The sequence below is a fragment of the Phycicoccus avicenniae genome, assembly GCF_018139485.1.
Lineage (GTDB): Bacteria > Actinomycetota > Actinomycetes > Actinomycetales > Dermatophilaceae > Phycicoccus > Phycicoccus avicenniae.
The window spans coordinates 1-373155 of record NZ_JAGSNF010000001.1 but is presented as its reverse complement, the minus strand read 5'-3'; the positions used below and the strand labels follow the sequence as shown (position 1 = coordinate 373155).

Here is a 373155-nt window from a genome sequence, read left to right as displayed (position 1 = left end):
CACCGCCCGGGCGCGCGGGACGGTGAATGCGTCGGTCCCCGCCGCGGGGGGGGGGGGGGCCCGGGGGGGGGGGGGGGGGCCCCCCCCCCCCCCACGGTCGTGCTCAGGCCTGCAGCTGCCGGACCACCTCCTCGGCGTTCCGGCGCAGCGCGTCGGCGGCCTCGGGGTCGCTCACCAGCGTCGCATCGCGGAGGAGCCCGATGAGGCCCCGCAGCTGGGCGATCGCGGCGGCGTCCCGGCCCGCACCGGCGTGCTTGTCGGCCTGGTCCAGCTTCTTGACGAGCTGACGCTCGCCCTTGGTGGTCACCGCGCCGTCGTCGGCGAACCGCTCGACGAGGGCGCGGAGCTCGGTGAGCGAGGTCGTGACGGTGAACGTCACGGTCTCGCTCGTCGTGTGGCCGGCCTCGTCCGTCGCGGTGACGACGAGGACGTGCTCCCCGAGGTCGAGCCGCCACAGGGCGAGCGGACCCTCGGCGGGCTCGCCGTCGAGCGTGGCGGTCACCTCGGCGACCCCGGACGTGGCGTCGGACGCGGTCCACTCCACGTCCTGCGACGCCCCGACCTCGGCCCCGTCCTCGACGCCCGTGACGTCGACGACCGGCGGGGTCCGGTCGATCCGGATCGTCACCGACCCGACCTCGGAGACGTTCCCGCCGCTGTCGGTCGCCCGGTAGAGGAGCGTCGTGACGCCCTCCGCCGAGACCGTCGTCGTCGGGTTGCGAGAGGACACGGTCGTCCACGTCTGCCCGCCGTCGGTGGAGAACTGCTGCGAGGCGACCGTCCCGTCGTCGGTGGCGGTGAAGCGCACCGTGACGTTGCCGGTGTACCAGCCGTTGTCGCCCGTCGGCTGCGCCGGCGTGAGCTCGACCGAGGCCGTCGGCGGCGTCGTGTCCGCGACACCGGTCCCGCCGAAGGTCAGCCGGTCGAGGACGACCCCGCCCGTCGAGGTGAGGTACAGGACCCCGGTGCCCTCGGGGGCGTTCGCCAGCGAGGCGGTCGTGTCGGACCACCCGGTGCTGTCGACGTCGACCGTGGCGAACGGCTCGGCGTCGGCGGCGTCCCAGCGCAGCTGGAGGGTGCCGGACCCGGAGGCCCGCACGGTGACGTCGTCGATGCCGGTGAAGTTCACCGGGTCCCAGGCGAGGTGGTCGCCCGGGTCGAGACCCTCGACCCGGCGCAGACCGCTCGCGTCGACGTCGTCGACGAGCTCGACGCCCTGCTGGACGTCGGCCCACTCGGCCTCCTGGGGCTTCGGGTTGAGGATGAGCGAGACCTCGGAGGTCGCCGGGGCGACCCCGTTCGCGCCCGCGTCGGTGTACCGGATGACGACGACGCCGAAGATGTTCTCCGTCTCGCCGTGCTCGGTCGCGTCGGCCGGCGTGGGGATGCCGAACGAGCAGCCCGTGCCCTGGCTCAGCGGGTGCGCGTGCGAGTCGTGCCCGAGCCCGAAGGTCCAGCGGACCCGCGAGCAGACCGTCGCGGTGCCGTCCTCGGGGTCGTCGGTCGTCACCGTCATCGGCACGGCCTGGCCCCAGTCGAAGAACGCACCGTCCGGGACGCTGACGTCGATGGCCGGGGCGACGTTGCCGACGCTCACCGTCGTGCTCGTGATGCCGACCCGGCCCTCGGGGTCGGTGACCCGCAGGCGGGCCGTGAAGGACCCGAGCTCGTCGTAGGTGTGCTCGACCTCGACGCCGGTGGCGTCGAAGCTGCCGTCACCGGTGAAGTCCCACTCGTAGGTGAGGGCGCCGCCCTCGGGGTCGGAGGACCCGGACCCGTCGAAGGCGACGGTGAGCGGGGCGCTGCTGCCGGAGGAGGGGTCGGCGGCGATGACGGCCGTCGGCGCCTTGTTGCCCGGCGAGTAGTCGATCCGGTACAGCCCGGCCTCGGGGTTCTGGCGGAAGAAGCCGTTGCCGTAGTCGAGGACGTAGAGCGAGCCGTCGGCACCGAACTCGATGTCGATCGGGCTGTCGGTGATCGGCTGCCCGTTCGTCTCGAGCGCGCTGTTCGGCAGGAAGTGGGTGATGTGGTCCACCGGCCCGTTCGGCCACTGGACGTCGAACACCGCGAGGTAGTCCTGCGAGAACTCGGCGAAGAACGCCTTCTCGTGCCAGTACTCGGGGAACTTCGTCGTCGAGGGGTTGTCCGGGTCGTAGGTGTAGACCGGGCCGCCCATCGGGCCCTGGCCGCCGGGACCGAAGTCCGTCAGCTCGGGCCACGGCTGGTCGTCGGCGTCGTCGCCGTACCAGAGCGTCGCCGGGGTGGCCGGCGGCACGACGGCCAGACCGGTGTTCCAGCGGCTGTTGTTCTCGGCGCCCGCGGCACAGTCGAAGAACTCGCCCGGGGTGGCCGTCGCGAAGTCCCACTCGTTGTAGTCGAAGGAGTCACCCGTGCAGTACGGCCAGCCGCCGTTCATCGGGGTGTCGATGCCGGTCGTCTGCCACTCGACGAGCCCCATCGGACCGCGCTCGGGGTTCGCGGCGCCGGCGTCCGGGCCGTAGTCGCCCCAGGACACCGAGCCGGTGCCGGGGTCGACGTCCATCCGGAACGGGTTGCGCAGCCCCATGACGAAGATCTCCGGGCGGGTGTTCTCCGTCCCCACGGGGAAGAGGTTGCCGTCCGGGATCGTGTAGCTGCCGTCCTCCTCGACGTGGATCCGCAGGATCGCGCCGCGCAGGTCGTTCGTGCTCCCCGCGCCGCGCCGCGAGTCCAGCCCCGGGTTCATCCCGGGAGCGTCGTTGTTCGGCGCGAACCCGTTGGCACCCGGGGTGCTCGCGGGGGTGTTGTCGCCGGTCGAGAGGTAGAGGTTGCCGTCGGCGTCGAAGTCGACGTCACCGGCGACGTGGCAGCACTGGCCGCGCTGGTTCTCGACGGTGAGGATCACCTGCTCGGTGCTCATGTCGAGGCTGTCGGACTCCTCGTCCCACCGGACGCGGGTCAGCTGGTTGTAGCCGAGCCACTGGTCCCAGTACGACGCGTCGGCCCCGGCGGGCAGGGTGTTCGGGGCGGAGCCGGAGGGGGTGCGCTCGACGTACGGCGCCTCCATCTCCAGCGGCGCGTAGTAGAGGTAGACCCAGCCGTTCTCCTCGAAGTCCGGGTCGAGGGTGACGGTCTGCAGGCCGTCCTCGGAGTTGCTGTAGACCGGGACGGTCGTGACGACCCGCGTCGTGCCGACGTCGGGGTCGGTGAGCCGGACGTCGCCGTTGCGGGCGGTGTGCAGGACCCGCCCGTCCGGCATGACCGCCATGTCGATCGGCTCGCCGGTGTCCTTCGTCAGGGTGATCTTCTCGTAGTTCGACCAGTCGAGCGCTTCCTCGGAGCCGGCCTCGGCTCCGTGGTCGACGCCGTCGTGCGCGGCCGCAGGGGAGGCCACGACGCCCGCGGCGCCGGTCAGGGCGAGCGAGAGCGACGCGATGATGGGGACCATCCGCACTCTCCTCGCTCGGCTAATACACTTCATGTCCACGTCCTTCGTGAGTAGGGCGAGCCGGTCCCGGTGGAGCCACCGCCGCTGCAACGGCCATGGGGGCCCCACCGGGGCCGGCGCCACCGCGGGGTGCGGTGGGTCGTGCGTCGTCAGCCGCGCAGGGCCGACATGTTGGTGTAGCTGAGCCGCGCGAAGTCGAGCGACTGGGCGGGGGCGGTCGAGCCACCGGGGGCGGTGTCCTGCTCCCACATCGGGTTGTGGTGCGCCTTGCCGACCCGGCGGAAGAACGTCGAGTAGTCGATGTCCCCCTCGCCGAACGGCGTCATGACGTACCCGTTGGCCTGCGAGTCGTCGCGGCGGCCGTCCTTGGCGTGGAAGAGCGGGTACCGCTTCGTCTTCGACGCGACGAGGGCGGCCGGGTCGAACACCGACTCGACCGTCGAGCCGTCCGGCGCCGTGTAGGACGTGTGCTTGTACTGCGCGACGTGCGCCCAGTAGATGTCCATCTCGAGGTAGACGTACGACGGGTCGGTGTGCTCGAGGAAGTACTCGAGCCGCCGGATGCCGGTGCTGCGCGTCGGGTTGCCGGCCTGGTCCGCGGGCCCGCTGTCGAGGAGGAAGGTGTAGGCGATGTCGTGGTTGTGCGTGTACAGCTTGAGCCCGTGGCCCGCGGCCCGCTCGCCGAGGACGTTCCAGCGCTCGGCGGCGGCGGCCCAGTCGGCGACGTACGCGCTGCGGGTCGGGTCGCTGCCGGTGCCGATGTGACCGAGGCCGAGGATGTTCGCGATCTCGCAGTCGCGGTCGAAGCGGTCGAGCGAGGCCTCGCTGAGGTCGCCGGGGATCGAGCCGTGGTTGCCCTCGGCCTGGAGGCCGCCCGCGTCGAGCCACGACCGCAGGAGGGTCGCGCCCTCCGGGGTGTTGAGGTCGTTGCCGCCCGGGGAGTTCGCGTGCTGGCGGAAGCCGGCGAACTCGATCTGCCGGTACCCGATCTCCGACAGCTCGGCGAGGACCGCCTGGAAGCCCGACGCGTACGGCGAGCTCAGCGGGTCGCGGGAGACGGCGTCGCGGACGGTGTAGAGGATGATGCCGCGCTTGCTCGCGGGCACGAGGGTGCCGTTGGCGTTCCCCGCGGGGCCGGCGACGGCCGGACGGGCGGTGAGGGCGGCCGCGGCCGCCATGCCGGTCGTCGCCGCGAAGAGCTGGCGCCGGTTGAGGCCCAGCTTGCGGACCAGACCGGAGTCGCGGACGTCGTTGTCGCTGTTCATGGTGCTCCTTCGTCACTGCAATGACATGAGGTGAAGCGGTGGTGCAGCGGTGGACCGGTCGGGCTCCTTCCGGGGATCGTGGTGGTCGGTCACGTGTGAGTGGGCGTGCTGCGGGTGGTGCTGCCCCGATGGCGGGGGGCTCTAGTGGCGGCCGGGGGCGCCGGCGACCGGCGTCCAGCAGCTGTCGTTCGCGGCGCTGGCCTCGACGGCGGCGAGGACCTCCTGGACGGCGAGGCCGTCGGCGAAGGTGGGCTCGGGGTCGGTGCCCGCGGCGATGGCGGCGATGAGGTCGGCGGCCTGGTGGGTGAAGCCGTGCTCGTAGCCGAGGCCGTGCCCGGCCGGCCACCAGTGGTCGACGTAGGGGTGGCTGCCCTCGGTGACGACGACCCGGGTGAAGCCCGACTCCCGGGCGTCGGTCGAGGCATCGTGGACGTGGAGGACGTTCATGTCCTCGAAGTCGAAGGCGAGGCTGCCGTCGGAGCCGTTGACCTCGAGGCGGATGGCGTTCTTGCGCCCGGTGGCGTAGCGCGTGGCCTCGAAGGAGGCGAGCGCCCCGGCGTCGGTGCGGCCGATGAACACGGCGGCGTCGTCGACGGTGACGGGACCGCGGCCGGTACCGGGGGTCGTCGTGAGGCCGTGGTGGGAGTCCCCGGGCAGCGGGCGCTCGTGGACGAAGGTCTCGGTGAGGGCGCTCACGCCGGTGAGGCGCTGGCCGGTGACGAAGTGCGCGAGGTCGATGACGTGGGCCCCGATGTCCCCGAGCGCCCCGGACCCGGCGCGGTCCTTCTGCAGCCGCCAGCTGAGCGGCGACTCCGGGTCGACGAGCCAGTCCTGGAGGTACTGCGCCCGGATGTGCCGGATCCGACCGATCCGGCCCTCCTGCACGAGCTGCCGGGCCAGGGCGAGGGCCGGGACCCGGCGGTAGGTGAAGCCGACCATGGCCCGTACGCCGTGCTCGCTCGCCCGTTCGGCGGCCTCGGCCATCCGGCGGGCCTCCTCGAGGGTGTTCGCGAGCGGCTTCTCGCAGAGGACGTGCTTGCCGGCCTCGAGCGCGGCGACCGCGATGTCGGCGTGGGTGTCCCCCGGGGTGCAGATGTCGACGAGGTCGACGTCCGGCCGCTCGACGAGGGCCCGCCAGTCGGTCTCGACGTGCTGCCAGTCGAAGCGGCGGGCCATCTCGCCCGCGGCCTCGGCGTTGCGGCCCCCGATGGCGACGAGGTCCGGGACGAGCGGCGGGTCGAAGAAGCTGCGCGCGTTGCGCCACCCCTGCGAGTGGGCCATGCCCATGAACGCGTAGCCGACCATGCCGATCCCGATCCGGCCCGGGGACCGGTCGCCTGCCGCGGCGGGGGCGGCTGCGGTCGTCGTGTCTGTCGTCATCGTGGAGCCTTTCCGGCGGGTCGCCAGAGGTGGACGGCGGGGTCCGCCGGCGGTCGGTGCGACCACCGGCGGACCCCGAGGGGGATCAGGACTCGAAGCCCAGCGGGAGGTACTCCTCCACGTTGTCCGCGGTCACGACCGGCGCGTCGAGGACGATGCGACGGGGGACGGCGGGCTGGACGAGGTCCGACATGCCCTTCTGCTGCGCGAGGAGACGGGCGACGCGGATGCCGTCGGCGGCCTGGGTCGGCGGGTAGAGGACCGTGGCCTCCATCTCGCCGTCCTGGATCCACCGCATCGCGTTCGCCGAGCCGGCGCCACCGATGAAGAACATCTCGTCACGGTTGGCGTTGTCGAGCGCGGCCTTGACGCCGACACCCTGGTCGTCGTCGTGGTTCCACAGGATGTCGATCTGCGGCGCGGCCTGGAGCAGGTTCGAGGCCTCGGCCTCGCCGGACTCCACGGTGAACTCGGCGGCGACGCGGTTGTCGACCTCCTGGTTGCAGCCCTCGAGGGCGTCGGCGAAGCCCTGGCTGCGGTCCTGCGTCAGCGGGAGGGAGTCGATGCCGGCGATCTCGGCGATGACCGGGTCGGTGAGGTCGTTCTCCTCGACGAGCTGGCACGCGTAGGTGCCGGCCGAGACGCCCATGCCGTAGTTGTCGCCGAGCACCGTGGTGCGGGCGGCGAACGGCGTCGAGAACTCGCGGTCGACGTTGACGACCGGGATGCCGGCCTCCATCGCGCGGGTCGCGACCTCGGTGAGCGCGGCGCCGTCGGTCGGGAGCAGCACGATGGCGTCGACGCCCTCGTTGATGAAGGTCTCGATCTGGCTGATCTGCAGGCTCGGGTCGTTCGTGCCCTCCGCCGCGCGCAGCTCGATGTCCTCGTAGCTCTCGGCCTCCTCGAGGGCGGAGCTGTTGATCGCGGCGAGCCAGCCGTGGTCGGCGGCCGGACCGGAGAACCCGATCGTCACCGTCTCGCCCGGCTCGTCGTTGTTGCTCACGGCGCCGCTCTGGCCGCCGCCCTCGTCCTCGGACGCCTCGGGCGAGTTGCTCGTGCACCCCGCGACGAGGAGCCCGGCCGCACCGACGGCGGCCACGAGCCTCAGCGCGCGAGAGGGGATGGTGGTACGTGACATGACGTCTCCTTGCTGGGTGGTGTCGTGCTGCGAGGGTCGGGGATGGGACGGTCCGGACGGGGTCGTCCGGCCGGTCATGGGGATCGTCGCCGGGTGCTGGTCCGCTGCTGGAGCAGCACGGCGGCGATGATGATCACGCCCTTGGCGACGGCCTGGGTCGAGGTGTCGAGGTTGTTGAGCGTGAAGACGTTGGTGAGCGTCGTGAAGATGAGGACGCCGAACACGGTGCCGACGATCGTGCCGCGGCCGCCCTTGAGGAGGGTGCCGCCGATGACGACGGCCGCGATGGCGTCGAGCTCGTAGAGCAGGCCGTGCGTCGAGGTGCCCACCGTCGTGCGGGCCATGAGCATGACCGCGGCGAGACCGCAGAGCAGGCCGAGCAGGACGTAGACGTACATCGTCTGGCGCTGCACCTTGATGCCCGCGAGCCGCGCCGCCTCGGCGTTGCCGCCGACCGCGAGGGTGCGGCGGCCGAAGGTCGTGCGGTTGAGGACGACCCAGCCGGCGATCGCGACGAGGACGAAGATGATGACGAGGACCGGCACCCCGAGGACGCTGCCCCCGAAGAAGTCGATGAAGTCCCGGTCCTGGACGATCTGGGTCCGGCGCTGGGCGATGATCTCGGCGAGGCCCCGGGCAGCGGCGAGCATCGCCAGGGTGACGATGAACGGTGCCATCCGTCCGTAGGCGATGAGGACGCCGTTGACGAGACCACAGGCGGTCCCGACGATGAGCGCGGTCGTCACCAGGACGATCCAGTGGGTGTCCTCGGCGATCGCCTGGGTCGCCAACGTCGTGGCCCACACGCTCGCGAGGGCGACGATGGCGCCGACCGAGAGGTCGATGCCGCCGCTCGCGATGACGAAGGTCATCCCGATGCTCACGACGCCGATGACGGCGGCCAGGCGCAGGATCGTCAGGACGTTGTTGACGTCGGCGAAGCGGTCACCGGCGGTGAACGTCCCCACGACGCAGAGCAGGACGAGGGCGATGACGAGGCCGAGGTTGCGCCCCGCCGGGCCGTGGACCAGCCCGGCGATCGCGCCGCCGGGCCCGCCCCCCTTCGGCTCGGCGGGGCTCGTCGCCTCGCCCGTGTCGTGACCCGCCTGGGCCTTGTTGGTCGCGTCGACGCTCACGCCGCGTCTCCTCTCATGATGATGTCGAGCACTCGGTGCTCGTCGAACTCGTCCGCCGTGCCCTGGCCGAGGACGGCGCCCTCGCCGATGACGAGCACCCGGTCGGAGAGACCGAGGACCTCCTCGATCTCGCTCGAGACGACGACGACGGCCACCCCGTCGTCGGCGAGCTGCCGGACGAGGGCGTAGATCTCGGACCGGGCGCCGATGTCGACGCCGCGGGTCGGCTCGTCCAGGAGCAGCACCCGGCACTGCCGGAGCAGCCACCGGGCGAGGACGACCTTCTGCTGGTTCCCGCCGGACAGGGTGTTGATGGCCCGGTCGACGCCGGTCGGCCGGACGTCCAGGGCCTCGGTCTGCTCGAGGGCGGCGCGCCGCTCGGCACCCTGGTCCAGCACCCCGCTGCGGGCGAAGCGGCCGAGGCTGGCCATCGTGATGTTGCGCGTCACGGTGTCCTCGAGGACCAGCCCCTGGCTCTTGCGCTCCTCGGGGCAGAGGCCGACGCCCGCGTCGACGGCGGCGTTCACCGAGCCGCGCCGCAGGGTCTTGCCGTCGACGCTCACGGTGCCGCCGTCGCTGCGGCGCGCGCCGTAGATCGTCTCGAGGATCTCGGAGCGGCCGGCGCCGACGAGGCCCGCGAGGCCGACGACCTCACCGGCACGGACCTCGAAGGAGACCCCCCGGAACTCGTCGTCCCGGCGCAGGTCCTCGACCCGCAGCACGACGTCGCCGAGGGCCTCGCCGGTCCGGTCCGGGAAGACGTACTCGATCTCCCGGCCGGTCATGAGGCGGATGATCTCGGAGGTCGGGGTGTCCTCGACGGCGAGGCCGGTCGCGACCGTCCTGCCGTCCTTGAGGACGGTGACCCGGTCGCCGATCTCGCGGATCTCCTCGAGCCGGTGCGAGATGTAGACGATGGCGACGCCCTGGTCGGTGAGGTCGCGCACGACCCGGAAGAGCTGCTCGACCTCGCCGCTGTCGAGGACGGCCGAGGGCTCGTCCATGATGATGAGCCGGGCGTCGCGGGAGAGCGCGCGGGCCATGCTCACGATCTGCTGGCCGGCGGCGGACAGGCTGCCGACCTCGCGGTGCGGCGAGATCTCCTGGTGGCCGAGCCGGGCGAGCAGCTTCTCGGTCTCGGCGGCGGCGGCGGCCCGCTGGGAGAAGCCGTACCGCGCCTTCTCGTTCCCGAGGAAGATGTTCTCGGCGACGGTGAGGCCCTCGACGAGGTCGAGCTCCTGGTACATCGCCGCGATGCCGAGGTCGATGGCCGCCTGGGGGTCGCCGAGGGTGACCTCGCGTCCTTCCCAGGTGATCGTCCCCTCGTTCTGCTGGTGGACTCCGGCGAGGACCTTGATGAGGGTCGACTTTCCGGCGCCGTTCTGGCCGAGGAGGCAGTGCACCTCCCCGGGGCGCACGTCGAGATCGACGCCCCCGAGGGCGACGACCCCGGGGAAGCGCTTGACGATCGCGGTCATCCCGAGGAGCGGTTCGGCGTCTTTGCCTGGCATGCCGCCAGACAGTAGATGGCTTTTGTCGGCCCGTCAAGCAAAAGGTTCCGGCGACACGACTTGTTCCTGCCGAGGCCCCGTGTCAAGCGCACTGTGCTTGACTGACCCCGTGATCAGTACGACCGGTGTGGGGGGCCCGGGCGCCGCACAGTCCGGCGCCGGAGAGCTCCTGCAGATGATGCTCGACGGCGTCCCGCGCACGCGTGCGGAGCTCGTCCAGCTCACCGGGCTCGCCCGCTCCACGGTCGGCGCCCGCGTCGACGCACTGCTGTCCGCGGGCCTCCTCGCACCCTTCGGCGAGGCCGCCTCCACCGGGGGCCGCCCGCCCGCCCGCCTCGCGTTCAACCCCGGGGCCGGGGTCGTCGTGGGCGCCGACGTCGGCGCCACGCACGCCCTCGTCGCCCTCACCGACCTCAGCGGCGGGGTCCTTTCCGAACGCAAGCTGGCCATCGACGTCGCCGACGGTCCCGGCCCCGTCCTCGACGCCGTGGCGGCGGCGGCGCGCGCGCTCATGGACGCCGAGGGCCGTGACCGCAGCGAGCTCGCAGGCGTCGGCATCGGTCTGCCGGGTCCCGTCGAGCACTCGACCGGGCGCCCGATCCTGCCGCCGATCATGCCCGGCTGGGACACCTACGACGTGCCCGGCCACCTCCAGGGCCAGCTCGGCGGGCCGGTGCTCGTCGACAACGACGTCAACCTCATGGCGCTCGGCGAGCACGCGACGATCTACCCGGCCGTGGAGCACCTGCTCTACATCAAGGTCGCGACCGGCATCGGCGCCGGCATCGTGAGCGGCGGGCGGCTGCACCGCGGCGCCCAGGGCGCGGCGGGCGACCTCGGTCACGTCGCCGCCCCGAACGGCGGTGACGCCCCGTGCTCGTGCGGTAACCGGGGCTGCCTCGAGGCCGTCGCCAGCGGCCCGGCCGTCCTGCGGACCCTCGCCGCGTCCGGCATCGCCGCCCCCGACCTGCTCGCCCTCGTCGACCTCGCCAAGCAGGGCGACCTCGAGGTTGCCGCCACCGTCCGCGAGGCCGGGCGCGAGATCGGACGCGTGCTCGCGACGTGCGTCTCGCTGCTCAACCCGTCGGTCATCGTCGTGGGCGGGGTGATGTCGACCGCCGCCGAGCACCTGCTCGCCGGGATCCGCGAGATCGTCTACGGCCGGTCCCTCCCCCTCGCCACGGGCGGCCTGCAGATCGTCGCCTCCCGCACCGGCGGCCACGCCGGCGTCATCGGCGCCGCGACGATGGTGACCCAGTACGTGCTGTCCGCCGACCAGGTCGAGGGCCGCCTCGCCGTCGGCAGCGCCACCGCCGTCTGAGCCTCAGGCCCGGTAGCCGGTCCCGCGGACGACCCGGGCGGGGACCCCGGCGACGACGGTGTCCGCCGCCACGTCGCGGGTGACGACCGCCCCGGCCCCGACGACGGCGCCGTCCCCGATCGTGACGCCCGGCACCACGGTGACGCCCGCCCCGAGCCAGACCCTGCGCCCGATGACGACGGGAGCGGGCACCATGTCGGCGCGGCGGTCCGGGTCCATCGCGTGGTCGAGCGTGGTCAGGGTCGTGCCGTGCCCGACGAGGGACCCGTCCCCGATCCTGATGCCCCCGGTGTCCTGGAAACGACAGCCCATGTTGACGAAGACGTCACGGCCGAGGACGAGGTTCTTGCCGAACTCGCTGTGGAACGGCGGGAAGAGGGTCACGGACTCGTGCACCTCCCGGCCGGTGAGCCGCGACAGGAGGTCACGGACCTCCGCGGGCGAGCGGTAGCCCGTGTTGAGCTCCGCGAGCACGCGCATCGCGTCCTGGGCGGCGTCGTGCATGAGGCGGTGGGCGTCCGAGCCACCCACGATCGTCTCGCCGCGGGCCACGCGGGCGAGGAACTCGTCGAGGTCCACGACGCACGACCCTACGACGGACGCCCCGCCGTCGGGAACGGCGGGGCGTCGGTCGTTGTGCCGGTCAGGCCGGGGCGTCGGGGTCGATGCTGCGGGTCGCGGCGCGCGCGTAGGAGCGCGGGACCCAGTCCCGCGGGTACACCTTGGGCATCACCTTGGCGACGGCCAGCGCGAGGTACATCACCGTGTTGATGGCGACGAAGACGGCGAGGACGGCGAACCAGCCGGAGGCCAGGACGGACTCGGGCAGCAGCAGACCGGTGGGGACGGCGGCGGTGGTCACTTCTTCTCTCCTTCGCTGACGAGGACGCGCCCGTCCGCGCCCTGCGTGACGTGGGCCCACTGGGCGCGGCGCCCGGTGAGGATGTCGACGACACCGCGGACGTAGACGACGTTGAGCACCGTGGCGTACACGAGCTCGGGGAGCAGCAGCAGCGCGAGGAACCGTGCCCGCCAGCCGCCGCGCCACACGCTGACGACGCGCTCGACGACGAAGACGAGCCCGACGCCGACCCAGAACGGGAACACGACCGGAGCGTCGAGCGCCGCGACCATGACGAGGATGAGCGCGAAGTAGGACGACAGGGCGATGACGCCGTAGCCGATGCCGAGCTGCTGGGCCCAGTACCGCAGGGTCTGCGGGGTCACCCCGTACGCCCCGAGGTTCTCCAGCGCCCCGCGCTGCCACCGCAGGCGCTGGGCCCACAGGGCACCCCACGTCGGCATGACCTCGGTGACGACGGCGCACTCCCGGGGGGAGATCATGAGCGCACCGAGCGACTTCAGCGCGAGCGTGAGCTCGTTGTCCTCGGTGAGGGCGGCGGTGTCGTAGACGTCGCCGATCCGGCCGGGGATCGCCCGGCCGCGCTGGCGCGAGACCTCGCGCAGGGCCGGGGCGCGGAAGACCGACGCCGTCCCGGTGAGCACGTAGAGGCGGCCGCGACGGCGTGCGATGTCCCGGCTGTAGCGGGTGTACTCGTTGCGCTGGAGCTGGCCGAGCAGGCCCTGCCCCTCCTCGCCGTAGAAGAGGCCGCCGACCGCCATGAGGGCGCGGTCCTCGGCCATCCGGCGGCGCACCGCCCCCAGGTACCCCTGGTCGAGGACCGTGTCGGCGTCCATGACCATGACGCAGTCGTTCTCCCCGAGGTCCGGGAGCAGCCGGGCCAGGGCCTGGTTGAGCGCGCCGGCCTTCTTGTGGGTGTTGTCGACGCTCTCGAGCACCTCGGCGCCGTGGCGGCGCGCGATCTCGACCGTCGCGTCGGAGCAGTTGTCGGCGACGACGACGACCCGGTCCGGACGGTCGTCCTGCTCGGCGAGCGAGGCGAGGGTGGCCCCGATCCGGTCCTCCTCGTCGTGCGCGGGGATGAGGACCGTCACGGTCACGGGCCCGTGGTGCACTCCGGCGGTGCGGGCCATGACGAGCTTGGGGGCCAGGGGCGTGATGCCGGGGTCCTCGGAGCGGCGGTAGCGGGTCGCGATGGCGCGCTCGACGCCCGCGACCCCGGCCGCGAGCAGCAGCGCGATCGCGACGGCGACGAGGAGCAGCCGGGTCGAGGGGGCCTGGGTGTCGTAGAGGATGTTCCACAGCCCGAACACGACCCCCTCCTCCGGGGGCCGGCGGGTCTGCGGGTCGCTGAGGGCCAGACCCGACCAGAGCATCGCTCCGGCCGCGGCCGCCATGACGAGGACGACCACGCCGACGGCGCGCTCGAGCCTGCGGGACTTCATACTCGTGCTCCTTCGACCGGGGTGGGGGTGCCCGCCCCCGGCGTCGCCGAGCCGGCGGTGGCCGGCCCGTGGGTGGTCCAGCGGCCGCTGCCGCCGGGGAGGTGCCGCTCGACGAACACGTCGAACGGGACGGGCTCACCGATGAGGTAGCCCTGGGCGCAGTCGATGCCGAGCTCGCGGACGACCTCGAGGACCGCCGGCTCGGCGACGAACTCCGCGACGGTCTCCTTGCCGAGGTTGCCGGCGACGCCGACGATCGAGCGGAGGATGGCGCGGTCGATGACCGAGGCGTGCGAGCCGGCGACGAACTCGCCGTCGATCTTCACGATGTCGAACGGCAGGTGCTTGAGGTAGTAGAAGGAGCCGAAGCCGGCCCCGAAGTCGTCGATCGCGACCCGGGTCCCCATCGCCGCGAGCCGATGGCTGAAGGCCTGGGCGGCGACGAGGTCGGCGACGGCCGCGGTCTCGGTCACCTCGACGACGACGCGGTGCGCCGGGACCCGGTGCCGCTCGAGGGCCTCGACGAAGTCCCGCTCCACGTCGGCGTCGCCGATCGAGTGGGCCGAGAGGTTGATCTCGAGGACGAGACCGGGGTCGAGCGCGTGCAGCCGGGAGAGCATCTCCACGCCGTTGCGCAGCACCCACCGGTCGAGCTCGGGGGCCAGGCCGCTGCGCTCGGCGAGGTGGACGAAGCGCCCCGGGGACACCGGCACGTCCTCGTCGACGAGCCGCAGCAGGGCCTCGGCACCGACGACCCGGTCCGCCGCGACGTCGAGGATCGGCTGCAGGTACAGCTCGAAGTCCCCGCGCTCCAGGGCGCCCTCGATCCGGCCGATCCACTCCAGGCGGGCCCCGGTGCGGCTGCGCTCGGTGCCGGACGCGTCGAGCGCGGCGTACCGGTTGCGACCGGCGTCCTTGGCGTCGTAGAGGAGCATGTCGGCGAGCGCGAGCGGGTCGACCTCCTGCTGCGCGGCCGCCGCGAAGGTCCCGACCCCGACGCTGGCGGTCACCCGGCGCCGGGTGCCCTCGAGGTCGGCGGTGTGGGCCTCGATGCGCTGCACGAGCGCGTCGGCGACGGCCTCGGCCCCTGCCTGGTCGGCGTCCGGCAGGAGGACGGCGAACTCGTCGCCCCCGAGGCGGGCCACGAGGTCGGTGGAGCGCAGCGTGGCCTGGAGCAGCCGGGCGATGGCGACGATGAGCTCGTCGCCCGCCGCGTGCCCCATCGTGTCGTTGACCTCCTTGAAGTGGTCCAGGTCGACGAGGAGCAGCGCCCCCGTCGGTCCGACCGTCTCGCAGCGGCGCAGGTGCGCGTCGAGGACCTCGTCGAAGTGCCGGCGGTTCGACAGGCCGGTGAGCGAGTCGCGCTCGGCGAGCGTCGTCAGCTGCTCCTCGTACCGCCGCTGCTCGGAGAAGTCGACGACGTTGACGAGGATGACCTCGTCCTGCTCGTCGGAGGCGGTGAGGACCCGGCTCGTGAGCGAGACGTACGAGACCTCGCCGTCGGGGGTCTCGATCGTCCAGTCGCCGACGAGCAGCTCACCGGGCTGGGCGACGGCGCGCTCGAGGTAGACGCCCATCTTGGCCCGGTCCCGCGGGGACAGGTCCGCGAAGGAGGACCCGACGACCGCGTCCACGGGGCGCCCGGCGAGCGCGGCGAGGGAGTCGTTGACCTGCAGGACGGTGCCCTGCATGTCGAGGACGGCGACCCCGTGGGGGGCGTCGGAGATGAGCCGCTCGGTCCGGGTGCGCTCGGCCTCGAGGGCGTGGAGGCGGACGAACTCCTCGGTGACGTCGCGGAAGACGAGCAGGACGCGCTGCGGGGTGTCGGCCCCGCCGTCGTGCATGGGGACCGCGTCGACGGCCACGGTGCGGGGCTCGCCGGTGTCGATGTCGTCGACGACGACGACCGCCCCGCGGACGGTCTCGCCCCGGAAGGCGCGGGCCGACGGCCGCTCCTCGACCGGGATCGGCCGCCCCTCCAGGGTGCGCTTGGCGAGCGTCGTCGGGTGGTGCAGACCCTCGCCGTCCGGGGCCTCGCGGACCCACGACAGCGCCGCGTCGTTGTGCAGGAGGATCCGGCCGTCGGCGTCGACGACGAACAGCGCGTCCGGCATCGTCTCCGTGATCACCTTGAGGTCCTCCGCCTGGTGCTGGGCGAGGTGGGCGGTGTCGGCGAGCTCGTCGACGAGCTGCTCGCGCTCACGCTGGACGATGGCGACGACGAGCGCCAGACCCACGGCCAGCAGCATGAACGCCTGGAGCGTCATCGCGAAGAGCGCGTCGTCCGCGATCGTCGAGAACGGCCCTCCGGAGAAGCCGAGGACGAGGCCGAGGGTGCCGAGGGCGACGAGCAGGCCCTGGGCCGTCGCGAGCGGGATGGGCAGCCGGATCGCGGCCCAGAAGACGAGCGCGAACGGCAGGAAGCTGAGCGGGAGGGTGCGGCCGGGGCCGAAGACGACGTAGAGCACCGTGACCGTCGTGACGGCGATCGGCAGCGCCTCCCAGACGGCGCTGCGGGTCGCGAGGTGACGGGTGTCGCGCAGCACCATCCCGGAGCCCGCGATGACGACGACCGCCGTCCCGTTGCGCACGACCCACCCGAGGACGGTCTCGACGCTGAGCGGGGTCCCGACGACCCCGAGGCCGGCCATCCCGAAGACCGCGCTGCCGGCGACCGCGACGACGACCGCGAGGAGGAAGCGGTAGACGTCGGGCAGCGTGGCGAGCGAGGTCCGCTCGCCGCCGAGCTCGCCCGCCCGGTGCCGCTCCCAGGACAGCAGCCCCCGGACCGCGACGGCGAGCAGGCCGTTGGACAGCCCGAGGAGGATCCCGGCCGTGAGCGGGAAGCCGGTCAGGGAGTTGCCGCCGGTCGCGATGACGGTGACGAGGACGCCCGCGGCGACGACCTCGCGGCGGCTCACGGCGTACAGGCCCCAGAGGGCGGCGACGCCGCCGGAGGGCCAGAAGAGGGCCAGCCCGGTCTCGGGCAGCACGGTGGCACGTCCGACGACGATGGAGATCGCGAACGCGACGGCGAACAGCACGCTGCGGACGGCCATGAGGACGGCGAACCTCTGATCGGTGGTGGGACCCTGCCGGACCCCTGAAGTATCGACCGACCGGTGTGACGCCTGCGACTCGAGCGGTCAGTCCTGTCCGGACGGACGACCCCCCGGACACCGATCGGCCCCGGCCCCCGGGAGCGGGGGACGGGGCCGATGCGGACGCGGGTGGCGGGGAGGGACTCAGAAGCGGCCGTACCCGCTGACGCCGGAGAAGACGGGGCGCTCCGAGGTGGACTTCCCCTCGCGCGGCGAGTCGATCATCATGCCGTTCCCGGTGTAGATGCCGACGTGCCAGGCCGGGGCGCCGAAGAAGACGAGGTCGCCGGGCTGGGGATCGCTGACCGGGGTGGCCGCCTGTCGCTGCTGCTCCGCGGTCCGCGGCAGCGAGATGCCCGCCTGCGCGAAGACGTAGGAGGTGAAGCCGGAGCAGTCGAACCCGGACGGGGTCGTGCCGCCGTAGGAGTACGGGATGCCGAGCAGGCCGCGGGCGATGTTGACGACGCCGCTCGCGGACTGGGCCACGTCGGCGACCGGCTCCGGCTCGGGGGCCGGGGCGGCGGCGGGCGCGGGGCTCGAGGTCGAGGCCGGGGCGGGAGCGACCGGCTCGGGCTCGGGCTCCGGCTCGGGCTCCGGCTCCGGCTCCGGCTTGGCGACGCCCTTGACGCCGACGACACCGACGGTCTCCGCGGCGACGGGGGCGGCGGCCTCCGGGGCGACGACGGCCGGCGCGGCCGTGACGGCCCGCGGGGTGGCGGCGGCGAAGGCCGACGCGGTGTCGGCGGAGGCGACGTAGGACGCCTGCTCGCTCATCTGCGCGGCCGACGCGGGGAGGGCGAAGGTGGCGACGAGGCCACCGGAGGCGACGAGGACGGAGCCGGCACGGGCTCCGGGACCGGCGGCGGCGCGGGCGATCGAGGAGAGCTCGGCGACCGGGCTGTAGCGGACGGCGTGGCGGTGCCGCCCGACGTGAGAACGCTGGGACACGATGAACCTCTCGGCGCCTACGGGGTGAGCTGTCGGGTTCGGGCTGAGGTCGTGCCCGGCCGGAGACGGTGTCCCGTCGTCCGGCTTCACCCCGAGGAGCCTCGAAAGGCCCCGATGGTGGGTCCCCCGCCCCTGCCCGGCGGTCGTGTGCTGGTCCCGATCGGAAGAGGCAGGACTCGGCGTTCCTCCGGCGGGGTCCGACCACCCTGAAGGCCGGACGCGAGCAAACCTACCCCGCGGTCACGTCCGATCACAAAAAGATCACGACGCCCTCCTGAGGATCGTCGCGGCCTTCTCTCAGGATGGTCCCGCAACCGTGCGGACACGCACCACGGGCCCCGTCCGGATGGACGAGGCCCGTGGTAGTGACGGCTCAGAAGTTCGTCGTGACGTGGACGTGGTCGTAGTGGTTCGCGGTGGGTGAGCCCCGGTCCTCCATGGAGCTCCATCCCTCGCCGGGGGCCCAGTAGCGCTGGGCCCAGATGAGGTACTTGACGTTGAACTCGCCGACGTGCTGCTGGACGTAGGCGGCGATCGCGTCACCCTGGCCGGAGCTGCCGATCATGAAGTCGACGGCCTGGCCGGTGCCGTGCTCGTCGTTCGTGGCGCGCACGCCACCGATGCTCGGCGGACCGTAGGCCGCGTCGACGGCGGAGCACAGGCTCGCGGCGTTGGGGATGAGACCGATGCCGGTGCACCGCCCGGTCAGCGCGCCGGACCAGGAGCCGCCGGCGGCCTCGGGAGCGGCCGGGGCCGCGGCCTCCGGGGCCGGCTCGGGCTCCGGCTCCGGCTCGGGCTCCGGCTTCTCGACACCCTTGACGCCGGCGACGCCGACCTCCTCGGGCGCCCGGGGCGCGGCCGCCGGTGCGGACACGGCGGGGGCCGGCTCGTCCCGGGTCTGCGAGCGGGAGGCCCGCTCGTCGCCCGAGCGGTCGGCGAGGGCGACGGCCGAGAGCGCGGCGGCGGCCTGGGACGGCTCGTCGCCGGCCTCCGCGTCGGCGGGCATGGTCAGGGCGACGACGGCGCCGCCGAGGACTCCGAGTCCGGCGACCGTCTTGACGGCCCAGGACGCTCCGAGCCGGGGCAACCCGTCGGGCAGCCGGCGCACGCGTCCGGGCGCACGGCGGCGGCCGGGAGGGCGATGGGATGTCACAGGTGTGTCTCTTCCGGGGCGGGAACTTCCGCGCCGACCATAGACCACGGGTCAACGGAGAGTCACGTTTCGGTAACGCGGGACCTGTGGAGCGTTCTCAGGCTGCCACGACGCGGCGCCCCGGCGGCCGACCACCGCGGCGCACCTCCGGCGAGGGTCACGCGCAGGTCAGGTCCGGGTCAGGGGACCGTCAGGCGTAGGTCATGGACAGGTCGACGGGCGGGTCAGGCGACGGCGACGAAGACGTGCGAGGCGATCTCCGCGGGCAACGAGACCCCGGTCGACTCCTCGGCACCGGCGGCGCTCACGACGACGCGCGTGCCGTCCCGGCGCACCCGGGCGGGGCGTCCCGGCATGAGACCGGCCGAGGTGAGCAGGCCGAGCGCCTCGTGGTCGACCTGCACCGGCTCGCCGATCCGGCGGACGACGACGTCGACCCCGTCGTCGGTCGCGATCTCGTCGAGCGGGCTGAGGCCGGACCGGAAGTCCACCGGCTCGCCGACCTCCCCGAGCTCGTCGAGCCCGGGGATGGGGTTGCCGTAGGGCGACTCGAGGTGGTCCGGGAGGATCCGCAGGATCTTGCGCTCGACGCGGTCGGACATCACGTGCTCCCAGCGGCACGCCTCCTCGTGGACGTGCTCCCACTCGAGACCGATGACGTCGACGAGCAGCCGCTCGGCGATCCGGTGCTTGCGCATCACCCGGGTGGCGAGCAGGCGCCCCTCGTCGCTCAGCTCGAGGTGGCGGTCCCCCGCGACGCTGAGGAGGCCGTCACGCTCCATCCGCGCGACGGTCTGGGACACCGTCGGACCGGAGTGCCCGAGCCGCTCGGCGATCCGGGCCCGCAGCGGGGTGATCCCCTCCTCCTCGAGCTCGAAGATCGTGCGGAGGTACATCTCCGTGGTGTCGATGAGGTCGGTCACCCGCACAGCCTACTGTCCGGGGGCGACGTCGACGGGCTCGCGTCGACGGGGGTCGTACCGCGGGAGCCACCGCAGCAGCCACGCCCCTCCGAGCAGGGTCAGCCCGCCGACCGCGACGCTCGCCACCCCGATCGACGCGAGCGCCGAGAGGGCCGCGACGACGAGCGCCGCCCCGTTGTGACCGACGAGCGCGAGCAGCCGCCAGACCCCGAGGAACTGGGCGCGTCCCACCTGCGGCGCGGCGTCCGCCCCGAGCGTCATGACGATCCCGGACCCGAGGCCGTTGCCGACCGCCATGACGACGGCGAGCGCGCCGACCCCGGTGAGCGTCGTCGTCGTGGGCAGCGCGAGGAGGCCGAGGCCGAGCAGCAGGGTCACCGGCACGGCGACCCACACCCGCCCACGCCGGTCCATGACCGTCCCGGCCGGCCAGAACAGGAGCACCTCGACGAGGCCCGCGACGCCGAACACGAGCGAGGTCTGCGCGGCGGTGAGCCCCACGCTCTCCGCCCACAGGGGAACGACGGCGACCCGGGCCGAGCGCGCCAGCCCGATCGCGAGGACCCCGAGCCCGACCGTCGCGAGGACGCTCCGGTGCCGGCGGACCACGTCGCGGACCGCCACCCGTGGGACGTCGGGGGTGCTCGCGCCGGACCCCGGGTGCAGGTCCGGGTAGCGCCACGCGACGGCGACGGCCCCGAGGCCCCCCGCGACGGCGACGACGTAGGCGGCCTGCGGCCCCCAGCCGGCGACGAGCGGCGCCCCGACGAACGGTCCGACGAACAGCCCGATCCGGCCCACCCCACCGAGCGTGGACATGGCCCGCGCCCGCATCTCCACCGGCGCAGCCGCCGTGAGGTAGGACTGCCGGGCGAGGAGGAAGACGGCGCCGCTCGGTCCCATGAGGAGCAGCGCGAGGGCGAGGACCCACAGCGACGGCGCGAGGAGCGCGAGCGTGGCGGCGAGGGCGTCGAGGAGCCCGGCGAGCACGAGGGCCCGGCGCTCGCCGAGCCGGTCGACCAGGACCCCGGCGGGCACGGCGCTCACGAGCTCCGCGAGCGCCGCCAGGCCGACGTAGAGCGCCGCGAGCGACACCGACGCACCGAGGTCCCTGGCGCTCAGCGCGACCACGGGGAGGGTCGCGCCGGCGCCGAGCGACCACAGGACGGTGGGACCGAACGCGGGGACGGCGATCCGGCGCAGCGAGAACTCCGTCATCGTCTCCCCTCTCCGCTCGCGGGCCTCGGGCCGGCCGGGGTGACGCGTCCCACAGGGGACGGACCGGCCGGGCTCGGTAGGTTGGTCGTCGTGGAGCTCACCGTCCCCCGCCGGTACTGCGGCCCGCCGAGCTCCGGCAACGGCGGGTGGACCAGTGGCGCGCTCGCGTCGCACGTCCGTGCCGCCCACGACGCCCCGGCCGTCAGCGTACGACTGTCCTCTCCCCCACCGCTCGACCGTCCGATGGCCGTCGTCGGCGACCACCCCGGCGCGCTCACGGGCACCCCGACGCTGCGGCTCTACGACGGCGAGGTCCTCGTCGCCACGGGCACCCCCGTCGCAGAGCTCGACGAGCCGGTGCCCGTGCCCGCGACCCCGGACGAGGCCGAGCGGGCCCAGGCCCGCTACGAGGGCGACGAGGACCACCCGTTCCCGTCCTGCTTCGCGTGTGGCACCGACCGCGACCCCGGCGACGGGCTGCGCCTGCGCCCCGGACCGCTCATGGACGGCACCGGGCGCTACGCGACGCCCTGGACGGTGCCGCACGACGTCGGACGGGCCGTGACGTGGGCGGCGCTGGACTGCCCGAGCGGCTGGGCGGCGGGGGTCGCCGGCCGGGCCATGGTCCTCGGGACGATGACCGCCCGCGTGTGGCGGGTCCCCTCCCCCGGCGAACGGCTCGTCGTCACCTCCTGGAAGCGCGGCGAGCAGGGTCGACGCACCCGCGCCGCGAGCACCGTCCACGCGACGTCCGGGGAGATGCTCGGCCGGGCCGAGACGGTGTGGATCGCCGTCGACCCCTCCTCCGTCCGCCCCGCGTCGTCATGAGCGACCCCGCGACCGGACGGCCCACCGCCGTCGTCACCGGGGCGAGCAGCGGCATCGGCGCGGCGACCGCCCGGATGCTCGCCGGCCACGGCTTCCGGGTCGTCTGCGCCGCCCGCCGGGCCGAGCGGGTCGAGGCCCTCGCCGCGGAGATCGACGGGGTCGCCGTCCGCTGCGACGTCTCCGACGCCGACGACGTCGCCGCCCTCGCCTCGGCGGCGGGCGGACGTGTCGCGGTCCTGGTCAACAACGCCGGCGGCGCGCTCGGGCTCGAGCCGGTCGCCGACGCGGACGTCGCGCACTGGCGGGCGATGTACGAGTCGAACGTCGTCGGCACCCTGCAGGTGACGAAGGCGCTGCTGCCCGCGCTCGAGGCCACGGGCGACGGGGTCGTCGTCACCGTCGGGTCCACGGCCGGGCTCGCCACCTACGAGGGCGGGGCGGGGTACACGGCGGCCAAGCACGCGGCCCACGTCCTCAGCGAGACCCTGCGCCTCGAGCTCGTCGGCCGACCGGTCCGGGTCACCCTCGTGGCACCGGGCATGGTGCACACGGAGGAGTTCTCGCTCACCCGGTTCGACGGCGACCGGGAGCGGGCGGACGCGGTGTACGCCGGGGTCCCGGGGCCGCTCCGTGCCGAGGACGTGGCCGAGGCGATCGTGTGGATGGCGACCCGCCCGGCCCACGTCAACGTGGACCTGCTCGTCATCAAGCCCCGCGCCCAGGCGGCGCAGCACCGGGTGCACCGGGTCACGGACTGAGCCGCGCCCGCGGGCGTCGGAGCCGGTCGCGTCAGGGCTGGCGGCGCGAGACCTCCCAGGCCGCCGCGTCGCCCAGGTCGCCGTCGCCGACCCGGGTGTAGACGATGCGGTCGTGCAGCCGGTTGCGCCGGCCGCCCCAGAGCTCGACCTCGTCGCAGACGACGCGGTACCCACCCCAGAACTCCGGGAGGGGGACGGCGCCGGCGTCCTCGGGGAACTCCGCCGCCCGCGCCTCGTAGGCCCGTTCGAGGTCCTCGCGGGACCCGGTCGGCGCCGACTGCTGCGAGGCCCACGCGGAGACCCGCGACCCCCACGGGCGGGAGTCCCAGTACTCGCGGACCTCGGCCTCGTCGAGGGCGACGGCCCGGCCGCGGAAGCGGACCGACCGGTACATCGCCGGCCAGGTGAGGGCGGCCGCGACGTGGGCGTTCGCGGCGATCTCGCGGCCCTTGGCCGACGTCGTCGCCGTGACGAACCCGGGGCCGCGCTCGTCGAGGAAGCGCAGGAGCACGGTGCGGACGTTCGGGCGGCCCTCGGCGTCGACGGTCGCCACCGACAGGGCGTACGGCTCGGGCACGTCGGGCTGGGCGTCGGCGCGGGTCACGGCCTCGTCGACCCAGGCCCGGACCTGGGCGTACGGGGTGGCGAGCAGCTCGTCCTCGCTGATGCCCTCACCGGTGTAGTCGACGCGTCGCGGGTCCATGCGCCCACCCTACGGTCGGGCTCCGACGACGCCTCCGGCCCGCACGGTGACGGGGCGGACCGGTCGAGGGTGCGGGGCGGTGTCGGGCCACGGGTCTAGCCTCGGGGCATGGAGGCCTCCGCGCGGATCGCGCTGCTCATCGACGCCGACAACGCACGGGCGCGCCGGATCGAGGTCATCCTCGGCGAGCTGTCGGCCTTCGGCGAGACGAGCATCCGCCGGGCGTACGGCAACTTCACCAAGCCGGGGCTCAAGGGGTGGGTCGACATCCTCCACGAGCACGGCATCCGCCCGGTCCAGCAGTTCGACCTGACCCGCGGCAAGAACGCGAGCGACATGGCCCTCGCCGTCGACGCCGTCGAGATCCTCCACAGCCAGCGGCCGGACGCGTTCGCCATCGTGTCCTCCGACGCCGACTTCACCCCGCTCGTCATGCACCTCAAGGAGCACGGGGTCGCCGTCTACGGGTTCGGCGACGCCAAGACGCCGGCGCCGTTCCAGAGCGCGTGCACCCGCTTCCTCGTCCTCGACCAGCTCGAGCTGCCGGACGACGGCGAGGACGACCCGGGTGACGGGGGCGGCGAGGTCGGCGACGCCTCCCCGGGCGACGGTGACGCCGCTCGTCCCACCGCGAAGAAGGCGAAGAAGACCGCGAAGAAGACGGCCGACACGACGGCGACGAAGAAGGCCGCCCCGCCCGAGCGGGCCACCCGGGCCCAGCTGCGCGGCGACGGGCGGCTCGTCGCCCTCCTGCGCCGCGCGGTCGCGAGTGCGTCCGACGACTCCGGGTGGGCCCGGATCGGCACGGTCGGCCAGCGCATCAACAACCAGTCGTCCTTCGACTCGCGCAACTACGGCTACGCCAAGCTGAGCAAGCTCATCGAGACCTCCGAGCTCTTCGAGGTCCGGGGTGCGGGGACGGCCGACATGGCCGTCCGCGACCCCCGCGCCCGCTAGGCCGGCCGCGTGCCCACCAGGTGGACCCCGTGTCCGCCATCCGGGCGTCGCCTGTGATGATGACCGAGGTCGCGGCCGTCGACGGAGCCGGCCCGGCCCCTCAGGACCGGCACCACGCCGGACCCCGCCCGCGGGCCCGTCGCTCGGACGGGCCGCCCGACCACGGAGACCCGACGTGAGCGACGCCCCCATCACCATCCCCGCCGACCTCCTCCCCGTCGACGGACGGTTCGGCTCCGGACCGTCCAAGGTCCGTCCCGAGCAGGTCGAGGCGCTGACGACCATCGCCCGCACCGTGCTCGGGACCTCCCACCGGCAGGCACCGGTGAAGAACCTCGTCGGCGCGGTCCGTGAGGGGCTGTCCACCTTCTTCTCCCTCCCCGACGGCTACGAGGTCGTCCTCGGCAATGGCGGGACGACCGCCTTCTGGGACATCGCGGCCTTCGGGCTCGTCCGGGACCGGGCTCAGCACCTGTCCTTCGGCGAGTTCTCGAGCAAGTTCGCGACCGTGACGAAGAACGCGCCGTTCCTCGGCGAGCCGAGCATCGTCGCGTCCGAGCCGGGCACCCGCCCGCAGGCCGTCGCCGAGGCCGGGATCGACGCGTACGCCTGGGCCCACAACGAGACCTCGACCGGGGTCATGGTGCCCGTCCAGCGGGTCGCGGGCGCCGACGAGGACGCGCTCGTGCTCGTCGACGCGACGTCCGGAGCCGGGGGACTGCCGGTCGACGTCGCCGAGTCCGACGTCTACTACTTCGCGCCGCAGAAGTCCTTCGCCTCCGACGGGGGTCTGTGGATCGCGCTCATGTCCCCGGCGGCCCTGGCCCGGGTCGACGAGATCGCCGCGTCGGGCCGCTGGGTCCCGGACTTCTCGAGCCTGCCGACGGCCATCGACAACTCGCGCAAGAACCAGACGTACAACACCCCGGCCGTCGCGACCCTCGCGATGCTCGCGAACCAGGTCGAGTGGCTCAACGGGAACGGCGGCCTGGACTGGGCGACGTCGCGGACCGCGGACTCCTCGGGCCGGCTCTACGACTGGGCCGAGCGCACCGCGTACGCCTCCCCCTTCGTCGCCGACCCGGCGGCCCGTAGCCAGGTCGTGGCGACGATCGACGTCGACGACGCCGTCGAGGCCTCCGCGATCGCGAAGACGCTGCGCGCCAACGGGGTCGTCGACGTCGAGCCCTACCGCAAGCTCGGCCGCAACCAGCTGCGGGTCGCGTGCTTCCCGGCCGTCGAGCCGGACGACGTGAGCGCCCTCATCGGCTGCATCGAGTACGTCGTCGACCGGCTGGGCTGACGCCCCCGCGACCCCGGCGACCCCGCGCCCGGGCCGCCGCCCTCCCGGGCCCCGTTCATCGCGTGCTACGGCGCGGGGGGGGGGGGCCCCGCCCGGGCCCCCCCCCCCCCCGGGCCCCTGGCGGGGGGGGGGGGGGGGGGGGGGGGGTGGGCCCCCCCCCCCCCCCCCGCGCCGTAGGAGGCACTCCGGAGGGTGCAGCGCGCGGGGTGGCCCCGTCCACGGCGAGGCGTCCGGACGCGTCAGCCCTGGACGACGGAGTAGACGACGACGAGCGCGACGAGCAGGGCGAGCACCCCGAGCGTCATCCGCCGGCGGAAGCGCGGGGTCATCGGGCCGGCTCCGGCACCGGCAGGTGGGCGTCCTCGCGATCGCGCACGACCGGCTCGGTCGTCACCGACACCCGCGGCCGGCGCTGCGACTCGTAGCTGACGCGCACGTTCTCGGCGTGCGCGAGCCAGACCGAGACGGCGACCAGGACGAGGCCGACGGCGACCGCTCCGACCCCGATCGTCCAGCGGGGGCCGAACTGCTCGGAGATCCAGCCGATCATCGGCGCCCCGACGGGGGTCCCGCCCATGAAGATCGCCATGTACAGCGCCATGACCCGGCCGCGCATCTCGGGGGCGACGCGGGTCTGCACCATCGCGTTCGCCGTCGTGAGCGCCGTGAGGGCGGTGAGCCCCACCGGCACGAGGGCCAGGGCGAACGTCCAGTACGTCGGCGCGAGGGCAGCGAGCGCCGCGGACAGGGTGAAGCCCACGAGCGAGAGCAGCAGCACCCGCAGGCGGGCTTCTTTCCGGCGCGCCGACATCAGCGCCGCGGTGAGCGACCCGACGGCCATGATCGAGCCGAGCAGCCCGAACTCCCCCGCCCCCTGGCCGAAGACCTTCGTCGCCATGAGCGCCATCGTGATCTGGAAGTTCATCCCGAACGTGCCGAGCACGAAGACGAGGACCATGACGAGCTGGATGTCCTTGCGGTGCAGCACGTACTCGAAGCCCTCGCGGATGCCGCCTCGTCCGCGGGCGCGCTCCGGTGAGCGGAGGTCGGCGACGGTGAGCATCGAGAGCGCAACGAGGACGAAGACGAAGGTCAGCGTGTTGAGCAGCAGCGCCTCACCCGTGCCCCACCACGCGATGACGAGGCCGGCGACGCCGGGGCCGACGAGCCGCCCGGTGTTGAACGAGGCGGAGTTGAGCGCGACGGCGTTGGACAGTCGGTCCGCCGGCACCATCTCGGAGACGAAGGCCTGCCGCGCCGGGTTGTCGATCGCCGTCGTCACGCCCTGGACGAGCGCCGTGACGTAGACGTGCCACAGCTGGGCGGTGCCGGTGACGGCGAGGACGCCGAGCGCGAGGCTCGTGAGGGCGAGCATCGACTGGGTGACGAGGAGGATGCGGCGCCGGTCGAAGCGGTCAGCGACGAGGCCGGCCCAGGGGGCGAGCAGGAGGAAGGGCAGGAACTGCAGGCCGGTGACGATGCCGAGGGCCGTCGCCGAGCCCGCCGTGAGGACGGTGAGGACGAGCCAGTCCTGGCCGACGCGGCCGATCCACGTGCCGACGTTCGACACGAGACCACCGGCGAACCACAGGCGGTAGTTGCGGACCTCGAGCGAGGAGAAGGTCGGGCTCATTCGGCGGCCACCCGCTCCAGCAGCTCGGTCGCCCGGACGAGCAGCGCGCGCTCGTCGTCGGAGAGGTGCTCCAGCCGGGTGGCGAGCCACTGGTCCCGGCGTCGCCGGGTCTCCTTGATCGCGGCCTTGCCCTCGGCCGTGAGGCTGAGGATGACCTGGCGCCCGTCGGAGGGGTCGTCGGCCCGCGAGACGTAGCCGGCCTCCACGAGCCCCGCGACCGTCCGCGTCATGCTCGGGGCCGAGACCTGCTCGACCGCCGCCAGCTCCTTCGGGGTCCGCGGCGCCTCCTCGAGCTTCGCGAGGACCGCGAACTGGTGCGGGGCGACGTCCGTCGTGCTCTCGAAGCGCACCCGCCGGGAGATCCGCATGCACGCCGTGCGCAGGTCGCCCGTGAGGCGGTCCTTCTGGGCACGGGTCAGCGGCGCGGTCGCGGGCGGGACGGGCACGGGTGTCTCCGGAGGTCGTGGTCATCGGTACTTAGCACAACTCATTACCTGGGCTAAGTATTCCACGACCGCTCCCCCGACCCGCAGGCGGCCTGCGGCCGGGCGCCACGGCGGGCCCGGCGCGACGGCCGGGGTCGGCCCGGGGGCCCTCGGCCGTCGCCGGCGAACCGTCAGCGGGTGAGGGAGCTGATCGGCTCGATGAAGAAGTAGACGAGGAAGAGCGCCGCCGTGAGCCACATCATCGGGTGCACCTGGGCCAGCCGTCCACGGACGACCTTGATGAGCACGTAGGCGACGAACCCGGCCCCGATCCCGACGGTGATGGAGTACGTGAAGGGCATGAGGATGATCGTGAGGAACGCCGGGATCGCGACCTCGACGTCGTCCCACTCGATCCGCGTCACCTGCTGCATCATGAGGAAGCCGACGAGGACGAGCGCCGGGACCGCGGCCTCGTTCGGGATGACCTCGACGAGCGGGGCGAAGACGACCGCGACGAGGAACAGCAGCCCGGTGACGACGGACGCCAGGCCCGTGCGCGCCCCCTCGCCGACGCCGGACGCGGACTCGATGTACGAGGTGTTCGACGAGACGCCGGCGGCGCCTCCCGCCGCCGCGGCGAGCGAGTCGACGACGAGGATGCGTCGGGTGTTCGGCGGGTTGCCCTCCTCGTCGAGGAGCCCGGCCTCGGCGCCGATGGCCGTCATCGTGCCCATCGTGTCGAAGAAGTCGGCGAGCATGAGGGTGAAGACGAGGAGGAACGCCGCGACGATCCCGACCCGCTCGAAGGAGCCCAGCAGGCTGAACTCCCCGAGGGTGCCGAACGTCGGGCCGGCGATCTCGGACGGCCACGCCGGCACGTTGAGGTTCCAGCCCGTCGGGTTGACGACGTCCTGCCCGTTCGCGTCGACACCCGTCACCGTCGGGCCGACCCGGAACACCGCCTCGACGAGGAAGGCGACGGCCGTCATGACGAGGATCGAGATGACGATCGCACCCTTGACCCGCCGCACCCACAGCGCCACGACGAGCGCGAGGCCGAGGGCGAACACGAGCGACGGCCAGCCCGCGAGCTGGCCCCCGACACCCAGCTCGACGGGGACCGGGCCGGCGCCGGTGCGCCGGACGAACCCGGCGTCGACGAGACCGATGAGCGCGATGAACAGGCCGATGCCGACGGAGATCGCGACCTTCAGCTGGGGCGGGACGGCGCGGAAGACCGCCTCCCGGAAGCCGGTGAGGACGAGCACGAGGATGACCAGGCCCTCGAGGACGACGAGGCCCATCGCGTCGGCCCACGTCATCTGGCTCGCGACGGCGTAGGCGACGAAGGCGTTGAGGCCCAGCCCGGTGGCGAGGGCGAGGGGGTAGTTCGCGACGACCCCCATGAGGATCGACAGGACGCCCGCCACCAGGGCCGTCCCCGCGGCGATGGCCGGCAGGTTGGGGGCCTCGCCCCCGCCGAGGTACTGCCCGTCGGCGTCCTGGACGAACCCGAGGATCAGCGGGTTGAGGACGACGATGTACGCCATCGTGAAGAACGTCGCGACGCCACCGCGCAGCTCGCGGGCGATCGTGGAACCGCGCTGCTCGATCCGGAACATCCGCTCGAGGGTGCCGGTGCGCGTGCCGGTGGGCCCGCCGGGAGTGGTCGTCGTCTCGGACATGGGCGGCACGCTAGCGGCGCCGCGTGTCGGCCGCGTGTCGGGGGCGTCACGGTGGGACGGCCCGCGCTGGCTAGGCTGTGGAGGTGCCCGACGACCCCACTCCGGACCGGAGCGACGAGGACCGGACGATGCCCGGCCGGCCGCCGCTGGGGGACGCCGCGCCGACCGCCCCGCTCACCGTGTCGACGCTCAAGATCGTCGCGCTCGGCACCGGGCTGTGGGCGCTGGCCCTCGTCGTGACCCTCCTCGTCCCCGACCTGCGGACGGGCGAACGGTCCTGGTGGCCGTGGGCGTGCGTCACCGGCATCGCGCTCGGGGCGTTCGCGTGGTGGTACGTCCGCCGCGGCCGGGGCAACGCCGTCGGCGCCTGACTCCAGCGGTTCGATCCGCGCGCCCTGACCCGTGCGACCGATGAGCGCCGGGGACGACCACCGGCCCTAGGCTGGCGACGCTCACCGCCGAGCGACCCCGACCAGTGAGGAACCCCATGTGCCGAGTGCTCGCCTTCGTCGGACCGGAGACCCCTCTGAAGAACCTGCTCCTCACCCCGACGAACAGCCTCGTCAACCAGTCCCTCGACCCGGAGCGCCACCCGGAGCTCCAGCTCGCCGGATGGGGGTTCGGGGCCTGGAGCGAGCACCTCCTCACCGGGGAGCAGCCGTTCGTCTACCGCCGCCCGACGGCCGCCTTCTACGACGACAACCTCGAGGGCGTCGTCCCCGGCCTGCGGGCGAGCACGATGCTCGCCCACGTCCGCGCCGCGGCCTACGACGCCGGCGTCGTGCTGGCCGACGAGAACTGCCACCCGTTCTCGTTCACCGGGACCCCGTGGATCGTCGCCCAGAACGGCTACCTCCCGAGCTGGCAGCTGCTCCAGCGCGAGCTCCTGCAGCACTGCGACGACACCTACCTCTCGCAGATGCGCGGCTCGACGGACACCGAGTTCCTCTACGTCCTCCTCCTCTCCCTCCTCGAGGGCGACGGGGACGACGACGTCCAGCGCGCCGTGGAGGAGCTCGTCCGGGTCGTCGCCGCGGCGATGGAGTCGCTCGACCTGCCCGGGCTCACGAAGCTCAAGATGGCGCTCGTCACCCGCGACCGCGTCATCGGGATGAACACCGGCCTCGGGCTGCGGGGTGAGACGAACCCGTCCGGCGACTGGGAGGCACTGCGCGAGTCCGAGCCCGGGTCCGACGACTTCTCGCTCTCGATGCTCCTCGAGCCGATGTACCTCCTCATGGGCCGCAACTTCGAGAAGGACGAGACGACGTACCGCTTCGAGACGTCCGACGAGGCCGAGGCGACCGGCGCGATCTTCGCCTCCGAGGCCCTCACCGACGACACCGACGGGTGGTCGACGCTCGAGTTCGGCCAGATCGTCTTCCTCGAGAACGACGGCGAGCGGGTCACGAAGTCCGTGCGGACCCTCACCGTGTAGGCGTCGACCGCGGGATCGCGGCGTCGTCGCAGGTCGGGTGGGTTGTCGGTGGTCGTCCGTAGTGTTCTGTCATGGGCCAGGGGGATGTGGGACTCGCGGAGCGTCGCTTCGCGGTGGAGGCTGCGCGGGTGGCGTTGGAGGGGTTGTCGTCGGTACTGCATCAGGCGTCGGGGGCGGAGCTGGCATTGCTGATGACGGAGGTCGACGGGCTGGCCGCTCTGGCGGGTGCTGCGCGGGTGTCGGTGACGGCGGAGGCGGTCTCCCGCGGGGAGGTCTCCGACAGTGGCGTGAACGTGCACGGCTGGGTGCGTGAGCACGCGCCGTCGCTGCGGCAGGGCGGTGCAGGGCACGTCGCGACGATGGCCTCGGCCATGACCGCCGGTGGCGCGCCGTGGTCGACCGGCGCCGGTCCCGACCCGGAGTCGCCGGTGGGCATCCTGGCGGCTGACGTGGTCACCGGCCGCGCGGGGCCAGCGTTGGCGACGGCGGTGCTGCGCGAGGTCGACCGTCTCGCGCCGCGGCTGCGACCGGAGGCGCTGCCGACGGTGACGAAGGCGCTCATGGATCTCGGGGTGCAGTGGGGTCCGTCGGTGATGCGCCGGTTGCGGCCGCGGCTGCTGGCCGAGCACGGCCTGCCCGGTGAGCTCGACGGGCTCCAGGAGCGGCTGGCCTCCGGCGCCCTGCTGTCGGCACCGGTGGTGGAGTCCGGTGACCTGACGGAGTACCGGCTGCTGATGACCCCGGAGCAGTCGGCGGTGCTGGAGGCGGCGATCGGGCCGCTGTCCGCGCCCGCACCCGACGACGCGACGGGCCAGCGGGACCTGCGCCCGGCCGGACAGCGCCGGGTCGAGGCCCTGACGACGGTCTGCCGCCGATCCAGCGCCCGGGGCGCCGCCGGAGCGGGTGGGGACGGGGCGGCCGCGTCGCCCGCGGCGCTGCACGTGACGATGTCCCTGACCGACCTGCAGGAGCGCACCGGGTGCGCCGAGGTCCTCGGCTCGGTCGCGACCGGCACCCTCCTCGCGCCCGCCACGGTCCGCCGCGTCGCGTGCGACGCCGACCTCGTCCCGCACGTCCTCGGCACCGCCGGGGAGATCCTCGACCTCGGCCGCACGGTCCGGCTGTTCACCCGCGCGCAACGACGCGCCCTGTGGCTGCGGGACCGGTGCTGCACCTACCCCGGATGCGGCGCGCCCGCGGGGTGGACCCAGGCCCACCACGTCGTGCACTGGGCCGACGGTGGCGCCTCCGACCTGGACAACGCGGCCCTGCTCTGCCAGCGCCACCACACCCTCGTCCACACCCGCGGCCTCGTCGCCGACGTCCTTCCCGCCCCCGACGAGCACGGCCGGACCGTCGTGTGGGACCTCACCCCCGGCAGCTACGACCGACATCTCACGCGCCTACGGGCGCGAGCAGACGACACCGACCGACGACAACGCGCACGCCGGCTCCTCCTCGACGCCTTCGGCGACCCCCGCGACGACACCCGCCCCCACGAGCTCCCGCCCGACGACCCACACCGGTGGTCCGCCGCCTGAGCCGGGTGTCGTGGCGGCCCAGCCGGCAAGTCGCCGCAAGCCGGCGGGGGCGACGACGGCCCGGCCGGCGAGTGGCGGCGAGCCGGCTCAGTCGGTGGTGTCGAGTCGGCTGTCGTCGAGGATCGGCGGGGCGACGACCTCGGGGGCCGGCGCCTCGACGTCGACCTCGGAGTGCGCGCCGCACCCGTGGTCCAGGCTCACGACGGAGCCGTCGGACGGGGACCACGCGTTCGCGCACACCCCGAACACGGTCCGCAGGGCCCCCGGCATCGGGAGGAAGAACCCGCACGAGGAGCACGCGGCCCCGGCCTTGCGAGCGACCGGCGCGGCGGGTCCGTGCTCGCCGTCGTACCACCGCTGCGCGGCGGCGTCGCGGCCCTCGGCGGACAGCACGCGCGGACGACCTAGGCCGAGCTCCCACGAGGCGACCGCGTCGACGTCCTCGTCACCGGTGGCCTCCCAGCCGGCCTCGAGGAGCGGGTCGGCGTCGAGGTAGGGGGTGACGTCGCCCGGGCCGAGGTCGCCCGGAGCGAGCCGGGACGCGTACGGCACCCACTCGGGCGACAGGAGCGCATCGGTACCGGGGACGAGGTCGACCTCGCAGACCGTGACGGTCTTCGAGCGCGGGACACGGGCGACGGACACCGCCCAGCGCCAGCCGCGGTAGGCGCGGGAGTCGGAGGCGAAGTAGTGCGTGGCGAGACGGTCCTCGACCATCTCCATCCCGAGGTGCTCGCCGACCGCCCCGGCCTCCGCGACGTCGAGCGCGGCCGCGCGGGCCACCTCGACGGCGTCCCGCAGCGTGGCGTCCGGGCGGACGGCGGTGGCGGCCGCCATCAGAGCTCCAGATCGCCGGCCACGGCGCGCAGCACCTGGGCGACCTTGTTGCCGTGGGACCGGTCCGGGTAGTGACCGCGGCGCAGCCCCTCGGAGACGTCGTCGAGGAGGCGGATGACGTCCTCGACGATGACGACCATCTCGTCGGCGGGCTTGCGGTCGCGGACCTTGCGGCCCGCGGAGACCGACGGAGCGGGGTCGAGGAGGCGGACGGCCATCGCCTGGGCGCCGCGGCGGCCCTCGGCGATGCTGAACTCGATCCGCTGTCCGCCGCGGAGGCCCTCGACGCCCGAGGGCAGCGCGGAGGCCGGGACGAACACGTCCCCCTCGCCGGAGTCCCCGGCGACGAATCCGAAGCCCTTCTCGGCGTTGAAGAACTTCACCTTGCCAGTCGGCACGGTCCACCTCATCCATCGTTCGTGCGGCGGCACCCCGGGCGGATGCCGACGACCCAGGCTAACGGCTGCCGGCGACACCGCGCTGCCCGGTTCCCGGGCCCCGGACGCACCCGGCTCGGCCGATATCGCGTCGCCCGTCGTCGGTGGCCCGTGGCACCTTTGCCCCGTGACCGAGACGACCGCGCCGCCCCCCGGCCCCGGGGCGCCCGAGCCCGCCGCCACCCCACCGGGGACGGACGGCGGCGAGAGCCCGTCACTCACCCTGCGCGGCTTCTGGTTCGCGCTGCCCACCCCGGGCCGCTGGCTGCTGTCGACGACGGCGATCTCCACGCTCGGGCGCGGGATGACACTGCCGTTCACGATCATCTACATGTCCGAGGTCCGCGGCGTCGACCTCGACGTCGCGGGCCCCCTCATGGGCCTCATCGCGCTCGTCGCCGTCGTCGTCACCGCCCCGGTCGGCGTCCTCACCGACCGACTCGGCGCCCGGCCCGTCGTCGTCTCGGGCCTCGTCGCCCAGGTGCTCGGCGCGGTCGTCATGGCGTTCGCGACGACCGTCCCGGCGTTCGTCGTCGCCGTGTCGCTGCTCGGGATCAGCTTCGGGGTCGGCTGGCCGGCCTTCAACGCGATGATCGCGAGCATCGTCACCGGCCGCCTGCGGACGCAGTTCTTCGGCGTGAACTTCGCCCTCGTCAACCTCGGCATCGGGGTCGGCGGGGTCGTCGCGGGCTTCCTCACCGACGTCGACCGTCCGGTCACCTTCACGGCGATCTTCCTCGTCGACGCCGTCTGCGTCCTCGTGCCGATCGGCCTCCTCCTCGGCCCGCTGCGCGCGGTGGCGGGCCGTCCCGAGCCCGCGCAGCCCGGCGCCGGACCCACGACCGGCTACCTCGCGATCCTCCGGCGGCCGGCGGTCCTGTGGATCACCGCGCTCACCTTCCTCAGCAGCTTCGTCGGCTACGGGCAGATGGAGGCCGGCTTCCCCGCGTTCGCGCGGCAGGTGAGCGAGGTCTCGACCCGCACGATCGGGTTCGCCTTCGCCGCGAACACCGCCGTCATCGTCGCGATGCAGTTCCTCGTCCTGCGCCGGATCGACGGCCACCGCCGCACCCGGGTCTTCCTCGGCCTCGTCGCGCTCTGGGTCCTCGCGTGGTCGGTGCTCGGCGCCACCGACCTCGTCGCGGGGACGCTCGCCGCCGCGGCGGGCGTCATCGTCTTCCACGTGTTCTTCGGGCTCGGCGAGACGATGCTGCAGCCGACCGTGCCCGCGATCGTCAACGACCTCGCGTCCGACCGGGACCGCGGCCGCTACAACGCGGTGTCCGCGATGGCCTTCCAGGTCGGGGCGGTCACCGCACCCGTCGTCGCAGGGCTGCTGCTCGACCGAGCCCTCGGAGGGGTCTTCGTCGGCGTGCTCCTCGGCTGCCTCGGGGTCGTCGCCGTGCTCGCGCTCGCTCTGGAGCGGACCGTCACCCCCGAGGTCAACGGCGTGCATCCGTCCCCGTCGGCGTCCTGACCGCCCACCGACGGGCCGCGCCGGCCCGACCGCGCACCGACGGGCGGCGCCGACCGGGTCGGGAGCGCCGGTCGGGCTCAGCCGCCGGAGAGCGCCCGCACCACCCGGGACGGCGAGGGTCGGCCGAGGTGCTCGGCCATCCACGCCGACGTCGCGACGAGGGCGTCGAGGTCGACCCCGGTCTCCACCCCGGCGCCGTCGAGGAGCCAGACGAGGTCCTCCGTCGCGAGGTTGCCGGTCGCCGACTTCGCGTAGGGACACCCGCCGAGGCCCCCGGTCGAGGCGTCGACGACGGTGACCCCGTCCCGCAGCGCCGCAACCGTGTTCGCGAGCGCCTGCCCGTACGTGTCGTGGAAGTGCACCCCGAGGCGGTCCGGTCCGACCCCCGCCGCGGCGAGCGCCTCGAGCAGACGGTGGACGTGCCCGGTCGTCGCCACCCCGATGGTGTCCCCCAGGGAGAGCTGGTCGATGCCGAGGTCGAGGAGACGGCGGCACACGCCGACGACCTGCTCGACCGGGACCGGGCCCTCCCACGGGTCGCCGAAGCACATCGACACGTACCCGCGGACCCACAGCCCCTCGGCACGGGCCCGCTCGACGACGGGCGCGAACATCCCGAGAGACTCCTCGACGTTCCGGTTGAGGTTCCGGCGGGCGAAGGTCTCGGTCGCGCTGCCGAAGACGGCGACCGCCCCCACCCCCGCGGCCAGCGCCCGGTCCAGGCCGCGGACGTTCGGCACGAGCACCGGACGCCGGGCCCCGACCCCGTCCGGCCCGAGCAGCCCGAGGACCTCCTCGGCGTCGGCGAGCTGCGGCACCCACCGGGGGTCGACGAAGGACGTCGTCTCGACCGTACCGAGCCCGGCGGCCGCGAGACGCCGGACGAACTCGGCCTTGACCTCGGCCGGGACGACCGTCGACTCGTTCTGCAGCCCGTCCCGCGGCCCCACCTCGTAGACGGTCACCCGCGACGGCAGCGTCGGGTCGGGTTCCACCTGCGGCAGCGCACGGCTCATCCCCCGATCCTGACACGACGGACCGCCCGCGCCGACGGACAGCCGGGCGATACGCTTCCCGCGGCGACCCGGAGCGGGGCGCCGAGGTCGGACCGGAGGGGACGAGGGTGAGCAGCGACGACGAGCGCCGCGACGCGGCGGACGAGCGGCAGGACGACGCGGCGTCCTGCAGCGACCCCACCGCCCCACCGCCGGGCAGCTGGTCGGGAGGCACGTCCTCGTGGACCCAGCCGGGGTCCGGCGCGACCGACGCGTACGGCCGGCCGGTCCCTCCGCCGCCGGGCGCGACCCAGCCGATCGACCCCGCCCCCGGCGGGACGGCGCAGATCCCGCAGGACGACGGCCGGACCGCGCCGTACGGCCAGTCGCCGACCTACGGCCAGGCCCCGCCCTCCGGCCAGGCCGCGCCGTACGGCCAGTCGCCGACCTACGGACAGGCCCCGCCCTACGGCCAGTCGCCCACCTACGGCCAGGCCGCGCCGTACGGCCAGTCCCCGACCTACGGCCAGGCCCCGCCCCCCGGCGGGCCGGCCGGCTACGGCGCCCCGCCGTACGCCGCGCCCCAGCAGACGAGCACGAGCGCGATCGTGCTCATCGTGCTATCCGCGCTCGCTCTCGTCTCGTGCTGCAACATCTTCGCCATCGGCTCGCTGGTGATGGGAGTCGTCGCGACCGGCCGACAATCCACCGACCCGGAGCGAGCGCGAAGCTTGACCAAGGGAGGCTGGTGGGTCTTCGGAGTCTCGATGAGTCTCGTCGTCCTCGCGATCATCATCTTCTTCGTGCTCGGCCTGTCGGGGGCTTTCGATGAGCCCGGCCCGTACGGCGAGAGCTTCTGAGGCATCCGCCGTTCGGCCTGCCGTCTTGGGCCGCTTCACGCCTCTGACCACGTTCGACCCAGCCACTTCCCAGCGATCTCCCAGCCTCGGGCGGAGAATGACAGGTGTGACGAGCACCCAGACCCCCGAGGCCCGGCTCCTCGTCGTCGAGGACGAGCCGAACATCCGCGAGCTCCTCGCGACGTCGCTGCGCTACGCCGGCTTCGACGTCGCCACCGCCGCCAGCGGCGCCGAGGCGATCAAGGTCGCCGGCGACCACGACCCGGACCTGTGCGTCCTCGACGTCATGCTCCCCGACATGGACGGGTTCACCGTGACCCGCCGGCTGCGGGACCAGGGCCGTCAGCTGCCGATCGTCTTCGTCACCGCGCGCGACTCCGTCGACGACAAGATCAAGGGCCTGACCGTCGGCGGCGACGACTACGTGACGAAGCCGTTCAGCCTCGAGGAGGTCGTCGCCCGCATCCGGGCCGTGCTCCGGCGCACCCGTGAGGGCGACGACGACGACCGCGAGGTGCTCACCTTCGACGACGTCGAGCTCGACGAGGACTCGCACGAGGTGCGCCGCGCCGGGATCGTCATCGAGACCAGCCCCACGGAGTTCAAGCTCCTGCGCTACCTCATGCTCAACCCGAACCGCGTCCTGTCGAAGGCGCAGATCCTCGACCACGTCTGGGACTACGACTTCCGCGGCGAGTCCGGCATCGTCGAGTCCTACATCTCCTACCTGCGTCGCAAGCTCGACGTCGGCGGCCGCCCGCCGCTCATCCACACCAAGCGCGGCGTCGGCTACGTCCTGCGGCTGCCCCCGCAGTGATGGCGGGGCCGACCCCGCGCACCTCCCGGGCCCGGTCCTGGCTCGACGCCGTCGTCCGGTGGCTCGAGGCCGTCCCGCTGCGCACCCGCCTGCTCGTCATCGTCGCCGCCCTCGTCGGCGCGGCCCTGCTCTCCACGAGCCTCATCACCGCCTACCTCCTCAAGAGCGACCTCGACGCCCGGGTGGACGACGAGCTGCGCAGCGTGCTCTCCCCCGTCGCGAGCCAGGCGATCTCCGAGCTGCGCAGCGACGAGGCGAACCCGCTCCCGTCGAGCTACGCGTTCGCCCTCGTCGGGCCGCAGGGCCAGATCACCCGCCTTCCGACGGGCCAGCGGGTCTCGCCGCAGTGGCCGGCGTTGAGCCGGGACGACGAGAAGGTCCGCACCCAGACCCCGTTCACCGTCGGCTCCCAGGACGGCGGGATGCGCTGGCGCTTCGTCGCCGCCCCCGTGGCCGGGAGCGAGACGGTCGTCGCGGTCGGCGTCCCCCTCGAGCCGGTGTCGCACACGGTGACACGGCTGCTGCTGTCGACGGCCCTCCTCGGCACCGTCGCGCTCCTGCTCTCGCTCGCCCTCGGCCACTTCGCCGTCCGTCGGGCGCTGCGTCCCCTGCGGCGGATCGAGGACACCGCAGCCGCCATCGCCGGCGGCGACCTCACCCAGCGCGTGCCCGACCGGACGGCCGCCGACGAGGTGACCTCGCTCTCGGACAGCCTCAACCGGATGCTCGCCCGGGTGGAGTCCTCGTTCGCGGTCCGCGAGGCCAGCGAGGAGCGGATGCGGCAGTTCGTCGCCGACGCCTCGCACGAGCTGCGCACCCCGCTCGCGACGGTGCGCGGCTACGCCGAGCTGTACCGCCAGGGCGCGGTCCGCGAGCCGGAGGACGTCGGCTCCTCGATGGCACGGATCGAGGCCGAGGCGGGGCGGATGAGCGTCCTCGTCGAGGACCTGCTCACCCTCGCCCGCCTCGACGAGGAGCCGGAGGAAGAGGAGCGCGACGTCGACCTCACCGTCCTCGCCGCCGACGCCGTGGCCGACGCGCGCGCCCGGGCCCCCGAGCGCCGGATCGCCCTCGTCGGCCTCGACGGGGACCTCGAGCCCACGGTGACCCGGGGCTCGGAGGCCCGGCTGCGGCAGGTCGTGACGAACCTCGTCGCCAACGCGCTGCGGCACACACCGGAGGGGACACCGGTGGAGGTGGCCCTCGGCGACGGTCCCGACGGTCCGCGCCTGGAGGTCCGCGACCACGGCGACGGCGTCCCCCCGGACATCGCGACGAAGGTGTTCGAACGGTTCTTCCGGGCCGACCCCTCGCGCGGTCGCGGCAGCGGCGGCAGCGGCCTCGGACTCGCGATCGTCGCGGCCATCGTCGGCGCGCACGGCGGCCGGGTGGGGGTCGCGGAGACGCCGGGAGGCGGGGCGACGTTCGTCGTCCACTTCCCACAGCGGACTCCCAGCCGCTGACCAGGGCGGTCCCACCTCGCCGGGGTCGAATGGTGGTCAGTCGAGAGAAGGAGCTGACGCCGCGATGAACGACCAGCAGCAGCCACGGACCGACGGGACCGGCGAGGGCCGCCCGGACTGGACCGCCCCCACCTGGTACACCCCGCACGGCGGGACGACGACCGCCACCCAGCCGGTGGCGTCCGACGCGACGTCCGCCCACCACCCCCAGACCGGCCCCACCGGTCCCGCGGCCTCCCCTCCCCCTCCCTCGGGGCCGCCCGCACCGGTGGGGCCCTCCGGATCGCCGGGTCCCTCCTCCCGGCCCGGGACGCGCCGGATCGCGGAGCTGTCCGCGGTCGCGGTGCTCGCCGCCCTCCTGTCCACGGGCGGCACCCTCGCCGCGGTCCGGCTGGCCGACGACACCCCCGCCTCCACGGGGTCGTCCGCGAGCGAGCCGGACCGCGGCACGGACACCGCTCCGGTGTCCCAGGCCGACGCCTCGAACCCCGACTGGGCGGCCACCGCCGACGCGGTGTCGCCGAGTGTCGTCGCCATCACCGCACGGACCCCGAACGGTCAGGGCGCCGGGTCCGGGGTCATCGTCGACGACGCCGCGCACGTCGTGACGAACAACCACGTCGTCGCCGGGGCCGAGCAGCTGCAGGTGACCCTCGACGACGGTCGGACCTTCGCCGCCGAGATCCAGGGCACCGACCCCTCCACGGACCTCGCGGTCATCACGATCCAGGACGCCCCCGACGACCTCACGCCGGTGTCGATGGGCGACTCCGACGCCCTCACCGTCGGCGACCCGGTCATGGCCGTCGGCAACCCGCTCGGTCTCGCCGGCACCGTGACGACGGGCATCGTGAGCGCCCTCAACCGCCCGGTGACGACCGCGTCCCAGGAGGAGGGGCAGCAGAGCCCGTTCGGGCAGCAGCAGTCCGCGTCCGAGCCGGTCGTCACCAACGCCATCCAGACCTCGGCGGCGATCAACCCCGGGAACAGCGGCGGCGCCCTCGTCGACGCCTCCGGACGCCTCGTGGGGATCAACTCCTCGATCGCCTCGCTCGGGGCCTCCGGCGGGGGCCAGGCCGGGTCCATCGGCATCGGCTTCGCGATCCCGGTCACCGAGGTGCAGAACATCACCGAGCAGCTCATCGAGTCCGGGACCGCCCAGCACGCCTTCCTCGGCGTGCGCCTCCAGGACGGCTCGGCGTCCGACGGCTCCGCGACCCGCGCCGGCGCCGAGATCGTCTCGGTCGAGCCGAACACGCCCGCGGCTGAGGCGGGGCTTCAGGAGGGCGACGTCGTCGTCGCCGTCGACGGGGACCCGGTCGACGGTGCCGACTCCCTCGTCGGCCACGTCCGCGAGCAGGCCATCGGCAGCTCGGTGACCCTCACCGTCCTGCGGGACGGCGCGAGCACGGAGCTGCCCGCCACCCTGAGCGAGCAGGCCGCCACGACCGGCTGACGCCCGCCGCCCACCGACGGGGCGCCCGGGCACGGATGAGTAGCCGTGCTCAGGCGCCCCGGCCGCGCTCCCGGGAGCCTGGTCGCCATGACGACACGGGACGACGTCCAGCGGCTCGAGACCGAGTTCGCCGACGCGATGCAGCGGATGTACGTGGTGGGCAACGGCCTGGCCCGGCTGCGGGCCGACCTCGAGCAGCGCCCGGTCGCGGCCGCCCCGGCCCGCCCCGTGGCGCACCCCGCCGGTGGGCACCCCACCCCCGCGCATCCCGTGCCGCACCCCGCCGGTCCTCCCCGCCCTGCCGCCGCGGCGGCATCGTCGGGTCCCGGAGGTCACGCCGGACACCCGGTCGCCCCCGCCGCGCCGCGGCTCGCGCCCCGCGAGCCCTGGTACCGCCGGGAGGGTGCCGTGACCCGTGTCCTCGCCGTGAGCGGGGCCGTCGTCACGCTCGCCGGGGTCGCCATGCTCCTCGTCATCGCCGTGCGACAGGGCTGGTTCGGCCCCGCCGCGCGGGTCACGGCCGGGGCGCTGCTCGCCGCACTGCTCGGGACCCTCGGGACGCGCGGAGGGGCGCGTGACCGGGCCCGGGGCGAGGCGGCCGGCAGCGCCCCGGTGGCGCTCGTCGCGACCGGGGTGGCCGCGGCCCTCCTCGACGTCGTCGCGGTGACCGTGGCCTACGCCTGGGTCCCCCCGGTCGTCGGCCTGCTCCTCTGCGCGGCCGTCGCGGCGGCGGGGCTGCGGGTGGCGCGGACCTGGTCCAGCGACCTGCTCGCCGTCCTCGTCGTCGTCGGGACCGGGGTCTTCGCGCCCGTCGTCGCCGGTGAGCCCGGCTGGGTGCTGTCCGCCCTCCTCGCCGTCCTCGCCGCCGCCGCGTGGTGGGCCCGGTCCGACAGGCCGGGAGGACCGCTCGCGGTCGTGCGGACCGTGCCGGTCGCCCTGTCCCTGCTCGTCGCGGCCGTCGCCGGCCCCACCGCCGTAGGGCCACTGCTCGCCGTCGCCGTCCTCACCACGGCGGGGACGCTCGCCGTCGCCGTCGGCTCCCCCGGCCGACGTGCCGACGTCGCCTCGTCCGTCGCGGTGGGGATCGCCGTCGTGCCCCTCGTCGTCGCGGCCGCCCAGTCGTCCGGTGCGGACACCCTCGCCCAGGCGACCGTCGCGGCCGCGCTCCTCCTCCTGGCCGTCGCCGCGACCCGGTCCCCGCTCGGCCCGCTCCCCGGCCACCTCGTCGGGACGCTCGCGGCCGGCGGGGCGCTCGCCGCGGTCGTCGCCGTCGTCGACGGCGCGCCCGCCCGGCTCGTCGGGACCGGTCTCCTCCTGCTCGCCCTCGGCCACGCCGCGTCCGCGGGGGCCGGGCGCTCGCGCCTCGGGCTGTGGGTCGGCGGAGGGCTGTCGGTGCTCGCGGTCCTCGCGTGGCTGCCGCGCCCGGTGGCCGCCGTGTCCGTGGGTCTCACCCGGGAGCAGGACCTCCCCGTCGGCTTCGTCGACAGCTGCCTCGTCGTCGCCCTCGCCGCCGTCCTCGTGTGGGCCGTCGGCCGGGTGCCGGGCCTGCCCGGGGTCGTCGGCACGGTCGTGCGGACGCTGGGGCTCGGCGCCGCCCTCGGCGCGACGACGACGGCATCGGTGGCCGTCGGGACGCTGGCCGGTCTGCGGCTCGGGTCCGCCGATGCCGGCTTCACCGCCGGTCACGCCGTCGCCACCGTCGGCTGGATGGTGGCGGCCGCCGCCCTGCTCCTGCACTCCCTCGAGCGCGGTCCGGCCGCGGAGCTCGCCCTCCGCCTCGGTCTCGCGGTGACCGCCCTGGCCGTCGCCAAGCTGTTCCTCTTCGACCTCGCCGCCCTCGACGGCGTCGTGCGATCGCTCGCCTTCCTCGGGACGGGTCTGGTCCTCCTCGCGACCGGCAGCCGCTACTCCCGGGCCTGGGAGCGCTCGCACCCGCGCGCTTCGGACCCCGCCGCCTCCTGACCGCGGCTCGGACGCTCGCCGGCACCGCACGGGGCTCCCGGGTCTGACAGAGTGCTCCGATGCAGCCGATGACCCAGCGGTGGCTCGCGGACACGCGGGCCGCCGTCGCGGGCCTGGACCGGGCCGCCGCCGCGACGGCCGGCGAGGCGCTGCTGGACCGGTGGTCCGAGCCGCACCGGCACTACCACGGGACGACGCACCTCGGCGAGGTGCTCGCCGCCGTCGACGGCCTGCACCGCAGCCTCCGGGTGGCCGCGGACGAGCGTCCGGTGGCGGTGCTCGCGGCGTGGTTCCACGACGCGGTGTACCGGGTGGACGAGCCGGAGTGGAACGAGAAGGACAGCGCCGCCCTCGCCGTCGAGGTGCTCACCGACCTCGGGGCCGCACCGCTGCTCGTGGACCGGGTCGGCCAGGCGGTCCTCGACACCCGGGAGCACGACGTCGGTCCGGACGCCGAGCTCTCCCGGGTCGTCCTCCACGACGCCGACCTGTGGGTGCTCTCCGCCCCCACCGGCCGCTTCGACGAGTACTGCGCCCAGGTCCGCGCCGAGTACCGGCACGTGCCGACCGCCGACTACGCGAGCGCCCGTGCGGCCGTCCTGCGCCCCTTCCTCGCGCGCGAGCACGTGTACGCGTCCGCTCCGGCCCGGTCCGGGTGGGAGCCCCTGGCCCGCGAGAACCTCGCCCGGGAGATCAGCCGCCTCGGGGCCTGAGCACCGCCTCGAGGACCGGCCAGTAGAAGTCGTCGCCGCACAGCGTCACGAGCTCGTCCCACGTCACCCACCGCACGTCGTCGACGTCGTCGAGCAGGCGTGCGGTCGCAGGACGCCGCTCGGGGAGGTCGAGCCGGTACAGCTGCAGGAGGTCGCGCCCGGGGGGCCAGGTGCCGCCGTCGCCGAGGTCGGCGAACCGCTCGTAGCCCACGGGCACCAGGGCCGTGGGGTCGGCGACGAGCCCGGTCTCCTCGTGCAGCTCCCTGACGGCGGCCTCGCGCACGGTCTCCCCGGGGTCCCGCTCCCCGCCCGGCGGCCCCCACTGCCGGCGGCGCACGGAGTGCACGACGAGGTGGTCGCCGCCGGCGTCGACGACGAGCACGACGGCGCAGAACACCCGGCGCTCGTCGACCTCACGGCCGCCGCGCAGGAGGTCGACGAGGGCGCTCGTCCCGTCCGGCAGGTCGGCGCGGACCCGGGCGACGCCCCGGTCCCCCTTGCGCTTGCGCATCCGCAGCCCGCTCGACCGCAGTGCCCGCACGACCTCGCGCCCCTCGACCGGACGCGCCCCGGCCGCGACGACGGCGGCGTACCGCTCCTCGGGGACGTCGTAGTGGTCCCCCTCGTAGCCCCAGGCGGGCAGGCCGGCCCGGCGGGCGAAGGCGTGCAGCTCCTCGATGCTCGTGTCGCTCACGAGGTGCGACCAGCGACGCCCGTGGGCCTCGAACCGGGGCGGGTCGATGAGGAGGGCCACGCGTTCGATCGTAGGGCCGCGCCCTGTGGAAAACCCGACGGCCGCCCGGGCGACCCGGCCTAGGGTCGAGGCAACGGGTCGGCCACCGGGGCCGGCCCCGACGAGGGGGGATCCATGGCTGCCCAGTTCCAGGTCGACACCGACCGCATCAGCGCCGCGTCGGCCGACGTCGCGCGCATCTCCGCCGAGATCGAGGGCCAGGTGGGCGTCATGCTCGCCCGGCTCACCGGGCTGCAGGACGCGTGGACCGGCTCGGCGTCGACCCAGTTCCAGGGGGTCGTCACGCAGTGGCGCGGCACCCAGCAGCAGGTCCGGGAGTCACTCGACGCCATCGGCCAGGTACTGGGCGCCGCGGGTGCCCAGTACGCCGAGACCGAGGCCCAGGCGGTGCGGATGTTCACCTGACGGGCGCCCGCGCCCGGCTCACTCCGAGGCGATCGCCCGCAGGACGTCGAGCCGGGCCGCGCGCCGGCCCGGCCAGAGCGCCGCGAGGACGCCGACGAGGGCGGCGACGGCGACGAACAGCACCAGCTGCGCCCACGGGACGGCGAGCACGTCGATGCCGTCGTCCGCGAGCGAGCGCTGCAGGGCGAGGGCGAAGACGAGACCGAGGCCGATGCCCAGCACGGCGCCGAGCACCGCGATGGCGACCGACTCCAGCCGCAGCATCGTCCGCAGCTGACGGCGGCTCAGCCCGACGGCCCGGAGCAGCCCGATCTCGCGGACTCGTTCGACGACCGAGAGCGCGAGCGTGTTGACGATGCCGAGGACGGCGATGACGACGGCGAGGCCGAGCAGCGCGTAGACGATGAAGAGCAGCCGGTCGATCGGCTCCCGCTGCTCGGCGGCGTACTCGGCCTGGTCCGCCACCGTGACGGTCGGCAGGTCGGCGACGGCGGCGTCGAGGGCTGCGCGCAGGGTGTCGCGGTCGGCCCCCGGGCGCGCCGTGACGTACGTCGTGACGTCCGTCGGGGGGACCCCCAGGGCGTCGAAGGCCTCGAGGGACATCGTGACGTCGGCCTGGAGCACGGCGTCCTCCGTGTACGTCGCGACGACCCGGGCGCTCAGCTGCTGTCCCGCGAAGTCGATGCTCGTGGCGTCCCCCACCGCCAGGCCCGACTGCTGTGCGAGCTCGGCGGAGATCGCGACCCGGTCGGCCCCCAGCCGTTCGAGGGACCCGTCGACGACGACGGGCTGGGACACCCGCGCGAGCTGCCCGGGGTCCACGCCGAACGCACGCTCCCGGTCACCGTCGAGCGTGAGCCGCGCCTGCCGTACCCGCACGACCGCGTCCACCCCGTCGGCGGCGGCGACGGCGTCGGTGACGGAGGGCGAGAAGCCCTGGCCGACGACGCTCGAGACGACGTAGTCCGCGACGACGTCCTCCGCGAGCGCCGCGTCGATGCTCGCCTTCGTCGACGCCCCGAGCACCGCCATGAGGGTGACGAGGGAGACCCCGATCATGAGCGCCGACGCGGTGGCGCCGGTCCGCCGGGGGTTGCGTCGGGCGTTCTGCTCCGCCATCCGGCCGACCGCCCCGAAGGCCCGGCGGTAGAGCACCCCGAGCAGCCCGAGGACCGGCCGGCCGATCACCGGGCTCATCAGCGCGGTGCCGACGAGCACCCCGAAGATGCCACCGCCGAGGACGTAGGTCGGTTCGGCGCTCCACCCCGCGAGGCCCCCGGTCATGCCGACGACCCCGGCGACGAGGAGCAGCCCCCCGACGACGAGGCGCCACCGGGTCCCGCCCTCGGCGAGGGCGGCGTCGTCGCGCATCGCGGCCACCGGGGGCACCCGCCCGGCCCGCCGGGCCGGGAGGTAGGCGGCGAGGAGGGTGACGACGACCCCGACGACGACGGCGACCACGACGGTGCGCGGCCGCAGCACGAGCGGGTCGGAGCCGAGGTCGAGCCCCACGAGCGAGAAGACCCAGCGGATGAGCAGCGCGAGCAGCAGCCCGAGACCCACGCCGACGGCCGAGCCCACGAGGCCGACGACCCCCGCCTCGAGGAGCACCGAGCGCCCGACCTGCCGCCGGGTGGCTCCGATCGCCCGGAGCAGCGCGAGCTCCCGGCTGCGCTGCGCGACGAGGATCGAGAAGGTGTTGACGATGAGGAACGCGCCGACGGTCAGGGCGACGCCCGCGAAGACGAGGAGGAAGGTCGTCACGAAGGACAGCGCCTCGTCGATGAGCGAGGACGCCGCCTCGGCCGCCGCGTCCCCGGTCGTCGCCGACAGCCCGTCCGGCAGCACGGCCTCCACCTCGGCGAGCAGCTCCTCCTGCGAGACGCCGTCGGCCCTCGTCACCCACACCTGGGACCACGCGTCGGCCCCGCCGAGGTAGAGGTCCTGGGCCTGCTCCGGGTCGAGCATGACGATGCTCGCGCCGACGAGCGAGGACCCCCCGAACTCGGCCGTGCCGACGAGGGTCACCTCGACCCGGGGCTCCGTGCCGGACGTCACGAGCGGCATCGTGTCGCCGACGGCGTAGCCGGAGCGTCCCGCGGTACCGGTGTCGAGGACCGCCTCACCGGCGCCGCCGGGCCACCGCCCCTCGACGAGGGTCGCGACGTCCACCCCGTTCGCGGCGGGCCCACCGGTGTAGGACAGCGCGATGCCCGGCGGTCCGGCCGTCCCGACGAGGCCCCCCTCCGCGTCGACGACGTAGGTGCCGAAGGTCGTGATCCGACCGTCGGCGCGGGCCGCCCCAGGAACCTGCGCGAGGGACCGCACCACGTCGTCGGGGATCGTCGCGGACCCGGCCGCTCCCCCGGCGAGCCCGTTCGCGCCGCCGTCGCCGGGCGTCACGACGACGTCGCCGACGGAGCCGCTCGTCAGGCCGGTGAACGCCCGCTCCAGGGTGTCGGTGAAGACGTACGACCCGGCGACGAAGGCGACGCCGAGGACGACGGCGACCGCGCTGAGCAGCAGCCGGAGCTTGTGCGCGAGGATCCCGCGCCACGTCGTCCGCAGCACCGGGTCAGGCCTCGCGCTCGGCGAGCCGGGCCATCCGCTCGAGGACGGACTCGGGCGTCGGGTCGCGCAGCTCGTCGACGACGCGGCCGTCGGCGAGGAAGACGACGCGGTCGGTCCAGCTCGCGGCCGCCGGGTCGTGGGTCACCATGACGACGGTCTGCCCGTGGGTGTCGACCGCCCGCCGGAGGAAGCCGAGCACCTCGGCCCCCGAGGAGGAGTCGAGGTTGCCCGTCGGCTCGTCGGCGAAGACGATGTCCGGGCGGCCGACGAGGGCCCGGGCGCACGCGACGCGCTGCTGCTGGCCCCCGGACAGCTCACCGGGGCGGTGACCGAGCCGGTCGCGCAGGCCGACGGTGTCGACGACCTCGTCGAACCACGCGGGGTCCGGCCGGCGCCCGGCGATGGACAGCGGCAGGAGGATGTTCTCCTCGGCCGTGAGGGTCGGCACGAGGTTGAACGCCTGGAAGACGAACCCGACCCGGTCCCGCCGCAGCTCGGTGAGGCGACGCTCGGACAGCGTCGTGAGGTCGACGTCCCCCACGTGCACCCGCCCGGACGTCACGGCGTCGAGCCCGGCGGCGCAGTGCATGAGGGTCGACTTGCCCGACCCCGAGCGGCCCATGACGGCGGTGAACTCGCCGGCGTGCAGGTCGAGCGAGACCTCGTCGAGGGCGACGACCCGGGTCTCCCCCGACCCGTAGACCTTCGTGAGCGCCTCGACCCGCGCGGCGGGCAGGACGTCGGGGACGGCGTCGGCGGTCATGGCGTCACGCTATGCGACCGGGGCCGCGGCGCCCGCGGCGGTCCGCAGGTCCGGCTCGACCCCGTCCCGGCCCTCGGTCGCCGTGACGGCCGAGCCCTCGACGCGCACGGCGGCGACCTCGCGCAGCTCCGGGTGGTCCGGGTCGTCCCGGACGACGCCGGTGACCCACGTGAGCTCCAGCCGCTCGGGCAGCACCCGGCAGAGGGCGACGTTGTTGTCGAACCACGGCCCCTTCGTCACCGTCCACGGGTAGGCCGGGTCGGGGACACGGTCGGACCGGGAGGCCAGGAAGCGCATCGGGCGCACGAGCGAGCGGGTGAGCATCGACATGACGATCCGGACGGCGCGGGGCATCGGGTTGCGGATCGGCGAGCAGACGGCCTGCACGATCCGCGCGTGCGAGCCGTGCTGGGCCGGGCCGGTGACCTCCGCGAAGTAGGAGTTGTGGACGTCGCCGGAGAGGAAGGTCACCGTCTCCGGCGCCGGTCCGCGCTCGCCACGGGCGAGGCTCATGACCATCGCGAGCACCTCGTCGAAGCCCGCGTTGAAGGCGGCCCAGTGCTCGAGGTCGATGACCCGACGCACCGCCTCCGCCGCGTGCGCCGCGCGCCGGCCGAAGGCCCCGCGGGCGACGACCTCGTCCATCGCCTCGAGGTCGTGCAGCCCGGGCGGCAGGAGGAAGGGCAGGGAGGTGCCGACGAACACGTGCCGGTGGCCACCGCGCAGGGTGTCGTCGAGCCAGCGGGTCTCCACCCGGTCGAGCATCGAGCGGCGGTCGGGACGCAGGTCGCGGGCCGCCCGGGAGTCGAGGACGACGAGCAGCGACTCCCCGAGCTCGCGGGTGTGGCTCCAGCGGTAGGTCTCCGGCTCGGCGTCCGCGCGCGCGGCGAGCGCGTCGAGAGGGCCGGTGACGTCCACCTCGTGCTCGGCTCCCGACTCGGCGTGCTCGAGGACGAGCCGGAAGACCTCCTCCTCGGCGAGCTCCGCCGGGGAGAGGTTGCCGATGTGCTGGTGCACCCAGTAGGCCGCGAGCCCGGAGACGATCCGCTCCTGCCACCACGACGTGGCGCGCATGTCCCGCCGCCAGGACCACGAGGTGTTCCAGTCGTCCCGGATGTCGTGGTCGTCGAAGATCATCGCGGACGGGACCGTCGAGAGCGCCCAGCGGATGACCGGGTCGGACCACGTGAGCCGGTACAGCTCGTCGTACTCCGGGTAGTCCTTGATCTCCTCGCCCGGCGGCTCCTCGAGGCTGCGCCGGGAGCGCATGTACTCCTCGAGCTCCGGGTGCGGGGTCGTGTCGGCGTACACCTGGTCGCCGAGGAGGAGCAGCAGGTCGGGCCGCCCGGCGCGGGCGTCGTCCCGCCAGGCGACGGCGAGGCTGCGCAGGGCGTCGACCCCGTGGACGTCGTTGCCGGCCTCGTCGTGGCTGCCCATCGTCCGGCAGGACCCGAAGGCGAAGTACGGCAGCCGGTCCGGGTCGCTTGTGCGCAGCCGGCTCTGCGGTGCGCCGGGGGCGGGCCAGACGGTGCGCCCGTCGACGGCGACCTCGTACGGCTCGTCCGAGCCGGGCTCCAGGCCCTCGCACACGACGAGGGCGTAGTGCGAGCCGTGGACCCCGAAGGTCGGCACGCTCCACGCCTGCCCGGCCCGGGTCACGGTGACGGTCGCGGCGTCCCGCGTGCGGACCCACACGGTCGCCGAGGTCTCGTCGACGTACCGGAGGAGGGGGCCGAGGAGGAGCGGGTCGTCGTCGCTCGAGGGGGCGGCATGGCTCATCCGCCCATCCTGCCCGCTCCCGCTGGGTCCGTGCTGTGAAGGGCCGGCGCCTGTACGACCGCCTCCTCTCGCCGGGTCCGAGCTCCGACGAGCAGGGTCGGCGCCCGCGAGCCGGGTCCGCGGTCACGGTTCGGGTCGAGGCCCGCGAGCCGGGTCGGCGCCCGCGAGCCGGGTCGGTGTTCGCGAGCCCGCTGCAGCGGGCTCGGGAGCCCTCGGGCGGCTCGCGAGGCACGGATGCGACCGACGGCCACCCACCCAGCCCGGACGTGCCGACGGGCGGCCCTCCCGGAGGAGGACCGCCCGTCGGTCGTGCAGGCGTGGTGCGTCAGGGGCTCAGAAGCCCATGCCGCCCATGTCGTCGCCACCCGGCATGGCCGGAGCGGCCTTCTCGGGCTTGTCGGCGATGACCGCCTCGGTGGTGAGGAACAGCGCGGCGATCGACGCGGCGTTCTGCAGCGCCGATCGGGTGACCTTGGCCGGGTCGATGACGCCGGCCTGGACGAGGTCGACGTACTCACCGGTCGCGGCGTTGAGGCCGTGACCCGGGGTGAGGTTGCTGACCTTCTCCGCGACGACCCCGCCCTCGAGACCGGCGTTGATCGCGATCTGCTTGAGCGGCGCCTCGATGGCGACCTTGACGATGTTCGCGCCGGTCGCCTCGTCGCCCTCGAGCGTGAGGGTGGAGAACGCCTTGGCCCCGGCCTGGATGAGGGCGACGCCACCACCGGCGACGATGCCCTCCTCGACGGCGGCCTTCGCGTTGCGGACGGCGTCCTCGATGCGGTGCTTGCGCTCCTTGAGCTCGACCTCGGTCGCCGCGCCCGCCTTGATGACGGCGACGCCGCCGGCGAGCTTGGCGAGGCGCTCCTGGAGCTTCTCGCGGTCGTAGTCCGAGTCCGACTTCTCGATCTCGGCGCGGATCTGGTTGACCCGACCCTGGATCTGGTCGTTGTCCCCGGCGCCCTCGACGATCGTCGTCTCGTCCTTGGTGACGACGACCTTGCGGGCGCGCCCCAGGAGCGAGAGCTCGGCGGTGTCGAGCTTGAGGCCGACCTCCTCGGAGATGACCTGGCCACCGGTGAGGATGGCGATGTCACCGAGCATGGCCTTGCGGCGGTCACCGAAGCCGGGCGCCTTGACGGCGGCCGACTTGAAGGTGCCCCGGATCTTGTTGACGACGAGCGTGGACAGGGCCTCGCCCTCGACGTCCTCGGAGATGATGAGGAGCGGCTTGCCGGACTGCATGACCTTCTCGAGGAGGGGCAGCAGGTCCTTGATGGAGCCGACCTTGGAGTTCGCGATGAGGATGTAGGGGTCCTCGAGCACGGTCTCCATGCGCTCGGTGTCGGTGACGAAGTAGTGGCTGATGTAGCCCTTGTCGAAGCGCATGCCCTCGGTGAGCTCGAGCTCGAGGCCGAAGGTGTTGCTCTCCTCGACGGTGATGACGCCTTCCTTGCCGACCTTGTCCATCGCCTCGGCGATCATCTCGCCGATGGCCGGGTCGGCCGCGGAGATCGAGGCCGTCGCAGCGATCTGCTCCTTGGTCTCGATGTCCTTGGCGCCGGCGAGCAGCTCGTCGGAGACGGCCGCGGTGGCCTTCTCGATGCCGCGCTTGAGCGCCATCGGGTTCGCACCCGCGGCGACGTTGCGCAGGCCCTCGCGGACCAGCGCCTGGGCGAGGACGGTCGCCGTCGTCGTGCCGTCACCGGCGACGTCGTCGGTCTTCTTGGCGACCTCCTTGACGAGCTCGGCGCCGATCTTCTCGTACGGGTCGTCGAGCTCGATCTCCTTGGCGATCGAGACACCGTCGTTGGTGATCGTGGGGGCGCCCCACTTCTTCTCCAGGACGACGTTGCGGCCCTTGGGGCCGAGGGTGACCTTGACGGCGTCGGCGAGGGTGTTCATCCCCCGCTCGAGACCGCGGCGCGCCTCCTCATCGAAAGCGATGATCTTGGCCATTCGGGTGGTTCCTCCCACGCGAATCGAAGGTGGGACCGGACGGTGCCCGCGACGGACGGGCCGGGGAGCCACGGCTCACGTCGCCGTGACGTCCCGACCCTCACCGGGCCGGTCAGTTCTGTCACTCTCGACGTGAGAGTGCCAAGGCTCATTATTGGCACTCTCCCCCCGAGAGTGCAAACGGCGTCGTGACGGGCTCAGAGCACCGGGTCGACGTCCTCGAAGGTGAGCCGCATCGAGGCGTCGGCCTCCGAGGACACCGGGTCGTCGAGGTCGCCGACGAAGACCGCGACCGCCTCCCGGAACGGGTTGCCCTCGAGCTCGTGGAGCACCTCGCGCCACGCGACGAGGTTCGGGTGCGACCGGTCGGCGGCCGCCTCGGCGGGGGCGAGGGAGTCGACGGCCGCCTCGAGGTCGGCGTGCGAGACGGTGAGCGTCTCCGACCCGCCCTCGTGGCCCAGGACGGTCGCGAGGACGACGGCCGACAGCCCGTGCGTGCCGCCCGGGGTGTTGACGTGCGGGAACACCCACTCCGGCGACGACGTCGCGGGCGAGATGCCGACCGCCCACGCGACCGGGGACCGCCAGCCCTCGATCCGTCCGGCGAGGTGGGCCTCGATCGCGGCGAGGCCCTCGGGGGTGCTCCAGTCCAGTTCCGTCATCCGGCCACGATGCCAGACCCGCCTCGCCGCGTCGCCGGACGTGGCCGGGCGTGGCCGCCGGCCTCGCACCCGCGCCCTCCCGGGTGAACATCCGGTGAACGCGGGACACCGATGTGGTGATGCGCAGGTGTCGACCCCATGATGGTCGCTCGTGGACGCAGCGACCCTCATCCTCGTGCTCGTCATCGTGACCGCACTGGCCTTCGACTTCACGAACGGCTTCCACGACACCGGCAACGCCATGGCGACCTCGATCGCCACCGGGGCGCTGCGCCCCAAGGTGGCCGTCGCGCTGTCCGCGGTCCTCAACCTCGTCGGGGCCTTCCTGTCCGTCGAGGTCGCGCTCACGGTGACCAACGCCGTCGTCAACCTGCAGAACAGCGACGGCGCCCCGCGGGCCGAGCTGCTCGCCGGCGGCGGGGAGAACCTCCTGCTCATCGTGCTCGCGGGCCTCGTCGGCGGCATCGTGTGGAACCTCTTCACGTGGCTCTACGGCCTGCCGTCGAGCTCGTCGCACGCCCTCCTCGGCGGGCTCGTCGGCTCGACGCTCGCCGGCCTCGGCGTCAGCGGGGTCAACTGGACCGGCGACGGGACGAAGCTCGACGGCGTCGTCGGCAAGATCCTCCTGCCGGCCCTCATCTCGCCGGCCATCGCCATCGCGGTCGCCGCCGTCGGGACGTGGCTGGTCTTCCGGATCACGTCGGGGGTCGCCGACCGCTACCGCCAACGGGGGTTCCGGTGGGGCCAGATCGGCAGCGCCTCGCTCGTCTCCCTCGCCCACGGCACGAACGACGCCCAGAAGACGATGGGCGTGATGACCCTCGCGCTCATCGCGGCCGGGCAGTGGACCGACCTCGAGGCGATCCCGCTGTGGGTCAAGGTGTCGGCCGCCGCCGCCATCGCCCTCGGCACCTACCTCGGCGGCTGGCGGATCATCCGCACTCTCGGCAAGGGGCTCATCGAGATCTCCCCCGCCCAGGGCATGGCAGCCGAGTCGAGCTCCGCGGCGGTCATCCTCTCCTCGAGCCACCTCGGCTTCGCCCTGTCGACGACGCACGTCGCCACCGGCTCGATCCTCGGCTCCGGCGTCGGACGCCCGGGAGCCCAGGTGCGGTGGAGCGTCGCCGGGCGGATGGTGGCCGCGTGGGCGATCACGCTCCCCTCGGCCGGGCTCGTCGGCGCGCTCATGTACGTCGTCGGCAACGCCCTCGGCGGGGCGCTCGGCGGCATCGTCGTCTTCCTCGTCCTCGCGGGCCTCGCCGGGTGGATGTACCACCGCTCGCGGCAGGCGCCGATCAACGCCCACAACGTCAACGAGGAGTGGGACGGCGGCGCCCGTCCGCAACGCTCCCGCAAGAACGTCCACTGACCCCACCGCACGTCCACCGGAAGGACGACCCGTGCACAACATCGAGTTCGCGCTCGAGGGAGCGCTCCAGGTCCTGCTCGTCGGGCTGGTCCTCGGCGCCGGGATGCCGGCCGTCTTCGCGCTCGGCATCCGCGCCATGGCCTACGGGGCCGGGGGCGACGCCGAGGTCCAGCAGGCGCCGCCGCACCCGGTCGGCCGCCTCCTCGCCGGCCTCTGCTTCGCCGTCGTCGTCGCCGGGGTCGCCCTCGGCATCACGGTCGTCGTCGCCGGCGGCTTCGGCAAGGAGGTCGTCTTCGACCCGGTGCTCCCGACGCTCGTCGACGAGGGCTGAGCGATGGCGCAGCTCTCGACCGACGTCCTCGCCTGGGTCCGGGCGGGGTTCCCCGACGGCGTCGCCGACACCGAGGCGGCGGCGCTCGCCTCGATCCTCCAGGAGCGCATGGGCACCGAGGCGACCCACGACCTCCTCCGCCGGTTCGCGGACGAGGGGATCCTCTCGGGGACCGCGCTGCGGGCCCTCGTCCCCGAGGAGTCCGACGTGCGGACCGTCTCGGCCCGGCTCGCCCTCGGCGGGTGGCCGCTCGGCGGCGCGGCGGAGGACGAGGACGACACCCCCCGGGAGGGCAGCCCGCTGGCCCGGATCGTGCACTGGCTGCGCGAGGGCTACCCCGGAGGCGTCCCCGAGCACGACTACCTGCCGCTGCTGGCCCTCCTCGAGCGCCGGCTCACCCGGTCCGAGGTGAAGAAGGTGGCCAAGGCGCTGCGCAAGGCCGACGTCAGCCCGGCGGGGCCGGAGGACATCGCCGCGATGATCACCTCGTACACCCACGTCGAGCCGAGCCGTGACGACCTGCAGCGGGTGCGCGACCAGCTCGCGAAGAAGGGCTGGCCGACGGAGTTCCCCGACCCCGAGATCTGACCGGGCGGTTCCGGGGCGGACGGCACCGATGCCGCACGCGCCGACCCGCACCCACAGCGACGCCCGTCCGGCTTCCCTCACGGACGGGCGTCACTGGCTCTGGGGGGCCGGTGTCAGGGCTCCATGCCGAGGCGGCGGGCCGAGCGGGCCCGCTGGCGGCTGGCGCGCAGCCGCCGGAGGCGCTTGACGAGCATCGGGTCGTGGGCGAGCGCGACGGGGTTGTCGATGAGGGCGTTGAGCACCTGGTAGTAGCGCGTGGAGCTCATGTCGAAGAGCTCCTTGATCGCCGTCTCCTTGGAGCCGGCGTACTTCCACCACTGGCGCTCGAACGCCAGGATCTCCCGGTCGCGCTCGGAGAGACCCGGTGCGACGGTGGTGACCTGTTCGGACGCGGCGCTCACGGTTGTCCTCGACCCTTCGGTTGTGTGCTGCGGCTCGCGCTCACTGTACCGGCCGAATGACACGGCTGTCATTCCCCTGGACGGCTCCACCGCGTGTCGGCTGGACATCCGCCGACGCGGCCGACTCACGAGTCACACCCGCCCCATCAGCCCCGACGAGCGGGGTCGGGGCCGGTCCCGAGCAGGGCGGCCGCGAGCGCGGTGACGTCGTCGACGACGGCGTCCGGGGCCTCCTCGACGAGCGCCGCCCGGTCGCCGGCGCCCCACGTGACCGCCACCGCGGCGCAGCCGGCCGCGCGCGCGGCGCGCAGGTCGACGACGGCGTCGCCGACGTAGACGCACTCGGAGGTGTCGACGCCGAGGGCCGCCGCACCGTGGAGCAGCGGGTCGGGGGCGGGCTTGTGGCGCGCGGTGTCCTCGAGCCCGGCGACGACCTCGACGGCGTCCTCGATGCCGGCCGCCGCGAGGGCGAGCGCCGCGGTCTCGCGGCGCTTGGAGGTGACGACCGCCGTGCGGACCCCCGCCGCGGCGAGGTCGGCGAGCAGACGGGGCACCCCGTCGACCCGCCGGATGAGCCGCTCGGTGTTCGCGAGGTTCCACCGGCGGTACTCCGCGTCGAGGGCGTGGCCGTGCTCCGGGGACTCCTCGAGGAGGGCCTCGAGGAGGGGCCGGCCGATCCACGCCCGCGCCCTGGCCTCGTCGACCTCCTCGCCGAGCACCGTGAAGAAGGCGTGCCGGTACGAGGCGACGATGAGCGGGATGGTGTCGACGAGCGTGCCGTCGAGGTCGAAGAGCACGACGGGCCGGAACGGGGTGGGGGTCGTCACGGCGCCCATCCTGCCGGGCCCGGACCGGACCGGCGGCCGGGGGTCAGCAGCAGGCGGCGGCGTCGGTCGAGCCGCCACCGGCGGGGCGCGACAGCGGGCGGTTCCCCGCGTCCCGCGCGTCGGCGGGGTCGTCGTCCTTGACGGTGTACACCTCCCACGGGGCGCCGTCGACGTCGTGCACCCAGACCTTGTCCTGCAGGGCGAAGCAGCACGTCGAGTCGTCCTCGTCGAAGGAGGCGAGGCCCGCCGCCGTGAACCGCCGCCGCGCCGCGTCGACGTCCGCCGTGGACCCGACCTCGACCCCGAGGTGGTTCAGCGCGCCGGCGGTGCCCGGGGCCCGCTCGGCGTCCTCGACGAGCACGAGCTTGAGCGGCGGCTCGGTGACCTCGAAGTTCGCGTAGCCGGGTCGGCGCTTGTGCGGGGCGACGCCGAACATCGCGGAGTAGAAGTCGACCGCGGCGGCGACGTCGGACACGTTGAGCGCGAGCTGGACGCGCTGGGGGGACGGGCTCATCGGGAGGACCTCCTGGTGGGGACGGCGACCGACGGTATCGATGACGGTCGATACCGAGCATCTCCCGTGGCATCGACGGTTGTCAATACTCCGATGGCCGTCCGGTGGTCCGCGGGGTCCTAGGCTGACGACGATGACCACTCCCGCCCCGACCCCCCCGAAGCCGCTCCACGAGCTCGTCCACCCGTCGTGGGCCGCGGCGCTCGCGCCCGTCGAGCCCACGGTCGCCCGGCTCGGGGAGTTCCTGCGCGAGGAGGTCGCCGCCGGGCACGGCTACCTGCCCGGTGGCGCGCACGTCCTGCGCGCGTTCCAGCGCCCGCTCGAGGCCGTCCGGGTGCTCGTCGTCGGCCAGGACCCCTACCCCACCCCCGGCCATGCCGTCGGGCTCTCGTTCTCGGTCGCGCCGGACGTCAGACCGGTCCCCCGCAGCCTCGTCAACGTCTTCACCGAGCTCGAGTGCGACCTCGGCCACCCCCGGCCGACCAGCGGCGACCTCACCCCGTGGGCCGACCAGGGGGTCCTGCTCCTGAACCGGGTCCTCACCGTGCGTCCCGGCGCCCCCGCGAGCCACCGCGGCAAGGGCTGGGAGGAGGTGACCGGCCGGGCCATCGAGGCGCTCGTCGAGCGGGGCGGACCGCTCGTCGCGATCCTCTGGGGCCGCGACGCCCGCTCGCTCGCCCCGCACCTCACCGGTGTGCCGTGCGTCGAGTCGGCCCACCCCAGCCCGCTGTCCGCCCGGAACGGCTTCTTCGGCTCGCGTCCCTTCTCCCGCGCGAACGACCTGCTCCGGCAGGCCGGCGCCGACCCCGTCGACTGGAGGCTCCCGTGACGACACCCCCCACCGACCGCGTCTGGTGCCGCTACGTCGCGATCGGCGACTCCTTCACCGAGGGGCTGTCCGACCCGGACCCGGACCACGACGACGCCTTCGTCGGGTGGGCCGACCGGCTCGCCGGCCACCTCGACGCGCTCGCGGACCGCGAGCACCTGCCCTTCGGCTACGCCAACCTCGCCGTCCGCGGCCGCACCCTGGCCGACGTCGTCGGCCCGCAGCTCGACGCGGCGCTCGCGATGTCGCCGGACCTGGTGTCGATGGTCGGCGGCGGCAACGACCTGCTCCGCCCGAGCGTCGACCTCGACGGGCTCGCCGCCCGTCTCGAGGAGGCCGTCGTGCGGATCCGCGCGACCGGCGCCGACGTCCTCCTCGCGACCCCGACCGACACCCGGGCGGCCGGGCTCTTCAAGGCGCTGCGCGGTCGGCACGCGGTGCACAGCGCCAACCTCTTCACGATCGCCCAGCGGCACGGGTGCGCGGTCCTCAACCTCTGGGGCATGACCGCCCTGCAGGACTGGCGGATGTGGTCCGAGGACCGGATCCACCTCACGACGGAGGGGCACCGCCGGGTGGCGCTCGCGGCGCTCACCGCGCTCGGACACGAGACGGACGACGGCGACTGGTCCGCGCCCCTGCCGCCCCAGGCCCGGCCCGGACGGTCCGAGGCACTGCGCGGCCACGCCGCGTGGGCGCGGACCCATGCGGGACCGTGGGTCGAGCGCCGGGTGCGGGGGACCTCCTCGGGGGACGGCCGCGAGCCGAAGCGACCCACCCTCGAGTACGTCCGCGACCCCGACGAGCGCCGGACGGACCAGACCCTCCCCGACGGCTGAGCGGACGGCCGGGCGCGGCACGCCGTCGTGGAGCGTCACCACGCCACCACGCACCGTCCGACCGGACGGGCCACGGTGCCGCAGATGCGTCGGTATGCTCCCAGCCATGACGCAGATGCGGATCAGTGACGCGGCCGAGCTGCTCGGGGTGTCCGACGACACCGTGCGCCGGATGGTCGACGCCGACCGGCTCCCGGCGACGCGCGACGACGCCGGACGGCTCGTCGTCGAGGGCGCCGCCCTCGCCGCCCTCGCCCAGGAGATCGCCCGACCGGCGGCGGTCGGCACGGTCGCCGACGAGTCCGCCCGCAACCGGATGCGGGGCGTCGTCACCCGGGTCGTCACCGACACCGTCATGGCGCAGGTGGAGATGCAGTGCGGACCGTTCCGCATCGTCTCGCTGCTCTCCCGCGAGGCCGTCGAGTCCCTCGGCCTCGAGGTCGGCAGCGTCGCCGTCGCGTCGATCAAGTCGACGAACGTCGTCGTCGGGGTCCCGCAGTGACCGCCCGCGGACCCCGCGCGACGCCGGCCGCAGCCGCCGCCATCGTCGCGGCCCTCGGCCTCGCCGCCTGCTCCCCCGCGACGACGGAGGACACGAGCGCCGACGCGGAGGTCCCGACCGGCGAGGGGGTCGTCACCGTCCTCGCCGCCGCGTCCCTCACCGAGCCGCTCACGGCGCTCGCCGAGCGCTACGAGGCCGACAACCCGGGCGTCACGGTGCGGATCAGCTTCGGGTCGAGCACGACGCTGGCCCAGCAGATCGCCGAGGGCGCCCCCGTCGACGTGTACGCGAGCGCCGGCGAGTCGGCGCTCGACCTGCTGCCCGAGGACGTCGCCGCCGACGCGGGCCGTGCGACCGTCGCCCGCAACACCGTCGAGATCGCGACGCCGCCGGACGACCCCGGCGGGGTGTCCTCGCTCGCGGACCTCGCCGACCCCGACCTCGACGTCGTCCTGTGCGCCGACACCGTCCCCTGCGGGAAGGCCGCCGACGAGGTGCTCACCGCCGCGGGTGTCACCCCGAACGTCGTCTCCCGCGAGGTCGACGTCAAGGCGACCCTCACGAAGGTCACCCTCGGCGAGGCCGACGCGGCGATGGTCTACCACTCCGACGTCGTGAGCGCCGGCGACGACGTCCGCGGCGTCGAGATCCCCGACGCCGACAACGTCACCCTCGTCTACCCGATGCTGTGGTTCTCGCAGGACCCCGACGTCGTCGGGTTCGCCGACCTCGTCCGCGGCACCGACGGCACGAGCGCCCTCGTGGAGGCGGGGTTCCTCGCGCCGTGACGACCGCCACCCCCGGCGCCTCGCCGGAGCACGGGGCCCCGGTCCGCCGGCCGCGCCCCGGCCTCTCCCGCCCCGGCCTCTCCCGCGCCGTCCTGCTCGTCCCGGCCGGGCTCGGTGTCGCCCTCGTCGTGCTGCCGCTGGTCGGGCTCCTCCTGCGGACCGACTGGCCGCGCATCCTCGAGAACCTCTCGGCCCCGCTCGTCTGGCCCGCGATCCGGCTCTCGCTGCTCACCACGCTCGCGACCGTCGCGGTCTGCTGCGTCCTCGGGACCCCCCTCGCCTGGCTGCTCGCCCGGGCCGACGGCCGCGCCGCGTCGTGGCTGCGGGCCGTGCTCACCGTCCCGGTCGTCCTGCCCCCCGTCGTCGGCGGCGTCGCGCTGCTCATGGCCTACGGCCGCCGAGGGGTCGTCGGCGCCCCGGTCCTGGAGCTCCTCGGCCTGCGCCTGCCGTTCACCCCGACCGCGGTCGTCCTCGCGCAGGTCTTCGTCTCCCTGCCGTTCTTCGTCCTCGCCGTCGAGGGGGCGATGCGCGGCGTCGACGCCCGGTACGACGCCGTGGCCGCGACCCTCGGCGCCTCACCGCTGCGGGTCTTCACCCGCGTCGCGCTGCCGCTCGCCGGACCGGGGATCGCCTCCGGCGCCGCTCTCGCCTGGGCCCGGGCGCTCGGGGAGTTCGGGGCCACGATCACCTTCGCCGGCAACTTCGAGGGGCGGACCCAGACCGCGCCGCTCGCGGTCTACGTCGCCCTGCAGAACGACCCGCAGGCGGCGATCGCCCTGAGCATCGCGATGCTGGCCGTCTCGCTGCTCGTCCTCGGCCTGCTCCGCGGACGGTGGCTGCGATGAGCCTCGACGCGCTGGTGCGGGTCCGCCGGGGGGTGATGACCGTCGAGGTGCCGCTCGCCGTCGACGACGGCCGGGTCGTCGCGGTCCTCGGACCCAACGGCGCCGGGAAGACGACCGCCCTCCACGCCCTCGCGGGGCTCGTGCCGCTCGACGGCGGGCACGTCCGCGTCGACGGCGCGACGTGGGCGGGCGACGGCGTGCACCGGGCGCCGGAGGACCGGGCCGTCGGGCTCCTCGCCGCCGACCACCTGCTCTTCCCCCATCTCGGCGCGCTCGCCAACGTCGCCTTCGGGCCCCGCAGCCGCGGGGTCGACCGCCGCTCCGCCGAGCGGCGGGCGCGCGAGGAGCTCGACGCGCTCGGGGTGGGCGACCTCGCGGGCCGACGACCCTCTGCGCTCTCGCACGGCCAGGCCCAGCGGGTCGCCCTGGCGCGGGCCCTGGCCACCGACCCCCGGCTGCTCCTGCTCGACGAGCCGCTCTCGGCCCTCGACCCCGCGACCCGGCCGCACGTGCGAGCCGGCCTGGCCGCCCGGCTGCGGGCCTACGCCGGGATGACGGTCGTCGTCACCCACGACCCCCTCGACGCCCTGACCCTCGCCGACCACCTCGTCTTCGTCGAGGACGGCCGGGTCGTCCAGGAGGGCTCGCCGGCCGAGGTCGTGCAGCGTCCCCGCGACCCGTACGTCGCGCAGGTCGTCGGCCTCAACCTGCTCGCGGGCGTGGGCTCCGGGACCGGCGCGGGCGACGCGGTGACGACCGCGCTCGGTCCCGTCGTCACGAGGGACGGCGGGGCCGACCGTGACGCCTGGGTGGCGTTCGCCCCGTCGGCCGTCGCCCTCTACGACGAGCGTCCGCACGGCTCGACCCGCAACGTGTGGTCGGCGACGGTCGGCTCGGTCGAGCTCGTCGGGCAGAGTGCCCGGGTGCGCCTGCTCGTGGGCGCCGCGCAGACCCCGCTCGTCGCCGAGGTGACGGCCGGCTCGGTCGCCGGCCTGCGGCTCCAGGCCGGGACCCGGCTGTGGGCGGGGGTCAAGGCGAGCGAGGTGACGTCCTACCCGCGGTGACCCGGTCGACGATTGGTTGGACGTCCTACCACCTCGCTACCGTGGGCCCATGCCAGCGACGAGGCTCATGCCGACCGAGGAGGGCCAGGACCTCATCGACCTGACCCGCGAGATCTGCGCCAAGGAGCTCGCGCCCCGGGTCGACGACGCCGAGCGGGCGGCCGCCGACGGCGAGTCCTTCCCGACGGAGGTCTTCCGCACCCTCGGGTCCGCGGGGCTGCTCAGCCTGCCCCACCCCGAGGAGCACGGCGGGTACGCCCAGCCCTACGAGGTCTACCTCCAGGTCGTCGAGGAGATCGCGAGCGCGTGGATGTCGGTCGCCGTCGGCGTCTCGGTCCACTCGCTCACCGCCTTCCCCGTGACGACGTACGGCACCGACGAGCAGCGGGCCGCGATGCTGCCGGCGATGCTGTCCGGCGACACCCTCGGCGCCTACTGCCTCTCCGAGCCGCTCGCCGGCTCCGACATCGCCTCGATGACGACGCGGGCGGTCCGCGACGGCGACCACTACGTCCTGCGCGGACGGAAGGCCTGGATCAGCCACGCCGGGCACGCCGACTGGTACACGACCTTCGCCCGGACCTCCGACGACGGCGGGAAGGGGCTCTCCTGCCTCGTCGTCCCCGCCGACGCCGAGGGCCTGTCGTTCGGCACCCCGGAGCGGAAGATGGGGCTGCACTGCGACACCGTCCGGGAGGTCGTGTACGACGACGTCCGCGTCCCCGTCGAGCGCCGCATCGGGGACGAGGGCCAGGGGATGGCGATCGCGCTGTCCGCCCTCGACGCCGGCCGGCTCGGCATCGCCGCCGCCGCGACGGGCCTGGCCCAGGGCGCGCTCGACCTCGCCGTCGGCTACGCCGGCGAGCGCGAGCAGTTCGGCCGCCCAGTCGCGCAGTTCCAGGGGCTGCAGTTCCTCCTCGCCGACATGGAGGCGGCGGTGACGAGCGCCCGTGCCACCTACCTGCACGCCGCCCGGCTCAAGGACGCCGGGCGCACCTTCGGCAAGGAGGCGGCGGTCGCCAAGCTCGTCGCCACCGACACGGCGATGCGGGTGACGACGGACGCCGTCCAGGTGCTCGGCGGCGCCGGGTACACCCAGGACTTCGCCGCCGAGCGGTACATGCGCGAGGCGAAGGTCACCCAGATCTTCGAGGGCACGAACCAGATCCAGCGCCTCGTCATCGGTCGGCACCTCACCCGCTGACGGAACCGCGGACGGCCCGCCGTCGTCCCACCGGGACGAGCACCCCAGCGGAAGGACCCCTGATGCATGCCCCCGCCCTCATCGCCACCGCCCTGCTCGCGGCGAGCCTCACCGCCTGCGGCAGCGCCACCTCCGAGGAGGGGACGGCCCAGGACGGCGCGTCGGGCACCCAGCCGAGCGGGACACCCCCGACCCCGGACACCGTCCCCGGCACCCCGAGCGAGCTGCCGAAGCCGTCCTCCAGCCCCACCGTCCCCCCGCCGGTCGACGCGGACCCGCCGCCCGGGCTGCGCGAGCGCCCGGCCGTCGAGCGGGCCGTCGCCGACGCCGCGAAACGCTCGAACGTCGCGGAACCCCGGGTCGTCGTCGCGGCCTTCACCCCGGTGACGTGGAACGACGGCTCGCTCGGCTGCCCGCAGCCCGACGAGTCCTACATCGCGATGCAGGTCGAGGGCGAGCTGCTGCTGCTCAGCGTCGACGACGAGCTGCTGTCCTACCACGCGGGCGACGACGGGTCCTTCACGTACTGCGCCGAGCCCACCGACGGCTACACGGTCCGCCCGGGCTGACCCGCCCCGGCCCCCTCACCCTCGGGCCGACCGGCGCCCGCACGTGGCGGGACCGGGCCGTCTCGTACCCGGCCCGGTCCCACGGACAGGCTAGGGAGACCCGGCGACGGTGCCGTGCACGACACGCGGCGCCACGGTCACCGCCGTCAGCGGTCGGGGTCGCGCGAGATCCCCGGGAGCAGGGTGTCGCCGCTGCGCAGCGCCGCCAGGGCGTCCGGGCTCACCTGCTCGACGTACCGCAGCCCCTTGCGGCGGTAGCGCACGAGCTGGACGGCCCCGAGGGCCCAGAAGAGGTACTGGACCGACATCGCCACCCGCATGTCGGTGAGGGTGTACTCCGACGGACCGCCCGGCGCCCGGACGTCGAGGACGACGCCGATGAGGGCGATGCACAGGAGGGAGGCGACGAACCCCCCGCTGTTGACGACCCCGCTCGCCCGGCCGAGGTGGCTCGAGCGGTGGAACGTGCGCGCGAGGTCGAACCCCACGAGCGAGCTGGGCCCCCCGACGGCGGTGACGACGGCGAGGGCGACGAGCAGCCCCGTCGGGGCGGGGCCGGGCCACAGCAGGACGACCGCCCACGACGCCGCGATGGCCAGGACGATGCCGAGGACGAGCTGCGAGCGGCGGAAGGGCGAGCGGGCCGTCACCGCCGCGATGACGGGCCCCGCGACCATCGCCGTCACGGTCATGACGACGAGGACGACCGACGCCGTACGGGTCGACATTCCCTCGCTCACGAGGAACGGGAAGCCCCACAGCAGCGTGAAGACGGTCGTGCTGAACTGCGAGGTGAAGTGCACCCAGAGCCCGAGCCGGGTCCCCGGGTTCCCCCAGACCTCGGCGAGGGTGCGGGCGAGCGCTCGCACCTTGATCCGCTCGACGGCCTCGCCGCGGTACGGCGAGTCCCGCACGACGAGTAGCAGCGCTACGGACAGCACGACGCCGGCGCCCGCGGCGACGGCGTACGCCCTGGTCCAGCCCCACACCGAGAGCGCGGCGGCGAGCGGGGTCGCGGCGACCACGGCGCCGAGCTGGCCGGTGACCCCGGTGACCTGCGTGACGAACGGGGCCTGCTTGACCCGGAACCACAGCGCCACGAGCCGCAGCAGCGAGGTGAAGACCATCGCGTCGCCCGCGCCGATGAGGACACGCGCGACGATACCCACCTCGAAGGACCCGGCGACCGCGAACACCGCCTGCCCCCCGGACATCAGGAGCAGCCCGACGAGCATGAGGCGCTTGGAGCCGAAGCGGTCCAGGAGCACCCCGACCGGCACCTGCATGCCGGCGTAGACGAGCAGCTGGACGACGGTGAACGTCGACAGCTGGGCGGCGGAGATGTCGAAGCGCTCGGCGGCGAGCAGGCCGGCGACGCCGAGCGAGGTGCGGTGGAAGACCGCGAGGACGTAGACCGAGAGGCCGACGACCCAGATCGCCCAGGCGCGCCGACGCCCGATCGAGTGCACCTGGCGCAGGACGGGCTGGGTCACCCGCCGATTCTAGGAACCCGCCCCGACGCTCGCGACGGTGTCCGCCGCGCGGTTGCGAGGATGGGGGCATGAGCAGCGAGCGCGACCACGGACCGCCGCAGCCGCGGTCCCCCGAGGACCTGCGCGCCGAACGCCGCCGGCAGGCCACCGAGGCGGCGGAGTACCACCACGCCGCCGCCCGGCGGGCCAAGGAGGCCGAGGCGCGCACGACGGCCCCGGTCGTCGCCGCCTTCGCCGAGGACCTCCGCGCCGCCGGGGTGCCGTCGACGCCGCTGAAGGCACGTCCCTACAGCGGGCGGGGGACGCTGCGCACGGACGTCGAGGGCTGGTACGTGCGGCGGGACCGCTCGATCGGGGTGGGCACCGACGGCCTCTGGTACGTCCTCGTCGTCCCGCCGAGCCTGCGCGGGCGCCTCCTCGGGATCCACCTCGAGCCCTCGTCGGCGCCGCTCACCGTCGGCGCGGGCGGCCGGGACGGTGACTCGGTCGACCTCGGGACGCTCCTGGACCTCCGGCGCGCGGCCGGCGCCGACTTCCCCGCCTGAGACGGCCCGGACGCCCGGCTCAGGCGAGCGAGTCCTCCCAGGCCCGGTGCAGGTCGGCGTACCGGCCTCCGGACCGGGCGGCGAGGACGGCCGGCGGTCCGTCCTCGACGACCCGCCCGTGCTCCATGACCAGCACCCGGTCGGCGATCTCGACGGTCGAGAGCCGGTGGGCGATGATGACGGCCGTCCGCCCCGCGAGGACGGTGCGCAGCGCCCGCTGGACCAGCCGCTCGGACGGCACGTCGAGCGAGGACGTCGCCTCGTCGAGGATGAGGACGGCGGGGTCCGCGAGGAACGCGCGGGCGAACGCGACGAGCTGCCGCTGGCCGGCGGACAGCCGGCCGCCCTGGTTCGCGACGACGGTGTCGTACCCGTCGGGCATCGCGCTGATGAACTCGTGGGCGCCGAGCGCCCGCGCGGCGGCGACGACGTCGTCCATGGAGGCGTCGGGACGGCCGAAGCGGATGTTGTCGGCGACCGTGCCGGAGAAGAGGTAGTTCTCCTGGGTCACCATGACGACGTCCGCGCGCAGGGTGTCGCCGGCGAGGCGCCGGACGTCGTGCCCGTCGAGGAGCACCCGCCCGGCGGTGGGGTCGTAGAAGCGGGTCGCGAGCTTGGCGAGCGTCGTCTTCCCGGCACCGGTCGTGCCGACGACGGCGACCGTCTGCCCCGCGGGGATCGTGAGGTCGAGGTCGGGCAGCACCGGACGGCCCTCGACGTAGTGGAAGCCGACGTGCTCGAAGCGCAGCTCGCCCCGGATGCCGTCGACCTCCTCGGGGTCCTCGGGCTCGGGGACCCCGGGCCGCTGCTCGAGCACCCCGGCGAGCTTGTCGAGGGCGGCGCACGCCGACTGGAACGTGTTGTAGAACTGGCTGATCTCCATCATCGGCTCGAAGAACTGCCGCAGGTACAGCAGGAATGCCGCGAGGACGCCGACCGTCACCTCGCCCTGCGTCGCGCGGTAGCCGCCGTAGAGCAGGACGACGGCGATCGTCACGTTGCCGATGAGCCGGATGCCCGGCATGAAGAGCGCGACGAGCCGGAACGCGACGAGGCTGGCCCCGCGGTACTGGTCGCCCACGTCGTCGAAGATCTCCTGGTTGCGCGGCTCGCGGCGGAAGGCCTGGACGGCGCGCACCCCGCCCATCGTCTCGACGAAGTGGACGATGACGAGCGCGACCTTCTCCCGGGTCACCCGGTAGCTGCGGGCCGAGGCCGTGCGGAACCAGTTCGTCACGAGCGCGAGGAACGGGCCGCAGAGCAGCGCGACGAGCCCGAGCTCGACGTCGAGGAACAGGAGGATGCCCGCGGTCCCGACGAGGGTGAGCGCCGCCGTGACGAGGCCGTCGAAACCGGTCTCGAGCATCTCGTAGATCGCGTCGACGTCGGAGGTCTGCCGGGAGATGACCCGCCCGGAGGTGTACGTGTCGTGGAAGGCCGGGCTGAGCGCCTGGAAGTGCCGGAAGACCCGGCGGCGCACCTGGTAGAGCACCTGCTGGCCGATCCGGCCCTGCATGAGGAGGAAGCGGTGCCTGGCCAGCGCCTGGCTCAGCGTGGCGACGAGGACGAGCCCGACGACGAGCAGGAGCGGACCGAGGTCGTCGTCCTCGCGGATCGGCGGGATGCCGACGTCGATGCCCTCCTTGACGAGGTAGGGGATCGAGAGCCGGGCGACGTTCTCGACGAGGACGACCGCGACGAGCACCCCGAGCGCCTTGTGCCACGGCCGCAGCAGCTCGCGCAGCAGGCGGCGGGCGGCGTCGCCGCTGCCGGAGGTGAGGTTCTCCGCCGCGTCCTCGGACACGTCGGCGAGCGACCCGCGCCACCGCCACCGGTCGGCGCGCTCCTCGGCCGCGTCCTGCTCGACCTCCTCGGGCGCGGGGCGGTCCTGGACGCTCACGCGGGGACCTCCGCGTCGTCGTCGGCGTCCGCGGCGAGCAGGTCGCGGTAGGCCGGGACGGTCGCGAGGAGGTGCCGGTGGTCGCCGACGTGGGTCACCGTGCCGTCCTGGAGGAGGGCCACCCGGTCGGCGAGCAGGACGGTCGAGGCGCGATGGGCGACGACGAGCGCCGTCGTGTCGGCGAGGACCCGCCGCAGGGCGTCCTCGACGAGCCGCTCCGTGTGGACGTCGAGCGCCGACAGGGTGTCGTCGAGGACGAGGACGCTCGGACGGGCGAGGACGGCCCGGGCGAGGGCGAGCCGCTGCCGCTGGCCGCCGGACAGGGCCATCCCCTGCTCGCCGATCCGGGTGTCGAGCCCGAACGGCAGGTCGTGGACGAAGTGCGCCTGGGCCACGTCGAGCGCCTCCTCGATCTCCACGTCGCTCGCGTCGGCCCGGCCGAGGGTGAGGTTCTCGCGGGCGCTCATCGAGAACAGCGTGGGCTCCTCGAAGGCGGTCGCGACGAGCGAGCGCAGGTGCTCCAGCGGCAGGTCGCGCACGTCGACGCCGTCGATCGTCACGCGTCCGCCGGAGACGTCCCAGAGCCGCGGCAGCAGCGCGGTCAGAGCCGTCTTGCCGGACCCGGTCGCCCCGACGAGCGCGACGGTCTCCCCCGGCTCGAGGGTGAGGTCGAGGCCGCGCAGCACCGGCTCGTCCGGCGCGTCCGGGAAGGCGAACGAGACCCCCTCGAAACGCACCGCGCCCCGCGGGTGGGCGATGACCCGGTCGCCGCCGACGACGGTCGGCTCGGTGTCGAAGATCTCGAGGATCCGCGCGGAGGAGGTCATCGCCTCCTGGGCCATCGCGAGGATGACGCCGAGCGAGCTGACCGGCCACACGAGGCTGAGCATCAGGGTGATGAAGGCGACGAGGTCGCCCGCGGACAGCTCGCCCCGTCCGACGCCGACCGCCCCGAGCCCGAGGACGAGCACGACGGCCAGGTTCGGGATGGCCGCGAGGAAGGTCCAGAACCGGGCCGAGAGCGACACCTTGCGCAGGCTGGTGCCGAGCAGGGTCGTCGCGGCCGCCTCGTACTGCCGGGACACGTGCTCGGCGCGCCCGAAGGACTTCACCGTGCGGATGCCGACCGCGCCCTCCTCGGACAGGGTCGCGAGGTCGCCCTGCTCGTCCTGCACCTGCCGGGACACGACGACGTACTGCTTCTCGAAACGCATCGAGAGCCACACGACGGGGACGGCGGTCGCCCCGACGACGAGCCCGAGCGGCCAGTACATGTGGAGCAGCACCCCGGTCGTCACGAGCACCTGGACGACGTTGGTGAGGAGGAAGAGCATCCCGAACCCGCTGAACCGGCGGATCGAGGACAGGTCGGTCGTGGCGCGGCTCAGCAGCTGGCCGGACTGCCACCGCGAGTGGAAGGCCATCGGCAGGCGCTGGAGGTGGGCGTAGAGGTCGTGCCGGATCGTCGTCTCGAGCCCGAGCACCGCCGAGGACTGCACCCAGCGGCGCCACCACGTGAGCACGGCCTCGAGGACGCCGAGGGCGAGGGCGAGGCCGGCGAGCGGCACGAGGGCCCCGACGTCACCGCCGGTGACCGGGCCGTCGATGATCTCGCGGATGACGAGCGGGATGCCGATCGCGAGACCGACCCCGGCGAGCGCGGTCGAGAGCATGACGACGAGCGCCCCGACGTAGGGGCGCAGGTACCCGCGCAGGCGCCACAGCGACCGCACGTCGGCGGGTGGGGTGGCGTCGGGGTCCGGCCCCAGGGGGGTGCGTCCCTGGTCAGCGGAGGATGACATCGTTCTCGACTCTACGACCGACCACCGACGGGGCGGGGGTCGCGTCCCCGCCGCATCGGGGTCAGGATAGACGGAGCACCACCGATCCCAGGAGGTAACGATGCCCGGTCGCAAGGACCCCGGCCCGTCCGTGAAGGACGACGAGCTCTACGAGTCGCTGCGCGAGGACGGCGCGAGCAAGGAGAAGGCGGCCCGGATCGCCAACTCGGCGGCCCGGACCTCTCGGCGCTCGGTCGGGAAGCGGGGCGGCAAGGCCCCGTCGTACGAGGAGTGGTCGGTGGCCGACCTCCGGCAGCGGGCCCGCGAGCTCGACGTCGAGGGACGCTCCTCGATGCGCAAGGCCGAGCTCGTCGAGGCGCTGCGGTCCCGGTGACCCCCCGCCGTCCGTCCTTCCCCCGCCGACGCGAAGGCGCCCGGGAGACGCGTGCAGGGGGTTCGAGTCTCCCGGGCGCCGGCTCGGGGGCCCGACCCGCGACGGGCGCGGACGGACGCGAGTAATGTACACCGCACTGACCCCGACCGACGCACCGTCCCGGCCCTCGGCTGTGCGGTGTCTCAGGAGGACGGCATGAGGCTGCTGCTCGTGGAGGACGAGCGCGCCCTCGCCTCGGCGGTGTGCGAGGCGCTGCGCGAGGCCGGCTGGGTGGTCGACCACGCCGAGGACGGACGGGACGGGCTGCGCCGCGGCGTCGCCGGACATTACGACGTCATCGTGCTCGACATCATGGTCCCGGGGATGAACGGCTACGACGTCCTCAAGCACCTGCGGGAGCACGAGGTCTGGGCGCCGGTCCTCATGCTCACGGCCAAGGACGGCGAGTTCGACCAGACCGACGCCTTCGAGCTCGGCGCCGACGACTACGTGACGAAGCCGTTCAGCACCCCCGTCCTGCTCGCCCGGCTCCAGGCCCTCGCCCGGCGCGGCACCCCCGAGAAGCCGGTCGCGATGTCGGCCGCCGGGCTCACCCTCGACCCGACGACCCGCCGGGTCACCCGCGAGGGGCGCGAGGTGCAGCTCACCGCCCGCGAGTTCGCGCTGCTCCACCACCTGATGCGCCGCTCCGGCCAGGTCCAGAGCAAGGCCGAGATCCTCGAGAACGTCTGGGACTCGGACTACCCCGGTGCCGACAACGTCGTCGAGGTCTACATCGGCTACCTGCGGCGCAAGATCGACACCCCCTTCGACGCCCGCATCATCGAGACCGTGCGCGGGATGGGCTACCGGCTCAACCCGGTTCCGGGGTCGCAGGAATCCTGACGACGAAGCGGCACCAGCCGTCCGGGCTCTCCGTGGCCCGCACCGTGCCGTCGTGGGCCGCCGCGATCTCGGACACGATCGCCAGGCCCAGCCCGGTGCCGCCGGTCCCTCGGGTGCGCGAGTCGTCGAGCCGCACGAACCGGCCGAAGACCCGCTCCCGGTCCTCCTCGGCGATCGGCGGGCCGTCGTTGTCGACGGTGAGCCGGGCGTGCTCCCCGTCCCGGGTCAGCGACACCCGGACCGAGGTGTCCCGGTGCCGCTCGGCGTTCTCGAGCAGGTTGCGCACGACCCGGCCGAGGCGGGCCTGGTCGCCGTCGACCCGGACGGGCTCGACGGTGACGGCCGCCTGGAGCCCCCGCGAGCGCAGCGCGGCCGTCTCGGACAGCACGACGTCGTCGAGGTCGACCTCCGCCCGGTGCAGCACCATCGCGTGCTCGTCGGCGGACGCGAGGGTCAGGAGGTCACCGACGAGGACGGTGAGCCGGTCGACCTCGGCGGTGGCCCGGGCGGCGACGGCCTGCCGCTCGGCGGCGGGACGGTCCTCGGCGAGCCGGTCGAGGAGCACCCGGATCGTCGCGAGCGGGGAGCGCAGCTCGTGGCCGGCGTCGGCGACGAAGGCCCGGCGCGAGGCGTCGGCGCGCTTCATCCGGTCGAGCAGGTGGTTCATCGTCTCCGCGAGCCGGGTCAGCTCGTCCCGGCCGGCGGGCACCGACAGCGCGGGCCCGGCCGCTCCGCCGGTGGCGGCGACCGCCTCGACCTGGTCGCGCATCCGCTCGACGGGCCGCAGCGCCTGGCCGACGGCGAAGGTCGTCACGGCCCCGAGCACGGCGACGAGCCCGATGGCGCCGATCGTCGCGAACTCCGCCGACCGGCCGAGGGCCGTCGACTCGACCCGGGTGGGCACGGCGACGAGGACGAGGAGGTCGGTGACCCCGTCCGAGGCGACGGCGTCGGCGGCGGCGACGACCCACGTCCCGTTCTCCTCGCCGGGGACCTCGTCGAGGCTGCCGACGCGCAGCTGGCCGTCGCGCAGCCGGGGCAGGGCGACGGGCACGTCGGGCGCCCCCTGGCTCGCCCCGAGGACCTCCTCGGTCGCGGGGTCGACCACCTGGACGATGCGGTTGCCCCCGATGACCCGGTGGCTGCGCATCGCCTCCTCGACGTCCTGGTCCGCGAGCTCGCTGCGCAGCTCGGCCGCCTCTGCCCGCGCCACGTCCTCGGCGCTGGCCCGCAGCACCTGGCCGAGGGAGTAGTAGACGATCCCGGCGAGCGCGGCGCTCACGAGGACGACGACGGGCAGGGTGAGCACGAGGATCCGGCTCCGCAGTCCCAGCCGTCCACGCATGGGGCGAGTCTAGGTCGCGGGGGCGTCAGTCGAAGGCGGCCCGGACGGCGGCCATGTCCTCGCCCCCGTGCCCCCGCTCCGACGCCGCGTCGAACGTGGCCCGGACGGCGTCGAGCAGCACGGTCGGCACGCCCGCGGGGCCGGCGGCCTCGACCATGAGCCCGAGGTCCTTGCGGACCCCGTCGAGCGCGAAGGACGGCGTCGCCCAGTCCTCCTCGAGCATCGCCCCGCCCTTGAGCCGTGCGTACGGCGAGTCGACGGGACCACCCTCGATCGCCTCGAGGAAGAGCCGCGGGTCGACGCCGAGCGACTCCGCGAGGGCGAGCGACTGCCCGGTCCCGGCCGTGAGGAGGGCGACCCACGCGTTGCACGCGAGCTTGAGCGCGCTCGCCGCCCCGACGGCGTCGCCCGCGACGACGGTCCGGGAGCCGACGGCCCCGAGGACGGGCGCGACCCGCTCGCGCAGCGCCGCGGGACCCGAGAGGAGCACGACGAGGGCGCCGTCCTCGGCGGGCCCCCGCGTCCCGAGGACGGGCGCGTCGAGCACCCGGTCACCGCCGACCTCGGCCACCCGGCGCGCCCCGTCGACGCCGACGGTCCCGCACTGCAGCCAGACCCCCTCCGGGGCGAGGGTCTCGACGACCTCGCGGCCGACGTCCACCGCCGCGTCCGCGTCGAACAGCATCGTGAGGACGACGTCCGAACCCGCGACGGCCTCCCCGACGGAGGCCGCGACGACGGCACCGTCGTCCGCCAGCGGGGCCGCCCGGTCCGCCGACCGGTTCCAGGCCCGGACCTCGTGCCCCTCGCGCAGCAGCGACCGCGCCATCCCCGACCCCATGATCCCCGTGCCCAGCACCGCGACCTGCATCGACGTCTCCTTCCACGACGTGGCGTCCGCGCCCGCGGACCTCCTCACCATGCCACCGGTCCTCGGACGGGAGGACCGTCGGTGCGCGTCGCTACGCTGCGGCGATGGCGAGCACGCACCCGGCCGACGGGCACGACCTCATCCGGGTGCGCGGCGCCCGCGAGAACACCCTGCGCGGGGTCGACGTCGACCTGCCGAAGCGCCGGCTCACCGTCTTCACCGGGGTGTCCGGGTCGGGCAAGAGCTCGCTCGTCTTCGCGACCGTCGCCGCCGAGTCGCAGCGGATGATCAACGAGACCTACAGCGCGTTCGTCCAGGGGTTCATGCCGGCCCTCGCCCGCCCCGAGGTCGACCACCTCGACGGGCTCACGACGGCGATCATCGTCGACCAGGAGCGGATGGGCGCCAACTCGCGCTCCACCGTCGGCACGGCGACCGACGCCAACGCGCTGCTCCGCACCCTGTTCAGCCGCCGCGGCGAGCCGGCCATCGGGCCGCCCAACGCGTTCTCATTCAACGTCCCGACGTCGACGACGAGCGGCACCCGGACGACCTCCACCGGGGAGACCGTCGTCGTCGAGGGCGAGACCTACCTCGGCGGGATGTGCCCCCGGTGCGAGGGCATGGGGCGGGTCAGCGACATCGACCTCGCGCAGCTCGTCGACGAGTCGCGGACCCTCGCCGAGGGCGCGATCACCGTCCCGGGGTACACCCCGGACGGGTGGCTCGTGCGGGTGTACACCGAGTCCGGGCTCGTGCCCGCCGACGTCCTGGTCCGCGACCTCACCGCCGAGCAGCGGGAGGTCTTCCTGTTCGGCGAGCAGCGCAAGGTCAAGGTCGCCGGCATCTCGATGACGTACGAGGGGCTCGTCCCGAAGGTCCGTAAGTCCATGCTGTCCAAGGACGTCGACGCGATGCAGCCGCACGTGCGGGCCTTCGTCGAGCGGGCCGTGACCTTCCAGCCGTGCCCGGAGTGCGAGGGGACCCGGCTCACCGCCGCGGCCCGGTCCTCGCTCGTCGGCGGGCGCTCCATCGCCGACCTGTGCGCGATGCAGATCAGCGACCTCGCCGCGTGGGTCCACGACCTCGACGAGCCCACGGTCGCCCCGCTCGTGCGGGCCCTGGGCGCGCTCCTGGACTCCTTCGTCGCGATCGGCCTCGGCTACCTCTCCCTCGACCGGCCCTCCGGGACCCTGTCCGGCGGAGAGGCGCAGCGCACGAAGATGATCCGCCACCTCGGCTCCTCGCTCACCGACGTCACGTACGTCTTCGACGAGCCGACGGTCGGGCTCCACCCGCACGACATCGAGCGGATGAACGCCCTGCTCCTCGCCCTGCGTGACAAGGGCAACACCGTCCTCGTCGTCGAGCACAAGCCGGAGACCATCGCGATCGCCGACCACGTCGTCGACCTCGGTCCGGGCGCCGGGACCGACGGCGGGACGGTGTGCTTCGAGGGGACCGTCGAGGACCTGCGGCGCAGCGACACCGTGACGGGGCGCCACCTGGACGACCGGGCCCGGCTCAAGGACGCGGTCCGCGAGCCGACGGGGGTCCTCGAGGTCCGTGGGGCCTCGACGCACAACCTGCGGGGGGTCGACGTCGACGTCCCGCTCGGGGTGCTGTGCGTCGTCACCGGGGTCGCGGGGTCGGGGAAGAGCTCGCTCGTCCACGGGTCGGTCGCCGGGCGCGAGGGCGTCGTCGTCGTCGACCAGAGTGCGATCAAGGGGTCGCGGCGCAGCAGTCCCGCGACGTACACCGGGCTGCTCGAGCCGGTCCGCAAGGCGTTCGCGAAGGCGAACGGGGTGAAGCCGGCGCTGTTCTCGGCGAACTCCGAGGGCGCGTGCCCGACGTGCAAGGGGTCCGGGGTCGTCGTCACCGACCTCGGGATGATGGCGACGGTCGAGTCGCCGTGCGAGGACTGCGGCGCCCGCGGGTTCCAGCCGTCGGTGCTCGAGCACACCTTCGGCGGGCACTCCATCGCCGACGTCCTCGCGATGTCCGTCGAGCGGGCGCGGGCGCTGTTCGGTGCCGGGGAGACCCGGGTCCCGGCCGCGGTCGCGGTGCTCGACCGGCTCGTCGACGTCGGGCTCGGGTACGTGACGCTCGGTCAGCCGCTGACGACGCTGTCCGGCGGCGAGCGCCAGCGGCTCAAGCTCGCGGTGCGGATGGGCGAGCGGGCGCGGGTCTACGTCCTCGACGAGCCGACGACCGGGCTGCACCTCGCCGACGTCGACCAGCTGCTCGGGCTGCTCGACCGGCTCGTGGACGGCGGCACGTCCGTCGTCGTCATCGAGCACCACCAGGCCGTCATGGCGCACGCCGACCACGTCATCGACCTCGGCCCGGGGGCGGGGCACGACGGCGGGCGGGTCGTCTTCGAGGGGACGCCGGCACAGCTCGTCGCGGACGCCTCGACGCTCACCGGCCGCCATCTCGCGGCCTACGTCGGCCCCTGACCTCGCCCGCTCCGGCGGCGACTCAGGTGGGGCCGAAGCGCTCGGTCCGGATCGCCGACGGCCGGTGCCCGAGGTCCAGCAGGTGCTCCGTCGCGCTCTCGACGAACCCGGTCGGCCCGCAGACGTAGACGACCGGCGGGACGTCGGTCGCGTCCGGGCCCGGCAGGTCGGCGGCCCGCAGCCGGCCGGGGGCGCGGGTGTCGTCGGGCAGCCCGCCCCGGCTGTACAGCCGGTCGACGACGAGTCCCGGCGTCGTCCGGGACAGCGCGAAGAGCTCGTTCGTGTAGACGACGTGGTCGGGCGTGCGCACCGAGTAGACGAGGTGGAAGGGCGCCGGGTCGCCCGTGCGGGCCTTCTCGCGGACCATCGACATGAGGGGCACGATGCCCGAGCCGCCCGCGACGAGCAGGACCGGGCCCGGCGTCCCGGCGGTCCAGCGGAACCAGCCGCCGACCGGCCCGCGCACCTCGCACTCGTCGCCGGCGCGCATCTGCGCGACGAGGTGGGGCGATACCTCGCCCTCGGTGACGGCCTGGACGGTGAGGACGAGCCGCCCCTCCTCCGGTGCGGAGGCGAGCGAGTACGTGCGCTGGGCGGTGTACCCGTCCTCGGCGGTGAGCCGGACGTCGACGTGCTGGCCGGGGTCGTGGCCGGGCCAGCCGGGGACGTCGAAGGTCAGCGTGCGGGCCGTCCGGGTCTCGAGCCACCCGTCGTCCATCCGCGCCCGCAGCCAGGGCAGGGGCCCCGCCATCAGCGCTGCTCCGTCACCTGGTCAGTCGCCGACGTAGCGCTGCTCGCGCCACGGGTCGCCGTAGGAGTGGTAGCCGAGCCGCTCCCAGAAGCCGGGGCTGTCCTCTCGGAGCAGCTCCAGGCCCGTGAGCCACTTCGCCGACTTCCACAGGTACAGGTGCGGGACGAGGAGGCGGACCGGGCCGCCGTGCCACGGCTCGAGCGGCCGGCCGTCGTACTCGAAGGCCACCCAGGCCCGGCCGTCGACGAGGTCGGCGAGCGGGAGGTTCGTCGTGTACCCGTCCGCGGAGTGCGCGAGGACGTGGTGGGCGCCGGCCCCCGCGTCCCCCAGGACGGCGCCGACGGGCACGCCGCGCCAGCGGGTGTCGAGCTTGCTCCACGTCGTGACGCAGTGCAGGTCGGTCTCGACGTCCTCGGCCGGCAGGGCGCGCAGTCCTCGCCAGTCGAGCGTGGACCTCGACCCGTCGACGTCGGTGACGGTGAGCGTCCAGTCGTCGGTGGACACCCGCGGCGTCGGTCCGATGGCGAGGACGGGGAAGTCGGTCTCGAGGTACTGACCGGGCGGGATGCGCGGGTCGGGCTCCCGGCGACGGCCGTGGAAGCCCCGGGTCACGACGGCCATCCGGACCACCTCTCCCTCTCGACGGGGCCAGGGTGCCACAGGGACCGCAGCGCGCGGTGACGGCGTCCGCGGCCCGGATCGCTCGTGGAGCCGGCGGCCCGCGGCTCGTTACAGTGACCGGATGAGCGCTTTCGGACGGAAGACCGCCTCGTGCCCCGAGTGCGGGGCGGGCGTGCGCGCGGACGACCGCTTCTGCTCCGAGTGCGGGCTGGACCTGTTCGCCGGGACGGCGGAGCCGGGCGAGGGCGGCTACCCGCAGCAGAGCACGTCGCTCTACGACGAGATCATGCCCGGGGCGGGTGCGGCCGCGGTGGGGACGGCCGCGGCGGACGACCGCGACCACGGCGACGACGACCACGGGCACGACGAGCGCACGTACGACGAGGACCTCGCCCCGACCGACGAGCAACCCGTCCACCGCCCCGAGGACCACGCAGTCGAGCAGCCGACGGCGGCCCACCCCGGTTCCGCCGGCCCGGACCCGCGCGACGCCGAGCCGCAGGGATCCGGTCCCGCACACTACGACCCGTACGACGCCGGCGACGGGTACGACGAGCCGAGGTACGACGGCCCGGCGCCCGTCCGTGCGGCGTACGGCGCCCCCGCCCCTCGGGCCGAAGCCGACGACGCCCACGACCCCTACGGCCCCGACGCCTACGACGACCGGGGCGTCCCGGTCGACGGGGACCGCAGGAGCCGCGGCGGCGGGGTGCTCTTCCCGGCGCTCGTCGTCCTCCTCGTCGTCCTGCTCGCCGCCGCCGGCTGGCTGCTGCTCGGCCCGGACGGCGACGACTCGCAGACCGCGGCCCCGAGTCCGTCGTCCACCGGCAGCGTCTCCCCGAGCCCCGAGGACTCCGCGTCCTCGGAGGGCGAGCCGTCGGAGTCCCCGTCGCAGTCGCCGTCCGCCGAGGAGTCCGCCGACGAGCCCGAGGCGGTCGAGATCCCCGCGTCCGCCGAGCAGTGCGAGGAGGTCGGCGGCGCGACGGCCTACCGCGGCAACGACGTGACGAGCTGCCCCTTCGCGGTCTCCGTGACGCGGGCCCTGCTCGAGGACTCGCCGGACCTCCCGGCGACCGTCACCGCGACCTCGCCGGTCACCGACGAGGAGTACGCCATGGAGTGCGAGGACACCGCGCCCGTCGTGTGCCGCGGGGGCGACGACGCGGTCGTGTACGTCGAGCGCCCCGACGAGGGGTAGATCACCCGGCAGCGGACCCGTCGTCGAACGACCCCCCGCGGCCGATCCGCACCGGCCCCCGCACGTCGCGCCCGACAGGCTCGCCCTTCTGCAGCACCCGGACGACTCCTCCGTCCGCGAGGTCGAACGCCAGGTCGCGTGCGGGCCTCGACCAGGGCTTCCAGTCCTCGCCGCCGACGACCCGGGCGACCTCGCTCGGGCACACCGTCCCGTCCGGCCGGTGCCGCAGCAGGGTGCGCAGTGCCGCGGTCATCCGGGTGGCCCGGCCCTCGTCGGACGGCTCCTCCCACCACGGCTCGCCCCGCTCCCCGAGGGCGACCTTGGCGTCCTGGACCCGGTGCCGCGCGGCGTCGCCGTCGGAGCGGACGGCACGACGGGCGGCCATGAGCTCGGCGACGAGCTCGGCCCGGAGCCGGTCGGGGATACCGGGGTCGCTCGCCCGCCAGCGCCGTCCGTCGACGACGACGTACCTGCCGTCGGCGGTCCGTTCCGGCTCGTCCGCGCCCATCTCCTCACCGTACGGGCACCGGCCCGGTGGGTCCCTCCGTGTTGCTCAGCCGACGACGACGCGTCGCACGCTGCTGTACCCGGCGACCTGCCGGGGCGTCGCGACCCGCTCGACCCGGACCTCCCACGTCCCTCGCGAGGCGAACCGGGCGCGGACGGAGGCCGACCCGCTGGAGGTCACGGCACCGGAGGCGAGGGTCCGCCAGGTCCTCGCCCCCACCTTGCGGGCCTGGAACCGCACGCGGGCGCCCGACTCGTAGGGCGTGGCCACGACGGTCGCCCGGACGGCCGCGCCGACCCGCGACGACGACGGGAGGCCGGTCCAGCGGACCGACGCCACCGACGTCGTCGGCCGGGACGGCGACCGGACCGAGGTGCCGGGCACGGTGCCCACGACGACGGCCCGCAGGCGACCCGTCGCGCGTTGCGAGTACCGCAGCCGCGCCACCCCGCCGGACCCGGTCTCGCCGCGGGCGACCGTCACCCACCGGTCCGAGCCGGCGGCGCGCCGCTCCACCGCGACCGCCAGACCGGACCGGGCCGCGGACGTCGTGCCGAGGGTCCGCTCGTCGCTCACGGTCACGGTGGCCGTGTGCACCGAGCCCCACCGGGAACGGTTCGGCGCCTGGAGCGTCACGGTCCGTCGTGCGTGCACGGTGACGGGTCGTTCGGTGACCGGCCCCGCCGCGTCGTGCAGCAGGATCGAGGCGCCCAGTGACGCAGTGCCGGCGGCGGTCGGCACGATCGGCCTCGTCGCGTCGAGCACGGTGACGGAGGTCTCCGGGCAGAGGTCGGGCCCCTCGGACGTCAGGTTCGCCTCGCGGAGGACCAGCCGGCAGTCGCGGACGTCCACCCCCGCGGGGATCCGGGCGCTGAGCCGGGCCGTCGTCCGCCGACCCACGACGAGAGGCGGTGCCTCCACGCGGACCTGGAAGTCGACCACGTCGACGCTCGTCGTGGCGCGCCCGACGACGACCCCCCGTGCGTCGAGCACCTCGACCGAGACCGGCGTCCTCCCGGCCGGGAGACCCGTCGTCGGCAGGGTGACCGTGCGGGAGGAGGGCTGGGTACGGTCCCGCGGGGTGTACCAGGAGAGCAGCCCGCCGGGGTGCTCCGTCGTCCGTCCTCCGACGGTGACCCGGAGGACGCCGAGGTCATCGGTCGAGGCTCGCGGCGCCTGGACCGTCGCCGTCAGGCCGGTCGGCATCCCCAGCGCGACGACCCCACTGCCGCCCGCCCGGGCGGAGACGACGGGACGGTGCGCGACGACGAGGACGCCCGTCCCGGGGTAGGACCAGTGCCCTGCTCCGTCGTGGGCCTGGACGCGCAGCCGGTAGCGGCCCTCGGGAACGGTCGTGGTGTCGAGGACGACGGAGCCCTCCGCGTACCCCGTGTCGGGATCGCTCCCCCACGAGCCGGTCGCGCTCGCCGGTGGTGGGTCGTCGGGCCCCGGCACCAGGGGCTCCAGCGTGACGGCGAGCCGCTCCCCCGCGCCTCGGCCCGGCATCCCGGCGACATGGACGACACCACCGGTGTCGAAGACCTCCGCCGCGTAGCCCGCCGTGTTCTTCGTCGGGAAGGCCTCGAGACGCTTGACCCAGGACGGCGCCACGGGCGGGTCGTAGCGCACGTACGTGCCGTAGGTGTCGAGGGACCGACCCGAGGAGGTGGCCGAGAGGTCGAGACGGGCGCCGCCGGGGTACCACGGGAACCGTCGGTCCGCCGGGTCCACGCGCCACGTGACGCGGCACGTCGCGGTGCAGGTCCCACCCCGGACGACGACCGGAGCCGGAGAGGGTGGGGTGCTGTGCTGCCACGACGGCAGGCGCAGGACCAGCGAGACGTCGGCGGCGCCGGCGCCGGTCAGCTCGGCCACGACGTCGAAGGGCCCGTCGACGACCCCGGGTGTGGCGCTGTCGGCGTTCACGACGAGCAGCGCGACGAGCGGGTCGCCGGGTTCGGAGGCCGCGCCCGGGACCACGGCCGGTCCGGCGACGAGCGCGACGGCGGTGGACAGGACGACCGACAGGCGCGCGACGGCCGACATGGCCTCCCCCTTCTCGATGCGGACGGGCGGAGCGTAACCGTCCCGGACGCTCCTGCGACGGGGAACCGCACCGATCGGACCGAGAGGCCGACGGAGGTCACCGCGGCCGCCACCCCGCCAGGTCGTGCGGCACACGGGGAGACGAGCTGGCGGGGGGACTCGAACCCCCAACCCCCTGTTTACAAGACAGGTGCGCTACCGGTTGCGCCACGCCAGCACGCGACCGGCACCCGGCCGCGGGGCCACACTCTACGCGGGAGGGCACCCCCCGCTGCCCGGGTGCTCGACGGTCCGTGAGCGATACCTCACGCGCCGTCGGGCACCCGCGGACCACCATCGGCGCGGCTCAGAGGCGGCCGTCGCGGAACTCGCGGAAGACGTCCTTCGACTCCTGGTCGAGGACGACGATCGACTGCCCATCCGAGCTCGTCCCGAAGCCGCCCTTCGCGACGTGGTGGCCGACCTTCGTGGGGTTCACCCGGAAGAACGCCGCGACGAAGGTCAGCGCCTCCTCCGCCGACAGGTCGCTCTCGGCGTGCGCGTCGACGAGGGTCATCTCCTCGGCGATGATCTCCGGCCCGGACAGCCGGGCCGCGACGGCCGCCGCGAGCAGGGTGAGCCCCTGGTGCCGCGAGCGCCCGAAGTCACCGTCCGGCAGCGACTTGCGCTCCCGCGCGTAGGCGAGCGCCTTCTCGCCGTCGAGGGTCTGCTCGCCCTTCGGCACGGTGACCGTGTCCTGGAGCACGACCTTCTTCGCGATCGTCATCGGCAGCCCGCCGGACTCGTCGACGATCTCCTCGAACCCGCCGAAACCGGTCGCGACGTACCCCTCGATCGGCAGGCCGGTGACGTCCTCGACGGCCTCGACCTGCCCCTCGCCCCCGTCGAACGCGAACGCGGCGTTGAGCTTCGCGCTGCCGCCGCCGGGCATCGGCGCCCAGATGTCGCGGGCCATCCCCAGGACGCCGCCCCCGCCCTCGCCGTCGATCCCGATGACCTGGATGGCGTCCGCGCGGGTGCCCTTCAGCGTCGTGCCGGGGCGGGCGTCGGAGCCGATGACGAGGACGAACCGCGCCTCGTCGCCGAGGTCGGCGCCCCGGTCCAGCGAGGGCCACCAGCCGCCGACGACCTCCCAGTCCGGGCCGACGGCGAGCGTCACGTCGTCGTCGTGGGTGACGACGGCGACCCGCTGCTTCTTCCAGGTCCCGAGGTGCGCCTGCGCCTCGATCCCCGTCTCGCCCTCGTACACCTCGGCGACGGCGGCGGTGAGCCGCGCGTTCGCGCCGTCGACGACGACGTCGGGCGTGGGGGTCGGCGTCGCGGTCGGCGAGGACGAGGTGGGCGCGGCGGTCGTCGCCGGCTCGGGGTCGCCGGAGCAGGCGGCCACGGACAGGACGAGGGCGGTGGTGAGCACGACGGCAGGGGTGCGCATGGCCCCAGAGGGTAGGCGGCGCCGGGAGTACCGCGGGAATCGCGGGCCCAGCGTGTCCTCAGCGTCGGTCGTCGGGGCGGTGCGGCCGGGAGGTCGTCGGTCCCTCGGCGACGGCGGCGACGTGCTCGTCGTCCCGGCGCCCGTCCTCCGGGCCCTCCGGATCCGGCTCCCCCGGGTCCCGCTCCTCGGCCTGCGCTCTCACCTCGGGCACCGCGAGCTCGATGACGTGGACCGGCACCTCGTCGACCGGGTCGACCACGATCGCCCCGGTCGGGATGCCGAACGCCGCCCCCGCCGACGTCGCGTCGGCCGCCGCCGGTCGGGCGTCCGGTGTCCGGGCGACGCCGCGCATCTTCGTGTCCCACGGCGAGGCGAGGAACTCACCGAGCACCGTGCCGGTCGCGATGGCGAGCAGGACGGCCCCGGCGCTCAGCAGCGTCGTGATACCTGACTGGAGCGACAGCAGCCCCTGCGCGGAGCCCGTCGCGACCATCTCGTAGAGACCGCGGAAGATCGTGAGACCGGGGAGCAGGCCGAACTGCGCCGGCACGACGACGACGAGCGACGGCGCCCCCATCCGCTGCCCGACGAAGCGCCCCGCGAGGCCGACGACGACGGCCGCGATACCGGTGCCGGTGATGACGCCGAACCCGAGCTCGCGGACGAGGAGGGAGACCACGACGACCCCGAGGAGGGTGAGGCCACCGGTGGGGACGATGAGCCGCCACCGGCTCTGGACCGTGACGGCCGCCGCGAGCCCGACGATGAGCGGGGCGAGCAGCGCGGGGACGATCGGCGCCTCGGAGACACGGAGGTCCAGCACCGCGGGCGAGACGAACGACGCGTCGAGCATCCGGGTGAGGTTGAGGAGGACCCCGAGCCCTGCGGCGATGCCGATGATGAGGCCTGTGAGCGAGAGGAAGACGGCGAGCAGACGACCGGCCCCCGTGAGCGGGTAGCCGAAGATCACGTCCTCGATCGCCGAGGCCATCGTGCGTCCGGGCAGCATCGCGACGATGCCGCCGGCGACGACGAAGGCGAAGTCCGGCCCGCCGAACGGGAAGAGGTCCGCGGCCCCGAGGGCGTAGAACCCGCCGGCGAGGAGGGTGGCCGTCCCGGCGTTGATCGCGTTGCCGTAGAACTCCGGCAGGTCGACGCGCTGGTGCAGCCGGTTGACGCCCTGCACGGCGAGGACGACGACGGCCGTGACGAGCGCGGCGACGATCCCGGCACCGATGAGGACGGCGACGGCCGAGGCGAGGACGGCGTTGGCGACGACGAGCGCGTTCGCCGAGAAGTTACGGCGGTGCCGCTCGATCTGGCGCAGCCGGTCCGACGCCTCCTCGACGGTGATGTCGCCCGCGACGAGGGACTGCACGAGCTGGTGGACCGCGACGAGCCGGGCGTAGTCGAAGCGGGTCCGCCGCACGACCTTGAGCAGGGTGTGTGCGCGCCCGTCGCTGCTGCGGGCCTGGGCGAGCACGGACTGCATCGTGATGTCGAGGTCGACCTTGTCGACGCCCGCCGCGGCCGCGACGGCCGCGATGCTCCCCTCGACGTGGGGGGCGCCGGCTCCGCTCCGCAGCATGATCTCGCCGACCCGCACGGCGAGCTCGAGCCCGCGGCGGACCTGGCGCTCCTCCGCAGCGGCGTCGGGGATGCGGGCGTGCCGGTACGGGGTGCGGCGGAGCAGGTCCGCCATCGGCATCGGGTCGGTCGGCATGTCCCCGCGGATGATCCGCGAGCGCCGCTGCTTGGGGGCGTTCACAGCTGGGGGACCACCTGGTCGACCCACGCCGGCGCCTGCTGGAGTGGCGCCCAGACGGGCGCGCCACGGCTCGCGGTCACGGCCAGAAGCGTAGCCGCGAGCAGGAGCAGCGCCACGACGACCACCTGTCGGACGGTCGGGTTGCGCGTGGCGCCCCGGACGAGGCTGCGGCTGCCCCGGCGCAGCGACGCCCCGCCGGGCCCCCACCAGGCGGTGAGCGCGGTGAAGACGGCCCCGGCGAGGAGCGGGACGACGCCGTCGGCACGCGTGCCGCCGCCGGACGCCTCGCCGACGACGAGCGCCCCGGCGAACATCGCGCACACCCCGACGAGCACCGGCAGGGCCGCGGTCGCGACCGTCCCGACGGCCCCGACGACGAGGTGCCACGGCGAGGAGGCGACCGCCATCGGGATGTCGCTGCCACGCGGGCCGTGGGAGTGCCGCCGCATGACGAGCGAGGTGACCGACCGGTCCGACGTGCGGGCGAGGGTCATCCACAGCAGGAGCCCGGCGAGCCCGACGAGCGGGGCGGCGGCGGTGACCCCGGCGAGCAGGGCCAGGAGGGCGAGCAGGGTCCCGCTGCGGTGCGCCTGGCCGATGCGCGGGTCGGTGGCGACCCGGACGACGTCGTCGTGGGGTCCGCGTCCGTCGGAGGGCGGCGGTGGCGGCAGCTGCTCACGGGGCGAGGACGGCTGCTCGCGCGGCGGGGGCGGCGGGTGCTCGTCGGCCCACGTCGACGAGGGCGCGGCCGCAGGCATGACGGCGGTCCGGCCACCCGCGTCGACGGCGGCCGTGTCCCGGGAGCGGCGCACCTCGATGGCCTCGGTGACGGGCTGTCCGTGGGCGTAGGTCTCCAGGGCCCGGACGATCTCGTGGTGGTGCGGCCGCTCGTCGGGCCACGGCGAGAGCGCCGCGTAGAGCAGGGGCTCGATGCGCGGGTCGACGGCGACGAGGTCGGGCTCGCCGGAGGCGACCCGCGCGAGGACGGCGTTCATCTGGCCGCGCCCGAACGGCGGGCTGCCGGAGGCGGCGAAGGCCGTCGTCGCCGCCCACCCCCACCAGTCGGTCGCCGGGGTGACGTCCTCACCGGAGACGACCTCCGGGGCGAGGTAGCCCGGCGTCCCCATGACGAGCCCCGCCGAGGTGAGCCGGACGTCGTCGACGGCGTGGGCGATGCCGAAGTCGATGAGCACGGGATCGCCGCCCACGAGGAGGACGTTTCCGGGCTTGACGTCGCGGTGGACGACGCCCGCCGAGTGGATGGCGTCGAGGGCCTCGGCGAGCCCGGCGGACACCCGGTGCAGTGCGCCGGGGTCGAGCGGACCGCGCTCCTCGACGAGGGCGTCCAGGGCCGGGCCGTCGACGTAGCGGGTCACGACGTACGGGGTCTCGCCGTCGACGTCGGCGTCGACGACCGGGGCCACCCGCGGGCTGCGGATCCGGCTCAGGGTGTCGACCTCGCGGGCCAGCCGGGCGCGGGCGTCGGGGTCGTGGGCGACGTGCGAGCGCAGCATCTTCACGGCGACGGCGCGGCCGTGGTCGTCGAGCCCGAGGTGGACCACGCCCATCCCGCCCTCGCCGAGCCGTTGGACCAGCCGGTAGCGCCCGAGCCGGCGCGTATCCTGCGCGCCGGGCGGGGTCTCGGGCCGGTGCCCGTCGACGGCGTCCGCGGTCATGACATCCACGGTAGGGGCAACGGGCGGACCCCGGGCGGTGCTCCCGGGGTGTCGCGCCCGTCCTCAGGAAGTCATCGGGAAAGGCGGGACGTCACTGGGAGATGTAGTCGCGCAGCTGGTCGCGCTCGGCCTGGAGGGTGTCGATCCGGAACTTCACGATGTCCCCGATCGACACGATCGCCTGGAGGGCGCCGTCGACGACGACGGGGACGTGCCGGATGCGGCGCTCGGTCATCTGCGTCGCGAGGTCCTCGAGGGACTCGTCCGGGTGGCTCGTGTGGACCGACGTCGTCATGATGTCGGCGACCGGGGCGTCGAGCAGGCCCGCCCCGGCGGTGTGCAGGTGCCGCACGACGTCCCGCTCGCTGACGATGCCGGCGACCGCCGTGCCGTCCTCGCTCGCGACGACGGCGCCGATCCGGTGCTCGGCGAGCAGTGCCAGCAGCTCGGAGACGGTGGCGTCGGGACGCACCGTGACGACGTCCCCACCCTTGCGCTTGACCACGTCCGCGATCTTCATGGCCCAACGGTAGGGGTCCGCGGCGGGACACGCCAGAGATGCGCCGGCCGCCGCCAGGCGCGGGACGCCGCCGGCGCGGGACGACCCTGCCTCCGGGGCCCTGCGGCTGGCATACTGGCGGGCACCACGGGCACCGACGCCCGCGGGAGCACCACCTTTACTCGGATCGTCCGGCACGTTCCTGCCGGTGAAGGAAAGGCAACGACGCCCATGGCAACTGTGAAGTTCGACGAGTCGACCCGCATCTACCCCGGGTCCGACACCCCCGCCGTCGACAAGCTCAACATCGACATCGAGGACGGCGAGTTCCTCGTCCTCGTCGGCCCCTCCGGCTGCGGCAAGTCCACCTCGCTGCGGATGCTCGCCGGCCTCGAGGAGGTCAACCAGGGCAAGATCTGGATCGGCGACCGCGACGTCACCGACCTCTCGCCCAAGGACCGCGACGTCGCGATGGTCTTCCAGAACTACGCGCTGTACCCGCACATGTCCGTCGCCGACAACATGGGCTTCGCGCTCAAGATCGCCGGTGTCGACAAGGGCGAGATCCGCAAGCGCGTCGAGGAGGCCGCGAACATCCTCGACCTCACCCAGTACCTCGAGCGCAAGCCGAAGGCCCTCTCCGGTGGCCAGCGGCAGCGTGTCGCGATGGGCCGGGCGATCGTGCGCTCCCCGCAGGTCTTCCTCATGGACGAGCCGCTGTCGAACCTCGACGCCAAGCTCCGCGTGCAGACCCGCACCCAGATCGCCTCGCTCCAGCGCCGCCTCGGGGTCACGACCGTCTACGTCACGCACGACCAGGTCGAGGCCATGACGATGGGCGACCGGATCGCCCTCCTCAAGGACGGCATCCTCCAGCAGTGCGCCACCCCGCGCGAGATGTACGACAAGCCGGCCAACCTCTTCGTCGCGGGCTTCATCGGCTCGCCGGCGATGAACCTCGTCACCGTCCCGGTCACCGCCGACGGCGCGAAGTTCGGCAACCACACCGTGTCCGTGCCCCGCGAGGGCGCGAACGACGGCGGCTCGCACGTCGTCGTCGGGGTCCGCCCCGAGGACGTCGAGCTCACGACGAACAACGACGGCCTCGAGCTGACCGTCGACGTCATCGAGGAGCTCGGCGCCGACGCGTACGTCTACGGCACGCCCACGGACCAGAACTTCACCCTCGAGGGCGGCGACGACAACCTCGCCAAGCCCTTCATCGCCCGCGTCGACGGCCGCAAGGTCCCCGCGAAGGGCGAGAAGATCTACGTCTACCCCAAGGGCCAGCACATGCACGTGTTCAACAAGGAGTCCGGCGCGCGTCTCTGACGCGTCGGCCGACTCGCCCGCAGCGACGACGCCCCGGACGAGCCACTCGTCCGGGGCGTCGCCCTGTCACCACCCCGCCCCCGTGCGGGCGCCGAAGAGCTCCGCACCGCCCACCCCACCGTCGACCCCGACCCCCACTCCCACCCCGACCCCGACCCCGACCCCAGGACGACCGATGGCCCTCGAGCTCACCGCCGCCCGGCCCGACCCGGCACTCCTCGACCTGCCCTGGCGCACCCCGCTCGAGGACTGGCCCGAGGACATCCTCGCCGCGCTCCCCCGCGGCATCTCCCGGCACGTCGTCCGGTTCGTCCGCCTCTCCGGACGGGTGCTCGCCATCAAGGAGATCAAGGACGACATCGCCCGCCGCGAGTACGAGATGCTGCGCGACCTGCGGCGCCTGCACCTGCCGACCGTCGAGCCGTTCGCCGTCGTCAGCGGACGCGTCGGGGTCGACGGCGAGCCGCTCGACGCCTGCCTCGTCACCCGGCACCTCCAGTTCTCCCTCCCCTACCGGGCCCTGTACAGCCAGTCGCTGCGCAAGGGCACGGCCACCCGGCTCATCGACGCCCTCGCCGTCCTCCTCGTCCGGCTGCACCTCACCGGGTTCTGGTGGGGCGACGTGTCGCTGTCGAACACCCTCTTCCGACGCGACGCCGGCTCCTTCGCCGCCTACCTCGTCGACGCCGAGACCGGCGAGCTGCGCAACCGGCTCAGCGACGGCCAGCGTGAGCACGACCTCGACATTGCCCGGGTCAACATCGCCGGCGAGCTGATGGACCTCGAGGCCGGCGGGCTGCTCCAGGAGGAGCGCGACCCCATCGAGGTGAGCGAGCGGATCATGACCCGCTACCGCGAGCTGTGGGCCGAGCTCACCGCCGAGGAGCACATCGTCGAGACCGAGCGCTGGCGCGTCGACGACCGCATCCGACGGCTGAACAAGATGGGCTTCGACGTCGACGAGCTCGAGATCACGACCGACTTCGACGGGACGACGATCCGGATCCAGCCGAAGGTCGTCGACTCCGGGCACCACTCCCGGCGGCTGCTGCGGCTCACCGGTCTCGACGTGCGCGAGAACCAGGCGCGGCGGCTGCTCAACGACCTCGAGGTCTTCTCCGCCGCGACGGGCCGCCAGGGCGAGGACGAGGAGATCGTCGCCCACGACTGGCTCGCCCGGGTCTACGAGCCGGTGACCCGCGGGGTGCCGGCGTCGCTGCTCGCCAAGCTCGAGCCGGCCGAGGTCTTCCACGAGGTGCTCGAGCACCGGTGGTACATGGCCGAGCGCGCCCGGCACGACGTCCCGATCACCGACGCCCTCGCCGACTACGTCGCGAAGGTGCTGCCGGGCAAGCCGGACGAGCGCGCCGTCCTCGGGGTCGACACCGAGGAGCTGCCGGTCATCGCCGACCGGAACGCCTAGGCTGCGAGCGCACCGACGAGCGCCCAGGGGGACCCCGTGACCGACCAGCCGTACCCGCCGCCGCAGCACCCGTCGGGTGGTCCGGCCGCCCCGGGACCGGCGCCCGCAGGCCCGCCCACGAACCCCTACGGCGGGCACGCCGTCGTCCCCGCCCCCGGGTACCCGTCGGCGGCCCCCGGCACGATCGGCTACGTCGAGACGCACTTCGGCCGGGTGGCGACCTTCGAGAAGCGCTTCCTCGCCTACCTCGTCGACACCCTCCTCGTCCTCGTGCCGCTCCTCGGCGTGTTCGCCGGGTTCGCGATGATGATGGCGGGGTCGGTCGCGGGCGCCGTGTCCGCGTCGGACCCGGGCTCGGGCGCAGGGGTCGTCGCGGTGCTGGCCTCCGGCGCCTTCGGCGTCATCCTGCTGTCGTACGCGGCGATGTTCGCGATCCTGCTGTGGAACCGGGTCTTCCGGATGGGCTCGACGGGCCAGAGCGTCGGCAAGTCGTGGCAGGGCATCGTGCTCATCGACGCCGTGACGGGGGTACCCATCGGGCCCGGCCGCTGCTTCCTGCGCGAGCTCGTGAGCGGGCTCGTCAACCAGGTCGTCTACCTGTCGAGCCTGTGGATGCTGTGGGACCCCGACCGGCAGACGGTGCACGACAAGGTGGTGACGTCGGCGGTCATCGAGGTCCGCCGCTGAGCAGCCGACCGGGTGCTCACGCCGGGGCGAGCAGCGTCCAGCCCGGCACGTTCCGGGCGATCGTGAACGCGACGAAGGCGACCGCGAGGGCGGCCGGCATCCACGTCGGGGGGTCCCAGCGCAGGCTGCGCCCGCGCCAGCGCGCGAGCACCCACGCGACGAAGAGCACGACGAGACCGACGTACATCGGGACGGCCAGCGGGTTCATCGCCGTGGCTCCGACGAGGTCCCCCTGGGTCAGCTCGTGGGTGGCCCGCAGCATCCCGCACCCGGGGCAGTAGATCCCGGCGAGCGCGAACGTCGGGCACAGCGGGTAGTGACCGGGGTCGTTCGGGTCGACCGCCGCGACGTAGGCCGTCCCGGCGGCGACGACGCCCGCGACCCCCGCGGGCAGCAGGAGGCGGCGCCACCGGGACGAGGTGTCCTCGGTGCGCGCCGCCTCCCGCGCCTGCGTCACGGACGTCACGGGGAGGTCGTGGACCCCGAGATCGCGGTGAGGCCGCCGAGGAAGAGCACCCAGATGAGGCTCAGGACGAGCAGCACGATGCCGATGATGCCGAGGATGCGGCCGATCTGGACGATCTGGCGGTTGCTGTACGCGCTGGGGTTGGCGTCGATCTCCTTGAGGGCGTTGTTGCCCATGATGAAGGCGACGATGCCGAGCGGGGAGCAGCAGACGATCGAGAGGATGCCGAGCACGAGCACCGTGATCCCCTTGGGGTGGTCGGTGGCCCCGCCACCCATCCCGCCGCCGGCGGGCGGGGGCGCTGCGTAGCCGCCGTCGCCGCCACCGGGCGGCGGCGGGGGCGTCGAACCGTAGTCGGACATGGTCTCCCTCTTTCACGTCGGTGGAGGGCTCACGCCCCCTGCCGGGTCCTCCCGGCGGCGCCGATCCTCCCACAGCGATCCCTCAGGAGTCCCGGGACCACGCCACATTCCGCCGGTCGGTCACCGGGGAGGTCTCCCCGGTGCGCGGCGACCCGCCGTCAGCGACGGCGGCGGGCGATCTCGTAGAGGGTGACGCCGGTCGCGATGCCCGCGTTGAGGGACTCGACGGCCGAGCTCATCGGGACCGAGACGATCTGGTCGCACGTCTCGCGGACGAGCCGGGACAGGCCCTTGCCCTCCGAGCCGACGACGACGACGAGGGGCTCCGAGGCGAGGTCGAGGTCGGGCAGGTCGACGTCGCCGTCCATGTCGAGGCCGATGACGAAGAAGCCCTCCTTACGGAAGTCCTCGAGGGCCCGGGTGAGGTTGGCCGCCTGGGCGACCGGGATGCGGGCGGCGGCCCCGGCGCTCGTCTTCCACGCGCTCGCCGTCATCCCGGCCGAGCGACGGGCGGGCACGACGACGCCGTGGCCCCCGAACGCCGCCGTGGAGCGGACGATCGCTCCGAGGTTGCGGGGGTCGGTGATCCCGTCGAGCGCGACGACGAGCGGGACGCCCGGCAGCTCCTGGTGCGACAGGTCGCGCGGGTGGGCGTACTCGTAGGGCGGCACCTGCACGGCGAGGCCCTGGTGGACCGCGTCGTCGGTGAGCCGGTCGAGCTCGCCGCGGGGGGTCTCGAGGACGGGGATGCCGCGCTGCGTGGCGATCGTCAGCGCCTCGCGGACCCGGTCGTCGGCGTCGATGCGTCCGGCGACGTACATCGTCGTGACCGGCACCTCGGCGCGCAGCGCCTCGACGACGGCGTTGCGGCCGGCGACGACCTCGCTGGAGGTGGCGCCCCGCTTCTTCGCCGAACGCGACGGGGTGCGCTTGGCGGCGGACTTCGCCGACCGGTGCGCCTTGTGGTTCGGGCGGTCGGCGGCCTTGGGCGTCGGGCCCTTGCCCTCGAGCTGCTTGCGGCGCTGCCCGCCCGAGCCGACCTGCGGGCCCTTCTTGCCGCCCTTGCGGACCGCTCCACGGCGTGCGCTGTTCCCGGCCACGTCAGTCGCCCTTCGGTCGGGCGAGGGTCCAGCGGGCCCCCGCGGCGGTGTCCTCGAGGGCGATGCCGGCGGCCGCCAGCTCGTCCCGGATGGCGTCGGCGGTATCGTAGTCGCGGGCGGCGCGGGCCGCGGACCGGGCGGTGATCCGCTCCTTGACGAGGGCGTCCAGGGCCGTCGCGGCGTCGGCCCCGCCGGTCTCGTCCTCCATCCACACCGGGTCGAGCGGGTTGACGCCGAGCACGTCCGTCATCGCGACGACCTGGTGGGCGACGGTGCGGGCGTCCTCGACGTCCCCGTCGTCGAGCGCGGTGTTTCCCGCGCGCACGGCCTGGTGGATCGCGGCGAGCGCGTCCGAGACGCCGAGGTCGTCGTCCATCGCCTCGCGGAAGTCCGCGGGCAGGTCGGCGGACCCGTCCGGCAGGAGCGACTCGACGCCGGGCAGCGCGCGCCGCAGGAACCCCTCGACCCGCTCGACGGCGGTACCGGCCTCCTCGATCGAGCCCTCGTGGTACTCGATCGTCGACCGGTAGTGCGCGGCCGTGAGGTAGTAGCGGACGGCGAGCGGGCGGTGGGCCTTGACGACCTCGCTGACCCGCAGCGAGTTGCCGAGCGACTTGCTCATCTTCTCGCCGCCGGTCGTCACCCACGCGTTGTGCAGCCAGTACCCGGCGAAGCCGAGCCCCGCCGCCCGGGACTGGGCGACCTCGTTCTCGTGGTGCGGGAAGCGCAGGTCGACCCCGCCGCCGTGGATGTCGAAGGCGTCGCCGAGGTACTTGCGGGCCATCGCCGAGCACTCGAGGTGCCAGCCGGGGCGGCCGCGTCCGTACGGCGTCGGCCAGGACGCGGTGAGCGGCTCCTCGGCCTTGCGGCCCTTCCACAGGGCGAAGTCGCGCGGGTCGCGCTTGCCCCGCGGGTCGGCGTCCTCGGCCTCGGCCATGTCCTCGACGCGCTGGTGCGTCAGCTCGCCGTACGCGGGCCAGGAGCGGACGTCGAAGTAGACGTCGCCCGACCCGTCGTCGGCCGGGTAGGCGTGCCCGGCGTCGACGAGGGTCTGCATGAGCTCGACCATCTCCGGGACGTGCCCGGTGGCGCGCGGTTCGTAGGTCGGCGGCAACACCCCGAGGGACTCCAGGGCATCGGCCGTCTCGGTCTCGTTGCGGTAGCTCAGCGCGAACCACGGCTCGCCGGCGTCGGCCGACCGCGTGAGGATCTTGTCGTCGATGTCGGTGACGTTGCGGATGAGCGTGACGTCGTAGCCGTGCCCCCGTTCGAGCCAGCGGCGCAGCACGTCGAAGGCGACGGCGAAGCGGACGTGCCCGATGTGCGGCGGCGCCTGGGTCGTGAGCCCGCAGATGTAGATCCCCGCCTTGCCGGGCACGACGGGGACGAAGTCACGCAGCTCGCGGGACAGGGAGTCGAACAGCCTGAGGGTCACCCGCGACAGGCTACCGGCGGGGCGTCGCCGCGCTCGAACCGTGCACCCCGCACCCCCGATGGCCGGCTGCCGGGGTTCCTCGCGGTCGACGGGGAAATGTCCCCGGCGAGCGCGAGCAAGCCCGGCCGTCCGCGGGCCGGCGGGCCCCTGTGGAGAACTCGACGGGCCGCGGCGGATGGTCCGGGAGGATCGCCGCCATGACCGAGGACCTTCTCGACGCGGCCGCCGGACGGCACGGCGTGCTCTGCGCCCGTGACGCGGCGGCCGCCGACGTCCATCCGTCGACGCTGGCCTCCCTCGTGCGCACCGGTCGGATCGTCCGGGTCCGCCGCGGGGCCTACGTGCTCTCCGGCCCCTGGCACGCCGCGATGCCGGACGCCCGGCTGGCCCTGCGCACCCGGGCGGTACTGCACGCCCGTGGTGTCCCGGGGGCGGCGACACACCAGAGCGCCCTGGCGGTGCACGCACTGCCCGTCCACGCCGTCCCCACGACCGTCGTGGACGCGACCGGCCCGGTCTCGCGGAACCGGACCGAGGCCGGCCTGCGCCTACACCCGCTCGCGTCGGCCCCGACCGTCGTCGACGTCGACGGCTGCCCGACGGTCGACGTGGCGACCGCCGTCGCCCAGGTGCTGCTGCGGTCCGGCCGCACGCCGGGGATCGTCGCGGCGGACGCCGCACTCCGTCGCGGGACGTCCGTCGACGCACTGCACGCGGCCGTCGCGGCTCTCGCGTCGACCACCCACGCCGCGGGGCGCGCCGGCCGGATGCTGGCCACGGCCGACCCGGCGAGCGAGTCCGTCGGCGAGACGCTCACCCGTCTGCTGCTGCGGGACCAGGGGTGGGCCGTCGAGAGCCAGGTGCGGGTGGCCGACCAGGGCGGTCACGTCGTAGCACGGGTCGACCTCCTCGTGGAGGGACGGGTCGTCGTCGAGTTCGACGGCCTCGTGAAGTACGAGGGTGCGCAGGGACGGGCTGCCCTGGCGGCCGAGAAGCGGCGTGAGGACGCCCTGAGGGCACTGGGCTACGAGGTGGTCCGCGTCGTGTGGTCCGACCTCGACCGACCGGGGCACGTCGCGCGGAGCGTCCGTGCCGCGCTCGCGAGAGCGGCCGGCCGCCCCGCTGCCCCGCGCTCGGCGCGAGGGGACCTCGACGGCCGGGCTTGCTCGCGCCGGACGGGGTAACGTCCCCGGCGAGCGCGAGCAACCCCGGCCCGAGGCTCAGCTGCCGCGCTCGATCCACTCCTGAAGGTGCGGCGTCTCGTCGCCGACGACCGTCGGGTCGCCGTGCCCGGTGAGGACCACCGTCTCGGGCGGCAGCTCGAAGAGCCGGGTGCGGATGGACTCGATGATCGTCGGGAAGTCGCTGTGGCTGCGCCCGGTGGCCCCGGGTCCGCCGTCGAACAGCGTGTCGCCGCTGAACACCACGCCGAGCGCCGGCGCGTGCAGGCAGCAGGCCCCCGGGGCGTGGCCCGGGGTGTGCAGCGTGATGAGGCCGACGTCGCCGACGGTGAAGGTCTGCCCGTCGGACAGCTCGGCCCCGGGCGGCTGGTCCTGGCTCATGTCCCACAGCACCCGGTCGTCGGGGTGGAGGTAGGACGTCGCACCGGTCGCCGCACACAGCTCGGCGACCGCGTTGACGTGGTCGTTGTGCCCGTGCGTGCACACGACGGCGACGACCTCGCGCCCCGCGACCGCCTCGAGGATCGCGGACGCGTCGTGCGCGGCGTCGACGACGAGCACCTGCCGGTCGTCGCCGACGAGCCACACGTTGTTGTCGACCTCCCAGGACCCGCCGTCGAGCTCGAAGGTCCCCGAGGTGACGACCCGCTCGACCCGGACGCCTCCGGGGGTGGTCGGGACGTCCTTGCCGATGTCGGTCGTGCTCACTTCGACCCCTCCATGACGACGACGGAGCGCAGGACGTCCCCGCCGTGCATCTTCTCGAACGCGGCCTCGACGTCGGCGATGCCGATGCGCTCGGTGACGAACGCGTCGAGGTCGAAGCGGCCCTGCCGGTAGAGGTCGACGAGCATCGGGAAGTCGCGCGAGGGCAGGCAGTCGCCGTACCAGCTGGACTTCAGCGCCCCGCCGCGGCCGAAGATGTCGATCATCGGCAGGGTGACCTGCTTGTCCGGCGTCGGCACGCCGACGAGCACGACGGTGCCGGCGAGGTCGCGGGCGTAGAACGCCTGCTCGTAGGTCTCGGGTCGCCCGACGGCCTCGACGACGACGTCCGCGCCGAACCCGCCGGTGAGGGCGCGGATCGCCTCGATCGGGTCCTCGGTCGAGGCGTCGACGGTGTGCGTCGCGCCGAACTGCTTCGCCGTCTCGAGCTTCCTGGCGTCGACGTCGACGGCGATGATCGTCGTCGCGCCGGCGATCCGGGAGCCCGCGATCGCGGCGTCGCCCACCCCGCCGCAGCCGATGACGGCGACCGAGTCGCCCCGGGTGACGCCGCCGGTGTTGACGGCCGCGCCGAAGCCGGCCATGACGCCGCAGCCGAGGAGGCCGACGGCCGCCGCGTCGGCGTCCTCGACCTTCGTGCACTGGCCCGCGGCGACGAGCGTCTTCTCGACGAAGGCCCCGATGCCGAGCGCCGGGGAGAGCTCCGTGCCGTCGGTGAGCGTCATCTTCTGGGTCGCGTTGTGGGTCGCGAAGCAGTACTGCGGCTCGCCCTTGGCGCAGGCCCGGCACTCGCCGCACACCGCACGCCAGTTGAGGATGACGAAGTCGCCGGGCGCGACCTCCGTGACGCCCTCGCCGACCGCCTCGACCCGTCCGGCCGCCTCGTGGCCGAGGAGGAACGGGAACTCGTCGTTGATGCCGCCCTCGCGGTAGTGCAGGTCGGTGTGGCACACCCCGCACGCCTCGACCGCGACGACCGCCTCGCCCGGCCCGGGGTCGGGGACGACGACGTCGACGAGCTCGACGGGGGCGCCCTTGGAACGGGCGACGACTCCCTTGACGGTCTGGGACATGGGGCTCCTCCTGCCGAGGCGACGGTGCTGACCCCCGCAACGCTAGTCGCCGCTCGCGCCCGACGGTCCGGCGCCGCCCCGACGGCTCCGGCACGCCCCGGCCCCGCGCGGCGTACCTCGTCCGAGCGCCCTTTCCGCCGAGGAAAACGGACGTACCCTGGGGACATGCCCCACGCGGTGTTCGACGACGTCATCCACGAGCCGCACCGGCTGCAGATCTGCGCCTACCTCGTCCCCGCCGGTCGCGAGTTCGCCGTCGTCCGCGACGAGGTCGGCCTGTCCGACTCCGCGCTGTCCAAGCACCTCAAGGTGCTCACCGCCCGCGGGTACACCCGCCTCGACCGGGCACCCCGGGACGGTCACCAGGTGACGACCGTCGTCCTCACCGCCGCCGGCCGTGAGGCCCTGTGCGGGCACGTCGCGGAGTTGCAGCGGATGGCCCGGATCGTCGGCCCGGACCGCCGCAGCACCACCGCCCGGTCCCGCTGACTCCCGCCCTGTCGCGAGGTGACCGGAGGCGCCGACGTCCGGCACGTCACGTCGGCTCGTCGTGCCGGACCCGCCGATCGGCCCCTCGGTACGCTCGACCGATGCGGCTGCGCGAGGGTGTCCGGGGCCTCGTCGTCGACGACGCGGGGTGGATCCTGCTCGTCCGGTTCGACTGGGCAGGGCTCCGCCCGACAGGCGGGTTCTGGGCCAACCCCGGCGGCGGTGTGGAACGGGGTGAGACACGGGTGGATGCACTCCGGCGGGAGCTGCGCGAGGAGGTTGGGCTCACCGTCGACGCGCTGGGCCCGGAGGTGTGGACCAAGACCGCCCTGTTCCCGATGGGCGGCTGGGACGGGCAGGTCGATCATGTCCACCTCGTGCAGGTGCCCCACTTCGACCCGTGCCCCGACCTGACCGCCGACCAGCTGCGGGACGAGAACGTGCACGAGGTCCGCTGGTGGAGCCCCGAGGAGATCGCGACCTCGGACGCGGTCTTCGCGCCCCGCGACCTCCCCCGGCTCGTCCGCGAGCTCGACACCCATGGCGTGCCACCCGAGCCGGTGCGGATCACGGGCTTCTGACCACCGAGGTGACGCGACGCGCCGAGGTCCTCGCCCGAGGCCCGGCGTGTCGTGCCGCCGCGAGAGCGAGGTGGCGGGGCGACGTCAGGCGACGGGGACGACGAGGGCGGTCGCGACGGCGGCGGCGCCCTCACCCCGGCCGGTGAGCCCGAGCCCGTCGGTCGTCGTGCCGCTCACCGACACCGGCGCCCCGACGGCCTCCGAGAGCACCGCCTCCGCCTCGGCGCGCCGGGTGCCGACCGTGGGCCGGTTGCCGACGACCTGGACCGCGACGTTGCCGATGTCGAAGCCGGCCTCCCGGACCAGCCGGGCGGCCTCGGCGAGCAGCGTCGCCCCGGACGCCCCGGCGAGCTCGGGTCGTCCGGTCCCGAAGTGCGCCCCGAGGTCCCCGATCCCGGCGGCCGAGAAGAGGGCGTCGCAGCAGGCGTGGGCCGCGACGTCGGCGTCCGAGTGCCCGTCGAGGCCGCGCTCCCCCGGCCAGTGCAGCCCGGCGACCCACAGCTCCCGGACGGACCCCTCGGGGGCGAGGGCGTGCACGTCGACCCCGACCCCCACCCTCGGCAGCACCGTCACGTCGGCATCCAACCACGGGCCGGACCCCGGGCGCCCACGACCGGGTGCCCGCCGGCCCCGGTCACGGGTGGTCCCGTCCCGCGACGAGCCGGGTGGCCCGCTCCAGGTCCTCCGGCGTCGTCACCTTGAAGGCGAGCGCGTCCCCCTCGACGACGAGCACGCGGTGACCTGTCCGCTCCACGAGCGCGGCGTCGTCGGTGGCGACCTGCCCGCTCGCGTGCGCGGCCCGCAGCAGGGCGAGCGGGAAGCCCTGGGGCGTCTGTACGGCCCGCAGCCCGGCGCGGTCGGGCGTCCCGGTGACGAAACCGCCCGCGTCCACGGTCTTCACGGTGTCGACGACGGCGAGCCCCGGGACGACCCCGTCGGCGCCGGCCCGCACGGCCGCGACGACGCGCTCGAAGACCGCCAGCGGGGTGAGGCAGCGGGCGGCGTCGTGGACGAGGACGACGTCGCAGCCGTCGTCGACGGCGGCGAGGCCCGCGGCCACCGACCCGCTGCGGTCCGCGGCCCCCTCGACGACCCGCAGCGCCGGTGGCGGTTCGACCCCGCGCCAGCCCGCCCCGGCCGGGTCCCCCATGCCCGCGGGGGCGACGACGACGAGCGAGCGCAGACCGGGCAGCGCGGCGGCGGTGGCGAGCGCGTGACCGAGCATCGGGCGCCCCCCGACGTCGACGAACGCCTTGGGGACGTCGGCGCCGAGCCGCTGCCCGGACCCGGCCGCGACGACGACGACGCCCACGCCGCGGGGTGCGGCGTGGGCGTCGTCGGTCACGTCAGTGGGTGCCGTCCCCGGCGGGGACGCGGGGCATCAGGACGCGAGGACCTCGTCGAGGCGGCTCTCGGCCTTCTCCTCGTCGGTCTTCTCGGCGAGCGCGAGCTCGGAGACGAGGATCTGGCGGGCCTTGGCCAGCATCCGCTTCTCACCCGCGGACAGGCCACGGTCCTTGTCGCGGCGCCACAGGTCACGGACGACCTCGGCGACCTTGATGACGTCGCCCGAGGCGAGCTTCTCGAGGTTGGCCTTGAAGCGGCGCGACCAGTTGGTCGGCTCCTCGGCGTACGGGGTGCGCAGCACCTCGAAGACCTTGTCGAGGCCGGCCTTGTCGACGACGTCGCGGACGCCGACGAGGTCGCAGTTCTCGGCGGGAACCTCGATGACGAGGTCGCCCTGCGCGACCTTGAGCTTGAGGTAGAGCTTCTCCTCTCCGCGGATCGTGCGGGTGTTGATCTCCTCGATCCGTGCAGCACCGTGGTGCGGGTACACGACCGTTTCGCCGACCTTGAAAACCATGTGGTGTTGTCCCCTTTCGCGACGAGAAGTCTACCACGCAGGAGCGGTCGCACCCAATGCGGAAGAGCATCGTTTTCGCAGGTCAGAGGCTTGTGTGAGCGCAGTCTGAGAGGAAACTGGGTCTTGACAGACCCCCTCCCGGCGTGCATCGCGCGGGCGCCCGGGCGCCCCCCGCGGACAGGTCGTGGACGACTCCCGGACGGCTCCCGGACGGCTCGTGGGCCCCGGTCGCGGCCCTCGCTGCGGCACCGGTGGGACCGCCGCTATCCTGGCCGCGTGACGAACCGCGCCACCACCTCCCTCCGCCTGGGCACCGTCGCCGGGGCCGCCCTCCTCGCGAGCGGATGCGCGGTGTTCTCCCCCGTGCAGACCGACCTCCCGTACATCCCGGCCGACGGCAGCGACCTCACGATGCCCGGCCTGGACCTGCGCAACCTCGTCGTCGTCGGCGAGGGCGAGGGCGAGCCGGGGGTGCTCGTCGGACAGGTCGTCAACCAGGGCCCCGAGGCCGTCGAGATCCAGTTCGGCCTCGAGGGCGCCACGCCGGTCACCGCGTCGGTGCCGGCCTTCACCGGCGACGCCCTCAACGACGGCGGCGCGACGATCCGGCTCGACTCGGTGCCCTCGGCCCCCGGGACCATCGTCACCCTCGCGGTCGTGACGGCGGAGGGCGGCCAGAACGTCGTCTCCGTCCCCGTCCTGCCGCCGGACCTCTACTACGCCGAGTACGAGCCCGAGCCGCTGCCCACCCCTGAACCGTCGGCGACCCCCGAGGCGTCGGCGACCCCCGGGGCGGACGCGCCGCCCGAGCCGAGCGCCTCCCCCTCGACCGAGGGCTGACCCCGAGGGCTGACCCCGGGGGACGAGGCCCTCAGGCCTCGAACTTGTAGCCGAGCCCCCGCACGGTGAGGATGTGCGCCGGCGCGCCCGGGTCGTCCTCGACCTTGGCCCGCAGCCGCTTGATGTGGACGTCGAGCGTCTTGGTGTCGCCGACGTAGTCGCTGCCCCACACCCGGTCGATGAGCTGCCCCCGTGTGAGCACCCGCCCGGCGTTGCGCAGCAGCATCTCGAGCAGCTCGAACTCCTTGAGCGGGAAGGACGTCGCCGAGCCCCGCACGCTGACGACGTGCCGCTCGACGTCCATCCGCACCGGGCCGGCCTCGACCGTCGTCGGCAGCAGCTCCTCGGGCTCGGTGCCGCGGCGCAGCACCGCCTTGATCCGGGCGAGCAGCTCGCGGGAGGAGTACGGCTTCGTCACGTAGTCGTCCGCGCCGAGCTCGAGGCCGACGACCTTGTCGATCTCGCTGTCCTTCGCGGTGAGCATGATGACCGGCACGTTGGATCGCTGCCGCAGCGCGCGGCACACGTCGACGCCGGACAGCCCCGGGAGCATGAGGTCGAGCAGGACGAGGTCGGCCCCGTCGGCGTCGAACTCGGTCAGTGCGTCGTTGCCGTTGTCGGCGACGGTGACGTCGTAGCCCTCCTTGTCGAGGAGGTAGGACAGGGGGTCCGAGAAGGACTCCTCGTCCTCGACGATCAGGATGCGGGTCATGCGATGCTCTCTCCTCGATGGGTGGTGACCATCCCGGCGTGCGGGTCGGCCCCTGGCCCGTCGACGGCGTCCGGCGCCGCGACGGGAAGCGTGATGGTGAAGGTGGACCCCCGGCCCTCCTCGCTCCACACGGTGACCTCGCCACCGTGGTTCGCGCAGATGTGCTTGACGATCGCGAGGCCGAGCCCGGTGCCCCCGGTGGCCCGCGAGCGCGCGGCGTCGACGCGGTAGAACCGCTCGAAGATCCGCTCCTGCTCCGCGAGCGGGATCCCCTGGCCCTGGTCGGTCACCGCGATCTCGACCCGGTCCCCGACCCGGCGCACCCCGACGCCGACGCGGGTCCCGGCGTCGCTGTAGTTCACCGCGTTGGCGAGCAGGTTGGCGACGGCCGTCACGAGCAGCTCGGCGTCGCCGAAGACCCGCACGTCCGGGGCGGGCACGATGTGGACCTCGATGCCCCGGGCCCCGGCGGCGACCTCGACCCGGTCGCCGGCCTCGGTGAGGACGGAGCCGACGTCGACGAGCTCGGGCTCGTGCAGGGTGTCGGCCACCTGGAGGCGGGAGAGGTCGACGATCTCCTGGACCAGCCGCCCGAGCCGCGTGGACTCGACCTGGATGCGGGCCGCGAAGCGGGCGACGGCCTCGGGGTCGTCCTTGGCGTCCAGGACGGCCTCGGCGAGCAGCGCGATCCCGCCGACCGGCGTCTTCAGCTCGTGGCTCACGTTGGCGACGAAGTCCCGCCGGACCTCCTCGACCCGCCGGGCCTGGGTGTGGTCCTCGGCGAGGACGAGGACGTGGGCGACGCCGAGGGCGGCCACCCGCACCCGCATGACGGCGCTGGCGTCCGGGACGGGACCGCGGGCGAGGTCGAGCTCGGCCTCGCGGATCACCCCGTCGCGGCGCGCCTGGCGCGCGAGGTGGCGGACCTCGTCGTGGACCAGCTCGCCGTGCCGCACGAGGCCGTAGGTGACGGCCGAGGCCGAGCTCGTGACGACGGCGTCGGAGGCGTCGACGACGATCGCGATCGAGCGCAGCACCGACAGGACGTCGCCGACGCCCCGGGGCAGCTCGGCCTCCTCGGGCTCGGGCGCCTCGTTCATGCTGCGCTCGGACCACCGGCTCGCGAGCATCGCCGCGACACCGATGACGAGGCCCGCGGCACCACCCAGCGCCGCGGCGATCGTCACATCCACGACAGCCAGCGTACGGTGGGCCGGGAGCGGGGGCCGACCATCTGCGGCTCCGCGTCCGGCCTGGTCGCCCGATGTTCACCTCGACGGCGTGCCGGGTTCACCGCGGGCTGGCACGATCGGCGACGCGAGCGCGCCGCCCCCTGCCCGGCGACGCCCGACCCACCACGACCGGAGGACCCCCACCTGTGATGCGCAAGGCCTACCACGACGAGCTCGACCGGATCGCCGAGAGCCTCGTGGACATGACCCACCTCGCGGCCTCGGCGATGACCCGGGCCACGACCGCCCTTCTCGACGCCGATGTCGCCCTCGCCGACTCCGTCATCACCGCCGACGCCGACATCGACGCCAAGCGCGAGCAGATCGACCTGCTGTCCTTCGACCTCCTCGCCCTCCAGCAGCCCGTCGCGACCGACCTGCGCGTCGTCGTGACGAGCATGCGGATGAGCAGCGACATCGAGCGGATGGGCGACCTCGCCCGCCACATCGCCAAGGTCGCCCGCCTGCGCTACCCCGACTCGGCCGTCCCCCCGGAGCTGCGCTCGACGTTCCGCGAGATGGGCCAGGTCGCCGAGCTCATCGTCGAGAAGTGCGGCTCGGTCATCGCCGACCGCAGCATCCAGGGCGCCCGCGAGATCGAGCGCGACGACGACGCGATGGACGACCTGCACCGCCACCTCTTCGAGAAGGTGACCGGCGGCGACTGGAAGCACGGCACGGAGGCGGCCGTCGACATCACGCTGCTCGGCCGGTACTACGAGCGGTTCGCCGACCACGCCGTCTCGGTCGCCGAGCGGGTCGTGTGGATCGTCACCGGCGAGTGGGGCCACGAGGCGAACGGCAGCCACGAGGACGCCGAGGACGGTTCCGGGGGCGACACCGCCCGCTGACCGGCCCGGCGGCTCCCGCCCCGCGCGACCTCAGAGGTACGCCGCGAGCCGTCCGAGCCCCTCGGCGCCGAGGATCTCCTCGGGCAGCAGCGGCACCTCTGTGACCGGCAGACCCGGCAGCGACTCCGCGAGCTGCGCCACGTAGCCCTCCTCGAGCCGCCGGCGGGCGGCGAGGAGGTCCCCGGCGTCGGCGGGCGAGCGCTTGTTGACGACGAGCGCCCCCACCTGCATGCCGGCGCGGGTCAGCTGCCCGTGCAGCTCGACCGACTCCAGGACGGGCAGCCGCTCGGCGGCCAGGACGATGACGAAGGCGCTGCGAGCGGGGTCCTGCAGCAGCCCCCGCAGGTCCGCGAAGCGCGCCCGTCGGCGGTCGAGGATCGCCCGGATCTCGGCGTCCCGTCGCCCCCGCCGGTCGCTCGGCCCGTCCCCCGGCCGCGGCGGGCTGCCGAGGACGTCGGCCGCCGCCCGCTCCCCCGCGTCCGGGGTCCGCCCGCCGGAGCCCCGGCGCTGCAGCCCCCGCAGGGCCGCGCCGAACCGGGCGGACCGGTCCTGTCGGCGCAGCAGCCCCTCGGTCCAGGCCTGCATGAGCTCCGGCAGCGCGACGAGCCGCGAGGTGTGCCCCGACGGCGCGGTGTCGACGACGACGAGCTGGTCGGGCTGACGGCGCTCGAGCACCTCGGCGATCCGCTCGAGGACGGCCGCCTCGTGGGTGCCCGGGGCGTCCCGGGCGAGCTCGAGGTGCCGTGCGACCTCGCCGTGCACCTGCTCGGGCATGAGCCGCTGCATCGTCTCGCGGACCGCCCGCAGATGCTCGTCGGTCGTGCGCGCCGGGTCGATCTCGAGCCCGGTGAGCAGCGGCGCGAGCTCGACGACGGAGTCCCCGACCGGCCGCCCCCAGAGGTGGCCGAGGTTGTGCGCGGGGTCGGTCGAGACGACGAGCACCCGTCGCCCCGTCCTGGCGAGGGCCAGCCCGAGCGCGGAGGCGACCGCGGTCTTCCCGACGCCGCCCTTGCCGCCGACGAAGACGACCTCCCGCCCGTCGGCGACCCCGTTCAGCACCGCCGGGCCCCGGTCAGCACGGTCGCGCCCGGGGTCAGCAGCACGAGAAGTGGTCCAACGGGCTGCGGTCCAGGCCCATCCGGCGGTGCCAGTCGTGCACCTGGTCGTAGACGACCGGCAGGAGCTCGACGGTGTAGTAGCTCGCCGGGTTGGGCACGCCGAGCGCCTCGGCCATGACGACGACCATGAAGAGGTCGTCCTCGTCCTGCCGGGCCCGGGCGAAGGTGCGCGCGTACGGCCCGGCGAGGACGTCGCCGAGCACGTCCGCGACGGCCCGCAGCCGGCCCGCGGTCCCCGTGCGCGTCGCGTCCCCGGTCATCGGAGGTCAGGCGTCGTCGCGCCGCGGGGGCCGGGGCCCGCCCGACGCGGCGACCTCGCGCTCGGCCGGCTCGTCCTCGTCGCCTCCACCCCGGCGGGCGGCGCGCATCGCCGAGACAGCCTCGACCATGACCCACAGCGAGGCGACGAGGATGACGAGGTCGAGGACGAGGAGCAGCCAGTTGCGCTCGGACCAGAACGTCCCGAGCTGGATGAAGAGGGCGTAGAGCGTCATGACGCCGACGAAGGCGAGCGGCACGAGCGCCGGCAGGGCGGTGCGTCCACGCCGCAGCAGCATGATCGCGACGATGGACAGGGTGAGCCCGGCGAGCAGCTGGTTCGTCGTGCCGAAGAGCGGCCAGATGAGCATCCCGCCCGAGCCGTCCGCCCCGGCCCCGAAGGTCAGCGCGAGCGCGACGCCCACCGCGACGAGCGTGGCGAGCCCCTTGTCGAGCCGGACCCCCGCGAGATCGCCGATCTCCTGGACGACGAACCGCTGGAGCCGCACGCCGGTGTCCATCGTCGTCGCCGCGAAGAGGATCGCCGTCGTCGCGAGGATGGTGGCCGACAGCGACTGCGGCAGGCCCAGCCCGCTCTCGACGATCGCACCGCCGCCGGAGACGAACGCGCCGACGCTGCCCTCGCCGAAGGCTGAGTAGACCTCCTCCCAGTCGGCGAGCGTCCGGAAGCCGGCGGTCGCCGCGATGATCGCGCCGAGCGCCAGGAGCCCCTCGCCGACCGCGCCGAAGTAGCCGACGAAGCGGGCGTCGGTCTCCTTCTCCAGCTGCTTGGAGCTCGTGCCCGAGCTCACCATGCCGTGGAAGCCGGAGATGGCACCGCACGCGATGGTGACGAAGAGGAGCGGGACGATCGAGGGGGTGCCCTCCGGGACGTTGCCGTTGACCGCGGGTGCGACGACCTCGGGGCGGGCGACGAGCACGGCGCCGTAGAGGATGCCGAGGGCGATGAAGAGCTGCAGCCCGTTGATGTAGTCCCGCGGCTGCAGGAGCACCCAGACGGGCAGCAGCGATGCCACGCCCGCGTACACGAAGAGCAGGACGATCCACACCGAGGTGTCCGGCAGCCCGGCGACCGTCTCGGGGAGGGCGAGCGGGACCTGGTCGCCGACCCAGATGAGGGAGTACAGCGCCACGACGCCGACGACCGAGACGAGCGGCAGCCGCCACCGGAACCGGTAGATCGCCTGACCGACCGCCAGCGCGACGACCAGGGCCCCCCACGTGGGGATCACGGCGGTGGGGGTGGAGACGAGCAGCCCCGCGATGACGACCGAGAAGGCCGCGTTGACCATGAGCAGCAGGAGGAAGATGACGACGAGGAAGAGGTTGCGCCCGCGGCCCCCGATGTAGCGGCCGGAGAGCGCCCCCATCGACTGGCCCTTGTTGCGCACCGACGCCCACAGCGCGCCGAGGTCGTGCATCCCCGCGAAGAAGACGGTGCCGATCGTCACCCAGAGGAAGGCCGGCAGCCAGCCCCAGATCACCGCGATGGCGGGACCGACGATCGGCGCGGCACCCGCGACCGAGGTGAAGTGGTGGCCCCAGAGGACGTACTTGTTCGTCGGGACGAAGTCGACCCCGTCCTCGAGCTCGTGCGCCGGGGTGGGCCGGGAGTCGTCGAGGGCGAAGATCCGGGTGGCGAGGAAGCGCGAGTACAGCGCGTACCCCGCGAGGATCATCAGCCCCCCGACGAGGGCGAGGCCGAGCGAGTTCATGGCGGTCTCCGTCGATCGCATGCCAGGGCATCGTCAACGTACCCGAGCCCACAGGCACCGGCCACCGCAGCGGACGCGGCCCAGGGGTGAGGATGGGGGCATGGCCCCCCGCCCGCTCGACGACGACGCCGCGGCGTTCGTCGACGCCTGCTGGCCGGACCTCGAGGCGGTGGCCCTCGTCGCCCTGCGGGACCCGGTCGCCGCGCGGCGGGTGACGACCGAGGCGTGCGCCGACGTCGTCCGGGACTGGACGAGCACCGGTGGCGCCCCCACCGCGGCCGCCCGGCGGGCGCTGCTCACGCGGCTGTCCCGACCGGCGCGCAGGGCGGAACGGTCGGGGACGCCGGACGGCGCGCCGACCTCCCTCCCCGCGGCCGCGCCGGGGGCCCCCGCGCCGCGCGATCCGTCGCCCGGGGGCCCGGCACCGGTCCCGCCCGGGGCGTCCTCTCCCCCGGCGGCGGAGGACATCGACGTCCGCGAGGCGCTGCGTGACGCCCTCGTAACCGAGCCACCCCTGGTCCGGGCCGGCCTCGTCGCGCTCGTCCGGTGGGACCTCGTCCCGGACGAGGTGTCCGACCTCGCGGCGTCCGGGTCCCTCAGCTCCGACGAACTGCGCGCCGGGGTGTCGCGGCTGCGGGCGGCCCGGCGGCGGGCGCTCGTCACCGACCCGGGCCCCACGGCGGGCGACCACGCGGACCCCCACGACACGCACCCTCACGACAGGCACCTCGACGACACCGGCCCCCACGACCCGTTCTCCGACCCCGCCCTGCGGGACGACGTCGAGCGGGTCCTCGACGACCTCACGGCCGACCGTCCGCCACCGGTCGACCCCGCGGCGCTCGTCGCCGCCCGACGCACCGGCGCGCGCCGACGCACGCTCGTCGTCGGCGGCGCCGCCGCGATCGGCCTCGCGGGCGTCGGCTGGGGCGTCGGACGAGGTGCCGTCGGGGACGACGCCACGGGCACCCCGTTCACCCAGGAGGCGCGGCCCGCGGACGGCGCCCCCGCCTGGGACTCCGCGACGACGTGGCCGGTCCGGGGCACGCTCGCGGGGGACGCCGCCGTCCAGGGGCTCGCGCGCACCGCCGGCCCGACGGCCCGGGTCGTCTACGCCGACGACGTCGAGGGGGCCCGGGTCGTCGTCGCGGCCCTGCCCGGTCCACGGCCGGGCATCACGTCCGTGCGGGTGTGGGCGGGGACCGTCGGCGCGCCCGCCGCGCAGCTGACGCCCATCCCGTACCGGAACGACCGGACCGAGACCGAGGACGTCCTGACGATCGGGGTCCCGCACCCCGTCGGCGCGGTCCTCCTCGTGCTGATCCGGCCGACGGAGCGGGCGGCCTACTTCTCGCCCGAGGTGCGGGTGAGCCGGGCCGGGTCCGTCGAGCGGGGGTTCCGCTCGGTGCTGCTCGAGGACGGGGTCGGCCACCTGCGCCGCGACGACCCGTGGGGGGTCGCGGCCCGCGTGCGGGTCGGCGAGCACGACGGACCCGTCCTCTTCCCCGAGGCCTGGGGTGACCTGCCGTCCGTCGTCGCGGCGTCGGGCCCGCGCACGCTCAGGGCGCTTGTCGCCTCCGCCACCGGGGTGCCCGAGAGCCGGCTCGAGGCGGACGTCCTCGTCGACTCCGTGACCGACGGCAGCGTCCTCGACCCGTTCGCCCTCTCGCCGCTCGGGGGCGACGGTCGGACCCGCGTCACGTCGGTGACGACCCCGTCCGGAGGCGTCGTGCGGACCGTTCACGTCGAGGACGACGGCCGGGCCGCCGGGCGGTCCCTCGACAGCGTGCCGCTCGCCCTGCCGGCGTGGGAGGCCCGCGCCCCGGTGGTCGTCCCGCTCGGCGACGTGCCCCCGCGCACCGGGCGCTTCCTCGTCGTCGTCCCCGGCGGCGGCGAGAGCTGCCAGCTCCTCGGGACGAACCCGGCGGCCTACCCCGTCTCGAAGGTCACCCCGATGCGCGAGGACACCGCCGTCGTCGAGGTCGTCAACGCCCGCGACGCCTCCGGCTTCCGGCTCGTCGTCACGGCCGCGGACGGGACCCGCACCTACGACGCCGTCCCACCGATCGGCCGTCCGCTCGTCGCCACCGGCCGCGAGGGTAGCGCGTTCGGTCGTCCACCGGCGGGCACCGGTGCCGGGTCCGGGACGCCCACGACCCGGGGGCCGGCCGGATGACGGGGGGACAGGACCGTTCCGGCGAGGAGGGGCCGACGGGAGGGAGCGGCCAGGACGGGACGGACGCCCGGAGCGACGGGCCGGGCGAGCTCACCCGCGTCCGTGGCGCCGAGCTGCTCGCCGCCGCGACCGTCGCCCTCCTCGACGTCGACCGGGCCCGAGAGCTCACCGCCGACGCCCTCCACGCCGTCACCCGCGACTGGTCCGCCCACGAGGCGACCCCGACCGCCGCCGCCCGGCGCGAGCTCCTGCGCCGCCTCACCCACGAGCGACGCGCCCCGGCGTCGACCACCGGCCCCGACACCGTCGACGCGCGGCTCCGCTCCGCCGCCGAAGACCCCGCCTCCGCCGTGCCGCACGCCCTGCTCGACGCCCTCGCCGACCAGCCCCCCGCCGTCCGAGCCGTCCTCGCCGCACCCCACCTCTGGCACCTCGACGACGACGAGCTCGCCCGGCTCCTCCCACCCGGACACCCCACCGACGACGACCTCGACACCGCCCGCACCCACCTCCTCACCGCCCACCGCACCGCCCGCGCCGACGACGGGCTCGCACCCGCCGACGACCTGCTCCCCCACGACCTCGACCATCTCCTCCAGCGTCTGGCAACCGAGGCCGACCCGGCCCACCTCCCCGACCTCGTCCACGCCCGCACCCGACGCCGCCGCCGCCGGGCCCTCACCGCCACCGTCACGGTCACGGCCGCCCTCGCCGCCGCGGCCCTCGGCGCAGCCGGCGTGCTCGGGCCGGACGCTCCTGCCGCGGACGAGGCTGCGACCCCGGTCGGGACGCTGCCCGCGTCGGCGCCGGAGTGGGAGTCGCTCGGGGGCTGGCCGATCCGCGGGGACGCGGCGAGCGACCCCGCGATCCGGGGCCTCGTCGCGGTCGGGGCCGCCGAGTCCAGGCCGGTGTTCGCCGGGGACGTCGGTGACCTGCGGGTCGTCGTCGCCGTCCGTGCCCCCGTGGGCTTCGCCGACGGGTCGGTCGTCTCGGCGTGGGTGGGCCCCGCCGGGGCCCCGGCCGACCGCCTCACCGCCGTCTCCTACGAGTCGGGCTTCGCCGTCGCGGGAGAGGAGGTCCTCGCCGTCGGGCTGCCCGTGACCCGGGACGACGGGAGGCTGCTCGTCCTGGCCCGACCGGACCTCCCCGAGGTGCAGGTGACGGGCACGGTGACCCCCACCCCGGAGGGCGACGTCGTGCGGGACGCGCAGGCGGTCCCCCTCGAGGGCGGCGTGGGCTTGGCGTCGGTGGGCGACGGGCTCCCCGTGACGTCCCGGGTGCTCGTCGACGACGCCCTCGTCACCCGTCCGGTGCTGCCGCGCTCCTGGGTCCCGGACCTCGGTGGCCCCGGACCCGACCCCCAGGAGTCCGCCCCGACCGCCGACTACGGCTGGACGCTGCCGTACGTCGAGGCGGCCACCGGCATCCCGCAGGACGACCTCGACGTCCGGGCGCTCGTCGACACCCGGCGGCGCGAGACCGCGTTCGACCCGGCCGGGACGAGGGCGCCGTACCGGGTACGGCTGGCCGCGGTCACGACACCGGACGGGGGCGTGCTGCGCCTGCTCGAGGTGCGTGGCGTCGACCCCGACGTCGTCCGCCTCCTCACCTCACCCGAGGTCGTCCCGGCCGACCGGGCGGCGGAGCCGTTCGTCCTGTGGTTCGACCCGCCCGGCCGCGACGACCGCTACCTCGTCCTCACCCCGGACACCCCGGACGGCCGGGTCCGCATCACGTGGACCGCGCCCGAGGACGCCGACCTGCCCCCGGTCGAGGGCGTCGTCCGGGACGGCGTCGCGGTGCTGCCGATGGCGTCGGAGGGTCGCTCCGTCGACCCGGAGTCGGTGCTGCTCGAGGTGCGTGGCCCGGACGGCGAGCTCGTCCACGACGGCCCCCCGCTGCGGGGGACCTCGCTCGACGAGGGATGACCGGCGGCGTCGGGGTCGGTGGTGGCGGCCCTCAGCGCCCCTGGTTGGCGACCGCCGCGGCGGCCTCGGCGGCGGCGTCGGGGTCGAGGTACTCGCCCGGCCCGGTCGGCATGAGGTCGTCCCCGAGCCGGTAGACGAGCGGCATGCCCGTCGGGATGTTCAGGCCGGCGATCTCGTCGTCGCCGATCCCGTCGAGGTGCTTGACGAGCGCCCGCAGGCTGTTGCCGTGCGCGGTGACGAGGACGGTGTGGCCGGCGCGCAGGTCGTCGGCGAGCTCGCCCTCCCAGTACGGCATGAGGCGCGGGATGACGTCGGCGAGGCACTCCGTGGCGGGGACGTCGATGCCGGCGTACCGCGGGTCGCCCGCCTGGTCGAACTCGCTGCCGGGCTCGATCGGCGGCGGCGGGGTGTCGAAGCTGCGGCGCCACAGCATGAACTGCTCCTCGCCGTACTTCTCCCGAGTGGCGGCCTTGTCCAGGCCCTGGAGGGCGCCGTAGTGGCGCTCGTTGAGCCGCCAGCTGCGACGGACGGGGATCCAGTGCCGGTCGCAGGCGTCGAGGGCGAGGTTCGCCGTCGTGATGGCGCGGCGCAGGACCGAGGTGTGCAGGACGTCGGGCAGCAGCCCGGCCTCCTGGAGGAGGCGTCCGCCGCGGCGGGCCTCCTCCCGGCCCTTCTCGGTGAGGTCGACGTCGACCCAGCCGGTGAAGAGGTTCTTCTGGTTCCAGTCGGACTCGCCGTGGCGGAGCAGGACGAGGGTGTGTTCCGTCATGTCGCCACCCTAGCGACGCCGTGCACCGGACCGGCCGCCCCTTCCACCCAGCGGCCCACCGTGCGAGGTCGCTGGGTCGGCGCGAGGTCGCACCGAGCGGGCGTCAGTCGGCGCGCGGCGGGTCGCCCTCGCGCTCGAGGATGTGCCGGAACGCCTCGAGGTTGCGCAAACTCTCGCCCCGGTCGACCCGCCAGGCCCACTCGGTGCGCATCGAGGAGAGGAACCCGAGGACGAGGAGCTCGTTGAACGGCTCGTCGCAGGCGGTGAGGACGACGCCGAGCAGCCGGTCGACGACGTCGGCGTCGACGCCCGCCGCGGGCACCCGACCCGTGAGGTAGACGTCCCCGGAGGCGTCGATGGCGTAGGCGAGCCCCGGCAGCCGCAGGTTGCGCTGCAGGAGGAACCGGTAGACGTCGGCGTGGTTCTCGTCGGGGTTGCGCACGACGAACGCGGACACCGACAGCGCGTCCTCGCCGCAGACGAGCGAGACGACCGTTCGCAGCTTCTTCTCGCCGGGCAGGGTGGCGACGACCTCCTCGACCCGGGAGCCGGGCTCGTGGTCGACCCCCGCCTCGTCGAGGGCGTCCCGGACGACGTCGAGGAGGGCGTTCGGGGTCCCGGCGAGCGGTGCGGGCGCGGCGGGCGTCCCCGGGTCGTCGTCCTGCCAGGCGTCGGAGGTCACGGGATCACCGCCCAGGGGATGCCGGAGAGCCGCTCGGCGTCGTGGATGGAGACGTCCTTCGGCCGGTCGGTCGCGGCCCGGTAGACCTCGAGCAGCCGGTCCGCCGTGCGGTCCCAGCCGAAGCCGCGCGCGTGCTCGACCGCGCGCGCCGACAGGCTCGCCCGCAGGTCGGCGTCCGTGACGACCCGGCCGAGCGCGTCGGCCCAGGGTCCGGTCCCGTGCCCGTCGACGAGCAGCCCCGCGTCCCCGACGGCGGTCGGCAGCCCCCCGACGTCGGCGGCGACGACGGGGGTCCCGCACGCCTGGGCCTCGACGGCGACGAGGCCGAAGGACTCGCTGTGCGAGGGGACGGCGACGACGTCGGCGGCGCGGTACCAGTCGGCGAGCGTCGCCCGGTCGACCGGCGGGACGACCCGCAGGGCGTCGCCGATGCCGAGGGACTCCGCGAGGGCGTCGAGCCCCATCGGGGTGCGCACGCCGGCCCCGCTCGCGCCCCCAAGGACGCCGACGACGAGCCGGTCCCGCAGCGACGGGTCGCGGCGGACGAGCTCGGCGGCCGCCCGGATGAGGACGTCGGGTGCCTTGAGCGGTTGGATCCGGCCGACGAAGAGCAGCAGCACGGCGTCCTCGCCCAGCGCGAGACGCCGGCGCGCGGCGCGACCGTCGCCCGGGGTGAAGACCTCGAGGTCGACGCCCGGCTCCGCGACGGCGACACGCTCGGGGTCGGCGCCGTAGAGGTCGACGAGCTCGCGGGCCTCCCGCTCGGTGTTCGCGACGAGCCGGTCCGCGGCCTCGACGACCTGGGCCTCGCCGATCTCCCGACCGCGCGGCTCCGGCTCGTCGCCCGCCGCGAGGTGGAGGTTCTTCACCCGCGCCATCGTGTGCATCGTGTGCACGAGCGGGACGTTCCAGCGGTCCGCGGCGAGCCAGCCGACCTGGCCCGAGAGCCAGTAGTGCGAGTGGACGAGGTCGTAGTACCCGCGCGGGGCGTGCGCCGCGACGCGCATCATCCCGGCGGCGAAGGCGCACAGCTGGCCCGGCAGCTCCTCCTTCGACAGGCCCTCGTACGGCCCGGCGGCGACGTGCCGCACGACGATCCCCGGCTCGACGTCGACGACGTCCGGCTGGGAGGCGCTCGTCGTGCGGGTGAAGAGGTCGACGGCGGTCCCCGCCCGCGCGAGGCGGCGGGCGACCTCGAGGACGTAGACGTTCATCCCGCCCGCGTCGCCGGTGCCCGGACGGTCGAGCGGCGAGGTGTGCACCGACACCATCGCCACGCGGCCGGGCGCGGCGGAGCGGTCGGGCAGGGGCATGCTCACGAGTCTGACACGGGCTGCCGGGGCGTGTCGGTGACGGTGACGACCGCGCGCGGGGACCACACGTGGAGCGCGATCCGCCCGTCCTGGCGCAGGTCGACCGCCCGCGGGACGCTGACGGGCCCGATCGAGACGTCGGTGCCGAGGATCCACGTGAACGCGGGCTGCTGGACGACGGTCGGGTCGACCCAGTAGGCCCGGCTCTTGAGGTTGCGCTCGGGCAGCGCCGGCGCGATGCCGGTCGTCGCCGGGCGCCAGTCCAGGCTCAGCGCGACCGCGTCCGCGCCGCGCACCCGCACGTCCATCCGGATCCGGCCGGCGAGCGGCTCGAAGCTGATCCGCAGCGGCAGCGCCTCCCCCGGCCCCGACACGACCCCGCTGTAGGTCACGGCGTCCCCGTCCCGGGTCACCGCGTCGATGCTCACGTCGACCAGGGCCGAGGTGATCCGCTCGCTCGGGTGCCCCTCGTGCTCGACCAACCCGCCCTTCATCGCGACGACCGGAGCGCCGCGCGTCACGGTGTCGGCGAGGACGGTCGTCCCGCGGGAGAGCCGGAAGCCCCGCTCGTAGAGGCCGACGGTGAGTCCCGCCCCGAGCGACTGCACCCCTCGGGCGTTCTGCGCGACCGACAGCAGACCGGGCTGGACGTCGGTGATGCCCACGTCCCGCGCCAGGACCCGCGGGACCCACGACGTGAGACCGAGGACGAGGGCGGCGACGAGGGAGAGCACGAAGGAGACCATCGAGAGGCTGGTCCTCCCCTCGCGTCCCTGCCTCCGAAGCCGCTCCAGCACCCGGTCAGCGTAAGTCCGCAGGCTGGGAGCCCGTCGGCCCCGTCTAGCCTGGGGCCGTGAGCGGCCGCGGACCCGAGGGGGTCGTCACCCGGGGGACGACCAACCCGAACCGGCTGCGCCGCTGCGACCGCTGGCTCGCCGGACCGCAGGCGTGGCGGCTGCGCCGGGCGGGCCCCTCCCCCGTCGTCGTCGACCTCGGCTACGGCGCGACGCCGGTCACCGCCGTCGAGCTCGCCGAGCGCCTACGGCGGGTCCGGACCGACGTGCAGGTGGTCGGGGTCGAGATCGACCGGGCCCGGGTGGCGGCGGCCCGGCCCCTGGAACGGCCGGGCCTGCGCTTCGCCCACGGCGGGTTCGAGGTGCCGCTGCCCGGCGACGCCCGACCCGTCCTCGTCCGGGCGTTCAACGTCCTGCGGCAGTACGACGAGTCGGCCGTCGCGGCGGCGTGGGCGACGACGACGGCCCGGCTCGCGCCGGACGGGCTGCTCGTCGACGGCACGTGCGACGAGCTCGGCCGACTCGCCGCGTGGGTGGCCGTCACGCGGGACGGTCCGCACAGCCTGAGCCTCGGGTGGCGGCTGCGGGGCCTGGAGCGACCGGGCGTGGTCGCGGAGCGGCTGCCGAAGGTGCTCATCCACCGCAACGTCCCCGGCGAGCGGGTCCACGCGCTGCTCGGGGCCCTCGACGCGGCGTGGGAGCGCCGGGCCGCGCTCGCGTCCTACGGGGTGCGGCAGCGGTTCGTCGCGGCGGCGGCCGCGCTGCGGGACGACGGGTGGCCGGTGCGGGACGGTCCGGCGCGGTGGCGGCTGGGCGAGCTCACCGTCGACTGGTCGGCCGTGGCGCCGAGGAGGTGACCCGCCGTGGACCCGGAGCGCGGTGGGCGTGACGCACCGTGGGCGTGACGCGAGGTGGGCCCGCGGCGCCACGGGACGGGCGAGCGAGCGTCACCAGGCGCCGTAGGGCCCCTGGGTGCTTCCGCCGCCGCGCCCCATCACCTGGTCGAGCGCGGGCTTGACGTCGGCGAGGTACACCCCGGCGGCGATGACCGCGATGATCCCGATGATGCCCAGGCTGTTCGGGCTGCCGAGGACGACGAAGCCGAAGACGGCCGCGACGCCGGTGACGAGCAGCCAGAAGTTCTTCGTCCGCTTGCCGGCCGCCGTGAACGCGTCCGGGCGCCGACGCACGCAGTCGACGAGCGCGTAGAGCTCGACGGCGAACGCGGCGACGGACAGCACGACGGTGACCCAGTACTGCGCACCGGAGAGGAGGCCCATGAGGCAAGCCTAAGCGGTCCGCCGCCCGGCGACGCTCGGCGGCACCGGGTCTCAGACATCGAGGACGATCGTCACGGGGCCGTCGTTCACCAGCTCGACGTCCATGTGAGCCCCGAACACCCCGGTCGTCACGGTGAGCCCGCGGGCCCGCAGGTCGGCGACGACGGCGTCCAGCACCGGCTCGGCGACGGTCCCGGGCGCCGCGGCGTTCCACGACGGCCGGCGGCCCTTGCGGGTGTCCGCGTACAGGGTGAACTGGCTGACGACGAGCACGGGGGCGCCGACGTCGGACGCCGACCGCTCCCCGTCGAGGATCCGCAGGTCGGCGATCTTGCGGGCGGTCGTCGCGACCTGCTCCGGTCCGTCGTCGTGCGTCACGCCGACGAGGGCGACGAGACCCGGGCCGTCGAAGCCGCCGACGACCTCGCCGTCGACGGTGACCGACGCCCGGGAGGCACGCTGCAGCACGGTCCTCACGCGGGGCCGTCCTCGATCCCGACGGCGACGACCGACCCGACGGGCTCGCCGTGGCCGAGCACCGGCGCGTCCTCGAGCCGTCCGTAGGCCTCGGACGCGACCCCGAGCCGGCGCAGCACGGCGGCGAGGACGACCGGTCGGGCCCGGGCGGCCCCGTCGACGACCTTGAGGGCCACGCCGCGGCCGTCCGGCAGCCCGACGGCGTACACCGACTCGGCGCCGTCCTTGGCGACGACGCCGGGGGTCCCGCGCATCAGTGCGGTGACGTCCCGCCGGGTGCCGCCGACGAGCTCGGGGTGGGCCCGCATCGCGGCGGCGACCCGGCCCTGCGGGGTGTCGGCGTCCGCGGTCGCGATCCGCGCGAAGGCCCGGGCGACGCCCGCGAGGGAGAGAGCCATGACGGGGGCGCCGCACCCGTCGACGGCCGTGGCGGCGACGGGCTCCCCGGCGAGGTCGGCGAGGGTGTCGGCCATCTCCTGCTGGAGCGGGTGGCCGGGGTCGAGGTACGTCGCCAGGTCCCAGCCGACGGCCCGACAGGTCGCGAGCATCGCCGCGTGCTTGCCCGAGCAGTTCTGCGCGAGGGGCCGGGCGACGTGCCCGGCGGCGACCCACGCGTCGCGCTCCTGCTCGTCGTACGGCAGGTCCGGGGTGTTGCGCAGGTCGGACTCGGCGAGGCCGACCGCGGCGAGCATCGCGCGGACGCCGTCGAGGTGGAACGGCTCGGCGCTGTGGCTGGCGCAGGCGAGCGCCAGGTGCTCCGGGGGTAGGTCGAGCCCGGCGCGCAGCATGGCGACGGCCTGCATCGGCTTGTTCGACGAGCGGGGGAACACGGGGTCGTGCGGGTCCCCCCAGGCCTCGAGGACCGTGCCGTCGGGGGCGGTGACGGCGACGCTCGCACGGTGGGCGGACTCGACGACCCCGCCGCGGACGACGTGGGCGAGGACGGGGGCGTCGGCCAGGGCGGAAGGGGTGGAGAGCGGCACGGCCCAGACCCTAGCCGCGCCGCCCCGGACGCACCGCACCCCGGTCGCGTGCCGGGTGGGGCCGGGCGACCGGGGTGCGGCGGGCGTCTCGTGGGTGACCCGGGACGCCGGGGACGGACGGGGTCAGGAACCGACCTTCTCGCTCGCCTTCTCGGCGGTCTTCGGGGCGGTCTTGGCCGTCTTCCTCGCGGACGTGCCGGCGCGCTTGGTCGCCGACGTCGTCTTCTTCGTCGCCTTCTTCGTCGTCGTCGTCGTGCGCTTGGCGGCGCTGCGGGTGCGCTTGGCCGACGCGGCGACCTCGGTCTGGGCGGTCGCGGCCTCCTGGGCGGCGGACTCGGTGAGGACGTTCGCCACCTTGACGGCCTCCTTGCGGCCGGTCGTCAGCGTGGCCTTGGCCGAGCGCTCGATCTCGGAGGCGGCGTTCCGGGCCGTCGTCACGGCGCCCTTGGCCTGGGCGACGGTGGTCTCGGCCTGGGCGACGAGATCCTTCGTCGACTGCTGGGTCCGCACGCGGGTCATGACGTCCTTGCCGCGGGTCGCGAGGCCGTCGTAGTGCTCGGCGACCTTGCCGGAGGCGACCATGCCCTGGTTGATGGCGAGGGCCGGCATCTCCTTGAGCTGCTCGGCGAACGCGGTGGCGCGGGCCTGGACGGCGGCCGGCGCGAGGTCGGTCCGGGCGGCCTCGGCGCGCTTGGTGAGGTCGTCTCGGGTCTCGCGGACCTTGGCGACGGCGAGGTCGGTGACGCCGGCGAGGGCGTAGAGGGGGGTGGTGTCGATGGTCTTGCGGAGGTCGTCGATGACGGCCATGGCGGTCTCCTTCGGGGGTGACGGGAGGGGTGTGGTTCGTGGGCCGGGCGGCGGCGCTGCCGTCAGGCCACCTCGACGTAGGACTCGTAGATGTCGAGGAGGGTCTTCTTCTGGCGTGCCGTGAGGACGGGGTCCTCGGCGATGGCCCGGCGGACGTCGGGGACGCCGGAGTCGCTGCTGACCGCACCGGCGTCGAGGAAGCCGGCCCGGACGTAGAGCGACTCCGCCGAGACCTCGAGGCCCTTCGCGAGCTGCTGGAGGATCTCTGCGCTCGGGCGCTTGAGCCCGCGCTCGATCTGCGACAGGTAGGGGTTGGACACCCCGGCGAGCTCGGACAGCTGACGGAGCGAGAGCTTGGCGGCCGTGCGCTGCTCGCGCACGTAGTCGCCGAGGCTCTCGCCCAGGTCGTTCAGCGGGTTCCGGCTCATGCCCCCAGTATGCTTGCTCCAGTTAGCATGATGCAAACTGGAGCAAGCGTGACGGTGACCACACGGTGTCCTCCGGGTGCCGGCGGGGCGCCCGGCACCGGTCACACGTTGCTGGGCTCCCGCCGCCGCAGCGAGATGTCCGCACACTCGACGCACGCGTCGTCACCGACGACACCGAGACGGATGAGGTGCCCGTAGGCCCAGCAGCCGGCGCAGAAGCCGAGCCCGGCCTCGAGCGCGGCGAAGACGAGGAGCACCGCGAGCAGCACGGTCGCGACGACCGGCGCACCGAGCGCCCAGGCCACCGACGCCCCCGCCGTGACGGCGAGGCCGACCCCCTGGGCGAACCGCTTCGGCGAGCCCGACACCATCCGCGGCTCCCCGAGCCGCGGCGCGACGACCTGCGCCGCGAGGCGGCCGAGCGGGCTGAACCGGGGGCCGGCAGCCACTCGCAGGGCGAAGCCGACGGCGAGGACGAGGCTCATCCACAGCCACCCCGTGGCGAGCGTGAGCGCGGTGAGCACCACGACACCCGCGGCCACGGTGCGGGCCGCCTTCTCGTTGACGGCCGAGGGGAAGTGCAGCAGTGAGGTCACGCGCTCCATAACCACCGATGATGCGTCCCTGTTCCCCGCGTGATGGACCCTGTCCACCCGGTGGACCGTCCCCAGCGGCGCGAGGAGCGGTGCGGGCCGCGGCCGTACTCGAGGCCGGGGGCGCCGCGGACCGTCGACGCCCGCGCCCGAGTCGCGGGCACGGCCCGGACACCGGTCGGGTGGGGGCGGGCAGCCGGCGTCATCACGCGCAGCCGGAGCCACCGAGCGACCCACCTGGAAAGGGTGGCGCCGCGAGACCCTCCACGCGTGGACGAGACCCTCCACGCGCGGAGGGTTTCGCACCACCCCTACACCCCGGCGGCGCGAGTCCGCCGGCCTGCGCCCCGGGAAACACCGGCCCCTCGCCGCCGGGTCGGTGTCAGCGGCGCCGACGGTCCCGGACGCCGAGCATCATCCGCGCCTCGGCCGTCGACAGCGGCGGACGCTGCAGGAGCGTCGCGACCTCGGCCGCGCGGGCGACGAGCTCGTCGTTGTGCCGCACCGGGACGCCCCGGGAGAGGACGACGTTGTCCTCCATCCCGACCCGCAGGTGACCACCCGCCGACAGGGCGGCCGCCATGACCGGCAGGTGCCCGCGCCCGATGCCGGTCGCCGACCACGACGTCACCTCCGGGGGGAGCATCACGACCCCGGCGAGCAGTGCCTGGGGACTCGCGGGCATCCCGCCGGGTACGCCGGCGACGAAGTCGACGTGGACCCGACCGCCGAACGGCAGGCCGTGGGTGTCGAGCAGCCGGCGCAGGGCGTGGACGTGCCCGAGGTCGAAGAGCTCGAACTCCGGGACGACCTCGCGCTCCCGGGCGAGGAGGTAGAGCTCGGACATGAACGGCCACGGGTTGAGGAAGACGTCGTCGCCGAAGTTCGTCGTCCCGCACGTGAGCGAGCACGAGTCCGGCTCGGCGCCGAGGACGGTGAGCCGCTGCTCGAGGGGGTCGTGGACCGAGCCGCCCGTCGACAGCTGGACGACGAGGTCGGTCGCCTCGCGGACGGCGTCCACCGTCTCGCGCAGGCGGCGGCCGTCGAGAGTGGGGGCGTGCTCGGCGTCGCGGACGTGGAGGTGGATCATCGAGGCGCCGGCGGCCTCGCAGCGCCGCGCGGTGTCGACGACCTCCTCGAGCGTCGTCGGCAGCTGCGGGACGTCCGCCTTCGCGTGCTCGGCCCCCGTGGGCGCGACCGTGATGAGGGTGCCGGAGGAGCCGGCCGGCGTCGTCGTCATGCCGCCATCATGGCAGCCGGCACCCGCGGAGCGCCGGAGGATCTCCGGCGCTCAGCCCTCGACGACGACGGTCTGCGCGGCCGCGACCCCGCCGACGAGAAGATCGGCGTCCGTGGGGACGTTGCGCTTGACGACCGCGAGCGCGACCGGACCGTCCTCGAAGTGCCGGGCGACCGACGTCAGGCGGCCGACCTCGCGCTCCCCCGCGAGGACGGGGGCGCCGGCGTCCGGCAGGACGTGCCCGGACCCGTCGAGGTGGAGGAAGACGATCCGCCGCGGCGGGCGCCCGAGGTTGTGGACCCGGGCGACGGTCTCCTGGCCCCGGTAGCACCCCTTGTGCAGGTGGACGGCGCTGCGCAGCCAGTCGACCTCGTGCGGGATCGTCCGGTGGTCGGTCTCGAGGCCCAGCCGCGGGCGCCAGGCGAGTACCCGGAGGGCCTCGGCGGCCCACGACCCGGCGACCGGGCGGTCGCCGACCGCCGACTCGAGGTCGCCCCGCGGCACGATGAGCTCGCGCCAGGCGCGGCCCGCAGCGGGGTGCCCCTCGAGCGGCCCGTAGACGGCGGTGTCGCCGACCGGACCGGGCCAGGGGTCGACCCACGCGAGCGGCTCACCGTCGGCGGACTCGCCACCGAGCGGCTCGCCGAGGACGGCCCACCCGTCGGTGACGTCGGCGACCTCGACCCGCAGCATGAACCGCATCGAGTCCAGCCACGCCGCGAGGGCCGGGGCCCCGCCGGGCTCGGTCGTGAGCCACGCGACCTCACCGTCGTCGACGAGGTGGACGGCGTGCTCGACGTGGCCCTTCGGGGTGAGGACGAGGGTCTCGACCGACTGCCGCGGTCGCAGGCCGGTGAGGTCCTGGGTCGTCATCGAGTGCAGCCAGGACAACCGGTCCGGCCCGGAGACGGTGACGACCCCCCGGTGGCTGAGGTCGACGACGGCCAGGCCCTCGGCGAGCAGGCGCTGCTCGCGCATCGGGTCGCCGTAGTGCGCGGCGACGCCGGCGTCGGGGCCCTCCTCCTCGACGGCGCCGTGTCGGCGCAGCAGCGGGCTGGGGGTGGTGAGGGATGTGGTCACGGGTCCTCCCGGCAGGTTCGGCACAGTCCGTGGACGGCGGCGTGCCCGGCGTCGGCGGCGAAGCCGAGGCGGTCGTCGATGCGGGCGACGAGCTCGTCGGCCGCGCTGAGGGGGACCTCGCCGACCCAGCCACACCCCCGGCACACGACGTGGACGTGGGTGGCGTGGTCGGCGAGGTGGTAGCTCGGCGCCCGGTGGTCGACGTGCGTGTGCCCCACGAGACCGAGCTCGGAGAGCGCGTCGAGCGAGCGGTACACCGTCGAGACCGGCAGCGCGCCGCCCCCGTCGGAGCCGACGGCGTCGGCGATCTCGTCCGGCGTCCCGTGCCCGAGACGGCCGACCGCGGCGAGCACCCGCTCACGCTGCGACGTGAGCCGCTTGCCGCGGGCGCGCAGCCGGGCGCCGAGGTCGCTCATCACCCCACAGTATGCGCTCAGGCGTCCTGCCTCACGAACGGGGAGGCGGTCCTTACACTGTGCGCGTGACACAACACCACGACCTCCTCGACGGCGTGGGCTCGGGGGACGACGACTCCGACCACGACGGCCCCCGACCGGGCCGACGCCGCCGTCGCCGCGTCCTCGTCGTGATCCTCTCGGTGGTCGCCCTGGTCCTCGCGGCCGTCGTCGGCTACATCGGCTTCCTCGGGTTCACCGTCTCGAACAACGTCTCCCAGGAGGAGCTCCTGCCGGAGCCGGCGCCGATCGTCAAGGAGGACGGCACCGAGGTGGAGGTCCCGGAGACCGGCACCGGGACGAACTTCCTCGTCCTCGGCAGCGACACCCGCGGGTCGGACCGCGGCCGATCCGACGTCATCGTCCTCGTGCACATCCCCGAGGACCCCGAGTCGGTCCAGATGATCCACTTCCCGCGCGACCTCTACGTGAGCATCCCGGGCCACGGCAAGAACAAGATCAACGCCGCCTACGCCTTCGGCGGGGCGCCCCTGCTCGTCGAGACGATGCAGAACCTGCTCGGGGTGCGGATCGACCACGTCGCCCGCACCGACTTCGAGGGCTTCAAGCGGATGACCGACGCCGTCGGCGGTGTCCGGGTGTACGCCGAGGAGGGCAACAGCGCCGGCGGCAACGGCGGCGCCGCGATCGTCGAGGGCTGGAACGAGCTCGACGGCGAGCAGGCGCTCGCCTTCGTCCGCGAGCGCTACGAGCTGAGCGAGGGCGACATCTCCCGCGGCCGCCGCCAGCTCGCCGTCATCAAGGCCCTGCTCCTCGAGGCGACGAGCCGCGACACCATCACGAACCCCGTGAAGGTCGCCCGCTTCACCGACGCCGCGACCGAGAACCTCGTCGTCGACCAGAACCTCACGGCCGGCGACATGCGCGACTACGCCCTCGAGCTACGGGGCATCCGCAGCGGCGACGTCGTCTTCGCCACCGCGCCGTACTCGGGCTTCGCGATGGACCCGGTCGCCGGGTCGATCGACGTCGTCGACGAGGCGGGCATGGAGTCGCTCGGCGAGGCCCTGCGCACCGACACGATGGACGAGTACCTCGACGTGTTCGTCACCCCCTGACCCGGCGACGAGGCCCCGGTCACCGCGGGTGGCCGGGGCCTCGTGGCGTCCGGGGGCGTGGCCCGGACGGTGTCGTCAGGAGGTGCGCGTGAGCTCGGCGGAGATGTGCGACTGCATCTCCTGCCCCATCGCCGCCATGTCCATGACCCACATGAGCTTGGACTCGACGTAGCCGTAGAGGCGCTGCGCGGCGGCGTACTCCTTGGCCTCGGGGCTGCGCATCACCCCGTCGGTGCGCAGCTCGACCTTCGCCGGCTCGGCCTTCCCGGCGTACATCTCGACGAAGCCCGTCGGGTGGGCGAGCAGGAGCTCGACGTTCGTGCCGTCCTCGGCCGGGGTGACCGGACGCCAGAACCCGAGCTCGGTCGCGAGCGGCCGCACCTGGTTGCCGTCCTCGTCGAGGGCCCACGTCCGCGACTCCCAGCGCAGGAAACGGCGGCCGTCGTGGCTCACGACGACCTCCTGGCCGAAGCGCTGGGACTCGATCGTCGGGTAGCCGACGAGGCCGACGCCGGCCCAGGAGCCGACGAGCCAGGCGAGCGGGGCGAGATCCTCGTGGAGGGTGGTGTCGAGCTGGAAGACCATAGGGTCGAGTGTATGGACTCCTCCGCCACGCCCACCCTCGTCGTCAAGGTCACGTGCGGCACCGAGGCCCTCGAGCGCCTCAACCAGGGGCTCACCGTCGCGGCGACCGCGCTCGCCTCGGGCGTCGAGGTGAGCCTGTGGCTCACCGGTGACGCGGCGTGGATGGCGGTGCCGGGGCGGGCAGAGGCGGTCGAGCTGCCGCACGCGAGCCCGTTCGCCGACCTGCGGGACGCGCTGCTCGAGGGGGGCCGGGTCACGGTGTGCGGACAGTGCGCGGCGCGGCGTGAGCTGTCCGCCGACGACCTCGTGCCGGGGGCGCAGGTCCGTGGGGCGGCGGCGTTCGTCGAGGAGGTCATGGCGCCCGGCGCCCGCTCGCTCGTCTACTGACCGGCGACCGTCATCCCCGTTCAGCCGACGAGGACGAGGCCGACGCCGTAGGCCACGACGCCCGGCAGGAGCACGCCGGCGGCCGCCGCGGCGACCTGGCACCGGATCGCGGTGAGTGGCGGCAGCACCGACAGCACCCGGCGCAGCGCGTGCGACACGGCGGCGACGAGGAGCCCGGTGAGCGCCGCGACGGCGGGCGGCGGCCCACCGACGACCGACGCCGCGACGAGCGCCCCGGACCCGCCGAGGACCATCGCGACCGGCAGCAGCCAGGGCCGCAGCCGGGTCACGCCGACGGCGAGGTCGGCGAGCGACCCGACGGCGACGCCGACGAACCCCACGAGGGCGACCTCGGCGGCCGCCCCGGTCTCGAGGAGGGGCAGCCACGTCGTGCCGAGCGCGACGAGCGCCAGCCCGAAGGACGAGACCCCGATGGACTCGGTGAGCCGGGGACGGCCGTCGCGCCGGGCGATCTGGTGCCCGAACATGAAGCCGAGCCCCACCGCGAGCGCGACGGGGACGAAGCGCAGCGTCGGCCGGCCGTCGGGCAGGACGGCCGCCACGGGCGCCAGCACGCCGCCCACCGCCACGGCGAGCGTGCTGCCGAACCGGGACGAGCTGCCGAGCAGCCGGGGCCAGCCCCATGCGAGGAGCAGCCCCATCCAGGCGAGGCCGGCGGCGACGAGGACGGCGTCGGTGCGGACCGCGGCGACGAGGAGGAAGGAGAGCACGACGGTGACGGCGACGACGACCGGCCGCGGCACGGTCGCCATCGCGGGCATGAGCGGGCTGCGCAGCAGCGCCTCGCGGCGCGCCCGGCGGGCGGCCCGGGTCTCCGGGACGGCCTCCGTCGTCACCTCGTCCACGTCCGGCATCCTCCCATCACCCCCCGGCGAAGGGCGGGAGCACCTCGACGACGGAGCCCGCCGGGAGGTCCTGCTCGGGGGTCGCGGCACGCCCGTCGAGCAGCAGGGTGGCGACCTCGAGCACGGGGCCGAGGGCGGGCCGGGCCGCACCGAGCGCCGCGGCGAGGTCCCCGACGGTGGCGAGGCCGGGCACGGTCTCGCTCTCGACCCCGGCCGCCGCCCGGGCGCCGGCCCAGTAGCGCACGGTGACCTCACCGCTCGCGGCGGCGCCGCCGGCCGGCTCGCCGGTGGCGGCACCGGTCGGGCCACCGGTGGGGGCGGCGGTGCCGGAGGTCGTCCCGGAATCGCCCGTGGTCGCGGAGTGGTCCTGCATGACGCCCTATTCTGATGGGCGATGGCCCACCTGCTGCTGCTGACGAACACCTTGGCGCCCAGTGCCGAGGTCCTGCCGGCGCTCGGGCTCCTCTCGCACCATGTTCGCATCCTCCCGGCGGAGGCGTCGGCGCTGGTCGACGGCCCGGACGCCGACGCCGTCCTCGTCGACGCCCGCCGCGAGCTCGCGATGGCCAAGTCGCTGTGCCGGGTCCTCACGACGACCGGGGTCGACGCGCCGCTCCTCGTCGTCGTGACGGAGGGCGGGCTCGCCGGCCTCACGGCGGAGTGGGGGGTCGACGACGTCGTCCTCGACACCGCCGGTCCCGCCGAGGTCGAGGCCCGGCTGCGGCTCGCGGTCGGTCGGCGCGAGGAGGGGGCGCTCGACGAGAACGGGCCCATCACCGCCGGGGCGCTCGTCATCGACGAGGCGACGTACTCGGTACGGCTGCGCGGACGGCTGCTCGACCTCACGTACAAGGAGTTCGAGCTGCTGAAGTACCTCGCGCAGCACCCCGGGCGGGTGTTCACCCGCTCCCAGCTGCTCCAGGAGGTCTGGGGCTACGACTACTTCGGCGGTACCCGCACCGTCGACGTCCACGTGCGGCGGCTGCGGGCGAAGCTCGGCACCGAGCACGAGCTGCTCATCGGGACGGTCCGCAACGTCGGCTACCGCTTCGTCCCGGAGGCCGCCGGCGAGCTCGAGGAGGTCGAGGGCTGATGGCACGCACGGAACGGCTCACCGGGGTCGACGAGGGGCTCGGCCCCCGGGTCCGCGAGCTCTGGGACCGGGCCGAGGCCGCGGACGGCGTCGGCGCCGTGTCCGAGGCCTTCGCCCTCGGGCTCGGGCCCGCCCGCGAGGGGGTCGTCCACCTCCTGCGGACCGACGACGAGGCGGGTCTGCTCGGCTACGCGCAGGTGTCGTCGGCCGGGACCGCCGACGCCGTCGCCGAGCTCGTCGTCGACCCGGCCCACCGGCGCGCCGGGCACGGACGGGCGCTGCTCGACGCCGCGCTCGCCAACGGCACCCGCAGCGTCTGGGCGCACGGCGACCTCGACCCGGCCCGCGCGCTCGCCGGGGCCGCCGGGCTCGAGCGCACCCGCAGCCTGCACCAGATGTCCCGCCGGCTCGGCGACGCCGACGAGCGCGACCCGGACCTGCCGGACGGGTACACCGTCCGCGGCTTCCACCCCGGCCGCGACGACGAGACGTGGGTGGCGCTCAACGCCGCCGCGTTCGTCGGCCACCCGGAGCAGGGACGGCTGCGGCTCGCCGACCTCCACGAGCGGATGGAGCAGCCGTGGTTCGACCCGGACGGGCTGCTGCTGCTCGAGCGGGACGGCCGCGTCGTCGCCTTCCACTGGACGAAGGTCGAGCCGGACGACCTCGCGAGCCACGCCCCCGGGATGACCGGGACCCGGCAGGGCTCCGGGGAGGTCTACGCGGTCGGCGTCGACCCGGAGGAGCAGGGGCAGGGGCTCGGCGGACCCCTCACCGGGCTCGGCCTGGCCCACCTCGCCCGGCAGCGGCTCGCCGAGGTCCGCCTCTACGTCGACGGGGACAACGTCGCCGCCCGCCGCACCTACGAGCGGATCGGCTTCACCGACCTCGCGGTGGACGCCCAGTACTCGGTCCCGGGCTGACCCTGCGCTCCCGCGCGGTGCGCACGAGCGCGAGCAGCGCCGTGCCGACGACGACGAGCGCGACGACGATCAGCCAGTTGCGCACGTAGTCCCTCGGGAGGAGTGTCGGGTTGTCCGGGCGGGCGCCGAACCGGCCGAGGACCGGGATGGCCGTCACCGTGACGGTCCCGACGACGACCGCCGCCGCCGCGGTCCACGGCCGGGCGGCCGCGGGCAGGACCCGGAGCGCGAGCACCGTGAGGACGACGACGACCGGGGCGAGGAGACCGTCGTGGACGACGACGCCTCCCGCGACCCACCAGAGGGCGGCGGTCACGTTGTCGGTGCCGGTCTGCAGCAGACGCACCGCGCCGTAGAGGCCGGCGAGGACGCCGAGCGCACCGAGGGCGAGCCGCGCGGCCATCAGGCCTGCACCTCGATCGAGCGGACCCACTTGGTCTGGAGGACCCCCGGGCGGTTCGGGGCGATGACCCGGCACGGGAAGCCGTGGTCGATGTCGAGGTCCTCGCCGTTCAGCCGGAGCGCGAGGAGGGTGTCCGGATGGTCGGCGAAGCTGCCCTGGAGGGTCGTGCGGGTGTAGACCCCGCCCTGCTGGAGGCTCTGGACCGCGACGTCGGTGCCCGCCGGCACCCCGGCGAGGTCGAGCAGGTCGCGCACGCGCACGCCCGACCACTCCCCGCTGGCGCTCCAGCCCTCGACGCACGCGATGGGCAGGGTGGCGCTCGTCTGCGGCATGGCCTCGAGCTCGGCCCGGCTCAGCTCGACGGTGCGGTCCGCGCCCACGACGGCGAACCGGAAGCCCGGGTCGCGGGCGGTCTCGGTGACCCCCGCGGACTCGGCGCTCTTGTTGACCGGGACACCCTGCGGGCCCTCGCCGTCGCGCACGGCGAGCCCGGACACCCGCCGCAGCGGCGTCACGGTGTTGCCGGCCGAGGCGAGGACGGCGACGACCGCCGCGACCCACGTCGTCGTGAGCAGGCCGCGCCGGGTCAGCCCTGCGCTGCGCGGCGCGGTGCCGGGGCGGTCCAGCGCCCCGGACTCGACGTCGGCGCCGAGCGCGGCGCGGATGACCGGCAGCTTGACGGCGACGTGGACGAGGAGGGCGCCGATCGCGACCCACGCCATCGCGTAGTGCGTGACGATGAACCCGAAGCCCCACGGGTACCACTGCGCCGCGTTCGCGAGGCCGGTGACGAGCTGGAAGATCGCCGCCGCGACGAGCACGGCGATCGAGGCGCGCTCGAGCAGCTGGAGGAGCCCGGTGCGAGTCGTCGGGCGGGCCATCGCCTGGAACAGCCGGGGGAAGACGGTCCACAGCTTGACGAGGAGCAGGGGGATGCACGCGATGCCGGACAGGGTGTGCAGGCCCTGGGTGACGCGGTACCCCCACGCGGGCGCCGTCGGGTAGGGGATCCACCAGGTCTGGGCCTGGGCCCAATGGCTGACCACCCCGGTGACGAACGCCAGCGCGAAGCAGACGCCGAGGGCGACCCCGACCCGGCTCGCGACGGCGGGGCTGCGCAGCCGGGAGGTGAAGTCGGACTCGCGGGGCGGTGCGGTGCGCACGGTGCTCCTGACGTCGGGGTCGGTCGATGGTCCCAGTGTGGACCTCGGCGCGCCGTCGCACCGACCGCTCGCCGAGGTCGGAGGACGCCGGGCGGACCTCGTGGGTGAACAGCCGGTGACGGACGGGACGGACGGGCCCGGTGGGCACCCGACCTGACAGGATGGGCGCATGACCGCGGAGTCCGGAGTCGACGTCGAGGAGCAGGCCGGGAGCGCCCGGGAGGTCGCGGCGGACGCCTCCGCCGACGGCACGATCGTCAGCGAGGTGTCCATCGCGAGCGCGTCGGCGAGCGAGACCCGCCACCAGCAGCCGCGCGGCACGAACGGCCGGTTCGTGCGCTCCCCCGGACCGCCGGAGGACCCCGACGCCGACCTGCCGGCCGACCGCTTCCTCGACCGCGAGATCTCCTGGCTCCAGTTCAACGAGCGGGTCCTCCAGCTCGCCGCCGACCCGCACGTGCCGCTGCTCGAGCGGGCCCGGTTCCTCGCGATCTTCGCCCAGAACCTCGACGAGTTCTTCATGGTCCGGGTCGCGGGCCTCAAGCGCCGCATCGCGACCGGCATCGCCGTCCGGTCCGCCTCGGGGCTCGAGCCGCGTGAGGTCCTCGAGCAGATCTCCGGCGTCGCCCACGAGCTCATGGCCCTCCACGCCCGGGTGTACGCCGAGCACGTCCGCCCCGCCCTCGAGGAGGAGGGGGTGACGATCGTCCGCTGGGACGAGCTGTCGGACGAGGAGCGCGACCGCCTCGGGACGGTCTTCAGCGACCGGCTCTTCCCCGTCCTCACCCCGCTCGCCGTCGACCCCGCGCACCCGTTCCCGTACATCTCCGGCCTGTCGCTCAACCTCGCCGTCATCCTCGTCAACCCCAAGACCGGCAAGGAGCACTTCGCCCGGGTCAAGGTGCCGCCGATGCTGCCACGCCTGCTGCGGGTCGAGCCGGGACCGGACGAGTCGCCGCTCGCGGACATGTTCGACACCCGGTTCGTGCCGCTCGAGGACGTCATCTCGGCCCACCTCGACCAGCTCTTCCCCGGGATGGACGTCCGGGAGCACTTCACCTTCCGGGTCACCCGCAACGAGGACCTCGAGGTGGAGGAGGACGACGCCGAGAACCTGCTCACGGCGCTGGAGCGTGAGCTGACCCGGCGCCGGTTCGGCCCGCCGGTGCGGCTCGAGGTCGAGGAGGCGATGGACGACCACGTCATGGACCTCATCGTCCGCGAGCTCGGCGTCGCGTCCTCCGAGGTCTACCGGCTGCCCGCGCCGCTCGACCTGCGCGGCCTCAACGCCATCGCCGACCTGGAACGCTCCGAGCTGCACTACGAGCCGTTCGTCGCCCGCACCAACCCCGACCTCGCCCCGACGGAGTCGGCGAAGGCCCGCGACATCTTCGCCTCCATCCGCAAGCAGGACGTGCTGCTCCAGCACCCCTACGACTCGTTCTCGACCTCGGTCCAGGCGCTGCTCGAGCAGGCCGCCGCCGACCCGAACGTCCTCGCCATCAAGCAGACGCTGTACCGCACGAGCGGCGACAGCCCGATCATCGACGCCCTCATCGACGCCGCCGAGGCCGGCAAGCAGGTGCTCGCCGTCGTCGAGATCAAGGCCCGCTTCGACGAGGAGAACAACATCTCCTGGGCCCGCAAGCTGGAGCACGCGGGGGTCCACGTCGTCTACGGCATCGTCGGCCTGAAGACCCACGCGAAGCTGTGCCTCGTCATCCGCCAGGAGGCAGAGGGGATGCGCCGGTACTGCCACGTCGGCACCGGCAACTACAACCCGAAGACCGCCCGGCTCTACGAGGACCTCGGGCTGCTGACCGACGACCAGCAGGTCGGCGAGGACCTCGGCCGGCTGTTCAACCAGCTGTCCGGGATCGCGCCGCGCAGCAAGTTCAAGCGGCTGCTCGTCGCCCCGCGCTCGGTCCGCTCGGGGCTGCTCGCGCAGATCCACCGCGAGATCGAGCACGAGAAGGCCGAGCCGGGTTCCGGGCTCATCGCGTGGAAGGTGAACTCGATCGTCGACGAGCAGGTCATCGACGCGCTGTACCGGGCCTCGATGGCCGGGGTCCGCGTCCGGCTGTGGGTGCGCGGGATCTGCGCGCTGCGGCCCGGTGTCGAGGGGCTGTCCGAGACCGTCGAGGTGCACTCGGTGCTCGGCCGCTTCCTCGAGCACTCGCGGGTCTTCTGGTTCGGCGGCGGGGGCGAGCCGGTCGCGTACATCGGCAGCGCCGACATGATGCACCGCAACCTCGACCGCCGGGTCGAGGCGCTGGTCCAGATCACCGAGGAGCGCCACCTCGACGACCTCCGCTCGCTCCTGGAGCGCGGGGCGTCGCAGGAGTACGCGCACTGGTGGCTCGGCGGCGACGGTCGCTGGACGCGCAGCCACCTCGACGACGAGGGCGAGCCGCTGCCGGACCTGCAGACGGCCCTCGTCGCGATGCACGCCAAGCGGCGCCGCAAGGCCCGTCGCCGCTGAGCCGCCGGATGCCGACCCCCATCCCCGCCGCGGGCACGCTGCCCTGGCGGCTCGCCGGACGCGACCTGCAGGTCGCCCTCGTCCACCGACCCCGCTACGACGACTGGTCCTGGGCCAAGGGCAAGCTCGACCCGGGTGAGGACTGGGCCGTGGCGGCGGCCCGCGAGACGGTCGAGGAGACCGGCCTGCGGGTCGCGCTCGGCGTGCCGCTGCCGGAGGCCCGCTACACCCTGCTCGGCAAGGACGGCCGGGCCGGCGACAAGGTCGTCCGGTACTGGGCAGCACGGGTCACCGGCGGGGACGGCCGGCTCGTCAACGAGATCGACGACGTCGCGTGGCTCGACGCCCGGGCGGCCCACGACCGGCTCGACTACGCCCGCGACCGGGACCAGCTGCTCGCCCTCGTCCGGCGGCACCAGGCCGGGACGCTCGACACCTGGCCGCTCGTCGTCGTCCGGCACGCGCACGCCGTCCCGCGGGGGTCGTGGTCGGCGCCCGACCCCGACCGGCCGCTCGACGACGACGGCCGGCGGCGCGCGGCCGCGCTCGAGCCCCTCCTCGCGGCCTACGGTCCGCGGCGGGTCGTCACCTCCCCCGCGGCCCGGTGCGTCGACACCGTCGCGGGGTTCGCGCAGGCCCACGGGGTGCCGATGCGGCGTCGGCGCGGGCTGTCGGAGGAGGGCTACGCGCTCGAGCCGGAGCGGGCGGTCCACCACCTCTCCCGGCTGCTCGAGCGGGGGCGGCCGGTCGTGCTGTGCTCGCACGGCCCGGTGCTGCCGGCCCTGCTCGACGTGCTGCGCCCGCTGGCCGAGGACGCTGCCGCACCCGACCGCGCGGCCCTGGACGCCGCGGCCGGTGAGCGGCTCGTCAAGGGCGAGGCGCTCGTCTGCCACGTGAGCGGGACCGGCGGCCGGGCCCGCGTCGTCGCCGTCGAGCGCCACCTCCCCTGACCCCGGGCGCCGTCCGGCCCCGGGGGTGACGGGCTGTCAGCCGAAGCGGCCGGAGATGTAGTCCTCGGTCGCGGGCTTGCTCGGGTTGCTGAAGATCTTCTGGGTGTCGTCCATCTCGACGAGCTCGCCCGGCATGCCGGTCGCCTCGAGGTTGAAGAACCCGGTGCGGTCCGAGACGCGCGCCGCCTGCTGCATGTTGTGGGTGACGATGACGACCGTGTAGTCGCTCTTCAGCTCGTTGATGAGGTCCTCGATGGCGAGCGTCGAGATCGGGTCCAGGGCCGAGCACGGCTCGTCCATGAGGATGACCTCGGGCTGGACGGCGATGGCCCGGGCGATGCACAGGCGCTGCTGCTGGCCGCCGGACAGCCCCGAGCCCGGCCGGTCGAGCCGGTCCTTGACCTCGGTCCACAGGTTGGCCCCGCGCAGCGACTGCTCCGCCAGCTCGTCGGCGGCCGACTTCGACAGCCGCTTGCTGTTGAGCGTCACGCCGGCGAGGACGTTCTCCCGGATCGACATCGTCGGGAAGGGGTTCGGCCGCTGGAAGACCATCCCGACCTGGCGGCGGACGTCCACGGGATCGGTGTCCTTGGCGTAGAGGTTCTTGTCGTCCATGAGGACCTCACCGGTGGTGTAGGCCCCGGGGATGACCTCGTGCATCCGGTTCAGGGTCCGCAGCACGGTGGACTTGCCGCAGCCGGACGGGCCGATGAAGGCCGTGACCGAGCGCGGCTCGATGGTCATCGAGACGTTCTTCACCGCGTGGAACGCGCCGTAGTAGATGTCGAGGTTCTTGACGTCGATGCGCTTGGACATGGTGGTGGTGGGGTCTCCTGGTCAGCGACCGGTCTTGGGGGCGAAGGCCTTGGCGATGACGCGGGCCGAGAGGTTGAGGACGACGACGATGAGCACGAGCATGAGCGCCGCCGCCCAGGCCCGGTCGAGGCTGGGCTCGCGGAACCCGGGGCTCAGCGGCTTGGTGAACATGTAGTACGCGTACACGGCGAGGGTGTTCATCGGGCCCTGCGACGGGTCGACGTTGAGCCCGCGGGCGTAGCCGACGGCGACGAGCAGCGGCGCCGTCTCGCCGATGACGCGGGCGATGGCGAGCGTCACGCCGGACGCGAGTCCGGACGCGGCCGTCGGGAGGACGACCTTGGCGATGGTCCGCCACTTCGGGACGCCGAGGGCGAGCGAGGCCTCGCGCAGCTCGTTGGGGACGATCCGCAGCATCTCCTCGCTGTTGCGCACGACGGTCGAGATCATCAGGACCGACAGCGCGACGGCGCCGGCGAAGCCGTTCTTGGTGCCGATGCCGAACAGGACGGCCCACAGCGCGAAGGCGAAGAGACCGGCGACGATCGACGGGATGCCCGTCATGACGTCGACGAGGAACCGGATCACCTGCGAGACCCGGCCCTTGGGCTGGTACTCGACGAGGAAGATCGCCGTGAAGACGCCGATCGGCACCGAGATGAGCGCGGCGATGCCGGTGATGACGAGCGTCCCGATGACGGCGTGGTACGCGCCGCCGATGAGCGGGGCGCCGTCCCGCTGGGTCGCCTGGTCCTGCAGTCCGGTGACGCCGTTCATCGTCTGGTTGAGGAACGCCGGGTCGACCAGCGTCGGGCCACCCTGGGACACGACGGTCCACAACAGCGACAGCAGCGGGACGACGGCGAGGACGAACGCCGCACCGACGAGGCCGCGGAAGACGTGGTCGCGCGCGACCCGGGGCCCGGCGGTGTTGCGGTAGGCGACGAAGACGACCCCGAGGTACACGACGAACGCGGCGACGAGCGCGAGCGCGGGGTTGAGACCGAGCACGACGAGCAGGACGAGCAGGACGGCGGCGCCGCCGAGCGCGAGGAGCGAGAGCCGGTTGCTGCTGGCGCGCACGACCTCGAGCTCGACGCCCTCGATCTCCGAGAGCTTGCGCTGCTTGCGCTCCTGCGGGGGCGTGGGGGCGGTGTCGAGGCTCATCAGTTGGCTCCGGAGAACTCGGCGCGGCGGTTGACGACCCAGCGGGCCAGGAGGTTGACCCCGAGGGTGATCCCGAAGAGGACGAGGCCGGCGGCGATGAGCTCGGACAGGCGCAGCCCGGCCGCCTCGGGGAAGTTCAGGGCGATCTCGGCCGGCACGGTGATGTTGCCGGAGTCGATGAGGTTCCAGGTGAACACCCCGGGCGAGAGGATGATGGCGACGGCCATCGTCTCGCCGAGCGCACGACCGAGGCCGAGCATCGTGCCGCCGATGACGCCGGGCTTGCCGAACGGCAGGACCGCCGTGCGGATCATCTCCCACTGGGTGGCGCCGAGGGCGAGGGCGGCCTCCTCGTGCAGCCGCGGCGTCTGGAGGAAGACCTCGCGCGAGACGGCGGTGATGATCGGCAGGATCATCACGGCGAGGACGAGCGAGGCCGTGAGGATCGTGCGGCCGGTCCGCGACGCGGTCTCGAAGAACGGCAGGAAGCCGAGGTTGTCGCTGAGCCAGGTGAAGAAGGGCACCAGGCGGGGGGCGAACACCTGGAAGCCCCACATGCCGAAGACGACGCTGGGGACGGCGGCGAGCAGGTCGATGACGAACCCGATGGCCGTGCCGAGCCGCTTCGGGGCGTAGTGCGAGACGAAGAGGGCGATCCCGACGGCGACCGGGGTCGCGACGACCATCGCGATGAGCGAGGCGACGAGGGTGCCGAAGATGAGCGGCCAGACGTAGGAGACGAACCCCTCGCCCCCGGTCACCTCCGCCGGGTCGGCCCCGAAGACCGGCAGGGCCTCGGAGACGAGGAAGATCGCGACGCCGGCGAGGATCAGCAGGATGCTGAAGGCCGACGCGGTGGACAGTCCGCGGAAGAGGACGTCCCCCGGCCGCTTGGTGGGTTTGCCGTGCTGCTGGGGCGGCGTCTCGGGTGCCGTCGTGGCGCTCATACGCATCCTCGCTGCGAAGGGGTGGGACAGGTCGTGGGGGGTGGTACGCGTGGGACGGGTCCCGGGCACCGCTCCGCGGCGACCACCCGAGTGTGCCGGGTGGCCGCCGCGGTGCGGGAGGTCGGGGCCGGTCTCAGGTCAGCTCCCGGCCGTGACGAGCTCGAGGGACTCCTGGGCGCGGGTGCGCAGGTCGTCCGAGATCGGGGCGGAGCCGGCGGCCTCGGAGGCGGCGGTCTGGCCCTCCTCGGAGACGACGTAGCCGACGAAGCCCTTGACGAGGTCCGCGGTCTCCTGGTCCTCGTAGCTGTGGCACACGATGTGGTAGCTCACGAGGACGATCGGGTAGGCGCCGGACTCGGTCGTGTCGCGGGCGAGGTCGAGCGCGAGGTCGCCCTCGACGTCGGTCTCGGCCGGGTCGGAGGCGTCGACGACGCGGGCGGCGGCCTCCGGCGAGAAGGCGACGTACTCGTCACCGACACCGATGTTCGCGGCGCTCAGCGAGCCGACCGCGGAGGCGTCCGCGTAGCCGATGGCGCCGTTCGTGCTGCCGACGACCTCGATGACGCCCGTGGTCTGCGCGGCGGCCTCGCCACCGGCGACCGGCCACGCCTTGTCGGCCTCGTAGGACCAGGCGTCGGGGGCCGCGGCCGAGAGGTACTCCATGAAGTTCTCGGTCGTGCCGGACTCGTCGGAGCGGTTGACCGCGGTGATCCGCAGGTCGGGCAGCTCGGCGTCGGGGTTGTCCTCGGCGATCATCGGGTCGTTCCAGTTCGTGATCTGCTGGTCGAAGATCATCGCGAGGGTGGCCGGCTTGAGGTTGAGCTCGTCGACGCCCTCGAGGTTGAAGGGGACGGCGACCGGCGAGATGTAGACGGGGATGTTCATCGCGCCGTCCGGGCCGCAGACCTCGGTCACCGCAGCGCGCTCCTCCTCGTCGAGCGCGGCGTCGGAGCCGGCGAAGGCGACGGCCCCCGCGAGCAGGTTCTCGCGGCCGGCACCGGAGCCGACGGAGTCGTACTGCACGGTGACGTCGGGCTCGACGGCCTGGTAGCCGGCGATCCAGGCCGTCATCGCGGACTCCTGCGAGCTGGCGCCCGCGCCCTGGAGGGTGCCGGACAGCGTGCCGCCGCCCTCGGAGCCGCCCGCGGCGGGCTCGGTGTTCGTGGGGTTGTCGTTCCCGCACGCGGCGAGAGCAAGGGAGGTGGCGGCGATGGCGGCCGTCATCCCGATGCGGTGGAGCTTCACGTGTGGTCCCTCTCTGGACGTCTTCTGGGTGCGGCCGGAGCGGCCGGGGAAGGCCGGCCTCTTCGCCGACGTCCGCCAAGGTAGGGAGGGCAGGTGAACCGGAGCGGTCGGCGAGGGTGAACGGACGGTGACCGACCGCTGAACACCCCCGGGGAGCCTGAGGACGCCCTCAGAGGACGGGCACGACGACGAGCGTGACGGCCGCAGCCGCGAGGCCGGCGCCGGGGACGGTGAGGACCCAGGCGAGGAGGATGCGCCGGGCCGTCCCCCACCGGACCTCGCGCGGGGACCGGGCGGTCCCGACGCCGAGGATGGCCGCGGTGATGGTGTGCGTCGTGGAGATCGGCGCGCCGGTGGCGGTCGCGACGTAGAGGATCGTCGCGGCCGTCGTCTCGGCGGCGAAGCCCTGCGGCGGGTCGAGGTGGCTGATGCCCCGGCCGAGGGTGCGGATGATCCGCCAGCCGCCCGCGTAGGTCCCCAGGGCGAGGACGACGGCGGACAGGGCGAGCGCCCACAGCGGGACGGCCGTCTCGGTCGCGTCGCGGTGGCCGGTCGCGACGAGGGCGAGCGCGACGACGCCGGCGCTCTTCGTCGCGTCCTGCATCCCGTGGCCGAACGCCATCGCCGACGCCGACACCGTCTGCGCGTACCGGAACCGCCGCGCCGTCGGCCCCGGGGCCGCACGCCGGAAGAGCCAGAAGACGAGCGTCATGAGGAGCAGGCCGCCGACGAGCCCGACGACCGGCGAGAGCACCGTGGGGACGGCGACCTTGTCCCGCAGCCCCTCCCACTGGACGGTCGCGCCGCCCGCGAGGGCGGCGCCGGCGAGGCCGCTGACGAGGGCGTGCGTCGACGACGTCGGCATCCCGCGCCACCACGTGAGGAGGTTCCACGTCGTCGCCCCGAGCAGCGCGGCGACGCAGATCGTCACGCCGACGCCGCCGACGGGGATCGCGACGATGTCGTTGCCGATCGTCTCGGCGACCCGCATCCCGGCGAAGGCGCCGAGGAGGTTCATCAGGGCCGCGAGGCCGAGGGCGATGCGGGGGGTGAGCGCCTTCGTCGCGATCGAGGTGGCGACGGCGTTCGCGGCGTCGTGGAAGCCGTTGGTGTACGTGAAGCCGAGGGCGACGACGACGACGAGGACGACCGGCCACCACTCCACGACGGGCTCAGGACTCCCGGACGGAGATGGCCTCGACCTTGAGCGCCACCTGCTCGAACCCGTTGGCCGTCGCCTCGAGGGCGGTGATGACGTCCTTGTGCTTCATCACGGTGAGCGGGTCGGCCTTGGGGTCCTCGACGAGGGCGCCGAGCATCTTGCGGTACTGCTTGTTCGCGCGGTTCTCCAGCCGGGTGATCTCGACCTGGTAGCCGTTCAGGGTCTTCATCGAGCGCATGCGGGGCATCGCGTCGGCGGTGACGTGCGCCATCCGGGCGATGATCTCGACCTGCTTGGAGACCCGCGGCAGCAGCGGGTGGACCCGGTAGATGACGATGAGGTCGACCGCCGCCTCCATGAGGTCGACGCACTGGTCGAGGGCGACGGCGAGGCCGTGCATGTCGGTGCGGTCGAACGGGGTGACGAACGAGCCGTGGACCTTGCGGACGATGTCGTGCATCGCGTCGTCGGCGGCCGCCTCGATCTCGTGCATCCGGCGCAGGATCTCGGGACGCTCCGCGGGCTCGGCCCCGAGCAGCGTCGTGAGGACCTCGGCACCCTGGACGAGCTGCGCGGCGGAGGCGGCGTACAGGTCGAAGAAGGTGGGGTCCTGCGGGGTGAGGCGAAAGCCCACGGCGTCGGTCTCCGGGAGGGTGCGGTCGGTGCGGGGTGTGCGGTCCCAGCGTAGGGCCCGGAGCGGGCGGGGAGCGCGTCGGACCGGGCGGCGGGCGGTGGGCGCGCAGCAGCCGTCGACGGGGTGGGTGCGAAGGACGCGCTCAGTCGGCGGAGCCGGTCCCGGCGGGTCCCCGTGCGGGCGACGGGCCGGCGGGGACGACGCCGAGCAGCTCGTCGATCGCGTCCTGGGTGAGGGGACCGTCGGAGTGGGCCGCCGCGAGCACGAGGGCACCCACGAGGTCGATCTCCGCCTGGAGGTCGACGTCGGTGAGCTCGTGGTCGTCGGGCATGCACCAACGGTAGGGCGCGGGGGGCGGCGACGGGGTGCTGCGTGCGCCGCTTCGGGCCGTCCGTCCGGGCCTGCCCGCCGTCCGTCGGGACCACGGTGGCCGAACGGCTCGTCAGGGCGGCCGGACGGCTCGGCGTGGCGCCGTGCGGCGGAGGGGAGGAGGTGGTGGCGGGTGCCGGGCCGGGAGCGCCTCACGGCGCGTGGCCGCTCGTGGCGGCTGATGTTGGGACCCGGGGCTGCCGCGGCCCGGCACCCACCGTCGACCATAACGCGGGCACCCCCCTCGGATCATCCCGAGGGGGCGGACCTTCCGGCCCGGGTCGTCAGTCGAGCTCGCCGGCCCGCCAGAGCCGGGCGCACGCACGCAGGTCCTCGCCGGTCGAGAGCAGCTGGGCGCCGGACCGGGTGAGGTCGCTCGCGCCCTCCGGATCGAGGGCGTCCGAGTCGTGCGCGAGCTCGGCCCGCCCGGCGGCGACGACGGCGCAGAAGGCCGAGGCCCGCTCGAGGGCGACGGCGAGGTCACCGTCGAACACCCCGGCGAGGATGCGGTCGACGACCAGCTGCAGCTCCTCGGGCTCGGGCGGCTCGGCGATCCCGGCGATGGCGTGCGCGACGTCGGTGAAGCGGATGCCGGCGGCGTACTCGCGGCTCGCCTCCTCGGCGCTGCGCCGGGTCCACTCGCGCAGCACGTAGAGCCGCCACAGGGCGCCGGGCAGGCTGCGCGCGGGGCGCGAGGACCACAGCCCGGCGACGGTGGGCAGGCCGAGGTCGTCGACGAGCCCGACGAGACGGGTCGTCACCTCGGGGTCGTGGGCGGCCCGGCCGGTCCCGACGAGGATGGCGGCCGTCTGGTGGGCGACCTCGGTCGTCTCGGCGGGGCCCGGCAGGGTGCCGCCGTGCGCCTCGAGCTCGTCCGGCGTGAAGTGGATCGGTCGGCGGGGGCGGCCGGGGTCACTGCTCACCCGGCCAGTGTGTCACCCGCGCCCGCACCCCCTCCCACCTGCGGGCGCGCCGCCCCGGCGGATAGGTTGGACCGGTCCCGGCGTGCCGCGCGCCACCTCGACCGTGCAGGAGGACCGATGAGCGACGACGGCTCGGGAGCCGCCGCCACCAGCGCCTCCCCCCGCCCGGCCCCGCCGGAGTCCGCGAAGGTGTCGCGCCCGACCTCCCTGTCCCGGCGTGGGGTGGTCCACACCCTCAGGTCGGCCTTCGACGAGTTCCAGCGCGACCAGTGCACCGACCTCGCCGCGGCCCTCACGTACTTCTCCGTCCTCTCGGTCGCCCCCGCGCTGCTGGCGCTCTTCTCGCTGCTCGGCGTCGTCGGGCGTGGCGACCTCGTCGTCCGCGAGATCATCACGATCCTCGGCCGGCTGGGACAGGCCGACGTCGCCCAGCAGCTGCGCGGTCCCCTCGAGGGCATGGTGAGCAGCGGGGCGGCCTCGTTCACCCTCGTCCTCGGTGTCCTCACCGCCCTGTTCTCGGCGTCGGGGTACGTCGGGGCGTTCGGGCGGGCGCTCAACCGGGTCTACGGCGTCCAGGAGGGTCGCCCGATCTGGAAGCTGCGGCCGGTCAACGTCGCCGTGACCTTCGGCCTCGTCCTCGCCGCGGCGCTCGTCCTGCTCGGCCTCGTCCTCAGCGGCGGGGTGGCCGAGACGATCGGAAGCCGCATCGGCCTGGGGACCCAGACGGTGCTCGTGTGGAACGTCGTCAAGTGGCCGGTCATCCTCCTCATCGTCATGGGGATGGTCGCGACCCTGTACTACGTGACCCCCAACGTGCGGCAGCCCGGCTTCCGGTGGATCTCGCCCGGCGCCGTCGTCGCCATCGTCGTGTGGATCCTGGCGTCGGTCGGCTTCGGGTTCTACGTCGGCAACTTCGGCAGCTACAACGCGACGTACGGCACCCTCGGCGGGATCATCGTGCTCCTGCTGTGGCTGTGGCTGACGAACATCGCCCTGCTCCTCGGCGCCGAGATCGACGCCGAGCTCGAGCGGGTCCGCGAGCTCGCCTCCGGCATCCGGGCCGAGCGACGGGTGCAGCTCGAGCCACGGGACACGACGCAGTCCGACAAGGCCGCCGAGAAGCTGCAGGAACGCATCGTCGAGGGGCGGGCCATCCGCCGGGCCGCGGTCGCGGAGAACGGGGTCCCGGCCCGTCGCCGACGGGCCGGCCGGCACCGCGCCCGCCCGGGCGAGGCGGGCGCCGTGGCGCCGCCCGACCTCGAGCCGCTGCCGTCGGAGGTCGCCGCCGAGCGGGCGAGTGCCACCCCCTGGCGCTGAGCCTCCGGGCGTCGACCCGGCCGGGACCGGCGGCCGGTGGGTCCCGTCGGCGGAAGTCTCTACGAACTCTGAACATCGCAGGTCAGTCGGGGTGACATCTGTCGAAGGTTCGTCTAGTCTCGTCGCCGTGACGTCAGGACAGCGCCGGTGAACCGGCTCATGGAGGGCTTCCGCCTCGGGGGCCGCTACTCGCTGACGACGCGCATCGCCTCCGGCGGCATGGGGGACGTCTGGGAGGCGACCGACGACGTCCTCGCCCGCACCGTGGCCGTCAAGGTCATGCGGGCGACGACCGACGAGGAGCCGGTGTTCGCCCAGCGCTTCCGCGACGAGGCCCTATACACCGCCAACCTCAGCCACCCCAACGTCGCGACGGTCTACGACTACGGCGAGGAGGACTCGCTGGCGTACCTCGTCATGGAGCTCGTGCCCGGCGAGCCGCTCTCGGCCCTCGTGCAGCGTCGCGGCGCCCTGCCGGCGCACGAGGTCCGCTCGATCATGGGGCAGGCGGCCCTCGCCCTCGGCGCCGCGCACGAGGCCGGGGTCGTCCACCGCGACGTCAAGCCCGGCAACATCATGGTGACCCCCGGCGGCGAGGTGAAGCTCACCGACTTCGGGATCGCCCGCGCCGTCGACGGCTCCGGGCAGACCCGCACCGGCGAGGTCCTCGGCACCCCACACTACCTCTCCCCCGAGCAGGCCCTCGGCGAGCCCGCGACCGGCGCCTCCGACCTGTACGCGCTCGGTGTCGTCGCGCACGAGATGCTCACCGGCCGCCGGCCGTTCGAGAAGAACACCCCGGTCGCCACCGCCCTGTCGCAGGTCAACGACCCGCCCCCGCCGCTGCCGGACGACGTCCCGTCGGAGCTGCGGGCCCTCATCGAGCAGTGTCTCGCCAAGGCGCCCGCCGCACGTCCCGAGAGCGCTCGCGAGCTCGGGGAGCGGCTGGGCCTGCCGGAGGCCGGGTGCCTCGACGACCGCGCCGCCGAGGACGTCCTGGGCTACGCGGCCGAGGACGCCGGCGACGTGGAGCGGGACGTCGACGCCGACGTCGCCCGTGAGTCGCTCGCCGCGCGCTCGTCCGACCCCCAGGTCCGGGCGGACGGCGCCCTGGCCGACCCGACGCCGACGCCCACCCACTCCGGACCGCGGCACGCACGGCCCCGGCGTCGGCGCGTCCACTGGGCGTGGGTCCCCGCGTCGGGGGTCGCCCTCGTCCTCGCCCTCACCTCGTTCGGGCTCGTCAGGTAGGCCCGCCAAGGCCCTCCTCGCCCCACCCGGACCGTCCTCGACGGTGCCGGGATCTGTCGTGCGACACCCCGGGAACCATCGCGTGAACTCGTGCGTTCAACCTGCGACGAACCTTTGACACATCGCCCTGACCTGGGCATACTCGGTGCTCCGAGTTAGACGAAGGTTCGACAAGACTCTCAGCGAAAGGGGCCCAGATCATGGCCACCGACTACGACGCCCCCCGAGTCCGCGACGGCGAGGAGGAGAAGAACGACACCATCGTCGAGCTCGACGCGGCCCGCAGCCGCACGACGACGAGCCTCCTCGAGGACGACACCGAGCCCACCGACGGCCTGACCCTGCCGGGTGCGGACTTGTCCGACGTCCAGTTCGAGGTCCGGGTCATCCCCAAGCAGAAGGACGAGTTCACGTGCATGTCGTGCTTCCTCGTCTCGCACGTCAGCCAGGAGACGAAGCCCGGCACGAGCCTGTGCCGCGACTGCGCCTGAGGACCTGACGCCACACGCGTTCCCTGTCGAGCAGAAGGGCGCCCCACCGACTCCGGTGGGGCGCCCTTTCTCGTGCATGCGCGTGGTCGTGGTCGGCGTCAGCGGCGGACGAGCCCGTCGCCGACGGCGGCGTCGACGTCGGCGGAGAGCCGCTCGGGGAGGTCCTCGAGGCTGTCGAGCGAGCGCTGCCGGGACTGCGGGGCGACGGGGAGCTCGCAGTCCGCGGCGAGCCCGTCGACGAGGAAGGTGTTGAGCGGGGCAACGGCCGGGGGCGCCTCGACGTACTGACGGCCGCCCGCGGCGATCGCGACCTGGCGCTCCCCGTCGGCCGAGGTGAAGACGACGGAGAACGTGCCGAAGGACGCGCCGTCGTGACCGTAGATCGGCTGCTGCTGCCCGTCCGGACCGGGGCACGGGTCGACACCCTGGTAGATGCCGAGGCCGTAGACGAGTGTCGTGGTGCTGCGGGGCTCGGTCATCGTGGCGAGCGCGGCGTCGGACACGAGCCGGCCGGCGAAGAGGGCGCGGTAGAAGTCGGCGATGTCCTCGGCGCTCGCGACGACGGCGCCGGCGGCGGAGAAGATCGAGGACGTCGTGCGGGCCAGGTCGAGGCGGTCGCCCTCGATGATCGCGACGTCCGGGACGTGGGCCCTGCCGCGGAAGGTCGCGCCGCGGGTCGGGTAGTAGGCATCGTCCATGCCGGCCGGGCGGAAGACCCTCTGCTCCAGCAGGACGTGCATCGGGCGGTTGGTCGTCTCCTCGAGCATCATCCCGGCGACGACGTAGTTCGTGTTCGAGTACGAGAAGTCGGCGCCCGGCTCGAAGAGCCACGGCTGGGACAGGGCGGCGGCGACGAGCTCCTCGTCCGTGCGCTTGGTGCGGAGGACGTCGATGAACGCCTCGTTCGTCGTCGCCTCGAGCAGGAACGGGGTGAGGTACTCGGGCAGGCCGCTGCGGTGGCTCAGCAGCTGCTCGAGCGTGACGTCGCCGCGACCGGGCAGGAGGCCGGGCAGGACGTCGTCCACGGTCGTGTCGAGGGTCCAGCGGCCGGCGTCGACCTCCTGCATGACGAGGGTGGCGACCATCGCCTTCGTGACGCTCGCGACGCGGGCGACGTCGCCGGGGCGGACGTCCGTGCCGCCGGCGACGTCACGGTGGCCGGCCGCGCCGGACCACTCGGCCGCGCCGCTGGTGACGTGCCCGACGACGCCGACCGCGCCGGCGTCGACCACGGCATCGAGGTCCGCCTGCAGCGGTGCGGCGTCGATGGTCGTCGTGGGTGCCGCGCTGGGCGTGGCGGGCGCCGCGGCGGCCGTCGTGGCCGCGAGTGGCGCGGTGACGGCGAGCGCGACGGCGAGCCCCGCGGCGCGGACGACGTTCGGTCGGTGTCGGGTGGTCATGGCCCCTCCTGCGTGGGTGTCGGTGTCGGCGCCACGTTCCCCTGCGGCGCCGCTCGCCTCCCTGTCTACGGGGGCCGCCGGGGGGTCACATCCGTCCTCGGGCTGGTCGCCCCTCCACCCGCGGGATGAGGTGGCGCGGTGCGACATACTGGCGGCCGGTCGGTCGGGGCGGACGCACGTCGGCGCCGCCGTCCGGGCCTCTAGCTCAATCGGTAGAGCTGCGGACTTTTAATCCGTAGGTTGTGGGTTCGAGCCCCACGGGGCCCACTCTGCAACTGTATGGCTCCGCCTGATGGGCGACATTCGGGCTTCGGCTGATCCGTGACAGTGGTCCGGCTGAGGCTTGACAGGTGTTTCGGCTGATCCTTGACGCTCCTTCCATGAAGGAGCTGAGTGTGGTCGAGCAGCGGTACAAGGCGGTCCTGGCGGTCATCGGAGATGGCCGCACGGTGACCGAGGTCGCCGCGTCCTGGCAGGTGTCCCGGCAAACGGTGCATGCCTGGCTGGCGCGGTACGAAGAGAGCGGGCTCGAGGGTCTGGCCGACCGGTCCCACCGGCCGGCCTCCTGCCCGCACCAGATGGGTGCGACTGTCGAGATCGCGGTCCTCGAGGCGCGCCGGAAGCATCCGGGGTGGGGTCCGCGGCGGATCGTGCACGAGCTGTCCAAGGCCGGGCTGGTCACCAGCGAGTCCGGGGTGTACCGGGCGCTGCGCCGGGCCGGGCTGGTCGAACCCGGCCGGCGGCGTCGCGAGCAGCGGGAGTGGAAACGGTGGGAGCGAGGCCGACCGAACGAGCTGTGGCAGCTGGATGTGGTCGGCGGGATCGGCCTGGCCGACGGCACCAGCATCAAGTGCCTGACCGGGATCGACGACCACTCCCGGTACGTGGTCAGCGCGGCGCTGATGACCCGAGAACGCACCCAGGCCGTCTGTGACGCGTTCGAGGCGGCGCTGCGCCGGCACGGCGTGCCCGAACAGGTCCTGACCGACAACGGGAAGGTGTTCACCGGACGGTTCAACCATCCCCCGACCGAGGTCCTCTTCGACCGGATCTGCCGGGTCAACGGCATCGAGCACCTCCTGACCAAACCCCGCTCGGAGCCTGACCCGGTTTCCCGGACAGTTTCGGTGTGGTGATCATGCCGCGGTGATGGCGGCGGTGTGAAGGGCTTCGTACTCGTGCGGGGACAGGTATCCGAGGGTGGAGTGCCGGCGGCGGGGGTTGTACCAGCCTTCGATCCACTCGAAGATCGCGGCGGCGAGCTCGACTCGCGAGGGCCAGGTGCGGCGGTCGAGCAGCTCGCGCTGCATCGTGGACCAGAACGACTCGATGAGCGCGTTGTCCACCGAGGAGGCGACCCGGCCCATCGAGCCGAGGAGGCCGGCGTCTCGCAGGCGGTGGCCGAAGACCCAGGAGGTGTACTGGCAGCCGCGGTCGGCGTGCAGGATCGTCCCGGGTGTCGGGCGGCGTTGCCAGCGGGCCATCTCCAGGGCGTCGACGACGAGCTCGGTGCGGATGTGGTCGGCGATCGACCAGCCCACGATCCGGCGGCTGTAGGCGTCGATGACGGCGCAGCAGTACACCCACCCGTCGCTCGCGCGGTGTTGCGTGATGTCGGTGAACCACACTCGGTCCGGGGCGTCGGCGGTGAAGACCCGTTGCACCAGGTCCTCGTGCGTGGCCGGCGCGGGACGGTGTCCTCGCTTGCGGCGATGGCACACCCCGGACAGCCCGGCCCGGCGCATCAGCCGGGCAACCCGTTTGCGGCCGCACGCGACGCCAAGCCCGAGGCGCAGCTCGGCGTGGACCCGCGGGGCGCCGTAGGTGCCGCGCGAGTCGACATGGACGCGCTCGATCGTGACGGCGAGCTCGGCGTCGGCCACCGCCCGCTTCGAGGGCGGGCGGTCCACGGCGTCGTAGTAGCTGGAGCGGGCGATGCCCAGCACCTCGCAGGTCACCGCGACGGGATACCCGTCGGCGGCCAGCTCACGGACCAGCGGGGCGGTCATTTTGGGGGCAGCACGTTCTCCTGCGCGAAGTACGCCGAGGCCCGCTTGAGGATCTCGATCTCCATCGCCTGACGGCGGTTCTCCCGCCGCAACCGAACCAGCTCCTCCTGCTCACTCGAGGTCACACCCACTCGGCGACCGGCGTCGACGTCGTCCTTGGCCATCCACCGGCGCAGACACGACTCGCTGATCCCCAGGTCCTTGGCGATCGTCGCGACCGACGCACCCGGCACCCGGGTCAGCTCGACCGCCCGACGACGGAACTCCAACGGCTTCGGTGCAGGCATCCAGACTCCTCTCCAAGACGATCATCGCCTCAGCTCAGGTGTCCGGAAAAGCGGGTCAGGCTCCGGCGTCGCTGATGCCGCCCGGCTCATGGACCGACGACCCGAGCACCTCTCACCGGACACCTGGCTGCGCGGCGATGACGGCCGCCCTCACGCCCGACCCCAAGAACACCAACAGGGTCACGCACAACGGGTTTCCGGCAGCCGCTACAGCGCAACGACCACTGGATTGATGCCACCGATCACTGCGATAGTGGCGGTCGGAGTTCGCCCCCGATGAGACGCACCATGCAGGCCACCGCGACGATGAGTGGTTGTTCGAGGTCGGGGACATCGCTCACGAGCTACTGGAACTGCTCTGCCGCATCGGCTACCGCGTAGGACATTGGATTCCCCTTCGCGTGGCCGCCGGACTGGCGAGTTGTCGGTCCATGGGGATCATGACCGGGCTCACCGCGAGGCGATGAGCCAGCAGCAGTGTGGCGACGTCACCTCGTCACCCATCATCTGCGGAGTCACCCGCGACGCGTGTCACGCCCGACCGTTCGTCTGACGCCGGACTGCCGTGGGCGCCACGAGGTCGAGGGCAGACGGTCGAAAGTCCGATGCACGCTCGAGCCGTCACACGATTACGTCGGATGCGCGGCGAGGTACCGCTCGACAAGCGTGGTCGAATACCCGCTCGGGATGCGATCGGAGTCGAAGATGATGCGGTACATCATGGGGGCGACGAGGCGGTCGAGGGCGTCCTCCAGGTCTCGTAGCCCGGCGTCGGGTGCTCGGCCGAAGATCTCCTTCAGGGCGCTTCGCGCGTAGTTGACGCATGCGCCGGTGTTCGCGCCGGTGCTGTCGCCGGCGACGACGTCGATGATGTAGCCGCGGCCCGGCGTGGATCCCATCTCCTCGATGAACTGCGCGGCCCACGCGAGCAGATCGCCGCGAAGGGACCCCGTTTCGGCTGGGGACTCGGGGGTCCTGAAACGATCCGCGGCGACGTCCGACAGCAGCGCCGCGAGGTCCCCCCAGCGCCGGTAGATGGTCGAGGGAGTGACGCCTGCCCTGGCTGCGATGAGGGGGACGGTGATGGCGTCGCGAGATGACGACGCCTGCAGCGATCTCACCGCGTCGTGGACGGCCTCTTGGATTCGTGCGCTTCGACCGCCCGGGCGGGCCTTGCTGACGGTGCTCATGCGTCCACCTTAACGCGAAGAAGTTGCTTTTGGAGGTGGGGCGACCTACGGTGGCCTTAAAGCAAAGATTCTGCATTAGAGAGGCGAGCATGCCCAGCACAGGACCGACCCCAACGAGCGCCGTCGCGTCCGATCCCCTTTCCGCGCCGCGCCGAGTCGTCGCACCGTTCGTGCTCGTCGCGGCCATCACGATGACGTTCCTCGCCGCATCGAGTGCGCCGACGCCGCTCTACGCGACCTACCAGGAATCCCTGTCGCTCGCGCCGGTGAGCGTCACCGTCATCTTCGCCGCGTACGCCCTTGCGCTGCTCGGAGCGCTGCTCGTTGCCGGGCGCCTGTCGGACTTCATCGGACGCAAGCCGGTGATCCTCGCCGCCATCGCGGTGGAGATGATCGCCATGGTCATGTTCGCCGTCGCAGACTCGGCCCCAGAACTCACGGCCGCACGCATCGTGCAGGGACTGGCCACCGGAGCGGCAACCTCCGCGACGGCAGCAGCGCTGGCCGACCTGATCCCTCACCGCTCCGCCCTCGTCGCCAGCGTGTCCCCGGTGGTCGGCATGGCCGCGGGCGCACTCGGGTCCGGGGTGCTGGTGGTCGAGGCGCCCGCGCCAGAGCAGACGGTCTACATCGTGCTCACCATCGCGTTCGGGCTGCTTGCCATGGCGGCATCCATGATGAGGGAGACCGCGCCCCGGCGGCCCGGGGCCCTGGGCTCACTTCGTCCACGCATGGCCGCCCCGACCATGGCTCGGCGGCCGCTGCTGACAGCAGCTCCGGTACTCGTGGCGGTCTGGTCGCTTGGCGGCTTCTACCTCTCGCTGGGCCCGAGGCTCGCCAACGAGATCACTGGCACCTCGTCCCCACTCATGGGGGCCGATCTGGTGTCCACGCTGACGCTCTCCGGTGCTGCCGCCATTCTCGTGCTGCGGGCCCACTCGCCGGCTCGGGTCTTTGCGATCGGCGCCGCGTCGCTGGTGGCAGGCTTGTCCGTGAGTCTCGTCGGCGTCGGTATCGACATGGCGACCTTGCTCTTCGGTGGCGCTCTCATCGCTGGGATCGGATTCGGTGCAGGCTTCCAGGGATCGATGCGCATCGTGATGCCCAGTGCCAGTCCCGAGGAGCGCGCAGGTCTCCTGTCGACCTTCTACGTGATCAGCTACCTGTCCATGGGGGTTCCGGCGGTCCTGGCAGGACTGCTCGCCGGCGCGGGGGGGATCAAGCTCGCCGCGATGACCGTGGGTGGTGTGCTGATCGCTCTCTCGGCGGGCGCTCTCGTCGGCGTGGCCCGCGGCGGCCGCGACGCGGATGAGCGAGCTGCGCACCTCGCGTCGGCCGACGACGTCCGTCGGCACTCTGCTCGCACGGCCTTTCCCCTTCCCGAGGAGCGCCACGAGCAGATCGCGGACACCGTGAACCACATCGACTCCGTCACCACCGTCTTGCGAACGATCCCCCTCCACGAGACGCCGCCCGCATCTTCCTTCCGCCCGAATGGCACGAACCGATGAGCATCTCGTCGACCATCACCGAGTCAGGAGCGGCGATCGCCTCCGGGCAACTGAGCCCGATCGACCTCGTCGAACAGTCGCTCGAGGCCACGGACGCCCTCGGCAGCCTCGGCGCGTTCGCCCAGGTCGACGTCGACGGTGCACGCGAACAGGCAGCGAGACTGACACACGAGCTGGCCGCCGGCCACCATCGCGGCCCGCTGCACGGGATCCCGTTCGGGATCAAGAGCCTGATCGACGTCAAGGGCGTGGAGTCCACCTCGAGTTCAGCCGTGAGGGCTGGACGTGTCCCGACGGAGGACGCCGCGGTGGTGACGGCCCTGCGCCGATCCGGAGCGGTGATCATCGGGTCGACCCACAGCCACGAGTTCGCCTACGGACTCACCACCCCAACCACCCGCAACCCTCATGACGTCGATCGGATCCCTGGCGGATCGAGTGGAGGTTCCGCTGCCGCGCTGGCCTCCTCGCAGGTACTCGGCGCGCTGGGCACTGACACCGGCGGCTCGATCCGTGTACCTGCGGCGCTCACCGGCGTTGTCGGCCTCAAGCCGACGTACGGACTCCTGCCCAGCGCGGGGGTCGCATCCCTGTCCTGGTCGTTGGACCACGTCGGACCGATGGCACGAACGGTGCACGACACGGCACTCGTCCTCGCAGCCTTCGGCGATCGCCACCTGCGTGATTCCGCCAGCGCCACGCGTCATGTCGTGGATGTCGCCAGCGACATCCAGCACGGTGGGGAGGGCCTTCGGGTAGGGGTCCCCACGAACTTCTTCTTCGACCGCGTGCAACCGGGCGTCGAGAACGTCGCACGCGCATCGATCGAGGCACTCGGAGAAGCTGGGGCGAGACTGGTACCGGTCACGGTCCCGATGTCCCACCTGTACCACCCCACGCAGTGGGGACTCATGGTCCCGGAGGCCAGTGCCTATCACCAGGAGCAGCTGCATACGTCGGCCGATCTCTACGGCTCGGACGTGCGGGGACTGCTGGAAGCCGGTGAGATGTTCCTGGCCACCGACTACGTCCGTGCGCAGCGGGCCCGAACCTTGATCGCCCGCGCCTGGGACGAGATGTTCTCCACGGTCGACGTCCTCGTGGCCCCGTCGACTCCTGTGACCGCGACCCTGGTCGGGCAGGAGGTGCTGACGTGGGCGGACGGGACCTCGGAGTCGGTCTCCGACGCATATGTCCGGCTCTCCGCCCCAGCGAACCTGACCGGGCGCCCTGCCGTCTCGGTTCCGGCGGGAACCGACGCGGAGGGGCTGCCGGTCGGAGTTCAAGTCATCGGCCGGCCATTCGCGGAGCGGTCGCTCCTGCGGGCGGCAGCGACGATCGAGAAGGCCGCCCTACCCGGCTAGGAGTTCCCATGCTGTGCGGACGTGCCCCACTGCTGCGCGCAGCGACCCCGCGGGCAACTGCGCCAAGGTCACATGGGACCTCACCACCGTCCTCGACGACCACCCGCTCGTCGGTGCCGACGGCGCCGGGAGTGCTCGGCGGTGCCTGGTGTCGCGGGTGGTCGAGAGCAGAGACGTACTTGTCGGGGCCGGGTCGAGGCGAGAGGCAGCAGCGCGTCTGGCCTCAGGGGATTCTGACCACCAGCTTGCGTGAGGAGACGCCGGCTCGAAGCCTTTCAAGGGCGTCGGGAACTGCCTCCAGACCCTGTCCGGCTACCTCGCTGAACGGGGCGGGGCGGTAGCTGCCTGCGGCCAGGGCGGCCGGAAGGACCCGTGTGAAGATCTCGGCCCCGAGCCGCTCATGGGCGACTGACCCTCCCCACACAGTCGAGAGACGGACGCCTCGGAAGCGGGCAAGACGGCTGACCAGTGTCGTGAGCGGCGACGGCTGCACCGAGGCGACCCCCACTCGTTGCGCTGACTCCGTCGACCGACGCGCGCCCACGTTCGCGGCGATCCGCACGGTCGGGACCGTCGAGGCGCTCCCGATGGCCACGATCCCAGCGAGGTGACGCCGGGCCAGCACGTCGCTCGTCCGCCGCACGACGTCGGGGTCGCGACGGTCGAGAGCGACGTCGGCGCCGAGATCGAGGACGAGCGGGTGGTGGCGCGGGGACGCCGTGGTGACTACGCGATAGCCGGCGTGACGCGCAAGCTGGATCGCGTTACACCCCACGCTGGTCGACCCGCCCCAGACCAGCACGGTGGCGTCCTCACGGCGTCGCGACGTATCGGGCAGATCCAGCGCGAGCTGGTCACGTCCGAACAGCCCGGACGCGGCAGTGGCCACACCCAGGGGAAGGACAGCCGCCTGCTCGTAGGGCAGCTGGTCCGGGATCGGGCTGACCAGAGCCGCCCGCAGGACCACGTACTTCTGGAAGGCGCCGTGAGCCGGGCTGTTGCAGTCACGTTCCTGCCCGAGAGCCAACCCGATGACACGTTCGCCGACGCTGAGACGACCGGTGCCGGGTCCGACCTCGACCACGTCCCCGGCGACGTCGACGCCCAGCACGGCCGGATAGTTCAGCCAGGGGTAGACGACCCGGCGATTCCAGCCGGTCATGGTGTCGACCGGATTGAGTGCGACCGCTCGCACGCGCACCACGATCTCGCCGCGTCCAGGGCGCGTGTAAGCGGCCTGGCCGGTAGACAACCGGGCGCTGCGGTAAGTCGCCCAGAGGGCTTCGTTCGAGGGGTCCGACATGTCCATGGGCTCGAGTCGACAGGTGGCCGTCACGGCCACCTCAAGCACCCGGCACCGCTCGGCAGCGCTCGTCGATGTAAGCCGCAGCCAGTAGTCGCTCTGCTCGTCGCACGAGCTCGGAGTTCATGGCGTTCAGCGCCGTTCCGGCGACAGCGGGTGTCCCACGAGCGACGGCAGATGCTTGACCTGGACGCGGCGGCCACCCATGTACTGACCTCACCCCCGGCGCGACGCATCCGGCGGCGCACCGCCAATCACGACTGACGGTAGAAGGATCGCGCATGACCGATCTCCCGCACGTACCTCGCACCACGACCGGACCGCTCTTCGCCGACTCGGGTCTGAAGCTCGCCCTGTTCGGCCTCAACGTGACCTCGCCCGGCGCTGTGACGACCTCCGCCGATCGGCACGAGATCGACTGGGACCGGGATCTCGACCTCGCGCTGCAGGCAGAACAGGCCGGATTCGAGGCCGTCATACCGTTCGCACGGTGGCGAGGCTTCGAGGGCCGGACCAACCCGTGGGGACAGAGCTTCGATGCCTTCACCTGGGCCGCTGCCGTAGCGGCCAGGACCTCCCGCATCTCGATCTTCGCCACTGCGCACTGCCTGACCCTGTCTCCGGTGATCGTGGCCAAGCAGATCGCTACCCTCGATGCCATCTCGCACGGTCGGGTCGGGTTGAACGTCGTGGCCGGGTGGTTCGCGAAGGAGCTGGCGATGTTCGGCGCGGCGACTCTCGATCACGACGCCCGCTACGCCTACACCCAGGAGTGGCTCGGTGTCGTGCTTCGGCTCTGGGCGGGGGAGGAGTTCGACCATCGGGGCGAGTGGTTGGACGTCGTCGGGGGTTACAGCCGTCCGGGCCCGCTCCAGCAGCCACACCCCCCGATCATGAATGCCGCGTTCTCCGCTCGGGGTCACGAATTCGCCACCCGACATGCGGACCTGTCCTTCGTCTCCGCGTTCGACCTCGAGTCGGTCAGGACGAAGGTCGGCGAAATCCGGCGGATGGCCGCCGAGGCCGGCCGCACGCAGTCGGTGTGGATCGCCGCATCGCTCGTCTGTGCCGACACCGACGATGAGGCCCGGGCCCTGGTGCGGCGGTGGGCCGAGGTGGACGCTGACGAGCAGGCTGTGGCCAACGCCATCGAGTGGACCATGGGCGGCACTGGCATGCCGGCCGAGCAGCACCGCCAGCTCGCCGGGGCCGTTGCGTCCACGATGGCCGGCTACCCGCTGATCGGAGCTCCGGACACCATCGCCGACCAGCTAGCTCGACTGCGAGACGCCGGCATTGACGGCGTCGCTCTCACGATGATGGACTACAGCACCGGCGTGACGCGGTTCATCGACGAGGTCCTCCCTCGCTTGGAGGAGGACGGGACCCGGCGGACGTAACGTCGCCCGGTGCGTCGGTACTCGGGCGGTCGTCGACGGCCGTTCGTCCGCGCTCACCCAGGCTCGGTGTCATGAGGACGCGGCGAACGGCGAGCTGCGCTCCGGCGTCGACCTAGAGGGCGGGGGTCGGCTGGCTCCGGCTCTCCGCCGCGGTGATGAGGTCATCGAGCCGCGCGCCGGCCTGGGCAAGCTCCGCCATACGACGGTCGAGCTCTGCCCGCTCGCCCTGCAGCATCGTCCGCTGCTGTGCCGTCGTGTGACCGGTGTCGATACATGGCAGCAGCTCGGCGATCCGGCGGCTGCTCAGACCCGCCGCGTACAGAGTCTGGAAAAAGCGCACGCGGTCGACGGCTGTCTCGGCGTACATCCGCTGCCCACCGCTCGAGCGCTCGCTGCTCAGCAGCCCCTGCTCCTCGTAGTAGCGCAACGCCCGGACACTCACCCCGGACTCGCGCGCGAGCTCTCCGATCCGCACGACAAACCGTCCTTTCGCGGCGCTCGACGAGCCACCGCATCCTCGACTTGACCCTGACGTCAACGTCAGGTTTTAGCGTAGCAGGGATGACAACACTCTTCGACACCGTCAACACATCAATCGCCACGCTCCCCAACCGGATTGTCATGGCGCCCATGACCCGGGCCCGGTCAGACGGCGACGGCCTCGCCTCCGCGTCGATGGCGACGTACTACGCCCAACGCGCCGGCGCGGGCCTCATCGTGTCCGAGGGCATCTGGCCGAGCCGACTCGGCCAGTCGAACCCGATGACACCCGGCCTGACCACCGAGGCCCAGGTCCGGTCCTGGCGCCAGGTGACCTCTGCGGTCCACGCGGCGGGTGGCCGCATCGTCGCGCAGATCCAGCACGCAGGGCGGCTCAGCCACCCGGACACGACCGGTCAGCAGCCCGTGGGGCCGTCGGCCGTGGCGGCACGCGACGTCATGATGTTCACCCCGGCAGGCCCGCAGCCGGCACCGGCCCCTCGGGCGCTCACGACGGACGAGGCCGCGGATGAGGCGGCGTCCTTCGGGCCTGCGGCACGAGCGGCGATCGAGGCCGGCTTCGACGGGGTCGAGGTGCACGGTGCGAACGGGTACCTCGTCAGCCAGTTCCTCGCGAGCAACGCCAACCTCCGCACGGACCGCTACGGCGGGTCCGTCGAGGCACGCACCCGCTTCGCCGTCGAGGCCGTCGCGGCCGCGGTCGAGGCGGTGGGCGCCGAGCGCGTCGGCATCCGACTCTCGCCCGGTGCAGGCATCCAGGACGCGGTCGACACCGACGTCACCGAGCTCTACACGACCCTCCTCACCCGGCTGTCCGCCCTGGGCCTGGCCTACGTGCACCTCGAGGAGGGGACGGACGAGGACACCCTCCTGCGGCTGCGTGACGTGTGGCCGGGGACCCTCGTCATGAACCCCTCGGTGCCGACGGCGACGACCCCAGCAGGGCTCGACGATGCCGAGCGGTGGCTCGGTCACGGGGCCGACCTCATCTCCTTCGGCCGCGCCTTCATCGCCAACCCGGAACTCGTGGAACGGCTGCGCACGGGCAGCCCTCTGGCGGTCGCCGACGACGCGCTCTACTACATGGGCGGGGACGACGGGTACATCACCTACCCGACGTCGGGCGGGCCGGCCGGACTCACCGCCTGACCCAGGTCCCCCGCAGGACACCCCGGACGGTCCTGCCGTCCGGAGTGCTTGGCCACGGCGCCGCCGCGGTCAGCCCACCACGTCGTGGAGCATGCGGTCCGAGGCGTGCAGCGCGTCCAGGTCGAAGGTCGACGAGCTGGCCATCAGCCCGTCGGCGCCCGACCGCTCGACGAGCCGCTCCAGACGGCACCGGACCGTGGCGGCCGTCCCCGCGATGGTGCGGCCCACGCCCTCCTCGACGCGACGACGGACCTGCTCCCCCCAGTCGGCGGTCTCGATGTCATCGGGGGACTCCAGGGGCGGGAAGCTCCCGGTACGTCGCGCCTGCGCGGACGCCCACGCCTCCGGCAGGGCCAGCCGGCGGGCCGTGGCCTCGTCGTCCGCGACGAGGACGTCCACCGAGACGACCACCGTGGCCCGGTCCGCACCCGCGGGCTGGAACGATCGCCGGTACTCGGCCAGCATGTCGGGCAGCTCGTCCGCGTCCAGGACGGGTCCCCCGACGACGACCGGGAGCCCGAGCTCCGCGGCCAGCCGGACTCCCCGGCCGGTCGCGAGGACGAAGACCGGGACACCCCCGGCCACCGACGGCCGCGCAGTGACCTCGGCCTCCCCGTCGAGGTAGGAGCGCAGCTCCTGGAGGTCCTCCCGGAACGTGTCCGGCTCGTCCGACTCCCTGCGCAGGGCCCGTCGGACCGGTGGTGTGAAGCCCAGCGACCGCCCGATGCCGAGGTCGACCCGCCCCGGGTGCAGGGCCTGGAGCATGAGGAACTGCTCTGCGACGACGAGCGGCTGGTGCAGTGGCAACATCACGCCTCCGGACCCGATCCTGATCCGGGAGGTCGCCGAGCCGATGGTCGCGACGAGCAGCGGAGGCGATCCCGACGCGACGCCCGGGACGGCATGGTGCTCTGCCACCCAGAACCGGTGGAACCCCGCCGCCTCGGCCCGGACCGCCCGGTCGACGGTGTGCCGCAGCGCGAGGGCGTCTGGCTCTCCCGCACGTGTGCGGGAACGGTCGAGCAGTGACAGTCTCACGACCCGTCCAACGCCACCGACCCAGACGGGCTTCCGACTCCACCGGCAGCGCACACCGGGCCGACCGTGCTGCCCGCTTGGTCGTGACAACAACGCGCCGGCCCGCCGGCCCTGGCCGCGTCAGGGCAGGAACCAGCGGGCCGGACAGAGGGCGGTCAGGCCCGAGAGCCGCCCGGTGCCAGCATGAGCCGACCCGCCTCCTTCGACCCCGGGTCGGTCGCCTGGAACGGCGGCACGTCCTGGCCGCACGTGGCCCCGTCGGTCGCCTCGAGATCGAGGAGATACCGGGCGATGGCTGCGTCTGCGCAGGTGGACACCCCGAGCGTGGTGTGCCCGTACCCCTCGACGGTGAGCACCCGGCCGTCCGGGAACCGGTCGGCGTAGGGCTGGGTCTGGGCGTACGGGGTCGCGGGGTCGTACCGCGTGCCGATGACGAGCACGGGCGAGTCGATCTCCTGCTGCCAGGGCCCCTTGTAGGCGTCGTCGTCACGGAACTGGACGAACTCGCACTGGATGCCGACCCAGGCGCGGTAGCGTCCGAAGTGAGGGGTCACCTCGTCGGCCTTGTCCGCCTGCCGTGGGTAGTCCCAGGCATTCAGCGGATGCTTCCCGTCGACACACAGGCTCGCCGTCTGCGGACCGATGCCCGTGGCGTAGTCCTCGATGACCCCGAGCCGACGCAGCAGGTCACCGAGTGACGTACCGGCGCGCTTTCGGTCGCTGCCGTCCCGCTGCGCCGCCGCCGGGTCGTCCATGGCGTCCAGCTGGGCGAACGACTCTGCGAGATCGGTCCACCCGGACGTGGCGTAGAGAGAGCTGAAGGTGGCGGCCACGAGGTCGTCATAGCCGAACTCGACCGTGGTGCCGTCGGGTCCCGGGAACTCGGCCGGTTCCTCCTGCAGCTGACGGAAGACGTCTTCGGCGACCTGCGCCGGGTCGCCGAGCGCCGCGAGGGGGCACGCGTCGGGTCCGGCCTCGTCGCACAGCGCGAGGAACTGCTCGAACGCCTCCTCGGCGGCGGGGCCCGTCCCGAGGCGGACCCCGAGGGACCCCTGACCGCCGGACCAGCGCGGCGGGTCCCACGTGCCGTCGATCGCCAGGGCCCGCACCCGCTCGGGGAAGAGCTTGCCGTAGGTGGCGCCGATGATGGAGCCGTAGGAGTACCCGAGGTAGTTCAGGCGCTCGTCACCGACCGCCTGACGCAGGAGGTCCATGTCGCGGGCGACGTTCGCCGACGACGCGTGCTCGAACCTGTCCCCGGAGAGGAGCTTGCAGCCGACCATGGCCGTCCCGTAGTCCACGAGGTACCCCGGCACCTCCCGGCGCGTGGTCGGGAACGCCGGGGTGTCGGCGAAGTTCGCCTTCTCGGCGGCCTCGTTCGGGAAGCAGGTCACCGGGTTGGAGAGCCCCACGCCGCGGGGGTCGAACCCGATGACGTCGAACTTGGCGTGGACCTTCGGGTCGAGGAACGTCTCACCGAGCGTGTGCATCAGGCCGACCCCGGCGATGCCCGGGCCGCCGAAGTTCAGGAACAGGCTGCCGACGCGCCCGTCGGGGTCGGTCGCTTGCAGCCGGGTCAGCGCGATCGTCGTGGTGTCGCCGCGCGGCTCGTCGTAGTCCGTCGGGACCTGGACGCTGGCGCAGTCGAAGGCCTCCAGCCCCTCACCGACGCAGGTGCTCCACGCGATGTCGGGGACGGGGGCCTGCACCTGCGGCGCGCCTGTCGGCGCAGCGGTGGGGGCGGGTGCGGCCTGCGCGCCGACGGCGCCGACGCCCAGGAGGGCGGTGACGACTGCGACGGCACCGACACGGACTGAGGGTGGGCTGGCAAGGATGCGCATGCGAGTAGCCCACACCTGGCCGCTGCGGCCACCTCAAGCCTGTTCTCACTGTGCCGCACGTCACATGCGCAAAGCTTCACCGGGGTGGCGGAGCGGTGTCCTGGTCCACCACGCCGCGGGCCCGGCGCCGGAGCACGCGACCGGCGGGGACCGCCGCGAGCGCGGGCACCACGACGAGGACGACACCGAGCACCCCCACCGACCGGAGGTCGTCGACGTACGTCGCGAGAGCCAGGCCGCTCGTCCGAAGCTGGGGCAGCACCGACGCCACGACGCCGACGACCACGCCGACGAGGAGCCAGCGCACGACGACCCCGGTCGGCCGTGGCGCCGTCCGGGCATCGCGCGTCGCCCAGCCGAAGGAGGCGAGGCCGAGCGCCAGGAACGCCCCCAGTCCCGCCCCGATGTCCGCGTCTCCGTCGGAGCCGGCCAGTGACGACCAGCCGAACCCCACGAACGCCACGAGCGCGACGAGGGCCGCGGTCCTGAGCAGCACCGTCACCTCACCGACCCCTCCCCCGCGAGCCACGTCGCGATGTCGGAGTACCCGTGCGTGGCGGACAGGGCGGACGGCGTCATGCCGGAGTGCCCCTCGGCGCCTGGGTCCGCTCCCGCCGCGACGAGGGCTCGAACCGCATCACGGTGGCCGCGCCAGACCGCGTCGTGCAGCGCCGTGTAGCCGTTGTACGCACCACGCGCCTCGATCTCGACGTCCGCGGTCCCGTTCGTCAGCTCGTGGATGACCGCAGGGTGGCCCCAGTACGCCGCCTCGTGCAGGGCAGTGCCACCCATGAGGCCGTTCCTGGCACGACCGTCGGCTCCCGCGCGGACGAGCAGCCGGACCATCGCGACATGCCCCTCGCGTGCTGCGAGCCCCAAGGGGGTGTAGTCGTCGTCCGGGGTTCCCGTCGTGGGCATGCGCTCGTCGACGACCGCCCCCGCGGCGAGCTGCCGCTCCGCCTCTTGCACGTCGCCGGTCTTCGCGGCCGCGGCGAGACGGTGCCCGACGACACGTGCGGCGTCGTCGAGGATGCGCGCCTCGACGAGCGTGGCGATGTCCGTCGACCGGTCCGCCTGGGCGATCTCCAGCGCCGTCTGTCCGAACCCGTTGCGGGGCGAGGTCCGCGCACCGTGCCCCAGCAGGACCGCGACGGCGTCGTCGTGTCCGTACGAGACCGCGTCCATGAGCGGGGTGTGCCCCAGCACCGGTGACTGCTGGTCCAGGAACGCGCCCGCCGCGACGAGGAGGTCGATGGCCTCCGTGCTGCCCGACTGGGCGGCCTTGTGGAGTGCCGTCGCTCCCATGGCCGGGTCCACGGCGTGGACGTCCGCGCCCGCCGTCACTAGGGCCTGGACGATGTCCACTCGCCCGCGGCCGGCCGCGACCAGGAGGGCGGTGAGACCACGGGAGTCACGTTCGTCCACGTCGTCGTGCTCGCCGATCCGCGCGACGACGACGGTGGAGCACTCCTCGGTGACGGCCCGGACGAGGTTCACGCTGCGGCCTCCTGGTCGATCGGGTCCAACGCGGTGAGGAAGGCGACGAGCTCCCGGTTCACGACCTCGGCCGCTTCGTGCTGCACCCAGTGCCCGGCGGTGTCCACCGCCACTTGTCCCCGCAGGCCGGGCTGTGTTTCACGCAGGGTCGCCAGCGAGGCGCCCCCCGGGTGGAAGAACTGGCACAGTCCGTCGGCCTTGCCCCAGATGTAGAGCGAGGGCTGGCGGATGACGGCGCCCTTGAGCGCTGGGGTCAGGTCGAAGCTCGCCTGGACTGCGCGGTAGTAGTTGAGGCCCGTGTCGAACCCGGTTCGCTCGAACTCGCGAATGGTGTGCGCGACGTAGTCGGCGTCGGCCCACGGCGGGACCGCTACCGGGCTCTCCCGGAGCAGGTGCTTGCGGGGGTCGACCGGGTCCCATCGCTCGTCTGGAGGAGGGCTCGCGGACAGCCAGTGGAGCACGCTGGGGACCGAGCGCGACGCAGGCTCGAAGTCTGCTCCGCCGCCGGGTCGGGCCATCGCGTGGGCGTAGTACCGGTCTCCGAGGCCGCGGGCCTCGAGGTCGTCGCGCAGGCTGAGTTCGCCGCGCGGTGCGAACGGGATGCTGAGACTCACCACCGCACGGACCCGGTCGGGACGGAGGAGGGCGGTGCGTTGCACGTAGTCGGCTCCCCAGTCGTGACCGACGAGGACGGCAGTTCGGGCGCCGACGACGTCGAGGAGGCCGACGAGGTCACCGGCCACCATGAGCGAGGTGTACTGGCTGACGTCACGGGGGGCGTGGCTGCGGCCGAAGCCGCGCATGTCGAGGGCTATCGCCCGGAACCCCGCGTCCGCGACGGCCTGCATCTGACGGCGCCAGGTCTCGGCCGTGTCGGGGAAGCCGTGGCAGAAGAGGACGACCGGTCCCTCACCCTGCTCGACGACGTGGATCTCGTGGCCGTCGACGACGACTTGTCGGCTGGAGTGCTTCATCCGTCCAGCCGACACCTGGACCCTAGGGCCAGGTCAAGGACGGGAGCGCCCCCGACGACCGGGGGCGCCGATCGTGCCGATCGGCGCCCCCTCCTTGTCGTCACAACGTGCAGTCGAGTCCGTCGGGTAGCGGCGTGAGGTCGAGGAGGTAGTCGTTGACGGCGTCGTCGACGCACGTGTTGCCCGCGACGTACACGGCCCCGTGCTGGACCCCCTCGACGGTCAGATGGTCCGCCCCGAGGGCCTCGGCGAGCGCCGTGCTGCCCTCGTACGGCGCGGAGGGGTCACCGGTGACCGAGACGACGAGCGTCCGAGGGAGATCGCCGACATCGTCGAGGTACGGGTAGTCGAGGCTCGGCTCGGCCGGCCAGCCCTCGCACGAGTCCCGTGCGGTGAGGTCGCGGCCGTCGTCCATGAACGGCGCGGCCTCGAGCATCCGCGCCCGCATCGCCGTCTCCTCCTGCGCGCTCTGGCGTTCCTTGTCGTTGCAGTGGGTGGCGAAGGCCGCCTCGAGGAAGGGGCTGTAGCTCCCGTCGCTCTGGCGCTGGTGGGCGACGTCACGCACCGCCAGGAGCGAGTCGCCGCGCCCCTTCTCGACCTCCGTCAGGCCGTCGATCAGGAACTCCCAGTTCTCGGGTGAGTAGAGGCCGAAGAGCATGGCCTCGACGGCATCGCGGTAGGACAGGGTGCGATCACCGGCCGTCGCGGCGGGCGAGGCGATGAGGGGTCGCACGAGATCCTGGAACCGGCTCGATGCCTGGGCCGGGTCGGTGCCGAGCGGGCACGTCTCGGCCTCGGCGCACGCTTCCGCCATGGCGTCGAAGGCCGACTGGAAGCCGGCGAACTGCTGCACGAGCCGCTCCTCGATACCGAGCGACGGGTCGATGCCGCCGTCGAGCACCATGCTCCGCACGCGCTCGGGGAAGGTATCCGCGTACACGGCACCCAGACGCGTGCCGTAGCTGGCGCCGAGGAAGTTCAGCTGGTCGTCCCCGAGCACCGCCCGCAGGACGTCCATGTCCTGGACGGTGTCCCGAGTGCCCAGATGGCTGATGACATCGGCCCCACCGGAGCCCTCGGCGCACTGCTCCGCCACGCGGGCCGGCTCCCCCTCCTCCCATGTCTCTCCACCGAAGAACCAGGTCGCGACGAGCGCGGCGTCGTCGCGCTCCTCGTCGCTCAGGCAGTCCACGGTCGGCTGGGACGCCCCGGTCCCTCGCATGTCGAAGCCGACGATGTCGAAGTTCTTCCCGATGCGCGCGTAGCCCGGGAGCTTCGTGATCGTGGCAGCGAACGAGGTCCCCGGAGAGGCCGGGCCTCCGGGGTTGACCACAAGGGAGCCCGTCCGCTCACCGGTGGCCTCGGCCCGGGCAACCGCCACCTCGATGGACCGCCCCGCCGGGTCGTCGTAGTCGAGGGGGACGGTGAGGTCCGCGCACTCCACCGGCGTCTCGCCGAAGAGCTTCGCGTCGGCCTCGGTCGTCGCGTAGTCGGTACAGGGGCCGAACGCGAGCTCCTGCTCGTAGAACTCCTCGAGCTCCGAGGTGTCGGCGGCGTCCGTGGATCCGGACTCCACGGATCCGGCGGCTCCTCGCGCGCCTGGCGGTGAGGAGCACCCGGTGGCGAGCGCGACGGTGAGGACGATGACGGCCGAGGTGACGGCGGACGAGCGGGACACGATGGCAGGCTCCTAGTGAGGATGGACGGACCCCCATCGCACAGGTGGCCGCTGCGGCCACGTCAAACCCGTCCTCGCCCACAACGACCCCACGGCCGCCCGGCCGCTGCCTGCCGGCCCGCGATCGTCGTCAGCCGGAGCGACGGTCGTGCTCGTCACGGGCGGCCTGGATGTCACCCCGGTGCTCGACGGCCCACGCGTTCAGTGCCTCCAGCGGCGCCAGCAACGACCGTCCGAGGTCGGTGAGCCGGTAGTCGACCCGCGGGGGGACGCTCGCGTGGACCGTCCTGCTCACGAGCCCGTCGCGCTCGAGGGCGCGGACCGTCAGGGTGAGCATGCGCTGGCTGATGCCGTCGATCGCGCGGTGCAGCTCGCTGAAGCGGTGCGTCCGCTCGCCGAGCAGGACGATGACGAGCACGCTCCACTTGTCTCCCACCCGGTCGAGCACCTCGCGCGTCGGGCAGTCCTCGTCCTGGACATCGGCGAGACGTACCGGGGTGTGCCTTGCTGACATGAAAGTGCCTCCTTGTGCAGGTCATCAGAGTGACAGAAAGTGGTTCTACGCACAACAAGTAACCAACCACACGGAAAGTGACCACCATGACCGAGCTCCTTCGCCTCGACGTCTCCGCGCGAGGCACCGACTCCGTCTCGCGCACGGTGACCGACACCTTCGAGAGGACGTGGCGCGAGCGGACCCCGCACGCAGAGGTGACCACCCGCGACCTTGCCGAGTCGGCCGTCCCCCACCTGCCCGCCGAGGTCGTGCCTCGCTCGACCGGTCAGGTCGTGGAGACGGACGCGGCCCGCTTCCAGGACTCGCTCGTCGACGAGCTCGTCCGCGCCGACGCCGTCGTCATCTCGACACCCATGTACAACCTGGGGATCCCCTCGGTACTCAAGGCGTGGATCGACCACGTCATCCTCCTCGGCCGCACGCTCCGGTTCCACGGCGAGCCGCCGCCCACTGCCGGCACCCCGATGACGGTCATCACCACCTTCGGAGGCGGGTACGGACCCGGGGCCCCCCGAGAGGGCTGGGACCACCTGAGGCCGTACCTGCGGACGGTCTTCGAGGGCATGCTGCGCATGGACGTCGAGTTCGTCACCGTGGAGTACACGCTGGCGGCGACGACCCCCGGCATGGAGGATCTCGTCGAGATGGGCGCGCGCGCGCTCCGGCTCGGGCACGAGACCGCCTCTCGTCGGGCGGCGGGCGTCGCGGCGTCGCTCGCCACCGGGGGGCTCGCCGACCTCGCCGCTTCCTGACGGCGCGTGACCGAACGACACTGGCGTCAGCGGCCGGACATGGCCTTCGCCCACTCCGCGTCGGAGTGGGCGAGGCCGAGGCCCACGACGACGTTGGCGAGCAGGCCGGCTCCGAGGACCTCACGCATCTCCTCCGGAGTCAACCCGAGCGCCGTCAGCGTGTCGACCTGCTTCGCGTAGCACCGTCGTAGCGCCTCGGCGATGTCGGGCTCGTCGACGGCGCAGTTGGCGTGCATGAGGAACCGCACGGTCCTCGGGTCCTCCACGACCGCGCCGTAGGAGGCGAGAAGGCGTGCGACGTCGAGAGGGTTCCCGTCGGCGCGCTGTCCGGCCTGCTCCCAGGCGCGTGCGAGGACGTTGGAGACGTGGTCGACCGCGGCGACGAAGAGAGCGGTCTTGTCACGGAACAGTCGGTAGACGTACGGCTGTGAGATTCCGGCCCCCGCGGCCACCTGCCCGGTGCTCGTCCCGTAGAAGCCGCGGGCGGCGAACTGTCGGACGGCGCTGGCGACGACGGCGTTCCGCCGTGCGTCGCTCTTGCTGGAGTCACCGGGGACGGGCATGGAACCAGCCAACCACGAGACGACGGAGGCGGGGGTGCCTCCGGAAGGCACCCCCGCCATGAGCGGTCGGACAGGTCAGTGCGAGAACGCCCCGACCAGGCCCGACTCGCCCCCGTCGGCGGTCAGGGACTCCATGGCGACGAGCGGGTTCCAGAAGTCCACGTAGCTGGTGATCTTTCCCTCGCGGGTGCGAACCACCGAGATGTACGTCTGGTCGTAGGGCTTGCCCGTGGCCTTCGCCGTCCCCTTGCTCCGGAACTCCGCGACGACGAGCGTCGGGTCCACGGTCTCGTGGAAGACGAGACCCTCGAAGACGACCTCGAAGGACTCCGGGAAGTTCTTCATGTACTCGTAGAGCCCGTCGTGGCCCTCCACTCGGCTGGGGAACCCCTGCGGGCCGTAGGGGAACTCGAGGACCCCGTCCTGCTCGAAGAGCGCGACCCACTCGCGGATGCGGCCGGAGGACAGGAAGGTGAGGTGGTCCCGGAAGGTCTGCTGGGCCTCGGAACGGATGGCGTCGGTGTCGGTCATGGCGATCCTCCTGTGTTATTGATTGATCACTAACAAAGTACGCCGCTCAACGCATGTCCGCAACTCCCGTGCCGGCGGCGCGCAGCGCAGGTCAGGTCCGAGCGACACCGTCGACGATCTCGACGACTCGGTCGGCGAAGGACAGCACCGTCGGGTCGTGCGTCGTCACCACCGTCGTCATGGTCCGTTCCTTCGCGAGCCGCGCGATGAGCGTCATCACCACGCGGCCGGTGTCGGAGTCCAGCTGTCCGGTCGGCTCGTCCGCGAGCAGCAGTTGCGGGTCCGCCACGAGGGCTCGGGCGAGGGCGACCCGCTGCTGCTGGCCACCCGACAACTCGTCCGGTCGGTGGCCGGTGTGCTGCTCGAGCCCGACGTCGGCGAGGGCCCGGGCCACGCGCCGCTCCCGCTCCTGCGCGGCGTACCCCCGCAGGCGCAGAGGGACCCCGACGTTCTCGCGAGCGGTGAGCACCGGGACCAGACCGAAGGACTGGAACACGTAGGAGACCGGGCCCCGTCGGAGAGCGAGGAGCTCTGCGTCTGACATGGCCGTCACGTCCCGCTCGCCGAGGAGTACCGACCCCTCGTCACAGCGGTCCAAACCACCGATGACATTGAGAAGGCTCGTCTTCCCGGAGCCGGACCGGCCGCGGACGGCGACGAGCTCGCCGGGGCCTGCCTCGAAGGACACCCCGCGGAGTGCACGGACGACTGTCTCCCCGGTTCCGAACGTGCGGTGCACGTCGTGGACGACGAGTCGATCGCCGTTCATGCGCCGCTCCCCTCGCCGGCGTCGGAGGGCCACACCCCGATGTGGTCCGGTTCGAGGTCGAGGCGCACCCGGTCCTGCAGCCCCAGGTTCGCCGTGAAGGACCGTGGCAGCTGCAGCCGGCCGGCCGTGTCGAGGACGGCGTACTCCACGGCATGCTCCACTCCGCCGTCCCCGGTCCGTCGCAGCACCTCGGTCGACGTGCGGCCGTCTCGGATGCCGACGGTCCGCGCCACATGGTCACTGACGAGTGCGTCGTGGGTCACGACGAGCACGGTCGTGCCGAGGTCCCTGTTGGCGGCACGGATCGCCTCGAAGACGTCGTCACTGCTACGCGTGTCGAGCTCCCCCGTGGGCTCGTCGGCAAGGAGCACCCGGGGCCGGTTGGCGAGGGCGACGCCGAGAGCGACGCGCTGCTGCTGCCCACCGGACAGCTCACCCGGCCGGCGGGCACCGCACTCCGCGATGTCCAGGACCTCGAGGGTGTCCTGCGCACGCCCCTCGCGTTCGCGCCGGCCGACCCCGGCGAGCACCATCGGCAGCTCGACGTTCTCGCGGGCTGTGAGGTACGGGAGGAGGTTCGACGCCGCTTGTTGGAAGAGGAACCCGACCGTCGAGCGGCGGTAGGCCAGTCGCTCACGGCGCCCCATCCCCGAGAGGTCGTGACCGGCGACCCTGGCCGTCCCGGCGCTCGGCACGTCCAGGCCCGACAGGATGCCCAGCAGCGTGGACTTGCCGGAACCGGACGCGCCGACGAGCGCGACGAGCTCGCCCCGGGCTATCGCCAGGTCGAGGCCCTGGAGAGCGACCACCTCGAGCCCTTCGGTCCGGTAGATGCGCACGAGGTTCTCGCACGTCACGTCGGGGGGCTTGCCGTGGAGGACGTCGTCCCGGTCATGACCGGCCGTGGATGTCATGCGATCTCTCCTCTGCGCAGGTGGTCCGCCAAGCGCCCTCGGCGGGCGAGCACGGCGTCGATGGACAGGGCCAGGAGCCCGAGGGCGAGGACGGAGGAGCCGGCCCCGACAGCGACGAGCGGGTGCACGTCCAGCGCCGGGTACGGCGCTCCCCCGGTGATGGGTCCGAGGTCGACGGCGGGCCCGACCACGACGGGTGCCAAGGCCCCGGTCGTCGCTCCCACGAGCGCGGAGACCGCGACGACCGGCAACACCTCGGTCCACGCGAGCCCCCGCTCCGCGCCCTGACGAAGGCCCATGGTGCGCAGCCGTACCACGGTCGTGGTCCGGTCGCGGCGCGTCGCTGTGAGCAGGAGGAGGACCGCCAGAACGGTCAGCGCCGAAGCCAGCGCAGCACCGATGAGGTAGGTGTCGGTGACGAGCCGCGGCAGCGCCTGCCCGCCCACCCGCTCCGAGAACGCCTCGACGGAGTCGACCGCGGTGATCCGATCGCTCGGCGAGAGCGAGCCGGCGTCCCCGACGGCCGTCAGGGCCTTCGTCGCACCCAGGTCCCCGGCGAGGAACGCCACGTTCGTCCGCGCCGCGGGGACGTGCTCGCGCAGCGTGGCGAGCGGAACGAGCACAGCCGGGCGTTCGACGCCCTCCGCTGTACGGACCAGCGTGGGGTCCGAGCCCACGACGTCGACGTCGACCCGCACACCCCGGACGGACAGCTCGAGATCCCCCCCGACCGGGACGCCGGGGCCGACGACGACCCCGAGGTCGTCGCCGTCGGCGGCCGGGGCTGGAACCGTCGACAGCGTTCCAGGAGTGTCCGCGAGGACATCCCGGTAAGCCTCCGGGTCCACGCCGATGACCACGACCCGAGCGGCGGCCCCGTCCCGGACGAGTGTCTCCTCCGCGACATAGGCAGGGACGACGGAACGGACACCCTCGCGGGCAGCGAGCGCCTCCACGTCGGCCGCCTCGACCCGGACGGCATCCACCCGGACCGGAGCGCCGACGTCACGCAGTCCGGCGAGCGCACGTTGCTGCGACCCGGAGAGCGCGAGAGAGGCGAGCAGCGTGAGCAGGGTCGCGCCGACGACCACGGCGACGACGGGGAGGACGGATGTCGCACCGGTCCTGGCGGCGCGGGTCAGGCCGAGGAAGGTGACGACGCCTCGACGCCGGGCCGCGACACGAGCAGCCGCTCCCACGGACCACGGGATGAGACGCAGGGCGAGGGCGGCCCCCGCGACGGCCAACAGCACCGGCGCGGTCGCGGCGAACCAGTCGGTGCGCCCGTCCGCGATCACCTCGCCCCGGGACCTGACCGTCGACAGGGCCAGGGCGGCCGAGACGGCGATGCCGAGCTCCACGACGAGGCGACGGACCCGACGTCTCAGAGCGGCCCGCCGGTCACCGTCGCCTCGGTCCGCGGTCTCCACGGCGCGGATCTCGTGTCGGACGACGACGCCGGCGGCGAGCGAGGGCACGAGGAGGAGCAGGAGGATCTGGGCTCCGGTCGACCACGCCCAGCGGCCGGGTAGCGCCACCGCGGTCGCGAGGGAGACGGCGACGACGACCGGGACGGCGACCACGACCGGCGCGGCCGCCGTCCGGACGAACACCTGACGGAACGATGCTCCCCGGGCCCGCAGCACCTTGACCTCACGGTGCCGTCGCCGGAGGGTCACGACCATCGTGAGCGCGAGGAGGACGGCGACGAAAGCAGTGAGTCCTGCCGTGGCGAAGGAGGTGAGCACCGCGGTGGCGCGCACCGACGCCTCGTAGCGGTTCAGGAGCTCCGTGGGACCAGTCACCCCGACCGTTCCCGGGAGCGCCTGTCGGAACCGGGCGTCGGTGTCGAGCCTGACGAGCAGGGCACGCAGAGGCTGGACGTCGGCCCGGGTCAGCACGGCGAGGTCGAGTGGGTAGCGCCACGTGGCACGAAACACCGGGGAGCCGGGGCCCTCGATGTCGCCCGGAGCGGTCCGCCACAGGGCATCGGAGAGCGCCCCGAACGACTCCGGGGCAGCGACGACGGCCCCCAGCGGTGTACCACCGCCGAGTGGGGTCACCTTGACGCCGAGGGCGGTCATCCTGGGCTCCTCCTGCCAGAAGCCGTCGCCCAGGTCATGAGGGACGTAGATGCCCGAGAGCACGAGCGCCGCAGGAGTGAGGTTCTCCGGCCCGTCGAAGCGCAGCTCGTCCCCGACGGCGAGCCCCCATTCGTCGGCCGTCCGGCGAGGCACTGCGACCGGGACGACGCGGACGGTATGGGCGCCCTCCGGTGTCGAGAGGGTGCGGCGATCTCCGGGTGCGCCAGGCGCGCCACCGTCCACCCAGTCGACGCGTTCGTCGAGACCGCTCTGCACCCTGACGACGGACAAGGACCCGTCGGGGACGAGCGGGGAACCGTCGCGAGTCAGATCCCCCTCGCCGGTCTGCGCCGCGACCGTGGGTCCCGCGAGCAGCCGGAGCACGTCGGGACCCATGACCTCGCGGGCGGTCGCGTCGACCGTCGCGAATGGCGAGGTCGGCCCCGCCGTCGGCCTCGTGGAGGGGACGGGGCGGCCGGCCACCTCGACGACGCCCGAGCGCAGTCGGATCTCCCGCTGGGGAGCGGCCGCAGATGCCGCAACGTCCCCGAGGGCCTCGTCGGCCAACCGCTCCTGGACCCGGGGGCTCGCGACGAGGGAGGCAGCGGCCGTGGCCACGAGCACGACGACGAGCGCGGTCGCGCCGCCACCGGGGGCCAACGCTCGTCGGACGGGGCCGAGGCCCCCGGGACGCCGCCCACGGAGCCGCCGTCCCGAACGGCGGGGGAGGGTCATGACTGCCCTCCCCCATGCGACCGGTTCGTGGGATCCCCCACCGATCGACCCAGAACGGCGACTCCGGCCGCGACGAGGATCGCGGCGACGGTGGCCGTGTACCCGGCGAGCAGGGCCGTGGGCACCACCGGGCGAACGACCGGAACCTGCGCGTGCCCGTCACTGCCCACGAGGAACGCGACGACGACGATCGCCGCCACGACGCCGACGACGAGGCCGGTGAGGACCGTGAGGGCGACGACGACACCCCGTTCGACGACCATCACCGCCCGGATCCGCCGAGGCGGCATGCCCAAGGCGAAGAGCACCGCGTTCTCGTGTCGCCTCACCCGGCCCAGACCGGCGGTGCTCGCGGCGAACCCGAGTGTGGCGATGAGCACCGAGGCGGCCGCCACGAGGAGCATGGCCACCCTCATGCCGCGGTTCACCGGGTCAGCGCGACGCTCGGCGGCGAGGGCGCTCCGCTCGAGGATCGTCGTCCCGAAGGGTGCCGCGGCCTCCAGGTCCGCAGCCGCCTCGGCGGGGTCGCCGGGATGCGCCCACCACTCGTCCGGCTCCACGACGACCCGGCTGCGTTGGACACCGTCCCCCCCGGTCCGCGTCGGCACCGCCGCGAGCTGGGGGAGGTCGACGAGAACACCACGCGTGGGGACCGCGGCCGTGGGCAGGACGTCGAGGACGCCGACGACCTCGAGAGGGACGTCGCGGGAGCCGACGGACAGTGAGGGAGCCGCGCTTCCCGCAGAGCCGATCGCCTCGGCCACCTCGCGTGTCACGACGGCTGCGACAGGTCCGGGCGGGGCCGGGTCGGCCGTCCACCACAGGGCGGAGAGCGTGGATTCGTCGGAGAACGCGTCGACACCCGCCAACGGCTCGCCATCCGCCGTGACCCGCCGTACGTCGAACGCCGTCCTCTCCCCCGGCTGCGCCGCCCGACGAACGTCCTCCGGCAGCGCCGCTGCCACCCCCACGAGAGCGACCGGCGACTCCAGGTCCGCCACGTCGCCGGCGAGCCTGGACACGCCGCGCGTCACCGACCCGGCCGGCACGGTCCGCACGACCCCTCGGCCGTCCCGCACGTGCGCCACGGCCGGATAGTCCTCCACCGCGTCCGGGGGCAGCGCCGCCCGGACGGTGACCTGGAACTGCCGGGTCCCGGGGGGCAGGACGAGCCCCCCTCCGAGGTCCCGCGAGGCGGTCAGTCGCCCGACGACGGCAGGCCAGGAGCCGTCCGAGACCGTGTCCGGGCGCACGTCCATCACCTCCCCCGCCCGGGCCGAGTCGACGGCGAGTACCGTCACATCGTCGAGATCCCCGAGCCCGACCTCACGGCGGGTGGCGGGCATTACGACGTCGGCGTCCAACGTCTCGGTGACGGTGCCCCCGGTCCCGGAAGCGTTCACCCCCCCGGCCTGCCCGACCCGGAGGGCGGCCCCGGCCTCGAAGGCTGACTGGTCCTCGAAGGCCTGCTCGGCGGTCGCGACCTGCGAGAGCGCGACACTGCCCATCGAGGCGGCGAGGAGGACCAGGACGATCGTGCCCGTCTGGCCCGCGGTCCGGCGGGCGAACTGCCAGCCGCCCCACGCGAGGGAGAGCCCGGCCCGCCGGTCTCCCGAGCGCGCAACGAGCCGCGCCAGCACCGGGAGCAGGCGGAGCGCGAGGACGACGAGCCCGGCCACCACGAGCGCCGGAGCCGCCGCCGTCAACGGGTCGACGGTCGTGCTGCCGGCCGCGTCGTACCGACGCAGCTGGATGACGCCGACGACTCCGAGTCCGACGAGAACGAGGTCGAGACCGGCGGCCGCGGCCGCCAGCAGTCCCGACCGCGTCCCCCGGCCAGAAGACTCGACCACTGCCCCCTCGCGACCGGCCCAGGTCGACGTCGCGGTCGTGACGGCGACAACGACCGCCGCGAGTGGCAGCACCGCGGCCCAGAGCGCAGGGTCACGCACGTCGTCCACCAGCGATCCCCACCCCTGACCGGTGAGTGCGCGGATGCCGACCGCCCCGGCGAGCGCGCTCGCCGGGGCGGCGGCGCCGGCGATGACGATCGCCTCGCCCAGGGCCAGGGCTCCCAGACGGCTGCTCGAGGCGCCTCGGAGCCGAAGGAGTCGGACGTCCCCTGTACGGAGCGAGGCGAGCAGACCGGACGCTCCGACGAGCGCGACGAGCCCGAGGAGGACCACGAGGACGGTCGGAGTGAGCAGGGTGACGCGGGTCCGGTCGGCGACGCCCCGTGCCGAGTCCAGGAGGGCGGGGAGGTCCGAGACCACGCGCGGACTCCGCAGGGGGAGGCCTGACGGCTCCTCCGTCTCGGGATCGCCGGCCTCTAGGGGGAGGCCGACCGTCCGGCGGAGCTCGCGGACGGTCCGGTCGACGGCCCGTTCCAGGCCCGGCAGGCGGTCCCGGGTCGTCCCACCGACGTCCGCGGCAAGCCGCCACGTGACCGTGGATGCGCCCACGAGAGGGCCGTCGAACGCCCCGGGCGCCGTGACGAACGGCCCGTACGTCGTGAAGTCGGACTCGGTGACCCCTTGGAGCGCGAGCGGTAGGTCCACCCACAGGGCGTCGTCGGGCGACCGTGGCCGGAAGATCCCCGTGAGGACGAGCGTGACCTCGGGGGCCGCGTCGTCGACGATGTCGGAGACGACGAGGGCGTCCCCCACCTCGAGACCCAGCCGTTCCGCAGCCGTGGAGGGAAGGGAGACCTCGACCCGTCCCGAGCCCTCGGCCGCCGCGTCGGACGGCCGCCGTGGCCACCGGCCGTCGAGGAGGTCCGTCGCCGCCCGGACGCCGTCCACGTCCGCGAGCAGCGCCCGGTCGGTGGACGAACGCCCGGGCATCCCGCGGGTCGGCGCAGAGGCGACGCGGGTCACCGTTCCGCCGGGGAGGGAGGCCATCTCCTCGCGGACGGCGTCGTCCACGGGCGACAGCGCCCCGGGGTCGAGGGCGGCGGAGACCGCCACGGACCGTTCCCGAGTCGGCACGTCGAGGACCGACTGGACACCGGCGTCCGCGACGGCCTCCGTGAGGAGCTGGAGCCCCGTCACGACCGCCATGGACGCGGCGACGGAGACCGCGACCGACGCCAGGGCGACGGGGTGCGCGCCGAGCCGACGTTGCAGGAGACGACGGGTCCTCACGGGCGCGTCGGACCTCCGCCCGGTCGAGTCTGCTCCTCGAGAGCGTCCACGAGGTCACCGAGGATGCCCGGACCGGGTTCGTGCGTCGTCTCGGTGAGGCGCAGTCGACCGCCCGTGGTGACGACGCCGAGCATCCGTTCCTTCCGCAGCTGTGAGATCTGGACCGGGCCCCAGACCGCGGACAGTTCCTCGTGGTCCCGTGCGAGACCGAGGTTGCTCACCTGGACGTCGGCCGCGTTCGTCGTCGTGATCATGGCCTCCGCCTCGTCGACCGTGCTCGGCGGACCGGCCACGAGGGCGCGGACCATGGCGTCGAGGGTCTCTGGCGCCCGCCCCTCGGACAGTGCGTCCGACGTCCGGCGCGCCAGGTCCCAGAAGCCGGAACCGTCGCTCGCCTCGCTCCCGGTGCGCGTCGCGGAGAATCTCACGGACACCGCGGAGGGCAGGGCAGCGGACCGTCGGAGGTCGATCGGACTGAGGACCCGCACGAAGTCGAGACCCCGTCGGGAGAGAGCCACGGAGGCCGCGGCACACAGGGCGGCGTGGACGGTCGTCCCCTCGGACCGGCACCGCCCCAGGAGTCGAGCGGTCGCGTCCTCGTCGAGCGCCACAGCGCCGACGTGTGGGGCCGCACCCTCGAACGGGATCACCGCCGTGGGGGCAGCCATCCGGGGGTCGATGTCGTCGGTCGAGGTGTCGTCGGCCTCACCGCCGTGTCCCCGGCGGAGCATGAGGTCTTCCATCGGCTCGGGGAGGACATCGTTCTCGACCGTTCCGCCCGCCAGGACCTCGACGAGGTCGTGCAGCGCATGCAGTCCTCCGATGCCGTCGGCGATCTGGTGGGCGAACGTCAGCACGACGACGCTCCCCTGGGCGCGGCGGGGGATGAGCGATGCACGGAGTAGCGGTCCGTGCCGGGTGTCGATCGGGTCCTGCTGCTCGCGGACGGCGACGGACCGCCAGGACGTGTCCTCGGGCAGCACCGTGACCGGGACCGGCCACTCGTCCGGGACGAAAGCGGACGTGACGCCCGAACCCTCGATCCGAACTGCCAGCAACGGGTGGACCTCCTGAAGTCGGAGCAGCGCCGACTCCAGCCGTCCGCGGGTGACCGTCCTGCGCAGCTCACCGACGAGCGTGAACTGGACGGGGTTGCGCTCCATGTAGAGGTCGATCGCGCGCTCGAAGGGGCCGAGTGCCCGGCCGCCGCGAGACACCGGGCGGCTCACGCGACACCCGCCGTGGCACCGCCGTCGACGACGAGCTCGGCACCGGTGACGAAGCGTGCCTCGTCGCTGGCGAGGAAGAGCACGGCGTCGGCGACATCCTCCGGCTCCGCGATCCCTCCCAGCGGGCTGAGCGCCCCCGCAGCGTCGAGGAACTCCTCCACGCTGACGCCCGTGTCCCGGGCGTCGGAGACGACCATGCCCGTACGGACGCTCGTGGGGTAGACCGAGTTGACGCGCACGCCGTCCGCCGCGAACTCCATGGCAGCGACCCGCGACATCGCTCGGACGGCACCCTTGGCCGCCGAGTAGGTCGTCATACCGGGGACACCGATGAGGGCCGCAGCGGAGGCCACGTTGACGATCGCGCCTCCACCGGTCCGCGCCATTGCGGTCGTCACGTGCTTGAGTCCGAGGAAGGTTCCTCCGGCGTTGACGGCCATGAGGTCGCGCCACTCGGCGAGCGGGCTGTCGGCCAGGGGTCGTCGGTAGGCGAGACCCGCGTTGTTCACGAGGACGTCCACCCGACCATGTGACTGCAGGACGGTGTCGAGAGCGGTACCCCACGACGTCTCGCCGGACACGTCGAGATGGGTCGCGAAGACGGTGTCAGTCACGGCTCGGGCCATGCGTACGGTCTCCTCACCTCGGTCGTCGTCGATGTCGCACACCACGACCGTCGCTCCTTCTGCGGCGAACCGCAGGCTCACGGCACGGCCGATCCCGGCCCCGCCTCCGGTGACCATGGCCACTTTCCCGAAGAGGCGTCCTGTACTCATCTCGTGGGTCCTTTCGTCGAGAGGAACGCGACGGGTGGTCGCGAGGCGTCGCAGTCCGGAGAACCGGACCTCGACTCGTGGGCGGGGGGCCTGGAGCGCCGACGTCGGTCTGCTGCCTCGGGGCTCTAACCGAGGCCGTAGAGCACGGAGACGAGCGGGGCGGGCAGGTTGACGACGACGTGTACGACGACTCCTGGCCAGATGGACTCGGTCCGGCGGAAGAGCTCCGCGGTGACGAGGCCGAGGACGAAAGCCGCAGGCAGGACGGAGTTGACGCCGTGACAGAGCGCGAAGACCAACGCGCTGCCGCCGACAGCCATCACGGGCCCCCAGCGCAGGAGAGCGTTGGCCACGACGCCGCGGAACAGCAGCTCCTCGCCCACGGGAGTGACGACGCCGAGGAACAGGGTGGCGAGGACGAGGTACAGCAGGCCGCCTCCGGCTCCCTGCGCGTACTCGGCCTGCGGGTTGCTCTGCTCGCCGCTGACGAGGATCCAGGCGGCGGACGCGAGGCTCTTCACGATGAGAGTCGCCACCCCCAGCCCCACGGCGACGAGCAGCCACCGCCGGGAGACCCGCCGAATCCCGAAGGACGCACCCGAGCGGATGCGCAGCGAGGACGCCGCTGCGAACCCGAGAGCGGCGAAGACCCCGGACAGCGCGGTCAGGACCAGTCCGGTCAGCTCGGGCGAGAGGTCGAGCCGACGCAGCTGGGGAACGAGCCCGAAGACGGCGGCGGCCCACACGAGCAGCCCGACGGCTACCTCCGGCACACCGGGCCGCTCACCTCTGCCGCTTTGATGGGTGTGCGAATCCTCGGATGACGGGGACGGGCGACCGAGACGGTCTGCGGCACGAGTCGACACGAGAGGGCTTTCTGGGAGAGGACGACGAGGTCGGGCACGGCGGCATCCGCCCTGCATGACCCACGTCACACGTGGCCCCTGCGTCCACCTCAAGGCGACGGCATGTGACCTGGGTCACGATTCTCGACGACCGTCCGGATGTTGCTGGAAGACGGAACAGCCGTGGCCGTTGGTACGTTCGGTGGACGGTTAGGCATGTTCCGATGGTCGTTAGAGGTATCCCTTTGCCCAGAGCCGGTCTTACTCCAGAGATCCTCGCCCGCGAGGCAGCTGCCCTCGCCGACGAAGAGGGAATCGACGCGGTGACCGTGACGGCACTCGCCCGGCGCGTCGGTGTCTCAACTCCGAGCCTCTACGCACACGTGCGGGGCACGTCCGACCTGCGAGTGCGGGTGGCCCTTCTCGCGTTCACCGAGATCGCCGATGAGGTCGCCGAGGCGCTCGCCGGACGGTCAGGGCGGGACGCGGTCGCGGCACTCGTGCTCACGATGCGCGCGTACGCGCGCCGACACCCCGGCCGCTACGCCGCCGCACGCACCCCCCTCGACGCCGAGACGGCGATCGCCAGTGCCGGTCCGCGGCAAGCGGATCAGCTGCGAGCGGTGCTCCGGGGGTACGACATCACCGACCCCGTCGAGACGGTGCATGCCATCCGCGTGCTCAGCGCGCTCGTCCACGGGATGGTCGACCTCGAGCTCTCGGGATCCTTCGACCACAGCGACCCACCGGCCGAGGAGTCGCTCGGTCGGGTGGTCAACGTCCTCGACGCGGTCCTGCGCGACTGGCCACCCACCGACGGCGTCGCCTCCCACGGTGAACGCCCCCGCCTTCACAACCAGGAAAGAGGCCGACATGGCCTGGAGCCCACGCGAGCTCGGTGAGCTCGCCGAGACCAGCCGCAGGACCGTCCGTCACTACCACGACATCGGCCTGCTCCCTGCCCCCAGCCGCGGCACGAACGGGTACGGCCAGTACGGGGTGTCGCATCTCATCCGACTCCTGCGGATCCGACGGCTCGTCGGCCTCGGCCTGAGCCTGCCCGAGGTCGCGGCCATCGGGGACGCCGACGAGCATCCCGCCTCGGCGCTCCGCGCCTTGGATGACCGGCTCGCGTCCGCCGTGCGCGAGCTGGAGCAGACACGGCTCGAGCTGGCGGCCATGCTGGAGCGGGCGAGTCCCACCGACCTGCCAGCGCAGGCGGCGGCCGTCGCCTCGGGGCTTCCGCCGGCCGAACGCGCCTTCCTCGTCGTCCTGAGCCGCGCCATGGAGCCGGACGGCCTCGATGCGTACCTCGAGCTCCTGGTGCTGTACCGGACCCATCCCGCCGTCGCGGCCTTCGACGCTCTTCCGGACGAGCCCGACGAGCATGTCAACCGGGCCATAGGATCGGGGATCGCCGACCACCTCTGCACCATCGCACTGCAGCGTTCGGACCTGTTCGACCGTATTGACGCGGGTGCCGCTCTCCGACAGCGGACGGTCCAGCTGGCCATCGCCGACCTGTACTCCTCCAACCAGCGGGACGTCCTCGTCCGAGCGGCCCGAGCGATGGGCCGCCCGACGCGATCCTTCGAGGACTGACGGGCCGGGCGGAGCAGGAGCACCGCTTGAGGTGGCCGCGGGGGCCAGGTGTCGGATGAACGCGTCTTTGCCTCGTGGCGGCCCGCCGTCCGGCGGCGGTCGATAGCCACCCCACCGGTGTTCCCGAATACCCCCCCGCCGACCGGAGGACCCAGTGACCACGACGAACCACGACCGCGGAATGCCCGGCCCTCGTCTCCTGACGACCGAGTTCGACGGCTCGGCCACCGCCTCCGAGGTCGTCGCGGGCCACGACCTCTCCGGCCTGCGTGCGGTCGTCACCGGCGGAGCTGGCGGGATCGGCCTCGCGACGACTTGGGCCCTGGCATCCGCCGGAGCCGACGTCACGATGGCGGTGCGCGCCCTGGACGCGGGTCGGACGGCCGCCGCGGCCGTCGACGCCGACGTTCCCGGACCGGTCCGGGCAGTGCACCTCGACCTGGCCGACCTCGGGTCGGTGGCCCGGTTCGTCGCGGCCTGGGAAGGGCCCCTGCATCTGCTCGTCAACAACGCCGGCGTCGTGACGTCGGGGCTCGAGCGCACCCGCGAGGGGTGGGAGCTGCAGTTCGTCGTCAACTACCTCGGACACTTCGCCCTGACGACAGGCCTGCACGACGCACTCCGTCGGGGGTCGGCCGAGCGGGACGGCTCCCGCATCGTGAACCTCAGCTCGACCGCGCTCATGCGGGCCGACGTCGACTGGACGACCCGCACTTCCGGTCCCGGCCGTACGACCCGCAGATCGCCTATGCCCGGTCCAAGACCGCCGCCTCCCTGATGTCGGTGGAGGCGAGCCGACGGTGGGCCTACGACGGTGTCGTGGCGAACACGGCCAACCCCGGCGGCGTCGCCACCGGGCTGCAGCGCCACTTCAGTGCGGAGCAGAAGGCGTCGCTCGACGCGGCAGAGGCCGCCGGTGTCTTCCGCTACAAGACTCCCGAGCAGGGGGCGGCCACGACGCTCGTCGCCGCGGTGCACCCGGCGTTCGCCCACACCGGCGGGCACTATCTCGACGACTGCCGCGAGGCCTACCCGGTCCCGGACGACGCCCTGCTGAGCGACCACCCGCACGGCGTCAAGGCGTGGGCCCTCGATCCCGTGTCTGCACGACGACTGTGGGACGTGTCGACGGACCTCGTGGCCGGAGTCTCTCGCTAGGCCACACCGAACAAGGCCCGCGCCTCGAGCGCTCTGCCGCTCGTGACCGACGGCGACGACCTTTTCTCGCGCCGCGCACACCGCCCGGCCGCGCTCGGGCGCCCGCCTGTCCGCGGTTCAGTCTCCTGGTAGACGGCTGCGGCACGCCGCGGCGGGGATCAGTCCGTCCTCGCCGGTTCCCGGAGTCCGGCGAGGAACACCTCGACGATGGGCCGGACGTGATCGTCATCGCCCTGCCCGCGCGCGAGCCAGACCAGCGCGTCGAGCACCTGACCGATGTCGAGTCGGTGCCCGACCTCACCGCTGCGTTGCGCGGCGTCCAGCAAAGGACCGCCCGCGGCGCAGAACCGTGACCTGTCCTCACGGAATAAGATCGTGTCCACCCCGATGTCCGCGATGAGCTCGAGAGACACGTGGTTGCGCTCCCGCGCGAACGCGAAGAACGTCCGCAGCCATGCCTCCAGTGAGGCTCCGGGCGACCGGCCGTCGAGGGGCCGCGCCTGCGCGCACACCCGGTCCACCTCCTCGGTGAAGACGGCCTCGAGCAGCTCGCTCCGGCTCGAGAAGTGCCGGTAGACGGTGCCGACGCCCACCCCTGTCGCGCGGGCGATGTCGGCCATGGACACGTATGAGTCCGGGCGAGCGGCGAAAACGGTCTTGGCCCCAGCGAGCACCGCAGCCCGGTTGCGTTGCCCGTCGATCCGCGGACGCCGCTGACTAGAGGTGCCTGACATCCTCCGACGACGCTCCTTCGCTCCGGCGACGTCCGTGGCGACGCCCTCGACGAGCGTACGGGTACGCCGGGACGACGGCTCGGAGGCGCTACTTCTCCTCGACCGTGGCCGTCGGTTCGGACGCGAGACCAGCGACCGCGTCGTTCCAGGACCGGTCGCCGGGATAGAGCACGGAGCGGAGGTATGCGACCGCCACCGACCGCAGGAGCGCGACCCGCTGCGGGTCCTCGTCCGTCGTCTCGTCCGCGTCGTACCCGGACACACCCCCGAGCATGTGCTCGGCGCCGTGCAGCATGAGGAGGGACTTCGGCCCCGGGCTCTGGGTGTAGGAGTCCCAACGGTAGCTGAGCCGGTCCGAGAACATCGGGTTGAGGTCCTCGTCCCCCGCGACGACGAGCGCGTCCGTCGTCATCGTCGAGAAGTCGCAGACCCGCAGCCAGGGGTAGTTCTCGGCAGCCCAGTCGGCCAGGTCGCCGTTGCCCGGCGCCGCGAGGACGACACCGGCTCGGACGCGGTCGATGCGGGCGTCGAGCGTCTCCCCGGTGGCGGGGTCCTGTGCGCCCATCCCCAGGAGCATGCACGTCGTGTGTCCGCCCAAGGAGTGGCCGGCGGCGGCGATGCGATCGTGGTCGACCCGACCGGCGAGACCCGGCACGGTCGACTCGATGTCGCCGAGGTGGTCGACGAGGTAACGCATGTCCGCGGCCCGCGAGCGCGCGTAGAGCGGGGCGTCGGGGTCGTCGGCCTCGCGCAGGCCGAGGGTGCCGGAGTCCAGGTGGGTCGGCTGGAGGACGACGAACCCCTCAGAGGCGAAGTAGTTCGAGAGCGGACCGTATCCGTGGAGTGATGACAGGAAGACCGAGGCGCCGTGTCCGTGTGAGAGCAGGAGGACAGGAAGGTCGGTGCCGTTCGCCGGCGCGGACACCTTGAGGGCCAGCGGCACGGCTCGGCCCGGGACGTCGAGGACGACCGGGTGGTAGGTGACGACGGGACTGGCTCCACCCGAAGTAATGGTCTCGATCTCGTCGATCGTCCTGCTCATGGCGTTCTCCGAAGGGCTCGGGCGCGAGCAGTGTCCGCCCGCGCGAAGTGGTGTCCGCAGCGGACTTGCGCTTGGCGTCATGATCCGCTGGACTCACAAATATACGGAATGCCACTCCGTTTAGTCGAGCACTGTTCATGATCGCGGTCGGCGAGCCCCGCTTCGACCCTGCGCGCTAGCCCCGGCCGGCGACGAGGACCGAGACGAGCAGGGCGACGACCACGGTGTTGAAGGTGAACACGATGACGCTGTGCAGCGTCACCTCCCGCCTCATCGCGGTCGAGGTGACGGTGACGTCGGACGTCGCGAACGTCGTCGCGACCTGGACGGCGACGTAGACGAAGTCCTCGAACGGGGCCTCGCCGTCGTCTCCGGGGAACCTCAGGCCTCCGACGTTCGCCTGTTCCCGGGCGTAGTGCACGGCGTACACGGCGACGAGCAGGACCCAGGTGGCCGCGACGACGGCCACTGCGAGCGCTGCGACAATGGCATCCGTGCGCAGCTCTGGGAGCACGGCCGTGAACAAGACCGCCACGAGGGCGAGCAGGCACAGGACGACGGCCGCAGACGGCCCGCCGGTGGCCCAGAAGGACTCCGTGCGCCGTCGAGCGCGTCGCTCCTCGGCGCTCTCACGCAGCAAGCGGGCGAGCGCGGACCCGTCATGCCCGTGCATGGCTCGCCAGGTCAGCCCCGCGTAGAACCAGCAGAAGAGCACCCACATGACGAAGTAGACGATCGCCACGGTGCGCCCCGTGAGATCGACGGCGACACCTCCCGAGACCATCGCCGGCCCGATAACCACGATGGTGGCGAGGATGGCCGATCCGGTGCTCGTCCAGTAACGAGCCCGGTCGGACTGCAATCGCGACCGGGAGGTGTACGAGGGGGTCGCATCGGCGTCGGGGGTGGCATCGACGGACCGCTCGTCCTCGGCGGACCCTCCCCGCACCGGCGTCATGATGCCCTCGTCCGCGCGGCGACCATCGCGTGGGAGAGGCGGCGTACGGCAGCTTCGGCGTCAGCAGACACGACGAATCCACGAGCGGACGACCAGTGAATCCTGGTCACCGAGAGGGGCATGAGGCGTCCTCGCGAGGTAGGGACATTGACGAGAGTGCACACGTGGCCGCTACGGCCAGGTCAAGAACACCTCAGCAAAGGCATTTGCCTATGTGTATTAGGCGTGCGCATAGTGGACGCATGGAACCTCTCACCGAGACGCAGGTGCGCTCCAGCTTCGTCAACGCAACGAAGGGCCAGATCTCCCGGATGACCGTTCCGCAGGATCTTGCGACCAGGTCGTGGGACGACGTCGACATGCTGGCCTGGCTGGATCCGAAGAACCCTGCGCACGCACACCTCGTGATACCTACCCCGGATCACGGTCCCGTCGGGGTCCGGCTCAAGCGCGCCACCGGCGGCGAGGGACTGCGACGCAAGCGCATGTGTTCGCTGTGCACGACGACCCACGGGGCCGATGGGGTCGGTCTCATGGTCGCCCCGCGCGCGGGACGGGCAGGACGGGACGGAAACACCGTCGGAGTCGAGATGTGCACGTCCCTCGACTGCTCCCTCTACGCGCGAGGGCTCCTCGCGCCCCCGAGCGCCACCGTCATTCACGAGACCCTGTCCGTCGAGAGCCGCGTCGCGCGCCTCCGTCACAACCTGCTCACCTTCGTCGACCGGGTCATGCGGTAGTCCCGCCACCGAACATCGATGGGCAGCGGTGGACACGGGGTTCCGGGTCGTGCGGGCACGAAACGCCGACATCGTGGGTCTGGTACCGGGACCGTCCCGGAGGCACCGTTGCGGCCGGGAACCCGGCCGAGATGAGGAGTTGACCGTGATCTACCACCACAACCGGTTCACCATGAAGGCCGACGCCGACCCGAAGGACGTCGAGCGGGCACTCGACAGCCTGCGGACCCAGGGGCAGGAAATCCCCTCGGTCCAGCACTACGTCGTCGGCCGTGACCTCGGAGGCGAGTTCGAGTACGGCGCGGTCTTCGCCATCACGGACATCGACGGCTTCTGGGAGTACCTCGTGCATCCCGCCCACCTCGCGACGGACCGCGTGGGCCTGCCGATCGTCGAGTCCTTCGTCTCGTACGACACGACGGACGACGAGGACCCTGAGATCGGGGAGAAGATCGAGGCTCTTCACGCCCGTCGGTACGCCGAGATCCAGGACGTCCGCGACCTCGTGGCGAACCTGCCCTCGTACTCGGGCGCTGCGAACCCGCAGCAGGCCTGAGGCCGGGCTCGAGCGGCGGGCGCGCCGAGCCGCAGGTTCCGCACGCCCGCCGCCGCCGTCCTGGGCGGACATTCCACTCGTCGGACCGGAGGTCGGTGGGGAGCGATGGTCCAGACTGAGCACGTGGACGGGGAGAGCGGCGGAGCCGACGTCGGGAACCGGGTGAGACGGGCCCGGGAGCGAGCATTCGTGGGTCGCCCCACGGAGACCGGCCTCCTCGGCGCCGCCGTCGCCGGTGACTCCGACGGGGTCCAGGTCTTCTGGGTCCACGGGCCGGGGGGCGTCGGTAAGTCCTCCCTCTTGCACTGGGTGGAAGCGCGTGCACGCGCTACCGGCCGCTCGGTCCACACCGTCGACGGTCGCGACCTCCGACGACCTTCCGAGCTCGCCGACCTGTTCGCCGACGCTCGGACGCACGACGATCCTGTCGTCCTCGTCGACACGGTCGAGCAATGCAGCTGGCTAGGGCCGGTCCTGCGCGAACGGGTCCTGCCCGGCACCAGCGACCGCACGCTCGTCGTCGTCGCCGGTCGTGAGGCTCCCGACATGGAATGGCGGATCGACCCCGGCTGGCACGCCGCGATGAGCGAGCTTCCCCTCGGACCTCTGCCCCGGTCCGAGGCGCAACAGCTGCTCGGGGCAGCCGGGCTACCGGCCGCGTTGCACGACTCGGTCATCAGGTTCGCCGGAGGGAACCCTCTGACGCTTTCCCTCGCCGTCGCTGTTGCGGACACGCGCTCGCACCCCGGAGAAGGATGGGTCCCTTCCGCCGAGATCCTGCGGACGCTCCTCGCTCGCCTGGTCGGAGACGTCCCGACGTCCGCCCACCGCCGTGCGCTCGAGGTGGCGGCGCTCGCCGCCACGACCACCGAACGCACACTACGGACCACCCTCCCAGAGCACGACGCGGAGGGGCTCTTCGCCTGGTTGCGCGAGCAGCCCTACATCGACTCCTCGCCCACCGGCGTGTTCCCGCACGACGTCGTCCGGGAAGCACTCGTCGCCGACCTGAAGTGGCGGGACCGCGCGGCCCTCGATGCCATGCGCACGAGCCTCAGCGACCACCTGCTGGCCACCGTCCGCACGGGCAGTGAACGGGAGGCCGTCGAGACGATGGGTGACCTCCTGTTCCTCTACCGCGACCTGCTCTCGGAGGCGTTCACCTGGAGCGGTCGAGGCGCCGTCACCGACGAGGCACTCGATCCCCTGGACGGCAACACGGTCCTGACGCTCTCCCGGCGCCTCCTCGGCGACGAGTCCACTGCGCTCGTCGAGTACTGGCTCGAACGGCAGCCCACGGCGTTCACCCTGTACAGGTCCAGCGAGAGCCGTGAGGTCGTCGCGTTCTCGGCACGTCTGACCTTCCGCGCGCCACCACCCGAGGAGGACCTCGCGCGGGACCCCGTGCTGCGAGCGGCCTGGGCCTTCTGCACCGACGTCGGTCTCCGCGACGGCGACGAGTTCGCCGTCGCCCGGTTCGTCGTGCACGACCCCGACGTCCCGGACGGGACGCACGCCAGAGTGCTGACGTACTGGTTCGCCCTGGCGCGCGTGGCCCGGGACTCCGCGATCAGAGCCGGCTTCCTCGTATATCCCGATCCCCCCGCGTGGGAGCGACGCCTGGGCGGCGCGATGCTCGACACCGGTCAGCGGGTCGAGCTCGACGGACACCTCCACGCCCTGTTCGGCCGGGACTGGCGTGGATACCGTTTCGAGGACTGGCTCCTCGAGGTCATCGGGAGCCAGGCACCGCAGGACGTTCGGCCACCCATCGCGCGCCCCGACCTGGATGGCGCCGTCCGGGAGGCACTCGGTCTGTGGCGTCGCCCCCTCGCGCTGGCCGGAACCACGCTGGCGCGGGTCGCCGCTCCCCCGGGGGCATCAGCCGGCGGCGACCCCGACCCTCGCGCAGTGGACGCCGCCGTCCGGTCACTGGTCCGGTCCGCGCTGGACTCGATGCGCGGCGACGAGCGCTCACTGCAGGGGCACGACGCGGTGGTGGCAACGTACCTGTCCGGCACGCCGACCCAGAAGGGGGCGGCGCGGCGGCTGGGCATCCCCTTCAGCACCTACCGCCGTCACCTCGCCCGCGGCATGGACGAGCTCACGGACGGCGTCTGGCGGCTGCTGAGGTCCGGGACACCGAGGGCGGCAGCGGGCAGCGACGAGCACGACTGACCATCGTGGACCACTGCCGCCGGGCACGGAGGCGCGGCACGGTCGAGGTGTCAGGGCTGCGGATCAGCAGCCATCCACCTCGCGACGGGAACCTCATGCCTCACTCGACCCCGGCGACGAACCGCACGGGCACGACGGCGGCAACCGCCCACGAGCGCACGACCGCCACGGCCGGGCGCCCGGGCCGTCTCGTGATCGGGACGCTGCTCGCGGCCTCCACCCTGACCATCATGGCGGCCGCCGTCATCTCCCCCAGCCTGCCCGCCCTCGGTCCTGCCCTGGGATCCGGCTCCGACGACGGGGTGCTCGTGCGGCTGGCGCTCACGATCACCTCCCTCGGCATCGCCCTCACGGCGGTCGTCGTCGGGTCGGCGTCCGACCGCCTCGGCCCGGTGCCCGTGCTTCTAGGGTCGCTCGCCCTCTACGCTGTCGCCGGTGTCGCGGGTGCCTTCGCACCGTCCCTCGCAGTGCTCTTGGTGACCCGGGTGCTCCTCGGGATCGGCGTCGGGGGAGTGATGACGAGCATCAGCACCCTCATCACGCGCGAGTTCGACGGCGAGGAGCGCCGCAGGTACATCGGTCTGCAGCAGACGTTCGCGAGCCTCGGCGGGGTGGTCTTCCTCCCGCTCGCGGGATGGCTCTCGACCATCGCGTGGAACGCGCCCTTCTGGATCTACGCCGCTGCAGCCGCAGTCCTGCCCTTCGCGGCCGTCGCCTTCCGGTCCAGGCAGCGCCCCGCACCGTCCGCCACCCCACCAAGGCCAGGCAGCGGTGCGCCGATGCCGCAGCGGGCGGTGCACCAGGTCCTCGGCATCCTCGTCGTGGCCGGCGTCGGCACTCTGGTGTTCTTCATGGCCCCGACGCAGCTCCCGTTCCTGCTCGCGGACCGCGGGGCATCGGCGACGCTCATCGGCATCGTCGTCGCGGCCAGCACGGCCAGCTCGGCCGTCGCGGCCGCGCTGTTCCCGCAGGTGCGTCGGCACCTCGACCAGGTCGGCGTGACCGCCGTCAGCCTCGTCCTGCTCGGCCTCGGCTGGGTCGTCGTCGGTATGACCTCCTTCACCGCCGTCCTCTTCATCGGCGTCCTCGTAGGCGGACTCGGTGTCGGGCTCGTCGTTCCGACCCTCAACCTCTGGATCGTCGACCTCGTTCCCGCAGAACGGCGCGGTCGCGCCCTCGGCGGTCTCGTGTCGGCCATCTTCCTCGGTCAGTTCCTCTCGCCCCTCGTCCTCGCCCCCCTCGTCAGCCGCATCGGCGTGGCGGACGCGTTCGCCGTCTCCGGCGCGTTGACGGTCGTCGTCGTCCTGCTGGGACTCGGCGCCCACCGGCTGCGTCGGCCGATATCCATGACCCCCCGCCCGTGACGTGCCTGAACCCGACAGCCGAAGGAGTACGACCATGACGAAGGGGCCCACGTCCGAGCAGCCCGAGCGCGACACCGTCGCACACGCCGATGTCATCGTCGTGGGCAGCGGCTTCGGCGGCGCCGTGGCCGCCGCACGCCTCGCTCAGGCCGGACAGAACGTCGTCGTCCTCGAGCGCGGCCGGCGGTGGCCGGCCGGCAGCTTCCCGAGGAGGCCTGACCTCGACGCCGGATGGCTGTGGGAGAAGGGAGGCGGCCTCTACGACATCCGGTGGCTCGACCGTATGGCCGTCGTCCAGGCCGCCGGCCTCGGCGGAGGTTCCCTGGCCTACGCCAACGTCTTCGCCCGGCCGGCACAGGCCGTGATGGACACGTCCACCGCTCCTCACATGGCGCGCTCGTTGCTCGACCCGTACTACGACCTGGCGGCCCACATGCTCCAGGTGTCGACGATGCCGCCGGACCCGGCCTCTGGTCGGGATCCCGAGCGCACCCGCCTGTTCGAGGACGTCACCCGCGACCTCGACGTCGCCGAAGCGACCGTTCGCCCGCTGCTGGCCGTCACGTTCGGAGACCCCGACACCGAGCGACCCAACGCCCACGGAGTTCAGCAGCGGGGCTGCCGCTTCGTCGGCGAATGCGTCATCGGGTGCAACCACGGGGCGAAGAATAGCCTCGACATGAACTACCTGGCCGTCGCCGAGCGGGAAGGGGCGACCATCGTGACCGGCGCGGAGGCCCGGCGACTCGAGAGGCTCGACGACGGGTGGGCCGTCATCACGTCCGCGACGGACGACACGTCGCAGGAGCGCAGGTACACGGCCACCCGGCTCGTGCTCGCCGCCGGGGCGGTCGCGACGACCGAGCTCCTCCTGCGAGCGCGCGACGTCGACGGGACGCTTCCCGGACTCTCCCCGACGCTGGGCCACGGGTTCTCGGGGAACGGGGACTTCCTCGCGACGACGAACCAGCGTCACGGCACAGGTGATCTCACTCGCGGACCGACGATCACGACGACGACCGTGCTCGACGTCTGGGAAGGGCGAGCGCCGGTGTGGTTCCAGGTGCAGGACGGCGCCATACCCCCGCCGCTGCAGGATCTTCTGAAGGGCGCCCTGCCGTTGCGGCGCACCAGGGCGGCCTGGTCGCGGTTCCGTCGGACCGACACCCGCCGGTCGTTCGCGGTGCTCGGCATGGGACGTGACACCAGTGACGGACGGCTCCGGCTCGACGACGAGGGACGCGTCGTCCTGGAGTGGTCCAACCGGCGCCAGGCGCGCCTGTACCGGGCGCAGCGCCGTGTGGGACCGGCCATCGCGCGCCGGCTGGGCTCGCCGGTGCGCACTGCGGCGACGTGGACCCTGCTGCGGCGCCCCGTGACCGTCCACCCGCTCGGCGGCGTCCCGGTCGGGCCCGACCGCACTCGCGGGGTCGTCGACGCGCTCGGTGAGGTCCACGACCACCCGGGCCTCTACGTGTTCGACGGCGCCGCCATCCCGGCCGCCACGTCGGTCAACCCCTCGGCCACGATCCTCGCGGTCGCCGAGCACCATTGCGAGGCGCTCGTCCGGAGCCTGACCGGCGACCCCGGTTGGCGCGCGCCCGAGTGGGGCGCCGTGCGTCCGGCTCCGGTGCCGGAGGACGTCGCGGCGAGGCGCATGGCCGAGCGTCGTGAGTCGACCGCCGGGGACGGGGTCCGATTCGCGGAGCGGATGGTGGCGCACGACGCCGCCGGCGGCAGCGCGGCCGAGCTGACCCTGCGGGCACGGATCGACGGGCTGCGAGGCTTCGCCGACGACCCCGTCCACCCCGTGACCGTCAGGGGCCGACTCAGGGTCGCCGGCCTGCTGGACGCCGAGACCCGAGGAACACTGGAGCTGTTCCCGCGGGCAGCCCCTGCGATGCGCTACCGACTCGAGCTGGAGGACGACTCCGGCACGCGCTGGCACCTCGAGGGGGTCAAGGAGACAACCCGTTCGGGGCTCGCCGGACTCGTCCGTGACCTCTGCACCCTCGACGCGACGATCCGACCCGCCAACGGCTCCGGGCCCGGCCGGAGAGTGACCTTCCGCATCCCACCCGGCGAGGTCGTCAGGATGCTCGCGTCCCTGCGAGGGGAGGGCTTCACCGCCTCGCGCCGGCTGAGCGCGACGACCCGGTTCGCCGCGTTCTTCACCATCGGGGCCCTGCGGCGCAAGCGGTGACCCCCGGACCCGCTGTCTTCGAGTCAGATCTCACCCTCCTCCCCCCACATCCATCCCACAGACCACGACACCGAGGAAGTTCCCGTGGACATCGACACGACCGCACCCGTCATCACCCGCGACGAGATCTTCGTCCCCGCCTCCATCCAGGGGGTGTGGGACGTCCAGACCCACATCGCCGACTGGCCACGTTGGCAGACCGACGTGACCGTTCACGAGAGCCCGACCCACCTCGTGCCGGGCGCGCAGTTCCGATGGCACGTGTCCGGCCTGGACATCGTCTCGACGATCCACGAGGTGGAGCCGCCGCGGCGCATCGTCTGGGGTGGGCCCGCGGCGGGCATCACCGCCGTCCACGTGTGGGAACTGACGCCCGTCGAGGGAGGGGTCGTCGTCAGGACCCGCGAGTCGTGGGCGGGACCCGCGGTGGACGCGGACCCGCCGACCATGCAGGCAGCCCTCGACGCCTCCCTCGCCGAGTGGCTGGACAACCTCCGAGCCGCTGCGACGCGCTCGGGACACTGAGAGGCACGCCCACGCGGTCCGGCGGACGCCTCGCGGGCTTCCGCCGACCACACCGTCAGGCGTCGTAAAGCCGGCGGGCGCTGTTGCCGAAGGTCACCGCCACCCGTTCGTGCGGTGCCACGGTCGAGCTGCTCGGAGAGACCCTCGACAAGGCTTCGAGGCCGCGCACACCTTGATGTCGGAGGCCGGTGCCGTCCGCGTCCGCCATCCCCGTCCACCGCACCCTTGACTTCCCCGCCCCAATGACTGCGCTGGTGGTCCCAGCGGCCCGGGACACGCGCAGGGGACGGGAGGTCATGCGGAGCCCGAGAGCCATCACCAGGAGGAATTGCGTCATGGTCTGGAGCCCCCGACAGATCGCAGAACTCGCCGACACCAGCAGACGCGCCGTCCGGCACTACACCGACGTCGGCCTGCTCGCCGAGCCGGAGCACGACACCAACGGCTACGGCCGGTACGGCGTGCATCACCTGGTCCGGCTGTTGCGCATCCGGCGGCTCACACAGCTCGGGCTGACGCTGCCGCAGATCGCCGCCCTGGACGAGACCGACGAGCACCCGGCCGGGGCCCTGCGCCGACTGGACGCTGAGCTGGCTGCCCGGATCGAGGAGCTGCAGGCGACGCGGACGGAGCTGGCGGTGATGCTGCAACGTGCCGCCCCCACGGACCTGCCCCTCGACATCGCCGCCCACGTCCGCGACCTTCCGGACGTCGAGCGAGCCTTCGTCGTCGTCCTGAGCCGCGTCCTCGACCCCGCGGCTCTCGAGGCCTACGTGCACCTCCTGGTGCCCTACCGTGACGACCCGTCGGTCATCGCCTTCGACCACCTGGGCGATGGTGTCGAGCAGCAGACCCGGGCGGACGTCGCCGTCGACCTCGCAGCCCATCTCCGCACGCTGTCCGCTGCGCAGTGGCCGCGCTTCGAGCTCCTGGAGGCCGGAGCCAAGCCAGGCCGGCGCACCATCGACGCCGCCATCAGGAACCTGTACGGCCCAGCGCAGCTCGACGTCATGGCCCAGGTGCAGCGGCTCAGCCCCTACGCGGGCGCGGCCCGGTCCATGAACTGACCCAGCCCGGTTCCTGCGGGTGAGACTCTCAGGAAGCGCCTGGCAGGACGGCCCTCGCCCAGGCGGCGAACGAGGTGACCTCGATGCCCAGGCTCCTGCCGTCCTCCGGACGTCCAGGCTGACCGGCCACATTGAGCCACTCGTGAGCCAGGAAAGGCACAGGTCGCACCGCGGCCATCGCCTCGTCAGCGGTCATCTCGGGTGCGCGCAGACACGTCCCGAGCTCCCAGGACAGGATGCCGCGATATCGCTCATCGACAGGTGGTCCCCTGCCAGCTCCAGCTCCACACCGTGGAGCCGCTCCACGTGCTGCGCGAGGTTCCGCTTGGTGAGGTCGGCTCGCTCGTTGACTGACCAGCACCGGCGGGCGCCAACGTTATGAGTGGCCTTCGTCGTATGCGCGGCGTGGCTCGATCAGCCGCGCGCGGCCGAGCCCGTCGCCGCCGGGTGCGGCTCAGGGCGACCCGGCCCGCACAGGGGAGGGGAACCGACCATGCTCCACCGGCGGCGTCGTGCACGAGTGCTTCCGCGTCGACTCGCGGCTTGCCGCCGACAAGCCACGATCACCAGCTCGACCTGCCGACCCCATCACCGCCCACACCTGAGCGCGCCAAGACGCTGACCATCGCACTGGTGCAGTTCTGGTGCAGTTGCAGGATGTCGCTCGGCGTCTCACGCACGTAAGCTAGACGCGAAAGCGCAGGTCAAGCGACTGGTTGAGCCTGTCTGGCACGGGGTGCCGTGACCTTTTGATCCGTAGGTTGTGGGTTCGAGCCCCACGGGGCCCACCATCACTGCAGGTCAGCGAGGGTGCAGCCGATCGCGTGCCCCCCCCCCCCGGAATTGGGCCGGTGTGGCGATATGTGTGGCTACATGCCCCCAATGCGGAGGTGCTGGGGTCGTGAGCACGCGGCTCGTGATTGCCGCGTTGACCTCCTTGTAGTCAAGGGCCTCGCCGCGCTCGGCCTCCACCTGCGGGCGGCGCTGGCGCGCCGTCCTCGACGCGCTCCAATGGGAGCGTGAAGCGATCGCGCACCATGCTTGCACGATCACGCAGACGGACGTGACTCGCCCGATGTACCGAACGACTCCACTGCGTTGATGACGTCCATGGCGGCGTAGACGCGGCCGTAGGACTTGCCCGTGGTTTCTCGGAGTACGCCGCTCTCCATGAGGCGGTCGATCGCGGATTTCGCTGTCGGAGCGCTTACTTCGTACTTCTCCTGCACGAAGGAGGCCGTGATGACAGGCCAATCAACCAGATCTTCGACGAGCTTGGCGATAGTCCCGGTCCAGTAGCGGTCGTTCAGTGTCTGCCGCTGAGTCGTGAGCCAGGTGTTGAGGGCATCGACAACTCGCACGGAAGCCATGGACTGCTCGCAGATCGCACGGCAGAAGAAGGCAACCCAAGGGTCCCAGTTGCCGGTCTGGCTCACGGCCAGAAGGTGGCCCTGGTACTCGTCCCGCCGAGCTCGCAGCCAAGGCGAGATCGTCAAAGCGGGCTCGTTGAGTATGCCCGAGCGCATTAGTTGGAGGACGATGACGAGGCGTCCGATTCGGCCGTTTCCATCCCCAAAGGGGTGGAGAGACTCGAACTGGTAGTGCGCCATCGCGGCCTTGACCGGGGCGGGCAACGGCACGTCAGCCGCGAGCCACTCCTGCCACTGGTCAAGCCCCGCACGTAGGCGATCGTCTGGGGGCGGGGGAATGTAGCGCGCCTCATACACTGTGCAGCCCTCAGGACCGATCACCACTTGATGCTCTCGAACCTTGCCCGGGTCCCGTTGAGCTTGGCGCGAATCCTTCGCCAAGATTCCCTGCAGGTGTTCGAGCAGCCCGATCGTGATGGGCTGATGGCGGACCCATTCGAAGCCAAGTTGGGCGATCTGCTCGTAGGCGCGGATCTCGGCGACCTCGGCCGACTTCGGGCGAACGTCTGTCAGCCGAGACTCGAGCACATCGGCAAGAGCTCCGTAGGTTCCTTCCAGGGCAGAGGTGTCGACCGCCTCCTTCGCCAATGCCGGCGCGATCAGCAAGCGTGGATTTGGGATGCTCGCGCATGCTTGGTGGAGCCGCCCGAGGGCTTCGGTCGCTGCCGCGACCCCCGTCCATGTTGCGCTCGACAACTCGAGAGTGGTGGGGAGTGGCTTGGGGAGGAAGGCGACGTGAGAGAACGGACGCTGCCGCTCGTCATGCCCACTGATGGGGACGAGCTGGCCGACGGGACTGTTCTCAAGGGCTGCCGTATCCATAGTTGTTAAGTCTACTGGCACCAGACCTAACATCTAGGCCCCCCAGGGCAGCAGTCTCCTAAAGAACACGCTTGGAATTTTCTGCCTGTCGCCAGGTGACGTTACAAGTCAGGGCCACCGCACGGGACCCCCTAACAACTTCCCGAGGCCACTCTCCCTCCTGAGCGACGGCGAAGCCGGTCACGACGACCCCCGCCTTGCCTCTCCCACGTAGCCGGTACGCCGTGCAAGAACTGTGCGACATCTCTTGGCTAGCAGCGGCACACTTCGGTGAACAAGGGTGAGTCGTGGTGCTGATAGAAGAAGCCAAGACGTGAAGAAGTTGCAGGTCACTGGGGCTCTGCGTTCGGCCTCGGTAGCAGTCAGGGTCGGTCGAACCGCCGAGCTTCCGATTTCGGTCGGAGACTCGAACGGAGCGTCGCCTACCCGCCTCGTGGATCTTTTGATCTGGTTGGTCGAGGACGCGAACGGCCGATACTAAGTGCATGGGATCGGTGGAGTGGACGCGGCTTGAGGGCGGTCAGGTCGAGGCGGTTGTGGCAATGTTCGTCAACCGCGAACGGCCAGAGTCGGTGAGGATCACCCCTTCCAAGGGTGACGGCGGTGTCGACATCCTCGACCGCGGCGCCGGTCCGGACGGAACGGACGTGGTCTACCAGGTGAAGCGCTACACGGAGAAGCTGACCGCGAAGCAGGAGCGCGATATCAAGGGCTCGTTGAACAGGCTGATGTCCGACGACCGGTGGAAGAGCCTGTCCGTGCGCGAGTGGCGGCTGGTCACCCCGTGGGACCCCACGCCGGAAGCAGAAGACTGGCTCCAGGGATTGGGATACCCCGACATCCGCAAGATCTGGCACGGCCTGACGTGGGCCGACCAGCAGGCAGCGAAGTACGACGACGTCATCGACTACTACCTTCACGGCGGACGCGCTCTAATCGAGACCACCCACGCTCAGGTCATGACTCTGGTGGGCGCCGAGAAGTTGCCCGAGGGTCTGTCGGTTCAGGAGGTCCAGCGTCGCTTGCACGACGCTCTCCAGGTGTTGGACCACGACCCGCACTACCGCTACGAACACCGCTTCGGCGAGGGCGACCCGCCGCCGTACCCGCGGCAAGGCGAACGCCCAGGGATGGTGATGCACACCCAGCTCATCGAGCCCGACGGAGGTCGCTGGAGCACCGTCGATATCATCGCTAGGTGTGCTGCGTCGGTTCAGGAGCGGCCCATCACCATTCAGGGAGCCTTCACGGCCGAGCCGGGCAGTGAGTTCGCTGGCCAGCTGGACGCGTGGTTCACCTACGGCGCACCGTTCACGAGCCCTGAGGGCGCGTTCACCGGGGAGCTAGCCGCACCGGGTGGGATCGGTGGTGCTCTGGAGGGCGGCACCCTCTGGGTTGGCCCGACCGAGGACCACGACTTGGGCCAGAACCCGGATCTCCACGTCGAGGTCCTCGACCCGGCGGGAGTGTCACTCGCTGGGGTCGACGTCCGCAGGGTCGAGCGCACAGAGGGTCTTCGCGGTGGAATCCGCGTCGTCCTTGAGGAGATTCACGGCGTGTTCACCACCGAGGACAGGGTCGACTTGCCGGATCGTCGCCTCAACCGGACCTTACGGTTTGGCGACTGGTCCGGTAAGCCGGTCGCGACCGTCTATGCGTCCCTGCACTTTCTCAGCCTGTTGCACCGCCCCAACAAGATCCGGGTCAGCGTCAGAAACACCCCACCCTCACGGGGGGTGGTCGACTCGGACGGCGTCTTTGACCCGGACCACGACATCTTCGAGTGGCTTGAGGCCATCCTCCAGATGCTGGAGCCGCTGACGCGACTCCAGGAGCACACGAGCACGCCGATCCGGACCCCCGACCTTGAGGGGGTGACGCAAAAGGACATGGCGGGATGGCAGCGCGTCGCTGCGGTCTTGGACGGCGACGAGATCACGGGGACGCACCCCGAAGGACACGCCCTCATGGTCGTCCTCGGTAGCGATGTCACGTTCGACGAAAGCCAGCCGGCGCGCATCCTCCTGCCCCTGACTGCCAAGGTGGGCGGACAGTCGATCGACCTCGGTCAGTGCGAAGCCGTTCTCGACTCCCCCAAGGTCCTTGACCGGCGATTGGAAGGGGGCCAGGTGACGCACGCGCTCACGACCCCTGACCGGACGATCCGGTGGCGTCGCCACGATCCGACCGACGTCGAAGAAGCAGGTAGTGACGTCTAATCGAGCTGCTCTCCGGCCACGAGGTCGACCTGCTCGCCGTTGACGAGTCGAAGCCGCGGTGAATGCGGTCCTGGCGACCACCAAGATCGATAGCTCAACGCCACGGCCCGGTACTGAACCGCCCCGGGCTCAGTGCACGGTCAGTTGTCCCGGTAGCGGCGCCTGTCGGGGGTTGATCTGACGGTAGTAGTCACCCTCGAACTCTGCTGGTGGGACGTAGCCGAGGGCGGAGTGCAGGCGGGCGGTGTTGTACCAGTGCACCCACGAGAGGGTGGCCAGCTCGAGCCCGTCGACGGTCTTGAACGGTCCGTCGAGGCGGACGCACTCGGTCTTGTACAGCCCGATGACCGACTCGGCGAGGGCGTTGTCGTATAGGTCGCCCACGGTTCCGATGGAGGCCAGCGCGCCGGCGTCGGCGAGGCGCTCGGTGTAGTGCAGCCCTTCCTGGCGCATCAGCCGCCCCACCGTGCAGCGAGCGACCTCCACCCCGTCCCTCTTCAGCAGGCGCCACACCTTCCGGTACCCGGCCACTCCGCGCCCCTTGGACCGGTCGGTGTGCACCGCCCGGATCGTCTCGACCAGCTCCGCATCCCGGACCGCCCGCGCCGACAGCGGGCGGGTCTTGGCGGTGTAGTAGGTCCGCGGGGCGACCTGGACGCCGTGCTCGCTCAGCACGCGACAGATCGGCTCGGCCCCGAACCGGGCCCGGTGCGCGTCGATGAACGCGTTCACCACGGAAGTCGCGGGTCGAGCTCCCGCGCGAAGAACGAGGAGGCCGCCAACAGGAACTCGTTGGCCCGCTTAAGCTCACGGTTCTTGGCCTCGAGCGCCTTGATCCGCTGGGCGTCATCCGTGGTGGTCCCTGGCCGCTTCCCGGCGTCGATGTCGGCCTGCTTGACCCGCCCGCGCAACGTGTCCGGGTTGACCCCGACCCGCGTGCCGATCCGGTGCACCGCAGCCGTCACCGACAGCTCCGGATCTTCCTGACGCGCCTCCTGCACCAGACGCATCGCCCGCTCCCGCAGCTCCTGCGGGTACTTCCTCGGTGCTGGCATGACCTGATCCTCTCGGGAAATCAGACCCTGCACGAGACCCGGGGCGGTTCACGGTATCGCCCCCATCACCCGCGCGGCCGACTCTTTCTCGCGCTCGCATGGCCCATGACCGCAGGCGGACGGGATCTGCTCTACTAATAAGACGGATTTCGTTGTAAAGTCCGGACAGTTCGTCCTTGCTCAGATGGAGGCAGCTATGCGCGAGGAGACCCTCGAAGCCGACATTGCGGTGGTGGGTGGTGGCCTTGCCGGCGTCAGCGCCGCGATCGGCGCAGCCCGCCAAGGCGCCCGCGTCGTCCTCGTCCAGAACCGGCCGGTCCTCGGTGGCAACTCGTCCAGCGAGGTACGCGTCTGGGTCTGCGGCGCGACGGCACACGGCGTTCACCCCTTCGCTCGCGAGACGGGGATCATGGGTGAGCTGTTCGTCGAGAACCAGTACCGGAATCCGGAAGGCAACCCCTACTACTGGGACCTGCTCCTGCTGGAGAAAGTCCGCGCCGAAGACAACATCACTCTTCTGCTCAATACCGAGATCACCGACGTAGACGCGCACGGCGGCCCCGATCGCCGGGTGATCCGGTCCATCGCGGGGTGGGTGTCGGGCTCGGAGCGCAGGGTGAGCATCACCGCGTCTTCCTTCGTCGAGTGCAGCGGTGACGGCCTTGTGGGATACCTGGCCGGGGCGTCCTTCGCTTCGGGTCGTGAGTCACGCTCGATGTATCGAGAGCCGTCAGCGCCGGAGGTTCCGGACTCGAACACCTTGGGTAGCACCATCCTGTTCCACACGAAGGACGTGGGCAGGCCTTCGAAGTTCGTCCCTCCCCCGTTCGCCGTGGATATCCGCAGCACGGCCATCCCCCGTCGTCGCGAGATCAGTCACGAGATGAACGGCTGCGACTTCTGGTGGATCGAGTGGGGTGGAGAACTCGACGTCCTGCACGACAACGAGACCATCCGTGACGAGCTGCACGCGGTGGTCTACGGCCTGTGGGACTACATCAAGAACTCTGGAGAGTTCCCTGCCGAGAACCTGTCGCTCGAGTGGGTTGGTTCGGTTCCGGGAAAGCGGGAGTACAGGCGATTCTTCGGCGATCACGTACTGGTTCAGTCGGACATCATGGACCAGACCGAGTTCGCCGACCGCGTCGCTTTCGGCGGCTGGTCCATCGACCTCCACCCACCGGGCGGCGTCTACGCCTCGGAACCGGGGTCCCGCCACCTGCACCCCGACGGCAACTACCACATCCCGCTGCGCTCGCTCTTCTCCGTCAATGTCGAGAACCTGTGGCTGGCGGGGCGAACGATCAGCGCGAGCCACGTCGCGTTCGGAAGCACTCGGGTCATGGCCACGTGCGCCACCCTGGGAGAGGCCGCCGGCATCGCTGCGGCCACGGCGCTCCGCTTGGACGTGACCCCCCGGAACCTCTCCGAACACCACGTCAAGGAGCTACACCACGCCATGGTGCGTGCCGACGCCTCACTGCTCGGCGTCGAGAACACCGACGCCCGAGATCTCGCCCTGTCAGCGTCGGCGAGCGCTTCCTCGAGCCTTGTCGAGATCGCCCACGACGTCTCCACCCGACTCATCCCTCTGGACGATGACTACGGCCTGGTGGTGCCGGTCGATCCGGCCCTCGACGGACTGGATCTGCTCCTCGACGCCGATGAGGACACGTCACTGGTGGTCGAGGTGCACACGACGAGCAAGCCGCAGAACTACCTCCCGTCCGAGCAGGTCGGGTCAGCGACGGTGCGCGTCGGTCGAGGGCGATCCTGGACGCACGTTCCCGTGGTGTGGCATCCCGCGAGTCCGTGCAATGCCTTCGTCGTGATCCGCGCGAACAGGCACCTCCGGCTTCACGCGGGAGCCAGCTCGCCGCCCGGCTCGGTCACGCTGTCGTTCCGACCGGTGCCTCCGGCAGAACCCGATCCCACGCTCTGGAGGCACTGGAAGCAGGTGCTTCTGCGGGAAGGGCTCTGCTTCAAACTGGGCACGACGGAAGCGTTCTCGCCCCGGCAGGTCCTCGGTGGTTTCGCACGCCCCTACGGTGGGCCGAACATGTGGGCCTCCGATGACATGGCCCGGGATCCCGAACCGACCGTGACGCTGGCCTGGGACGAGCACGTCAGGTTCCGCGAGATCGACCTGATCTTCGACGACGACCTGAACGAGGACCTCATCAACCTGCATCATCATCGAACCCCTGACGAGATCATGCCCACCCTGGTTCGACGGGCGACCCTCGACGTTCTCGGGACTGCCGGCTGGCAACAGGTGGCCGCTGTCGAGGACAACCGCGTCCGCCGGTGCTCGATCACCCTGGACTCCCCTGTTCTGACCGACCGCTTGAGGGTCAGGGTCCACGAGACGAACGGTTGTCGGCAGGCCCGGATCGTCGCCGTCCGGGTGTTCGACACTCCCTCCGGGGTCCCGGGCGCGCATGGTTCGTGAAAGCGGCCCGATCTTCGACAGTCATGGCGCGTCGTCCATCCTCGCGCCCGGCGGTGAGGACAGCGTCTGGCGGGGCGCTGTCGGGTGGTCGGACGACAGCAGGACGCCTTGGCGGCTGGACAGAGGAGTGAGGCACGGCGTTCGACCTGGCTTGTCACACGCTGCCCAAGAGGGAGCGGGCGTGCGCGCGGAGTTCTGCACGGACGCCAGGTCTCTCCGCCTGCTCGTGGATCGGGTCGGCGACGCTTCGGGCTACGTCGACGTGGTCGTCGACGGACATCTCGCGCGTCGGGTGAGGCTCGGGCGAGGACCCGGGGTTGTCGAGTGCAGGTTGCCCGGTGTCCTTGCCGACGTCCAGCTCTGGCTACCCCAAGTGGGGATCACCCGGGTCGGCCGCCTCGTCCTCACCGGCGCAAAGGTCCTCACCTCCTCGCCCGCTCGGGGTCGGCGGTGGGTCGCCTACGGCAGCTCGATCACCCAGTGCTGCGAGGCGGACGGCCCATCGGAGACCTGGCCATCGCTGCTCGCCGCGCAGGCCGGTTGGGACCTCGTGTCTCTGGGCTTCAGCGGAGAGTGCTTCCTCGACGAGGTGGTTGCGCTGACCATTCGCCGGCTCGAGCCGCACATCGTCACCATCTGCGCGGGAATCAACGTCTACAACGCCGGCACGTGGTCGGCGGCCACGTTGGCCGCACGTCTGCGCCGGTTCCTGGACGTCGCGCGCGGGAGCTCGCACACGTCGAGGATCCACGTCGTCTCGCCCGTCATCTCCCCCAGCCGCGAGTCGGTACGGAACCAGTCGGGCCTCACCCTGGTCGAGGTACGCGACACCATCTGCGACGTCGTCACCGCGATGCCCGACGCCCGCGTCACCTACGTTGACGGACGGGATGTTCTCGGCCATGACGATGCTCATCTCCTCCTGGACGGCTTGCACCCAACGGCCGAGGGTTACGCACTCATGGCTCGTCGTCTTATCGCGGTTCTGGACCGCGCGTCGTGCTGAGGGCAGGGAAAACGTCCCTCTATTAAGAAGGTATCTTGCGTTATAGCCCAAGTGTCTGGATGATGGTCGGACAGGACAGATCGGAGGTGTCATGAGTCATCGAAGTGTCGGGGAGACCTCGCTCGCCATTCGGGACGTCAGCGCCGCTCGATGCGCAGTCGCCTTGCGAGATCACGGTCACGCGACCGTCGCCGACGTCGCTCGCCGGCTCGGGCTGTCACGCCCGACGGTCGAGGCCGGGCTGTCCGCGATGGTCGCGCGCGCCATGGTGGTCGAGACAGACGGTCACACCGCGGGGGGGCGCGGGGTCGGACGACCCGCAAGACTCTTCGCCTTCAACAACGCCGCCGGCTACTTCATCGGCGTCGACATCGGCATCCACCGCATCCGCGTGGCCGTGGCCGACCTGGCCGGCGGCGTGGTTTCCTGGGTGGACGAGCAAGCGCCGACCGGGATGAGCGGTCCGGCTCGTCTGTCGATGGTCAAGGACCTCGTTCATCAGGCTCTGCACTCGGCCGACGTCTCAGTGTCCGATGTCGTCGCCCTCGCGGCAGCCGTGTCGGGAATGGTGAATGCCGAGGGACGGCTCATCGCCTCGGTCCTTCTTTCCGAATGGGAAGGGGTCGATGTCGCAGGGCACCTGCGCGCGGAGTTCAACTGTGCCGTCATCGTCGAGAACGACATGCGCCTGGCCGCGTTGGCCGAGCATCGCTTCGGGGCCGCCCGACTCATGGACGACGTCGTCTTCTTCTTTGCCGGACACCGCATCGCGATGGGCCTGCTCATCGACGGTGAGCTCAGACGCGGTCACAACAGCGCCGCCGGCGAGATCGGAGAGATGGCGTTCGGCACGATGCTGAACGCGTCGGGCGACCTGACCTGGCGAGCGGCTGCCACGGGTGAGGAGGTCTTCCGTCAGGCTGCAGCTGGAGATGCCGGGTCCCAGGCCGAGGTCGCGGAGTTCGTCGAGGGGCTGGCTGCCGGGATGGCCCTGGTGACGATGGCGATCGATCCGGACATCGTGGTCATCGGCGGGGGGTTGTCCGGCGCAGGCGACGTCTTGCTCGAACCCCTACGGGACTCGATCAACGCTCAGATCCGCGTCCCTGTTCGTCCTGCCATCAGGGGGTCCGAGCTCGGCACCGAGGCGGTCGTCCTCGGCGCTCTTGCACTGGCCGGCAATGAGGCCACGGACGTGCGACTGGGCGTTCGCGGTCTGCCGGCCGTCAGCATCGACGTCGCCGGCGCACGCTCGTCGGCCCAGCAGGGAGGACGTTCATGACGTCCGGGCCGCGCCCCCGGCTCGCCGATCCCAGCGCGCCGGCGGGACTGCGCGTCGCCGTGCTGGGTGTCGGCGAACGCTCGTCCATCGCGCTGCACGCCGTCGAAGGGGGCACGGCGACCATCGTGGCGGCAGTCGACCCCGACCTCGCTGCGCGGCGGCGCTCCGTTGAGACCTTCGGGTCCGGGGTGGCCACGTTCGCCAGCCACCGTGCCCTCCTCGAGAGTGGGATGCCTGTCCACGCGGCTTTCGTCACCACGCCCGACCACACTCACGCAGAGATCGCCAGGGACCTCCTCGAGGCCGGCGTCGCCGTGTACCTGGAGAAACCGATCGCCACCACGGTCGAAGACGCGGATGCTGTGCTCGAGACGGCAGCCGCCACCGGCACCTCGTTGTTCGTGGGTCACAACATGCGCTACATGCCGGTCGTGGAGCTGATGCACAGCATCATCCGTCGGGGTGACATCGGTGACGTCAAGGCCGTGTGGTGTCGCCACTTCGTCGGCAACGGTGGTGACTACTACTTCAAGGACTGGCACGCCGAGCGCTCTCTGTCGACGGGCCTCCTGCTCCAGAAGGGTGCGCACGACATCGACGTCATCCATCTGCTCGCAGGTGGTACGACCTCACGCGTCACCGCCATCGGAGACCTGGCCGTGTACGGAGACGTGAAGGACCGGCGGATCAATGCCGACCGGCGGCTTGCGGACTGGTTCTCCCTGAGTACCTGGCCCCCTCAGTCACAGCGTGAGCTCAACCCGGTGATCGATGTCGAGGATCTCTCGATGATGCTCATGACGCTGGACAACGGCGTGCTCGCGTCCTACCAGCAGTGCCACTTCACCCCCGACTACTGGCGGAACTACACCGTCATCGGCACCAAGGGCCGCCTGGAGAACTTCGGTGACACGGTCGGGGGCGTCGTGAAGGTCTGGACCGCGAGAACGACCTACCTCGCCGACGGAAACGCGCAGTACCCGATCCCGGGCGCGTCGGAGGGCCACGCGGAGGCCGACGCTCGCGCAGTCGCCGACTTCATGTCGTCCTTGAGCTGCGGAACGTCCACGCAGGCGTCGCCAGTCTCGGCCAGGAACGCAGTCGCCGCAGCCGTAGCCGCGACCCTTTCCTTGCGCCACGGCGCCACACCCCAGCCGGTTGCGACGGTTTCTCCGGAGCTCTCCGCGTACTTCCGGGACGCCACCGATCGAGACCCTTCCCAAATGGTCCAACACCCATTCAGCTCACGAGAACTCACTGATCAACCCCGCACAAAGGAGTGCTTCGAATGAAGACCAGCCGTATCCCCCTGGTGCTCGTCCTGTCGGCGCTCGGCCTGTCAGCCTGCGGCGGCGGCGGTAACGAGCAGTCCGCCTCCGAGGAGCCCCTGGCCGATGAGACCACGCAGGCCTCGATCGACTACGCGATCTGGAACGCCGAGCAGCAACCACCTCTGCAGAAAGTCATCGACGCCTTCAACGGCACTTACCCCAACATCGACGTGCAGATTCAGGTGACCCCGTACGAGCAGTACTTCACCAAGCTCCAGACGCAGGGTTCCTCGCAGACCTTGCCTGACGTCTTCACGATGAACTCGCTGAACTTCGAGACGTACGCCGAGAACGGGCTCCTGGCCCCGCTCACTCCCCTCGTGGAAGACGGACAGCTCGACCCCTCGAACTACCCGCAAGCGCTGATCGACTCCTACACATTCGATGACACGTTGCTCGGTGTTCCGCAGAACTCGCAGACCATCGCGATGTGGTACAACGAGCAGCTCTTCGCCGAAGCCGGAGTGGACACCCCCACCAGCGACTGGACGTGGGACGACCTTCGGACGGCTGCCCGCACCATCAGCGACGAGCTGGGGGACGAGGGAGTCTTCGGCATCGCCACCGATCTGACCGGACAGCAGGCCTACTACAACACGATCCTGCAGGCCGGCGGGTACATCCTCTCCGATGACAAGGAGACGTCCGGCTTCGACGACCCCGCCAGCATCGAGGGCCTGCAGTTCTGGACCGACCTGATCGCCGAGGGGGCTTCCCCGTCGGTGCGCCAGCTGGCCGATACGCCTGCTCCGCAGATGTTCAACAGCGGAAGGGCAGCCATGATGTTCAATGGGGCCTGGTCCGTGGCGGAGGTCCAGGACTCGCCCGTCGCCGACGTCGCCGACATCGCAGCGCTGCCGCAGGGCGAGGAGCGCGGCGTCGTCGTGGCCGGCACCGCTGCGGTCGTGAGTCGAGCCAGCGAAGAGCTGCCGGCCGCTCGCGCCTTTCAAGCGTTCCTGGGTTCCCAGGAAGGCCAGGAGATCCTGGCCGGTGAAGGACTCGGAAACCCTGCCTTCCTCGAGTCGCAGCAGGTGTTCGTCGACTCTGCCCCGCAGTACAACATCGAGGCCTTCACGGATGCGAGCGAGTACGCCTCCCCCTACCCCACATCTGGTGACACCACGGCATGGAACCTGCTCGAGACCGAGCTGCTTCCCTCGGCCTTCTCGGGTGATCGCCCTGTCGCCGACGTCGCGGGTGAGCTCGCTTCGAGAATGAACGACCTCCTCGCGGCCGAGGCCGACTGAGTCGTGAGAGGGGTAGGTGTGAACTGGAACAGGAAGTCGAAAGGCGCCCTCTCAGAAGGGTGGTGGCCCCTTCTGTTCATTCTTCCGATGTTCAGTGGGATCGCCGTGTTCTATCTCTACCCCGTGGCGTCGACCGCCTACTACAGCTTCACGAGCTGGGAGGTGTTCGGAGGGGCTAGCTTCACTGGACTCACCAACTACCGAAGACTCCTCGAAGACACCGACGTCGTTCGCGCTCTGGTCAACACGGTGGTGTACACCGGCATCGTCCTCCTCGGCATACCTCTCGGCGTCGTGCTGGCCGCGCTCATCTCTCGACCGGGCCTGCGCTTCTCTGGCGGCTATCGGGTCATCTTCCTGATGTCCTACATCGCCATGCCCGTGGCGATCGCCCTCGTCTGGAGGCAGATGTTCAAGGGCGACTACGGAGTGGTCAACTGGTTCTTGTCACTGATCGGCGTGGACGGGCCGTTCTGGCTCGGCACCGAATGGTACGCGCTCTTTGCCGTGTCAATCGTCGGACTGTGGATCGCGTTGGGATTCAACATCATCATTCTGGCCGCTGGTCTTCGCGGGATCCCGAAAGAGCTGTACGAAGCCTCCGCGCTCGACGGCGCGGGACGCATGACACAGTTTCGCCACATCACCGTGCCACTCCTGACACCGTCCATCTTCTTCGTACTCGTCATCAACGTCATCGCAGGGTTCAAGCTGTTCGACCTGCTGTACATCCTGCTGGAACCCACCAACCCCGTCATGCCGGAGACACAGTCGCTGGTCTTCCTCTTCTACAACGAGTCTTTCGTCGTGAATGATAAGGGGTACGGCGCGACGATCGCGATGCTCATTCTGGTCCTGATCGGCATCTTCACCAGCCTGCAATTCCGCTGGGAAAAGAGGTGGGTGCATTATGTCAAGTAGATCGACCACACGTACTTCGCGTGTCCCTCGCAGCAGAGCGACAAAGGACGCAGGAGTCCACCTCTTCCTCGCGGTAGGGGGCGTGATCATGGTCTTCCCCTTTGTCTGGCAGCTCGTCATGTCCCTCAGCACCAACAGCCAGGTCACGTCGATCCCTCCGACGTTCTGGCCCGGCGAGCTCCAGTGGGCGAACTTCGGAAGGGTGTTCGAGTCGATTCCCTTCCTCGACCAGTTCTGGGTGTCAGTGAGCATCACAGTCCTTCGGACGGCGGGACAGCTGCTCCTGTGCTCGCTCGCGGGATATGCGTTTGCGCGGATGCGCTTCCCGTTCCGGCGCGTGATCTTCGGGCTCACTTTGTCGATCCTCATGGTCCCACCCGAGGTGTTCATGATCCCGCAGTATCAGATCATCCAGAACCTTGGCCTCCTCAACACGACGACGGGAGTTGTGCTCCCCGGCATTTTCAGTGCTTTCGGCGCATTCTTCATGACCCAGTTCTTCCGTGGGATCCCGGTCGAACTAGAAGAGGCAGCACGGCTTGACGGCTGCAACCCCTGGCAGATCTTCATCAAAGTTATGTTGCCGTTGGTGAAACCGGGCTTGTCCGCTTTGGCGGTGCTGACGGTCGTCTGGTCGTGGAACGATCTGCTCTGGCCATTGGTCGTCACCACGGACACCACCAAAATGCCTCTTACAGTTGGTCTCGCGTCGCTCCAGGGGCAGTACACGACCGACTATGCGGTGCTCATGGCGGCGAGCACGATGGCGGTAGCACCGATTCTCATTCTTTTCATCATCATGCAGCGTCGTGTTATCGACGGAATTGCCTCCTCTGGACTCAAGGGCTGAAGATCCTCCGTATTGTCGGTCCGCCAAAAAACGTTCGGCCCGGCGGCGGCGATGTTCCGCTCGAGGAGGTCATCATGCACCGGCAGACCGGGCTTGTCGGTCGGCTTCGTTGGCTGCGGTGCCGGACGATCCCGGCCTGTGAGCAGACCTTCCACACCCGCCGCTCGGAGACGCCGTGGCCGGCGTCGGCGATGAACCGGTACCCGAACCCCGCTGCCTGAACTCCCTCAAAGCCTCGAGTCGGCGCTGGTCACGCCAAGTCGGACTTCTTCCTCGACGTCAGCGGACGTCAGCCGAACACGACTCGAGGATCCCGAAGTCCCTTTTCAAGCTGCGCGATCGGGGTCTTTCTCCTGCGGGCGACCGCGACCACGTCGTCAGGGAACTCCTTTGGATGGGGTGCAGGCATGTCGGCATGCTTCCAGTGGGGCCTCTTCAGCCCCACAGACCAGGTGTCAACCGAACCTTCAGCAGTCCCGGCGGGACTTCACCGCGCCCGCGCCGAATCGGCTGTGGTGCGTGGACTTCACCTACGTGCCGACCTGGTCGGGCATGTGCTTCACCGCGTTCGTCGCCGACGTCTACTCACGGCGCATCGTCGGCTGGCGCACCCACGACCGGATGCCGACCGAACTGCCGCTGGACGCGCTGGAGATGGCGCTGTGGATCCGGGATCGGGCCGGCGCCGACGTCACCGGCGTGGTCCACCACAGCGACGCCGGGAGCCAGGGCGGATTCAACTGGTCGTCGCAACACCTCGACGTCGGAGGTGCTCAGGGATGGCGACGGGAGACTGGAGCAGGAAGACCAGTGAAATGCCTGAGGGGGTGCGTCGTCAGTGGCGGGCTGATCGGGCGTTGCGGCCGGCGATGCGTTCGCCGGGGCGTCCGGAGCCCTCGCGGGCTGTGCAGCGAGAGTTCTGGCGTCTGATCGCGACGGGTATCTCCTCGGCCGAGGCGGCGCTGAGGGTGGGTGTGTCCGTGCCGGTCGGGTCGCGCTGGTTTCGACACGCTGGCGGGATGACGCCGATCAGCCTGACCGAGCCGACGGGCCGGTTCCTGTCCTTCGCCGAGCGTGAGGAGATCGCGCTGCTGAAGGCCCAGGGCAAGGGCGTACGCGAGATCGCTCGCGTGATCGGCCGTGACCCGGGAACGGTGTCTCGCGAGCTGCGGCGCAACGCGGCGACCCGGGGCGGCAAGCCGGTGTACCGGGCGGTGGTGGCGCAGTGGAAGGCGCAGCAGGCCGCGAAACGGCCCAAGAGCGCGAAGCTCGTTCACAACGAGCGGTTGCGTGAGTACGTCCAGGACCGGCTCGCGGGGACCGTCCGCGCCCCTGACGGGACGATCGTGCCGGGTCCGCGTCCGCCGACCTGGAAGGGGCTGAACAAGCCACACCGGGCGGACCGGAGGTGGTCGACGGCGTGGAGCCCGGAACAGATCGCGCAGCGGTTGAAGGTCGACTTCCCTGATGATGAGTCGATGCGCATCAGCCACGAGGCGATCTACCAGTCGCTGTTCATCCAGGGCCGTGATGCGCTCAAACGGGAACTGGTGACCTGCCTGCGCACGGGTCGTGCGTTGCGCCGGCCGCGAGCCCGGGCCCGGGCCCGGGCCCGGAACACGGCACAGGGCCACGTGACTGCCGACGTCGTGCTGAGCGAGCGTCCCGCCGAGGCAGGCGACCGCGCCGTGCCTGGCCACTGGGAGGGCGACCTGATCATCGGCACGGGCCGCTCGGCGATCGGGACGCTCGTCGAGCGCTCCAGCCGCGCCACGGTGCTGGTGCACCTGCCGCGGCTGGAGGGCTGGGGCGAAAAGCCGTATGTCAAGAACGGGCTGGCCCTCGGTGGCTACGGAGCGGTCGCGATGAACGTCGCGCTCACGACCTCGATGACGAAGCTGCCCGAGCAGATGCGCAAGACCTTGACCTGGGACCGCGGCAAGGAGCTCTCCGGTCACGCACTGTTCGCGATCGAGACCGGCACGAAGGTGTACTTCGCCGATCCACACTCGCCGTGGCAGCGGCCCACCAACGAGAACACCAACGGCCTGCTGCGGCAGTACTTCCCCAAGGGCACCGACCTCTCCCGTTGGTCAGCCGAAGACCTCGAGGCCGTCGCGTACACCCTTAACAACAGGCCCCGAAAGGTCCTCGGCTGGAAGACCCCCGCCGAGGTCATTCGAGGAGCAACTACGCTCACTCCAACAACCCGGTGTTGCAACGACCCTTTGAACTCGCCCAGTACGTCGCGCTGCGCTACACCGAGCGCCTCGCCGACGCCGGCGCGCTGGCCTCTATCGGAACCGTGGGCGACGCCTACGACAACGCCCTAGCCGAGTCGGTCATCGGCTTGTACAAGACCGAGTGCGTCCGCCTCGACGGACCCTTCAAGACCGTCGACGAGCTCGAGCTGGCCACCCTCTCGTGGGTGCACTGGTACAACACCGCCCGCCTGCACTCCGCCCTCGGCTACGTCCCGCCGACCGAGTACGAAGACGACCACTACCGTCAGATCAACCCCCGACAGCAGCCGCTGCCGGGACAACTGATCGTGCACTGAACCCGGGGCGGTTCAAACCGCTGCCATACGCCGAGCAGCCCTCAGGGTGGTTTCCCGACATGCGCAGCTGACACCCCCAGCATGGGGCGCTTGTTGTCGTGTGGATCAGGCTCGCGACTGTGCGTAGCCGGTAGGGCAACTGGCTCGGTCCGTGGAAGCGCGATGGGGGGTTTACATTTCGTCGTCTATGGGTAAGCATAGTGTTTACCCAACGGAGGGAGGACGCGTGACAGAGTCTGAGGCAGCGGAGCTTGGCGCTCGTGTGCGTGAGTTGCGAGGCACCGCGGGGCTTTCCATGCGAGAGCTGGCCTCAAGAGCTGGGGTGAGCGCCGGCTACATCAGCCAGATCGAGAACGGGCAAGCAAATGCGAGCCTGGCGGTCCTCCGTTCGATCGCCGAAGCCTTCGGGATTCAATGGTTGGAGCTGTTTGGGCCTGCTCCGAAGCACGGACGCCTTCTGCGTTACGACGCGCGACCTCGACTGGCTTCGGAGGGCGGTGTGGTGCACTACGGGATCACGCAGCCGCCAGTAGGCAATGTCGAGGTCTTGATCTCGGTCTATGCCCCCGGGCAGGGCACGGGCGGCCCCGACTATACGCATGGCGACTCGCAGGAGATCTGCATCGTTCAACGCGGTTGCCTGCGAATTACGGTCAATGGCGAGAATCATGACCTTCGCGCTGGCGACAGCATCGAGTACCGCACCTCGTCGACACACGCCATCCTCAACGTCGGTCCCGAGACGGCAGAAGCCGTCTGGATCGTGACGCCGCCCTCCACGGGTGTGGGACGCACTGTCGCCATCCCACCGACCGCCTAAGAAGCCCATCATCGTGCGGAGTTCCCCTCCGTAGCGTGCAACCGCCTGCACCAAGGCTCCTCTTGGGAGACCCGGAAACGTGCATCCGCGAAAAACCACTAACACAAACGGAACAGGACAAACCATGATCACTACGACCCGCGCCACCGGCCTCGCGGCTGCCGCGGCAATCGTCGGAATCGCATTGAGCGGTTGCGCAGCATCTGCTCCCGGCGATGACGGCCAGCAACTCACAACCGTCCGCTTCGGCATTCCGACTCAGATGGGCGCGAACAACTCGCCCATGGCAGTCGCAAAGGCAATGGGCTACTTCGAAGCGGAGGGCCTGCAGGTGGAGCTCGTGCACACAACCGACGCGACCTCAATCATCCAGGGCGTCGACAGCGGGAGCCTCGAACTCGGCAGCACGCCGCCTGAGCCGCTGCTGCAGGCAATCGAGCAAGGCAGCGACGTCACTCTCGTCTACAACTACATCCGCAGGCAGACCGGTTCAGTCGCATCGCTCGCAGACGGTCCGATACAGGAGCTTGAAGACCTGGAAGGTGGGATCGTCGGCCAGGCCAGTCTTGGCACAAGCAACCTTCTCCTCTCCAACGGGATTCTCGCTTCGGTCGGGCTGAAGGAGGACGTCGACTTCACTAACCTCGCTGTCGGAACGGGAGCAGCAGCCCTCCAGGCACTGAAGACTGGACAGGTTCAGGCGCTGTCCCTCTGGGACACCGAATACGCCGCGTTCGAGGCATCCGGGGTCGAGCTCAACTACTTCACCACTGAGGACGTCGCCTCGCTGTTCTCAACGACCTACTTCACTTCACCTGATTACCTTGAGGAGCACGCCGACACAGTCGCGGGCTTCGGGCGCGCGGTCGCCAAGGCCACTCTTTTTACCGCCACGAACCCGGAAGCCGCGCTGCGCATCATGTACGAGTCTTACCCGAATACGCTCCTCGCGGGATCGACTGCGGACGAACAACTCAAGACCGACATCGTCGCGCTTCAGCGCCGCGTCGAACTACTTACTGCCGGCGACCCACAGGACACGGGCACATGGGGTGCATATGCGCCGGACGCCGTCGCGGCCTGGGAGAAGTTCGCGGCCGAAGCCGGCATCGTTACCGAAAAGATTGCACTCGCCCCGCACGTCACCGATGAGTACGAGAAGACGTACAACGATTTCGACGCCAACGTAGTAATCGCCGATGCCGAAGGTTGGAGTGTCGAATGAACCGCCTTACGTACAGCGACGGGGTCCCCGCCGTCGACCATCACTCGCACGCTGGATATGTCCGCCCCGGTCAGCGCCTCGAGCCCGTTTCGTCGTGGGAAATCGAGAACGCCCTCGGTCACGTCGAAGGTCACACCAACCATGATGACTACCAGGAGTGGATGCGACTTACCGAGACTGGGCACAGCGAGCAGGCGAATGCACTCGGCGCGTCATTGAAAATCCCCCAACTCATCGCCGAGAGCCGCAAATTCCAGCAGACCACAGTCAATGCCATCGCCATACGTGAGGGCTCCGAAGCTCTGTATGGCAAGCACGACGCGGCCACGGTCGACAGGCTGAGCCTGGAGGCGCGACAGCAGGACTTTGTCGGTCTGTACGATCAAGCGCTACTCCTGTCTGGTACCACGAGCGTGCTCACTGACATTCCCGAGATTGACGCGACGGTTTGGCCGCATTCTCGGTACCGGCCGATTGCGCGCATCGACCCCTACCTGTTCCCCTTCGGCCATCCCGACTGGACGGGGCGGGGTACAGACGCGCCCCGGTTCCGACGAATCTTCTCAAACGTGCTGGCGCGGCAGCTGGAGATTGCTGGGACCGAGTTGCCGAGCACGCTTGCCTCGTATGTCGAGTTCGTGCTCGAGTCCTTGCAGCGGCGGAAAGAAGAGGGGTTCGTGGGCTTAAAGATCGCCTCCGCCTATGTCCGGACGCTGCAGTTCGAGCGCACAGACCGCGCATCGGCCGAGGCTGCATGGGCGACCTTGTCCAGCTCGACTGACGTCCAACCGGCCGCACACAAGGCCCTCGCCGACCACCTGGCATTCTTGATCGCAGAGTGGGCGGTGGGCGAGCGCATGCCTATGCAGATTCACACCGGATTCGGACATACCGAGCCCGGGTTGAGAATCAGCACCGCTGATCCGCTCCTTCTTGAGGAGTTCATCGGGGATCCGCGGCTAAACACTCTGCAGATCATCCTTATCCACGGCGGCTTTCCGTACAGCTCCCATCTCACAGCCCTGGCGCAGATGCACGGCAACGTACACGTGGATTTCTCCTGGATGCCCTACCTGCAGCACCACACAATGAGCCGGTTGCTCGAAGAATGGCTCGAACTACTTCCCGCTAACCGAGTGATGTTCGGCACGGACACAGGGGCGCCTGAGATTCACGTTGCCTCAACCGCACGCGCACGCCGGGCTCTCGACGGAGTTCTTGAGAAAGGCGTTCGCGACGGGCTATGGACAATGAGGCAGGCCGGTTGGCTCACGGAGCGCGTGCTACACCGCAACCTCTGCGACGTGTACGGGATCGAGCCGTGAGCGCGCTCGTCGAACTGAGCGGTCTCGAGAAGACCTACGCCACGCGTACTGGAGACGTGCACGCCCTCAGCGCAGTCGACCTGGACATCAGCAAGGGCGAATTCGTAGCCATCGTCGGTCCCAGCGGCTGCGGAAAGACAACCCTGCTAAAAATTCTCGCCGGGTTGGAGGATCACACCGCGGGGACCGCGAGCATCGGTGGCCACCCGATCCGCACCGGAAATGGCGACGTCGGCATGGTCTTCCAGAAGGCCACCCTCCTTCCCTGGCAAGATATCGCAGCCAACGTCCTCCTACCTCTGAGCTTGCGACGGCGACCCACATCCCAGGATCGCGAGAAGGCGGCGGCTCTATTGCGCATGACTGATCTCGAGGGTTTCGCGCGCAAGCGACCACATGAGCTGTCCGGTGGCATGCAGCAGCGCGCGGCCATCTGCAGGGCGCTAGTGCACAAGCCATCCTTGTTGCTCATGGACGAGCCCTTCGGTGCGCTGGACGCCATGACGCGCGACTCGCTCAATGTCGAAGTCAATCGTATTTGGCGAGAGACGGGAACAACCGCTGTCCTCATCACCCATTCGATCTCTGAAGCCGTGTTCCTCGCCGAACGGATCTTCGTCATGAGCGCGAGGCCAGGGCGCATTGTGGACGAGATCACCGTGCCCTTCGACCGAGAACGCAGTCTCGACCTGCTCGGCGATCCCGAGTTCGCTGCACTCACCTCCCGAATCCGTACACACTTCGAGGTGACTCACGCATGAGTGAAACCACAGTCCCCCTCCGCACGCGCGGATCCAGGACCGGTCGTAGGACCGCATCTGGCCGCAATGTGCAGATGGTGGGCGCGCTCGCCGTGCTCGCCGTCGTGCTCATCTTGTGGCAGATCCTGCCTGGTGCTCTCAACGTGCCGCGCTACGTCATCCCTCCGCTCAGCGAGGTACTCGTGGCTCTCACGGATCCTGTTGCGTTCCCTCGCTACGTTCAGAATGCCGCCGCGACGATGACGGAAGTGGGCCTTGGTTTGCTCATCGGCGTCGTGCTCGGGCTTGCATTGGCTATCACGCTTACTCAGCTCCCGCGCGTGTATGGAATCGTGTTTCCGTACATCGTGGCGATCGAGTCGATTCCCAAGGTGGCGATCGCGCCGTTGTTCGTCATCTGGTTCGGCTTCGGCCTGCCGTCCAAGGTGGTTGTCGTTGTGCTTCTCGCGTTCTTCCCCGTGCTGGTCAACACCATCCATGGCCTTCGAAATGTCGACCGGGACCTGATCAATCTCTTCCGCGTGAATGGTGCGTCGCGCATGCAAATTCAAGTGCGGCTGATGATCCCCGCAGCCATGCCGCAGATCTTCAGTGGGCTGGAGCTTGCGGTTGCAAACGCGATGATCGGCGCGATTGTGGCAGAGTTCGTCGGCGCGCAGCAGGGCCTGGGCGTGCTGATTTTGCAGGCTCAGGGGCGGATGGAAACACCAGCAGTGTTTGCACTGTTGATTATTCTTTCGGCTCTCGGAATCTTCCTCAATCTTTTCGTACGTCTTGCCAGGAAGTGGATCATCACGTGGGAGCGCACGTGATGCGGAGGCGGCGCGACCGACCTCTAACGCAATGAATGACGGACGAACCCGCATCGAGACCGACTCCCTGGGATCTTTGGAGATCCCCGCCGACGCGTACTGGGGAATCCACACCGCCCGCGCGCTGGAGAACTTCCCGATCTCGAAGCGGCCCATCTCGGTCTACAAGGACCTGGTGAAGGCGCTGGCGATGGTGAAGCAGGCCTCGGCGCGAGCCAACCGCGAGATCGGCGTGCTCGATCCCGCGAAGGCGGATCTGATCGATCGGGCCGCGCAGCGGGTCATCGACGGCGAATTCCACGACCAATTCGTGGTCGGCGTGATCCAGGGCGGCGCCGGCACGTCGACCAACATGAACGCCAACGAGGTCATCACCAACATCGCGCTCGAGATGGCCGGACGGGACAAGGGCGACTACGCCTTCCTATCGCCGATCGACGACACCAACCGCAGCCAGTCGACGAACGACGTCTACCCCACGGCCATCAAGGTGGGTCTGGGGCTAGACCTGCTGACGCTGCTGGAAGAGCTCGATCTGCTGCGGAAGGCCTTCCTCGACAAGGCCGTCGAGTTCCACGACGTGCTGAAGGTCGGTCGCACGCAGCTGCAGGACGCTGTGCCGATGACGCTCGGTCAAGAGTTCCACGGCTTCGCGACGACGCTCGGCGAGGACCACAGCCGCCTCAAGGAGAATGCGTACCTGCTGTGCGAGGTCAACATGGGCGCGACAGCCATCGGCACCGGCATTACGACCCATCCCGACTACAGCCCCGCGGTGCTTCGGCACCTGCGCGAGATCACCGGGCTGGATCTCGAGCTGGCGACCGACCTGGTCGAGTCCACCAGCGACACCGGTGCGTTCGTGTCGTTCTCGGCGTCGCTGAAGCGCAACGCGATCAAGCTGTCGAAGATCTGCAACGACCTGCGGCTGCTGTCGTCGGGGCCGCAGGCGGGGCTCGGGGAGATCAATCTGCCTGCCCGGCAGGCTGGGTCCAGCATCATGCCGGGTAAGGTCAACCCGGTCATCCCCGAGGTGGTGAATCAGGTCGCGTTCGCGGTGGCCGGCGCCGACCTCACCGTCACCATGGCGGTCGAGGGCGGTCAGTTGCAGTTGAACGCGTTCGAGCCGGTGATCGCGCATTCGGTCTTCCAGTCGATCACCTGGATGCGCCGAGGGATGTACACGCTGCGGGTCAACTGCGTGGACGGCATCACCGCCAACCGGAAACGGCTGGGCGCCATGGTCGGGTCGTCGGTGGGCGTGATCACGGCCCTTACTCCCTTCATCGGCTACGCGGCCGCGGCCGCGCTCGCGAAGACCGCGCTCCTGACCGGGCGCAACGTCGCGGACCTGGTCGTCGAGGCGGGGCTGATGTCGCGCGAGGAGGTCGACAAGCAGCTCTCGCCCGCCCGCCTGACGGGGCTGGAGACCGTGACGGCCCCAATCCCGGTAGTAGGGGAGAAGCCTGTGTCCAACGAGCACGTACTGGCATCCGAGTGCGGCGAGGAACGCGCCGCTGATGTCCCCGGTGTGGGCTCCCGAAGCATGAGGCGATAGATTCTGCCCCCCCCCCCCCCGATTTGATTGCACTGTCTCGATCCCGAAGGAGCGAGGTCACGGCGGGCAGGCTAGTAAACGGGCTCTTCACCGATGAGTGTGGGGTGAGCACGACGCGCCGACGGGCTGGGTGAGGGTGGGATGGGTCGAGGTCCCCGAGGATCAGAGGACTCTCACCTCTCCTGATCGCGAGGACCTCGACGATGAGCGAGCCTACGTCGTGTTGCCGTGCCCGCGGCGGTTACTGCGAGCGTTGCGACGTGCTGGTCGGCCTGGACGGGCTGCGAGTGACTGCGGTCCAGCGGGACGACGGCGGCCGCCTCGTCATCGAGGTCGAGTCCGAACCGACCGTGATGGGCTGCCCGGCCTGCGGTGTTGTCGCGCACGGCCACGGGAGGGTCACGGTCAGACTGGTCGACGCGCCCGCGTTCGGTGCTCCGGTGCGGATCCGCTGGCGCAAGCGTCGGTGGGTGTGCCCGGATCCCGGCTGCCCGGTCGTGACTTTCGTCGAGCAGGACGATCGGGTCGCCGCACCCCGCTCGTCGTTGACGACGAGGGCGTGCCGGTGGGCGATCGAGCAGATCCGCCGCGAGCACGCGTCCGTGAACGGGGTCCGCCGGCAGCTCGGCACCGGGTGGCGCACGGTGTGGGAGTCGATCCGACCGATGCTGGCCGCGGCCGCCGCGGACGAGTCCCGCTTCGACGGGGTCACGATCCTGGGCGTCGACGAGCACGTGTGGCACCACGTGTCCACCAAGCCGGTCGAGGACGGCGGGCGGGGCCCGAAGGAGCTGACCGGGATGGTCGACCTCACCCGCGACAGCGATGGCCGGGTGCGGGCGCGGCTGCTGGACCTGGTCCCGGGCCGTTCCGGCCAGGCCTACACGTCGTGGCTGACCGAACGCGGCGAGCCCTTCCGGGCCGGCGTCGAGATCGCCACGCTCGACCCGTTCCACGAGTACAAGAACGCCATCGATGACCAGCTCGAAGACGCCCGCTCGGTGCTCGACGCCTTCCACGTCGTCAAGCTCGCCACCGCCGTCGTCGACGACGTCCGCCGCCGCGTTCAGCAGGACACCACCGGCCACCGCGGCCGCCGGAACGACCCGCTGTACCGCGTCCGGAACACCCTGCGCGCCGGGCAGGAGCACCTCACCGACCGGCAACGCGCTCGCCTGACCACCGCGTTCACCGCCCGGGAGGAGCACCTTGAGGTCGAGGTCGCCTACCAATGCGCCCAACAGGTCCGCGCCGCCTACCACCAGGACACCCACGCCGCCGGGCGTGCCATCGCCGAACGAATCGTCGCGACACTGCCCACCTGCCCGATCCCCGAGGTCGCCCGCCTCGGCAAGACCCTGCGCCGGTGGCGCAGCGAGTTCCTCGGCTACTTCGACACCAACGGCGCATCCAACGGGGGCACCGAAGCCGTGAACGGGCTCATCGAGCTCCACCGCCGCATCGCCCGCGGATTCCGCAACCGAGACAACTACCGCCTCCGCATGCTCCTCATCGCCGGCGGCCTACCCCTGTGACCCCACCCTCAGGTACGAAGAGCCGGTATCACCTACTCGGATTTGGGCCCCACCCACTACTCACTCGAAGACTACGCGATCATTCGGATGCTGCCGGGCGTGGCCGTTCTCTCTCCCCAAGAGCCGGGCGAGATCCGCGGCGCAGTGTCGGCGATGCGCGCTCACGACGGACCCGTATACATGCGCATCGGAGGCCCTCTGATCCCAAACCTCTTTGACCAAGCCCCATTCGTCATCGGTAAGGGCCGGAGGATTCGCGAAGGGCCCGCCGCCACAGTGGTCACAACCGGTACTGTCACTGCGGAGGCGATCCAAGCGGTGGACCAGATCACCCAAGACGGCGCCGGGTTGGACCTCATTGGCATGCCCATCGTCGAGCCCGCCGACGCCGAACTGATCGCGTCGTCGGCCGCGCGAACTGGGCTGGTCATCACCGTCGAAGAACGTTTCATCCGTGGAGGACTGTCCGCGGCCATCGCGGAGGTCCTCGCTCCGTTCGCCGTTCGACAGGTCGCGATCGGGCTGCCTTACCAGCACATTGTCACCGGCACCGACAGCGGCCTGCTGCGGCATTACCGGTTGGATGCGGCGGCCTCCTGAAACAGCTACAGAAAGCCCTGAGCTCCTGACATGAAGCTCGGGTGCGCTAGAGGGCAACGCAGTTGGCGTGGCGCGGCTTCCCGCTTCCTGCGCCCAAACGGGGAAGGCGGGTTTGCCACCAGTACCGCTCGCACTCCGCCGACTCCGCTCTCGGGCGCGGATCGACTACAGCTGATAGTCGAACTTGAGCTGCATCGTGTCGCCACGGAACACGATCGACGAGTATTCGAAAGCGAGGCCTCGCCGATCGGAGATGATATCCGTCAGAAGCAGGGCCGGGTCGCCGCGGCGCAAACCAAGCTGCTTAGCTTCCGTCGTGTCTACGGCCACCGCCTCCAGACTCTCTTCAACCGTCTTCATCGGCAGACCGTAGTGACCTTCGAGCACGACGCACAGTTGCTCACCCACGACATCATGAGTCTCCAGAGCAGGGGCCAGGGCGGCGGGGATGAAGGACCTGTGCAGGCTCAAGGGTTCGCCATTCGCCTTCCGCAGTCGCACTATGGCGTACACCTTGTCGACCGCGCCGAGCCGGAGCTTTTCTCGCACCCGAGGCGACGGGTCGGTCATCTCCAGGTACAGCAGCTCCGTCGACGTGTCGTACCCCTGCGCCTCCAGCTGCTCGCGAATGCCCTTATAGGCGGGAGAGACCGCACTGATCTTGGTCGAAGAGACGAAGGTTCCCTTGCCAGGGACGCGGACGAGCAAGCCGTCCGCGGTCAGCTTGCTGAGCACGCCGCGCACCGTCATTCGGCTCAGTCCGTAAGTACGGTTCAGCTCGTTCTCCGACGGAATGCGCTGCCCCGGGGCCCATACGCCGGCGGAAATTTTCCCCACCAGAATCTCCTCGAGCTGCTGGTACAGCGGGACCGCCGAATCTCGCTCCAAAGCATCAGTCATCAGTAAGCCTCCTCTCGCCTCACCGTAGCTCACCCCGCACTTGTATTCTGCGGTATAGACATGTACACTCAGAATACTTCCTGCTCGGCGGTGACGGGTCTGGAAGAAGAGCACCATGCGACACGACGAGGTGAAGGACGAGGCATGCTCGCATCCACTGTGCAACTGACAAGGGCCGCCCGGGATCAGGGGTACGCCGTACCAGCGGTAAACGTCTTCGACGAGGTCAGCATGCGGGCAGTCGTCGAGGCCGCGCAGGTGGCCGCGGCGCCGCTCATTGTGCAGGTGTCAGTGAAGACGCTGCGCTCTCTTGGCACGCCGCTGGTCGGTGCAACGTTCGAAGCGGTGACGAAAGACGCGACGGTGCCTATTGCGCTGCACCTGGATCACTGCCCTGATCGCGCTGTTATCAGCATGGTCATCGCTGCCGGCTGGTCTTCGGTCTTGTTCGACGCATCCGACCGCGACATGGACGACGCGCTCCGCGAAACCACTGAGGTCGTCTCCCAGGCGCACGCGGTCGGCGTGGACGTCGAATCCGAGATCGAGAACATCCTCGGCGTGGAAGATGGCGTTGGCTCTGCCGAGGCCCGACACGCGTACACCGTCGAGGAACTCGCAAAGGCCGCCGAGGCGACCGGCGCCGACCTGCTCGCACCGCAATTGGGCACCAGCCACGGAGCGTTCAAGACACCGCCAAAGCTGCTGCCCGGTCGCGTGCGGGATCTGGCCGCGCTCGTCGATCGCCCCATCGTGCTCCACGGCGGCACCGGTCTGATCGCGGAAGACTTCCAGTCCTTCATCCAGGCTGGCGTGTCGAAGATCAACATCTCGACTGCTGTAAAGCACGCGTATATGCAGAGCGCAGCTCAGCACCTCGACACTGCGAGCCGGCGCGACAAATGGGACCCGCCGAGCCTCTTCCAGGACATCACCGTCGCCATCCGTGTAGAGATCACCGACCTCATTGAGCAGTTCGGCGCCGCAGGGCGAGCCCACACGGCGACGCGATGACCGCCCTCATCTTCGACTGCGATGGGGTTCTGTCCGACACCGAACGCGACGGTCATCTCGCGGCGTTCAACGCCACATTCGAGCACTTCGGTCTTCCTGTTCGCTGGACCGAAGAGGACTATGCCGAGAAGCTTCGCATCGGTGGCGGGAAGGAGCGGCTCGCCTCTCTGTTGACCCCGGGGTTCATCGCCCGCGTCGCCCTCCCGGCCGAGGAAACCCTCCAGCAGCAGTTCATCGCCCAGTGGCACCGATACAAGACCGCGCAGTACACCACAATGGTGCGCGCGGGCGATCTTCCGCCTCGCCCCGGGATCGCCCGCATCGCCGCGGCGGCGTCGGCCGCCGGCTGGCAACTTGCTGTCGCCTCCACCTCCGCAGAACAGTCCGTCCAGGCTGTGCTCGGGCACGTGGTCGGAACCGAGCTCGCGGAGAAGTTCTCGGTGTTTGCCGGCGACATGGTGCCAAGGAAGAAGCCCGCGCCTGACATCTACGTGCTTGCCCTACGCGGCCTTGAGGTAGACCCCTCTGAGGCGATCGTCGTCGAAGACAGCTCCGTCGGGCTCCGGGCTGCGCTTGGTGCCGGCCTGACCACGGTCATCACCCAGAGCAGCTACACCATCGACGAAGACTTCACCGGCGCCGCTCTCGTTGTGGACACCCTCGGCGACTTTCCTGCGTACCCCACCAGGGTCGTAACGAACCCGCACCAGCTAGACATCGACGCGACCGTGACACTCGATGATCTCCGCGCCCTTCTCAACGCCCGTCCTACTCCCTGAGGAGCTCACTCATGAACACCGACACCGCAGCACGAGTCGAAAGCGTCGTCAAGCTCGTCGCCGAGACGTGCGTTGAGAACGAGACCTACTTCTGCGACCTCGATGCCGTCGCCGGCGATGGCGACTTTGGCTACTCCCTCGCCCGCGGATTCGAGATCGTCCTGGAGTCCTGGGACGGCTTTGACCGTTCCGATCTCGGCAAGTTCCTCGGCGCAGTCGCCTTGACGATGTCCAGCCGCATCGGGGGCAGCTCGGGCCCGATCTGGGGGACTGCTTTCATCCGCGCATCGGCGGTTGCGCGCGGCAAGCAGGAACTCACCGGCGAGGACGTTGTCAAGATGCTCCAGGCAGCGATTGAAGGCATCAAGTTCCGTGGCGGTGCAGACGTCGGCGACAAGACACTGCTAGACGCACTCGTGCCGATGACCGAATCCGTCGCTGCTGGGATGAAAGCAGGAGACGCGCCCGAGGAGATCGTAGGAAGAGCCGCCACCGTCGCGCGCGAGGCCGCCGAGGCCACCAGCGCCCTCGTCGCCCGCCGCGGCCGGGCCTCCTACACCGGAGAGCGCAGCATCGGTTCACCCGATCCCGGCGCGATCGCCATCGCTCTGCTCACCGAGCGCATCGCAGACACCTGGTAACCCAACCCGTTCAGCTCTACATCGAGGCAGACAAGGACCTGACATGAAGAAGTTCGTCAACGACCCCAAGGCGTTCGTCCCCGACATGCTGCGAGGGATCGCCCTTGCGAACCCGGACACCCTTACCTACTTGCCCGAGTTCAACCTCATCATGCGCTCCGACAGCCCAAGCCAGAACAAAGTGTCCGTCATTCAGGGGTCGGGCTCCGGCCACGAACCTGCCCACGTGATGGCGGTCGGCAAGGGTATGCTCGACGGTGCTTGCCCTGGCGACGTCTTCGCCGCACCGCCCACCGACTACATCGTCGAGGCCACCCGCCGTCTCGCCAGCGACAAGGGCGTCCTGCTACTAGTGAACAACTACACCGGCGACAAGATGGCCTTCGAGATGGCGGCAGAGTTCGCCACCGCTGAGGGCATCCACGTCCGCACTCTCTTCATCAACGATGACATTGCCGTCGAGGATTCGCTGTACACGATCGGCCGCCGCGGCGTCGCCGGGAACTTCTTTGTGATGAAGGCTGTCGGCGCCGCGGCCGAGGCCGGCGCAGACCTTGACGAGGTTGAGCGCATCGGTAAGAAGGTGAACGCGGCTACTCGCACGATGGGCGTCGCGCTCAGCGCTTGCACCCCTCCGGCCAAGGGGACCCCACTGTTCGAGATCGCCGAAGACGAGATGGAAGTCGGCATCGGCATCCACGGCGAGCCCGGCCGGCGTCGCGAGAAGATCAAACCCGCGGCCGAGATTGTCGAAGAAGTCGTCGAGGCACTCATCTCGGATCTTCCCTACGAAGACGGCGACGACGTAGCCCTCATGGTGAACGGGCTCGGAGGTACCCCCATCAGCGAGCTCTACATCCTCTTCGGCAACGCGCACGAGCGCCTGGCAAAGCATGGCATTAAAGTCACCAGCAGCTATGTCGGCGAGTACTGCACTGCTCTCGACATGGTGGGAATGTCCATCACCCTGGTGAAATTGGACAGCGAGATCGAGAGCCTGCTGGCGGCGCCGGCCCAGATCGCCGCCCGCGTCTTCTGAGCAAACTAGCCCCCGGGTGCCGACCTCAGGCGAGAGGAGGCGCCCTCACCGAATCGCTACCGACGTCTGATACGTAGGCATCGCACCAGACACCTGGGGGTCGGGAACGCCTCCTCATACCGTGTCCCGTGCCGTCTTCAGTGGAGGCTCGGTTCTGACGCGTCGACAGTAGTCGGCGCGGGGTGGTGCTGTTAGTGGTTCTCCTCGTGCTCGGCGGGTGGGACCATGCCGATCTCGCCGTGGAGGCGGCGGTAGTTGAACCAGTCGATGTACTCGGCGACGGCGATCTCGCGGTCGTCGACGTTCTTCCAGGGGCCGCGGTTACGGACCAGCTCGGCTTTGAAGAGGGAGTTGAACGCCTCGGCGAGGGCGTTGTCGTAGGAGTCGCCGAGGTAGGCAGACTCGGGGGCGTCGACGTCGACCGTGCGGGCGGCGCTCTCGTCGACGACCGCGACCTCGCGCCAGCCGAGGCCGTGCAGGACGTGGTCACCGGCGGCGAACCCGTCGGCCCGGGACTCCTCGACGACGCCGACGGCCCCGCCGGTCATCGCCTCGCCGACCTCGTACGGGGCGGCGTACGACTTCGCGGCGCTCATCCGGCCGCGCATGTACGGGTCGACCGACAGGACGGTGTTGCGCACCCGGATCTGGCCGTCGGCGAGGTCGGGCACGCTGCTCTCGGCGAGCTCGAAGTCGTCGGGCGTCGGCCAGCCGGTCGGGCGGGTGGCGAGCCGCCACCGGCGGGGCTTGGTCGGCGTACCGGTCGGGGCGCTCGTGGTCGTCGGGTCGGTCATCGGGGCTCCTCGTGGTGCTCGGGATCGGGCTCGCCCGGGTCCAACGAGCATGCGCCGGCCGCTATGCCGTGACGTCCTTCACCCTCGCCTTCGACGGCGGCCGGGAGCGCCGAGGACTACGCGAACGTCGTGTAGCTGAACGCGGGGTCCTCGCGCATGGCGTCGAGCGCGGCGAGGTCCTCGGCGCTCGGCTCCCAGGACCCGGCCTCGACGTTGCCGGCGACCTGCTCGGGTCGGGTGGCGCCCGAGATGACCGACGCGACGCCCGGCTGCGCCGCGAGCCCGCCGATCGCGAGGGTGAGCATCGAGACACCCCGCTCGTCGGCGAAGGCCTGCAGTGCCTCGATCCGGTCCCAGTTCGCGCCGTCGAGCCGCTGGGCCTGCGACGGGCTCGCGAGCCGGGTCCCCTCGGGGGCGGACTCGCCGCGGCGGTACTTTCCGGTGAGGAGGCCGTAGGCGAGCGGGAAGTACGGCAGCAGGCCGACCCCGACGGTCTCGCACGCCGGGACGAGCTCGTCCTCGGCGAGGCGGTTGTAGAGCGAGTACTCGTTCTGCGCCGAGACGAACCGCTCGAGGCCGGACGAGCGCGCCGTCCAGTCGGCGTCGACGACCTGCCAGGCGGACAGGTTGGAGGACCCGATGTAGCGGACCTTGCCCTCGGTGACGAGGTCGGTCATCGCCGCGAGCGTCTCCTCGACGGGGGTGACCGGGCACGGGCGGTGCAGCTGGTAGAGGTCGATGTGGTCCGTCCCGAGCCGGCGCAGGCTGGCCTCGACCGCCCGGCGGACGTAGCGGCGCGAGCCCCAGGCGCCGTGGTGCTCGGCGTCGTGGTCGCCCATCCCGAACTTCGTCGCGAGGACGACGTCGTCGCGGCGGGAGCCGAGCGCGCGGCCGAGCAGCTCCTCGCTCGCGCCGTCGCCATAGGAGTCGGCGGTGTCGAAGAGGGTGATGCCGTGCTCGATCGCGGCATCGACGACGGCCTGCGTGGCATCGGCGTCGATCCGCGATCCGAACGCGTTGCAGCCGATTCCGACCGCCGACACCATGAGGCCGGAGTCACCGAGGGGCGTGTGGCGCATGTCGCTCATCCCGCCAACCTACGACGGGCCGGGCGGTGGTCTCGTCGTCGGTGCCGATCCTGGTGCGGACAGCAGGACGTCGCCGCCGCCGATCGTCGAGACACGACTCCGTCGATGATCGAGACAAGACATCCTCCGCCGAGACAGGACAACCGATCCCTTGCTTCACCGGACATTTCGGGGTGACCCCGAAATGTGGAGGCGGGTGGGACGGGTTCGTGGAGGCGGGTGGGACGGGTTCGCGGCGCCGGCCGGACACCCGCTAGCATCGGTGGCATCGAGAGGGAGTAGTCCCCGATCGCCGTGTCGACACACTGACCCCCGGGTCCGGTACGGCGGGCCACCCCGAGTGGCGGACGAGACTCTCGGCCAGTGCACCTGTCCATCGACGCAGCGTGCCGGCCGAGACGTGCGTCCAGCGGCACTCCTCGTCCGGCACGAGGAAGAGCCTCAACCACCATGTACGCGTTCCTGCTCAGCACCGCCGTGATCTTCGTCGCCGAGCTCGGCGACAAGTCCCAGCTCATGGCGATGACCTTCGCGACCCGTTACCGCGTCCGCGACGTCCTCATCGCGATCACCGCCGCGACCGCGGTCGTCCACCTCATCTCCGTCGGCCTCGGCGCCTGGGTCGGGACCGCGTTCGAGTCCTACCAGGGCATCATCAGCATCGTCGCCGGCATCGCCTTCCTGATCTTCGCCGCCTGGACCCTGCGCGGCGACGAGCTGACCGACGACGAGGCCGACAAGGCCCGCCGCAGCACCGGCACCGCGCTCATCGCCGTCGGCTCGGCCTTCTTCCTCGCCGAGCTCGGCGACAAGACGATGCTCGCGACGATCACCCTGGCCACGCAGGAGGGCTGGCTCGGGACGTGGATCGGCTCGACCGTCGGCATGGTCGCCGCCGACGCCCTCGCCATCGGCGTCGGCGCCGTCCTCGGCCGCAAGCTGCCCGAGAAGGCCATCAGGTACGGCGCCGCGGCCGCGTTCGTCGTCTTCGGCCTCCTCCTCATCGCCGAGGGCCTCGGCTGGTTCTGACGCCACCGGCCCGCGACTAGGGTCGGGTGATGGCCGACAGCCCCACCCCCGACGCCGACCGCGAGCCCACGCGCACGACGACCCCGGCGCCGCCGGAGGACCACCTCGTCACGACCGAGCACACCCTGCGGCTCGGCCGCCGGCGCCTGGCGTACACCGCGACGACCGGACGGGTCGTCCTGCGCGAGGAGGTCTTCGAGGACGGCACCTTCACCGGCCACGAGCCGAAGGCCGAGATGTTCCTCACGGCGTACGTCGCCGAGCCGAGCGGCGACACCCCGCGCCCCGTGACGTTCGCGTTCAACGGCGGCCCGGGGTCGTCGTCGGTGTGGCTGCACCTCGGCCTCCTCGGGCCGCGCCGGGTCGTCAGCGGTGACGCCGGGTCGCTCCAGGCGCCGCCGTACGGTCTCACCGACAACCTCGAGACCCTCCTCGCCGTGAGCGACCTCGTCTTCGTCGACCCGGTCGCCACCGGGTACTCGCGGGCGGTGAGCGGAGGCAAGGCCGCGCCCTACCTCGGGTTCACCGGGGACATCGAGAGCGTCGGCGAGGTCATCCGGCTGTGGACGACGCGCAACGACCGGTGGCTGTCGCCGAAGTTCGTCGCGGGCGAGTCGTACGGGACGATCCGGGCCGCCGCCCTCGCCGAGCACCTCCAGACCCGCCGCGGGATGTACCTCAACGGCGTCATGCTCATCTCGAGCGTGCTCGACCTCGGCTCGATCGGCCTCCACGAGCCCGAGGACCGCGGCCACGTCGGCTTCCTCCCGACGTACGCGGCCATCGCGCACCACCACGGCAAGCACGGCGACCGCCCGCTCGAGGACGTCCTCGCCGAGGCCGAGGAGTACGCCGAGCGGACCTACCCGTGGGTCCTCTCCCGGGGAGACCGGCTGACGGCGGCCGACCGGGCCGAGGCCGTCGCCACCCTCGCCCGGCTCACCGGCCTGAGCGAGGAGTACGTCGACCTGTCCGACCTGCGCGTCGAGCACCTGCACTTCTTCGCCGAGCTGCTGCGCACCGAGCGCCGGGTCGTCGGCCGCCTCGACGGGCGCTTCACCGGCCCGGCCGCCTCGGGGGTGGCCGAGACCATCGCCGCGGACCCGAGCATGGACGCGATCACGGGGCCGTACAGCGCCGGGTGGAACCACTACGTGCGCACCGAGCTCGGCTACGAGAGCGACCTTCCGTACGAGCAGCTGTCGATGACCGCGAACCAGGAGTGGTCCTTCAAGGAGTTCGAGGGCCGCTCGGTCGACGTGTCGGGCCGGCTCGCCCGGGCGATGCGCGCCAACCCCGACCTCAAGGTGCACGTGGCCTACGGGTGGCACGACGGCGCGACGCCGTACTACGCGGCGCAGGAGACGCTGGCCCACCTCGGGCTGCCCCCGGAGCTCACGGCGAACATCGAGCACGCGTACTACCCGGCCGGCCACATGATGTACGTCCACGAGGAGAGCCGGGTCCGCCAGAGCGCCGACCTCGCCGACTTCGTCACCCGCGCGAGCACCCCGTGACCGTGGACAGCGGCGGCGCGCCCGAGTCCGTCCGGGTGCGGGTCGACCTCGCCACGGAGGTCGAGACCGCGGGGAGGCTCGTCCTCGCGCTCGCCGTGGCCGGGCGGCTCGACGCCGACGAGGCGCTCACCGTCCGCGGGCCGGCGGGCCCGCTCGCGTCGCGCCCGGTCGCGATGCCGCACGACACCCGGATGCACCTCGTCGAGGCGCCCGTCGGACGGTTGGAGGCGACGTACGAGGCGACGGTGCGGACCACCGTCGCCCGGGACGCTCCCGTGACCGACGCGGAGCGGCTGACCTTCAGCCTCCCGAGCCGGTTCTGCCCGAGCGACCGCATCGGCGGCTGGGCGGCGAACGAGTTCGGCACCGGCGACGACGCCGCTCGCGTCCTCCGCGTCGTCGACTGGGTCTTCGAGCGCACCCGCTACGAGGCCGGAACGAGCGGGCCGACCGACGACGCCCTCACCCCGCTGCTCACCGGTGCCGGGGTCTGCCGGGACTACGCGCACCTCGTCGCGGCGATCCTGCGCTCCCTCGACATCCCCGCGCGGTACGTCTCCGTCTACGCCCCCGGGCTGTCCCCGATGGACGCCCACGCCGTCGTCGAGGCGGTCGTCGACGGGCACTGGCGGATGGTCGACGCCACCCGGCTCGCGCCCCGTCGCTCGATGGTGCGGGTCGGCACCGGGCGGGACGCGGCCGACGTCGCGCTGCTCACGACCCTCGGGGCGTTCACGACCGGGCCGTTCGAGCTGCAGGTGACCGCCACCGTCGACCCCGACCTGCCGCCCGAGGATCCGGGCGCCCTCGTCGCCCTCCCCTGACGCCCGCGGCGGGACCACCTGCGGCGCCCTGGACGCCCATCCTGTCGCGGCCCGGGTCGCAGCCCAGGTCGCCGGACGGGTCGTGATCGCGACCAGTACTGCGCCGTAGCACGCGATCCGGAGGGGGATGAGAGTGGGCCGGAGGGGTTGGGGGTGAGGGGACCCTGGACCGTCGGCGACGGCGTCCGGTCAGGCCTCGAGGGGGGTCACGTAGGCACCCGCGGAGTGGTAGACGTCCGGGCGTCCGGGCCAGATCGTGCCGGCCTCGGCCAGGTCCGCGTCGAGCTCGTTGCGCCACGTGCCGCGCTCGTCGACGAACCAGCGCGCCGCGTGGTCCCACAGCCGCCGGTACCAGCCCTCCCAGTGCGCGTCCCCGGTCCGCCGCAGCAGCACCGCGCTCGTCTGGATGCCCTCGCAGACCGGCCAGTGCAGTCGCACGTCGGCGACCGGCGTGCCGTCCCAGTCGACGGTGTAGACGAGGCCGGGCCGGCCGTCGAGCGCCCAGCCGCCGTCCAGGGCCCGGCGGGTCAGCGCCTCGGACCCCTCGACGAGCCAGGCCGGGGAGTCGACGAGCGGCGACGCGTCGAGCAGCAGGAGGAAGCGCGCCCACTCCAGCGAGTGCCCGAAGGTCGCACCGTACGGCCGGAACGGGTGGTTGGGCTCGTCGCGGTTGTAGTCGAGCAGCGGCCGCCAGTCGGCGGTGAAGTGCTCGGGCAGCAGCCAGTCCTGCTCGCGGGCGGCGCGGTCGACCAGCCGCTCCGCGATCGCGAGCCCCCGCCGGTGCCACACCGCGTCGCCGGTCGCGTCCCCCATCGCGAGGAACGCCTCGAGACCGTGCATGTTCGCGTTCGCCCCGCGGTAGTCCTCGGGGTCGGTCCAGTCCGACCCGAAGGACTCGAGCAGCGTCTCCGTCGAAGGGTCCCAGAGCCGGGTGTCGACGACGTCGGCGACCTGCTCGAGCAGCGCCGCCGCGCCCGGGTGGTCGACCGTCGCGGCCGTCGCCGCCGCGAGCCCCACGTGGACGTGGTCGTAGGCCATCTTCCGGGTCTCGGTGCCCGGCTCGGACAGCCAGCCGCCGTGCACCGGGTCGGCGTGCAGACCGGCGAGCGAGGTCATCGCGTGGTCGAGCAGCTCGCCCGCCCCCGGGATGCCGTGCCGCACCCCGAGCGCGCCGACGTAGGCGGACCGCGCGGTGAGGAAGAGCTGCGGGCGGCGGCCGGGCAGCGGCGACCCGGCGCCGTCGAGGTGGTGGAACCCGCCCTCGGGCCGGATCGAGCCGAGCGCGAAGGTCAGCACGTCCGACAACCCGCGCTGCAGCCAGGCCCGGTGGGTGGGGGTGTCGAGCCAGGCGGTCACAGGTCCTCCACACGGAGCCGGTAGGTCAGGGCGTGCGTGTCACCCGGGGCGACGATGACGGCGTCGGGGGCAGCGTTCGCCGCCTCGACGCAGACGAACCCCGGCCAGGCGTCGCCGACGTCGTCGATCCCGGCGCCCTTGTCCGCCCACGGGTTCCACACGACGCGGTCGCCCGCCCCCTCCGCGGTGACGACCAGCCGGCGGCCGAGCACCGGGTCCTCGACCGTGACGGCCGCGTCGGTGCGGAAGACCCGGTCGGTCTCGCCGGTGAGGACGAGGTCCCCCTCGTGGACGCCGTCCCGCCCGGTCACCTTGTCGTGGACGGGTGCTCCGTCGAGACCGCGCACCGTGACCTGCCGGACGTCGCCGACGGCGAGGTAGGCGTGCAGCGCCTCGCCGAGGGACACGGGGGCGTCCCCGGTGTTCGTCGTCCGGAGGGACAGCTCGAGGTCCTCCCCCGAGGTCACGGCGAGGTCCAGCCGGTACGGGTGCGGCCAGGCGGGGTGCGTCACGTCGTCGGGCGTCAGCCGGTACGCGAGGGTGGCGACTCCCCCCTCGGTCGTCGTCGCGAGGTGCCGCCAGGTGGCGCTGCGGGCGAACCCGTGGCTCGGCGCCCCTGGCTGCGGTCCCGCCCCGAACCACGGCCAGCAGACGGGGACGCCGGCGTGCGGCGGCCGCCCGGACCGGACGGGCACCTCGGGATGGACGAACAGCACGGGGTCCCGTCCCGCCGGGGCCCATCTCAGGACGAGCGCGCCCTCGTCGAGCACCTCGACGGCGGCCGTCCCGGTGTCGGTGGCCCTGGACCTCGGTGTCGCACTCACCCGTCCAACCTAGTGACGGCGACCCGCGTCGTGCTCGCCGGACCGGATGACGACGGGGCCGGGCCCACACAGGGACCCGGCCCCGTTCGTCTGGTCCGGGGACGGTCCGGGTCAGGACAGCTCGGAGTCGATCGCCTCGCGGCGCTGCTCGCTGTCCTCCTCGACGGCACGCCGGGTCTCGGCCCGCTTGTTCGACACCAGGCTCGTCACGGTGACGAGGGCGAGGATGCCGACGATGACGAGGAGCGAGGCGACGGTCGGGACCTCCGGGGTGGCCGGCCAGATGCCGTGCGCCCAGTGCAGGACGAGCTTGACGCCGATGAAGGCGAGGATCGCCGCGAGGCCGTAGCCGAGGTGTGCCAGCGCCCCGAGCAGGCCCTCGAGGACGAAGTACAGCGCCCGCAGGCCGAGCAGGGCGAAGGCGTTCGTCGCGAAGACGAGGTAGGCGTCGCCGGTGATGCCGAAGACGGCCGGGACGGAGTCGACGGCGAAGACGATGTCGGTGCCGAGGATCGCGACGGCGACGAGGGCGAACGGGGTGAGGGCGCGCTTGCCGTTCTCCGTGACGGTCATCCGCGGGCCGCGGTAGTCGTCGGTGACGGGGAAGAACCGGCGCAGCAGCTTGACCGTCCGCAGGGCGCCGATGTCGACGTGGTCCTCCTCGTCGGACATCGCGTCCTTGAGCACCTTGACGGCCGTGGCGAGGAGGATCGCGCCGAAGAGCAGGAAGGTCCACGAGAACATCGAGATGAGCTGCGCGCCGACGGCGATGAAGATGCCGCGGAGGATGAGGGCGCCGGCGACGCCGATGAGCAGCACCCGCTGCTTGAGCTCCGGCGGGACCGCGAACGCGGCGAGCAGGAGCATGAAGACGAAGAGGTTGTCGACCGACAGCGACTTCTCGACGAGGTAGCCGGTGTAGTACTCCAGGCCCCGGTCGCCGCCGTACTGGGTCCAGACGAACACACCGAAGGCGAGCGGAAGTGCGATGTAGAAGGCCGACCAGCCGGCCGCCTCCTTCATCGACACCTCGTGCGGCTTGCGGGTGAGGACGAAGTCGAGGGCGAAGAGCAGGAGGACACCGGCGATCGTGACGCCCCACAGCAGGGGCGTGCCGACGGAGTCGCCGGAGGCCGCGGGCTCGGCGGCGGCCTGGAGGGTGGCAAGGGTGGACATCGAGTCTCCTCAGGGCGTGATGGTGCGTCCTGAGGTCTCCTTCACCGCCCGCGGGCGGCGTCGCACCGGGAGCGCCATGGGGCGCTCGTACTGACCGGAACGATCTTGGGAAGTACTCCCCTCATGGTGCACAGCGTACCGGCGGACGACGGTGTTCCCCAACCCCGAGCCGTCGCACCCTCGACACCGGCCCGACGCCTCCGGTGTCAGCCCTTGACGGCCTGGTAGCGGTCGAGGGCCTCCTCGCGCTCCTCCTTGTGGTCGACGATCCGCTGCGGGTACCCGTGGTCGTAGCCGCCGTCGTGGGCCCACGGCTCGTGCGCGGCCTTGCCCTCGAGGTGGCGCAGCTCGGGGACCCACCGCCGCACGTAGTCGCCGGACGGGTCGAACTTCTCCCCCTGGGTCACGGGGTTGAACACCCGGAAGTAGGGGCTCGCGTCGGTGCCGGTGCCGGCGACCCACTGCCAGCCGTGGTTGTTCGACGCGACGTCGCCGTCCGCGAGGTGGTCGAGGAAGTGCCGCGCCCCGACCGGCCACCACACGTGGAGGTCCTTGGTGAGGAAGCTCGCGGTGATCATCCGCACCCGGTTGTGCATCCAGCCCTCGGCGAGCAGCTGGCGCATCCCGGCGTCGACGACGGGGAAGCCGGTCTCGCCCTTCTTCCACGCCTCGACGGCGTCCTCGGGCTCGTCGTACCGCATCCCCTGCAGCGCCGGTCGCAGGTCGTGCCAGGCGCTGCGCGGGTTCTGGTGCAGCACGTCGGCGTAGAACTCCCGCCAGGCGAGCTCGTCGCGGAAGGTGTCGGCGCCCTTCCCCCGCTCGTCGGCGATGTCGGCGAGCAGGGTGCGCGGGTGGACGACGCCGAGCTTGAGGTACGGCGACATCCTCGACGTCGCGTCGAGGGCCGGGCGGTCCCGGTCGTCGTCGTACTCGGTGAGGTGCTCGTCGCGGAAGCGCCGCCAGCGCCGCAGCGCCGCCTCCTCCCCCGGCTCCGGCAGGTCGGGCAGGTCGGACGCGGACAGCGCGGCGTCCAGGGCGGCGGTGGCGTCGGCGTCGTTGCGGGCGTGCCGCAGGGGCAGCTCGCGCGGGGTCGCCGCCGGCTCGGGCCAGCCGTGCTGCCGCCAGGCCTTGGAGAACGGGGTGAACACCTTGTACGGGTCGCCGGACCCGTTGACGACGAGCCCGGGGCCGACGGCGTACGGCGTCCCCGTCTCGACCCACTCGACGTCGCGCTCGGCGAGCGCGTCGCGGACCGCCTCGTCGCGGCGGACGCCGGCGGGGTTGGTCTCCCGCGACACGTGGACGGACGTGGCGGAGACCCGCTGCGCGAGCTCGGGGACGACCGACCGCGGGTCACCGTGCAGCAGGGTGAGGTTGCCGTCGAGGGCCTCGTCGAGCGCCTTGACGTTGGCCGCGAGCCAGGCCTTCCGGACGGCACCTCCCCCGTCCCAGAGCCGCGGGTCGACGACGAACGCCACGACGAGGTCGCCGTCGCCCGCCGCGTCCCGGGCGGCGAGCAGCGCGGGGTGGTCACGGCGGCGCAGGTCGCGGCGCAGCCAGAGGACGGACGTCACGGGCGGTCTCCGATCACGAGGGGTCTGCGGTCACGAGAGGCGGTCGAGGGCGAGCGGCAGGAGGTAGAGCATCCCGAGCGACCACGTGAGGTGGGTGACGATCGGCCCGAGGATGCCGCCGGTCACCCGGCGCTGGAGGCCGCAGACGAGCCCGACGACGGCGGCGGCGAGCACGAGCAGCGGGATGGCCGACGTCGCGGTGACGAGGGCGTAGACGACGGTCGTGACGGCGACCGCGTGCCGGCGCCCCACCCCGGCGTACAGCGCCCCACGGAAGTACAGCTCCTCCGCGACGCCGTTGACGATCGTCACGACGGTGACGATCGCGAGGGACCCGGCCGTCGCGTGGTCGAGCAGCTGCTGCACCGGGTCGCGCAGGAACGGGACCTGGGCGACGACGACCGCCCCCGCCATGAAGACCGCGAGAAGCAGCGCACCGAGGGCGAGGGACTGGACGATCGGCCGGGCGTGCTCCCCACCGCCGCGGGTCCAGCCCCACCCGAGGTGCAGCGGCCCGGAGGCGACGGCCCCGAGCGCCCAGACGCCGGCGAGGGCGAACGTCGCGACGTAGAAGGTCGGGTCTCCCGGCTCGATCCGCAGCGCCCAGGCGAGGAAGCCGGCGCCGACGAGCAGGGTGACGACGGCGACGACCCGGCGCCGGTGGAAGGCCCGGTCGGTCTGCAGGTGGTCGCGCGGGACGGGGTCGACGAGCGCCGCACGGACGAAGGCCCGCAGCTCGCTGACGACGTTCATCGCGCTCCTCCCGGCCGGTTCCGCCGTGTCCCGCCCGTCATGACCCGCTCTGGCCGCCCCCGGCCCAGGAGGGGTCGGCGGCCGTGACCCGCGCGGGGTCGACGGTGCCCGGCTCGGGGCGGGGGTCGGCGCCGTCGCCCGCGACGGCGTCCTCGACGGCCTGGTCGAAGCCGAGCGCCCCCCCGGGCGGGCCACCGACGAGGTCGTCGATGTCGTGCTCGTGGCAGACGACCTCGTGCAGCAGGCTCTCGACGAGCGGCTGGGCGAGCCCGGTCGGCACCGGCGTCACGAGGCCGACCCAGCGGCTCGCGAGCTTCGGCGTGAGCACCGGGACGGTGAGCACGGTGCGGGGGAACATCCCGGCGATCCTCGCGAACCGGGCGATCATGTCCTTGTACGTGAGCACCTCGGGGCCCCCGATGTCGAACGTCCGGTTGACGTCGGCGGGCAGCTCGGCGCAGGCGACGAGGTAGTGCAGGACGTCCCGGACGGCGATCGGCTGGATCCGGTTCATCAGCCACTTCGGGGTGACCATGACGGGCAGCCGCGCGGTGAGGTGCCGGAGCATCTCGAAGGACGCCGACCCGGACCCGAGGATGATCGCGGCCTGGAGCACCGCCGTCGGCACCCCGCTCGCCATGAGGAGGTCGCCGACCTCCACCCGCGAGGCGAGGTGGTCGCTGAGCGGGCCGTCGGTGTCGGGGTGCAGCCCGCTGAGGTAGACGATCCGGTCGACGTCGGCCTCGAACGCCGCGAGCCCGAACGTGCGGGCCATCTCGCGGTCGCGCTCGACGAACCCGCCCTCGGAGTCCATCGAGTGCAGGAGGTAGTAGGCGACGTCGACGTCGGCGAGCGCGTCGGCGAGGTCGGTCTTGGACGTCGCGTCGCCCTCGACGACCTCGGCCCGGCCGACCCACCGCCGGTCCTGGAGCTTGTCGGCGTCCCGGGTGAGGACGCGCACGGTCCAGCCCTCGTCGAGCAGGGTGGGGACGAGCCGCGAGCCGATGTAGCCCGTGGCCCCGGTGACGAGGGCGCGGCGGCCGGAGCCGGAGGTCTCGGTCACAGGCGGTCCAGGGATTCCTTGAGGGTGCGGGCCGTGTTGTCGCCCAGCCGGTTCAGCAGCGGCGTCATGACCGGTCCGAGGAACCGGACCGCGCCGCTGAAGTCGAAGTCGGCGCGGTAGGTGACGACCGACCCCTCACCCTCGGGGCGCACCGTGATCGTGTCGCGGCTCGTCGTCGTCTCGTTGCGGCCGACGATGACGAACTCCGGCTGCTCGACCTTCTCGGTCGTGTACTCGAGCTCGACGGTGTTGCCGGCGAACTTCGAGACGTTGGCGTACGTGGTGCCCGGGCCGCCGTCGCCGGAGGTCCGCTCGCACGAGATCGTCCCGTAGTCCCAGTCGGGCGCCGAGCGGAAGTCGACGAGATAGGCGAAGGCGGCGTCGGGGGAGGCGGTCGTGCGGACCGTGCGCTCGACGGTCGTGGTCATGGCGTGTCCTTCCGGGTGAAGCGGATCTGGGCGACGTCCAGGTAGCCGGTGGCGAAGCCGGCCTCGCAGTACGCGAGGTAGAACTCCCACATCCGGCGGAAGGTGTCGTCGAACCCGAGCCGCTGGATCTCGTCCCACCGGTCGGTGAAGGTCTCGCGCCAGCGACGCAGGGTCTCGGCGTAGTCCGTCCCGAACGTCTGCACCCGCTCTACCCGCAGGTCGGTCGAGTCACGCGTGACGTCGCGGATCGCCTGGAGGGAGGGGATGAGCCCGCCCGGGAAGATGTACTTCTGGATCCAGCCGAAGGAGCCCTTCGTCGCGAGCAGCCGGTGGTGCTCCATGAGGATCGCCTGGATCGCGACGGCCCCGCCCGGGGCGAGCAGGTCGTCGATCGTGGAGAAGTAGGTGTCCCAGTACTCCTCGCCGACCGCCTCGATCATCTCGACGCTCACGATCGCGTCGAACTGACCGGTCGTCTCGCGGTAGTCCTGGAGGAGCACCTGCACCCGGTCGGCGTACCCGGCGGCGGCGATCCGCTCGAGGGCGAGGTCGCGCTGCTCAGAGGACAGGGTGACCGAGGTGACGGTGGCGCCGCGGGCCGCGGCACGGATCGCGAGCTCGCCCCAGCCGGTGCCGATCTCCAGCACGCGGCTGCCGGCGCCGACGTCGGCGGCGTCGAGGATGGCCTCGACCTTGCGGACCTGCGCCTCGTGGAGGTCCTGCTCGCGGACCGGCAGGGCCGGGTCGAACATCGCCGAGCTGTACGACAGCGACGGGTCGAGGAACGCGGAGAAGAGGTCGTTGGAGAGGTCGTAGTGGGCGCTGATGTTGGCCCGCGACCCCTCGAGGGTGTTGCGCATCGTCTTCGGGATGGCCCGGTCGACGAGCCCGCGCAACGACAGCAGCGGCTTCGGGACGAGCTCGCCCATCCGGGCGGCGAAGGGCATGAGCGCGACGGCCAGGTCGGTGCCGTCGGCGGCGCGCCAGTCGCCCGCCATGTACGCCTCGCCGAGGCCGATCTTCGGGTGCGCCTCGAGGCGGCGGAACATCGCCCGCGGTCGGACGACCTCGAGGACCGGGCTGTCCGGGCCGCCCGCGCCGACGACCGTGCCGTCGGGGTAGCGCATCCGGACCGGCATCGGCTTCACGGCGACCTCGGTGATCGCCTTGGCCACGGCGCCGCGGGTGAGCACGCGCGGGAACCCCAGCCGCGGTGCGGCGAGCTCGAGTCGGGGGCTGTCGGTGGTCATCGCACACTCTCCAGGTCGTTCGCGGGTCGGGGTCGGACGGGCAGCCTCCGCAGCCACAGCCAGACGCCGTGGACGCGGATGAGCCCGCTGACCCGCTGGGGCATCAACGGGTGTCGCACCGCCGACCGGGCGACCGCCGCGGTCGTCGCCGGCCGCGGCTCGCCGGTCACGGTGGCGGTCACGAGGGGTTCGTCGCCGGTGCGGAGCCGGATGGCGACGCCGACCTTGCCCGGGGTGAGGGTGAGCCGGATGGCGTACTCGCCCTCGACGTCGTTGAACGGCGAGACGTGGAAGGTCTTCTCGACGTCCGCCCGACCGCCGGCGTCCGGGCGCAGCACGTAGGCGTGCCGGCCGCCGTAGGTGTTGTGGACCTCGACGAGGACCGCCCGGAGGGACCCGTCCGGGGCGAAGACCCAGAACGCGCTCATCGGGTCGAAGACGTGGCCGAGGACCCGGGCGTGGGCGAGCATGACGACCCGGTCGGCGGCGGAGGTGGCGACGTCCTCGCGCTCGAGCACCCGCAGCACGTTCGCCTTGAGCGCGGCGATGCCGGGGTTGCCCGCGAGGTGGTCCTCGCCGCGGAACGTCGCGACGGGTCGCAGCCACCGCGGCAGCCGGGGCATCGCGTCGAGGTCGACGAGCCACTGCGTGTGCCGGTGCGTGAACGCGTGGTGCAGCGGACGGTGCCGGGTGTGGTGCACCCGCCCGACGACGAGCGCCGGCAGCGCCGGCAGGTCCTGGACGGTCGTCACCAGCCGGCCCCGAACGCCGCGGCGGCCTCGACGCCGGACCGGCAGCCGTCCTCGTGGAAGCCCCACCCGTGGTAGGCCCCGGCGAAGGTCGTGCGGTCGGTCGTGAGCTCGGGGAGGCGGCGCTGGGAGCGCACGGCCGCGAGGTCGTAGAGGGGATGGGTGTACTGCATCGTGGCGACGACGCTACCGGGGTCGATCCGGTCGCTCGCGTTGAGCGTGACGTAGAACGGCTCGGCGGCGGGCAGCCCCTGGAGCCGGTTCATCCAGTAGGTGACGACGGCGCCCTGCGACGGGTCGTCACCGACGAGGTAGTTCCACGACGCGCGGGCCTGCCGGGCCCGGGGCATGAGCGAGCCGTCGCGGTGCAGGACGGTCTCGTTGCGCGAGTAGCGGAACGCGCCGAGCACCTCCTTCTCGTCGGGCGTGGGGTCGGCGAGCAGGCGCAGCGCGTCGTCGGCGTGGGTCGCGACCACGACCCGGTCGTGCCGGTCGACACGACCGGACACCGTGCGCACCTCGACGCCGTCGGGCGTGCGGGCCACGGAGGCGACCGCGTCCCCGGCCCGGACGTCGGACAGCCGGGCCGCGAGGAGGTCGACGTAGCTGCGTGAGCCCCCGACGACGGTCATCCACTGCGGGGAGTCGCCGACCGAGAGCATCCCGTGGTGGCGCAGGAAGCGGAAGAGGTAGCGCGCGGGGTAGTCGAGGGCGTCGCCGCCGCCGCTGCTCCACACGCACGCGACGACCGGCACGGCGTAGAGCCGCACGAACGCGTCGGAGAAGCAGTGCTCGTCGACGAAGGCGCCGAAGGTCGTCGTGTCCTCGTCGTCGGTGCGCTCGAGGAAGGCCCCCGCGACGGTGTGGAACCGCTTCACCTCGCGCAGCATCCCGACGTACTCCCGGTCGAGGAGCTGCCGGGGGCGGGCGACGAACCCCTTGAGGCCGCGGCCGCCGGCGTACTCGAGCCCGGTCGAGGCGTCCCGGATGCTCATCGACATCTCGGTGTCCCGAGCGCGGACGCCGAGGTCGGCGAAGAGACGTCGCAGGTGGGGGTAGGTGCGGTCGTTGTGGACGATGAAGCCGCTGTCGACCGCGAGCTCCCCGGTCCGCGTGGGGACGGTGTGCGTGTGCGCGTGACCCCCCAGGCGGTCCTCTGCCTCGTAGAGCGTCACCTCGTGGGTGCGGTTCAGCAGGTGGGCCGCGGTGAGCCCGGAGACACCGGCCCCGACGACGGCGACGCGGTCGCGACGTCCCCGGTGCGAGGGCGCGCCGGAGGGGTCGGGGCTGCTCGGCATGGTCATGACGCTAGAACCTTCCACGTGAGGCCGTCAAAGGTTTGTCAAATGTGACGGCAGGTCGTACCTTGGAGGAATGAGGCGTTCGGTTCCCCCTTCGATGCGGATTGGCGAGCTGGCCACCCGTACCGGGGTCAGCACGCACGTCCTGCGCGCCTGGGAGTCGCGGTACGGCCTGCTGAGCCCGACACGGTCCCCCGGCGGCTATCGACTCTACGGCGCGGACGACGAGCGGCGCGTGCGCGAGGTCTGCTCGCTGCGCGACCAGGGCGTCAGCGCGATGGAGGCGGCCCGGCAGGTGCTGGCCGCCGAGCGCAACGGCATCGCCGCGACCGAGGGTGAGTCGGTCGCGGACGAGTCGCCCGAGCACGGCGACGAGCGCTCCGGCATGCGGGCCGACCCGCCGCTCCTCGTCGCCCAGCTCCTCGACGCCGTGACGGCCCTCGACGAGGACCGCGCGCACGCCGTCCTCGACACCGCTTTCCTCGACCGCTCGGTCGAGAGTGCCGTCGTCGACGTCCTCGTCCCCTTCTTCGTCAAGGTCGGCGAGCACTGGGAGCTCGGCAAGATCGGCATCGCCCAGGAGCACTTCGCGAGCAGCCTCGTCCGGCGGCGCCTCGGTGCGCTGTCGATGACCTGGGGGCTCGGCACGGGGCCGGTCGCCGTCCTCGCCTGCCCGCCCGGCGAGTTCCACGACATCATCCTCCTCAGCTTCGGCGTCCTCCTCGGCCGCTCGGGGTGGCGGGTGCGCTACCTCGGCCCGGACACCCCTGTCGTGTCGCTGCGCCAGGCCGCGGACCTCACCGAGCCCGACGCCGTCGTGCTCGCATCGCGCCGGCCCTCCGGCTTCCGCGGGCACGCCTCGCAGCTGCGCTCGCTCGCCGACCAGCACCCGCTGTGGCTCGCGGGCCGTGGCACGACGCCGCGGGTGCTCGACGAGATCGGGGCCGAGAGCCTCGGCGGTGACCTCGTCGCTGCGGTCCAGACGCTCACCGAGACGGCGCGCGAGCGCCGCCGGGAGCGGGGCCTGCCGCCGGTCGAGGACGCCGAGCAGATCACGGAGCGGGCCGCCGAGCGCGGCGTCCGCGCATCCGGCGACCGCTCGGACTCCGAATCCCGCTCGTGACCCGAGCGGCCACCGGCCGCCCTCCGCCCCGCACCCAGGAGCTCTCGTGACGCTGACCGATGCCGCCCGCCCCTCGACCGACCAGCCGGCGGGCGGTGTCGCGGCCCGCATCGAGGCGGCGCTGCGCCCGCTCCTCGCCGGCGCGCTGCCCGTGCGGCTGCGGGCGTGGGACGGGTCCGAGGCCGGGCCCGTGGACGGCATGGTCGTCGAGCTGCGCACGCCGCGGGCGCTGACCCGGATGCTCTGGGCCCCGGGCGAGCTCGGCGCCGCCCAGGCCTACGTCACCGGTGAGCTCGAGGTGCACGGTGACGTCGGTGAGGCCCTCGACCTCGTCCGGGCGACCGTCGCCGCCCGCGAGATCCCCCGGCTCACCCCGGCCCGGGTCGCCCGGCTGCTGCCCGACCTCGTCCGGCTCGCCAAGGACACAGGGGCCCTCGCCCGGCCGCCGGCCCCGCCGGCGACGCAGGCGGTCATCAAGGGGCGGTTGCACTCCCTCGCCCGGGACCGCGCGTCGATCAGCCACCACTACGACCTCTCGAACGAGTTCTACGAGTTCCTCCTCGACCCGCACATGGCGTACTCGTCGGCGTACTACGTCGACGGTCCCGACATGCCCCTCCAGGCGGCTCAGGCCGCCAAGCTCGACCTCGTCTGCCGCAAGGTCGGGCTCACCGAGGGCTCGCGGTTCCTCGACGTCGGCTGCGGTTGGGGCTCGCTGTCCCTCTACGCCGCCGAGCACTTCGGCGCGCAGGTCACCGGGGTGACGATCGCGGCCGAGCAGAAGGCGTTCATCGACGCCCGGATCCGCGAGCGCGGGCTGCAGGACCGCGTCGAGATCCGGCTCCAGGACTACCGCGAGGTGCGGGACGAGCCGTTCGACGCCGTCGCCTCGCTCGAGATGGGCGAGCACGTCGGCGAGAAGAACTACGACACCTACGCCGCGATGCTGCACCGGTCGGTCACGCCGGGCGGATACGTCCTCGTCCAGCAGATGTCGCGCCGCGGCGTCCACCCCGGCGGCGGCCCGTTCATCGAGCAGTTCATCGCCCCGGACATGACGATGCGGCCCGTCGGCGACACCCTGAACTTCCTCCAGGACGCCGGACTCGAGGTGCGCGGCGTGCACGCCCTGCGCGAGCACTACGTGTGGACGGTCGACGCGTGGCACCGCACGCTCGAGGAGCAGTGGGACCGTGCCGTCGAGCTCATCGGCGAGGAGGGCGCCCGGGTGTGGCGGCTCTACCTCGTCGGCGGCTCGCAGGCCTTCCGGGACAACCGGATGGGCGTCGACCAGCTGCTCCTGCGCCGCCCCGGCGGCGAGCCCGTCGTCACGGACCCGGTCCGCTGATGGGCGAGGGGTTCTCGCTCGGCACGCTCGGTGTCGTCCTCCTCGGGTCGGCGCTCGCGTCGCTCGTCGCGATGGCCGTCACGGCAGTCGTCGCGAAGCGCGCCGGCAAGGTCGCGGTCGTCGACGTCACGTGGGGGCTCGTCTTCGTCCTCATCGGGTGGGTCGCCTACCTGCTGGGGCAGCAGTCCGGGCGCTCCCTGCTGCTCGCGCTGCTCGTCACGGCGTGGGGCGGGCGGCTCGCGTGGCACATCCGCGGCCGGGCGCTCGGTCAGGGGGAGGACCCCCGCTACGAGAAGATGCTGTCGGCGGTGCCCGAAGAGCGACGCTTCCGGTACGCGCTCGTCCGGGTGTTCGGCACCCAGGGCGTCGCGGCGTGGTTCGTCTCGCTCCCCCTGCAGGTCGCGGCGGCCACCGACTCCGCGCTCGGCTGGGTCGCCGCCCTCGGGGTGGTCGTCTACCTCGTCGGCGTGACCTTCGAGGCCGTCGGCGACGCCCAGCTCACGGCGTTCAAGGCCGACCCGGAGAACAAGGGCAAGGTCATGGACCGGGGGCTGTGGCGCTACACCCGCCACCCCAACTACTTCGGGGACTCCGCCGTCTGGTGGGGCATGTGGGTCGTCGCCGCCGGGGCGTGGCCCGGGGTGCTCACGGTGCTGTCGCCGGTCGTCATGACGTACTTCCTCGCGTTCGCGACCGGCGCCCGACTGCTCGAGTCCGAGATGGCCAAGCGCCCCGGCTACCCGGAGTACATGGAGCGGACGAGCATGTTCTTCCCGCTGCCGCCGAAGAAGCAGAGGACGCAGGGCGCCTCGGCCTGACGGTCAGCGGGAGCGGCGGCGCAGGACGGTGACGACGGCCGCGGTCGTCGCGGTGCAGACCGCCGCGCCCCAGGCGAGGTCGACGAGCACGACGACGAGCGGCACGTCGCGCATCACCGCCATCGTCGTGAGGTCGAACGTCGCGTACGTCACGAGCCCGAACGCTGCGGCGTCGACGAGCGAACGGCCCAGCGCGCGGTCCAGGCTCGGCCGGACAACGAAGTGCGTGAGCCCGAGGACGTAGACGACGTAGAACGCGGCCGCGGCGCCGACGTTCGCCCGCTCGGCGAGGAGGTGGCCGATCTGCTGCTCGTAGAGGTCGCGGGAGACGACGCCGAGCCACAGCGCGTCGAGGACGCCGAAGACGAGCGCGGTGAGGCCGAGGACGACGGCGACCTGCCGGGGGCCCGTGCGCGGGCGGTCGGTGCTCGGACGGGTGGCTCCGGTCGTCATGGCTCGAGCGTACGGGCGCAGCAGCGGCTCAGGAGAGGACCTGGGCGACGCCGTGGATGACGAGCCCGGCGAGCGCTCCGACGACGGTGCCGTTGATCCGGATGAACTGCAGGTCGCGGCCGACGTGCAGCTCGATGCGGGACGCCGCCTCCCGGCCGTCCCAGCGGTCGACGGTCACGGAGATGACCTCGGCGACCTCGCTGCCGTAGGTCGTGACGACGAACGAGACGGCCTCCCCGAGCCGGGCCTCGACCCGCTCCTGCCACACCGGGTCGTCGGTGAGCCGCCGGCCGAGGTGCTGGAGCAGCTCGTCGCCGCGGGTGTGGAAGTAGGACCCCTCGTCGTCCATCGCCGTCTCGAGGGCGGTGCGGAACGAGCGCCACAGGCCGACGGCGGTCTCGGCGGCCTGCGGGTGGGTGAGCAGCCGTTCTTTGAGGGACTCGGCGCGGGCCATGACGTCCGGGTCGTGCTGGAGGTCGTCGGCGAGGCGGCGCAGGAGGTCGTCGAGGGCGAGCCGCGCCGGGTGGGCGGGGTCGCGGCGGATCTCGAGGAGGAAGGCGAGGACCTGCTCGTAGGTCCAGCCGATGACGCGGTCGTCGAGCCACGGCGGGCTCCACCACGGGGCGCGCGAGCCGAGGACCTCGGCGTAGGTGCCGGGGTGCTCGCGCAGCCAGTCGTGCAGCTCCTCGAGGCCGAGGTCGACGAGCCCGTGGTGGGTCCGCTCGGCGACGACCCCCTCGAGGAGAGCGCCGGCGATCGGGCTCACCGGCTCGCGGACCAGGCGGGGGACGAGGAAGTCCTCGACGAGCTCGCGGACCTGGCCCTCATCGAGCCGGCCGAGCCCGGCGCGGGCGACCCGGACGACCTCGGTGAGGACCCGGCGGCGGTGGCGGGCGACGCCGAGCCAGCGGCCGACCCGCTCGCTGACGTGGGCCGCGGCGAGCCGTTCACGGGCGATCTCCTCGGTGAGGAAGTTGTCGGTGACGAAGTCCTGGAGGCCGCGGCCGATCTCGTTCTTGCGGCGCGGGATGATCGCGGTGTGCGGGATCGGCAGCCCGAGGGGGTGCCGGAAGAGGGCGGTGACGGCGAACCAGTCGGCGAGCGCCCCGACCATCGCCGCCTCGGCCGCCGTGTTGACGTAGCCCCACGGGCCGTCGTGGTCCAGGCGCAGCGTCGCGAGGAAGACGGCCGCGGCGAGCAGGAGGAGCGACAGGGCGACCGTCCGCATCCGCCGCAGGCCGACACGGCGGCGCTCGTCGGCAGGGGTCGGCGCCAGGAGACTCACCCGCCCGATCCTGCCGCACCGTGCGCCTCCGCTTTTCGGGGTCACCCCGAAATGTCCGGTGAAGCAAGAGATCGGATGTCGTGTGTCGACGGACGAACCCTTGTCTCGACGGGCGTCGGTTCGCGACGCCTACCCTGGAGGGGTGCACTTCCTCGACGGCCTGAGCCCGCAGCACGACCTCACGTACGACGACGTCTTCATGGTGCCGAACCGCTCGGCGGTGACGAGCCGGCTCGACGTCGACCTGTCGACGACCGACGGCACCGGGACGACGATCCCGCTCGTCGTCGCGAACATGACGGCGATCGCCGGCCGCCGGATGGCCGAGACGACCGCCCGCCGCGGCGGTCTCACCGTCCTGCCGCAGGACATCCCCGTCGACGTCGTCGCCGAGGTCATCGCCTGGCAGAAGTCGCGCCACCTCGTCTACGACACCCCGATCGTCGTCTCCCCGACGACGACCGCCGGCGAGGCGCTCGTCCTGCTCCACAAGCGCGCCCACGGTGCCGCCGTCGTCGTCGAGGGCGAGCGCCCCGTCGGCGTCGTCACCGAGTCCGACATCACCGGCGTCGACCGGTTCACCCAGCTGTCCGACGTCATGGTCCGCGAGATGGTGACGCTCGACGACGGCGTCGACGTCGAGAAGGCGTTCGACGTCCTCTCCCACGCCCGCCGGCGCCTCGCCCCCGTCGTCGACCCCGACGGCCGCCTCGTCGGCCTGCTCACCCGGGCCGGCGCCCTGCGGACGAGCCTCTACTCCCCCGCCGTCGACGACGCCGGACGCCTGCGGGTGGCCGCGGCCGTCGGCATCAACGGCGACGTCGCCGGTAAGGCCCGGGCGCTCGCGGAGGCCGGCGCCGACGTCCTCGTCGTCGACACCGCCCACGGCCACCAGGAGAAGATGCTCGAGGTGCTGCGCGAGCTCCGCGCCCTCGACCTCGGCGTCCCCCTCGTCGCGGGCAACGTCGTCTCCGCCGCCGGCACCCGAGACCTCGTCGAGGCCGGCGCCGACATCGTCAAGGTCGGGGTCGGCCCGGGCGCGATGTGCACGACGCGGATGATGACCGCCGTCGGCCGCCCGCAGTTCTCGGCCGTCCTCGAGTGCGCCGCCGCCGCGCGGGCGCTCGGCAAGCACGTCTGGGCCGACGGCGGGGTCCGCCACCCCCGCGACGTCGCCCTCGCGCTCGCCGCGGGCGCCTCGAACGTCATGGTCGGCTCGTGGTTCGCCGGGACGCTGGAGTCGCCCGGCGACCTCGCGACGGACGAGCAGGGCCGGCAGTACAAGGAGTCCTTCGGGATGGCCTCGGCCCGCGCCGTCCGCAACCGCACGGCCGCCGACAGCGCCTATGACCGGGCCCGCAAGGCGCTCTTCGAGGAGGGCATCAGCAGCGCGCGGATGTACGTCGACCCCGCCCGGCCGAGCGTCGAGGACGTCATCGACCAGATCGTCGCCGGGCTGCGCAGCTCGTGCACGTACGCCGGCGCCGGGACGCTCGAGGAGTTCCACGAGCGGGCCACCGTCGGCATCCAGTCGACCGCCGGGTTCGCCGAGGGTCGGCCGCTGCACACCTCCTGGTAGGCATGGGGCATGGCCTACGACGTCGCACGCATCCGGTCGCACTTCCCCTCCCTCACGGGTCCCGACGCCGCCGCGCACTTCGACGGCCCCGGCGGCAGCCAGGTGCCGGACGTCGTCGGTGAGGCCGTCGCCGCCACGCTCACCTCGGCGATCAGCAACCGGGGTACCGTCACCGCCGCCGAGCGTCGCTCGGCCGACGTCGTCGCGGCGTGCCGCCAGGCCCTCGCCGACCTCCTCGCCGCGGACCCACGTGGCGTCGTCTTCGGGCGCAGTGCGACGGCGCTCACGTACGAGGTCGCCCGGGCGCTCGGGAAGACGTGGGGGCCGGGCGACGAGGTCGTCGTGACCCGGCTCGACCACGACAGCAACATCCGGCCCTGGGTTCAGGTCGCCGAGGCCGGCGGTGCCACCGTCCGCTGGGTCGACTTCGACCCGACGACCGGCGAGCTCATGGCCGAGGACGTCGAGGCGGTCCTCACCGACCGCACCCGGCTCGTCGCGACGACGGCCGCGTCGAACCTCATCGGCACCCGCCCGCAGACCCGCAAGATCAGCGACGCCGTCCACGCCGTCGGCGCGTTGCACTGGGTCGACGGGGTGCACGCGACGCCGCACGCCCTCGTCGACGTCGACTCGCTCGGCGCCGACGTCTGGACGTGCTCGCCGTACAAGTTCCTCGGACCGCACTGCGGGGTCCTCGCCGCCGACCCGGAGCTGCTCGAGACCCTGCGCCCGGACAAGCTCGCCCCGTCCTCCGACGCCGTCCCCGAGCGCTTCGAGCTCGGCACCCTGCCCTACGAGCTCATGGCCGGCGTCACCGCCGCCGTCGACTTCCTCGCCGGGATCGGCGACCTCGACCGCCCCGTGACGCCGGAGGACCGTCGGCGCCGGCTCACCGCGTCCATGGCGGAGCTCGGCGCGCACGAGGAGGGGCTGCTCGCCCGGCTCGAGCCGGAGCTGCGGGCGCTGCCGGGCGTCACGGTGTACTCCAACGCCGGGCGCCGCACCCCGACCCTGCTCTTCACCGTCGACGGCCGCGAGCCCGGGGACGTGTACCGCGCGCTCGCCGAGCGCGGCGTCAACGCCCCCGCGAGCCACTTCTACGCGCTCGAGGCGTCCCGCCGACTGGGGCTCGGCGACGCCGGCGGCGTTCGAGTCGGTCTGGCGCCCTACACGAGCGAAAACGACGTCGACCGCCTCCTCACCGGCCTGCGCGAGATCGTCACCTGAGCGACGGGGCGCTCCGTGCTCGCGTCCCCGTGAGCCTCGCTCGCCCGGTGCGCGCTCGCTCGGTCGGTGCTCCATGGCGCACCGACCGCGCGGGGTCGCGGTGGGCCGGCGGGATCGCACCGACCCAGCGAGATCGCAGCGGGCAGTGGCGGCAGCAGGGGGACGGTGACGGGCGGCTGTGCCAGCATCGAGCCATGGTCGCGCTGCTGACGCCCCTCACCGCCCCGGTCGAGCCGGTCGACGCGCTGCGCCGGATCGCCTTCCTCCTCGAGCGCACCCGGGCCGGGACCTACCGCGTCGAGGCGTTCCGCAAGGCCGTGAAGACCCTCCGCGAGGTCGACGAGGACGAGCTGCGCGAGCGGGCCGACGCCGGGACCCTCCAGGAGATCCCCGGCATCGGGAAGTCGACGTCGGGCGTCATCGCCGAGGCCCTCGCCGGCGACGTCCCCGACTACCTCGCCTCGCTGCAGGAAAGGGCGGGCGGTCCGCTCGTCGACGGCGGCGAGGACCTCTACGCGGCGCTGCGCGGCGACTGCCACCTGCACTCCGACTGGAGCGACGGCGGGTCCCCCGTCGACGAGATGGTCCTCACCGCCGTCGAGACCGGCCACGACTGGATGGTGCTCACCGACCACAGCCCGCAGCTGCGGGTCGCGAACGGGCTGTCGGTCGAGCGGCTGCGCCAGCAGCTGAAGGTCGTCGACGGCGTCAACCGGTCGCTCGCGGGGCACATCACCGTCCTCAAGGGCATCGAGGTCGACATCCTCGACGACGGCTCGCTCGACCAGACCGACGAGATGCTCGGCCGCCTCGACCTCGTCACCGCCTCGGTCCACAGCAAGCTGCGGATGAACGCCGAGCCGATGACCCGCCGGATGGTCGCCGCCGTCTCGAATCCGCGGGTCAACGTCCTCGGGCACTGCACCGGCCGGCTCGTCGAGGGCTCCCGGGGCACCCGGCCGCAGTCCGAGTTCGACGCCCGCGCCGTCTTCGAGGCGTGCGCCGAGCACGACACCGCCGTCGAGATCAACAGCCGCCCCGAGCGCTGCGACCCCCCGGACGAGCTCGTGACCCTCGCGCTCGAGATCGGCTGCCTCTTCAGCATCGACTCCGACGCCCATGCCCCCGGCCAGCTCGACATGAAGGCCTACGGCTGCGAGCGCGCGGAGCGGCTCGGCGTCCCGGCAGAGCGCGTCGTCACGACGTGGGACGTCGACCGCGTCCGGGAGTGGGCGGCCCCGGCCTGACCGGCCTGCACCACCCCTCTGAGCGGCACGACCGACCCGTTTTGGTGACGCGCGCACCTCTCCCCTATGCTTTCGGAGTCCTCGACGGATCCGAACGCCGGTCAGCGTGACGACGGAGGGTCCGACGAGAGTCGGGTCCCCATCGTCTAGCGGCCCAGGACCCCGCCCTTTCACGGCGGTAGCACGGGTTCGAATCCCGTTGGGGATACGGTCTTGCACCAGCCAAGGCCCCGTAGCGCAGTTGGTTAGCGCGCCGCCCTGTCACGGCGGAGGTCGCGGGTTCGAGTCCCGTCGGGGTCGCCCAGTCACGAGAAGGGCCGGAGGTTCGCCTCCGGCCCTTCTCGTGTCCCGGGGGGATGACCGACCGCAGGCCGGGGTATCCGGACCCCATGGAGCGACACACCCCACCGGCCCGCGGCGCCCTCGTCCTCGGCGCCTCCAGCGGTATCGGCCGCGCCACCGCGCTGCGCCTCGCGGGCGAGGGCGTGCCCCTCGTGCTCGCAGGACGCGACGAGGACGCCCTGGCCGCGGTCGCCGACGCGTGCCGCGACCGGGGTGGTGAGGCGGACGTTGCGACGCTCGACGTCCGCGACGACGCCCGGGTCCGCGAGGTCGTCGACGACGCCGCCCGCCGGTTCGGGGACGGGCTGGCCGTCGTGCACAGCGCCGCGGTCGTCGCCTACGGGCCCTTCGACGAGGTCCCCGACGAGGTGATGGACGAGGTCGTCGCCGCCGGGGTCCTCGGCACCGTCTCCGTGTGCCGGGCCGCGCTGCGGGCGTTCCGCCGCGAGGGCGGCGGTCACCTCGTCGTCGTCGGGTCGCTCCTCGGCCAGATCGCGACGCCGTACATGAGCGGCTACGTGCTCTCGAAGTGGGCCGTGCACGGACTCGTGCGCACGCTGCAGATCGAGACGCGCGACCGTGCCGGCACGTCCGTCTCGCTCGTCTCCCCCGGAGGCATCGACACGCCGGTCTACCGCCAGGCCGCGACGGTCATGGGCCGCCACGGGTCGCCGCCCCCACCGGTCCGGTCCGCCGACGCCGTCGCCCGGCGGGTCGTCCACGTCCTGCGCCACCCCCGGCGCCAGACCCACGTCGGCCCCGCGAACGCCCTCGCCATCACGGGCTTCCGTCTGCTGCCCCCCGTCTACGACGTCCTCGTCACCCCGCTCATGCGCGCCCTCGGGCTCACCCCGTGGTCCGGCCTGGACCCGTCGCCCGGCAACGTGCACGAGCCCCGCCACCCCGCCCCGTCCGACCCCCCGGAGGACCCCGTGTCCGAGCGCCGCCGACTGCACCGTCCGCGCGTGTCCCGCACCGTCGCCGCGTCCGCGGAGACCGTCTGGGAGGTGCTCGCCGACGGCTGGCAGTACTCGACGTGGGTTGTCGGCGCGGCCCGGGTCCGCGAGGTCGACGCCGGCTGGCCGAACGCGGAGAGCCGGGTGCACCACAGCGTCGGTCCCTGGCCGGCGATGCTCTCCGACGTCACGGTCGCCGAGGAGGCACACCCGCCGCACCACCTCGTCCTGCGGGCGCGGGGCTGGCCGGCGGGCGAGGCGACGGTGGAGATCGACGTCGTCCCGGACGGACCGCGCACCTGCACCGTCTCGATCGGCGAGGACGCCGCGACCGGACCGGGGCGCCTCGTCCCGCTGCCGCTGCGCCAGCTGGCGATCCTGCCGCGGAATCGCGAGACGCTGCGGCGCCTCGGGCTGCTCGCCGAGGGACGTCAGCGCGAGCAGGACGCCGACGGGAAGGACGCCCCGGCCGACGCCGCGGAGCGACTCACCGAGGGTCGCTGAGGACCCGGGACCAGACGGTCCGGGCGAGCGCCGCCCGGACGGTCCCGAGCGGGCCCCGCTGCCGCAGGGCGGCGAGCGCCGCGTTCCAGCCGCAGGCCCCGTGCACCCCGCCGCCCGGGTGCGCCGAGGAGCCGGCGAGGAACAGGCCCGGCACCGGCGTCTCGGGGCGCCCCGGGCCCGGCGTGGGCCGGAGGACGAGCTGCTGGTGCAGGGCGGCGGTCCCCCCGTTCAGCGCCCCGAGGCTCAGCGCGCGGTCGCCCGCCTCGAGCGCCGACGGGTCCTGGACGTGCCGCCCGACGACGGCCCCGAGGAACCCTGGCGCCACCTCCTCCACCGCCGCCTCGACCCGGCCGACCTGCTCGTGGACCGCGTCGGCGTCCCCCGCGAGCGCGCGGGGCAGGTGCGTGTAGGCCCACGCGGACTCCGTGCCGGCCGGGGACCGGCGGGGGTCGGCCGTCGTCATCTGGCCGAAGAGGAGGAACGGCCGCCGCGGCATCCGGCCGACCGTCAGGTCCGCCCCGACGTCGACGAGCCCGTCGTCGTCGGCGCCGAGGTGGACGGTGCCCGCGCCACGGACCTCCGGGGCGACCCAGGGGACGGGGCCGTCCAGGGCCCAGTTCACCTTGAGCGTCGCCGGGTCCCACTGGAAGCGGTCGAGGTCGGAGCGCAGCAGCGGCGGGAGGTCGACCGCGGACAGGAGCTCGCCGTAGAGGACGGGGGCGGGGACGTCCGCGAGCACACCGCGCCGGGCGCGGACCCGCGAGCCGTCCTCGGTCCGCACCCCGGTCGCGCGCCCGTGCTCGACGAGCACCTCGGACACCGGCGCAGAGCACCGCACCCGCACCCCGGCGGCCTCGGCCCGGCGTCGCAGGGCCGAGGCGAGGGCGCCGGCCCCGCCCTCGGGCACGGGGAACCCGACGTCCTGGGCGAGCATGGCGAGCAGCCAGCCGTAGAGGGCGCTGCCCGCGCCGTCCGGAGGCAGGTCGCTGTGCATGGCGTTGCCCGTGAGCAGCACCCGCGCCTCCTCGCCCGCGAACCGCTCGTGGCCGAGGCGGCGCACGGACAGGGCGGCGAGCCGGGCCAGGTCGAGCGCCCCGCGGGTGCGGGTCCGGGCGAGCAGCCGGGTCGCCGCCCGCACCGGGGGGAAGGGGGTGAAGAGCGCGTCGAGCAGCGGGTCCCGCACGCGCGACCACTGCTCCACCATCGCGAGCCAGGCCGCGCCGTCGCCGGGCGCGGCCGCGTCGAGACCCGCCGCGGTCTCCTGCGCGTCGGCCCGGACGACAGCGCCCCGCCCGTCCGGCAGAGCGTGCCCGACCGGGTCGGACGCCCGGGACCACCGCAGGCCGTGCTGCTCGAGGTCGAGCCCACGGATCACGGGGCTCGCGGCGGCGAGGGGGTAGAAGGCGCTGAAGAGGTCCGTGACGAACCCCGGGGCGGTGACCTCGGCGCTGCGCACGGCTCCCCCGACCTCGTCCTGCGCCTCGAGGAGGACGACGTCCCACCCGGCGTCGGCGAGCGCCGTGGCGGCGACGAGCCCGTTGGGCCCGGCGCCGACGACGACGGCGTCGCACGTCGTCGAGGGCCCGTCGGCGGTGCTCAGGCCGCGTCACCCCGCTCCCAGGGCTTGAGGACGACCTTGACCATGTCGTCCTCCTTGGCCTGGAACGTCGCGTACGCCTCCGGGGCGGCGTCGAGCGGGAGCCGGTGCGTCGCGAAGCCGTCGACGCCCAGCGGGTCCTCGTCGGTGAGCAGCGGCAGGATGTCCGGCACCCACCGCTTGACGTTCGCCTGGCCCATCCGCATCGTCACCTGCTTGTCGAAGAGCGTCATCATCGGCATCGGGTCGGTCATCCCACCGTAGACCCCGCTCAGCGACACGGTCCCGCCGCGGCGGACGGCGTCGACCGCCGTGTAGAAGGCCGCGAGCCGGTCGATGCCCATCCGCGTCATCACCGGCTTCGTCACCGCCGACGGCAGCGCCTCGACGATCTTGTGCGACAGCTTGGCGACCCCGGACCCGTGGGCCTCCATCCCGACGGCGTCGACGACCCCGTCCGCGCCGCGCCCCCCGGTGAGGTCCCGCACCGCGTCGCCGACCTCGTCGACGTCGCGCAGGTCCAGCGTCGTGACGCCCCGGTCCCTGGCGCGGGCGAGCCGGGCGTCGACCCGGTCCACGCCGATCACCCGCTCCACGCCCTGCTGCTGCGCGATGCGGCACGCCATGTCCCCGATCGGGCCGAGCCCGAGGACGACGAGGGTGTCCCCCGGCCCCACGCCCGAGTAGGCGACGGCCTGCCACGCGGTGGGCAGGACGTCGGAGAGGTAGACGAAGCGCTCGTCCCCCGGTCCGTCCGGGACCTGGACGTGGGTGTACGACGCGTGCGGCACCCGCAGGTACTCGGCCTGGCCACCGGGCAGCGCGCCGTAGAGCTGCGAGTAGCCGAACAGCGTCGCGCCGGTGCCCTGGTCGGTGTTCTGCGTGCGCTCGCACTGGCTCTGCAGGCCGCGCTCGCACATCCAGCACGATCCGCAGCAGACCTGGAAGGGCACGACGACGCGGTCCCCGACGGCGAGGCCGTCCACGCCGGGACCGACCTCCTCGACGACCCCCATCGCCTCGTGCCCCAGGACGTCCCCGGGGGTCATGAACGCCCCGAGCGGCTCGTAGAGGTGCAGGTCGGACCCGCAGATGTTCGTGCTCGTCACCCGGATGACCGCGTCACCCGGCTCCTGGATCCGCGGGTCGGGGACCTCCTCGACCCGGACGTCCTTCGTCCCGTTCCACACCACTGCGCGCATCGCCGGTTCCTCTCGCTCGTCGTCCGTCGTTCCGTCGTCCTGTGGGGCGTACCCGGGTGGGTGCGCCGGTACACCTCAGGCCGTGGGCAGCCCGGCGAGGTAGCTCGCGAACCCGCCGTCGGCGCGCCCGACCGTGCGACCGGAGGTCCTCACGCGCACGGTGTCCGTCGCGACCCAGGGCCGCCCGCGTGCGCGGACCGCGGCGACGAGTGCGACGTCCTCGTGGAGCGGCAGGGGCGCGAAGCCCCCGACCTCGGCGTAGGCGTCGGCCCGGATCCCGAGGTTCGCGCCGTGGACGTACCCGTGGTGCTCGGCGAGCACGTGGCGAGCGTGCCAGGCCGCGGTCCGGGCCGGGTCGCAGCCGTCCCCCGGCTCCACGGTCCCGACGACGAGGTCGACCCCGCTCTCGGCGAGGGCGAGCTGTCCGTGCAGCCAGTCCGGCGGGACGACGCCGTCGGCGTCGGTGCTCGCGACCCACGTCGTGGCCTCCGCGCCTCCGGCGGCCCGGACCCGGGCGAGACCGGCGCCGACGGCGCTCGCTCGGGCTGCGCCGACGCACCCGACGTCGCAGCGCACGGCCGCCACCCCGTGGCGGGCCACGACGTCGCCCGTCGCGTCCCGGCACCGGTCGAGCGCGACGACGACTTCGACGCGCACCCGGGGACGACCACCGGCGAGATGTCGCACCGCACGCCGGACCGACGCCAGGCACGCCCCGACGACCGCCTCCTCGTCGCGGGCCGGGACGGCGACGACGACGTGCCGCACGGCCGTCACGCGCGGCCCTCCCGCTCCGCCGGGGACAGCACGCCGCCGCCCCACAGGTCGAGGAGCAGGTCCACCTCGTCGTGGTGCACCCGGTGCGGCAGACGCGCAAGGACGGGCGCTGCCTGGGCGTGGACCGCCGGCCCGTCGAGCGGCACCCCGTTCGTCGGGTGCCGCCAGTGGACGAAGAGGAGCTCGCCGTCGTCGGCGAGGACGTCGACGCAGCGACGCAGGGTCGCGAGGAGCTCGAGCGGGGTGAGGAAGTAGCCGACCTCGGACAGGACGACGAGGTCGAAGGGACCGCCGTCCACGGCGTCCGGGGCCCGACCCCGGCGCCACTCGACGCCCTCGAGGTCGCGGCCGGCTGCGAGGTCGAGGGCGCGCGCGCTGACGTCGACGGCGACGACCGAGTCGGCGCGCTCGACGAGCCGTTCCGTGAGCACGCCGTCGGCGCACCCGATCTCGAGGACGCGCTCGTACCGCGGGCGCAGGAGCGCGGCGAGGGCGAGGTCGCGCTTGCGGCTCTCGTAGAAGGAGCCGTCGAAGGCCCACGGGTCGTCGTCGGAACCGTACATCGCGTCGAACGGGGCACCGACGTGATCGGCCGTCCGGGACGGGCGGACGGGAAGGTCACCGGGTCGGGCGAGGAGCACCTCGACGAGCCGGGAGGCCCGGCGCAGCACCGGCCCCGTGACGACCGGTCCGTCGCCGGGTCCCGGGCCGAGAGGTCCGTGCTGGGAGGCATGAGCGGAGACGGCAGCCGCCTTGGCGTCGAGCGCTGCACGGTCGAGCTCGACGGCGTGGACCGCGGACCATCCGAGGTCGTCCGGCCCACCCCAGTGCCAGAGCCACAACGGGTAGTGGGCGACGGTCGCTCCCGTGCGCCGTCCCACCTCGCGAGCCGCTCGGCCGAGGGCGTCGTGGTCGGGGTGCCCGTCGACGTCCGTGGGGGCCACGAGCAGCGACCGGGGTCCGCACCGGGCGGCCAGGGCGTCGACGACGGCCCGCTCGTTCTCCGCGACGGCCCCGTCGGGCACGTCCAGACGATCGACCGGGGCGCCGGGGGCCAGTTCCTCGACGGCCGCCTCGACCTCGGCCCTGCGGACCGCGGAGAGGGCGGCCGGCGTCCAGGTGGAGGCGTCCGGATGGGATGCCGCCCCGTCCGTCACGACGAGCACCCGGACCGCCAGACCGGCGCGGTGCGCCAGCGCGACGAGACCGCCGACGGCGAGCGTCTCGTCGTCGGGGTGCGCCGACGCGACGACGACGTCGTCGAAGAGCGCCGGCAAGACGTCGACGTCCACGGCGGCGACGCCGGACCACCGCGGGTCCAGGAGCCAGTCCGGTTCCGGTGTGCCCGCGTCGTCGTGGCGGAAGGCGACGGCGGGCGCCACGGCCGCGCTCACGACGGCCCGCGGCGCCCGGCAAACGCAGGACGCTCGGACGACGGGGAGGGCTCGGCGGACGTCCGGTGCTCGAGGACGAGCGACCCGAGGCGGGCCAGGTCACGCTCCGCGTGGTGCTGGCGGAGGTAGACGGTGAGGTCGGCGACCCGTCGGGCGTGCTCCTCGTCGCCGGTGAGCGGCCCGGGGCCGAGCCCGTGCCCGACGACCCGCAGCACCTCCTCGGCGGCGTCGGCGACGACGGCCCGCACCCGGCCGGCGAGCAGGGCACCCGCGGCCCCGTCCGCGGCGCCCGAGGCGATGTCGTCGGCCGCCCCGCGCAGCGCCAGCAGGGCGACGTGGAGCAGCCGGTCGGCGGTCCCGAGGTGGGCGAGCGCCACCTGGTCCGGGGTCCGGCGGTCGGCCGCGTCGAGCAGGCGTCCCGCGACGGCCGCCGCCCCGCCGAACCACACGGCGGCGACACCGATGCCGCCCCAGGCGAACCCCGGTCGCTCGAGGTACCAGCCGGGCTCGCCGACGGGCACGGCCGGCACGGCGTCGAACGCCACCGGTCCCGTCGTGACGTCGGCGAGCCCGCGCGAGACCCACCGGCCGTCCTCGACCTCGACGCCCGGGTCGCGCAGGGCCACGGCGTACAGCCCCGGGCGCTCCCCGTCGTCGACCGTGACGAGAGCGTGCGACACACAGGGGGCGAGCGAGCACCAGGCCTTGCGCCCGGTCACGGTCCACCCGCCGGCTTCGTCGGAGACCGACGCGAGGCCGGCACCGGGGGCCCGGGCGGCGTACACACCGAAGGTGGAGCGGTCGTCGACGCCGACGGCCGTGAGGTCGGGGTCCCCCGCCTGGGCCCGGATGGCGACCGCGTCGAGGTGCGGCTCCGCGGTCCGCGCGACCCCGAGGTCCCCGGCGCCGAGCGTCGCGAGCACGGAGAGCATCGTCCACGGCTCCTTCCGGAACGCGCGGGCCGCGGGCTCGAGCGAGCGTGCGAGGTCCAGCGCCTGCCCGACCCCGGACGGCACGGCCTCGACCGACGGGTCGGCCCACTCCGCCGCCCGCCACGCGCCGTTCACCGCCCGCTCCTCTCCCGCGGCGAGCGCCGGCCGGTGACGGCGTACCCGCCCCGCCCGTCCGACTCGACGAGGCCCAGGTCCTCGAACGCGTCCAGCCAGCCCTGCATGGGCCACCATCCCCATCTCCCGGCGAACCGGGCTCCGTTGGTCACGATGTCGTCGACGTGCTCGACCGGGAGGCCGCCCCCGCCGTGGTGCTGGTGGAACGCGGTGCCGCCGCCGAGCCAGAAGAGGTGCCCGTCGGCGGCGATGACCCGCTGACCGAAGTCGGTGTCCTCCCCTCCGTACCCCAGGTAGCCCTCGTCGAAGCCGCCGACGGCCGACCAGTCCTCGACGGTCGTCGCGAAGGACAGGGACCAGAAGAGCCGCGCGTCGCGCCCGGCGACGGCCGCCCCCTCGGGAGGGGACGGCCGGGCCGGGTGCGGCCGGGAGCCGCGCAGCAGCAGGTCCTCGTCCCAGTCGTCCCGGGGCCGGGCGGTCGTCTCCTCGTCGAGGTAGCGCACCGTCCCGCAGGCCACGGCGGGGCGGCGGCCCCGGACGACGTCGGGGGCGAGCGCGGCGACGTAGCGCTCCACGAGGTCCGCCGCGGGCACGCAGTCGACGTCCAGGAGGACGACGACGTCCGCGGCGGACCTGCGGGCCGCCTCGACCCCGGCGTTACGGGCCGCCGCGAGCGGGAGCCGGTCGTCCTCCACGGGGACGTCGACGACGACGGCCGGCGGTCCCGGCGTGTCGTCGAGCACGGCCGCGACGTCGGGGTCGCCCATCGCGACGACGACGTGGGTGTCGGCCGGCCGGGACTGCCGGGCGAGCCCCCAGCGCTGGCCGCGCAGGTGACGATGCCGCCCGTGGACCACGGTGACGACGGCGACCCGCGGCATCATCGGGCCGCCTCCGGGACCCGGACCGGGGACCGCTCCTCCGCGAGGGCGTCGAGCCGCGTGGCCGCCTCGAGCGCACCGGTGCCGCTGCTCCACGCCGCCCAGCCCTCACCGCCACGGGCCTCGGCCCGGCGCAGGACGTCCGGCCACTCCGCGGCGTCCGGCCAGGCCTCCAGGCCGACCGCGATACCCATCCGGTCGACGACGCGCGCGGTGGCGCGCTGCTCGTCGAAGGGACGCTCCTGGGCCACGACGACCGCCGGGCGGCGCGCTGCGGCGACCTCCGCGACCGCGTTCTGCCCTCCGTGGGTGACGACGACGTCGGCCGCCGCGAGCCGGTCGTGCACGACGTCCGCGGGGTCGTCGCCGGAGCACTCGGTCCACTCCCAGCCGGGCGTGGCCGCCCGCGCGGCGGCGACGTCGGCGTCCGTCGTGCTCCGTCCGCCGCCGCCCCACAGCAGGAGGACGCGCCCGACCGGGCCGCGCGAGGTCGGGCGGACCGGCATCCCGTCGAGCCGGCCGAAGGCCCCCACGGCCCAGGTCCGCTCGCGCAGCCGGTCGGGCCAGGACACGTCGTGCGTCCCGGGTGGCCAGGGGGCGAGCAGCGCCTCGGCCGCCTCGTAGGCGAGCCCGTGGACCCGGTCGTCCCGGTCGCCCGGCAGGGCGACGACGACGACGGGGATGCCGCAGAGCCGGGCGAGGAGCGCGACCTCGACGGACACGTCGACGACGACGAGCGCGGGCCGCAGGGTCGTCAGGCGCTCGACGATCCGGGCGGAGCGGTCCGCCAGTCCCCGGTCGTGGCGCGGCACCCAGTGCAGGGTGCCGCGGGCGGTGACGTCGGCGGGCGCCGCTCCCAGGTCGTCGCGCTCGAGCGGCTCCCACGCGCCGGGCCACGGCCGCGGCGCCGGGCCGGAGCCGAGCCCGACGACGTCGTGCCGCAGGTGACGGGCGACCGCGGCCGCCCGGGCGGCGTGCCCCCGCCCGACGTGGTGGACGTACCAGGCGATCATGCGACCCGCCCGGCTGACAGCCCTTCGTACCGCGCGAGGTACTCGCCGACCATCCGGTCGACGGAGCACTCCCGCTCGGCGCGCTGCCGGCACGCACGCCGCTCGAGGCGCTCGGCGAGGAGCACCGCGTCCGCGCCGGCCGCCGCGAGGTCGGGCGACGCGGGGTCGACGAGGACGCCGGTGGCCTCGTCGACGACCTCGGACAGCCCTCCGCGGTCGAGGGCGACGACGGGGGTGCCGCACGCGAGCGACTCCGCCGCGACGAGCCCGTACGGCTCGTCCCAGTCCGGGGTGACGAGGGTGACGGCGCTCTCCCCGAAGAGGCGGGCGAGGCCCGTCGTGTCGAGGTGCCCGACGTGCTCGACCCCGTCGCCGAGCAGGGGTACCACGCAGCGCTCCATGTAGTCCCGGTCGCCGACGGGCCCGGCGAGCCGCAGCCGCCGGCCGGCCGCGCGGGCCATGGCGACCGCGAGGTGCGGCGCCTTCTCGGGCACGATGCGTCCCGCCCACGCCAGGTCGGTCCCGCCGGGGCCCGGACGCCAGCGGTCGACGTCGACGCCGTTGCGCACGACGTCGACGGTCCCGACGTGTCGCCAGGCGGCGGCGGTGTGCTCGCTCACCCCGACGAGCCGCGAGCAGTGGGCCGGGTCGGCGGCCGCGATCCCGATGGCCGGCTCGAGCCACGGGGTGGGCGGGGTGTGCAGCGTCGTGAGGGTGGACGCGGGGACCGACGCCGCCATCGCGACGGGCAGGTGGTGGAGGCTGTTGTTGTGGACGACGTCGACGTCGTCGCGCCGCTGCAGCTGGAGCATGACCTGGAGGTAGGCGTGGTGCTCGCGCAGCCACGGCTCGGGCACCATGCTCACGTCGGAGCGGGCCGCGTCGCTGAGCCGCAGCGGCCGGGTGCGCAGGACATGGGCCCGCAGGTCGGGGTCGCTGCCCGCCCCCGCGAAGACGGTGACGTCGACACCCCGCCGACGCAGCCCGCTGACGAGGTGCCAGGTGAGCGACTCCAGCCCGCCGGCGAACGGCTCGACGACCGGGTGGGCGGCCGCCGCGAGGACTACGACGTGCACGCGAGCACCCCCCGGGCGAGGACCCCGCGGTAGACCTGCTCGTGGGTCGCCGCGAGCTCGACCCGCTCGGCCCGGCGGCCCTCGACGGTGGCCCGCGGCAACGGCCCCTCCGCGTGGGCCCGACGGACGGCGGAGGCGAGAGCCCCGGGGTCCCCCGTGCGGTGCAGCAGGACCGGTCGCTGGTCGGCGTAGTGGCCGCAGTCGGGCGCGACGACGGTCGTCCCGAGGTCGTGGCACGCCTCGAGCCAGCCCGAGTGCGTCCCGAACCGGTACGGCAGCACGGACACGTCGAGCGAGCCGAGGTAGTCGAAGAGCTCGTCGTCGGTGAAGAAGTCGTGGACGGCGAGGTCGATGCGGCGGTCCGCGGACAAGGCGAGGAGACGCTCGACGAGACGGGCGTCGCTGCGGGGCGAGGTCCCGGTCATCACGTCGGTGTGCACGTCGACCCGCAGGCTGCCCCCGGGGATGGTCGGGACGACCTCGGCGAGGGTCTCGACGACGGGCAGGGGGTCCATGCTCGCCCGCAGGCTCTTGCAGTGGACCCCGACGACGAAGCCGTCGTGCGGCTCCCGCGGGCGGGCCACCCGCTCCAGCGGCACGACGTGCGGGTGCGGCACGACCCGCGCCGGCCGGCGGTGCCGGCGCAGGATCTCGGCGGCTGCCCCGTCGGTGAGGGTGAGGACCGCGTCGGCGGCCTCGAGCAGCACCTCGAGCTGCGCGTCGTGGAGGGCGGCGTCCTCGTGGTGCGGGTTGCGCAGGTCGTGCACGGTGAGGACGAGGGGCGTGCCGAGGTCGCGCAGCACCCCGGTCCAGCGCACGAGGTCCTCGGGGCTCTTGGCGTCGTAGCCGAAGTGGACGTGGACGACGTCGAACCGGTCCGCGTTCTCGAGCAGCCAGTCGGGCTCGAGGACCCGGGGCGGCCACCACGGGGCGCCCGCGGCGCTGCCGCCGGACGTCGGGTCGGGGAGCCGGTGCACCGTGGCGGGCCCGTCGGGGGGGTCGAGGTGACGCACGTACACGTGGTCGGTCGGGACGGAGGCGACGCGGATGCTCACGTCCTGGTCACTGGCAGGCACATTCGACCACCCTCACGTGTCGCCGACGGGGCCCGCCACACCCCAAAGGGTGGGTGCGCCGGCTCGGCCGTGCGGGCCGGCACGGCTCGTGGACTACGTTGACGCCATGGCGCAGGACAGGCGGCCGGTGCGGGTGGCACTGGTCAACGACTACGAGATCGTCGTCCAGGGGCTGGCCCGGATGTTCGAGCCGTTCCGCGACCGCGTCCACCTCGTCGAGCTCGACTCCCGGATGCCCGTCGAGCGGTCGGTCGACGTCCTCCTGTACGACACCTTCGCCCAGGACCAGGCGGACCGCGCCGCGATCCCCGACCTGCTCGCCCGGGGCGGCGCCGAGAAGGTCGTCCTCTACAGCTGGAACACCCAGGACGACCTCGCCCGCACCGCCCTGGAGCGCGGCGCCTCGGGCTACCTGTCCAAGGGGATGTCCGCGGCCGACCTCGTCGACGCCCTCGAGCGGGTGCACGCGGGAGAGCGGGTCGTCGACCGCACCGCCACGGACGACGACGACACCGGCGACTGGCCGGGACGCGACCACGGCCTGTCGGCGCGCGAGGCCGAGGTCCTCGCCCTCATCACCCAGGGTCTGCGCAACGACGACATCGCGGCGCGCACGTACCTGTCGATCAACTCGGTGAAGTCCTACATCCGCAGCGCGTACCGCAAGATCGGCGTGGACCGGCGCCCCCAGGCCGTCCTGTGGGGGGTCCGGCACGGGTTCGAGCCGGACGTCGCGCGTCATCCCGGTCCCGACGCCGACGCGTGACCCGCAGCCCTCAGAAGACCGGCTTCCCACCGGTCACCCCGAGCACGGACCCGGAGACGTATCCGGCCTCGTCCGAGGCGAGGAAGACGAAGGCGGCCGCCACCTCGACGGGTTGACCGACCCGTCCGAGCGGCGTGCTCGAGCCGAAGCCCTCGACCTTGTCGCCGCTCATCGTCGACGGGATGAGCGGGGTCCAGATCGGCCCGGGCGCCACGGCGTTGACCCGGACGCCGCGAGGCCCGAGCTCCTGCGCGAGGTTGACGACGAGGTTGGTCAGCGCCGCCTTGCTCGCCGCGTAGTCGAGGAGGTGGTCGGCGGGCTGGTAGGCCTGCACCGAGGTCGTCACGACGACGTTGCCGCCGGCGGCCTCCAGCTCCTCGGCGAGCTCGCGGACGAGCCAGAAGACCGGGAAGACGTTCGTCGCGAAGGTCCGCTTCACCTGCTCGGGCGGGAAGTCCTCGAGGAGGTCGTGCGTCATCTGGTAGGCGGCGTTGCACACGAGGACGTCGAGCCCGCCCAGGTCCTCCCGGACCCGGTCGGCCACGGACCGGACCGCGTCGTGGGTCCGCAGGTCGGCCTCGACCGCGCGGGCCCGTCCGCCCGCAGCCGCGACAGCGTCGACGGTGGCCGCCGCGTCGTCCTCCTCCTGGGGCAGGTGCGTGAACAGCACCTCGGCGCCCTCCTTGGCGAACGTGACGCACACGGCCCGGCCGATGCCGGAGTCGCCGCCGGTCACGAGGACCCGTCTGCCGGTGAGCCGCTCGCGCCCGACCCAGGACTCCTCCCCGTGGTCGGGGGCCGGTGTCAGCTCGTCGGTGCGGCCCGGCCACTGCTGCTCCTGTGCGGGTACCTCGGGCATCGTGCCTCCTCCATCGGGGATCACGGCTTCCTACCCGGGCGCGGACCGCTCAACCGTCACGGCCCGGCTACTCACGGCACGTGCCGATCGACGACCTCACCGCCGTCCGCCAGCAGTCCGACCCCGTACAGGTCACGGCGGGGCCGTGTTCCTGCCGGCGAGCGACTGCGCGTGCCGCGCTGCCGTCGAGGTTCAGCCGAGCAGCGCGACGACGCCGGCGATCGAGGCCGTCGACGCCACGGTCGAGAGCAGCACGGTGTCGCGGGCCAGGCTCGGCCGGCGGCCGTAGCGGGTCGCTATGACGAAGACGTTCTGCGCCGTCGGAAGGGCCGAGCAGACCGTGACGGCGAGGACCGTCGCGCCGTCGAGCCCGAGCGCGGTCGCCGCCACCCAGACGACGACCGGCTGCACGACGACCTTGAGGGCGACGACCACCGTGACCTCCGCCGCCGGGTCCTGACCCCCGAGGCGCGGGCCCAGCCGCAGTGCGACGCCGTAGGCGAGGAGCATCGCGGGGACGGCCAGGTCGGCGACGAGCCCGACGGGGGCGGCGACGATCTCGGGCAGGCGCCACCCGGTGACCGACATCAGGAGCCCCAGGAGCGTCCCGACGGTGATGGGGTTCGACAGGGCCCGCCCGAGCACCGCCCCGAGAGACGACGACCGGCCGGGCGCCCCGCCCTCGAGCAGCCCGAGCGCGAGCGGTTGGAGGACGAGGAGCTGGAGGAGCAGCGTCGGCGCGACGTACGCCGCGTCCCCGAGGACGTAGGCGGCGATCGGCAGACCGAGGTTGCCGGCGTTGACGTACGACGAGCAGAGGGCCCCCACGACGAGGTCGGCACCCCGGCGGCGCCAGACCCAGCGTGCGGCGACGACGTAGAGGACGGCCGCGACCGCGACCCCCGCGGCGGTCGCGACGAGGCCGCCCGAGATGACGTCGCCGACGTCCGCGTCCGCCACCGTCGTCATGAGGAGCGCGGGCGAGCCGATGAAGAAGGCCGTGCGGGCCAGGACCGCCTGCGCCTCGGCGCCGAGGACCCCGAGGTGCGCCGAGAGGGCCCCGACCGCGATGACGGCCGCGACCGTGACGAACCCGAGCACGATGCCTTCCACCGCGCCCATCGTCACCGAGTCGCCGCAGGGCCACGGGGCGGTCCGGCACCCGAGACCCGGGGAGCCCACACCCTCCCGGTCGGACGTGTCGAGGTCGAACGGTAACCACCCGGCGCCCGGACCGCTCGCTGGTGCCGACGCATCCGACCGGAACGGGGCGACCACGGGAACGCGACCGGGACGTCACCGCCTGCCGACCACCACATCGCGGGCAGATCCGCTGTTCGTGTCGAGGAGTCCGCCGGCATCAACTCCGGACGGGTGACGGGCTGTCAGGAGGGTGACGCGCTCGACCTGTCACGACGCAGGACCATGCCGCCGTGAACTCTCTGGTACTCGTGGCCCCGTTGAGCCAGCGCGGCCAGTGCACGTCGGGCCGTCATCGGACTGACCGCGAGCCGCGTCGCGACCTCCATCGTCCGCACGGCTCCCTGCGCGCGGAGCATGTCCTCGATCATCAGGAGCCGGACCACGGGCAGCTGAGAGCCAGGACCAGTGTCCGCCGCACCTGACCCCGCTCTCGTCACGGGCACACCGTGGTCGCGAACAGTGTCGCCAGCCATCACACCGGCACCGTCCAACGTTGGGGAGCCTGACCGTTGCAGTCGTAGATCTGGAGCTTCGTCCCGTTGCTGGCAGACCCGGCGGGAGCGTCCAGGCATCGTCCGGACTGGGGGTTGCGAAGCGATCCGTTGGCCTGGGGTACCCACACTTGGGCGCCACCCCCGTTGCAGTCCCACAGCTGCACCGGGGTGGCATTGGCGACACCGTTGCCCTGCACGTCCAGGCACTTGCCGAAGGCACGGACCGTGCCGTCGGGCCGCATCGTCCACTGTTGCCCCGGCACCCCGGAGCAGTCCCACAGACCGACACGGTTGCCGCTCGTGGGCGTGTTCGTGTCGACGTCGACGCACTTCGGGGCGGTGTCTGGTCCCGTGATGCGGCCGGTCGGGAAGCCGGGCAGCACCCATGCCTGGGCGGGAGACCCGTTGCACGTGTAGATCTGCAGGTCGGTCCCGTCGGCGGTGTTGCCGGAGGGGACATCGAGACACTTGCCGGACTGCGGGTTGAGCAGGGTGCCATCGGACTGGGCTCGCCACTGCTGGGCGCCGGCACCGTTGCATTCCCACAACTGGACCTTGGTGCCGTTCGTCGTGCCGTTGGCGTCGACGTCCAGGCAGCGACCGAAGGCGCGCACGGTCCCATCGGCGTCGACGGACCAGTCCTGGCCGGTCGCCGTGCCACAGGTCCAGAGCTGCGCCGGGCGTCCGTTGACGGCTGTGTTCGTGTCCACGTCGAGGCACTTGCCACCGGCCCCGATGATCGCGCCGGTCGGCCCCGGAAGAGTGCCGATACCGGTCCGGAGCTCGCATTGGCTGCCGGTCAGCAGGGTGGCGGCGAAGTACACGTAGCTGGTGCCGTCCTGGCGAGGCACCATCGGTGTGGAATAGCCGGGGCACGACGCCACCCCTGCGGCGTAGCCGCCTGTCGGGTCGACCGTGACGGGGGTCTCGGCCTCGGTCCATGGCCCGTTCCCCAGAGCCCTGTTGACGAAGAGGACCGAACCCGACTCGGCGAGCACGGTCTTGTTGCCGGTTGGACCGGAGACGACACGCTGTCCCGAGACCATGAGCGTCCCGTCCGGCCCGCCGCCCGGCACCCAGGCCACGTAAGGCGTGTGCAAGAGCTCACGGTCGTCGGTCGTCCGAACGAGTGTCCCGCGGTCGCCCAGCGGACCCCAGTTGAGTCCGTCGGCGCTCCGCTTGAGGTACACCTCGCACGCGTCGTCGGGATCAGTCGCGTCCCGGCACATCTCGTAGGTCATGACGAACTCGCCGTTCGGCAGCTCGGCGAACGTCTGCATGCCCGGGCGCAGCAGGTTGTCGGCTGGGAAGGCGACGTCCTGGGTGAGCGTGCTGCCCCACGTCACTCCGCCGTCGGTCGAGGTGTAGTGACCGATGAGCTGGTTGTTGGTCGGGGTGTTCGCAGGGCGTTCGTCGGAGATGAAACACGCCAGCGCGTCGTTGTCGGCCACGAGGAAGGTCGGCTCCCAGATGCCGTGACCCCACCCGTTCGGCTGCCCCGAGGTGCTGGTGCAGTTCGACAGGAACGTCCAGCTGGAGCCGCCGTTCGTGCTCTTGAACACCTCCACCTTCTGGGCCGTGTAGTCGCCGACCTGCCACGCGGTCCCGGCCGCCAGGATCGTGCCCGCTGCCAGGCCGGGGATGGACCTCGGAACCTCGAACAGGGTCGGCGCCTCGATGTCCCACCCGGGGGTGTTGCTGGAGATGGAGGAGATCTGCGCCCAGCTGCCACCGCCGTCGGTGCTCCGATACACGGGCATCGTCGTCGGCCCGTTGTGCGCGCCACGAGCGAAGGTCGCCAGCATCGTCTCGTTCGGCGACCCGTCCTGATCGAGCCTGATCGCCCGCGGGTACCCAGCTGTACCGCTGGGGTACGTCGCCAGGTTCGGGCTGTACAACACCGAGCCGGCGCGTGCTGCTTGCGCCGCCGGGGATCCGGCGACGGCGCCCGACATGGCGACGACCAGGGCCGTCACCATCATCAGCACGACGATCGAAGAGGGCCTCCGAGGACGGCGACCACGAGAGGACGGGTCTCGCCGCGGGACCGGCTGACCGAGTGGGACAGGAGTAGTTCGAAGGTCGTGTCTGCTCATGCCGTCTCCGTTCCGAAGGGCGACGCTGCCCGGGTTGCGCACGATGGCAAGAACAGGGTGCCCACCATTTGCCGACGTTGCAAGGCAGGAGCGGTAGATGGTCGGAAGTGGTCGACTCTGCCCATCTCCCAGGAGAGCGCCCCGAGGACCGGGGAGAGCCGAGCGATCAGAGGGGAGTCGACGCCGTCGTGCTCTCGCGGACCAGCACCGCGTGCGGGGCGACGATCTCCGCCGCTGGCGCCGTCGGGTCGTCGATCCGAGCCGCAATGCGAGAAACGGCCTCACGGGCGATGAACGGGGTGTCCAGCGACACCGTCGTCAGGCTCGGCCTCGAGTAGCGGCCCTCCTCGATGTCATCGATACCGGCCACGGCGAGGTCCTCCGGGATGCGGAGACCGCGGTCCGCTGCGGCACGCATCGCGCCCATGGCGAGCAAGTCCGAGAAGCACAGGATCGCCTCGGGAGGGTCCGCCAGGTCGAGCAATCGCTCGGCGGCGGCGTACCCATCGGCCCGGTGATACCGCGCGGCCGACTCGAGGTACTCCGGCCGAGGCCCGATCCCCGCCTCGTCCAGCGCCGCCAGGTAGCCGGCGCCCCGCTGGCGAGGAGTGGCGAAGGCCTGAGTCGGCTGCGCGCCGATCGCGGCGATCTTGGACCGGCCGGTCTGCACCAGGTGCTGCGTCGCGTCGGCCGCCGCCTGGTGGTTGTCGATGGCGACATGGTCGTAGCGCCCGTCGAACTCGTGCTCGCCGAGCAGCACCAACGGCATCGCGGTCGTCGGATGCATCTCCAGCAGCTCGGAGCGCGTCACCAGCGGACTGAACAGGATGCCGTCGAAGAGCATCGTGCGGTCGGCGCCCGTGAGCAGGGCCCGCTCGCGGTCGTGATCGTGCCCGGTCTGGTCGATCATCACGCGGTACCCCAGTCCGCTGGCGGCGTCGATGATCTCTCGCGCGAGCTCGGCGAAGTAGGGAACGTCGATCTCGGGGACGACCAGGGCGAGGACTCCGGTCCGGCCGGTCCGCAACGTGCGGGCGACCGGGTTCGGCCGGTAGTCCAGCTCCGCGATGGCGCCGAGGACGAGGCGCCGCATCGCGTCGCTCACGTGGGGGTGGCCCGCCACGACGTTGGACACCGTGCGGACTGACACGTTCGCGTGCGCGGCCACGTCACGCAGCGTCGCAGGCACACCGACCTCCATCCGGCCAGCTCGACGCCGGGCCCTCGGGAACGAGGATCAGCATAGGCCTTGCAACGTGTGCAAGTCTGCGTCTACTTTGCATACGTTGGCAAACGCCGACAGGTGCCCAACGGGACACCGGCCATACGGCCGGACCCTCGCACCCTTGATCGCCCAGCACGAAGGAGTGCTCATGCTCGATCGACCAGCCCCCACCCCCGGGGCCGCTGCTCCGAATCGCCGTCCGCGACGTCATCGGTCGCTGACGCTCGGTGTGTCCGGCCTCTGTTCGGCGACGATCGTGCTCGCCGGGTGCGGGCCGACGATCACCGCCTCCGAGGAGACGACGGGTGATCGCACGGCCGCTGCCGAGAACGTGCTGCAGCCGCCGGAGGGGGAGTCCCCGTCGGGAGAGATCACCATCTGGGACCGGTCGGGCGACTTGTACGAGGTGTTCGACGCTGCCATCGACGATTTCAACGAGGTGTACCCCGACATCACGGTCGACCACGTCGCCATCGACATCGACGCCAAGCTCCAGAACACCCTCATCACCGGGACGGACGTGCCCGACGGTGTGTTTCTCGACGACGCGAAGGTCGCGGGATTCGCAGACTACCTCTGGGACGTCAGTGGCGTGCTGCAGCCGTACGCTGCCGACATCGCACCGCAGAAGCTCGGCGTCAACACGGTCGACGGGGCAACCTACGGCGTGCCGTTCGACCTCGACCCGGGGCTTCTCTACTACAACGAGGCGGCGCTGAGCGAGGCCGGCGTGGACGCCGGCAGCATCGAGACGTACGACAACCTCCTCGACGCCGCCCGCGCCTATAAGGAGGCCCGCCCGGACTCCGGGCCGATCCACCTCGAGCAGAGCGCGTTCCTCGGTCAGCTGCAGCTGGAGATGTACGCCTCCCAGCTCGGGACGAGCATCGCGGACGCGGACGGTGAGCTCCGGCTCGACTCCCCCGAGTACCAGCAGATCCTGTCGTTCCTCGACACGGTGCGAAGCGAGAACCTCGGGACCCGTGCCGAGTATCTGAGCCCCAGCGACATCGAACCTCTCGAGTCCGGTGACCAGGTGTTCTACCCCTGGGCCATCTGGTTCAGCTTCGCCCCGCAGCAGCTGCTGCCCGAGACCGCCGGCGACTGGCGGGCGATGCCGCTGCCGGCCTGGGAGGCGGGTGGCGCACGGTCCGGGGCCATGGGCGGCTCGTCGTTCGTCCTGCCCAAGGACGGCGAGAACGCGGATCTGGCCTGGCTCTTCTACGAGTTCCTCATGTTCGACGAGGCCGGCTACTCCGCCGTGTGGGGTCCGAACGAGGTCTACCCCGACGGGCTCAACACGTCGGTCCCGAGCTACCGACCGGCCGCCGACCCCGCGGATCCGCTCTTCGGCCCGGTCGAGGCCCTCGGCGACCAGGACCTCTGGACCATCGCGGTCGAGGCCGGCGACCAGATCCCCGAAGGAACGCCGATCCCCGCGTGGTGGGCGGGCGCCGTGGACTACCTCGGCGCGGACGTGCAGCGCATGCTCGACGGGGACCTCGATCCGGCTCAGGTGATCGAGTCCGCGGGCGGCGACATCCAGACCAACCTCGTGGACCGTCAGTGAGCCCGCGTACCGGTACGGCCCGGGACCGCTGACCCGTGTCGACGACGACCTCGTCGCCGGTGGTGACGGCCCCGGCCGTCACCGCCGGCTCCACCCGCCCTTCCCCGCCGTCGAGGCGCCGACGGAACCGTCTCGCGCCGTACGTCTTCGTGGCGCCGTTCGTGCTGCTCTTCGCGGCCTTCGGCGTCTACCCCATGGCGTTCACGCTGCGGCTCAGCTTCACGGACTGGCGCGGCTCGGGTGCCGCGAGCTGGGTCGGCGTGGACAACTACACCTACCTGCTGACGAACCCCGCCTTCTGGTCCTCTCTCGGCAACTCCGCGGTGCTGTGGCTGCTGGTGATCCCCGCGCAGCTGGTCATCGCCCTGGTCGCCGCGGTGCTGCTCGACAGCGGTCGGACCCGGCTCCGAGCGTTCTACCGGGTGGCGTTCCTCGTGCCGTTCGTGACACCGCTCGTCGCCGTCGCCCAGATCTGGGTCGTCGTCTTCGACGAGAACTACGGCGCCGTGAACGCGGCGCTCGGCGCGGTGGGGCTGCCCGACATCGGGTGGCTCACGACGAGCACCTGGGCCAAACCGACCCTGGCCCTGCTCTTCATCTGGAAGACCACGGGGTTCATCGTCATCATCCTGCTGTCCGGACTGCAGGCCATCGACGGGGACGTGTACGAGGCCGCATCCCTGGACGGTGCCGGCAGAGCACGTCGGCTGTGGTCGATCACGGTGCCGCTCCTGCGGCGCACCCTGCTCTTCGCCGTGGTCCTCCAGACGCTGGCGGTGTTCCAGATGTTCGCGGAGCCCTTCGTCGTCACCCAGGGAGGCCCGTACGGGTCGACGACGACCGCGGGCCTGCACCTGTACAACCACATCACCCGGGCCGATCTTGGGACAGGGGCGGCGAACTCTTTCCTGCTCGTCGTCCTCGTCATGGCGATGTCGCTCGTCTTCGTCCGGCTCCTGCGATCGGAGGACTGACATGACCACTGTCGGATCGTCGATGCGCAGGTCGGGTCGCGTCTCACGACGTCGCCCTGCCGACAGCGGCCGTGGCGCCGCCCTCGTGGGGCAGCTCTTCCTGGGGCTACTGGCCGCCCTGGCGCTCGCTCCGGTCGCATGGGCCGTCGTATCGGCCTTCAAGCCGGCCAACCAGATCGTCGCCGACCCCCTTGGCCTGGACCCCTCGACACTCGGGCTCGACAACTTCCGAGCGATGTTCCAGGACGTCCCGATGGCTCGTGGCTTCGCCAACACGGCCGTCGTGCTCGTCACCAAGGGAGCGCTGACGCTCTTCTTCGCCCCGCTGGCGGCCTACGGGTTCGCCAAGTACGACTTCCGGGGACGCTCGCTGCTCTTCGGCACGGTACTCGTCACCCTCATGCTCCCGACCGTCGTGCTCATCATCCCCCTCCTTCTTCAGATGAAGGAGCTGGGCTGGGTGAACACCTACCCCGCGCTCATCCTGCCGGGCGCGATCGACGCCTTCGCCGTCTTCTGGATGCGGCAGGTCATCGCCGCCATCCCGGACGAGCTCCTGGCCGCGGCTCGCGTCGACGGCTGCAGCGAGTTCGGGATCTTCTGGCGGATCGTGCTGCCCTGCATCCGGCCTGCGATCGCGGGGCTGGCGGTGCTGACCGTCATGAACATCTACAACGACTTCGTCTGGCCGGTCGTGGTCGCCAACTCGGACCGCATGTCGACGCTCCAGGTGGTCCTGGCCAACCTGGCGCAGAACATCACGGGCAACCGGATCGGCGCCGACTACGCCACGGTCACCGGCGAGCTGCTCGCCGCGGCGTCGGTCGCCCTGGTCCCGCTGCTCGTCGCATTCGTCGCACTCCAGCGGCACTTCGTCAACGGGATCCTCGCCGGGAGCGTGAAGGGGTGACCCCAGAACCTCCGCGTGACCTGACCCGGCCGGACGTCGGTTCGCCGCATCGGCGGGCCGACTCCCACTCACACCCCCGACTGACCCTGACCCGACTCGAGAGGACGCCATGAGCGCCACGTCCACCAACCCGACCGTCGCCGAGGACCACCAGGACGCCCCGTTCCGCACGGGCGTGAGCCGGGTATCCGCCGTTCCGACGGACTACGGTCCCGCGTCCCCCCACGCCGCGACGACGGAGCATCCCAGGCCCGAGTACCCCCGACCGGACCGCGACCGGTCTCAGCGCTGGATGTCCCTCAACGGGCCGTGGGACCTGCGCGTCGAGGACGAGACGATCCAGGTCCTCGTGCCGTTCTCCTGGGAGACGCAGGCGTCGGGCATCGGCCGGACGTGGGTCGAGCACGCCACCTACCGTCGCCGGTTCGACGTCCCCGACTGGGGGGGCATGCGGACCGTCCTCTGCTTCGGTGCCGTGCACCACCGCGCCGACGTCCGCCTCGACGGCGTGCTCGTCGCGTCACACGAGGGCGGGCACACCTCCTTCGAGGTCGACGTCACCGACCAGGTGGCAGGACGCCCGTCGGTGGACCTCGTCGTCGACGTCGCCGCCCCCGCCGACAAGCGGCAGATCCCCCATGGCAAGCAGCGGTCGGTACCGCGCGACGACTACGACGGCGTCTCGTTCACTCCCACGTCCGGCATCTGGCAGAGCGTCTGGCTCGAAGGACGCGCCCGGACGTACGTCGAGCAGCTGGAGATCCGAGGCGACTCCCTCACCGGTTTCGACCTCCAGGGACGACTCGCCGGCGACGCGGCGTCCGGGGAGACACCGGTCATCGTCGCCGTCACGTCCGGCTCCGACGCTTCCGAGGCTGTGGAGCTGGTCCCCGACGACGAGGGCACCTTCTCCGGGCGACTCGACATCACCACTCCGAGGCTGTGGGCACCGGCCGATCCTCACCTCTACTCCTTGACCGTCACGACGGCGGGCGACGACACCTCCCCGGGAGAGCTCGTCACGTACACGGCCGGCCTCCGCAGCATCGCCGCGGACGGAGGACACCTCACGCTCAACGGAGAGCGTCTCTACGTCCGCGGGGTCCTGGACCAGGGGTACTGGCCGGAGACCGGCATGACCGCTCCCGACGACACCGCACTCGTCGCAGACCTCGAGCTGGCCAAGGAGCTCGGCTACAACCTCGTCCGGAAGCACATCAAGCTCGAGGACCCCCGATGGCTGCACCACGCCGACCGCTTGGGCGTCCTCGTCTGGGCCGAGCCTCCGGGCCCGAGCCGCTGGAGCCTCGACGCCGCGCGCCGGTTCGAGGACCAGCTGGCCCCGATGGTCGAGCGCGACGGCAACCATCCCTGCATCGTCATCTGGGGCCTCTACAACGAGGAGTGGGGCCTGGACTGGAACATCCCCGGGAGCGACGAGCGTGCGTCCGCGGCGGTGAGCGCGTACGACCTGCTCCGATCCCTTGATGACACCCGCCCGGTCGTCGACAACTCCGGATGGGCCCACGTGCGCACGGACCTGGTCGACTGGCACTACTACGACGAGGACCCCGCCGCGTGGGCGACGAACGTCGCAGGCCTCGCCGACGGCTCACGCGAGACCTTCCCCGTGAGGCTCGGGCCGGACTACCTCGTGGACAAGGCTCTCTACTCAGGACCCCAGCACCCGCGGACGGGCCTTCCGCTGCTCAACAGCGAGTACGGGGCCGGCTTCACCAGCCTCGAGCGAGGATGGCACCTGCGGTGGCAGACCCAGGAGCTGCGGCGACACGACCGGTTCGCCGGGTACGTCTACACCGAGCTCACGGACGTGGAGCACGAGATGGCGGGGATCGTCGACGCCGACCGCCGGCCGAAGGACCACGGCGGTGTGAGCGTCGCCGACGTCAACGCCCGCACGGTTCTCGTCATCGACCTCGTCCCGGCAGCCGCGGGAGCCGACCTCCCTCCGACCGACGATCCGGTGCGCCTCGATGTGCACGTCTCGCATCACGGCGGGCGAGCACACATCCGCGTGGCCGGAAGCTGGGCGCCCTACGGACAGCCGGTCCCGCCGGCCCCTGCCGAGGGCTCGACGCACACCGAGGCGACGGAGGTGTGGCCTTTCGTCCTCAGCGAACCCTCCACGATCACACTTCCCGAGCCTCCGGCGGTGATGTGTCGAGCTCACCTGTGGGCGCTCGACGAGGACGGCACCGTTCTGGCCCGGGCCTACGTCGACGTCGCACCCGTCGAAGCAGCCAACCGTCCGTGAGGGGCGGCCGCTGCCGACCCATCGGACATGCCCGGACCCTCCGTCGGACCCTTGATGGCGGCTTCGCTCGGGTCCTGTGGCTGGAGCACCGCACCCCCTCCGGAAGTCGTCGTGTGGAAGGTCGGCTCCCTCGGGCAGCACAGACCGGCGTCGGTCGTGGCCCTGTGCATGCGGTACTCTCGTCACCGCGCGACAGGCCTAGACGGGGAATCACCCCGAATCGGACCCGTCGCGGACGTGCGTACAGCGCACACCCGGCCAGGTAGCTCAGTTGGTACGAGCGTCCGACTGAAAATCGGAAGGTCGGCGGTTCGACCCCGCCCCTGGCCACCACTGGAGCCGCAGCGACCCCCGGGTCCTGCGGCTTCCTGGTTACGACCGACACGGTGCCGCCGACGGCACCGGGCGAAAGGCCGGATGAGCACGTGGAAGCGGGTGCAGCCCCTCATCATGCTGGGCGTCAGCGCCCTCATCGTGACGGCCGGCATCGTGGGGCTCTCGGAGGGACGGACGGGTACCGGCTGGTTCCAGGTCGGCGGCGGCATCGCGCTGGCCGCGATCGTCGTCTACGAGGCCAAGGTCATCGAGCCGCGTCGCCGCGCGCGTGACGAGCAGCGCAGCCGCCGCTGACTCCTCGGCGTCGAGGCCCGGCGTCGCGGGTCCGGTCTCGACCCGGCCGCCCCGGCCGCGCGGTGGTACGCCTCGGGGCGCATGATGCGAGGAGACCCCGACGCGAAGGAGCCGCACCATGGAGTACACCCGACTCGGCAGCACCGGCCTGACCGTGAGCCGCATCGCGCTCGGCTGCATGACGTACGCCGACGCCTCGAAGGGCAACCACCCGTGGGCCCTCGACGAGGAGACGTCCGGCGCCTTCTTCCGCCAGGCCGTCGAGCTCGGCATCACGTTCTGGGACACCGCGAACGTCTACAGCGCGGGCACGTCCGAGGAGTTCGTCGGGCGTGCGATCCGCGAGTACAGCCGCCGCGAGGACGTCGTGCTCGCGACGAAGGTCCACGGCCGCATGCACGTCGGCCCGGGCGGGTCGGGCCTGTCCCGCAAGGCGATCCTCGAGCAGGTCGACGCCTCGCTGACCCGGTTGGGCACCGACTACGTGGACCTCTACCAGATCCACCGGCTCGACCCCGAGGTCCCGGTCGAGGAGACGATGGAGGCGCTGCACGACGTCGTCAAGGCCGGCAAGGCCCGGTACATCGGCGCCTCGTCGATGTACGCCTGGCAGTTCGCGACGATGCAGCACGCCGCCGACCTGAACGGCTGGACCCGGTTCGTCTCGATGCAGGACCAGTACAGCCTCCTCATGCGCGAGGAGGAGCGCGAGATGTTCCCGCTCCTCGCCGCGCAGGGCGTCGGGTCGATCCCGTGGAGCCCTCTGGCGCGCGGCCGGGTGGCACGCCCGTGGGGTGAGCAGACGAACCGCTCCGGCACGGACGAGTTCGGCAAGCGCCTGTTCCAGGACAGCGATGCCGACATCGTCGGGGCCGTCGAGCGGATCGCCACGGACCGCGGTGTCCCGATGGCGGCGGTCGCGTTGGCCTGGGTCCTGCGCAATCCCGTCGTCGACGCCCCGATCGTCGGCGCGACGAAGGAGCACCACCTCGTCGACGCCGTCGCCGCCCTGGACGTCGACCTCACCGACGACGAGGTCGACGCGCTCGAGGCCGCCTACACCCCGCGCGAGCCCACCGGCTTCTGAGCCCCGTCCCCGGGCTGCACGGACCACGACTCGGTCGGGGACCTGGTGGGCGGGTGCTCGGGATGGGGGTGGGCGGGCGCTCGGAGCGAGGGCGGCCGGCCTCCCGGACGGGTGTCTGCCGCGGAACGCTCCGGATCCGGAGGGGATCCACCGGATCCGGAGCATTCCGTGAGACCCCTTGTCCGGGGTCCGCCGACGACCGCCGCCGCCGCCGGTCAACCGCCCTACCGGCCCGCGGGTCGCCGGATCCATCCGTCCCTCGATGTCGGTGGGCGGTTGCCCGGCCGCTCGTCCCTCGTGGTCAGTGGCCCTGCCGGCCCTCCGGGGGCGGGAGGCCGCACGCGGCGCGCACGTGCTCGGCGACCATCGCCATTGTCGATCGAGCACGCACGGGGTCCTCGGTGAGGAAGTAGTGGTCGCAGCCGGGCGACACGTCGTGCGTGACGTCGACGCCGGCGTCACGCAGCCGCGCGGCGTACCGGTCGCCGTCGGGGCGCAGGGCGTCGCGCTCCCCCGTCATGACGACGGTCGGCGGCAGGCCGGACAGGTCCTCGGCGAGCAGGGGTGAGGCGTAGGCCTCGGCCCGACGGGCGGCGTCGGGGAAGTACACCCGGCGCACCAGCCGGCGCAGGCCGGGGTCGACCATGCCCGGGCCGTCGGGCACGTCCGCTGCGAGGTCGAGGGCGGGGACCCCGAGGACCTGGAGGACCGGGCTGGCGGTGCCCTCGTCCCGGACCTGCAGGCACACCGACGCGGCGACGTTGCCGCCGGCGCTGAACCCGCTGACGACGAGGCGACGGCCGTCGACGCCGTACTCGCCGCCGTGTGCCGCGAGCTCCGCGGTGACGTCGGCGGCCTGCTCGTGCCCGACGGGGTAGCGGACCTGCGGAGCGACGGACCAGTCGACGTTCGCGACGGCTGCGCCGGTCGTCGCGACGAGGTAGCGGCACCACCAGTCGTCCATCTCGGGGTAGCGCATGACGAAGGCCCCGCCGTGGAGGTGGACGACGACCGGCGGCGGCTCGGCGGAGCCGACAGGCCGGTACAGGTGCACCGGGACGGAGCCGTGCCGGGTGGGGACGCGCAGCCGCTCGGGTGCGGGGAGGTCCTGGCCGGCGAACCGCAGCGGGTCGCCGTAGCGGACGGTGTACGGCGCCGACCGCTGCATGAGCCACGCGCGCACGTCGTCCCAGGCGGTCATGCTGCTGGTTCGTCGTGTCGACCGCCGGTGGATGGCCCGGTCCGTCGTCGAGGGGTCAGCGCGCCGTCGCGTCGAGGACGGCCCGTGCACCGGCCGCGACGACGGCGGCGTCGGAGGTCACCGCGACGAACCCGATGCCCTGCGCACGCAGCAGCGCGGTGTTCTCCGGGGTCCCCGCGAAGGCGCCGACGGCGATGCCCTGGCGCTCGGCCGCTGCGACGACCCGCGGGACCGGTGCGCCCTCGCTCCGGTCGGCGAGGAGCGCCTCGGGCGTCGTCCCGTGCGAGAGCGCGAGGTCGAGCGGACCGACGAAGAGCCCGTCGACGCCCGGGGTGGCCGCGATGCCGTCGACGTCGTCGAGCGCACCGGGGGTCTCGACCATGACCCAGCAGCGGACGGCCTCGTTCGCCGCCTCGACGTCCGGGGCGTCCCCGCCCCAGAGCGGCGGGAACGGCCCCCAGCTGCGCTCACCGAGCGGCGGGTACCGCGCGGCGAGGGCGGCCCGCTCGGCGTCGGTCCGACCGGTGACCGAGGGGACGACGACGCCCGACGCCCCGGCGTCGAGCGCCGCCCCGATCCACGCCGGGTCGACGCCCGGGACCCGGACGAGCCACGGCACCGGCGCGTCGGCGAGCGCCCGGCCGACGGCGTGCAGCCGGCCGCGGTCGACCGGCCCGTGCTGCGCGTCGACGGCGAGCCAGTCGAACCCTGCGCGGACGAGGCGCCGGAGCAGGTCGAGGTCGGCCGTGCTCGTCCAGATCCCGCGGCTCACGTCCATGCCGCCCATCCTCGCAGCGGCCCGGACGGAGCGACGCCCGGCCGCGCCCCCGGGCCGGACGCCCCGGGTCAGGCCGGGCCGAGGGCGCGGACCGCGTCGAGGATGTCCGCCTCGGCGACGGTCTTGTCGTCGCGGTAGCGCAGGACGCGCGCGAAGCGGAGCGCGACGCCGCCGGGGTAGCGCGAGGACCGCTGGATGCCGTCGAGCGCGATCTCGACGACCTGCTCCGGCCGCACCGTCACGACGTAGCCGTCCGTCGGCCCGTCGGCGAGGTCGGTGAACCGCTGCGTCTGCCAGCTGAGCATCTCGTCGGTCATCCCCTTGAACGTCTTGCCGACCATGACGAACCCGTCGCCGTCGCGCGCGCCGAGGTGGATGTTCGACAGCCATCCCTTCCGGCGGCCGGACCCCCGCTCGACGGCGAGGACGACGAGGTCGAGGGTGTGCACCGGCTTCACCTTGACCCAGCCGCTGCCCCGTCGACCGGCGGCGTACGGGCTCGCGGCGTCCTTGACGACGACACCCTCGTGACCGGCCGCGACGAGGTCGTCGAAGAACCGCCGCGCCTCGGCCGGGTCGGCGGTCCGCAGCCGCGGGACGACGAGGTCGGGGGCGAGCGCCGTGAGCACCTCGTCCCGCTCGGCTGCGGGGGCGTCGACGAGGTCGCGCCCGTCGGCGTGCAGCACGTCGAAGAGGAACGTCGTGAGCGGGACCTCCGCGCGCAGCCGGTCGACGTCCGCCGAGCTCGCGGTCCGGGCGCCGGTCACCTGGAACGGCTGCGGCCGGCCGCCCTCGCCGAGCGCGATGGCCTCCCCGTCGAGGACGAGGTCCCCGCCTGGGAGCCCGGCGACGGCCTCGACGACCTCGGGCACCCGGTCGGTGATGACGTCGAGGCTGCGGGTGAGGACGCTGACGTCCCCGTCGCGCCGGTGGACCTGGACCCGGATGCCGTCGAGCTTGCCGTCGACGAGCATCGGCGCGCCGGCGAACCCCTCCACCGCCTCCTCGACGGTCTTCGCCGACGCGGCGAGCATCGGCCGCAGCGGCCGACCGACGACGAGCCGCACCGCCTCGAGCGCCTCCTGCCCGCCGGCCGCGGCGATCCGGGCGACCTCGTGCGTCACCCCGGCGAGCATGACGGCGCGCCGCACGACCACGTCGGGCACCCCGTAGGCGCTCCCGACCGCGGCGGTGACGACGCCGTCGAGCGCGCCCTGGCGGAGGTTCCCCGTCATGAGGTCGCGCAGGAACCGCTGCTCGTCCGCCGTCGCCCGCTCGAACAGCCGGGCGACCTCGGCCCGACGGGCGGCGGTCGACCCGGCCCCGGCGGAGGCGGCGAGCCGGTCGAACGCGGCGTCCACCTCCGCGACCGAGAGCGACGGCTCCCCGGCCGGGTCGGGCAGTGACGAGAGCGAGCGGTACCCGACCCCGAGCCGGCGCTGCGGGAGCACCCCGGACAGGAAGGCGACGACCGTCCCCACGTCGGCGTCCGAGGCCCGGGCGAGCAGACCGGCGATGGCCTCGGTCTTCGCCGTGCGGGAGCGCGTGGCGGCGGCGGTCCGGGACACCTCGACGAGGTCGGCGAGCGTCACGGCACCGCGGGTGGGGGCGTCGTCCGTCATCCCCTCATCCTGCTCCCCCGCACCGACACCGGTCGTGCCGACGGACGAGCCGGACCGTCAGCCGTCGAGGCGCTCAGCCGTCGGGCCGCTCAGCCGTCGAGACGCATCGGGAGGTGCGGGATGCCGTCCTCGACGAACTCGGCGCCGTCCCGGACGAACCCGAAGCGCGCGTACCAGTGCTCGAGGTGGGTCTGGGCGTCGATGACGACCGGTCCCCGCCGGGTCGCGAGCGCCGCCTGCACCATCTGCGCCGCCACGCCCGCGCCACGCGCCACCCCTGCCGTCGCCACCCGCCCCATCCGGGTCACCCCGTCGCCCTCGTCGAGGACGCGCAGGGTCGCGACGACCGAGCCGCCCGCCGACTCGGCCCAGAACTGGACCGTCCCCGCTTCCAGGTCACGCCCGTCGATGTCCGGGTAGAGGCACTCCTGCTCGAGGACGAAGACGTCCTGGCGCAGCCGCAGCACGTCGTGCAGGACGGCGGCGGACAGCTCGCGGGTCGGGGCGGAGCGGACGACGGTCATCAGCCCATCCTCGCGCAGGCGGGTCCCGAGGCAGCGGCTCCCCTCCGAGACCGATCGGCACGAACCCGGCCGCCCCCGCCGCCCCACGCCGGCGCCCGAGGAGGCAGGGTGGGGGCATGGACCACGACACGAAGATCACGGTCAGCCGCACGATCGACGCCCCCGCCGCCGAGGTGTTCGACGTGCTCACCCTCCCCCGCAACCACGTGCAGCTCGACGGCTCCGGGTTCGTCGTCTCCGACGAGCACGCCGACCGCATCACCGGGACCGGCCAGGTGTTCACGATGAACATGACCGGCGACCACATGGGTGGCGAGTACAAGACGGACAACCACGTCGTCGGCTTCGAGCCGAACAAGCTCCTCGCCTGGAAGACCGCGCCCGCCGGCACCGAGCCGCCCGGCTGGGAGTGGGTCTGGGAGCTCACCCCGCAGGGCCCGGACAGCACCGAGGTGAGCTGCACCTACGACTGGAGCGCGGTCACCGACAAGGAGCTGCTGAAGAAGGTCTCCTTCCCGCTCGTGTCCCAGGAGCAGATGGAGAACAGCCTGGCCTCGCTCGCCGCGGCCGTCGACTGAGCCACCCTCAGCGGCTCCGGCCCGGCACCCGTCCGGGGTGGGGCCGCTCGGCGGGACCCACCCGGGGTTCCGCCGGCCCGGTCCGGGGCACCAGGATGAGGGGATGAGCCACGCACCGCTGCCGGCCCTCATCGTGCTCGACGTCAACGAGACGCTCTCCGACCTCTCCCCGGTCGCGACCGCCTTCACCGACCTCGGGCTGCCCGACCACCTCGCCGCGACGTGGTTCGCGGGCACGCTGCGGGACGGGATGGCGCTCACCGTCGTCGGGGAGAACCCGGTGTTCGCCGACCTGGCCCGGGCCTCCTTCCACTCCCTCGTCGGGGGTCGCGCCGACGCCCCGGACGACCTCGACGCCGCCGCGGACCAGGTGCTCGAGGCCTTCACGACCCTGCCGCTCCACCCCGACGTCGAGCCCGGGCTGCGCGCCCTCGACGACCTCGGCATCCGGCTCGTGACGCTGAGCAACGGGTCGGTCGAGGTCGCGCAGGGCCTCGTCGAGCGCAACGACCTCGGCGGCGTCCTCGACGAGCTGTTGTCGGTGACGGACGCCCCGCTGTGGAAGCCGGACCCGCTCGCCTACAAATACGCCCTGTCGACGTGCGAGGTCGAGCCGGAGGACGCGATGCTCGTCGCCGTCCACCCCTGGGACGTGCACGGCGCCGCCACCGCCGGGATGCGGACCGCCTACGTCGCCCGGTCCGGGGCGCCGTACCCGCACGACACGATGCGCTCGCCGGAGCTCACCGTCTCCTCGCTCACCGACCTCGCCGACCGGTTCGCGGACTAGCCCCCGGCGGTCTCCACGACGACGACGTGGAGGGTCCGCGGGCCGTGGACGCCCTCGACCCGGTCGAGCTCGATGTCGCTCGTCGCCGACGGCCCGCTGACCCACGTCTGCGGCCGCCCGGCGTCGAGGAGCGCGAGCGCGTCGGGGACGTCGGGGACGACCTGGTCGGCGCGGACGACGCACACGTGGACGTCCGGGACGAGACTGATGGCCCGCCGGCCCTGGCCGAGGCCGTGGTCGAGGACGATCGTCCCGGTCTCGGCGACCGCGACCCGGCAGTCGGTGACGACCGCGGCGACGGCGTCGAGGTCGGTCGCCGACAGCCCGTCGTCGACCCGGGCGCCGGGCACCTCGACGGACAGCCCCTCCGGGACGACGACGTCGCCCTCCGGCAGGGCGGCGGTCACCCGGGCGGCGACCTCGTCCGGGCTGCAGCGCTCGACGACGGCACGGTAGTCGGCGACCCGCTCGCAGAAGACGTCGAGCGTGTCCGGACCGGCCGCCACACCGGGCGGCGAGGCCACGGGCTCGGGCGACGCCGTCGTCCCGGCGAGCGCGGACCGCACCCGGTCGAGGATCTCCTCGCGGGCGTCGCTCATCGGGCACCTCCGGGCTCGTCGTCGGCCTCGGTACGGCCACGCACGGCCGGACCCTCCCCGGCTCGGCCTTCCTCGAGCCGGTCCTCCTCGGTCCGGCCGCCGTCGGTGCGGGCCCACCAGTCGCGGAAGGACTCGGCGGGCGGCGCCGGCAGGTCCCGCGCCCCGGTCCACGCCGCCCCCGGACCCGGCAGCCGTCCGGCCGCCCGGCGCCCACCCGGGAGGGCGGACCGGCCGAGCCGGCCGAGCACCCGCCCGGCGAGGCCGGACGCCTTCTCCGCGAGCCCGAGCCGCGAGGCGTCGCCGAAGGCCCAGCCGGTCCCGCGCATCGCGAGCGCCTCGGGCTTGGGCACGGGGTCGTCGCGGTGGGCGTCGACGACCTGTGTGCGCAGGTGGACGAGGACCTCGGGGATGTCGATCCGGACCGGGCACACCTCGAAGCACGCGCCGCAGAGCGAGGACGCGTACGGCAGGGCGTCGTCGCGCGGATCACCCGGTCCGTGGAGCAGCGGGTTCAGGATCGCCCCGATCGGCCCGGGGTACACCGAGCCGTAGGCGTGCCCGCCGACCCGCTCGTAGACCGGGCACACGTTGAGGCAGGCCGAGCAGCGGATGCAGCGCAGCGCCTGCCGTCCGACCTCGTCGGCGAGCGCCCGGGTGCGGCCGTTGTCGAGGAGGACGACGTGCACCTCCTGCGGCCCGTCACCGGGCGTCACCCCGGACCACGACGAGGTGTACGGGTTCATCCGCTCCCCGGTCGAGGAGCGCGGCAGCAGCCGCAGCAGCGGGTCGAGCTCGGCCCACGTCGGGACGACCTTCTCGATGCCGACGACGGAGACGAGGACCTCCGGCAGGGTGAGGCACATCCGGCCGTTGCCCTCGGACTCGACGACGACGAGCGTGCCGGTCTCGGCGACCGCGAAGTTCGCCCCGGAGACTGCGACCCTCGCGCGGAGGAACTTCTCCCGCAGGTGCTCGCGGGCGGCGGCGGCGAGGACGGCCGGCTCGTCGGTGAGGTCGTCGGGGGCGGGGCGCCCGGCGGCGGCCATCCGGCGGAGGAAGATCTCGCGGATCTCGGCCCGACCCTTGTGGATCGCGGGGACGAGGATGTGGCTCGGCAGGTCCTCGCCGAGCTGGACGATGAGCTCGGCGAGGTCGGTCTCCCACGCGGCGACGCCCTCGGCGGCGAGCGCCTCCTCGAGCCCGATCTCCTGGGTCGCCATCGACTTCACCTTGACGACCTCGCGGGCGTCGTGGTCCTTCGCGACACGGGCGACGACGGCGCACGCCTCGGCGGCGTCGCGGGCCCAGTGGACGGTCGCCCCCGCCTCCGTGAGCGTCCGCTCGAGGGTCAGCAGGTGCTCGTCGAGGCCGTGCAGCGCCCGGTCCTTGACGGCTGCGCCGGCGACGCGCAGGTCCTCCCACCCGTCGACCTCCTCGACGACGCGGGCCCGCTTCGCGCGGATCGTCCCGGTGGCGTGCGCGAGGTTGTGCCGCAGCCGGGTGTCCCCGAGCGCGGCCCGGGCCGCCTCGGGGAAGGCCGGCATGCCGACGAAGGTGCGGCTCATCGCAGCGCCTCCGCCCGGTCCTCGGTCGCGGCGAGCACCTCGGCGAGGTGCATCGTGCGCACCCCCGCACGCTGCCGGGACAGCAGCCCGCCGATGTGCATGAGGCAGGAGGAGTCGCCGGCGACGAGGACCTCGGCTCCGGTGTCGCGGACGTGGCGGGCCTTGTCGGAGCCCATCGCGACGGAGGTGTCGGCGTTCTTCACGGCGAACGTGCCGCCGAACCCGCAGCACTCGGCGGCCGCCGGCAGCTCACGCAGGCGCAGGCCGCGGACCGACTCGAGCAGGCGTCGCGGCTTGTCGCCGACACCGAGCATCCGCAGCGAGTGGCACGTCGGGTGGTACGTCACCGTGTGCGGGAAGTAGGCGCCGACGTCGGTGACGCCGAGGACGTCGACGAGGAACTCGGACAGCTCGTGGACGAGCGGCGACGTGCGCTCGACGGCGGACGCGAGCGCGTCGTCCCCGGCCCGCGCGGCGACGAGGCCCTGCTGGTGGCGGGCCGACCCGGCGCACGACCCGGACGGGGTGACGACGGCGTCGTAGCCCTCGAACGCCTCGACGAACCGGCGGACGGCGGGGACCGCCTCGTCGAGGTAGCCGGTGTTCACCATCGGCTGCCCGCAGCACGTCTGGGCGGCGGGGAACTCGACGTCCACCCCGAGCCGGCGCAGGAGCCGCACCGTGGCCTTCCCGACGTCGGGGAACATCGCGTCGTTGACGCACGTGACGAGCAGCGCGACCCTCATCGCCTCATCCTCCCCGAGGAAGGCGCCCTTCGGCAGCCTCCCAGTCGGCGATCCCCTCCGGCTCGTACCGCGTGATCCGGTGCGTGGCCCGGACGAGGCCCCGCATCGCCGCGAGGTCGGGCAGGTCCGCGCCGAGGGCCCGGGCCTGGACGAGGACGTTGCCGAGCGCGGCCGCCTCGACCGGACCGGCGAGGACGGGGGCCCCGCACGCGTCGGCGGTGAGCCGGCACAGGAGGGCGTTGAGCGACCCACCGCCGACGACGTGGACGGTCCGCACGTCGCGGCCGGCGAGGCGGGCGGCCGTCCTCAGGTGTCGCCGGTACGCGAGGGCGAGGCCGTCGAGGACGCAGCGGGTGACCTCCGCCGGGGTGACCGGCTCGGGCTCGCCGGCCGCGCGGGCGAGGGCGCGCAGCCGGTCCGGCATCGGGTCGTCCGCCGTGCCGGGCGGCAGGAGCGAGGGGTCGTCGACGTCGACGACGGTCCGCAGGGCGGGGACGTCCACCGCCGCCACGAGGACGGCCTCGAGCGTCGCCCCCGGCTCGCCGGCGTCGGCCCACGCCCGGAGGCACTCGCCGAGCACCCAGAGGCCCATGACGTTCTTGAGGAAGCGGACCGTGCCGTCGACCCCCGTCTCGTTCGTGAAGTCCGCGGCCCGGGCGTCCTCGGTGAGCACCGGTGCGTCGAGCTCGAGGCCGACGAGCGACCACGTGCCGGACGAGACGTACGCCGTTCCCGGGCCCTCGGACGGCACGGCGACGACGGCCGAGGCGGTGTCGTGCGACCCGACCGCGACGACGGGGACGTCGTCGGTGAGCCCGACCTCGCGCGCCACGTCCGCCCGGACCGGGCCGAGCACCGAGCCCGGCTCGCGGATCGGCGGGAGGATGCCGGCAGGCAGCCCGAGCCGGTCCAGCAGCGAGGTCGCCCATCGTCCGGTCCGCACGTCGTACAGCTGGGTCGTCGACGCGTTCGTCCGCTCCGCCCCCACGGCGCCGGTGAGCCAGTGCCCGAGCAGGTCCGGCAGGAGCAGCAGGGTCTCGGCCGCCCCGAGGGCCGCGGTCCCCCGCGCGGCGACGAGCTGGAAGAGGGTGTTGAAGTCGAGGAGCTGGAGCCCGGTCACGGCGTAGAGCTCGTCGGCGGGGACGACCTCGAGCACCCGGGCCGGCACCCCGTCGGTCCGGCGGTCGCGGTGGCTGAACGGGGTCCCGACGAGCGCCCCGTCCCGGTCGAGGAGCCCGTGGTCGACGGCCCACCCGTCGATGCCGACGCCGTCGACCGGTCCGCCGCCGGCGGCCTCCCGCAGCCCGGTGAGGACCTCGCGGTAGAGCCCGACGACGTCCCAGTGCAGCGAGCCGCCGAGCCGCACGGCCCCGTTGGGGAAGCGGTGCACCTCCTCGAGGTCGAGCACGCCGGGCGCGACGCGTCCCACCATGACCCGGCCGCTCGTCGCGCCGAGGTCGACGGCGACGAGCCGCAGCCCGCCGGTCGTCATCGGAGGAAGGCCGCCGCCACACCGGAGTCGACGGGCACGTGCAGCCCCGTCGTCCGGCTCATGTCCGGCCCCACGAGCGCGAGGACCGCGGCGGCGCAGTGCTCCGGCAGGACCTCCTGCTTGAGGAGGGTCCGCTGGGCGTAGAACGCGCCGAGGTCCTCCTCGTCGACGCCGTAGACCTTGGCACGGTTGGCGCCCCAGCCGCCGGCGAAGATCCCGGACCCGCGCACGACCCCGTCGGGGTTGACGCCGTTGACCCGGACCCCGTGCTCGCCGAGCTCGGCCGCGAGCAGCCGCACCTGGTGGGCCTGGTCGGCCTTGACCGCCGAGTAGGCGATGTTGTTGGGGCCGGCGAAGACCGAGTTCTTCGAGGAGATGTAGACGATGTCCCCGCCCATCCCCTGCTCGACGAGCACCCGGGCCGCCGCCTGGCTCACGAGGAAGGACCCCTTCGCCATGACGTCGTGCTGCCGGTCCCAGTCGGCCTCGGTCGTCTCAAGCAGCGACTTCGACAGCGACAGCCCGGCGTTGTTGACGACGAGGTCGAGTCCGCCGAACCGGAGCACCGTGGCGTCGACCATCGCCCGTACCTGGGCGGCGTCGGCGACGTCCGCGGCGATGCCGAGGGCGACATCGGCTCCGCCGATCTCCGCGGCCGCGGCGACCGCCTTGTCCTCGTCGAGGTCGGCGACGACGACGCACGCGCCCTCGGCGGCGAGCCGGGTCGCGATCGCCTTGCCGATCCCGCTCGCCGCGCCGGTGACGAGCGCCACCCGGGTGGCGAGCGGCTTGGGCCGCGGCATCCGCTGCAGCTTGGCCTCCTCGAGCGCCCAGTACTCGATGCGGAACTTCTCGGACTCGTCGATCGGGGCGTAGCTCGACAGGCCCTCGGCGCCGCGCATGACGTTGATCGCGTTGACGTAGAACTCGCCGGCGACCCGCGCGGTCTGCTTGTCCTTGCCGTAGGTGAACATCCCGATGCCGGGGACGAGGACGACGAGCGGGTCGGCGCCGCGCATCGCCGGCCAGTCCCCACCGAGGGCGGTCGCGTTGCGCTCGTAGTAGCCGCGGTAGTCCTCGCGGTACTGCTCGTGCAGCTCCTCGACCCGGGCCCGGACCTTGTCCATCGGGGCGTCCGGTGGCAGGTCGAGGACCATCGGCTTGACCTTGGTCCGCAGGAAGTGGTCGGGGCAGGAGGTCCCGAGCCCGGCGAGCCGCGGGTGGTTGCGGGCGGCGAGGAAGTCGAGGACGACCTTGCTGTCCGTGAAGTGGCCGACCATCGGCCGGTCCGTGGAGGCGACGCCCCGCAGCAACGGCGCGAGCTCCGCGGCCCGCGCGCGGCGCCTGGCCGGGCTCAGCGGTGCGTACTTCTTCAGCGGCGCCCCGAACGGGTCCTTGCCGCTGTGGGCCTTGATGTACCTTTCCGCGGTGCGGATGACCCACAACGAGTTCCTGCGGCACTGCTCGGAGCTCTCGCCCCAGGCGGTGATGCCGTGCCCGCCGAGGATGCAGCCCACGGCCTGCGGGTTCTCCTCCTTGATCGCGGCGATGTCGAGGCCGAGCTGGAAGCCGGGCCGGCGCCAGGGCACCCAGACGACCTTGTCGCCGTAGATGGTCCGGGTCAGCGCCTCGCCGTCGGCCGCCGTGGCGATCGCGATGCCCGCGTCGGGGTGCAGGTGGTCCACGTGCGGCGCGTCGACGAGCCCGTGCATCGCGGTGTCGATCGACGGGGCCGCCCCGCCCGTGCCGAAGAGGCAGTGGTCGAACGCGGCGACCATCTCGTCCTCGCGCTCGACCCCGGGGTAGACCTCGGTGAGCGCCCGGACCCGGTCCAGGCGCAGGACGGCCAACCCGGCGGGGGTCAGGGTCCCGAGGTCGCCACCGGACCCCTTGACCCACAGCAGCTCGACGTCCCGGCCCGTCACGGGGTCGGTGGCCGACCCCTTCGCCGAGGTGTTGCCGCCGGCGTAGTTCGTCGTCCTCGGGTCGGCGCCCAGGCGGTTGGACCGCTCGACGAGTGCCTCGACCGTCTCGTTCGTCCCGCTCACGTGCTCAGCCCCATCCTGCCTGGGTCCCACCGACCCGCTCGTCCTCGATCCGTTCCTGGTGCCCGCTCCCGACGTACGCCCGCATCGGGTCGCCCGGCAGGCCGCGCTCCTCGCGCCAGTGCGCGAGGTCGGCCCGGACGTCGGTGTAGAAGGCGTCCATGAAGATCTCGTTCGCGAGGAGGACGTCGCCCTCCTCCTGAGCGGCGGCGAGCGCCTCCCGGTCCAGGAGCAGCGCCCGGGCGAGCATCTCCTGGACGTTGAGCACCGAGCGGATCTGGCCGGGGATCTTCTTCTCGATGTTGTGGCACTGGTCGAGCATGAGCGCGACGTCGCTGCCCGGGCCGTACCCGCCGCCGCGCACGACCTCGACGAGGATCCGGTACAGCTGGTAGGGGTCGGCCGCCCCGACGATGAGGTCGTCGTCGGCGTAGAAGCGGCTGTTGAAGTCGAACGAGCCGAGCTTCCCCAGCCGCAGCAGCTGGGCGACGATGAACTCGATGTTCGTCCCGGGCGCGTGGTGGCCGGTGTCGAGGCACACCATCGCGCGCTCGCCGAGGGCCGCCACCTGCACGTAGGACGTGCCCCAGTCCGGGACGTCCGTGTGGTAGAACGCCGGCTCGAAGAACTTGTACTCGAGCACGAGGCGCTGGTCGTCGGCGAGCCGGTCGTAGATCGTCGACAGCCCCTCGTGGAGGCGGTCCTGGCGCGCCCGCAGGTCGCCCTGCCCCGGGTAGTTCGTTCCCTCCGCGAGCCAGATCTTCAGGTCGCGCGACCCCGTCGCGTGCATGACGTCGATGCACTCGAAGTGGTGGTCGATCGCCTTCTGCCGGATCTTCGGGTCCGTGTGCGTCAGGGCGCCGAGCTTGTAGTCGTCGTCCTGGAACGTGTTGCTGTTGATGGTCCCGATGCGCACGCCGAGGTCCTCGGCGTTCCGGCGCAGCGCCCCGAAGTCGTCGACGAGGTCCCACGGGATGTGCAGCGCGACGCTCGGCGCGAGACCCGTGAAGCGGTGGACCGTCGCCGCGTCGGCGACCTTCTCCTCGACCGTCCGCGGCGTGCCGGGCGAGCCGAACACCTTGAACCGGGTCCCGGAGTTCCCGTAGGCCCACGAGGGCACCTCGACGGCGAGCGCCGAGAGCGCCTCCGTGATGTCGGCGAAGGCTCTCATCGCGACTCTCCTGTGACGTCGGGGTCCCGCCGGGCGGCACGACGACGTCGCGCGGGCGTGATTTGAAATGTTTCATGCACAATGTACGAGCCCCCCCGGACCGGGTCAACCGCGCGCCGCCGATGGCGGCGGGACCGTGCCACGATGGGGGTCCGGTCCGGTTCCACGGTGGGAGACAGAGAATGAGCGCGGTGTCGCGGGCGGCGAGCGTCAAGGACGTCGCGGAGCGCGCGGGGGTCTCCCTCGGCACCGTCTCGAACGTGCTCAACCGGCCGAGCCTCGTGCGCGAGTCCACGCGCGCCAAGGTCGAGGCCGCGATCGCCGAGCTCGGCTTCGTGCGCAACGAGTCGGCCCGTCAGCTGCGCGCCGGCCGCAGCAGCGTCCTCGCCTACGTCCTGCTCGACGCCCGCAACCCGTTCTTCACCGACGTGGCCCGGGGCATCGAGGACGCGACGAGCGACGCGGGTCTCTCCCTCTTCATGTGCGACAGCCGGGAGGACGCGGTCCGCGAGGCGGCCTACCTCCACAAGCTCGGGGAGCAGCGGGTGCAGGGCGTGCTCATCACCCCCGTCGACCCCACGACGCCGCTGCTCGACGAGCTGCCCGGCCGGGGCACCCCCGTCGTGCTCGTCGACCGGACCCGCGAGCTCTCCGACTGGGGCGGGTGCTGGGTCACGGTCAACGACGTCCTCGGGGGCCGCCTCGCCGTCGAGCACCTGCTCGCCCGGGGTCACCGGCGGATCGCCTTCATCGGCGGGCCCGCCCGCCTCGGGCAGGTCCGCGACCGGCGCGCGGGCGCCCGCGAGGTGTTCGCCGAGTCGGGGCTCCCGGCGCAGGACCTCGTCGAGCTCGCGACCGACTCGCTGAGCGTCGAGGAGGGACGACGCGCCGCCCACCGGCTCCTGTCGATGCCCGCGTCCGAGCGGCCGACCGCGGCGTTCTGCGCGAACGACCTCGTCGCCCTCGGCGTGCTGCAGCGCTGCATCGAGGACGGCGGTCGCGTGCCCGAGGACCTCGCGATCGTCGGCTACGACGACATCGACTTCGCGGCGGCGGCCGCGGTCCCGCTCACGTCGGTCTCGCAGCCCCGCTACGAGCTCGGGTACACGGCCGCGCGGCTGCTCATCGAGGAGCAGAACGACCCCGGGCACGCCCACCAGCAGGTCGAGTTCGACCCGCGCCTCGTGGCCCGGCGCTCGACGGCCGCCGGCTGAGCGAGGGGCGGGGGCGGCCACCACCGGCCCCCCACTCATCCCTCGCCCCCGTCCCGGCCGAGGTCCGCCAGCAGCCCGCGCAGCGACGCGTTCGTCACGCCGGTGCCGGGGAACGTCGCGAGCGACTCCAGGGGGAAGTTGCCGATGACGCTCAGGTGCTCGTCGTCGCCGAGGATCCCGCCGGGCCGTCCGTCCTCGCCCGCACCGATCATCGCGAGGAGCAGCGGTCGGCCCCGCGGGTCCTCCAGCCACTCGCAGAGCGTCGACATCGTCGACAGCGGTCGGCGGCGCGGCGTCGCCTCGAGCACGACCCGGGCCTCGAGCCGGATGTCACGCGAGGACGCCCCGACCTCGACGACGAACGTGCCGGCCTCGACGACCCAGTCGTCGACGACCGTCGACCAGAACGCGAGGTCGCGTGAGGTGAGCCGGACGTGCACCGGGGCGGACTCGCCGGGCTCCAGGTCGACGGCGACGAACGCCCGCAGCTCGCGCGGCGGACGGGCGACGGACGCCTCGGGGTCGCCGACGTAGACCTGCACGACCTCCCGCCCGGCGCGAGGACCGGTGTTGCGGACGGTGCAGCGGACGTCGAGCGCCAGGTCGCCACCGTCCACGGAGCCGCTCGTCGTCACCTCGAGGTCCTCGTGGGTGAACGTCGTGTACGCGAGGCCGTGGCCGAAGGGGTAGGAGACCTCCCGTCCGGTGAGGTCCAGACCCCGGTACCCGACCATGACCCCTTCCCCGTAGTGGACCCGCCCCTCCTCCCCGGGGAAGCCGACGAAGGACGTCGTGTCCGACAGCGCGAGCGGGATGCTCTCGGGGAGCCGTCCACCGGGGGAGGCGACCCCGAGCAGCAGGTCGGCCACGGCTCCCCCGACGGCTTGCCCGCCGAGCCACATCTCGAGCACCGCGTCGGCGTGCGACTCCCACGGGGCGGTGCGCACGACGGAGCCGTTCATGAGGACGACGACGACCCGGTCGCAGACCTCCCTGAGCGCGGCGAGCAGGGCGACCTGGTTGCCGGGCAGGTCGAGGTGGGTGCGGTCGAAGCCCTCGGACTCGGCGTGCGACGGGAGCCCGAGGTGGACGACGGCCACATCCGCCTTCGCCGCGAGGGCGACCGCCTCGCGGACCAGGTCCTCCCGTCCCTCCTCGGAGTCGGTGACGAAGCCCTCCGCGTACTCGACCCGGACGCCCGGCGGGACCCCGGCCCGCAGTGCCTCCAGCGAGCCGTCCGTACGGGTCGCGTTCACCCGCGAGCTGCCGGCCCCCTGGTACCGCGGCTCGACCGCGAAGGGCCCGACGACGGCGACGGTCGCGCCCGCGGCGAGCTCCAGGGGGAGCAGGTCACCGTCGTTCCGCAGCAGGACCGCGCTGCGGGCCGCGGCCACCCGGGCGAGCCGGTGGTGCCGGTCCAGGCGCGCGCTCCGCTCCGGCGTGTCCGCGTCCGCCGACCGTCCGGCCCGGGCCCCGACGAGCCGCAGGATCCGCTCGACCGTCCGGTCGAGGTCTGCGGGGTCGAGGGCACCCGACCGGACGGCGGCCTCCACGGCCAGCTCGCTGTGCCCGAGGTTCGGGGGCATCTCGAGGTCGAGGCCGGCCGCCAGGGCCGCGACGCGGTCGTGGACCGCTCCCCAGTCCGAGACGACGACCCCGTCGAAGCCCCACTCCTCGCGCAGCACCTCGGTGAGCAGCCAGTGGTGCTGCGAGGCGAACTCCCCGTTGACGCGGTTGTAGGCGCACATGACCATCGCCGGGGACGCCTCCCGCACGACCCGCTCGAAGGCCGGCAGGTAGATCTCGCGGAGCGTCCGCTCGTCGACCTCGGCGGAGACGCGCAGGCGGTCGGTCTCCTGGTTGTTCGCGGCGTAGTGCTTGACGCAGGCGCCCGTGCCGTTCTCCTGGATCCCACGGACGAGTGCGGACCCCAGCACCCCCGCGACGTACGGGTCCTCGGAGAAGTACTCGAAGTTGCGCCCGCACAGCGGCGACCTCTTGATGTTCACCCCCGGGCCGAGGAGGACGTGCACCCCGAGGTCGTCGGCCTCCCGCCCGAGGGCGCGACCGACCTCCTCGAGGAGGCCGACGTCGAAGGAGGACGCGAGCGCCGACGCCGTCGGGAAGCACGTGGACGGCAGGCTGCCGGTGTAGCCGCCCTGGTCCTCCGACCGCGGCTGGACCCGCAGTCCGTGCGGCCCGTCGGCCATCGTCACCGCCGGGACCTCGGGACTCTCGAAGGCCGCGGTGTGCCAGAAGTCGCCCCCGATCGTCAGGGCCGCCTTCTGCCGGACGGTCAGCCGGCCCAGCACGTCGGCCACCCAGGCGTCGAGGTCGCCGCCCCCCGGCACGCCCCCGGCGGTCCGCGCGCTCATGCCCGGACCTCCGTCCCGGCCACGGCGTCACCGCGCAGGTGGTGCCGGCCGGGGCCGACCTCCTCCTCGGGCCGACCGGGGAGCATGACGACCGCGACCGTCCCCTCGGGGACCTCGACGTCGACCAGCAGGGCGTCGCCGTCGACCCGCCAGGCGACCGCGGCCCGACCGTGCGGGGTGTCGAGCGAGGTCTCCGCCCGGGTGAGCCCCCCGCCCGGGCGTGGGCGGACGAGGATCCTCCGGTACCCGGGCTCGGCGGGCGCCAGCCCGCCGACGGTCCGATGCATCCAGTCGGCGACCGCTCCGAGGGCGTAGTGGTTGAAGCTCGTCATCTCTCCCGGGTTCACGGACCCGTCCGGCAGCATCGAGTCCCAGCGCTCCCACACCGTCGTCGCCCCCATGGTCACGGGGTAGAGCCAGGACGGGCACTCCTGCTGCATGAGCAGTCCGTAGGCGGTGTCGAGGTGGCCGGTGTCCGTGAGTGCGTCGAGGACGAAGGGGGTGCCGGCGAAACCGGTCGAGATCAGGTGGCCGGACTCCCGGACGAGCTCGTCGAGCCGCTCACCGGCCACCGTGCGGTCCTCCTCGTCGAGGAGACCGAAGACGAGCGTGAGGGCGTACACGGTGACGCAGTCGCTGTGCACCCGACCACCGCGCACGTACTCCCGCCCGAAGGCCTCGCGCAGCGCCGTCGCGGTCTCGCCGGCCTCGCGGGCGACGTCGTCCGCGCCGACCGCCGACGCCATCCGCTCGAGCATCGACGCGGTCCGGTGGGCGCAGGCGGTGGCGACGACCCCCGGGTCGGCCTTGGCGCGGGCCGGGTCGTCCGGCGGGGCGTCCGGGTCGAGCCAGTCGCCGAACTGGAAGCCGGTGTCCCACACACCGGTCGGGGACAGCGAGGCCTGGACGCGGCGCAGATGCCCGAGCATCGAGCCCAGCTGGTCCCGCACGACCGCCTCGTCGCCGTACGCCCACCAGAGCGCCCAGGGGACCCACACCGCGGCGTCCCCCCAGACGGCCGTGGCCCCGAGCTGGTCGGGTCGGAACGGGAACGGGTCGGACTTCAGGGTGTCCGGGACGACGAAGGGGACGACGCCGTCGGCGTGCCGCTGCTCGGCGGCGAGGTCGGCCAGCCAGTCGCGCAGGAAGTCCGCGACGTCGAAGAGGTAGGCGGCGGTCGGTGCGAAGACCGAGATGTCGCCGGTCCAGCCGAGCCGCTCGTCCCGCTGCGGACAGTCCGTCGGGACGTCGACGAAGTTGCCGCGCATGCCCCACACGACGTTGCGGTGGAAGCGGGTGAGCAGGTCGGAGGAGCACTCGAAGCGTCCCGTCCGCTCGACGCGGGACCCAACGACGACCGCGACGAGGTCCTCGGGCCGGACCTCGCCCGGCCACCCCTCGACCTCGACGTAGCGGAACCCGTGGAGCGTGAGGGTGGGCTCGAACCGGTCCTGCGCACCGCTCAGCACGTAGCGGTCGGTCGCCCGGGCGCTGCGCAGGGGGCGGGTCCCCAGCTCGCCGTCCTCGAGCACCTCGGCGTGCCGCAGCACGATCTCGTGCCCGGCGGGGCCGGTCACCGACAGCCGCACCCAGCCGACGAGGTTCTGCCCGAAGTCGACGAGGGTCCGGCCGCTCGGTGAGGTCCAGACCCGCTGCGCCGGCACCTCCTCGTGCCGGACGACCGGCGGACCGACGTAGGGGGTGAGCCGTGCGTGGTCGAAGGGCAGCACGTGGACACCGGACCAGCCCGCGTCGTCGAAGCCCGGCGCGTCCCAGCCGGGCGTCCGACGCCCGGCGTCGATCGTCTGGCCGTCGTAGAGGTCGTTGCTCGTCGTGTCGCTCGGCCCGGCCCGCCACGTCCCGTCCGTCTGCACGACCTGCTCGTGACCGTCGGCGTAGCGGACGGTGAGCTCGGCCAGGGCCCCGAGCTCGTCGGTGTAGAGCGCCCGGCCCCCGGTCCAGCCCAGGCGGCCGCGGGCCCAGCCGTTGCCGAGCCGCAGCCCGAGGACGTTGGTGTCCCGCAGCATCGCCAGGACGTCCACCTCGGCCTGGCGCAGCCGCCACTCGTAGCTGCTCCACCCCGGCGTGAGGACGTCCTCGGACACCGGCTCGCCGTTGAGCGTCGCCTCGACGACGCCGAGCGCCGTGACGAGCAGCCGCGCCGACACGACGTCGCCGTGGCCCGGCTCCAGCGCGAAGGCCTTGCGGAGCAGCGGGGCACCGCACAGGTCGTCGTCCGGGGCGATCATCTGGGCGGGCGGGGTCATCGGCGACCTTCCTGGTGCGGCGGGCGGGACGGGAGGGGAGGCGTGCTCAGGTGGCGCCGAGGCCGCGGACGAACCCGGCCATCGCGGCGAGGCTGCGGTCGACCTCGGGCAGGGCGGGCGTCCGGTCGAGGTGACCGTGCGGCATCCCGACCGCGAGGTGTCGGGACGTCGCGACCCCGGCCTCGCGCAGGTCGTGCACGAGGCGCTCCGCCGAGGGGCGGAGGTCGTCGTACTCGCTGACGACGACGTGCGTCGGGGGCAGGCCGTGCAGGTCCGAGGACCCGGGGAACGCCTCGGCCGGGAGGTCGTCGAGGCGGCCGACGTACTCCTTGGCCATCCGGTCGACCTCCTCGGCGGTGAAGCGCAGCAGCGGGGGCAGCGTCGCCATCTGGCCCGCCAGGGCCGCGTCGAGGGGCGGCACCGGGTGGTGCACGAAGGGGTAGACGAGGAGCAGCCCGTCGGGCGTGCCGGCCCCTCCGACCGTGCGGCACGCGACCGAGAGGACGAGGCACGCCCCGGCGCTCGCCCCACCGAGGACGGCGGTCCGCGGGTGCGGGACGAGCCGGGTCGTGGCCCACTCCCACACCGACTGCACGTCGTCCACGGGCGCCGGGTACCGGACGTCGCCGCCGACGAGCCGGTAGCCGACGGACACGACCGTCGCCCCGAGCCGGTCGGCGAGCTCGAGGGACACGACGTGGGACTCGCGCATGTCGAGGTCCCCGGCCGCGAAGCCGCCCCCGTGGACCCAGACGACGAGCCGGTCGCCGTCACCCGCCGGTCGGTCGCCCGCGCCCACCGGCCGGTAGACGCGGACGGGCACGTTCGCGTCGTCGCCGGGGACGACCCGGTCCTCGGTCGCGACCTTCGGGGCCTGGTAGGCGCCGGGGTCCTCCGCCCAGCGGGCCAGGCGGGCGGCCACCTCGGGCTCGACCGTCCGTGGCCAGGTCACCCCGTCGAGCAGGTGGAGCCGGTCGGCGAGGTACGGGTCGAGGGGCATCGCGGCGCTCAGCCCTTGACCGCGCCCTCGGACAGGCCCTGCACGAGGCGGCGCTGCACGAAGAAGTAGACGATGACGATGGGCAGGCTCGTCAGGGTGACGTGCGCGAACACGAGGTCCCAGCGGAACGACGCGACCTCGGGGGCCGCCGACGCGAACCGGAAGAGCCCGAGCGGGAGCGTCGCCCGTTCGCCGCCGCGCAGGAGGAAGAGGGCGAAGAGGAACTCGTTCCAGATCGTGATGATGAGGATGACCCCGCCGACGAGCAGCACCGGCAGCAGCGAGGGCAGGATGAGCAGCCGGTAGATCTGCGGCTTCGAGGCCCCGTCGATGGCCGCGGCCTCCTCGATGTCCGGGGACATGGCCCGGACGAACCCGGTGGCGAGGAAGACGACGACGCCGAGACGGGTCCCGACGAGGACGAGGTAGTACCCGAGCCGCGAGCCGTCGATGCCGAGCACCTGCAGCTCGTAGATCGTCGGCAGGATCGCCGGCGGCAGCAGGATCGACAGGACCGACATGTTGTACGCGATCTTCATCGACACCCGCTGCGAGCGGGCGAACGCCCAGGCGGCCATCGAGCCGAAGACGATGACCGTCGCCAGCGTCGGGAGGGCGATGACGAGGCTGTTGAAGAGCCCCATCCCGTAGTTGCCCTCCTCGAAGACCGTCGCGTAGTTATCGAACCGCCACTCCGACGGGAGCGACAGGTCGAGCAGGCTCGCCTCCTCGTAGGACTTCAGCGAGTTGACGACGAGGAGCCAGACCGGCACGACGATCCACGGCAGGGCGATGAAGGCGAGGCCCGCCTGCATCGCGAGGTCGCCGCGGCTGACCCGCCGACGACGGCGGGGCGGGGTCGTGGGGGGTGCGGTGTCCGTGGTGGTGCTCATCCCTCGAGCTCCCTCCGGCGTAGGGCGGCGATGAGCGGGACGCCGAGGACGACGACGAGTGCCGCGATGGTGAGGCTGATCGCGCTGGCGTTGCCGAAGAAGCCTCCCGCGTACTGGCGGTAGAGGGCGACGTTGAGGACGAGGCTCGCCGAGCCGGGACCTCCACGGGTGGTCGCCTGGATGATGTCGAAGGCGTTGAGGGCCCCGAGGAAGGACACGACGACGCTGAACGTGAACGCGGGGGCGAGCAGCCGGAACTTCACGAGCCAGAAGATCTTCCACGCCCCGGCGCCGTCGATGCGCGCGGCCTCGACGAGCGACTGCGGGATGGCGTTGAGGCCGGCGATGTAGACGAGCGTCACGATGCCGCTCCACTTCCACACGTCGATGAAGGCGACCGACGCCAGGACGGTCCGGGTGTCCCCGAGCCACGCGTGGTCGAAGCCGGGGGACACGAGCCCGATGACCGCGTTGAGCGGGCCCTGCGGCTCGAGGATCGCGCTCCAGATGTACCCGGCCGCGAGCGGCGAGATGAGCACCGGGAGGAAGAAGAGCGCCCGGAAGAACGAGTTGACCGGGCTCGTGTTCTGCATGAGCAGCGCCAGCCCGAGGCTGATGACGTTCTGCAGGAGCATCGCGATGACGGCGTAGGTGACGGTCACCCGCGTCGCCGTCCAGAGCACGCCCGAGTCGGCGAGGTTGCGGAAGTTGTCGAGCCCGTTCGGCGCGATGACCGAGGAGAAGCCGGTCCACTGCGTGAACGCGAAGTAGATGTTGAGCAGGAACGGGAGGATGAAGAACGCGACGGTCAGGACGATCGTCGGGGCGGCGAAGGGCCACCAGCGTCGGTCCGCCCGGCCGGGGCGGAGGCGCCGCCGGACGGAGGAGGCGGGCGCCTCGCTCCGTCCGGCGGGTGCTTCGGTCGTCGAGGTCATGGACCGTCGGTCACCAGCCGGGCAGGCCGGCCGCCCGGGCGGCCTGCTCGAAGGCGGTCTGGGACTGCTCGGCGACGCTCTGCGGGGTCTCCGCACCGCTCAGCAGTCCGGTCATGTAGTTGGGGAACTCGACGTTGAACCCGACGAGGTTGCTGTTGAACGCGTAGGCGGTGCTCTCCTCGTACGCGTCGGCGACCTCGGCCCGGAAGCCGCTCACGTCGGGGGCGTCGGCACCCTCGAGGATCGGGAAGCTGCCGGACTCGTCGACGAAGTCCTGGTACCCCTCCTCGGTGGCCCACTGGATGAACGCGAGCGCCGTGCTCTCCCGCTCGGGGTCACCGGTCCGGGGGACGTACCAGGTGCCGGCCACGTTGGGCGCCCAGGCCGAGACCGCGCCGCCGGCGGACGGGTAGGCGAACCCGATCGTCTCGTTGGTCAGCTCGAGGTCGTCGTCGAGGCGGGCCTGGAACTGGTCGATGAGACCGGTCGGCAGGGCGATCATCGCGGCGTCTCCGCCCGAGACGGCGGCGATGCCGTCCTCGAACTGCGCGGTCACGGCGTCGGAGTTGAAGCACCCCTCGTCCTGGAAGTCCTTGTACCGGGTGAGGCCGTCGACGAAGGGGCTGTCCGCACCGTCGAAGGTCGTCTCCTGGTCCAGGACCTGCTGGGCCCAGTTGCCGTCCTGCTGCGCCGTGCTCATGTACATGAGGCCGGGCACGATCTGGGTCGACCACCCGGAGCCTCCCGACTCCCAGATCGGGGTGACGTCCGGTGCCTCGTCCTGGAGGGTCGAGCAGATGCTCGAGAGGTCGTCGAAGGTCTCCGGCACGTCGAGGCCGTACTCCTCGAAGACCTTCTTGTTGTAGAAGATGCCGAAGAGCGAGGGGCTGTCGGTGATCGCGGCGTAGACCTTGCCGTTGAGGCTGCCCGCGGCGTCGAGCACCTCCCGCTCGCGCTCGACGAACGGCATGTTCGACAGGTCGTACATGTTCTGCTCCGGGTTGAGCGCCCAGAACAGCGACGTCGCGTGGTACTCGAGGATGTCGGGACGCTCGCCGGAGGTCCAGCGCGTCTGCACACCCGACTCGAACGCGTCGGCGGGCATCTCGATGATCTCGACGCTGACGCCGGTCTCCTCCTCGAAGCGCGTCCACACGTTCATCACGGCGTCGGGGTCGGCGGGGTTCACCCACACGGTGAGCTCCTGCGCCTGGATCTCGGCGGTGCCGTCGGTGGGGACGTCGCTCGAGGACTCAGTACCGGAGGCGCCCGGGTTGGAGCACGCCGCGGCCAGGCCGGCGACGGCTGCGACGGCGGACGCCGCAATGAAGCGTTTCATATCAAGACTCCCTTGGCTCGAAACCCCGCCGCGAGCGGGTACCGGACACAGTACGAAACGATTCAATCCGGCGCAAGGGTTTCGTCGAACCGCCTCGACAGGCCCCTGTGGCCCGGTGCTCCGGGGGTTCGAGCGCCCCCGGGAACGCCGCGGTGAGGGCCGGTGGGTGGCGCGGTCAGCGCCCGTGGAAGGTCGGACGGCGCTTGCCGACGAACGCGGCCGCACCTTCCCGGTGGTCCTCGGTGGCGCCGAGCCGGCGCTGGCCGGCGTCCTCGCGGGCGAAGGCGGCATCGAGGTCGAGCGCAGCGGCGTTGACCGCCGCCTTCGTCTCGGCGTACGCGAGCGGCGGGCCGGCGGCGAACGCGGCGAGCAGCTCGCCGGCGCGCTCCTCGAACCGCTCGGTCGGCACGCTCTCGGCGACGAGGCCCCACTGCGCGGCGGTCGCGCCGTCGAGTGCCTCCCCGGTGAGCGCGAGGCGCATCGACCGGGCCCGGCCGACGGCTGCGGTGACGAGGGCGGTCGCCCCACCGTCCGGCATGAGGCCGATCCGGCTGAAGGCGAGGACGAACGGCGCCTCGTCGGCGGTGAGGGCGTAGTCGCAGGCCAGGGCCATCGGGACGCCGATGCCGGCCGCGACCCCGTGGACGAGGGCGACGACGGGCGTCGAGGAGCCGACGATCGCGCGGACCATCCGCTCCCCCGCCTCGAGGACCCCCATCTGGGCGCCCTCGGCGGACAGCGGGGCACCGGAGCAGAAGCCCCGACCGGTCCCGCCGAGGGCGACGACCCGGACCGCCGGGTCGGCGTCGAAGGCCGTGAGGGCGTCCGTGATGGCGTCGCACATGTCCGGGTCGACGGCGCCGAGTCGCTCCGGGGCGTCGATCGTGATGCGTCCGACGGGGCCGTCCGCGGCACTGCGGACCGTGGGGGTGCTCATGACCCCATCCAACCCCATCACCGCGCGTGGCGATGGTTCCTATATACTTTAGGCTTAGACCTACTAGATGAAGGAACGCCATGCCACGTGTCGGGCTCACCCCGGAGCGGCTCGTCGACGCCGCGGCCGAGATCGCCGACACCGAGGGCCTGCCCGCCGTCACGGCGTCCGCGGTCGCCCGCCGGTTCGGCGTCGCGACCGCGAGCGTCTACGCGCACGTCGGCGGCACCCCCGACCTGCGGACCGGTGTGTGCCTGCGCGCGCTCGAGGAGATGGCCGAGCGGCTGGCCGACGCCCTCGCCGGGCGCTCCCGCCGCGCCGCGCTCACCGCCCTCGCCGCGACGTACCGCGACTACGCCCACGAGCACCCCGGTCGCTACGCCGCGAGCCGGACCCCCCTGACGCCCGCACAGGCGGCGCGGAGCGCCGGCCCCCGGCACGCCGCGCTCACCCAGGCGGTCCTCGAGGGGTACGGCGTCGACGGGGACGACCTCGTCCACGGCGTCCGCGTCGTCGGCGCCCTCGTCCACGGGTTCGTCGACCTCGAGGCGTCCGGCTCCTTCGACCACAGCACCCCCGCCGCCGGCGCCTCCCTCGAGCGCGCGCTCGACGGCCTCGACGCGATGCTCCGCGGCTGGGCCGCGACGACCACCACGACCGAGCCCGAGGAGGGCCGATGACCTCACGCACCACCAACCCGGTCACCCCCGACCTCGTCCACGGCGCCGTCGACACCGACGTCGACGACACCGGACGCCTCACCGTCCACCGCCTGCCGGCCTGGGCCCGCGCGCGGGGGCTCGACCCGCAGCTCGCCACCGTCGAGGCGATGCCCGCCGGGGTCCGCCTCCGGTTCTCGACCGCGGCGACCTTCGTCGAGCTGGACGCCCACGTGACCCGGCGCCGGTTCGCCGGCCTCGAGCCCGCCCCGGCGGCGGCGGTCGAGGTCCTCGTCGACGGGCGGCCACACACCGCCGTCGTCCCCACGGGCGGCGACCTGCTCACCTACGACCTCGCGGCCGGCACCGTCGACCGCACGGCGGCCGCGACCTCCCCCGTCGTCGTCGGCGACCTTCCGGCCGGCCCGAAGACCGTCGAGGTCCGCCTGCCGCACGGCGAGCTCGTGGCACTCGGGGCGCTGCGGACCGACGCCCCGGTCGCCCCGGTCCCCCCGCAGCACGGACGGCGCTGGGTCCACCACGGCAGCTCGATCAGCCAGGGGTCGAACGCGGCCGACCCCTCCGACGCATGGCCGGTGCTCGCCGCGGACCTCGCGGGCCTCGACCTCACGAACCTCGGCTTCGGCGGCAGCGCGATGCTCGACCCGTTCGTCGCCCGGACGATGCGAGACCTGCCGGCCGACCTGCTGAGCGTCGCCGCCGGCATCAACATCGTGGGGGGCGACACGATGCGGATGCGGACCTTCGTCCCCCTGCTCCACGGCTTCCTCGACACCCTGCGCGACGGTCACCCGGACACCCCGCTCCTCGTCGTCACGCCGATCCTCTGCCCCATGCACGAGGACGTCCCCGGGCCGAGCAGCATGGACCCGGGGGCCTTCGCCGCGGGGCGGGTCCGGTACACCGCGACGGGCGACCCGGCCGAGGTCGCCCGCGGGCGGCTCACCCTGCGAACCGTGCGGGAGGCGACGGCCGAGGTCGTCGCCGTCCGCGCCGACCCGCACCTCCACCTCGTCGACGGGACGTCGCTGTACGGGGAGGCCGACACGGACCAGCACCCGCTGCCGGACGGGCTGCACCCGGACGCGGCGACCCAGCGCCTCGTCGGGCGGCGGTTCGCCGACGTCCTCTCGCGTGGAGGTCTCCCGGGGTCCTGACCCCGGAGATCCTCCACGCGGGACGTCGACGAGTCCCCACGGCGCGCACGCGGACGAGGTGGGGACCGGGCACCGGGGCCCGGCCGGCGCCGGTCAGGCCTGGTGCACGGCGCCCGAGGCCACGAGCGCGGCGACCTCGTCGGCGGAGAACCCCCGCACGCGCAGCACCCGCTCGGTGTCGGCGCCCACGACCGGCTCGCGGCCGGGAGGCGCGGCCGGCGTCCCCGAGAAGCGCGGACCCGCGACCGGCACCGGGTACCCCACGCCGTCGGCGAACGTCCCCCGGGCGGCGAGGTGCGGGTGCGCCCGCGCCTCGTCGAGCGACAGGACCGGGGCGACGCACGCGTCGGTGCTCTCGAACATCTCGGCCCAGTCGTCCCGGGTCCGCGCCGCGAACGCCTCCGTGAACGCCGCGCGCTGGGCGGGCCACGTCGCGCGGTCGTACTGCTCGCCGTCGACCTCGACCCCGAGCACGTCGAGGAGCTCGGCGAAGAACTGCGGCTCCAGGGCGCCGACCGCGACGAACCGGCCGTCGGCGCAGGGGTACACGTCGTAGAAGGGGGCACCGCCGTCGAGGACGTTGGCCTGCCGGGCGTCGGTCCACGTCCCCTGCCCGAGCATCGCGTGGACGCTCGTGAGGAGGTGCGCGGCCCCGTCGACCATCGCCGTGTCGACGACCTGCCCGCGCCCGGTCCCGGCCCGGGAGACCAGCGCCGCGAGCACCCCGGCGACGAGGTACATCGAGCCGCCCGCGAAGTCGGCGACGACCGGCGGCGGGGCCACCGGCCGCTCCGGTGTCCCCATCGCGTGGAGCGTCCCGGACACCGCCGCGTAGGTGATGTCGTGCCCGGCCCGCGGCGCCCACGGCCCGTCCTGTCCCCACCCGGTCATCCGCCCCACGACGAGGCCGGGGTTGTCCGCGAGGAGGTCGTCCGGCGCGAGCCCGAGGCGCTCGAGCACGCCCGGCCGGAACCCCTCGAGGAGGACGTCGGCGTCCGCGAGGAGGCGCCGGACGACGGTGACGCCGTCGGGGTGCTTGAGGTCGACGGCGATGCTCGGGCGCGAGCGCCGCAGCCCGCTGCCGGTGGCGAGCGGGCCGTCGTCGCCCGGCCGGTCGACGCGCACGACGTCGGCCCCGAGCTCGGCGAGGTAGGTCGCCGCGAAGGGGCCGGGGCCGATGCCACCCAGCTCGACGACCCGGACGCCGGCGAGCGGCCCACCCCCCGGACCGCCGGCGGGTTCGGTCATCGGGTGGTGGGGACGAGCTCGCGGACGCCGGGCAGGACCTGCTCGGCGAAGGTGGTCAGGAAGCGCTCCTGGTCGTGGCCGGGGCCGTGGACGACGAGGTGGTCGAACCCGAGGTCGGTGTAGAACTTCAGGGCGTCGACGACGTCCTGGGGGTCGGAGGCGACGACCCACCGCTTGGCGACCTGCGCGATCGGGAGCGCGTCGGCGGCGTGTTCCATCTGTGCCGGGGAGTGGATGGAGTGCTTCTGCTCGGCCGTGAGGGACAGCGGCGCCCAGAACCGGCAGTTCTCCAGCGCCTTGTCGGGGTCGGGGTCCCAGGAGACCTTGACCTCGATCATCCGGTCGATCTCCCCACGGGACCGGCCCTTCTTCTCCAGTCCTTCGTCGACCGCCGGGAGCAGCTGGTCGCGGTAGAGCTCCTCGCCCTTGCCGGAGGTGCAGATGAACCCCTCGCCGTACCGGCCGGCGTACCGGGCGACCATCGGCCCACCCGCGGCGACGTACACCGGCACCGGGACCTCGGGCCGGTCGTAGACCGCGGCGTCCTCGGTCCGGTAGTACTCCCCCTCGAAGCTCACCCGATCCTCGCTCCACAGCCGCCGCATCAGGGTCACCGACTCCCGCAGCCGGGCGAACCGCTCCTTGAACTCCGGCCACTGCCCTCCGGTGACGGACCCGACCGCGATCTCGTTCAACGCCTCCCCGGTCCCGACACCGAGCATCACCCGGCCCGGGGCGAGGCAGGCCATCGTCGCGAACGCCTGCGCCAGCACCGGCGGGTTGTACCGGAACGTCGGGGTCAGCACCGACGTCCCGACCATCACCCGCTCCGTACGGGCCAGCACCCACGGCATCCACGCCAGGCTGCTCGGCGCGTGCCCACCCTCCAGCCGCCACGGCTGGAAGTGGTCACTGATCGTCACCGAGTCCAGCCCCACCTCCTCCGCCAGCACCGCGAACCCCGCCAGCTCACCCGGGGCGAACTGCTCCGCCGACGCCTTGTACCCGACCCGCAGCCCGCTCGATGCCGTCATGCCGCCATCCTGCCCCAGGCGCGCGACGGATCCGAGGGGGCGTGCGCGACGCCACGCTCAGCCGGCGCCGACGAAGAGCTCGAGGGCGATGCCGTCGGGGTCGCGGAAGGAGACGCCGGTCCCGTAGCCGGCGGACTTCACCTCCCCGTGCGCCACCCCGAGGTCGTCGAGCCGACGGACCCAGTCGTGCAGCTCCTCGACCGACCCGACCGCGAACCCGACGTGGTCGAGGCCGGTGCGCTCCTCGTCGAACGTGTCGCCGGACTCGCGCCCCTGGTGGGTGTGCAACCCGAACAGCTGACCGCCGTCGAGGGCGAAGACCGTGTGGTGGAACCGGCCGCCCTCCTCGTCCTCGTCGAGCACGGGCTCGGCGTCGAAGAGCGCCGCGTACCACCGGGTGCTGCGCTCGAGGTCGCTCACGGTCACCGCGACGTGCTGGATGCCGGGGAAGGCCATCGTCGACTCCTTCGTCGTGGGGCCCGGGGCGGCGGACGCCACCGCGGGTGCTCCTCCCACCGGTCTATCGCGCCGTCCGCGTCCGGGCCCCGTCCGGCCGGAGGGGTCGGCGGACGGGCCGTGGACAGGGCCGCGGGCGGGAACGGGGCTACCGTGGACGCCATGGCCCCCACGGACCTCGTCGACCTCGCCGGGCACGAGCAGGTCGTCTTCTGCTCGGACACCGACACCGGGCTGCACGCCGTCATCGCGGTCCACTCCACCGCCCTCGGCCCGGCCCTCGGCGGGACCCGCTTCCATCCGTACCCGACGCTCGACGCGGCGGTCGGCGACGTGCTGCGGCTGTCCCGGGCGATGTCGTACAAGAACGCCCTCGCCGGCCTCGCCCACGGGGGCGGCAAGGCGGTCATCGTCGGCGACCCGCACACCGCGAAGACCCCGCAGCTGCTGCGGGCGTACGGCCGGTTCGTCGAGTCGCTCGCGGGGCGCTACGTCACCGCGTGCGACGTCGGCACCTACGTCCCCGACATGGACGTCGTCGCCGAGGAGACCCGGTGGGCGACCGGCCGCTCCCCCGAGCGGGGTGGCGCCGGGGACTCCTCCGTGCTCACCGCCCTCGGGGTGTTCCAGGGCATGCGCGCCGCGGCGCAGCACCTGTGGGGCGTGCCGTCCCTCGCCGGTCGACGGGTCGGGATCGCCGGCGTCGGCAAGGTCGGGCGTCGGCTCGTCGACCACCTCGTCGAGGACGGCGCCGAGATCGTCGTCACCGACGTCGACCCGGCCGCCGTCGACGCCGTCCGCGCCCGCCACCCCGACGTCGCCGCCGCTGAGGACGCCGACGTCCTCGCCCGGTCCCCGCTCGACGTCTTCAGCCCGAACGCCCTCGGGGGCGCCCTCGACGATGACGTCGTCGCCGACCTGCGGGCGACGGTCGTCTGCGGCGGGGCCAACAACCAGCTCGCGCACCCGGGCGTCGCGGACCTGCTCGCCCGACGGGGCGTCGTCTACACCCCGGACTTCCTCGTCAACGCGGGCGGCGTCATCCAGGTGAGCGACGAGCTGCACGGCTTCGACATGGAGCGGGCGGCCGGGCGCACCCAGGCGATCTTCGACAGCACCCTCGCGGTGCTCGCGGCGGCCGAGGCCGACGGCTCGACCCCGGCCGTCGCGGCGGACCGGCTCGCCGAGGAGCGGATGGCGGGCGGCGGGGCGACCCCCTGGCTGCCACGCTCCTCCCCGGACGTCTCGTAGAGCGGGACGACGGCCCGCCACCCGGGACGTCGGGAGGCGCGCGGCGCGAGCGGGACGCCACGTCGCGTCGCCCAACCGTCCCCGTGGCATGTATCGTTGGCGGCACGATATGCACACCATCCCCGGAGCCGCTCCGCGACGTGGGATGACCCCCGACAGGGTCGTCCCACCGAGTGATGCCGCCCCGGCAGACGCACGAGGGGGTCACGCCATGGGGCGCGGCCGAGCCAAGGCCAAGCAGACGAAGGTCGCCCGCGAGCTGAAGTACTTCAGCCCGGACACCGATCTCTCAGCGCTTGAGCGAGAACTGCACTCACAGTCCGACCAGGACGAGCGGCCCCGGCCGAGCGACTGGGAGGACGAGGACGACTACGGTCAGTGGGCGTCCGGCGAGCGGTGACGCCGCCGACCGCCTGACTCCCTTCGCGACACCGGGCCCCGGCCCGGCGGTCGACGTCGTGCCGACTTCACCCGGTCCGGACCGCCGCCGGTCTGCCATGCTCGCGACATGAGCACCTCCAGCGCAGCGGAGACCCGGCGGCTCGGGGTCGAGACGACCGGCATCGAGGTCATCGACGAGGCCGAGCGCACCGCCTCCCCGCACGACCTCTTCTGGCCGTGGTTCGCGGCGAACATCTCGGTCTTCGGGATCAGCTACGCCGCCTTCGTCCTGTACTTCGGCATCTCGTTCTGGCAGGGCGCGGTCGTCGCCGTCGCCGGCATCACCGCCTCGTTCGCCCTGTGCGGGGTCATCGCCATCGCCGGCAAGCGGGGGTCGGCCCCGACGATGATCCTCTCCCGCGCCACGTTCGGGGTCACCGGCCAGAAGGTGCCGGGCGTCGTCTCGTGGCTCACCTCGATCGGCTGGGAGACCTTCCTCGCGATCCTCGCCGTGCTCGCGACCTCGACGATCTTCGAGCGCCTCGGCTGGGGCGGGGGGACGACCACCCAGGTGCTCGCCGCGGCCGTCGTCGCCGGGCTCGTCGTCGCCGCGTCGGTCGCCGGGTACCACGTCATCATGCGGATGCAGTCGGTCCTCACGTGGGTGACGGGGGCCGTGACGCTCGCCTACGTCCTCCTCACCCTCGACCACGTCGACTGGTCGGCCGTCACCGCGCTGCCCTCGGGGCCGCCGCAAGCTGTGGTCGGGGCGCTCGTCATGGTGATGACCGGCTTCGGTCTCGGCTGGATCAACATCGCCGCGGACTGGTCGCGCTACCAGCGCCGGGACGCCTCCGGCGGGGCGGTCGTCGCGTGGAACACCGTCGGCGGCGCCGTCGCCCCGGTCGTCCTCGTCGTCTACGGTCTGCTGCTCGCCGGGTCGGACCCCGCGCTCCTCGAGGGCATCGGCGACGACCCGATCGGCACCCTCGCGACGCTGCTCCCCACGTGGATGCTCGTCCTCTTCCTCGTCGCCGTCGTCCTCTCGCTCGTCTCGGGCGCGGTCCTCGGCATCTACTCCTCCGGGCTCACCCTCCTCTCGCTCGGCGTGCGCATCCCGCGGACGTCCGCGGCGTTCGTCGACGGGCTGATCCTCACCGCCGGCACGGTGTGGGTCGTCTTCTTCGCCCAGAGCTTCATCGGCCCGTTCCAGTCCTTCCTCATCACGCTCGGGGTGCCGCTCGCCGCATGGGCCGGCCTGATGATCGGTGACATCTGGCTGCGCCGGCGCGACTACGCCGACGACGACCTCTTCACGACCCGCGGGCGGTACGGGTCGTGGGACGTCGTCGCCACCGTCACCCTCGTCGTGGCGTCGGTCGTCGGCTGGGGCCTGGTCGTCAACGGCTTCGCGGAGGCCGCGTCCTGGAACAACTGGCAGGGCTACCTGCTCGGCCCGCTCGGCGGTCGGGAGGGCACCTGGGCGGCGGCGAACATCGGCGTCGTCGTCGCGCTCGTCCTCGGCCTGCTCGGCTCGCTCGTGCTCCGGCGGGCCACCGTGCGGCGCCAGGAGGCCACGCCGGTGGACCCCTCCGGGACGGCCTCCGACGCGGCCGCCGACCCCGCCGTCCGATGACGTCTCCGTCCGACGACCCTCGTCGTCCGATGACGTCTCCGTCCGACGACCCTCGTCGTCCGACGACCCCCCTCCCGGCGGTCACCGACCGTCTCGTCCTCGTCGACCCGCAGGTCGTCTTCGCCGACCCGACGACCTCGCCGTGGGGCTCGCCGATGTGGGCGGACGTCGAGCCACGCGTCGTCGCCCTCGCCGAGCGGTTCGGGCCCGCCCGGACCGTCACGACCCGGTTCGTCGCCGACCCCTCGATCGGCGGCTCGTGGTCGACCTACTACGAGGAGTGGGACTTCGCGCTCGTGCCCGACGAGGACCCGCTCTACGCCGTAGTCCCGGTGCTGCGCGGTGCGGCCGGCACGACGGTGACCGCCGGGACCTTCGGCAAGGGGCAGGTCCTGCGGGACGTGCTGCCCGCTGGGGCCCGCGTGACGGTCGCGGGCGTCGCGACGGACTGCTGCGTCCTGTCGACCGTGCTGCCGCTCGCCGACGCCGGGATGACCGTCGAGGTCGTCGCCGACGCGTGCGCGGGATCGAGCGTCGAGAACCACGAGCGGGCGCTCGAGGCGATGGCCCTCTACGCGCCGCAGGTCACGGTCGTCTGACGGCGGGTCTCAGGCCGCACCGGTGACGACGAGGACGAGGAGGCCGGCGAGGACGCCGACCCCGCCCGCGCCCGCGCCGGCGACCTCCGCGGGAAGGGCACGGCCTCGGGAGATCGCGGCGGTGGCAGCCAGCCCGACGCACCACCCGGCGAGCAGCACGGGGAGGAAAGACGGCACGAGACCGGTCGGGTCGACCTCGGCCAGGGTCGATCCGGTCACCGTGCGCACCCCGGCGAGGACGATCCAGGCGCCGAGCATCGTGGTTGCCGCCCACGCCGCGAGACCGGCCGTCCCGAGGCTGAGCACCGCGACGGCCCACCGGCGGGCGACGACGTGACGCAGGCGGTCGGTGTCGACCGGTAGCACCGGCGCCGTCGCGCCCGCGCTCACCGGCAGGGGTGCTGCACTCATACCGCCCAGCGTCGCAGCCACCCCGGTCCCGGCACATGAGTCCCGGTGCTCATCCGCGGTGGGCCCAGGGGCCCGGCCGGGCTGCGTCTCGGGCCCTCGGACGGATGTCCTGACCATCGCCTGGGCCGACGGAGGTGGAGTCCTGACCGGATGCTTACCCGGGGGACACCCGCCACGGCCCGCCGTCCGGCAGGGTCGTCGACCGTGACGACCGACACCAGCACCCGCCGACCCGCGTGGCTCATCCTCGCGGCCGCCCTCCTCCTCTCCATCGGACTCGCCGCACCGTCCTCCCAGGCCGCCGGCCCCCTCACGGTCGCCCAGGGTGCCGCGCAGCAGGACGGGTCGGCGCAGACGGTCCGCGGCTACGTCGTCGGCCAGCCCACGGCGACGACGACGGTCGTCCGCTCGGGCTTCCCGAACGACTACGCCCTCGCGCTCGCCGACTCCGCGTCCGAGACCGACCCGGGCCGGATGCTCTACGTCCAGCTGACATCGGGGTTCCGGGACGCCTGGGGGCTGCGGTCGAACCCCGACCTGCTCGGCGACCGGGTCGACGTCACGGGGCCTCTCGAGGCCTACTTCTCGCACGCCGGGCTCAAGAGCCCGACGGCGATCGCGCGGGCCGACGGCGGTGACCCGGGCGACCCAGGGGACCCCGGCGACCCTCCGCCCACCGGTGACGGCCCCTGGGACGACACGTACTACGCGTCGGCGGTCGGCCTCACCGGCGCGGCGCTCAAGGCCGAGCTCCACGACATCGTCGACGACGCGCAAGCCCTGTCCTACTCCCAGGTCTGGGACGCGCTGAAGGACACCGACGAGGACCCGGCGAACAGCGCGAACGTCCGGCTGCTCTACTCCGGCGAGTCCCGGTCGAAGTCGCTCAACGGGGGCGACGTCGGTGACTGGAACCGCGAGCACGTCTGGGCGAAGTCGCACGGCGACTTCGGCACCGCCACCGGACCCGGCACCGACGTGCACCACCTGCGGCCGACCGACGTCCAGGTGAACGGGACCCGGGGCAACAAGGACTTCGACGAGGGCGGCGGCGCGGTCGCGGGATGCTCCGGCTGCCTCACCGACGCCGACTCCTTCGAGCCGCCGGACGCCGTCAAGGGCGACGTCGCCCGGATGGTCCTCTACATGGCGGTCCGCTGGGAGGGCGACGCCGGCCGGCCCGACCTCGAGGTGAACGACCTCGTCGACAACGGCAGCGCCCCTCGGATGGGGCGGATCTCCGAGCTGCTCGCGTGGAACGCCCAGGACCCCGTCGACGCGTTCGAGATGCGCCGGAACGACCGCATCCACGCGACGTGGCAGGGCAACCGCAACCCGTTCGTCGACCACCCGGAGTGGGCCGAGGCGATCTGGGGCTGACGCCCGGCCGCGCGCATCCCCGCACTCCCCGGAGTCCTCTGTCGAGGTGACGCCGCGCGGATCGGCGCGCGTTCACACCTCGATCCGGCCCCGCTCTCCCCCGCTCGAGGTGATGCCGCGCGGATCGGCGCGCGCTCGCACCTCGACCCGGAGCGGGCCGCGTGCCCGTCGCGGTCAGGCGGCGGGGTGGTCCCCGACGAGCTCGACGGAGCCGCCCTCGACACCCTTGGCCCCGCGGACGACCTCGCCCAGCGCGAGGTCGGCGGTCGAGGCGTCGAACACCTCCCCCATGACCCACGTGTCGATGCCGCGCCCGGTGAGGTGGGCGGTCGCCGCGTCGACGGCGTCGGCCGGGACGACCGCGGCGAACCCGACGCCCATGTTGAGCGTGCGCTCGAGGTCGTCGCGCGGGACGGAGCCGAGGTCGGCGACGGTCGAGAAGACGGCGGGCGGGGTCCAGCAGCCGCGGTCGACCCGGGCGTGGACCTCCGGCGGCAGGACCCGGGCGAGGTTCGCGGCGAGTCCGCCGCCGGTGACGTGCGAGAGGGCGTGGACGTCGACGACGTCGGCCCGGACGAGGTCGAGGAGGTCGGCGGCGTAGACCCGGGTCGGCTCGAGCAGCTCCTCACCGAGGGTGCGGCCGAACTCGTCGACGTGGCGGTCGAGGGCCCAGCCCGCGTGCGCGACGACGCGGCGGACGAGGGAGTAGCCGTTGGAGTGCAGGCCGCTCGAGGCGAGGCCGAGGACGACGTCGCCCGGGCGGACCCGGTGCGGGCCGAGGACGTCGTCGTGCTCGACGACCCCGGTCGCTGCCCCGGCGACGTCGTACTCGTCGGGGTCGAGGAGGCCGGGGTGCTCGGCGGTCTCGCCGCCGACGAGGGCGACCCGGGCCTGCTCGCACGCGGCGGCGATGCCGGAGACGACGGCGGCGATCCGCTCGGGGACGACCTTGCCGCACGCGATGTAGTCGGTCATGAAGAGCGCCTCGGCGCCGGTGACGACGATGTCGTCGACGACCATGCCGACGAGGTCGAACCCGATCGTGTCGTGCCGGTCGAGGGCCTGGGCGATCGCCACCTTCGTCCCGACGCCGTCGGTGGACGTCGCGAGCACCGGACGACGGTAGGCGGCGAGGGCGCTCGCGTCGAACATCCCGGCGAAGCCGCCGAGCCCGCCGAGGACCTCGGGGCGGGTGGCCCGGCGGACCGACTCCTTCATCAGCTCGACGGCCTTGTCACCGGCCTCGACGTCGACCCCGGCGGCGGCATAGGTGATGGGCTCGCTCACGCCGCGAAGCCTACCGGCGGGCGGGGTGTCGGCCGCTCCGTGGGAGGCTGCCGGGTGTGACGACGCAGCAGCCCGCCGCCGACCGGGGCGGCCCGTGGGTGTTCGTCGCGCTCTTCTGCACGGCGCTGACGACCCTGCCCTTCGTCGTCGTCGGCACGCTGTCGGCGCTCGCGCGCGCGGTGGTCGGGCCCCAGGCCGTCACCGGCTCCTCGGGGGCGCTCGGCCTGCTGCCGCACCCCGCGGAGCTCGCCGGGCTCATGGCGTTCGCCGCGCCGGTGTGGTTCGTCGGGGCGGTGGCTGCGGCGTTCGTCCCCGGTCTCGCCACCCGCTCCCGGCTGCTGCTCGCGGCGTGCGGGCCGGCGACGGTCGCGGCGGTGCTCGTCGGGCTGACGAACGCGGGCGGGCTGGTCGCGGCGCTCGACGCGCTGGTCATCGCCGCCGTCGGCTGGGTCGTCGTGAGCGTCCTGCGGCGCACCTGGCTCGAGGCCGAGGCGCCCGCCGCCCGTTGAGGCGCACCCCACATCACCACCTGGAGCGCGCCCCACATCGCCGGAATGGTTGTGATCACGACCAGGACGGCGCCGTAGCGTGCGACGTCAGCGGGGACACCGGCGACCGGGGCGATCACACCCGGTTCGCCACCAGGTGCGGTTCCTGGCGCGAGAAGCGGGGCGATCACACCCGGTTCGCCACCAGGTGCGGTTCCTGGTGCGAGAAGCGGGGTGGAGGGCGGTCAGAGGGCCTTGAGGATGTCCTCGACCCGCTCGCGGGCGTCGCCGAAGAGCATCTGCGTGTTGTCCCGGAAGAAGAGCGGGTTCTGCACGCCGGCGTACCCGGTCGCCATCGAGCGCTTGAAGACGACGACGTCGGTCGCGTCCCACACGGTGAGGACCGGCATCCCGGCGATCGGCGACGTCGGGTCCTCGGCCGCCGCGGGGTTCACCGTGTCGTTGGCGCCGATGACGAGGACGACGTCGGTCGCCGCGAGGTCGTCGTTGACCTCGTCCATCTCGAGGACGATGTCGTAGGGGACCTTCGCCTCGGCGAGCAGGACGTTCATGTGTCCCGGGAGCCGCCCGGCGACCGGGTGGATGCCGAACCGGACGTCGACGCCCCGCGCCCGCAGCTCCTTCGTCAGCGACGCGACGGGGTACTGCGCCTGCGCCACCGCCATCCCGTAGCCGGGCGTGATGACGACCGACGACGCGTCGGCGAGCATCGCCGCGACCCCCTCGGCCGTGATCTCCCGGTGCTCGCCGTGCTCGGCGTCGGCCGCGGCGGAGGACCCGCCTTCGACCCCGAACCCACCGGCGATGACCGAGACGAACGACCGGTTCATGGCCTTGCACATGATGTACGACAGGTACGCACCCGAGGACCCGACGAGGGCGCCGGTGATGATGAGCAGGTCGTTGCTCAGGAGGAAGCCCGCCGCGGCCGCGGCCCACCCCGAGTAGCTGTTGAGCATCGAGACGACGACCGGCATGTCCCCGCCGCCGATCGACGCGACGAGGTGCCACCCGAGCGCCAGCGCGAGCACGGTGAGCAGGCCGAGCACGAGGTGCCGGGCGAAGACCGCCTCGCCCTCGGGCAGGACGGCGTAGACGACGGTGAGCACGACGAAGACGACGAGCGCCCCGAGGTTCAGCCGGTTGCGGAACGGCAGCATGAGCGGGCGCGACGGGATGCGCGCCGACAGCTTGAGGAACGCGACGATCGACCCGGTGAACGTCACGGCGCCGACGAAGACCCCGACGGCGACCTCGACGGCGTGGATCGTCGGGTACTCGGTGATCTCGTACGAGCTGTTCCAGCCGACGAGGACGGCCGCGAGCCCCACGAAGCTGTGGAGCAGGGCGATGAGCTCGGGCATCCCGGTCATCTGGACCTTGCGGGCGCGGTCGAGGCCGATGACGGCGCCGATGCCCATCGCGGCGACGATGACGAGCAGCCCGAGCCAGCCGGACCCGTCCTCACCCGCGGTCGCCGCGAGCACGGTGGCGACGAGGGCGACCGCCATGCCGACGATCCCGTAGCGCACGCCGTTCCGGGCCGACTCGTGCTTGGAGAGCCCGGCGAGGGCGAGGATGAAGAGCAGTCCGGCGACGATGTACGCGCCCTGGACGAGGGTCGCGCTCATCGGGTCGCCTCCTCGCGCTGGAACATGCCGAGCATCCGTTCGGTGACCCGGAACCCGCCGAAGACGTTGATGCTCGCGACGAGGATCGCGACGAACGCGAGGACGGTCTGCGCGGCCCCGTGCCCGACCTGGAGCAGGGCGCCGACGACGATGATGCCGCTGATCGCGTTCGTCACGGACATGAGCGGGGTGTGCAGCGCGTGGTGGACGTTGCCGATGACGTAGAAGCCGATGACGACGGACAGCACGAAGACCATGAGGTGGCCGAGGAACGGCGGCGGCGCGACGGCCGAGACGGCGAGGAACGCCAGGGCGCCGACGACGGCCAGGCCGAGCTTGCGCTCCCGGGTCATCGGCTGCTTCGCCGGGGTGGGCTCCGGGGTGTCGACCGTCGCGACGTCCGTCCCGGGGGTCGGCGCGGCGGAGACCTGGACCGGCGGCGGAGGCCACATCACCTCGCCCTCGCGGACGACCGTCATCCCGCGCTGGACGACGTCGTCGAGGTCGAGGACGAGCTCGCCGTCCTTCTCGGGGGTCAGGAGGGTCATGAGGTTGACGAGGTTCGTGCCGAAGAGCTGCGAGGCCTGCGTCGGCAGCCGCCCCGGCAGGTCGGTGTAGCCGAGGATCGTCACGCCGTTGTCCGTGACGACCCGCTCCCCCGCGACCGTCCCGGCGACGTTGCCGCCGTTGGCCGCGGCCATGTCGACGACGACGGACCCGGGCTTCATCGAGGCGACCATCTCCTCGGTGAGCAGCCGGGGCGCCGGCTTGCCGGGGATGAGGGCGGTCGTGACGACGATGTCGACGTCGGCGGCCTGCTCGGCGTAGAGCGCGGCCGCGGCGGCGTCGAAGTCGGCGCTCGTCTCCTTGGCGTAGCCGTCGGCGGACGGGCCGTCGTCGGCGACGTCGACCCGGAGGAACTCGGCCCCCATCGACTCGACCTGCTCGGCGACCTCGGGACGGGCGTCGAAGGCCCGGACGACGGCGCCGAGGCTGTTCGCGGTGCCGATGGCGGCGAGCCCGGCCACCCCGGCGCCGACGACGAGCACCTTCGCGGGCGGCACCTTGCCGGCGGCGGTCACCTGCCCGGTGAAGAACGACCCGAACTCGTGGGCGGCCTCGACGACGGCCCGGTAGCCGCCGATGTTCGCCATCGAGGACAGGACGTCGAGCGACTGCGCCCGCGAGATCCGCGGGACGGCGTCCATGGCGAGCGCGGTGACGCCCCGCTCGGCGAGGGCCGCGACGAGGTCGGGGCTCAGCGCGGGAGCGAGGAGGCAGGCGAGGACCTGGCCGGCGCGCAGGCGGCCGACCTCCTCGTCGGTCGGTGCGGTGACCTTGAGGACGACGTCGGCGTTCCACACCGCGTCGTCGATGACGTCGGCGCCCGCGTCACGGTACGCGTCGTCGTCGAAGCTCGCGAGCCGGCCGGCGCCCTGCTCGACGAAGACCGTGTAGCCCAGTCCGACGAGCTTGCCGACGGTCGCGGGCGTCGCCGCGACCCTCGTCTCGCCGGGCCGGGTCTCTCGGGGGACGCCGATGCGCACAGGGAATCCTCTCGCCGGGGTCGGTCCGGACCGAACCTAGCGCCTGCACCCCCCGACCGACACCCGACGTCGCGGGGATCACGGGCCCGGTCCGGATGCCGGGCAACGCGTCCGGTCCCGACGCCCGGCGTCACCTCCGGGCGAGACGCGCGCCGCGGACCTTCCCCGTCCCGGGTGGCTCTGGAAGGGTGCGGGGCATGACCGACAGCAGGTACGTCCTCGCGATCGACCAGGGCACGACGAGCAGCCGCGCCATCGTCTTCGACCACGCCGGCACGATCGTCGCCAGCGACCAGCTGGAGCACGAGCAGGTCTTCCCCCGCGCAGGCTGGGTCGAGCACGACCCCGTCGAGATCTGGGACAACACCCGCAAGGTGATCGGCGGCGCGATGTCGAAGGCGAACCTCGACCCGGACGACGTCGTCGCCGTCGGCATCACGAACCAGCGTGAGACCGCCGTCGTGTGGGACCGCACGACCGGCGAGCCGGTGTACAACGCCATCGTCTGGCAGGACACCCGCACCCAGAAGATCGTCGACCGGCTCGCCGAGGACGGCGGCGCCGACCGGTACAAGGACGTCTGCGGGCTGCCGCTCGCGACGTACTTCGCCGGGCCGAAGGTCATGTGGGTCCTCGAGAACGTCGACGGCGCCCGGGAGCGGGCCGAGGCCGGGGACCTGATGTTCGGGACCACCGACACGTGGGTGCTGTGGAACCTCACCGGCGGCGCCGAGAACGACGGCGTCCACGTCACCGACGTGACGAACGCGTCCCGGACGATGCTCATGGACCTGCGCACCCTCGCGTGGGACGAGGACGTCGCCGCGGACATGGGCATCCCGCTGTCGATGCTGCCGGAGATCCGCTCCTCCTCCGAGGTCTACGGAGAGTGCCGACCGGGCGTCCTCAAGGGGGCGCCGGTCGCCGGCATCCTCGGCGACCAGCAGGCCGCGACGTTCGGGCAGGCCTGCCTCGAGAAGGGCAGCGCGAAGAACACGTACGGCACGGGCAACTTCATGCTCCTCAACACCGGCACCGAGCCGGTGCCGAGCGAGAACGGGCTGCTCACGACGGTCTGCTACAAGCTGGGCGAGGAGGAGACGGTCTACGCCCTCGAGGGGTCGATCGCCGTCACCGGCTCGCTCGTGCAGTGGGTCCGCGACAACCTGGGGCTCATCCGCGAGGCGCCGGAGATCGAGGAGCTCGCGACGAGCGTCGACGACAACGGCGGGGCGTACTTCGTCCCCGCGTTCTCCGGGCTGTTCGCGCCGCACTGGCGTCCGGACGCCCGCGGCGCGCTCGTGGGGCTGACCCGGTACGTCAACCGCGGGCACGTCGCGCGGGCCGTCCTGGAGTCCACGGCGTTCCAGACCCGCGAGGTGCTCGACGCGATGAACGCCGACTCCGGGGTGCCGCTCGAGGAGCTCAAGGTCGACGGCGGGATGGTCGTCAACGAGACGCTCATGCAGTTCCAGGCCGACATCCTCGGCGTCGACGTCGTGCGTCCGAAGGTCGCCGAGACGACGGCGCTCGGTGCGGCGTACGCCGCGGGGCTCGCCGTCGGGTACTGGTCCTCGACGGAGGAGATCGCGCAGAACTGGGGCGAGGGCAAGCGCTGGAGCCCGCGGATGGACGAAGGCGAGCGCGAGCGGCTCTACCGGAACTGGAAGAAGGCCGTGACGAAGACGCTCGACTGGGTGGACGACGACGTGGACTGACGCCCGTCAGCCGTCGGAGCGGTGGAACCCGGAGCGCTCGGCCGCGGCGGCGTCGTAGAACCACACGTGGGCCTCGGCGTCGTCGTACCCGGCGTCGCCCGGCAGGCGGTAGCTCATCGTGTCGCGGTACGCGGCGACGGGGTGGTCGAGCGGTTGGGCGCCGTCGTCGATCGCCGCCGCGGACCCCATCCCGTAGCCGCCGTCCCGGATCTCGTGGAAGTCCGACACCCGACGCGGAGCACGGGCCAGATGGTCGGTCCGGGCGTCGCTCGCGGTGTCGTCCGGCGCCTCCGTCGTGCCGGTGTCCCCATCGTCCGTCGTGACCCTCTCCGTCGCGCCGCTGTCCGTCGTGCCGCCGTCCGGCTCGTCGGTCGTGACGGCGCCGTCGTCGTCCGTCTCCTGCTCGTCCCCGACGGTCGGCGTCGCCGGCTCGTCGGCCACGTCCGGCTCGCCGGGGGCGGGCTCACCGGTCGGCGTCGACGTGCCCTCGCTCGTGGAGCCGTCCGCGGCGGGTCGCCCGTCGGCGCCCGGGTCGTCGGACGCGGACACCTCGTCCTCCTCGACGGCCTCGCCGTGCGAGACGTCCGCGACGGCGGCCTCCCCGCCGGCGCCTCCGGTCTCCGCCTCGAGCGTGGAGTCGGCCGTCGTGTCCTCGCTCGTCGCGTCATCGGCCGGGGCGTCGGTCGTCGGGGCCGCGTCGGCCGGGGCCGTCGGGTCGGAGGTCGTGGGGTCGGTGACGACGTCGTCGGTCGCCGCGGCCTCCTCCTCAGCGGCGGTCGTCGCCGGCGAGCCGTCGGGCGCGGTCGGCTCGCCCGGCAGGCCGGACCCGGCGATGCCCGCCTCCTGCGCGTCGTGGCGCATCTCGGCGCGGTCCCGGGCCAGGTCCTCGGCCCGGCGCTCGTTCTCCTCGAGCAGGGTGCCCTCGTCGGCGGCCCAGTCCCGACCCGGCGTCGGGTCGAAGGGGTCGTCGGAGGTCGACCGGCTCGCGGTCCCGGAGTCCGTCACCGGCTCGTCGTCCTGGGCTGCGGCGGTCTCGACGACGCCCGGCGTCTGCGTCCCTGAGCTCGTGCCGTCGTCCGACGCGCCCTCCGACGTCCCGTCCGTCGCCGGGCGGTCCGTGCCCTCGGGCACGGCGTCGTCGGTGGTCTCGTCCGGCCGGTCGGTCTCGGGGTCGTGCGGTCCGCCCCAGTCGTTCGTCGAGTAGCGCGCCTCGGCGGAGGCCTCGCTCGACGCGGTGTCCTGCTCGGCGTCGGACCGGGCGTCGTCGTCCCAGGAAGTCGTCATGCCGGGCTCGTTACCCGGTGCGGACGTGTGCCACACCTGACCCGACGTCTCCGCCTCCTCGGCCGGCGCCCCGGGCTGCGCTTGCTCGGCGGACGGCGCCGGCTCGGCGGGTTGCGCCGGCTCCTCCGGGCCCTCCGGCACCGCTCCGGCGCTCGGGGTCATGACCTCCTGGGGCTCGCCCATGGCCCGGGCCTCCCAGTCGTCCTCGTCGCGGTAGTCGGCGGCGGACGCGATGCGCGCGCTGCGGTCCACGTCGTCCTCGGGGACGTCGGGCCGCACGGCCACCGCGGACCCGGCCACCGGGGCCGCCGGGGCGGCGGACCACGCGTTCCGCTCGGCCTCCTCGCGCATCCGTCGGGCCTCGGCGCGGGTCGCCGGGGCGGCCGAACCGTCGGTGAGGGCCTCGGTCGAGCCCGCGTCGGACGGGGGGACGGTGGACGAGGGCGTCTCGGGGCCGGCCGCCGGCTCGACGGCGACGCCCTCGGGGGCCGGGGGCAGGGCGGGCTCGTCCGGGGTGTCGACGTCGGGGTCGACGGTGTCGGCCTGGCGCAGCATCGCCTCGTAGCGCGAGCGCGCGGTGTCGGTGGCGGCCTGCTGCTGCTCGGCCTCGGCGCCGAGGTCCGCGGCCCGGCGGGCGGCCTCGTCGGCCTCCGCGCGGGCGAGGTCGGCCCGCTCGGACGCCTGGGCCGCGAAGGCCTCCTGGCCGGCGAGCCCTGCACCGACCTCCTCCGCCTCGGCCCGCAGCCCGGCCGCCTCGGCCCGGGCCTGGTCCTTCTTGCCGGAGGAGCGCTGGACGAGGAACCAGACGAGCGCCACGGCGAGGACCACGACGAGGACGAGGACGAGGAGCTGCGTGGTGTTCAACGGGTCTCCCGGGGATGCGGCAGGACGATCACCGGGACAAACTACCGTCGCCGCGCCCCGGGGGCGGTCACCCGCGCAGGCCCAGGTCGGCGACGGTCCTCTCCCGCATCTCGACCTTGCGGACCTTGCCCGTGACCGTCATCGGGAACTCGTCGACGACCTGCACGTACCGGGGGATCTTGTAGTGCGCCAGGCGGCCGGCGCAGAACTCGCGGACGACCTCGGCGGTGAGCGGCTCGGCGCCGTCGTTCATCCGCACCCAGGCGCACAGCTCCTCGCCGTAGCGCTCGTCGGGGACCCCGATGACCTGGACGTCCTGGACGTCGGGATGCGTGTACAGGAACTCCTCGATCTCGCGCGGGTAGACGTTCTCGCCGCCGCGGATCACCATGTCCTTGATCCGGCCGGTGATCCGCACGAACCCCTCGTCGTCCATGACGCCGATGTCGCCGGTCCGCATCCAGCCGTCGACGAGCACCTCGGCCGTCTTCTCCGGCTCCTCCCAGTAGCCGAGCATCACCGAGTACCCCTTCGTGCAGAACTCCCCCGGCGTCCCGCGCGGCACCGTCTCGCCGGTGGCGGGGTCGACGACCTTGATCTCGAGGTGGGGATGCACCGAGCCGACCGTCTCGACCTTCTGCTCGAAGGTGTCGTCGGTGCGGTTCTGCGTCGAGACGGGGGAGGTCTCCGTCATCCCGTAGGCGATCGTCACCTCCTCGATGCCGGACTCGATGAGCTTGGTCATCATCGACGCCGGGCACGGGGACCCGGCCATGATCCCGGTGCGCACCGACGACAGGTCGTAGGAGGCGAAGTCCGGCAGGCTCCACTCGGCGATGAACATCGTCGGGACGCCGTAGAGCGACGTGCACCGCTCCTGGGCGACGGCCGCGAGCGTCGCCGCCGGGTCGAAGCCGGGCGCCGGGATGACCATGCAGGCGCCGTGGGTGACGGCCGCGAGGTTGCCCATGACCATCCCGAAGCAGTGGTAGAAGGGCACCGGGATGCAGATCCGGTCCTCCTCGGTGTACCGGCACGTCTCGCCGACCATGTACCCGTTGTTGAGGATGTTCCGGTGCGACAGGGTCGCGCCCTTCGGGAACCCGGTCGTCCCGGAGGTGTACTGGATGTTGATCGGCTCGCCGGCGTCGAGCCCCGCCGCGACCTCCGCCAGCCGCTCGGCCGGCACCTCGTCGGCGCTGGCGACGAGGGCGTTCCAGGACTCCTGCCCGATGACGAACGCCTGCTCCAGACCCGGGCAGTCGGGACGCGCCTGCTCGAGCATCGCGACGTAGTCCGAGGTCTTGAAGGACTCGGCGAGGACGAGCATCCGGATGCCCGACTGGCCCAGGACGTACGTCAGCTCGTGCGTCCGGTACGCGGGGTTGATCGTCACGAGGATCGCGCCGATCTTCGCGGTCGCGAGCTGGGTGAGGGTCCACTCCGCGCAGTTCGGCGCCCAGATGCCGATGCGGTCACCCTTCGCCAGACCGGCGGCGAGCAGACCGCGGGCGAGCCGGTCGACCTCCTCGGCGAGCACCGCGTAGGTGTACCGGCGGCCGGCCGAGACGTCGACGAGGGCCTCACGGTCGGGGTGCCGGGCGGACGTCGCGTCGAACGCGGCGCCGATCGTCCCCTCGAGGAGTGGGGGCTCGGTCGGGCCCACGGTGTGCGAGAGGGCGGGGTCGGGTGCGGTGCTCATCGACGTCCTTCCGGCGGCGGTGCCTGGTCCTGCCAGCCAACACCCGGGCGGCGGGGGCGGCAACCCGCCGACCCGTCAGGCCGTCGTCGGGCGGGCCAGTCGGTCGAGGACACCGACGAGCAGCGCCTCACGGACGGCGGGCGGGGCCGCGTCGAGCAGGGCGTTGACCGGTGCCATCCGCTCGGGCAGCGCGATCCCACCGTCTCCCCCGGCGAGGCCCGCGGCCGCGAGCAGCCCGTCGAAGGCGTCGGCGTCGAGCGTGGACGGGTCGAGCGCGGCGAGCATCCCGACGAGCGTCGGGTCGGCCACCACCGGCCCGGCCGCGCGGGCGGCGGCGACCGCCTCGCGGAGGGCGACGAGCAGGTCGGGGACGGACGGCGCGGTCGCCGCGGACAGGGTGAGGTGCAGGGTCGCCGGGACGTCACCGAAGGCCATCTGCGGCTGGGTGAACCACCCCTGGGCGAGCATCTCGTCGGCGACGGTGTGGACGTCGCACGAGCCGTCCGAGACGAGGGCGAGCAGCGTCGAGTCCGGCGGGACGAGGACGTTCAGACCGTCGATGCCCTCGACCGCCGCGGCGACCTCGAGCGTCGCGGACCGTGCCGTCCGGGCGAGGTCGCGGTACCCGTCGACGCCGATCCGTCGGGTGACCGCCCACGCCGCGGCCAGTGGGCCACCGGACTTCGTCGACTGCACCGTGCTGTTGAGCATCGTGTAGCCGGGCCAGGCGGCGGAGGCGAAGAGGTGCCCGCGGCGCAGGTCGGCGTCCCGGTGCAGCAGCAGCGACACACCCTTCGGGGTGTAGGCGTACTTGTGGAGGTCGACGCTGATGCTCGTCACGCCGGGGACGGCGAAGGTCCAGGGGCCGGGGGCGTCGGTGGCGCCCCGGTCGGTGCCGGTGTCGGACGCGGCCCCGTCGAGGAAGGGCAGGACCCAGCCGCCGATGCACGCGTCGACGTGGCAGCGCACCCCCCGGGCCGCTGCGACGGCGGCGATCTCCCCGACGGGGTCGATCACCCCGTGCGCGTAGGAGGGGGCGGAGGCGACGACGAGGACGGTCGTGTCGTCGACCGCGGCCTCCGTCGCGGCGGGGTCGGCGCGCAGGGTGTCCGGGTCGACATCGACGACGACCGGACGCACCCCGAGCAGGTGGGCCGCCTTGAGGAAGGCGGCGTGCGCCGTCGCGGGCAGGACCATCGACGGCGCCGTGACCCCCGCCTCGGCACCGGCGGTCCGCGTCGCGAGGACGGCGAGCAGGATCGACTCGGTGCCTCCGGACGTCGCGACGCCGACGGCGCCCTCCGGCCCGTCGAGCAGCGCGGCCGCCGTCGCGACGAGGTCGTTCTCCATCCGCAGCAGGGACGGGAACGCCGTGGGGTCGAGGCCGTTGGAGCCGGCGAACATCGCGACCGCCTCGCGCCCCAGCTCGTCGGCGTCGGCGAGCCCGGAGTCGTAGACGTAGGCGAGAGTGCGACCGCCGTGCGTCGGCAGGTCGGCGGCGCGGAGCGCGTGGAGGGCGGCGAGGACCTCCTCCACGGCGAGGCCGGCGGTGTCGGGGCGGATGACGGACATCGGTGTCTCCTCGTCGGGCCGCGCGGGCGGGCTCGGGTACGTCACGGATCGTCGCACGGCGCCACGACGAGGGGCGTCCGCGAGACCTCCTCGGTGCTGCACCCACCGCAGCAGTGACGTCGTTGCTGCACCCACGCCAGCAGCGACGTCAGTGCTGCTCTCACACCAGCAGTGACGTCAGTGCTGGCAGGAGAACAGCACTGAGGAGGGCTGGGAGAGGACGTCAGCCCTGGGAGGCGCGCGGGTCGAGCCGGGAGCGACGGAGGACGACGAGGGAAAGGGCGACGAGGACGGCGGGGACGACGGTGAAGCCGAGCGCGATCGCGAGCCGGGCCGTGTCGGGCTGGACGGCCGCGGCGTCCGTCGACGACACGTACCCACCGACCTGGAGGATGCCGGCGAAGAGGAACGGCCCGACGGCGAGCCCCGCCGTCTCGCCGGCGGTCCACACGCCGGTGTACGTCCCGGCCCGGTCCTCCCCCGTGCGCGCCGTGTCCGCCGCGGCGACGTCCGGCAGCATCGCGAGCGGGAACATCTGGCAGGCGGCGTACCCGACCCCGACGACGCCCACCGTCACGGCGGTCGCGGCGAGACCCACCGGGATCGCGGCGAGCGTCGCCAGCGCCCCGCCGCCGAGCAGCAGCGACCCCCACACGTACCCGGCCCGTTTGCCCCGCGCCTCGCCCACCCGCTGCCACAGCGGGGTCACGAGCAGCGCCGGGCCGACGAAGCACACGAAGAGCACCGTCGAGGCCCCCGACCCGCCGAGCAGCACCCGCGCGACGTAGTCGACCCCGGCGAGCATCATGCCGATCCCCAGCGCCTGGACGACGAAGACGAGCAGGAGGGTGCGGAAGTCGCGTTCGGCGGCGACGATCCGCAGCTGGTCCCGCAGGCTCCCCCCGGCGGTCGCAGCGCGTCGCGCGGGGGCGAGACGGGTCCCCCACCAGGCGCCGAGCGTGCCGAGGACGATGAGGACGCCGACGAACAGCCCGACCCCGCGGTAGCCCCACGTCGGGCCGAGGGTGTCCCGCACGAGCGGGGACAGCCCGCCGCTCAGCAGGATCGCGAGGGCGAGGATCGCCACCCGCCACGTCATGAGCCGGGTCCGTTCGTGGTAGTCGTCGGTCATCTCCGCAGGCATCGCGAGGTAGGGCACCTGGAAGAACGAGTACGCCGTCGCGCAGACGAGGAAGAGGACGACGACCCACGTCGCGGCGAGCCCGGTCGGCGACGTCGGGCCGGCGAAGAGCAGGACGAACGCGACGGCGAGGGCCAGCCCTGCCCGCAGGAGGAACGGCCGGCGTCGCCCGCCCGGATGCGTCGAGCGGTCGCTCACCCGGCCGGCGACCGGGTCGAGGACGACGTCCCACAGCTTCGGCAGGAGGACGAGCAGTCCCGCCAGCCCCGCGGCCACCCCGAGCCGGTCGGTGAGGTAGGGCAGGAGGAGCAGCCCGGGGACCGTCCCGAAGGCCCCGGTGGCGACCGACCCGAGGCCGTACCCCCGACGCGCCGCGGAAGGCAGCGCGGCGCCGACCGGTGCGGCGGTGGGGCGGCTCACCCGTCGGACCCTAGCGACGATGATGGGGTCATGTCGTCACGTCGCAGGTTCCGGGGCCGCATCGCCGGGGTGGGGTCCACCTCGGGGGTGCGCGTCGTCGTGGGCTGGTGGCTCGAGTCGCCGTTCGGGGACTTCGCGGACGTCATGGTCGAGCGGCCGGACGGGCACCGGGTGCTCCTCGCGCCGAGCGAGCAGGTCGCCGACCTCGTGTCGAGCACCTACACCTTCGACGAGGTGCGGATCGAGGACGTCGACATCGACGGCGACCGCGGACGGGTGGACGGCGATCCCCGGCCTGGGCGCTGGGGTCCGTCGTCCCCGTCGCTGACGATGTCGCTGGAGGTCGGTGACCGCATCCCGCTCGGCCGGCTGCTGCAGGTGCTGCCCCGACCGCTGCTGGAGACCCCGGCCTTCGCGACCCTCGCCGACCCGGTCGCCCGAGTCGTCGTCCGCGGGGTGCGGACGCGCGGGGTCGCCCGGCGAGGGCGCCGGGAGTACTACGGCGCGACCGACGTGCACGCCGTCACCACGATGGCGGGGACGTTCGACGGGGTGGACCTGGGCTCGCTCGCACCGGTCGACCCGCCGTGCCGGTTCGGGTTCTCCTCGACGCCGCGCCGGCCGTCGGTCACGTCGGTGACGACGACCATCGTCGACCTCTAGCGCCGCCGACGCCCGCCACACCGGTGCCGCCGGCTCCACGAGGGGTCACGACGCGCCGGTCCGAGGGCCGCGGCCTCGGCGTGTCGTGGCCCCTCGACCTCTTCAGTCACCCGATCCGGAGCCCGCTCGTCTCCAGCCCCAGCTCGCGGGCGAACCGCAGCAGCGTGAGCCGTCGCCTCGGCGACCGCCACACGTCCTCGGCGAAGAGCTCGAGGACCGTCCAGCCGAGGTCCGAGGCCAGTCCGGCTCGCTGCGCGTCGGTGCTGCGGCGGCGACGGTCGGCGTGGTCCTCGCCCTGGTACTCACCGACGACCTGCTGGTCCCGCCAGACGAGGTCGCCCTCGAGGAGCCATCCGCCGGCGGCGTCGCGCACCACGCCGTTGACCTCGGGCTCGGGGAAGCCGGCGTCGTGGAACATCAGGCGCGCCCGGGTCTCCATCGGGGACCGCACCCCCGGCCGGACGAGGGACAGGGCGTCGAGGAGGACGCGTCGGCCTCGAGGACGGCACCGACCGTCCAGGACCTGCCGGAGCGAGCCCGCCCCGGCCTCGAGCCTGCCGACGACGGAATCCGCCGCGACGACGAGGTCGTCCCGCCCGAGCGTCGGACCGACGCACTCCCCCAGGTCGCACCACGTGTCCGCGAGCCCGACGACCCGGACCCCGGACACCTCGTCCACCGCACGGCGCTCCAGGCCCCGGTGCCCACGACACCCCGCTCTGCGGATCCGGGTGCGGTCGGAGCGGCGCATGATGTCGAGCACCGGGTCACGTTCCACCGACCGGGGCATCGGCATCCCGTGGAGCAGCGCGGCCGTCCGGTGGGAGAAGGCGACGTCGGCCGGCAGCGCGAGAGTGAACGCCGCGACGCGGTCCTGCAGGTCGGACGGCCAGGCGGGTGACCGGACGCCCCGCGTCGGTCGTGCCAGCGACGGGTGCCGGGTCCGCGCGACCGGGTGACCGGCGGCGACGAGGTCCGCCGGTCGGAACGGGCCGGCCGGGAAGGCCGTCCTCGGCAGCGGTCGTGGCATGTCCACAGGGTGACCGGATCGGGGCACCGGCCCGGCTCGTCATCCACAGGCCGCGGTCGAGGGGTCGGGACACGCCGCACCTGCGCTGCCTCCTGCGGCGTGTCGTGACCCCTCGACACCCGAGGGCGGCGGAGGCGCCGCCTCGGGCGTCAGGCCTGCGGGGTCACCTTGAGCAGGACGTCGTCGTCGCCGTTCGTCGTCGTGACGTACAGCGCGCCGTCCGGGCCGAGTCGCGCCGCCCGCAGCCGCCCGTACGGCCCGTTCGTCGCCTCCGGGACCGACACCTCGGCGAGCGCCCCGTCGTCGCCCAGCTGCATGAGGAGCAGCTTCGCCCCCTTGAGCGCCGTGACGACGAGCGCCCCCTCGAGCGCGCCCCACTGCTCGCCCTCCAGGAACTCCGCCGAGCACACCGCCTGCGTCGTCTCGCCCGACTGCCACACCGCCGGCACCGCGTCGGGGTAACGCTCGCGGTCGGTCATCGGGACGCTCTCGTCGTACCCGCCGACGGTCCCGCCCTGAGCCGGGTCCCACCCGTAGTTCGCCCCGGCCTCGATGCGGTTGACCTCGTCGTTGTTGCTCGGGCCGTGCTCGGCGGTGTAGACCTCGCCCGTCCCCGGCTGCACGGCGACGCCCTGGATGTTCCGGTGGCCGTAGCTGTAGACGTAGCGCTGCCGGCCGGACTCGTCCGCGAACGGGTTGTCCGGCAGGGGCTCGCCCGTCTCGAGGTCGAGCCGGATCACCTTGCCCCCGAGGCTGGAGAGGTCCTGCGGCAGCGAGCCGACGGCCGTGTCGCCCGTCCCGACGAGCAGCGCCCCGTCGTCCGCGATCTCGGGCCGGCAGCCCGAGTGCCGCCCGGTCGAGATCGGCAGCCCCGTGAGCAGGTCGTCGACCCGCTCCGCCGACGCCCCGTCCTCGGCGAGCCGCCACGTGACGAGCCGGATGTCGTCGGGCGCGCCGGAGGGGTCCATGTGCGTCTGGCACGTCGTGAACTCCCGCGACTCCTCGAAGTCCGGGTGGACGACCATGCCCATGAGGCCGCCCTCCCCCTCGACGTAGACGTCGTCGAGGTCGGCTTCGACCTCGGTGCGCTCGCTGCCGGGCGCGGTGCCGTCGACGAGGGAGATGCGGGCCGGACGCTCGGTGACGAGGACCTGCCCGTCCGGGAGGAAGCCGATGTCCCAGCCGTGCTCGAAGCCGCTCGCGACCTCCTCGACGGCGAGCTCGGGGACGACGGTGCTCTCCGGCGCGGGGCTCGGCGAGGCGTCCGGGGAGCCGGACGCGGTGCTCGGGGTGCCCGGCACCTGCCCGACGCCGTCGTCGTCGGCACCGCAGGCGGTGGTGGCGAGCAGGGCGAGGGCCGCGGCGGCGGCGGGGATCGCGGGGCGCATACCCCAGTCTCACAAACGGACCGGTCGGGGTCGCGCTCCGATGCAGGATCGTGACGACGCCGTCCCACGTGCCCGCCCCGACCGGCCGGCCGTGCTCGGAGGACCCGGTCAGCCCGGGAGGTCGGCCACCGCCCGCTCGTACGCCGCGGCGAGCGCGTCGAGGTCGGCCCGGTGGTCGGCGATGCGGCACCCCAGCCCGTTCGGCTTCACGAGGATGCCCTCCTGCGCCCACACCGGGCGGGCCCGCTCCCGCAGCGGCGCCGGCAGGTCCCCCGCGGCGTTCGTCACCCGCCACCACGTGACGTTGCCGCCGTAGGCCTTCATGATCGAGCCCACGTAGCGCGGACCGCAGCCGACGAGCGCGGCGAGGTCGCCGTAGGAGACGACCCGGCCCCGCGGCACCTGCTCGACCGCCCGGAGCACCCGCTCCACCACGACGTCGTCCATCCCCCGAGTGTGCCGGACCGCCGTCGGCGCCGACCGTGTCGCCGGAATGCCCGCGCGGGCGGCGGGACCCCGGTGCGAGGATGAGCCCATGCGCCGGATCGTCCAGAGCAAGAAGCTCCAGCACGTCCGCTACGACGTCCGGGGCCCGATCCTCGTCGAGGCCCAGCGGCTCGAGGCCGAGGGCCACAAGATCCTCAAGCTCAACATCGGCAACACCGCGCCGTTCGGCTTCGAGGCTCCCGACGCCATCGTCGCGGACATGGTGCACAACCTGCCGGACAGCCAGGGGTACGCCGACTCGCGCGGCATCTACTCGGCCCGGACGGCCGTCGCGCAGTACTACCAGGCACGGGGGCTCAAGGACACGGTCGTCGAGGACGTCTACATCGGCAACGGTGTCTCCGAGCTCATCTCGATGGTCCTCCAGGCGTTCGTCGACGACGGCAACGAGATCCTCGTCCCGGCGCCGGACTACCCCCTGTGGACCGGCGCGGTGTCGCTGTCCGGGGGCACGCCGGTGCACTACCGCTGCGACGAGTCGAACGGGTGGGACCCCGACCTCGTGGACATCGAGGCCAAGATCACCCCGGCCACCCAGGCGCTCGTCGTCATCAACCCGAACAACCCCACCGGGGCGGTCTACTCGGAGGCGACGGTCCGCGGTCTCGTCGACATCGCCCGGCGGCACGACCTCGTCCTCATGGCGGACGAGATCTACGAGAAGATCCTCTTCGACGACGCCGTGCACCACCACACCGCCGCCTTCGCCGGCGACGACGTCCTGTGCCTCACCTTCAGCGGCCTCTCCAAGGCCTACCGGGTGTGCGGCTACCGCGCCGGCTGGGTCATGGTGAGCGGACCCAAGCACCTGGCCCAGGACTTCCTCGAGGGCCTGACCCTCCTCGCGAACATGCGGATGTGCGCCAACGTCCCCGCGCAGCACGCGATCCAGACGGCGCTCGGCGGGTACCAGTCGGTCGAGGAGCTCATCGGGCCCGGGGGCCGTTTCCGTGAACAGAGCAAGCTGGCGTCCCGGCTGCTCAACGACATCCCGGGGGTCTCGTGCGTCGAGCCGAGCGGGGCCCTGTACTGCTTCCCCCGCCTCGACCCGGAGGTCTACCCCATCGAGTCCGACGAGGCGTTCGTCATCGACCTCCTGCGGGCGAAGAAGATCCTCGTGACGCACGGCACCGGCTTCAACTGGTTCGAGCCGGACCACTTCCGCCTCGTCACCCTGCCCGACGAGGAGACCCTCACCGAGGCCATCGGGCGCATCGCCGAGTACCTCGAGACGATCCGGGCGTGACCACTGGGGCGCGCGGCCCGGACGTCACGGTCCTCGCGGGGGTCGCCGCCGGGGGCGCGGCCGGCTCGCTCGGCCGGTGGGGCGTCGGCCTCTCGCTGCCGCCCACGCCGGGCGGCTTCCCGTGGGCGACGTTCCTCGTCAACGTCACCGGGGCCCTCGCGATGGGCCTGCTCGTCGCCGTCCTCGTCGAGCGCCCCGGGACCCACCGGCTGGTCCGACCGGTCGTGGGCGTCGGGCTGCTCGGTGGCTGGACGACGTTCTCGGCCCTGGCCGTCGACGCCGTGACCCTCGGGGACTCCGGCCGTCTCGGGGTCGCGGCCCTCTACCTCGCTGCGACCGTCGTCGTCGGGGTCCTCGCGGTCGTCGGGGGCCTGCGCCTCGGGCGGACCCTGTGGGCGGGCCCGTGACCGCTGCCGACGCGCTGCTCGTCGCGGTCGGGGCCGCTGTGGGGGCGCCCGCCAGGATGCTCGTGGGCCACTGGGTCCGGCAGCGGTTCGCGGTCGGCGCCCCGGTCGGCACGCTCGTCGTCAACGTGGCGGGCTCGTTCGTCCTCGGCCTGCTCGTCGGCGGCGGGGCGGGGCACGGGTGGCTCGCCGTCGGCGGGACGGGGTTCTGCGGTGCCTTCACGACGTTCAGCAGCCTCGCCCTCGAGGTCCGGGAGGTCGCGGAGGACGACGGCCGGCGGGCCGCGGCCGGGCTCGTCGCCGGGTCGCTCGTCCTCGGGCTCGGCGCCGCCGCCGCGGGCTGGGTCCTCGGGCGCTGACCGGTCGCCGCCCGGACCGCGCCGCCCGACGCGGGGAAGGCCGCCCGCGCATCGTCGAGCGGGCGGCCTCCGAGGTCCGCCGGACCCGTGGGCCCTCGGTCCCGGCGGGGGTCGGCCGACGGGGGCGGCGTGGCCACGCCCGAACGGTCGACCGGGGACCAGCCTAGGACGAGCGCGGGGAGCACGCGAGGGCACGGTCCGTATGCTCGGTCCTCATGCGCTCCGACGACCTCGGCCGGCCCGACCTCCTCGACGAGCTCGCGCCCCCGCACGAGGCCTCCGCGGACCACCGCACCGGTGGCCCCGGGGTCGGCTCGATGGCCCGGGCCGCGGGCGTCACGCTCGTCCTCATGGTGCTCACGAGCCTCGGCGCGATCGCGGGGGGCTGGCTCGCGTCCGACCGGCTGCCCGACGTCGAGTACGCGTCGGTCATCTGGGAGGGCCTGGCGGTGGTCGCCTGGTGCCTGCTGTGGGCGCTGTTCGCGGGCGCGGTCTCCCTCGCCCTCGGCGTCGTCGTGGTGGCCCTGCCGTGGGCCCGTCGTCGCGGTCGCTGACCCGCCGACCCGCCGATACGCCGACGGCGCCGCCCCCACGCCCGCGACGACCGGACCCCGACGACCGGGCCCGGTCAGTCGGCGGCCCCGGACCCGCCCGCGGGTGCCGCCACCTCCACCTCACGCCCGTAGGTCCAGCCGTCGGCCAGGGGCAGCGAGTCACCGCTCCAGAAGCGTCCCGGGTCGTACCAGTTCGTCGGGACGTCCCCGGTGAGGACGCCCATCTCCTCGAGCGTGGCGGCGACGACCTCGGCGCAGTACGCGTCCTCGGGGCGCAGGCCCTTGCGCTCCCCCGCCCGGCGGGACAGGTGCGCGTCCCGGCCGCGCAGCCACCGCCAGCCGAGGCGGACCGAGGACGGGAAGGACACCCCGTCCAGCCGGGCCACGGCCCGCAGCGCCGCGTCCTCCTCGCCCCGGCCCGCGGCCGGCTCGAGCTGGCGCAGCCAGGCCCGTTGGCCGTAGCGGACCTGCCACGTCGTCACGGCCTCGGCGAGGTCGTGCAGCTGCACCCCGCGGTGGTGGTCACCGGTCCACTGGTCGCGCATCGAGCGACCGAGCTCGGCGTGCCACATGAACGGCGGCAGGTCGTCGAGGACCAGCGCCATCCCGACGTGGTTGACCGGCGCGTTGCTCGCCGTCTGGATGACCCGGTCCGCGACGGTGCCGCCGCGGAAGATCCAGAGGTCGCCCGTCCGGGTCGCGGAGACGGCCTCGTCGAACGGGACGGTCGGGTGCTCGGTGCGCGCCATGCGGGTCAGTCTGCCGGGGCCCGTCGCTAGGGTGACGGACGTGGACCGCAACCGGATGTGGAAGCTGCTCGGCGTCGCCGGCGCCGCGGGTGTCGTCGCGACCGGTGTCCTCGTGACCCGCGACGAGCGCACCCGCCGCGCCTACTCGCCCGACGAGGTCCGCGACCGGCTCCGCGACCGGGCGTCCGCGGCTCGGGAGGCCGTGGAGGACCCGGGCGGCGGCCGCTGAGCGGGACGGCGACCGCCGGGACGCCCCCGCCGTCAGCCGCCGTCCTCCGAGCGGGGACCCAGGAGGGGTCGGTCGGCCCGCGCCCGCAGCTGCTGGACGGCCCAGCCGTTCCCGTCGGGGTCGCGGAACCCGAAGAACGTCGAGCCGTCCCGCTCGTCGTCGAAGGCGAAGATCTCGTCGCACTCGACGCCGCGGCCCACGAGCTCGGCCCGCGCGGCCTCGGCGTCGGACACGACGAGCTGGAGCCCCTGGAGCGACCCCGGGGCCATCCGCGTCAGGGTCGGCAGCGTGCCGACGACGACCGAGCACCCCGAGCCGCGGGGGGTCAGCTGGGCGACGCGGCCACCCGGGGTGTCGGTGTCGTGGTCGAGGTGGAACCCGACCGCGTCCCGGTAGAACGCGACCGCCGCGTCGACGTCGGACACGGGCAGGACGACGACCTCGAGGGTCCAGTCCACGGCCGTCAGCGCCGCTCGGCGAGGAGGGCGTCGAGCTTGACGTAGCCGTCCGTCATCCCGGACTCCATCCCGCCGGCGACCATCTCGTCCCGTCCCTCGACGGTCCGGCCCAGGCTGCGGCCGGTGAGCCGCGAGCGGTTGTCCCCGAGGTCCTCGAAGCCGAGGAACTCCAGCGCCACCTGGTCGGGCATCCCCTCGAACTCGAAGGTCTGGACGACGAGCTCGTCCTGGCGGACGGTGTGGAAGGTCCCGCGGAAGGCGTACTCGTGGCCCTTCGGGTCGCGGTGGACGTAGCGGTAGGCGCCGCCCTGGACGCAGTCCCAGAGCGGGACCTCCATCTCGTAGCCGTGCGGGCCGAGCCAGCGGCGGACGAGGTCGGCGTCGGTGTGGGCGGCGAAGAGGGCCGCGACGGGGGCGTCGAACTCGCGGGTGAAGTCGATCCACGGCACGCCGGCCGGGACGTCGAGGTGCAGTGCTTTGCTCATGTGTCTCTCCTGCGGGATGGGTCGCCGAGCACGGCGTCGAGCCGTCGGTAGCGCTGCTCGGCGAGGAGCCGGTGGCCGTCGATCCACGCCGTGAGGCGTTCGAGGGCGGCGGGCTCGAGGCGGACGGGGCGACGCTGCGCCTGCCGTCCCTTGGTGACCAGGCCCGCGTGCTCGAGGACCTGGACGTGCTTCGAGACCGCCTGGACGGAGATCTCGAAGGGTGCGGCGAGCTCGCCGACCGTGGCCGGCCCCCGGCCGAGCCGGGCGACGATCGCGCGCCGGACCGGGTCGGCGAGGGCCGCGAAGCCGCGGTCCACGAGCTCGTCGTCGGTGCTCACCGTTGTATTCAACCAAATAGTTTATCAACTGTCACATTGATGAGAACAATCCGCTGGCCGGACCACGTCGAACCCTCCGCGGGACGGCACCACCGATGCTGCCGTCCGACCCGCAGGGAAACCCCAGGAGGACCTCATGAAGGCCACCGCCCCCATCGCTCTCGGTGCCGCCGCGGCACTCTCGCTCGTCACGGCCGGCGCCGCCCAGGCCGCGCACGACGGCAACCCCTCGCCCAGGGTGGCGAGCTACTCGTACTCGCTCGACCCGGTCCAGGCCGAGTCGGTCCCGAACAGCCAGGCCACCGGGTCCACCCGGGTCAAGGCCCTGCCGAACGGCAAGGTCCAGGTCAAGGTCACCGCCTCCGGACTCATGCCGAACGCCCCGCACGCCATGCACCTGCACGGGGTCGACGGGCCGAGCACCGACATGGGCTGCCCCGGCCCGGCACAGGACGCCGACGGTGACGGCTACGTCACGGTCGTCGAGGGCATCCCGAGCTACGGCGGCATCCTCACCTCGCTCACGACGACCGGCGACATCTCCGCCGCCAGCGCGCTCGCGCTCGACCGGTTCGCCGTCGCCGACGAGGACGGGACCCTCGAGTACACCCGCACCTTCTCGCAGGACGCCGCGCTCGCCAACGCCGACACCGTCCAGGTCGTCGTCCACGGCATCGACATCAACGGCAACGGCGCCTACGACTTCGAGGCCGGTCCGTCCTCGCTCACCGACGCCGCACCGCTCGAGGCGACGATCCCCGTCCTCTGCGGCGGCATCGCGAACTGACCCCCGGATCGCCCGTCACCGGGTGGGACGGGCAGACGGCCCCGCGGCTCCGGCCGCGGGGCCGTCGTCCGTCCGCCGGCGGGACCGACGGGTGCCGTCAGGCGAGCGCGAGCCGGGCCACGACGTGGAGCACCCCGAAGGCGTCGTCGACGGCGACCCCCGCGCACGTCACCTCACCCTCCCGGGCGACCAGCGTCGCGGCGCCCACCTGGAGGGGGGCCCGCCCGTGGGCGAGCAGGTCGGCCGCGAGCCCGGGGTCGAGTCGGAGCACCGCCTCGAGGTCGGCGTCGCGCAGCGCGGCGACGAGGGCGTCGTCGAACCCCGCGGCCCGGTCGTCGAGGTGGCCGGGGGCCTTCTCGCTGCGCCGGGCGCTGCCGTCGGCGACGACGACGAGGGTCGGGGACGGCCCCGCTGCCTCCTCGCGGCCGAGCTCGCGGCAGTCGTCGACCGACGCGTCCCAGGCCACCGTGACGACCCCCGCGACGGAGACCCCCGCGAGGTCCGCGAGGTGTCGCCCCACGCGCTCGCCGAGCGGTGACCGGGTCGTGCGCGGCTCGCGGTCGGTCGCGACGACGAGGAGCACGGCGTCGGTGCCGTCGGCGTCGGTCGCGGCGGCCACCGCCTCGACGGCGGACCGTCGCAGGTCCGCCCCGGCGTCCAGCCGGCCCGTGTACTCGGGGAGCAGGAGCGGCGCCGACGGGACGACGACGAGCGACCCGGTCACGCGAGACCCCGGACGGTGCGGGCCGGCGGCAGGTCGCCGGCGACGACGGACACGAGGTCGAGGACCTGCCGGGTCTGCGGGGCCTCGTGCACCCGGTAGACCTGCGCCCCCTTCCAGGCGCACAGCGCGGTGGCGGCCAGGGTGCCGGTGAGTCGTTCCCCGACGGGCCGGTCCAGCGCCTCCCCGACGAAGTCCTTGTTCGACAGCGAGACGAGCACCGGGCGGCCGAGCGCCGTCAGCTCCTCGAGCCGACGGGTCACCTCGAGGCTGTGCCAGGTGTTCTTGCCGAAGTCGTGCGCGGGGTCGATGACGACGCGGCGCCGGTCGACACCCGCCGCCTCGGCCCGCTCGGCCTGCGCGAGCAGCGAGCGCCGCGCGTCGTCGACGACGTCGTCGTACTCGATCCGGTGCGGCCGGGTGCGCGGCGTCACCCCGCCCGTGTGGGTGCACACGAGGGAGGCCCCGAACTCGGCGGCGACGGCCGGCAGACCGGGGTCGGCGCCTCCCCAGGCGTCGTTGATGACGTCCGCCCCGACCTCGCAGACCGCCCGGGCGACCTCGCTGCGCCACGTGTCGACGCTGATGACGAGGTCCGGGAACTCGGACCGGACCTGCTCGACGAAGCCCACGACCCGGCGCTTCTCCTCGGCCGCGTCGACCTCGACCCCGGGGGCGGCCTTGATGCCGCCGATGTCGACGAGGTCCGCCCCCTCGTCGACGACCTGGCGGACCCGGTCGAGGGCGGCGTCCTCGGCCCAGGTGAGGCCCTTGTCGTAGAACGAGTCCGGCGTGCGGTTGACGATCGCCATGACGAGCCGGGCCGTCGCCGGGTACTCGCGGCGGCCGAGCAGCAGGGGGCCTCCGGTGCTCATCGGACGACGCCCCCGCCGTAGCCGGGGACCTCGACGGCGGGCGGACGCTCGCGCAGGTCGACCAGCCGCGGGCGCGGCTGATGGCCCTCGCCCGTGTGGGCGTACTGGACCAGCTCGGCCCGCTCGGGCACGGGCTCCCCGCCGGCCCGGGACCGGACCGCCGCCATGACCTGCACGGCCATCGGCCCGAGCGTGTCGTGCCGGTGGTGGCGGTGCGCGCGTCGGCCGAGGTCGACCTGCGCGATGGCGTCCGGCCCGTAGCGGGCGGCGACGTCGACGAGGGCGGCGATCTCGACCCCGTAGCCGACCGGGACGGACGCGGTCTCGAAGGCCGCCCGGCGCACGGCCCACTCCCCCGCCAGGGGCTGGACGAGCCCCGCGAGCTCCGGGTGGTGCAGCGCGAGGAGCGGGCGCGCCACGAGCTCGGTGACCCGGCCGCCGGCCTCGACCTCCCGCCCGTCGGGCCCGAGGAGCGGGCGGTCGTACACCGCCTTGACGAGCGCCACGTCGCGGTCGGTGAGCAGCGGGCCGAGGAGCCCGGTGACGAAGTGGACACCCCACTCGACGAGGTCGGCGTCGAGGAAGACGAGGACGTCGCCGCTCGTCACGTGGAGGGACTTCCACAGCGCCTCGCCCTTGCCGGGCAGCGGCGGCAGGTCGGGGAGGACGTCGCGTGCCGCGTGGACGGTGGCCCCGGCGGCGCGGGCCACCTCGGCGGTGCGGTCGGTGGAGTCGGAGTCGACGACGACGAGCTCGTCGACGAGCGGGACCTGCTCCATCCAGGCCCGACGGACGCCCCGGACGACGTCGCCGACCGTGTCCTCCTCGTCGCGGGCGGGGACGACGACGCTGACCCGGGTCGCGCCCTTGGCCGCGAGGACGGCGTCGGCCGCTCGCGCCGGCTCGACGGGACGGACGGGCATCAGGACCCGTCGGGCGCGGGCCGCCGGAAGACCGCGAGGAGGGCCAGGGCCGCGAGCACGCCACCGACCGCCGCGACGGCGCCCCAGACGACGCCCGACAGGGGCAGGCCGAACGCCGCGTCGAGGGACCACGCCCCCGGTCCGAGGACGGCGAGCGCGACGGCGGCCATCGCGACGAGGAGGACGTACTCCCAGCCGCCCTTGAAGACGAAGTAGCCCTTGCCGCGGTGGTCGGTGAGGCCCGCGACGGTCATCAGCCCGACGAACGCGGCCGCGGCCGGGCCGGTGAGCAGCCCGACGGTGACGAGGACGCCGGCGCCGATCTCGGTGAAGGCCGCGAGCCGCGCGTGCAGGGCCCCGGGGCGCAGGCCGAGCGACTCGAACCAGCCGGCCGTGCCGGAGAGGCCGCCGCCGCCCCACACCTTGTTCGCGCCGTGCACGAGCAGCATCGGTCCGAGGGCGAGGCGCAGGAGCAGCGCCGCGAGGTCGAGGTCCATCCCGTCCGTCCGTCGTCGGTGGTCGTCCGGGTCCGCCCGGCCGGATCCCACTCTAGGTGGCGGGGCGTCGGCGGGCGGCGGGCCCTGCTGTGAGCGCCCTGAGGCGGACGACCTTCGACAGTGGTGCGGACACGACCGGGACGCGACGCACCGTTTCCTACCATGGGCCGCGGCCCTCGAGGGCCGCCTCCGTCGGACGTTCAGCAGGGAGCACACACCGGCATGTCACGTGTCGTCGTCCTCGTCGGCGCCTCCGCCGACCTCACCCGTGCCCTGGCGCGTGACCTCGCCGCCTCGGGGGACCGGGTCGCCGTCGTCGTCGACCCCACCTCGGACCTGATCGTCGGGGACCTCCGGGCCAGGACGCGTGGCCGCACACCCCTGCGCGTCGTCGCCGACGTCCGCGATCCCGACGCCGTCGAGCTGGTCCTCGACGAGGTCGAGGAGCTGCTCGGCCCGGTCGAGGTGTGGGTGGGCACGGTCCCGGCCGTCGCCGGGTGCCCGTCGGGGGACCTGCACCCGGTCCGGCTGCGGGTCACGACCGACGAGGTGTACCTCGCGCTCGCCCACACCACCCTCGCCGTCCTCGAGCGCATGACGGCCCGCGGCGGCGGGACCGTCGTCCAGGTCGTCCCCGGGCTCGCGGGGCGCGAGGCCGCGGGCCGGGCGGCGGAGGCGGGGGCGCTCGCGGCCGCGCGCGGGTTCGCCGACGCGCTCGCCGCCGAGCTGCGGACGGAGCGCAGCCCGGTCCGCCTCCACCACCTCCAGGTGGGGCCGGACGACGACGTCTCCGCCGTGGCGCGGGAGGTCGTCCGGATCGCCCACCGGCCGGCGCACCGGGGCCGCCGGCTGCTGCGCGCCGGTGCCGTCGGCGGTGGGGCCGCCGTCGCGACGGGGACCGCGGTCCTCCTCCGCCGCCGACGCCGCTGAGCGGTCCGCCCGGACCGCCGGCCGGCTCGTCCTCGTCCCGGTCGACGAAGGTTCGACAGCCCGCCGGCAGGCGATGTTTCGCCGGGACGCGGCGCGGGGTACTGGCCCGTCGACCGATCACACCGACGAAGGAGACATCGATGTCGACCGACGAGAAGGTCGCGAAGGACCTCGTGGAGACCCTCAAGGACGGCCGCAACGGCTTCCTCGCCGCCGCGGAGAAGCTGCGCGACAGCGACCGCCCCGACCTCGCCGACACCATGCAGCAGTACGCCGACCAGCGCGCCACGTTCGCGCGCGAGATCGTCGAGATGGGCCACGAGTACGGCGACGAGGTCGACGAGAGCGGGTCGTTCGCGGCCCGTCTGCACCGCGGCTGGCTGTCGATGAAGGACGCGATCTCGGGCGACGACGCCGGTGGTGTCGTCGACGCCGCGGTGAGCGGCGAGGAGCACGCGGAGAACGAGTACCGCAAGGCGCTGGACGCCGACATCAGCGAGGGCTTCCGCACCGTCGTCGCGCGCCAGCACGAGGAGATCGCGCAGGCCAAGAGCACGTTGAAGAGCCTGCCCCGCTCCTGAGGCGGGAGGACGACGAGGGCCCGGGCCGTACGGCCCGGGCCCTCCTCGTGCCGTTGGTGCTCAGGCCGGCACCACGCCCCAGTCGTCGGCCACGACGACCCGGGCGGTGTGCAGCACCCGGTCGACCGACTCCGCGACGTGGACCAGGTACTCGCCGGGCTCCACCGCCCAGTCGCCGGCCGCCTCGTCCCAGTGCGCGAAGCGGCGGCGACCGAGGTCGACCGTCACCGGGGCACCCTCTCCGGCGACCGCCCGCACGACGGCGTGACCGGCGAACCACCGCGCGGGCCGGTCGACGGCCGACCCAGGGCGCTCGAGGTAGACCTGCACGACGTGCTTTCCCGCCCGGTCGCCGGTGTTCGTGGCCCGGGTCCGCACCGTGACCCCGTCCGGGGCCCCGTCCAGCGTCGGGGTGTCCACCTCCCAGGTCGTGTAGCCCCGCCCGGCGCCGAACCAGTACGCGGGGGTCGTGCCGGCGCGCAGCCACGCCCGGTGCCCGATGTGGACCCCCTCGTCGTAGGCGAGGACGCCGTCGACCGGAGTCACGTCCTGGACGGGAAGATCGGCCTGCGCCGCGGGCCAGGTCGTCGGCAGGCGGCCGCCGGGCTCGGCGGCGCCGGTGAGGACGTCGGCCACGGCACGGCCCATCTCCTGGCCGCCGAAGTAGCCGACGAGGAGCGCGGCGACGTCGGCGCGCCACGGCAGGAGCACCGGCGAGCCGGAGTTCACGACGACGACCGTCGGGGTGCCCGACGCCGCCACCGCGGCGACGAGCCGGTCCTGGGCGCCCGGCAGCTCGAGACTCTCGCGGTCGAAGCCCTCCGACTCCTCCTTGCTGCTCGTGCCGACGACGACGACGGCGACGTCGGCCCCGTGGGCCGCGGCGACCGCGTCCGCGACGAGCGCCTCGGGGTCACGCGGCGCCGGTGCGGTCCCGAGGGTGAGCCCGAAGGCGCCCTCCATCATCCGGTCCCGTGTCCGCATGTCGAAGCGCAGCCGCACGGTGTGCCGGCGGCCGGCCACGACCTCGACGGTCGCCCGGGCGGCCGGGGGGTGCAGGATGCTCGCGCCGAGCTGGTCGCCGATGGCCTCGGCGGTCTCCTCGAGGACGCGCTCGCCGTCGAGGTCGACGGTCCCGTGGCCGACGGACTCGAACCCCAGGTCGACCGGCCCGTCCTCCGAGGGCGTCCACTCGGCGACGACCTCGAACCACGTCGAGGCCGCGACCGGCGCCTCGCCGCCGAAGTACACCAGCGCCGTGGAGCGCCGGTGCTCGGTCCACAGGACGCCGTCGTCCTCGTCGAGGAAGCGCACGAGGACGCCGGGCTCCCCGGTCTCGGGGTCCGTGACCTCCGACAGCGGCAGCTCCGACAGGCCCGTGTGGGCGAGCGCCCCGACGGCGTAGGTGACGTCGGCGTCGGGCAGGGCCTCCCGGATGCCCTCGAGCGGGCTCACGACCCGCTCGGGCAGGACCGTCGCGGACCCGCCGCCCTGGGTGCGGGCGGTGTCGGCGTTCTGCCCGAGGACGGCGACCCGGCGCACGCGCTGCGGGTCCAGCGGCAGCACACCGTCGTTCTCGAGGAGCACCGTCCCCTCGACCGCGGCCTCGCGGGCGAACGCGACACCGGCAGCGGGGCCCACGTGCTCGACGGGCTCCACCGCCACCCCCTCGAGACCGCCGACGCGCGCAGCGAGCAGGAGGATGCGACGCACCTTGTCGTCGACCGCGGACTCGGGCACCGCCCCCTCCCGGACGGCGGCGACGAGGGCCTCGCCCCACGGCCCGTCCGGTCCGGGCATCGCGAGGTCCTGGGCGGCCCGCGCAGCGTCGAGGCTGCGCACCCCACCCCAGTCGCTGACGACGACCCCGTCGAAGCCCCAATCCTCCTTGAGCGGGTCGGCCAGCAGCGGGTGCTCGGACGCCGTCGTGCCGTTGACCGAGTTGTAGGCCGACATGAGCATCCACGGCCGGCCCTCGACGACCGCCTCCTCGAAGGCGGCGAGGTAGAGCTCGCGCAGCGCCCGCTCGGACACCTGCGCGCTCGCGGTGAACCGGTCGGTCTCCCAGTCGTTGGCGACGTAGTGCTTCGGGGTGGCGCCGACCCCCCGCCCCTGGCAGCCCGCGACGTAGGCGGCGGCCAGCCGCCCCGTGAGGAGCGGGTCCTCGCTGAAGGCCTCGAAGTGGCGCCCGCCCAGCGGGGACCGGTGCAGGTTGATGGTCGGGCCGAGGACGACGTCGACGTCCTTGCGGCGGGCCTCGGCGGCGGAGATTTCGCCGTACCGGCGGGCGACGTCGGGGTCCCACGACGAGGCGAGGGCGGTGGCCGACGGCAGGTTGAGCGACGGGCTGCGCTCGTCCCAGACCGGACCGCGGACCCCCGAGGGCCCGTCGGACAGGACGAGGCTGCGCAGCCCGACCTCCTCGACGGGGTAGGTGCTCCAGAAGTCCTGGCCGGTGAGGAGGCGCACCTTCTGCTCGAGGGTGAGGCGCTCGCACGCCGCCGTGACGACGGGGTGGTCGAGGTCGAGGTCGGTCATGTCCGCTCCGTCCGTTCGCGGGTCCCGGACGGGCTCCGGCGACCCACGCCCGACCCTACCAACGAAAGCCGAGCAATCGCTAGGTATTCGTTCTGTGACACTGGGCCGGTGAGCACCCCCGCCGACACCACTGGCGGCCGTCGTGGGCCGTACCGCAAGACCGTCCGACGACGGCAGGAGATCCTCGACGCCGCGCTGGAGGTCTTCGCGGTCGTCGGCTACCGCGGGGGGTCGCTGCGTGCCGTCGCCGACCGCGTGGGGATGAGCGAGGCGGGGCTGCTGCACCACTTCGGCAGCAAGGACCGGCTCCTCGTCGAGACCCTGCGGCGGCGCGACGAAGTGACCGAGGCCGACCTCGACTTCTCCGCCCCGGGACCGGAGGTGCTGCGTCAGCTCGTCGAGGTCGCGGCCCGCAACGTGCGCGCCCAGGGCGCCATCGAGCTCTTCGTCGTGCTCTCGGCGGAGGCGACCGACCCCGACCACCCGGCCGCCGCGTTCTTCCGGGACCGCTGCGAACGGCTCCTCGACCGGCTGACCGCCGTCTACGACGACCTCGGCGACCGCGGATGGCTGCCCGAGGGGGCGGACCCCGCTTCCCTCGCGCTGGGGACCGTCGCGACGTGGGACGGACTGCAGGTGCAGTGGCTCCACCTCGGCCGGGCCTTCGACCTGCCGGACGCCCTGCGTGCGGGGATCGAGGGCAGGCTCCTCAGGCCGCTGCCGGGTCCCGACTGACGCCGGCCCGGCTCACTCCGGCAGCATCGCGCCGTCGAGGTCCGGGCGCCCGTACCGGCGCGCCAGGGCGACGTCGTGCTCGACGTCGTCGAGGTAGAACGGGTAACCGAACGTCCGACCGGTCCGCGGCATGTCGTAGGCGCGGTAGTGCCGGCTCCAGTGGTGCCCGACGTCCTTCCAGTGACCGACCGCCGACTCGAGGGCCTCGACCGCCCGATCCCGCGCCTGCGGGTCGTCGACGGCGCGCACGAGCTCGACGGCTGCGTCGATCTTCGCCGCGTAGTACTCCCCGAGCGAGGCCAACCCCCGCAGGTCGAGCTCCACGCACGCAGTGGCACCGACGTGCGGCCCGTGCGCCGCCAGGTCGTCCGCGGACGAGCGCGCCGCACCGGCCTCCCGGCGCAGCAGGGCGGAGACGGAGGCGGGGGTCTCGCTCGTGGCCCCGGCGACTCCGGTCCGACCCCACTCCGCGATCGACACGACGTCCTGCCCCGGCATCGGCTCGGCCTCGAGGAGGTCGAGGACGGTCCGGAACCCGTCGGCCCGCCCGAGGCAGATCTCCGGGTGCCACTGGTAGTCGTAGTCCCGCCACAGCAGCCGGTTGACCGCGGGCACGATGCGGGAGGCGTGGGCGAGTCCCTCGGCGACGACCTCGGCGTGCTCCCCGTGGACCCGCCGGAGCACGGTCACCGGCAGATGGTCGGCCGCGTCGGGGTCGAACGCGAGCCGGCCCCACAGCCGGAACTGGAGGACGTGCCGCTCGTAGTCCCACCGCCACGTCTTGTGGCCGTGGTCGACGTGCTGGAAGTCACGGCCGAAGACGTACCCGTCGGCTCCCCAGTAGAAGCCGCGGACGTAGGGCTTGCGCATGCCCTCGACGAAGTCCCGGACGAACTCGGCATCGGCCCACTGGTGAGTGGTGACGTCGTCGTTGCGCACGGTGAACAGCACGTTGGTGCTCTCGAGGTCGACGCCGTCCCAGGCCCGACGCAGGTCCTCGAACCGAGGTCTCGGGTGGGACAGCGCGTGGGCGTTGGCGTACTTCCAGCTCACGAAGAACCGCTCCGGCGGGAACCTCGGCTGGACCAGCTCCTTGATCTCCTGCCCCGCGCCCTGCAGGTTCGTGCGCTGGATGAACCATGGCCGCCGCCCCGACCGCTCGTAGGCGGCGACGAACACGTCGGCGACCCACGCCTGCCGGTCCCTCGCGGACCCGACCATCGTCTCGGACGCGGACGTCCCGATGCCGCGGAGCAAGGGGTAGGTGACGAGGGTCCGGAGGATCATCTCCTCGATGTAGTCCCGGACCACGGGGGATGCCTGGCGCACCCGCACGTGCTCGCTCGACCCCACGAAGCCATCGGGGACCGGAGGGACCCCGAGGTGCTCCGCCGCCTCCGCCGTGAGGGAGATGTTCCAGGTGAAGAGCACCACCCCGATGCCCCGGTCGTCGGCGCGGCGGAGGAGCTCGTCGAAGAACTCCCGCCGCCGGGCCATCTCGGCGTCGCTCGCCGGGTTCGCGCCCCGGAACCGGTCCGAGGTCACGAGCAGGTGCCACGGGTGCTCCGACCACAGGGATAGCAGGTTGTAGCGGCCCCGGGCCAGCTCGTCGAGGAAACCGCCCCAGAACTCCATCGACCACGCCGTCTCGAGGTTCCGCTCGAACGGCTCGCCGTCGGCGTAGGGGGCGTAGGGCAGGTTGAACTTGAAGCCGCGCAGGGCGATGGCGGCGGCGCGGCGCACGACGAGGCCGGGCGCCGGCCAGCCGGCCCGCTCGACGAGCTCAGCCACCTCGAGGAGTCCGTAGAGCAGCCCGCTCGGCGTCGTGCCCGAGACCTCGACGACGCCGTCGTCGTGGGACACGATCTCGAACGACTCGTCCGCGACGGGTGGGACCTCGTCCCCCCGCACGGCCGCCCGGAACTCCCCGGAGAGGTCGGCCCGCGGGGCGGTGACGACGACCGCGGGACCGGAGGGGCGCCGAGGCGCCCGATCGAGGTCCTGCCGTCGGGCGACGAGCCCGCGGCCGTGCAAGGCCGCGGCGAGCTCTTCGACGCCGAAGGCGACCCGTGGGCTGCCCCCGGGGAAGGCGATCGTGACGGCCGTCCCGGCCGTCGGTGCGGTGACGTCGGACGGCTGCACGTCACCAGTCATGCACGGTCCCGTCGGCGAGCCTGTTGTACGGCAGGTACGCCTGCTCGTAGGGGTGACGGCCGGCCTCGTCGGCGTCGAGCTCGACCCCGAGCCCCGGGGCGTCGCCCGGGTGGAGCAGGCCGCCCTCGAAGGTGAAGGACTGACGGAAGACCGCATCGGTCCGCGCACCGTGCTTCATGTACTCCTGGATCCCGAAGTTGTGGATCGACAGGGCCAGGTGCATCGCGGCCGCCATGCCCACGGGAGAGACGTCCGTGGGTCCGTGCATCCCCGACTTGACCTGGTACATCGCCGCGTAGTCGAGCACCTTGCGCAGGTGCGTGATGCCACCGGTGTGCGTCACCGCGCTGCGGACGTAGTCGATCAGCTGTTCGCGGATGACGTGCTGGTAGTCCCACACGGAGTTGAAGACCTCACCGATGGCGAGCGGGGTCGTCGTGTGCTGCCGGACGAGCCGCAGCGCCTCCTGGTTCTCGGCGGGAGTGACGTCCTCGAGCCAGAAGAGGTCGTACGGCTCCAGGGACCGCCCGAGCGACGCCGCCTGGATCGGGGTGAGCCGGTGGTGGGCGTCGTGCAGCAGCGGCAGCTCCGGGCCGAACTCGTTGCGCACGGCCTCGAAGACGGCCGGCACGTGCCGCAGGTAGGCGCGGGTGTCCCAGTCCTCCTCCGCGGGTCGCGCTCCCCGCTGCGCGGGCTCGTGGTCGTAGCGCACCCCCGCGTTGCCGCCCGAGGTCGTGTTCGAGGCGATGCCGTAGATCGAGCGCAGCCCCGGCACCCCCGTCTGGACCCGGATCGCGCGGTATCCCTGCTCGAGGTGGTCCCGGACCGACTCGAACAGCTCCTCGGTGCTCTTGCCCGAGGCGTGGCCGTAGGCGAGGAGCCCCTCCCGGGACGCGCCGCCGAGCAGCTGGTAGACGGGCATTCCCGCCGCCTTGCCCTTGATGTCCCACAGGGCCATGTCGACGGACGCGATCGACGCCATCGTCACGGGGCCACGTCGCCAGTAGGCGCCGCGGTAGAGGAACTGCCACATGTCCTCGATGCGGGAGGCGTCGGCGCCGACGAGCAGCGGCACGACGTGCTCGCGCAGGTAGGCGACGACGGCGAGCTCGCGCCCGTTGAGCGTCGCGTCACCCAGACCGGTGATGCCGTCCTCGGTCGTGATCCTGAGGGTCACGAAGTTGCGGTCCGGGCTCGTGACGACGACGTCGGCGGCGGCGATCTTCATCGGGGGGTTCCTGTCGGGTCGGGGACGGAGACGAGCTCGGCGAGCTCCGCGACGACGTCGGGGTCGTCGGCGAGGCTCGACGAGAGATGACGGAGGGCGGACGTCGCGAGGTCCGCTGGGCTGCCCGGCAGGTCGGGACCGTCGAGGAGGCCGCCGCGCACCGCCGCGGCCCACGCCGCGACGGTCCGGAGCTGGCCCCGGCCGGCGTCGAGGCCACGGCGGCGCCGCTCCTCGACGACGGGCAGGACGCGGATGCCGAGCTTGAGCGCGCTGTCGACCGCGATCTGGGCGAGGGAGTGCTCGATCCGGGCGTTCGCGAAACGCGCGGTGACGGACTCGCGCTCGCGGTCGAGCTCGTCGGGCGTGAACGGAAGCACCGGACCGAGCCCGTCCCACAGCTCGCCGAGCTGCGCAACGCACTCCGGGTCGCGCATCGCGTCGGCGACGGTCCGGTGACCCCGCGGCAGGCCCGTGAGGGCCAGCAGGCTGTGGCCGGCGTTGAGCAGCCACAGCTTGCGCTGTTCGTAGGGCCGCACGTCGTCGACGAACAACGCGCCCGCGACCTCCCACGCCGGGCGCCCGGCCGGGAAGTCCCCGGCCAGCACCCATGAGGCGTGAGGCTCGGTGACGAGGCCCTCGTCGGTCGGTGCGGGGGTGATGCGGTCGACGACCGAGGAGACGAAGGAGACCTCGTCCCCGATCCAGTCCGCGAGGTCGGGGTCGAGCCGGCCGGCAAGGCCTCCCACCCGGCGTCCGAGCAGCGCCCCGTTGCTGTCGAGGTTGTCGCACGCCACGACGGCCATCCCGCCGCCCCCCGTCGCCAGCCGGGCCCGGAGCCCGTCGACGATCCGCGCGGCCGGGGACCGGGGCAGCCGCCCGGCGGCGAGCGCCCTGACGTCCTCGGCGTCCCGCGCCTCGTCATCGAGGTAGCCGGCCTCGGTCACCGTCACGGTGAGCACCGCCACCGTCGCCATCGTCCGGCGCCAGGCCACGGCGTCCGCACCGTCGTGGGCCTCCACGACGGCGGAGACGGTCTCGCGGCGGTCCGCGTCGGGGCCACGGACGACGAGGTCGTACCGGCATCCGGTCGCGCGCAGCGCGCGGGCGGCGTCGGGACGGCGACCGGTGAAGGCCGCGACACCCCACTGCTCCCCACCGCACCTGTTGGCCACCTCCGTGAACCACGCCTGGTGGGCGCGGTGGAAGGCCCCGAGTCCGAGGTGCGCCATCCGTACCGGAGCCCGACCCTCCGTCATAGCGGGCCTCGCCTCTGCGACGGGCGAGCGGGAGCGCCGGGTCCGTTCTGGACGTCGTTCGACGGCATCGCACCTCCTCGTGTGCCGGTGGGTGCGGTCACGCTAGCCCGAGTGCAACGATTTATGCAATCGCTTGCCGCTCTTTGCCATCCCGCCTCGCGCTCGATATGCTGCGCCGACACGACCGGAACCATGAGGGGGTGGCGTTGACCGCCAACGACCTGACGCAACGACGCGGACGGGCGGCGACCATCGCCGACGTGGCCAAGCTGGCCGGCGTCGCCACCTCGACCGTCTCGCGCGCCCTGAGCAACCCCGCGCGGGTGAACCACGTGACGAGGCAGCGCATCGAGGAGGCCGTGGGCCAGCTCGGCTACGTGCCGAGCGCCCAGGCACGGTCGCTGACCTCCGGGCGGACCGGCGTCGTGGGCGTTCTCGTGCCCGACATCGCCAACCCGTTCTACTTCGACCTCATCCGCGGGGCGCAACGCCAGCTCCGCGCGGCCGGCTACGCCCAGCTGCTGCTCGACACCGAGGAGTCGCACGAGATCGAGTCCTCGATGGTCGAGCTCATGCTGAAGAACGCCGACGGTGTCGTTCTCGCCGCGTCGCGGCTCGACGACGAGACCCTGACGGCCGCCGCCGCGCGACAGCCGCTCGTGACGATCAACCGCGACGTCCCCGACGTGCCGACCGTCATCCTCGACACACCGGAGGGCATGCGTCAGACCGTCGTCCACCTCCGCTCGCTCGGACACACCCGCGCCGTGTTCGTCGCGGGACCGTCCGGTTCGTGGTCGAGCGCCCGGCGCTGGGAGGCCCTCCTCGCCGCCGGCGAGGAGCTCGGTGTCGAGATGACGATGATCGGGCCGTGGGCCCCGACGGCGGCCGCCGGGTCGGCCGCGGCGGACGCCGTCATCGCCTCGTCGGCGACGGCCGCCGTCGTCTTCAACGACCTCCTCGCCATCGGCATGCTCGGCCGGCTCCAGGAGCGCGGAGTCCGCGTCCCCCTCGACCTCTCGGTCGTCGGGTGCGACGACATCTTCGGCGCGTCGTTCTGCAACCCGCCGCTCACGACGGTGTCGGCGCCGATCGAGGAGGCCGGACGGGTCGCGGTCACGATGCTGCTGTCGCAGCTCGGCTCCGCCGGGGGCTCGAGGTCGCGCACCGTCCTCCCGACGTACCTCACGACCCGTGAGAGCAGCGGCCCGGCCCCCACCTGACCCACCCCCGACCGCGACGACGAACGGCACCCATGCGCCTGCTTGACGACCCGAACCGGCTCCTGCCCGCCGACCCCGCGACCCGCCGCGTGGCCGCGGCCCTCCACGACACGGTCCGGGACCACCCGATCGTCTCGCCGCACGGACACGTCGACCCCCGGCTCGTCCTCGACGACCTGCCCTTCCCGGACCCGGCGCACCTGCTCATCGTCCCGGACCACTACGTGCTCCGCATGCTGCACGCGAACGGCGTCCCGCTCGACCGGCTGGGTCGGGGCGAGCCCGTCGACCCACGCGAGATCTGGCGGGAGTTCGCCTCCCGCTGGCACCTCTTCGCCGGGACTCCGGTCCGGGCCTGGCTCGAGGAGACCTTCCGCTCCGTGTTCGGGCTCACCGAGCACCCCGACACCGCGAACGCCGACGAGCAGTACGACGCCGTCCAGGCCTGGATCGACGCCCCCGGTTCCCGACCCCGCGCGCTCGTCGAGTCCTTCGACATCGAGGTGCTCGCCACGACGGACGACCCGGTCGACGACCTCGCCGCCCATCAGGCGCTGCGCGACGACCCGACCTTCTCCCGACACGTGCTCCCGACGTTCCGACCGGACCGCTTCCTCGACCCCTCTGCCCCCGTGTGGCGCACGGCTGTCACGGAGCTCGAGGACGCCGGCGGAGTCGACTGCGGCACGGCCGCCGGGCTCATCCGGGCCCTCGAGGCACGTCGCGAGCACTTCCGGGCGTGCGGTGCGACCGCGACCGACACGAGCACCATCGACCCGTGGACGGTCCGCCTCGAGCCGTCGGAGCTGGAGCGGGTGCACCGCGACGCGCTCGCCGGCACGGTCTCCCCCGACGACGCCGCCGCCTACCGCGCGCACATGCTGTGGGAGCTCGCGCGCATGTCGAGCGAGGACGGACTCGTCATGCAGCTGCACCCCGGCGTCGTCCGCAACCACCACGGGGGGACCCTCGCCCGTTACGGCGCCGACACCGGGCACGACATCCCGACGGCGACGACGTTCACGCAGCCGCTCCGGCAGATGCTCGAGGACTTCGGCACGCATCCCGCGTTCCGGCTCGTCCTCTTCACCGTCGACGAGACGACGTTCTCGCGCGAGATCGCCCCACTGGCCGGCTTCTACCCCTCCGTCTACGCCGGGGCCCCCTGGTGGTTCCTCGACAGCCCGAACGGCATCCGGCGGTTCCGTGAGGCCGTGACGGACTCGGCGGGCTTCTACAAGACGAGCGGGTTCATCGACGACACCCGGGCCTTCCTCTCCATCCCGGCGAGGCACGACGTGTCCCGCCGGACGGACGCGGGGTGGCTGGCCGAGCTCGTCGTCACCGGACGCCTGGGGACCGAGGAGGCGACGCGGATCGCCACGGATCTCGTCGGGGTGATCCCCCGCACCGCCTTCCGCCTTCCCGGGGCGCCCGCGTGAGCCGCCCCCCGTCGGGGGGACCCCGGCCCCTGGGAGTCGTCGTCATGGGCGCGTCGGGGTGCGGAAAGTCCGTCGTCGGCGAGGCCGTGGCGGTTCGCCTCACGGCTCCCTTCGTCGACGCGGACGACCTCCACTCCGCCGAGGCCAGGGCGTCGATGAGCGCCGGCAGGCCGCTGGACGACCAGGCCCGCGCTCCCTGGCTGCGGCGCGTCGTCGCCCGCATGGAGCGCGAGACGAGGTCCGCCGGCGCGGTCGTCGTCGCCTGCTCCGCGTTGCGTCGGCGGTACCGCGACGTCCTGCGCGGGGCGGACATGGTCGACGTCGTGTTCGTGCACCTCGAGGGCAGCCGCGCGCTGCTCGACACCCGGATGCGGACCCGGGACCACTTCATGCCCCCGGCGCTGCTGGACTCCCAGCTGAGCACCCTCGAGCCACTCGCCCCGGACGAGAGGGGCGCCGTCGTCGCGCCGGAGGGCACGGTGGACGACGTCGTGGCGGTGGCCCTCGAGCACCTCCGGGCACTCGCTCCCGGGCGCGCCACACTCCTGCGCTGAGCGCGGGCCCGGGGGCCTCAGTCGGACCCGGGGTGGGGCGTGATGCGGACGACCTCGACGTCGGTGACGCAGTCGACGACGAGCTCGCCGGAGGCTGGGACCTCGAGGCTGGTCCCCGACCTCAGCAGCTCGGCTCGGCTCGGAGCGAGACCACCGGACAGGACCATGCGCACCTCCCGCAGCGGCGCGAGGTGTTCCACGACCCCGCCGGACGCCCCGGGATGGTGGAGGTTCACGAGGGTGACGTACGTGGCGTCCGACGCGGTGAGGGCGTGGACGTCGACGTGCGCGTCCCCGAGGACGCGGACCGGCGGCCGCCGGTCCCCTAGGGCGTGGTCGAGCGCGCCGCGGAGGACGGCGAGGTGGTCGCCGACCCGCTGGTGGAAGTACGCGACGTCGAGGTCGGGACCGAGGTAGGCCCCGGTCCGGCCCGGGCGGGTCGCCAGGGCTACCGCCGGACCGTCGTACGCCCCGGGGAGCCACGCCGCGTGCGTCGGGATGACCCACTCCTGGGGGTTCACCGCGAACGCCGGCTCCGCGTCGTGCGCCTCGAAGGCGGTGACCCACTGCCCCGACGGGACGACGTCGTCGTCGTCCGGCGCGAGCATGAGGCGCTCCTCGACCGGCACTCCCGTCCGCCGGAGGTACGTCGTGAACGCGGGACCACGGGTCTCCCCCCGGACGATGCCGAGCAAGCCGCCGACGATGTCCCGCGGGTGCGGCCGGCCCCACTCGTCGAGCAGCCCGGCGTTCCCCACCGCGACGAGCCCGCCCCCGCCCTCGACGAAGCGGGCGATGCGTTCCAGGGTCGCCTCGCTCGCCGTGAAGCCGGACGGGAGGACGAGGGCGTCGAGCCCCTCGAGCCCGTCGAGGAGGTCGGCGTTGACGAGGTCGACCGGCACACCCGACCGCTGCACGGCCACGTACCACCCGGCGACGGCGTCGTAGTGGGCGCCGCGCGAGGGCGGGGAGACCCACGTCTCGTGCCAGGCGCTCTGCTGCGACCAGGCGACACCGACCCGCGCCGCGGAGGGCAGGGTTCCGAGGTCCACCCCGGACGAGGCGAGCCAGCGGTCGAAGGCGACGGCCGTGTCCGTCCATCGTCGGCTCCACTGGCGTCCGGAGATCGTGTGCCACTTCGGATGCTCTCCGTGCGCGAAGGACAGCGCGAGCTGCAGGCTCAGCTCGGCGGGGTCCTTCGACGTGTGCCGCCCCTGGCGGAACCGGTACGCCCCCATGATCCGGACGGCGGGGCGACCACGTGCCACGGACTTCATGAGGGCGGTGCTGAGGCCGACCTCCCAGAGTCCTGCCGGAGGGGTCGCGCGGCCGTGGTCGAGGGCCCGGTCCTGGTTGTCGGTGACGACGACGTCGAGCGTGTCCGCCCACTGCGACCACGGCAGGGCACCCGCCATGCTGGGGATCGCCGAGGTGATGAACGTCGGACCGCCACGCTGGGCGCGGGTGTGGGCCTGGATGCTCCGGAGCACCTCGAGGGTGCAGTGCTGGAGGAACGCGACGTAGGTCCGGAAGACCGGGTCGTCCGGGTCGTCCGCCGCGGGGTAGGCGAGGCCGCCGCTGAAGTCCGCCCACGCCTCGAGGCATCGGGGGCAGTGGCAGAGCAGCCGGGTGGACGGCGGGACGAGGCCGAGCGTCGGGAACCCGTTGGTGAAGAACGCCGCGACGTCGTAGCGCTCCGCGATCTCCGTGAGCATCGCCGGGAGGTACGTGCGGAAGAGGTCCGAGTTGACGCACGTGTAGTAGAGCTCGTCCTCGATCGGCGGCGCCCCCGGCCTGCCCCAGGGCCGGCCGGTCACGTCGTGGAGCGTCAGGGGACGACCGTCCGGGCCGGTCATCATCCAGTCCGGGTGGAGATCGCAGAACCGCTGGTCGACGACGCAGACGTCGAGGCGGGCGACGACCTCGATCCCCAGGCCCCGGGCCACCTCGACCATCGCGCCGAAGGGATCACGGTCGCCGACCCCCGGGAGCCGAGGGTGTCCCTCGACGTCGCTCGGGTAGTAGGCGACCGAGCCCCCGACGTTGAGGCTCACGGCCTGGAGGTCCGCGCGCGACCAGACCTCCCGCCAGTACTCAGGGTCCATCTCGTCGACGTCGGCGGCGGTGAAGTTCACCTGTCCGAACCGGGTCAGGCCGTCCAGTCGGGTCATCGTCTCGGGTCCTCTTCGGGTCGTCGGGAACGGTGTGGTCGGTCACGGTGCGAGCACGACGACCTCGAAGAGCCCGAGGTGCCGGATGGTGACGGTGACGACTCCGGCGGCGTCGCGCTCCGACCGCTGGGAGGTCCCGTCGACGAGGAGGTCGACCCGTCCGACGGCGTCCACCGTCCGGATCCGGATCGACACCTCTCGCAGGGGCACGTGGCGCAGGACCGTGCCGTCGCGGACTCCCGTCTGGTTCAGCACGTGGAGGACGAGGCGGTCACCGCTGCGTGCCACGACGACCTCGACCTGCTCCGGGAGGTCGGTCTCGACCCATGGCCTCGCGAGGTCGTCGACACGCCGCACGAGCTCGTCCCGCACCTCACGGGTGCCCGCGGCCGAGTACGCCGCCCCGAGGGTCACCGCGAGCGCCGTCACCGCACCGCGCCCGGACCGACGGGTCGCACCCATCGGGTCCTCCGTCACCCGGTGCCCGAAGCTCTTCTCCGGGGGACCCCACGGCGCGGCCGTCGTCACTGCGCCGAACGGGACCGCATCGTCACGCCAGGCGAAGCGTCGCAGCTCACCGAGGACGGGGAGGACGGGGGCGGAGAACGACGAAGGGAGACCGCCGGGTGGTGGCGGGGACGGCAGGGCGTAGACGGACCTCAGGGCGGAACCGTGGCGCTCGGTGTCGGACAGGGTGGTCGCCGGGTGCGTCGAGACCTCGACCGCCCCGCCGTCCAGGGCCGTGTCACCGGTGAGGAGGAGGTGTCCGCCGCGGCGGACGTACTCGTCGAGCACCGCCGACACGGAGGCCCCGAGCGGGCCGAGCGCCGGCAGGACGACGAGCTCGAAGCGCTCGAGCGCCTCCGCCGTGATCCCCGCCAGCGCGCTGCGGTCGACGACGTCGAACGGTCGGTGCCGCTCCTGCAACGCCCGGTGCAGTCCGCGGTACTCGTCGAGGGCGAGCGCCGCGTCGCCGTCACCCTCGTAGCCCGCCGAGCGGGACGTCAGGGAGGGGCGCACGAGGGCGATCGGCGCGGCCGGGTGGAGACCGTCGTAGACGTCGGCGTGCCACCGGAAGAGCCGGACGACCTCGCCGACGGCCTCGAGGTGCGGGGACGGGACACGAGTGGGATCGCCCATGACGTAGACGCAGGGGTTCCCGCCCCGGGCGATCGCCTGGAGGAGGTACTGGAGGAACCGTTCGGTCTGGTCGGCCGCGAACCGGTACCCGATGTCGAGGAAGGACACGAGGAGCACGAGGACGGGGACCTCGGGGGCGAGACTCTTCCGCACGCTGACGACGTCGCCGCTCGCGTGCGGCCACGCGACGCGCCCGAGGCTGTTGCCGACCTCGCCGTACGGCAGGGCGGTCCCACGCTGGAGGACGAGCGGTGTCCCCGGGGAACGGCGCTCGATCTCCTCGGCGATGCGGCCGCCGAGGTCGGCGATGCACGCCCGGGTGAACTCCTGCCACCGTGGGTGTTCCGGGTCGTCGGCGTCGACCGGGAGGCGCGCACCGTCACCGAAGGCCGCGTACGCCCTCGCGCAGTCCTCGCAGTGGCACACGCCGTGGTCCCGACCTGCGTAGTCGTGCGCGTTGAAGCTGAACCAGTTGAAGAAGAACCCGTCGACGGGGTACCGGTCGAGGACCTCACCGACGATGTCGACGGCGTGCGTCTGCCAGTACGCGCGGTTCGGGCACGTGGAGTGGAGCGACTCGTAGACCTGTGGCTCCCCCCGAGCCGAGACGAAGAGCCAGTCCGGGTGCTCACGGGCGATCGGCTCGGCGACCTTCGACAGGTCGATCCGCGCGATGACGCGCACCCCGCGCGCGTGCGCCGCAGCGACGGCGTCGCCGACGAGGTCGCCGGAGGGTCGCGTCGCGAGGTACGACGTCGGGGTCTGGAACGGCAGGTCGCTCGGGTGGAACGAGACGATCCCTCCGACGTTGAGGAGCCAGGTGTCCGCCCCGACGGACTCGATCGTGTCCAGCACCGCCGGGACGTCCATCCCCGCGTCGATCTCCTGCAGGTTCGTCTGGAACGTGGCGAAGGGGCGTCGCCACCACTCCCGCTCGGACGTCGTCACTTGATGCCGGTCGTCGCGATGCCCGAGACGAAGTAGCGCTGGAAGAAGAGGAAGAGCACGACGATGGGCGCGAAGGTCACGAGCGAGCCGGCGAGCAGCGCGCCGTAGTTCGTCATCCCCTCGTTCTGCGACATGACGGTGAGCGCGACGGGGAGGGTGTACATGTCGGTCCGCTGTGCCACGACGAGGTTCCACAGGAGGGCGTTCCATGAGGTGACGAAGGTGAGGATGCCGACCGTCGCCAGAGCCGGGCCGCAGAGCGGCAGGAAGACCCGGGCGAAGATCCGGATCTCGCCCGCACCGTCGATGCGCGCGGCCTCGAGGAGCTCGTCCGGCAGCTGGGAGATGAACTGCCGCATGATGAAGACGCTGATCGGCGTGACGACGAACGGCAGGATCATCCCCGCGTAGGTGTTCGCCAGACCGAGCTGGGCGATCGTGACGAAGCGGGGGACGAAGAGCACCATCGCGGGGATCATGAAGGTCAGGAGCACCGCGACGAACACGGCCCGGCGGCCGGGGAACCGGAGCTTCGCGAGGGCGTAGCCCACGGCGGAGGCCAGGAGCAGGTTCGCGACGACGATCGAGGTCGACACGACGACGCTGTTGAGGAAGTACCGGGGGAACTCGGGGTTCTCGATGAGGAACCGGAAGTTGTCCAGGGTCACCGGGTCCGGCCAGAACGACTCGCTCCGCAGGATCTGCCCGGTCGGCTTGAAGGCACTGACGAGGGTCCACAGGAGCGGGCTGCACGTGACGATCGCGCCGATCGAGAGGACGACGTAGAGGAGGGCACGCCAGGCGCGACCCCTCTCGGAGCCGCGGCGCCGACGGCGGCGCGGCTCGGGCGTGGTGGGCGCGGCGGCGGGACGGGTGGACGTGAGGGTCACGTGCGGCTCCTCAGGACGCGGAACTGGACGAGTGACAGGAGGCCGATGATCGCGAAGAGCACGTAGCTCGCCGCTGCGGCCTCCCCGTAGGCGCCGAAGCCGAAGAACTCGTAGACGAGCATCGACATCGTCGCCGTGGAGTTGAGGGGACCACCCTGCGTCGTGACGAACGGCTCCTCGAAGATCTCGAGGAAGGAGACCGTCTGCAGCACCATCGCGAGGAGGATGGTCGGCATGAGCAACGGCACCGTGATGGAGAACAGCCGCCGGGGCGCCGAGGCGCCGTCCACGCGGGCGGCGTCGTAGAGGTCCTGGGGTATGGCCTGCAGGCCGGCGAGGAAGAGCACCATGATGAAGCCGAAGCTCCGCCAGACGATGAGCAGGATGATCGTCGGCAGCGCCCAGAACGTGTCGGTGAGCCATGGGCGTCCGTCGACCCCCACGGTGGCGAGCACGGCGTTGAAGACACCCTGGTCGGCGAAGAGGAACTTCCACACGACGGCGATCGCGACGACGGTCGTCACGACGGGGACGTAGTAGATCGTGCGGAACAGCGGCTTGGCCCGTTGGATGCCGTTGTTGAGCGCGACGGCGAGCAGGAGCCCGAGGACGATCGTCGCCGGGACGCCCACGACGACGATGACGAGGGTGTTGACGATCCCGCGGAGGAACTGCCCGCTCGAGAGCACGGTGACGAAGTTGTCGAACCCGATGAACTCGACGTTGAAGGGCGAGCGCAGGTCGCGGTTCGTCATGTCGGTGAAGCTCATGAAGAGCGACCACAGCATCGGCCAGAGGCTGAAGACGAGGAACACGACGACGAAGGGCAGCGCGAGCAGCCAGCCGGCGACCGCCTCCTCGCGCCGGCCGCCGGCCCCACGGGGCCCGCGGCCGCCACCCTCGGAAGGGCGGCGGCCGAAGGTCGGACGCAGCATCGACATAGGTCAGCGACCCGTGCCGATCGCGGCGGCTTCCTGCTGGATCGCGGCAGCGGCGTCCTCGGGCGTGATGACCTGCCGAGCCAGCTGCTCCGCGTACGTCGCGAGCACCTCGCGCACGCGGGTCCACGTCTCGACCGCCGGGAGCGCCGTGCTGTTCTCGAGCTGCGCCGCGAAGGCCCGACCGCTCTCGCTCTCCGCGAGCGGACCGGACTCCCAGGCCCCCGTGGCCGCGGGCAGCACGCTCGAGACCTCGTAGAGCTCCTGCTGGGACTCCGGCGTCGACATCCAGCGCAGCAGCTTGAAGGCGGCGTCCTTGTTCTGCGAGTCGGCCGTGACCGCGAGCCCCGACCCGCCGAGATAGGCGTTCCCGCCCGCCGGGCCGGCCGGGAGCGGCACCACACCGATCTTGGAGTCGTCACCGCCGAGGGCCTCGAGGGCGACGTCGTAGGAGTAGGAGCCGGTGACGTAGGACCCGACGCGCCCGTCGGCGAAGGCCGCCTCCACCTCGCCCACTGCTGTGGGGGCGAAGTTGATGTTCGTGTACTCGTCGGCGAAGACCTGCTGGTAGTACTCGAGGGCGGCCACGACCTCCGGCGAGTCGAAGTCGAACTCGTCGTCGACGACGAGCTCCGCTCCTGCGGAGTACATGTACGTCACGAGGGTCTGCCAGGCCGCCGTGCCCGACTGGAACTGGAAGTAGGGGTTCGCCATGCCCTCCGAGCTCTCCAGCGCGGCGGCGAAGTCCAGGACCTCGTCCCACGTCGTCGGGGCCTCGACCCCGGCCTCCTCGGCGAGGTCGGCGCGGTAGTAGAAGCCGAAGACGGTGACGTACCACGGCACCGCGTACTTCACCTCGTCGAAGGTGACCGTGTCGATGGCACCGGGGAAGAAGGCGTCCCAGTCCATGAGGTCCTCGGGGACGGGGGCGATGCCGCCCGTCTCGGCGTAGGTCTGCAGACCCGTCGAGGGCTGGATGATGTCGGGAACCTCACCGCTCGCGATCGCGGTCTCGAGCTTGCGGGGCAGCTCGTCGACGGACACCGGGGTGACCGAGACGCTGACGTCCGGGTTCTCCGCGACGAAGCCCTCCGAGATCTGCTCGACCGCCGCCGCCTGGTTGGTGAAGGCCCATACCGTGAGGTCGCCCTCGGCGGGTGAGTCGTCGACGGACGCGACGTCGTTCGTCTGCGGCCCGTCGTCGGACCGCCCGCAGCCGCCCAGCGCGATCGACACGGTCACGAGCGCCGCCGTCACCACGGATACGGTTCGTCCACGTCCTGCTCGCATGTCTCCTCCTTGAGAACATCCGCCGCCCGCCGAGGCGGGTCACCGGGAGGTCGCCGCCCCCGTCGTCGGGGTGGCCTGCGGTCGAGTGAAGCACAGGTTGGCAGAAAGTGGCAAGCCTTTGCCGCAACAAGGCATCGCGGATGGACGGCCCTCGCTGGACGGGACATACATTCCGTAGGGTGGAAGAATGAATCCGCCCAACGAAAGCACGTGGTCCCCGGATCCGGTCGTCGACGTCCGGGTCGTGGAGGTGAGCGGGCCGGCTCCGGCCGACCCGCAGCCCTTCACCCGGTCCGCCGTCCTGACCTCTCGCTACGTCGAGGTCGAGACGGCGGCCGGGATCCGCGGGCTGTACGGTCCGATCGACCCCGAGACCGTCGAGCCGGTCCTCCGCCAGCTGGGCCCGCTGTTGCTCGGGCGGGACTCCGGCGCCCTCGGCGACCTGTGGCACCTGCTCGCGGGCTCGGACCGCCACGCCCACGTCGGCCACCTGCGCATGGCGCTGAGCGCGCTCGACAACGTGCTGTGGGACGTCCGGGGCAAGGCGCTCGGGCTGCCGGTGTGGCGTCTGCTCGGCGGCGGGTCGCGCACCGCCGTGCCGGTCTACGTCAGCACCCTGGGCAGCGACCTCGAGGCCGAGGCCGCCGTCCGGACCGGGCTCGAGCTGCGGGCCGAGGGCTACCCCGCCCAGAAGTGGTTCCCGCGGGACGGCGACACCGCCGGCGAGGAGGGTCTGCGCCGGAACGTCCGGCTGGCGCACGCGCTGCGCGAGGCCCTCGGGGACGAGGCGGACGTGATGTTCGACGCAGGAGGCGCGTGGTCGCTCGGCTACGCGACCGCCTGGGAGCAGCAGGTGCGCTCGGCTCGTCCGACGTGGCTCGAGGAGCCCTTCCGGCCGACCCACCTGGCGAGCTACCGCGAGCTGCGCCGACGGTCGCAGGTCCCCCTGACGGCCGGCGAGCACCTGTACGGCACCGCGGACACCCTCCCCTACCTCACCGAGGGTCTCGTCTCGGTCATGCAGGCCGACCCCGAGTGGTGCGGAGGGGTGTCCGAGCTGCTCCGCATCTGCACGCTCGCCGCGGCCTTCGGGATCCCCGTCATGCCGCACGGACACGGCCTGCACGCCGCGCTGCACGTCGTCGCGAGCCGGCCCGCGACCGAGGCACCACGGGCGGAGTACCTGCTGCACGTCATGCGCGACAGGCACCACTTCGAGCGCGACGCTCCCACGCCGGTCGACGGCCGCATCGCCCTCACCGAGGCCCCGGGGTTCGGCATCCGCCTCGCCGACGAGCGGGTCACCGCCCGGGCCACCCGCTCGGCGCGCGACTGAGCCCCGCGACGCCCGTCAGCCCCGGAGGTCGAGCTCCACCACCGCTGCGTCGTCCTCGCTCGAGGTGCCCACGTGGACCGCGTAGCGTCCCGGCCGGACCCGGAAGTCGCCGGCGGCGTGGTCCCAGACCGAGAAGGGGTGGTGCGACGCCGCGGGATCGACCGTCACCGTGACGCGTTCACTCCCGCCGACCGCCACGCGGACCTTGGCGAAGCCCACGAGGCGTCGGGGCGGCTGCCCGTCGACCGGCAGTCCCAGGTACACCTGGACGACCTCCGCCCCGTCGCGAGTGCCGGTGTTCCGCACGGTCACCGAGACCTCGACCGGCCGGGTGCCGTCCGGGGCGGCCGTCGCGACCGCCACGTCCTCGAGGGCGAACGTCGTGTACGACAGGCCGTGCCCGAAGGGGAAGAGCGGGGCGATCCCCTCCGACTGGAACCACCGGTACCCCACCCGCAGCCCCTCCGTATACCGCATCGTCGGGTAGCCCGAGCCCTCGTCCGTGCCCGGGTAGCGCACCGGGTCACCGTGGTGCATGAGGTCCTCGGCGCGGGCCGCGTAGGTCGTCGGCACCTTCCCCGACGGGTTGACGACACCCCAGAGCAGCTCGGCGACGACGTGCCCGTCCTCCGCCCCCTGGTTCCACACCTCGATGACGGACTCCGCCCGGTCGATCCAGGGCAGGAGCACCGGCGTCGAGTCCTTGAGGACGACGACGGTGCGCGGGTTCGCGGCGAGCAGTGCCTCGACCATCTCGTCCTGGCCGAACGGGAGCGACGGGGAGGCCAGGTCGACGCCCTCCGTGGCCACGAGACCCGCCATGACGACGACGACGTCCGCCGTGGCCGCCGCCTCCGTGGCCTCGGCGAGGTTCGACCGGTCGCGCTCCACGACGACGAGGTCGACCGTCGCGTCCGACCCCAGCTCCGCGAGGACGTCCCGGGTCCCGGAGAGGGGGTCGACCGTGTAGAGCGGGTCGACCTTCGAGGAGCCTCCCCCGCCCTGGCAGGCCCGACCGGCGTACTCGGCCATGCCGACGAGGAGGACCCGCCCCACCGATGCCGGCAGCGGCAGTAGGTCGACGTCGTTCTTCAGGAGCACGGCCATCTCGGCCCCGATCCGGCGCGCGACCGCACCGTGCCGCTCCGCCGGGATGGCGGTCGGCGCGTACGGCCGCTCGAACTGGCCGAAGCGGAACATCTGGGTGAACCGCCGGCTCAGGGCCCGGTCGACCGTCTCGATCTCGAGCGAGGTGTCCCGCAGCGCGGCCGTCACCGCCTCCTCGTTGAGCCACTTGGCGTCCGGCATCTCCAGGTCCATGCCGGCGTTGAGCGAGGGCGCCGCGGACCGGCACGACCAGAAGTCGGACTGGACGTACCCCTCCCACCCCCATTCGCTACGGAGGATGTCGGTGAGGGTGGCGTGGTTCTCCGTGGCGTACGTCCCGCGGATGCGGTTGTACGCACTCATGACGGCCGCGACCTCCGCGTCCTTGCAGCACATCTCGAACGGGATGAGGTAGAGCTCGCGCAGGACGTGCTCGTCGACGACGACGTTCGCCCGGAAGCGCTCGTGCTCCTGGTCGTTGAGGACGAAGTGCTTCGCCATCGCGATGACGTCGTGACCCTGGATCGCCTTCGTCACCTCGACGCCCATGACCCCGGAGAGGTAGGGGTCCTCGGAGAAGTACTCGAAGTTGCGTCCGGCGATCGGCGTCCGGTGCAGACAGACCCCCGGCCCCTCGAGCACGTGCTGCCCCAGGTGGGCGGCCTCCGCGCCGATGACGTCGCCGTACGCGGCGGCGACCGCCGGGTCGAAGGACGCCGCCACCCCGATGGTCATCGGCAGGGCGGTGGCGGGAGGCGACGGTGTCCCGTCCCCCATCCCCACGCCGACCGGCCCGTTCGTGACGCGCATCCGGGGCACACCGAGCTCGTCGATGCCGACGACGTGGCGGTCGATCCGGATCTGGGCCATGAGCTGACCCATCCGCTCCTCGTCCGACTCGTCGTCGGCGCCCGTGCCGATCGCGTTGGACAGGGCGTAGATGTCGACCGTCTCCATGTTCCCGTGCAGCTGGGAGATCTTCTGCTCCAGCGTCATCGCCGCGACGAGTGCCCGGGCCCGGTCGGCCGGCGGCAGGGCGGGGTTCTTCCAGTCGGGCAGGTGCTCGTCCACGAGGTCCTCCGTCGTCGGTCGGCCCGCGGGCCGGCGCGCCGGACCCGGTCGGGGTCGCGCCACGGTAGCACCGGAATGCCACAATTCGACAATCGGTTGCCAAACTCGAGACCTTGCCCGTCCGCTCGACGGTGCGCTTCGGACGTCACGTCCCCACGAGTCACTCCGGGAGGGTCGCGAGGACCGCGGCGAGCCGGTCGGCCGCCTCGCGCAGCGCCGGGACCATCCAGCCCGCGGCCTCGAGCGTGACGCGGGTGTCCGGCCCGGACACCGAGACGGCGGTCGGGGTCGGCGCGCCGGGGACGACGAGCGCGAAGCAGCGCACTCCTGGCTCCTGCTCCCCCTCGTCGACGGCGTAGCCCCGGTCGCGGATGCCCGCGAGGTCGGCGAGCAGCGCCGCCTCGTCGGTGAGGGTCGTCGCCGTGAAGCCCGGCATCCCCGCACGGCGCACGACGGAGAGCACCTCGGTGTCGGGCAGACCCGCGAGGAGCGCCTTCCCGACACCCGTCGAGTGCGTGTAGACGCGGCGGCCGACCTCGGTGAACATCCGCATCTGGTGTCGCGACGGCACCTGCGCGACGTAGGCCGCCTGCACCCCGTCGAGGACCGCGAGGTTCGCCGTCTCCCGGGTCGCCTCCTCGAGCTGCTCCAGCGCGGGACCGGCCCACGACGCGAGGAGGCGGGTCGCCTGGTCCCCGAGCCGGATGAGACCAGGGCCGAGGGCGTACCGGCGCGACGGGAGCTGGCGGATGTAGCCGAGCTGGACGAGCGTGCGCAGCAGGCGGTGCATCGTCGGCAAGGGCAGACCCATCGCCTCGGACAGCTCGCTGAGGCCGGCCTGGCCGCCGCGGTCACCGAGCACCTCGAGCAGCCCGAAGGCGCGCGCCACCGACTGCACGCCCCCGGTGGGCTGGACAGGCTCCACGTCCGAGTGCCTCGCTCCCGCTCGACTGGGGCCGACGATAGCGAAGCGCATCAGCCGCCCGGGCGCGTGCCGGCCGCGGCGAGAGCCGCGCCCGCGCGGGACAGCCAGTGCTCCGGTCGGGCCATCGCGTCGGCCTCGTCGCCGGCGAGGTCGACGAGCGAGACCGCCGAGAGGACGTGCTCCGGGGTGGTGCCGAGGCTGCCCGCCACGAGCGCCGCCGGCACACCGGCAGCGGCCGCCGCGGCGACGACGACCGCCGGGGCCTTCCCCCGGCCGGACTGCTCGTCGAACCGCCCCTCACCCGTCACGACGAGGTCGGCCCCGGCGAGTGCGTCGCCCAGCCCGACGAGGTCGGTGACCGCTGCCGCCCCCGGGCGCCGCTCGGCCCCCCAGACCGCGAGGGCGTACCCGACCCCGCCGGCCGCACCGGACCCCGGGGTGCCGGGGTCGCGGCCGAGGCGTCGGGCCCAGCCGTCGAGGGCGTCCTCGATCCGCTCGACGTCGGCCGGCGTCGCCCCCTTCTGCGGAGCGAAGACCGCGGCGGCGCCGTGGGGGCCGAGGAGTGGGGAGTCGACGTCCGTGAGGGTCAGGGCCCCACCCGGCGGCGGCGGGACGAGCCCGGCGAGGTCGACCGAGGCGACGGTCCCGAGGCCACGGGCTCCCGCCGCGACCGGCCGGCCCGCACCGTCGAGCAGCCGCGCCCCGAGCGCGACGAGCATCCCGGCACCCCCGTCGCTCGACGCGCTGCCCCCGATCGCGAGGACGAGCCGGTCGACTCCGTGCCCGAGGGCGTGCCGGACCGCCTCCCCGAGACCGGCGCTGCTCGCGTCGAGGGGCCGCATCGGCTCGCCGGGCGCGTACCGCTCGATCCCGCAGGCGAGGGCGAGCTCGACGACCCCGGTCCCGCCGTCGCCGTCGGGGACGTGCAGCCACTCCGCGTCCACGGCCCGGCCCGACGGGCCGGTGACCGTCACCGGCCGACGGACCGCGCCGGGGTGGGCGGCGGCGAAGGCCTCGAGCGTGCCCTCGCCACCGTCGGCGACGGGTCGCAGGACGAGGTCGTCGTCCGGCGCGACCGACCGCCACCCGTCGGCGAGCGCCCGTGCGGCACGGGCGGCCCCGACCGACCCCTTGAAGCTGTCGGGGGCGAGCACGACCCGGCGACGGCCGGGTCGGCCGTTGCCTCGGCCCGTCACGGCGCGTAGCCGCTGCGCTTGTCGACGACGTTGACGAGCGGTCGTCCCTGCGCCCAGCGGGCGACGTTGTCGACGAAGATGTCGACCGCCCGCGCGAGGGTCTGCGGTGTCGTCGCGGCGTTGTGCGGGGTGACGACGACCCCCGGGACGTCCCACCACGGCGAGTCCTCGGGCAACGGCTCGACCGCGTGGGCGTCCAGCCCGGCACCGGCGATCCGGCCCGACGTCACCGCCTCGAGGAGCGCGGCGTCGTCGACGACCTCGCCGCGCGAGATGTTCACGACGCGGGCGGTCGGCCGCATCACCGCGAGGACGTCCGCGTCCACCATCCCGCGGGTCTCCTCCGTGAGCGGCGCGGCGAGGACGAGGTAGTCGCACTCCGCCGCCATCGCCGCGAGGTCGCCGGGACCGTACATCCGCTCGACCCCGTCGGCGGGCCGGTCCGGACGGCTGCGCAGCCCGAGCACCCGCATGTGGAAGGCGGCGCACTTGAGCGCGAGGTCCCGTCCGGCCGCGCCCATCCCGACGATGCCGACGGTCTGGCCGGCGAGCTCGGGGTGCCGGCGTCGCTCCCAGGTGTGCGCCCGCTGGGCGTCGAGCCACCGGGGCAGGTCCCGGTCGAGCACGAGCATGAGCATGAGGGCGTGCTCGGCCAGCGGGACGGCGCCGTTCCCCGCCGACGTCGTGAGGACGACGTCCTCCGCCGCGAGGGACCGGGGCGAGAGGTCGGCGTCGGCGCCCGCGGTCCACAGGTGGTTCCAGCGCAGTCGTCCGGCGAGCGCGAGGTCGTCGGGGTCGAGGTGGCCCGCCCAGGCGTCCGCCCGGGCGAGGAGGTCTCGCCCCGGGGTGGTCGTGGCCACGACCTCGACCCCGGGGGCCGCGGCCCGGACCCGCCCGAGGTCCTCCTCGCCCATCGGGGCCTGGGCGACGACGAGCAGCCGCCCATCGGGCTCGCCGGGCGGCATCACGCCTCGCGTCCGAGCTCGGTGTCCCGGCCGGAGAGCCGCTCGACCTGGAGCAGCAGCGCGGAGTGGTCCAGGCCGCCCCCGCCCTGGGCCCGCAGCGAGGCGACGAGGTCGGCGACCTGCGACCCGACCGGCACGGCCACACCGGCCGCCCGGGCGGCGTCGAGGACGATGCCGAGGTCCTTGTGGTGCAGGTCGACCCGGAAGCCCGGGGCGAAGGAGCGGGAGAGCATCCCGGCGGCCTTCCGCTCGAGCACCGTGCTTCCCGCGAGACCGCCGCCGAGCACCTCGACGGCCGGCTCGAGGTCGACGCCGTGGGCGTCGAGGAAGACGAGGGCCTCGGCCACGAGCTGGAGGTTGCCGGCGACGATGAGCTGGTTCGCGGCCTTGACCGTCTGGCCGGCGCCGGAGGGACCGACGTGGACGATGGTGCGCCCCACGGCCTCGAGGACCGGCCGGACCTCCTCGAGGTCTGCGGCGTCCCCGCCGACCATGATCGACAGCACGCCGTCGACGGCCCCCGCCTCACCCCCGCTCACGGGGGCGTCGAGCGGCCGGACGCCGCGCGCCCGGGCCGCGTCGGCCACCGCGCGCGCCACGTCCGGGCGGATCGTGCTCGCGTCGACGTGGATCGTGCCCTCGGAGGCGTGCGCGAGGACGCCGTCCTCGCCGAGGACGACCTCCTCCACGTCCGGGCTGTCGGGCAGCATGGTGATGACGACGTCGGCGCCGCGCACGGCGTCGGCGACGGTGTCGGCGCCGCGGCCGCCGGACTCGACGAGCGCGGCGACCTTCCCGGGCGAGCGGTTGTAGCCGACGACGTCGTGGCCGGCGCGGACGAGGTTGGCCGCCATGGGGGCACCCATGACCCCCAGCCCGATGAATCCGATGGTGGTCATGCGAGGTCCTTCCAGTCGTGGAGGTCGAGGTGGTCGAAGGGGTCGCCGTCCGTGGTGCACTCGAGGGCGACGCGGCCGGTGTAGCCGACCGACCGCAGCCGCCGCAGCCAGTCACGGATCGGTAGGTCCCCGGTGCCGGGCACGCCCCGGCCGGGGGCGTCGGCGACCTGGACGTGGGCGGCCACGGCCCCGAAGGTCTCGATCGCGGCCCCGACGTCGTCGCCGTTGGTCGCGAGGTGGAACAGGTCGAGGAGGACCCCGAGGTTCGTCGGCCCGCCGTGTGCCGCGACGCGGTCGACGACGTCCGCGGCCTGAGTCGCCGTGCGGACCGGGTAGGCGGCCGCGCCGCTCACCGGCTCGATCATGAGGATCCCGTCGAAGGTCTCGAACCGGGGCGCCAGCGCGGCGAGCGAGCGGACCGCGAGCGCGTCCTGCTCCGCGGCGTCGTGCCCCTCGAGACGGTTGCCGTACAGGACGTTGAAGCGGCGCGTGCCGAGCCGCTCGGCGATGCGGACCGCCACCCGGGCGCTCGCGTCCAGCTCGGCCTCACGCCCGGGCCAGGACAGCACCCCGCGGTCGCCGGCCGGCATGTCGCCGGCGAAGAGGTTGAGGCCGACGAGAGCGACGCCGGCGTCCTCGACGGCGCGGACGAGGGCGTCCACCTCGTCCGCCGCGGGGTCGGCGGACGCGAACGGCCACCAGAGCTCGACGGCGTCACCTCCGGCCTCACGCACCCGGCGCAGCCGCTCGGGCAGCGGACGGTCGGTCATGAGGATCGAGCAGTTCACCGCGAGCGTCCGCCCGCCGGCGTCCGACACGGGGTCGTCGGTCGTCACGTGGCCTCCAGGGGTCGTGTGTCGTCTTTATTGACTGACAATCAGTCTTGCATGACGTTCTTGTCGAGCGCCACGATCCTTGCCCATGCTTCCATATCGTGGAAGACTGTTTCCGATTTCAGCAACGAAAGGAGCCTCCATGCCGGTCGACGCCCCCACCGTGGCCGCGGCGCTCGCCGACGTGCTGCCCGCCGAGGCGCTCGTCACGAACGCCGACTCGATGCAGGCCTACCGCTGGGACCGGGCCAACGACCCGGGCGCCGGGGAGCCGGCCGTCGTCGTGCGGGCCCGCAGCACCGCGGACGTCCAGGCGGCGGTCACCGTCGCGGCCCGGCTCGGCGTGCCCGTCGTCCCGCGCGGCGCCGGGTCCGGCCTCTCCGGCGGGAGCTCCGCCGTCGACGGGTGCGTCGTCGTCTCGCTCGACCGCATGCGGGACATCGAGGTCGACCCCGTGACGCGCGTGGCCGTCGCCCAGCCGGGCGCCTTCAACGCCGAGGTGAAGATGGCTGCCGCGGCCCACGGCCTCTGGTACCCGCCGGACCCCTCGTCGTACGAGTTCTGTTCGATCGGCGGGAACGTCGCGACGAACGCCGGCGGGCTGTGCTGCGTCAAGTACGGCGTGACGACCGACTACGTCCTCGGGATGACGGTCGTGCTCGCCGACGGTCGCGCCGTCCGCCTCGGCGGGCCGCGGCTGAAGGACGTCGCGGGCCTGTCGCTGACGAAGCTCTTCGTCGGCAGCGAGGGGACCCTCGGCGTCGTCACCGAGGTCGTCCTGCGCCTCGTCCCGGCCCAGCGGACCCCGTCGACCCTCGTCGCGACCTTCCCCACCCTCGCCGGGGCGACCGACGCCGTCCTCGCCACGAGCCGGACGCTGCGCCCGTCGATGCTCGAGTTCATGGACCGCGTCTCCGTGAACGCCGTCGAGGACGAGACCCGGATGGGCCTGGACCGCGACGCGGCCGCGATGCTCATCGTCCAGTCCGACGAGCCCGAGGCCGCGGGCGCCGCCGAGATCGCGGCGATCGAGGGGCTCTGCCTCGAGCACGGCGCGAGCGAGTGCTACACGACGAGCGACCCCGACGAGGGCGAGGCCTTCGTCGTCGCGCGCCGGATGGCCATCCCCGCCGTCGAGACCAAGGGCCGGCTCCTCCTCGAGGACGTCGGCGTCCCCCTCCCCCGGCTCGGCGACCTCGTCCTCGGCATCGAGCGGATCGCCGCCGAGGCCGACACGACGATCGCCCTCATCGCGCACGCCGGCGACGGCAACACCCATCCGCTCGTCGTCGTCGACCCCACCGACGAGGACCAGCAGCGCCGCGCCGAGGTCGCCTACGGTCGGGTCATGGACCTCGCGATCGAGCTCGGCGGCACGATCACCGGCGAGCACGGCGTGGGCCGGCTCAAGCGGCCCTGGCTCGAGGACTACCTCGGCCCCGACGTCCTCGAGCTCAACCAGCGCATCAAGGACGCCCTCGACCCCCAGAACATCCTCAACCCCGGCGCCGTCCTCGGCGCCCGACAGGAGACCCGATGAGCGACACCGGTCACACCACCGTCCCCGTCGTCACCTACGAGCTCGCCGCCCGCACCGTCGCCGTCGCGATCGACGCGGCCGCCCGGGCCGGCGTCCGTGGCGTCGTCACCGTCGCGGACCCGATGATGGCGATGGTCGCCTTCGGCCGGGCCGACGGCGCGACCCCCCACTCCGTGGAGACGAGCCGCCGCAAGGCGATGACCGCCGCGTCCACCCGCAAGCCGAGCGCCGCGATGGTGCCGGAGCTCGCCGTCGCCCTCGAGCACGGCACGGGCGGCCTCCTCACGAGCATCGCCGGCGGCGTGCCGATCGTCCTCGACGGCGTCCACGTCGGAGGCCTCGGGGTCGCCGGCGGCCGACCGGACCAGGACGCGGAGATCGCCGCGCAGGTCCTCGCCGAGATCGGCGCCGACACCGGGATGCTGCAGTGAGCGCCCGGGTCGAGCGGGCCGGGCTCGCCGTCGCCGAGGAGCTGGCCGCCTGGGTCGAGCACGAGGGACTCGCCGGCACCGGCATCGAGGCGGAGACCTTCTGGCAGGGCCTCGCCGACCTCGTCCACGACCTCGCACCGCGCAACCGCGGCCTCCTCGAGGTCCGGGACGACCTCCAGGCCCGCATCGACGCCTACCACGCGGAGCACCCGGGCCGGCCCGACGCCGGGCACTACCGGGCGTTCCTCGAGGAGATCGGCTACCTGCGCCCCGCACCCGGGCCGTTCGCCGTCTCGACCGAGGGGGTCGACGACGAGATCGCGCTCGTCGCCGGGCCGCAGCTCGTCGTGCCGCTGCTCAACGCCCGGTTCGCGATCAACGCCGCGAACGCCCGCTGGGGCTCGCTCTACGACGCCCTCTACGGCACGGACGCCATCCCTGACGAGGGCGAGACCCGCCAGGAGGGTGACTACAACCCGGCGCGGGGCGCCGTCGCGGTCCGGCGTGGCCGCGAGCTGCTCGACGAGGTCGCCCCGCTCGAGAGCGGGTCGCACGCGGACTCCACCCGGTACCGGGTCGTCGACGGCGCCCTCCTCGTCACGACCGCGGACGGGGAGGCCGCGCTGCGCGAGCCGTCCACCTTCGTCGGTCACACCGGCGACGCCGACTCGCCCACCGCCGTCCTCCTGCGCCACCACGGCCTGCACGTCGAGGTCGTCCTCGACCGCGAGCACCCGATCGGCCGGGACGACGCCGCCGGGGTCGCCGACGTCGTCCTCGAGTCCGCCGTGACGACGATCATGGACCTCGAGGACTCGGTCGCCGCCGTCGACGCCGAGGACAAGGTGCTCGGCTACCGCAACTGGCGCGGCCTCATGGACCGCAGCCTCACCGAGGAGGTGAGCAAGGGCGGTCGCACCTTCACCCGCCGGATGCACGAGGACCGCACGTACACCGGACCGGACGGGTCACCCGTCACCGTCCCCGGCCGCTCCCTCCTCCTCGTGCGCACCGTCGGCCACCTCATGACGACGGACGCGGTGCTCGACCGGGACGGGGCCGAGGTCCCCGAGGGCGTCCTGGACGCGGCGATGACCGCCCTCGGCTCGCTCCCGGACCTGCGGCGGACGGGCGACGGCAACTCGCGCGCCGGCTCGATGTACGTCGTCAAGCCGAAGATGCACGGGCCCGACGAGGTCGCCTTCGCCGTCGAGCTGTTCGAGCGCGTCGAGGACCTCCTGGGCCTGGCCCGGGGCACGATGAAGATGGGGATCATGGACGAGGAGCGACGCACGAGCGTCAACCTCCGCGCCTGCATCCACGCGGCTCGCGAGCGGGTGGTCTTCATCAACACCGGGTTCCTCGACCGCACGGGGGACGAGATCCACACCTCGCTGCACGCCGGCGTCATGGTGCCCAAGGGCGAGATGAAGGCCCAGCCCTGGCTCGCCGCGTACGAGCGCTCGAACGTCGACGCGGGCCTGGAGGCCGGGCTGCTCCGGCACGGTCAGATCGGCAAGGGCATGTGGGCGATGCCCGACCTCATGGCCGACATGCTCGAGCAGAAGGTCGGCCACCTGCAGGCGGGTGCGACGACCGCCTGGGTGCCTTCGCCGACCGCCGCGACGCTGCACGCGCTGCACTACCACGCGGTCGACGTCTTCGCCGTCGCCGACGAGCTCGCCCGGCGCGACCCCGAGCCGGTCGACGACCTGCTGCGGCTGCCGCTCGCCGACGCGCCGCCCGCCGACGACGTCGTCGCGACCGAGCTCGACACCAACGTCCAGTCGATCCTCGGGTACGTCGTGCGCTGGGTCGACCAGGGCGTCGGCTGCTCGAAGGTGCCGGACATCCACGGCACCGCCCTCATGGAGGACCGTGCCACGCTGCGGATCTCGAGCCAGCTCCTCGCGAACTGGCTGCACCACGGTGTCATCGACGAGGACCGGCTCGACGAGAGCCTGCGCCGGCTGTCGGCGGTCGTCGACGAGCAGAACGCCGGCGATCCGGGCTACGAGCCCCTGATCGGCGACGACGGTCCCGGGGTGGCCTTCGAGGCCGCGCGCCGGCTCGTCGTCGAGGGGGCCCGCCAGCCGAGCGGCTACACCGAGCCGCTCCTGCACGACCTGCGCCGGCGCAAGAAGGCGGGCGCCCGGTGACCGCGCTGCACCGGACGGACACCGGCCCCGCCGGCTCCGGGGAGCCCGTCCTGCTGTCCAACCCCCTCGGCGCCCCGTTGGAGGTGTGGGACGCCCTCGCTGACGACCTGGCGGCCGACCACCGCGTGCTGCGCTACGACCCGCCGGGACACGGTCGCTCGCCGCTGCGTGAGGGCGTCGACGTCGACACGCTCGCCGACGCCGCACTGGAGGTGCTCGACGCCGCCGGGGTCGAGCGCGCCCACGTCGTCGGGCTCTCGCTCGGGGGCATGGTCGGCATCGCGCTCGCCGCCGCGCACCCCGAGCGGGTGGCCTCCCTCGGCGTCCTGTGCTCGAGCGCGTACTTCGCCGACAAGGCGACCTGGGCGTCGCGGGTCGAGCAGGCCCGCGCGGACGGCCTCGAGCCCCTCGCCGACGGCTCGCTGGCCCGATGGTTCACCCCCGAGTGGGCGAGCGCACACCCCGACGGGATGGCCGAGGCGCGGCGGCAGTTCCTCTCGACCGACCCGGAGGGGTTCGCCCGCAGCGCCGAGGCCGTCGGCGCGCTCGACCTGCGCGACCGGCTCGCCGACGTCGTCGCGCCGACCCTCGTCGTCGCCGGGTCGCAAGACCCCTCGACCCCGCCGTGGATGGGCCGCGAGATCGCCGAGGGCGTCCTCGGCGCGCGCTACGAGGAGCTCGACGGTGCGCACTGGCTGCCGGTCGAACGGCCGGCGGACGTCGCCCGACTGCTCCGCGAGGGCTTCGCCCGCGCCTGAGCTCCGCGCCGCGTGCCGGTGCGCGACCCCGGACGGTCCGCGCACCGGCACGCACCGATGTCAGACAATCTGACAATCAGGTGCCATACTGGCGCGATGACTGCCGGCTCCCCCTCGATCGCCGTCGCGACGACCACGCTCACCGACGCCGTCTACGAGTCGCTGCGCCACCGCATCGCCACCGGTGAGGTGCCGCCGGGGGAGCGGGTGACCGAGGCGCGCGTCGTCAGCGAGTACAACGTCGCGCGGCCCACGGCGAAGGCCTGCATCGAGCGCCTCGTCGCGACCGGGCTGCTCCAGCGGGCGGCGCACAAGTCCGCGACCGTCACCGTCCTGGACCTCGACGACATCGACGACCTCTTCTTCGCGCGGTTCACCGTCGAGGACGCCGCGGCGAGGCGCCTCGCCGCGACCGGCGAGGTGCCCCGGTCCATGCACGAGGCGCAGCACGCCCTCGACATCGCCGGGGAGTTCGACGACCGCCCCGGCCTCGTCAAGGCCGACATCGCGTTCCACTCCTCGATGGTGCGGGCGAGCGGCAGCGAGCGGCTCACCCGCATGCACGCGCTCATCACCGGCGAGATCCTCCTCACCATCGGCAGTCACGGGCACCAGAAGGCCCGGATCAGCAAGGTCGCCGCCGAGCACGCCGCCATCCTCGAGGCCCTGCGGTCCCGCGATCCCGAGACCGCGAGCCGCCTGCTGAGGGCACACCTCGACGCCGCCCACGAGCGGGTCCGCGACGCGTACGAGGCACGCGCCGGGACGTCCTGATCTCGGTTGGTCCTTCCCGCCGTCGACCGGGGCGCCGGCCCCGGCGGCACGCGCCGCGAGCCGGTGCCGCCCGGTCCGACGGCGCGGCTGACGGTGTGTCAGTCGACGGTGAGCACCTCGAGGACGCCGTCGAGCCCGACCTCGACCCGGGTCCTGCCGTCCGGCAGCGAGGACACCGGGAGCTCCACGCCGGCGACGAGCGCCCGTACGCGGCTCACGGGGACCCCGGCGGCGAAGGTCACGGCACCGCGCACCGGGACCGGCGGTCCGGTCCGGTCGGGCCGCCCCCCGGTGTGGTTGACGAGACTCACGACCATCGTCGCCCCCGACCTCCCCGCCGTCACCTCGACGGGCGCCGGCAGGTCCGTGACGAACAACAGGTGGTCCCCGAGCAGCGCGAGCGTCTCGGCGACGACGACCTCGGCGACGGAGGCGAGGCCGGAGCGCCGGAACGTCGTCCCGACCGTCCACGGCAGCTGGGTGGTCCGGCCCGCGCCGTACGTGCCGCGCAGGACCGTGGGGGCGTCGTCGCGCGGCCGGTTCCCTCCCGACACCTCGGGTGGCCCGAAGGGTGACCGGGTGCTGAGCACCGCGTCACCCGTGACCGTCCCGCCGACGGGGACGACGACGTCGAACCGACCGAGCACCGGCAGCAGCGTCGTCGAGACGCCTCCGTCGGCCGGCCCGACGTAGCGACCGCCGAGCGCCTTCTCGTCGGTGACCGCCTCCACGAGCGAGGCGGCCGGGGCGCAGGAGAGGACCGGTCGGCCGTCCTCGAACGACTGCCCGGTGAGCAGCACCGCTCCGCCGGACTCGACGAACGCGTCGATCGCGGCCGCGAGCCGCGGGCCGAGCCCGGCGGTCCCCGGGACGACGAGCAGCCGGTAGCGGCCGAGCAGGTCGGGGTCGGCGAGCCGGTCCCGGTCCTGCAGGCCCAGGACGTCGAAGGGGACGTGTGCCTCCTGGAGGGCGGAGTACAGGCCCCGGTACTCGGTGAAGTCGCTGCCGGACTGCATCGCGGCCATCGCCGTCCCACCCTCGGGGCGCAGCAGCGCGACCGGGGCCGCGGAGCGGAAGGCGTCGTAGAGCCGGTCGTGCCGGACGAGGAGACCCAGCAGGTCCGACGCCCCCGGGATGCACGGGTAGCGGCCGAGGTCGACGTCGCCGATGACGACCGTCGACGGCCAGGCCCCCCGCGAGAGCGCCTGCGCGGCGTAGCGGCGGAACTGGTCCGGCTGCTCGGCGACCTGGCGGTGCGCGAGGCCGACGTTGGCCGAGGAGTGGACGACCGACGGGACGGGCGGGTCGAGGGCCCGGTGCAGGCTCGCGAGCTCGCTCGGGGTGTGCACCCACCATCGTTCGGACTCCCCGCCGAGGTGGCTGTTCGTCTCGAGGAAGGCGATGTCCATCCGGACGTCGGCGAGCATGAGCGGCGTGCCGGGCCGGATGTCGTTGACGACCTCCCGGTACCGGTGCGCGAGCCGGGTGAGGTGGGCCCGGGAGAGCTCGAGCCACTCCTCGTAGCCGGCCCCGCCCCGTCCCGACGGGTGCGCCAGGTCGGGGTGGGCCTCCCGCATCGCGGCGACGCAGCGGTCGCACCGGCACACCCCGTGGTAGTCCCCCTCGTAGGACACCTCGGGGTACTGGAGCCAGTTGAAGAAGACCCCCTGCGGCTCGTACCGGGTGACGAAGTCCCGCAGGATCTGCGGGACGTGCACCTCGTGGTAGTCGCTGCGGGGGCAGATGGCGGTGAGCCCGTCGGCGACGTAGGGACGCCCGTCGGCGCCGACGAAGCGCCACTCCGGGTGGTCCTCGAGCAGGTCCGACGGCAGGCGCGAGAAGTCGAAGCGGGACAGCACCCGCACACCGTGCCGGGCCGCGGCCGCCATGACGTCGGCGACCAGGTCGCCCGAGGCCCGCTCCGCGAGCCCCGAGGCCTCCCGCTGGACCGGGTTCGACGTCGGGTAGAAGGACATGATCCCGCCCGCGTTGCACAGCCACGTGTCGTACCCGAGCCCCGTCATCTCCGACAGTGTCCGCTCGACGTCGAGGCCGGCGTCGACCTCGCGCAGGTTCGTCTGGAACAGCCGGAACGGGTGGGTCCACCACTGGTCGTGGTCGGTCATCGGCGGCCTCTCGTGGGGGTCAGGGACGGGCCAGCGGTGCGTCGTCCGGGCTCTCGACGGTCGCCCTCGCCATGTGCGCGACGACGAGCGCGGCCAGGTCCTCCGGCGCCATGGCCTGGACCATGTGCGCCGCGCCCGGGACGACCTCCAGGCGGGCGTCCTCGATGCCGCGCACGAAGACCTCGCCACCGGCGACCGGGGCGGCGGGGTCGTGCTCGCCGCAGACGACGAGGGCCGGACACCGCACGTCGTCGAGGAGCGGGCGCAGGTCGGTCGCCCCGAGGAGCTCGCTGAGGGCAGCGTAGGCGTGGTCGCTCGTGCCGAGGAGCATCTCGCGGTAGGCGGCGACGACGACGGGGTTCGCCGCGGCGTAGTCCGGGGTGAACCAGCGCCGGAGGACGTCGGTCGCGATGCCGCGGGTGCCCCACTCCTCGACGAGCCGCCGGCGGTCGGCCCACATCCGGGGGTCGAGCCGCGGCCCCGAGCCGATGACGCTGATCGAGGCGATGCGGTCCGGAGCCCTCGCCGCGAGCGCGACGGCGCACATGCCGCCGATCGACACGCCGGCGACGTGCGCCCGCGCGATGCCCGCGCGGTCGAGGACGGCGAGCACGCCGTCGACGAGGGCGTCCATCGTCACCGGGACGTCCCGGGCCGGGGAGCGCCCGTGCCCGGGGTAGTCGAGACAGAGGACGGGGCTCCACTCGGTGAGGTCGTCCAGGAGTGGCTCCCAGATCGCCGTCGTCGTCGCGAGCGAGTTGAGCAGCACGAGGGGCTCGGCCGGCGTGGCCCGGCGGGCCGGGAAGTGCGCGCTGTGCCACGTCGACGCCCCGCCGAAGGGGGCGGTGCCCCGGTCGGCCGCCTCCGCGGCGCTCACTTGATCCCCGTCGAGGCGATACCGGCGACGAAGTAGCGCTGGAAGAAGATGAAGACGATGACGATCGGCAGGATGGTCACGAGCGACCCGGCCATGAGCGGCCCGTAGCTCACCGCCCCCTCGCTGCTCGACAGGGTCGCGAGCGCCACCGGCAGCGTGTACATCTCCTCGCGCTGGGCGACGACGAGCGGCCACAGCAGGTTGTTCCACGAGGTGACGAAGGACAGGATCCCCACGGTGGCGATCGCCGGCCGGCACAGCGGGAAGACGATCCGGAAGAAGATCCGTCCCTCGCCCGCCCCGTCGATCCGGGCCGCCTCGAGGAGCTCGTCGGGCAGCTGCCCGATGAACTGCCGCATGACGAACACCCCGAGCGGGGTGACGAGGAACGGCAGGATGAGCCCGGCGTACGTGTTCGTCATGTTGAGGAAGGCGACGGTGACGAACAGCGGGACGAAGAGCATGAGCGAGGGGATCATGAACGTCACGAGGACCGCTCCGAACACGAGCCGTCGCCCGGGGAAGGGCAGCTTCGCGAGGGCGTAGCCGACCCCCGACGCGAGGACGATGTTGCCCGCGACGATGGCGGCCGAGACGACGACGCTGTTGAGGAAGTACCGGGGGAACAGCGGGTCGGACCACAGCGCCCGGAAGTTCTCGCCGGTCCACGTCCCGGTGAGCCAGCTGCCCTGGCGGAGGATCTCGCCGGAGGGCCGGAACGAGCTGGCCGCCGTCCACACGAGCGGGCTAAGGGTGATGACGACGCCCAGGAGGAGCAGGGCGTAGAGCACCACCCTCGCCAGGCGGTCGGGGTCGCGTCCGGTCGCCGGGGCGGGGCGGACGGTCTCGTCGGTGGCGGCACTCACGTGCGACTCCTCAGGAGGCGGAACTGCAGGAAGGACAGGAACGCGATGAAGGCGAAGAGCAGGTAGCTCGCGGCCGAGGCCGCCGCGTACCGCCCGTAGCCGAACTCGTTGAAGATGTACATCGCGGCGGACGTGGTGCTCCCGAGCGGGCCGCCCTGAGTGATGACGTAGGGCTCCTCGAAGACCTGGATGATCGCGACGGTGAGCAGCACGGTCGCGAGCAGGATGCTCGGGACCATGAGCGGCACCGTGATCGAGAACAGCCGCCGCCAGGTGCCCGCGCCGTCGATCTCCGCGGCCTCGTAGAGGTCGTCGGGGATGGCCTGGAGGCCGGCGAGGAAGAGCACCATGATGAGGCCGAAGAGCCGCCAGATCACGAGCAGGGTGACCGTGGGCAGGGCCCACGTCGTGTCGCCGAGCCAGTCCGGACCGTCGATGCCGACCGTGTCAAGGAGCCCGTTGACGACGCCGTTCCGGTCGAAGAGCAGCGTCCACACCACGGCGATGGCGACGATGCTCGTGACGACGGGCACGTAGAAGGCCGTGCGGAAGAACGTCTTGAACCGCCGGATGCCGCGGTTCAGGGCGACGGCGATGAGGAGGGCGACGACGATGGTCACCGGCACCGCGACGACCGCGATCGCGGCGGTGACGAGCATCGCCCGACGGAAGTCCGGGTCGCCCAGGACTCGCGCGAAGTTCTCGAGCCCCACGAAGTCGACGTAGAACGGGTCCCGCAGGTCCCGGCTCGTCATGTTCGTGAAGCTCATGAAGAGCGACCAGAGGATCGGCCACGCGCTGAAGACGAGGAAGACGAGGACGAAGGGCAACGAGAACGCCCAGCCGGCGATGGCCTGCGACCGTTGCATCGACGTCCGACGTCGCCTCCGCGGTGGCGTGGTCACGCCCTCGGCCATCGTCTCCTCCTCCTGGCGCGGTCCCTCCAGCGTCGGGGCCGTGCTCACTCGCCGGTACCGATCCGCTCGGCCTCGTCCTGGATCGCGGCGGCGGCCTCCTCGGGCGTGATGACCTCGCGAGCCACCTGCTCGGCGTACTCGGCGATGACGTCACGGACCTCGGTCCACGTGAGGACCTTGGGGGCCGGGACGCTCTCCTCGAGCTGCGCGGCGAAGGCCTGGCCCTCGGCCGAGTCGGCGAGGGGCCCGGAGTTCCAGGAGTCCCGGGCCGCCGGCAGCACGCCGGAGACGTCGTACGCCTGCTGCTCCGCCTCGACGGTCGTCGCGTACCGGATGAACTTCCACGCCGCGTCGGCGTTCTCGGCACCTTCCATCACGGACAGGGTCGAGCCGCCGAGGTAGCCCGCGTTCGACTCGGGGCCGGCCGGCAGGGGGGAGACGCCGATCTTGGACTCGTCGCCGTCGAGCGCGTCGAGGGCGATGCCGTAAGAGTAGGAGCCGGTCGTGTAGGACCCGACCCTGCCGTCCGCGAGGTCGGCCTCGACCTCACCGGCAGCCGTGATGGTGTACGTCGGGTCGGCGACACCCTCGCGGAAGAACCGCTGGTAGTGGTCGAGCGCCTCGACGACCTCCGGGCTGTCGAGGACGAAGTTCCCCTCGTCGTCGACGACGTTCCCGCCGGCCTGGAAGATGAGCGGCAGCACGGTCTGCCAGGCGCCGACGCCGGTCGTGAACTGGGCGTTGCCGATGTCGACGCCCTCCTCCTGCATCGCGCCGGCGAACTCGACCGCCTCGTCCCACGTCGTCGGGGCCTCCAACCCGGCCTCCTCGGCGATGTCCTCGCGGAAGTAGTACGACTGCACCGTGACGTACCAGGGCACTCCGTAGAGGACGTCGTCGAAGGTCGCCGCGTCGAGTGCGCCGTCGAAGTAGATGCTCGTGTCGACCAGGTCCGCGGGGACGGGGGCGATGGCCCCGTTCGTCACGAAGGTCTGCAGGCCCGTCGAGGGCTGGACGATGTCCGGGACCTCGCCGCCCGCGACGGCGGTGTCGATCTTGCGCGGGAGGTCGTCGAAGGTGATCGGGGTGATCGTCACCGTGACGTCGGGGTTCTCCTCCTGGAACGTCTCCGCGAGGGCCTCGAGGGTCTGCCCCTCGTTCTCGGCCGCCCAGACGACGATCTCGCCGGTGGCGGGGGAGCTGTCGACGGTGGCGGTGGGTGCTGCGGTCTCGCCGCCCTCGCGCTGGCCGCAGCCGGCGAGCATGGCTGCTCCGACCGCGATCCCGGCGGAGGTCGCGACGGCGCGCTTCAGGATGCCTCTGTCCACGGTGATGACCTTCCTCGTTGAAGTGATCGCTCGAGTATGGGCACCCGTAAAGTTGTCTGTCAATAGGACACGTCTAACAAGACAATCACGGGCCGGCCCCGCGCGCGGGGGCGTGGGTGTCCCTTCGCGGCCCATCCGGTGGACCTGATGTTGACTGACAGGTTTACCTGTCGGACTATCGTGGTCTCGGCAGCGGCGCCATCGCAACCCGGGCGACGCGCCGTCACCTCCCGCCCCTGGCGGGACCACGACCCGCGACCCGAGAGGCCACCCGATGTCCGCATCCCCCTCCCCCGCAGCACGACTGTCCGGGCTCACCCGCGTCGGGCAGGTGAACCTCACCGAGGCCGACGTCCCCCTCGTCGACGTCGACTTCTGGCTCGACGTCTGGACCCGGGCCCGGCTCGAGGCCGTGCTGCTCAACTGCGGCGGGATCATGGCCTACCACCCGACCCGACTCGAGGGTCACCCCGTCGCCGCCGGGGTGGACCGCCGCGACGTCTTCGGCGAGCTCGTCGCCGCGGCCCGTGGGGCCGGGATCCAGGTGGTCGGCCGTCTCGACGTCGGGGTCGTCGACCAGCGGTTCCGCGACCTCCACCCCGACTGGATGATGACCGACGAGCACGGCCGCTCGCGCACCCTCAACGACGTGACCGGAGGGACGTGGGGCGAGCCGGGCGGTCACCGCCTGGAGAACCAGATGTACTACTCGTGCATCAACTCCGGACTCTTCGACGACTACCTCCCCCGGCTGCTCACGGAGGTCGCCGAGGGATACGACGTCGCCGGCTTCTTCACCAACGGCTTCCCCACGGTCGCGCTCGCGACCCCGTCGCTGCGGATGGCGTGCCACTGCGATGCCTGCCGTCGACTGTGGGCCGAGGCGAGCGGCCAGGAGGCCTACCCCGCGGCCGACGACCCCGACGACCCGGTGTTCCGGCGCTACGTGCGCTTCCTCCAGGAGACGTCCCTCACGCGGTTGCGTGACCTCCAGGCGTACACCCGCTCGCTCGGGGAGGGGATGACCTTCATCACCTCGGCCACACCGACCCTCCGCGGCGGGCTGCCGTGGCGGGAGTGGGCCGACGAGCTCGACCTCGTCTTCTGCGACAACCAGGACCGGTCCGGCAACTACGGGCGGCTGGCGCCGTCGCACGCGCTGTGGGAGGTGGGGCTCAGCTCGGAGATCCTCCGGTCCGTGGCCGAGGCGACACCCACGCTGCGCATCCAGGCGACCTACCGGTTCCGCGGCGGGGGTCGCCACACGGCGAAGGAGCCCGCGGAGCTGCGACTCCAGATGGCGCAGGCCCTCGCCCACGGGGAGCTGCCGGTCTGGCACGCCGTCTCCGCCCGCCAGTACCGACGGAGCTGGATCGACGGGGTCGTCGCGCTCGACGCGTGGGTCGCCGAGCACGCTCAGGTGTTCCGTGACCGGCGACCGGTCGCCGACATCGGCGTCCTGTGGTCCCAGGCGAGCTCGTGGCTCGCGGACTGGGGTTGCGCGCACCCCGGGCCGGAGCACGGCGACGCCGTGTCCGGCTGGTACCTCGCCCTGCTGCGGAACCGGGTTCCCACCCAGCTCGTCAACGCCGACTCGGGAGAGTCGTGGGACGACCTGCGGACCCTCGTCCTGCCGAGCGGGCTGTCGCTGTCGGTCGAGGCCGTGGACCGGGTCTCGGCGTTCGTCGCCCGCGGTGGCTCCCTCGTCGTCGTCGGGACGGCCGGCATGCTCGACGAGTGGGGTCGGCCGCACGAGGGGGACCCTGTGGGCCGCGCGGCCGGCGTCCGCCGCGAGCCGCCCGCGCCGGACGGCTTCGACCTCGTCTCGTACCTCCGCCTCGGCGACGATCCCTTCGCCCACACCCTCCTGCCGGGGTTCGAGCCCGACGAGGTCGTGACGGGCGGAAGCTGGGTCACGCGCTTCGAGACCGACAACCCGACCTCCCTGGAGTGGACCCGCTCGGAGCACATGATCCCCACGCACGCGGCGGGCCTGCCCGCCGGGAGCGGCCGGTCCGTCCTCGCGACCTCGTCGACGGGCGGGTCCCGGACGGCGTACCTCGCGACGGACCTCGACGCGCAGTTCTTCGTCCACCGCACGGTCGACCACCGCACCCTCTTGGGAAACCTCGCGAGGTGGACCCTCGAACCGACGGGGCCGCTCGTCACGGTCGAGGGTGGGGGGTACGTCGACGTGCGCTGCTGGGAGACCCCCGGCGGCCCCGTCGTCGTCCTCGTGAACCTGGACAACGCCGGCACCAACGACGAGCCCGTCGAGTCCTTCCGTCCGCTCGGCCCGTTCACGGTGACGGTGCACGTCGCCGCCACGTCCGTGCGGCTGCTGCGCGCCGACGTGGAGGCCGCGCTCGAGCACACCCCCGACGGTGTCCGCTTCGTGGTGCCGACGGTCGAGGACCTCGAGGTCGCGACGCTGACGACCGGCTGAGTGCGGGTCGGCCTTCCGGCCCGGACAGGCTGCGCAGCTCGTCGGAATGCGATCCTCCGCGGCGGACGCCGTGTCCGTCGTCATCGTCGAAGACCACCTCCTCGTCGCCCACTCGATCGCCGCTGCCCCAGACACCACCGAGGGGCTCATCGGCCCGGCCAACGGGATCCGGGTCGTTGACCTCGTGCGGGTCCGCCCGCACGAGGGGCGCGGCCCGGGGGAACACGCCGGAGCCCCCGGTCGCGATGCGCGGCCGGGGGCTCCGTCATGTGCTCGACAGGGGCACAGTGCGCGCCCGAAGGGATTCGAACCCCTAACCTTCTGATCCGTAGTCAGATGCTCTATCCGTTGAGCTACGGGCGCCCGTCGCCCGAGGGCGACGCCAGGGAAGACTACCGGAGCCCGCGGCCGCCGAGAAATCGTGTCCGGCCCGCCCCGGACGGTGCCCGCACGGAGCTCCCGATGCACAGGAAGCACACAGCGGACCCATGGACTCCGGACGACGCCGGGGTCGACACTGCTCCCATGCCCGCGAGCCGGACCGCAAACGCCCTGACCCGTCCCGACGGCGGCGCGGTCCGCGTCCTCGTCGTCGACGACGAGCCGCACCTCACCGAGCTGTTGTCGATGGCCCTGCGCTACGAGGGGTGGGACGTGCGGACCGCCGCATCGGGGCTGCAGGCCGTGCGGACCGCGAAGGAGTTCGGCCCGGACGCCGTCGTCCTCGACATGATGCTGCCGGACTTCGACGGCATGGAGGTGCTGCGCCGGATGCGCGGCGAGGACCCGGACGTGCCGGTCCTCTTCCTCACCGCCAAGGACGCCGTCGAGGACCGGGTCGCCGGGCTCACCGCCGGCGGGGACGACTACGTGACGAAGCCGTTCAGCCTCGAGGAGGTCGTCGCCCGGCTGCGCGCCCTCATGCGCCGGACCGCGGTCTCCGCGCGGGACGAGGACTCCCTCCTCGTCGTCGGCGACCTCACGATGGACGAGGACAGCCACGAGGTGACCCGCGGCGGCGCGGAGGTCCGGCTCACGGCGACGGAGTTCGAGCTGCTGCGCTACCTCATGCGCAACCCGCGACGGGTGCTGTCCAAGGCCCAGATCCTCGACCGGGTGTGGAACTACGACTTCGGCGGCCAGGCCAACGTCGTCGAGCTGTACATCTCCTACCTGCGCAAGAAGATCGACGCCGGGCGCGCCCCGATGATCCACACGATGCGCGGCGTCGGCTACGTCCTCAAGCCCGCGGAGTGAGCGCCCCCGTGCCCCGGCGGCGCCCCGACCTCCGTCCGTCCCGGTGGACGCTGCGGGCGAAGCTGCTCGGCGCGGTCCTCGTGCTCTTCACCGTCGGCATGCTCGTCACGGGCGCCTTCACCGTGCTCGAGACGCGGCGCTACCTCGACGCGCAGCTGGCGGGCGACCTGCGCAGCGCCCTCGCCCGGGTCGGCGAACGCGGAGGTCTCGGGGTCCAGCCCGACGGCGACGACGACGACCGCGGCCGTCCCGGGCCGCCCGGCGCCCCGGGCGCGGACAGCACGCTCGTCCTCGCGCTCGCGGCGGACGGCTCCGTCGCCTCCGTGGGCGGCGCCCCGGTGAACTACGTCGTCGAGCGCGACGGCGGAGGTGGCCGCCTCGACGACGACCAGATCGCCCGGCTGCGCGCCGCGGCGGGCGGCGGCGAGCCGGTCCGCGTGCCCCTCGGCGACGGCGTCGGCGAGTACCTCGTCACCTCGGCCGCCGTCCGGGGCGGCGGGACCGTCGTCGTCGGGGTCTCGACGGAGCCGGTCGACGAGCTCCTCGCGCGGCTGCTCGCGCTCGTCGTCGGAGGGACCCTCGTCGGCCTCGTCGTCGTCGGGGTCGGCGGCGCCGTCGTCATCCGCCGCAGCCTGGCCCCGCTCGACCGGGTCGCGACGACCGCGCAGCAGGTGTCGGCCCTCCAGCTCACCGAGGGCGACGTCTCCCTCGCCGTCCGGGTCCCGGCGGGCGACGCCGACGGGCGGACGGAGGTCGGGCAGGTGGGCCTCGCGCTCAACACGATGCTCGACGACGTCGAGGCCGCGCTGCGCGCGCGGCAGGACAGCGAGACCCGGGTGCGTAGGTTCGTCGCGGACGCCTCGCACGAGCTGCGGACCCCGCTCGCCTCGATCCGCGGGTACGCCGAGCTCACCCGTCGCGAGCCCGAGCCGGTCCCGGACGGGGTCACCCACGCGCTCGGCCGGGTCGAGGCGGAGGCGCTGCGGATGCAGGGGCTCGTCGAGGACCTCCTGCTGCTCGCCCGCCTCGACTCCGGCCGGCCGCTGGAGCGCGAGCCGGTCGACCTCTCCCTCCTCGCCGTCAACGCGGTGAGCGACGCCCACGCCGCGTCGCCGGACCACCGGTGGGGCCTCGACCTGCCGGACGACCCCGTCGAGGTGCCCGGCGACGCGGCCCGCCTCCACCAGGTCCTCGCCAACCTGCTCGCCAACGCCCGGACCCACACCCCGCCGGGCACCCGGGTCGACCTCGGCGTCCGACCGGAGGGCGACCTCGTGCGGCTCACCGTGTCCGACGACGGGCCGGGCATCCCCGACGACCTCCGGCCCACCGTGTTCGAGCGCTTCACCCGCGGCGACGACTCCCGGAGCCGGGCCCAGGGGTCGACCGGCCTCGGGCTGTCGATCGTCTCCGCCGTCGTGTCGGCCCACGGCGGGCGGGTCGACGTCGAGTCCCGCCCGGGGGCGACGACGTTCTCGGTGCTCCTGCCCGCCGGATGAGGCCGGGCCGGGGCACCGACGCGCGCCGCCGACCGCCCTCGTCCGCCCTCCGGCCCGAGGTCGGGACCGGGCGTCAGAGCGCCAGCCGGAACCCCAGCAGGTCGACGCCGTCGCGGGGGGTCCAGTCGAGGGCGGGGTCGCGGGTGAAGCCGAGCCGCTCGTAGAGCCGGTGCGCCGACGTCATCCACGTGCCGCTGGAGAGGACGAGCGCCGGGCAGCCGTCGGCCCGGGCCCGTCGGACGCACTCCTCGCTCAGCAGCCGGCCGACGCCGGCGCCCCGCGCCCGCGGGTCGACGGCGAGGGTGCGCACCTCCGCCTCGCCGGGGACGGCGACCTCGGCGAACGAGGAGCCGGGCGGGACGTAGGTGACCGTGCCGACGACGTCGTCGCCGTCGGCCGCGACGAGGAGGACCGCGTCCCGGTCCCGGGCGGCGGCGTCCCGCAGGGTCGCGGCGTAGGGATGGTCGGGGGTGATCCGCCCGTCGGCCGCGTAGGCCTCGACGGTGAGAGCGCCGACGGCCTCGAGCTCGTCGGGCTGGACGGGACGGACGACGACGGTCATGGCGTCATCATCGCCCGCCGACGCGTCACCCGGTGCACCGCCGGCCGCCTTCTCGCCACGGCCGGGCCGTCAGGCCGCCATGCCACGGTCGCTTTGCCCGTCGGGTGGGGCGACGGATAGTCTGTCCGGGCGTTGGAGGCGTCGCCTAGTCCGGTCTATGGCGCCGCACTGCTAATGCGGTTTGGGTTCATCCCCATCGAGGGTTCAAATCCCTCCGCCTCCGCACACCAGGATCCCCCGGTCGCTCCCGAGCGGCCGGGGGATCCCTCGTCCATCGTCGCCCGTCGCGCCGTCGCCCCCGGTCGGTGCCGACGGTCGAGACGTCAGGACGTGGGCGCCTGGCGGTCGAGGGGTCACGACGCGCCGGGGGCCCACCCGGGCGCCCAGGGTGTCGTGCCCCC

At 73.0% G+C, this 373155-nt stretch carries 336 protein-coding genes, 7 tRNA genes, 9 pseudogenes, 1 riboswitch and 1 other annotated feature; of the genes and pseudogenes, 149 read left to right on the top strand and 203 right to left on the bottom strand.

The annotated features are described in order from the left end of the window. Positions 1-103 precede the first annotated feature (103 nt). From KC207_RS01745 to KC207_RS01720, 6 genes are all read right to left on the bottom strand, one after another. On the bottom strand, positions 104-3427 hold the full coding sequence (locus tag KC207_RS01745; protein ID WP_211601157.1) for a PQQ-dependent sugar dehydrogenase: 3324 nt from the start codon (positions 3425-3427) through the stop codon (positions 104-106). Positions 3428-3576: 149 nt separating this feature from the next. Next, positions 3577-4692: a sugar phosphate isomerase/epimerase family protein gene (locus tag KC207_RS01740; protein ID WP_211601156.1), complete on the bottom strand. Its 1116-nt coding sequence runs from the start codon at positions 4690-4692 to the stop codon at positions 3577-3579. A 141-nt stretch (positions 4693-4833) separates the two neighbouring features. Beyond that, complete coding sequence (locus tag KC207_RS01735; RefSeq protein ID WP_211601190.1) at positions 4834-5997, bottom strand: Gfo/Idh/MocA family protein; 1164 nt, start codon at positions 5995-5997, stop codon at positions 4834-4836. Positions 5998-6157: 160 nt separating this feature from the next. Further along, positions 6158-7210, bottom strand: a complete 1053-nt coding sequence (locus tag KC207_RS01730) for a substrate-binding domain-containing protein (RefSeq protein WP_211601155.1) — start codon at positions 7208-7210, stop codon at positions 6158-6160. A 74-nt stretch (positions 7211-7284) separates the two neighbouring features. Continuing rightward, a complete protein-coding gene (locus tag KC207_RS01725; RefSeq protein WP_437179112.1) occupies positions 7285-8346 on the bottom strand; it encodes an ABC transporter permease in 1062 nt (353 codons plus the stop codon). Further along, entirely contained in the window at positions 8343-9857 is a 1515-nt protein-coding gene (locus tag KC207_RS01720; protein ID WP_249138487.1) for a sugar ABC transporter ATP-binding protein, read from the bottom strand. Before KC207_RS01720 ends, KC207_RS01725 begins: the two co-directional genes overlap by 4 nt. A gap of 175 nt (positions 9858-10032) precedes the next feature. Between KC207_RS01720 and KC207_RS01715 the strand changes: the two genes are divergently transcribed. Then, positions 10033-11178, top strand: a complete 1146-nt coding sequence (locus KC207_RS01715) for an ROK family protein (RefSeq protein ID WP_249138495.1) — start codon at positions 10033-10035, stop codon at positions 11176-11178. Positions 11179-11181: 3 nt separating this feature from the next. On the opposite strand, the gene KC207_RS01710 is transcribed toward KC207_RS01715, so the two are convergent. The 8 genes from KC207_RS01710 to KC207_RS01675 all read right to left on the bottom strand — a co-directional run bounded on the left by KC207_RS01710 (position 11182) and on the right by KC207_RS01675 (position 20828). Next, entirely contained in the window at positions 11182-11757 is a 576-nt protein-coding gene (locus tag KC207_RS01710) for a DapH/DapD/GlmU-related protein (protein ID WP_211601153.1), read from the bottom strand. A gap of 64 nt (positions 11758-11821) precedes the next feature. Next, positions 11822-12040 carry a hypothetical protein gene (locus KC207_RS01705; protein ID WP_249138486.1) on the bottom strand — a complete coding sequence of 73 codons (219 nt, stop codon included), beginning with the start codon at positions 12038-12040 and terminating at the stop codon, positions 11822-11824. Further along, positions 12037-13485 (bottom strand): glycosyltransferase family 2 protein, encoded by a 1449-nt coding sequence (locus KC207_RS01700; protein WP_211601152.1) that lies wholly within the window; start codon positions 13483-13485, stop codon positions 12037-12039. The genes KC207_RS01705 and KC207_RS01700 overlap by 4 nt, the downstream gene beginning before the upstream one ends. Next, a complete protein-coding gene (locus tag KC207_RS01695; RefSeq protein WP_211601151.1) occupies positions 13482-16544 on the bottom strand; it encodes a bifunctional diguanylate cyclase/phosphodiesterase in 3063 nt (1020 codons plus the stop codon). Before KC207_RS01695 ends, KC207_RS01700 begins: the two co-directional genes overlap by 4 nt. A 186-nt stretch (positions 16545-16730) precedes the next feature. Then, entirely contained in the window at positions 16731-17534 is an 804-nt protein-coding gene (locus KC207_RS17005; RefSeq protein WP_282958946.1) for a C40 family peptidase, read from the bottom strand. A gap of 2 nt (positions 17535-17536) precedes the next feature. Beyond that, a riboswitch (cyclic di-AMP (ydaO/yuaA leader) is annotated at positions 17537-17686 on the bottom strand. Between the two features lie 221 nt (positions 17687-17907). Continuing rightward, positions 17908-18642, bottom strand: a complete 735-nt coding sequence (locus KC207_RS16805; RefSeq protein WP_249138485.1) for a VldE C-terminal domain-containing protein — start codon at positions 18640-18642, stop codon at positions 17908-17910. Between the two features lie 269 nt (positions 18643-18911). After that, positions 18912-19610, bottom strand: coding sequence for an iron-dependent transcriptional repressor DtxR (locus tag KC207_RS01680; RefSeq protein WP_211601150.1), 699 nt, complete (start codon positions 19608-19610; stop codon positions 18912-18914). A 9-nt stretch (positions 19611-19619) separates the two neighbouring features. Continuing rightward, positions 19620-20828, bottom strand: coding sequence for an MFS transporter (locus tag KC207_RS01675; protein WP_211601149.1), 1209 nt, complete (start codon positions 20826-20828; stop codon positions 19620-19622). Positions 20829-20918: 90 nt separating this feature from the next. Between KC207_RS01675 and KC207_RS01670 the strand changes: the two genes are divergently transcribed. Together KC207_RS01670 and KC207_RS01665 are read left to right on the top strand one after the other, a co-directional pair. Continuing rightward, positions 20919-21656, top strand: coding sequence for a hotdog family protein (locus tag KC207_RS01670; protein WP_211601148.1), 738 nt, complete (start codon positions 20919-20921; stop codon positions 21654-21656). Then, positions 21653-22414, top strand: coding sequence for an SDR family NAD(P)-dependent oxidoreductase (locus KC207_RS01665; RefSeq protein ID WP_211601147.1), 762 nt, complete (start codon positions 21653-21655; stop codon positions 22412-22414). Before KC207_RS01670 ends, KC207_RS01665 begins: the two co-directional genes overlap by 4 nt. 31 nt (positions 22415-22445) lie before the next feature. Here the strand turns inward: KC207_RS01665 and pdxH are convergent, their stop codons facing one another. Then, positions 22446-23117, bottom strand: a complete 672-nt coding sequence (pdxH, locus tag KC207_RS01660; RefSeq protein ID WP_211601146.1) for a pyridoxamine 5'-phosphate oxidase — start codon at positions 23115-23117, stop codon at positions 22446-22448. A 108-nt stretch (positions 23118-23225) separates the two neighbouring features. Between pdxH and KC207_RS16800 the strand changes: the two genes are divergently transcribed. Together KC207_RS16800 and serC are read left to right on the top strand one after the other, a co-directional pair. Next, positions 23226-24074, top strand: coding sequence for an NYN domain-containing protein (locus tag KC207_RS16800; RefSeq protein WP_249138484.1), 849 nt, complete (start codon positions 23226-23228; stop codon positions 24072-24074). A gap of 175 nt (positions 24075-24249) precedes the next feature. Next, a complete protein-coding gene (gene serC / locus KC207_RS01650; protein WP_211601145.1) occupies positions 24250-25377 on the top strand; it encodes a phosphoserine transaminase in 1128 nt (375 codons plus the stop codon). A 325-nt stretch (positions 25378-25702) separates the two neighbouring features. On the opposite strand, the gene KC207_RS01645 is transcribed toward serC, so the two are convergent. The 3 genes from KC207_RS01645 to KC207_RS01635 form a co-directional block, all read right to left on the bottom strand. Beyond that, positions 25703-27010: an MFS transporter gene (locus KC207_RS01645; RefSeq protein WP_211601144.1), complete on the bottom strand. Its 1308-nt coding sequence runs from the start codon at positions 27008-27010 to the stop codon at positions 25703-25705. Beyond that, positions 27007-27456 carry a MarR family winged helix-turn-helix transcriptional regulator gene (locus KC207_RS01640; protein WP_249138483.1) on the bottom strand — a complete coding sequence of 150 codons (450 nt, stop codon included), beginning with the start codon at positions 27454-27456 and terminating at the stop codon, positions 27007-27009. The genes KC207_RS01645 and KC207_RS01640 overlap by 4 nt, the downstream gene beginning before the upstream one ends. A gap of 170 nt (positions 27457-27626) precedes the next feature. Continuing rightward, positions 27627-29123: an NCS2 family permease gene (locus KC207_RS01635; RefSeq protein ID WP_211601143.1), complete on the bottom strand. Its 1497-nt coding sequence runs from the start codon at positions 29121-29123 to the stop codon at positions 27627-27629. 83 nt (positions 29124-29206) lie between these two features. Here KC207_RS01635 and KC207_RS01630 point away from each other — a divergent pair, with 83 nt between their 5' ends. The 3 genes from KC207_RS01630 to KC207_RS01620 all read left to right on the top strand — a co-directional run bounded on the left by KC207_RS01630 (position 29207) and on the right by KC207_RS01620 (position 32102). Next, complete coding sequence (locus tag KC207_RS01630) at positions 29207-29494, top strand: DUF2530 domain-containing protein (protein WP_249138482.1); 288 nt, start codon at positions 29207-29209, stop codon at positions 29492-29494. Positions 29495-29610: 116 nt separating this feature from the next. Continuing rightward, complete coding sequence (locus tag KC207_RS01625; RefSeq protein WP_211601142.1) at positions 29611-30561, top strand: class II glutamine amidotransferase; 951 nt, start codon at positions 29611-29613, stop codon at positions 30559-30561. Positions 30562-30752: 191 nt separating this feature from the next. Beyond that, positions 30753-32102 carry an HNH endonuclease signature motif containing protein gene (locus tag KC207_RS01620; RefSeq protein ID WP_211601141.1) on the top strand — a complete coding sequence of 450 codons (1350 nt, stop codon included), beginning with the start codon at positions 30753-30755 and terminating at the stop codon, positions 32100-32102. An 87-nt stretch (positions 32103-32189) separates the two neighbouring features. Here KC207_RS01620 and KC207_RS01615 read toward each other — a convergent pair whose 3' ends face one another. Beyond that, positions 32190-32939 carry a DUF3027 domain-containing protein gene (locus KC207_RS01615; RefSeq protein ID WP_211601140.1) on the bottom strand — a complete coding sequence of 250 codons (750 nt, stop codon included), beginning with the start codon at positions 32937-32939 and terminating at the stop codon, positions 32190-32192. Then, on the bottom strand, positions 32939-33337 hold the full coding sequence (locus KC207_RS17000; RefSeq protein WP_211601139.1) for a cold-shock protein: 399 nt from the start codon (positions 33335-33337) through the stop codon (positions 32939-32941). Before KC207_RS17000 ends, KC207_RS01615 begins: the two co-directional genes overlap by 1 nt. A gap of 166 nt (positions 33338-33503) precedes the next feature. On the opposite strand from KC207_RS17000, the gene KC207_RS01605 reads away from it, so the two are divergent. Beyond that, complete coding sequence (locus KC207_RS01605; protein ID WP_211601138.1) at positions 33504-34853, top strand: MFS transporter; 1350 nt, start codon at positions 33504-33506, stop codon at positions 34851-34853. A 77-nt stretch (positions 34854-34930) separates the two neighbouring features. Here KC207_RS01605 and KC207_RS01600 read toward each other — a convergent pair whose 3' ends face one another. Further along, a complete protein-coding gene (locus KC207_RS01600) occupies positions 34931-35869 on the bottom strand; it encodes a hydroxymethylglutaryl-CoA lyase (protein ID WP_211601137.1) in 939 nt (312 codons plus the stop codon). 107 nt (positions 35870-35976) lie between these two features. On the opposite strand from KC207_RS01600, the gene KC207_RS01595 reads away from it, so the two are divergent. The 6 genes from KC207_RS01595 to KC207_RS01570 all read left to right on the top strand — a co-directional run bounded on the left by KC207_RS01595 (position 35977) and on the right by KC207_RS01570 (position 43119). Then, positions 35977-36708 carry a hypothetical protein gene (locus KC207_RS01595; protein ID WP_211601136.1) on the top strand — a complete coding sequence of 244 codons (732 nt, stop codon included), beginning with the start codon at positions 35977-35979 and terminating at the stop codon, positions 36706-36708. Positions 36709-36814: 106 nt separating this feature from the next. Further along, positions 36815-37525 (top strand): response regulator transcription factor, encoded by a 711-nt coding sequence (locus tag KC207_RS01590; protein WP_437179111.1) that lies wholly within the window; start codon positions 36815-36817, stop codon positions 37523-37525. Beyond that, positions 37525-38988 carry a sensor histidine kinase gene (locus KC207_RS01585; RefSeq protein WP_211601134.1) on the top strand — a complete coding sequence of 488 codons (1464 nt, stop codon included), beginning with the start codon at positions 37525-37527 and terminating at the stop codon, positions 38986-38988. The genes KC207_RS01590 and KC207_RS01585 overlap by 1 nt, the downstream gene beginning before the upstream one ends. Before the next feature lie 64 nt (positions 38989-39052). After that, complete coding sequence (locus KC207_RS01580) at positions 39053-40444, top strand: S1C family serine protease (protein WP_211601133.1); 1392 nt, start codon at positions 39053-39055, stop codon at positions 40442-40444. 87 nt (positions 40445-40531) lie between these two features. Further along, positions 40532-42406: a DUF2339 domain-containing protein gene (locus KC207_RS01575; protein WP_211601132.1), complete on the top strand. Its 1875-nt coding sequence runs from the start codon at positions 40532-40534 to the stop codon at positions 42404-42406. Between the two features lie 59 nt (positions 42407-42465). After that, positions 42466-43119: an HD domain-containing protein gene (locus KC207_RS01570; protein ID WP_211601131.1), complete on the top strand. Its 654-nt coding sequence runs from the start codon at positions 42466-42468 to the stop codon at positions 43117-43119. Here KC207_RS01570 and KC207_RS01565 read toward each other — a convergent pair. Next, positions 43100-43873: a DUF4031 domain-containing protein gene (locus KC207_RS01565; RefSeq protein ID WP_211601130.1), complete on the bottom strand. Its 774-nt coding sequence runs from the start codon at positions 43871-43873 to the stop codon at positions 43100-43102. The two genes, KC207_RS01570 and KC207_RS01565, sit on opposite strands and share 20 nt — an antisense overlap. A gap of 114 nt (positions 43874-43987) precedes the next feature. Between KC207_RS01565 and KC207_RS01560 the strand changes: the two genes are divergently transcribed. Next, a complete protein-coding gene (locus KC207_RS01560; protein ID WP_211601129.1) occupies positions 43988-44278 on the top strand; it encodes a WXG100 family type VII secretion target in 291 nt (96 codons plus the stop codon). An 18-nt stretch (positions 44279-44296) separates the two neighbouring features. Here the strand turns inward: KC207_RS01560 and KC207_RS01555 are convergent, their stop codons facing one another. The 5 genes from KC207_RS01555 to KC207_RS01535 form a co-directional block, all read right to left on the bottom strand. After that, complete coding sequence (locus KC207_RS01555) at positions 44297-46849, bottom strand: ABC transporter permease (RefSeq protein ID WP_211601128.1); 2553 nt, start codon at positions 46847-46849, stop codon at positions 44297-44299. Between the two features lie 4 nt (positions 46850-46853). Beyond that, positions 46854-47612, bottom strand: coding sequence for an ABC transporter ATP-binding protein (locus KC207_RS01550; RefSeq protein WP_211601127.1), 759 nt, complete (start codon positions 47610-47612; stop codon positions 46854-46856). A gap of 9 nt (positions 47613-47621) precedes the next feature. Beyond that, positions 47622-49391 carry an alkaline phosphatase D family protein gene (locus KC207_RS01545; RefSeq protein ID WP_211601126.1) on the bottom strand — a complete coding sequence of 590 codons (1770 nt, stop codon included), beginning with the start codon at positions 49389-49391 and terminating at the stop codon, positions 47622-47624. A gap of 333 nt (positions 49392-49724) precedes the next feature. Next, positions 49725-51350 carry a chaperonin GroEL gene (gene groL, locus KC207_RS01540; protein WP_211601125.1) on the bottom strand — a complete coding sequence of 542 codons (1626 nt, stop codon included), beginning with the start codon at positions 51348-51350 and terminating at the stop codon, positions 49725-49727. A gap of 197 nt (positions 51351-51547) precedes the next feature. Further along, positions 51548-52012: a hypothetical protein gene (locus KC207_RS01535; RefSeq protein WP_211601124.1), complete on the bottom strand. Its 465-nt coding sequence runs from the start codon at positions 52010-52012 to the stop codon at positions 51548-51550. A 151-nt stretch (positions 52013-52163) separates the two neighbouring features. Between KC207_RS01535 and KC207_RS01530 the strand changes: the two genes are divergently transcribed. Genes KC207_RS01530 through KC207_RS01520 form a run of 3 tightly spaced genes read left to right on the top strand, consistent with a single transcriptional unit; the run spans position 52164 to position 54300 of the window. Beyond that, positions 52164-53381 (top strand): inorganic phosphate transporter, encoded by a 1218-nt coding sequence (locus tag KC207_RS01530; protein ID WP_211601123.1) that lies wholly within the window; start codon positions 52164-52166, stop codon positions 53379-53381. Positions 53382-53412: 31 nt separating this feature from the next. Continuing rightward, positions 53413-53712: a hypothetical protein gene (locus KC207_RS01525; RefSeq protein WP_211601122.1), complete on the top strand. Its 300-nt coding sequence runs from the start codon at positions 53413-53415 to the stop codon at positions 53710-53712. Between the two features lie 3 nt (positions 53713-53715). After that, positions 53716-54300: a DUF3349 domain-containing protein gene (locus tag KC207_RS01520; RefSeq protein WP_211601121.1), complete on the top strand. Its 585-nt coding sequence runs from the start codon at positions 53716-53718 to the stop codon at positions 54298-54300. Between the two features lie 113 nt (positions 54301-54413). Here the strand turns inward: KC207_RS01520 and napA are convergent, their stop codons facing one another. The 3 genes from napA to KC207_RS01505 all read right to left on the bottom strand — a co-directional run bounded on the left by napA (position 54414) and on the right by KC207_RS01505 (position 56042). Next, on the bottom strand, positions 54414-54773 hold the full coding sequence (napA, locus tag KC207_RS01515; RefSeq protein ID WP_211601120.1) for a nucleoid-associated protein NapA: 360 nt from the start codon (positions 54771-54773) through the stop codon (positions 54414-54416). A 74-nt stretch (positions 54774-54847) separates the two neighbouring features. Next, positions 54848-55528 (bottom strand): HAD family hydrolase, encoded by a 681-nt coding sequence (locus KC207_RS01510; protein WP_249138480.1) that lies wholly within the window; start codon positions 55526-55528, stop codon positions 54848-54850. A 43-nt stretch (positions 55529-55571) separates the two neighbouring features. After that, complete coding sequence (locus KC207_RS01505) at positions 55572-56042, bottom strand: ArsI/CadI family heavy metal resistance metalloenzyme (protein ID WP_211601118.1); 471 nt, start codon at positions 56040-56042, stop codon at positions 55572-55574. A gap of 133 nt (positions 56043-56175) precedes the next feature. On the opposite strand from KC207_RS01505, the gene KC207_RS01500 reads away from it, so the two are divergent. The 8 genes from KC207_RS01500 (at position 56176) to KC207_RS01465 (ending at position 62682) form a co-directional block, all read left to right on the top strand. Beyond that, entirely contained in the window at positions 56176-56871 is a 696-nt protein-coding gene (locus KC207_RS01500) for a uracil-DNA glycosylase (RefSeq protein ID WP_211601117.1), read from the top strand. Then, positions 56868-57710, top strand: coding sequence for an SGNH/GDSL hydrolase family protein (locus KC207_RS01495; RefSeq protein ID WP_211601116.1), 843 nt, complete (start codon positions 56868-56870; stop codon positions 57708-57710). Before KC207_RS01500 ends, KC207_RS01495 begins: the two co-directional genes overlap by 4 nt. 106 nt (positions 57711-57816) lie before the next feature. After that, positions 57817-58212: a TOBE domain-containing protein gene (locus KC207_RS01490; protein ID WP_211601115.1), complete on the top strand. Its 396-nt coding sequence runs from the start codon at positions 57817-57819 to the stop codon at positions 58210-58212. Continuing rightward, the gene (gene modA, locus KC207_RS01485; RefSeq protein ID WP_211601114.1) at positions 58209-59000 is read left to right on the top strand and encodes a molybdate ABC transporter substrate-binding protein; all 792 of its coding nucleotides are present in this window, start codon (positions 58209-58211) and stop codon (positions 58998-59000) included. Before KC207_RS01490 ends, modA begins: the two co-directional genes overlap by 4 nt. After that, the gene (locus KC207_RS01480; RefSeq protein ID WP_211601113.1) at positions 58997-59845 is read left to right on the top strand and encodes an ABC transporter permease; all 849 of its coding nucleotides are present in this window, start codon (positions 58997-58999) and stop codon (positions 59843-59845) included. Before modA ends, KC207_RS01480 begins: the two co-directional genes overlap by 4 nt. Further along, positions 59842-60909, top strand: a complete 1068-nt coding sequence (locus KC207_RS01475) for an ABC transporter ATP-binding protein (RefSeq protein ID WP_211601112.1) — start codon at positions 59842-59844, stop codon at positions 60907-60909. Before KC207_RS01480 ends, KC207_RS01475 begins: the two co-directional genes overlap by 4 nt. Before the next feature lie 49 nt (positions 60910-60958). After that, positions 60959-62113 (top strand): acyl-CoA dehydrogenase family protein, encoded by a 1155-nt coding sequence (locus KC207_RS01470; protein WP_211601111.1) that lies wholly within the window; start codon positions 60959-60961, stop codon positions 62111-62113. A gap of 62 nt (positions 62114-62175) precedes the next feature. Further along, positions 62176-62682 carry a DUF8738 domain-containing protein gene (locus tag KC207_RS01465; RefSeq protein WP_211601110.1) on the top strand — a complete coding sequence of 169 codons (507 nt, stop codon included), beginning with the start codon at positions 62176-62178 and terminating at the stop codon, positions 62680-62682. Positions 62683-62828: 146 nt separating this feature from the next. On the opposite strand, the gene KC207_RS01460 is transcribed toward KC207_RS01465, so the two are convergent. Further along, entirely contained in the window at positions 62829-64175 is a 1347-nt protein-coding gene (locus KC207_RS01460) for an MFS transporter (RefSeq protein WP_211601109.1), read from the bottom strand. A gap of 68 nt (positions 64176-64243) precedes the next feature. Here KC207_RS01460 and KC207_RS01455 point away from each other — a divergent pair, with 68 nt between their 5' ends. Continuing rightward, positions 64244-64720 (top strand): hypothetical protein, encoded by a 477-nt coding sequence (locus tag KC207_RS01455; protein ID WP_211601108.1) that lies wholly within the window; start codon positions 64244-64246, stop codon positions 64718-64720. Positions 64721-64739: 19 nt separating this feature from the next. Here KC207_RS01455 and KC207_RS01450 read toward each other — a convergent pair whose 3' ends face one another. Then, positions 64740-66620 (bottom strand): ABC transporter ATP-binding protein, encoded by a 1881-nt coding sequence (locus KC207_RS01450; protein WP_249138479.1) that lies wholly within the window; start codon positions 66618-66620, stop codon positions 64740-64742. Beyond that, complete coding sequence (locus KC207_RS01445) at positions 66617-68422, bottom strand: ABC transporter ATP-binding protein (RefSeq protein WP_249138478.1); 1806 nt, start codon at positions 68420-68422, stop codon at positions 66617-66619. The genes KC207_RS01450 and KC207_RS01445 overlap by 4 nt, the downstream gene beginning before the upstream one ends. 100 nt (positions 68423-68522) lie before the next feature. Between KC207_RS01445 and KC207_RS01440 the strand changes: the two genes are divergently transcribed. Beyond that, on the top strand, positions 68523-68795 hold the full coding sequence (locus KC207_RS01440; RefSeq protein ID WP_211601107.1) for a DUF7218 family protein: 273 nt from the start codon (positions 68523-68525) through the stop codon (positions 68793-68795). A gap of 195 nt (positions 68796-68990) precedes the next feature. Continuing rightward, positions 68991-69680 (top strand): response regulator transcription factor, encoded by a 690-nt coding sequence (locus KC207_RS01435; protein ID WP_211601106.1) that lies wholly within the window; start codon positions 68991-68993, stop codon positions 69678-69680. On the opposite strand, the gene KC207_RS01430 is transcribed toward KC207_RS01435, so the two are convergent. Further along, the gene (locus KC207_RS01430) at positions 69649-71025 is read right to left on the bottom strand and encodes a sensor histidine kinase (protein WP_211601105.1); all 1377 of its coding nucleotides are present in this window, start codon (positions 71023-71025) and stop codon (positions 69649-69651) included. The two genes, KC207_RS01435 and KC207_RS01430, sit on opposite strands and share 32 nt — an antisense overlap. 25 nt (positions 71026-71050) lie before the next feature. Beyond that, a complete protein-coding gene (locus KC207_RS01425; RefSeq protein ID WP_211601104.1) occupies positions 71051-71947 on the bottom strand; it encodes an NAD(P)-dependent oxidoreductase in 897 nt (298 codons plus the stop codon). 53 nt (positions 71948-72000) lie between these two features. On the opposite strand from KC207_RS01425, the gene KC207_RS01420 reads away from it, so the two are divergent. Beyond that, positions 72001-74355: an ATP-binding cassette domain-containing protein gene (locus KC207_RS01420; protein ID WP_211601103.1), complete on the top strand. Its 2355-nt coding sequence runs from the start codon at positions 72001-72003 to the stop codon at positions 74353-74355. Between the two features lie 22 nt (positions 74356-74377). Here the strand turns inward: KC207_RS01420 and KC207_RS01415 are convergent, their stop codons facing one another. Beyond that, positions 74378-75106 carry a ferredoxin reductase gene (locus KC207_RS01415; protein WP_249138477.1) on the bottom strand — a complete coding sequence of 243 codons (729 nt, stop codon included), beginning with the start codon at positions 75104-75106 and terminating at the stop codon, positions 74378-74380. 21 nt (positions 75107-75127) lie between these two features. Continuing rightward, positions 75128-75727 (bottom strand): molybdopterin-dependent oxidoreductase, encoded by a 600-nt coding sequence (locus tag KC207_RS01410; RefSeq protein ID WP_211601102.1) that lies wholly within the window; start codon positions 75725-75727, stop codon positions 75128-75130. A 121-nt stretch (positions 75728-75848) separates the two neighbouring features. On the opposite strand from KC207_RS01410, the gene KC207_RS01405 reads away from it, so the two are divergent. Further along, on the top strand, positions 75849-76925 hold the full coding sequence (locus KC207_RS01405; protein ID WP_211601101.1) for a zinc ribbon domain-containing protein: 1077 nt from the start codon (positions 75849-75851) through the stop codon (positions 76923-76925). 1 nt (position 76926) lies between these two features. Here the strand turns inward: KC207_RS01405 and KC207_RS01400 are convergent, their stop codons facing one another. The 7 genes from KC207_RS01400 to KC207_RS01370 form a co-directional block, all read right to left on the bottom strand. Continuing rightward, positions 76927-77433, bottom strand: a complete 507-nt coding sequence (locus tag KC207_RS01400; protein WP_211601100.1) for a DUF3253 domain-containing protein — start codon at positions 77431-77433, stop codon at positions 76927-76929. A gap of 45 nt (positions 77434-77478) precedes the next feature. Then, positions 77479-79479 carry a hypothetical protein gene (locus KC207_RS01395; protein WP_211601099.1) on the bottom strand — a complete coding sequence of 667 codons (2001 nt, stop codon included), beginning with the start codon at positions 79477-79479 and terminating at the stop codon, positions 77479-77481. A gap of 144 nt (positions 79480-79623) precedes the next feature. Next, positions 79624-79696, bottom strand: a tRNA-Thr gene (locus KC207_RS01390). 129 nt (positions 79697-79825) lie between these two features. After that, entirely contained in the window at positions 79826-80911 is a 1086-nt protein-coding gene (locus KC207_RS01385; RefSeq protein WP_211601098.1) for an LCP family protein, read from the bottom strand. 58 nt (positions 80912-80969) lie between these two features. Further along, entirely contained in the window at positions 80970-82679 is a 1710-nt protein-coding gene (locus KC207_RS01380) for a threonine/serine exporter family protein (protein WP_211601097.1), read from the bottom strand. Further along, complete coding sequence (locus KC207_RS01375) at positions 82676-84355, bottom strand: serine/threonine-protein kinase (protein WP_211601096.1); 1680 nt, start codon at positions 84353-84355, stop codon at positions 82676-82678. The genes KC207_RS01380 and KC207_RS01375 overlap by 4 nt, the downstream gene beginning before the upstream one ends. 91 nt (positions 84356-84446) lie before the next feature. Further along, positions 84447-84875, bottom strand: a complete 429-nt coding sequence (locus KC207_RS01370) for a CBS domain-containing protein (protein WP_211601095.1) — start codon at positions 84873-84875, stop codon at positions 84447-84449. Positions 84876-85085: 210 nt separating this feature from the next. Between KC207_RS01370 and KC207_RS01365 the strand changes: the two genes are divergently transcribed. The 3 genes from KC207_RS01365 (at position 85086) to KC207_RS01355 (ending at position 88296) form a co-directional block, all read left to right on the top strand. After that, positions 85086-86186 carry an ABC transporter ATP-binding protein gene (locus tag KC207_RS01365; RefSeq protein ID WP_211601094.1) on the top strand — a complete coding sequence of 367 codons (1101 nt, stop codon included), beginning with the start codon at positions 85086-85088 and terminating at the stop codon, positions 86184-86186. A gap of 175 nt (positions 86187-86361) precedes the next feature. Continuing rightward, positions 86362-87609, top strand: a complete 1248-nt coding sequence (locus KC207_RS01360) for a DUF4032 domain-containing protein (protein ID WP_211601093.1) — start codon at positions 86362-86364, stop codon at positions 87607-87609. A gap of 36 nt (positions 87610-87645) precedes the next feature. After that, positions 87646-88296, top strand: a complete 651-nt coding sequence (locus KC207_RS01355) for an RDD family protein (protein ID WP_211601092.1) — start codon at positions 87646-87648, stop codon at positions 88294-88296. A gap of 16 nt (positions 88297-88312) precedes the next feature. Here KC207_RS01355 and KC207_RS01350 read toward each other — a convergent pair whose 3' ends face one another. The 4 genes from KC207_RS01350 to cysS all read right to left on the bottom strand — a co-directional run bounded on the left by KC207_RS01350 (position 88313) and on the right by cysS (position 91659). Continuing rightward, positions 88313-88762 (bottom strand): DUF2752 domain-containing protein, encoded by a 450-nt coding sequence (locus KC207_RS01350; RefSeq protein ID WP_211601091.1) that lies wholly within the window; start codon positions 88760-88762, stop codon positions 88313-88315. Continuing rightward, complete coding sequence (locus KC207_RS01345; RefSeq protein ID WP_211601090.1) at positions 88759-89124, bottom strand: DUF4190 domain-containing protein; 366 nt, start codon at positions 89122-89124, stop codon at positions 88759-88761. The genes KC207_RS01350 and KC207_RS01345 overlap by 4 nt, the downstream gene beginning before the upstream one ends. A gap of 158 nt (positions 89125-89282) precedes the next feature. Continuing rightward, a complete protein-coding gene (rlmB, locus tag KC207_RS01340; protein WP_211601089.1) occupies positions 89283-90224 on the bottom strand; it encodes a 23S rRNA (guanosine(2251)-2'-O)-methyltransferase RlmB in 942 nt (313 codons plus the stop codon). A gap of 1 nt (position 90225) precedes the next feature. Continuing rightward, on the bottom strand, positions 90226-91659 hold the full coding sequence (cysS, locus tag KC207_RS01335) for a cysteine--tRNA ligase (RefSeq protein ID WP_211601088.1): 1434 nt from the start codon (positions 91657-91659) through the stop codon (positions 90226-90228). A gap of 197 nt (positions 91660-91856) precedes the next feature. Between cysS and KC207_RS01330 the strand changes: the two genes are divergently transcribed. Beyond that, the gene (locus KC207_RS01330; protein WP_211601087.1) at positions 91857-92843 is read left to right on the top strand and encodes a type IV toxin-antitoxin system AbiEi family antitoxin domain-containing protein; all 987 of its coding nucleotides are present in this window, start codon (positions 91857-91859) and stop codon (positions 92841-92843) included. Between the two features lie 36 nt (positions 92844-92879). On the opposite strand, the gene KC207_RS01325 is transcribed toward KC207_RS01330, so the two are convergent. Then, a complete protein-coding gene (locus KC207_RS01325) occupies positions 92880-93548 on the bottom strand; it encodes an MBL fold metallo-hydrolase (protein ID WP_249138476.1) in 669 nt (222 codons plus the stop codon). Then, on the bottom strand, positions 93545-94639 hold the full coding sequence (locus KC207_RS01320) for an S-(hydroxymethyl)mycothiol dehydrogenase (protein WP_211601086.1): 1095 nt from the start codon (positions 94637-94639) through the stop codon (positions 93545-93547). Before KC207_RS01320 ends, KC207_RS01325 begins: the two co-directional genes overlap by 4 nt. A 165-nt stretch (positions 94640-94804) precedes the next feature. Between KC207_RS01320 and KC207_RS01315 the strand changes: the two genes are divergently transcribed. After that, on the top strand, positions 94805-95128 hold the full coding sequence (locus tag KC207_RS01315) for a transcriptional regulator (protein WP_211601085.1): 324 nt from the start codon (positions 94805-94807) through the stop codon (positions 95126-95128). Between the two features lie 101 nt (positions 95129-95229). Further along, positions 95230-95709, top strand: coding sequence for an NUDIX domain-containing protein (locus tag KC207_RS01310; RefSeq protein WP_211601084.1), 480 nt, complete (start codon positions 95230-95232; stop codon positions 95707-95709). Between the two features lie 84 nt (positions 95710-95793). Here the strand turns inward: KC207_RS01310 and ispF are convergent, their stop codons facing one another. The 3 genes from ispF to KC207_RS01295 all read right to left on the bottom strand — a co-directional run bounded on the left by ispF (position 95794) and on the right by KC207_RS01295 (position 97573). After that, entirely contained in the window at positions 95794-96282 is a 489-nt protein-coding gene (gene ispF, locus KC207_RS01305; protein ID WP_211601083.1) for a 2-C-methyl-D-erythritol 2,4-cyclodiphosphate synthase, read from the bottom strand. A 61-nt stretch (positions 96283-96343) separates the two neighbouring features. Beyond that, the gene (ispD, locus tag KC207_RS01300) at positions 96344-97054 is read right to left on the bottom strand and encodes a 2-C-methyl-D-erythritol 4-phosphate cytidylyltransferase (RefSeq protein WP_249138475.1); all 711 of its coding nucleotides are present in this window, start codon (positions 97052-97054) and stop codon (positions 96344-96346) included. 36 nt (positions 97055-97090) lie between these two features. Further along, positions 97091-97573, bottom strand: a complete 483-nt coding sequence (locus tag KC207_RS01295; RefSeq protein ID WP_211601082.1) for a CarD family transcriptional regulator — start codon at positions 97571-97573, stop codon at positions 97091-97093. Between the two features lie 276 nt (positions 97574-97849). On the opposite strand from KC207_RS01295, the gene KC207_RS01290 reads away from it, so the two are divergent. Continuing rightward, a complete protein-coding gene (locus KC207_RS01290; RefSeq protein WP_211601081.1) occupies positions 97850-98413 on the top strand; it encodes a hypothetical protein in 564 nt (187 codons plus the stop codon). A gap of 31 nt (positions 98414-98444) precedes the next feature. Here the strand turns inward: KC207_RS01290 and KC207_RS01285 are convergent, their stop codons facing one another. Then, positions 98445-99125, bottom strand: coding sequence for a response regulator (locus tag KC207_RS01285; RefSeq protein ID WP_211601080.1), 681 nt, complete (start codon positions 99123-99125; stop codon positions 98445-98447). Then, positions 99122-100318: a sensor histidine kinase gene (locus tag KC207_RS01280; RefSeq protein WP_211601079.1), complete on the bottom strand. Its 1197-nt coding sequence runs from the start codon at positions 100316-100318 to the stop codon at positions 99122-99124. Before KC207_RS01280 ends, KC207_RS01285 begins: the two co-directional genes overlap by 4 nt. A 188-nt stretch (positions 100319-100506) precedes the next feature. Between KC207_RS01280 and phoU the strand changes: the two genes are divergently transcribed. Next, complete coding sequence (gene phoU, locus KC207_RS01275) at positions 100507-101208, top strand: phosphate signaling complex protein PhoU (RefSeq protein WP_211601078.1); 702 nt, start codon at positions 100507-100509, stop codon at positions 101206-101208. A 30-nt stretch (positions 101209-101238) separates the two neighbouring features. On the opposite strand, the gene KC207_RS01270 is transcribed toward phoU, so the two are convergent. From KC207_RS01270 to KC207_RS01260, 3 genes are read right to left on the bottom strand one after another with little or no spacing between them, the layout of a single operon-like run. Continuing rightward, entirely contained in the window at positions 101239-102267 is a 1029-nt protein-coding gene (locus KC207_RS01270; protein ID WP_211601077.1) for an ArsA family ATPase, read from the bottom strand. A gap of 34 nt (positions 102268-102301) precedes the next feature. Continuing rightward, positions 102302-102586: a cory-CC-star protein gene (locus KC207_RS01265; RefSeq protein ID WP_211601076.1), complete on the bottom strand. Its 285-nt coding sequence runs from the start codon at positions 102584-102586 to the stop codon at positions 102302-102304. A 6-nt stretch (positions 102587-102592) separates the two neighbouring features. Further along, entirely contained in the window at positions 102593-104320 is a 1728-nt protein-coding gene (locus KC207_RS01260; RefSeq protein ID WP_211601176.1) for a carbon starvation CstA family protein, read from the bottom strand. Positions 104321-104420: 100 nt separating this feature from the next. Here KC207_RS01260 and KC207_RS01255 point away from each other — a divergent pair, with 100 nt between their 5' ends. Together KC207_RS01255 and KC207_RS01250 are read left to right on the top strand one after the other, a co-directional pair. Next, complete coding sequence (locus KC207_RS01255) at positions 104421-106496, top strand: hypothetical protein (protein ID WP_211601075.1); 2076 nt, start codon at positions 104421-104423, stop codon at positions 106494-106496. Beyond that, a complete protein-coding gene (locus tag KC207_RS01250; RefSeq protein WP_211601074.1) occupies positions 106493-108424 on the top strand; it encodes a hypothetical protein in 1932 nt (643 codons plus the stop codon). Before KC207_RS01255 ends, KC207_RS01250 begins: the two co-directional genes overlap by 4 nt. Before the next feature lie 31 nt (positions 108425-108455). Here KC207_RS01250 and KC207_RS01245 read toward each other — a convergent pair whose 3' ends face one another. The 4 genes from KC207_RS01245 to KC207_RS01230 all read right to left on the bottom strand — a co-directional run bounded on the left by KC207_RS01245 (position 108456) and on the right by KC207_RS01230 (position 111985). Then, positions 108456-109193, bottom strand: coding sequence for a phosphoglyceromutase (locus KC207_RS01245; protein WP_211601073.1), 738 nt, complete (start codon positions 109191-109193; stop codon positions 108456-108458). A gap of 103 nt (positions 109194-109296) precedes the next feature. Continuing rightward, complete coding sequence (locus KC207_RS01240) at positions 109297-109875, bottom strand: type III secretion system chaperone family protein (RefSeq protein ID WP_211601072.1); 579 nt, start codon at positions 109873-109875, stop codon at positions 109297-109299. Beyond that, positions 109872-111188, bottom strand: coding sequence for a D-inositol-3-phosphate glycosyltransferase (gene mshA, locus KC207_RS01235; protein ID WP_211601071.1), 1317 nt, complete (start codon positions 111186-111188; stop codon positions 109872-109874). Before mshA ends, KC207_RS01240 begins: the two co-directional genes overlap by 4 nt. Before the next feature lie 2 nt (positions 111189-111190). Continuing rightward, positions 111191-111985: a hypothetical protein gene (locus tag KC207_RS01230; RefSeq protein WP_211601070.1), complete on the bottom strand. Its 795-nt coding sequence runs from the start codon at positions 111983-111985 to the stop codon at positions 111191-111193. 56 nt (positions 111986-112041) lie between these two features. On the opposite strand from KC207_RS01230, the gene KC207_RS01225 reads away from it, so the two are divergent. Beyond that, on the top strand, positions 112042-112839 hold the full coding sequence (locus tag KC207_RS01225; RefSeq protein WP_211601069.1) for a class I SAM-dependent methyltransferase: 798 nt from the start codon (positions 112042-112044) through the stop codon (positions 112837-112839). Positions 112840-112929: 90 nt separating this feature from the next. On the opposite strand, the gene KC207_RS01220 is transcribed toward KC207_RS01225, so the two are convergent. The 9 genes from KC207_RS01220 to KC207_RS01180 form a co-directional block, all read right to left on the bottom strand. Next, positions 112930-113262 carry a DUF2516 family protein gene (locus KC207_RS01220; protein ID WP_211601068.1) on the bottom strand — a complete coding sequence of 111 codons (333 nt, stop codon included), beginning with the start codon at positions 113260-113262 and terminating at the stop codon, positions 112930-112932. A gap of 51 nt (positions 113263-113313) precedes the next feature. Further along, the gene (gene dtd, locus KC207_RS01215; protein WP_211601067.1) at positions 113314-113739 is read right to left on the bottom strand and encodes a D-aminoacyl-tRNA deacylase; all 426 of its coding nucleotides are present in this window, start codon (positions 113737-113739) and stop codon (positions 113314-113316) included. Further along, a complete protein-coding gene (locus KC207_RS01210) occupies positions 113736-114722 on the bottom strand; it encodes an asparaginase (RefSeq protein ID WP_211601066.1) in 987 nt (328 codons plus the stop codon). The genes dtd and KC207_RS01210 overlap by 4 nt, the downstream gene beginning before the upstream one ends. Positions 114723-114845: 123 nt before the next feature. Continuing rightward, positions 114846-115529: a hypothetical protein gene (locus KC207_RS01205; RefSeq protein ID WP_211601065.1), complete on the bottom strand. Its 684-nt coding sequence runs from the start codon at positions 115527-115529 to the stop codon at positions 114846-114848. 62 nt (positions 115530-115591) lie between these two features. Beyond that, the gene (locus tag KC207_RS01200) at positions 115592-115957 is read right to left on the bottom strand and encodes a helix-turn-helix domain-containing protein (RefSeq protein ID WP_211601064.1); all 366 of its coding nucleotides are present in this window, start codon (positions 115955-115957) and stop codon (positions 115592-115594) included. 101 nt (positions 115958-116058) lie between these two features. Continuing rightward, a complete protein-coding gene (locus KC207_RS01195) occupies positions 116059-116562 on the bottom strand; it encodes a DUF4395 domain-containing protein (RefSeq protein ID WP_211601063.1) in 504 nt (167 codons plus the stop codon). Between the two features lie 370 nt (positions 116563-116932). Next, complete coding sequence (locus KC207_RS01190) at positions 116933-117790, bottom strand: beta-keto acid cleavage family enzyme (protein ID WP_211601062.1); 858 nt, start codon at positions 117788-117790, stop codon at positions 116933-116935. Between the two features lie 51 nt (positions 117791-117841). Further along, positions 117842-118870, bottom strand: a complete 1029-nt coding sequence (gene ygfZ / locus KC207_RS01185; protein ID WP_249138474.1) for a CAF17-like 4Fe-4S cluster assembly/insertion protein YgfZ — start codon at positions 118868-118870, stop codon at positions 117842-117844. Then, entirely contained in the window at positions 118867-119286 is a 420-nt protein-coding gene (locus KC207_RS01180; protein ID WP_211601061.1) for a Fur family transcriptional regulator, read from the bottom strand. The genes ygfZ and KC207_RS01180 overlap by 4 nt, the downstream gene beginning before the upstream one ends. A 65-nt stretch (positions 119287-119351) precedes the next feature. Here KC207_RS01180 and KC207_RS01175 point away from each other — a divergent pair, with 65 nt between their 5' ends. After that, positions 119352-120404, top strand: a complete 1053-nt coding sequence (locus KC207_RS01175) for an LCP family protein (RefSeq protein WP_249138473.1) — start codon at positions 119352-119354, stop codon at positions 120402-120404. 75 nt (positions 120405-120479) lie between these two features. Here KC207_RS01175 and KC207_RS01170 read toward each other — a convergent pair whose 3' ends face one another. Further along, positions 120480-120989 (bottom strand): heme-binding beta-barrel domain-containing protein, encoded by a 510-nt coding sequence (locus KC207_RS01170; RefSeq protein ID WP_211601059.1) that lies wholly within the window; start codon positions 120987-120989, stop codon positions 120480-120482. A gap of 12 nt (positions 120990-121001) precedes the next feature. On the opposite strand from KC207_RS01170, the gene KC207_RS01165 reads away from it, so the two are divergent. After that, entirely contained in the window at positions 121002-121376 is a 375-nt protein-coding gene (locus tag KC207_RS01165; protein WP_211601058.1) for a DsrE family protein, read from the top strand. A gap of 20 nt (positions 121377-121396) precedes the next feature. Here KC207_RS01165 and KC207_RS01160 read toward each other — a convergent pair whose 3' ends face one another. After that, entirely contained in the window at positions 121397-122242 is an 846-nt protein-coding gene (locus KC207_RS01160; RefSeq protein ID WP_211601057.1) for a hypothetical protein, read from the bottom strand. A 16-nt stretch (positions 122243-122258) separates the two neighbouring features. Beyond that, positions 122259-122615, bottom strand: a complete 357-nt coding sequence (locus KC207_RS01155; RefSeq protein WP_211601056.1) for a MoaD/ThiS family protein — start codon at positions 122613-122615, stop codon at positions 122259-122261. Between the two features lie 21 nt (positions 122616-122636). On the opposite strand from KC207_RS01155, the gene KC207_RS01150 reads away from it, so the two are divergent. Together KC207_RS01150 and mshD are read left to right on the top strand one after the other, a co-directional pair. After that, a complete protein-coding gene (locus KC207_RS01150) occupies positions 122637-123335 on the top strand; it encodes a winged helix-turn-helix transcriptional regulator (RefSeq protein WP_211601055.1) in 699 nt (232 codons plus the stop codon). Then, a complete protein-coding gene (gene mshD / locus KC207_RS01145; RefSeq protein ID WP_211601054.1) occupies positions 123335-124258 on the top strand; it encodes a mycothiol synthase in 924 nt (307 codons plus the stop codon). The genes KC207_RS01150 and mshD overlap by 1 nt, the downstream gene beginning before the upstream one ends. Here the strand turns inward: mshD and KC207_RS01140 are convergent. Together KC207_RS01140 and KC207_RS01135 are read right to left on the bottom strand one after the other, a co-directional pair. Beyond that, complete coding sequence (locus KC207_RS01140) at positions 124215-124661, bottom strand: hypothetical protein (RefSeq protein ID WP_211601053.1); 447 nt, start codon at positions 124659-124661, stop codon at positions 124215-124217. The two genes, mshD and KC207_RS01140, sit on opposite strands and share 44 nt — an antisense overlap. Continuing rightward, a complete protein-coding gene (locus tag KC207_RS01135) occupies positions 124661-125824 on the bottom strand; it encodes a molybdopterin-dependent oxidoreductase (protein ID WP_249138472.1) in 1164 nt (387 codons plus the stop codon). Before KC207_RS01135 ends, KC207_RS01140 begins: the two co-directional genes overlap by 1 nt. Before the next feature lie 169 nt (positions 125825-125993). Here KC207_RS01135 and KC207_RS01130 point away from each other — a divergent pair, with 169 nt between their 5' ends. Continuing rightward, positions 125994-128306 (top strand): RNA degradosome polyphosphate kinase, encoded by a 2313-nt coding sequence (locus KC207_RS01130; protein WP_211601051.1) that lies wholly within the window; start codon positions 125994-125996, stop codon positions 128304-128306. 8 nt (positions 128307-128314) lie between these two features. Further along, the gene (locus KC207_RS01125) at positions 128315-129256 is read left to right on the top strand and encodes an NUDIX hydrolase (RefSeq protein WP_211601050.1); all 942 of its coding nucleotides are present in this window, start codon (positions 128315-128317) and stop codon (positions 129254-129256) included. A gap of 36 nt (positions 129257-129292) precedes the next feature. On the opposite strand, the gene pstB is transcribed toward KC207_RS01125, so the two are convergent. From pstB to KC207_RS01085, 8 genes are all read right to left on the bottom strand, one after another. After that, positions 129293-130072 carry a phosphate ABC transporter ATP-binding protein PstB gene (pstB, locus tag KC207_RS01120; protein ID WP_211601049.1) on the bottom strand — a complete coding sequence of 260 codons (780 nt, stop codon included), beginning with the start codon at positions 130070-130072 and terminating at the stop codon, positions 129293-129295. Between the two features lie 21 nt (positions 130073-130093). Beyond that, positions 130094-131239, bottom strand: coding sequence for a phosphate ABC transporter permease PstA (gene pstA, locus KC207_RS01115; RefSeq protein WP_211601048.1), 1146 nt, complete (start codon positions 131237-131239; stop codon positions 130094-130096). Then, positions 131239-132186 (bottom strand): phosphate ABC transporter permease subunit PstC, encoded by a 948-nt coding sequence (gene pstC / locus KC207_RS01110; protein ID WP_211601047.1) that lies wholly within the window; start codon positions 132184-132186, stop codon positions 131239-131241. Before pstC ends, pstA begins: the two co-directional genes overlap by 1 nt. A 138-nt stretch (positions 132187-132324) precedes the next feature. After that, the gene (gene pstS / locus KC207_RS01105) at positions 132325-133431 is read right to left on the bottom strand and encodes a phosphate ABC transporter substrate-binding protein PstS (RefSeq protein ID WP_249138471.1); all 1107 of its coding nucleotides are present in this window, start codon (positions 133429-133431) and stop codon (positions 132325-132327) included. 169 nt (positions 133432-133600) lie between these two features. Further along, a complete protein-coding gene (locus tag KC207_RS01100) occupies positions 133601-134596 on the bottom strand; it encodes an inorganic phosphate transporter (RefSeq protein WP_211601046.1) in 996 nt (331 codons plus the stop codon). 7 nt (positions 134597-134603) lie between these two features. Beyond that, a complete protein-coding gene (locus tag KC207_RS01095; RefSeq protein WP_211601045.1) occupies positions 134604-135227 on the bottom strand; it encodes a DUF47 domain-containing protein in 624 nt (207 codons plus the stop codon). Between the two features lie 142 nt (positions 135228-135369). Next, entirely contained in the window at positions 135370-135558 is a 189-nt protein-coding gene (locus KC207_RS01090) for a hypothetical protein (protein WP_211601044.1), read from the bottom strand. 322 nt (positions 135559-135880) lie between these two features. Next, positions 135881-136519, bottom strand: a complete 639-nt coding sequence (locus tag KC207_RS01085; RefSeq protein ID WP_211601043.1) for a hypothetical protein — start codon at positions 136517-136519, stop codon at positions 135881-135883. Positions 136520-136636: 117 nt separating this feature from the next. On the opposite strand from KC207_RS01085, the gene KC207_RS01080 reads away from it, so the two are divergent. From KC207_RS01080 to KC207_RS01070, 3 genes are all read left to right on the top strand, one after another. Beyond that, entirely contained in the window at positions 136637-137836 is a 1200-nt protein-coding gene (locus tag KC207_RS01080; RefSeq protein ID WP_211601042.1) for a YihY/virulence factor BrkB family protein, read from the top strand. 147 nt (positions 137837-137983) lie between these two features. After that, a complete protein-coding gene (locus KC207_RS01075; RefSeq protein ID WP_249138470.1) occupies positions 137984-139087 on the top strand; it encodes a serine/threonine-protein kinase in 1104 nt (367 codons plus the stop codon). Positions 139088-139287: 200 nt separating this feature from the next. Then, a complete protein-coding gene (locus KC207_RS01070) occupies positions 139288-139578 on the top strand; it encodes a DUF4193 family protein (protein ID WP_211601041.1) in 291 nt (96 codons plus the stop codon). Positions 139579-139676: 98 nt separating this feature from the next. Here the strand turns inward: KC207_RS01070 and KC207_RS01065 are convergent, their stop codons facing one another. Continuing rightward, the gene (locus KC207_RS01065; RefSeq protein ID WP_211601040.1) at positions 139677-140978 is read right to left on the bottom strand and encodes a serine hydrolase domain-containing protein; all 1302 of its coding nucleotides are present in this window, start codon (positions 140976-140978) and stop codon (positions 139677-139679) included. A 194-nt stretch (positions 140979-141172) separates the two neighbouring features. On the opposite strand from KC207_RS01065, the gene KC207_RS01060 reads away from it, so the two are divergent. Together KC207_RS01060 and KC207_RS01055 are read left to right on the top strand one after the other, a co-directional pair. Continuing rightward, positions 141173-141245, top strand: a tRNA-Lys gene (locus tag KC207_RS01060). Positions 141246-141358: 113 nt separating this feature from the next. Further along, positions 141359-142075 (top strand): annotated as a pseudogene (locus tag KC207_RS01055) (helix-turn-helix domain-containing protein); the annotation flags it as partial. A 39-nt stretch (positions 142076-142114) separates the two neighbouring features. Here the strand turns inward: KC207_RS01055 and KC207_RS01050 are convergent. The 3 genes from KC207_RS01050 to KC207_RS01040 all read right to left on the bottom strand — a co-directional run bounded on the left by KC207_RS01050 (position 142115) and on the right by KC207_RS01040 (position 144464). Continuing rightward, positions 142115-142987: an IS3 family transposase gene (locus KC207_RS01050; RefSeq protein ID WP_211601039.1), complete on the bottom strand. Its 873-nt coding sequence runs from the start codon at positions 142985-142987 to the stop codon at positions 142115-142117. Next, positions 142984-143274 carry a transposase gene (locus KC207_RS01045; protein WP_211601038.1) on the bottom strand — a complete coding sequence of 97 codons (291 nt, stop codon included), beginning with the start codon at positions 143272-143274 and terminating at the stop codon, positions 142984-142986. Before KC207_RS01045 ends, KC207_RS01050 begins: the two co-directional genes overlap by 4 nt. A gap of 629 nt (positions 143275-143903) precedes the next feature. Beyond that, positions 143904-144464: a TetR/AcrR family transcriptional regulator gene (locus KC207_RS01040; RefSeq protein ID WP_211601037.1), complete on the bottom strand. Its 561-nt coding sequence runs from the start codon at positions 144462-144464 to the stop codon at positions 143904-143906. An 89-nt stretch (positions 144465-144553) separates the two neighbouring features. Here KC207_RS01040 and KC207_RS01035 point away from each other — a divergent pair, with 89 nt between their 5' ends. Continuing rightward, a complete protein-coding gene (locus KC207_RS01035) occupies positions 144554-145975 on the top strand; it encodes an MFS transporter (RefSeq protein ID WP_211601036.1) in 1422 nt (473 codons plus the stop codon). Further along, complete coding sequence (locus KC207_RS01030; protein ID WP_211601035.1) at positions 145972-147339, top strand: amidase; 1368 nt, start codon at positions 145972-145974, stop codon at positions 147337-147339. Before KC207_RS01035 ends, KC207_RS01030 begins: the two co-directional genes overlap by 4 nt. A gap of 223 nt (positions 147340-147562) precedes the next feature. On the opposite strand, the gene KC207_RS01025 is transcribed toward KC207_RS01030, so the two are convergent. Next, entirely contained in the window at positions 147563-148648 is a 1086-nt protein-coding gene (locus tag KC207_RS01025; protein WP_249138469.1) for a zinc-binding alcohol dehydrogenase family protein, read from the bottom strand. Between the two features lie 275 nt (positions 148649-148923). Between KC207_RS01025 and KC207_RS01020 the strand changes: the two genes are divergently transcribed. Then, on the top strand, positions 148924-150042 hold the full coding sequence (locus tag KC207_RS01020; protein ID WP_211601034.1) for an LLM class flavin-dependent oxidoreductase: 1119 nt from the start codon (positions 148924-148926) through the stop codon (positions 150040-150042). A 112-nt stretch (positions 150043-150154) separates the two neighbouring features. Here KC207_RS01020 and KC207_RS01015 read toward each other — a convergent pair whose 3' ends face one another. Continuing rightward, positions 150155-150517, bottom strand: a complete 363-nt coding sequence (locus KC207_RS01015; RefSeq protein ID WP_211601033.1) for a MerR family transcriptional regulator — start codon at positions 150515-150517, stop codon at positions 150155-150157. Positions 150518-150603: 86 nt separating this feature from the next. Here KC207_RS01015 and KC207_RS01010 point away from each other — a divergent pair, with 86 nt between their 5' ends. Further along, a complete protein-coding gene (locus KC207_RS01010) occupies positions 150604-151692 on the top strand; it encodes an oxidoreductase (protein WP_211601032.1) in 1089 nt (362 codons plus the stop codon). Positions 151693-151761: 69 nt separating this feature from the next. Here KC207_RS01010 and KC207_RS01005 read toward each other — a convergent pair whose 3' ends face one another. From KC207_RS01005 to KC207_RS00975, 7 genes are all read right to left on the bottom strand, one after another. After that, complete coding sequence (locus KC207_RS01005; protein WP_211601031.1) at positions 151762-152730, bottom strand: MsnO8 family LLM class oxidoreductase; 969 nt, start codon at positions 152728-152730, stop codon at positions 151762-151764. A gap of 155 nt (positions 152731-152885) precedes the next feature. Beyond that, positions 152886-154571, bottom strand: coding sequence for an alpha/beta hydrolase (locus tag KC207_RS01000; RefSeq protein WP_211601030.1), 1686 nt, complete (start codon positions 154569-154571; stop codon positions 152886-152888). A gap of 76 nt (positions 154572-154647) precedes the next feature. Next, the gene (locus KC207_RS00995) at positions 154648-155073 is read right to left on the bottom strand and encodes a hypothetical protein (protein ID WP_211601029.1); all 426 of its coding nucleotides are present in this window, start codon (positions 155071-155073) and stop codon (positions 154648-154650) included. Continuing rightward, positions 155070-156068, bottom strand: coding sequence for an ankyrin repeat domain-containing protein (locus tag KC207_RS00990; RefSeq protein WP_211601028.1), 999 nt, complete (start codon positions 156066-156068; stop codon positions 155070-155072). The genes KC207_RS00995 and KC207_RS00990 overlap by 4 nt, the downstream gene beginning before the upstream one ends. Beyond that, a complete protein-coding gene (locus KC207_RS00985; RefSeq protein ID WP_211601027.1) occupies positions 156065-157042 on the bottom strand; it encodes an alpha/beta fold hydrolase in 978 nt (325 codons plus the stop codon). The genes KC207_RS00990 and KC207_RS00985 overlap by 4 nt, the downstream gene beginning before the upstream one ends. Before the next feature lie 100 nt (positions 157043-157142). Then, a complete protein-coding gene (locus tag KC207_RS00980) occupies positions 157143-158720 on the bottom strand; it encodes an alpha/beta hydrolase (RefSeq protein WP_211601026.1) in 1578 nt (525 codons plus the stop codon). Positions 158721-158850: 130 nt separating this feature from the next. Next, positions 158851-159234 (bottom strand): winged helix-turn-helix transcriptional regulator, encoded by a 384-nt coding sequence (locus KC207_RS00975; RefSeq protein WP_211601025.1) that lies wholly within the window; start codon positions 159232-159234, stop codon positions 158851-158853. 86 nt (positions 159235-159320) lie between these two features. Here KC207_RS00975 and KC207_RS00970 point away from each other — a divergent pair, with 86 nt between their 5' ends. Next, on the top strand, positions 159321-159989 hold the full coding sequence (locus tag KC207_RS00970) for an FMN-dependent NADH-azoreductase (protein ID WP_211601024.1): 669 nt from the start codon (positions 159321-159323) through the stop codon (positions 159987-159989). Between the two features lie 26 nt (positions 159990-160015). Here the strand turns inward: KC207_RS00970 and KC207_RS00965 are convergent, their stop codons facing one another. The 9 genes from KC207_RS00965 to KC207_RS00925 form a co-directional block, all read right to left on the bottom strand. Next, a complete protein-coding gene (locus KC207_RS00965) occupies positions 160016-160552 on the bottom strand; it encodes a TetR/AcrR family transcriptional regulator (protein WP_211601023.1) in 537 nt (178 codons plus the stop codon). A 75-nt stretch (positions 160553-160627) separates the two neighbouring features. Next, a complete protein-coding gene (locus KC207_RS00960; RefSeq protein WP_211601022.1) occupies positions 160628-161083 on the bottom strand; it encodes a nuclear transport factor 2 family protein in 456 nt (151 codons plus the stop codon). A gap of 91 nt (positions 161084-161174) precedes the next feature. Beyond that, complete coding sequence (locus tag KC207_RS00955) at positions 161175-161852, bottom strand: ABC transporter ATP-binding protein (protein WP_211601021.1); 678 nt, start codon at positions 161850-161852, stop codon at positions 161175-161177. Then, entirely contained in the window at positions 161849-162766 is a 918-nt protein-coding gene (locus KC207_RS00950; RefSeq protein ID WP_211601020.1) for an ABC transporter ATP-binding protein, read from the bottom strand. Before KC207_RS00950 ends, KC207_RS00955 begins: the two co-directional genes overlap by 4 nt. Further along, positions 162763-165585 carry a hypothetical protein gene (locus KC207_RS00945; RefSeq protein WP_211601019.1) on the bottom strand — a complete coding sequence of 941 codons (2823 nt, stop codon included), beginning with the start codon at positions 165583-165585 and terminating at the stop codon, positions 162763-162765. The genes KC207_RS00950 and KC207_RS00945 overlap by 4 nt, the downstream gene beginning before the upstream one ends. Continuing rightward, the gene (locus KC207_RS00940; protein WP_211601018.1) at positions 165582-168728 is read right to left on the bottom strand and encodes an FtsX-like permease family protein; all 3147 of its coding nucleotides are present in this window, start codon (positions 168726-168728) and stop codon (positions 165582-165584) included. Before KC207_RS00940 ends, KC207_RS00945 begins: the two co-directional genes overlap by 4 nt. Next, positions 168725-169957 (bottom strand): hypothetical protein, encoded by a 1233-nt coding sequence (locus tag KC207_RS00935; protein WP_211601017.1) that lies wholly within the window; start codon positions 169955-169957, stop codon positions 168725-168727. Before KC207_RS00935 ends, KC207_RS00940 begins: the two co-directional genes overlap by 4 nt. Then, on the bottom strand, positions 169954-170733 hold the full coding sequence (locus tag KC207_RS00930; RefSeq protein WP_211601016.1) for an SDR family NAD(P)-dependent oxidoreductase: 780 nt from the start codon (positions 170731-170733) through the stop codon (positions 169954-169956). Before KC207_RS00930 ends, KC207_RS00935 begins: the two co-directional genes overlap by 4 nt. Positions 170734-170858: 125 nt before the next feature. After that, the gene (locus KC207_RS00925; protein WP_211601015.1) at positions 170859-171506 is read right to left on the bottom strand and encodes a CPBP family intramembrane glutamic endopeptidase; all 648 of its coding nucleotides are present in this window, start codon (positions 171504-171506) and stop codon (positions 170859-170861) included. Positions 171507-171703: 197 nt separating this feature from the next. Here KC207_RS00925 and KC207_RS00920 point away from each other — a divergent pair, with 197 nt between their 5' ends. The 4 genes from KC207_RS00920 to KC207_RS00905 all read left to right on the top strand — a co-directional run bounded on the left by KC207_RS00920 (position 171704) and on the right by KC207_RS00905 (position 174338). After that, positions 171704-172480, top strand: coding sequence for a TetR/AcrR family transcriptional regulator (locus tag KC207_RS00920; RefSeq protein ID WP_249138468.1), 777 nt, complete (start codon positions 171704-171706; stop codon positions 172478-172480). Continuing rightward, positions 172452-173180 (top strand): helix-turn-helix domain-containing protein, encoded by a 729-nt coding sequence (locus KC207_RS00915; protein WP_211601014.1) that lies wholly within the window; start codon positions 172452-172454, stop codon positions 173178-173180. The genes KC207_RS00920 and KC207_RS00915 overlap by 29 nt, the downstream gene beginning before the upstream one ends. 181 nt (positions 173181-173361) lie before the next feature. After that, entirely contained in the window at positions 173362-173958 is a 597-nt protein-coding gene (locus tag KC207_RS00910) for an SDR family NAD(P)-dependent oxidoreductase (RefSeq protein WP_211601013.1), read from the top strand. Positions 173959-173999: 41 nt separating this feature from the next. Next, positions 174000-174338 (top strand): SDR family NAD(P)-dependent oxidoreductase, encoded by a 339-nt coding sequence (locus tag KC207_RS00905; RefSeq protein ID WP_211601012.1) that lies wholly within the window; start codon positions 174000-174002, stop codon positions 174336-174338. 158 nt (positions 174339-174496) lie between these two features. Here KC207_RS00905 and KC207_RS00900 read toward each other — a convergent pair whose 3' ends face one another. The 3 genes from KC207_RS00900 to KC207_RS00890 form a co-directional block, all read right to left on the bottom strand. Further along, positions 174497-175072, bottom strand: a complete 576-nt coding sequence (locus KC207_RS00900) for a TetR/AcrR family transcriptional regulator (RefSeq protein ID WP_211601011.1) — start codon at positions 175070-175072, stop codon at positions 174497-174499. Positions 175073-175160: 88 nt separating this feature from the next. Then, positions 175161-176114: an alpha/beta hydrolase family protein gene (locus tag KC207_RS00895; RefSeq protein ID WP_211601010.1), complete on the bottom strand. Its 954-nt coding sequence runs from the start codon at positions 176112-176114 to the stop codon at positions 175161-175163. A gap of 175 nt (positions 176115-176289) precedes the next feature. Further along, a complete protein-coding gene (locus KC207_RS00890) occupies positions 176290-177072 on the bottom strand; it encodes a DUF1345 domain-containing protein (RefSeq protein ID WP_211601009.1) in 783 nt (260 codons plus the stop codon). A gap of 242 nt (positions 177073-177314) precedes the next feature. Here KC207_RS00890 and KC207_RS00885 point away from each other — a divergent pair, with 242 nt between their 5' ends. The 7 genes from KC207_RS00885 (at position 177315) to KC207_RS00855 (ending at position 185705) form a co-directional block, all read left to right on the top strand. Further along, positions 177315-177812 (top strand): FBP domain-containing protein, encoded by a 498-nt coding sequence (locus KC207_RS00885; RefSeq protein WP_211601008.1) that lies wholly within the window; start codon positions 177315-177317, stop codon positions 177810-177812. A 145-nt stretch (positions 177813-177957) separates the two neighbouring features. Further along, positions 177958-178368, top strand: coding sequence for a Dabb family protein (locus KC207_RS00880; RefSeq protein WP_211601007.1), 411 nt, complete (start codon positions 177958-177960; stop codon positions 178366-178368). 189 nt (positions 178369-178557) lie between these two features. After that, on the top strand, positions 178558-180546 hold the full coding sequence (locus tag KC207_RS00875) for a P-loop NTPase family protein (RefSeq protein ID WP_211601006.1): 1989 nt from the start codon (positions 178558-178560) through the stop codon (positions 180544-180546). A gap of 95 nt (positions 180547-180641) precedes the next feature. Continuing rightward, positions 180642-181910 carry an MFS transporter gene (locus KC207_RS00870; protein WP_211601005.1) on the top strand — a complete coding sequence of 423 codons (1269 nt, stop codon included), beginning with the start codon at positions 180642-180644 and terminating at the stop codon, positions 181908-181910. A 34-nt stretch (positions 181911-181944) separates the two neighbouring features. Then, positions 181945-184113 carry a GMC oxidoreductase gene (locus KC207_RS00865; RefSeq protein ID WP_211601004.1) on the top strand — a complete coding sequence of 723 codons (2169 nt, stop codon included), beginning with the start codon at positions 181945-181947 and terminating at the stop codon, positions 184111-184113. 84 nt (positions 184114-184197) lie between these two features. Further along, positions 184198-184638 carry an SRPBCC family protein gene (locus KC207_RS00860; protein ID WP_211601003.1) on the top strand — a complete coding sequence of 147 codons (441 nt, stop codon included), beginning with the start codon at positions 184198-184200 and terminating at the stop codon, positions 184636-184638. Between the two features lie 335 nt (positions 184639-184973). After that, on the top strand, positions 184974-185705 hold the full coding sequence (locus KC207_RS00855; RefSeq protein ID WP_211601002.1) for a helix-turn-helix domain-containing protein: 732 nt from the start codon (positions 184974-184976) through the stop codon (positions 185703-185705). Positions 185706-186754: 1049 nt separating this feature from the next. Here KC207_RS00855 and KC207_RS00850 read toward each other — a convergent pair. Then, positions 186755-187957, bottom strand: a complete 1203-nt coding sequence (locus KC207_RS00850; RefSeq protein ID WP_211601001.1) for a Fic family protein — start codon at positions 187955-187957, stop codon at positions 186755-186757. A gap of 485 nt (positions 187958-188442) precedes the next feature. Between KC207_RS00850 and KC207_RS00845 the strand changes: the two genes are divergently transcribed. After that, entirely contained in the window at positions 188443-190176 is a 1734-nt protein-coding gene (locus tag KC207_RS00845; protein ID WP_211601000.1) for a restriction endonuclease, read from the top strand. 129 nt (positions 190177-190305) lie between these two features. On the opposite strand, the pseudogene KC207_RS00840 reads toward KC207_RS00845, so the two are convergent. Beyond that, a pseudogene (locus tag KC207_RS00840) lies at positions 190306-191231 on the bottom strand (IS3 family transposase). Then, positions 190819-190947: a sequence feature (AL1L pseudoknot), on the bottom strand. (Overlaps the previous pseudogene by 129 nt.) A gap of 196 nt (positions 191232-191427) precedes the next feature. Between KC207_RS00840 and KC207_RS00835 the strand changes: the two are divergent. The 16 genes and pseudogenes from KC207_RS00835 to KC207_RS00760 form a co-directional block, all read left to right on the top strand. Next, a complete protein-coding gene (locus tag KC207_RS00835) occupies positions 191428-193683 on the top strand; it encodes an FAD-dependent oxidoreductase (protein ID WP_211600999.1) in 2256 nt (751 codons plus the stop codon). Positions 193684-193864: 181 nt separating this feature from the next. Continuing rightward, on the top strand, positions 193865-194689 hold the full coding sequence (locus tag KC207_RS00830; protein ID WP_211600998.1) for a GDSL-type esterase/lipase family protein: 825 nt from the start codon (positions 193865-193867) through the stop codon (positions 194687-194689). Positions 194690-194780: 91 nt separating this feature from the next. Then, positions 194781-195971, top strand: a complete 1191-nt coding sequence (locus tag KC207_RS00825) for an ROK family transcriptional regulator (RefSeq protein ID WP_211600997.1) — start codon at positions 194781-194783, stop codon at positions 195969-195971. Further along, positions 195968-197263 (top strand): Gfo/Idh/MocA family protein, encoded by a 1296-nt coding sequence (locus KC207_RS00820; RefSeq protein ID WP_211600996.1) that lies wholly within the window; start codon positions 195968-195970, stop codon positions 197261-197263. Before KC207_RS00825 ends, KC207_RS00820 begins: the two co-directional genes overlap by 4 nt. Beyond that, positions 197260-198549, top strand: a complete 1290-nt coding sequence (locus KC207_RS00815; RefSeq protein WP_211600995.1) for an ABC transporter substrate-binding protein — start codon at positions 197260-197262, stop codon at positions 198547-198549. The genes KC207_RS00820 and KC207_RS00815 overlap by 4 nt, the downstream gene beginning before the upstream one ends. 87 nt (positions 198550-198636) lie before the next feature. Beyond that, on the top strand, positions 198637-199470 hold the full coding sequence (locus KC207_RS00810; protein WP_211600994.1) for a carbohydrate ABC transporter permease: 834 nt from the start codon (positions 198637-198639) through the stop codon (positions 199468-199470). Positions 199471-199558: 88 nt separating this feature from the next. Further along, entirely contained in the window at positions 199559-200320 is a 762-nt protein-coding gene (locus tag KC207_RS00805; protein WP_249138491.1) for a carbohydrate ABC transporter permease, read from the top strand. Positions 200321-200719: 399 nt separating this feature from the next. Further along, on the top strand, positions 200720-201250 hold the full coding sequence (locus tag KC207_RS17115; protein WP_437179113.1) for a DDE-type integrase/transposase/recombinase: 531 nt from the start codon (positions 200720-200722) through the stop codon (positions 201248-201250). Next, positions 201136-202552: pseudogene (locus tag KC207_RS00795) on the top strand (IS30 family transposase). The gene KC207_RS17115 and the pseudogene KC207_RS00795 overlap by 115 nt, the downstream one beginning before the upstream one ends. A gap of 7 nt (positions 202553-202559) precedes the next feature. Then, positions 202560-202880 (top strand): annotated as a pseudogene (locus KC207_RS00790) (integrase core domain-containing protein); the annotation flags it as partial. A 187-nt stretch (positions 202881-203067) separates the two neighbouring features. Further along, entirely contained in the window at positions 203068-203700 is a 633-nt protein-coding gene (locus KC207_RS00785; protein WP_282958945.1) for a helix-turn-helix domain-containing protein, read from the top strand. 124 nt (positions 203701-203824) lie between these two features. Then, complete coding sequence (locus tag KC207_RS00780) at positions 203825-204925, top strand: ABC transporter substrate-binding protein (protein WP_211600989.1); 1101 nt, start codon at positions 203825-203827, stop codon at positions 204923-204925. Then, positions 204922-206250 (top strand): amidohydrolase family protein, encoded by a 1329-nt coding sequence (locus KC207_RS00775; protein ID WP_211600988.1) that lies wholly within the window; start codon positions 204922-204924, stop codon positions 206248-206250. The genes KC207_RS00780 and KC207_RS00775 overlap by 4 nt, the downstream gene beginning before the upstream one ends. Continuing rightward, positions 206247-207011 (top strand): ABC transporter ATP-binding protein, encoded by a 765-nt coding sequence (locus KC207_RS00770; protein WP_211600987.1) that lies wholly within the window; start codon positions 206247-206249, stop codon positions 207009-207011. Before KC207_RS00775 ends, KC207_RS00770 begins: the two co-directional genes overlap by 4 nt. Before the next feature lie 74 nt (positions 207012-207085). After that, the gene (locus KC207_RS00765; RefSeq protein ID WP_211600986.1) at positions 207086-207823 is read left to right on the top strand and encodes an ABC transporter permease; all 738 of its coding nucleotides are present in this window, start codon (positions 207086-207088) and stop codon (positions 207821-207823) included. Positions 207824-207854: 31 nt separating this feature from the next. After that, positions 207855-209279, top strand: a pseudogene (locus tag KC207_RS00760) (aspartate ammonia-lyase); the annotation flags it as partial. Between the two features lie 66 nt (positions 209280-209345). Here the strand turns inward: KC207_RS00760 and KC207_RS16780 are convergent. After that, positions 209346-209414 (bottom strand): annotated as a pseudogene (locus KC207_RS16780) (hypothetical protein); the annotation flags it as partial. Positions 209415-209584: 170 nt separating this feature from the next. Between KC207_RS16780 and KC207_RS00755 the strand changes: the two are divergent. From KC207_RS00755 to KC207_RS00750, 3 genes and pseudogenes are all read left to right on the top strand, one after another. Continuing rightward, positions 209585-210916, top strand: a complete 1332-nt coding sequence (locus KC207_RS00755; protein ID WP_249138466.1) for an ISL3 family transposase — start codon at positions 209585-209587, stop codon at positions 210914-210916. A 24-nt stretch (positions 210917-210940) separates the two neighbouring features. Further along, a pseudogene (locus tag KC207_RS17060) lies at positions 210941-211093 on the top strand (transketolase family protein); the annotation flags it as partial. Further along, positions 211070-211516: a transketolase C-terminal domain-containing protein gene (locus KC207_RS00750; protein ID WP_367616015.1), complete on the top strand. Its 447-nt coding sequence runs from the start codon at positions 211070-211072 to the stop codon at positions 211514-211516. The pseudogene KC207_RS17060 and the gene KC207_RS00750, both read left to right, overlap by 24 nt. A gap of 165 nt (positions 211517-211681) precedes the next feature. Here KC207_RS00750 and KC207_RS00745 read toward each other — a convergent pair whose 3' ends face one another. Continuing rightward, complete coding sequence (locus tag KC207_RS00745; protein ID WP_211600983.1) at positions 211682-212416, bottom strand: GntR family transcriptional regulator; 735 nt, start codon at positions 212414-212416, stop codon at positions 211682-211684. Between the two features lie 144 nt (positions 212417-212560). On the opposite strand from KC207_RS00745, the gene KC207_RS00740 reads away from it, so the two are divergent. Genes KC207_RS00740 through dhaK form a run of 4 tightly spaced genes read left to right on the top strand, consistent with a single transcriptional unit; the run spans position 212561 to position 215889 of the window. Next, the gene (locus tag KC207_RS00740) at positions 212561-213430 is read left to right on the top strand and encodes a class II fructose-bisphosphate aldolase (RefSeq protein ID WP_211600982.1); all 870 of its coding nucleotides are present in this window, start codon (positions 212561-212563) and stop codon (positions 213428-213430) included. After that, positions 213427-214209, top strand: coding sequence for an HAD-IA family hydrolase (locus KC207_RS00735; RefSeq protein ID WP_211600981.1), 783 nt, complete (start codon positions 213427-213429; stop codon positions 214207-214209). Before KC207_RS00740 ends, KC207_RS00735 begins: the two co-directional genes overlap by 4 nt. 11 nt (positions 214210-214220) lie before the next feature. Beyond that, positions 214221-214850, top strand: a complete 630-nt coding sequence (dhaL, locus tag KC207_RS00730; protein ID WP_211600980.1) for a dihydroxyacetone kinase subunit DhaL — start codon at positions 214221-214223, stop codon at positions 214848-214850. Positions 214851-214893: 43 nt separating this feature from the next. Continuing rightward, positions 214894-215889: a dihydroxyacetone kinase subunit DhaK gene (gene dhaK, locus KC207_RS00725; protein WP_211600979.1), complete on the top strand. Its 996-nt coding sequence runs from the start codon at positions 214894-214896 to the stop codon at positions 215887-215889. Between the two features lie 191 nt (positions 215890-216080). Here the strand turns inward: dhaK and KC207_RS16775 are convergent. The 3 genes and pseudogenes from KC207_RS16775 to KC207_RS00715 form a co-directional block, all read right to left on the bottom strand. After that, positions 216081-216281 (bottom strand): annotated as a pseudogene (locus KC207_RS16775) (integrase core domain-containing protein); the annotation flags it as partial. 45 nt (positions 216282-216326) lie between these two features. Next, positions 216327-216683, bottom strand: a pseudogene (locus KC207_RS16770) (NADP-dependent oxidoreductase); the annotation flags it as partial. 116 nt (positions 216684-216799) lie between these two features. Continuing rightward, positions 216800-217762: an aldo/keto reductase gene (locus tag KC207_RS00715; protein ID WP_211601170.1), complete on the bottom strand. Its 963-nt coding sequence runs from the start codon at positions 217760-217762 to the stop codon at positions 216800-216802. 459 nt (positions 217763-218221) lie between these two features. On the opposite strand from KC207_RS00715, the gene KC207_RS00710 reads away from it, so the two are divergent. From KC207_RS00710 to KC207_RS00700, 3 genes are read left to right on the top strand one after another with little or no spacing between them, the layout of a single operon-like run. Beyond that, complete coding sequence (locus KC207_RS00710) at positions 218222-218800, top strand: TMEM165/GDT1 family protein (RefSeq protein ID WP_211600977.1); 579 nt, start codon at positions 218222-218224, stop codon at positions 218798-218800. Positions 218801-218829: 29 nt separating this feature from the next. Beyond that, entirely contained in the window at positions 218830-220317 is a 1488-nt protein-coding gene (locus KC207_RS00705) for a S10 family peptidase (RefSeq protein WP_211600976.1), read from the top strand. Further along, entirely contained in the window at positions 220314-221141 is an 828-nt protein-coding gene (locus tag KC207_RS00700) for a transglutaminase-like domain-containing protein (RefSeq protein WP_249138465.1), read from the top strand. The genes KC207_RS00705 and KC207_RS00700 overlap by 4 nt, the downstream gene beginning before the upstream one ends. 189 nt (positions 221142-221330) lie before the next feature. Here KC207_RS00700 and KC207_RS00695 read toward each other — a convergent pair whose 3' ends face one another. The 10 genes from KC207_RS00695 to KC207_RS00650 all read right to left on the bottom strand — a co-directional run bounded on the left by KC207_RS00695 (position 221331) and on the right by KC207_RS00650 (position 231612). Next, positions 221331-222497, bottom strand: a complete 1167-nt coding sequence (locus tag KC207_RS00695) for an AGE family epimerase/isomerase (protein ID WP_211600975.1) — start codon at positions 222495-222497, stop codon at positions 221331-221333. Further along, positions 222494-223321 carry a D-hexose-6-phosphate mutarotase gene (locus KC207_RS00690; RefSeq protein ID WP_211600974.1) on the bottom strand — a complete coding sequence of 276 codons (828 nt, stop codon included), beginning with the start codon at positions 223319-223321 and terminating at the stop codon, positions 222494-222496. Before KC207_RS00690 ends, KC207_RS00695 begins: the two co-directional genes overlap by 4 nt. A gap of 111 nt (positions 223322-223432) precedes the next feature. Next, positions 223433-224497 carry a TerC family protein gene (locus tag KC207_RS00685; protein ID WP_211600973.1) on the bottom strand — a complete coding sequence of 355 codons (1065 nt, stop codon included), beginning with the start codon at positions 224495-224497 and terminating at the stop codon, positions 223433-223435. Positions 224498-224703: 206 nt separating this feature from the next. Then, a complete protein-coding gene (locus KC207_RS00680; protein ID WP_211600972.1) occupies positions 224704-226071 on the bottom strand; it encodes a cryptochrome/photolyase family protein in 1368 nt (455 codons plus the stop codon). A gap of 30 nt (positions 226072-226101) precedes the next feature. Continuing rightward, the gene (locus tag KC207_RS00675) at positions 226102-226824 is read right to left on the bottom strand and encodes a CPBP family intramembrane glutamic endopeptidase (RefSeq protein ID WP_211600971.1); all 723 of its coding nucleotides are present in this window, start codon (positions 226822-226824) and stop codon (positions 226102-226104) included. Positions 226825-226861: 37 nt separating this feature from the next. Continuing rightward, positions 226862-227887, bottom strand: a complete 1026-nt coding sequence (locus KC207_RS00670; protein WP_211600970.1) for an NAD(P)H-binding protein — start codon at positions 227885-227887, stop codon at positions 226862-226864. Beyond that, complete coding sequence (locus KC207_RS00665; RefSeq protein ID WP_211600969.1) at positions 227884-228315, bottom strand: SRPBCC family protein; 432 nt, start codon at positions 228313-228315, stop codon at positions 227884-227886. The genes KC207_RS00670 and KC207_RS00665 overlap by 4 nt, the downstream gene beginning before the upstream one ends. Continuing rightward, positions 228312-229565: an SAM-dependent methyltransferase gene (locus KC207_RS00660; RefSeq protein WP_211600968.1), complete on the bottom strand. Its 1254-nt coding sequence runs from the start codon at positions 229563-229565 to the stop codon at positions 228312-228314. The genes KC207_RS00665 and KC207_RS00660 overlap by 4 nt, the downstream gene beginning before the upstream one ends. Continuing rightward, positions 229562-230317, bottom strand: a complete 756-nt coding sequence (locus KC207_RS00655; RefSeq protein WP_249138464.1) for a DUF1365 domain-containing protein — start codon at positions 230315-230317, stop codon at positions 229562-229564. Before KC207_RS00655 ends, KC207_RS00660 begins: the two co-directional genes overlap by 4 nt. Then, on the bottom strand, positions 230314-231612 hold the full coding sequence (locus KC207_RS00650; protein ID WP_249138463.1) for an NAD(P)/FAD-dependent oxidoreductase: 1299 nt from the start codon (positions 231610-231612) through the stop codon (positions 230314-230316). The genes KC207_RS00655 and KC207_RS00650 overlap by 4 nt, the downstream gene beginning before the upstream one ends. A gap of 100 nt (positions 231613-231712) precedes the next feature. Between KC207_RS00650 and KC207_RS00645 the strand changes: the two genes are divergently transcribed. The 3 genes from KC207_RS00645 to KC207_RS00635 are packed head-to-tail and all read left to right on the top strand — an operon-like array spanning position 231713 to position 234904. After that, the gene (locus KC207_RS00645) at positions 231713-232738 is read left to right on the top strand and encodes a MerR family transcriptional regulator (protein WP_211600966.1); all 1026 of its coding nucleotides are present in this window, start codon (positions 231713-231715) and stop codon (positions 232736-232738) included. Between the two features lie 46 nt (positions 232739-232784). Further along, the gene (locus KC207_RS00640; RefSeq protein WP_249138462.1) at positions 232785-234086 is read left to right on the top strand and encodes an SAM-dependent methyltransferase; all 1302 of its coding nucleotides are present in this window, start codon (positions 232785-232787) and stop codon (positions 234084-234086) included. Then, positions 234086-234904: a DUF1295 domain-containing protein gene (locus KC207_RS00635; protein ID WP_211600965.1), complete on the top strand. Its 819-nt coding sequence runs from the start codon at positions 234086-234088 to the stop codon at positions 234902-234904. The genes KC207_RS00640 and KC207_RS00635 overlap by 1 nt, the downstream gene beginning before the upstream one ends. Before the next feature lie 3 nt (positions 234905-234907). Here the strand turns inward: KC207_RS00635 and KC207_RS00630 are convergent, their stop codons facing one another. Continuing rightward, complete coding sequence (locus tag KC207_RS00630; RefSeq protein ID WP_211600964.1) at positions 234908-235357, bottom strand: DUF2177 family protein; 450 nt, start codon at positions 235355-235357, stop codon at positions 234908-234910. 28 nt (positions 235358-235385) lie between these two features. Further along, the gene (locus KC207_RS00625; RefSeq protein ID WP_249138461.1) at positions 235386-236642 is read right to left on the bottom strand and encodes a DUF445 domain-containing protein; all 1257 of its coding nucleotides are present in this window, start codon (positions 236640-236642) and stop codon (positions 235386-235388) included. Positions 236643-236784: 142 nt separating this feature from the next. On the opposite strand from KC207_RS00625, the gene KC207_RS00620 reads away from it, so the two are divergent. From KC207_RS00620 to KC207_RS00595, 6 genes are all read left to right on the top strand, one after another. Then, positions 236785-238221, top strand: a complete 1437-nt coding sequence (locus tag KC207_RS00620) for a GuaB1 family IMP dehydrogenase-related protein (RefSeq protein ID WP_211600963.1) — start codon at positions 236785-236787, stop codon at positions 238219-238221. A gap of 9 nt (positions 238222-238230) precedes the next feature. Next, the gene (locus KC207_RS00615) at positions 238231-239451 is read left to right on the top strand and encodes a cysteine desulfurase-like protein (RefSeq protein ID WP_211600962.1); all 1221 of its coding nucleotides are present in this window, start codon (positions 238231-238233) and stop codon (positions 239449-239451) included. A gap of 194 nt (positions 239452-239645) precedes the next feature. Continuing rightward, positions 239646-240698, top strand: a complete 1053-nt coding sequence (locus tag KC207_RS00610; RefSeq protein WP_211600961.1) for a PHP domain-containing protein — start codon at positions 239646-239648, stop codon at positions 240696-240698. A 135-nt stretch (positions 240699-240833) separates the two neighbouring features. Then, positions 240834-240906: transfer RNA gene (locus KC207_RS00605), tRNA-Glu, on the top strand. An 18-nt stretch (positions 240907-240924) separates the two neighbouring features. Next, a tRNA-Asp gene (locus tag KC207_RS00600) sits at positions 240925-240998 on the top strand. An 89-nt stretch (positions 240999-241087) separates the two neighbouring features. Further along, positions 241088-242500, top strand: a complete 1413-nt coding sequence (locus tag KC207_RS00595; RefSeq protein ID WP_211600960.1) for an SDR family NAD(P)-dependent oxidoreductase — start codon at positions 241088-241090, stop codon at positions 242498-242500. Here the strand turns inward: KC207_RS00595 and KC207_RS00590 are convergent. The 9 genes from KC207_RS00590 to KC207_RS00550 form a co-directional block, all read right to left on the bottom strand. Continuing rightward, positions 242484-244100 carry a phytoene desaturase family protein gene (locus tag KC207_RS00590; protein ID WP_211601165.1) on the bottom strand — a complete coding sequence of 539 codons (1617 nt, stop codon included), beginning with the start codon at positions 244098-244100 and terminating at the stop codon, positions 242484-242486. The two genes, KC207_RS00595 and KC207_RS00590, sit on opposite strands and share 17 nt — an antisense overlap. Beyond that, a complete protein-coding gene (locus tag KC207_RS00585; protein WP_211600959.1) occupies positions 244097-245299 on the bottom strand; it encodes a zinc-dependent alcohol dehydrogenase in 1203 nt (400 codons plus the stop codon). Before KC207_RS00585 ends, KC207_RS00590 begins: the two co-directional genes overlap by 4 nt. A 75-nt stretch (positions 245300-245374) precedes the next feature. Next, complete coding sequence (locus tag KC207_RS00580) at positions 245375-246076, bottom strand: glycosyltransferase family 2 protein (protein ID WP_249138460.1); 702 nt, start codon at positions 246074-246076, stop codon at positions 245375-245377. Further along, the gene (locus KC207_RS00575) at positions 246073-247470 is read right to left on the bottom strand and encodes a bifunctional PIG-L family deacetylase/class I SAM-dependent methyltransferase (protein ID WP_211600958.1); all 1398 of its coding nucleotides are present in this window, start codon (positions 247468-247470) and stop codon (positions 246073-246075) included. The genes KC207_RS00580 and KC207_RS00575 overlap by 4 nt, the downstream gene beginning before the upstream one ends. Further along, on the bottom strand, positions 247467-248537 hold the full coding sequence (locus tag KC207_RS00570) for an acyl-CoA dehydrogenase family protein (RefSeq protein WP_211600957.1): 1071 nt from the start codon (positions 248535-248537) through the stop codon (positions 247467-247469). Before KC207_RS00570 ends, KC207_RS00575 begins: the two co-directional genes overlap by 4 nt. Continuing rightward, positions 248534-249421, bottom strand: a complete 888-nt coding sequence (locus tag KC207_RS00565) for a glycosyltransferase family 2 protein (protein ID WP_211600956.1) — start codon at positions 249419-249421, stop codon at positions 248534-248536. The genes KC207_RS00570 and KC207_RS00565 overlap by 4 nt, the downstream gene beginning before the upstream one ends. Beyond that, positions 249418-250431 (bottom strand): glycosyltransferase, encoded by a 1014-nt coding sequence (locus tag KC207_RS00560; RefSeq protein WP_211600954.1) that lies wholly within the window; start codon positions 250429-250431, stop codon positions 249418-249420. The genes KC207_RS00565 and KC207_RS00560 overlap by 4 nt, the downstream gene beginning before the upstream one ends. Then, complete coding sequence (locus KC207_RS00555) at positions 250428-251507, bottom strand: glycosyltransferase (RefSeq protein ID WP_211600952.1); 1080 nt, start codon at positions 251505-251507, stop codon at positions 250428-250430. Before KC207_RS00555 ends, KC207_RS00560 begins: the two co-directional genes overlap by 4 nt. Then, positions 251495-252583, bottom strand: coding sequence for a glycosyltransferase (locus KC207_RS00550; RefSeq protein ID WP_249138459.1), 1089 nt, complete (start codon positions 252581-252583; stop codon positions 251495-251497). The genes KC207_RS00555 and KC207_RS00550 overlap by 13 nt, the downstream gene beginning before the upstream one ends. A 106-nt stretch (positions 252584-252689) precedes the next feature. Between KC207_RS00550 and KC207_RS00545 the strand changes: the two genes are divergently transcribed. Further along, positions 252690-253349: a response regulator transcription factor gene (locus KC207_RS00545; RefSeq protein WP_211600950.1), complete on the top strand. Its 660-nt coding sequence runs from the start codon at positions 252690-252692 to the stop codon at positions 253347-253349. A 10-nt stretch (positions 253350-253359) separates the two neighbouring features. Here KC207_RS00545 and KC207_RS00540 read toward each other — a convergent pair whose 3' ends face one another. The 5 genes from KC207_RS00540 to KC207_RS00520 all read right to left on the bottom strand — a co-directional run bounded on the left by KC207_RS00540 (position 253360) and on the right by KC207_RS00520 (position 259190). Then, on the bottom strand, positions 253360-254208 hold the full coding sequence (locus tag KC207_RS00540; protein WP_211600948.1) for an SDR family oxidoreductase: 849 nt from the start codon (positions 254206-254208) through the stop codon (positions 253360-253362). Between the two features lie 192 nt (positions 254209-254400). After that, complete coding sequence (locus KC207_RS00535; protein WP_249138458.1) at positions 254401-255330, bottom strand: AEC family transporter; 930 nt, start codon at positions 255328-255330, stop codon at positions 254401-254403. Positions 255331-255593: 263 nt separating this feature from the next. Next, a complete protein-coding gene (locus KC207_RS17055) occupies positions 255594-255767 on the bottom strand; it encodes a DeoR family transcriptional regulator (RefSeq protein WP_211600944.1) in 174 nt (57 codons plus the stop codon). 116 nt (positions 255768-255883) lie between these two features. Next, positions 255884-257887 (bottom strand): sialidase family protein, encoded by a 2004-nt coding sequence (locus KC207_RS00525; protein ID WP_211600942.1) that lies wholly within the window; start codon positions 257885-257887, stop codon positions 255884-255886. Positions 257888-258167: 280 nt separating this feature from the next. After that, entirely contained in the window at positions 258168-259190 is a 1023-nt protein-coding gene (locus KC207_RS00520; RefSeq protein WP_211600940.1) for a LacI family DNA-binding transcriptional regulator, read from the bottom strand. Between the two features lie 265 nt (positions 259191-259455). Here KC207_RS00520 and KC207_RS00515 point away from each other — a divergent pair, with 265 nt between their 5' ends. The 7 genes from KC207_RS00515 (at position 259456) to KC207_RS00485 (ending at position 266672) form a co-directional block, all read left to right on the top strand. Next, entirely contained in the window at positions 259456-260796 is a 1341-nt protein-coding gene (locus KC207_RS00515) for an ABC transporter substrate-binding protein (protein WP_211600938.1), read from the top strand. Positions 260797-260945: 149 nt separating this feature from the next. Beyond that, positions 260946-261770, top strand: coding sequence for a carbohydrate ABC transporter permease (locus KC207_RS00510; protein ID WP_211600936.1), 825 nt, complete (start codon positions 260946-260948; stop codon positions 261768-261770). Between the two features lies 1 nt (position 261771). After that, on the top strand, positions 261772-262680 hold the full coding sequence (locus tag KC207_RS00505; protein WP_211600934.1) for a carbohydrate ABC transporter permease: 909 nt from the start codon (positions 261772-261774) through the stop codon (positions 262678-262680). Positions 262681-262789: 109 nt separating this feature from the next. Continuing rightward, positions 262790-264955 (top strand): glycoside hydrolase family 2 protein, encoded by a 2166-nt coding sequence (locus KC207_RS00500; RefSeq protein WP_211600932.1) that lies wholly within the window; start codon positions 262790-262792, stop codon positions 264953-264955. Between the two features lie 256 nt (positions 264956-265211). Further along, positions 265212-265288, top strand: a tRNA-Phe gene (locus tag KC207_RS00495). An 84-nt stretch (positions 265289-265372) separates the two neighbouring features. Then, positions 265373-265585: a hypothetical protein gene (locus KC207_RS00490; protein WP_211600929.1), complete on the top strand. Its 213-nt coding sequence runs from the start codon at positions 265373-265375 to the stop codon at positions 265583-265585. A 118-nt stretch (positions 265586-265703) separates the two neighbouring features. Beyond that, the gene (locus KC207_RS00485; protein ID WP_211600927.1) at positions 265704-266672 is read left to right on the top strand and encodes an aldo/keto reductase; all 969 of its coding nucleotides are present in this window, start codon (positions 265704-265706) and stop codon (positions 266670-266672) included. Between the two features lie 301 nt (positions 266673-266973). On the opposite strand, the gene KC207_RS00480 is transcribed toward KC207_RS00485, so the two are convergent. The 4 genes from KC207_RS00480 to KC207_RS00465 form a co-directional block, all read right to left on the bottom strand. Continuing rightward, positions 266974-267873 (bottom strand): alpha/beta hydrolase, encoded by a 900-nt coding sequence (locus KC207_RS00480; protein WP_211600925.1) that lies wholly within the window; start codon positions 267871-267873, stop codon positions 266974-266976. Between the two features lie 55 nt (positions 267874-267928). After that, a complete protein-coding gene (locus KC207_RS00475; protein WP_211600923.1) occupies positions 267929-268651 on the bottom strand; it encodes an HpcH/HpaI aldolase family protein in 723 nt (240 codons plus the stop codon). Between the two features lie 68 nt (positions 268652-268719). After that, positions 268720-270273 (bottom strand): ATP-dependent DNA ligase, encoded by a 1554-nt coding sequence (locus tag KC207_RS00470; RefSeq protein ID WP_211600921.1) that lies wholly within the window; start codon positions 270271-270273, stop codon positions 268720-268722. Positions 270274-270362: 89 nt separating this feature from the next. Further along, the gene (locus KC207_RS00465; protein ID WP_211600919.1) at positions 270363-270797 is read right to left on the bottom strand and encodes a GNAT family N-acetyltransferase; all 435 of its coding nucleotides are present in this window, start codon (positions 270795-270797) and stop codon (positions 270363-270365) included. Positions 270798-270913: 116 nt separating this feature from the next. Between KC207_RS00465 and KC207_RS00460 the strand changes: the two genes are divergently transcribed. Both KC207_RS00460 and KC207_RS00455 read left to right on the top strand, forming a co-directional pair. Continuing rightward, the gene (locus KC207_RS00460) at positions 270914-271375 is read left to right on the top strand and encodes an SRPBCC family protein (protein WP_211600917.1); all 462 of its coding nucleotides are present in this window, start codon (positions 270914-270916) and stop codon (positions 271373-271375) included. Positions 271376-271478: 103 nt separating this feature from the next. After that, positions 271479-272165, top strand: a complete 687-nt coding sequence (locus KC207_RS00455) for a haloacid dehalogenase type II (RefSeq protein ID WP_211600914.1) — start codon at positions 271479-271481, stop codon at positions 272163-272165. Here the strand turns inward: KC207_RS00455 and KC207_RS00450 are convergent. The 6 genes from KC207_RS00450 to rhaI are packed head-to-tail and all read right to left on the bottom strand — an operon-like array spanning position 272162 to position 279783. Further along, positions 272162-272764, bottom strand: a complete 603-nt coding sequence (locus KC207_RS00450; protein WP_211600912.1) for a LutC/YkgG family protein — start codon at positions 272762-272764, stop codon at positions 272162-272164. The genes KC207_RS00455 and KC207_RS00450 overlap by 4 nt on opposite strands. After that, entirely contained in the window at positions 272761-274329 is a 1569-nt protein-coding gene (locus KC207_RS00445; protein ID WP_211600910.1) for a lactate utilization protein B, read from the bottom strand. Before KC207_RS00445 ends, KC207_RS00450 begins: the two co-directional genes overlap by 4 nt. Further along, on the bottom strand, positions 274326-275075 hold the full coding sequence (locus KC207_RS00440) for a (Fe-S)-binding protein (RefSeq protein ID WP_211600908.1): 750 nt from the start codon (positions 275073-275075) through the stop codon (positions 274326-274328). Before KC207_RS00440 ends, KC207_RS00445 begins: the two co-directional genes overlap by 4 nt. 4 nt (positions 275076-275079) lie before the next feature. After that, on the bottom strand, positions 275080-276567 hold the full coding sequence (locus KC207_RS00435) for a rhamnulokinase (protein WP_211600906.1): 1488 nt from the start codon (positions 276565-276567) through the stop codon (positions 275080-275082). Beyond that, a complete protein-coding gene (locus KC207_RS00430; protein ID WP_211600904.1) occupies positions 276564-278615 on the bottom strand; it encodes a bifunctional aldolase/short-chain dehydrogenase in 2052 nt (683 codons plus the stop codon). The genes KC207_RS00435 and KC207_RS00430 overlap by 4 nt, the downstream gene beginning before the upstream one ends. Positions 278616-278619: 4 nt before the next feature. Continuing rightward, positions 278620-279783 carry an L-rhamnose isomerase gene (gene rhaI, locus KC207_RS00425; protein ID WP_211600902.1) on the bottom strand — a complete coding sequence of 388 codons (1164 nt, stop codon included), beginning with the start codon at positions 279781-279783 and terminating at the stop codon, positions 278620-278622. Positions 279784-279965: 182 nt separating this feature from the next. On the opposite strand from rhaI, the gene KC207_RS00420 reads away from it, so the two are divergent. Beyond that, positions 279966-280997 (top strand): LacI family DNA-binding transcriptional regulator, encoded by a 1032-nt coding sequence (locus KC207_RS00420; RefSeq protein WP_211600900.1) that lies wholly within the window; start codon positions 279966-279968, stop codon positions 280995-280997. Between the two features lie 35 nt (positions 280998-281032). On the opposite strand, the gene KC207_RS00415 is transcribed toward KC207_RS00420, so the two are convergent. The 7 genes from KC207_RS00415 to KC207_RS00385 form a co-directional block, all read right to left on the bottom strand. Next, positions 281033-283372, bottom strand: coding sequence for a glycoside hydrolase family 3 C-terminal domain-containing protein (locus KC207_RS00415; protein WP_211600898.1), 2340 nt, complete (start codon positions 283370-283372; stop codon positions 281033-281035). Then, positions 283369-285639: a family 78 glycoside hydrolase catalytic domain gene (locus tag KC207_RS00410; protein ID WP_211600896.1), complete on the bottom strand. Its 2271-nt coding sequence runs from the start codon at positions 285637-285639 to the stop codon at positions 283369-283371. The genes KC207_RS00415 and KC207_RS00410 overlap by 4 nt, the downstream gene beginning before the upstream one ends. A 46-nt stretch (positions 285640-285685) precedes the next feature. Beyond that, positions 285686-286639 carry an alpha/beta hydrolase fold domain-containing protein gene (locus KC207_RS00405; RefSeq protein ID WP_211600893.1) on the bottom strand — a complete coding sequence of 318 codons (954 nt, stop codon included), beginning with the start codon at positions 286637-286639 and terminating at the stop codon, positions 285686-285688. Between the two features lie 8 nt (positions 286640-286647). Further along, on the bottom strand, positions 286648-287532 hold the full coding sequence (locus KC207_RS00400; protein WP_211600891.1) for a carbohydrate ABC transporter permease: 885 nt from the start codon (positions 287530-287532) through the stop codon (positions 286648-286650). Beyond that, positions 287529-288467 carry a carbohydrate ABC transporter permease gene (locus KC207_RS00395; RefSeq protein WP_211600889.1) on the bottom strand — a complete coding sequence of 313 codons (939 nt, stop codon included), beginning with the start codon at positions 288465-288467 and terminating at the stop codon, positions 287529-287531. Before KC207_RS00395 ends, KC207_RS00400 begins: the two co-directional genes overlap by 4 nt. Before the next feature lie 10 nt (positions 288468-288477). Further along, complete coding sequence (locus KC207_RS00390; protein ID WP_211600887.1) at positions 288478-289806, bottom strand: ABC transporter substrate-binding protein; 1329 nt, start codon at positions 289804-289806, stop codon at positions 288478-288480. A gap of 175 nt (positions 289807-289981) precedes the next feature. Next, positions 289982-290743, bottom strand: coding sequence for an enoyl-CoA hydratase-related protein (locus tag KC207_RS00385; protein ID WP_211600885.1), 762 nt, complete (start codon positions 290741-290743; stop codon positions 289982-289984). Positions 290744-290823: 80 nt separating this feature from the next. On the opposite strand from KC207_RS00385, the gene KC207_RS00380 reads away from it, so the two are divergent. After that, positions 290824-291423, top strand: coding sequence for a TetR/AcrR family transcriptional regulator (locus KC207_RS00380; protein WP_211600883.1), 600 nt, complete (start codon positions 290824-290826; stop codon positions 291421-291423). After that, the gene (locus KC207_RS00375) at positions 291420-292580 is read left to right on the top strand and encodes a GDSL-type esterase/lipase family protein (RefSeq protein ID WP_211600881.1); all 1161 of its coding nucleotides are present in this window, start codon (positions 291420-291422) and stop codon (positions 292578-292580) included. The genes KC207_RS00380 and KC207_RS00375 overlap by 4 nt, the downstream gene beginning before the upstream one ends. Positions 292581-292673: 93 nt before the next feature. On the opposite strand, the gene KC207_RS00370 is transcribed toward KC207_RS00375, so the two are convergent. From KC207_RS00370 to KC207_RS00360, 3 genes are read right to left on the bottom strand one after another with little or no spacing between them, the layout of a single operon-like run. Continuing rightward, entirely contained in the window at positions 292674-293828 is a 1155-nt protein-coding gene (locus KC207_RS00370) for a CaiB/BaiF CoA transferase family protein (protein ID WP_211600880.1), read from the bottom strand. Then, on the bottom strand, positions 293825-294862 hold the full coding sequence (gene fgd, locus KC207_RS00365; protein WP_211600878.1) for a glucose-6-phosphate dehydrogenase (coenzyme-F420): 1038 nt from the start codon (positions 294860-294862) through the stop codon (positions 293825-293827). The genes KC207_RS00370 and fgd overlap by 4 nt, the downstream gene beginning before the upstream one ends. Before the next feature lie 57 nt (positions 294863-294919). After that, positions 294920-295360: a VOC family protein gene (locus KC207_RS00360; protein ID WP_211600876.1), complete on the bottom strand. Its 441-nt coding sequence runs from the start codon at positions 295358-295360 to the stop codon at positions 294920-294922. A gap of 120 nt (positions 295361-295480) precedes the next feature. Between KC207_RS00360 and KC207_RS00355 the strand changes: the two genes are divergently transcribed. The 4 genes from KC207_RS00355 to KC207_RS00340 all read left to right on the top strand — a co-directional run bounded on the left by KC207_RS00355 (position 295481) and on the right by KC207_RS00340 (position 299185). Continuing rightward, complete coding sequence (locus KC207_RS00355) at positions 295481-296569, top strand: Glu/Leu/Phe/Val family dehydrogenase (protein ID WP_211600874.1); 1089 nt, start codon at positions 295481-295483, stop codon at positions 296567-296569. A 211-nt stretch (positions 296570-296780) separates the two neighbouring features. Further along, complete coding sequence (locus tag KC207_RS00350) at positions 296781-296969, top strand: DUF3073 domain-containing protein (protein WP_211600871.1); 189 nt, start codon at positions 296781-296783, stop codon at positions 296967-296969. 108 nt (positions 296970-297077) lie between these two features. Continuing rightward, entirely contained in the window at positions 297078-298586 is a 1509-nt protein-coding gene (locus KC207_RS00345; RefSeq protein WP_211600869.1) for a purine-cytosine permease family protein, read from the top strand. Positions 298587-298615: 29 nt separating this feature from the next. After that, a complete protein-coding gene (locus KC207_RS00340) occupies positions 298616-299185 on the top strand; it encodes a cysteine hydrolase family protein (RefSeq protein WP_211600867.1) in 570 nt (189 codons plus the stop codon). A gap of 9 nt (positions 299186-299194) precedes the next feature. Here KC207_RS00340 and KC207_RS00335 read toward each other — a convergent pair whose 3' ends face one another. Further along, entirely contained in the window at positions 299195-299596 is a 402-nt protein-coding gene (locus KC207_RS00335) for a hypothetical protein (RefSeq protein WP_211600865.1), read from the bottom strand. Between the two features lie 204 nt (positions 299597-299800). Between KC207_RS00335 and KC207_RS00330 the strand changes: the two genes are divergently transcribed. Beyond that, positions 299801-300976, top strand: coding sequence for an endonuclease (locus tag KC207_RS00330; protein WP_249138457.1), 1176 nt, complete (start codon positions 299801-299803; stop codon positions 300974-300976). Positions 300977-301150: 174 nt separating this feature from the next. Here the strand turns inward: KC207_RS00330 and purM are convergent, their stop codons facing one another. Then, on the bottom strand, positions 301151-302263 hold the full coding sequence (gene purM / locus KC207_RS00325; RefSeq protein ID WP_211600861.1) for a phosphoribosylformylglycinamidine cyclo-ligase: 1113 nt from the start codon (positions 302261-302263) through the stop codon (positions 301151-301153). 56 nt (positions 302264-302319) lie between these two features. Here purM and KC207_RS00320 point away from each other — a divergent pair, with 56 nt between their 5' ends. Next, on the top strand, positions 302320-302772 hold the full coding sequence (locus KC207_RS00320; RefSeq protein WP_211600860.1) for a hypothetical protein: 453 nt from the start codon (positions 302320-302322) through the stop codon (positions 302770-302772). A gap of 224 nt (positions 302773-302996) precedes the next feature. Here KC207_RS00320 and pntB read toward each other — a convergent pair whose 3' ends face one another. Continuing rightward, positions 302997-304403 carry a Re/Si-specific NAD(P)(+) transhydrogenase subunit beta gene (pntB, locus tag KC207_RS00315; RefSeq protein ID WP_211600858.1) on the bottom strand — a complete coding sequence of 469 codons (1407 nt, stop codon included), beginning with the start codon at positions 304401-304403 and terminating at the stop codon, positions 302997-302999. Continuing rightward, positions 304400-305950 carry a Re/Si-specific NAD(P)(+) transhydrogenase subunit alpha gene (locus KC207_RS00310; protein ID WP_211600856.1) on the bottom strand — a complete coding sequence of 517 codons (1551 nt, stop codon included), beginning with the start codon at positions 305948-305950 and terminating at the stop codon, positions 304400-304402. Before KC207_RS00310 ends, pntB begins: the two co-directional genes overlap by 4 nt. Before the next feature lie 197 nt (positions 305951-306147). On the opposite strand from KC207_RS00310, the gene glpK reads away from it, so the two are divergent. Then, positions 306148-307668, top strand: coding sequence for a glycerol kinase GlpK (glpK, locus tag KC207_RS00305; protein WP_211600854.1), 1521 nt, complete (start codon positions 306148-306150; stop codon positions 307666-307668). 6 nt (positions 307669-307674) lie between these two features. On the opposite strand, the gene KC207_RS00300 is transcribed toward glpK, so the two are convergent. From KC207_RS00300 to KC207_RS00285, 4 genes are all read right to left on the bottom strand, one after another. Then, positions 307675-309816: a sunset domain-containing protein gene (locus KC207_RS00300; RefSeq protein WP_211600851.1), complete on the bottom strand. Its 2142-nt coding sequence runs from the start codon at positions 309814-309816 to the stop codon at positions 307675-307677. Between the two features lie 67 nt (positions 309817-309883). Then, positions 309884-311518 carry an AMP-binding protein gene (locus KC207_RS00295; RefSeq protein ID WP_211600849.1) on the bottom strand — a complete coding sequence of 545 codons (1635 nt, stop codon included), beginning with the start codon at positions 311516-311518 and terminating at the stop codon, positions 309884-309886. Between the two features lie 75 nt (positions 311519-311593). Next, the gene (locus tag KC207_RS00290) at positions 311594-313090 is read right to left on the bottom strand and encodes a pyridoxal phosphate-dependent decarboxylase family protein (RefSeq protein ID WP_211600847.1); all 1497 of its coding nucleotides are present in this window, start codon (positions 313088-313090) and stop codon (positions 311594-311596) included. A 223-nt stretch (positions 313091-313313) separates the two neighbouring features. After that, positions 313314-314651 carry an MFS transporter gene (locus KC207_RS00285; RefSeq protein WP_249138456.1) on the bottom strand — a complete coding sequence of 446 codons (1338 nt, stop codon included), beginning with the start codon at positions 314649-314651 and terminating at the stop codon, positions 313314-313316. Between the two features lie 30 nt (positions 314652-314681). Here KC207_RS00285 and KC207_RS00280 point away from each other — a divergent pair, with 30 nt between their 5' ends. Then, a complete protein-coding gene (locus KC207_RS00280; RefSeq protein WP_211600845.1) occupies positions 314682-315314 on the top strand; it encodes a hypothetical protein in 633 nt (210 codons plus the stop codon). Between the two features lie 106 nt (positions 315315-315420). On the opposite strand, the gene KC207_RS00275 is transcribed toward KC207_RS00280, so the two are convergent. From KC207_RS00275 to KC207_RS00265, 3 genes are all read right to left on the bottom strand, one after another. Then, positions 315421-316344: a putative endonuclease domain-containing protein gene (locus tag KC207_RS00275; RefSeq protein WP_211600843.1), complete on the bottom strand. Its 924-nt coding sequence runs from the start codon at positions 316342-316344 to the stop codon at positions 315421-315423. 149 nt (positions 316345-316493) lie between these two features. Continuing rightward, entirely contained in the window at positions 316494-317732 is a 1239-nt protein-coding gene (locus tag KC207_RS00270; protein WP_211600842.1) for a PQQ-dependent sugar dehydrogenase, read from the bottom strand. Between the two features lie 108 nt (positions 317733-317840). After that, entirely contained in the window at positions 317841-318179 is a 339-nt protein-coding gene (locus KC207_RS00265; protein ID WP_211600840.1) for an MGMT family protein, read from the bottom strand. A gap of 88 nt (positions 318180-318267) precedes the next feature. Here KC207_RS00265 and KC207_RS00260 point away from each other — a divergent pair, with 88 nt between their 5' ends. The 4 genes from KC207_RS00260 to KC207_RS00245 all read left to right on the top strand — a co-directional run bounded on the left by KC207_RS00260 (position 318268) and on the right by KC207_RS00245 (position 320802). Next, positions 318268-319485: a pyridoxal phosphate-dependent aminotransferase gene (locus KC207_RS00260; RefSeq protein WP_211600838.1), complete on the top strand. Its 1218-nt coding sequence runs from the start codon at positions 318268-318270 to the stop codon at positions 319483-319485. Continuing rightward, on the top strand, positions 319482-319892 hold the full coding sequence (locus KC207_RS00255) for a fluoride efflux transporter FluC (RefSeq protein ID WP_211600836.1): 411 nt from the start codon (positions 319482-319484) through the stop codon (positions 319890-319892). The genes KC207_RS00260 and KC207_RS00255 overlap by 4 nt, the downstream gene beginning before the upstream one ends. Then, positions 319889-320248, top strand: coding sequence for a fluoride efflux transporter FluC (locus KC207_RS00250; protein WP_211600834.1), 360 nt, complete (start codon positions 319889-319891; stop codon positions 320246-320248). The genes KC207_RS00255 and KC207_RS00250 overlap by 4 nt, the downstream gene beginning before the upstream one ends. 215 nt (positions 320249-320463) lie before the next feature. Then, positions 320464-320802: a hypothetical protein gene (locus KC207_RS00245; RefSeq protein ID WP_211600832.1), complete on the top strand. Its 339-nt coding sequence runs from the start codon at positions 320464-320466 to the stop codon at positions 320800-320802. 74 nt (positions 320803-320876) lie between these two features. Here the strand turns inward: KC207_RS00245 and KC207_RS00240 are convergent, their stop codons facing one another. Further along, on the bottom strand, positions 320877-321551 hold the full coding sequence (locus tag KC207_RS00240) for a hypothetical protein (RefSeq protein ID WP_211600830.1): 675 nt from the start codon (positions 321549-321551) through the stop codon (positions 320877-320879). 40 nt (positions 321552-321591) lie between these two features. On the opposite strand from KC207_RS00240, the gene KC207_RS00235 reads away from it, so the two are divergent. Further along, positions 321592-321780: a hypothetical protein gene (locus KC207_RS00235; protein WP_249138455.1), complete on the top strand. Its 189-nt coding sequence runs from the start codon at positions 321592-321594 to the stop codon at positions 321778-321780. Positions 321781-321812: 32 nt separating this feature from the next. On the opposite strand, the gene KC207_RS00230 is transcribed toward KC207_RS00235, so the two are convergent. The 3 genes from KC207_RS00230 to KC207_RS00220 are packed head-to-tail and all read right to left on the bottom strand — an operon-like array spanning position 321813 to position 323061. Next, a complete protein-coding gene (locus KC207_RS00230; protein WP_211600826.1) occupies positions 321813-322238 on the bottom strand; it encodes a VOC family protein in 426 nt (141 codons plus the stop codon). A gap of 5 nt (positions 322239-322243) precedes the next feature. Continuing rightward, the gene (locus tag KC207_RS00225; RefSeq protein WP_211600824.1) at positions 322244-322723 is read right to left on the bottom strand and encodes an SRPBCC family protein; all 480 of its coding nucleotides are present in this window, start codon (positions 322721-322723) and stop codon (positions 322244-322246) included. Next, complete coding sequence (locus KC207_RS00220; RefSeq protein WP_211600822.1) at positions 322720-323061, bottom strand: ArsR/SmtB family transcription factor; 342 nt, start codon at positions 323059-323061, stop codon at positions 322720-322722. Before KC207_RS00220 ends, KC207_RS00225 begins: the two co-directional genes overlap by 4 nt. Positions 323062-323197: 136 nt before the next feature. Between KC207_RS00220 and KC207_RS00215 the strand changes: the two genes are divergently transcribed. Then, positions 323198-323848, top strand: coding sequence for a hypothetical protein (locus KC207_RS00215; RefSeq protein WP_211600820.1), 651 nt, complete (start codon positions 323198-323200; stop codon positions 323846-323848). Between the two features lie 97 nt (positions 323849-323945). Here the strand turns inward: KC207_RS00215 and KC207_RS00210 are convergent, their stop codons facing one another. The 4 genes from KC207_RS00210 to KC207_RS00195 are packed head-to-tail and all read right to left on the bottom strand — an operon-like array spanning position 323946 to position 326864. Next, a complete protein-coding gene (locus KC207_RS00210) occupies positions 323946-324572 on the bottom strand; it encodes a class III extradiol ring-cleavage dioxygenase family protein (protein ID WP_211600818.1) in 627 nt (208 codons plus the stop codon). Further along, the gene (gene folP / locus KC207_RS00205) at positions 324569-325444 is read right to left on the bottom strand and encodes a dihydropteroate synthase (RefSeq protein ID WP_211600816.1); all 876 of its coding nucleotides are present in this window, start codon (positions 325442-325444) and stop codon (positions 324569-324571) included. Before folP ends, KC207_RS00210 begins: the two co-directional genes overlap by 4 nt. Then, on the bottom strand, positions 325441-326367 hold the full coding sequence (locus KC207_RS00200; protein ID WP_211600814.1) for a glucosyl-3-phosphoglycerate synthase: 927 nt from the start codon (positions 326365-326367) through the stop codon (positions 325441-325443). Before KC207_RS00200 ends, folP begins: the two co-directional genes overlap by 4 nt. Further along, the gene (locus tag KC207_RS00195) at positions 326367-326864 is read right to left on the bottom strand and encodes a DoxX family protein (RefSeq protein WP_211600812.1); all 498 of its coding nucleotides are present in this window, start codon (positions 326862-326864) and stop codon (positions 326367-326369) included. Before KC207_RS00195 ends, KC207_RS00200 begins: the two co-directional genes overlap by 1 nt. 222 nt (positions 326865-327086) lie before the next feature. Here KC207_RS00195 and KC207_RS00190 point away from each other — a divergent pair, with 222 nt between their 5' ends. Continuing rightward, positions 327087-327794: an SDR family NAD(P)-dependent oxidoreductase gene (locus tag KC207_RS00190; RefSeq protein WP_211600810.1), complete on the top strand. Its 708-nt coding sequence runs from the start codon at positions 327087-327089 to the stop codon at positions 327792-327794. 140 nt (positions 327795-327934) lie between these two features. Further along, the gene (locus KC207_RS00185; protein WP_211600808.1) at positions 327935-328375 is read left to right on the top strand and encodes a ferritin-like domain-containing protein; all 441 of its coding nucleotides are present in this window, start codon (positions 327935-327937) and stop codon (positions 328373-328375) included. Positions 328376-328435: 60 nt separating this feature from the next. Here KC207_RS00185 and KC207_RS00180 read toward each other — a convergent pair whose 3' ends face one another. Then, entirely contained in the window at positions 328436-330913 is a 2478-nt protein-coding gene (locus KC207_RS00180; RefSeq protein WP_211600806.1) for a glycoside hydrolase family 3 C-terminal domain-containing protein, read from the bottom strand. A gap of 108 nt (positions 330914-331021) precedes the next feature. Between KC207_RS00180 and KC207_RS00175 the strand changes: the two genes are divergently transcribed. Then, entirely contained in the window at positions 331022-331648 is a 627-nt protein-coding gene (locus tag KC207_RS00175; RefSeq protein ID WP_211600804.1) for a TetR/AcrR family transcriptional regulator, read from the top strand. A 12-nt stretch (positions 331649-331660) separates the two neighbouring features. Here KC207_RS00175 and KC207_RS00170 read toward each other — a convergent pair whose 3' ends face one another. From KC207_RS00170 to KC207_RS00160, 3 genes are read right to left on the bottom strand one after another with little or no spacing between them, the layout of a single operon-like run. Continuing rightward, positions 331661-333802: a hypothetical protein gene (locus KC207_RS00170; protein ID WP_211600802.1), complete on the bottom strand. Its 2142-nt coding sequence runs from the start codon at positions 333800-333802 to the stop codon at positions 331661-331663. Further along, complete coding sequence (gene manD, locus KC207_RS00165; protein WP_211600800.1) at positions 333792-335030, bottom strand: D-mannonate dehydratase ManD; 1239 nt, start codon at positions 335028-335030, stop codon at positions 333792-333794. The genes KC207_RS00170 and manD overlap by 11 nt, the downstream gene beginning before the upstream one ends. Further along, entirely contained in the window at positions 335027-336259 is a 1233-nt protein-coding gene (locus KC207_RS00160; protein ID WP_211600798.1) for a mannitol dehydrogenase family protein, read from the bottom strand. The genes manD and KC207_RS00160 overlap by 4 nt, the downstream gene beginning before the upstream one ends. A 233-nt stretch (positions 336260-336492) precedes the next feature. Here KC207_RS00160 and KC207_RS00155 point away from each other — a divergent pair, with 233 nt between their 5' ends. Genes KC207_RS00155 through KC207_RS00145 form a run of 3 tightly spaced genes read left to right on the top strand, consistent with a single transcriptional unit; the run spans position 336493 to position 339505 of the window. Further along, positions 336493-337509: a LacI family DNA-binding transcriptional regulator gene (locus tag KC207_RS00155; RefSeq protein ID WP_249138454.1), complete on the top strand. Its 1017-nt coding sequence runs from the start codon at positions 336493-336495 to the stop codon at positions 337507-337509. A gap of 32 nt (positions 337510-337541) precedes the next feature. Beyond that, positions 337542-338951, top strand: a complete 1410-nt coding sequence (gene uxaC, locus KC207_RS00150) for a glucuronate isomerase (protein WP_211600794.1) — start codon at positions 337542-337544, stop codon at positions 338949-338951. Positions 338952-338995: 44 nt separating this feature from the next. Beyond that, on the top strand, positions 338996-339505 hold the full coding sequence (locus KC207_RS00145) for a gluconokinase (RefSeq protein WP_211600792.1): 510 nt from the start codon (positions 338996-338998) through the stop codon (positions 339503-339505). A 17-nt stretch (positions 339506-339522) separates the two neighbouring features. Here the strand turns inward: KC207_RS00145 and KC207_RS00140 are convergent, their stop codons facing one another. From KC207_RS00140 to KC207_RS00120, 5 genes are read right to left on the bottom strand one after another with little or no spacing between them, the layout of a single operon-like run. Beyond that, a complete protein-coding gene (locus KC207_RS00140; protein ID WP_211600790.1) occupies positions 339523-341676 on the bottom strand; it encodes a beta-galactosidase trimerization domain-containing protein in 2154 nt (717 codons plus the stop codon). A 42-nt stretch (positions 341677-341718) separates the two neighbouring features. Next, a complete protein-coding gene (locus KC207_RS00135; RefSeq protein WP_211600788.1) occupies positions 341719-343764 on the bottom strand; it encodes an alpha-amylase family protein in 2046 nt (681 codons plus the stop codon). Next, the gene (locus KC207_RS00130; RefSeq protein WP_211600787.1) at positions 343761-344654 is read right to left on the bottom strand and encodes a carbohydrate ABC transporter permease; all 894 of its coding nucleotides are present in this window, start codon (positions 344652-344654) and stop codon (positions 343761-343763) included. The genes KC207_RS00135 and KC207_RS00130 overlap by 4 nt, the downstream gene beginning before the upstream one ends. Continuing rightward, entirely contained in the window at positions 344651-345589 is a 939-nt protein-coding gene (locus KC207_RS00125) for a carbohydrate ABC transporter permease (protein WP_249138452.1), read from the bottom strand. The genes KC207_RS00130 and KC207_RS00125 overlap by 4 nt, the downstream gene beginning before the upstream one ends. Before the next feature lie 9 nt (positions 345590-345598). Next, positions 345599-346849 (bottom strand): extracellular solute-binding protein, encoded by a 1251-nt coding sequence (locus tag KC207_RS00120; RefSeq protein WP_211600783.1) that lies wholly within the window; start codon positions 346847-346849, stop codon positions 345599-345601. Between the two features lie 220 nt (positions 346850-347069). Between KC207_RS00120 and KC207_RS00115 the strand changes: the two genes are divergently transcribed. Beyond that, positions 347070-348218, top strand: coding sequence for an enolase C-terminal domain-like protein (locus KC207_RS00115; protein ID WP_211600781.1), 1149 nt, complete (start codon positions 347070-347072; stop codon positions 348216-348218). A 15-nt stretch (positions 348219-348233) separates the two neighbouring features. Here the strand turns inward: KC207_RS00115 and KC207_RS00110 are convergent, their stop codons facing one another. The 6 genes from KC207_RS00110 to KC207_RS00085 all read right to left on the bottom strand — a co-directional run bounded on the left by KC207_RS00110 (position 348234) and on the right by KC207_RS00085 (position 355217). Further along, positions 348234-350396, bottom strand: coding sequence for a beta-glucosidase (locus tag KC207_RS00110; protein WP_211600779.1), 2163 nt, complete (start codon positions 350394-350396; stop codon positions 348234-348236). A gap of 160 nt (positions 350397-350556) precedes the next feature. Continuing rightward, on the bottom strand, positions 350557-351321 hold the full coding sequence (locus KC207_RS00105; RefSeq protein ID WP_249138451.1) for an IclR family transcriptional regulator: 765 nt from the start codon (positions 351319-351321) through the stop codon (positions 350557-350559). 50 nt (positions 351322-351371) lie between these two features. Further along, a complete protein-coding gene (locus tag KC207_RS00100; RefSeq protein WP_211600775.1) occupies positions 351372-352517 on the bottom strand; it encodes a glycerate kinase in 1146 nt (381 codons plus the stop codon). Beyond that, positions 352514-353482 carry a D-2-hydroxyacid dehydrogenase gene (locus KC207_RS00095; RefSeq protein ID WP_249138488.1) on the bottom strand — a complete coding sequence of 323 codons (969 nt, stop codon included), beginning with the start codon at positions 353480-353482 and terminating at the stop codon, positions 352514-352516. The genes KC207_RS00100 and KC207_RS00095 overlap by 4 nt, the downstream gene beginning before the upstream one ends. Then, on the bottom strand, positions 353482-354381 hold the full coding sequence (locus tag KC207_RS00090; protein WP_211600773.1) for a 2-hydroxy-3-oxopropionate reductase: 900 nt from the start codon (positions 354379-354381) through the stop codon (positions 353482-353484). The genes KC207_RS00095 and KC207_RS00090 overlap by 1 nt, the downstream gene beginning before the upstream one ends. Further along, positions 354378-355217, bottom strand: coding sequence for a hydroxypyruvate isomerase family protein (locus KC207_RS00085; protein WP_249138450.1), 840 nt, complete (start codon positions 355215-355217; stop codon positions 354378-354380). Before KC207_RS00085 ends, KC207_RS00090 begins: the two co-directional genes overlap by 4 nt. A gap of 139 nt (positions 355218-355356) precedes the next feature. On the opposite strand from KC207_RS00085, the gene KC207_RS00080 reads away from it, so the two are divergent. From KC207_RS00080 to KC207_RS00060, 5 genes are all read left to right on the top strand, one after another. Next, on the top strand, positions 355357-356754 hold the full coding sequence (locus KC207_RS00080) for an FAD-binding oxidoreductase (protein ID WP_211600771.1): 1398 nt from the start codon (positions 355357-355359) through the stop codon (positions 356752-356754). Next, positions 356751-357185, top strand: coding sequence for a GlcG/HbpS family heme-binding protein (locus KC207_RS00075; protein ID WP_211600769.1), 435 nt, complete (start codon positions 356751-356753; stop codon positions 357183-357185). Before KC207_RS00080 ends, KC207_RS00075 begins: the two co-directional genes overlap by 4 nt. Further along, positions 357182-359344 carry a malate synthase G gene (locus KC207_RS00070; protein WP_211600767.1) on the top strand — a complete coding sequence of 721 codons (2163 nt, stop codon included), beginning with the start codon at positions 357182-357184 and terminating at the stop codon, positions 359342-359344. Before KC207_RS00075 ends, KC207_RS00070 begins: the two co-directional genes overlap by 4 nt. Then, positions 359341-360102: an alpha/beta fold hydrolase gene (locus KC207_RS00065; RefSeq protein ID WP_211600764.1), complete on the top strand. Its 762-nt coding sequence runs from the start codon at positions 359341-359343 to the stop codon at positions 360100-360102. Before KC207_RS00070 ends, KC207_RS00065 begins: the two co-directional genes overlap by 4 nt. Before the next feature lie 96 nt (positions 360103-360198). Beyond that, the gene (locus tag KC207_RS00060) at positions 360199-360876 is read left to right on the top strand and encodes a GntR family transcriptional regulator (protein WP_211600762.1); all 678 of its coding nucleotides are present in this window, start codon (positions 360199-360201) and stop codon (positions 360874-360876) included. A gap of 98 nt (positions 360877-360974) precedes the next feature. Here the strand turns inward: KC207_RS00060 and KC207_RS00055 are convergent, their stop codons facing one another. The 5 genes from KC207_RS00055 to KC207_RS00035 form a co-directional block, all read right to left on the bottom strand. Further along, positions 360975-363002 (bottom strand): alpha-amylase family protein, encoded by a 2028-nt coding sequence (locus KC207_RS00055; RefSeq protein WP_211600760.1) that lies wholly within the window; start codon positions 363000-363002, stop codon positions 360975-360977. A gap of 19 nt (positions 363003-363021) precedes the next feature. Then, the gene (locus KC207_RS00050; protein WP_211600758.1) at positions 363022-363879 is read right to left on the bottom strand and encodes an alpha/beta fold hydrolase; all 858 of its coding nucleotides are present in this window, start codon (positions 363877-363879) and stop codon (positions 363022-363024) included. Then, a complete protein-coding gene (locus KC207_RS00045; RefSeq protein WP_249138449.1) occupies positions 363876-364745 on the bottom strand; it encodes a carbohydrate ABC transporter permease in 870 nt (289 codons plus the stop codon). The genes KC207_RS00050 and KC207_RS00045 overlap by 4 nt, the downstream gene beginning before the upstream one ends. Continuing rightward, entirely contained in the window at positions 364742-365614 is an 873-nt protein-coding gene (locus KC207_RS00040) for a carbohydrate ABC transporter permease (RefSeq protein ID WP_249138448.1), read from the bottom strand. Before KC207_RS00040 ends, KC207_RS00045 begins: the two co-directional genes overlap by 4 nt. Positions 365615-365706: 92 nt before the next feature. Next, positions 365707-366990: an extracellular solute-binding protein gene (locus KC207_RS00035; RefSeq protein WP_211600755.1), complete on the bottom strand. Its 1284-nt coding sequence runs from the start codon at positions 366988-366990 to the stop codon at positions 365707-365709. Positions 366991-367264: 274 nt separating this feature from the next. Here KC207_RS00035 and KC207_RS00030 point away from each other — a divergent pair, with 274 nt between their 5' ends. Further along, complete coding sequence (locus KC207_RS00030; RefSeq protein ID WP_211600754.1) at positions 367265-369436, top strand: beta-galactosidase trimerization domain-containing protein; 2172 nt, start codon at positions 367265-367267, stop codon at positions 369434-369436. A 290-nt stretch (positions 369437-369726) separates the two neighbouring features. Here KC207_RS00030 and KC207_RS00025 read toward each other — a convergent pair. Further along, positions 369727-369799: transfer RNA gene (locus KC207_RS00025), tRNA-Arg, on the bottom strand. Between the two features lie 162 nt (positions 369800-369961). On the opposite strand from KC207_RS00025, the gene KC207_RS00020 reads away from it, so the two are divergent. Together KC207_RS00020 and KC207_RS00015 are read left to right on the top strand one after the other, a co-directional pair. Beyond that, entirely contained in the window at positions 369962-370693 is a 732-nt protein-coding gene (locus KC207_RS00020; protein ID WP_211600753.1) for a response regulator transcription factor, read from the top strand. Then, entirely contained in the window at positions 370690-372192 is a 1503-nt protein-coding gene (locus KC207_RS00015) for a sensor histidine kinase (protein WP_249138447.1), read from the top strand. The genes KC207_RS00020 and KC207_RS00015 overlap by 4 nt, the downstream gene beginning before the upstream one ends. Positions 372193-372265: 73 nt before the next feature. On the opposite strand, the gene KC207_RS00010 is transcribed toward KC207_RS00015, so the two are convergent. Then, a complete protein-coding gene (locus tag KC207_RS00010) occupies positions 372266-372754 on the bottom strand; it encodes a GNAT family N-acetyltransferase (protein WP_211600752.1) in 489 nt (162 codons plus the stop codon). Between the two features lie 134 nt (positions 372755-372888). On the opposite strand from KC207_RS00010, the gene KC207_RS00005 reads away from it, so the two are divergent. Further along, positions 372889-372977, top strand: a tRNA-Ser gene (locus KC207_RS00005). Positions 372978-373155: the final 178 nt, after the last annotated feature.

What these genes read in the sequence shown, in the direction of transcription:
- KC207_RS01745 (WP_211601157.1), bottom strand. Translation starts at nt 3,427, where the DNA reads ATGGTCCCCATCATCGCGTCGCTCTCGCTCGCCCTGACCGGCGCCGCG.
- KC207_RS01740 (WP_211601156.1), bottom strand. Translation starts at nt 4,692, where the DNA reads ATGAACAGCGACAACGACGTCCGCGACTCCGGTCTGGTCCGCAAGCTG.
- KC207_RS01735 (WP_211601190.1), bottom strand. Translation starts at nt 5,997, where the DNA reads ATGGTCGGCTACGCGTTCATGGGCATGGCCCACTCGCAGGGGTGGCGC.
- KC207_RS01730 (WP_211601155.1), bottom strand. Translation starts at nt 7,210, where the DNA reads ATGTCACGTACCACCATCCCCTCTCGCGCGCTGAGGCTCGTGGCCGCC.
- KC207_RS01720 (WP_249138487.1), bottom strand. Translation starts at nt 9,857, where the DNA reads ATGCCAGGCAAAGACGCCGAACCGCTCCTCGGGATGACCGCGATCGTC.
- KC207_RS01715 (WP_249138495.1), top strand. Translation starts at nt 10,033, where the DNA reads ATGATGCTCGACGGCGTCCCGCGCACGCGTGCGGAGCTCGTCCAGCTC.
- KC207_RS01700 (WP_211601152.1), bottom strand. Translation starts at nt 13,485, where the DNA reads ATGAAGTCCCGCAGGCTCGAGCGCGCCGTCGGCGTGGTCGTCCTCGTC.
- KC207_RS01695 (WP_211601151.1), bottom strand. Translation starts at nt 16,544, where the DNA reads ATGGCCGTCCGCAGCGTGCTGTTCGCCGTCGCGTTCGCGATCTCCATC.
- KC207_RS01675 (WP_211601149.1), bottom strand. Translation starts at nt 20,828, where the DNA reads ATGACGGAGTTCTCGCTGCGCCGGATCGCCGTCCCCGCGTTCGGTCCC.
- KC207_RS01665 (WP_211601147.1), top strand. Translation starts at nt 21,653, where the DNA reads ATGAGCGACCCCGCGACCGGACGGCCCACCGCCGTCGTCACCGGGGCG.
- pdxH (WP_211601146.1), bottom strand. Translation starts at nt 23,117, where the DNA reads ATGGACCCGCGACGCGTCGACTACACCGGTGAGGGCATCAGCGAGGAC.
- KC207_RS16800 (WP_249138484.1), top strand. Translation starts at nt 23,226, where the DNA reads ATGGAGGCCTCCGCGCGGATCGCGCTGCTCATCGACGCCGACAACGCA.
- KC207_RS01645 (WP_211601144.1), bottom strand. Translation starts at nt 27,010, where the DNA reads ATGAGCCCGACCTTCTCCTCGCTCGAGGTCCGCAACTACCGCCTGTGG.
- KC207_RS01635 (WP_211601143.1), bottom strand. Translation starts at nt 29,123, where the DNA reads ATGTCCGAGACGACGACCACTCCCGGCGGGCCCACCGGCACGCGCACC.
- KC207_RS01625 (WP_211601142.1), top strand. Translation starts at nt 29,611, where the DNA reads ATGTGCCGAGTGCTCGCCTTCGTCGGACCGGAGACCCCTCTGAAGAAC.
- KC207_RS01620 (WP_211601141.1), top strand. Translation starts at nt 30,753, where the DNA reads ATGACGGAGGTCGACGGGCTGGCCGCTCTGGCGGGTGCTGCGCGGGTG.
- KC207_RS01615 (WP_211601140.1), bottom strand. Translation starts at nt 32,939, where the DNA reads ATGGCGGCCGCCACCGCCGTCCGCCCGGACGCCACGCTGCGGGACGCC.
- KC207_RS01600 (WP_211601137.1), bottom strand. Translation starts at nt 35,869, where the DNA reads ATGAGCCGTGCGCTGCCGCAGGTGGAACCCGACCCGACGCTGCCGTCG.
- KC207_RS01585 (WP_211601134.1), top strand. Translation starts at nt 37,525, where the DNA reads ATGGCGGGGCCGACCCCGCGCACCTCCCGGGCCCGGTCCTGGCTCGAC.
- KC207_RS01580 (WP_211601133.1), top strand. Translation starts at nt 39,053, where the DNA reads ATGAACGACCAGCAGCAGCCACGGACCGACGGGACCGGCGAGGGCCGC.
- KC207_RS01575 (WP_211601132.1), top strand. Translation starts at nt 40,532, where the DNA reads ATGACGACACGGGACGACGTCCAGCGGCTCGAGACCGAGTTCGCCGAC.
- KC207_RS01570 (WP_211601131.1), top strand. Translation starts at nt 42,466, where the DNA reads ATGCAGCCGATGACCCAGCGGTGGCTCGCGGACACGCGGGCCGCCGTC.
- KC207_RS01560 (WP_211601129.1), top strand. Translation starts at nt 43,988, where the DNA reads ATGGCTGCCCAGTTCCAGGTCGACACCGACCGCATCAGCGCCGCGTCG.
- KC207_RS01550 (WP_211601127.1), bottom strand. Translation starts at nt 47,612, where the DNA reads ATGACCGCCGACGCCGTCCCCGACGTCCTGCCCGCCGCGCGGGTCGAG.
- KC207_RS01545 (WP_211601126.1), bottom strand. Translation starts at nt 49,391, where the DNA reads ATGAGCCATGCCGCCCCCTCGAGCGACGACGACCCGCTCCTCCTCGGC.
- groL (WP_211601125.1), bottom strand. Translation starts at nt 51,350, where the DNA reads ATGGCCAAGATCATCGCTTTCGATGAGGAGGCGCGCCGCGGTCTCGAG.
- KC207_RS01535 (WP_211601124.1), bottom strand. Translation starts at nt 52,012, where the DNA reads ATGACGGAACTGGACTGGAGCACCCCCGAGGGCCTCGCCGCGATCGAG.
- KC207_RS01520 (WP_211601121.1), top strand. Translation starts at nt 53,716, where the DNA reads ATGGCGCAGCTCTCGACCGACGTCCTCGCCTGGGTCCGGGCGGGGTTC.
- napA (WP_211601120.1), bottom strand. Translation starts at nt 54,773, where the DNA reads ATGACAGCCGTGTCATTCGGCCGGTACAGTGAGCGCGAGCCGCAGCAC.
- KC207_RS01505 (WP_211601118.1), bottom strand. Translation starts at nt 56,042, where the DNA reads ATGAGCCCGTCCCCCCAGCGCGTCCAGCTCGCGCTCAACGTGTCCGAC.
- KC207_RS01500 (WP_211601117.1), top strand. Translation starts at nt 56,176, where the DNA reads ATGACCACTCCCGCCCCGACCCCCCCGAAGCCGCTCCACGAGCTCGTC.
- KC207_RS01490 (WP_211601115.1), top strand. Translation starts at nt 57,817, where the DNA reads ATGACGCAGATGCGGATCAGTGACGCGGCCGAGCTGCTCGGGGTGTCC.
- KC207_RS01475 (WP_211601112.1), top strand. Translation starts at nt 59,842, where the DNA reads ATGAGCCTCGACGCGCTGGTGCGGGTCCGCCGGGGGGTGATGACCGTC.
- KC207_RS01470 (WP_211601111.1), top strand. Translation starts at nt 60,959, where the DNA reads ATGCCAGCGACGAGGCTCATGCCGACCGAGGAGGGCCAGGACCTCATC.
- KC207_RS01465 (WP_211601110.1), top strand. Translation starts at nt 62,176, where the DNA reads ATGCATGCCCCCGCCCTCATCGCCACCGCCCTGCTCGCGGCGAGCCTC.
- KC207_RS01455 (WP_211601108.1), top strand. Translation starts at nt 64,244, where the DNA reads ATGAGCAGCGAGCGCGACCACGGACCGCCGCAGCCGCGGTCCCCCGAG.
- KC207_RS01445 (WP_249138478.1), bottom strand. Translation starts at nt 68,422, where the DNA reads ATGTCATCCTCCGCTGACCAGGGACGCACCCCCCTGGGGCCGGACCCC.
- KC207_RS01440 (WP_211601107.1), top strand. Translation starts at nt 68,523, where the DNA reads ATGCCCGGTCGCAAGGACCCCGGCCCGTCCGTGAAGGACGACGAGCTC.
- KC207_RS01435 (WP_211601106.1), top strand. Translation starts at nt 68,991, where the DNA reads ATGAGGCTGCTGCTCGTGGAGGACGAGCGCGCCCTCGCCTCGGCGGTG.
- KC207_RS01430 (WP_211601105.1), bottom strand. Translation starts at nt 71,025, where the DNA reads ATGCGTGGACGGCTGGGACTGCGGAGCCGGATCCTCGTGCTCACCCTG.
- KC207_RS01425 (WP_211601104.1), bottom strand. Translation starts at nt 71,947, where the DNA reads ATGGTGAGGAGGTCCGCGGGCGCGGACGCCACGTCGTGGAAGGAGACG.
- KC207_RS01420 (WP_211601103.1), top strand. Translation starts at nt 72,001, where the DNA reads ATGGCGAGCACGCACCCGGCCGACGGGCACGACCTCATCCGGGTGCGC.
- KC207_RS01415 (WP_249138477.1), bottom strand. Translation starts at nt 75,106, where the DNA reads ATGGCGGGGCCCCTGCCCTGGCTGCGGGCGCGGATGGACGACGGGTGG.
- KC207_RS01410 (WP_211601102.1), bottom strand. Translation starts at nt 75,727, where the DNA reads ATGGCCGTCGTGACCCGGGGCTTCCACGGCCGTCGCCGGGAGCCCGAC.
- KC207_RS01405 (WP_211601101.1), top strand. Translation starts at nt 75,849, where the DNA reads ATGAGCGCTTTCGGACGGAAGACCGCCTCGTGCCCCGAGTGCGGGGCG.
- KC207_RS01400 (WP_211601100.1), bottom strand. Translation starts at nt 77,433, where the DNA reads ATGGGCGCGGACGAGCCGGAACGGACCGCCGACGGCAGGTACGTCGTC.
- KC207_RS01395 (WP_211601099.1), bottom strand. Translation starts at nt 79,479, where the DNA reads ATGTCGGCCGTCGCGCGCCTGTCGGTCGTCCTGTCCACCGCCGTCGCG.
- KC207_RS01385 (WP_211601098.1), bottom strand. Translation starts at nt 80,911, where the DNA reads ATGCGCACCCCTGCCGTCGTGCTCACCACCGCCCTCGTCCTGTCCGTG.
- KC207_RS01375 (WP_211601096.1), bottom strand. Translation starts at nt 84,355, where the DNA reads ATGACCGCGGACGCCGTCGACGGGCACCGGCCCGAGACCCCGCCCGGC.
- KC207_RS01370 (WP_211601095.1), bottom strand. Translation starts at nt 84,875, where the DNA reads ATGAAGATCGCGGACGTGGTCAAGCGCAAGGGTGGGGACGTCGTCACG.
- KC207_RS01365 (WP_211601094.1), top strand. Translation starts at nt 85,086, where the DNA reads ATGGCAACTGTGAAGTTCGACGAGTCGACCCGCATCTACCCCGGGTCC.
- KC207_RS01360 (WP_211601093.1), top strand. Translation starts at nt 86,362, where the DNA reads ATGGCCCTCGAGCTCACCGCCGCCCGGCCCGACCCGGCACTCCTCGAC.
- KC207_RS01345 (WP_211601090.1), bottom strand. Translation starts at nt 89,124, where the DNA reads ATGTCCGACTACGGTTCGACGCCCCCGCCGCCGCCCGGTGGCGGCGAC.
- KC207_RS01330 (WP_211601087.1), top strand. Translation starts at nt 91,857, where the DNA reads ATGACCGAGGACCTTCTCGACGCGGCCGCCGGACGGCACGGCGTGCTC.
- KC207_RS01320 (WP_211601086.1), bottom strand. Translation starts at nt 94,639, where the DNA reads ATGTCCCAGACCGTCAAGGGAGTCGTCGCCCGTTCCAAGGGCGCCCCC.
- KC207_RS01315 (WP_211601085.1), top strand. Translation starts at nt 94,805, where the DNA reads ATGCCCCACGCGGTGTTCGACGACGTCATCCACGAGCCGCACCGGCTG.
- KC207_RS01310 (WP_211601084.1), top strand. Translation starts at nt 95,230, where the DNA reads ATGCGGCTGCGCGAGGGTGTCCGGGGCCTCGTCGTCGACGACGCGGGG.
- KC207_RS01295 (WP_211601082.1), bottom strand. Translation starts at nt 97,573, where the DNA reads ATGGTTTTCAAGGTCGGCGAAACGGTCGTGTACCCGCACCACGGTGCT.
- KC207_RS01285 (WP_211601080.1), bottom strand. Translation starts at nt 99,125, where the DNA reads ATGACCCGCATCCTGATCGTCGAGGACGAGGAGTCCTTCTCGGACCCC.
- phoU (WP_211601078.1), top strand. Translation starts at nt 100,507, where the DNA reads ATGCGCAAGGCCTACCACGACGAGCTCGACCGGATCGCCGAGAGCCTC.
- KC207_RS01265 (WP_211601076.1), bottom strand. Translation starts at nt 102,586, where the DNA reads ATGACCGGGGACGCGACGCGCACGGGGACCGCGGGCCGGCTGCGGGCC.
- KC207_RS01260 (WP_211601176.1), bottom strand. Translation starts at nt 104,320, where the DNA reads ATGAACTCGCTCGGCCTCGCCCTCGTCGGGGGGCTGATGATCCTCGCG.
- KC207_RS01255 (WP_211601075.1), top strand. Translation starts at nt 104,421, where the DNA reads ATGGCCCCCCGCCCGCTCGACGACGACGCCGCGGCGTTCGTCGACGCC.
- KC207_RS01250 (WP_211601074.1), top strand. Translation starts at nt 106,493, where the DNA reads ATGACGGGGGGACAGGACCGTTCCGGCGAGGAGGGGCCGACGGGAGGG.
- KC207_RS01245 (WP_211601073.1), bottom strand. Translation starts at nt 109,193, where the DNA reads ATGACGGAACACACCCTCGTCCTGCTCCGCCACGGCGAGTCCGACTGG.
- mshA (WP_211601071.1), bottom strand. Translation starts at nt 111,188, where the DNA reads ATGCCCCTGCCCGACCGCTCCGCCGCGCCCGGCCGCGTGGCGATGGTG.
- KC207_RS01220 (WP_211601068.1), bottom strand. Translation starts at nt 113,262, where the DNA reads ATGGGCCTCCTCTCCGGTGCGCAGTACTGGGTCACCGTCGTGCTGTCC.
- KC207_RS01205 (WP_211601065.1), bottom strand. Translation starts at nt 115,529, where the DNA reads ATGGCCGTCATCGACGACCTCCGCAAGACCATCGACACCACCCCCCTC.
- KC207_RS01200 (WP_211601064.1), bottom strand. Translation starts at nt 115,957, where the DNA reads ATGAGCCGGAACCCGCTGAACGACCTGGGCGAGAGCCTCGGCGACTAC.
- KC207_RS01195 (WP_211601063.1), bottom strand. Translation starts at nt 116,562, where the DNA reads ATGGAGCGCGTGACCTCACTGCTGCACTTCCCCTCGGCCGTCAACGAG.
- KC207_RS01190 (WP_211601062.1), bottom strand. Translation starts at nt 117,790, where the DNA reads ATGACGACGACGCCGGCCGGCTCCTCCGGCACCCTCATCACGGTCGCG.
- KC207_RS01180 (WP_211601061.1), bottom strand. Translation starts at nt 119,286, where the DNA reads ATGAGCGACCTCGGCGCCCGGCTGCGCGCCCGCGGCAAGCGGCTCACG.
- KC207_RS01170 (WP_211601059.1), bottom strand. Translation starts at nt 120,989, where the DNA reads ATGGTCTTCCAGCTCGACACCACCCTCCACGAGGATCTCGCCCCGCTC.
- KC207_RS01165 (WP_211601058.1), top strand. Translation starts at nt 121,002, where the DNA reads ATGGACTCCTCCGCCACGCCCACCCTCGTCGTCAAGGTCACGTGCGGC.
- KC207_RS01155 (WP_211601056.1), bottom strand. Translation starts at nt 122,615, where the DNA reads ATGCAGGACCACTCCGCGACCACGGGCGATTCCGGGACGACCTCCGGC.
- KC207_RS01150 (WP_211601055.1), top strand. Translation starts at nt 122,637, where the DNA reads ATGGCCCACCTGCTGCTGCTGACGAACACCTTGGCGCCCAGTGCCGAG.
- mshD (WP_211601054.1), top strand. Translation starts at nt 123,335, where the DNA reads ATGGCACGCACGGAACGGCTCACCGGGGTCGACGAGGGGCTCGGCCCC.
- KC207_RS01140 (WP_211601053.1), bottom strand. Translation starts at nt 124,661, where the DNA reads ATGGCCGCGCGGCTCGCCCTCGGTGCGCTCGGCGTCCTCGCCGGCCTC.
- KC207_RS01130 (WP_211601051.1), top strand. Translation starts at nt 125,994, where the DNA reads ATGACCGCGGAGTCCGGAGTCGACGTCGAGGAGCAGGCCGGGAGCGCC.
- KC207_RS01125 (WP_211601050.1), top strand. Translation starts at nt 128,315, where the DNA reads ATGCCGACCCCCATCCCCGCCGCGGGCACGCTGCCCTGGCGGCTCGCC.
- pstB (WP_211601049.1), bottom strand. Translation starts at nt 130,072, where the DNA reads ATGTCCAAGCGCATCGACGTCAAGAACCTCGACATCTACTACGGCGCG.
- pstA (WP_211601048.1), bottom strand. Translation starts at nt 131,239, where the DNA reads ATGAGCCTCGACACCGCCCCCACGCCCCCGCAGGAGCGCAAGCAGCGC.
- pstC (WP_211601047.1), bottom strand. Translation starts at nt 132,186, where the DNA reads ATGAGCGCCACGACGGCACCCGAGACGCCGCCCCAGCAGCACGGCAAA.
- KC207_RS01090 (WP_211601044.1), bottom strand. Translation starts at nt 135,558, where the DNA reads ATGCCCGACGACCACGAGCTCACCGACGTCGACCTCCAGGCGGAGATC.
- KC207_RS01080 (WP_211601042.1), top strand. Translation starts at nt 136,637, where the DNA reads ATGAGCGACGACGGCTCGGGAGCCGCCGCCACCAGCGCCTCCCCCCGC.
- KC207_RS01070 (WP_211601041.1), top strand. Translation starts at nt 139,288, where the DNA reads ATGGCCACCGACTACGACGCCCCCCGAGTCCGCGACGGCGAGGAGGAG.
- KC207_RS01065 (WP_211601040.1), bottom strand. Translation starts at nt 140,978, where the DNA reads ATGACCACCCGACACCGACCGAACGTCGTCCGCGCCGCGGGGCTCGCC.
- KC207_RS01050 (WP_211601039.1), bottom strand. Translation starts at nt 142,987, where the DNA reads ATGACCGCCCCGCTGGTCCGTGAGCTGGCCGCCGACGGGTATCCCGTC.
- KC207_RS01045 (WP_211601038.1), bottom strand. Translation starts at nt 143,274, where the DNA reads ATGCCTGCACCGAAGCCGTTGGAGTTCCGTCGTCGGGCGGTCGAGCTG.
- KC207_RS01040 (WP_211601037.1), bottom strand. Translation starts at nt 144,464, where the DNA reads ATGAGCACCGTCAGCAAGGCCCGCCCGGGCGGTCGAAGCGCACGAATC.
- KC207_RS01035 (WP_211601036.1), top strand. Translation starts at nt 144,554, where the DNA reads ATGCCCAGCACAGGACCGACCCCAACGAGCGCCGTCGCGTCCGATCCC.
- KC207_RS01030 (WP_211601035.1), top strand. Translation starts at nt 145,972, where the DNA reads ATGAGCATCTCGTCGACCATCACCGAGTCAGGAGCGGCGATCGCCTCC.
- KC207_RS01025 (WP_249138469.1), bottom strand. Translation starts at nt 148,648, where the DNA reads ATGGACATGTCGGACCCCTCGAACGAAGCCCTCTGGGCGACTTACCGC.
- KC207_RS01020 (WP_211601034.1), top strand. Translation starts at nt 148,924, where the DNA reads ATGACCGATCTCCCGCACGTACCTCGCACCACGACCGGACCGCTCTTC.
- KC207_RS01010 (WP_211601032.1), top strand. Translation starts at nt 150,604, where the DNA reads ATGACAACACTCTTCGACACCGTCAACACATCAATCGCCACGCTCCCC.
- KC207_RS01000 (WP_211601030.1), bottom strand. Translation starts at nt 154,571, where the DNA reads ATGCGCATCCTTGCCAGCCCACCCTCAGTCCGTGTCGGTGCCGTCGCA.
- KC207_RS00985 (WP_211601027.1), bottom strand. Translation starts at nt 157,042, where the DNA reads ATGAAGCACTCCAGCCGACAAGTCGTCGTCGACGGCCACGAGATCCAC.
- KC207_RS00975 (WP_211601025.1), bottom strand. Translation starts at nt 159,234, where the DNA reads ATGTCAGCAAGGCACACCCCGGTACGTCTCGCCGATGTCCAGGACGAG.
- KC207_RS00970 (WP_211601024.1), top strand. Translation starts at nt 159,321, where the DNA reads ATGACCGAGCTCCTTCGCCTCGACGTCTCCGCGCGAGGCACCGACTCC.
- KC207_RS00965 (WP_211601023.1), bottom strand. Translation starts at nt 160,552, where the DNA reads ATGCCCGTCCCCGGTGACTCCAGCAAGAGCGACGCACGGCGGAACGCC.
- KC207_RS00960 (WP_211601022.1), bottom strand. Translation starts at nt 161,083, where the DNA reads ATGACCGACACCGACGCCATCCGTTCCGAGGCCCAGCAGACCTTCCGG.
- KC207_RS00955 (WP_211601021.1), bottom strand. Translation starts at nt 161,852, where the DNA reads ATGAACGGCGATCGACTCGTCGTCCACGACGTGCACCGCACGTTCGGA.
- KC207_RS00950 (WP_211601020.1), bottom strand. Translation starts at nt 162,766, where the DNA reads ATGACATCCACGGCCGGTCATGACCGGGACGACGTCCTCCACGGCAAG.
- KC207_RS00945 (WP_211601019.1), bottom strand. Translation starts at nt 165,585, where the DNA reads ATGACCCTCCCCCGCCGTTCGGGACGGCGGCTCCGTGGGCGGCGTCCC.
- KC207_RS00930 (WP_211601016.1), bottom strand. Translation starts at nt 170,733, where the DNA reads ATGAGTACAGGACGCCTCTTCGGGAAAGTGGCCATGGTCACCGGAGGC.
- KC207_RS00915 (WP_211601014.1), top strand. Translation starts at nt 172,452, where the DNA reads ATGGCCTGGAGCCCACGCGAGCTCGGTGAGCTCGCCGAGACCAGCCGC.
- KC207_RS00910 (WP_211601013.1), top strand. Translation starts at nt 173,362, where the DNA reads ATGCCCGGCCCTCGTCTCCTGACGACCGAGTTCGACGGCTCGGCCACC.
- KC207_RS00900 (WP_211601011.1), bottom strand. Translation starts at nt 175,072, where the DNA reads ATGTCAGGCACCTCTAGTCAGCGGCGTCCGCGGATCGACGGGCAACGC.
- KC207_RS00895 (WP_211601010.1), bottom strand. Translation starts at nt 176,114, where the DNA reads ATGAGCAGGACGATCGACGAGATCGAGACCATTACTTCGGGTGGAGCC.
- KC207_RS00890 (WP_211601009.1), bottom strand. Translation starts at nt 177,072, where the DNA reads ATGACGCCGGTGCGGGGAGGGTCCGCCGAGGACGAGCGGTCCGTCGAT.
- KC207_RS00885 (WP_211601008.1), top strand. Translation starts at nt 177,315, where the DNA reads ATGGAACCTCTCACCGAGACGCAGGTGCGCTCCAGCTTCGTCAACGCA.
- KC207_RS00870 (WP_211601005.1), top strand. Translation starts at nt 180,642, where the DNA reads ATGCCTCACTCGACCCCGGCGACGAACCGCACGGGCACGACGGCGGCA.
- KC207_RS00865 (WP_211601004.1), top strand. Translation starts at nt 181,945, where the DNA reads ATGACGAAGGGGCCCACGTCCGAGCAGCCCGAGCGCGACACCGTCGCA.
- KC207_RS00855 (WP_211601002.1), top strand. Translation starts at nt 184,974, where the DNA reads ATGGTCTGGAGCCCCCGACAGATCGCAGAACTCGCCGACACCAGCAGA.
- KC207_RS00850 (WP_211601001.1), bottom strand. Translation starts at nt 187,957, where the DNA reads ATGGATACGGCAGCCCTTGAGAACAGTCCCGTCGGCCAGCTCGTCCCC.
- KC207_RS00845 (WP_211601000.1), top strand. Translation starts at nt 188,443, where the DNA reads ATGGGATCGGTGGAGTGGACGCGGCTTGAGGGCGGTCAGGTCGAGGCG.
- KC207_RS00835 (WP_211600999.1), top strand. Translation starts at nt 191,428, where the DNA reads ATGCGCGAGGAGACCCTCGAAGCCGACATTGCGGTGGTGGGTGGTGGC.
- KC207_RS00825 (WP_211600997.1), top strand. Translation starts at nt 194,781, where the DNA reads ATGAGTCATCGAAGTGTCGGGGAGACCTCGCTCGCCATTCGGGACGTC.
- KC207_RS00820 (WP_211600996.1), top strand. Translation starts at nt 195,968, where the DNA reads ATGACGTCCGGGCCGCGCCCCCGGCTCGCCGATCCCAGCGCGCCGGCG.
- KC207_RS00815 (WP_211600995.1), top strand. Translation starts at nt 197,260, where the DNA reads ATGAAGACCAGCCGTATCCCCCTGGTGCTCGTCCTGTCGGCGCTCGGC.
- KC207_RS00810 (WP_211600994.1), top strand. Translation starts at nt 198,637, where the DNA reads ATGTTCAGTGGGATCGCCGTGTTCTATCTCTACCCCGTGGCGTCGACC.
- KC207_RS00805 (WP_249138491.1), top strand. Translation starts at nt 199,559, where the DNA reads ATGGTCTTCCCCTTTGTCTGGCAGCTCGTCATGTCCCTCAGCACCAAC.
- KC207_RS00785 (WP_282958945.1), top strand. Translation starts at nt 203,068, where the DNA reads ATGGGTAAGCATAGTGTTTACCCAACGGAGGGAGGACGCGTGACAGAG.
- KC207_RS00780 (WP_211600989.1), top strand. Translation starts at nt 203,825, where the DNA reads ATGATCACTACGACCCGCGCCACCGGCCTCGCGGCTGCCGCGGCAATC.
- KC207_RS00775 (WP_211600988.1), top strand. Translation starts at nt 204,922, where the DNA reads ATGAACCGCCTTACGTACAGCGACGGGGTCCCCGCCGTCGACCATCAC.
- KC207_RS00765 (WP_211600986.1), top strand. Translation starts at nt 207,086, where the DNA reads ATGGTGGGCGCGCTCGCCGTGCTCGCCGTCGTGCTCATCTTGTGGCAG.
- KC207_RS00755 (WP_249138466.1), top strand. Translation starts at nt 209,585, where the DNA reads ATGAGCGAGCCTACGTCGTGTTGCCGTGCCCGCGGCGGTTACTGCGAG.
- KC207_RS00750 (WP_367616015.1), top strand. Translation starts at nt 211,070, where the DNA reads ATGCGCGCTCACGACGGACCCGTATACATGCGCATCGGAGGCCCTCTG.
- KC207_RS00745 (WP_211600983.1), bottom strand. Translation starts at nt 212,416, where the DNA reads ATGACTGATGCTTTGGAGCGAGATTCGGCGGTCCCGCTGTACCAGCAG.
- KC207_RS00740 (WP_211600982.1), top strand. Translation starts at nt 212,561, where the DNA reads ATGCTCGCATCCACTGTGCAACTGACAAGGGCCGCCCGGGATCAGGGG.
- KC207_RS00735 (WP_211600981.1), top strand. Translation starts at nt 213,427, where the DNA reads ATGACCGCCCTCATCTTCGACTGCGATGGGGTTCTGTCCGACACCGAA.
- dhaL (WP_211600980.1), top strand. Translation starts at nt 214,221, where the DNA reads ATGAACACCGACACCGCAGCACGAGTCGAAAGCGTCGTCAAGCTCGTC.
- dhaK (WP_211600979.1), top strand. Translation starts at nt 214,894, where the DNA reads ATGAAGAAGTTCGTCAACGACCCCAAGGCGTTCGTCCCCGACATGCTG.
- KC207_RS00715 (WP_211601170.1), bottom strand. Translation starts at nt 217,762, where the DNA reads ATGCGCCACACGCCCCTCGGTGACTCCGGCCTCATGGTGTCGGCGGTC.
- KC207_RS00710 (WP_211600977.1), top strand. Translation starts at nt 218,222, where the DNA reads ATGTACGCGTTCCTGCTCAGCACCGCCGTGATCTTCGTCGCCGAGCTC.
- KC207_RS00705 (WP_211600976.1), top strand. Translation starts at nt 218,830, where the DNA reads ATGGCCGACAGCCCCACCCCCGACGCCGACCGCGAGCCCACGCGCACG.
- KC207_RS00685 (WP_211600973.1), bottom strand. Translation starts at nt 224,497, where the DNA reads ATGTCCACCCTTGCCACCCTCCAGGCCGCCGCCGAGCCCGCGGCCTCC.
- KC207_RS00675 (WP_211600971.1), bottom strand. Translation starts at nt 226,824, where the DNA reads ATGAACGTCGTCAGCGAGCTGCGGGCCTTCGTCCGTGCGGCGCTCGTC.
- KC207_RS00665 (WP_211600969.1), bottom strand. Translation starts at nt 228,315, where the DNA reads ATGACCACGACCGTCGAGCGCACGGTCCGCACGACCGCCTCCCCCGAC.
- KC207_RS00660 (WP_211600968.1), bottom strand. Translation starts at nt 229,565, where the DNA reads ATGACCACCGACAGCCCCCGACTCGAGCTCGCCGCACCGCGGCTGGGG.
- KC207_RS00650 (WP_249138463.1), bottom strand. Translation starts at nt 231,612, where the DNA reads ATGCCGAGCAGCCCCGACCCCTCCGGCGCGCCCTCGCACCGGGGACGT.
- KC207_RS00645 (WP_211600966.1), top strand. Translation starts at nt 231,713, where the DNA reads ATGCGGATTGGCGAGCTGGCCACCCGTACCGGGGTCAGCACGCACGTC.
- KC207_RS00635 (WP_211600965.1), top strand. Translation starts at nt 234,086, where the DNA reads ATGGGCGAGGGGTTCTCGCTCGGCACGCTCGGTGTCGTCCTCCTCGGG.
- KC207_RS00630 (WP_211600964.1), bottom strand. Translation starts at nt 235,357, where the DNA reads ATGACGACCGGAGCCACCCGTCCGAGCACCGACCGCCCGCGCACGGGC.
- KC207_RS00615 (WP_211600962.1), top strand. Translation starts at nt 238,231, where the DNA reads ATGGCCTACGACGTCGCACGCATCCGGTCGCACTTCCCCTCCCTCACG.
- KC207_RS00610 (WP_211600961.1), top strand. Translation starts at nt 239,646, where the DNA reads ATGGTCGCGCTGCTGACGCCCCTCACCGCCCCGGTCGAGCCGGTCGAC.
- KC207_RS00595 (WP_211600960.1), top strand. Translation starts at nt 241,088, where the DNA reads ATGGAGCGACACACCCCACCGGCCCGCGGCGCCCTCGTCCTCGGCGCC.
- KC207_RS00585 (WP_211600959.1), bottom strand. Translation starts at nt 245,299, where the DNA reads ATGCGCGCAGTGGTGTGGAACGGGACGAAGGACGTCCGGGTCGAGGAG.
- KC207_RS00565 (WP_211600956.1), bottom strand. Translation starts at nt 249,421, where the DNA reads ATGATGCCGCGGGTCGCCGTCGTCACCGTGGTCCACGGGCGGCATCGT.
- KC207_RS00560 (WP_211600954.1), bottom strand. Translation starts at nt 250,431, where the DNA reads ATGATCGCCTGGTACGTCCACCACGTCGGGCGGGGGCACGCCGCCCGG.
- KC207_RS00545 (WP_211600950.1), top strand. Translation starts at nt 252,690, where the DNA reads ATGGCGCAGGACAGGCGGCCGGTGCGGGTGGCACTGGTCAACGACTAC.
- KC207_RS00540 (WP_211600948.1), bottom strand. Translation starts at nt 254,208, where the DNA reads ATGCCCGAGGTACCCGCACAGGAGCAGCAGTGGCCGGGCCGCACCGAC.
- KC207_RS00535 (WP_249138458.1), bottom strand. Translation starts at nt 255,330, where the DNA reads ATGGGCGCGGTGGAAGGCATCGTGCTCGGGTTCGTCACGGTCGCGGCC.
- KC207_RS17055 (WP_211600944.1), bottom strand. Translation starts at nt 255,767, where the DNA reads ATGCTCCGCGCGCAGGGAGCCGTGCGGACGATGGAGGTCGCGACGCGG.
- KC207_RS00525 (WP_211600942.1), bottom strand. Translation starts at nt 257,887, where the DNA reads ATGATGGTGACGGCCCTGGTCGTCGCCATGTCGGGCGCCGTCGCCGGA.
- KC207_RS00505 (WP_211600934.1), top strand. Translation starts at nt 261,772, where the DNA reads ATGACCACTGTCGGATCGTCGATGCGCAGGTCGGGTCGCGTCTCACGA.
- KC207_RS00500 (WP_211600932.1), top strand. Translation starts at nt 262,790, where the DNA reads ATGAGCGCCACGTCCACCAACCCGACCGTCGCCGAGGACCACCAGGAC.
- KC207_RS00490 (WP_211600929.1), top strand. Translation starts at nt 265,373, where the DNA reads ATGAGCACGTGGAAGCGGGTGCAGCCCCTCATCATGCTGGGCGTCAGC.
- KC207_RS00485 (WP_211600927.1), top strand. Translation starts at nt 265,704, where the DNA reads ATGGAGTACACCCGACTCGGCAGCACCGGCCTGACCGTGAGCCGCATC.
- KC207_RS00480 (WP_211600925.1), bottom strand. Translation starts at nt 267,873, where the DNA reads ATGACCGCCTGGGACGACGTGCGCGCGTGGCTCATGCAGCGGTCGGCG.
- KC207_RS00475 (WP_211600923.1), bottom strand. Translation starts at nt 268,651, where the DNA reads ATGGACGTGAGCCGCGGGATCTGGACGAGCACGGCCGACCTCGACCTG.
- KC207_RS00470 (WP_211600921.1), bottom strand. Translation starts at nt 270,273, where the DNA reads ATGACGGACGACGCCCCCACCCGCGGTGCCGTGACGCTCGCCGACCTC.
- KC207_RS00465 (WP_211600919.1), bottom strand. Translation starts at nt 270,797, where the DNA reads ATGACCGTCGTCCGCTCCGCCCCGACCCGCGAGCTGTCCGCCGCCGTC.
- KC207_RS00460 (WP_211600917.1), top strand. Translation starts at nt 270,914, where the DNA reads ATGGACCACGACACGAAGATCACGGTCAGCCGCACGATCGACGCCCCC.
- KC207_RS00455 (WP_211600914.1), top strand. Translation starts at nt 271,479, where the DNA reads ATGAGCCACGCACCGCTGCCGGCCCTCATCGTGCTCGACGTCAACGAG.
- KC207_RS00450 (WP_211600912.1), bottom strand. Translation starts at nt 272,764, where the DNA reads ATGAGCGACGCCCGCGAGGAGATCCTCGACCGGGTGCGGTCCGCGCTC.
- KC207_RS00445 (WP_211600910.1), bottom strand. Translation starts at nt 274,329, where the DNA reads ATGAGCCGCACCTTCGTCGGCATGCCGGCCTTCCCCGAGGCGGCCCGG.
- KC207_RS00440 (WP_211600908.1), bottom strand. Translation starts at nt 275,075, where the DNA reads ATGAGGGTCGCGCTGCTCGTCACGTGCGTCAACGACGCGATGTTCCCC.
- KC207_RS00435 (WP_211600906.1), bottom strand. Translation starts at nt 276,567, where the DNA reads ATGACGACCGGCGGGCTGCGGCTCGTCGCCGTCGACCTCGGCGCGACG.
- rhaI (WP_211600902.1), bottom strand. Translation starts at nt 279,783, where the DNA reads ATGAGAGCCTTCGCCGACATCACGGAGGCGCTCTCGGCGCTCGCCGTC.
- KC207_RS00420 (WP_211600900.1), top strand. Translation starts at nt 279,966, where the DNA reads ATGAGCGCGGTGTCGCGGGCGGCGAGCGTCAAGGACGTCGCGGAGCGC.
- KC207_RS00415 (WP_211600898.1), bottom strand. Translation starts at nt 283,372, where the DNA reads ATGAGCGCGCGGACCGCCGGGGGCGTGCCGGGGGGCGGCGACCTCGAC.
- KC207_RS00410 (WP_211600896.1), bottom strand. Translation starts at nt 285,639, where the DNA reads ATGACCCCGCCCGCCCAGATGATCGCCCCGGACGACGACCTGTGCGGT.
- KC207_RS00405 (WP_211600893.1), bottom strand. Translation starts at nt 286,639, where the DNA reads ATGCCCCTCGACCCGTACCTCGCCGACCGGCTCCACCTGCTCGACGGG.
- KC207_RS00400 (WP_211600891.1), bottom strand. Translation starts at nt 287,532, where the DNA reads ATGAGCACCACCACGGACACCGCACCCCCCACGACCCCGCCCCGCCGT.
- KC207_RS00395 (WP_211600889.1), bottom strand. Translation starts at nt 288,467, where the DNA reads ATGACCTCGACGACCGAAGCACCCGCCGGACGGAGCGAGGCGCCCGCC.
- KC207_RS00390 (WP_211600887.1), bottom strand. Translation starts at nt 289,806, where the DNA reads ATGAAACGCTTCATTGCGGCGTCCGCCGTCGCAGCCGTCGCCGGCCTG.
- KC207_RS00385 (WP_211600885.1), bottom strand. Translation starts at nt 290,743, where the DNA reads ATGAGCACCCCCACGGTCCGCAGTGCCGCGGACGGCCCCGTCGGACGC.
- KC207_RS00380 (WP_211600883.1), top strand. Translation starts at nt 290,824, where the DNA reads ATGCCACGTGTCGGGCTCACCCCGGAGCGGCTCGTCGACGCCGCGGCC.
- KC207_RS00375 (WP_211600881.1), top strand. Translation starts at nt 291,420, where the DNA reads ATGACCTCACGCACCACCAACCCGGTCACCCCCGACCTCGTCCACGGC.
- KC207_RS00370 (WP_211600880.1), bottom strand. Translation starts at nt 293,828, where the DNA reads ATGACCGAACCCGCCGGCGGTCCGGGGGGTGGGCCGCTCGCCGGCGTC.
- fgd (WP_211600878.1), bottom strand. Translation starts at nt 294,862, where the DNA reads ATGACGGCATCGAGCGGGCTGCGGGTCGGGTACAAGGCGTCGGCGGAG.
- KC207_RS00355 (WP_211600874.1), top strand. Translation starts at nt 295,481, where the DNA reads ATGGCCCCCACGGACCTCGTCGACCTCGCCGGGCACGAGCAGGTCGTC.
- KC207_RS00350 (WP_211600871.1), top strand. Translation starts at nt 296,781, where the DNA reads ATGGGGCGCGGCCGAGCCAAGGCCAAGCAGACGAAGGTCGCCCGCGAG.
- KC207_RS00345 (WP_211600869.1), top strand. Translation starts at nt 297,078, where the DNA reads ATGAGCACCTCCAGCGCAGCGGAGACCCGGCGGCTCGGGGTCGAGACG.
- KC207_RS00340 (WP_211600867.1), top strand. Translation starts at nt 298,616, where the DNA reads ATGACGTCTCCGTCCGACGACCCTCGTCGTCCGACGACCCCCCTCCCG.
- KC207_RS00335 (WP_211600865.1), bottom strand. Translation starts at nt 299,596, where the DNA reads ATGAGTGCAGCACCCCTGCCGGTGAGCGCGGGCGCGACGGCGCCGGTG.
- pntB (WP_211600858.1), bottom strand. Translation starts at nt 304,403, where the DNA reads ATGAGCGCGACCCTCGTCCAGGGCGCGTACATCGTCGCCGGACTGCTC.
- glpK (WP_211600854.1), top strand. Translation starts at nt 306,148, where the DNA reads ATGACCGACAGCAGGTACGTCCTCGCGATCGACCAGGGCACGACGAGC.
- KC207_RS00295 (WP_211600849.1), bottom strand. Translation starts at nt 311,518, where the DNA reads ATGAGCACCGCACCCGACCCCGCCCTCTCGCACACCGTGGGCCCGACC.
- KC207_RS00290 (WP_211600847.1), bottom strand. Translation starts at nt 313,090, where the DNA reads ATGTCCGTCATCCGCCCCGACACCGCCGGCCTCGCCGTGGAGGAGGTC.
- KC207_RS00280 (WP_211600845.1), top strand. Translation starts at nt 314,682, where the DNA reads ATGTCGTCACGTCGCAGGTTCCGGGGCCGCATCGCCGGGGTGGGGTCC.
- KC207_RS00275 (WP_211600843.1), bottom strand. Translation starts at nt 316,344, where the DNA reads ATGCCACGACCGCTGCCGAGGACGGCCTTCCCGGCCGGCCCGTTCCGA.
- KC207_RS00270 (WP_211600842.1), bottom strand. Translation starts at nt 317,732, where the DNA reads ATGCGCCCCGCGATCCCCGCCGCCGCCGCGGCCCTCGCCCTGCTCGCC.
- KC207_RS00265 (WP_211600840.1), bottom strand. Translation starts at nt 318,179, where the DNA reads ATGGACGACGTCGTGGTGGAGCGGGTGCTCCGGGCGGTCGAGCAGGTG.
- KC207_RS00260 (WP_211600838.1), top strand. Translation starts at nt 318,268, where the DNA reads ATGCGCCGGATCGTCCAGAGCAAGAAGCTCCAGCACGTCCGCTACGAC.
- KC207_RS00245 (WP_211600832.1), top strand. Translation starts at nt 320,464, where the DNA reads ATGCGCTCCGACGACCTCGGCCGGCCCGACCTCCTCGACGAGCTCGCG.
- KC207_RS00240 (WP_211600830.1), bottom strand. Translation starts at nt 321,551, where the DNA reads ATGGCGCGCACCGAGCACCCGACCGTCCCGTTCGACGAGGCCGTCTCC.
- KC207_RS00225 (WP_211600824.1), bottom strand. Translation starts at nt 322,723, where the DNA reads ATGAGCAAAGCACTGCACCTCGACGTCCCGGCCGGCGTGCCGTGGATC.
- KC207_RS00215 (WP_211600820.1), top strand. Translation starts at nt 323,198, where the DNA reads ATGAAGGCCACCGCCCCCATCGCTCTCGGTGCCGCCGCGGCACTCTCG.
- folP (WP_211600816.1), bottom strand. Translation starts at nt 325,444, where the DNA reads ATGAGCACCGGAGGCCCCCTGCTGCTCGGCCGCCGCGAGTACCCGGCG.
- KC207_RS00200 (WP_211600814.1), bottom strand. Translation starts at nt 326,367, where the DNA reads ATGCCCGTCCGTCCCGTCGAGCCGGCGCGAGCGGCCGACGCCGTCCTC.
- KC207_RS00195 (WP_211600812.1), bottom strand. Translation starts at nt 326,864, where the DNA reads ATGGACCTCGACCTCGCGGCGCTGCTCCTGCGCCTCGCCCTCGGACCG.
- KC207_RS00190 (WP_211600810.1), top strand. Translation starts at nt 327,087, where the DNA reads ATGTCACGTGTCGTCGTCCTCGTCGGCGCCTCCGCCGACCTCACCCGT.
- KC207_RS00185 (WP_211600808.1), top strand. Translation starts at nt 327,935, where the DNA reads ATGTCGACCGACGAGAAGGTCGCGAAGGACCTCGTGGAGACCCTCAAG.
- KC207_RS00180 (WP_211600806.1), bottom strand. Translation starts at nt 330,913, where the DNA reads ATGACCGACCTCGACCTCGACCACCCCGTCGTCACGGCGGCGTGCGAG.
- KC207_RS00170 (WP_211600802.1), bottom strand. Translation starts at nt 333,802, where the DNA reads ATGACTGGTGACGTGCAGCCGTCCGACGTCACCGCACCGACGGCCGGG.
- manD (WP_211600800.1), bottom strand. Translation starts at nt 335,030, where the DNA reads ATGAAGATCGCCGCCGCCGACGTCGTCGTCACGAGCCCGGACCGCAAC.
- KC207_RS00160 (WP_211600798.1), bottom strand. Translation starts at nt 336,259, where the DNA reads ATGGCGCACCTCGGACTCGGGGCCTTCCACCGCGCCCACCAGGCGTGG.
- uxaC (WP_211600794.1), top strand. Translation starts at nt 337,542, where the DNA reads ATGCGCCTGCTTGACGACCCGAACCGGCTCCTGCCCGCCGACCCCGCG.
- KC207_RS00145 (WP_211600792.1), top strand. Translation starts at nt 338,996, where the DNA reads ATGGGCGCGTCGGGGTGCGGAAAGTCCGTCGTCGGCGAGGCCGTGGCG.
- KC207_RS00140 (WP_211600790.1), bottom strand. Translation starts at nt 341,676, where the DNA reads ATGACCCGACTGGACGGCCTGACCCGGTTCGGACAGGTGAACTTCACC.
- KC207_RS00125 (WP_249138452.1), bottom strand. Translation starts at nt 345,589, where the DNA reads ATGCTGCGTCCGACCTTCGGCCGCCGCCCTTCCGAGGGTGGCGGCCGC.
- KC207_RS00115 (WP_211600781.1), top strand. Translation starts at nt 347,070, where the DNA reads ATGAATCCGCCCAACGAAAGCACGTGGTCCCCGGATCCGGTCGTCGAC.
- KC207_RS00095 (WP_249138488.1), bottom strand. Translation starts at nt 353,482, where the DNA reads ATGCCGCCCGGCGAGCCCGATGGGCGGCTGCTCGTCGTCGCCCAGGCC.
- KC207_RS00090 (WP_211600773.1), bottom strand. Translation starts at nt 354,381, where the DNA reads ATGACCACCATCGGATTCATCGGGCTGGGGGTCATGGGTGCCCCCATG.
- KC207_RS00080 (WP_211600771.1), top strand. Translation starts at nt 355,357, where the DNA reads ATGCCGGTCGACGCCCCCACCGTGGCCGCGGCGCTCGCCGACGTGCTG.
- KC207_RS00075 (WP_211600769.1), top strand. Translation starts at nt 356,751, where the DNA reads ATGAGCGACACCGGTCACACCACCGTCCCCGTCGTCACCTACGAGCTC.
- KC207_RS00060 (WP_211600762.1), top strand. Translation starts at nt 360,199, where the DNA reads ATGACTGCCGGCTCCCCCTCGATCGCCGTCGCGACGACCACGCTCACC.
- KC207_RS00055 (WP_211600760.1), bottom strand. Translation starts at nt 363,002, where the DNA reads ATGACCGACCACGACCAGTGGTGGACCCACCCGTTCCGGCTGTTCCAG.
- KC207_RS00040 (WP_249138448.1), bottom strand. Translation starts at nt 365,614, where the DNA reads ATGCAACGGTCGCAGGCCATCGCCGGCTGGGCGTTCTCGTTGCCCTTC.
- KC207_RS00030 (WP_211600754.1), top strand. Translation starts at nt 367,265, where the DNA reads ATGTCCGCATCCCCCTCCCCCGCAGCACGACTGTCCGGGCTCACCCGC.
- KC207_RS00020 (WP_211600753.1), top strand. Translation starts at nt 369,962, where the DNA reads ATGCCCGCGAGCCGGACCGCAAACGCCCTGACCCGTCCCGACGGCGGC.
- KC207_RS00010 (WP_211600752.1), bottom strand. Translation starts at nt 372,754, where the DNA reads ATGACCGTCGTCGTCCGTCCCGTCCAGCCCGACGAGCTCGAGGCCGTC.